The 461,373-nt window shown below is 65.4% G+C and carries 416 protein-coding genes, 7 tRNA genes and 3 pseudogenes (1 of these 426 only partly in view); 179 read left to right on the top strand and 247 right to left on the bottom strand.

Features of this window, described 5'->3' with window-relative positions; all coding sequences use genetic code 11:
• From ASG20_RS02095 to ASG20_RS02085, 3 genes are all read left to right on the top strand, one after another.
• On the top strand, positions 1–489 hold the 3' end of the coding sequence (locus ASG20_RS02095) for a TonB-dependent receptor (protein WP_056047869.1). It extends 2,550 nt beyond the left edge of the window; 489 of the gene's 3,039 nt are visible here — the last part of the coding sequence; its start codon lies beyond the left edge, outside the window; the stop codon is at positions 487–489.
• A 62-nt stretch (positions 490–551) separates the two neighbouring features.
• The gene (locus ASG20_RS02090) at positions 552–2,093 is read left to right on the top strand and encodes a tryptophan halogenase family protein (RefSeq protein ID WP_056047867.1); all 1,542 of its coding nucleotides are present in this window, start codon (positions 552–554) and stop codon (positions 2,091–2,093) included.
• A gap of 49 nt (positions 2,094–2,142) precedes the next feature.
• Entirely contained in the window at positions 2,143–4,092 is a 1,950-nt protein-coding gene (locus ASG20_RS02085; RefSeq protein ID WP_056047865.1) for a sialate O-acetylesterase, read from the top strand.
• Here the strand turns inward: ASG20_RS02085 and ASG20_RS02080 are convergent, their stop codons facing one another.
• Genes ASG20_RS02080 through ASG20_RS02070 form a run of 3 tightly spaced genes read right to left on the bottom strand, consistent with a single transcriptional unit; the run spans position 4,093 to position 9,153 of the window.
• Positions 4,093–5,661 carry a glycoside hydrolase family 43 protein gene (locus tag ASG20_RS02080; RefSeq protein WP_231420340.1) on the bottom strand — a complete coding sequence of 523 codons (1,569 nt, stop codon included), beginning with the start codon at positions 5,659–5,661 and terminating at the stop codon, positions 4,093–4,095. It abuts the gene before it with no gap.
• A gap of 11 nt (positions 5,662–5,672) precedes the next feature.
• Positions 5,673–6,731 carry an alpha/beta hydrolase gene (locus ASG20_RS02075; protein ID WP_056047860.1) on the bottom strand — a complete coding sequence of 353 codons (1,059 nt, stop codon included), beginning with the start codon at positions 6,729–6,731 and terminating at the stop codon, positions 5,673–5,675.
• A 43-nt stretch (positions 6,732–6,774) separates the two neighbouring features.
• Positions 6,775–9,153 carry a glycoside hydrolase family 95 protein gene (locus tag ASG20_RS02070; RefSeq protein WP_056047858.1) on the bottom strand — a complete coding sequence of 793 codons (2,379 nt, stop codon included), beginning with the start codon at positions 9,151–9,153 and terminating at the stop codon, positions 6,775–6,777.
• A gap of 240 nt (positions 9,154–9,393) precedes the next feature.
• Between ASG20_RS02070 and ASG20_RS02065 the strand changes: the two genes are divergently transcribed.
• From ASG20_RS02065 to ASG20_RS02050, 4 genes are all read left to right on the top strand, one after another.
• Positions 9,394–11,061 carry a glycoside hydrolase family 43 protein gene (locus ASG20_RS02065; protein WP_056047855.1) on the top strand — a complete coding sequence of 556 codons (1,668 nt, stop codon included), beginning with the start codon at positions 9,394–9,396 and terminating at the stop codon, positions 11,059–11,061.
• An 86-nt stretch (positions 11,062–11,147) separates the two neighbouring features.
• On the top strand, positions 11,148–12,713 hold the full coding sequence (locus ASG20_RS02060; RefSeq protein ID WP_231420342.1) for a tetratricopeptide repeat-containing sulfotransferase family protein: 1,566 nt from the start codon (positions 11,148–11,150) through the stop codon (positions 12,711–12,713).
• Between the two features lie 113 nt (positions 12,714–12,826).
• The gene (locus tag ASG20_RS02055; RefSeq protein WP_056047849.1) at positions 12,827–15,376 is read left to right on the top strand and encodes a TonB-dependent receptor; all 2,550 of its coding nucleotides are present in this window, start codon (positions 12,827–12,829) and stop codon (positions 15,374–15,376) included.
• Positions 15,377–15,396: 20 nt separating this feature from the next.
• Positions 15,397–16,782 carry a M20/M25/M40 family metallo-hydrolase gene (locus tag ASG20_RS02050; RefSeq protein WP_056047846.1) on the top strand — a complete coding sequence of 462 codons (1,386 nt, stop codon included), beginning with the start codon at positions 15,397–15,399 and terminating at the stop codon, positions 16,780–16,782.
• Between the two features lie 15 nt (positions 16,783–16,797).
• On the opposite strand, the gene ASG20_RS02045 is transcribed toward ASG20_RS02050, so the two are convergent.
• Positions 16,798–17,610, bottom strand: a complete 813-nt coding sequence (locus ASG20_RS02045; protein ID WP_056047843.1) for a shikimate 5-dehydrogenase — start codon at positions 17,608–17,610, stop codon at positions 16,798–16,800.
• 155 nt (positions 17,611–17,765) lie between these two features.
• Between ASG20_RS02045 and ASG20_RS02040 the strand changes: the two genes are divergently transcribed.
• Positions 17,766–20,267, top strand: coding sequence for a TonB-dependent receptor (locus ASG20_RS02040; protein ID WP_082470691.1), 2,502 nt, complete (start codon positions 17,766–17,768; stop codon positions 20,265–20,267).
• Positions 20,268–20,324: 57 nt separating this feature from the next.
• Here ASG20_RS02040 and ASG20_RS02035 read toward each other — a convergent pair whose 3' ends face one another.
• The 3 genes from ASG20_RS02035 to ASG20_RS02025 all read right to left on the bottom strand — a co-directional run bounded on the left by ASG20_RS02035 (position 20,325) and on the right by ASG20_RS02025 (position 21,642).
• Positions 20,325–20,957 carry a hypothetical protein gene (locus tag ASG20_RS02035; RefSeq protein ID WP_056047840.1) on the bottom strand — a complete coding sequence of 211 codons (633 nt, stop codon included), beginning with the start codon at positions 20,955–20,957 and terminating at the stop codon, positions 20,325–20,327.
• Between the two features lie 23 nt (positions 20,958–20,980).
• Positions 20,981–21,292, bottom strand: coding sequence for a hypothetical protein (locus ASG20_RS02030; protein WP_056050288.1), 312 nt, complete (start codon positions 21,290–21,292; stop codon positions 20,981–20,983).
• A gap of 80 nt (positions 21,293–21,372) precedes the next feature.
• A complete protein-coding gene (locus ASG20_RS02025) occupies positions 21,373–21,642 on the bottom strand; it encodes a GlsB/YeaQ/YmgE family stress response membrane protein (RefSeq protein WP_056047837.1) in 270 nt (89 codons plus the stop codon).
• Positions 21,643–21,803: 161 nt separating this feature from the next.
• On the opposite strand from ASG20_RS02025, the gene ASG20_RS02020 reads away from it, so the two are divergent.
• Complete coding sequence (locus ASG20_RS02020) at positions 21,804–23,279, top strand: helix-turn-helix transcriptional regulator (RefSeq protein ID WP_056047834.1); 1,476 nt, start codon at positions 21,804–21,806, stop codon at positions 23,277–23,279.
• Between the two features lie 9 nt (positions 23,280–23,288).
• Here ASG20_RS02020 and ASG20_RS02015 read toward each other — a convergent pair whose 3' ends face one another.
• The 3 genes from ASG20_RS02015 to ASG20_RS02005 all read right to left on the bottom strand — a co-directional run bounded on the left by ASG20_RS02015 (position 23,289) and on the right by ASG20_RS02005 (position 28,052).
• Positions 23,289–25,349 carry a TonB-dependent receptor plug domain-containing protein gene (locus ASG20_RS02015; RefSeq protein WP_056047831.1) on the bottom strand — a complete coding sequence of 687 codons (2,061 nt, stop codon included), beginning with the start codon at positions 25,347–25,349 and terminating at the stop codon, positions 23,289–23,291.
• A 2-nt stretch (positions 25,350–25,351) separates the two neighbouring features.
• Entirely contained in the window at positions 25,352–25,882 is a 531-nt protein-coding gene (locus tag ASG20_RS02010; protein WP_056047829.1) for a YfiR/HmsC family protein, read from the bottom strand.
• A gap of 154 nt (positions 25,883–26,036) precedes the next feature.
• Positions 26,037–28,052 carry a putative bifunctional diguanylate cyclase/phosphodiesterase gene (locus ASG20_RS02005; protein ID WP_168371592.1) on the bottom strand — a complete coding sequence of 672 codons (2,016 nt, stop codon included), beginning with the start codon at positions 28,050–28,052 and terminating at the stop codon, positions 26,037–26,039.
• 404 nt (positions 28,053–28,456) lie between these two features.
• Here ASG20_RS02005 and ASG20_RS02000 point away from each other — a divergent pair, with 404 nt between their 5' ends.
• The 3 genes from ASG20_RS02000 to ASG20_RS01990 all read left to right on the top strand — a co-directional run bounded on the left by ASG20_RS02000 (position 28,457) and on the right by ASG20_RS01990 (position 34,212).
• Positions 28,457–30,274 carry a diguanylate cyclase gene (locus tag ASG20_RS02000; RefSeq protein ID WP_056050287.1) on the top strand — a complete coding sequence of 606 codons (1,818 nt, stop codon included), beginning with the start codon at positions 28,457–28,459 and terminating at the stop codon, positions 30,272–30,274.
• Positions 30,275–30,384: 110 nt separating this feature from the next.
• The gene (locus ASG20_RS01995) at positions 30,385–32,778 is read left to right on the top strand and encodes a glycoside hydrolase family 31 protein (RefSeq protein WP_056047823.1); all 2,394 of its coding nucleotides are present in this window, start codon (positions 30,385–30,387) and stop codon (positions 32,776–32,778) included.
• Positions 32,779–32,931: 153 nt separating this feature from the next.
• On the top strand, positions 32,932–34,212 hold the full coding sequence (locus ASG20_RS01990) for a DEAD/DEAH box helicase (protein WP_056047820.1): 1,281 nt from the start codon (positions 32,932–32,934) through the stop codon (positions 34,210–34,212).
• 346 nt (positions 34,213–34,558) lie between these two features.
• On the opposite strand, the gene ASG20_RS01985 is transcribed toward ASG20_RS01990, so the two are convergent.
• The 3 genes from ASG20_RS01985 to ASG20_RS01975 all read right to left on the bottom strand — a co-directional run bounded on the left by ASG20_RS01985 (position 34,559) and on the right by ASG20_RS01975 (position 37,307).
• Positions 34,559–35,764, bottom strand: a complete 1,206-nt coding sequence (locus ASG20_RS01985; RefSeq protein ID WP_082470689.1) for a DUF1624 domain-containing protein — start codon at positions 35,762–35,764, stop codon at positions 34,559–34,561.
• A gap of 306 nt (positions 35,765–36,070) precedes the next feature.
• Positions 36,071–36,145 (bottom strand) — tRNA-Gln (locus tag ASG20_RS01980).
• Between the two features lie 52 nt (positions 36,146–36,197).
• Positions 36,198–37,307 (bottom strand): branched-chain amino acid aminotransferase, encoded by a 1,110-nt coding sequence (locus ASG20_RS01975; protein WP_056047813.1) that lies wholly within the window; start codon positions 37,305–37,307, stop codon positions 36,198–36,200.
• Positions 37,308–37,365: 58 nt separating this feature from the next.
• Here ASG20_RS01975 and ASG20_RS01970 point away from each other — a divergent pair, with 58 nt between their 5' ends.
• Positions 37,366–37,854, top strand: a complete 489-nt coding sequence (locus ASG20_RS01970; RefSeq protein WP_231420344.1) for a MarR family winged helix-turn-helix transcriptional regulator — start codon at positions 37,366–37,368, stop codon at positions 37,852–37,854.
• Positions 37,855–37,863: 9 nt separating this feature from the next.
• Here the strand turns inward: ASG20_RS01970 and ASG20_RS01965 are convergent, their stop codons facing one another.
• The 5 genes from ASG20_RS01965 to ASG20_RS01945 all read right to left on the bottom strand — a co-directional run bounded on the left by ASG20_RS01965 (position 37,864) and on the right by ASG20_RS01945 (position 41,127).
• Positions 37,864–38,673 (bottom strand): pyrroline-5-carboxylate reductase family protein, encoded by an 810-nt coding sequence (locus ASG20_RS01965; protein WP_056047806.1) that lies wholly within the window; start codon positions 38,671–38,673, stop codon positions 37,864–37,866.
• A complete protein-coding gene (locus tag ASG20_RS01960; RefSeq protein ID WP_056047803.1) occupies positions 38,670–39,173 on the bottom strand; it encodes a YbjN domain-containing protein in 504 nt (167 codons plus the stop codon). Before ASG20_RS01960 ends, ASG20_RS01965 begins: the two co-directional genes overlap by 4 nt.
• A 100-nt stretch (positions 39,174–39,273) precedes the next feature.
• Entirely contained in the window at positions 39,274–39,549 is a 276-nt protein-coding gene (locus ASG20_RS01955; RefSeq protein ID WP_056047799.1) for an accessory factor UbiK family protein, read from the bottom strand.
• 39 nt (positions 39,550–39,588) lie between these two features.
• A complete protein-coding gene (locus ASG20_RS01950) occupies positions 39,589–40,107 on the bottom strand; it encodes a TspO/MBR family protein (protein ID WP_056047795.1) in 519 nt (172 codons plus the stop codon).
• A gap of 219 nt (positions 40,108–40,326) precedes the next feature.
• Positions 40,327–41,127, bottom strand: a complete 801-nt coding sequence (locus ASG20_RS01945; RefSeq protein WP_082470688.1) for a TlyA family RNA methyltransferase — start codon at positions 41,125–41,127, stop codon at positions 40,327–40,329.
• Positions 41,128–41,312: 185 nt separating this feature from the next.
• Between ASG20_RS01945 and ASG20_RS01940 the strand changes: the two genes are divergently transcribed.
• Positions 41,313–41,984, top strand: coding sequence for an RBBP9/YdeN family alpha/beta hydrolase (locus ASG20_RS01940; RefSeq protein ID WP_056047792.1), 672 nt, complete (start codon positions 41,313–41,315; stop codon positions 41,982–41,984).
• Positions 41,985–42,126: 142 nt separating this feature from the next.
• On the opposite strand, the gene ASG20_RS19245 is transcribed toward ASG20_RS01940, so the two are convergent.
• Both ASG20_RS19245 and dxs read right to left on the bottom strand, forming a co-directional pair.
• Positions 42,127–42,294, bottom strand: a complete 168-nt coding sequence (locus tag ASG20_RS19245; protein WP_156363992.1) for a hypothetical protein — start codon at positions 42,292–42,294, stop codon at positions 42,127–42,129.
• Positions 42,291–44,213 carry a 1-deoxy-D-xylulose-5-phosphate synthase gene (dxs, locus tag ASG20_RS01935; RefSeq protein ID WP_056047788.1) on the bottom strand — a complete coding sequence of 641 codons (1,923 nt, stop codon included), beginning with the start codon at positions 44,211–44,213 and terminating at the stop codon, positions 42,291–42,293. The genes ASG20_RS19245 and dxs overlap by 4 nt, the downstream gene beginning before the upstream one ends.
• 92 nt (positions 44,214–44,305) lie before the next feature.
• On the opposite strand from dxs, the gene ASG20_RS01930 reads away from it, so the two are divergent.
• On the top strand, positions 44,306–44,836 hold the full coding sequence (locus ASG20_RS01930) for a GNAT family N-acetyltransferase (RefSeq protein WP_056047787.1): 531 nt from the start codon (positions 44,306–44,308) through the stop codon (positions 44,834–44,836).
• Positions 44,837–44,981: 145 nt separating this feature from the next.
• Here ASG20_RS01930 and ASG20_RS01925 read toward each other — a convergent pair whose 3' ends face one another.
• Together ASG20_RS01925 and ASG20_RS01920 are read right to left on the bottom strand one after the other, a co-directional pair.
• Positions 44,982–45,449 (bottom strand): Fur family transcriptional regulator, encoded by a 468-nt coding sequence (locus ASG20_RS01925; protein ID WP_056047784.1) that lies wholly within the window; start codon positions 45,447–45,449, stop codon positions 44,982–44,984.
• 41 nt (positions 45,450–45,490) lie between these two features.
• Positions 45,491–45,874 carry a MerC domain-containing protein gene (locus tag ASG20_RS01920; RefSeq protein ID WP_056047781.1) on the bottom strand — a complete coding sequence of 128 codons (384 nt, stop codon included), beginning with the start codon at positions 45,872–45,874 and terminating at the stop codon, positions 45,491–45,493.
• Positions 45,875–46,181: 307 nt separating this feature from the next.
• Here ASG20_RS01920 and ASG20_RS01915 point away from each other — a divergent pair, with 307 nt between their 5' ends.
• From ASG20_RS01915 to rpsI, 3 genes are all read left to right on the top strand, one after another.
• Positions 46,182–47,234 (top strand): COX15/CtaA family protein, encoded by a 1,053-nt coding sequence (locus ASG20_RS01915; RefSeq protein WP_056050285.1) that lies wholly within the window; start codon positions 46,182–46,184, stop codon positions 47,232–47,234.
• Between the two features lie 124 nt (positions 47,235–47,358).
• A complete protein-coding gene (gene rplM / locus ASG20_RS01910; RefSeq protein ID WP_060524218.1) occupies positions 47,359–47,838 on the top strand; it encodes a 50S ribosomal protein L13 in 480 nt (159 codons plus the stop codon).
• Positions 47,838–48,395 (top strand): 30S ribosomal protein S9, encoded by a 558-nt coding sequence (rpsI, locus tag ASG20_RS01905; protein ID WP_082441435.1) that lies wholly within the window; start codon positions 47,838–47,840, stop codon positions 48,393–48,395. The genes rplM and rpsI overlap by 1 nt, the downstream gene beginning before the upstream one ends.
• Before the next feature lie 291 nt (positions 48,396–48,686).
• Here rpsI and ASG20_RS01900 read toward each other — a convergent pair whose 3' ends face one another.
• Positions 48,687–49,682 carry a polysaccharide deacetylase family protein gene (locus ASG20_RS01900; protein ID WP_056047778.1) on the bottom strand — a complete coding sequence of 332 codons (996 nt, stop codon included), beginning with the start codon at positions 49,680–49,682 and terminating at the stop codon, positions 48,687–48,689.
• On the bottom strand, positions 49,679–51,601 hold the full coding sequence (locus ASG20_RS01895; RefSeq protein WP_231420346.1) for a sensor histidine kinase: 1,923 nt from the start codon (positions 51,599–51,601) through the stop codon (positions 49,679–49,681). Before ASG20_RS01895 ends, ASG20_RS01900 begins: the two co-directional genes overlap by 4 nt.
• A gap of 196 nt (positions 51,602–51,797) precedes the next feature.
• Between ASG20_RS01895 and ASG20_RS01890 the strand changes: the two genes are divergently transcribed.
• Positions 51,798–52,268, top strand: a complete 471-nt coding sequence (locus ASG20_RS01890) for an Lrp/AsnC family transcriptional regulator (RefSeq protein WP_056047776.1) — start codon at positions 51,798–51,800, stop codon at positions 52,266–52,268.
• A 100-nt stretch (positions 52,269–52,368) separates the two neighbouring features.
• On the opposite strand, the gene ASG20_RS01885 is transcribed toward ASG20_RS01890, so the two are convergent.
• Positions 52,369–53,661 (bottom strand): hypothetical protein, encoded by a 1,293-nt coding sequence (locus ASG20_RS01885; RefSeq protein ID WP_056047773.1) that lies wholly within the window; start codon positions 53,659–53,661, stop codon positions 52,369–52,371.
• Positions 53,662–53,825: 164 nt separating this feature from the next.
• Between ASG20_RS01885 and yaaA the strand changes: the two genes are divergently transcribed.
• From yaaA to ASG20_RS01860, 5 genes are all read left to right on the top strand, one after another.
• The gene (gene yaaA / locus ASG20_RS01880) at positions 53,826–54,575 is read left to right on the top strand and encodes a peroxide stress protein YaaA (protein ID WP_056047770.1); all 750 of its coding nucleotides are present in this window, start codon (positions 53,826–53,828) and stop codon (positions 54,573–54,575) included.
• Positions 54,572–55,258: an SDR family NAD(P)-dependent oxidoreductase gene (locus ASG20_RS01875; protein ID WP_231420347.1), complete on the top strand. Its 687-nt coding sequence runs from the start codon at positions 54,572–54,574 to the stop codon at positions 55,256–55,258. Before yaaA ends, ASG20_RS01875 begins: the two co-directional genes overlap by 4 nt.
• A gap of 228 nt (positions 55,259–55,486) precedes the next feature.
• Positions 55,487–55,771 (top strand): hypothetical protein, encoded by a 285-nt coding sequence (locus ASG20_RS01870; RefSeq protein WP_056047764.1) that lies wholly within the window; start codon positions 55,487–55,489, stop codon positions 55,769–55,771.
• 121 nt (positions 55,772–55,892) lie between these two features.
• Positions 55,893–58,658 carry a DNA gyrase subunit A gene (gyrA, locus tag ASG20_RS01865; protein WP_056047761.1) on the top strand — a complete coding sequence of 922 codons (2,766 nt, stop codon included), beginning with the start codon at positions 55,893–55,895 and terminating at the stop codon, positions 58,656–58,658.
• Positions 58,655–59,005 (top strand): DUF952 domain-containing protein, encoded by a 351-nt coding sequence (locus ASG20_RS01860; protein WP_056047757.1) that lies wholly within the window; start codon positions 58,655–58,657, stop codon positions 59,003–59,005. Before gyrA ends, ASG20_RS01860 begins: the two co-directional genes overlap by 4 nt.
• Before the next feature lie 332 nt (positions 59,006–59,337).
• Here ASG20_RS01860 and ASG20_RS01855 read toward each other — a convergent pair whose 3' ends face one another.
• From ASG20_RS01855 to ASG20_RS01845, 3 genes are all read right to left on the bottom strand, one after another.
• Positions 59,338–60,294 (bottom strand): alpha/beta fold hydrolase, encoded by a 957-nt coding sequence (locus tag ASG20_RS01855; protein WP_056050281.1) that lies wholly within the window; start codon positions 60,292–60,294, stop codon positions 59,338–59,340.
• A gap of 155 nt (positions 60,295–60,449) precedes the next feature.
• Positions 60,450–60,526: transfer RNA gene (locus ASG20_RS01850), tRNA-Arg, on the bottom strand.
• Positions 60,527–60,576: 50 nt separating this feature from the next.
• Positions 60,577–60,653: transfer RNA gene (locus ASG20_RS01845), tRNA-Arg, on the bottom strand.
• A 94-nt stretch (positions 60,654–60,747) separates the two neighbouring features.
• On the opposite strand from ASG20_RS01845, the gene ASG20_RS01840 reads away from it, so the two are divergent.
• Positions 60,748–61,257, top strand: coding sequence for a hypothetical protein (locus ASG20_RS01840; RefSeq protein ID WP_056047756.1), 510 nt, complete (start codon positions 60,748–60,750; stop codon positions 61,255–61,257).
• Positions 61,258–61,299: 42 nt separating this feature from the next.
• Here the strand turns inward: ASG20_RS01840 and ASG20_RS01835 are convergent, their stop codons facing one another.
• Positions 61,300–63,543, bottom strand: coding sequence for a fused MFS/spermidine synthase (locus ASG20_RS01835; RefSeq protein ID WP_168371591.1), 2,244 nt, complete (start codon positions 63,541–63,543; stop codon positions 61,300–61,302).
• On the bottom strand, positions 63,536–64,528 hold the full coding sequence (hemB, locus tag ASG20_RS01830) for a porphobilinogen synthase (RefSeq protein ID WP_056047753.1): 993 nt from the start codon (positions 64,526–64,528) through the stop codon (positions 63,536–63,538). Before hemB ends, ASG20_RS01835 begins: the two co-directional genes overlap by 8 nt.
• Before the next feature lie 92 nt (positions 64,529–64,620).
• On the opposite strand from hemB, the gene ASG20_RS01825 reads away from it, so the two are divergent.
• Entirely contained in the window at positions 64,621–65,505 is an 885-nt protein-coding gene (locus tag ASG20_RS01825; RefSeq protein WP_056047749.1) for a diacylglycerol/lipid kinase family protein, read from the top strand.
• Between the two features lie 259 nt (positions 65,506–65,764).
• Here the strand turns inward: ASG20_RS01825 and ASG20_RS01820 are convergent, their stop codons facing one another.
• Complete coding sequence (locus ASG20_RS01820; RefSeq protein ID WP_056047745.1) at positions 65,765–66,385, bottom strand: peptidylprolyl isomerase; 621 nt, start codon at positions 66,383–66,385, stop codon at positions 65,765–65,767.
• 96 nt (positions 66,386–66,481) lie between these two features.
• On the opposite strand from ASG20_RS01820, the gene ASG20_RS01815 reads away from it, so the two are divergent.
• The 6 genes from ASG20_RS01815 to ASG20_RS01790 are packed head-to-tail and all read left to right on the top strand — an operon-like array spanning position 66,482 to position 71,635.
• Complete coding sequence (locus ASG20_RS01815; protein WP_236698727.1) at positions 66,482–67,405, top strand: ATP-grasp domain-containing protein; 924 nt, start codon at positions 66,482–66,484, stop codon at positions 67,403–67,405.
• The gene (locus ASG20_RS01810; protein ID WP_056047742.1) at positions 67,405–68,421 is read left to right on the top strand and encodes an LLM class flavin-dependent oxidoreductase; all 1,017 of its coding nucleotides are present in this window, start codon (positions 67,405–67,407) and stop codon (positions 68,419–68,421) included. Before ASG20_RS01815 ends, ASG20_RS01810 begins: the two co-directional genes overlap by 1 nt.
• Positions 68,418–69,152: a methionine ABC transporter ATP-binding protein gene (locus ASG20_RS01805; protein WP_082470687.1), complete on the top strand. Its 735-nt coding sequence runs from the start codon at positions 68,418–68,420 to the stop codon at positions 69,150–69,152. Before ASG20_RS01810 ends, ASG20_RS01805 begins: the two co-directional genes overlap by 4 nt.
• Entirely contained in the window at positions 69,149–69,811 is a 663-nt protein-coding gene (locus ASG20_RS01800; protein WP_056047740.1) for a methionine ABC transporter permease, read from the top strand. Before ASG20_RS01805 ends, ASG20_RS01800 begins: the two co-directional genes overlap by 4 nt.
• Before the next feature lie 22 nt (positions 69,812–69,833).
• Positions 69,834–70,628, top strand: coding sequence for a MetQ/NlpA family ABC transporter substrate-binding protein (locus ASG20_RS01795; RefSeq protein WP_056047737.1), 795 nt, complete (start codon positions 69,834–69,836; stop codon positions 70,626–70,628).
• A gap of 38 nt (positions 70,629–70,666) precedes the next feature.
• Positions 70,667–71,635: a magnesium and cobalt transport protein CorA gene (locus tag ASG20_RS01790; protein WP_056047733.1), complete on the top strand. Its 969-nt coding sequence runs from the start codon at positions 70,667–70,669 to the stop codon at positions 71,633–71,635.
• A 275-nt stretch (positions 71,636–71,910) separates the two neighbouring features.
• On the opposite strand, the gene ASG20_RS01785 is transcribed toward ASG20_RS01790, so the two are convergent.
• Positions 71,911–72,900: an NADP-dependent oxidoreductase gene (locus tag ASG20_RS01785; RefSeq protein ID WP_082470686.1), complete on the bottom strand. Its 990-nt coding sequence runs from the start codon at positions 72,898–72,900 to the stop codon at positions 71,911–71,913.
• Positions 72,901–73,041: 141 nt separating this feature from the next.
• A complete protein-coding gene (locus ASG20_RS01780) occupies positions 73,042–74,280 on the bottom strand; it encodes a DUF2171 domain-containing protein (RefSeq protein ID WP_056047727.1) in 1,239 nt (412 codons plus the stop codon).
• Positions 74,281–74,516: 236 nt separating this feature from the next.
• Between ASG20_RS01780 and ASG20_RS01775 the strand changes: the two genes are divergently transcribed.
• Positions 74,517–74,592 (top strand) — tRNA-Ala (locus ASG20_RS01775).
• Positions 74,593–74,822: 230 nt separating this feature from the next.
• On the opposite strand, the gene ASG20_RS01770 is transcribed toward ASG20_RS01775, so the two are convergent.
• Positions 74,823–76,004: an MFS transporter gene (locus tag ASG20_RS01770; RefSeq protein WP_231420348.1), complete on the bottom strand. Its 1,182-nt coding sequence runs from the start codon at positions 76,002–76,004 to the stop codon at positions 74,823–74,825.
• 494 nt (positions 76,005–76,498) lie between these two features.
• Between ASG20_RS01770 and ASG20_RS01765 the strand changes: the two genes are divergently transcribed.
• Positions 76,499–82,105 (top strand): DUF3320 domain-containing protein, encoded by a 5,607-nt coding sequence (locus ASG20_RS01765; RefSeq protein WP_056047721.1) that lies wholly within the window; start codon positions 76,499–76,501, stop codon positions 82,103–82,105.
• 114 nt (positions 82,106–82,219) lie between these two features.
• Here ASG20_RS01765 and ASG20_RS01760 read toward each other — a convergent pair whose 3' ends face one another.
• The 6 genes from ASG20_RS01760 to ASG20_RS01735 form a co-directional block, all read right to left on the bottom strand.
• Complete coding sequence (locus ASG20_RS01760; protein WP_056047718.1) at positions 82,220–83,932, bottom strand: restriction endonuclease subunit S; 1,713 nt, start codon at positions 83,930–83,932, stop codon at positions 82,220–82,222.
• Positions 83,929–85,404 (bottom strand): type I restriction-modification system subunit M, encoded by a 1,476-nt coding sequence (locus ASG20_RS01755; protein ID WP_056047716.1) that lies wholly within the window; start codon positions 85,402–85,404, stop codon positions 83,929–83,931. Before ASG20_RS01755 ends, ASG20_RS01760 begins: the two co-directional genes overlap by 4 nt.
• Before the next feature lie 10 nt (positions 85,405–85,414).
• The gene (hsdR, locus tag ASG20_RS01750; protein ID WP_056047713.1) at positions 85,415–87,781 is read right to left on the bottom strand and encodes an EcoAI/FtnUII family type I restriction enzme subunit R; all 2,367 of its coding nucleotides are present in this window, start codon (positions 87,779–87,781) and stop codon (positions 85,415–85,417) included.
• 367 nt (positions 87,782–88,148) lie between these two features.
• A complete protein-coding gene (locus ASG20_RS01745; RefSeq protein WP_231420349.1) occupies positions 88,149–89,675 on the bottom strand; it encodes a sensor histidine kinase in 1,527 nt (508 codons plus the stop codon).
• 47 nt (positions 89,676–89,722) lie between these two features.
• Positions 89,723–90,430, bottom strand: a complete 708-nt coding sequence (locus ASG20_RS01740; RefSeq protein WP_056050273.1) for a response regulator transcription factor — start codon at positions 90,428–90,430, stop codon at positions 89,723–89,725.
• Positions 90,431–90,441: 11 nt separating this feature from the next.
• Positions 90,442–92,013 (bottom strand): DUF4153 domain-containing protein, encoded by a 1,572-nt coding sequence (locus ASG20_RS01735; RefSeq protein ID WP_231420350.1) that lies wholly within the window; start codon positions 92,011–92,013, stop codon positions 90,442–90,444.
• Positions 92,014–92,330: 317 nt separating this feature from the next.
• Between ASG20_RS01735 and ASG20_RS01730 the strand changes: the two genes are divergently transcribed.
• Genes ASG20_RS01730 through ASG20_RS01720 form a run of 3 tightly spaced genes read left to right on the top strand, consistent with a single transcriptional unit; the run spans position 92,331 to position 95,414 of the window.
• A complete protein-coding gene (locus tag ASG20_RS01730) occupies positions 92,331–92,963 on the top strand; it encodes an OB-fold-containig protein (protein ID WP_056047710.1) in 633 nt (210 codons plus the stop codon).
• 14 nt (positions 92,964–92,977) lie between these two features.
• Entirely contained in the window at positions 92,978–94,714 is a 1,737-nt protein-coding gene (locus tag ASG20_RS01725; protein WP_056047707.1) for a flotillin family protein, read from the top strand.
• The gene (locus ASG20_RS01720) at positions 94,686–95,414 is read left to right on the top strand and encodes a phytanoyl-CoA dioxygenase family protein (RefSeq protein WP_330218651.1); all 729 of its coding nucleotides are present in this window, start codon (positions 94,686–94,688) and stop codon (positions 95,412–95,414) included. Before ASG20_RS01725 ends, ASG20_RS01720 begins: the two co-directional genes overlap by 29 nt.
• A gap of 58 nt (positions 95,415–95,472) precedes the next feature.
• Here the strand turns inward: ASG20_RS01720 and ASG20_RS01715 are convergent, their stop codons facing one another.
• From ASG20_RS01715 to ASG20_RS01705, 3 genes are all read right to left on the bottom strand, one after another.
• Positions 95,473–97,254, bottom strand: coding sequence for a sensor domain-containing phosphodiesterase (locus tag ASG20_RS01715; protein ID WP_056047704.1), 1,782 nt, complete (start codon positions 97,252–97,254; stop codon positions 95,473–95,475).
• Positions 97,255–97,538: 284 nt separating this feature from the next.
• Positions 97,539–98,963: a sugar porter family MFS transporter gene (locus ASG20_RS01710; protein ID WP_056047701.1), complete on the bottom strand. Its 1,425-nt coding sequence runs from the start codon at positions 98,961–98,963 to the stop codon at positions 97,539–97,541.
• Positions 98,964–99,251: 288 nt separating this feature from the next.
• Positions 99,252–100,337, bottom strand: coding sequence for a LacI family DNA-binding transcriptional regulator (locus tag ASG20_RS01705; protein ID WP_168371589.1), 1,086 nt, complete (start codon positions 100,335–100,337; stop codon positions 99,252–99,254).
• A gap of 228 nt (positions 100,338–100,565) precedes the next feature.
• Between ASG20_RS01705 and ASG20_RS01700 the strand changes: the two genes are divergently transcribed.
• The 4 genes from ASG20_RS01700 (at position 100,566) to ASG20_RS01685 (ending at position 105,349) form a co-directional block, all read left to right on the top strand.
• The gene (locus ASG20_RS01700) at positions 100,566–101,660 is read left to right on the top strand and encodes a glycoside hydrolase family 43 protein (protein WP_056047692.1); all 1,095 of its coding nucleotides are present in this window, start codon (positions 100,566–100,568) and stop codon (positions 101,658–101,660) included.
• A 4-nt stretch (positions 101,661–101,664) separates the two neighbouring features.
• Positions 101,665–103,125 (top strand): xylulokinase, encoded by a 1,461-nt coding sequence (xylB, locus tag ASG20_RS01695; RefSeq protein ID WP_056047690.1) that lies wholly within the window; start codon positions 101,665–101,667, stop codon positions 103,123–103,125.
• Entirely contained in the window at positions 103,122–104,432 is a 1,311-nt protein-coding gene (gene xylA / locus ASG20_RS01690; protein ID WP_121903487.1) for a xylose isomerase, read from the top strand. The genes xylB and xylA overlap by 4 nt, the downstream gene beginning before the upstream one ends.
• 161 nt (positions 104,433–104,593) lie before the next feature.
• Positions 104,594–105,349 (top strand): FadR/GntR family transcriptional regulator, encoded by a 756-nt coding sequence (locus tag ASG20_RS01685; protein WP_056047686.1) that lies wholly within the window; start codon positions 104,594–104,596, stop codon positions 105,347–105,349.
• Positions 105,350–105,661: 312 nt separating this feature from the next.
• On the opposite strand, the gene ASG20_RS01680 is transcribed toward ASG20_RS01685, so the two are convergent.
• A complete protein-coding gene (locus ASG20_RS01680) occupies positions 105,662–107,575 on the bottom strand; it encodes an NPCBM/NEW2 domain-containing protein (protein ID WP_056050269.1) in 1,914 nt (637 codons plus the stop codon).
• A 298-nt stretch (positions 107,576–107,873) separates the two neighbouring features.
• Between ASG20_RS01680 and ASG20_RS01675 the strand changes: the two genes are divergently transcribed.
• Complete coding sequence (locus tag ASG20_RS01675; protein ID WP_443025887.1) at positions 107,874–110,519, top strand: glycoside hydrolase family 3 C-terminal domain-containing protein; 2,646 nt, start codon at positions 107,874–107,876, stop codon at positions 110,517–110,519.
• Between the two features lie 46 nt (positions 110,520–110,565).
• On the opposite strand, the gene ASG20_RS01670 is transcribed toward ASG20_RS01675, so the two are convergent.
• Complete coding sequence (locus ASG20_RS01670) at positions 110,566–112,107, bottom strand: alpha-N-arabinofuranosidase (protein ID WP_056050267.1); 1,542 nt, start codon at positions 112,105–112,107, stop codon at positions 110,566–110,568.
• A 379-nt stretch (positions 112,108–112,486) separates the two neighbouring features.
• Here ASG20_RS01670 and ASG20_RS20130 point away from each other — a divergent pair.
• Positions 112,487–114,544: pseudogene (locus tag ASG20_RS20130) on the top strand (M13 family metallopeptidase).
• Positions 114,545–114,592: 48 nt separating this feature from the next.
• Here the strand turns inward: ASG20_RS20130 and ASG20_RS01660 are convergent.
• Complete coding sequence (locus ASG20_RS01660; RefSeq protein ID WP_443025858.1) at positions 114,593–116,989, bottom strand: glycoside hydrolase family 3 N-terminal domain-containing protein; 2,397 nt, start codon at positions 116,987–116,989, stop codon at positions 114,593–114,595.
• A gap of 176 nt (positions 116,990–117,165) precedes the next feature.
• Between ASG20_RS01660 and ASG20_RS01655 the strand changes: the two genes are divergently transcribed.
• The 7 genes from ASG20_RS01655 to ASG20_RS01625 all read left to right on the top strand — a co-directional run bounded on the left by ASG20_RS01655 (position 117,166) and on the right by ASG20_RS01625 (position 126,259).
• Positions 117,166–119,229, top strand: a complete 2,064-nt coding sequence (locus ASG20_RS01655) for an alpha-glucuronidase family glycosyl hydrolase (protein WP_231420352.1) — start codon at positions 117,166–117,168, stop codon at positions 119,227–119,229.
• A 73-nt stretch (positions 119,230–119,302) separates the two neighbouring features.
• Positions 119,303–120,526, top strand: coding sequence for an endo-1,4-beta-xylanase (locus ASG20_RS01650; protein WP_231420353.1), 1,224 nt, complete (start codon positions 119,303–119,305; stop codon positions 120,524–120,526).
• Positions 120,523–122,685, top strand: a complete 2,163-nt coding sequence (locus ASG20_RS18855) for a GDSL-type esterase/lipase family protein (RefSeq protein WP_231420354.1) — start codon at positions 120,523–120,525, stop codon at positions 122,683–122,685. The genes ASG20_RS01650 and ASG20_RS18855 overlap by 4 nt, the downstream gene beginning before the upstream one ends.
• Positions 122,686–122,749: 64 nt before the next feature.
• Positions 122,750–123,046: a putative quinol monooxygenase gene (locus ASG20_RS01640; RefSeq protein WP_082470682.1), complete on the top strand. Its 297-nt coding sequence runs from the start codon at positions 122,750–122,752 to the stop codon at positions 123,044–123,046.
• A 117-nt stretch (positions 123,047–123,163) separates the two neighbouring features.
• Positions 123,164–124,453, top strand: coding sequence for a glutamate-5-semialdehyde dehydrogenase (locus ASG20_RS01635; protein ID WP_201780697.1), 1,290 nt, complete (start codon positions 123,164–123,166; stop codon positions 124,451–124,453).
• Positions 124,454–124,585: 132 nt separating this feature from the next.
• Positions 124,586–125,359: an SDR family NAD(P)-dependent oxidoreductase gene (locus tag ASG20_RS01630; protein ID WP_056047675.1), complete on the top strand. Its 774-nt coding sequence runs from the start codon at positions 124,586–124,588 to the stop codon at positions 125,357–125,359.
• Positions 125,360–125,362: 3 nt separating this feature from the next.
• A complete protein-coding gene (locus tag ASG20_RS01625; RefSeq protein ID WP_056047673.1) occupies positions 125,363–126,259 on the top strand; it encodes a glycosidase in 897 nt (298 codons plus the stop codon).
• Between the two features lie 13 nt (positions 126,260–126,272).
• Here the strand turns inward: ASG20_RS01625 and ASG20_RS01620 are convergent, their stop codons facing one another.
• The 5 genes from ASG20_RS01620 to ASG20_RS01600 all read right to left on the bottom strand — a co-directional run bounded on the left by ASG20_RS01620 (position 126,273) and on the right by ASG20_RS01600 (position 131,608).
• A complete protein-coding gene (locus ASG20_RS01620) occupies positions 126,273–126,617 on the bottom strand; it encodes a thiol-disulfide oxidoreductase DCC family protein (RefSeq protein WP_056047670.1) in 345 nt (114 codons plus the stop codon).
• Complete coding sequence (locus ASG20_RS01615; protein ID WP_056047667.1) at positions 126,614–127,153, bottom strand: TspO/MBR family protein; 540 nt, start codon at positions 127,151–127,153, stop codon at positions 126,614–126,616. The genes ASG20_RS01620 and ASG20_RS01615 overlap by 4 nt, the downstream gene beginning before the upstream one ends.
• Positions 127,150–127,395: a glutaredoxin domain-containing protein gene (locus tag ASG20_RS01610; RefSeq protein WP_056050262.1), complete on the bottom strand. Its 246-nt coding sequence runs from the start codon at positions 127,393–127,395 to the stop codon at positions 127,150–127,152. The genes ASG20_RS01615 and ASG20_RS01610 overlap by 4 nt, the downstream gene beginning before the upstream one ends.
• Before the next feature lie 14 nt (positions 127,396–127,409).
• Entirely contained in the window at positions 127,410–128,417 is a 1,008-nt protein-coding gene (locus ASG20_RS01605) for a zinc-dependent alcohol dehydrogenase family protein (RefSeq protein WP_056047664.1), read from the bottom strand.
• Positions 128,418–128,548: 131 nt separating this feature from the next.
• The gene (locus tag ASG20_RS01600) at positions 128,549–131,608 is read right to left on the bottom strand and encodes a TonB-dependent receptor domain-containing protein (RefSeq protein WP_231420356.1); all 3,060 of its coding nucleotides are present in this window, start codon (positions 131,606–131,608) and stop codon (positions 128,549–128,551) included.
• A gap of 233 nt (positions 131,609–131,841) precedes the next feature.
• Between ASG20_RS01600 and ASG20_RS01595 the strand changes: the two genes are divergently transcribed.
• Complete coding sequence (locus tag ASG20_RS01595; RefSeq protein ID WP_156364090.1) at positions 131,842–132,879, top strand: N(4)-(beta-N-acetylglucosaminyl)-L-asparaginase; 1,038 nt, start codon at positions 131,842–131,844, stop codon at positions 132,877–132,879.
• 140 nt (positions 132,880–133,019) lie between these two features.
• On the opposite strand, the gene ASG20_RS01590 is transcribed toward ASG20_RS01595, so the two are convergent.
• The 5 genes from ASG20_RS01590 to ASG20_RS01570 form a co-directional block, all read right to left on the bottom strand.
• A complete protein-coding gene (locus ASG20_RS01590; protein WP_056050260.1) occupies positions 133,020–134,798 on the bottom strand; it encodes a DUF885 domain-containing protein in 1,779 nt (592 codons plus the stop codon).
• A gap of 16 nt (positions 134,799–134,814) precedes the next feature.
• Entirely contained in the window at positions 134,815–136,938 is a 2,124-nt protein-coding gene (locus tag ASG20_RS01585) for a prolyl oligopeptidase family serine peptidase (RefSeq protein ID WP_056050258.1), read from the bottom strand.
• 81 nt (positions 136,939–137,019) lie between these two features.
• Positions 137,020–138,006, bottom strand: coding sequence for a DUF2891 domain-containing protein (locus ASG20_RS01580; RefSeq protein ID WP_056047655.1), 987 nt, complete (start codon positions 138,004–138,006; stop codon positions 137,020–137,022).
• A gap of 30 nt (positions 138,007–138,036) precedes the next feature.
• Positions 138,037–138,456: a YybH family protein gene (locus ASG20_RS01575; protein WP_231420359.1), complete on the bottom strand. Its 420-nt coding sequence runs from the start codon at positions 138,454–138,456 to the stop codon at positions 138,037–138,039.
• Positions 138,456–140,264, bottom strand: a complete 1,809-nt coding sequence (locus ASG20_RS01570) for a putative bifunctional diguanylate cyclase/phosphodiesterase (RefSeq protein WP_231420360.1) — start codon at positions 140,262–140,264, stop codon at positions 138,456–138,458. The genes ASG20_RS01575 and ASG20_RS01570 overlap by 1 nt, the downstream gene beginning before the upstream one ends.
• Here ASG20_RS01570 and moaA point away from each other — a divergent pair.
• The 3 genes from moaA (at position 140,254) to ASG20_RS01555 (ending at position 142,234) form a co-directional block, all read left to right on the top strand.
• Complete coding sequence (gene moaA, locus ASG20_RS01565) at positions 140,254–141,282, top strand: GTP 3',8-cyclase MoaA (RefSeq protein ID WP_056047648.1); 1,029 nt, start codon at positions 140,254–140,256, stop codon at positions 141,280–141,282. The two genes, ASG20_RS01570 and moaA, sit on opposite strands and share 11 nt — an antisense overlap.
• On the top strand, positions 141,279–142,058 hold the full coding sequence (locus ASG20_RS01560) for an NAD kinase (RefSeq protein WP_056047646.1): 780 nt from the start codon (positions 141,279–141,281) through the stop codon (positions 142,056–142,058). The genes moaA and ASG20_RS01560 overlap by 4 nt, the downstream gene beginning before the upstream one ends.
• Positions 142,059–142,159: 101 nt before the next feature.
• Positions 142,160–142,234, top strand: a tRNA-Asn gene (locus tag ASG20_RS01555).
• A 168-nt stretch (positions 142,235–142,402) separates the two neighbouring features.
• On the opposite strand, the gene ASG20_RS01550 is transcribed toward ASG20_RS01555, so the two are convergent.
• From ASG20_RS01550 to ASG20_RS01540, 3 genes are all read right to left on the bottom strand, one after another.
• Positions 142,403–143,221, bottom strand: a complete 819-nt coding sequence (locus ASG20_RS01550) for a response regulator (protein ID WP_082470798.1) — start codon at positions 143,219–143,221, stop codon at positions 142,403–142,405.
• Between the two features lie 367 nt (positions 143,222–143,588).
• Positions 143,589–144,920: an AmpG family muropeptide MFS transporter gene (locus tag ASG20_RS01545; protein WP_056047643.1), complete on the bottom strand. Its 1,332-nt coding sequence runs from the start codon at positions 144,918–144,920 to the stop codon at positions 143,589–143,591.
• 81 nt (positions 144,921–145,001) lie between these two features.
• Entirely contained in the window at positions 145,002–145,451 is a 450-nt protein-coding gene (locus tag ASG20_RS01540) for a response regulator (RefSeq protein WP_056047640.1), read from the bottom strand.
• 118 nt (positions 145,452–145,569) lie between these two features.
• Between ASG20_RS01540 and ASG20_RS18850 the strand changes: the two genes are divergently transcribed.
• Positions 145,570–147,150, top strand: coding sequence for a pseudouridine synthase (locus ASG20_RS18850; protein ID WP_082470679.1), 1,581 nt, complete (start codon positions 145,570–145,572; stop codon positions 147,148–147,150).
• Entirely contained in the window at positions 147,150–147,692 is a 543-nt protein-coding gene (gene rsmD, locus ASG20_RS01530) for a 16S rRNA (guanine(966)-N(2))-methyltransferase RsmD (protein WP_056047636.1), read from the top strand. The genes ASG20_RS18850 and rsmD overlap by 1 nt, the downstream gene beginning before the upstream one ends.
• A 33-nt stretch (positions 147,693–147,725) precedes the next feature.
• On the opposite strand, the gene ASG20_RS01525 is transcribed toward rsmD, so the two are convergent.
• From ASG20_RS01525 to ASG20_RS01360, 34 genes are all read right to left on the bottom strand, one after another.
• Positions 147,726–148,985: an MFS transporter gene (locus ASG20_RS01525; RefSeq protein ID WP_056050251.1), complete on the bottom strand. Its 1,260-nt coding sequence runs from the start codon at positions 148,983–148,985 to the stop codon at positions 147,726–147,728.
• Between the two features lie 70 nt (positions 148,986–149,055).
• Complete coding sequence (locus tag ASG20_RS01520) at positions 149,056–150,402, bottom strand: sensor histidine kinase (protein WP_056047633.1); 1,347 nt, start codon at positions 150,400–150,402, stop codon at positions 149,056–149,058.
• The gene (locus tag ASG20_RS01515) at positions 150,399–151,091 is read right to left on the bottom strand and encodes a winged helix-turn-helix domain-containing protein (RefSeq protein WP_056050249.1); all 693 of its coding nucleotides are present in this window, start codon (positions 151,089–151,091) and stop codon (positions 150,399–150,401) included. Before ASG20_RS01515 ends, ASG20_RS01520 begins: the two co-directional genes overlap by 4 nt.
• A 434-nt stretch (positions 151,092–151,525) precedes the next feature.
• A complete protein-coding gene (locus ASG20_RS01510; RefSeq protein WP_056050247.1) occupies positions 151,526–152,176 on the bottom strand; it encodes an adenylate kinase in 651 nt (216 codons plus the stop codon).
• 52 nt (positions 152,177–152,228) lie between these two features.
• The gene (gene secY / locus ASG20_RS01505; protein WP_055872627.1) at positions 152,229–153,593 is read right to left on the bottom strand and encodes a preprotein translocase subunit SecY; all 1,365 of its coding nucleotides are present in this window, start codon (positions 153,591–153,593) and stop codon (positions 152,229–152,231) included.
• 393 nt (positions 153,594–153,986) lie between these two features.
• Positions 153,987–154,529, bottom strand: a complete 543-nt coding sequence (rplO, locus tag ASG20_RS01500) for a 50S ribosomal protein L15 (protein ID WP_056047631.1) — start codon at positions 154,527–154,529, stop codon at positions 153,987–153,989.
• Positions 154,530–154,637: 108 nt separating this feature from the next.
• Positions 154,638–154,814: a 50S ribosomal protein L30 gene (rpmD, locus tag ASG20_RS01495; protein WP_055872633.1), complete on the bottom strand. Its 177-nt coding sequence runs from the start codon at positions 154,812–154,814 to the stop codon at positions 154,638–154,640.
• A 6-nt stretch (positions 154,815–154,820) separates the two neighbouring features.
• The gene (rpsE, locus tag ASG20_RS01490) at positions 154,821–155,615 is read right to left on the bottom strand and encodes a 30S ribosomal protein S5 (RefSeq protein ID WP_060524133.1); all 795 of its coding nucleotides are present in this window, start codon (positions 155,613–155,615) and stop codon (positions 154,821–154,823) included.
• Positions 155,616–155,618: 3 nt separating this feature from the next.
• The gene (gene rplR / locus ASG20_RS01485; protein ID WP_031393749.1) at positions 155,619–155,975 is read right to left on the bottom strand and encodes a 50S ribosomal protein L18; all 357 of its coding nucleotides are present in this window, start codon (positions 155,973–155,975) and stop codon (positions 155,619–155,621) included.
• A complete protein-coding gene (gene rplF, locus ASG20_RS01480) occupies positions 155,975–156,508 on the bottom strand; it encodes a 50S ribosomal protein L6 (protein ID WP_056047628.1) in 534 nt (177 codons plus the stop codon). Before rplF ends, rplR begins: the two co-directional genes overlap by 1 nt.
• On the bottom strand, positions 156,508–156,903 hold the full coding sequence (gene rpsH, locus ASG20_RS01475; RefSeq protein WP_031393751.1) for a 30S ribosomal protein S8: 396 nt from the start codon (positions 156,901–156,903) through the stop codon (positions 156,508–156,510). Before rpsH ends, rplF begins: the two co-directional genes overlap by 1 nt.
• A gap of 10 nt (positions 156,904–156,913) precedes the next feature.
• Entirely contained in the window at positions 156,914–157,219 is a 306-nt protein-coding gene (gene rpsN, locus ASG20_RS01470) for a 30S ribosomal protein S14 (protein WP_056015537.1), read from the bottom strand.
• A 158-nt stretch (positions 157,220–157,377) separates the two neighbouring features.
• Complete coding sequence (gene rplE / locus ASG20_RS01465; RefSeq protein WP_082441396.1) at positions 157,378–157,941, bottom strand: 50S ribosomal protein L5; 564 nt, start codon at positions 157,939–157,941, stop codon at positions 157,378–157,380.
• A gap of 52 nt (positions 157,942–157,993) precedes the next feature.
• On the bottom strand, positions 157,994–158,311 hold the full coding sequence (gene rplX, locus ASG20_RS01460) for a 50S ribosomal protein L24 (RefSeq protein ID WP_056047623.1): 318 nt from the start codon (positions 158,309–158,311) through the stop codon (positions 157,994–157,996).
• Positions 158,311–158,679 (bottom strand): 50S ribosomal protein L14, encoded by a 369-nt coding sequence (rplN, locus tag ASG20_RS01455; protein WP_031393755.1) that lies wholly within the window; start codon positions 158,677–158,679, stop codon positions 158,311–158,313. Before rplN ends, rplX begins: the two co-directional genes overlap by 1 nt.
• Positions 158,680–158,946: 267 nt before the next feature.
• Positions 158,947–159,219 (bottom strand): 30S ribosomal protein S17, encoded by a 273-nt coding sequence (gene rpsQ, locus ASG20_RS01450; RefSeq protein WP_031393756.1) that lies wholly within the window; start codon positions 159,217–159,219, stop codon positions 158,947–158,949.
• Positions 159,220–159,229: 10 nt separating this feature from the next.
• Positions 159,230–159,436 carry a 50S ribosomal protein L29 gene (rpmC, locus tag ASG20_RS01445; protein WP_055872644.1) on the bottom strand — a complete coding sequence of 69 codons (207 nt, stop codon included), beginning with the start codon at positions 159,434–159,436 and terminating at the stop codon, positions 159,230–159,232.
• Between the two features lie 4 nt (positions 159,437–159,440).
• Positions 159,441–159,875: a 50S ribosomal protein L16 gene (gene rplP / locus ASG20_RS01440; protein WP_031393758.1), complete on the bottom strand. Its 435-nt coding sequence runs from the start codon at positions 159,873–159,875 to the stop codon at positions 159,441–159,443.
• A 15-nt stretch (positions 159,876–159,890) separates the two neighbouring features.
• A complete protein-coding gene (gene rpsC, locus ASG20_RS01435; protein ID WP_055872646.1) occupies positions 159,891–160,598 on the bottom strand; it encodes a 30S ribosomal protein S3 in 708 nt (235 codons plus the stop codon).
• Entirely contained in the window at positions 160,598–160,975 is a 378-nt protein-coding gene (gene rplV, locus ASG20_RS01430; protein ID WP_056047621.1) for a 50S ribosomal protein L22, read from the bottom strand. Before rplV ends, rpsC begins: the two co-directional genes overlap by 1 nt.
• Positions 160,975–161,250 (bottom strand): 30S ribosomal protein S19, encoded by a 276-nt coding sequence (gene rpsS / locus ASG20_RS01425; RefSeq protein ID WP_031393761.1) that lies wholly within the window; start codon positions 161,248–161,250, stop codon positions 160,975–160,977. Before rpsS ends, rplV begins: the two co-directional genes overlap by 1 nt.
• Position 161,251: 1 nt before the next feature.
• On the bottom strand, positions 161,252–162,091 hold the full coding sequence (rplB, locus tag ASG20_RS01420; protein WP_055872649.1) for a 50S ribosomal protein L2: 840 nt from the start codon (positions 162,089–162,091) through the stop codon (positions 161,252–161,254).
• Positions 162,092–162,095: 4 nt separating this feature from the next.
• A complete protein-coding gene (locus tag ASG20_RS01415; RefSeq protein ID WP_056047618.1) occupies positions 162,096–162,410 on the bottom strand; it encodes a 50S ribosomal protein L23 in 315 nt (104 codons plus the stop codon).
• On the bottom strand, positions 162,403–163,029 hold the full coding sequence (gene rplD / locus ASG20_RS01410; protein ID WP_056047616.1) for a 50S ribosomal protein L4: 627 nt from the start codon (positions 163,027–163,029) through the stop codon (positions 162,403–162,405). The genes ASG20_RS01415 and rplD overlap by 8 nt, the downstream gene beginning before the upstream one ends.
• Before the next feature lie 2 nt (positions 163,030–163,031).
• Positions 163,032–163,778 carry a 50S ribosomal protein L3 gene (gene rplC / locus ASG20_RS01405; protein ID WP_056047613.1) on the bottom strand — a complete coding sequence of 249 codons (747 nt, stop codon included), beginning with the start codon at positions 163,776–163,778 and terminating at the stop codon, positions 163,032–163,034.
• A 288-nt stretch (positions 163,779–164,066) separates the two neighbouring features.
• Complete coding sequence (gene rpsJ, locus ASG20_RS01400) at positions 164,067–164,375, bottom strand: 30S ribosomal protein S10 (RefSeq protein ID WP_007406109.1); 309 nt, start codon at positions 164,373–164,375, stop codon at positions 164,067–164,069.
• Between the two features lie 170 nt (positions 164,376–164,545).
• Complete coding sequence (locus tag ASG20_RS01395; protein WP_056047609.1) at positions 164,546–164,842, bottom strand: type II toxin-antitoxin system RelE/ParE family toxin; 297 nt, start codon at positions 164,840–164,842, stop codon at positions 164,546–164,548.
• Positions 164,839–165,117, bottom strand: a complete 279-nt coding sequence (locus ASG20_RS01390; RefSeq protein WP_056047607.1) for a ribbon-helix-helix domain-containing protein — start codon at positions 165,115–165,117, stop codon at positions 164,839–164,841. Before ASG20_RS01390 ends, ASG20_RS01395 begins: the two co-directional genes overlap by 4 nt.
• 114 nt (positions 165,118–165,231) lie before the next feature.
• Positions 165,232–165,498 carry a hypothetical protein gene (locus ASG20_RS01385; RefSeq protein WP_056047603.1) on the bottom strand — a complete coding sequence of 89 codons (267 nt, stop codon included), beginning with the start codon at positions 165,496–165,498 and terminating at the stop codon, positions 165,232–165,234.
• Positions 165,499–165,670: 172 nt separating this feature from the next.
• On the bottom strand, positions 165,671–166,864 hold the full coding sequence (gene tuf / locus ASG20_RS01380; RefSeq protein ID WP_031393767.1) for an elongation factor Tu: 1,194 nt from the start codon (positions 166,862–166,864) through the stop codon (positions 165,671–165,673).
• Between the two features lie 213 nt (positions 166,865–167,077).
• Positions 167,078–169,174, bottom strand: coding sequence for an elongation factor G (fusA, locus tag ASG20_RS01375; protein ID WP_056047600.1), 2,097 nt, complete (start codon positions 169,172–169,174; stop codon positions 167,078–167,080).
• A gap of 147 nt (positions 169,175–169,321) precedes the next feature.
• Complete coding sequence (rpsG, locus tag ASG20_RS01370; protein ID WP_055872660.1) at positions 169,322–169,792, bottom strand: 30S ribosomal protein S7; 471 nt, start codon at positions 169,790–169,792, stop codon at positions 169,322–169,324.
• 49 nt (positions 169,793–169,841) lie between these two features.
• Positions 169,842–170,213 carry a 30S ribosomal protein S12 gene (rpsL, locus tag ASG20_RS01365; RefSeq protein ID WP_010164594.1) on the bottom strand — a complete coding sequence of 124 codons (372 nt, stop codon included), beginning with the start codon at positions 170,211–170,213 and terminating at the stop codon, positions 169,842–169,844.
• 414 nt (positions 170,214–170,627) lie between these two features.
• Complete coding sequence (locus ASG20_RS01360) at positions 170,628–171,641, bottom strand: alpha/beta fold hydrolase (protein WP_056047597.1); 1,014 nt, start codon at positions 171,639–171,641, stop codon at positions 170,628–170,630.
• A 167-nt stretch (positions 171,642–171,808) separates the two neighbouring features.
• On the opposite strand from ASG20_RS01360, the gene ASG20_RS01355 reads away from it, so the two are divergent.
• The 3 genes from ASG20_RS01355 (at position 171,809) to nusG (ending at position 173,172) form a co-directional block, all read left to right on the top strand.
• Positions 171,809–171,885: transfer RNA gene (locus ASG20_RS01355), tRNA-Trp, on the top strand.
• A gap of 539 nt (positions 171,886–172,424) precedes the next feature.
• The gene (secE, locus tag ASG20_RS01350) at positions 172,425–172,622 is read left to right on the top strand and encodes a preprotein translocase subunit SecE (RefSeq protein WP_056047594.1); all 198 of its coding nucleotides are present in this window, start codon (positions 172,425–172,427) and stop codon (positions 172,620–172,622) included.
• A gap of 13 nt (positions 172,623–172,635) precedes the next feature.
• Complete coding sequence (gene nusG, locus ASG20_RS01345; protein WP_055872668.1) at positions 172,636–173,172, top strand: transcription termination/antitermination protein NusG; 537 nt, start codon at positions 172,636–172,638, stop codon at positions 173,170–173,172.
• A 233-nt stretch (positions 173,173–173,405) separates the two neighbouring features.
• On the opposite strand, the gene ASG20_RS01340 is transcribed toward nusG, so the two are convergent.
• Positions 173,406–173,840 (bottom strand): hypothetical protein, encoded by a 435-nt coding sequence (locus ASG20_RS01340; RefSeq protein WP_056047592.1) that lies wholly within the window; start codon positions 173,838–173,840, stop codon positions 173,406–173,408.
• 113 nt (positions 173,841–173,953) lie between these two features.
• Here ASG20_RS01340 and ASG20_RS19240 point away from each other — a divergent pair, with 113 nt between their 5' ends.
• The gene (locus tag ASG20_RS19240; RefSeq protein ID WP_156363990.1) at positions 173,954–175,534 is read left to right on the top strand and encodes a P-loop ATPase, Sll1717 family; all 1,581 of its coding nucleotides are present in this window, start codon (positions 173,954–173,956) and stop codon (positions 175,532–175,534) included.
• 256 nt (positions 175,535–175,790) lie between these two features.
• Here the strand turns inward: ASG20_RS19240 and ASG20_RS01335 are convergent, their stop codons facing one another.
• Complete coding sequence (locus tag ASG20_RS01335; RefSeq protein WP_056047588.1) at positions 175,791–176,756, bottom strand: hypothetical protein; 966 nt, start codon at positions 176,754–176,756, stop codon at positions 175,791–175,793.
• Between the two features lie 379 nt (positions 176,757–177,135).
• Between ASG20_RS01335 and rplK the strand changes: the two genes are divergently transcribed.
• The 5 genes from rplK (at position 177,136) to rplL (ending at position 180,189) form a co-directional block, all read left to right on the top strand.
• The gene (gene rplK / locus ASG20_RS01330) at positions 177,136–177,567 is read left to right on the top strand and encodes a 50S ribosomal protein L11 (protein ID WP_056047586.1); all 432 of its coding nucleotides are present in this window, start codon (positions 177,136–177,138) and stop codon (positions 177,565–177,567) included.
• 4 nt (positions 177,568–177,571) lie between these two features.
• Positions 177,572–178,264 (top strand): 50S ribosomal protein L1, encoded by a 693-nt coding sequence (rplA, locus tag ASG20_RS01325; RefSeq protein WP_056047582.1) that lies wholly within the window; start codon positions 177,572–177,574, stop codon positions 178,262–178,264.
• 335 nt (positions 178,265–178,599) lie between these two features.
• Positions 178,600–178,956, top strand: coding sequence for a GFA family protein (locus ASG20_RS01320; RefSeq protein ID WP_056047580.1), 357 nt, complete (start codon positions 178,600–178,602; stop codon positions 178,954–178,956).
• 278 nt (positions 178,957–179,234) lie between these two features.
• Positions 179,235–179,750, top strand: coding sequence for a 50S ribosomal protein L10 (rplJ, locus tag ASG20_RS01315; RefSeq protein WP_055879768.1), 516 nt, complete (start codon positions 179,235–179,237; stop codon positions 179,748–179,750).
• Positions 179,751–179,814: 64 nt separating this feature from the next.
• A complete protein-coding gene (rplL, locus tag ASG20_RS01310) occupies positions 179,815–180,189 on the top strand; it encodes a 50S ribosomal protein L7/L12 (protein WP_056047577.1) in 375 nt (124 codons plus the stop codon).
• A 292-nt stretch (positions 180,190–180,481) separates the two neighbouring features.
• On the opposite strand, the gene ASG20_RS01305 is transcribed toward rplL, so the two are convergent.
• The 5 genes from ASG20_RS01305 to ASG20_RS01285 all read right to left on the bottom strand — a co-directional run bounded on the left by ASG20_RS01305 (position 180,482) and on the right by ASG20_RS01285 (position 185,092).
• Positions 180,482–181,324 (bottom strand): hypothetical protein, encoded by an 843-nt coding sequence (locus tag ASG20_RS01305; RefSeq protein WP_056047575.1) that lies wholly within the window; start codon positions 181,322–181,324, stop codon positions 180,482–180,484.
• A complete protein-coding gene (locus ASG20_RS01300; protein ID WP_056047572.1) occupies positions 181,321–181,539 on the bottom strand; it encodes a helix-turn-helix domain-containing protein in 219 nt (72 codons plus the stop codon). The genes ASG20_RS01305 and ASG20_RS01300 overlap by 4 nt, the downstream gene beginning before the upstream one ends.
• Entirely contained in the window at positions 181,539–182,054 is a 516-nt protein-coding gene (locus ASG20_RS01295; protein WP_056047570.1) for a DUF2975 domain-containing protein, read from the bottom strand. Before ASG20_RS01295 ends, ASG20_RS01300 begins: the two co-directional genes overlap by 1 nt.
• A gap of 102 nt (positions 182,055–182,156) precedes the next feature.
• A complete protein-coding gene (locus tag ASG20_RS01290; protein ID WP_056047568.1) occupies positions 182,157–183,539 on the bottom strand; it encodes a hypothetical protein in 1,383 nt (460 codons plus the stop codon).
• Between the two features lie 278 nt (positions 183,540–183,817).
• Entirely contained in the window at positions 183,818–185,092 is a 1,275-nt protein-coding gene (locus ASG20_RS01285; protein WP_056047566.1) for a Xaa-Pro dipeptidase, read from the bottom strand.
• A gap of 121 nt (positions 185,093–185,213) precedes the next feature.
• Between ASG20_RS01285 and ASG20_RS01280 the strand changes: the two genes are divergently transcribed.
• Positions 185,214–187,622, top strand: a complete 2,409-nt coding sequence (locus tag ASG20_RS01280) for a hypothetical protein (protein WP_236698726.1) — start codon at positions 185,214–185,216, stop codon at positions 187,620–187,622.
• 340 nt (positions 187,623–187,962) lie between these two features.
• Here the strand turns inward: ASG20_RS01280 and ASG20_RS01275 are convergent, their stop codons facing one another.
• Entirely contained in the window at positions 187,963–189,024 is a 1,062-nt protein-coding gene (locus tag ASG20_RS01275) for an SDR family oxidoreductase (protein ID WP_056047561.1), read from the bottom strand.
• 95 nt (positions 189,025–189,119) lie between these two features.
• Here ASG20_RS01275 and ASG20_RS01270 point away from each other — a divergent pair, with 95 nt between their 5' ends.
• The 3 genes from ASG20_RS01270 to ASG20_RS01260 are packed head-to-tail and all read left to right on the top strand — an operon-like array spanning position 189,120 to position 190,110.
• A complete protein-coding gene (locus ASG20_RS01270) occupies positions 189,120–189,497 on the top strand; it encodes a winged helix-turn-helix transcriptional regulator (RefSeq protein ID WP_056047560.1) in 378 nt (125 codons plus the stop codon).
• Between the two features lie 43 nt (positions 189,498–189,540).
• Positions 189,541–189,771: a hypothetical protein gene (locus ASG20_RS01265; protein WP_056047557.1), complete on the top strand. Its 231-nt coding sequence runs from the start codon at positions 189,541–189,543 to the stop codon at positions 189,769–189,771.
• 51 nt (positions 189,772–189,822) lie between these two features.
• Positions 189,823–190,110, top strand: a complete 288-nt coding sequence (locus ASG20_RS01260) for a hypothetical protein (protein ID WP_056047554.1) — start codon at positions 189,823–189,825, stop codon at positions 190,108–190,110.
• A gap of 132 nt (positions 190,111–190,242) precedes the next feature.
• Here ASG20_RS01260 and zwf read toward each other — a convergent pair whose 3' ends face one another.
• From zwf to ASG20_RS01240, 4 genes are all read right to left on the bottom strand, one after another.
• A complete protein-coding gene (zwf, locus tag ASG20_RS01255; RefSeq protein WP_056047551.1) occupies positions 190,243–191,742 on the bottom strand; it encodes a glucose-6-phosphate dehydrogenase in 1,500 nt (499 codons plus the stop codon).
• Positions 191,743–191,839: 97 nt separating this feature from the next.
• Positions 191,840–193,387, bottom strand: coding sequence for a cation:proton antiporter (locus ASG20_RS01250; RefSeq protein ID WP_056047548.1), 1,548 nt, complete (start codon positions 193,385–193,387; stop codon positions 191,840–191,842).
• Positions 193,388–193,631: 244 nt separating this feature from the next.
• Positions 193,632–194,417, bottom strand: coding sequence for a SapC family protein (locus tag ASG20_RS01245; RefSeq protein WP_056047545.1), 786 nt, complete (start codon positions 194,415–194,417; stop codon positions 193,632–193,634).
• 62 nt (positions 194,418–194,479) lie between these two features.
• Positions 194,480–195,907: an FAD-binding oxidoreductase gene (locus ASG20_RS01240; protein ID WP_056047542.1), complete on the bottom strand. Its 1,428-nt coding sequence runs from the start codon at positions 195,905–195,907 to the stop codon at positions 194,480–194,482.
• Positions 195,908–196,017: 110 nt separating this feature from the next.
• On the opposite strand from ASG20_RS01240, the gene ASG20_RS01235 reads away from it, so the two are divergent.
• The 3 genes from ASG20_RS01235 (at position 196,018) to ASG20_RS01225 (ending at position 198,984) form a co-directional block, all read left to right on the top strand.
• Positions 196,018–196,494: a hypothetical protein gene (locus ASG20_RS01235; protein ID WP_082470677.1), complete on the top strand. Its 477-nt coding sequence runs from the start codon at positions 196,018–196,020 to the stop codon at positions 196,492–196,494.
• Positions 196,495–196,768: 274 nt separating this feature from the next.
• The gene (locus ASG20_RS01230; protein ID WP_056047540.1) at positions 196,769–198,460 is read left to right on the top strand and encodes a DEAD/DEAH box helicase; all 1,692 of its coding nucleotides are present in this window, start codon (positions 196,769–196,771) and stop codon (positions 198,458–198,460) included.
• A 5-nt stretch (positions 198,461–198,465) separates the two neighbouring features.
• A complete protein-coding gene (locus ASG20_RS01225; RefSeq protein WP_056050243.1) occupies positions 198,466–198,984 on the top strand; it encodes a thioredoxin family protein in 519 nt (172 codons plus the stop codon).
• Positions 198,985–199,723: 739 nt separating this feature from the next.
• Here the strand turns inward: ASG20_RS01225 and ASG20_RS01220 are convergent.
• The 7 genes from ASG20_RS01220 to ASG20_RS01190 form a co-directional block, all read right to left on the bottom strand.
• Entirely contained in the window at positions 199,724–200,335 is a 612-nt protein-coding gene (locus ASG20_RS01220; protein ID WP_056047538.1) for a glutathione S-transferase family protein, read from the bottom strand.
• A gap of 161 nt (positions 200,336–200,496) precedes the next feature.
• A complete protein-coding gene (locus tag ASG20_RS01215) occupies positions 200,497–201,366 on the bottom strand; it encodes a dienelactone hydrolase family protein (RefSeq protein ID WP_056047536.1) in 870 nt (289 codons plus the stop codon).
• 34 nt (positions 201,367–201,400) lie between these two features.
• Positions 201,401–202,465 (bottom strand): MBL fold metallo-hydrolase, encoded by a 1,065-nt coding sequence (locus tag ASG20_RS01210; RefSeq protein WP_056047534.1) that lies wholly within the window; start codon positions 202,463–202,465, stop codon positions 201,401–201,403.
• Positions 202,466–202,913: 448 nt separating this feature from the next.
• Positions 202,914–203,591 (bottom strand): DUF1013 domain-containing protein, encoded by a 678-nt coding sequence (locus tag ASG20_RS01205; protein ID WP_055873545.1) that lies wholly within the window; start codon positions 203,589–203,591, stop codon positions 202,914–202,916.
• Positions 203,592–203,700: 109 nt separating this feature from the next.
• Positions 203,701–204,735, bottom strand: coding sequence for a glycosyltransferase family 4 protein (locus ASG20_RS01200; protein WP_056047531.1), 1,035 nt, complete (start codon positions 204,733–204,735; stop codon positions 203,701–203,703).
• Positions 204,736–204,893: 158 nt separating this feature from the next.
• Positions 204,894–205,778, bottom strand: a complete 885-nt coding sequence (locus ASG20_RS01195; RefSeq protein ID WP_056047526.1) for a UDP-2,3-diacylglucosamine diphosphatase — start codon at positions 205,776–205,778, stop codon at positions 204,894–204,896.
• A gap of 351 nt (positions 205,779–206,129) precedes the next feature.
• A complete protein-coding gene (locus tag ASG20_RS01190) occupies positions 206,130–207,110 on the bottom strand; it encodes an NAD(P)H-quinone oxidoreductase (RefSeq protein ID WP_056047524.1) in 981 nt (326 codons plus the stop codon).
• Between the two features lie 124 nt (positions 207,111–207,234).
• Here ASG20_RS01190 and ASG20_RS01185 point away from each other — a divergent pair, with 124 nt between their 5' ends.
• The 14 genes from ASG20_RS01185 to ASG20_RS01120 all read left to right on the top strand — a co-directional run bounded on the left by ASG20_RS01185 (position 207,235) and on the right by ASG20_RS01120 (position 222,102).
• Positions 207,235–207,429, top strand: a complete 195-nt coding sequence (locus ASG20_RS01185; protein WP_056047521.1) for a DUF1192 domain-containing protein — start codon at positions 207,235–207,237, stop codon at positions 207,427–207,429.
• 294 nt (positions 207,430–207,723) lie between these two features.
• On the top strand, positions 207,724–210,042 hold the full coding sequence (clpA, locus tag ASG20_RS01180) for an ATP-dependent Clp protease ATP-binding subunit ClpA (protein WP_056047518.1): 2,319 nt from the start codon (positions 207,724–207,726) through the stop codon (positions 210,040–210,042).
• A gap of 671 nt (positions 210,043–210,713) precedes the next feature.
• The gene (locus tag ASG20_RS01175; protein ID WP_056047515.1) at positions 210,714–212,390 is read left to right on the top strand and encodes a GGDEF domain-containing protein; all 1,677 of its coding nucleotides are present in this window, start codon (positions 210,714–210,716) and stop codon (positions 212,388–212,390) included.
• Between the two features lie 102 nt (positions 212,391–212,492).
• On the top strand, positions 212,493–212,693 hold the full coding sequence (locus ASG20_RS01170) for a hypothetical protein (protein WP_056047512.1): 201 nt from the start codon (positions 212,493–212,495) through the stop codon (positions 212,691–212,693).
• 54 nt (positions 212,694–212,747) lie between these two features.
• Positions 212,748–212,987 carry an exodeoxyribonuclease VII small subunit gene (locus tag ASG20_RS01165; protein WP_056047509.1) on the top strand — a complete coding sequence of 80 codons (240 nt, stop codon included), beginning with the start codon at positions 212,748–212,750 and terminating at the stop codon, positions 212,985–212,987.
• A 4-nt stretch (positions 212,988–212,991) separates the two neighbouring features.
• Complete coding sequence (locus ASG20_RS01160) at positions 212,992–213,891, top strand: polyprenyl synthetase family protein (RefSeq protein WP_056047506.1); 900 nt, start codon at positions 212,992–212,994, stop codon at positions 213,889–213,891.
• Between the two features lie 9 nt (positions 213,892–213,900).
• Positions 213,901–214,407: a pantetheine-phosphate adenylyltransferase gene (gene coaD / locus ASG20_RS01155; RefSeq protein ID WP_056047503.1), complete on the top strand. Its 507-nt coding sequence runs from the start codon at positions 213,901–213,903 to the stop codon at positions 214,405–214,407.
• A gap of 135 nt (positions 214,408–214,542) precedes the next feature.
• Entirely contained in the window at positions 214,543–215,265 is a 723-nt protein-coding gene (locus ASG20_RS01150; RefSeq protein ID WP_056047501.1) for a peptidylprolyl isomerase, read from the top strand.
• 7 nt (positions 215,266–215,272) lie between these two features.
• Positions 215,273–216,298 carry a tRNA preQ1(34) S-adenosylmethionine ribosyltransferase-isomerase QueA gene (queA, locus tag ASG20_RS01145; protein ID WP_056047499.1) on the top strand — a complete coding sequence of 342 codons (1,026 nt, stop codon included), beginning with the start codon at positions 215,273–215,275 and terminating at the stop codon, positions 216,296–216,298.
• Between the two features lie 8 nt (positions 216,299–216,306).
• On the top strand, positions 216,307–216,762 hold the full coding sequence (locus ASG20_RS01140; protein WP_056050241.1) for a calcium-binding protein: 456 nt from the start codon (positions 216,307–216,309) through the stop codon (positions 216,760–216,762).
• A 1-nt stretch (position 216,763) separates the two neighbouring features.
• Complete coding sequence (gene tgt, locus ASG20_RS01135; protein WP_056047497.1) at positions 216,764–217,915, top strand: tRNA guanosine(34) transglycosylase Tgt; 1,152 nt, start codon at positions 216,764–216,766, stop codon at positions 217,913–217,915.
• Positions 217,912–218,109, top strand: a complete 198-nt coding sequence (locus ASG20_RS01130; protein ID WP_197978314.1) for a hypothetical protein — start codon at positions 217,912–217,914, stop codon at positions 218,107–218,109. The genes tgt and ASG20_RS01130 overlap by 4 nt, the downstream gene beginning before the upstream one ends.
• 8 nt (positions 218,110–218,117) lie before the next feature.
• Entirely contained in the window at positions 218,118–220,949 is a 2,832-nt protein-coding gene (locus tag ASG20_RS01125) for a M16 family metallopeptidase (protein ID WP_056047496.1), read from the top strand.
• Between the two features lie 157 nt (positions 220,950–221,106).
• Positions 221,107–222,102, top strand: a complete 996-nt coding sequence (locus ASG20_RS01120; protein ID WP_056047492.1) for a cell wall hydrolase — start codon at positions 221,107–221,109, stop codon at positions 222,100–222,102.
• Between the two features lie 674 nt (positions 222,103–222,776).
• Here ASG20_RS01120 and ASG20_RS01115 read toward each other — a convergent pair.
• The 7 genes from ASG20_RS01115 to ASG20_RS01085 all read right to left on the bottom strand — a co-directional run bounded on the left by ASG20_RS01115 (position 222,777) and on the right by ASG20_RS01085 (position 226,932).
• Complete coding sequence (locus ASG20_RS01115) at positions 222,777–223,004, bottom strand: hypothetical protein (protein WP_056047490.1); 228 nt, start codon at positions 223,002–223,004, stop codon at positions 222,777–222,779.
• 105 nt (positions 223,005–223,109) lie between these two features.
• Positions 223,110–223,322, bottom strand: coding sequence for a cold-shock protein (locus ASG20_RS01110; RefSeq protein WP_031394996.1), 213 nt, complete (start codon positions 223,320–223,322; stop codon positions 223,110–223,112).
• A 278-nt stretch (positions 223,323–223,600) separates the two neighbouring features.
• Positions 223,601–224,014: a glycine zipper 2TM domain-containing protein gene (locus tag ASG20_RS01105; RefSeq protein ID WP_201780659.1), complete on the bottom strand. Its 414-nt coding sequence runs from the start codon at positions 224,012–224,014 to the stop codon at positions 223,601–223,603.
• Between the two features lie 73 nt (positions 224,015–224,087).
• Positions 224,088–224,531, bottom strand: coding sequence for a DUF3597 domain-containing protein (locus ASG20_RS01100; RefSeq protein ID WP_056047488.1), 444 nt, complete (start codon positions 224,529–224,531; stop codon positions 224,088–224,090).
• Entirely contained in the window at positions 224,528–225,823 is a 1,296-nt protein-coding gene (locus ASG20_RS01095; RefSeq protein WP_056047485.1) for a hypothetical protein, read from the bottom strand. The genes ASG20_RS01100 and ASG20_RS01095 overlap by 4 nt, the downstream gene beginning before the upstream one ends.
• A complete protein-coding gene (locus ASG20_RS01090) occupies positions 225,820–226,062 on the bottom strand; it encodes a hypothetical protein (RefSeq protein WP_056047482.1) in 243 nt (80 codons plus the stop codon). Before ASG20_RS01090 ends, ASG20_RS01095 begins: the two co-directional genes overlap by 4 nt.
• A gap of 540 nt (positions 226,063–226,602) precedes the next feature.
• A complete protein-coding gene (locus ASG20_RS01085) occupies positions 226,603–226,932 on the bottom strand; it encodes a hypothetical protein (protein WP_056047480.1) in 330 nt (109 codons plus the stop codon).
• Between ASG20_RS01085 and ASG20_RS19235 the strand changes: the two genes are divergently transcribed.
• Entirely contained in the window at positions 226,932–227,903 is a 972-nt protein-coding gene (locus ASG20_RS19235; RefSeq protein WP_156363988.1) for a hypothetical protein, read from the top strand. The two genes, ASG20_RS01085 and ASG20_RS19235, sit on opposite strands and share 1 nt — an antisense overlap.
• Positions 227,896–229,032: a hypothetical protein gene (locus ASG20_RS19230; RefSeq protein ID WP_156363987.1), complete on the top strand. Its 1,137-nt coding sequence runs from the start codon at positions 227,896–227,898 to the stop codon at positions 229,030–229,032. Before ASG20_RS19235 ends, ASG20_RS19230 begins: the two co-directional genes overlap by 8 nt.
• Before the next feature lie 16 nt (positions 229,033–229,048).
• Here the strand turns inward: ASG20_RS19230 and uvrA are convergent, their stop codons facing one another.
• Positions 229,049–231,943: an excinuclease ABC subunit UvrA gene (gene uvrA, locus ASG20_RS01080; protein WP_056047477.1), complete on the bottom strand. Its 2,895-nt coding sequence runs from the start codon at positions 231,941–231,943 to the stop codon at positions 229,049–229,051.
• Positions 231,944–232,122: 179 nt separating this feature from the next.
• Between uvrA and ASG20_RS01075 the strand changes: the two genes are divergently transcribed.
• Together ASG20_RS01075 and ASG20_RS01070 are read left to right on the top strand one after the other, a co-directional pair.
• Complete coding sequence (locus ASG20_RS01075; protein ID WP_056047473.1) at positions 232,123–232,626, top strand: energy transducer TonB; 504 nt, start codon at positions 232,123–232,125, stop codon at positions 232,624–232,626.
• Between the two features lie 103 nt (positions 232,627–232,729).
• On the top strand, positions 232,730–233,311 hold the full coding sequence (locus tag ASG20_RS01070; RefSeq protein ID WP_056047472.1) for a hypothetical protein: 582 nt from the start codon (positions 232,730–232,732) through the stop codon (positions 233,309–233,311).
• Positions 233,312–233,361: 50 nt separating this feature from the next.
• Here ASG20_RS01070 and ASG20_RS01065 read toward each other — a convergent pair whose 3' ends face one another.
• The 12 genes from ASG20_RS01065 to ASG20_RS01010 form a co-directional block, all read right to left on the bottom strand.
• Positions 233,362–234,573 (bottom strand): GGDEF domain-containing protein, encoded by a 1,212-nt coding sequence (locus tag ASG20_RS01065; protein ID WP_156363986.1) that lies wholly within the window; start codon positions 234,571–234,573, stop codon positions 233,362–233,364.
• A gap of 829 nt (positions 234,574–235,402) precedes the next feature.
• Complete coding sequence (gene lpdA, locus ASG20_RS01060) at positions 235,403–236,797, bottom strand: dihydrolipoyl dehydrogenase (protein ID WP_056047466.1); 1,395 nt, start codon at positions 236,795–236,797, stop codon at positions 235,403–235,405.
• Positions 236,790–237,050: a DUF433 domain-containing protein gene (locus tag ASG20_RS01055; protein ID WP_056050234.1), complete on the bottom strand. Its 261-nt coding sequence runs from the start codon at positions 237,048–237,050 to the stop codon at positions 236,790–236,792. Before ASG20_RS01055 ends, lpdA begins: the two co-directional genes overlap by 8 nt.
• Before the next feature lie 179 nt (positions 237,051–237,229).
• A complete protein-coding gene (odhB, locus tag ASG20_RS01050) occupies positions 237,230–238,480 on the bottom strand; it encodes a 2-oxoglutarate dehydrogenase complex dihydrolipoyllysine-residue succinyltransferase (protein WP_056047464.1) in 1,251 nt (416 codons plus the stop codon).
• A 126-nt stretch (positions 238,481–238,606) separates the two neighbouring features.
• Positions 238,607–241,543: a 2-oxoglutarate dehydrogenase E1 component gene (locus tag ASG20_RS01045; RefSeq protein WP_056047460.1), complete on the bottom strand. Its 2,937-nt coding sequence runs from the start codon at positions 241,541–241,543 to the stop codon at positions 238,607–238,609.
• A gap of 195 nt (positions 241,544–241,738) precedes the next feature.
• A complete protein-coding gene (gene sucD / locus ASG20_RS01040; RefSeq protein WP_056047458.1) occupies positions 241,739–242,623 on the bottom strand; it encodes a succinate--CoA ligase subunit alpha in 885 nt (294 codons plus the stop codon).
• Between the two features lie 55 nt (positions 242,624–242,678).
• Positions 242,679–242,972: a GIY-YIG nuclease family protein gene (locus ASG20_RS01035; protein WP_056050232.1), complete on the bottom strand. Its 294-nt coding sequence runs from the start codon at positions 242,970–242,972 to the stop codon at positions 242,679–242,681.
• A gap of 78 nt (positions 242,973–243,050) precedes the next feature.
• Positions 243,051–244,013: a malate dehydrogenase gene (mdh, locus tag ASG20_RS01030; protein WP_056047455.1), complete on the bottom strand. Its 963-nt coding sequence runs from the start codon at positions 244,011–244,013 to the stop codon at positions 243,051–243,053.
• 263 nt (positions 244,014–244,276) lie between these two features.
• Positions 244,277–245,368 (bottom strand): cell division protein ZapE, encoded by a 1,092-nt coding sequence (gene zapE / locus ASG20_RS01025; RefSeq protein ID WP_056047452.1) that lies wholly within the window; start codon positions 245,366–245,368, stop codon positions 244,277–244,279.
• Between the two features lie 97 nt (positions 245,369–245,465).
• Positions 245,466–245,918: a PaaI family thioesterase gene (locus tag ASG20_RS01020; RefSeq protein ID WP_056050230.1), complete on the bottom strand. Its 453-nt coding sequence runs from the start codon at positions 245,916–245,918 to the stop codon at positions 245,466–245,468.
• Positions 245,919–246,040: 122 nt separating this feature from the next.
• Positions 246,041–246,823: a succinate dehydrogenase iron-sulfur subunit gene (locus ASG20_RS01015; RefSeq protein WP_056047449.1), complete on the bottom strand. Its 783-nt coding sequence runs from the start codon at positions 246,821–246,823 to the stop codon at positions 246,041–246,043.
• Positions 246,824–246,956: 133 nt separating this feature from the next.
• Entirely contained in the window at positions 246,957–247,538 is a 582-nt protein-coding gene (locus tag ASG20_RS01010; RefSeq protein ID WP_056047446.1) for a ClpP family protease, read from the bottom strand.
• Between the two features lie 99 nt (positions 247,539–247,637).
• Between ASG20_RS01010 and ASG20_RS01005 the strand changes: the two genes are divergently transcribed.
• Together ASG20_RS01005 and ASG20_RS01000 are read left to right on the top strand one after the other, a co-directional pair.
• On the top strand, positions 247,638–247,886 hold the full coding sequence (locus ASG20_RS01005; RefSeq protein ID WP_107964063.1) for a type II toxin-antitoxin system Phd/YefM family antitoxin: 249 nt from the start codon (positions 247,638–247,640) through the stop codon (positions 247,884–247,886).
• The gene (locus ASG20_RS01000; protein WP_056047443.1) at positions 247,873–248,166 is read left to right on the top strand and encodes a type II toxin-antitoxin system RelE family toxin; all 294 of its coding nucleotides are present in this window, start codon (positions 247,873–247,875) and stop codon (positions 248,164–248,166) included. Before ASG20_RS01005 ends, ASG20_RS01000 begins: the two co-directional genes overlap by 14 nt.
• A gap of 108 nt (positions 248,167–248,274) precedes the next feature.
• Here ASG20_RS01000 and ASG20_RS00995 read toward each other — a convergent pair whose 3' ends face one another.
• The 4 genes from ASG20_RS00995 to sdhC are packed head-to-tail and all read right to left on the bottom strand — an operon-like array spanning position 248,275 to position 251,145.
• Positions 248,275–248,547, bottom strand: coding sequence for a hypothetical protein (locus ASG20_RS00995; RefSeq protein ID WP_056047441.1), 273 nt, complete (start codon positions 248,545–248,547; stop codon positions 248,275–248,277).
• Complete coding sequence (sdhA, locus tag ASG20_RS00990; RefSeq protein ID WP_056047438.1) at positions 248,547–250,349, bottom strand: succinate dehydrogenase flavoprotein subunit; 1,803 nt, start codon at positions 250,347–250,349, stop codon at positions 248,547–248,549. Before sdhA ends, ASG20_RS00995 begins: the two co-directional genes overlap by 1 nt.
• Entirely contained in the window at positions 250,349–250,735 is a 387-nt protein-coding gene (gene sdhD, locus ASG20_RS00985) for a succinate dehydrogenase, hydrophobic membrane anchor protein (protein WP_056047435.1), read from the bottom strand. Before sdhD ends, sdhA begins: the two co-directional genes overlap by 1 nt.
• On the bottom strand, positions 250,735–251,145 hold the full coding sequence (gene sdhC / locus ASG20_RS19830) for a succinate dehydrogenase, cytochrome b556 subunit (protein ID WP_056047433.1): 411 nt from the start codon (positions 251,143–251,145) through the stop codon (positions 250,735–250,737). Before sdhC ends, sdhD begins: the two co-directional genes overlap by 1 nt.
• A gap of 276 nt (positions 251,146–251,421) precedes the next feature.
• On the opposite strand from sdhC, the gene ASG20_RS00975 reads away from it, so the two are divergent.
• From ASG20_RS00975 to ASG20_RS00960, 4 genes are all read left to right on the top strand, one after another.
• Positions 251,422–252,765 (top strand): methyl-accepting chemotaxis protein, encoded by a 1,344-nt coding sequence (locus tag ASG20_RS00975; protein WP_056047430.1) that lies wholly within the window; start codon positions 251,422–251,424, stop codon positions 252,763–252,765.
• 8 nt (positions 252,766–252,773) lie between these two features.
• Positions 252,774–254,162 carry a methyl-accepting chemotaxis protein gene (locus tag ASG20_RS00970; protein WP_056047427.1) on the top strand — a complete coding sequence of 463 codons (1,389 nt, stop codon included), beginning with the start codon at positions 252,774–252,776 and terminating at the stop codon, positions 254,160–254,162.
• 201 nt (positions 254,163–254,363) lie between these two features.
• A complete protein-coding gene (locus tag ASG20_RS00965; RefSeq protein WP_056047423.1) occupies positions 254,364–255,053 on the top strand; it encodes an SDR family NAD(P)-dependent oxidoreductase in 690 nt (229 codons plus the stop codon).
• Positions 255,043–255,978, top strand: coding sequence for a 50S ribosomal protein L11 methyltransferase (locus tag ASG20_RS00960; RefSeq protein WP_056047420.1), 936 nt, complete (start codon positions 255,043–255,045; stop codon positions 255,976–255,978). The genes ASG20_RS00965 and ASG20_RS00960 overlap by 11 nt, the downstream gene beginning before the upstream one ends.
• 240 nt (positions 255,979–256,218) lie before the next feature.
• Here ASG20_RS00960 and phhA read toward each other — a convergent pair whose 3' ends face one another.
• The gene (phhA, locus tag ASG20_RS00955) at positions 256,219–257,097 is read right to left on the bottom strand and encodes a phenylalanine 4-monooxygenase (protein WP_056047417.1); all 879 of its coding nucleotides are present in this window, start codon (positions 257,095–257,097) and stop codon (positions 256,219–256,221) included.
• A 22-nt stretch (positions 257,098–257,119) separates the two neighbouring features.
• Between phhA and ASG20_RS00950 the strand changes: the two genes are divergently transcribed.
• Positions 257,120–257,785 (top strand): TIGR02117 family protein, encoded by a 666-nt coding sequence (locus ASG20_RS00950; RefSeq protein WP_056047413.1) that lies wholly within the window; start codon positions 257,120–257,122, stop codon positions 257,783–257,785.
• 222 nt (positions 257,786–258,007) lie between these two features.
• Here ASG20_RS00950 and ASG20_RS00945 read toward each other — a convergent pair whose 3' ends face one another.
• Both ASG20_RS00945 and ASG20_RS00940 read right to left on the bottom strand, forming a co-directional pair.
• The gene (locus tag ASG20_RS00945) at positions 258,008–258,286 is read right to left on the bottom strand and encodes a hypothetical protein (protein WP_056047410.1); all 279 of its coding nucleotides are present in this window, start codon (positions 258,284–258,286) and stop codon (positions 258,008–258,010) included.
• Complete coding sequence (locus ASG20_RS00940; RefSeq protein WP_056050226.1) at positions 258,286–259,302, bottom strand: glycerophosphodiester phosphodiesterase; 1,017 nt, start codon at positions 259,300–259,302, stop codon at positions 258,286–258,288. Before ASG20_RS00940 ends, ASG20_RS00945 begins: the two co-directional genes overlap by 1 nt.
• A 141-nt stretch (positions 259,303–259,443) precedes the next feature.
• On the opposite strand from ASG20_RS00940, the gene ASG20_RS00935 reads away from it, so the two are divergent.
• The 6 genes from ASG20_RS00935 (at position 259,444) to ASG20_RS00910 (ending at position 267,313) form a co-directional block, all read left to right on the top strand.
• Complete coding sequence (locus ASG20_RS00935) at positions 259,444–260,007, top strand: 2Fe-2S iron-sulfur cluster-binding protein (RefSeq protein ID WP_082470674.1); 564 nt, start codon at positions 259,444–259,446, stop codon at positions 260,005–260,007.
• The gene (locus ASG20_RS00930) at positions 260,004–260,984 is read left to right on the top strand and encodes an FAD binding domain-containing protein (protein ID WP_056047407.1); all 981 of its coding nucleotides are present in this window, start codon (positions 260,004–260,006) and stop codon (positions 260,982–260,984) included. Before ASG20_RS00935 ends, ASG20_RS00930 begins: the two co-directional genes overlap by 4 nt.
• Positions 260,985–260,986: 2 nt before the next feature.
• The gene (locus ASG20_RS00925) at positions 260,987–263,218 is read left to right on the top strand and encodes a xanthine dehydrogenase family protein molybdopterin-binding subunit (protein WP_056047404.1); all 2,232 of its coding nucleotides are present in this window, start codon (positions 260,987–260,989) and stop codon (positions 263,216–263,218) included.
• A 218-nt stretch (positions 263,219–263,436) separates the two neighbouring features.
• Complete coding sequence (locus ASG20_RS00920; protein WP_056047401.1) at positions 263,437–265,641, top strand: xanthine dehydrogenase family protein molybdopterin-binding subunit; 2,205 nt, start codon at positions 263,437–263,439, stop codon at positions 265,639–265,641.
• Positions 265,642–265,785: 144 nt separating this feature from the next.
• Positions 265,786–266,709 (top strand): XdhC family protein, encoded by a 924-nt coding sequence (locus ASG20_RS00915; RefSeq protein ID WP_056047398.1) that lies wholly within the window; start codon positions 265,786–265,788, stop codon positions 266,707–266,709.
• Positions 266,696–267,313 (top strand): nucleotidyltransferase family protein, encoded by a 618-nt coding sequence (locus ASG20_RS00910; protein WP_056047395.1) that lies wholly within the window; start codon positions 266,696–266,698, stop codon positions 267,311–267,313. Before ASG20_RS00915 ends, ASG20_RS00910 begins: the two co-directional genes overlap by 14 nt.
• Here the strand turns inward: ASG20_RS00910 and ASG20_RS00905 are convergent.
• From ASG20_RS00905 to ASG20_RS00885, 5 genes are all read right to left on the bottom strand, one after another.
• Positions 267,288–268,496, bottom strand: a complete 1,209-nt coding sequence (locus ASG20_RS00905; protein ID WP_056047392.1) for an ABC transporter permease — start codon at positions 268,494–268,496, stop codon at positions 267,288–267,290. The two genes, ASG20_RS00910 and ASG20_RS00905, sit on opposite strands and share 26 nt — an antisense overlap.
• A gap of 3 nt (positions 268,497–268,499) precedes the next feature.
• The gene (locus ASG20_RS18845; protein WP_082470793.1) at positions 268,500–268,862 is read right to left on the bottom strand and encodes an endonuclease domain-containing protein; all 363 of its coding nucleotides are present in this window, start codon (positions 268,860–268,862) and stop codon (positions 268,500–268,502) included.
• Positions 268,863–268,942: 80 nt separating this feature from the next.
• Positions 268,943–269,599 carry an ABC transporter ATP-binding protein gene (locus tag ASG20_RS00895; RefSeq protein WP_082470792.1) on the bottom strand — a complete coding sequence of 219 codons (657 nt, stop codon included), beginning with the start codon at positions 269,597–269,599 and terminating at the stop codon, positions 268,943–268,945.
• Between the two features lie 58 nt (positions 269,600–269,657).
• On the bottom strand, positions 269,658–271,040 hold the full coding sequence (locus tag ASG20_RS00890) for an efflux RND transporter periplasmic adaptor subunit (RefSeq protein WP_056047385.1): 1,383 nt from the start codon (positions 271,038–271,040) through the stop codon (positions 269,658–269,660).
• Positions 271,040–272,521 (bottom strand): efflux transporter outer membrane subunit, encoded by a 1,482-nt coding sequence (locus ASG20_RS00885; protein ID WP_056047383.1) that lies wholly within the window; start codon positions 272,519–272,521, stop codon positions 271,040–271,042. The genes ASG20_RS00890 and ASG20_RS00885 overlap by 1 nt, the downstream gene beginning before the upstream one ends.
• A 687-nt stretch (positions 272,522–273,208) precedes the next feature.
• Here ASG20_RS00885 and otsB point away from each other — a divergent pair.
• Genes otsB through ASG20_RS00870 form a run of 3 tightly spaced genes read left to right on the top strand, consistent with a single transcriptional unit; the run spans position 273,209 to position 277,166 of the window.
• Positions 273,209–273,988, top strand: a complete 780-nt coding sequence (gene otsB, locus ASG20_RS00880; RefSeq protein ID WP_056047381.1) for a trehalose-phosphatase — start codon at positions 273,209–273,211, stop codon at positions 273,986–273,988.
• Entirely contained in the window at positions 273,985–275,781 is a 1,797-nt protein-coding gene (locus ASG20_RS00875) for a glycoside hydrolase family 15 protein (RefSeq protein WP_056047379.1), read from the top strand. The genes otsB and ASG20_RS00875 overlap by 4 nt, the downstream gene beginning before the upstream one ends.
• A complete protein-coding gene (locus tag ASG20_RS00870; protein ID WP_056047374.1) occupies positions 275,778–277,166 on the top strand; it encodes an alpha,alpha-trehalose-phosphate synthase (UDP-forming) in 1,389 nt (462 codons plus the stop codon). Before ASG20_RS00875 ends, ASG20_RS00870 begins: the two co-directional genes overlap by 4 nt.
• Positions 277,167–277,500: 334 nt before the next feature.
• Here ASG20_RS00870 and ASG20_RS00865 read toward each other — a convergent pair whose 3' ends face one another.
• A complete protein-coding gene (locus tag ASG20_RS00865; RefSeq protein WP_056047370.1) occupies positions 277,501–278,589 on the bottom strand; it encodes a mechanosensitive ion channel family protein in 1,089 nt (362 codons plus the stop codon).
• A 106-nt stretch (positions 278,590–278,695) separates the two neighbouring features.
• On the opposite strand from ASG20_RS00865, the gene ASG20_RS00860 reads away from it, so the two are divergent.
• The 3 genes from ASG20_RS00860 to ASG20_RS00850 all read left to right on the top strand — a co-directional run bounded on the left by ASG20_RS00860 (position 278,696) and on the right by ASG20_RS00850 (position 281,870).
• The gene (locus ASG20_RS00860; protein WP_056050222.1) at positions 278,696–279,448 is read left to right on the top strand and encodes a phosphocholine cytidylyltransferase family protein; all 753 of its coding nucleotides are present in this window, start codon (positions 278,696–278,698) and stop codon (positions 279,446–279,448) included.
• Positions 279,445–280,560 carry a hypothetical protein gene (locus ASG20_RS00855; RefSeq protein WP_056047367.1) on the top strand — a complete coding sequence of 372 codons (1,116 nt, stop codon included), beginning with the start codon at positions 279,445–279,447 and terminating at the stop codon, positions 280,558–280,560. The genes ASG20_RS00860 and ASG20_RS00855 overlap by 4 nt, the downstream gene beginning before the upstream one ends.
• Before the next feature lie 185 nt (positions 280,561–280,745).
• On the top strand, positions 280,746–281,870 hold the full coding sequence (locus tag ASG20_RS00850) for a CDP-alcohol phosphatidyltransferase family protein (protein ID WP_056047366.1): 1,125 nt from the start codon (positions 280,746–280,748) through the stop codon (positions 281,868–281,870).
• A 180-nt stretch (positions 281,871–282,050) separates the two neighbouring features.
• Here the strand turns inward: ASG20_RS00850 and asnB are convergent, their stop codons facing one another.
• Positions 282,051–284,000, bottom strand: coding sequence for an asparagine synthase (glutamine-hydrolyzing) (asnB, locus tag ASG20_RS00845; protein WP_231420370.1), 1,950 nt, complete (start codon positions 283,998–284,000; stop codon positions 282,051–282,053).
• Positions 284,001–284,120: 120 nt separating this feature from the next.
• Here asnB and ASG20_RS00840 point away from each other — a divergent pair, with 120 nt between their 5' ends.
• The 9 genes from ASG20_RS00840 to ASG20_RS00800 all read left to right on the top strand — a co-directional run bounded on the left by ASG20_RS00840 (position 284,121) and on the right by ASG20_RS00800 (position 293,634).
• On the top strand, positions 284,121–285,485 hold the full coding sequence (locus ASG20_RS00840) for a lipopolysaccharide biosynthesis protein (RefSeq protein WP_082470673.1): 1,365 nt from the start codon (positions 284,121–284,123) through the stop codon (positions 285,483–285,485).
• A 131-nt stretch (positions 285,486–285,616) separates the two neighbouring features.
• Positions 285,617–286,078, top strand: coding sequence for a DUF2141 domain-containing protein (locus tag ASG20_RS00835; protein WP_082470672.1), 462 nt, complete (start codon positions 285,617–285,619; stop codon positions 286,076–286,078).
• Between the two features lie 85 nt (positions 286,079–286,163).
• Positions 286,164–287,252: a diacylglycerol/lipid kinase family protein gene (locus tag ASG20_RS00830; RefSeq protein WP_056047357.1), complete on the top strand. Its 1,089-nt coding sequence runs from the start codon at positions 286,164–286,166 to the stop codon at positions 287,250–287,252.
• Positions 287,253–287,269: 17 nt separating this feature from the next.
• Positions 287,270–288,142, top strand: a complete 873-nt coding sequence (locus ASG20_RS00825; RefSeq protein ID WP_236698725.1) for a hypothetical protein — start codon at positions 287,270–287,272, stop codon at positions 288,140–288,142.
• On the top strand, positions 288,139–288,906 hold the full coding sequence (locus tag ASG20_RS00820) for a nucleotidyltransferase family protein (protein ID WP_056050218.1): 768 nt from the start codon (positions 288,139–288,141) through the stop codon (positions 288,904–288,906). The genes ASG20_RS00825 and ASG20_RS00820 overlap by 4 nt, the downstream gene beginning before the upstream one ends.
• A gap of 61 nt (positions 288,907–288,967) precedes the next feature.
• Positions 288,968–289,747 (top strand): 4-hydroxy-tetrahydrodipicolinate reductase, encoded by a 780-nt coding sequence (gene dapB / locus ASG20_RS00815; RefSeq protein WP_056050216.1) that lies wholly within the window; start codon positions 288,968–288,970, stop codon positions 289,745–289,747.
• Positions 289,748–289,751: 4 nt separating this feature from the next.
• Complete coding sequence (nth, locus tag ASG20_RS00810; RefSeq protein ID WP_056047350.1) at positions 289,752–290,453, top strand: endonuclease III; 702 nt, start codon at positions 289,752–289,754, stop codon at positions 290,451–290,453.
• Positions 290,454–290,588: 135 nt separating this feature from the next.
• Positions 290,589–290,665: transfer RNA gene (locus ASG20_RS00805), tRNA-Arg, on the top strand.
• Between the two features lie 1,202 nt (positions 290,666–291,867).
• Positions 291,868–293,634 (top strand): methyl-accepting chemotaxis protein, encoded by a 1,767-nt coding sequence (locus ASG20_RS00800; RefSeq protein WP_231420371.1) that lies wholly within the window; start codon positions 291,868–291,870, stop codon positions 293,632–293,634.
• A 309-nt stretch (positions 293,635–293,943) separates the two neighbouring features.
• Here ASG20_RS00800 and ASG20_RS00795 read toward each other — a convergent pair whose 3' ends face one another.
• Positions 293,944–294,237 carry a hypothetical protein gene (locus tag ASG20_RS00795; protein WP_056047344.1) on the bottom strand — a complete coding sequence of 98 codons (294 nt, stop codon included), beginning with the start codon at positions 294,235–294,237 and terminating at the stop codon, positions 293,944–293,946.
• 190 nt (positions 294,238–294,427) lie between these two features.
• On the opposite strand from ASG20_RS00795, the gene ASG20_RS00790 reads away from it, so the two are divergent.
• Positions 294,428–295,213: a hypothetical protein gene (locus tag ASG20_RS00790; RefSeq protein ID WP_056047341.1), complete on the top strand. Its 786-nt coding sequence runs from the start codon at positions 294,428–294,430 to the stop codon at positions 295,211–295,213.
• Between the two features lie 21 nt (positions 295,214–295,234).
• Here the strand turns inward: ASG20_RS00790 and ASG20_RS00785 are convergent, their stop codons facing one another.
• The 3 genes from ASG20_RS00785 to ASG20_RS00775 form a co-directional block, all read right to left on the bottom strand.
• Positions 295,235–296,278, bottom strand: a complete 1,044-nt coding sequence (locus ASG20_RS00785) for an MlaA family lipoprotein (RefSeq protein ID WP_236698755.1) — start codon at positions 296,276–296,278, stop codon at positions 295,235–295,237.
• Between the two features lie 179 nt (positions 296,279–296,457).
• Complete coding sequence (locus tag ASG20_RS00780; RefSeq protein WP_056047338.1) at positions 296,458–297,213, bottom strand: metallophosphoesterase family protein; 756 nt, start codon at positions 297,211–297,213, stop codon at positions 296,458–296,460.
• A gap of 7 nt (positions 297,214–297,220) precedes the next feature.
• Complete coding sequence (locus ASG20_RS00775) at positions 297,221–298,315, bottom strand: catalase family protein (RefSeq protein WP_201780658.1); 1,095 nt, start codon at positions 298,313–298,315, stop codon at positions 297,221–297,223.
• Positions 298,316–298,437: 122 nt separating this feature from the next.
• On the opposite strand from ASG20_RS00775, the gene ASG20_RS00770 reads away from it, so the two are divergent.
• The 3 genes from ASG20_RS00770 to ASG20_RS00760 all read left to right on the top strand — a co-directional run bounded on the left by ASG20_RS00770 (position 298,438) and on the right by ASG20_RS00760 (position 300,804).
• On the top strand, positions 298,438–299,115 hold the full coding sequence (locus ASG20_RS00770) for a fumarylacetoacetate hydrolase family protein (protein ID WP_056047335.1): 678 nt from the start codon (positions 298,438–298,440) through the stop codon (positions 299,113–299,115).
• Between the two features lie 328 nt (positions 299,116–299,443).
• A complete protein-coding gene (locus tag ASG20_RS00765; RefSeq protein ID WP_056047332.1) occupies positions 299,444–300,574 on the top strand; it encodes a PepSY-associated TM helix domain-containing protein in 1,131 nt (376 codons plus the stop codon).
• A complete protein-coding gene (locus tag ASG20_RS00760) occupies positions 300,571–300,804 on the top strand; it encodes a hypothetical protein (protein WP_056047330.1) in 234 nt (77 codons plus the stop codon). The genes ASG20_RS00765 and ASG20_RS00760 overlap by 4 nt, the downstream gene beginning before the upstream one ends.
• Before the next feature lie 51 nt (positions 300,805–300,855).
• Here the strand turns inward: ASG20_RS00760 and ASG20_RS19750 are convergent, their stop codons facing one another.
• Complete coding sequence (locus ASG20_RS19750; RefSeq protein WP_201780657.1) at positions 300,856–301,539, bottom strand: hypothetical protein; 684 nt, start codon at positions 301,537–301,539, stop codon at positions 300,856–300,858.
• Between the two features lie 125 nt (positions 301,540–301,664).
• Here ASG20_RS19750 and ASG20_RS00750 point away from each other — a divergent pair, with 125 nt between their 5' ends.
• The 3 genes from ASG20_RS00750 (at position 301,665) to ctrA (ending at position 304,604) form a co-directional block, all read left to right on the top strand.
• Positions 301,665–302,330: a response regulator transcription factor gene (locus ASG20_RS00750; RefSeq protein ID WP_056047327.1), complete on the top strand. Its 666-nt coding sequence runs from the start codon at positions 301,665–301,667 to the stop codon at positions 302,328–302,330.
• Positions 302,327–303,700, top strand: a complete 1,374-nt coding sequence (locus ASG20_RS00745) for a sensor histidine kinase (RefSeq protein ID WP_231420373.1) — start codon at positions 302,327–302,329, stop codon at positions 303,698–303,700. Before ASG20_RS00750 ends, ASG20_RS00745 begins: the two co-directional genes overlap by 4 nt.
• Positions 303,701–303,902: 202 nt before the next feature.
• Positions 303,903–304,604, top strand: a complete 702-nt coding sequence (ctrA, locus tag ASG20_RS00740; RefSeq protein WP_055872989.1) for a response regulator transcription factor CtrA — start codon at positions 303,903–303,905, stop codon at positions 304,602–304,604.
• 213 nt (positions 304,605–304,817) lie between these two features.
• On the opposite strand, the gene ASG20_RS00735 is transcribed toward ctrA, so the two are convergent.
• The gene (locus tag ASG20_RS00735) at positions 304,818–306,245 is read right to left on the bottom strand and encodes a phospholipase D-like domain-containing protein (protein WP_056047321.1); all 1,428 of its coding nucleotides are present in this window, start codon (positions 306,243–306,245) and stop codon (positions 304,818–304,820) included.
• A 99-nt stretch (positions 306,246–306,344) separates the two neighbouring features.
• Between ASG20_RS00735 and dinB the strand changes: the two genes are divergently transcribed.
• Together dinB and ASG20_RS00725 are read left to right on the top strand one after the other, a co-directional pair.
• On the top strand, positions 306,345–307,427 hold the full coding sequence (gene dinB, locus ASG20_RS00730; RefSeq protein WP_056047317.1) for a DNA polymerase IV: 1,083 nt from the start codon (positions 306,345–306,347) through the stop codon (positions 307,425–307,427).
• Between the two features lie 165 nt (positions 307,428–307,592).
• A complete protein-coding gene (locus ASG20_RS00725; RefSeq protein WP_231420375.1) occupies positions 307,593–308,780 on the top strand; it encodes an SET domain-containing protein in 1,188 nt (395 codons plus the stop codon).
• A 26-nt stretch (positions 308,781–308,806) separates the two neighbouring features.
• Here ASG20_RS00725 and ASG20_RS00720 read toward each other — a convergent pair whose 3' ends face one another.
• The 3 genes from ASG20_RS00720 to ASG20_RS00710 all read right to left on the bottom strand — a co-directional run bounded on the left by ASG20_RS00720 (position 308,807) and on the right by ASG20_RS00710 (position 313,659).
• Entirely contained in the window at positions 308,807–310,717 is a 1,911-nt protein-coding gene (locus ASG20_RS00720; RefSeq protein WP_056047315.1) for a CHASE4 domain-containing protein, read from the bottom strand.
• On the bottom strand, positions 310,717–312,636 hold the full coding sequence (locus ASG20_RS00715; RefSeq protein ID WP_056047312.1) for a putative bifunctional diguanylate cyclase/phosphodiesterase: 1,920 nt from the start codon (positions 312,634–312,636) through the stop codon (positions 310,717–310,719). Before ASG20_RS00715 ends, ASG20_RS00720 begins: the two co-directional genes overlap by 1 nt.
• A gap of 108 nt (positions 312,637–312,744) precedes the next feature.
• Entirely contained in the window at positions 312,745–313,659 is a 915-nt protein-coding gene (locus ASG20_RS00710; protein WP_056047309.1) for an ROK family protein, read from the bottom strand.
• A gap of 191 nt (positions 313,660–313,850) precedes the next feature.
• Between ASG20_RS00710 and ASG20_RS00705 the strand changes: the two genes are divergently transcribed.
• Positions 313,851–314,453 carry a Dps family protein gene (locus ASG20_RS00705; protein WP_056047308.1) on the top strand — a complete coding sequence of 201 codons (603 nt, stop codon included), beginning with the start codon at positions 313,851–313,853 and terminating at the stop codon, positions 314,451–314,453.
• A 68-nt stretch (positions 314,454–314,521) separates the two neighbouring features.
• Here the strand turns inward: ASG20_RS00705 and ASG20_RS00700 are convergent, their stop codons facing one another.
• Complete coding sequence (locus ASG20_RS00700; protein WP_235529480.1) at positions 314,522–315,202, bottom strand: hypothetical protein; 681 nt, start codon at positions 315,200–315,202, stop codon at positions 314,522–314,524.
• A gap of 80 nt (positions 315,203–315,282) precedes the next feature.
• On the opposite strand from ASG20_RS00700, the gene ispH reads away from it, so the two are divergent.
• The 3 genes from ispH to rnhA are packed head-to-tail and all read left to right on the top strand — an operon-like array spanning position 315,283 to position 317,656.
• Positions 315,283–316,239, top strand: a complete 957-nt coding sequence (ispH, locus tag ASG20_RS00695; RefSeq protein ID WP_056047305.1) for a 4-hydroxy-3-methylbut-2-enyl diphosphate reductase — start codon at positions 315,283–315,285, stop codon at positions 316,237–316,239.
• Positions 316,240–316,253: 14 nt separating this feature from the next.
• On the top strand, positions 316,254–317,204 hold the full coding sequence (gene thrB / locus ASG20_RS00690) for a homoserine kinase (RefSeq protein WP_056047301.1): 951 nt from the start codon (positions 316,254–316,256) through the stop codon (positions 317,202–317,204).
• Positions 317,201–317,656 carry a ribonuclease HI gene (gene rnhA / locus ASG20_RS00685; RefSeq protein WP_056047298.1) on the top strand — a complete coding sequence of 152 codons (456 nt, stop codon included), beginning with the start codon at positions 317,201–317,203 and terminating at the stop codon, positions 317,654–317,656. The genes thrB and rnhA overlap by 4 nt, the downstream gene beginning before the upstream one ends.
• A 24-nt stretch (positions 317,657–317,680) precedes the next feature.
• Here rnhA and ASG20_RS00680 read toward each other — a convergent pair whose 3' ends face one another.
• A complete protein-coding gene (locus tag ASG20_RS00680) occupies positions 317,681–318,229 on the bottom strand; it encodes a hypothetical protein (RefSeq protein ID WP_056047296.1) in 549 nt (182 codons plus the stop codon).
• Here ASG20_RS00680 and ASG20_RS00675 point away from each other — a divergent pair.
• On the top strand, positions 318,228–318,641 hold the full coding sequence (locus ASG20_RS00675) for a hypothetical protein (protein ID WP_056047294.1): 414 nt from the start codon (positions 318,228–318,230) through the stop codon (positions 318,639–318,641). The genes ASG20_RS00680 and ASG20_RS00675 overlap by 2 nt on opposite strands.
• A gap of 461 nt (positions 318,642–319,102) precedes the next feature.
• Here ASG20_RS00675 and ASG20_RS00670 read toward each other — a convergent pair whose 3' ends face one another.
• Positions 319,103–320,188, bottom strand: coding sequence for an NAD(P)/FAD-dependent oxidoreductase (locus ASG20_RS00670; RefSeq protein WP_056047291.1), 1,086 nt, complete (start codon positions 320,186–320,188; stop codon positions 319,103–319,105).
• Complete coding sequence (locus tag ASG20_RS00665; RefSeq protein ID WP_236698724.1) at positions 320,188–321,177, bottom strand: alpha/beta fold hydrolase; 990 nt, start codon at positions 321,175–321,177, stop codon at positions 320,188–320,190. The genes ASG20_RS00670 and ASG20_RS00665 overlap by 1 nt, the downstream gene beginning before the upstream one ends.
• A 40-nt stretch (positions 321,178–321,217) precedes the next feature.
• Here ASG20_RS00665 and ASG20_RS00660 point away from each other — a divergent pair, with 40 nt between their 5' ends.
• The 8 genes from ASG20_RS00660 to ASG20_RS00625 are packed head-to-tail and all read left to right on the top strand — an operon-like array spanning position 321,218 to position 328,810.
• Complete coding sequence (locus ASG20_RS00660; RefSeq protein ID WP_056047287.1) at positions 321,218–321,691, top strand: A24 family peptidase; 474 nt, start codon at positions 321,218–321,220, stop codon at positions 321,689–321,691.
• 49 nt (positions 321,692–321,740) lie between these two features.
• Positions 321,741–322,778, top strand: a complete 1,038-nt coding sequence (cpaB, locus tag ASG20_RS00655; protein WP_056047283.1) for a Flp pilus assembly protein CpaB — start codon at positions 321,741–321,743, stop codon at positions 322,776–322,778.
• Position 322,779: 1 nt separating this feature from the next.
• Entirely contained in the window at positions 322,780–324,426 is a 1,647-nt protein-coding gene (locus ASG20_RS00650) for a type II and III secretion system protein family protein (protein WP_056047280.1), read from the top strand.
• 48 nt (positions 324,427–324,474) lie between these two features.
• Positions 324,475–325,104, top strand: a complete 630-nt coding sequence (locus ASG20_RS00645) for a CpaD family pilus assembly protein (protein ID WP_056047277.1) — start codon at positions 324,475–324,477, stop codon at positions 325,102–325,104.
• Positions 325,104–326,393, top strand: a complete 1,290-nt coding sequence (locus ASG20_RS00640) for an AAA family ATPase (RefSeq protein WP_056047275.1) — start codon at positions 325,104–325,106, stop codon at positions 326,391–326,393. Before ASG20_RS00645 ends, ASG20_RS00640 begins: the two co-directional genes overlap by 1 nt.
• Positions 326,393–327,364, top strand: coding sequence for a type II secretion system F family protein (locus ASG20_RS00635; RefSeq protein WP_056047272.1), 972 nt, complete (start codon positions 326,393–326,395; stop codon positions 327,362–327,364). The genes ASG20_RS00640 and ASG20_RS00635 overlap by 1 nt, the downstream gene beginning before the upstream one ends.
• A 10-nt stretch (positions 327,365–327,374) precedes the next feature.
• Positions 327,375–328,367: a type II secretion system F family protein gene (locus ASG20_RS00630; RefSeq protein ID WP_056050205.1), complete on the top strand. Its 993-nt coding sequence runs from the start codon at positions 327,375–327,377 to the stop codon at positions 328,365–328,367.
• Between the two features lie 53 nt (positions 328,368–328,420).
• The gene (locus tag ASG20_RS00625) at positions 328,421–328,810 is read left to right on the top strand and encodes a hypothetical protein (protein WP_056047270.1); all 390 of its coding nucleotides are present in this window, start codon (positions 328,421–328,423) and stop codon (positions 328,808–328,810) included.
• A 241-nt stretch (positions 328,811–329,051) separates the two neighbouring features.
• Here ASG20_RS00625 and ppdK read toward each other — a convergent pair whose 3' ends face one another.
• The 3 genes from ppdK to ASG20_RS00610 all read right to left on the bottom strand — a co-directional run bounded on the left by ppdK (position 329,052) and on the right by ASG20_RS00610 (position 335,245).
• The gene (gene ppdK, locus ASG20_RS00620) at positions 329,052–331,715 is read right to left on the bottom strand and encodes a pyruvate, phosphate dikinase (protein WP_056047269.1); all 2,664 of its coding nucleotides are present in this window, start codon (positions 331,713–331,715) and stop codon (positions 329,052–329,054) included.
• Positions 331,716–331,806: 91 nt separating this feature from the next.
• Positions 331,807–334,176 (bottom strand): glycine--tRNA ligase subunit beta, encoded by a 2,370-nt coding sequence (glyS, locus tag ASG20_RS00615; RefSeq protein WP_056047267.1) that lies wholly within the window; start codon positions 334,174–334,176, stop codon positions 331,807–331,809.
• A 229-nt stretch (positions 334,177–334,405) separates the two neighbouring features.
• Complete coding sequence (locus ASG20_RS00610; protein WP_056047263.1) at positions 334,406–335,245, bottom strand: glycine--tRNA ligase subunit alpha; 840 nt, start codon at positions 335,243–335,245, stop codon at positions 334,406–334,408.
• Between the two features lie 188 nt (positions 335,246–335,433).
• Here ASG20_RS00610 and ASG20_RS00605 point away from each other — a divergent pair, with 188 nt between their 5' ends.
• The 4 genes from ASG20_RS00605 to ASG20_RS00590 all read left to right on the top strand — a co-directional run bounded on the left by ASG20_RS00605 (position 335,434) and on the right by ASG20_RS00590 (position 338,666).
• Positions 335,434–336,300: a TraB/GumN family protein gene (locus ASG20_RS00605; RefSeq protein ID WP_056050203.1), complete on the top strand. Its 867-nt coding sequence runs from the start codon at positions 335,434–335,436 to the stop codon at positions 336,298–336,300.
• A gap of 269 nt (positions 336,301–336,569) precedes the next feature.
• Positions 336,570–337,268: a 50S ribosomal protein L25/general stress protein Ctc gene (locus ASG20_RS00600; protein ID WP_056047261.1), complete on the top strand. Its 699-nt coding sequence runs from the start codon at positions 336,570–336,572 to the stop codon at positions 337,266–337,268.
• 226 nt (positions 337,269–337,494) lie between these two features.
• The gene (pth, locus tag ASG20_RS00595) at positions 337,495–338,064 is read left to right on the top strand and encodes an aminoacyl-tRNA hydrolase (protein WP_056047259.1); all 570 of its coding nucleotides are present in this window, start codon (positions 337,495–337,497) and stop codon (positions 338,062–338,064) included.
• The gene (locus ASG20_RS00590; protein WP_056047257.1) at positions 338,061–338,666 is read left to right on the top strand and encodes a TIGR02466 family protein; all 606 of its coding nucleotides are present in this window, start codon (positions 338,061–338,063) and stop codon (positions 338,664–338,666) included. Before pth ends, ASG20_RS00590 begins: the two co-directional genes overlap by 4 nt.
• A 304-nt stretch (positions 338,667–338,970) precedes the next feature.
• On the opposite strand, the gene ASG20_RS00585 is transcribed toward ASG20_RS00590, so the two are convergent.
• Complete coding sequence (locus tag ASG20_RS00585; protein ID WP_056047254.1) at positions 338,971–340,035, bottom strand: NAD(P)-dependent alcohol dehydrogenase; 1,065 nt, start codon at positions 340,033–340,035, stop codon at positions 338,971–338,973.
• A 328-nt stretch (positions 340,036–340,363) separates the two neighbouring features.
• On the opposite strand from ASG20_RS00585, the gene ychF reads away from it, so the two are divergent.
• On the top strand, positions 340,364–341,461 hold the full coding sequence (gene ychF, locus ASG20_RS00580; RefSeq protein WP_056047251.1) for a redox-regulated ATPase YchF: 1,098 nt from the start codon (positions 340,364–340,366) through the stop codon (positions 341,459–341,461).
• A gap of 21 nt (positions 341,462–341,482) precedes the next feature.
• Here ychF and ASG20_RS18835 read toward each other — a convergent pair whose 3' ends face one another.
• A complete protein-coding gene (locus ASG20_RS18835; protein WP_201780656.1) occupies positions 341,483–341,911 on the bottom strand; it encodes an excalibur calcium-binding domain-containing protein in 429 nt (142 codons plus the stop codon).
• A 197-nt stretch (positions 341,912–342,108) separates the two neighbouring features.
• Here ASG20_RS18835 and ASG20_RS00570 point away from each other — a divergent pair, with 197 nt between their 5' ends.
• Together ASG20_RS00570 and ASG20_RS00565 are read left to right on the top strand one after the other, a co-directional pair.
• On the top strand, positions 342,109–343,539 hold the full coding sequence (locus ASG20_RS00570; RefSeq protein ID WP_056047248.1) for an ABC transporter substrate-binding protein: 1,431 nt from the start codon (positions 342,109–342,111) through the stop codon (positions 343,537–343,539).
• Positions 343,540–343,544: 5 nt separating this feature from the next.
• Positions 343,545–343,970 (top strand): DUF4112 domain-containing protein, encoded by a 426-nt coding sequence (locus ASG20_RS00565; RefSeq protein WP_056047244.1) that lies wholly within the window; start codon positions 343,545–343,547, stop codon positions 343,968–343,970.
• Positions 343,971–344,117: 147 nt separating this feature from the next.
• On the opposite strand, the gene ASG20_RS00560 is transcribed toward ASG20_RS00565, so the two are convergent.
• The 3 genes from ASG20_RS00560 to nadC are packed head-to-tail and all read right to left on the bottom strand — an operon-like array spanning position 344,118 to position 346,176.
• Positions 344,118–344,831 carry a ribonuclease T2 family protein gene (locus ASG20_RS00560; protein ID WP_056047241.1) on the bottom strand — a complete coding sequence of 238 codons (714 nt, stop codon included), beginning with the start codon at positions 344,829–344,831 and terminating at the stop codon, positions 344,118–344,120.
• On the bottom strand, positions 344,828–345,283 hold the full coding sequence (locus tag ASG20_RS00555) for a hypothetical protein (RefSeq protein WP_156363985.1): 456 nt from the start codon (positions 345,281–345,283) through the stop codon (positions 344,828–344,830). Before ASG20_RS00555 ends, ASG20_RS00560 begins: the two co-directional genes overlap by 4 nt.
• 29 nt (positions 345,284–345,312) lie before the next feature.
• Entirely contained in the window at positions 345,313–346,176 is an 864-nt protein-coding gene (nadC, locus tag ASG20_RS00550) for a carboxylating nicotinate-nucleotide diphosphorylase (protein WP_056047236.1), read from the bottom strand.
• Between the two features lie 163 nt (positions 346,177–346,339).
• Between nadC and ASG20_RS19225 the strand changes: the two genes are divergently transcribed.
• Positions 346,340–346,489, top strand: a complete 150-nt coding sequence (locus ASG20_RS19225; RefSeq protein ID WP_156363984.1) for a hypothetical protein — start codon at positions 346,340–346,342, stop codon at positions 346,487–346,489.
• Between the two features lie 4 nt (positions 346,490–346,493).
• Here the strand turns inward: ASG20_RS19225 and nadA are convergent, their stop codons facing one another.
• From nadA to ASG20_RS00465, 17 genes are all read right to left on the bottom strand, one after another.
• Entirely contained in the window at positions 346,494–347,492 is a 999-nt protein-coding gene (nadA, locus tag ASG20_RS00545; RefSeq protein WP_056047234.1) for a quinolinate synthase NadA, read from the bottom strand.
• A 28-nt stretch (positions 347,493–347,520) separates the two neighbouring features.
• Positions 347,521–348,246: a DUF4230 domain-containing protein gene (locus tag ASG20_RS00540; RefSeq protein WP_056047231.1), complete on the bottom strand. Its 726-nt coding sequence runs from the start codon at positions 348,244–348,246 to the stop codon at positions 347,521–347,523.
• Positions 348,228–349,085 (bottom strand): MBL fold metallo-hydrolase, encoded by an 858-nt coding sequence (locus ASG20_RS00535; protein WP_056047228.1) that lies wholly within the window; start codon positions 349,083–349,085, stop codon positions 348,228–348,230. Before ASG20_RS00535 ends, ASG20_RS00540 begins: the two co-directional genes overlap by 19 nt.
• Positions 349,086–349,513: 428 nt before the next feature.
• Complete coding sequence (grxD, locus tag ASG20_RS00530; protein WP_056047226.1) at positions 349,514–349,837, bottom strand: Grx4 family monothiol glutaredoxin; 324 nt, start codon at positions 349,835–349,837, stop codon at positions 349,514–349,516.
• A 22-nt stretch (positions 349,838–349,859) separates the two neighbouring features.
• Positions 349,860–350,090, bottom strand: a complete 231-nt coding sequence (locus ASG20_RS00525) for a BolA/IbaG family iron-sulfur metabolism protein (protein WP_056047223.1) — start codon at positions 350,088–350,090, stop codon at positions 349,860–349,862.
• A 1-nt stretch (position 350,091) separates the two neighbouring features.
• Entirely contained in the window at positions 350,092–350,415 is a 324-nt protein-coding gene (locus ASG20_RS00520; protein ID WP_056047222.1) for a DUF1476 domain-containing protein, read from the bottom strand.
• Between the two features lie 113 nt (positions 350,416–350,528).
• A complete protein-coding gene (locus ASG20_RS00515; RefSeq protein WP_201780655.1) occupies positions 350,529–351,527 on the bottom strand; it encodes an NADPH:quinone oxidoreductase family protein in 999 nt (332 codons plus the stop codon).
• On the bottom strand, positions 351,490–352,119 hold the full coding sequence (gene leuD, locus ASG20_RS00510; protein WP_056047216.1) for a 3-isopropylmalate dehydratase small subunit: 630 nt from the start codon (positions 352,117–352,119) through the stop codon (positions 351,490–351,492). The genes ASG20_RS00515 and leuD overlap by 38 nt, the downstream gene beginning before the upstream one ends.
• Positions 352,120–352,231: 112 nt before the next feature.
• On the bottom strand, positions 352,232–353,668 hold the full coding sequence (gene leuC, locus ASG20_RS00505; RefSeq protein ID WP_443025855.1) for a 3-isopropylmalate dehydratase large subunit: 1,437 nt from the start codon (positions 353,666–353,668) through the stop codon (positions 352,232–352,234).
• Positions 353,669–353,758: 90 nt separating this feature from the next.
• Complete coding sequence (locus ASG20_RS00500) at positions 353,759–354,979, bottom strand: hypothetical protein (protein WP_056047213.1); 1,221 nt, start codon at positions 354,977–354,979, stop codon at positions 353,759–353,761.
• Positions 354,980–355,211: 232 nt separating this feature from the next.
• On the bottom strand, positions 355,212–356,147 hold the full coding sequence (locus ASG20_RS00495; RefSeq protein ID WP_231420382.1) for an alpha/beta hydrolase: 936 nt from the start codon (positions 356,145–356,147) through the stop codon (positions 355,212–355,214).
• A complete protein-coding gene (locus tag ASG20_RS00490) occupies positions 356,114–356,797 on the bottom strand; it encodes a glutathione S-transferase family protein (RefSeq protein ID WP_056047209.1) in 684 nt (227 codons plus the stop codon). The genes ASG20_RS00495 and ASG20_RS00490 overlap by 34 nt, the downstream gene beginning before the upstream one ends.
• Positions 356,797–357,432 (bottom strand): 3-oxoacid CoA-transferase subunit B, encoded by a 636-nt coding sequence (locus tag ASG20_RS00485; RefSeq protein ID WP_056047206.1) that lies wholly within the window; start codon positions 357,430–357,432, stop codon positions 356,797–356,799. The genes ASG20_RS00490 and ASG20_RS00485 overlap by 1 nt, the downstream gene beginning before the upstream one ends.
• Positions 357,432–357,740, bottom strand: coding sequence for a DUF5076 domain-containing protein (locus ASG20_RS00480; RefSeq protein WP_056047204.1), 309 nt, complete (start codon positions 357,738–357,740; stop codon positions 357,432–357,434). The genes ASG20_RS00485 and ASG20_RS00480 overlap by 1 nt, the downstream gene beginning before the upstream one ends.
• Positions 357,740–358,618, bottom strand: a complete 879-nt coding sequence (locus tag ASG20_RS00475) for a 5'-nucleotidase, lipoprotein e(P4) family (RefSeq protein ID WP_056047202.1) — start codon at positions 358,616–358,618, stop codon at positions 357,740–357,742. Before ASG20_RS00475 ends, ASG20_RS00480 begins: the two co-directional genes overlap by 1 nt.
• Positions 358,619–358,695: 77 nt before the next feature.
• Positions 358,696–359,406, bottom strand: a complete 711-nt coding sequence (locus tag ASG20_RS00470) for a CoA transferase subunit A (protein ID WP_056047199.1) — start codon at positions 359,404–359,406, stop codon at positions 358,696–358,698.
• 210 nt (positions 359,407–359,616) lie between these two features.
• A complete protein-coding gene (locus ASG20_RS00465) occupies positions 359,617–360,516 on the bottom strand; it encodes an SMP-30/gluconolactonase/LRE family protein (protein ID WP_056047196.1) in 900 nt (299 codons plus the stop codon).
• Positions 360,517–360,607: 91 nt separating this feature from the next.
• On the opposite strand from ASG20_RS00465, the gene ASG20_RS00460 reads away from it, so the two are divergent.
• Positions 360,608–362,251, top strand: a complete 1,644-nt coding sequence (locus tag ASG20_RS00460; protein WP_056047194.1) for a thiamine pyrophosphate-binding protein — start codon at positions 360,608–360,610, stop codon at positions 362,249–362,251.
• A 286-nt stretch (positions 362,252–362,537) separates the two neighbouring features.
• On the opposite strand, the gene alaS is transcribed toward ASG20_RS00460, so the two are convergent.
• Complete coding sequence (alaS, locus tag ASG20_RS00455) at positions 362,538–365,189, bottom strand: alanine--tRNA ligase (protein ID WP_056047191.1); 2,652 nt, start codon at positions 365,187–365,189, stop codon at positions 362,538–362,540.
• A gap of 369 nt (positions 365,190–365,558) precedes the next feature.
• Positions 365,559–366,839: a M24 family metallopeptidase gene (locus tag ASG20_RS00450; RefSeq protein ID WP_056047188.1), complete on the bottom strand. Its 1,281-nt coding sequence runs from the start codon at positions 366,837–366,839 to the stop codon at positions 365,559–365,561.
• A 71-nt stretch (positions 366,840–366,910) separates the two neighbouring features.
• Between ASG20_RS00450 and ASG20_RS00445 the strand changes: the two genes are divergently transcribed.
• Positions 366,911–368,248: a dicarboxylate/amino acid:cation symporter gene (locus ASG20_RS00445; protein WP_056047185.1), complete on the top strand. Its 1,338-nt coding sequence runs from the start codon at positions 366,911–366,913 to the stop codon at positions 368,246–368,248.
• A 148-nt stretch (positions 368,249–368,396) separates the two neighbouring features.
• On the opposite strand, the gene ASG20_RS00440 is transcribed toward ASG20_RS00445, so the two are convergent.
• The 6 genes from ASG20_RS00440 to ASG20_RS00415 form a co-directional block, all read right to left on the bottom strand.
• Positions 368,397–369,020 carry a glutathione S-transferase family protein gene (locus ASG20_RS00440; RefSeq protein ID WP_056047182.1) on the bottom strand — a complete coding sequence of 208 codons (624 nt, stop codon included), beginning with the start codon at positions 369,018–369,020 and terminating at the stop codon, positions 368,397–368,399.
• Positions 369,021–369,037: 17 nt separating this feature from the next.
• Positions 369,038–369,874: a class I SAM-dependent methyltransferase gene (locus ASG20_RS00435; protein WP_056047178.1), complete on the bottom strand. Its 837-nt coding sequence runs from the start codon at positions 369,872–369,874 to the stop codon at positions 369,038–369,040.
• A 490-nt stretch (positions 369,875–370,364) separates the two neighbouring features.
• A complete protein-coding gene (gene recA, locus ASG20_RS00430) occupies positions 370,365–371,438 on the bottom strand; it encodes a recombinase RecA (protein WP_056047175.1) in 1,074 nt (357 codons plus the stop codon).
• 635 nt (positions 371,439–372,073) lie between these two features.
• On the bottom strand, positions 372,074–373,018 hold the full coding sequence (locus tag ASG20_RS00425; RefSeq protein WP_056047172.1) for a 4-(cytidine 5'-diphospho)-2-C-methyl-D-erythritol kinase: 945 nt from the start codon (positions 373,016–373,018) through the stop codon (positions 372,074–372,076).
• Between the two features lie 325 nt (positions 373,019–373,343).
• A complete protein-coding gene (locus ASG20_RS00420) occupies positions 373,344–374,750 on the bottom strand; it encodes a tetratricopeptide repeat protein (protein ID WP_231420383.1) in 1,407 nt (468 codons plus the stop codon).
• A 7-nt stretch (positions 374,751–374,757) separates the two neighbouring features.
• Entirely contained in the window at positions 374,758–376,419 is a 1,662-nt protein-coding gene (locus ASG20_RS00415; RefSeq protein ID WP_056050191.1) for an electron transfer flavoprotein-ubiquinone oxidoreductase, read from the bottom strand.
• A 139-nt stretch (positions 376,420–376,558) separates the two neighbouring features.
• On the opposite strand from ASG20_RS00415, the gene ASG20_RS00410 reads away from it, so the two are divergent.
• From ASG20_RS00410 to ASG20_RS00395, 4 genes are all read left to right on the top strand, one after another.
• Positions 376,559–377,341: a uracil-DNA glycosylase gene (locus ASG20_RS00410; protein WP_056047169.1), complete on the top strand. Its 783-nt coding sequence runs from the start codon at positions 376,559–376,561 to the stop codon at positions 377,339–377,341.
• Positions 377,338–379,224 carry a lytic transglycosylase domain-containing protein gene (locus tag ASG20_RS00405; protein WP_056047167.1) on the top strand — a complete coding sequence of 629 codons (1,887 nt, stop codon included), beginning with the start codon at positions 377,338–377,340 and terminating at the stop codon, positions 379,222–379,224. The genes ASG20_RS00410 and ASG20_RS00405 overlap by 4 nt, the downstream gene beginning before the upstream one ends.
• Positions 379,225–379,229: 5 nt before the next feature.
• Positions 379,230–379,757: a molybdenum cofactor biosynthesis protein B gene (gene moaB / locus ASG20_RS00400; RefSeq protein ID WP_056047163.1), complete on the top strand. Its 528-nt coding sequence runs from the start codon at positions 379,230–379,232 to the stop codon at positions 379,755–379,757.
• Between the two features lie 209 nt (positions 379,758–379,966).
• Positions 379,967–380,236, top strand: coding sequence for a hypothetical protein (locus ASG20_RS00395; RefSeq protein WP_056047160.1), 270 nt, complete (start codon positions 379,967–379,969; stop codon positions 380,234–380,236).
• Positions 380,237–380,342: 106 nt separating this feature from the next.
• Here ASG20_RS00395 and mtnP read toward each other — a convergent pair whose 3' ends face one another.
• From mtnP to ASG20_RS00345, 10 genes are all read right to left on the bottom strand, one after another.
• Positions 380,343–381,212, bottom strand: coding sequence for an S-methyl-5'-thioadenosine phosphorylase (gene mtnP, locus ASG20_RS00390; protein WP_056047157.1), 870 nt, complete (start codon positions 381,210–381,212; stop codon positions 380,343–380,345).
• Positions 381,209–382,600: an amino acid permease gene (locus ASG20_RS00385; RefSeq protein WP_056047155.1), complete on the bottom strand. Its 1,392-nt coding sequence runs from the start codon at positions 382,598–382,600 to the stop codon at positions 381,209–381,211. Before ASG20_RS00385 ends, mtnP begins: the two co-directional genes overlap by 4 nt.
• A gap of 313 nt (positions 382,601–382,913) precedes the next feature.
• On the bottom strand, positions 382,914–383,267 hold the full coding sequence (locus tag ASG20_RS00380) for a HesB/IscA family protein (protein ID WP_056047151.1): 354 nt from the start codon (positions 383,265–383,267) through the stop codon (positions 382,914–382,916).
• 135 nt (positions 383,268–383,402) lie between these two features.
• Entirely contained in the window at positions 383,403–383,864 is a 462-nt protein-coding gene (locus ASG20_RS00375) for an SUF system Fe-S cluster assembly protein (protein ID WP_056047148.1), read from the bottom strand.
• The gene (locus ASG20_RS00370) at positions 383,861–385,039 is read right to left on the bottom strand and encodes a cysteine desulfurase (protein ID WP_056050188.1); all 1,179 of its coding nucleotides are present in this window, start codon (positions 385,037–385,039) and stop codon (positions 383,861–383,863) included. Before ASG20_RS00370 ends, ASG20_RS00375 begins: the two co-directional genes overlap by 4 nt.
• A gap of 158 nt (positions 385,040–385,197) precedes the next feature.
• Positions 385,198–386,334, bottom strand: a complete 1,137-nt coding sequence (locus tag ASG20_RS00365) for a SufB/SufD family protein (RefSeq protein ID WP_330218650.1) — start codon at positions 386,332–386,334, stop codon at positions 385,198–385,200.
• Positions 386,335–386,417: 83 nt separating this feature from the next.
• Positions 386,418–387,161 carry a Fe-S cluster assembly ATPase SufC gene (gene sufC, locus ASG20_RS00360; RefSeq protein WP_056047146.1) on the bottom strand — a complete coding sequence of 248 codons (744 nt, stop codon included), beginning with the start codon at positions 387,159–387,161 and terminating at the stop codon, positions 386,418–386,420.
• On the bottom strand, positions 387,154–387,414 hold the full coding sequence (locus ASG20_RS00355; RefSeq protein ID WP_056047143.1) for a hypothetical protein: 261 nt from the start codon (positions 387,412–387,414) through the stop codon (positions 387,154–387,156). The genes sufC and ASG20_RS00355 overlap by 8 nt, the downstream gene beginning before the upstream one ends.
• Positions 387,411–388,901, bottom strand: coding sequence for a Fe-S cluster assembly protein SufB (gene sufB / locus ASG20_RS00350; protein ID WP_056050184.1), 1,491 nt, complete (start codon positions 388,899–388,901; stop codon positions 387,411–387,413). The genes ASG20_RS00355 and sufB overlap by 4 nt, the downstream gene beginning before the upstream one ends.
• Positions 388,902–389,025: 124 nt before the next feature.
• A complete protein-coding gene (locus ASG20_RS00345; RefSeq protein ID WP_056047140.1) occupies positions 389,026–389,469 on the bottom strand; it encodes an SUF system Fe-S cluster assembly regulator in 444 nt (147 codons plus the stop codon).
• Positions 389,470–389,705: 236 nt separating this feature from the next.
• On the opposite strand from ASG20_RS00345, the gene ASG20_RS00340 reads away from it, so the two are divergent.
• From ASG20_RS00340 to ASG20_RS00330, 3 genes are all read left to right on the top strand, one after another.
• The gene (locus ASG20_RS00340) at positions 389,706–390,737 is read left to right on the top strand and encodes a quinone-dependent dihydroorotate dehydrogenase (RefSeq protein ID WP_056047135.1); all 1,032 of its coding nucleotides are present in this window, start codon (positions 389,706–389,708) and stop codon (positions 390,735–390,737) included.
• A 164-nt stretch (positions 390,738–390,901) separates the two neighbouring features.
• Entirely contained in the window at positions 390,902–392,641 is a 1,740-nt protein-coding gene (gene ggt / locus ASG20_RS00335) for a gamma-glutamyltransferase (RefSeq protein WP_201780654.1), read from the top strand.
• A gap of 191 nt (positions 392,642–392,832) precedes the next feature.
• Positions 392,833–394,620: an AMP-dependent synthetase/ligase gene (locus ASG20_RS00330; RefSeq protein ID WP_056047128.1), complete on the top strand. Its 1,788-nt coding sequence runs from the start codon at positions 392,833–392,835 to the stop codon at positions 394,618–394,620.
• A 241-nt stretch (positions 394,621–394,861) separates the two neighbouring features.
• On the opposite strand, the gene ASG20_RS00325 is transcribed toward ASG20_RS00330, so the two are convergent.
• The 8 genes from ASG20_RS00325 to ASG20_RS00290 all read right to left on the bottom strand — a co-directional run bounded on the left by ASG20_RS00325 (position 394,862) and on the right by ASG20_RS00290 (position 400,559).
• Complete coding sequence (locus ASG20_RS00325) at positions 394,862–395,515, bottom strand: lysophospholipid acyltransferase family protein (RefSeq protein ID WP_231420385.1); 654 nt, start codon at positions 395,513–395,515, stop codon at positions 394,862–394,864.
• A 64-nt stretch (positions 395,516–395,579) separates the two neighbouring features.
• Entirely contained in the window at positions 395,580–396,002 is a 423-nt protein-coding gene (locus ASG20_RS00320) for a Fur family transcriptional regulator (protein ID WP_056047123.1), read from the bottom strand.
• Positions 396,003–396,076: 74 nt separating this feature from the next.
• A complete protein-coding gene (locus tag ASG20_RS00315; RefSeq protein ID WP_056047115.1) occupies positions 396,077–396,565 on the bottom strand; it encodes a GNAT family N-acetyltransferase in 489 nt (162 codons plus the stop codon).
• Complete coding sequence (tsaB, locus tag ASG20_RS00310) at positions 396,565–397,182, bottom strand: tRNA (adenosine(37)-N6)-threonylcarbamoyltransferase complex dimerization subunit type 1 TsaB (protein ID WP_056047112.1); 618 nt, start codon at positions 397,180–397,182, stop codon at positions 396,565–396,567. Before tsaB ends, ASG20_RS00315 begins: the two co-directional genes overlap by 1 nt.
• Positions 397,183–397,302: 120 nt before the next feature.
• Positions 397,303–397,896, bottom strand: a complete 594-nt coding sequence (locus ASG20_RS00305) for a malonic semialdehyde reductase (RefSeq protein WP_056047109.1) — start codon at positions 397,894–397,896, stop codon at positions 397,303–397,305.
• Positions 397,896–398,468, bottom strand: a complete 573-nt coding sequence (locus ASG20_RS00300; protein WP_056050182.1) for a NifU family protein — start codon at positions 398,466–398,468, stop codon at positions 397,896–397,898. Before ASG20_RS00300 ends, ASG20_RS00305 begins: the two co-directional genes overlap by 1 nt.
• A gap of 210 nt (positions 398,469–398,678) precedes the next feature.
• Positions 398,679–399,722, bottom strand: coding sequence for a patatin-like phospholipase family protein (locus ASG20_RS00295; protein WP_168371588.1), 1,044 nt, complete (start codon positions 399,720–399,722; stop codon positions 398,679–398,681).
• Between the two features lie 111 nt (positions 399,723–399,833).
• On the bottom strand, positions 399,834–400,559 hold the full coding sequence (locus tag ASG20_RS00290; RefSeq protein WP_056047104.1) for an aspartyl/asparaginyl beta-hydroxylase domain-containing protein: 726 nt from the start codon (positions 400,557–400,559) through the stop codon (positions 399,834–399,836).
• A gap of 166 nt (positions 400,560–400,725) precedes the next feature.
• Here ASG20_RS00290 and ASG20_RS00285 point away from each other — a divergent pair, with 166 nt between their 5' ends.
• The 3 genes from ASG20_RS00285 (at position 400,726) to ASG20_RS00275 (ending at position 406,574) form a co-directional block, all read left to right on the top strand.
• Positions 400,726–403,647: a M16 family metallopeptidase gene (locus ASG20_RS00285; protein WP_056047101.1), complete on the top strand. Its 2,922-nt coding sequence runs from the start codon at positions 400,726–400,728 to the stop codon at positions 403,645–403,647.
• A 206-nt stretch (positions 403,648–403,853) separates the two neighbouring features.
• Positions 403,854–405,170 carry a tRNA (N6-isopentenyl adenosine(37)-C2)-methylthiotransferase MiaB gene (miaB, locus tag ASG20_RS00280; protein ID WP_082470667.1) on the top strand — a complete coding sequence of 439 codons (1,317 nt, stop codon included), beginning with the start codon at positions 403,854–403,856 and terminating at the stop codon, positions 405,168–405,170.
• Positions 405,171–405,563: 393 nt separating this feature from the next.
• Positions 405,564–406,574, top strand: coding sequence for a PhoH family protein (locus ASG20_RS00275; RefSeq protein WP_056047098.1), 1,011 nt, complete (start codon positions 405,564–405,566; stop codon positions 406,572–406,574).
• A 150-nt stretch (positions 406,575–406,724) separates the two neighbouring features.
• On the opposite strand, the gene wrbA is transcribed toward ASG20_RS00275, so the two are convergent.
• Complete coding sequence (wrbA, locus tag ASG20_RS00270) at positions 406,725–407,327, bottom strand: NAD(P)H:quinone oxidoreductase (protein ID WP_056047095.1); 603 nt, start codon at positions 407,325–407,327, stop codon at positions 406,725–406,727.
• Between the two features lie 117 nt (positions 407,328–407,444).
• A complete protein-coding gene (locus ASG20_RS00265; protein ID WP_056047092.1) occupies positions 407,445–408,164 on the bottom strand; it encodes a pirin family protein in 720 nt (239 codons plus the stop codon).
• Positions 408,165–408,389: 225 nt separating this feature from the next.
• Here ASG20_RS00265 and ASG20_RS00260 point away from each other — a divergent pair, with 225 nt between their 5' ends.
• The 4 genes from ASG20_RS00260 (at position 408,390) to ASG20_RS00245 (ending at position 412,191) form a co-directional block, all read left to right on the top strand.
• Positions 408,390–409,280 (top strand): LysR family transcriptional regulator, encoded by an 891-nt coding sequence (locus ASG20_RS00260; protein WP_056047087.1) that lies wholly within the window; start codon positions 408,390–408,392, stop codon positions 409,278–409,280.
• A gap of 71 nt (positions 409,281–409,351) precedes the next feature.
• Complete coding sequence (ybeY, locus tag ASG20_RS00255) at positions 409,352–409,873, top strand: rRNA maturation RNase YbeY (protein ID WP_056047083.1); 522 nt, start codon at positions 409,352–409,354, stop codon at positions 409,871–409,873.
• 8 nt (positions 409,874–409,881) lie between these two features.
• Entirely contained in the window at positions 409,882–410,781 is a 900-nt protein-coding gene (locus tag ASG20_RS00250) for a hemolysin family protein (RefSeq protein WP_056047080.1), read from the top strand.
• A gap of 81 nt (positions 410,782–410,862) precedes the next feature.
• Positions 410,863–412,191 (top strand): PQQ-dependent sugar dehydrogenase, encoded by a 1,329-nt coding sequence (locus ASG20_RS00245; protein WP_056047075.1) that lies wholly within the window; start codon positions 410,863–410,865, stop codon positions 412,189–412,191.
• A 218-nt stretch (positions 412,192–412,409) separates the two neighbouring features.
• On the opposite strand, the gene ASG20_RS00240 is transcribed toward ASG20_RS00245, so the two are convergent.
• On the bottom strand, positions 412,410–412,607 hold the full coding sequence (locus ASG20_RS00240; RefSeq protein ID WP_056047072.1) for a putative signal transducing protein: 198 nt from the start codon (positions 412,605–412,607) through the stop codon (positions 412,410–412,412).
• Positions 412,604–413,164 (bottom strand): pyridoxamine 5'-phosphate oxidase family protein, encoded by a 561-nt coding sequence (locus ASG20_RS00235; RefSeq protein WP_056047066.1) that lies wholly within the window; start codon positions 413,162–413,164, stop codon positions 412,604–412,606. The genes ASG20_RS00240 and ASG20_RS00235 overlap by 4 nt, the downstream gene beginning before the upstream one ends.
• A gap of 49 nt (positions 413,165–413,213) precedes the next feature.
• On the opposite strand from ASG20_RS00235, the gene ASG20_RS00230 reads away from it, so the two are divergent.
• Positions 413,214–413,459, top strand: coding sequence for a type II toxin-antitoxin system CcdA family antitoxin (locus tag ASG20_RS00230; protein ID WP_056047063.1), 246 nt, complete (start codon positions 413,214–413,216; stop codon positions 413,457–413,459).
• Positions 413,460–413,756: a CcdB family protein gene (locus tag ASG20_RS00225; RefSeq protein WP_056047058.1), complete on the top strand. Its 297-nt coding sequence runs from the start codon at positions 413,460–413,462 to the stop codon at positions 413,754–413,756.
• Here the strand turns inward: ASG20_RS00225 and tldD are convergent.
• Together tldD and ASG20_RS00215 are read right to left on the bottom strand one after the other, a co-directional pair.
• Positions 413,753–415,180 carry a metalloprotease TldD gene (gene tldD / locus ASG20_RS00220; protein WP_056047055.1) on the bottom strand — a complete coding sequence of 476 codons (1,428 nt, stop codon included), beginning with the start codon at positions 415,178–415,180 and terminating at the stop codon, positions 413,753–413,755. The genes ASG20_RS00225 and tldD overlap by 4 nt on opposite strands.
• Positions 415,181–415,198: 18 nt before the next feature.
• Complete coding sequence (locus ASG20_RS00215; protein ID WP_056047052.1) at positions 415,199–415,432, bottom strand: zinc-finger domain-containing protein; 234 nt, start codon at positions 415,430–415,432, stop codon at positions 415,199–415,201.
• Positions 415,433–415,712: 280 nt separating this feature from the next.
• Here ASG20_RS00215 and ASG20_RS00210 point away from each other — a divergent pair, with 280 nt between their 5' ends.
• Positions 415,713–416,636: an ABC transporter ATP-binding protein gene (locus ASG20_RS00210; protein WP_056047048.1), complete on the top strand. Its 924-nt coding sequence runs from the start codon at positions 415,713–415,715 to the stop codon at positions 416,634–416,636.
• 1 nt (position 416,637) lies between these two features.
• Here the strand turns inward: ASG20_RS00210 and ASG20_RS00205 are convergent, their stop codons facing one another.
• From ASG20_RS00205 to ASG20_RS00165, 9 genes are all read right to left on the bottom strand, one after another.
• Entirely contained in the window at positions 416,638–417,825 is a 1,188-nt protein-coding gene (locus ASG20_RS00205) for a UxaA family hydrolase (protein ID WP_056050179.1), read from the bottom strand.
• A 71-nt stretch (positions 417,826–417,896) separates the two neighbouring features.
• Complete coding sequence (locus ASG20_RS00200) at positions 417,897–418,196, bottom strand: UxaA family hydrolase (RefSeq protein ID WP_056047045.1); 300 nt, start codon at positions 418,194–418,196, stop codon at positions 417,897–417,899.
• Positions 418,193–419,227: an aldo/keto reductase gene (locus ASG20_RS00195; RefSeq protein ID WP_056047043.1), complete on the bottom strand. Its 1,035-nt coding sequence runs from the start codon at positions 419,225–419,227 to the stop codon at positions 418,193–418,195. The genes ASG20_RS00200 and ASG20_RS00195 overlap by 4 nt, the downstream gene beginning before the upstream one ends.
• The gene (locus tag ASG20_RS00190) at positions 419,224–420,102 is read right to left on the bottom strand and encodes an amidohydrolase family protein (RefSeq protein ID WP_056047040.1); all 879 of its coding nucleotides are present in this window, start codon (positions 420,100–420,102) and stop codon (positions 419,224–419,226) included. The genes ASG20_RS00195 and ASG20_RS00190 overlap by 4 nt, the downstream gene beginning before the upstream one ends.
• Before the next feature lies 1 nt (position 420,103).
• Positions 420,104–420,958 carry a fumarylacetoacetate hydrolase family protein gene (locus ASG20_RS00185; RefSeq protein ID WP_056047036.1) on the bottom strand — a complete coding sequence of 285 codons (855 nt, stop codon included), beginning with the start codon at positions 420,956–420,958 and terminating at the stop codon, positions 420,104–420,106.
• Entirely contained in the window at positions 420,955–422,103 is a 1,149-nt protein-coding gene (gene lldD / locus ASG20_RS00180; RefSeq protein WP_056050177.1) for an FMN-dependent L-lactate dehydrogenase LldD, read from the bottom strand. Before lldD ends, ASG20_RS00185 begins: the two co-directional genes overlap by 4 nt.
• Before the next feature lie 7 nt (positions 422,104–422,110).
• Positions 422,111–422,842, bottom strand: a complete 732-nt coding sequence (locus tag ASG20_RS00175; protein ID WP_056047031.1) for an SDR family oxidoreductase — start codon at positions 422,840–422,842, stop codon at positions 422,111–422,113.
• Positions 422,843–422,855: 13 nt separating this feature from the next.
• Positions 422,856–424,157 (bottom strand): L-fucose:H+ symporter permease, encoded by a 1,302-nt coding sequence (gene fucP, locus ASG20_RS00170; RefSeq protein ID WP_056050174.1) that lies wholly within the window; start codon positions 424,155–424,157, stop codon positions 422,856–422,858.
• Between the two features lie 204 nt (positions 424,158–424,361).
• A complete protein-coding gene (locus ASG20_RS00165; protein ID WP_056047027.1) occupies positions 424,362–424,706 on the bottom strand; it encodes an L-rhamnose mutarotase in 345 nt (114 codons plus the stop codon).
• 182 nt (positions 424,707–424,888) lie between these two features.
• Here ASG20_RS00165 and ASG20_RS00160 point away from each other — a divergent pair, with 182 nt between their 5' ends.
• Positions 424,889–425,902: a zinc-binding alcohol dehydrogenase family protein gene (locus tag ASG20_RS00160; protein ID WP_056047024.1), complete on the top strand. Its 1,014-nt coding sequence runs from the start codon at positions 424,889–424,891 to the stop codon at positions 425,900–425,902.
• A gap of 102 nt (positions 425,903–426,004) precedes the next feature.
• Complete coding sequence (locus ASG20_RS00155) at positions 426,005–426,811, top strand: IclR family transcriptional regulator (RefSeq protein WP_056047021.1); 807 nt, start codon at positions 426,005–426,007, stop codon at positions 426,809–426,811.
• A gap of 46 nt (positions 426,812–426,857) precedes the next feature.
• Here ASG20_RS00155 and ASG20_RS00150 read toward each other — a convergent pair whose 3' ends face one another.
• From ASG20_RS00150 to ASG20_RS00120, 6 genes are all read right to left on the bottom strand, one after another.
• A complete protein-coding gene (locus ASG20_RS00150) occupies positions 426,858–428,249 on the bottom strand; it encodes an alpha-L-fucosidase (RefSeq protein WP_056047017.1) in 1,392 nt (463 codons plus the stop codon).
• A 198-nt stretch (positions 428,250–428,447) separates the two neighbouring features.
• The gene (locus ASG20_RS00140) at positions 428,448–429,527 is read right to left on the bottom strand and encodes a PepSY-associated TM helix domain-containing protein (RefSeq protein WP_056047012.1); all 1,080 of its coding nucleotides are present in this window, start codon (positions 429,525–429,527) and stop codon (positions 428,448–428,450) included.
• A gap of 1 nt (position 429,528) precedes the next feature.
• A complete protein-coding gene (locus tag ASG20_RS00135) occupies positions 429,529–431,685 on the bottom strand; it encodes a TonB-dependent receptor (protein ID WP_056047010.1) in 2,157 nt (718 codons plus the stop codon).
• A 293-nt stretch (positions 431,686–431,978) separates the two neighbouring features.
• The gene (locus tag ASG20_RS00130) at positions 431,979–432,638 is read right to left on the bottom strand and encodes a UPF0149 family protein (RefSeq protein ID WP_056047008.1); all 660 of its coding nucleotides are present in this window, start codon (positions 432,636–432,638) and stop codon (positions 431,979–431,981) included.
• On the bottom strand, positions 432,635–432,832 hold the full coding sequence (locus tag ASG20_RS00125; protein ID WP_056047007.1) for a hypothetical protein: 198 nt from the start codon (positions 432,830–432,832) through the stop codon (positions 432,635–432,637). Before ASG20_RS00125 ends, ASG20_RS00130 begins: the two co-directional genes overlap by 4 nt.
• Before the next feature lie 183 nt (positions 432,833–433,015).
• Positions 433,016–433,381 carry a MerC domain-containing protein gene (locus ASG20_RS00120; protein WP_056047005.1) on the bottom strand — a complete coding sequence of 122 codons (366 nt, stop codon included), beginning with the start codon at positions 433,379–433,381 and terminating at the stop codon, positions 433,016–433,018.
• Between the two features lie 86 nt (positions 433,382–433,467).
• On the opposite strand from ASG20_RS00120, the gene ASG20_RS00115 reads away from it, so the two are divergent.
• The 4 genes from ASG20_RS00115 (at position 433,468) to ASG20_RS00100 (ending at position 437,766) form a co-directional block, all read left to right on the top strand.
• Positions 433,468–434,685 carry a GTP-binding protein gene (locus ASG20_RS00115; protein WP_236698723.1) on the top strand — a complete coding sequence of 406 codons (1,218 nt, stop codon included), beginning with the start codon at positions 433,468–433,470 and terminating at the stop codon, positions 434,683–434,685.
• Positions 434,685–435,323, top strand: a complete 639-nt coding sequence (locus ASG20_RS00110; RefSeq protein WP_056047002.1) for a DUF1826 domain-containing protein — start codon at positions 434,685–434,687, stop codon at positions 435,321–435,323. Before ASG20_RS00115 ends, ASG20_RS00110 begins: the two co-directional genes overlap by 1 nt.
• 75 nt (positions 435,324–435,398) lie before the next feature.
• Entirely contained in the window at positions 435,399–436,187 is a 789-nt protein-coding gene (locus ASG20_RS00105) for an acid phosphatase (RefSeq protein WP_056047000.1), read from the top strand.
• A 10-nt stretch (positions 436,188–436,197) separates the two neighbouring features.
• Positions 436,198–437,766 carry an alkaline phosphatase D family protein gene (locus tag ASG20_RS00100; protein ID WP_082470663.1) on the top strand — a complete coding sequence of 523 codons (1,569 nt, stop codon included), beginning with the start codon at positions 436,198–436,200 and terminating at the stop codon, positions 437,764–437,766.
• Between the two features lie 285 nt (positions 437,767–438,051).
• Here the strand turns inward: ASG20_RS00100 and ASG20_RS00095 are convergent, their stop codons facing one another.
• Positions 438,052–438,297 (bottom strand): hypothetical protein, encoded by a 246-nt coding sequence (locus ASG20_RS00095; protein ID WP_156363983.1) that lies wholly within the window; start codon positions 438,295–438,297, stop codon positions 438,052–438,054.
• 531 nt (positions 438,298–438,828) lie between these two features.
• Positions 438,829–439,287, bottom strand: coding sequence for a very short patch repair endonuclease (locus ASG20_RS18830; RefSeq protein WP_082470662.1), 459 nt, complete (start codon positions 439,285–439,287; stop codon positions 438,829–438,831).
• A gap of 157 nt (positions 439,288–439,444) precedes the next feature.
• On the opposite strand from ASG20_RS18830, the gene ASG20_RS18825 reads away from it, so the two are divergent.
• Positions 439,445–440,923 (top strand): DNA cytosine methyltransferase, encoded by a 1,479-nt coding sequence (locus ASG20_RS18825; protein ID WP_330218649.1) that lies wholly within the window; start codon positions 439,445–439,447, stop codon positions 440,921–440,923.
• 84 nt (positions 440,924–441,007) lie between these two features.
• Here ASG20_RS18825 and ASG20_RS00085 read toward each other — a convergent pair whose 3' ends face one another.
• From ASG20_RS00085 to ASG20_RS18815, 6 genes and pseudogenes are all read right to left on the bottom strand, one after another.
• Positions 441,008–442,798, bottom strand: coding sequence for an AIPR family protein (locus ASG20_RS00085; protein ID WP_056046990.1), 1,791 nt, complete (start codon positions 442,796–442,798; stop codon positions 441,008–441,010).
• Between the two features lies 1 nt (position 442,799).
• Entirely contained in the window at positions 442,800–443,813 is a 1,014-nt protein-coding gene (locus tag ASG20_RS00080) for a PD-(D/E)XK motif protein (RefSeq protein WP_056046988.1), read from the bottom strand.
• Positions 443,797–446,628 carry a Z1 domain-containing protein gene (locus ASG20_RS00075; protein ID WP_056046985.1) on the bottom strand — a complete coding sequence of 944 codons (2,832 nt, stop codon included), beginning with the start codon at positions 446,626–446,628 and terminating at the stop codon, positions 443,797–443,799. The genes ASG20_RS00080 and ASG20_RS00075 overlap by 17 nt, the downstream gene beginning before the upstream one ends.
• A gap of 6 nt (positions 446,629–446,634) precedes the next feature.
• Positions 446,635–446,952, bottom strand: a complete 318-nt coding sequence (locus tag ASG20_RS19825; protein WP_236698722.1) for a hypothetical protein — start codon at positions 446,950–446,952, stop codon at positions 446,635–446,637.
• 828 nt (positions 446,953–447,780) lie between these two features.
• Positions 447,781–448,137 (bottom strand): annotated as a pseudogene (locus tag ASG20_RS20125) (ATP-binding protein); the annotation flags it as partial.
• 4 nt (positions 448,138–448,141) lie between these two features.
• Positions 448,142–450,583, bottom strand: coding sequence for a sigma-70 family RNA polymerase sigma factor (locus ASG20_RS18815; RefSeq protein ID WP_168371587.1), 2,442 nt, complete (start codon positions 450,581–450,583; stop codon positions 448,142–448,144).
• Between the two features lie 267 nt (positions 450,584–450,850).
• Between ASG20_RS18815 and ASG20_RS00060 the strand changes: the two genes are divergently transcribed.
• Complete coding sequence (locus ASG20_RS00060; protein WP_056046975.1) at positions 450,851–451,153, top strand: hypothetical protein; 303 nt, start codon at positions 450,851–450,853, stop codon at positions 451,151–451,153.
• 390 nt (positions 451,154–451,543) lie between these two features.
• On the opposite strand, the gene traA is transcribed toward ASG20_RS00060, so the two are convergent.
• On the bottom strand, positions 451,544–454,423 hold the full coding sequence (gene traA, locus ASG20_RS00055) for a Ti-type conjugative transfer relaxase TraA (RefSeq protein WP_056046972.1): 2,880 nt from the start codon (positions 454,421–454,423) through the stop codon (positions 451,544–451,546).
• A 171-nt stretch (positions 454,424–454,594) separates the two neighbouring features.
• Between traA and ASG20_RS00050 the strand changes: the two genes are divergently transcribed.
• The 3 genes from ASG20_RS00050 to ASG20_RS00040 all read left to right on the top strand — a co-directional run bounded on the left by ASG20_RS00050 (position 454,595) and on the right by ASG20_RS00040 (position 455,762).
• Complete coding sequence (locus ASG20_RS00050) at positions 454,595–454,921, top strand: conjugal transfer protein TraD (protein ID WP_056046970.1); 327 nt, start codon at positions 454,595–454,597, stop codon at positions 454,919–454,921.
• A gap of 1 nt (position 454,922) precedes the next feature.
• Positions 454,923–455,177, top strand: coding sequence for a conjugal transfer protein TraD (locus ASG20_RS00045; protein WP_082470658.1), 255 nt, complete (start codon positions 454,923–454,925; stop codon positions 455,175–455,177).
• 87 nt (positions 455,178–455,264) lie between these two features.
• Positions 455,265–455,762, top strand: a complete 498-nt coding sequence (locus tag ASG20_RS00040) for a MucR family transcriptional regulator (RefSeq protein ID WP_056046967.1) — start codon at positions 455,265–455,267, stop codon at positions 455,760–455,762.
• Positions 455,763–455,780: 18 nt separating this feature from the next.
• On the opposite strand, the gene ASG20_RS20070 is transcribed toward ASG20_RS00040, so the two are convergent.
• From ASG20_RS20070 to ASG20_RS00025, 4 genes are all read right to left on the bottom strand, one after another.
• Positions 455,781–456,146: a HEPN domain-containing protein gene (locus tag ASG20_RS20070; RefSeq protein WP_330218648.1), complete on the bottom strand. Its 366-nt coding sequence runs from the start codon at positions 456,144–456,146 to the stop codon at positions 455,781–455,783.
• Entirely contained in the window at positions 456,047–456,679 is a 633-nt protein-coding gene (locus tag ASG20_RS00035; protein WP_330218647.1) for a nucleotidyltransferase domain-containing protein, read from the bottom strand. Before ASG20_RS00035 ends, ASG20_RS20070 begins: the two co-directional genes overlap by 100 nt.
• Positions 456,680–456,756: 77 nt before the next feature.
• Entirely contained in the window at positions 456,757–457,101 is a 345-nt protein-coding gene (locus ASG20_RS00030; protein WP_056046964.1) for a sigma factor-like helix-turn-helix DNA-binding protein, read from the bottom strand.
• Positions 457,098–458,033 (bottom strand): ArdC family protein, encoded by a 936-nt coding sequence (locus ASG20_RS00025; RefSeq protein ID WP_056046961.1) that lies wholly within the window; start codon positions 458,031–458,033, stop codon positions 457,098–457,100. Before ASG20_RS00025 ends, ASG20_RS00030 begins: the two co-directional genes overlap by 4 nt.
• A gap of 724 nt (positions 458,034–458,757) precedes the next feature.
• Between ASG20_RS00025 and ASG20_RS00020 the strand changes: the two genes are divergently transcribed.
• On the top strand, positions 458,758–459,642 hold the full coding sequence (locus ASG20_RS00020) for a hypothetical protein (RefSeq protein ID WP_082470657.1): 885 nt from the start codon (positions 458,758–458,760) through the stop codon (positions 459,640–459,642).
• 21 nt (positions 459,643–459,663) lie between these two features.
• On the opposite strand, the gene ASG20_RS00015 is transcribed toward ASG20_RS00020, so the two are convergent.
• From ASG20_RS00015 to ASG20_RS19215, 3 genes and pseudogenes are all read right to left on the bottom strand, one after another.
• On the bottom strand, positions 459,664–460,122 hold the full coding sequence (locus ASG20_RS00015) for an alpha/beta hydrolase (RefSeq protein ID WP_201780652.1): 459 nt from the start codon (positions 460,120–460,122) through the stop codon (positions 459,664–459,666).
• Positions 460,123–460,366: 244 nt separating this feature from the next.
• Positions 460,367–461,227 carry a hypothetical protein gene (locus tag ASG20_RS00010; RefSeq protein WP_056046960.1) on the bottom strand — a complete coding sequence of 287 codons (861 nt, stop codon included), beginning with the start codon at positions 461,225–461,227 and terminating at the stop codon, positions 460,367–460,369.
• Between the two features lie 33 nt (positions 461,228–461,260).
• Positions 461,261–461,373: pseudogene (locus ASG20_RS19215) on the bottom strand (IS5 family transposase); the annotation flags it as partial.

Genomic DNA, 461,373 nt, shown 5'->3' with positions numbered 1-461,373 from the left:
CAGGTCAACGGTCCCGACGCGACGGTTCGCGGCGTCGAGCTGGCGTGGCAGCAGGTCTTCGGCGACACCGGCTTCGGCTTCCAGGCCAACGCGACGTTCGTGAACACCAACCGTCCGTACGACGACAAGAACATCACCCAGTCGGGCTTTGCGGTGACGGGGCTTGCCAATTCGGCGAACTTCGTCGGCTTCTACGACAAGAGCGGTTTCCAGTTCCGTGCGGCGGCCAACTGGCGCGACAAGTATCTCCTCCAGTTCGGGCAGAACCAGAATACCGGTTCGTTCGGGGCAGAGCCGACCTTCGTCAACCAGAGCTTCCAGGTCGATCTGACGAGCAGCTACGACATCACCAAGAACTTCAGCATTTTCGGTGAGGCGCTGAACGTCAACAACAACCAGCAGAGCACGCATGGTCGCTACAGCAACCAGCTGCTCGACGTGTTCGATTACGGTCGCCGCTACACACTGGGCGCGCGCTTCCGCTTCTGAGCTCTCCCCCCTGGCGGAGCATGACGATGTTGTGCTCCGCCATTTTTCGAATACGCTGACCCATGCACCAGATCAGAAATATCGTCATCGTCGGAGGGGGTACGGCCGGCTGGCTGACCGCGGGCGTGCTCGCCGCGCGGCACAAGGGCCAGCGCGAGCACGGCTTCACCGTGACGTTGGTCGAGTCCCCCAACATCCCGACCATCGGCGTCGGCGAGGGCACGTGGCCGACGCTGCGCGCCACGCTGCGCAAGATGGGCGTGTCGGAAACCGAGCTATTCCGCCACTGCAACGCGGCGTTCAAACAGGGCGCGCGGTTCAACCGCTGGACCACCGGCGCGGTCGACGACGGCTATTACCACCCGCTGATGCTGCCACAGCAGTTCGGCTCGCTGAACCTCGCCCCGCACTGGCTCGCCGAGGACGGCCACGACAGCTTCTGCGACGCGGTCACGCCGCAAGGTCGGATCTGCGACGAGGGCCTTGCTCCCAAGACGATGGCGACGCCCGAATTCGACGGAGTCGCGAACTACGCCTATCATCTCGACGCGGGTAAATTTTCGCACTTCCTGCAACGCCATTGCTGCGACACGCTCGGCGTCCGGCACGTGCTGGCCGACGTGACCGAGGTCATCCTCGACGAGACCGGTGATATCGCACGCGTCGAGACCGCGCAGGGCGTGTCGATCAAGGGCGACCTGTTCATCGACTGCACCGGGTTTGCCGCCAAGCTGATCGGCGAAGCGATGGGCGTGCCGTTCCGCAGCTGCACCGACACGCTGTTCTGCGACACCGCGCTCGCCGTGCAACTGCCGTACGAGCGCCCCGACGATCCGATCGCCAGTCACACCATTTCCACCGCGCAATCGGCCGGCTGGATCTGGGATATCGGCCTGCCGCACCGCCGCGGCGTCGGGCATGTCTTCTCCAGCAGCCATATCGACGTCGACGCCGCCGAACGCGAACTGCGCGCGTATATCGGTCCGGCAGGAAAAGACCTGCCCGTCCGGAAACTCTCGATCCGCGCCGGCCACCGCGAAACATTCTGGAAGGGCAATTGCGTCGCGGTCGGGCTCGCCGCCGGGTTCCTCGAACCACTCGAGGCGTCGGCGATCGTGCTGATCGAGCTATCCGCCAAGATGATCGCCGAGCAGATGCCCGTCTGTCGCGAGGTGATGGACGTCGTCGCCAACCGCTTCAACGCGACGACGACCTATCGCTGGGGCCGGATCATCGATTTCCTCAAGCTGCACTATACGCTGACCAAACGCACCGACACCGACTTCTGGCGCGACAATGTCCGGCCCGAGTCGATCCCCGACCGGCTGCGCGGGCTGATGGAGCTCTGGCAATATCAGTCGCCGTGGATCCATGACGAGTTCGACCGCGCCGAGGAGGTCTTCCCGTCGGCCAGCTATCAATATGTCCTGTACGGCATGGGTGCGCGTACCGCGGTGATGCCCGGCACGATCGAGGCGGACGCCGAACTGGCACGGCGTGCTCGGCGCGAAAACCACGTCCAGACGCAGCGCATGATGAGCAGCCTTCCCGGTCACCGCGACCTGATCGACCGCATCGTCAAGCACGGGCTCCAGCCGATCTGAGCCTCCCCGTCGATCCCTGTTCGATCCGAACCCCAAGGAAAACGATCCGATGAAGACCGCCCTGCGCCTCGCGCTCTACGCCGCTATTGCCGGTGCGGCCTCCCCGGCCTTGGCCGCGCCGCGTCTCGATGGTGTGCTCGGCGATCATGCGGTGATCCAGCGCGGCCAGCCGATCGTGCTGAGCGGCGATGCGGCGGCGGGCGAGACGATCCTGATCGCGCTCGCCGGTCGCACCGTGACGACGAAGGCGGGGCGCGACGGCCGGTTCGAGGCGCGCCTCCCCGCGTTGCCCGCCGGCGGCCCCTACGACCTGACGATCGCGGCAAATAGCGGTGCCGCGGTGGTGCGCGATATCCTGATCGGCGACGTCTTCCTGTGCTCGGGCCAGAGCAACATGGAGCTGGCGGTCGAGAACGCGCAGACGCTGTTCCCCGACGCGCATCCGGCGGTCGACGATCAGCTGCGGCTGTTGACCGTGGCCAAGGTCTCGGCGGCGAGCCCCGTCGCGCGCTTCGCCGAGCAACCGCACTGGGCTGCGGCCGGGCCGGCAACCGTACCGACCTTCTCCGCCGCCTGTTTCTACATGGTGCAGGCGCTCCGCCGCATCGCCAAGGTGCCGATCGGCGCGATCCATTCGAGCTGGGGCGGATCGCGGATCAGCGCGTGGCTGAGCGACTCCGCGTTGCGCAAGGCAGGCCTCGGCGCCGAGGCTGATCTACTAGCCTTGTACGCGCGCGATCCCGCTGCCGCCGACCGCAAGGCATCGACGATCTGGGAAAGCTGGTGGCGCGCCGGGTCGGGCGACGCGGTGGGCCGCGAACCGTGGCAGCCGGCAGCCGCGCTCGACTGGAAGCCGGTGCCGGCGATGACCAATTTCGAGACCTGGGGCGTGCCCGAACTCGCCGATTACAACGGCATGATCTGGTATCAGCGGACGGTCGAGGTCACCGCGGCACAGGCCCGGGGCCCGGCGATCCTGTCGCTCGGCACGATCGACGATGCCGACCGGACCTGGGTCAACGGCCAGGGCGTCGGTGGCAGCAGCCTCGCCAGCAAGGCGCGCGTCTACACGCTGCCGATCGGCACGCTGAAACCCGGCAGCAACGTCATCACCGTCAACGACGACGACGTCTACGCGTTCGGCGGCATGACCGGCCCGGCCGAGGCGATGCGCGTGACCTTCGCCGACGGCAGCAGCGCCGCACTCGGCAGCGGCTGGCGCTATGCGATCGCCAAGCGGCTCGATGGAGCGGCACCGCGCGTGCCGTGGGACGACATCAACGGCGACGGCACGCTGTACAACGCGATGATCGCGCCGCTGGCGTCGACCAAGCTTGCCGGCATCGCCTGGTATCAGGGGGAGTCGGACACCGGCATCCCCGGCTACGACCGCCGCCTTACCGCGCTGATCGCGGACTGGCGCACGCGGTTCGGCACGCCCGAAACCGGCTTCGGGATCGTCCAGCTCGCGAACTACGGCAAGCCGACCAGCGCGCCGAGCGACAGCGGCTGGGGCTATGTCCGCGATGCGCAGCGCCGCGTCGCCGCCGCCGACCGCCATGCCGGGATCGCGGTCGCGCTCGACATCGGCGATGCGCTCGACATCCATCCCGGCGAGAAGCACGAGGTCGGCCAACGCCTCGCGAAGGTCATGCGGTCGGCGGTCTATGGCGCGCCCGGCGGTCCGTCGGGTCCCGCCATCGCCGCGGCCGAGGCCGGCGCCGATGGCGGCATCACGCTGCGCTTCGGCGATGTGGCCGGCGCGCTCCACGCCCGCGGTGCGAACCAGGCGATCGGGTTCGAACTGTGCGACACCGCGCCGGGCACCTGCCGCTATGCCGCGGGCAGCGTCGCCGGCACCACGGTGACGCTGCCGGGCGACGGCAAGCCCGTCACCCGGGTCCGCTATGCCTGGGCGGATGCGCCATCGGTGAACCTGTCCGACGACGTGATGCTGCCGGTCGGCACGTTCGAGATACCCGTCGCGCCGCGGCGATGATTACCGCGGGGGCGCGTTGCGGAACTTGAATCTCGCTTGGGGTTCGAGCGCGCTCAGCGTGAACGAGTCGACGTCGAGCCAGCCCTTGCTTGGGCTCGACGCGTAGCAGAACAGCGCGAACTGCTCGCCCTGGAACGTCCCCGTCCGCCACGCGAAGGCGAGCGGGAAGTCGCCGCCGACACCGGTCCAGCGGCGGCCGTCGAGGCTATACGCAACGCGGGCTCGATCGATCGTGAAATCCATCTCCGTGCGCAACCATAGCGCGCGGCCAGCGCCGATCACGCTGCTGCCGCGCGTTGCGGTGCGCGCGCCGTCGACGGTGTCTTCGGTCACCTCCATACCCACCGAGGCCGTACCGCCCGCGTCGCGCTCGATCGTCAGGTTGCCACTATATTGCCCCAGCGTCCCGAACCCGCATCGGTCGCCCGGCGCGAGATGACCGATATCCAGCTTCACCTCGGCGCGGCTCGCAGGCCCCTGCCCTTTCTGCGTCAGCGTGTTGCGCGCCGACCAGAAGCGTGGCGCGACCGTCGGTTTCAGCCGCAACCAGCCCGGCCGCGCGGTCAGCGACCACCGGCTCGGGTCCGGATTATGGTTCCACTGCCATTGCAGGCCGAGACGCGGACCCGCGAAATTGTCGGAGGTCGCGGGCTCGGCGAACGGCAACCCCGCGATCGGCTTTTGCGCGAGCCGCGGTACGCGTCCGGGCGCGTCCGGGGTGCCCCACACCGGCCAGTCGTCGCGCCAGAATACCGGGCTGAGATTGGTCATCCGGCCGACCGCGCCGCTATCCTCCATGACGAACCCGAACCACCGGCCATCGGGCAGGTCGACCAGCGCGCCCTGATGCCCGCCGGTCGTGTCGTCGATCTGGTCGCGCGTCTCCCACGGTCCGAACAGGCTGCGCGACCGCGATACGGTCAGCCCGAGACGCGGCGGCAACGCGTTGAACAGGTAGTAATAGGCGCCGCGGCGGATGATCTTCGAGCCCTCCGCGCCCTTGATGTAATGGATTTTCCGCGCGTCGGTGACGTGCGCCAGATCCTTGTCGAGCGTGAGCAGCGTGATCGTGCCATCGGCGGTCGAGGCGGTGGCGACATACGCGCGCCCGTCGGGCTCGATGAACAGCCCCGGATCGAACGCCTCGCGCTCCAGTTCGCGATAGCGCCACGGCCCGCGTACGTCCTTGGCGTACCAGATCCGCGTCTTCTGCCCGACCGGCGTATTGGCGAGATAATAGGTGCCCGCGTGATAGCGCAACGACGAGGCATAGAGCCCATGCCGATACGCATTGCCACCCTTCAGGTCATATTCGGGCTTCCCCTCGAGCCGATCGACGAGATGCGAGGCTAGCGTCCAGTTGACCAGATCGCGGCTGTGCAGGATCGTGATCCCCGGCACGTTGGCGAACGTCGTCGTCGCGAAATAATAGTCGCGGCCGACGCGAATGATGTCAGGATCGGGATAGTCGGCGAACAGCACGGGATTGCGGAACGTGCCGTTCCCCTGATCCGACCGCCAGACCTGCGCCGACGCTGGTATCGCCAGCAGCGCGAGCGCCGCGATCAACGCCCCGCCCCTCATCGTGCGAACGCCAAGCTGCGCGAGAAGAACGGGATCATCACGTCCTGGACGCGCCCCGCGACACCGCTGGTATGGTCGCCGGGATAGACCGCGAACTGGTTGGCGATGCCGTAGCGGTCGAGCCCCTCGTGCAGCGCGATCGCGTCGCCCTTCAGCCCGTCGCGGTCACCGACATCGAGCCCGATCGCTGCATAGCGCCGCAGGTTACCGACATATTGATCGAGCATCGACAGTGGCGCGTTGGCCGCCCAGCGCGCGATCACGTCGGGCTGCGCGACGCCGTCCTTGATCGGCAGGTCGAGGAACAGCGGCGGCGCCTTCGGGTTCGGCGACCACGCCGCCGCGGTCGCGAGTTGCGCACGCAATCCCCACGACAGGCCAGCGCTTTCGGTCGGCGAGCGCAGCGCCCGCAACGTCTTCTCTGCCGCCGCGTCGGGCGTGCCGAGCGCGCGTATCGACAGGCAGCACGGGCTCATCATGTAGAGTGCACCGAAGATGTCGGGATGCTTCATGCCGATCCGCGCGGTGCCGTAGCCGCCCATCGAATGCCCGGCCAGCCCGCGGCTGCGGCGGTCCGCCAGCGTCCGGTAATGCGCGTCGACATAGCCGACGAGGTCGTGCGCGATGAACTGCTCGAAGTTGCCGACCGTCACCGAACTCGCATAGAACGAGCCGTTATGCACCGTCTTGCTGTCGGGCAGCACGACGATCATCTCGCGCGCGCCCTTCGCGAACGCGCCTTCGATCGTCTGCGGGACGTGGATTTCCTTCGCCCATTGCTCGGCGCCGATCGAATAGCCGTGCAGCGCGTAGACCACCGGATAGCGGCGTGTCGGGGTGCTGCGATAGCTCGGTGGCAGCATCACCAGCACCGCGCGATCCGCGCTGTTGCCCTCGAGATTGCCCTCGATCGCGCGCGAATGGACGGTGATCCGCTCGACCGTCACCGGCTTGGCACCCGCGACCGGCGGCGGCGTGGTGGTCGCGACCTGCGCATGCGCCGCGCCGGATATCGCCAGCCCGAAGGCGAGCACGGCCATCAGGAATTTCGTCATGGGTGCGATTCCTCGAAGAGCTGAGAAGATGGGCAGGCGGCGGTCATGCCTGCGTCAATCCGGCACCGCGCAACCTGACGCGGCGCCCCGGCACCAGCGTCACGTCGACGGTGCGGTCGCCCAGCCGGATGCGGCGGCGTCCGGGGATCGTGGAACGGAGGACCGCTTCGGCCAACGTGCCGGCTTCCCACCGCACGTCCACCACGCACGCGCCGCGCGCACGCAGGCCGGTGATCGACCCGCTCGGCCACGCGCGCGGCAATGCCGGGAGCAGCAGGATCTCGTCGCTCCGGCTCTGCATCAGCATTTCGGCGATCGCGCGCGTGCCACCGAAATTGCCGTCGATCTGAAACGGCGGATGCGCATCGAACAAATTGGGATAGGTGCGCGCGGGGCCGAGCAGATAGGCGAGGATGCGGTGCGCGTGCTCGCCGTCGCGCAGCCGCGCCCACAGGTTCGCGCGCCATGCGGTCGCCCAGCCGGTCGATTCGTCACCGCGGATCTCGAGCGAACGCCGTGCCGCGTTGGCGAGCGCGGGTGTCGTGTCGAGATCGATCTGCTCGCTCGGGAACAGGCCGTAGAGATGCGAGACGTGGCGATGGCGCTGCTCGGGCGCATCGGCATCCCAGTCCGCCTGCCATTCCTGCAACTGGCCGCCGCGCCCGATCTTGTCGGGCGCCAGCCGCGCGCGTGCCGCCGCCAGTTGCGCGACGAACGCCGCATCGGTGCCGAGCAACGTCGCCGCCTTGCCGGTCTGGTCGAACAGGTCGCGCAGGATCTGCATATCCATCGCCGGCCCCGCGCAGATCGATGCGCCCTTCGGATGCACGTTCTCGGGCGACAGCGACGGATTAGTGACCAGCGCGCCGGTCTTCGGATCGGTCTGGAGCGTATCGAGGAAGAACAGCGCCGCGCCGTGCAGCAGCGGGTAGACCGACCGCAGGAACTCGAGATCGCGACTATAGTCGTAATGGTCCCACAGATGCGTGCACAGCCACGCGCCGCCGGTCGGCCACAGCCCCCATTGCGCGCCATCGATCGGCGCGGTCGCGCGCCACAGGTCGGTGTTGTGATGACACACCCAGCCGCGCGCGCCGTACATCGTCTTCGCCGTCCGCGCGCCGGTGATGGCCAGCTCGCGCACCATCTGCACCAGCGGCGCGACGCATTCGGGCAACGCGGTGACTTCCGCCGGCCAGTAATTCATCTCGGTATTGATGTTGACGGTATATTTCGACTCCCAGGGCGGGCTGGTCTCCGCGTTCCAGATTCCCTGGAGGTTGGCCGGCTGGCTCCCCGGCCGCGACGACGCGATCAGCAAATAGCGCCCGTAATTGAAGTACAGCGTCGCGAGCGCCGGGTCGGCCGCGGCGCGATCCGCCAGCACCCGCTCGTCGGTCGGCCGATCGGCGATCGCCGTCCGGCCAAGATCGAGCTTCACCCGCCGGAACAGCGCGCGGTGCGCCGCGGTCGCGTCCGATCGCAGCCGAGCGAAGCCACGCCGCACCGCGCCCTCGACCGCCGCCAGTGTCGCCGCGTCGGGATCGCCGCCGACATCGTCGAACCGACGATAGCTCGTCCCCATCGCGACCAGCAGCGTGACCGACCGGGCGCCGGTGACCCGCAGACGCTCGCCATCCGCCGCCACCCTGCCGCCGTCCGCCACGATCCGCACGCGCGCCGCGAACCGCAATTTGCCCGCAATGCCAGCTCGCGCGGCGTTGCGACCAGTCAGCGTCAGCATCCCCCCTGCCGCGATGACGCCCGCACCCGGTTGCGGCGACGTCAGCCCGACCAGCAGGTCGAACGGCCGATCGCCGACCATGTGCACCGCGATCACCTGCTCCCCCGGTGAGGCGAACACCTCACGCCGGAACCGCGTCCCGCCGAGCGTGAAGCTGGTCGTCGCGATCGCCGCATCGAGATCGAGCTCGCGGGTATAGGCGCTCGCCTCTCCCGCTGCGCCCGGCAGCTCGAGCAGCAGGTCGCCGACCGGCTGATACGCCATCTGCGTCTTCGGCACGCCCATCAGCCGCGCATTGGCGAGCGTCTGCGCCTCGGCGAACGCGCCCGCATCGATCAGCCGCCGCACCTCGGGCAGCGTGGCCCGCGCGTCCGGGTTGACCGGGTCGTACGGCCCGCCCGACCACAACGTGTCCTCGTTCAGCTGCAACCGCTCGCCCGTCGTGCCGCCGAACACCATCGCACCGAGCCGCCCGTTGCCGACCGGCAGCGCTTCGGTCCAGACCTTGGCCGGCTGCCGATACCATAACCGCGTTTCACCCGGCGCGGACATTGCCGCCTCAGCCCCGGTCGGCAGCACCAATGCCGGTACGGCCAGCGCGACGGTCGCGCCCACGCCTTCCAACACTTCGCGACGCGACGGCGAGGCGTGCGGTCCCTTGGCGGACAGTTCGGTCATCCTTCTCCCTTCCGCGATCATCACGAGCGAATCTGCGGAAGACCGGACCCTGCCCGACACTCGCCACGCCGCCCGTTGCACCTGCGTTGGAACGGAGCGTAACTTGGTACCGGTATCTTAGCTACCCCCAAGCCGCCTGCCGTCGCTCGGGCGCACGCGGCTGGCCTTCGAGAATGTTAGCGCTATAGTGCTAAGGCAGCAGGCGCGTTCAGTGCCGCGAGACGACGGGAGAGAACCACCATGACGCGCTTCGATCGATATGCAGGCGCCGCATTGCGCGCGACCGCCCTCCTGCTTGCAGGCACGGCCACCGCCACCGCCTCGGCCAGCGACGCCCCCCGGTTCAGCCGCTTCACCTATGACGGCCACGCACAGGAACAGGTCAAAGTCGGCCCCGGCGAGTACCGCAACCCGATCCTGTCGGGCTATTATCCCGACCCGTCGGTAACCCGCGTCGGCGACGACTTCTACCTGGTCCTGTCGTCGTTCGCGCATTTCCCCGGGCTGCCGATCTTCACCTCGAAGGATCTCGTCCACTGGACGCAGATCGGCAACGCGATCGATCGGCCCGAGCAGCTAGACTTCACCGGCATGCGGACCTCGCAGGCGGTGTTCGCGCCCGACATCTCGTATCACGCCGGCACCTTCTACATCGTCAACACCTGCGTCGAGTGCAAAGGCAACTTCGTCATCACCGCGAAGAACCCGGCGGGTCCCTGGTCCAATCCGACCTGGCTGCCGTTCGAGGGGATCGATCCGTCGATCTATTGGGAGGGCGACAAGGCGTATGTCGTCAACAACCGCGCGCCGAACGAGCCGCCGCGCTACGACGGCCACCGCGCGATCTGGATCCAGGAATTCGACTGGCGCTCGGGGAAAATGGTCGGCGAGAGCACGCAGCTGATCAACGGCGGCGTCGACCTGACCAAGAAGCCAGTGTGGATCGAGGGACCACATATCTTCCGCAAGGACGGCTGGTATTATTTGACTGCGGCGGAAGGCGGCACGAGCGTCAACCATTCGCAGGTCGTGTTCCGGTCGCGGCAGTTGCGCGGGCCGTTCGCGCCGTTCGCGGGCAACCCGATCCTGACGCAACGCGACCTCGATCCCGCCCGCGCCAACCCGATCACCTCGTCGGGTCACGCCGAACTCGTCCAGACCGCGAAGGGCGACTGGTGGGCGACCTTCCTCGCGGTCCGCCCGTATGACGGCGACTATTACAACATCGGTCGCGAGACGTTCCTGCTGCCGGTGACGTGGAAGGATGGCTGGCCGATCATCCTGCCCAAGGGCCAGGCGATCCCGTTCGTCGGCAAAACGCCCGATCTCCCCAAGCAACCCGCGTCCAAGATCCCGACGAGCGGCGATTTCGGCTATGTCGACGAGTTCGACGGCACCAAGCTGGCGATGCAGTGGATCGGCGTGCGTACCCCGAAACAGCCCTTCTACCGGCTCGATCACGGCGACCTCGTGCTCGGCAAGGGCACGCCGATCGGCGACCTGTCGGGGGTGCCCGCGTTCGTCGGCCGCCGTCAGCAGCATCACATCGCGACGATGTCGACGACGGTCAAATTCACACCAGACACGGATGGCGACCGTGCCGGTCTCGCGGCGATGCAGAGCGACCGCAACTACCTGGTGTTCGGCGTCACACGGATCGCCGGCAAGACCGTCGTCGCGCTGTATACCGCGGCCGATGGGCGCGAGCGGCTGGTCGCGTCGGCCCCCGTCGCAGCCGGTCCCGTCACGCTGACGATCCGCGCCGACGGCGGGACGATGGCGTTCGATTATCAGGTCGCGGGCACCCGGCGCACGCTGTCGGACAAGGTCGACGCACGCTTTCTCAGCACCAAGTCCGCGGGCGGGTTCGTCGGGACCGTCGTGGGGCCCTATGCCTGGACGCAGTGACCGGGTGACGGCGTAGGTCAGGCATGCGCCCGCGAGTGCGGATGCATGCTTGACGCTGGCGCGATGCTCTCCGACTGTTCGGCGCGATGGCTTCCCTCCCCACTCCCCGCTGGTCGAGCGACCTGATGCAGGCCGCGCTGGCGCTGCACGACAATCAGCTCCACGTCGCCGAGCCGCTGCTGAAGGCCTATCTCAAGCGCGATCCGTTCGATGCGCGCGCGATCCGGATGCTGGCGGAACTCGCCGGACGGATCGGGCGGTACAAGGACGCCGAGACGCTGTTGCGGCGCGCGGTCGAACTGGCCCCCGGCTTCACCGCGGCACGCGCGAACCTCGCGCTCGTGCTCTACCGCCAGAACCGTGCGCCCGAGGCGCTGACCCTGCTCGATGCGGTGATCGCCGACGAGCCCGACAATCCCGGCCATGCCAACCTCAAGGCGGCGGCGCTCGGGCGGCTCGGCGGGTTCGAGGATGCGATCACGCTCTACGAAAAGGTGCTGCACGACGCCCCCGATCAGCCTCGCGTGTGGCTGAGTTACGGCCATATGCTCAAGACCGTCGGGCGCCGCGACGACGGTATCGCCGCGTATCGCCGCGCGCTGTCGCTCCAGCCGACGCTGGGCGATGCGTGGTGGAGCCTCGCCAACCTCAAGACGGTGCGCTTTGACGACCGCGATATCGTGGCGATGGAAGCGGCGCTCGCGCGCGACGACCTCGGCGACGAGGACCGGTTCCACCTCGACTTCGCGCTCGGCAAGGCGTTCGAGGATCGCCGCGACGCCGCCCGCTCGTTCGCGCATTACGACGCCGGCAACACGCTGCGCCGTACGCGCATCAGCTACGATGCCGACGAGACCACCGCGTTCGTCGACCGCAGCATCGCGGTGCTGACCCCGGCGCTGCTCGACGCGCGCCGCGGCCAGGGATGCGACGCATCCGACCCGATCTTCGTGCTCGGCATGCCCCGCGCCGGCTCGACGCTGATCGAACAGATCCTTGCCAGCCACAGCCTGGTCGAGGGCACCACCGAACTGCCCGACATGCCCGCGATCGCGCGCGGCATCGCCGACTATCCGGGCGCGATCGACACCTTATCGGCGACAGCGTTGCGCGAGATCGGCGAGGAGTATCTGCGCCGCGCCGCGATCCAGCGCCGTACCGAACGCCCGTTCTTCATCGACAAGCTCCCCAACAATTGGGCGCACGTGCCGCTGATCCTGCTCGCGCTGCCGAACGCGCGGATCATCGACGCGCGGCGCGACCCGCTCGACTGCTGCTTCTCGAACTTCAAACAGCATTACGCGCGGGGGCAGACGTTCAGCTATTCGCTCGACTATCTCGGCCGCTATTACCGCGACTACGTCAGGCTTATGCGCCACGTCGACACGGTCGCGCCGGGCCGCGTCCACCGCGTCGATCACGAAGCGCTGATCGACAACACCGAGGTCGAGGTCCGGGCGCTGCTCGCAGCGTGCGGGCTCGACTACGAACCCGCCTGCCTCGCTTTCCACGAGACTGATCGCGCGGTGCGCACCGCGAGTTCGGAACAGGTGCGCCGCCCGATCAACCGCGACGGCTTCGACGCCTGGCGACCATACGAGATGTGGCTGAACCCGCTGAAAACTGCGCTCGGCGACCTGCTACGCGCATGATCCGTGGCAAAAACGTCACGCTCACGTAATAAAGCTGCAAAATTCTTCGGCTTCGTTTGACGTTCGCTGCACTGCACCACAGTCTCTGCGCATAATCGCTTGGGGGCTCGCGCATGCACATATTCGATCGTCGGTTGTTGATCGGCTCACTTCTCGCCTCCTCGGCAATCGTGTCTCCCGCCAACGCCCAGACCGATCCTGCCGCCGCCCAGACACCGGTTGCCGCCCCTGCCGCGCAAACCGCGGGTGAGTACGAAGGCGACATCGTCGTCACCGCGCAGAAGCGCGACCAGAGCATCCAGAGCGTCCCGATCAGCATCCAGGCGATCGGCACCAAGCGGCTCGACGATCTCAACATCTCGAACTTCAACCAATATACGCAGCTGCTGCCGTCGGTGTCGTTCCAGACCACGCAGCCGGGCTCGACCGTCGTCTACATGCGCGGTGTCGCATCGGGCGGCGACGGCAACCATTCGGGCCCGCTGCCGTCTGTCGGCACGTATCTCGACGAGCAGCCGGTGACGACGATCGGTGGTACGCTCGACGTCCACATCTACGACATCGCGCGGATCGAGAGCCTCGCCGGACCGCAAGGCACGCTGTACGGCGCGTCGTCCGAAGCCGGCACGATCCGGATCATCACCAACAAGCCCGATCTGAGCGGTTTCTACGGCCGCGTCGACGGCGAGGTGAACAGCGTCAAGTCGGGCGGCATCGGCAGCAAGCTCGAGGGCATGCTCAACATGCCGCTGTCCGGGTCGGCGGCGCTGCGCGTGGTCGGCTTCTATCAGCGCGATGCAGGCTATATCGACAACGTCGCCGGATGCCGCAGCTACCTGCCCGAGCCGACCGCGACGTCATGCACCTCGGCGAACGGCGGCGTGGTCGTCGACAATGCCGCATTCGTGAAGAAGAACTACAACGACACCGAAACCTATGGTGGCCGCGCGGCGCTCAAGGTCGATCTCGACAGCAACTGGACCGTGACGCCGACCGTCCTGTACCAGGAACAGCGCAACCACGGCACCTATGGCTACGACCCGAAGGTCGGCGATCTCCAGGTCCAGCATTTCTTCCCCGAATACCGCCGCGACCGGTTCATCCAGGGCGCGCTGACGATCGAGGGCAAGGTCGGCAACTGGGACGTCACCTATGCCGGCGCGTATCTCGACCGTAAGACCTTCACGTCGAGCGACTATACCGATTACGCCGAGGCTTATGACTCGATGTACTCGTCGGCGGGCGGCCTTGCCGGCTATTTCTATTACCAAGACAATGCCGGCAAGACGATCGATCCGCGGCAGAAGATCATCGGCACCGATCACTTCAAGAAGATCAGCCAGGAATTCCGCGTTGCCTCCCCGTCGACAGACCGCTTCCGGGTCGTTTCGGGCGCCTTCTACCAGCGCCAGACGAACGCGATCTTCCAGGATTACCAGATCGCCAATCTCGGCACCGCGGTGTCGGTCAACGGATCGCCCGGTACCTTGTGGCTGACCCAGCAAAAGCGCGTCGACACCGATTATGCGGTGTTCGGCGAGGCGAGTTTCGACATCCTGCCGACCCTCACCGCAACCGCGGGGGGCCGCGCGTACATCTACGACAATTCGCTGATCGGCTTCTACGGCTTCGGCCGCAACCCGGCGATCGATCCGGCCGACGGCCGACCCTACACCGCCACGCCGTTCAACGCGGCGGGCAGCGGCCAGACCGGTGTCGCGGGATGCTATCTCGCCAATGGCCAGACCCTGCGGCAGGCCTATCTGGACGGCGGCGACACCTCGACGCTGCTGCCGGCGACGGTCGCGGGCTCGCCGTGCACCAATCTTGCGACCTACACGACGACCGGGCTGATCCCGAAAAAGACGCAGGGCCAGGGTGCGACCTACCGCTTCAACCTGACCTTCAAGCCGACCGACAAGGTCTTGGCCTATGCCACCTTCTCGCGCGGTTTCCGCCCGGGCGGGATCAATCGTCGCGGCGATGTCGCGCCGTATGACGCGGACTTCCTGACCAATTACGAGCTCGGCCTGAAGACGACGCTGTTCGAGCGATTGCGGTTCAACGCCGCGATCTATCAACAGCAATGGGACAAGTTCCAGTTCTCGTTCCTCGGCGCGAACAGCTTCACGATCATCCAGAACGGGCCCAATGCACGGATCCGCGGCGCGGAAGCCGATGCGAATTATTCGACCGGCGGCCTCTCGCTGACTGCTGCGGGTTCGTACACCGATGCGAAGACGCGCAACGACCTGTGCGCGACGCAGATCTGCAGCGGCGACGGCACCGACGTGCTCGCGCCATCGGGGACGCGCCTGCCGATCACGCCGCGCTTCAAGGCGAGCGGCACCGCGCGCTACAGCATGCCGATCGGCACCGCGAAGGCGTATATCCAGGGCCTCGTCGCGCATCAGAGTTCGGCATCGGCGGATATCCGGTTGGCGCAGGCGGCGACGCTGGGGCGGCTTCAGGCCTACACCACCGGCAACGCCTCGGTCGGCGCGGAAGTGTCGAACTTCACCTTCGAGGTGTTCGTCCAGAATCTGTGGGACGAACGCGCGGAACTGTCCCGCTACCAGCAATGCGGCACGTGTTCACAGAGGACGTATATCGTCACCAGCACCCCGCGCACCATCGGGCTTCGGGCTGGGGCGAAGTTCTGATGTGTATTCAAGGACATAAGATGACACTGAAGCTGCTCCTGACCTGCGCTGCCGTGACGGCCGCCATTCCCGCCACCGCCCAGACGACGAACTCGCCGGCCGCCACCAACGGCCTCGAAATCGCCAAGAAGATGATCGCGTTTCGCAGCGTGCGCGGTCCCGGCAACCAGACGCCGCAGCTTGCCGCCTATCTGAAGTCGGTGCTGGTCGGCGGCGGCTTTGCGGCGAGCGACGTGACGGTCACGCCGGTCGACGACACCGCCTATCTGATCGCGACCTGGCAGGGGACCGACGCGGCGCTGAAGCCGATCGTGATTTCCGGGCATATCGACGTGGTCGAGGCCAAGCCCGCCGACTGGCAGCGCGATCCGTTCACGGCGGTGGTCGAGAACGGCTATCTCTACGGCCGCGGCGCGACCGACATGAAGCTCGACGCGGCGCTCGCGATCGCGACGCTGCTCGACATGAAGAAGGCGGGGTACAAACCCAAGCGCGGCATCGTCCTCGCGCTGTCGGGCGACGAGGAGACCGTCATGAAGACGTCGTCGCTGATCGCCGACCGGCTCAAGACCGCCGAGATGGCGCTCAACATCGACGGCGGCGGCGGGTTGTACGGCGAAGACGGCAAGGCCGAATATTTCACGGTCGGCGCGGCCGAAAAGACCTATGCCGACTTCCAGCTCGAAACGACCAGCGCCGGCGGCCACTCGTCCGCACCGCGCAAAGTGAACGCGATCAACCAGCTAGCCGCCGCGCTGGTCAGGATCGGCGACTATCGCTTCACGCCACAGCTGTCGCCGATCACCAAGGGCTATTTCGAGGGCGTCGCACCGCGCCAGACGCCCGAGATCGGCGCAGCGATGCGCGCCTTCGCCGCCAATCCCAAGAACCAGAAGGCGATCGAGACGCTCGCCGCCAACCCAGGGTATGTCGGCCAGATCGGCACGACCTGCGTCACGTCGATGATCAGCGGCGGTCATGCGCTCAACGCGCTACCGCAACGCGCGACCGCGAACATCAACTGCCGCATCTTTCCCGGCGTGAAACCAGCGACCGTGATGGCCGAACTCGCCAAGGTCGCCGCCGACCCGGGCGTCAAGTTCAGCGACGTCACCGAAGGGTCGAACCCGACCGACGCCTCGCCGTTGCGCGCCGACCTGATGGGCGCGGTCAAGACGGCGATGGCCAAGATCCGCCCCGGCGTGCCGATCTTCCCGAGCATGTCGGCGGGCGCGAGCGATTCGATGTGGTACCGCTCGGTCGGCGTGCCGAGCTACGGCGTCAGCCCGACCTTCATCAAGCAGTCCGACGATTTCAGCCACGGCCTCAACGAGCGGACGCCGATCGACAACATCCCGCTGGCGATCACCTATTACCGCTCGCTGCTCACCGACCTGACGAAATAAGCGCGCGCGGGCGGATCAAGAGTTCGCGCGCGCCCACTCGGCCGCGTCGGCGACCTGTGCAGCGTCGGGCGTCACGCCGGTGTAGAGCACGAACTGTTGCAGCGCTTGCAGAGTCGCGACCTCGGTCCCGGTGATGCAGCGCTTGCCCGCGTCCGCGGCGGCGCGCAGGAACGGCGTCTCGGGCGGATATTGCACCACGTCGAACGCGATATCGCACGCCGCGATCATGTCGGGCGGGAACGCCAACGCGTCCGCATCCGCCCCGGTCATTCCGATCGGCGTCACGTTGATGAGGAGCGCCGCCGCCCCGCTCGCTTCGGATGCCCAACGATACCCGTAGAGATCGGCGAGCGCCCGCCCAGCCGCCGCGTTGCGCGCGACGATCGTGCCATCGCGGAAACCGATGTCGCTGAGCGCGGCGGCGACCGCCTTCGCCATCCCGCCCGAGCCGTGCAGCACGAACGAGAGCGATCGATCGATATCGCTGACCAGATCGACGACCGCGCCGTAATCCGTGTTGTGCCCGGTCAACACGCCGTCGTCGTTGACGATCGTGTTCACGCTGTCGATCGCACTCGCCGATGGCGCCAGACCGTCGAGCAGCGCGATCACCGCCTCCTTGAACGGCATCGAGATCGCACAGCCGCGGATGTCCAGCGCGCGAATGCCGCCGATCGCCGCGGGCAGGTCGGTGGTCGAGAACGACTTGTACAGGTAATCGAGCCCGGTCAGCGCGTAGAGCCGGTTGTGAAAGCGGGTGCCGAAATTGCCGGGCCTCGCCGACAGCGACATGCACAGGCGCGTATCGCGTCCGATCGGCGGTTTCATGCGGCTCTCCTTCGTCATTCCCGCGTCTATATACCGTCCGGCCGGCGCCACCATCCCGCATCCTCAAAGCTGAGCTTTAGGCATCCGATCAAAATAGATATTGGTAATCCCACTATATCAATGGAGTTTATCGGCACAGGTTCGGGGGACGCGATATGGTGCTGACTGCTTTGCTGATGACGTTACAGAGTGCCGAGCAGGTGCCGCAGACCCCGCCGCCACAGCCAGCACCCGTAGCGACGTCGGCCGCGCAATCGGCGCAGTCCACAGGCGAGCAGGAACGCGCAGGCCCGGCGTCGGGCGATGCAGGTGGCGACATCCTCGTCACCGCACGCCGCCGCGCGGAAACCGTCCAGAGCGTGCCGATCGCGATGTCGGTGATCGGCGGTACCGCGATCGCCGACACCGGCGCGTACAACGTCAGCCGCATCACGCAGCTTGCACCGACGCTGCAGTTCTACTCGACCAACCCGCGCAATTCGGCCGCCAACATCCGCGGGCTCGGCGCGCCGTTCGGGCTGACCAACGACGGCATCGAACAGGGCGTCGGCATCTATGTCGACCAGGTCTATTACAGCCGCATCGCCTCGGCGACGTTCGACTTCACCGATACCGAGCGGATCGAGATTCTCCGCGGACCGCAGGGCACGCTGTACGGCAAGAACACCACCGCGGGCGCGATCAACGTCACCACACGCGCGCCGAGCTTCACGCCCGAGGCGCGCGTCGAGCTGAGCGGCGGCAATTACGATTTCTTCCAGGGCAAGGCGTCGGTGTCAGGGCCGCTGGTCGACGACAAGCTGGCGATCCGACTGTCGACGTCGATCACGACGCGGCGCGGCACGATCTACAATTCGCGCACGGACACCTATCTCAACAGCCAGGACAATCTCGGGTTTCGCGGCCAGCTGCTGTGGCGCGCGGCCTCCAATCTCGATCTGACGCTATACGGCGATTACGGCCGACAGAACCCCAATTGCTGCGTCCAATATTATGCGCGGGTCGGCACGACGCAGCGCCCGCTCAACCGGCAATATGCGGCGCTGGCCGCGGCGCAGGGCTATGTCGTGCCCTCGACGAACGCGTTCGACCGCGTGACCGACGTCGACACGCCGTTGCGCGCGAAGCAGGAACTGGGCGGCGCATCGCTGCTCGCGAACTGGGATATCGGCCCGGCGACCGTGACGTCGGTGACGGCGTGGCGGTTCTGGCATTGGGACCCGTCGAACGATCGCGACTTCATCGGCTTGCCGATCACCCCGGTCTCGGCAAACCCGTCGCAGCAGAGCCAGTTCAGCCAGGAACTGCGGGTCGGATCGAACGGCACGCACGCGGTCGACTACACGGTCGGCGTGTTCTATTTCCATCAGACGATCGATACGCAGGGTCTTCAGGTGCAGGGGCCCGCGGCGAGCCGGTTCCTGCTCAATCCCGGCAACGGTGTCGCGCCCGGCGCCACCGGATGCGCGACCGCGACCACCGCGGCGTGCAACCCGTCGGTGCTCGACGGGCTGACCAGCCGCAACACGATCGGCTTCACCAACACCAGCGCCGCGCTGTTCGGAAAGCTCACCTGGCATGCCACGAACAAGCTTCAGATCGCGCCCGGCCTGCGGTTGAACTACGACAAGAAGGACGGCGATTACGTCTCCGTCGTCACCACCGGCAATGGCGGCACCACGCTGACAGCCGATCAGCGCGGCGTGCTCGCACCGCAAAGCTACAAGCCGACGTTCGACAACTGGAACCTGTCGGGCGACATCACCGCGTCGTACACCGTGACCCCCGATGTCCACGCCTATGCGACCTATGCGCGCAGCTATAAATCGGGCGGCATCAACCTGTCCGGCCTGCCACTCGACGCCAACAACAATCCGATCCTCGCGTCGGCGACCGTGAAGCCGGAAAAGGTCAATCATTACGAGCTGGGGCTTAAGACGCAGTTCGCCGATCGGCGCGTGACGCTGAACATCGCCGGGTTCTGGACCGAAATTGCGGATTATCAGGCGACCGTCACCAACAACCAGTATTCGGTGTTGCGCGGCTATCTCGCGAACGCCGGCAAGGTCCGCACGCGCGGTCTCGAATTCGACTCCGCGTTCCGGCCGTCGGAGCGACTGAACCTCTACGTCAACGGCGCCTACACCGACGCCAAATACGTCAAGTTCGTCGATGCGCCCTGCCCGCCCGAACTGACCGGGGGCACCGCGGCGGATGCGACGCACCCGGCGAGCCCCGCGGGCCAGGCCGGCACCGCGACCCGGCCGTCGTACAGCCCGGCGAGTTGCGACATCTCGGGGCAGCGCCTGCCCGGCGTCTCGAAATTCGCGCTCTCGTACGGGGCGGAATACGACCTGCCGGCGCGGATCGCGGGCAAGGATGGTCAGGTCTATGTCGGCTACGACGGCAGCTACCGCTCGCATTTCTCGTCGAACCCGTCGGAGTCGATCTATACCGAGATAAACGGCTATTCGCTGAGCAACTTCCGCGTCGGGTTCCGCGAGCGCGAAGGGATCAACGCGTTTCTCTGGCTGCGCAATGCGTTCGACGAGCATTACTATGATGTGCTCGCAACCCAGTCGGGCAGCACCGGACTCATCGTCGGCCAGCCGGGCGATCCGAGGACCTACGGCGCGACAATTTCTACGCGATTCTAACGAAAAACGGCGGCCTGTTTCCCAACAGGCCGCCGTCTTCATTTAAGCGAGGTTCGCTCAGTAGGTCGACGTCGTGGTCGGCCGATACCGGTTCCGCTCGGCGGCGACTTCGTCGCGCGTGTAGGCGGGAGCAGCCTCGTCGAAGCGGCTCCAGCCGTCCTGGCGATACGCCGCGCCGCGCGTCGTCGCGTCGACCGAGCGGTTGCGATCGAGCACCGCTTCGGCTTCTGTGACCAGATCGTCCTCGACGCGCGCGCTCAACAGCGTGCCACCTCGGCGGACGCCTTCCGAATAGACATGCGCGTCTTCTTCGGAGTGGCCTGCGTCCTTCAGCGCGCCGACGATCGTGCCAGTCGCGGCCCCGCCAGCCGCACCGATCCCTGCACCGACCACGGTCGAGGCGAGCCAGCCCGCCGCGACGATCGGGCCAAGGCCTGGGATCGCGAGCAGGCCGAGCCCGGCGAGCAGGCCGCCGACGCCGCCGACCGCTGCGCCGGTCGAGACGCCGCGGCTGACGTCGCCGCGATCGTCGACGTCGCCGAGCGTCGTGTCCGTATCGCCATGCGCGCCGTCGGCGTTGCTCGCGACGATGCTGATATGGCTATGCGGTACGCCCAGCCGCTCGAGATCGTGGAGCGCGGCGGTTGCGTCGGCATAGTCGTCGAACAGGCGTGTGAGTGTCTTGGTCATCGTTTCTCTCCTAAGGATTGGGATCAGCGCGCGGTCACGTTGCCCTTGTAGTCGAGCCCGACATGGACCTTCTTGCCGCCGCGAGTCGCCATCCCGCGCCAGACGCCGTCCTTGTCCTTGGTCAGTGCCGACACCGACCGATAGCCGGCCTTCGTCAGCCGGCCACGCGCCTGGTCTTGCGAGAAGGAATTGGCGCCGCTGGCGGGGGCGGCGACGTGCGCGGCGTCGTTGTTCTTGATCGCGGGGTTGTGTGCGCCGGTATGCGTCGCGGTCTGTGCGACGGCGCTCGACGCCAGCAGCATCGCGCCACAGGCCATAAATGCTCGAACAGTCATCATACTCTCCTTTGTTTCTTGTTCTTCGATAATCCGCAGTCCGGGCGGCAGTTCCACGCTGGAACTGCCGCGCCGTTTGCTCAGCGTGCCGTGCCGCGACGAAACAGGTTGATGATCGCGAGCAGGATGACCGCGCCGACCAGCGAGATCAGGATCGACTGGATGTTGAGCGCGCCGTCCATGATCGATGCGCCACCGATCAGCGGCGTGATCAGGAACCCGGCGAGCAACGCGCCGACGATCCCGACGACGATGTTGAGGAAGATCCCCTGCTGCGCATCGGTCCGCATGATCATGCTGGCGACCCAGCCGATGAGTCCGCCGACGACGAGAAGGATGATGAGGTTCATGATGAGGTTCCCTGAAGTGTGATACGGGATGCTTAACAGTCGGACTCGCGGTTCCGTTCAGTTCCCCACTTTTGCCGGTTGGTGCAGGAATACCGGGGTGATTGGTATTTTTGAGCCTTCATGGGCGGAACCGGATGCCCCCCGCCGGCGCTGGACGCAGCATGACGAAGACCCCGCATCCGCCGCTTCACGCCCCTACGCTGCACCATCTCGAACAGCTCATGACCGGGCTGCTCGAAGGCGTGATCCTGATGGATCCGACCGGAGTCATCCTCAGCGCGAACCCCGCGGCCCTGAAGATGCACGGGATATCCTCGGTGAAGGAGCTGGGCGAGACCGCCGACGAGTACGCCGCACGGTTCGACCTGCGCCACCGTAACCACCGGAAGATCCCGCGCCGCGAATACCCGTTGATGCGGCTGCTCGCGGGGGAGAGCTTTCCCGACCTGATCGTCGAGGTCGGCCCGGCGGGTGCAGACGAACCACGCTGGGTGCACCAGGTTCGCGACATCGTCATGGACGAGGATGGCGGCGAGCCCGACTGCCTGGGGCTCGTCATCAACGACGTGTCCGAACGGTTCGACGCCGAGGACCGGTTCGAGGCGATGTTCCATGCCAATCCCGCGCCAGCGCTGATCATCCGGGTTGCCGACCAGCGCTATGTGCTCGTCAACCAGGGGTTTCTCGACCTGTCGGGCTACAGCCGCGACCAGATCATCGGCAAGACGCTGTTCGAGTTCGATTTCCTGACCGAGGTGCAGCGCAAGCCGTTCGTCAGGGACTGCGTGGCCGCGGGCAAGACGGTCCCGCAGCTCGAAGCCGAACTGCCATTGGCGAGCGGCGACAAGACGCTGGTTGTGCTCGCCGGCCAGCCGATCGAGGTCGCGAACGAAGACTGCCTGTTGTTCACCTTCGCCGATCTCGAACCGCGCCGTCAGGCCGAACGCGCGCTGCAGGCCAGCGAACGCCACTTCGCCTCGGTGTTCGAGATGGCACCGATCGCGATGGTCGTGACGCAGGGCGATGACAACCGCATCGCGCAGGTCAATGCCGCGTTCAAGACGCTCACCGGCTACACCGAGAAGGCGGTGGTGGGCATGGTCGCGGACGATCTGCAGTTGTGGAACGACGCGGTGCAACGCGAGGGCCTGGAAACCGAGATCCGCGAGTCCGGCGGCTTTCGCGGCCACGACGTCCGGCTGCTCCACAAGAACGGCGAAGGGCTCGACTGCCTGGTGTCCGCCGAACGGATCAGCGTCGACGGCGAACCCTGTGTGCTATGGCTGTATCAGGACATCTCGGCACGACGGCGCGGCGAACTCGATCTCGTCGAGGCGATCGACGCGGTGATGAAGGACGCCAACTGGCTCAGCCGCTCGATCATGGACAAGCTGGCGACGCTGCGGAATCCGCGCGCGCTGCCCGGGACCAGCGCCCCCTCGACCGATCTCAGCAAACGCGAACGCGAGGTGCTCGAACTGATCTGCCAGGATCTCGACGACGCGGCGATTGCCGAGCGCCTGGGCCTGTCGCGCAACACGGTCCGCAACCATGTCGCGCGGCTCTACGCCAAGATCGGCGTCAACCGACGCAGCGCCGCGGTGGTCTGGGCCCACGAGCGCGGCGTCGGAGCGTGATCGCAAGGGTCAGAACGACAAGCTGACGCCCGACCGCAACCGCGTATCCGCGGGGAGCGGCGATCCTGCAGCCCCCGACGCGTGCGTCAAATTCTCACCCGCAACCCACGCCGAGACCGTCCGTGACAAGCGGACACCGACCTTCGCGTCGAGCGCGAGCGCGGCCGACACGTCGAACAGATCGAGAAACGTATCGGGCCGCGTGCTGAGCTGGCGCGTCGCAGACGTGTACCGGCCGACGACCGATCCGGACCACCGCGCGTCGCTATAATCGATCACGACATTGGCCTTGTGCCGGGCAGTCGCTTCGCCGGGCAGGAACGAATATTCGATGCCGCGGGCATTCGCCGGCAATGCCTCGTCGGTCTGCGTGAAGGAATAATTCGCGCGCCAGGTGACATGGTCCCGGATCGCCCCCCGCGCCGACAGCTCCACGCCGTACGTGCGGAAATTCCCGATATTGGCGACCCGCGTGACGAGGAACGGATCGGTCACGCCGTGGACCTCGAGTACCGGATTATCGCCGGGATAGGCGATCGCGTTGTTCGTGCGGGTGAAGAACGCCACCGTCTTGATTTCCAGCGCGTCGGAAATCCGGTAGTCATAGGCGAGTTCCGCGCTCCAGACCTCGACCGGTTTGATCGCCGGATCGCCCGCGACGACGACCGGCAGCGGCACACCGACGAACGTCACCGGGATATTCATCCCGAACACCACCAGCGACGGCGCCTGCACGGCGCGCCCGCCGTTCAGCCGAACGGTCTGCCGAACCCCCAGCTGATAGACCGCCGCGGCGTTGAAGCTGAATGCGGTGAACGAGCGATCGAAGTCAGGCGCGGTGTTGGCGGTGATCGCGGCGATCGTCCCCGATTGCCCCAGCGACAGCGTGTCGATCCGGCCGGCGAGGTTCACGGACAGCGGATCGGCGACCCGCACGTCGAGCATCGCATTGGCCGAGAGGACCGAATAGTCGGTGATCCGCGAAAACGTCACGCCGCTGTCGACGCGGTTGTCGCGGTACTCGACGCCGATCCGCGCGGTATCGTCGCCGCTCAGCCTGACCAGCGCCGAGGTCTGCGCGACGAGGGTGCGTGCCGATAGGTCGAACGTCTGGAGCGCGGCGATCGGCGCGCGTCCCGGATCGTTCGAGCCGATCCCGTATCGGGCATCGAGCCAGTTGTTATAAACCTGCGCGGTGATGCTGCCCCACGGGGTGTCGCGGTCGACATGCACGCCGATATTGCGGGTCCTGTAGAGCTGTTCGCTGTAGATCTGCGTGACGAGCAGTTCCAACTGGCGATTGCGCGCATAGCCGCCGGTCACGCTCAACTGGGTCTGCGCATCGAGATCGGCATCGACCGTCGCCGACACGTCGTCGCGGATCACGTCGTCGGCGCGCGCGGGCTGGATTTGGTCGGTCGGTATCGCGCGCTCGTTCTCGCGCATGTGCCCGCCGGACACCCGGAGTCCGATCGCGCTGGAGACCGGCATGCTGAGCGCACCGGCGATCCGGCCATAGCCATGATTGCCGGCCTCGACGGTGGCGAAGATCTTGCGGCTCGCCAGCGGATCGATCGTGATGATGTTGACGACGCCGCTTGCCGCATTGAACCCGAACAGCGCACCGACCGGGCCGCGCACGAGTTCGATCTGCTGGATCTCCTCGAGCTGGATGCCGAGCAGGTTCCAGTCGGTCATCCCGTAGTGATCGAGATAGACCTGGCGCCCGTTGACCAGCACGAGCAGCCGCGGGTTGTAGGTCTGCACGCCGCCGCGCACCGCGATGTCGCTTTGCCCCGCGGTCCAGTGGTTCACGTCGATCCCGGCATAGGTATTGAGCAGGCTCGGAACGTCCTTGGCCGGCGAGCGCAGGATCTGCTCGTGATTGATGACGATCGTCGACGCAGGGCTTTCCGACTGGCGTTGCGGCTTGCCGGTGACGCTCTTGGTGACGGGTTCGCCCATCGTCTGGCTCAGCAGGTCGTAATCCATGCGTTGCGCATGCACGGGCATCGCGACGAGCGGCAGGATCGCGATTGCGGCAAGTCGAAGCGAAGTATGATACCGCACGATCAGACCTCCTTGACGAGCATGAGGAATGCCGAGCCGAAGCGGATACCGCTGCGTCGCGCCGCCGCCTTGCTGACGATGATCTGCGTCCGGTTCGGGCTGGTGATGCCGACGACGCACTTCCCGCTGATGACGCAGGCGGAGTCCGCCGTGATCGTCAGAACCGACTGCGCGCCGGCCGCTGCCGCGACCTCGTCCTGATATGCGCGCAGCCCCGTCGTCACGAACGCGGCCTTGACCCCGCTCAGCTGTCCGAGGTTCGACACGGCCACGCGCCGAGTCCGCAGCGTCGCCCGCCCGATCGTGATGCCGTTCGACAGCGCGCGTTCCATATCCGCCGCGTCCGCTTCCGATGCGGCATTGCCGGGCTCGTACACGATCGCGACCGGCACGACGCCGACGGGTGCCGGCTGCACGAAGGTGATGACGCGCGCCGCGACCGGCACGTTGAGCACCGCCGACGGAGCCGGCTGCGTCGGCAGCACGGCCGAAAAGGCGAGGATGGGACCCGCGAGATACGACAGAGATTTCACGTTGATCCTAAGGGTTCGTCCCGCATGACAGCGGGCTTCGGCGATAAGCGATGCCCGGTGCCCGTAGGAAAACGGGTCGTCGCGGAAAATATCGTGGCTGGCTTGGGTCGACGCGCGCCCCCTGCGGACCGCGCGCGATACGGCACGGAAATTGTCACGCCGCTTCGCGCTCACCGCGCGTGACGAGCGCGGCAGCCTGCGCGAACGCCGTCGGCTTGCCGAAGAAATAGCCCTGCCCCTGCGTGCAACCGCGTTGTGCGAGCAGGCTCGCGGTCTGCGCGTCTTCGATGCCCTCGGCGGTCACTTCCATGCCGAAATTCACCGCCAGCGCGACGATCGCATCGATCAGCTTTTCGCTTTCGACGCTCTCGTGCATCGACCTGACGAAGCTTTGGTCGATCTTGATCTTGTCGAATTTGAATCGTCGCAGGTGGGACAGGCTCGAATAGCCGGTGCCGAAATCGTCGAGCGCAATCGAGATCCCGCTCCGACGGAACGTGTCGAGCACGCGTTCGGCGGCGACGACATCGTCCATCACCGCGTCCTCGGTGATCTCGATCTCGATCCGCGACGGGATCACGTGTGCATCGCGGATGATCCCGATCAGCGTCTCGGCGAGGTTCGGCTCTTCGAGCTGCATCGGCGATATGTTCACCGCCATCCGCAGATGATCGGGCATATGGCTGAGGTCGATACACGCCTGACGCAGGACCGACTTGGTCATCTCGGTGATCTGCCCGGTCGTTTCGGCGATCCGGACGAACCTGTCGGGCGTCAGCAGCCCCAGACGCGGATGATACCACCGTGCGAGGACCTCGAAGCCATAGAGCTGGCCGTCCGAGAACCGCATGATCGGCTGATAGAACGGCCGTATCTCGCCGCGTACGATGCCATCGCACAGTTCCTGCTCCATCCGGCGCCGTTCGAGACGGTCGAGCTCCATCGCCGGGGCGAACAGGCAGACCCGTCGTATCCGGTCGCGTTTGGCCTCGTACATCGCGATGTCGGCGGCGTGCAGCAGGTCGTCGGGTTCGGATCCGTCCTCGGGGAACCGCGAGACGCCGATGCTGGCGCCGACCTTGATCATGTTGCCGCGCCATACGAGCGGCTCATGCAACGCGACGCTCGCCTGGTGGGCCAGCGCCATCACGTCGCTATGCTCCTGATCCTGCGGCATGAGGATGGCGAACTCGTCACCGCCCAGCCGCGCGATCGTGCTGTTCGCCCCGAAGACGACTCGCAGGCGGTGCGCGACCACTTTCAGCACCGTGTCGCCTGCCGCGTGGCCATGCGTGTCGTTGGCGTCCTTGAAACTGTCGAGATCGGTCAGGATCACCGACAATCTGCTGTCGGACGCCAGCGCCGCACCGATCGCGCGTTCGATATCGGCGACGAACACGCGTCGATTGACCAACCCCGTCAGCGCGTCGGTTCGCGCCAGCAGCAGCGCCTCCTGTTCGGCGACGCCGCGCCGGATGATTTCCGCGCGCAACTGCGTCCCCCGCGTCGCCGCCAGCGCAAGCCAGGCATAGGACAGCGCCGCGACGATCAGCATCGCGGTCGTGACCAGCGCGACGAGCAGACGGGTCCGCCAGGCGGCCTCCTCGGCATGGCGGTGCGCGTCGGTGATGCCCGACGCGGCGATACCCTTGATCGCCGTCAGGACGTGATCGGCATTGGCGCGGAACGGCCGCAACATGCCGACGCTGGTCGCGAAATCGATCTCCAGCATCGACGAGACCACGTCGACCGCCTCGCGATATTTCGCGAGTTCGACGACGACGTTGGCGGCGCGCGCGCGATCGTGCGGCGACATCGCCTGCTGCTGCGCCGCGAGATCGGCACTGATCCGATCGATCCGGGCGCTGATCCGGCCGAGACGATGTTCGCCGCCCGCGGACGGTCCGCTCGCCGCTTCGTCGACCATCAGCCGGTACAGGTTGCCGTCTTCGTGATCGAACCGTGCCGCGATCTCGCTCAACGACACCGCCGCGTCCATGTCACGGTCGACGATCACGCTGTTGGCATGCTGGACGTAGATCAGCGTGCCGAGGCACAAGGTCACCGCCAGGACGAGCAGGACGATGACCGCCTTCGGACCAGCCACGACGCGCGAAAACGGCACGAAGTTCAGCAGCGACGCGGCGAACCGGATTGCCGTGCCGAGCATGCCCGTTCGATCCGCGGAATCGTCGAGCGAGGGACCGGCCGTGGTTCGCCCCGCAAGGACGATATCGTCGCGCGCACTGGTCGCCGCGCGTCGCCAATGGCTGCCACGCGACGATTCGCTTCGAAAATTTCGCTGGTTTGGCATGGTCTTGCGGACCTAACTGCCTGCGAAACACTAACAAGTTACGTATAATTTCGACAACATATATCAATAAACCCGGTTTGGGTTGATTGCGCTCCTCGCGCGTCGCGGGCGCGGCAATGACGGCGCTCAGCTGGCGCACTGCCGAGCGGGCGTGGGCTGGACGTTAAAACCATATCGAATTTTTTCGGCATGGTCAGACTTTGGCAACGTCTTTCGCGCTAAATTAAGACATGCTCTCGTCGCTCTCCTCGCGCATAGCCATGCTGGGCGTCGTCGTAGTCGCTGCCCTGACAGCACTCGCGGCCTTGCTCATCCACGCTTCGCTCGACACGCGCGACAGCTTCGGTCAGGTGACGCATTCGGCGGAGGTCATCGAGACGATGACCCAGGCGCTCGGCGAGCTCCGTGACGCGGAGTCGGGCCAGCGCGGCTTCATCATCACGCACAACCCGGCGTTCGCGCAGTCGTTCGAAGATCGCGTTACGGGTTCGCTGAGCGATATCTCGCAAGTTGCGTTGCTCACCGCCGACAATCCCGTTCAGAACATGCGCGCAAACGAGCTTCGTCGGTTGATCCGCGAACGGACCGCGGTTCTCCGTGGTCCGCTCGACCTCGGCCAGGTGGGCGCATTCGACAGGGCTGCGGCGATGGTGGCCAGCGGGCGCGGGCGGGACCTGATGTCGACCATCACGCTCCGAGCGCGAGAGTTTCTGGCTGAGGAGCGCAACCTTCAGACGCAGCGGACCGACGCGGCCGGGCAGCGGCTGAAGGGCGTGCGCCGGCTCGCCATCGCAGGCGTAACGATCATCGCGCTGATCGTCATCCTGGTGTCCGGGCTCGTCATTCGCGGGATCAAACGCCCCTCGGTCCTGATGAAGGAGGCGATGGCCGATCTCGGCAAGGGCGACCGCAGCGCCAGGATCACCAGCGCGATGGGGTCGCGCGAGTTCGACGACCTCGCGACCGGCTACAACGCGATGGCAGAGCTGCTGGAGGCTGCGGTCGGCGAACAGGTTGAGAGCGAGCACCAGCTTCAGCATGCCAATGGGGAACTTGTCCGCAACGCCGACAGCATGCGCGAACGCGGCGAGGCGATCGAGCTTCTCGGCGGGATGGCGCACCGCATGCAGGCCGCGCGCACCGACATGGAACTGGCGCAGATCGTCCAGCTGTTCGTGCCGCGCGTGCTGCCGGGACTGCCCGGCGCGCTGTTCGTCCACAACAACTCGCGCAACCTGTTGACGCCGATGGCGACCTGGGGCGGCGTCGCGATCGAAAACGACGGGTTCGCGCCCGACCAATGCTGGGCGTTGCGGCGCGGCCAGAGCCACTTCGTCGCGGTACCGGGCGGGGATATCGTCTGCGCGCACGTTGGCGATGCGGCGACGGTCTATCATTGCGAGCCACTCCTCGCGTCCGGCGAAGTCATCGGCGTGCTGTATCTGCAGGGCATGATCACCGGCGACAGCCGCTTTCAGCTGACGGTGCTCGCCGAGAACATCGCCTCGGCGCTCGTCAACCACCGGTTGCAGCGCGACCTGCGCGAACAGACGATCCGCGATCCGCTGACCGGGTTGTTCAATCGCCGCTACATGGAGGAGACGCTGGCGATCGAGATCGCCCGCGCCGCGCGCGGCGGGCCGCCGCTCAGCCTGGTGATGTGCGATATCGATCACTTCAAGCGGTTCAACGACGAGTTCGGGCATGATGCGGGCGACTTCGTCTTGCACGCGGTTGCCAACGAACTGCGCGCCCGCTTCCGCGACGGCGACGTCGTATGTCGTTTCGGCGGCGAGGAATTCACGATCATCGCGCCTGGGACGACCGCCGAAACGCTGTTGAACCGCGTCGAAATCGTCCGCCAGACGATCGCCGATCTCACGCTGGAGCAGAGTGGCAAACGGCTCGGATCGACGACGATGTCGTTCGGGCTCGCGACCTGGAACCCCGACATGTCGCGCGATGGAACGACGCTTATCCAAACCGCGGATGCCGCGCTGTATCAGGCCAAGCGCGAGGGACGGAACCGCGCGATCGTCAGCCCGGCGCGCATGCTCGACAGTTCCGCCCGCCGGTGATGCTGAGCGGACAGCGTAACCAATATGGTCGAGGCGGATTATTTGACCCGCCTAATACTCTGACATAACCTCCTGTCATGCCGGCGTTCAAGTCCGGACCGGGAGGACGGATGCGACATACTTGGATCGGCGCAGCAGTGGTCGGCGCGATCGCCAGCGCCACCCCCGTGGGCGCACAGACTCCCTGGCAATCCTCCGAGACGCAAGCCCCCGCGGCGCGCATGACGTTGGAGCAGAAGACCAGCGACGGCGCCCGGTTCAAGGTACCTGGTGGCGTCCTTCGGGTGACGGTGTGGGGCGAGCGCGCGATCCGCGTGACGGTAGGTGCGGCTGAGGCGGCGGAGTTAGACACCGGTCTCGCGGTCCTCGGCACGCCCGCCCGCGTCGCCTGGACGATGAAGGAAGATGCGGATCGCTTCATCATCGCTACGCCGTCGATGCGGGTCACGGTCGCCAAGGCCGATGGCCGGGTCGCGTTGCTCGGTGCGGATGGCAAGCCGCTGATCGGCGAAAGCGATCCGGTGACCCGACGGCTGGGCGACGCGCCGGAGCCCGACGGTCGCGTCCAGCAGCGGTTCGAGATCGGCGGCGGCCAGGCGATCTACGGCCTTGGCCAGCATCAGGCCGGACTGCTCGATTACCGCGGCACGACGGTGCGGTTGCAGCAGGCCAACACCGATGTCGGCGTCCCCGTGTTCGTCTCCAGCGCGGGCTACGGCCTGTTCTGGAACAACCCGGCGGTGACCGATGTCGCCGTCGCCGTACCGCAGACCACTGACCGGATCGTGTTTCGATCACAGGCGGGCAAGGGCATCGATTATTTCCTGTTCGGCGGCCCCGATGTCGACGACGTGATCGGCGCCTATCGCGGCCTGACCGGGCAAGCGCCGCTGATGGCGCGCTGGACCTGGGGGCTGTGGCAATCGAAGGAGCGCTATGGATCGCAGGCCGAATTGCTGGGTGTCGCCGCGCGCTACCGTGCGATGAAGATCCCGCTCGATGCGGTCGTCCAGGACTGGCAATATTGGAAGCCGGGCGAATGGGGCAGCTACCGGATGGACCCGACACGCTATCCCGATCCCAAAGGGATGCTCGACACGCTGCACCGCCAGAATGTGCACAGCATCGTGTCGATCTGGCCGCGCTTCGACAGCGGTCTCGACACGACCAAGGCGCTCGACGCGGTCGGCGGGCTGTACGCAAAGACCTATCCCAACGTCTATCCCGCCGGCGAAGGTCGCTGGTACGACGCGTTCTCGAAGACCGCGCGCGCGACCTATTGGCGGTTCGTTTCTGAGCGCTTGGGTAAGGCCGGCTTCGACGGCTATTGGCTCGACGGGAGCGAGGCTGAACTCGGCGGCCACTGGGGCGAGATGCGCGACGTGCGGACCGCGATCGGATCCGGCGCGGATGTCTACAACGCGTATCCGCTGATGCACACCAGCGCGGTGCACGACGGCATGGCGACCGACTTCGCCGCGAAGCGCCCGATCATCCTGACGCGGTCGGCGTGGGCCGGGCAGCAGCGCAATGCCGCGATCACCTGGTCGGGCGACGTCGCCGGACGGTGGGACGTGTTCCGCGCGCAGATCCCCGCCGGCGTCAACTTCTCGATGACCGGCATTCCCTATTGGTCGGCCGACATCGGCGGGTTCTTCGGCGGCAACCCGGACGACCCCGCCTATCAGGAACTGTTCACCCGCTGGCTCCAGTTCGCCGTGTTCAACCCGATGTTCCGGATCCACGGGACCGGCGCGGGAAAGGAGGTCTACAGCTTCCCCGAGACCGCCCGCGGTCCGTTGCTCGATGCGGTCGCGCTGCGCTACCGGCTGCTGCCGTTCCTGTATGCGCAGTCGTGGCAGGTCACGCAGCACGGCGCGTCGTTCCTGTATCCGGCGGGGATGGCGTTCCCGCACGACGAAGCGGCGCGAGACCTGCGCGACGAATATCTGTTCGGCCGGTCGATCCTGGTCAGCCCGGTGGCCAATAAGGGTGCGACGTCGCGGCAGGTCTATCTGCCGGCGGGTACGGACTGGTATGATTTCTGGTCGGGCGAACGGCTAACGGGCGGCATGCACGTCACGGTCGCCGCGCCGATCGGGCAGATCCCGCTGCACATCGCGGCAGGAACGATCCTGCCGCTCGGGCAACGCGTCCAATATACCGAACAGTCGCCCGCTTTGCCGACCGAACTGCGCTTGTACCGCGGTCGCGACGGACGCTTCACGCTCTACGACGATGCCGGTGATGGCCAAGGCTGGCGGCGCGGCGAGCGCGCGACGATCGATCTTGCACTGGACGACAAGACCGGCGTGCTGACGATCGGAGCGCGACAGGGCCGCTATCCAGGCATGCCGGCCTCGCGCATTTTCCATGTCGTTTCGGTTGGCGCGAGCAATGGCGTCGGACTGGGCGAAGGCATCGGTAGGACGATCGCCTACACCGGAAAGGCGGTCAGCGTAGCGTTGGACGCGGATGGCTCCGGTGCGGCCCGCCGCAGATGACCGGGTCGCGGGGCGAGCGCTCTCTGAGGGCCTGAGGCAGCCCATCGCTTTCCACATTGACGCGGTGCAGCATCGATCCTAGACGCGCGCCTCCTCTTTATGCCAAGCCCTTCACGGTGCCGCTTTGCTCTGCGCCGGAGGCGCCGCTTGACCATGACCATGACTTTTGCCGATCTCGCCCTCGCCCCGGTCTTGCTGCAGGCGCTAACGGAAGAGGGCTATACCAACCCGACGCCGATCCAGGCGCAGTCGATCCCGATGCTGCTGGAGGGCCGCGACATGCTCGGCATGGCGCAGACCGGCACCGGCAAGACCGCAGCCTTCGCGCTGCCGTTGCTGCACCGCCTTGCCGCCGATCCCCGCCCTGCCCCCAAGGGCGGCGCGCGCGTGCTCGTGCTCGCCCCGACGCGCGAACTGGTGTCGCAGATCGCCGCGGGCTTCGAGAGCTTCGGCCGGCACATCAAGCCACGCGTGACGACGATCTTCGGCGGCGTCAGCCAGTTCCACCAGGTCAACGCGCTCAAGGACGGCGTCGACATCATCGTCGCAGCGCCGGGCCGTCTGCTCGATCTGATCGACCAGGGGCTGTGCGATCTGTCCGCGCTCGAGGCGCTGGTGCTCGACGAAGCCGACCAGATGCTCGACATGGGTTTCGCCAAGCCGATCGAGCGGATCGTCGCGACGCTGCCGCAGGACCGCCATACGCTGCTGTTCTCGGCGACGATGCCGAAGTCGATCGCCGCGCTGGCCGAGAGCCTGCTGCGCGATCCAGCCAAGGTCGAGATCGCGCCGCCGTCGACGACGGTCGACCGGATCGACCAGTCGGTGATGTTCCTCGACGCGGCCAACAAGAAGGCTGCGCTGCTCGCGCTACTGCGCACGCCCGACATGGGCCAGGCGGTCGTCTTCACGCTCCAGAAGAACATCGCCAACGAGGTGTGCGCGTTCATCAGCGAAGAGGGCATCACCGCAGAGGCGCTGCACGGCAACAAGTCGCAGGGCCAGCGCGAGCGTGCGCTCGACGCGTTCCGTGCCGGCACCGTGCAGGTCCTGGTGGCGACGGATATCGCCGCGCGCGGGATCGACGTCGACACCGTGACGCACGTGTTCAACCACGATTTGCCGAGCCTGCCCGAGAGCTATGTCCACCGGATCGGCCGCACCGGGCGCGCCGGGCGCAGCGGTTTCGCGATCACGCTGTGCGATGCCGAGCAGCGCGCCTGGCTGCATGATGTCGAGCGCGAGATCGGTCGCACGCTGACCGTCCAAGACGATCACGAATGGCATTGCGAAGTGGCGCGCCACTCCACCCAGCGCGCACCAGTGCTCGGCGGCGGACCCGTCAAGCAGGTCAAGCCGACCAAGGAGCGCGTGCGGAAGGTCTGGACCGAGGAAGAGAAGCTCGCCGCGCGGATGGCTGCCAAGGCCGCCTGAACGCCGATCACATCGGTCTCGCGGGCGGCAAGCCCAGCGTCCTGAGGTCTCCGCAGATGCCGACGCATCGGCGGAGACGCGGCTCCAATCCGATCGATCTGAAGCATAGCCCAGGAGCGTGGTTATGCGCCGAGCTTTGGGTATAGACCGCTTTGCTGGAGCCGCCGTGCTCCCACGTGAGAACCCCAACTATCCGCCGAGTTGCGGACGTCCAACGCCATCAAACCGGCACAATTGACCCGTCGCTCCTGCCAGACGCTGGAAGCCGGCCGTGTAGCACTCGCAGAGGCTGCGGCCCGGCGACACGATCACGCCTCCTGAAGGCGTCCGGCCAAAAGCGTCGCCATCACAGGTACCGCATCCACCACCGGTCGCTTTTGCGCTTCATCGTCGCGAATGACCGGGTGGCGAGCCAGAGCGGCCCTAGCACAGCGGCGGCGATCAGCCAGATCCAGCCGACCGACGGTATGTCTACCCCTGCTGCGCCGGTCACCGCGCCGGCAGCAATCTGGACGAGATGCAGCACGTAGAGATGTAGAATATAGAAGAACAACGGCGCGCTGCCCAACACCGCCAGCCACCGCGGCGAGCGGCTGTCCCATAGCGCGAGCAAGGCCGACCCGCCCCCCAGCGTCAGCAGCAGAAAATCGAGCGACGGGGGATATTTGGTCACGTTCAGAAACGACATCGCGGTGAGTAACGGCGTCGCGCCCCCGATCCACGGGGTCGGATCGCCATAACCGTTCAGCCCGCGCAACACGCAGAACGCGGCCAGCAAGCCTGCCGCGACCATCCACAACCGGCGCACCCGCGTCTTCGGCGCGGTCGCGGCCGCAAACCAGGGGCCGATCGCATAGCCCAGCGCGATCGCGCCGATCCACGGCAGAACCGGATAGGAGGTCCGAGCGCGCGTCCCTTCCCACAGGTCGACAAAGCCCCGATCGTGCAGCACGGCCCAGACCGCATGTCCGGGCTCGCCCACTGCAAAGGTGATCGGATCGAGCAGATTGTGCCCGACGACGATCGTCACACCAATCGCGGCGATCCAGACGCGCGGCAGATGCACAAGTGCGGCCAAGGCGAGCATCGACCAGCCGATCGCCCAGATGACCTGCAGAAATACCGTGGCTGGCGACAAGGTGAAGGACCAGGCGAACCCGACGATCGTCAGTTCCAGCGCGATCAGGAACGCCCCCCGTTTCACCAGGAACGCGGAGGTCGCCATCACGGGCTTGCGCGCGCCGTACAGCCAGGCGGCAAGCCCGGTCAGCGCGACGAAGACGGGCGCGCACAGATGTGCCGCCAGCCGCGTGAAGAACAAGCCGGGCGACGTCGTGGTCAGGTCCATCGGATCCGCGACCTGATGACCATAATAGAAGAATTCGCGGGTGTGATCGACGAGCATCAACAGCATGACGAGGCCGCGCAGCCCGTCGATCGACTCGATTCTAGCACCACGGCGCAACGGCGCCGCAGAAACGACGTCGTGCCTTGCGGCTGGCGAAGTGGCGGATGTTGCAGTGGGGGATGTAGCGGCAGTCGCGGTCGACACAGTTGATTTCTCCGTTGCCCCGCAATGTTATATTGTAATGACAACGTCAACCTCGGCACTGTGCTCCGCCGTGTTCGCCGCCCCCTCATTTGTCGCATCGGGCTGCCGCGCCCCGCCCGTCGCGGCGTATTCGAACTGCGTTATGGTACTTTGTGCGCCGACGACGCGCTGGGACTGGTCGTCAGGATTAGTCAAAGGACGAGCCAGGCAACCATCTGGCGTCGGTAAACGCTACGCGATGGTCGAATTCACCCAGAGCCGGAGACATCGAGGCTTCCGGTTCGCTTGGCAGAATAGATCAAGAATTGGCTGGGGCGGCAGGGTTCGAACCTGCGCATGGCGGCATCAAAAGCCGCTGCCTTACCACTTGGCGACGCCCCAACAGAGGCGGCCTTATAGCGGGGCCGCGCCGCGTGAAAAGCCCTCGCGGACGTCAAACCGCGAGATGGTGCAGCCAGGCGTTGTCGTCGGGCGCGGTGCCGCGCTGGATCGAGACGAGCGCGTCGCGCATCCGCATCGTCAGCGCACCGGGAGCGCCGTCACCGATCGTGAAACGCCCCTCGGGGCTCGCCACCGTGCCGATCGGCGTCACCACCGCCGCGGTACCGCAGGCGAACGCCTCGACCAGCCGGCCGCTCGCCGCATCGGCGCGCCATTGATCGAAGGTGTAGCCCTCCTCACGCACGGTGATGCCCTGTGCCCGTGCAAGCGTCAGGATCGAGTCCCTCGTGATACCGGGGAGGATCGTGCCGGTCAGCGCCGGCGTCGCCATGCTGCCGTCGTCGAACACGAAGAAGATGTTCATCCCACCGAGTTCCTCGACCCAGCGGCGCTCGGCCGCGTCGAGAAACACGACCTGGTCGCAGCCGTTGCGGATCGCCTCGGATTGCGCGAGCAGACTGGCGGCGTAATTGCCGCCGCATTTGGCAGCACCGGTGCCGCCCTGAGCCGCTCGCGTGTACTGCTGGCTGACCCAGATCGACACGGTCGGTGCGCCGCCCTTGAAATACGCGCCGACCGACGAGGCGAGCACCATGTAGAGATATTCGGCCGACGGCTTCACGCCGAGGAATACTTCGGAGGCGAACATGAACGGGCGCAGGTACAGCGCACCCCCATCGCTCTCCGGAATCCAGTTCGCGTCGGTCTTGACCAGCCGCTCGACCGATTCGAGGAACAGCTCGGTCGGCAGTTCGGGCATCGCGAGACGCCGCGCCGAATCCTGGAAGCGGCGGGCGTTCGCCTCGGGACGGAACAGCGCCGTCCCGCCGTCCGCGAGTCGATACGCCTTCATTCCCTCGAAAATTTCCTGCGCATAATGCAGCACCGACGACGCCGGATCGATCGTCAGCGGCGCACGCGCGGTGATCCGCGCATCGTGCCAGCCCTCGGCATCGCTATAGCGGATCATCGCCATGTGATCGGTGAAGACTCGCCCGAATCCGGGATCGATCAGCCGCTTCGCGCGCTCGTTCGCCTCGACCGGAGCCGCGTTCGGCTCGTGGCGGAAGGTTGAAGAGGGCGTAAAAGCTGGAGCGGACATCGAATTCTCTCTCAAGGCGGGTTGCCGACGACTACGGGCGATGGCTAAACCGGTCAACATGTCTGCCACAGCTTCGCCTGCGTCGCCCCTGTTCCTTCGCGAACCCGAACTCCGCCGCGGCATGGAGCTGCTTTATTTCGGCTATAGCCACCTGACGCGGTCGATCGACCAGGGCCTCGCCGAAGAAGGGCTTGGCCGGGCGCACCACCGCGCGTTGTATTTCATCGCGCGTAAACCCGATCTCACGGTGAGCGAATTGCTGTCGCTGCTGGCGATCACCAAGCAATCGCTCGGCCGCGTGTTGAACGAGCTCGCCGAGCGCAAGCTGGTCGAAACGCGCCCCGGCGAGCGCGATCGCCGCCAACGGTTGCTGAAGCTCACCCCGGAAGGCGCGAAGATGGAACGCGACCTGTTCGAGGCGGCGCGGATCCGCATGGCCGAGGCGTATGCCAGCGCCGGACAGAGCGCGGTCTCGGGGTTCTGGGCGGTGCTGGAAGGCTTGGTACCGGAAAGCGATCGCTCGCAGGTATTCGGCCTGCGCGGCTGAGCGCCAACTTCAGCGCGCGGCGGCGGCCATCTCGGCATTGCGCCGCTCGGATGCAGCCAATGTTTGGGTGAGCAACGCAACCAGCGCATCGTCGCGGTCCAGAACGTTCATACCCTCCCGAGTCGATCCGCCCGGACTCGCCACGCGGTCCGCCAGGGCGGCAGGCGATACATCCGCATCGGCCGCCATGATCGCGGCGCCTTCGAGCGTGGCCATCGCAAGCCGCGCCGACTGCTCTGCTGGCAGCCCTAGCGCGGCGCCTGCCTTGGCTAGTGCATCGGCGAATCGGAATACGAACCCCGGGCCACAGCCTGCGAGCGCCGTCACCGCATCGAAATGCGCTTCGTCGGCGATCCATTCATAGTGACCGAGCGGCGCGGCGAAGGCCTCTGCCGCTGCGATCGCCTCGTCCGACGCGGCGACCGTATAGAGCGACGTCACGCCCTTGCCGATCGCTACGGGCAAATTGGGCATCGTGCGAACCATCGTATCCGCTGCGAACCGTTCCGACAAAGTTGCGTGATCGACACCGGCCAGGATCGACAGCAGCAACCTCGGCGCACCTCGCATGGGCGCGAGCAAGGCCTGCGCCACATCGATCTGTTGCGGCTTGAGCGCAAGCATCAGCGTTGCGGGGGCATTCTCGTCAGGCAGCGCGGTCAGCGAGCGGACTCCCTCGGGCGCCCCCTTCCCGCTCCGCGTGATCACCGTCACCGTCGAAGGATCGAGCCCGGCGGCGATCCAGCGCCGCAGCATCGCACCACCCATGTTGCCGCAGCCGATCAGCCACAGCGGACCCGCTGGAAAGCGCCCGCTCATGCCTCGCCGTGGGTTTCGATCAGCGCCGCGGCGATCGCTTCCTTGGGACTCTTGCCGCCCCACAGCACAAACTGGAACACGGGATAGAAGCGCTCGCACTCCTCGATCGCCGATTCGACGAGCAGTTCGGCGGCCTCCAGCGACATCGTCCCGTCGTCGCCGCCATCGACCATCGCCGCGTGCCGGAACAACAGGATGCCGCTCGTCGACCAGAGTTCGAAATGACCGATCCAGAGCTGTTCGTTGACCAGGCCGATCGTCTCGTACACCGCGAGACGGCGTTCGTCGGGCACCTTTATATCGGGAAAAGCGAGGAATTGCAGGACGCTATCGTCTTCACGCCACAACGCGCGCAACTCGTACGTCGCCCAGCTACCTTTGACGGTCGCGACGATCTCGTCGTCGTGGCGCTCGTGCTCCCAGCCATGCGCAGCGTAATAGCTTTCGAGCATGTCGATCGGAGCGGCGTCTTCGTGGTCGTGGTCGGCGTGTTCAAGCATCACAGGGTCCTGGCGATCCTTATCGCACAACAAAGGGTGCCGAGGCAAAAACGCCCCGACAACCCCATCGGCCCCATTTCTGCGGAAAACTGTGGAAAAGTCAGTCGACCGACGCCCCGAGCGGCGCATTGACCGTCGATTTCGCTTCGAGCGCATCGAGACGCGCCTTCAGGGCATCGTTCTCGTCGCGCGCGGCTGCGGCCATCGCCTTGACCGCATCGAACTCTTCACGGCTGACGAAATCGAGCCCGCCAAGCCATTCACGTGCACGCTCGCGCGCACCCGAACCGGCTTCGCGACCGACGCCTGCAAGCGTACCGGCCGCGCCGTTCAGGACCTTGACGATATCGTCGAACACGCGGTTTTCGGATTGCATTGCTTCAAAATCCCAATGACTGCCACAACGGCTGCTGCGTCACAGCATTTGGGACGTATGCGGCGCGGGTGCAAGGGTTTCGGCATCGGGGTTCAACTGCCCGATGCTGAACGCGAGCACGCCGGCAAAGCTGATCCACACCATGTATGGCACCATCAGCCACGCCGCGGCAGGGCGGATGCGCGCAAATACGAAGGTTGCGGCGATCGACAGCGCGAGCATCGCGACGATCACCAGTACCGACAGCCCAATCCTGTGCGCACCGAAGAACATCGGCGTCCAGGCGAGGTTGAGCAGGAACTGGCCGACGAACAGCGCGACCGCAAGCCCACGCAACCGAGCGCCACGCGCGTTGAGGATCATCGCGAGCGCGAGCCCGATCAGGATGTAGAGCGTGGTCCAGACGACGGGAAATACCCAGCCCGGCGGGTTCAGCGCAGGCTTCGCGAGCGCCATGTACCAGGTATTCTCGCTGCCGACGCTGACCGATCGACCGGACAGGAAACCCAGCAAAAGGATCAGGGGCACGGTCACGACCGCCCAGCGGAGGAACGACATCCTCAACTGGCCCTTCGAAGCGATACCGCCCACACAAATCCTTCCGTCTCTACGCGGCCTCGTCCTGCCGCGCATTTTGTGATCGGTAAACCGAGTTTGGTGGATAATCGTTCCGCTAGTGGTTCATTCCGGTACGGACCTCCCCACACCGTCATCCTGACGAAAGTCAGGATCCAGGATACCGAGCGCACCCGGCGTGGCTCTAGGTCCTGACGTTCGTCAGGATGACGGAGGCGTTTCGGGGTCATTTGGCACGTCCGTGACCGGCGGTTCCACCGTCGAACTCTCGCCATGCAAAGCAGCAATAAGGAACTCCACGTTACCCTCAGGCCCCGTGATCGGGCTCTCGACCACACCAACCACGCTCCACCCCTGCCCCGTCAGCCACGCCGCGACCTCGTCGCAGACGCGCTGGTGGATCGCGGTATCGCGGACGACACCGCCCTTCCCCACTTCGCCGCGCCCCGCCTCGAACTGCGGCTTCACCAGCGCCATCAGCCGCGCATCGGGCTTGGCAAACGACATCGGCCGCTCGAGCACCTTCGCCAAACCGATGAAGCTCGCATCGCAGACGATCAGGTCGACCGGCTCGGGAATATGCGCGTGCGTGAGGATCCGCGCGCTGGTCTGTTCGTGGACGATGACGCGCTCATCCTGCCGCAGCGACCAGGCAAGCTGGTTGGTGCCGCTGTCGACCGCGTAGACCTTAGCCGCGCCGTTCTTCAGCATGACGTCGGTAAAGCCGCCGGTCGACGAGCCCACGTCGATCGCGACCGCACCGGTCACGTCCCAACCGAAATGCGCAAGGCCGTGCGCCAGCTTGATCCCGCCGCGCGAAACCCAGGGATGATCGCGACCGCGCACGTCGAGTTCCACGTCGTCCGCAAGCGTCTGCCCGGGCTTGTCGACCTTCTTCGTCCCCGCGAACACGAGGCCCGCCATGATCAGCGCCTGCGCGCGCGTCCGCGACTCGACCAGCCCTCTGTCGACCAGCATCTGGTCTGCACGTACCTTCACCATCCGCCCGCTATCGCCGTCCGATCCGATTGCCGCAAGCTGCCTTCCTTTCGCCGCAATGCCATTGCCTACCTAACGGGTAGGATTATCTTGAGCGCATGGGATCGTGACCGGATGGCGTGCCCTAGAGCGTCCTTCGGCCACGCTCCCGACCTCGAAGAACGAGGTTTTGGAGAAGGAGAAGCGCTGTGGGTTCTTTCGCACCGTATGATTCCGTCCAGCCGACGATCCTGACCGTGCCCGGCCTTGGTGGATCGGGTCCTTCGCACTGGCAGACGTTATGGGAAGAGGCGCGGCCCGACACGGTCCGTGTCGAGCTCGGCATGTGGAACACGCCGCACCGCAACGCCTGGGTGACGCGTCTCGACGAAGCGATCCGGCAGGCACAGGCGCCGGTGATCCTCGCCGCACACAGTCTCGGGTGCCTCGCCGTTGCATGGTGGGCCGAACTCAGCCCGCAGCCTTACGGCTGGCCGGTAGCCGGCGCGTTGCTGGTGGCACCGGCGGACGTCGATCGCGGCGGAGCGCAGGCCGAACTGAAGGGCTTCTCGCCGACTCCGCGCACGCCGCTGCCGTTCCCGTCGATCGTAGTGGCGAGCAGCGACGACCCCTGGGTCACGCCCGAGCGCGCGCACAGCATGGCGGCGGACTGGGGCAGCCACTTCGTCGATGCCGGGCCGCAAGGACATTTGAATGCCGCGAGCGGGATCGGCTGGTGGCGTGAAGGGCAGGACCTGCTGGAGCGCGTCATCGCGGCGAGTGGCGATGGCAGGGGGCAGGCTTTGCCGCCAAGCAAAGCGCGGTCGATCCTTGCGGTGAGCGCTACAGACGCCGCGCAGACGCATTACTTGGGCGGGTAACTGTACGCGTTTAAAGATGCACCACCCCGGCGAAGGCCGGGGCCCAGTTGGGGGACGTCGCTAACGGAGCGCTACCCTCGATTACTGAGGCCTTACCAACTGGGCCCCGGCCTTCGCCGGGGTGGCGTGTAGGGCTGGCGGTTCACGAAATCCGCGTACCGTTTTCATCGAACAGTTCGGGGTTCGCCGCCTGCTCAGCCTTTGCCGCAGCCAAGCCACCCCGCATCCGCCGCCACATCGCAATATTGAGCGACACCATCACGATCACCGCCAGAACGATGATCACAAGCCCCTTGGTCGGCCCGCTCATGCGCGCGCTTCGGCAACCCCGCCCGAATTGTGGCGGAGCGCCTTGAGCACGGTATCCACCAGCGCAGTCGCGTCGAGCCCGGCTTCGGCGTACTGGACTTCGGGCTTGTCCTGATCCTGGTACGCGTCGGGCAGACGCAACGTACGCAGCTTGAGCCCGCCGTCGATCAGCCCTTCGTCCGACGCCATCGTCAGCACGTGCGCGCCGAAGCCACCAACCGAGTTCTCCTCGATCGTCACCGCGACTTCGTGCGTGGTAAGCAACTTGCGGATCAGATCGACGTCGAGCGGCTTGGCGAAGCGCAAATCCGCTACCGTCGTGCTCAGCCCCTTGGCTTCAAGAACCTCGGCGGCCTTGAGCGCTTCCTCCAGACGCGTGCCGAGCGACAGGATCGCAATCTTCTTGCCCTCACGCACGACACGGCCCTTGCCGATCTCCAGCAGTTGCGGAGTCTCGGGCAGCGCAACGCCGGTGCCGTTGCCGCGCGGATAACGCACCGCGATCGGGCCGGTGTCGTACTGCGCTGCAGTGTGGGTCATGTGAACGAGTTCGGCCTCATCCGCCGCCGCCATCACGACGAAGTTCGGCAGCGTCGCGAGGTAGGTGACATCAAACGACCCTGCGTGAGTCGCGCCATCCGCACCGACCAAGCCTGCGCGATCGATCGCGAAGCGGACCGGCAGGTTCTGGATCGCGACGTCATGCACGACCTGATCATACGCGCGCTGGAGGAACGTCGAGTAGATCGCGCAGAACGGGCGCATGCCTTGCGCAGCGAGGCCGGCGGCGAAGGTGACGCCATGCTGTTCGGCGATGCCGACGTCGAAGAACCGGTCGGGATACGCCTTGGCGAACGCATCGAGCCCGGTGCCAGACGGCATCGCCGCGGTGATCGCGCAGATCCGCGGGTCCTTCGCGGCCTCCGCGACAAGCTGCGCGCCGAACACGTTCTGGTATTGCGGCGGGCCCGGTGGCGCCTTGGTCTGGACGCCGGAGATCACGTCGAACTTCTGCACCCCGTGATACTTGTCCGCGGCAGCCTCGGCTGGGGCATAGCCCTTGCCCTTCTTGGTGACGACGTGAACGAGGATCGGGCCCTCTTCGGCATCGCGGACATTCTCCAGCACCGGGATCAGGTGTTCGAGGTTATGGCCGTCGATCGGGCCGACATAATAGAAGCCGAGTTCCTCGAACAGCGTGCCGCCCATCGTCATGCCACGCGCGAACTCGTCGGTCTTGCGCATCCCGCTGGCGATCGGCCGTGGCAGCCGCTTGGCGAGTTTACGCGCGAGGTCGCGGAACCCCAGGAACTCGCGACTCGATACGATACGGCTCAGATATGCCGACAGCCCACCGACCGGCGGCGCGATCGACATGTCATTGTCGTTGAGGATCACGACCAGCCGGTTACCCGCCTGCGCGGCGTTGTTCATCGCCTCGTACGCCATGCCCGCCGACATCGCGCCGTCGCCGATCACGGCGATGCCCTTCCCCGGCGTCCCAGCGATCTTGTTGGCGATCGCAAAGCCGAGCGCCGCCGAGATCGACGTCGACGAATGCGCCGCGCCGAACGGATCGTATTCGCTCTCGCTACGCTTGGTGAAGCCGCTCAGGCCACCACCCTGGCGCAGCGTGCGGATCCGGTCGCGGCGGCCGGTAAGGATCTTGTGCGGATAGCATTGGTGACCAACGTCCCAGACGAGGCGGTCGCGCGGGGTATCGAAGACATAGTGGATCGCGGTGGTCAGCTCGACCACGCCGAGGCCCGAGCCGAGATGCCCGCCGGTGGTGCCGACCGCGGAAATCGTCTCTGTACGCAGTTCGTCGGCGAGTTGGCGGAGCTGGTCCGGGCGCAACTTGCGGAGGTCGTCGGGCGTCGAAACGGTGTCGAGCAGCGGTGTCGAGGGAAGGTCGGCCATCGGACGGGCTTAATGCAGCGCGCGTATCGTGTCGATTGTTACCGTGTCCTGCGCTAGCATTCGCACTGGAATCGCTCGGGAAGTGCACAAATATGAACTTTACGCACCGTGTGGCCGGTGAGGCGGATATCCCGGCGATCGCCGCGCTGATGGGACGCGCGATCGGCGCGTTGCAGGGGGACTTCCTGACGCCGGCACAGGTCGAGGCGAGCCGCGCGGTGATGGGGCTCGATACACAGTTGATCGCGGACGGGACGTATCTGCTGGTCGAGGCGGACGGTCGGCTGGCCGGGTGTGGCGGGTGGAGTCGGCGGGCGACGCTCTATGGCGGCGATCACAGCACGGCGTTGCGCGATGCGGCGTTGCTCGATCCGGCGCATGACGCGGCGCGCATCCGCGCGATGTATACCGATCCAGATTTCGTGCGGCGGGGCGTAGGACGGTTGGTGCTGTCGGTTTGCGAGGCCGCAGCGCGAGAGGCCGGGTTTGCGCGGGCGGAGATGATGGCGACGCTGGCCGGAGAGCCGCTGTACCGTGCGTGCGGGTATCTGCCGATCGAGCGGATCGAGACGCCGGGCGAGGTCCCGGTGCCGATGATCCGGATGAGGAAGGATTTGGGGTAAAAGCTGATCCTCCCCCGCCAGGGGGAGGTGGCGCCGTAAGCGACGGAGGGGGAGGACACGGAGCAGAGGTTGCCCTCTCCTCCCCCTCCGTCTGGCAAGTGCCAGCCACCTCCCCCTGGCGGGGGAGGATTGCGCGATGGCGAGGCTACTTCGCCTCGCAGTCCGCACATCGCCCGCGGACTTCGATCACCGGACGGACCGGGGAGAAGCCGGCCGCCTCCGCCGCGTTGCGAACGCCCTTGGTGATCGTGTCATTATCGAGATGCGTGGTTTGGCCGCACGAGTCGCAGACCAGGAAGATGCAGTCGTGCAGGCAATCCGGATGCGCGTTGGCGACATAGGCGTTCGCGCTCTCGACCCGCCGCGCCAGATTCGCGCCGACGAACAGGTCGAGGATGCGGTACACGCTGTTCGCGGCGACGCGGCGGCCTTCGGCTTTCGAGACGGCCTCGGCGATATCGTAGGCCGATGCCGGCTTCTCGAAGCTGGCGAGCGCAGCGAACACGCTGGCGCGCATCGTCGTCCACTGCTCGCCGGCCTTTTCGAGCGTCGTCTGTGCTGCGACGGCGAGATCGGCGCCCTGCGGTTCGGTGTGGTTGTGAGCGTGCGCCATGCTGGGTGAAGTAGGATGCCGGAACAGTTCCAGCAACCCGCTCAGCTTTCGGCGCGGCGGTTGAGATCGTGGCCGAATGCGAGCAGCCCGACGCCGACGATCGTCCACAACGTCTCGCCGCCACCGCTGTCATGCGGCAGCGTCATCGCGCCCGCCATGATGCCGAGCCCGAGCGCGCCCATCGCGGCAGGCATCATATAGCCGTGGTTGAGCACGCCGCGCCCGAGCGCGAGCGCACCGAGACCGATCGCGATCGTCAGGCCGACTTCGTGGAAGATCGGGTCGAGCAGGAAACCGCCCGCGGTCGACATCAGCGCGACCAGCACGGAGGTCGCCAGGCAATGCACCATGCACAGGCCCGACAGCCCGATCGCATAGCGATCGAGACCGGCGAAGCGGTGGGTATGCGTGGCCGAGGGCGTCATCGTTCGTCGGATATAGATGCCTCAACGAAAGGATACAACATTACATCGCATTTTTCTTGCGGGGAATTTTTGGTTCGTCAGGTCGGATCGCCGCCAGAGTTCGTAGTGCTATCCGTCGTCATCCTGACGAAAGTCAGGATCCAGAGTTACGCACGCCTGCCGTTTGAGGCTCTGGATCCTGACTTTCGTCAGGATGACGGAGAAATAGTTTAACACCATCCCCTACCTGCGGCACCTCCAGCAACATGAAGCAACGGCGCACCACGAACCGATGGCGCCCCGCCGCGTAAACCACTATCTCCTCACCATGCTTCAACCCAGCGCCGCCTTCCTCAGCAAAGCCCGTCCTCGTTCCGTCGCCCTGTGGCTGTTCACGGTCGCCGGCCTGATCGTCGCGATGGTCGTCATCGGCGGGATCACGCGGCTGACCGAGTCGGGGCTGTCGATCACGCAGTGGAAGCCAATCAGCGGGATCATCCCGCCGCTCAACGACGCACAGTGGCAAGCCGAATTCGACGCCTACAAGCGCATCCCCGAATACGCCGCGTTCAACGCCGACATGACGGTCGGCGGATTCAAGGCGATCTTCTTCTGGGAATACCTTCACCGGCTGTGGGGCCGCGTCATCGGTCTCGTCTTCGCGGTACCGCTCATCTGGTTCGCGGTGCGCAAGCGTATCCCGGTCGGTTATGGCTGGCGGCTGTCGGCGTTGCTGGCGCTCGGTGCGTTCCAGGGCGCGATCGGCTGGTGGATGGTTGCCTCTGGCTTGTCCGTCCGCACCGACGTCAGCCATATCCGGCTCGCCGTTCACCTGCTGACTGCACTGACGATCCTCGCCGGGATCGTGTGGACCGCGCTCGACTTGATGGCGCTGCACCGCAATCCGCTCGCCGCCCCTGCCCGCCTCGCCCCCGTAGCGATCCTCGCGCTCGCGCTGCTGTTCGTGCAATTGGTCTATGGCGCGTTCACCGCCGGACTCGACGCCGGCTATGCCTTCGCGAGTTGGCCGCTAATGGGTGACGGGCTGTTCCCCGCCGACGTGCCGATGGTGAAACCCGCCTGGAGCAACGCGGTCGACAACCCGATCGTAGTGCAGTTCATTCACCGCTGGTTCGCGTTCGCCGCCGCCGCCGGGCTCATCTGGCTGGCGATCAAGGCGACCAAGACGGGCAGCAGCGCGGGCTTCTTCGTCGTCGGGCTCGTCACGCTCCAGATCATGCTCGGCATCGCGACGCTGATGACCGGCGTGCAGATCGACGTCGCGGTCGCGCACCAGGGGAACGCCGCGCTCCTGCTGATCGCCGCGATGTTCGCCGCCCACGCCGTAGGTACAGCACCCCGCATCAAGCAACGGGTATGATAATACCCGTCAGGAAACCGGCGGAAAGCTTGACTTGAAGCCCCCCTTTCAGCATTAGGCCGGCATTCGCGCTGCGGGGCCTCCCCTTGGTGCGCTTGCATTCAATCTGGAAGGTCTAACGCCCATGAAGGCGCTCATGAAGACCACCAAGTCGGCGAAGCCGGCTGAGGTGGAGAAGCAGTGGCATATCGTCGACGCGGAAGGTCTCGTCGTCGGCCGTGCCGCATCGATCATCGCCAACGTCCTGCGCGGCAAGCACAAGGTGTCGTTCACCCCGCATGTCGATTGCGGTGACAACGTCGTCGTGATCAATGCCGACAAGATCCGCTTCACCGGCAACAAGGCCGCGAAGAAGATCTATTACAAGCACACCGGTTATGCCGGCGGCATCAAGGGCATCACTGCCGCCAAGGTCCTCGACGGCCGCTTCCCGGAGCGCGTTCTCGAAAAGGCTGTCGAGCGCATGATCCCGCGCGGCCCGCTGGGTCGTGAGCAGATGCGCAACCTGCGTATCTTCAAGGGCACCGAGCATCCGCACGAGGCACAGAACCCTGCCGTGCTCGACATCGGCAGCATGAACCGCAAGAACAAGGTGGGCGCATAATGTCCGACAACCGCCAGTCGCTCGCCGATCTCGCGAGCCTGACCAACCAGCCCGCGCCGGCTGCCCCCGCCGAGCAGGCTCTGCCGACCAGCGAAGGCGATATCGCAGCACCGGTCTCGAACGAGCCCGTCCGCGAGCCGATGCCGCTGCGCGAGCAGATCCTCGACAAGCAGGGCCGCGCCTATGCGACCGGCCGTCGCAAGGACGCCGTCGCGCGCGTCTGGGTCAAGCCCGGCACCGGCAAGATCACGATCAACGGTCGTGACCAGGAAGTGTATTTCGCACGTCCGACGCTGCGCCTCGTCATCAACCAGGTGTTCGGCATCACCGAGCGCGAAGGTCAGTACGACGTCGTCTGCACCGTCAAGGGCGGTGGCCTTTCGGGCCAGGCCGGCGCGGTCAAGCATGGCATCAGCCAGGCCCTGACCCGCTTCGAGCCGGTGCTGCGCGCATCGGTGAAGGCAGCAGGCTTCCTGACCCGCGACAGCCGCGTCGTCGAGCGCAAGAAGTACGGCAAGGCGAAGGCCCGTCGTAGCTTCCAGTTCTCGAAGCGCTAATCTCGCTTTCAGTATTGCTTACCAAGAGGGCGGTCCGGCAACGGGCCGCCCTTTCTGGTTTTGGTGTGCAGCTATGCCAACCCTAGTTTGAACGCGCCAACAAAGCCCAAAACCGTACCGGTCTCCCCTCCCTGAAAGGGAGGGGTTGGGGGTGGGTCGGCCAGCTTGAGCCTCAACTGGTCGAATACGCGGACACCTACCCACCCCCTGCCCCTCCCTTCCAGGGATGGGAGTGCGTTCGAAGTGCGGTGTAGAACCTACCCAGATCGATGCGCTGCAGCAGGTGCCTGGCTAGGCCAGCGCCGTCAGGATTTCATCGAGCGACGCATTGCGGATACCGCGGCGATCGAATTCGTCGAGCATCGTCGCCCACCACCCGTGGAACCGCTTCAAGTCGGCAGCATCGCGTACATACGGCGTATGCCCCGGCACCAGCGACGGCGAGTGGAACGACAGGTTGAGCAACCGAAGCCCCTCGCCCGCCGCAACCGCGACCGCTTCGAGCGCGGCCTCGATCGGCATATCCTCCGGCGTCAGCGCGATCCGCGACAGCAGGCCGGTACGCGCGAACACACCTCTGCCCCTCGGGATACCGCCCAACGCTCGATACAGGCGCGTACCGCCCTTCCGTGCATAACCCGTGAAAACCGTCGTCAGAGGCAGTTCGACGATCCCCTGCACGCGATACGCCTGCGCGTCCGCCATACCGAAGTCGGGGCCGCCCTTGGCGCGGTAATCATATCCCGACCGCACCGAGCTATCGATCTCGTAACCCAGCCGCCTCAGAAGGTCGAAACTGTTCGGGCCGATACCGTAACGTCCCGCCCGATAGACGCGCGGTCGAACGCCGAACGCCGCGGTGATCTCCCTAGTCAGCGTTTCGAGTTTCGCCGCCTCGACTTCAGCCGGCAGGTTGCCTGCAAAGCTCGAAGTGTCGCCGGCACCGTCCTCGAACGGCGGCGTGACCCACGAATGCAGCTGCGCACCGATCTCCGACCGCGCGTCCTCGATGACCCGCGCGAGGATCGCGACCGAACGGGAATCGGTGACGATCGGATGATCGACCATGCAGGTAAGCCCGACACCCCGCTCGGCGAACCGACGATGCGCGTCGGGAAAGGCGGCCATCGCGGTGGTCGCACGGTTGCGAGGATCGGGCGGCGCGTCCCAGTCGAACTCTTCCTCGACATCGACCATGACCGTGAAACGGGTGCCGAACGTATCCGGCCAGACGATGCGTTGCGCGTTGGTCGGCCGTGGCGGGCGATACGCGCGACCTGCGATCACCGTCGCTCGTCGACCATAAGCTCGGTCTGATCACCGACGTTGCGCACGTCCGACGCCGGCAGTTGCAGCGTGAGCGTGTCGATGCCGATCGTCAGCACCCCGCCGAGCTCGACCGCCAGATTCTGCGCCAGTCGCAGCGCAAAACCGGTACCAAGCAACGGCGCACCCTCGCCGTCATTCTCCTGCTCGGCATCGATGCTGAGCAGGACATCGGTCACATGCGCCGCCAGTGCGGCAGGCCGGTCGAACGCGATCGTCACCGTCTCGCCGACCGGTCGAACGACGATGCCGAGCCGCTCGTCAGGGCGTCCCGCGGATACCAGCGCCGCGATCAACCGCCCGATCAGCCGTTCGACCGCACGATCATCGCCCAGAATGTCGCAATCGCCCGCCGGGGCGACGATCGCGACACTGGTCCCGCGCAACGCGGCAAGCGGTTTCAGATCGGCCACAACGCGGTCGAGCAACGGCAGCACCGCTACCGCAGTCGGCCGCAGATCGAGCGCATGGCCTTCGATCCGCGCGGCGATATCCAGGTCGTCGATCGCCGCTAGCAGATCGCTCGCCTGTGTGCGGATCGCCGTCGCCCGGTCGCGATAGGTCGGCGAGACGGGGCCGAGCAACTGCGTCTCGATCAGCTCGGCGAACCCGGAAATCGCATTGGTCGGCGTCCGCAGCTCGTGGACAAGCTGGCGCAGCGAATCGGATACCGGCGAAGACGCGCGAGCCGGCTCGGCGGTCTCGTCGCGCCGCGGTCGCCGCCCGGTCCCGTGAAAGCCGATGAACCGTCCGGAGGCATGTTCGAACGCCGGTACGCCGGACAACCGCCACGATCCGAACGCGTCGGACAATCCACCAACCTCGAGCCGTGCATCGCTGAACCGCGACCGCCGCCTGAACGCGCCCGCCACGACACCATCGAGCTGCGCCTCGCCCTGCCGCGCCGCATAGCCGAGCGACACGCCGATCAACGCCGAGCGGGCGACGCCCTCGATCACCCGGATCACGCCGTGCGCGTCGGTTTCGTACCGGAAGGTCTCGACCTCGATGGATACGGCCGCCGGAGCGCCGGCATCGACCGTACGATCCTTGTTGAACGCCTCGATCCGCGCGACGAGATCGGAAATCTCGAATCGTTCGACATCGGTGCCGGCAGTCTGCTCGTCGTCGATCGCCGGGGCGCTCTCGGCCAGCTTCGCGTGACGCAGTGCCTCCGCCATGAACGGCAGTCCGCGCGCGACGTCGCCGAGCGCGATGAACGGTGTTTCGCTCAGCGGCGCGCTCGGCAGCGGCGATACCGCAGCCGCAGGCTCCACGGTGGCTGGTTCTGCGACAGCCGCCACGGGCTCGGCGGTGCCTGTGTCGGCAGCAATCGCCGCCGGCTCGACCGTAGCGGTTTCTGCGGCGACCCGAGCGGCTACGGCTGTATCGTCGAGCGGGGGCACCGCGTCGGCCCGATCATCGTCCGCTACCGCATTGGGCACGGCGTCAGGCTGCGGCAGAATGAAATCGACCGGCCCAAAGCTCTGCAACCCGCGCTGGACGGCATCAGGCAGATCGCGACGATGCCGCAGGACCGAGCGACCCGCCGGCGTCAGCCGCGGCAGGATCGCCAGCCACGCGTCCGGCGCCAGCCTCGCGGTGCGCAACACCGGGGCAGCGATTGCCAACGCGTCTTCGGCGAAGAACCCGACCAGCAACGCATCCGGCGCGGCAAAGGCGAGCGCGCGCGCACTGGCCGCACGAACCGCTACCGGCACTTCTGGACGCAGCATGCGCAACCTTGCGATCGACGGCGCGTCGCACGCGATGCGACCACGGCCCATCAGGTCGACGAGTTGCCGCCATGCCGACTGCGCTCCGAATTCGGAGGCCATGTCGGCAGAGAGGATCGTCTTCAGGCTGTCGTCGAACCGCACATTGTCTCCCGGAACGGATGACCTAGCATGCCCGCCGTTGCGATTCCTTAACGCGCGCGACTCTTCGAAGGAACTCCGCATTTTCCGGCGCCGACGGGTTCGTCGCATAGTGGGACAATTGCGTTTCGCCGCAACAATCTTATGGCTATGGGGAACGAACCAATTGGTTTGCGATGTTGCTCGGGAGTTGCGTGAAATGAGTTTTGACCGGATCGATCGGCAGATCCTGTCGCTGTTGCAGGCGGACGGACGGATGACAAACGTCGATCTGGCCGATCAGGTCGGCTTGACCGCGCCCCCCTGCCTGCGCCGCGTCCGCGCACTCGAGGAAGCCGGCGCGATCCGCGGCTATCATGCCGATCTCGACGCGAGCCGGCTGGGCTTTCCGATCACGGTGTTCGCGATGGTCTCGCTGCGCAGCCAGGCCGAGCACGACCTCGCGGCGTTCGAGAATCACATCGCCGACATTCCCGAGATCCGCGAATGCCACATGCTCAACGGCGAGATCGACTTCATCCTGAAGATCGTCGCCGCCGACCTGAAGAGCTTCCAGGAGATCCTAACGACCCACCTGACGCCGGCACCCAACGTGGCGAGCGTGAAGACGTCGCTGACGATCCGCACCGCCAAGGCGCTCTCGGGCATCCCGGTGGTGGTCGGCGACTGACCAACCCTCGGCGCGCTGCCCAAAGCCGGTCGCGTCACCTGAAATGAAAAACGGGGCGGCATCGCTGCCACCCCGCTTCCCCAGATCCAACCGGATCGACTTATGCGGCGGGCGCCGCCAGCCAAGTCGTCCACAGGCCCGCGACATCGGCCTTCGGCGAGGCCTTGACCGCTGCGAACGCAGCCGCAGCGCCGGCCTTGTCGCCCGACTTCGCGAGCGCGATACCGAGATGCAGGTTCACGTCGTCGGCGTCGACACCACCCTTGGTCAGCGCCAGCTTATAAAGCTCGGCCGACTTGGCGTAGTTGTTCTGCCCGAGATACGCATCGGCCGTACCCGCGGCGAGCTTGCCGTTGGCTGCGGTCGTTGCGCGCTTTTCAAGGCCCGCGAGCGGACCATCGGCGGCGATGTTCTTGGTCGCGTCGGCCAGCAGGCCCTTCGACATCGCGTTACCGGCGGGGATCTTGCCCTGCGCCATGCCTTCCTTGATCACCGCCTGAGCCTCGCTCGGCAGGCCGCGACGATTCACGCTATCCGCATATTGCAGATAGTCGGTCTGGTCGGCGAGCGAGTTGGTCGCCCGCATCAGGCGGAAGATGTCGACCTTCTGCGCTTCGTCGAGCGTGATCAGCGCGTTCTGCTGGATACCCGCGAGGATCAGCGTGTCGCGCCAGTTCTTGGCCGACGGATAGGCGGTGACCCACTTCTTCAACCATGCCATCGTGTCCGCGTTACGCTTGGCGGCGTAGGACTTGGCGATCGCATACCGATAATAATCCTCGGGAGCCTTCTGGCCAGCCGCGGTCATCTGCGTGATGGCAGCGTCGAGATCGGCGGTCGCACCGGTCACGTCGCCGCTTTCCATCTTCGCCTTGACGATCTGCAACCCGAGGTCCGGATTGGTATAGCCGAGTTCCTTGGCCTTCGCGAAATACTGGAGCGCGATCGGATACTGCTTGCCGTTGAACGCCAGCGCACCGCGACGATACGCATATTTGCCGCGATCCGCCGCCGGGGTGGCCGCATTGGCGATCAGCGCATCGAGCGGCTTGGCGAGCGTGGTCTCGTTGACCGGCGCGTTCGGGTTGGCGGTCTGCGTCGCGACGATCTTGTCGTTCTCGAGCTGATAGCGCAGCGCAGCACCGATATACTTCTCGTAATCGGTCTTGGCGGCGGCATCGATCTGGTCGATCGCGGTCTGCGCACCGGCGAAGTCCTTGGCGGCCAGCGCGGTCTGCGCGGCCACGCCGGGCTTCTGGACTTCGGGGCTCAGCTTCATCGCCGGCGCCGCGTCGGCCTTCTTGTCCTTGGCGAACGCAGGCGTCGACAGCGCGAGGCCGCTCGTGCCGGTGGCGAACGCCGCAATCAGTGCAAGCTTCGAAATGGTCTTCATGCGGAAACTCTCCCTCTGCGCCGACCTCGAATACCTTCGTGGCGCGCGGCGACGCTATATGGTCCGTCGTGGATACGTTCAAGCAAGCGGCTTGGATCCCATCAAAGCGTTTTTGCGCGTGAACGTCGATTGAACGCACCCATTGCGGTCGCTAGATCGCGGGCATGATCGCTGTCCTTTCGCCCGCCAAGACGCTCGATTACGAGAGCGCGCTGCCCCAGCTCGACCCGACCGCGCCGCGGTTCGCCGCAGAGGCGAAGACGCTCGCGCATGCCGCCGCGCATCTGACGCAAAAGAAGCTGTCGGAGCTGATGCACATCTCGCCGGCGCTGGCGAAGCTCAACGCCGACCGGTATCGCGACTTCGACACGCTGCCCGAGCGGCCGGCGATGTTCGCGTTTGCCGGCGACGTCTATACCGGGCTGGAGGCCAAGACGCTCGACGAGGCAGCGGTGGATTACGCGCAGGATCATGTGCGGATGCTGTCGGGGCTGTACGGGTTGCTCCGGCCGCTCGACCTGATGCGGCCCTACCGGCTGGAGATGGGCACGCGCTGGGCGCCGCGGAAGACGAAGCTGACCGACTGGTGGGGAGACAGGATCGCCAAGCTGCTCGCGGACGATGTCGAGGCGGAGGGGTCGGGGACGATCCTCAACCTCGCGAGCCAGGAATATTGGGCAGCGGCGGACGGCAAGCTGCCCAAGTCGATCCGCGTCGTCGCGATCGATTTCCGCGAGGGCGAGGCGCAGAAGTTCGTCAGCTTCCACGCGAAGAAGGCCCGCGGCATGGTCGCGCGGTGGCTGGTGGAACACCGCGTCGACGACATCGAGGGGATCAAGGGCTTCGACAGCGACGGCTATGCGTATGACGCGGCGGGCAGCAGCGACACGCAATTCCGGTTCGTGCGCAAGTGAGCAGCGCGGTCGTCATCGGTGTGTCGGGCGGGATCGGCAAGGCGCTGGAAGAGGCGCTGATCGAGGAAGGGGCTTTCGACCAGGTCTACGGGTTCGCGCGGTCGGAGAGCGGCGATCGGCATCTCGATCTGGAGGACGAGGCTAGCATTGCCGCAGCGGCTTTGCGGGCCGGCTCGCCGACGCTGGTGATCGTCGCGACCGGGTTGCTGCACGACGGCGACAAGGGTCCCGAGAAGGCGATGCGCGAACTCGATCCGGTGTGGATGGCGCGCAACTTCGCGATCAACGCGATCGGGCCCGCGCTGGTGGCGAAGCACTTCCTGCCGACGATGCCGAAAGCGGGGCGGATCGTGTTCGCTGTGCTGTCTGCTCGTGTCGGCAGCATCGGCGATAACAAGCTCGGCGGGTGGTACGGCTATCGCGCGTCGAAGGCGGCGCTGAACCAGTTGGTGAAGACGATCGCGATCGAGGACAAGCGCCGGAACTCCAGCGGGATCGTCGTGGGGTTGCATCCGGGTACAGTCGACACCGGCTTGTCGAAGCCATTCCAGGGCAACGTGACGCCCGGCAACCTGTTCAAGCCGGACCGCGCGGCGGTGCAGTTGCTCGACGTCATCGACGGCCTGCGCGCGCCGGACAGCGGCAAGCTCTTCGCGTGGGACGGGGTAGAGGTCACGCCCTGACTGCACCCCTCCCTGGAAGGGAGGGGTTGGGGGGTGGGTCGGCCGGTTGTAAACCACGACCGCTAGCCAATGTGGAAACCGACCTACCCCCTGCCCCTCCCTTGCAGGGAGGGGTAAGAAGCAGTCGCGCTCATGACGCAGATTTCACCCTTCTGCCATTTTCCGTTCAGGTTCTCCGGCGCAGTCTCTCCGCATCGTCCACCTAGGCCGAAACGAGAGGATACCCGCATGAAGAAGTCCCTCCCCCTCGCGATCCTCGCCGGCAGCGCGCTGCTCTCCGCTGGCGCAGCGGTTGCCGCCACTCAGGCTCAGACCAAGACCGTCCAGCCGAAGACCGTCGCGACGCACACCACGACGACCAAGACCACCACGCCGTTGGGCAATACCAAGGTCGCCAAGCGCACGACCACGGTCAAGAAAGGCCGCATGGTCACCGCCAAGCTCGCGAACGGCAAGACCGTGACGTACGATTGCTCGCTCGCCGGCAACAAGACCAAGACCGCCTGCAAATAAGCCCGAAATTAACGATGAAACCTTGCTCCCTCGCGTGCGTACGCGTGCGCGGGGGTAGTAAGGTGCCCCCCCCTCGGCTAAGGTGTGTCACAACACCGCAACAAGCCGAAAGCGTTCAGATTTGACCGACGAGACCATACTCGCCGAACCCCAGGGCGGCGAGCCCGCCGGCATCGCCACGATCTCGATCGTCGACGAGATGAAGTCGAGCTATCTCGACTATGCGATGAGCGTCATCGTCGCGCGCGCGCTGCCCGACGTCCGCGACGGCCTGAAGCCCGTCCACCGCCGCATCCTGTACGGCGCGCACGAAAGCGGCTTCGTCGCCGGCAAGCCCTACCGCAAGTCCGCGCGCATCGTCGGTGACGTGATGGGTAAATACCATCCGCACGGCGACAGCTCGATCTACGACGCGTTGGCCCGCATGACGCAGGACTGGTCGATGCGCGTGCCGCTGATCGACGGCCAGGGCAACTTCGGCTCGATGGACCCCGATCCACCCGCGGCGATGCGCTACACCGAGGCGCGTCTCGGCAAGGTCGCGAACGCGCTGCTCGGCGATCTCGACAAGGACACGGTCGACTTCACGCCCAATTATGATGGCTCGGAGCGCGAGCCTTCGGTGTTGCCGGCGCGCTTCCCCAACCTGCTGGTCAACGGCGCGGGCGGCATCGCCGTCGGCATGGCGACCAACATCCCGCCGCACAATCTCGGCGAAGTCATCGCCGCGTGCCTCGCCTACATGGACAATGGTGCGATCACGACGGAAGAGCTGTTCGAGATCGTCCCAGGTCCCGACTTCCCGACCGGCGCGATCATCCTCGGCCGTGCGGGCGCCAAGTCGGCGTACGAGACCGGCCGCGGCTCGATCATCGTCCGCTCGCGGCATATCGTCGAGGAGGGCAAGGGCGACCGCCGCTCGATCGTGCTCACCGAGATCCCGTTCCAGACCGGCAAGAACGGCCTGGTCGAGAAGATCGCCGAAGCCGCCAAGGACAAGCGGATCGAAGGCGTCAGCGACATCCGCGACGAATCGAGCCGCATGGGCGTCCGCATCGTCATCGACCTAAAGCGCGACGCGACCGTCGATGTGGTGCTCAACCAGCTCTGGCGGCACACGCCGGCGCAGTCGAGCTTCCCCGCCAACATGCTGGCGATCCGCGGCGGTCGCCCTGAACTGCTGAACCTGCGCGACATCATCGGCGCGTTCATCACCTTCCGCGAGCAGGTCATCACCCGCCGCTCGAAGTTCGAACTCGCCAAGGCACGCGAGCGCGCGCATCTGTTGCTCGGCCTCGTCATTGCGGTCACCAACCTCGACGAGGTCGTCAAGATCATTCGCGGTTCGTCGAGCCCCGCCGAAGCACGCGGCAAGCTGCTGGCGCGTGAGTGGCCGGTCGAGGAGATCGCGCCGTACATCGCACTCGTCGAGGCGGTCGAGGACAAGCAGGCCGACGGCATCTACAAGCTGTCCGAGCCGCAGGTCCGCGCGATCCTCGATCTCCGCCTGCATCGCCTGACATTGCTCGGCCGCGACGAGATCGGCGACGAGCTGAAGGCGCTGGCCGCGACGATCGGCGAGCTGCTTCACATCCTCGGCGACCGTGCGAAGCTGTACGAAGTGATGCGCGGCGAGCTGATCGCGATCCGCGACGAATTCGCCACCCCGCGCCGTTCCGAGATCGCCGCCGCCGCCAACGGCATCGACGACGAGGATCTGATCGAGCGCGAGGACATGGTCGTCACCGTGACCATGCAGGGCTATATCAAGCGCACCAGCCTCGACACGTTCCGCGCACAGGCGCGCGGTGGCAAGGGTCGGGCGGGCATGTCGACGAAGGACGAGGACGTCGTCACCGAGCTGTTCGTCACCTCGACGCACACGCCGGTGCTGTTCTTCTCGAACCTCGGCAAGGTGTATCGCTACAAGGTCTGGCGCCTGCCCGAGGGCGGTCCTGCCACGCGTGGACGGCCGATGATCAACCTGCTGCCGCTGGCGCCGGGCGAGACGATCTCGACCGTGCTCCCGCTGCCGGAGGATCTGAGCGAATGGAGCCGCCTGCACGTGATGTTCGCGACGCAGCGCGGGCTCGTGCGCCGCAACGCGATGGACGCGTTCACCAACGTGCCGTCGAACGGCAAGATCGCGATGCGCTTCGAGGAGGGATCGGAGGACAAGCTGATCGGCGTTGCGCTGCTCAGCGAGCATGACGACGTGCTGCTCGCGACCAAGCTCGGCAAGGCGATCCGCTTTGCCGGCGACGACGTCCGCGAGTTCCAGAGCCGGACGTCGACCGGCGTGCGCGGCGTGACGCTGAAGGGCGACGACGAGGTCATCTCGCTGTCGGTCCTCCACCGTGTCGGCGCGACCCCGGACGAGCGCGAGACTTACCTCAAGTTCGCACCGTGGAAGGGCGAGCGCGAGGGCGATCACGGCATGGGCGCCGACCGCTACAACGATCTCAAGGACCGCGAGCAGTTCATCCTGACGGTCTGCGAGAACGGCTATGGCAAGCTGTCGAGCGCCTATGACTATCGCCGCACCGGTCGCGGTGGCCAGGGCATCACCAACATCGACAACATCGCGCGCAACGGCCCCGTCGTGGCGAGCTTCGCCGCGGCGAAGGGCCATCAGCTGATGCTGGTGACCAATCAGGCGAAACTGATCCGCACGACGCTCGCATCGCTTCGGGTCATCAGCCGCAACTCGGCCGGCGTGAAGCTGTTCGACGTGGCGAAGGGCGAGCATGTCGTCTCCGCCGCGCGGATCGAGGAAACCGAGGAAGACGCCGAGATCAACCTGGCCGATGCCGTGCCGGAGGTCGCTCCGGATACCGGCGCGACGATCGGCGAGGATACCGCCGCGGGCCCGGAGGACGGCGAATGAGCCGCGATCCGATCGCATATAAAGTGCTGACGGGGGAGCAGCTGGCGACTCTGGAAAGCGGAAGCTTTGCGGGGGCGCCGGTGGATGTGGCTGACGGCTACATTCACCTGTCCACCGCCGAGCAGCTGACGGAGACGGTCGACAAGCACTTTGCCGACCAGTCGGACCTGCACGTGGCCGCGATCGATCTCGAAGCGCTCGGCGACGACGTGAAATGGGAAGCGTCGCGTGGCGGACAGCTGTTCCCGCACGTCTATGGCGGCCCGCTGCTGCTCGAGGTCGTACTGTCCTACGGCCCCCTGGAACGCGACGAAGCCGGCAAGGTGAAGCTCCCCGTCGCGGGCTGACTGGCACTCAAACTCAAGCTTGTTCTCCCGCGAAGGCGGGAGCCCAGTCTGGCCTCCCGCCTTCGCGGGAGAACAAGGAAGCGGGAGAGGCGTTCGTTGCTGCCTCGGAGGGGCTGTCGGCATCGCATCAACGCCAGCGTCGGCAACTTCCAACGTCCAAGTGCTCATTGTCGTGTACGCGCTCCCCACCGAGGCACCACCCCGGCGAAGGCCGGGGCCCAATTGGGTAAGGCAGCTAACGAAGCGCGGCCCTTAATTACGCCGACCTTTCCAATTGGGCCCCGGCCTCCGCCGGGGTGGATCAGCTACTTAGGGCAATCTCCCGTCGCGCCTCACCCAGCCGCAAACGCAGCCCTTACGAACCGCGCACAAGCCTCAGGCGCGGTAATCGGGATCATATGCCCCCCCTCGATCGTATCGATCTTAGCCCCCGGAATCACCGCCGCGGTCCGGTGCCCATTCCACGCCGGATCGAGGATCGCGTCCTGCCGCCCGTACAGGATCCGCGTCGGAAGCTGGATTTCGCCATAGCGCGCCGCCATCGCCGTCACGTCGTCGTTCGCGCCGGCCAGATCCGCCGCCGCCGCGGCGATCGCGACCGGTCGCGCCGCGAGCGCACCGCCGCCGCGGGTCACGAAGTCCTCCGGCACCGCCTCGGGCGCGAACACGCCCTGCAGCGTCCTGGTCGCCGTCAGCCGACTGAGCGGCGTACCGAGCACCTGCGCGAAGGCGAGACGCGCGCCGGCAGGAATCCGCGCGAGCCCGCGGAAACTCTCGGGCACCTGCTCCAGCGGTTGCGTCAGCGGTGCGATCAACGCCAGCGCACGAACCAAGTGCGGATGATCGAGGCCGACTGCCAGCCCGATCGCGCCGCCCAGCGAATGGCCGACGAACAGCGGCCGATCGAGCCCGAGCTTCTGGATGAGGTCGGCGATGATCGCACCCTGCGCGATGATCCCCGGCGTGGTGTTCCCGGTCGCGACCGAATAGCCCGAGCCAGGCCGATCGACGACGATCACGCGATATTCGTCCTTGAGTAGATCGACCAGCGCATAGCTGAAATTGCGCAACTGTCCGCCAAGGCCGTGGACCATGACGATCGTCGGCCCGGTCTGCGATCCGACATCGATATAATGAAGTCGTGCCCCGTCGACGTCGAGAAAGCGTCCGTCGGGCGGCACGAGGTCTTCGGCGTGGCGCGCGAGCCGGCTCGAATAGAGCGACAGCCCCAGCCCCGACACCGCGGCCAGCAGTGCGCCCCCGATCAATCCCTTGCCCGTACGCCGCATCGTGATCTCCTGAATATGGTCCGGCATCTCAACGCCGCGGCTTGGTCAAAGTCGCATTTCGGCGGCCGGGATCGGTGGTGGTACCACGGACCGCGTCGGATACCGCATCGATGCTGCGGAAACGGCTCTCGCGCGATCCGCCGATATAAGGAAAATGGTGCACCCAGAGCGATTCGAACGCCCGACCCTCAGATTCGTAGTCTGATGCTCTATCCAGCTGAGCTATGGGTGCATCGCCGTCCCGTGTCCGGTTCGACAAACCCGCTATGAAGCGGAAAATCCTGGTGCACCCAGAGCGATTCGAACGCCCGACCCTCAGATTCGTAGTCTGATGCTCTATCCAGCTGAGCTATGGGTGCACTGGAGGGGCGCTGATAGCAGGCATTTTCGGCGGTGCAAGGGTTTGCCGCGAGAAAGTTGTGCGCAAAGCTTTCGCAGCATAGAGCGGCGGACATGAAACACGCCGCTTCGCTCCGTCACGTATCGCTCGCGCTCGTCCTCGCAACCGGCGCGTGCAGCCAGGACAGGACCAGCTACCCGTCGCTCGGCGCCCGGCCGATCGAGAAGCTCGGCTTTGCCGAACCCGCGGTGAAAGCGGCGGTCGCGGCCCCCGATCCGGCGCTCGACGCGGAGATCGCGACTCTGTCCGGCAAGCTCGACGCGATCGCCACCGGATTCGCGCGCGATGCAGCGAAGGCCGAGGCGCTGGCGCGGACGGCGCGCGGTGCGGCGGTCGGCAGCGAGCCGTGGATCGCGGCGCAGACCGCCCTCGCCGGACTCGACGACTGGCGCGCGCAGAGTTCGTCGCTGGTCACCGACATGGAATCGCGCGCAACCGATCGTGCGGCCAAGTTGCAGCCCGATTATCCAGCGCTGGCGAAGATCCGCAACAAGGCGCAGGCCGAAGCCGACCGGCAGGGCGCAACGATCGCGCGCATCCAGGCGAGCCTGCCCTCGGCATAAACGCGCCCTTCCTCCCCCCGCTGGCAGGGGAGGATCGACAGCTCAGAACCCCTTCAACAACGGCAGGATCGTCGAGTAGTCGTCGGTCCACCCTGCAAAGCCTTTTCGCGGCGTCGGCGTGGTCCAACTGGAATCCTTCGCGCGTAACGCCGCGATCGCGCGCGGATCACGCGACAGCGCCACCCAGTCCGACGCCGAGGCACGGTCGACGAGCACGCTCGACGGACGATACCGCAGGATCACCGCGGTCCAGCCGCCCTCGCGTGCCGCCGCGGCCACCACTGGTTCGAGATCGATGAAGCGGTTGGAGATATGCACCAGCAACAGACCGCCCGGCGCGAGCACCCGGCCATAGGTCGCAAACGCCTCGCGCGTCATCAGATGCATCGGCACCGAATCGGACGAGAACGCGTCGAGCGCGAGCAGGTCGAGGCTGTTCGACGCATCGTGCGCCAGGGCGATCCGCGCATCGCCCATCCGGATATCGGGGTTGGGCAGGCATCGCGACAGATAGGTGAACTGGCCCGTATCGCGCGCGATGGCGACCACCGCCGGGTCGATCTCGTAGAACCGCCAGCGTTGGCCGGGCCTTGCGTAACACGACAGCGTCCCCGTCCCGAGCCCGACGACACCGATCCGCGCGGTCGGACCGTACAGCGCGGGTGCGGCGAGCATCGCCTGCCCCACGCCCGAACCGACCGCGTAATAGGTGGTCGGTGTCCGCTCGCGCGCCGGCGAACCGCGCAGCTGGATGCCGTGGACCGTCGTCCCGTGATCGAGTTCGCGCGTACCGCCATCCGGCCCCGGCTCGTTGCGCACGGTATAGACGCCGAAATAGCTGCGCACGCGCGCGCCGGGTTCGATCGACAGTTCCAGCGACCGATAGCCGCCGAACAGGACGAGCGCGCCCGCCAGCACGATCATGTACGGCAATCGCGCACCGATTGCCGCGAAGCCGATCGTCGCCACGATCAGGAAAGCGAGACCCTGCTGGCTATCGCCCAACAGGCCGTCGGGGTTACCGATACGCAGACCGGCAACGGCCAGCAGGACGAGAACGATCGCAGCGAGCGTGACCCATTTCGTCCCTCCCCTCGCCATCCACAGATTGCGCAACCGCGCGATCAGATAGACCTGCGGCACCAGCGCCCCGGCCGCGAGGATCAGCAGCGGATATTCATAGGTCCAGTCGAACACCACCGGCGCGACCAACGCGGCAAATACGCCGCCGAGCGCCCCGCCCGCCGACATCGCCAGATAGAAGCCGGTCAGCCGGTCCGGTGCGGGCCGCTTGCGATAGAGCGCGGTGTGCAGCGCGACCGAGATCATGAACAGCAGCACCAGCGCGATGCCGGCGCTGAAGAAGGGCCGCTCGGTGTAGCCACCGCTCATGATGACCCCGCCGAACAGCAAAATCGTGATCGGCGCGATCCGGGTCAGCAGGTCGGCGAGCCAGCGATCGTTGGCGAACGCGACGCTAAAGCTCAGCAGATACAGCCCGAGCGGGATCACCCAGAGCAGCGGCATCGCGACGATGTCGGTCGAAATATAGGTCGACGTCGCGAGCATCAGGCCTGACGGGACGAGCGCAAGCGCGATCCAATGCAGGATTCGCTTGGCACCCGGCGGCGCGCTGGTGGCGACGACGTGATCGGCTGCCGCCGTCCTGGGCAGCCGCGTCGCGCAGGCGAGCACGAGCAAGATCAGCATAACGTAGCCGCCGCTCCACAGCAGGCTCTGCGCATGGATCGCCATCAACGGCTCGACCAGCAGCGGATACGCGATCAGCCCCGCAAAACTGCCGAGATTGGAGGCCGCATACAGCGCATAGGGATCACCGCCGCCACTCGCCGCACTGAACCAGCGCTGGATCAGCGGTGCCTGCGCAGAGACCGCGAAGAACAACGGCCCGATCGACAGCCCAAGCAGCCACGGCACCCACAAGGCCGGCAGCGCATCCGCCGGCAAGTCCATCGCGATCAACCCGATCGGCAACCACAGTGCCGCGACGATCAGCACGCCAAGGTGGATCGCCGCCTGCGCCCGCGGCCGCACACGCCCGAGCCAATGCGCATACGCATAGCCCGCGAGCAGCAACGCCTGGTACACCAGCATCGCCGAGTTCCACACCGCCGGCGCGCCACCCAACCGCGGCAAAGCCATCCGCGCCACCATCGGCTGAACGAGGAACAGCAGGAACGATCCGGTCAGGATCGTCGCGACGAACATCGTCCGGCACCAGCGCGCCATCAGCGGCCTGTCGTCCGCGCCGACGATGTCAGCCATTCAGCAATTTCGCCGCATGCGCCGCGTGGTAGGTCAGCACACCCGAACAGCCGGCGCGCTTGAACGACATCAGCGTCTCCAGCACCATCACGTCGCGCTCGGCAGCGCCAGCCGCAACGGCGTGCTCGATCATCGCGTACTCGCCCGACACTTGGTACGCGAACACCGGCACCTCAAACGCCTGGCGAACGCGGACGATGATGTCGAGATACGGCAGGCCGGGCTTGACCATCACCGTGTCGGCGCCCTCTGCCAGGTCCATCGCGACCTCGCGCAGCGCTTCCTCGGCGTTGGCGTTGTCCATCTGGTACGTCTTCTTGTCGCCCTTGAGCAGCCCGCGCGAACCGACTGCATCGCGGAACGGCCCGTAGAACGCGCTGGCGTACTTGGCGGCGTAGGACATGATCTGGACGTTGTGGTGCGAGTCCGCCTCCAGCGCGCTGCGGATCATGCCGATCCGGCCGTCCATCATGTCCGACGGCGCGATGATGTCGGCGCCCGCATTCGCCTGGTTCAGCGCCTGCGCGACGAGCATCTCGGCGGTCGTATCGTTGACGACATAGCCGGCTGGGTCGACCAGGCCGTCATGCCCGTGGCTGGTGTACGGATCGAGCGCGACGTCGGTCAGCACGCCGACCTCGGGCACGGCATCCTTCAGCGCGCGGATCGCCTGGCACATCAGATTGTCGGGGTTCAGTGCCTCGCGACCATCGTCGGTCCGGCGTTCGACCTGCGTATACGGGAACAGCGCGATGCACGGGATGCCGAGGTCGCGCGCCTCGCGGCCACGCGCGACGATGCCGTCGACCGACCAGCGCGAGACGCCCGGTAGGCTGGCGATCGGTTGCTCGACGCCAGCTCCTTCGGTCACGAACAGCGGCCAGATCAGGTCGGCGGGCGTCAGCACGGTCTCGGCATGGAGGCGGCGGCTCCAGGCGGAGGCGCGGGTGCGACGGAGGCGAAGCGCGGGATAGCTTGCGGTCATGCGGCGGGCTTTGCGGGATGCGCGGCGACGGATCAAGTTTTACGGGAGAAGCGTTACGGGTGCGAAACCGCATGCCGTGCGTTAGGGGCCTTATGTCGAACGATACGATCACGTCCGCCGCGCTCGTCGTCAACGCCAAGTCGCGCAAGGGACAGAAGCTGTTCAAGCGCGCGTGTGCGGCGATGTCGGGGCTGCCTTATGAGGTCGACGCGCATGCGGTCGAGGATCCGAAGGACCTCGAAGCGACGGTGCTCCGGGCGCTGGCGAAGAAGCCCGACCTGCTGATTCTTGGTGGCGGCGACGGCACGGTCAGCGGCTTGGTCGACCTGATGGTGGGCCACGACGTGATCCTTGGCGTGTTGCCGCTCGGCACCGCCAACAGTTTCGCGCGCACGCTTGGCATTCCGCTGAATATCGAGGGCGCGGTGGAGGTGATCCGCACCGGCAAGCCACGCCGGATCGATCTCGGCATGATCGACGGCGATTATTTCGCGAACTGCGCGGCGATGGGCATCAGCCCGAAGATCGCCGAGACGGTCCCGCACGGGCTGAAGAAGATCTTCGGCAAGGTCGGCTATCTGGCGTGGGCGACGTATCAATACATGCGCTTCCGCCCGTTCACGCTGATCGTCGGCGAAGGCCCGACCGCGGTGAAGATCCGCGTCGTCGAGGTGCGCATCTCGAACGGGCCGTATCATGGCGGCACCGAACTGGTGGATGCAGCCGCAGTCGATTCGGGCGAGATCGTAGTGCAGGCGGTGATGGGGCACGTGAAGCGGCGGCTGGTGCAGAACTGGGCGTCCAGCGTGTTCCGGCTCGAGTCACGCCACGAGAAAGTGCGCGATTTTCGGGGGAAGAGCCTGAAGATCAACACGATCCCGCCGTTGCCGATCTCGATCGATGGGGAGGTTCTGGCGAAGACTCCGGTGACGGCCAAGGTCGCGGCCGGGATCATCCGGGTTATGGCGCCAGCCTGAAGACGCGGTTAACTAGTGGCACCACCCGCCCCCGTGTTCTCCCGCGAAGGCGGGAGCCCAGTCTGGGTCCCCGCCTTCGCGGGGAAACAATTTGGAATAGGGATGTCCTATCCCCACACCACCCCGGCGAAGGCCGGGGCCCAGTTGGAAAGGTCGCAGTAACGACGCGCAGCGCTCAGTTGGCGACGTCCCCCAACTGGGCCCCGGCCTCCGCCGGGGTGGTAGCCGTGAAGCGTAATCGCTCTCTAACCGACGCCCGTTACTTGACCCGACGAACGGTCAAAATCTTCACCGGCGCAGCAATCATCTGCCCCTTCATCACCCCAACCCCGGCAGTCGGCGACGTCGGCGCAGCAAGGATGCGCTTCACCACGTCCATCCCCTCCACCACATGCCCGAACGCCGCGAACCCAGCCGTATCCCCGCTCCCCGCCGGACTAGCATCGAGCGACAACACCGGCCCGACCGTAATGAAGAAGTCCGCCGTCGCGCTCCCCGGCGCAAACCTTGCCATCGAAATCGTCGCGTCGACGTGCGACAGTCCGGTCTGGCTGGTCGGCTCATGCTTCACCGGCGGCAGCAGCCGCTTCGCATCACCCCGCGGCCCGCCCTGGATCAACCCAGAATCCGCCCCCAGCTTCATCGCCCGGTAGAACGTCACCCCATCGAGCCGCTTCTGGTCGACGTACCGCAGGAAATTCGCGGTCGTCAGCGGCGCGCGATCCTTCTCCAGCGCCAGCGTGATCGGCCCCTCGCTCGTCGTCATCACGATCGAGACGGTCGCCGGAGCAGCGGGCGGCGGCGCAAGCGGAGCCTCCTGCGCCGAGACGGAAACGGCGCCGAGAACGGCAAGAGCGAGCGTGACGAATCTGGAAATCATCCACCACGCTACCGCGTCGCCCCGCTCCTGTCAGCGGCCCCGCGACACGATATTGCGCGCGGCAAAGTTTTGCTTGGGTTTGCACGCCCGCGCGCAATGCGTATCCGGGTCGCGATGACCGATCTCGCCATTCTCTACGAGCACCCGCTCTGGTTCGAACCGCTGTTCGCGGCCCTCGACCGCCGCGGCGTCGCGTTCACCCGCGCGACGCCCGACGGGTTCTGGAACCCCGCCGACCGGAGCACCCCGGCCCCCGTCGTCTTCAACCGCATCGCGATGTCGAGCTTCCTGCGCAACGACGAGCATCCGATCTTCGACACGATGGCGATACTCGATCACTGGCGCCGCACTGGTGCGCGCGTGGTAAACGGCACCGACGTCCTCGCGATCGACGCCTCCAAGGCACGACAGTTATCGCTGATCGCCTCGCTCGGCCTCGCAATCCCCGAGACCCGCGTCGTTCACCGCGCCGCCGACGTCGTCCCTGCCGCACAGACGCTCCGCTTCCCGCTGGTCGTCAAAGCGAACATCGGCGGTTCGGGCGCAGGCATCATCCGCTTCGACAGCCTCGACGAACTCCGCACCACCGTAGCCGACGCTGGCCTGCCGAGCAGCGTCGACGGCGTTCTTCTTGTCCAGGAATACGTCCCCGTCCGCGACGGCGCGATCACCCGGATCGAGACGCTCGACCGCAAATTCCTTTACGCGATCGAGGTCGCCGGCGGCGGCGCGTTCGATCTCTGCCCCGCGGATGCGTGCGTCGTCCCCGGCTCGGGCATCAAGATGGCCGCGGCCGAGCCCTCGCAAACCTTGAAGGATGCCGCCGAGGCGATCGCCCGCACGGTCGATCTCGACGTCGGCGGAGTCGAGGTGATGATCGACGACCGCGACGGCGTCGCGCGCTTCTACGACATCAACGCACTGTCGAACTTCGTCGCCAAGCCCCTCGAAATGCTCGGCTGGGATCCGCACGACCGCCTCGTCGATTACCTCGTCGAACAGATCGAAAAGGCCCGCTGATGCGCTATGGTTACTGGACTCCCGTCTTCGGCGGCTGGCTTCGCAACGTCCCCGACGAGGGGATGGAGGCGAGTTGGGCCTACACCAAGGCGCTGACGCAGAATGCCGAGCGCTGGGGCTATGACCTGACGCTGATCGCCGAGCTGAACCTCAACGATATCAAGGGCATCGAACAGCCCGCGCTCGATGCGTGGTCGACCGCGGCGGCACTCGCGGCGGTGACCGACAGCATCGAGCTGATGGTCGCGGTCCGCCCGAACTTCCACCACCCCGCGCTGTTCGCCAAGGCCGCGGCGAACATCGACCGCATTTCGGGCGGGCGGCTCGCGCTCAACGTCGTGTCGTCCTGGTGGGCGGACGAGGCCAAGCAATACGGCCTCCAGTTCGACCAGCACGACGATCGCTACGCGCGCACCGCGGAGTGGTTGACCGTGGTCGACGGGCTCTGGACTGAGGAGCGGTTCGACTTCGCGGGCCAGTTCTACACCACCGAACAGGCGATCTGCTCGCCCAAGCCCGCCAAGCGCCCGACCGTCTACGCCGGCGGCGAAAGCGAGAAGGCCAAGGCGATGATCGCCGCGCAGTGCGACGCCTATGTCATGCACGGCGACCCCGCCGACGCTATCGCCCCGAAGATCGCCGACATGGCCGCGCGACGCGAAGCAGCTGGCGGCGCGCCGATGCAATACGGCATGGCCGCCTACGCGATCGTCCGCGACAGCGAAGCCGAGGCGAAGCGCGAGCTCGACCGCATTACCAGCGTCACCGAACTCCCCGCAGGCTATGCCAATTTCGACCAGTGGCTGTCGGGCACGCAACTCGAACGCGAGCTGAAGATCCAGGAATACTCCGTCTCCAACCGCGGCCTGCGCCCCAATCTGGTCGGCACGCCCGAGCAGTTGAAGGAGCGCGTCGCTGAGTATGAGGCGGCCGGTCTCGACCTGCTGCTGCTCCAGATGAGCCCGCAGGCCGAGGAAATGGAGCGGTTCGCCGCGCAGGTCATGGGCACCACATGATACGCCTAACTGACGTCGTTAAAACCTACCCGGCAAGCGACGCGGCGGCCCTTGATGGCGTATCGCTCGAAATTCCCGCACGCGGCGTGTTCGGCGTCATCGGCCAGTCCGGTGCAGGCAAGTCGACGCTGATCCGCCTTATCAACGCGCTCGAACGCCCGACGTCGGGCCGGGTCGAGGTCGATGGCGTCGACGTCGCGGCACTGTCCGCGGCGGATCTGCGCGCGCTACGTCGCCGGATTGGCATGATCTTCCAGAACTTCGGACTGCTTTCGTCGCGCACGGTCGCGGCGAACGTCGCGTTCCCGCTGGTGCTCGCGGGCGTATCCCAAGCCGAGCGCGAGACGAAAGTCGCCGCGCTGCTCGACCGCGTGGGCCTCGCCGATCACGCCGCCAAATACCCCGCCCAGCTCTCCGGCGGCCAGAAACAGCGCGTCGGCATCGCCCGCGCCCTCGCCACCGACCCCGACATCCTGCTCTGCGACGAAGCCACCAGCGCACTAGACCCCGAAACCACCCGCTCGGTCCTGACCCTCCTGCGCGACCTAAACCGAGACCTCGGCCTGACGATCGTCCTCATCACCCACGAAATGGACGTCGTCCGCTACGTCTGCGACCGCGTCGCCGTCCTCGAACGCGGCCGCATCGTCGAAACCGGCGAGGTCACCGATCTCTTCGCCAACGCCGCTCACCCGGCGACGCAGCGCATGCTGGCGGCGCTGGCGGCATGAGCTTCTTTGTCAACATCGACTGGTCCGACATCGGCCAGGCGTGCCTCGACACGCTGATCATGCTCGGCGGGTCGCTGATCCTGACGATCGCGTTCGGCCTCCCGCTCGGCGTGCTGCTCTACCTGACCGGCCAGGGCCGCCTGTCGCAGAACCGCGTCGCCAACGCCGTGCTCGGGGTCGTCGTCAACATCCTCCGCTCGGTGCCGTTCATCATCCTGCTGATCGTGATGATCCCGCTCACCGTCATGCTCGTCGGTACCTCGCTCGGCGTCGCCGGCGCGATCCCTCCGCTCGTCGTCGGCGCCGCGCCGTTCTACGCCCGCCTCGTCGAGGGATCGCTGAAGGAAGTCGACCGCACCACGATCGAGGCGGTGCAGGCGATGGGCGCCACCACGCGCCAGATCGTCACCGGCGCACTGATCCCCGAGGCGCTCCCCGGGCTGATCGCCGGCGCCACCGTCACCGCGGTCGCGCTCGTGTCGTTCACCGCGATGGCCGGCGTGGTCGGCGCAGGGGGCCTCGGCGATCTCGCGATACGCTTCGGCTATCAGCGCTTTCAGACCGACGTCATGGTCGTCACCGTCGTGCTGCTAGTCGTGCTCGTCCAGATCATCCAATATGCCGGCGACGCGCTCGCTCGCCACTTCACCCGCCGCTGATTTAACGCCGCTAGGAATTCGCATGAACCGCCGCACCTTGCTCGCCTCGTTCTCGCTGCTCGCGCTCGCCGCCTGCGGTGGCACCAAGACCAACGACGGCAAGACGCTCACCGTCGCCGCGACCGCCGTGCCGCACGCCGAGATCCTGGAATCGATCAAGCCGACGCTCGCCAAGGAAGGCGTCGACCTTCAGATCCGCGTCTTCAACGACTACGTCCAGCCCAACCTCCAGGTTGAGCAGAAGCAGATCGACGTCAGCTATTTCGAGACCAAGCCGTATCTCGACGAGTTCAACGCCTCGCGGGGCACGCATCTGGTGACCTATGCAGGCGTCCACGTCGAACCGCTCGGCGCCTACTCGCGCAAGTGGAAGTCGATTGCGCAGATCCCCAATGGCGCAACCGTCGCGATTCCCAACGAGCCAAGCAACGGCGGCCGCGCGCTGCTGCTGCTCCAGAAGGCCGGGCTGATCACGCTCAAGAACCCGACCAATCCGCTGTCGAGCCTGAACGATATCGCCACCAACCCCAAGAACCTGCAGTTCAAGGAACTGGAGGGCGCCACCCTGCCCCGCACGCTCGGCGAAGTCGATCTCGCGCTGATCAACACCAATTACGCGCTCGACGCGAAGCTCAACCCGGTCCGCGATGCACTCGCGATCGAGGACAAGAACAGCCCCTACGTCAATTTCGTCGTCGGCCTGCCCGGTGGCGAGAAGGACCCGCGGGTCGTGAAGCTGATCGCTGCGTTGCGCAGCCCGGCCACCAAGACCTTCATCGAGCAGCATTATCGGGGTGCGGTGCTGCCGGCGTTCTGATACCGGCGCGGCCTCGTTAGCGTAATCTCTGAGGCTCCATGACGGTTGTCGCCGCGTATCTCTATCGCCATGGCAAGCGCGTCCGCGCGGTCTCGATCGACGAAAAGGTCGACTGCCCCGCGGATCGCTCCGAGTTCGTCTGGATCGGCATCTGCGACCCGACCGACGCCGAGATGCGGACGCTGAAGGACCAGTATAATCTCCACCCCCTGGCGGTGGAGGACGCGATCAAGGCGGATCAGTTGCCCAAGGTCGATGTCTATGGCGATCAGCTCTTCGTCGTCGCCCGCACCGCGCAACTCGAAGACGACAAGATCGCGTACGGCGAAACCGCGATCTTCGTCGGCCACAGCCACATCATCAGCGTCCGCCACGGCTCGGCACGCTCACACAAGGCGCTCCGCGAACAACTCGAAGCCGCGCCGACCTTGCTGATCAACGGCGTCGATTACGTCCTCCACGCGATCCTCGATTACGTCGTCGACGGCTATCTCCCGATCGTCGAAAGCATCGAGGACGAGGTGCTGGCGATGGAGCAACGCACGATCGACGCCTTCCTGGGCCGCGACGAAATTGTCCGTATCTTTGGTCTGAGACGCGAAATGATCCGCTTCCAGCGCATTCTCGGACCGATGGGCGAGGTCGCCGGCAAGATCGTCCGCCTCGACCTGCCGTGCATCGACATGGAGGCGAAACCGTATTTCAGCGACGTGCTCGATCACGTCCGCCGTGTCCAGACGATGGTCGAGGGCCTGCGCGAAGTGCTGACCTCGGTGTTCGAATTCAGCAACCTGCTCGAACAGCAACGCACCGGCGCGATCACCCGCCAACTTGCCGCCTGGGCCGCTATCCTAGCCGTCCCCACTGCGATCGCCGGGATCTACGGCATGAACTTCGAGAACATGCCCGAGTTGAAGACGGAATACGGGTATTTTGTCGTACTGGCGGTGATCGGTGTCGTCTGCGCCGCGCTGTACGTGAAGTTCAAGCAAGCGAAGTGGCTGTAGCGGAACCGACCACCCACTCCGTCATGCCGGTCACGTTCCGGCATCCACCGATCCGCATACTCGCCAGCCGTCGATACGTGGCACGGTGGACCCCGGAACTAGTCCGGGGTGACGAGGATGCAGCCGTCCCTCTATTGTATCCTCCCCCGCCAGGGGGAGGTGGCTGGCCCTTGCCAGACGGAGGGGGAGGTAAGGGATAACTGTGGTTGCGCGTTCCTCCCCCTCCGTCACCTTAGGTGCCACCTCCCCCTGGCGGGGGAGGATCGAAGAGCAGCTCAAACCTTAACGAGCATCTTCCCCGTATTCCCACCCGAGAACAGCCCCAGGAACGCGTCCGGCATCGTCTCGATACCCTCGTGCACCGTCTCCTGCCGCTTCAGCGTCCCCGCCGCCAGCATCCCGCCCATGTCCTTGTAGAACTCCTCGGCGCGATTCATGTAGTCGCTGACGATAAACCCGCGGATCTGCACGCGGTTACCGATCAGCCGCGCGAGATACTTCAGCTGCGTCGCCGCACCGCTGTTGTACACGTCGATCATCCCGCACACCGCGAACCGAGCATGCATGTTCGCATGCGCCAGCGCCGCATCGAGATGCTCACCGCCGACGTTATCGAAATACACGTCGATACCCTTCGGAGCAGCTTGGCCGAGCGCCTTCACTACCGGCACGTCGCTCTTATAGTCGATCACCGCATCCGCACCGAGCGACTTCACCCAAGCGCACTTCTCCGCGCCGCCGGCCGAGCCGATCACCGTCATGCCCTTGGCCTTGGCGACCTGCACCACGGTCGATCCGACCGCGCCAGCCGCCGCCGACACGAACACCGTGTCGCCAGCCTTCGCTTCGGCAACCTGAAGCAGGCCGAAATAGCCGGTCATCCCCGGCATGCCGAGTTGACCCAGAAACGCCTGCGGAGGCACGTCGAGCGCGGGCAGCTTCTGCACCTGCGCGGCCGGCACCACCGCCTCGTCGCGCCAGCCTGCCATGTGCAGCACCATGTCGCCGACCTTGATGCCGTCGTCGTTACTCTCGACCACTTCGCCGACCGCGCCGCCCTGCATCGCCTCGCCCAGCGCGAACGGCGGGACATAGCTCTTCACGTCGTTCATCCGCCCGCGCATGTACGGGTCGACCGACAGCCAGCGATTGGCGATCCGTACCTCGCCGGCGCCGAGCGTCGACTGGTCGAGATCGATCATGGCGAAGTCGGTATGCTTCGGCATGCCTTGCGGACGTGCCTTCAGGCTCCATGCACGGGCCATAAACTTGCTCCTGTCTTGAATATTCGTGAACCGGGTATGGCGAAACGCGCGTCCAGCGCAACCCGCAAAAAAGCCCGGACGGTGCCGCCCGGGCTCGTTTTCGACTGACGTCACGCGACGTCAGCCAATGGTTTCAGACGCTTAGTATGTGGTCGACCCCGACTTGCCGAGCGTGTCCGATGTCGTACCCGTGGTCGACGTCGCGCCGGCAGTGCTGCCCGTCTGCGTGCTCGAAGCATAACCGCTCGTGCCGGCATCCTTCTTGTCGCCGCCCGTGCGATCGCCGTACTCGAACATCGCCGAGTTGCGCTCTTCTTCCTTCCACGCCGCCTTGGCTTCGTCGGCCGACTTCGACAGCGTCACCTTGCCATCGACGGTCTTGATCCAGCGCGACGGGATCGAGTGATGCACGCCACCCGCATCGCGGTCGTTCTTGGTCAGCAAGATCCGGTCGCCCTTCACCTTGTCGACCGTGCCGACATGGCTGCCGTCAGACCCGACGACTTCCATATGCTCGGTGACCTGCGACAGCGAGCTACGCTGGCCCTGCCGCTCATTGCGCCACGACGAGAACTCGGACTCGAACTTGGAGCGGTTCTCATGGCGATACTCGTCATAGTCACGGTCGAGCGCCGCGATCTGCGTGCTGCGCCAGCTATGATAGTGATCGTCATGCGGGTTCGACGCGCGATCCCCGAACGAACGGTTGTCCGAGCCGCCATAGGACCGCTCGTCATAGCGCGCATCGGCTTCGCGGCGGCGCTCGGCCTCGTCGTCGCCGAACCACGAGCGAACCTCGTCGCCTGCCCGCGCGATGAACCCGCGATCGTCATAGTCATAGCCCTGCGGCTGGCGACCATAGTCACGCCCCTCGTTACGGCTGCTGCCGCGCGACGTGCGGTTGTCGTCGTCCGCATGGCGGTTGCGCCCTACGTCCTCGAACCGACGCCCGTCCGACGCATAGCTGCCATGATAGTCGGTATCGCCCGAACCCGGGCTGCGCTGGCCATAATTCTGCTGGCCATAACGCGGCTGACCCGAATCCTGGCGACCATAGCCCTGCTGGCCGTAAGGCTGGCCTGCCCCCTGTCCGTAGCGCGACTGACCATAGCGATCACCGCCCGATGGCTGCTGGCGGTCGTCGTGGCCACCGTAATAGTCACGGCTACCCTGGTCGTCGCGCCCGCGATACCCCCCGCGATACCCGTGGTCCCCGCGATCATCGTCGCGATCGAACTCACCGGCTGCTGCATAATCGCGCGCACTGGATCGACCATAGTCGCCACCATCGGAGCGGAAATCGCGACCGTAATCCTGCGAGTTCGGCCGACCGTAATAGTCACCCGACTGACGATCTCTGGTATTGCGTTCGTAGACCATAGGAGCCTCCTAATTGCTGTCCTGCGGCTGCCGGCGTCGTCGTATGCGGCGTCGTGCATTCCGAGGTCTACAAGCGCCAGGATCGTCGATTGTTCCTGTGTTTGCCGTCGCTTGACGCCGACACGACGCACCGCTGCGACGGCGGGCCAGAAGCAGAGCGAAGGGCTTCACCAACTCGGTTGCAACAGCGAAATCGAGCCGCTAAGCCATCGATCCTGGCCTGTGGCCAATCGCGCGGGGCCGTAGCTCAGATGGGAGAGCGCTGCAATCGCACTGCAGAGGTCCGGGGTTCGATTCCCCGTGGCTCCACCACGCGCAACACGATGATGGCTGGACATGTGCCCCTGCAATTGCCCGAAGCATTGGGGCGGTCTGCGCGGTAACCGCGCAGTAAGAGCTGCCGATAATCGATTTATCGATGTCCTTCACGAGCAATCGATCACCCCCACATCCCGCCGACAAACGTTCGATCTCGGATAAAATCGAGAATGCGACAGACACCAGGACGCCGGGGATGACGCCGGGCACGCTGGAAGACATGATCACGCATCCTTCGGCCTCGACGCCGTGAACAAAAGCCAGCCAAGCCCCCCTGCGACGACGCCGAGCGCGCCACCAAGCAGATAGGCGTCGATCGCCCCTGTGGGCATGAACATCCCGCCGGCCATATATCCGAGGATACCCGCGCTGCTCGTCGCGGCGCTGTAGATCGCGGCCACCTTGCCGTGTGCGCCCGCAGGAGCCTCGCGTTGCAGCATCGTCCGCACCGCGACGTTGTGCACGCTGTTCGCCGCACCGCCGATCACGAAAGTAATCCCCACAACGACGAGCCCGAAGGTCATCGTCATGCCGGCAATCCCGCCGACAACGCCGATCGCCAGCATCATCGCGCCCATCACGATGGCGGACGCAAAGGCCAGTGGTGCCGGGCGGAGCATCGGCCAAACCCCCGCCGCCGCCGCACCCGCCATCATCCCCCCCGCCCAACACGCGGTGAGCAGCCCGAACGCCATCGCGCCAGCCGCCAGCGACACGGTGACCAGGAACACGAACGCGACATCGGCAATCGCGCTGGCGAAGACTCCCAGTGCGAGGACACCGATCATGATCGCGATACGCCGATGGAGCAGCACCGGCAGATACTCGGCGAACAGCGTCCGGGCTCGATCATCCGCATCGGCATCCACATCGACCAGCCGCCGCAACCCGCTTCCCAGCACGACCAACGCCAGCAACGCGAAGCTCGCCGCATCGATCAGCAACGCGTTGCCCGCGCCGCCCCATGCCACCAGCGCGCCGCCGACGACTGGCCCGGCAAGCATCCCGGCGCTACGCACGAACTCCAGTACCGCGTTCGCACGCGCCAACGTCATTCCCAGCCCGGTGGCCAGCACCGGGATCAATGCGAAGGTCGCCGTTCCCCCGACCGCGAACAGGATGCTGAGTACGCCGGCACCGACCATCGTCGAGACCGGATCGGGATGATACGCCATCCATGACAGGACCACCGCGTCCGCCAGCGCCGCACCGGCCAGCAGCTTGCCCGCATCGTGCGCATCGACAAGGCGACCGATGTACGGCGTGACGAGCAGACCCGGCAACAACTGGGCGACCAGCAGCGTCGGCACGGCAAAAGCGGTTCTTTCGCCCGCTGTCCGAAACATCAGGGTGATCAGCGAAATTTCGTCACCGATCGTCGAGATCGTCAGCGCGACGAGCAGCAACCACCCCCACCTGTTCCTGAACGCGACTATTCCCATGTCCGCAGTTCATGCTGTCCGGTCCCCTTCGTCAACGCTCCAGACGCATCCTGCGGGCGATCGCTCGTATTAAGCGCCCTATCGCGCACTACCGAGGAACGCTCCGGCGCTCGACGCGTCCTACGCGCGCCATCGTTCGACGTGAGATCCTCAACATACACTACCGGTCGAACGGTCCGATCCAAGCACCTGCCGAAAGAGTTTTGCGAACGCCTAACCCACCGCGTCGTGCCGTAAGCGATGGCGCTCCGAGGATCTTGGGGGGCACCGATGTTCGTAGCCTGATCGATCTATTCGGCCCAGCGAGGTTTGAGAGTTTTGAAAAGGGCCGCTCCCAAGTGCTGCCGATAGCCGGCTCTAGCCTGCCGCCCAAACTATCTTCGAGCGACATGTCGCACTAGACTTGCTGTCGCTTTTCGCGCCTTATCGCCGCAAGTATCGCAAGGCGGGGGCGGAAATTGGCTACAGTACCGAGTATCGATCAGGACGAGCCGACGCTTTCCGTGTTCCAGAGCGACCTTCCCGTAGATGAAAAGCTGGATCGGGCACGAACCGAACTGCTAGATCTCTCGGCGAGGAACCGGCTGCTCAACATGCCGCGCGCCGCGAAAGGCGCGAAGGCGGTCGAAGTCGTCGACGAGGTCAGCAGCGAAATCTTTCGCATGCTCGTTGGCGAAACGCGCCCATTCTCGTTCCTCGCGGGCAAGGCAGCCCCTGCCGGCGAACGAGCCAGCGAAGATGTGCTGGAGGAAGAGTCGGACGAGATCGCCGATCTCGCCCAACCCGATGACGACGTCGCCGACGAACGTGGCGTATTCTCGCGCCACGTCGATACCCGTCTCCAGACCCGTCTGACGCCCAAGGGCCTGCAAAAGCGCCTGCTCGAGCTCTACTTCGACGCGCGCACGCTGGAGGAGGAGCAGGGTGTCAACATCCTCTATCTGACGCTTGGTGCGCTCAAGTGGATCGACCCCAACAATGCCGCGAATATCCGGTTCGCGCCGCTGGTGCTCGTGCCCGTGCAACTCGAGCGCGGCAATGCGGGCGAGAAGTTCAAGTTGCGGATGCGGCAGGAGGACTATGCCTCCAACCTGTCGCTGGAGGCGTTTCTCGACCGCGCGCACGGCATCCGGCTGCCGACGTTCGAGGGAGGTGAGGATTTCGATCCGGTAGCCTATTTCAAGGACGTCGCCGAGGCCGTGTCGTCGAAGCCCGGCTGGGAGGTTCAGCCCGACGTCGTCGTGCTCGGCTTCTTCTCGTTCGCCAAGTTCCTGATGTACCGCGATCTCGATCCGCAGACCTGGCCGAACGGCGGCAAGATCACCGAGCGTGCGCTCGTCCGCGGGCTGCTGGCCGACGGGTTCCAGGGCAGCGCGGGCATGATCCCCGAAGATGCCAATATCGATCCGTTCATCCCGCCATCCGAGATGCTGCACATCGTCGACGCCGACAGTTCGCAGGCCTTGGCGGTGCACGAGGTGCGCCGCGGTCGCGACATGGTCATCCAGGGGCCGCCGGGAACGGGCAAGAGCCAGACGATCGCCAACATCATCGCGTCTGCGATCGCAGACGGCAAGACGGTGCTGTTCGTCGCGGAGAAGATGGCCGCGCTCGAAGTGGTCAAACGCAGGTTGGATGCGACCGGCGTCGGCGACGCGTGTCTCGAACTTCACAGCAACAAGGCCAACAAGCGTGCGGTTCTGGAAGAACTGCGACGGACGTGGGAGCTCGGCGCGCCGAAGCATCAGGATGCCGGGAGCCTGCATGCCCGGCTGACGATCGCGCGCGACAGCCTGAATGGTCACGTCCAGCGGATGCACACGCCGCATCCGGCATCCGGGCTGACCCCGTATCAGGTCATCGGCCAGTTAAGTCGGCTACGGCTGGACGGTCAGAAGCCAGGCGATTTGACGCTGGTCGAGCCGGAAACATGGTCGATCGATGATTTCGCCGAGCGCCATAACGTCATCGGTGAGCTTGCCGAAAGGATCACCTTGATCGGTCGCCCCGGCGAGCACGCGTGGCGCGGCGTCGGCCTGTCCTCGATCCTGCCGACGGAGGTCGAGCGGCTCGAAGAACGCCTCTTGGTAGTGATCGAAAAGCTGGCCGGGCTCGACGCCGCGCAGGGCAGTCTGGCGGCCCGTCTCGAACTGCCGCCGATGCCGTCGCTCGGCGACATTGGTGTCCTCGTCGTGCTGGCGAACCGGGTTGCGGAGGCCCCCGCCATTGAGGGTACCGCACTGGCGGACACGGTTTGGGAGCATCGCTTCGACGAGATCGATCGGCTGCTCGTGACCGGTCAGCGCAACGCCTATCTCCGCGGCTTTCTTGCGTCGTCTGTAACCGAGAGCGGCTGGACGACCGACCTGTCGGAAGCGATTGCCGCCCTGCGTGCGCTGCCGTCGACGTTCGCGCTCGCGGATTTCGAACAGGTCGGTGCGTTGGCGACAGTGCTGCCCCGGTTGCAGGCCGAAGCGGGCGCGCTGGCACGGACAATCGGCCGTGATGCGCCCCATTCGGTCGACGACGCCCGGACGCTTGCCGCGATCGGCGAGCGCGTCGCCAATGCACCCGATGCCGACGCTGACGCCTTTGCCTCCGACGTCTGGAACTCGGGCGTCGAACGCGCCGCCGATGTCGTCGATGCGGTTGCCGCGTACGAGGATGCGGTCGCAGCGACGACCGAAAAGCTGACCGATGCAGCCTGGGATCTGGATCTGACGGATGCGCGGGTCACGCTCGCCTCGCACGGCAGCGGCTTCTTGAAGATATTGAGCGGGGAGTGGCGGCGCACGAACCGGCTCGTTCGATCCGTCCTGACGTCGCCGACGACACCGCTCGACGAGACACTGGTCTTGCTCGACGCGCTCGCGAAAGGGCAGGCCGCGAAGCGGACGATCGAGCAGGAGAATGATTTCGCCCGCTCCGCCTTCGGAGCGGAATGGCGCGGCGAGCGCTCGACGTCAGCGCCACTGTTGAGCGTGGTCGAGTGGATGCGTTCGCTCCGTGGTCTCGGCGCCGAACCCCGCATCATCGCCGCACGTCGGCCCGATCGCAGCGAGATCAGCACGCGCGCTTCACGAACGACGGCGCTGATCGAACAGTTGACGTCGTCGCTATCAGCACTGTGGTCCGGCTTGGGCGACGCGCAGTCGCTGGCATTCGGCGATGCGCTGGCAGCGGACCGTGCCGATCTCGAAGCCTTGATGACCGTCGTGACACGGCTGCATGCCGCCGATACCGCCAGTTCGGCCGTGCTGGTTTCCGCGCCAGCCGATCTCGACGAACGCCGCCGGCTGCTCGATGACCTTGCCGAACTTCAGCGCAAGGATGCAGCGATCGTCGAACTGGCAGAGGTCGGCACCGCGGCGTTTGGAACGGCATGGCGCGGGGTCATGTCCGATTGGAGCGCTTTGCGTACCACCGGCGACTGGATCCAGGCCAATGGCGACATACGCCTCCTCAGCAGCAGGATAGACGACCGCGAAAAACCCGCTGCGGATGCGGCACTTGTAGAAGCGGATGCCAAGGCCCTGCTCGAAGACCTGACTGCGATCGGCGAACAGCTTCGCCTCGATCTCGGCATCGCACTTGGCCGCGAGACGTTTGCCGCAACGCCGCTTGCCGATCTGCGCGCGCATTTGGAACGCTGGCACCAGTCGGGCGAACGCCTGACCCAGTGGACGGCGTATCGTGACCGCGCGGAACGGACGTCGAAGCTCGGCTGCGACGATGTCGTCAAGCGGCTGGCCGACGGTCGCCTGAATACCGCAGGTGCCGTACCTGCGTTCGAAATGGCCTATTACGAGGCGGTCTACGCCGACCAGATCAAGGCCGATCCCGACCTCGGCACGTTCGACGGCACGCTACACGGTCGCTTGGCCCGCGAGTTCGCTGATATGGATCGACAGCGGATCGCGACCGCGAGCTTCGAGGTCGTGAAGGCGCATCATCAGGCGGTCCCCGCACGGGATGGCGGCGCGGTCGGTCCGCTCGGCGTGCTGCGCGCGGAGATCGCCCGCAAGCGCGGTCACATGCCGATCCGCAAGCTGATGGAGAAGGCCGCGCCGGCAGTTCAGGCGTTGAAGCCGGTCTTCATGATGAGCCCCTTGTCGGTCGCGCAGTTCCTGACGCCCGGCCTTTTCGACTTCGATCTGCTGGTCATGGACGAGGCGAGCCAGATCCAGCCGGTCGACGCGCTCGGTGCGGTCGCCCGCGCCAAGCAGGTCGTCGTCGTCGGGGATCCGAAGCAGCTGCCGCCCACCGCCTTCTTCTCGAAGATGACCGGCGGCGGCGCGGACGATGACGACGATGCAGGCACCCGCGTCACCGACATCGAGAGCATCCTCGGCCTGTTCACCGCGCGCGGCCTGCCGATGCGGATGCTGCGCTGGCATTACCGCAGCAAGCACCAGTCGCTGATCGCGGTCAGCAACCGCCAGTTCTACGAGAACAAGCTGTTCATCGTCCCCAGCCCCTACACCGCGGAAGCGGGCATGGGCCTGCGCTTCCACCGCATTCCGCAGGGTGTGTTCGACGCCGGTGCCACGCGCACCAACATGGTCGAGGCGAAGGTCGTCGCGCAGGCGATCGTCGCGCACGCCCGCGATCACCCCGAACTGTCGCTCGGCGTCGCGGCTTTCTCCGCGGCTCAGCGCCGCGCGATCATGGACCAGCTCGAAATCCTGCGCCGCGGCCTCCCGGCGGAGGTCGAGACGTTCTTCCAGATGCATCACTCAGAGCCGTTCTTCGTCAAGAACCTCGAAAACGTGCAGGGCGACGAACGCGACGTGATCTTCATCTCGGTCGGCTACGGACCGACCGTCCCGGGCGGTCGCGTACCGATGCGGTTCGGACCGCTCGGCATGGATGGCGGCGAACGGCGGCTGAACGTGTTGATCAGCCGTGCCAAGCAGCGGTGCGAGGTGTTCGCCTCGATGTCGGACGAGGACATCGATCCCGATTTCGCCGGCACCCGCAAGGGCGTGCTCGCCTTCAAGCTGTTCCTGCACTTCGCGCGCACCGGCAAGATGACGATGGCGGAGAGCACCGGCCGCGATCACGACAGCGTGTTCGAGGAACAGGTCGCCAAGGCGCTGCAAACCAGGGGCTATCAGGTCCACCGGCAGGTCGGCCTCGCGGGCTTCTTCATCGATCTTGCGGTATCCGATGCGGATCGGCCCGGCCGCTATCTCATCGGCATAGAGTGCGACGGCGCATCGTATCACGATGCACGTTCGGCGCGCGATCGCGACCGGCTTCGTCAGTCGGTCCTCGAGAGCCACGGCTGGACGATCCACCGCATCTGGAGCACCGACTGGTTCCAGCGGCCCAAGGAACAGATCGACCTCGTCATCGCGCGGATCGAGGCGGCCAAGGCCGAGCATGATTCCCAGGCTGCCGGCGCGAAGGCCACGCGTGCCGTGAACGTCGAGATCACCACCCTCGAACGCGAAGGCTTTACCGAGGTCGGCTTGGCTGCGCCCGACGTGGAGCCGGCGAACAGCCTGTACGAAGAGGCCGAACTCACCCGACCGTCGCATCTGTTCGGCGAGCTTCACGAGACGCCGCGTGGCGCGTTGTCGATGCTCGCGGAAGAGGTCGTGCGGATCGAGGGACCCGTCCATGTCTGCGAAGTCGTCAACCGCATCCGCGACGCCTGGGGACTGAAACGGGCAGGCGGCCGGATCCAGGACGCCGTCGAGGCAGCGATCGCGGTGTCGGTCCGCGAAGGCCGCATCACGGACGACCAGGACTTTCTCGACGTGCCGGGCCGGACGCCGAAGGTCCGCGATCGCAGCGCGGTCCGCTCCGCCTCGCTGCGCAAGTTCGATACGCTCCCGCCGACCGAACTCGACGTCGCGATCCTCGACGTCGTGCGGATCAACTATGGCGCGACCGACGACCAGGTGATGCAGTCCGCCGCCCGCGCGGTCGGCTTCAAATCGACCAGCAGCCAGCTCCGCGAGCTGCTGGCGGACGTGATCGCCACGGCCATCAAGCGCGGTCGACTGACGCGGCAAAGCGGGATGCTCGTCCTGGGACCGGAAGCGCCCGCCGTTTAGCGATCGGGCGCGGGGTTCGGGCGGATCAAGCAAAGCCGTGTCGGTCGTGCCCGGCAAGTCCAGTATCGATCGAGCCCGGCGACCGCGGTCCCGTCGCCGTCTACCGGACGTCGCTCACGCCGCCGCGCGCTGCGTGATCGCGTCGGCGAGGTGGCGCTGCGTCTGCGCGGCCTCGGCGAGTCGGGCTTTCAGCGCATCGCACAGCGCCATCAGCGCATCGACCTTGGCGACGATGCGGCGCTGTTCGGCGAGGGGAGGGATAGGAACGAGGAAATTGCGAAGCGGCCGAAGCGCGATGGTTGGTTGCGCGGAGCCGGTCGTACCTTCTGACGCCTGGCGGTATGCGACAGGAGAAGAAAGCAGGACAACCATATATCTCACATCCATTGACGCCGATGGCTTCAAAATCGCGATATGTCGTTGCACGCAGAAGTCGCGATCCGTTTCAACCAAGGCGGGTCGGCCGTAAGTGGCGCCTACGACGGTGTAAAGAATGTCACCTTGTCGCGGCGTTCGATACTTCGCCAACGCCTTGAAATAACTTTCAGGGACTAGTCTGCATCCATCGAACGCGAGTTTTCCGGTAGTGACATTGCCTATCGTTAGAAATGCTACACCCTGATCGGCCTTCGGCGGAGGTTGATGATCGCCATCGGTGATGACTTTGAAAATTCCGGCGAGTCGTGACCACGCCCAGCCATCCGGCACGTCGAAGAGTAGTTGGGCCGGTTCAATACGATCGGTTCGAGCGGTCGTGATACGGTTCTCGGCGCAGAAATCCGCAATCTCTTCAGCGATCCGTTTCAGCAGCATGGGGGCTGGCTCATCACGGGCGTCTTGTTCCACCAACTTCCCGCGAACGGCGAGGTCGAGGATGGTTTGCTTGAGGGCGTCGATGCTGGCGTCGGTGGTGAAGAGGGTGTCGAAATGACGTTCCAGCCGCGCCCAGTCGCGGGCGAGATCCGTCGCGTCTGCGCTGTTCACCAGCGTCGCGAGCAGGATTTCCACCAACGCCTGATGCGCGGCCATCGCCCCTGCGCTCTCCCGCTCCAGCGCATCGCACAGCGCCGTCAATTCATTCACCTTGGCCACGACGCGCTGTTGTTCAGCTAGGGGCGGGAGAACAATATTTGTCTCTGAAATCTGCTTGCCAGACAGGTGATCCACGGTGGTGTAAGCTTTTACACCTTCGAGCTTTTTTAGTTCCCGTTGGAGCACCATCGCGACAAACGCTTGAGACGTCTGCTCGCCATAAAACTGTAGCCGCGAAACTCGCTGATTCAATAGAGCGTCGGGTCCAGGCCAAGTGGCGACACGAAACTCGCCGTCCATACTGATGAGATAATCTCCTTCAGTCACGACAAACTCTTCGCGGTATTCACCAGCGTAAAACGTGCCGGTAAAAGGTTGACCGACATCCCTGATCCTTATGAGGGGTAGACCAGCATCAACCTCGTTGAAGCCTTTCGATTTGAATGCAAATCCAGCTTGTGAATTTGCGAGCCGATCCAGCCTAACAGTTTCCCATCCTTGCGGGGTAACTGTGTTTGTGTTGGCGGAAATGGGGTTTGGCGCGGTCTTGAGCTTTGGAAATGTCCGAGCGCGATTTTTGTCTACTCGCTTCAACAACTCACTCGCTGGTTCGTCCTCCGCCTCCTGCGGCACAAGCTTCCCGCGCACCGCGAGATCGAGGATCAGCGCGCGAAGCCGGTCGATTCCATACAGGCTGATCCGCTTGCCACCGCCGCGTCCGGCACCGCTCTTGCGCTCGATCGCGCCGGTCCAGATGTCGAGATTGTCGGCCACCAATGCGGCGATCTCGCTCACACCGGCGTCCCCGTCAGCGCCTCGGCCAGGATCGTCTTCAACTGGTCGCGCAAGCTCTGGATGCCCGCCTGCTGTTCGGCGTAGGTGGCGAGCAGCGCGTCGGGATCATGGCTGATCTCGGTGGCGCGGTGCGGGTTCTTGCAGTCGAGATTGTAGCCGCGCGCGGCGACGTCGGCGGCGCTGATCTTCCAAGCCTGCTCGGTTTCCTGGCGCCCACGAAAGCCGTCCGCCTCGTCGCCCCACCAGGCCATCTCGGGCACGAACTCCTCGAACCGCATCGGCTTGGTCTTGTTGTAGCTGGTCACGCCCGCCGGATAGGGGTGTTCGTAGAACCAGACGTTCCTGGTGGACGTGCCCTTGCTGAAGAACAGGATGTTGGTCTTGATCCCGGTGTACGGCGCGAACACGCCGTTGGGCAGGCGGACGATGGTGTGCAAATTGCACTCCTCGATCAGGCTGCGCTTCAGCGTGGTCTTCACGCCCTCGCCGAACAGGAATCCGTCGGGCAGCACCACCGCGGCGCGGCCGTTGGTCTTCAGCAGGCGGATGATCAGTGCCATGAACAGGTCCGCGGTCTCGCGCGTGCGCAGGTGGCTTGGGAAGTTGTTCTCGATCCCATCCTCCTCCATTCCGCCGAACGGCGGGTTGGTGGCGATCACCGCGACGCGGTCCTTCTCGGTGTGATCCGTATAGGCGCGCGCCAGCGTATTGCCGTGGCGGATGCCGCTGGGCGTATCGATGCCGTGCAGGATCATGTTGGTGATGCACAGCATGTGCGGCAGCGATTTCTTCTCGACGCCGCGGATCGAGGCACGCAGCACCTCTTCCTCCGCGGTCGACGTCACCGATCTGCGCTTGTGCTCGATTGCGCACGTCAGGAAGCCGCCGGTGCCGCAGGCGGGATCGAACACCGTTTCGTTCAGCTTCGGATCGAGCCGGTTGACGATGAACTGCGTTACCGCGCGCGGCGTGTAGAATTCCCCCGCGTTGCCAGCACTTTGCAGATCCTTCAGCACCTGTTCGTAGATCGCGCCGAACGTGTGGCGATCCTCGCTGTTGTTGAAATCGATCTCGTTGATCTTGTTGATCACCTGCCGCAGCAGGGTGCCCGATTTCATGTAGTTGTAGGTATCCTCGAACACGTCGCGGATCACCTGCGCGCGCTTCGCCACGTCGCCCTGCGCGGGCAGGTCGCCCTTCAGCTTGGCGAACAGCTGCAGGTTGACGAAATCGAGCAACTTTTCGCCGGTGTCGCCTTCCTTGTCCGCCGCCCAGTTCCGCCAGCGCAGATGCTCGGGCAGCGGGGACTGGAAATCGTCGTCGATCAGCTCGAGCTCGGCCTCGCGGTCGTCGAGGATCTTAAGGAAGAACAGCCAGACCAGCTGGCTGATCCGCTGGGCGTCGCCATCGACGCCGACATCCTTGCGCATGATGTCCTGGATGGATTTGATGACGCCGGAAACATTGCTCATTCGTGCATTCTCATTCGTTCGCGGCGTACTCGTATATCTGGTCTTCGAGCGCCCTCAGCGCGGCCTCATAAGCGGGCTTGCCGCCAAAGGCACCCTTGATGATCTCCATCGGCGTGCCGAGTGCGGTGAACGGTGCGAGGCGGAGGACCTTGGCATCCTCGATCGTCTCGACGCCCTCGTCAGCATATTTGTCGAGCAGCGCCTCGAGCACGGCGCGGGCCTTGTCGCCATATTGGGCGAAGTAATCGCGTTTCTTCACCCGCTCGGCGCGTTCGCGGCGGGTGAGCGGCGGCGCACCGAACGCGACATGGACCAGCAGGTCGAAGTCGCCGAAATCCTTGCCTACGGTTTCGGCGAGATTGGCGAGGATGACGCCACGCTGCTCCAGCTCGTCGATGATCGCCTGTTTGCGTTCGCTGGCGTTCCAGTGCCAGATGAACTCGTCGAGCGATTTATATTCGTCCGCGATCTGCTTGCCAGCATAGTCGCGGTAGGATTCGGTCACCAGCTTGCCGTCGCTGCCGACATATTCGACGCGCTCGTTCATCACACGCGCGGTGACGCCGCTGACCACGAACTTGCGCCGGCCGCCGGTGTCGCCGTCGTCATCGGGATCGTTCTCGCCGTCGGGATAGCCCTCGCCCTCGTCTTCCGGGTCGGGCGGGACGGGATCGTCATCGTTGGTAGGCTCGTAGATCACCACCGGCGCACCATCGAACGCATCGTCCCGGAACAGCTCGGTCGCGCGCTTGAAATCCATGATGGTAAAGAAGAACTTGCCGTTATCCTCGTCGATCCGCGTCCCCCGCCCGATGATCTGCTTGAACATGGTCATCGAATTGATCGTCCGGTCGATGACGATCAGCTTACACGTCTTGGCATCGACGCCGGTGGTCAGCAGTTGGGACGTGGTGGCGATGACCGGATAGGGCTCTTCGGGGTCGATGAACCGGTCGAGCTGCGCCTTGCCCTCGACGCTGTCGCCGGTGATCCGCATCACGTAGCGGCTGTTGTCCGTCGCCAGCTTGCCGGCCGCGTTGACGATCGCCTTGCGCATCCGTTCGGCATGATCGATGTCCTCGCAGAAGATGATCGTCTTCGACATCGGATCAGTCGCGCGCAAGAATTTCATCACGCGCTCGGCGACCAGCTTTGTGCGCTGGTTGAGGACCAGCGTGCGGTCCATATCGCGGCGATTATATTCGCGGTCCTCGATTACCCCGCCCAGGTCGTCCACCATACCCGGCGGCGGGGTCCAGCCGAGCACGTCGCGGTCGATGTCGATGCGAATGACCTTGTACGGCGCCAGGAAACCGTCCTCGATTCCCTGCTTGAGCGTGTAGGTATACACCGGATCGCCGAAATAGGTGATGTTGGAGACGTATTCGGTCTCTTTCGGCGTGGCGGTCATGCCGACCTGCACCGCGCCATCGAAATAATCGAGTATCTCGCGCCAAGCGGAATCTTCCGAGGCGCTGCCCCGGTGGCACTCGTCGATGACGATCAGGTCGAAGAAGTCCCGCGACACCGTCTTGAAGATCTTCTCGGATTCTTCTGTGCCGGTGATCGCCTGATACAGGCCCAGGTGGATCTCGTAGGCAGGGTCGATCTTGCGGTTCTTGATCTTCGTCATCGCCGCGCCGAACGGCTTGAAGTCGTTGACGAGCGTCTGGTCGATCAGGATGTTGCGGTCGGCGAGGAACAGGATGCGTTTCGCGGTGCCGGCCTTCCACAACCGCCAGATGATCTGGAAGGTCGTGTAGGTCTTGCCGGTTCCGGTCGCCATCACGAGCAGGACCCGTCTCTGGCCTTTTGCTACGGCCTCGACGGTCCGGTTGATCGCGTCGACCTGATAATAGCGCGGTGCCTTGCCGGAAGCGTCTATGTGGTAGGGTTGCGCGACCAGGTCTTGCTCGTCGTCGGCGATCTGGTGAAACCGTCGATAGCGATCCCAAAGGATTTCGGGCGGCGGGAAATCGTCCAGGCCATACTCGGTTTCCGTCGGCTGGCCGGCCAGCGCTGCACGATCATGGTTGGCGAACCCGTCCCCATTCGAACTGAATGCGCTGGGAACATCGAGTATCTCGGCATACCCCAAGGCCTGCTGAAGCCCACTGCCGACCGAGTGAATATTGGCCTTGGCCTCCACGACAGCCAAAGGCAGCCCTGGTTTCAGCGATAGAACATAGTCAGCGAATTTGCGCTTCTTCTTGTTCCTCGAGGATAGGTTGCCGCGAACCACGATAGGTCCCGGTGCCAGCGTAACTTCGCGGCGAATTTGCTGCATCTGGTCCCAGCCGGCCTGTTTGATGGCAGGCGTGATGAACAAGTCGCAAACATCGATTTCGCTGAGCCGCTTTTTTTCGGAAGGATCCAAGCCAACTACCCTATCAGCAAAATCGATGTATCGGCGTCTCGCCGGTCGGATTTGCCGACATCTACCAAACCAGGAACTCGAGTCACCTCAATTCAAGCTCTGATCTGAACATGGCAGTCGCGCGGCGCGATGTCGTCACGCCGGCAATCGACTATGCAACCTGATCCGAGGCACTCGATGCCGAAGCGATCGGCCGCATCTATTCGCGCTTCTCGAACGGCTGCGATCCCGCCGAGGATTTCCGCGCACGGTTCGGGATGTTGCTCGGCGAGGCGACGCTCTACCGCAGCCATCAGTTCGTGCTAGTCGCACCAACCGAGAACTAGCTTGAACGATTGTCCCGTGAATTCACTGCGCCCCTCGCACATCAACGCACCAGGGGAATACGGATGAGAAAGGTAGTTATCTCGCTGTCCAATAGAGATAATGTTCCCTTTTGAACTTCAATTAGAGACCGAGATATTGCAAGCCCCAAGCCGGTGCCGCCTGCATCTCGCTTCGTTGTGAAGAAAGGCTCGAACAGCCGCTCCCGATCGGCGAGTGGAACGCCGGGTCCGTCGTCACTCACTCGAACCTCGAAGTGAGTATCCGTGCTAGACAATTGGATCGTCACGGATCGGGCACCAGCCTGCCTACTATTTTCCAGTAGCGTCCCGAGGACGGCTTCCAGGGTCGTTGCTGGTACAGTTACAACAGGTAGGACGTCCAAGCATATGATTTCTATCGAAAAACCGGTCGTTCGCCAAGCAGCGGCAACCCGCATGATGACCTGTGTTGCATCGGTTCTTTCTTCGCCCGGCTCAGCCATATCGGCACGTGCGAGATCGAGCAGCCGCGTGACCAGCAACGCGAGACGGCGGGCGTCCGCATCGGCGTTAGCTAGGAAGCGGCGTCGGTCTTCCGCCGCCATGTCCGGGTGATCCTGAAGCAATTCCACCGCGCCGCGGATGCCGGCGAGCGGGGTCTTGAACTCGTGGCTGACCGCGTGGGCGAAGTCGCGCAAATAACGCGAGCGCCGGTCAATCGCGGCCGCCATCACGGCGAAATCGGCGTAGAGGCCCTGGATCTCGATCGCCGCGGTCGGTGGCGGATCGGGGACGCGACCGCGTCCGCTCGCGACCGCGCGCGTTGCTGCGCCGAGTTGCTCGATCGGGCGCGTGACCCCGCGGGAGATGACGCCGCTGAGCACCACGAGCAGCCCGAAGATCGCAGCGATGCCCAGCGCTATCTTGCCGCGGTCTTCATACAATCCCCTGAACAGCGCACGGGCGGAACGCGACAGCAGGAGCACGCCAACCACGCGGTCGCCGACGATGATCGGGCGCGCGTAATGGACGCGGATCGCGGCTGCTCGGGACAGCCATTCGAAGCGGTACGTCGCGCGGTATGCCCCGTTGCGGCGGAGCACGGTCGTGGCGCGCCCAGCAAATGCAGCGGCAACTTCGGGGAGTGCGGCGTAGCTGCCGACGGCCGAACTCCCGGCCATGATGCTACCGTTGCGGTCGAGGAGGATGATCGAGGCCAGCGTAGTGGACCGCGTCGCTTCCATGATCGGCGAAAGCCGCGCGGCAACGGCCACCGCATCGGACGATGGTCTCGCACCGACCGCGACCGCCGGCCGCTCAGCGCGGATCGGCGTCGTGCTGAGGTCGATGCCGGACGCGGGCGCCTGCACGTAGGGGTTGTCGTCGACTGTAACCTCGTGATGCGCAACCCGACCGGGCGGTGCGGCAGGCCAGAGCGCCGCCGCGGTCGCGGACAGCGCCGCACCTTGCGCGACCAGTTCCGCCTCGGTCTGCCGGACGAGCGTGTTCCCGTAGACACGCAGGAACACCGCGCCGAACCCGGGTAGCGCCGCGACCAGAAACAGCGTCGCGAACAGGATCGTCCGCAATCGCAACCGGGGCCAGTGGCGTTTCGCCCAGTCCTTGACCCTGCCGATCACGCGCCCGTGCACGATCCGAGACGATAGCCGATCCCGGCGCGCGTCTCGATCAGGTCATCGGCGCCAGCTTTCGCGAACTTGCCGCGTAGGTTGCGGATGTGGCTGTCGATCGTCCGGTCGGTGACCGCGAAACCGGGGCCATGCAGCCGGTCGATGATCGCGTCGCGACTGAACACGCGGCCCGGCATCGACGCGAGCAGCCGCAGGATCTGGAACTCGGTCACGGTCAGCGCAATCTCGACCTCGCCCCAGAGCGCGCGCCAACCTTCCAGGTCGAGCCGCAACCGGCCATGCGAAAGATCGCGCCCGTCCTCGGTGTTCGGTGCCCGCGCGGCAGTGCGGCGCAGGATCGCCATGACCCGCGCTACCACCTCACGCGGCGAAAACGGCTTCACCACATAATCGTCGGCGCCGAGTTCGATGCCGAGTACCCGGTCGATCTCGTCGTCGCGGCTCGACAGGAAGAGGATCGGTACGTCCGCCCTGCCCTCCGCACCTCGAAGGCGTCGACACACTTCGAGCCCGTCCATCCGCGGCATGTTGATGTCGAGCACCATAAGGTCGGGCGCATGCGTCTCGACGAGCGACAGCGCAGCTTCGCCGTCCGCCGCTTCGATCGCGCCGAGCCCGGCCTTGTCGAACGCGAACACGAGCAGCTGGCGAATATGAGGATCGTCGTCGACGACCAGAATAGTGCGAGGCATCGGGCACAGGATCATTGTTGCGCGCCCGGCGTCAACGGCTTTGGTGCTGACGCGGACGTCTGCGGCGCTGGAGCGGACGGCGGCCCTGACGGAACCTCCACCGTGGGCGGCGGCAGGATCAGCCCGTCGCAGCGCCGTCCGTCGGGCGCGGACTGCAAACGCGGCGCCTTAGTGCCGACCATCGCGCGGACCACCGCAAGCCGTCTCGCGTTGCGCGGCGTCCAGAGACGCCAATCGGACTGCGCGTTTGCCGTTTCGACCTGACCTTTCCACCGCAGATACGCCAGACGGTCGCGCAGACCGGGCTGTTTCGCATGCTGCTCCAGCATCGCTAGCGAGACCAGCGACGATGACCCGAGCCGCGCCATGTAGCACAGGTCTAGCGGCGGTCCCGCCTCACCTCTGACGAGCGTCGTGCGGACATTCCACGCCGCTGCGGTCGCACCGAGATCGACGACGCTGGCTGTCACCAACACCGTGACAGCCGCCAGCGCATTGGCGTTTATCAGCCACGAAGCCGACTTGCCTGCCAGCAATCGCCAGCCGATCAGCGCCAGTCCGGTGGCCACGAGCCCCATCCAAGCGAGCGCGGACAGTCGCAGCACGGTCATCCCGTAGGCGTCGACATAATCGAGCGTTCGCAAGGCACTCGACGCGACCAAGAGCAGGTTCTGGACGATCCAGACCGTCACCAGTCGTCGCATCAGCCGGCTCGCCGCCGCCGCGCTCCCCGGACGCAGCGCCAGCAGCACGAACACCGCGGCGAGCAACGCGGTCACGATCAACGAATACGCGCCACGATGCGCATAGTCCGCCATAGTCACACCCGCAGGCAGTCCTGCGCCGCTCCACAGGAACACGATGTCGAGCGCATTCTCGACTGCGAAAATCGCATTGAACGTCACGAGCGACAGGATCAGCGTGCCCACACCCGGCTCGAACGCCATGCTGATCGAGCAATTGTCAAAACGCGATGCCCGAATCGTGGGCGGACCTGGCCGCAAGCTTGCCCAGATCGTAACCAGCACACAGAGCCCGAACAGCGTCCGCCAGGTCACCGCCCACAAATCCGGCAACACGATCTGCGAAAACGCCTGACCGATCAGCGGATTGGCGCTCGCGAACAGCGCAAGGAAAACCACGCCGCCCACCAAGGGCAACGCAACGACAGCCCCGATCGCGCGGATGCCGCCGGAGGATGGCCCTCGACGCTGGCGGACCATCGACAGCCGCGCAACATCCTTCAGCGGCGCAACGACGGCGGACATCGCATGCCAGCCAAGCCTGCGCGCCCAGGCGAGCGCATCGTCGAACCCGTGACGCGGCAGGAGTGCGGCTAGCGATACCGCCGCCCAGAACAGAACCCAGCCGAGAACGCTTGGATCGTCGACGAGCACCGCCGCCAGTCCGGCGCCGGCAATCAGCGCCAGTCGCGCCGAACCGTCGTTCCAGATCGCCCGTCGCGTCAGGAACAGCGCGGTGATCCAGGCGAACGCGAACCCGCCAACAACTGTGCCATTACCAGCGTCGATCAGTATCTCCGCCAGGACGATCAGCGCCAGGGCAGCGCCGATCTTGGCCACCAGACTTCCATGACGATTCATCTTCGCACTTCCCGATTGCCGAGGACCGGCTTTGCCGGGGTTCTGTGATCGACCGATCGCGAGGTCCGTGTGCGATCCGTTCGCTTGTCGTGCAGATCCTGTGCAGAGGATGAATCCAAACCCGGCCGGTTTCCCTCGGCTCGCGTTGCGAATGCCTCGGCGTAGGGCTAGCCTCGCTCCGGGGAGTATCGACACATGGCGTGCAAAGACCGGATCGACCGGCGTTTCGCAACGAAGCGTTATCGTCTGTCCGCTACCCATTCGCCGATGCAGAACCCGAACCAGCACTACGGCCTATGTTCACGATCTTCCTGACGCCCGCCTACGTGCCGTTCGCGATCGCGTTCGTCGTAATGATCGGGATCGGGCTGATCGAGGCGATCGGCCTTGGGCTCGGCCATCTCGATCTCCACGCAGACGTTCATGCCGAGGCCGATGGCGGCGGCGTGCTCGACTGGCTCGGGCTTGGCCACGAACTGCCGATCCTGATCTGGCTGACCTCGCTGCTTGGCTGCTTTACGCTGGCCGGCATAGCCATCCAGCAGGGCGCGACCGCCTTGACCGGCGGCCCGCTGCACTGGGGCGTCGCCTCGGGTGGCGCGCTGATCGCCGGCAGCCTGCTCAACACGCTCGCCGCCAACGGCCTCACCCGGATCATGCCCGGCTTCGAGACCAGCGTGATCTCGACCGACGACTTCCTTCGCCGCCGCGGCACGATCCTCGAAGGCACCGCGCGTCGAGGTAGCCCGGCTCGTGCGAAGATCGTCGACCAGCACGGCCAGGCGCATTTCATCATGGTCGAGCCGCACGACGATGCCGATGCGATCGCCGCAGGCGAGACCGCGCTGATCGTCCGCCGCGACGGCAAACTCTTCTACGCACTGCCCGACGCCAACGCGCTGCTGCAGTCGATCCGACCACAATCATAACCGGGGAGGGTTTCATGCCCGCACAGCTTCTGAACGTCCTGATCTACGCCGGCATCGTGCTGTTCGCATTGGTGGTGATCGGCATCATCCTGACCCGGCTCTATCGCCGCGCGACCAAGGACGTCGCGCTGATCCGCACCGGCTTCGGTGGCGAGAAGGTCGTCCTCAACGGCGGCATCATGGTCATCCCAGTGCTCCACGAACTGATGCAGGTCCGCCTGACCACCGTGAAGCTGGAGGTGTCGCGTCTCAACAAGGATGCGCTGATCACGCTCGACAAGCTGCGCGTCGACGTCGTCGGGCTGTTCCATATCAAGGTGAAGCCCGACGCGGAATCGATCGCCGCCGCCGCGCAGACGCTCGGCGATTCGGTCAACAGCCCCGATGCGGTGAAGTCGTTGCTCGACGGCAAGCTCGTGTCCGCGCTGCGCTCGGTCGCCGCGACGATGACGATGGAACACCTCCACGCCAACCGCGCCGACTTCATCCAGAAGGTGCAGGAAGCGCTGATGACCGATCTGGACATGAACGGCTTCCAGCTCGAATCAGTCAGCATCACGCATTTCGACCAGACCGCGTTCGAGCATTTCAACGAGAACAACGCGTTCGATGCCGAGGGTCTGACTGTGCTCACGCGGACGATCGAGGAGCGCAAGAAAATCCGCAACGACATCGTCGCCACCAACCGCGTCGAGATCGAGCAGCGTAACCTCGACGCCAACAACCAGTCGCTCGAGATCGCACAGGCCGCCGAGCAGGCGCGCCTGACGCAGGAGCAGACGCTGTCCGCCCGCCGTGCCGAACAGGCCACCGCGATCGCGACCGCCGAGGCCGAGCAGACCCGCCTCGCCGAGATCGCCCGCATTACCGCCGGCCAGGCACAGACCGTCGCGCAGACCGAAGCCGACAAGGTGATCCAGACCGCAACGATCGCCCGCGACGGCGCGATCCAGACCGCGACGATCGAGCGCGACCGCACTATCGAGATCGCGCGCATCACGACCGCCGTGCAGACCGCGCAGAAGTCCGAGGAGGAGTCGACCGCCACCGCCGCCGCCAACGAGGCACGCGCACTCGCCGTTCGTGCGGAGGAAAGCGTCGCGACTGCCAAGGCAACCGAGATCGCCAACCGCAACAAGAACGTCGCGGTGATCGCCGCCACCCAGCGCGCGCAGGAAGAGGCGGTCGGCATCACCGTCGCCGCAACCGCCGAGAAGGAAGCCGCCGAGGCCCGCGCCAGTGCCCTGCGCACCGAGGCGACCGCCGAAGCCGATGCCGAGAAGGCGCGCGCGGAAGGTCGCGAGGCCGCGTTCAAGGTCGACGCGGCAGGTCAGGCATCGCTGAACGAGGCGACCAACCTGCTGAGCGACGCGCAGACCGCGCTGCTGATCCGCCGCGCGATGCTGGAAGCCCTGCCCGCGATCATCGCTGCGGCCAGCAAGCCAATGGAGAATATCGACAAGATCAGCATCCTCGATGCGCGCGGACTGCATGGCGACGGGAGCAGCGATGGCGCGACCGGCGGCGGTCAAGGCAATCTTGCCGACGCGGCGGTCGCAGCGGCGATGCGCTACCGCGTCGGCGGCCCGCTGATCGATGGCCTGATGGCGGAACTGGGGATGACCGGAAGCTCGTTGAACGGCATGCTCGCCGGCACCAGCGCTGACGCGGCGCCTGCCCGAAGCTCGTCCACCGATGCCCACAAACATCCCGGTGCTCTCAATGGCGGATCGGGCAACCCACCGGCCTGACTTGATGAATGCCCAGGCCCAACCCGTAGAAACCGATCTGCGCTTCGAAGACGACGGCGCGCAGATCTTTCCGGAAGCCTTGGATCCTGCCACGTGCCTTTCGATCGAACAGGCCGTGGCAGATCTACCCCGCGACGTCCCCGGCGTGCGGATCGGGGCCGCCCCTGCCCTGCGCGGCATGCTCGCCGTTGACGGTCCCATCGGCCGCATCGCCGGATCTGTGCTGGGCCGCGACGCACGCCCCGTCCGAGCCGTGCTGTTCGACAAGACGGCGGCCCGGAACTGGGCGCTCGGCTGGCATCAGGATCGCACCATCGTCGTCGAGCAACGCGGTGCCGTCGACGGGTTCGGTCCGTGGACGGTGAAGGCCGGACTCGTCCAGGTCGAACCGCCCTTCGCGATTCTCGAGGGGATGGTCACGATCCGCGTTCATCTCGACCCGGTCGACACGACGAATGCTCCGCTTCGCATTGTGCCTGGATCGCACAGGCTCGGCCGCTTGCCGGAAGCGAGCATCAAGCACGTCGTCGAGGAGCGCGGCGAGCGCCAGTGCCGCGCGAACCGCGGCGATGTCTGGCTCTACGCGACACCGATCGTCCACGGCTCGCGCGCCGCCAATCCACCACGTCGCCGACGCGTGCTCCAGATCGACTACGCAGCCGAAGACCTGCCCGCCCCGCTTCGATGGCAAGGGCTTTAGAGGCGCCTGCCGACAAACCTTACTTATCGCCCTTGGACCCACGGCAGTGGCCCGCGCCTCAGGCGGCGCTGGTGATCGGCGCGTTCCCCGTATTCGAACTCGACAGCCACCGTACGAAGTTCGACGCGTCCATCGGTCGCCCGAACAGAAAGCCCTGCGCCTCTTCGCAGCCGATATGCGCGAGGACGTTGGCCGCGTCCTCGCTTTCGACGCCCTCGGCGACGACGCGGTAGCCGAGCTTCTGGGCCAGCCCGACCATCGTCTCGACAAGGACGAAGTCCGCGCCGCTCGTCGCACGGAGGTTGCGCACGAACGCCTGATCGATCTTGACGACCTGCGCCGGCAGCCTCTGCAGATAGGCGAGACTGCTATGGCCCGTACCGAAGTCGTCGATCGCGAGGCAAATGCCCGCGGTCGCCAGTTCCGCGAGCATCGCCAACGCCTGCTCGGGGTGATCCATGATCGCGCTCTCGGTCAGTTCGATCTCGAGTTGATCGGGGCGCAGCTGTCGCCGCAGCATCCCCAGCTGGATGCGTTCGATCAGATCCGTTTCTTCGAGGTTGGCGGCCGAGATATTGACGGAAATCGCGACGCCTATGCCGGCCTCGTTCCAGCCGACGAGCTGGTCCATCGCCGCGTCCAGCACCCACTGCGTGGTTGGTCGGGCCAGCGACGTATGTTCGATGATCGGGATGAATTCGGCGGGCGATATTTCGCCGAGCACCGGGTGCCGCCATCGCAGCAACGCCTCGACGCCGATACAGCGCCGCGTCGCCAGTTCGACACGCGGTTGAAACACCAGCCGAAGCTGATCGCCGGCTTCGAGCGCCGCCCCGAAATCCTGCAACAGCGTATATTGACGGCGATGCGCGATGTCGCTGGCCGGCGAATACAGCGCGATCGCACCGTCCACCTGCCGGGCATCCTGCGCCGCGCTGGCCGCCGCGCGCAACACGTCGTCGGCTGCCGCGTCACCAAGCGTGAACGCGCGAACGCCGATCGCGACGTTGGTCACGAACCGGACCGACGACGACGCCCGGATCGCCGCGAAGCCCGACGCCAGGACCGCCATGTACGCATCCTGATCGACGTCGGGTGGCCCCAGAAAGGCGAATTGCGCCGGGCCGACGTGATAGGCGACGCGGGAGGAATCGAGCCGCTGTTGCAGCGACAGCGCGGCCTCCCGGATCAACGCGTCGACCCGCGCTCCGCCCATCACCCGCAAGATCCGGTTGATCTGGTCGTCCCGGCCCAAATCGACGACGACGACGAGCCGGTGCTCGCCGCTATGGTCGCGCGTCAGATCTAGGAGGTCCTCGCGGAACTGATTGCGGTTGGGCATACCGCTGATCGGATCGATCCGGCCGAACGCATGCTGCAATTCTATCTGCGCCATGACCATCGCCGCGAGGTCGGTCAATGCGGCCATTTCGGCGGCGGACGCCTGCCGAGGCTCGGTGCCGAGCACGCAGAGCGAGCCAAGCCCATAGCCGTCGCTCGTGACCAGCGGTGCGCCCGCGTAGAACCGGGTGCCGGCAAGACCCAACGGGCTTTCGGCGTAAAAACAGTCCGCCTGCAGGTCCTCGATAACCAGCGGACTCGTCGATTCCGCGACCTGCGAACACGGCGCTTTCCGTCGCGTGATCGAGTCGTGAGAGATCCCGACCCGCGACTTGAACCACTGTCGATCGCGATCGGTCAGCGAAATGGCCGCTACCGGGAGGCCGAAGATCTGGCTGGCCATGCGCGTGATGCGATCGAAGCTCTCGCTCGACGGCGTATCGAGCAGCTTGAGCTGGTGCAAAGCGTCAAGCCGAGCCTTCTCTAGATAGTCACGCACGGGCTTCCCTTTCGGGATAGCCGATAAATTACAATCGTTAACGGTTTCACCTACGTCAAACGCGACGGGCATTGAAAAATTAGGAAAATCCGCCGCCGAACCGCGTGGCTACCGGCTCGTAATCCGGTGACGCGCAGCGCCACCGCGCGACACCAAGGCCGCGTACTAGAGCGACGTGTTCGTCGCGCTTGAGCGAAGCGATATGCGCCGATCGAGCGGATGCTGCTCAAGCGATCATCGTTATCCCCTGAAACAACGGGAGGGCCGAGGCCCTCCCGCTAGGATCAACCCTGCATGTCTTCGAGTTCGCGTCCGCGTGTCTCGTTGACCATCGCCTTCACGAAGAAGAACGACGCCGCCGCGAAGAACGCGTAGCCGAAATACGTCACGCTCAGGCCAGGCGAGACCGCCAGCGCCGGGAAGCTCACCGAAATCGCCGCGTTGGCAATCCACTGCGCGAAGCCGGCGACCGCGAGGCCCGAGCCGCGGATCTGTTGCGGGAACATCTCGCCGAGCATCACCCACATCACCGGACCCCAGCTTGCGTTGAAGAAGATGACGTAGAGGTTGGCGGAGATCAGCGCGATCAGGCCGTTGTGGCCCGGCAGGCTGACCGCGCCCGCCGCGTCGGTGACTGCGGTCGAGAACGCATAGGCGACGATCGCCAGCGTGACCGCCATGCCGGCCGATCCGACCAGCAGCAGCGGCTTGCGGCCGATCTTGTCGACGGTCGCGATCGTGAACAGGCACGCCGCGATCGAGAGGACGCCCGACAGGATGTTGATCTGGAGTGCGTTGTCCTCGGTGAAGCCGACGGCCTCCCACAGAACCGCGCCGTAATAGAACACGACGTTGATGCCGACGAACTGCTGGAAGATGGCGAGACCGATGCCCGCCCACAGGATCGGACGGACCTTGCCGGTCGTCTTGTCGAGCAGATCGGACAGCTTGGGCTTGTGGTGGTCCTTGGCGAGCGAGTTGCGGATCTCGATCACCTTGCGATCGGCCTCCTCGCGGCCGAACAGCCGGGTCAGGACGGTCCGCGCCTGCTCGTCGCGCCCCTTGGCGACCAGGAAGCGCGGGCTTTCCGGGATGACCGTCAGCGCGATCAGATAGACCAGAGCCGGGATCGCCTGGAACCAGAACATCCAGCGCCAGGCCGACTGGTGAAGCCAGAACTCGGCGGTCGAGCCACCGGCATAGCGCGCGACCGCGAAATTCGCGACGAACGCACCGGTCAGGCCCGAGATGATCATGACCTGCTGGACGCTCGACAGGCGCCCGCGGATCGCCGCCGGCGTGACTTCGGAGATGTAGACCGGCGAGGTGACGCTGGCGGCGCCGACGCCGAGACCGCCGATGATCCGCGCCAGGATGAAGATCGCCGACGAGCCCGCCGCGCCTGCGACCAGCGCCGACACGAGGAACAGCACTGCCGACAGCATCATGACGCTGCGGCGACCGATCGCATCCGACAACCGTCCGGCGCCGAATGCACCGATCGCCGACCCGACCAGAATCGCGCCGACATTGACGCCGATCCCGAGCCGTCCGAGCGCGAAGGCCGCTTCGAGCCCCTTCTGCGTGCCGTTGATCACGCCCGAATCATAGCCGAACATGAACCCGCCGATGGTGGCGACGGCGACGATCGCGGTGATGAAACCGTAGTTCACCGCCGATCCGCCCGATCCTCTGATACTCTCCGACATAACCCCTCCTAAATGCCGTTATTATCGGCTGATTTGTGCATGTTGCGTGATGGTGTGCGGACGCGGTCTCACCATGTGGCCAGTCGTCCAGATGTTCCGGAAACGCCGATCATGCGGGCGATCGCGCCAGCAGTGGCGCGGCGGATCGACAGCCGCGTCCACCGGCTTGGTGCCGGTCCTTGCGAGGATCTAGCGTCGGTTCGATCACACCCAATCCTCAACAATGGCGCTGGTATCGATCGGCCGATCCGCGTCTCTATGGTATCGCTATCAAGTCTGGTGCGCGCGTCAAGTGCGGCTCTCGCGCGGCCTCCGGCGCGGCGCTGCGTCGGACTGCCGCCGGATCAGCGTGAAATCGAGCGTCTGGTGGCGTTCGATCTTCGCGCCGCTGCCCGACTGACGGATCGCGGTGACCAGCAGATCGACCGCCGCACGCGCCATATCCGCGATCGGCTGGTGGATGGTCGTGAGTTCGGGCCAGATCGCGGTCGACAGCGTCGTGTCGTCGAATCCGCAGACCGTAAGGTCGCCCGGCACGTCGATGCCGCGGCGATGCGCGATCGCCACCGTTGCCGCCGCCATGTCGTCGTTGGACGCGAAGATCGCGGTCGGTGGATTTTCGAGCGCGAGAAGCTGCTCTGCGGCGTCGAGCCCCGAGCGGTAGGTGAACAGGCCGTCGGCAACCAGGCTCGGATCGAACGGCAATCCCGCCTGTTCGAGCGCGGCGGTATAGCCCGCATAGCGCTGGGCGCTGGCCGACAGGTTGGGATCGCCGGTGATGAAGCCGATCCGCCGATGGCCGAGGTCCATGATGTGCTGGGTCATCATCGACGCCGCCTCGCGATCGTCGATGCCGATCGCCAGCTGGTCCGCGGATGGCATCGCCGTCGCCACCGCGATCGCCGGGATGCCGGCCTTGGCGAGGAGGTCGAGAACGCCGGCGGCTTCGCACAACGGCGGCGGCAGGATGATGCCGTCGATGCCGCCCTCGATCAGGTGTCGGGTCACCTCGAGCTCGTGATCGCCCAGCTCGCACTTCTCGACGACGATCTGCACATCGCGGCGACTCGCCTGTTCGAGACTGCCGAGCAGGAATTCGCTCAAGAAGCCCGCGCTCGGATTACTGTACAACAGACCGATCCGTGTCTGCCCTGCCCCGGCCAGGCTGCGTGCCGCGGGATTGGGGGCGTAGTTCAGCGCTGCGATCGCCGCATTCACGGTCTCGCGCGTCTTGGGCCGTACGTTCGTCTCGCCGTTGATCACGCGCGAGACGGTCATCGGGGAAACCCCGGCGCGCGCCGCCACATCGCTGATCGTGGGAGTCGAGCCTCCGCGGCGCGAGGAGCGAGTTGGCGCTGGCGAATGAACTGTCATGACAGGGGTGTTAGCGCAACGATCGGGGACCGCAACCGGCGCGGCAAGATTCGCCCAAGCGTACCGTAAATACGAGCACCGAGGGAGATCGCCGAAACTCGGGAATGAATTCTACGCCGTAGGGCCTGAACGCTTGCCCAATGGCGATACCGGGCATATGGTAGCGGTATCGATATTCACCGACAGGCTTCATAGAGAGCAGGCGGTACAGAGAGAGGACCGATCCGCATGCGCTACAGTCTGTTCCCCGGCGTGGCCCTGGCCGCCATCGCGCTCACCGCGACGATCTCCGGTGCGCAATCGACGCCGCCCAAGACCGGATCGACGACCAGCCCGGACGGCAAACAGTATCGCGCGCAACCGCTGACGCGCGAGATCTACGCCGCCGACCCATCCGCGCATGTCTTCGGCGGCAAGATCTACATCTATCCCAGCCACGACGTCGACGCGGGCATCCCCGACGACGATCTCGGCAACCAGTACGCGATGCACGACTACCGCGTCCTCAGCATGGACCGGGTCGGCGGACCGGTGACGGTCCATCCGGTGGCGATCGACGTGAAGAACATTCCCTGGGCGTCGAAGCAGAGTTGGGCGCCGGATGCCGCGTACAAGAACGGCACCTATTACCTCTACATCCCCGCGCGCGACGCCAAGGGCGTCTTCCGGATCGGCGTTGCCACGTCGAAGTCGCCGGTCGGTCCGTTCAAGGCCGAGCCGATGCCGATCAAGGGCAGCTATTCGATCGATCCCGCAGTGTTCACCGATACCGACGGCGCGAGCTACATGTATTTCGGCGGCATCTGGGGTGGCCAGTTGCAGCGCTGGGCGACCGGCAGGTTCGATCCGAACGCCGGCGACACCGACCTGAAGCAGGACGGCAAGCCCGCGCTGATGCCCAAGGTCGCCAAGCTGACGCCCAACATGAAGCAGTTCGCCGCGCCTCCGCGCGACGTCGCGATCCTCGACGAAGCCGGCAAGCCGTTGCTCGGCGGCGATCACGACCGGCGGTTCTTCGAAGCCTCGTGGATGTTCAAGCGCGGCGGCAAATACTACTTCACTTACTCGACGGGCGACACGCACTTCATCGCCTATGCGACCGGCACCAGCCCGCTTGGTCCGTTCCGCTACCAGGGCAAGATCCTGCTGCCGGTACAGGGCTGGACGACGCATCATTCGATTCTGAAGGTCGGCAACACGTGGCAGCTGGTCTACCACGACACGCAATTGTCGAACCGCAACCATCTGCGATCGGCGAAGATGACCGAGCTCACCTTCAATCCCGATGGCTCGATCCGCACCATCGATCCGTTTAAGAAGTAAGCGCATGTTTCTCGGAATCGATATCGGCACGTCCGGCGTAAAAGCGGTGGTGCTCGACGAGGCCGGTGCGGTCGTCGGCCAGGGCACCGCCGCGCTCACCGTGCAGCGCCCGCACCCGCTCTGGTCCGAACAGGACCCCGATGCATGGTGGCGCGCGACCAATGCGGCGGTGCTGGCGATCGACCCCAGCGTCCGGCGCTCGGTCCGCGGCGTCGGTCTCGCCGGGCAGATGCACGGCGCGACCGTGCTCGGCGCGGACGATCGGCCGCTGCGCCCCGCGATCCTGTGGAACGACGGGCGCTGCGCCGCGGAGTGCGCCGAACTGGAGGCTGCGGTTCCCGAACTACGGGCGATCTCCGGCAACATCGCGATGCCGGGCTTCACCGCCCCCAAGCTGCTGTGGCTGCGCAATCACGAGCCGGACGTCTTTGCGAAGATCGCGACGGTGCTGCTGCCCAAGGATTATGTCCGGCTGCAGATGACCGGCGACAAGGCGTCCGACCTGTCGGATAGCGCCGGCACCCTGTGGCTCGACGTCGGTGCGCGGACCTGGAGCGACACGCTGCTGTCGGCATGCGGCCTGTCCACCGCCAATATGCCCGGCCTGTTCGAAGGCTCGGCGATCACCGGCCAGCTTCAGGCCGACATCGCCGAGGCTTGGGGGATGCCGCGCGTGCCGGTCGCGGCAGGCGGCGGCGACAATGCGGCCGGCGCGGTCGGCGTCGGCGTCGTGCGTGACGGCGACGCGCTGCTCTCGCTCGGCACGTCGGGCGTGATCTTCGTCGCCACCGACGACTTCCGGCCCAGCCCGGAGCGCGCGGCGCACACCTTCTGCCACGCACTGCCCGGCCTGTGGCATCAGATGTCGGTGCACCTGTCGGCTGCCTCGTGCGTCGACTGGGTCGCGCGGATCACCGGTACGCAGAGCGTCGCCGACCTGCTCGCGCGCGCCGAATCGGTCGGTCCGGCCGGCGGCCCCGAGCTGTTCCTCCCCTATCTCTCGGGCGAGCGGACGCCGCATAACGACGCCGACGTCCGCGGCGCGTTCCTCGGGCTCGACAACGACACCGACGGCAACCGCCTCGCGCAGGCCGTACTGGAGGGCGTCGCCTTTGCGCTGGCCGACGGGCTCGACGTGCTGCGCGAGACCGGCACCACAGTCGATCGCCTGTCGGTGATCGGCGGCGGCGCGCGCTCGGGCTATTGGGGCCGGATCATCGCCGCGGCGATGGATGTCGAACTCGTCTATCTCGAAGGCGGCGAGGTCGGCCCGGCGCTCGGTGCCGCACGGCTCGCGCAGCTCGCGGTCGACGGCGGCGATCCGGCATCGGTCTGCGTCGCGCCGCCCGTCGCGCGCACCATCGTCCCCGATCCCGCCATCGCGGATACGCTCGCCACCAAGCGCGACGCGTTCCGTGCCGCCTATTCCCGCATCACCCCCAAAAACTCGCCAAGGAATTTTTGATGGCCGACTTCTTCGCCGACATCGCCCCGATCAAGTACGAGGGCCCGGACACCACCAACGAACTCGCCTACCGCTTCTACGACAAGGACCGGGTCGTGCTCGGCAAGACGATGGCAGAGCATCTGCGCTTTGCCGCCTGCTTCTGGCACACCTTCTGCTGGCCCGGTTCCGACGTGTTCGGCGGCGGCACGTTCGATCGCCCGTGGCATCGCGGCGCCAACGACAGCGCGGCGGCGGCGGAAAAGCGCGAGGCGGCGTTCGATTTCTTCACGCGCCTCGACGTGCCCTTCTACTGCTTCCACGACGTCGACGTGATGGCCGACGCGAACTCGGTCGCCGAGCATCGCAAGTTCTTCGCCGAAGCCGTCGACCATCTCGAAAAGCTCCAGGCGTCGTCGGGCCGCAAGCTCCTGTGGGGCACCGCCAACGCGTTCAGCCACCCGCGGTATGCCGCCGGTGCCTCGACCAATCCCGACCCCGAAGTGTTCGCGTTCGCCGCGATGCAGGTTCGCGACGCGCTCGAGGCGACGCACCGTCTCGGCGGCGAGAACTACGTGCTGTGGGGCGGTCGCGAAGGCTATGAGACGCTGCTCAACACCGACATGAAGCGCGAGCTGGATAATTTCGGCCGCTTCCTCAACCTGGTGGTCGAGCACAAGCACAAGATCGGCTTCAAGGGCACGATCCTGATCGAGCCGAAGCCACACGAGCCGACCAAGCACCAGTACGACTTCGACACCGCCACCGTGTACGGCTTCCTCAAGCGCTACGGTCTCGAAAACGAGGTGAAGGTCAACATCGAGGCGAACCACGCCACGCTGTCGGGCCACACCTTCGAGCACGAGATTGCCACCGCCGCCGCGCTCGACATCTTCGGCTCGATCGACGCCAACCGCGGCGATCCGCAGAATGGCTGGGACACCGATCAGTTTCCCAACTCGGTCGAAGAACTCACGCTCGCGATGGTTGAGATCCTGCGCGCCGGCGGCTTCAAGACCGGCGGCTTCAACTTCGACGCCAAGGTCCGCCGCCAGTCGATGGACCCGATCGACCTGTTCTACGGTCATGTCGGCGGGATCGACGTCGTCGCCAAGGGCCTGCTCAACGCCGCCGCGCTGATCGAGGACGGTCGACTCGACGCCTTCAAGACCGAGCGTTACGCCGGTTGGAACGGTGAGCTCGGCAAGATGATCGGCACCAGCGATCTCGCGACGATCGCCGATCTGGCGGGCGACCGCGCGATCGATCCGAAGCCGCGTTCGGGCCGGCAGGAGCGGATCGAGAACCTGATGAACCGCTTCATGTGATCATCAGCCCCCGGCGATGCGATCCCACCAAGGGACTCGTGTCGCCGCGGGACTTGCCTTTGGGTCTGCGGCAGCGACCGCCGCGCGCGTCAAACACCTGTTCAGATTGCTCCGAGCAATTGCTAGTGTCGTATGCGAAGATAAAGGCATAATGCGAAGTTATGGACGAACCCCTCTCCGCGACACCCGAGCCCACCTCAGACGCGACGTTGCCGCTGCGATCGTCGGGCCGCAGGTTGCGTGGTGCGGTGGCGAACAAGCTCGGCGTGGCGATCCTGTCGGGCGAGTTCTCGCCGGGTGAGACGCTGTCGGGCGAGATCGCCTTCGCCGAGGAACTCAACGTGTCGCGCGGCGCCTACCGCGAGGCGATCCAGGTCCTGACTGCAAAAGGCCTAGTTGAGAGCAGGCCCAAGGCCGGAACGCGGGTCCTGCCGCGCAACCGCTGGAACCTGCTCGATCCCGACGTGCTGGCCTGGGCGTTTACCGGCGAACCTGATCCGCAACTCGTCCGCAGCCTGTTCGAGATGCGGATGGTGATCGAGCCCGCCGCCGCGGCGATGGCGGCGGCACGGCGCAGCAAAGCCGAGTTGAAGATCATGCGCGACGCGCTCGCCGCGATGAAGCGCTTTTCACTCGCGACCGAGCAGGGCCGCCAGGCCGACCGCACGTTCCACGACACGATATTGCAGGCGACGCAGAACGACGCGATGGTCGTGCTCAGCGCGTCGATCGGCGCCGCGGTCAACTGGACGACGCAGTACAAGCAACGCCTGCGCGCGCTGCCCCGCGATCCGATCCCCGATCACGTCAAGGTCTTCGACGCGATCGCCGCCGAGGATGCCGAAGGCGCCAGCGCGGCGATGACCGCGCTCGTCACGCTCGCGCTGGAGGATACGCGCAGCGCGATGGAGCGCTGAGCAAAGCGTCAGGCGGATCGCCATTCTCTTTCGAGACCGGCAGATCAGCTTGTTCTTCGTCATGCCGGTGACAGGCGATCATTGGCCTGTCGCAACGCCTGAGCACTGCCAATACGCTGAATGACGTGCGCCTCCGACGTCGCCGATGACCATCCCCTTCGAACAAAGACGGGTCTCCGCAGGGGTACGGCACGATGCCCTTCCGTGTTCTCCCGCGAAGGTGGGAGCCCAGTCTGGATCCCCGCCTTCGCGGGGAAACACGTCTTGTTTGTGCGAAAGGAATAGCCGCCGACGTCGTCCGCTGCCGCTTCGTCAACGCGTGAGTGCAGCGGTTCCCCAGTCGACCGAGATCTGCGCGCCGCCCACACCCGGACTGCGCGCCACCAGTTCGATGATCTTCACCCCCGCGACGTTTGCCGACAGCTCCTGCGCCGCCTCGCCGCCCCGCGCCGCCCGCGACTGCGCCAACAGCCGCCCATCGCCGTACACCAGGAAGGTCACCGCGCGCGCACGGTCGGTCGTCGAATCGTCGATCCCGACACGCGTCCGCAGCGTGCGATAGCCGGTGTTGCGAACCTCCAGCCGCGAATTGGCCAGCACGCCGAGACTGTGCGGCAGTGCCTCCCCCGCCACCCCCAGCGGCTGGTCGTAGGGCGTGCGATCGACGCGCGCCCCGCCCCAGCCACCATAGCGCGGGAAGTCCCCCGTTCCTCGCGTGCCCTGCCATGCCAACGGCGCGCGGTGCACCAGCGGATCGGGTTGCGGCGTTTCCACCCCATCGACCGCCGGATTGACGCTGCCCGGTTGCTCGGACAGGAACACGCCATCGCGCAACTGCCGATCGCCCTTCGCGGTGAAGATCAGCGTTTCGCGCGGGGCCAGCTTCAGGCTCTGCTGCTTGCGGAATTTGCTGTGTGCGCCGGTCCACAGATCGGTCAGTTCGACATCGGCGGTATCGCGATACGCGAGATGATCGGCGGTCAGGACGACGTCCGCCGCGCCGCTGCCGCGATTGAACACCGCCACCGCCTTGTCGCCGTTGGCCAGCGTCTTGACGAAGATCTGCACCTCGTCGGTATCGAACGCGAGCGTCGCTTGATTGCCCGCGCGATCCTGATTGACCGCGATGATCCGGGCGTTGCCGATCAGGTCGAGCAACGCCGGCGACGCCTTGCGCAGATCGTAGCCGATGAACAGCGGCGCGTTCTCGATCGCCCACAACGCGAAATGCGATTTCGCTTCGGTCATGTGCCGTTCGTCGAAATCGCCGCTGCCCACGAACAGCATGTCCGGGTCGTTCCACGATCCGGGATGCGCATACAGCGCGCGCCGCGACACGGTGTCGAGATTGTGCAGCATCCGCCCCCAATGCGGCGAGATGTCCTCGCTGGTCCGCGATATGCCGCCGACGTTCTTGCCCCAGGCGCGGACATCGGCCGATCCCCACAGGCACAGCGAGAACAGATAGTCGTTCGCGTCGTTATACTTCGCCAGCGCGTCGGCGACTTGAGTGTACAACCCGCGCACCGCCGGCACGTCGGTACGCGCCAGCGAATCCGCGTCGATCAGCGGCACGAACGCGCGGTACTTGCCGGCTTTGACCGCGGGGTTGCTCGCCGGCAAACCGCGGATGCCGCATGCATCGACCTTGATGAAGTCGAACCCCCAGTCCTTGAAATACAGCCGGATATCCTGATCGACATGGCCATACAGCCCGATCTCGCGCTCCATCACGCTGCCTTCGGGCTGGTTGGGCATCGTCGAGGTAAAGACCTGACCACAGGAATTGCGCCCGATGTCGCTGTAGATTCCCGCCTTGAAACCCATCGCATGAAGCTTGTCGGTGAACGGCCGGAAACTCGGGTCCTTGCCCGCGATCACCGAGGACGGGAAATTCGCCGATCGGATCATCATCCGGCTATCCGACAGGCGTCGCTTCAACCACCAGCCATCGTCGATGTTGATATAGCGATAGCCCTTGGCGGCCAGTCCCGTGTCCGCGATCACCCGCGCCGATGCGAGGATCTTGTCCTCGGTGATGTCGGTCGCGAACGCATTCCACGAACTCCAGCCCATCGGCGGCAGCGCGGCATCGCCGCGCTGGTTCGCGCTCCAGCGGCCGGTCGGCGTCAGCGGATCGGACTGCGCCCCCGCGACCTGCGCTCCAGCGGTCGACAGCAAAACCGTCAGAGCAGCCGTTATCCCGTGTCGGCGAGTAGCGCGCATTGTGTGATCCTCATCCGTGCCGATCGTCACGCATGACCTGCAAGTCAGCGCGCGTATCCCTAATTATGCGGGATCTTGTCAGGCTAGATGCAAGCCCTGTCAACGCGGTGGGATAGTATTCTATATTCCGCGTCACAGTAAAAATACTACCGAGCTAAGTCGAACCAACGAAATGTCGTAGCCATTGCACCGACGCGCGGCTTAAGGTCACTCCTACAAAAAACAGGAGGATGCTGGGGTGATACACTCGCGAAACACAGCGAAGGGCAAGCCGATGCTCGGCGCACTGCGCGCACTCATGCTGACCGGAGCGGCGTTCGCCCCCCTGCCCCTTCAGGCGCAGACGTCGCCAGCACCGCAGACCGATGCAGCGCGTACCCAGGCCGACGCGCTCGCCACGGCGATCGTCGCGCGGATGACCGTCGACGAGAAGCTCCCGCAGTTGCTCAACGTCGCGCCGGCAATCCCGCGGCTCGGCATCCCCACCTATAACTGGTGGACCGAATCGCTTCACGGTGCGCTCGGCCCGGTGCCGACCACGAACTTCCCCGAGCCGATCGGCCTCGCCGCCAGCTTCGATGCGCCGCTCGTCCACGATGTCGCCGGTGCGATCAGCACGGAGGTCCGCGCGCTGCACACGTTGGGCCGCCAGACCGGACGGCTCGGGCGTATCGGCACCGGGCTCGACACCTGGTCGCCGAACGTCAACATTTTCCGCGATCCACGCTGGGGCCGCGGGCAGGAGACCTATGGCGAGGATCCGTTCCTCGCCGCGCATATGGGGGTCGCCTTCGTCACCGGGATGCAAGGGCCCAATCCGTCGCTGCCCGACGTGATCGCCACGCCCAAGCATTTCGCGGTGCACAGCGGGCCTGAATCGACGCGGCACAAGGCCAACGTGTTCGTCTCGCCGCACGATCTGGAGGACACCTATCTCCCCGCCTTCCGCGCGGCGATCGTCGAGGGTGGCGCCGGCTCGATCATGTGCGCGTATAACCGCATCGACGGGCAGCCCGCGTGCGCGAGCGACCTGCTGCTCAAGGATCATCTGCGCCAGGCTTGGGGCTTTACCGGCTTCGTCGTGTCCGACTGCGATGCGGTGAAGGACATCGCCGACAACCACCATTATGCGCCCGACCAAGCGAGCGCCGTCGCTACCGCGCTGAAAACCGGCGTCGACAATGAATGCAACACCGCGACGCTCGGCGATCAGGCGGGGCTCGGCGAACGCTTCCGCGAGGCGCTCGACCGCGATCTGATCTCGGTCGGCGACATCGATCGGTCGCTCGTCCGGCTGTTCTCTGCGCGCATCCGCAACGGCGACTTGCCGGGGATACAGACCGGGCGCGATCGTGTCGTACCCGTCGCGCAGATCGGCACGCCCGCGCACGACGCGTTGGCGTTGAAGGCGTCCGAGGAAAGCCTCGTCCTGCTCAAGAACGCCGGCATCCTGCCGCTCAAGCCGGGCACGAAACTCGCGGTCATCGGCCCGCTCGGCGACGCGACGCGGGTGCTGCGCGGCAATTACTCGTCACCGTTGTCCGCGCCGCCGGTGTCGGTCCTCGATGGTTTACGGTCGGTGATGCCAGCGGGCGACGTCACGCTGGTGCCGTTCTCCCCCTCGGTCACCGATGGCGACCGCGTACCGACGTCGGCGCTGCGCACGCCCGACGGCAAACCGGGCGTCCTCGTGCGCTACTACAACCCGACCAAAAAGCTGCCCGCGCTGTTCGATCCCGCGACGATGAAGCAGCAGCTCGACGCGATCCGCTATCAGGACACCCCCGTCGCCGAACGGGTCGAGCGCGACGTCGGCGACTATAATCTCTCGCTCGCCAAGGTCGACACGCACCACCGTACCGTCTGGGCGGGATCGCTGACTCCCCCCGAAAGCGGCACCTACCGGGTCGGCCTCTCGGGCAAAGGCGGCGTGCTCGAATTCGCCGGCGCGGTCGCGTCCGATCGCAAAGGGTCGCAGTGGAACGACCTGCCGACCTTCACCACGATCGACCTCGTCAAGGGCCGCCGCTATCCGTTCCGCGTCACGTCGAACGACGGTGCAGACCTCGTGTGGAAGCGGATCTCGGCCTCCCCCGATGCCGACCTGGCTCGCGCAGCCGCTACTGCCGACGTGCTGGTCGCGGTCGTCGGGCTCACCTCCGACTTGGAGGCAGAGGAGACCGGCGTCACGGTGCCGGGCTTCGAGGGCGGCGACAAGACCACGCTCGACCTGCCCGCGGACCAGGTGGCGATGCTCGCCAAGGCCAAGGCGACCGGCAAGCCGGTGATCGTCGTCGCGATGAACGGCAGTCCGATCAACCTCGCCTGGGCGAAGGATAACGCCGCCGCGGTGGTCGAGGCCTGGTATCCGGGCCAATCCGGGGGCCTCGCGATCGCCAACGTCCTGAGCGGCCGGACCAACCCCGCGGGCCGCCTGCCGCTCACCTTCTATCGCAGCGTCGCGGACCTGCCGCCGTTCAGCGACTATGCGATGAAAGGCCGCACCTACCGCTATTTCGAGGGCAAGCCGGTCTACGCCTTCGGCCACGGCCTGAGCTACACCAGCTTCGCCTACACGCCGCTGACCGTCACCCCCGCCGCCCAGGGCGCCGAAACGGGACTGCGGGTCACCACCGAAGTCCGCAACACCGGCGCACGGGCCGGCGACGAAGTGGTCCAGCTGTACCTCAATTTCCCCGACCAGCCCGGCACGCCGCGCGTGGCCTTGCGCGGCTATAAGCGCATCTCGCTCAAACCGGGCGAACGCAGCAGTGTCAGCTTCGACCTGTCGCCGCGCGATCTCAGCAGTGTATCGACCCACGGCACGCGCCGGGTAATCGCCGGTAAATACCGCGTGACGGTCGGCAGCGGCCAACCCGGCACCGGCGTCCCCGGCCAGTCGGCGGCGTTCACCACCACGCGCGCGGTGCCGCTACCGCTCTGAATACGAAAGTCCTACCGCTCCCGACCGGGAGCGGTAGGGTGCCGTTTTATTGCAGGTCGAGCACGACCACCGACATCGGCGGCAACGTCGCCGACACCGTCCCGCCCGCCGCCTGCGCGCCGTTGAACGCGACCGGGCGTACCGTATCGGGCTGCTCGAAGCTGTTATGCGCGTCCATCGTCGTTCCCGTGACGATCCGCCCGGTCACGCCGCTCGCCTGAACGCCCGCGAGCGTCATCGCCACCGGGATCGCATGATGCGGATCTAGGTTGACGAGCGCGACGTGCACCTTGCCCGCGACATCGCGCACAGCCGAGACGCTGACCGCCGGCACTGCCACTTCGGACTCGTGATACCAGGGCGATTTCAGATCGACCGGCAGCGTCGTCGCATCCTGCCAGGGCTTGTACAGGTCGAACACCCAATAGGTCGGCGTCTTCACCATCTTCGCGCCGTCGGTCAGCAGCATCGCCTGCAACACGTTCACCATCTGCGCGATCGCCGCCATCTTCACCCGATCGGCGTGATGCGCGAAGATGTTGAGGTTGAGCCCGGCGACGACCGCGTCGCGGACGCTGTTCTGCTGCACCAGGAAGCCGGGGTTGCTGCCCGGCGTCGGATCATACCACGTGCCCCATTCGTCGACGACCAGCCACTTGGTCTTGCCCGGATCATATTTGTCCATGATCGCCGAATGCTTGGTGACGAACTCGTCCATCTGCAGCGTGTGCTGCATCGTCAGCGCCCATTCATGCTCGGAAAAGCCAAGCGCCGGGCCCTTGTCGGTCCAGACCTTGTCGCGCGGCCGCGTGTAGTAATGCAGCGACAGGCCATCGATGTTCTTGCCAGCGATCCGCATCATCGTGTCGGTCCAGTCGTAATCCCCCTCGCTGGGGCCGCTGGCGATCCGGAGCATCTTGCCGTTCCCCGACTTGGCGAACACGCCGTAGCGGTTGGTCAGGTCGGCGGCATATTCGGCGCGCATGTTGCCGCCGCAGCCCCACAGCTCGTTGCCGATGCCGACATACGGCACCTTGTACGGCGCAGGATGGCCGTTCGCCGCGCGCTCCTTGGCGAGCGTCGAGCCGTTCGGCGAGGTCATGTATTCGAGCCACTGCGCGGTTTCGCTGGGCGGCGCGCTGCCGACGTTGGCCGAGATATACGCTTCGGCGCCCAAGCGTTCGGCGAACCCCATGAATTCGTTGGTTCCGAACGCGTTGTCCTCGTTCACGCCGCCCCAGTTGGTGTTGATCTTGATCGGCCGCTTGCCGCGCGTGCCGATGCCGTCGCGCCAGTGATATTCGTCGGCGAAGCACCCGCCCGGCCAGCGCACCATCGGCACCTTGACCGCCTTCAGCGCCTCCAGCACGTCGCGACGATAACCGTGGTCGTTGGGGATCGACGACTTCTCGCCGACCCAGATCCCGCCATAGATGCCGTGGCCGAGATGCTCGGCGAACTGGCCGAACACCTGTCGGTTCATCACCGGGCCGGGCCGGCTCGCGTCGATACCGACCGTCGCCGTGGCGCTAGCCGGAGCGGCCGCGGGCGCGTCCTGCGCGGAGGCGGACATCACCGTGGTCGTCATCAAAGTCATTGCCAGCGCGACGTTGCGATACAGTTGGCGCATTTCGATCCTCCCGTTTTTATCTGCCGCAACCGATATTGGGCCGTCGAAGCGCGGTCAATATGTAAGACTAATTGCGCAACAGGATCTCACGCAAGGACCGCCTTGGCATGCAACGAGGGCCGAGCAAACCAACCTACCACTGGTTGATCTTGTCCGAGCAGACCGTCGTGCCGAGGATAGACGACCGATCCAATCGCGATCGAATTCATATTGCTACGGTCCCTGTTCCGCGTCAGCTTCCCCCCAACAGGGCGAAAGCCCGACCTCGCCGTGTTCGCCCATTCGATCCCCGCCCCGACACCTCTGGACTCGGTCGGCAATTTCCACAGGAGCCTCGATGCTGTTCAACCATGTTTCGCGTCTGTCGCTGAGCGTCGCCGTGCTGGCGCTGTCCTCACCCGCGCTCGCGCAGACGGCGCCCACAACCGCCGCCGCGACCGGCACGCGCTACGGAACCTTCGGAATCGATCTCACCGCCGCCGACAAATCGGTGAAACCCGGCGACGATTTCTGGACCTACGCGAACGGCAACTGGAACAAGCGTACCGAGATCGCCGCGGACCGGACCTCGGCCGGCGGCAGCGTCGTCCTGGCCGATCAGGCCGAGCAACAGGTTCGCGCCATCCTCGACGATGCCGCGCGCGATCCTGCGGCGGTCGGGCCGGGCGCGAAACAGTTCGGTGATCTCTACGCCAGCTTCATGGACGAGGCGGCGATCGAACGCGCCGGCACGACACCCCTGAAGCCCTATTTCGCGAAGATCGATGCGGCCGGGGACAAGCAGAAACTACAGACGCTGTTCTCGACGGTCGGCTATGCTTCGCCGGTCGAGATCGGCCAGTTGCCCGATCCTGCCGATCCGACGCGCTACGCAGTCGCGGCCGGACAGGGTTCGCTAGGGATGGGCGGACGCGATTACTATCTCGAACAGGGCGCGAAGTACGACACCTTCCGCACCGCCTACCGCGCCTATGTCGAGAAGATCCTGACGCTGTCGGGGATTGCCGATACGTCAGCGAAGGCGGATCGGATCGTCGCCCTCGAAACCGCGATGGCGAAGGTGCAATGGTCGCCGGTCCAATAGCGCGACCTGAAGGCGATGCTGAAGCCGATGGATGCCGCGGGCCGCAAGGCGCTGGCGCCCGGTTTCGACTGGCCGCTGCTGCTGAAGACCGCCGGCTACGGCAATTTCCCGACCGTCTACATGACGAACTCGACCGCGCTGACCGAACTCGGCAAGCTGTTCGCCGCAACGCCGGTCTCGACCTGGCAGGACTGGATGAAGTTCCGTCTCGCGTCGGCGAGCGCGCCGGTACTCCCCAAGGCGTTCGATCAGGCGACGTTCGATTTCTACGGCAAGACGATGGCCGACCAGCCGCAGCAGCGCGCCCGCTGGAAACGCGGCATCGCCGTCGTCAACGGCACGATGGGAGAGGCCGTCGGCGAAGTCTACGTCAAGCGCCACTACCCGCCGCAGAGCGAAGCCAAGATGGGCGAACTGATCGCCAACCTGCGCGCCGCCTACAAGGAGCGGATCGGTGCGAACACCTGGATGGACGCACCAACCAAGACGCAGGCGCTTGCCAAGCTCGCAGCCTTCGATCCGCGGATTGGCCACCCAAACAAGTATATCGACTATAGCGCGCTCAATATCGTGCGCGGCGATCCGCTCGGCAATTCGCTGCGATCGGGCGAGTTCGACCACCAGCTCGACCTGTCGCGCCTCGGCAAGCCGGTCGATCGCAGCCTGTGGGGCATGACGCCGCAGACGGTGAACGCCTATTACGACCCGCTCAACAACCAGATCACTTTCCCCGCGGCGATCCTGCAGCCGCCCTATTTCGATCCCAACGCGGATGCAGCGGTCAATTACGGCGCGATCGGCGCGATCATCGGCCACGAGATGGGCCACGGCTTCGACGATCAGGGCAGCCAGTTCAGCGCATCGGGCAAGTTCGAGAATTGGTGGACGCCCGAGGCGCGCGCCGCCTTCACGAAGCACACCGCCGCGCTGTCGAAGCAGTACGACGCCTACGAGCCGATCCCCGGCGTGCACGTGAAGGGCGCGCTGACGCTCGGCGAGAATATCGGCGATCTCGGCGGCGTCGAAACCGCCTATGCCGCGTATCGGAAATACCAGTCGGTGCACGGCAAGGCACCGGTGATCGGCGGTCTCACCGGCGACCAGCGGTTCTTCCTGGCCTATGCGCAGGCCTGGCAGGCGAAGCTCCGCGAAGGCGCGGCGCGAGCGCGCCTGCTGACCGATCCGCACTCGCCGCCGTTCTACCGCGTCAACGGCATCGTCCGGAATGTCGACGCCTGGTATACTGCGTTCAACGTCAAGCCCGGCGATGCACTGTACCTGACGCCGGCGCAGCGCGTTCACATCTGGTAATCTGCCGAGGGTGCGCGGCATGACCGCGCACCCTCGCTTGTCGATGGGTCAGGCGATCTCGAGGACCGCGGTCTTCACCTGCGCCGAACTCGGTCCGGCCATGATCGTGAACAGGCCGGGCTCGACAACCTCGCGCATATCGACGTCCCATAGTGCGAACGCGTCCGGCCCCAGCGTGAACCGCAGCGTCCGCCGCTCGCCGGGCACGAGCGTTACGCGTTCGAACCCCTTCAACTCCATCACCGGCCGCGCCACCGACGACACCTGGTCGCGGACGTAGATCTGCACGACTTCGTCGCCGGCGCGCTGGCCGATATTGGCGACGTCGACCTCTACCCCGACGCTGCCGGCGATGCCGATCTTCGCCGCCGACAGCCGCGGTGCGCTGATGTCGAAGCGCGTGTAGCTGAGGCCGTGGCCGAACGGGAACAGCGGCGCCGTCTCTGCGAACAGATAACCGCGCTCGGTCGACGGCTTCCGGTTGTAATAGAGCGGCACCTGCCCGACTTCGCGGACCACGGTCACCGGCAGCTTGGCGCCCGGATTGATCCGCCCGAACAGCGCCTCGGCCATCGCCGTGCCGCCCTCCTGCCCCGGATACCAGCATTCGAGCACCGCGTTGGCCTTCGCCATCACATTGGGCCAGCTTGGCGGACGCCCGTTGATCGCGGCGACCACGATCGGCTTGCCCAGTGCGTGCAGCGCATCGAACAGCGCATTCTGCTCGCCGATCAGGTCGAGCGTCGTGCGATCGCCGAGATGGTTCTTGGAGAACCCCTCGCGGCTGGTCTGCTCGGTATCGCCGATCGCGAGAATGATCGTGTCGGCACCGCGCGCGACCGCGACCGCCTCGGCGATCAGCGCGCGGTTCCTGGCGGGATCGGCGAGCAGCACCGCATCCTGCGACCGGTCCTCGCTCTGCGTGATGAACACGCCCTGCGCATGGACGATCGTCGCTGCATTACCCACGAACGTCCGAACGCCGTCGAGCAGCGACACCGTCTGGCGCGGCGGCGAAGAATAGCCGCCAAGCCGCGCGATCGCCGCATTCGGCCCGATCACCGCGATCTTGCCCTTGGGCGCGAGCGGCAGCGTGCCGTCGTTGGTCAGCAGGCACAGCGATTTGCGCGCCGCGTCCAATGCGACGCCGCGTGCTTCCGCGTTACCGGTCAGGCGAGCGGCGGCACGGGGATCGACTGCCGACTCCTCGAACAAACCGGCGCGGAACTTCAACGCCAGCATCCGCGCGCACGCCGCATCGACCGCCGCGATCGGCACCGTCCCCGCCCGCACCTGCGCAGGTAACGTCCGAAACGCGATCCCGTCCGGCAACGCGCTGTCCACCCCTGCCGCCAAGGCGAGCTTCGCCGCCCCGTTCAGGTCTCGCGCAACGTGGTGGATCGTGTCGAGTTCCTCGATCGCGCCGTAATCGCTGACGATCGCGCCCGAAAATCCCCATTCGCCGCGCAGCACCTCGCCGAGCAGCCAGTGGTTCGCATGGCTCGGTACGCCGTCGATCTCGTTGTACGACGGCATCACCGCGCCGATCCCGGTCCGCGTCACGACCGCGCGGAACGGCGGGAAGAAGCTCTCGCGCAGTTCACGCTCGCCGATCGGTGCGGGACCGATATTATTGCCCGCCTGAGGCTGACCATGCCCGGTCATGTGCTTCAGCGTGGCGAAGACCTTGCCGGGTGCCAGCGTCGTGCTGTCGCCCTGAAGGCCCTCAACTGCCGCGACGCCCATCTCGCCGCACAGATACGGATCCTCGCCGAACGTCTCCTCGATCCGGCCCCAGCGCGGATCGCGCGCGATGTCGACGACCGGCGACAGCGAGAGGTGGCTGCCGTGCGCGCGTACCTCGCGGCCGATGATCGCCTGTCCGCGCCGCATCAGGTCGCGGTCGAAGCTGCCGGCCATGCCGATCGCCTGCGGGAACATCGTCGCGTCGGGCGCCATATAGCCGTGCAGCGATTCCTCGTGGAAGATCACCGGGATGCCGAGCCGCGTGCCGCGCGCCCAGCGCTGGACCGCGTTGACGAAGGCGATCGTCGAGGCCGACCCCCGCCACTGTGCCCCCGTCCCGCCGGCGACTGCGGCCACCGACGGCCCGCCACGCTTGTCGGACGGCCGCGTGACCTGGCCGAAACCCGCGGGATACGCCGCCGACGCGCGCGCCGGATCGAAATCGAGCCCGCCCGGCGTCATCACGTCCGCCTTGGTCGCCCACAGCGAAATGGTCTGGCCAACTTTCTCTTCCAGCGTCATCCGCGCCATCAGGTCGCGAACCCGGAAGTCGACCGGCGCACGCGCGTCACGGTAGATCGGCAACGCGGTCGCAGCCTGCGCGATACCGGGGATCAATCCGCCGACGGAAACCGATCCGAACAACCCAAGAAGGTCGCGCCGCGTCGGTGCGATCGTAACAGTTGGTGTGCCCGGCAATCTTCATCTCCCGATCTGAAACGCGGCATTGCTGTCGAAGCCATCGTCGTGATAGCGATACCATGACTGGTCATCCGCGATCCTGTCAATCGATCGTGGAACCGCGGGAGAGGATTATGACGGCATTCAGCCGATCGTTCGTTAGGTTCGCGCTGCTTTTTGCGGCGATAATTGGTATGACCGAAATGGCCTATGCCGAAGACGGTTACGACCTCTGGCTTCGATATCGAACGCAGGCGGCCACGAGTACGCACCGCGTTCCGACGATCGAAGCGCGCGGCAATACGCCGACGTTTCACGCGGCGACCGAGGAACTTCGGCGGGGCGCGGCTTTGTTCGGCACGAGCGCGCCAACCATCCTGCTCGCCACCGCCGACGACCGCGCCGTCGCCACATTGCACCTTCCGCTCGCAGCGCTTGGCGACGAGGGGTACCGCGTCCGCCAGGTCACGCTCGGCAATCGCCGGGTACTCCTCGTCACCGCCAACACCGATCGCGGCGTGCTTTACGGCAGCTTCGCCTTGCTGCGTCACCTCCAGACCGGCGGCAGCCTCGACCGGATCGACCTGACCTCGACGCCGCGCGTGAAACTGCGTGTGCTGAACCACTGGGACAATCTCGATGGCGTGGTCGAGCGTGGCTATGCCGGCGCATCGCTGTGGGATTGGTGGACGCTCCCCGATTTCCACGACCCGCGCTACACGGACTACGCGCGCGCCAACGCGTCGATCGGGATCAACGGCACCGTCCTCAACAACGTCAACGCGAAGGCCGACAGCCTCACCGCGCCGTATATCGCAAAGGCCGCCGCACTCGCCGACGTGTTCCGCCCCTACGGGATCAAGGTGTATCTGTCGGCGCGGTTCTCGGCCCCGATCGAACTCGGCGGCCTGAAGACCGCCGATCCGCTCGATCCCCAGGTCGCGGCATGGTGGAAGGCGAAGAGCGACGAGATCTACCGCAGCATCCCCGATTTCGGCGGGTTCCTGGTCAAGGCGAACAGCGAGGGCCAGCCCGGCCCGCGCGACTATCATCGCAGCCACGCCGACGGCGCCAACATGCTCGCCGCCGCGGTGCGCCCGCATGGCGGCATCGTGATGTGGCGTGCGTTCGTCTACGCGGAAACCGACCCCGAGGACCGTGCGAAGCAGGCCTATACCGAATTCAAGCCACTCGACGGTAAGTTCGCACCCAACGTCATCGTCCAGGTCAAGAACGGCGCGATCGACTTCCAGCCGCGCGAGCCGTTCCATCCGCTGTTCGGGGCGATGCCTAAGACCCCGCTGATGATCGAATTCCAGATCACCAAGGAATATCTCGGTTTCGCCACGCACCTTGCGTATCTCGGCCCGCTATTCGCCGAGACGCTCGGCAGCGAGACGATGCAGCGGCCGGGCGAGACCGTCGCCGACGTCGTCGATGGCTCGGTCGAAGGCCACACGCTGACCGGGATGGCGGGGGTCGCCAACATCGGCCGCGACCGCGACTGGGCGGGCTCGACGTTCAACCAGGCGAACTGGTACGCGTTCGGCCGGATGGCGTGGGACCCGACGCTCGGCGCCGCACCGGTCGCGCGCGAATGGGCGGCGATGACCTTCGCCCCCTCGCCCAAGATCGTCGATCCGATCGTCGCGATGATGATGGGATCGCGCGAGGCGGTGGTCGATTATATGACGCCTTTGGGCCTCGCGCACGTCATGGCGACGGGGCATCATTACGGTCCCGGACCGTGGATCGCCGACCTCAAGCGTCCCGAATGGAACCCGGTCTATTACCACCGCGCCGACAAGGCCGGGATCGGCTTCGACCGGACCCGCACCGGCAGCAACGCGGTCGCGCAATACGCCCCCGCCCTCGCACGCAAGCTAGGCGATCCGGCAACGACGCCGGAACGCGAGTTGCTGTGGTTCCACCATGTTACCTGGGATCGGCGGATGGCGTCGGGCCGGACATTATGGGCGGAGATGGTCCATGATTATGACACGGGCGTCGCCTATGTCGCGGACATGCGCCGCAAATGGGACGCGCTCAAACCCGATATCGATGCCGAGCGCTGGGCAAAGACCGCCACCTATCTGGCCGTGCAACAACGCGAAGCTCAGTGGTGGCGCGATGCGAGCCTTGCCTATTGGATGTCGGTCAATGGTCGGGCGCTCCCCGCCGGTACCGCGCCGCCCGCGCATGACCTCGCGTGGTACAAGGCGCAGCGTTTTCCCTATGCTCCGGGCAACCCGCAATGATGTACCTGATATCCCACAGGTTTGGCCCCCAGCCATGCCGCCCGGCTTGTCGTTCGAAGGAAGGCGCAAACGCATGAGAAATCGGCAGATGTCGGGTGAGATCACGCGACGCCGCGGGCTTGCGATGCTCGGCGGAATAGCGGTTTCGGCGTGCGCCAGTGCCAAGGTTCCGTTCCAAAGTTCAAAAGCACCAAGGACGGACGGGACCGGGCTTCAGTCGATCGCGGCGCCGCAAGGCATGCGACTGGGATCCTGTTTCGGCTGGAGTCCCCCGGGCGCCGATCGAGGCTCGTTCGCGAACCCCGCTTATGCCGCGTTGCTCAAACGGGATTGCGGACTTCTGGTCCCCGAGAACCAGATGAAATGGCAGGCGATCCGGCCCACCGCGACCAGTTTCGACTTTACACACATGGACGCGATGATGGCCTGGGCCAAGGCGAACGGACTGCCGGTGCGCGGCCACAATCTCCTGTGGCACCAGACCAAATGGATGCCTCGCTGGGAGGAAACGCACGACTTCGGTGCAAATCCGCAACGGGCTGCGGAGCAGATGCTCGTCGCGCACATCACCACCGTCTGCCAACGCTACGGATCCCGAATCGGCAGTTACGATGTCGTCAACGAGGCGGTGACACCGGCGGACGGAAGCCTGTACCAGACCGCGTTGTCGCGCGCGCTGGGCGGGCCCGAGGCGACGCTGGATCTCGCGTTCCACACCGCGCGCGCGGCGGCGCCTCATGCGCAGCTAGTCTACAACGATTATATGAGCTGGGAGCCCGGCAACGCGCACCACCGTGCGGGCGTGCTCAAGCTGCTCGAGGGTTTCAGGCGGCGAAAAATCCCCGTCGATGCGCTCGGCGTCCAATCGCATATCGTCACGCAAGGTATCGATACGCGCGCGACGATCGCCGCGATGGAGGGGGAGTGGCGGCGTTTCCTCGATGCGGTGACGGCGATGGGCTATGATCTGGTCATCACCGAGCTCGACGTCCGCGATAACGCGCTGCCCGCGGATATCGCGGTGCGCGATCGGGCGGTCGCGGACTATACCCGCGGCTATCTCGACCTGATGCTGGCCTACCCCTCGCTGCGAGACATCATGCTGTGGGGGATGACCGATCGCTACAGCTGGATCGAGGGGTTCGAGCCGCGGGCCGACAAAGCGCGTCGCCGCCCCTGCCCGTACGACGCGGCATTCGTCGCAAAGCCGATGCGCGCAGCCATTGCGGGCGCGATCGCAGCAGCGCCTGCCCGCAAGCCTCGCCACGATGCAAAGACTGCAAGGATCGACCGATGAGCCGTTGGGCAACCGCAATCCTCGCCGGCGTGCTGATGGTCGCGAGCGCCGACGCGCGCGATACCGCCCGCCACGTCTCCACCCGGCACGTGTCCGCCCCGCACTGGATCGCCAGCTGGGGATCGTCGCAGATGATCGCGGACGGCGACAATGCGCTGCCCGCCGATCGCGCGGCCGCCGTCACGCTACGCCAGATCATCCGGCTTTCGGCGGGCGGAGACCGGGTCCGCGTGCGTCTGTCCAACGCATTCGGCACGCGACCGCTCGCGATCGGTTCGGCCCGGATCGCGCGAACGACCGCGCCCGCCACACCCCAGGTCGGCGGTGGCGCGCCGTTGACGTTCGCCGGGCAGACGGGAGCGGTCATTCCGGCAGGCGCCGAACTCTATTCCGACCCCATTGCGTTGCCGGTCGCGCCCGGCGCCGACGTTGCCATCAGCCTGTATCTACCCGAAGCTGCCGTCCCGCAGACCGGCCACCCCGGCGCTCGCGCTTTCAGCTACACGCTGGCCGGCGATCACGTCGCTGATCCGGGGTTCACCGGCGCAAAACAGACGACCCACTGGTACGCGCTCGCCGATCTCGAAGTGTCGGGTGCCACGACCATGGGCGCAAACACCGGCACGATCGTGGCGATCGGCGACTCGATCACCGACGGCTATGGCGTAAAGCCCAACCACAACACGCGGTGGACCGACGTTCTCGCCGAACGCCTCCGTGGCACCCGGGCGACGCGCGGGATCGGCGTCGTCAATGCCGGGATCGGCGGCAATCGCATCCTGCTCGACGGGCTCGGTCCCAATCTGATGGCGCGGTTCGACCGAGACGTCGTCGCGCGCAGCAGGGTGCGCTGGGCGATCCTCCTCGAAGGGGTCAACGACCTCGGCGTGCTGACCCGAGAAGCGCCCGCGACGCCCGCGCAGCACGCGGCGATCGTCGCGCAGGTCACCGGAGCTTACACCCAGCTCGTGGCGCGCGCGCATGCTCACGGCATCAAGATGATCGGCAGCACGATCACGCCGTTCGGGGGCAACGACTATTACCACCCCGGCCCCGCCACCGAAGCCGACCGCCAGGCGATCAACACCTTCATCCGCACGTCCGGCACGTTCGACGCGGTGATCGATTTCGACCGCGTGATGCGCGACCCCGAGCATCCCGACCGGCTCGCCCCGGCGTATGATTCAGGCGACCACCTCCACCCGTCCGAGGCGGGGTATCGCAAGATGGGCGAGGCGGTTCCGCTGACCCTGTTCGGCAAGACGACGCGCCAGGTGATCGGTGCGGTCGCCCCGGTTCCCGTCGCCCCAGTGCCCTTGAAGAGCAGCGCGGATACGCGCCCGGCGATCGCGCTCACCTTCGACGATATCCCGGCCCACGGTCCGCTCGCGCCCGGACAGACACGCGCCGACGTGATCCGGGGTATCACCACCGCGCTCGCTACGGCCCGAGTACCCGCCTTCGGGTTCATGAATGCGGGGTTCGGACTGGATCACCCGGCCGATGCCGCAGCCGCGATCGCGGCATGGCGCACCGCGGGACTGCCACTCGGCAATCACACCTATTCGCACGGCGATCTGGCGAAGGTCGGCGCCAGCGCGTTCGTCGCCGATATCGTCCGCAACGAAGCCCCGCTCGCGCGTGTCGCCAAAGGCACCGACTGGCACTGGTTCCGCTACCCGTTCCTGTCCGAAGGCAAGTCGATCGCAGACCGCGACGCCGTCCGCGCCGCGCTGAAGGGGCGTGGCTACCGCGTCGCCGCGGTCACGATGAGCTTCGACGACTATAATTGGAATCCGCCCTACGCCGCCTGCGCCGCCAAGCGCGATCGGGCGGCGATCACGACGCTCGAAACCGGATATCTCGCGGCGGCGCGCACCGCGGCGCTCGCATCGCGCGCGCGTGCCAAGGCACAACTCGGGCACGACATTCCCTATGTGCTGCTGATGCACGTCGGAGCGTTCGATGCACGCATGCTGCCCAGACTGCTGAGCCTCTACACGTCGATGGGATTCCGCTTCGTCACGCTCGCCGAGGCGGAGGCCAACCCCTATTATGCCGCCGCCACGGATCTCACCCGTCCGACCGCCTCGCCCTCGCTGCAAGGTCCACCCTCGGTGGCGGCACCCGTCGGTCCGCCGGCAGGGCTGTGCGGTTGAACGAGACGGTTGCGTCGCGGCGGCGGCGGGAGCACGGCGGACGCTACGAAAACAGGAGAGATACATGACCGTGAAAATCGTCGCGCTGGTGTCCGTGCTGCCGGGCAAGGATGACGCCTTCATCGCCGCTGCCAAGACCTGCGTCGCCGCCTCGCGGGCCGAACCCGGCGTTCTGCACTACGAGTTGTGGCGCGAAGCCGAGGGAGAGCAGCGCTTCGTGTTCAACGAGTTGTATGTCGACGATGCCGCCGTGCAGCAGCACATGGCCTCCGACCATTTCAAGGCCTTCAGTCTGGCTGCCCGCGATCTCGCCGCGGGACGACCGACGATCATCGTCACCAACCCCGTCGACATCGACTGACGCGGCCGTCGAGACTGCCCGTCGCGATTGCGCCATGGGCAGTCGCGACGGTAAGAGGTCGGCAGGGTCTGGGCGAGTACCGCAACCTGCCGACTGGAAAGACTGTCGATGACCGTGATGGACGTGATCCCTGCCCGCGCCGCAAGCGACCCCGCCCCCGGCGCCGCCGCCGAACTGGTGAGACGGCTGGGCGATAACGCGCGACGCGCGGCGCGGCGCCTTGCCGTCAGCGACGGCGCAGCGCGAAACCAGGCTCTGCGCGCCGCCGCCGTCGCTCTGCGTGATGCGGTGCCGACGCTGCTAGAGGCCAATGCCGCGGACGTGGCGAGCGTCGCCGACAGCAAACCCGAGTCTTTCCTCGATCGGCTCCGGCTCGACGAACCACGGATCGAGGCGATGGCGCAGGCGCTCGACGATATTGCCGAACTGCCCGACCCGGTCGGTCGCGAGCTGGCGCGGTTCACGCGGCCGAACGGACTGGAGATCACCCGCGTCGCTGTGCCGATCGGCGTGATCGCGATGATCTACGAATCGCGCCCCAATGTCGGGGCCGACGCCAGCGGGCTCTGCATCAAATCGGGCAACGCGATCATCCTGCGTGGCGGATCCGAAAGCCGCCGTTCGACCGCTGCGATCGTCGCGTGCATGCAGACCGGGCTCAGGGCCGCCGGTCTCCCCGAAACCGCGGTCCAGACCGTCGACACGCCCGACCGCCAGGTCGTCGGCGAACTGCTCCGTGCGGTCGACCATGTCGATCTCGCCATCCCGCGCGGCGGTCGTAGTCTGGTCGAACTGGTACAGCGCGAGGCGCGCGTGCCGACACTGCTCCATCTCGACGGCAATTGTCACAGCTATGTCCACTCCGAGGCCGACGTCGCCGAAGCGGTGGCGATCATCCGCAACGCCAAGCTGCGCCGGACCGGCGTGTGCGGCGCGACCGAAAGCATCGTCGTCGATCGTGCGATCGCGTCCGCGCTGCTCCCTGCGCTGGTCGACGCAATGCCCGATTGCGAACTGCGCGGCGACGCCGAGGCGGTCGCGATCGAACCAAGGCTCGCGACCGCAGGCGCGGACGCATGGGATACCGAATATCTCGACGCGATCGCCTCGATCAAGATCGTCGATGGGCTCGAGGCGGGGATCGCCTTCGTCGCCGAGCATTCGTCGGGGCACACCGATGCAATCCTCACGCGCGACACCGCCGCCGCGCGCCGGTTCATGCTCGCGATCGATAGCGCGGTGGTGATGCACAATGCCTCGACGCAGTTTTCGGACGGCGGCGAATTCGGCATGGGCGCCGAGATCGGCATCGCCACCGGCAAGCTGCACGCGCGCGGACCGGTTGGGGTCGAGCAGCTGACGAGCTACAAATATCTCGTCCAGGGGAGCGGCCAGATCCGCCCTTGATCCGGCCGTTTCGGACGGTGCGGATCGTGACATAGATGTCATCGTATACAGACGCATCCTTGGTATCGATGGTGCGTTGCGACCTCCGAAATGACGTCCCCTTAGCCGTCATGTTTTACGGAGAACGATACGATGAACCTGTTCGACGATCAGGTGGTCATTGTGACCGGGGGCGAGTCCGGGATAGGCGCCGCCTGCGCCAAGACCCTGGGTGAATCCGGCGCGCGCGTCGTCATCACCTATTTCAAAGATGCCGACGCGGCGCATGCCGTCTGTGCAGTGATCGGCGGCGAGGAGCGCGCGATTGCCGTCCAGACCGACGTCGGCGACGAGGCGGCGATCGAACGGCTGTTCGCGCAAGCCGAGTCTGCGTTCGGCACGGTCAGCCTGCTGGTCAATTCGGCCGGGCTCAACATGAGCGGCGTGATGCTCGCCGACATGGAACTGGCGCAGTTCGACCGCGTCATCCGCTCGGATCTCTACGGGCCGTTCCTCACCTGCCGGCGACTGGTACGCGGGCTCGAAGCGAAGGGCGCCAAGGGCCGTATCGTCAATATCTCGTCGATCCACGAGCGCGCGCCCCGCCCCGGCGGCGTCGATTACGATTCGGCAAAGGGCGGGCTGGCTCAGTTGACCGCGACGCTCGCGCTCGAACTGGCGCCCAAGGGCATCGCGGTAAACGGCGTGGCACCGGGCATGATCCTGACGCCGATGAACCAGTCCGCGGTGGACAATCCGAAGGAGCTGGCGACCAAGGAAGCGGCGATACCGTGGAAGCGTGCCGGTCGTCCTGACGAGGTTGCGGCGCTCGTCGCGTTCCTGCTGTCCCCCGCCGCGGACTATATCACCGGCACCACCGTCACGATCGACGGCGCGCTGTCGCTGACCGTTGCACAGGGCGCCTGACCGATGATCACTTACGCGGTCGAACAGCTCGACACGGTCGCCATTTCCGCAGGCTCGGTGATCGATGGCATGGACCTGATGAGCCCCTTCGTCTGGAAGGAAGGCAATCTCCACCGGATCATGGTGCGCGGCGTGCCCAACCCGCTTGGCCCGCATGATCCGACCGGCGTCATCGCGCGCGGGGAGAGCCGCGATGGCCTGACCTTCACGATGGACCCGGGGCTTGCGATCGTCCCGGGCCCCGGCGCCGAGGATCTCGGAGGATGCGAGGACCCAACCGTCCTGGTGACCCCGAACAACGAATATCTCGTCTATTACACCGGCGTCGATGCGGCCCGGTCGCAGGGCTGCATGATCCTGGCGGCAGGGTTGGACCTCACCGCGCTGACCAAGCAGGATCTGGTCCTGAAAGCCCCGCCCGGCGAAGGCAACATCAAGGAAGCGACGCTCGCGCAGACCGATTCGGGCGACTGGCGGCTGTTCTACGAATATGCCGCGCAGGGCGCGTCGCGGATCGGCATGGCCTCCGGGCCGACCGCCAAAGGACCGTGGACGGTCCAGCCCGACCCGTTCGGCATCCGCGACGACAGCTGGGACAATTGGCACCTCTCGACCGGTCCGATGTGGCAGATGCCGGGCGAAGATCCGGTGATGTTCTACAATGGCGCGACGCACGATGCCCGCTGGCGGATCGGCTGGATCAGCTTCAGCCCGGACTTCGCGCGCGTCACCGGCCGCGGGATCGAGCCATTGCTGCTCCCCCCACCCGCCGTCAGTCGCGATGCCACCGACATCGCATTCGCGGCCTCGACGGTCGCGCATGGGGACCAGATCGCGCTGTATTACTCGCTCGAAGACCGGATGCTGCGCCGGGCGTTGATCGCCAGATACCGGCGATGAGACGCGTGGTAAGTCAGCGCATCAGCGCCTGAAGCCTCGGGCGAACGCGGAGGAATCCCCGATACGTTCGCTCGAGGAACGCCAGGACTACGGCATTTTTGGCCACGAGCCCAAGCGGCCGTAGCACCGGTATGGCGCGCCACATCGCGGCGAAAGCTTCCGCGCCTGACAGCATTCGACCATCTTCCGAGGCATGGAACCGTGCCAGCAGCGCATCGCGGTCAGTCGGGCAGATCGTGCCCGGCTCACTCGCATCGACGAACTCGATCGCACCGCGACGATCCAGCCGCCGCATCAGCGCGATTTCGCGCCGACACAGCGGGCAGGAACCGTCATGCCAAACCGTCAATTTGGTCATGTGGCCGTCTTGGCTCCATCTTCGTTCCGCGCCGAAATCCGCGCGGCCAAAACCGTCGCGAAACCCAGCCACGCAACGAACGGTGCGCCGAGTATTGCCGCCGGACGATCTACCTTCGCGGCGGTCGCGACATAAGCGGCACCGCTGACGATCATCGCGCCGGACGCGATCGCGCTCGCATCGAGATCGCGCTTGCGAAAGAAGATCTCGGTCCACGCGCCGATCATGCCGGTGTTGAGCAGCCACAGGCCTACCGCGGCGTTATGCGTGCTGTCGGCGGGTTGACGAAGCAGACGATAACCGCCGACCGCAAGCCCGGTTTCGAGCACCGGCCAGACCGCGCCGAAGACTGCGTCGGGTGGCGTGAAGCTCGGTTTGTTGAGGCGTTTGTACCAACGCCGAATCCGCGGATGCGACGGATCCGGGGCATTGCGTCGACCGAGCACAGCGCTCACGCCTAATACTGCCGCGACGATCGCCACCGATGCAGTGCGCGACAGACCTGTGGCCGATGGGACGGATTCGCTGGTCGTCATGCTGCGAGATACCGCTCGAGATCGTCGCTGCCGCCGATCCGCTCGCCATCGATGAACACCTGCGGAGTCGTAGCGACGCCGTGCTCGTCCTTGAACGCATCGACTTCGTCCCGTGACCGCAGGATCCGGTCTTCGACCTGGAAGCCGTTCTGCTCCAGCATCGTCTTCGCGCGTACGCCGAACGGGCAGGTGTGATCCGGCAGGATCATCCGGTACAGTATTGCGTTCTTCGTCTCGGCCATGTTCGTCATCCTCCTTACCACTCGATTCCGATCTTGCCGAAATGCTCGCCGCTCTGCTGGAACGCGAACGCCTCGGCGAGATCGTCCAGCGCGAAACGGCGGTCGATCACCGGGCGGATCGCGGTCGTCTCCAGCGCGCGGACGAAATCCTGCTGCTCGCGACGGCTGCCAACGATCAGGCCCTGCAACCGCGCTTGCTTGCCCATCAGCGCTGCGGTCGGCACCTCACCGCCGATCCCCGTCAGCACCCCAATCAACGAGATATGCCCGCCGACCCTGACCGCATCGATCGACTGCGCCAGCGTACCGGGGCCGCCGACCTCAACTACATGATCGACGCCGCGCCCGCCGGCCCAGTCCGCAACTTTACGCCCCCACTCGGGTTCGCTCCGATAGTTGAGCGTGAAGTCGGCCCCTAGATCGCGGGCACGGGCAAGCTTTTCGTCGGACGACGATGTGATCGCCACTGTCGCCCCCATCGCCTTGGCGATCTGCAACGCCCAGATCGAGACCCCACCCGTGCCAAGCAGGAGCACCGTGTCCCCGGCCTTCAGCTTGCCGTCGACCACCAGCGCGCGCCACGCGGTGAGGCCCGCAGTCGTGATCGAGGCGGCTTCGACGGAATCATAGCCTTTGGGTGCCTTGGTGAACGCGGTTGCGGGCAGCACAACGTGGGTCTGCGCGAACCCATCGATACCGTCGCCCGGCGTGCGGCTGAAATCGCCGATGGTGGGCGCGCCGTCCTGCCAATCCGGAAAGAAGCACGACACCACATGATCGCCGACCGCGAACTCGGCCACGCCCTCGCCAACGCTATCAACGATCCCCGCGCCATCGGACAGCGGCACGCGACCGTCTTCGGTCGGCATCCGGCCGAGCGCGACGCCGAGATCGTGGAAATTGATCGAACTGCCGTGCAGCGCGACCCGGATCGCGCCCGGCGGCGGCGTGCCTGGATCGTCCCGCTCGGCGATCGCGATATTGTCGAGACCCGCGGGGGATCGTAGCGTCATGATCTTCATGTCGGCTCCTTCGATGCTGTAACGCACCGCCCCGCCGAACTGGCCCCGACCGTAAATCCTTCGCAACGTCGTCAGGCACAAAAAAAGGGCCCGCCATCGCTGGCGAGCCCTCAGGTCGGGGAGAGAAAGGATCAGAACTTGATCGTGGTACCGATCGCGATGTTGCGGCCGAGCGAGTCGTAGCGCGACGGGATCGTGTTGGTCCGCGCGAGCGCGACGTTGTACGAGTCCACCACGATCGGCGGGTTCTTGTCGAACAGGTTGTTCGCGATCAGACGCAGCGAGAACTGCTTGGCGATCGCGAAGTTGAGCGCGAGATCGAAATAGCTCTGCGGCGCGACCCGGTAGTAGCTGGTCCGTGCCCGCGCATCGGTGCCGCCGATCGCCGGATCACCCGAATTGTCCGCATTGGTCAGCGATCCGACATAGCGCCAGTTGAACGACGCGCTGAAACCGCGGCCGACCGTCGTGTAGGTCGCGCGCAGGCCGTGCGACCATTTCGGGATCAACTGGCCGCAGCCATTGCCGTAATAACCGGCGCAGTTGCGCTGCGGCTGGACCGGCGAGTCCTGGCCACCCGCAAACGTCGTCAACGACCCATTGAAGTTCCAGTCGATCTTGCCGACCGTCGCGAGGTCCATCGTATACTGCGCCTGGAAATCATAGCCGCGCGCGATCGACGTGTAGTAGTTGGTCGTACCCTGCCGGATGAAGCCAGTCGTTGGATTGGTGCTGGCGTTGGAGAACAACGTGCCCGTGCCTGGGTTACGGACGATGCCCTGACAGAAGAACGCGTCGCCGTTCGAACGCTGACAGCCGTCGGTGTAGTAGCTGTAGTCGTTGAAGCCAAGCGAGTCGTTGATCTTGATCCGGTAGCGGTCGACCGAGAAGAACAGCCCACGGACGAACCGCGGCTTCACGATCAGGCCATAGGTCTGCGTGTAGGCGGTCTCCGGCTCGGCGGTGAAGCCGCCCGAACGGACGGTGCACGCTGCCGAACCGTTCGGCGTCGTGCCGTTGCTGCAGAGCAAGGACTGGCTGCCATAGAGCGCATCGGACAAACCGGTTGCCCGGCACACGTCACGCGACGCAACCGGTGCGCCGAACGTTACGCCGTTGGGGCCATTGGTGACCGTCGGCGCACAGAAGTCGCTGAAGGTGCCAGCCCCGCCGGATGCGAAGTCGATATTCGTTGCCTGACGAATTTCGGTGACCGTCGGCGCGCGCTGCGCCTTGTTGAAAGAGGCGCGGAACGTCAGATCGCTGACGGGCGCGTAGATGCCCTCGACCTTCCAGGTGTTGAAGGTGTCCGGATTGCTGCTGTACTTCGACAGGCGATAGCCACCGTTCACCTGAAGCAGGTCGGCAAATCGCTTATGCTCGACCAGCGGGACCTGGAGCTCAGCGTTCGCTTCCCAGACGTCCTGCTTGAGATAGCTGTCGGTACCGCCGAGGGCACCGCGATACGCCGCGTCGGCGGTCGATTTCAGCGTATCCTTGCGATACTCGGTCCCCAGCGCGATAGCGACGCCCTGCTCGGCGAACGGCGAGGTGATGCCGTATTTGCCGAGGTCGCCGGTGACGTTGGCCTGCACGTCATACAGCGTGCCGGTGGTCACGGCGGTACCCGTGTTCAACAGATAGTTGACCAGCGCCGGATTGGTGTTGCCGGCGCTGAACGCGTCGAACGGAACGCAGCCGGCATCGGCGGTCGTGGCGCAGGTCGGCGCCGCGAGCGTACCACCGACGTTGATCGAATTCTGCAACCGCGTCGAATTGACGAAGGTAGGCGTGTAGTCCTGATGGTTGCGGGCATAGACGCCGCCGACATCATAGGTCCACGCGCTGCCGACCTTGCCGCGGATACCGGCTGTAAAGCGGGCGCCGGTGTTCAGATAGGTATCCGGCTGATCGTTGTTATCGCCGAGACGATAGGCGATATTGATCGGTGCGGTCGTGGCGGTGCCGGCAGCCGCTCCGCAGATCGCGGTGGCCTGCGAGCCGGACAGAAATGGGTTGTTGCAGTTGACCTGGACGTTGCCGCCCGCGATCCCCGGATAGTTGGTGTACGATTTATCGCGGAACCAGATACCAGAGCCGTACAGCTCGGCGTTGGGCGAGATGTCGAAGCTGACGAAGCCGCCGGCGTTGATCCGCTCCGAGGGGCGCTGATAAGAGTAATTGTTGAAATAGTTCGAGGCGTTGCCGGGGCCCGCGCCGAACGGGACGAAGGTGCGCGAACCATTGGGATTGTTGACAAGTTGCGCGTCCTTGTTCGCGCCGCTGAGCGGCGTGACGAGACCGCTGGTCGAGCTGCTCGGCGTCAGGCCGCACGAGATCGGCGCATTCAGGGTCGTCTGCGTCAGATAGCAGCCGGTGTTCGACCGATCCGACAGCAATACCGGGTCGGTATGCTTGTAGTTGGCGAACCCGGAAATCCGCAGCTTGCCGTCGAAGAACTTCTTGCCGGCGGTCAGCGTGAGGTCGGCACGACCGCCGTCGTTGGTCAGGCCGCGAACGCTGTTGAAGCCCGCCGCGCGTGCCAGCGGCGACACGACCGTATCCTTGTTGTTGTGATTGTAGAAATTATAGTTGCCGTCGAGCTGGATGCCCTCGAAATCCTTCTTGAGGATGAAGTTGACGACACCCGCGACAGCGTCCGAACCGTACACCGACGAAGCGCCGCCGGTCAGCACGTCGACGCGCTCCAGCAGCGTCGCGGGAATGATGCCGACGTCCTGGCCGTTCTGCGTGCCGATGCGCTTGCCGTCGATCAGCACGAGCGTCCGCTCGAAGCCGAGGCTGCGCAGCTTGATCCGCTGGCGACCGTCCGAATCGGCATAGGTCTGCTGGCTGTCGGGCGCGACCTGCGGCAGTCGGTTCAGTACGTCCTCGACGTTGACCGCCGCCTGCGCGCGAATGTCCTGCGAGGTCACCGAGGTGATCGGCGCGGCGGAGGTCGTGTTGGGACGCTGGATACGCGATCCGGTGACGACGATCGACTGGTTCGCGCCGCTATCGGTGTTGGCGGGAGCGACTGCGGTGGTCGCGTCGGCCTGGACCTTGGCTTGTGCGGGCGTGTTGACGCTGTCCTCGGCTGGGGCCTGAACCGGAGCCTGAACTGGGGCCTGGGCCGGAGCGACCGGGCTCGCTGCGGCATCCTGCGCCACTCCGGGCGTGGCCCAGATCATGAGCGATCCCACAAGCGCAACGCGCGATACCGAATGACTGAAATTCATATCCTACCCCTATGGCCGACAGCGCCGTACGACCGCGCAGTTCCTCCCAGCACGCTTGATCAGATAATTGGTTCCGTCAATACCTATGCAATACCTTTATGGAACATTTACGATGGATTGTTGCAAATGTGCGTCACCTCTTGGCGGGTGGGCCGCGCCTGCGTAGCATGCTGCACATACACCCGATGGAGGATCGACCGTTGACGACAAGGCGCTCATTGCTCGCGGGTCTGGGAACCTGCGGAACTCTGTCATTGGCCGCATCCTACGCGCAGGCGGCAGGCGTTCCCGCCCCCGGGGGCACGTCTAGGCGCCAAGGCGCGATGATCGTCTCGACATGGGATTTCGGCGCGGCGGCGAACGCAGCGGCATTTGCCAAGCTCGGAGCAGGTGGCACGCTGATCGATGCGGTCGAGGCCGGCGCGATGGTGCCCGAAGCGGACCCGACCAACCACAGCGTCGGCTATGCCGGTTATCCGGACCGCGACGGGCACGTCACGCTCGACGCGGTCATCATGGACGATGCAGGCGGGGTCGGCGCGGTCGCGGCACTGGAGAATACGGTCCATGCGATTTCCGTTGCCCGCCGAGTCATGGAACGGACCCCGCACACCTTTCTGGTCGGAGAGGGCGCGACGCGGTTCGCGCGCGATCAGGGGTTTCCCCAGCAATCCCTGCTGACTCCGGAATCCGAGAAGGCGTGGCGGGATTGGCTCAAGACCGCGAAATACCAGCCCGAAGCCAATAGCGAGAACCGCACGCGCACGGCCGGCGGCGCGCTCGATCACGACACGATAGGCCTGCTCGCCCGCAGCGCGGACGGCCGTCTCGCCGGCGCCTGCACTACCTCAGGGATGGCGTTCAAGATGCGCGGCCGCGTCGGCGATTCGCCGCAGGTCGGTTCTGGCCTCTATGTCGAGGCCGGCATCGGCGGTGCAACCTCGACCGGGCTAGGCGAGGAAGTCACCCGGGTCGCAGGGTCGGCGCGCGTCGTCGCATCGATGCGGTCGGGCGCCTCCCCGCAAAAAGCGTGCGAAGAGGTCGTGCGCCATATCGCTCATCTGCGCGGCGACGCCATCCGTGGCGTCCAAGTCGGCTTCCTCGCGCTCGACCCGAAGGGCAATGTCGGCGCGTTCTGCCTGCTTCCGGGATTTACATACGCCGTCACCGACGCGCACGGCGTGACGAAGGTTCTCAAGGCTGCTTCGCTGTTTCAGGCCTGACACGAGATTGAAGCGGAACGCCGACAGACCGCAATACCAATCACGCCCCACAGAAATTCTTTCCACGGAATGCGCGTTGCACGATCGTGAACCGAACTCACGTGCCGATTCACGATCGTACTACGCACCGACGACGCCGTTCACTGGATCGGCAGATCGAACAGTAGTTCGCGGACGTAGCGGACCGGCGGCGAACCGTGGTTCAGCAGCGCGTCGTTGTACCGCTTCAGGTCGAACGCCGCGCCCTGCCGTTTTCTAGCCTCTTCCCGCAGCGCCATGTGCTCCGAATAGCCGGTAAAATAGCTCAGCAACTGCGTCGAGCCAAGCGAGGCGCGGACCCATTTGCCCGCCGCCTCGCGCTCCTGCTGGAACGCGGTGTGCGTCATCAGGTGCATCGCCTGCTCGCGCGTCATGCCTTCGGTGTGGATGCCGATGTCGAGCAGCGAGTTCGAGATCGAGCGCAGCCGCATCTTGAGCACGGTGAGCTTGAACAGCGGATCGCCGTTCAGATAGCCCTCGTCCGCCATCATGCCCTCGGCGTACACCGCCCAGCCCTCGATGAACGGCCCCGAGCCGAGTACCGCGCGCAGCGTCGACTGTGTCGCATTGGCATGCGCGAGCTGGAGATAATGCCCTGGCATCGCCTCGTGCACCGCCAGATCGTGGATCATGTAGTCGTTATATTCGCTGAGGAACGAGGTCGCCTGCGCCTCGGTCCAGTCGCCGGGGATCGGCGAGACGGCGAAGAACGTGCCGAGGTTCTTCTCGAGCGGGCCGGGTGAATCGCAGTACGCAACTGCGACGCCCTGCTGGAACTTGGGCATGGTGATGATCTTCACCGGGCTGTCGGGCATGCCGACCAGCCCCTTGTCGCGGACGAACGCGGTCGCCTGCGCCAGCGCCTTGGCCGAAGCGTCGATCATGCCGTCGCGTGCCGGACGCTTTGCGTAAGTGAGTTCGAGTGCGAGCTGGATCGCGGCCTGTTGCTGCGCTTCGGACGGCTTGTCGGGAAGCAGCAGCGCGCCCTTCTTGGCGCCGAAAATCTGGCGCGCGATCGCGTACATCTGCGCACGCGTGTCGACGATCGCGGCCTGCGCGCGTCGCTTGATCTCGGCCCGGGTGAGGTCGGATTGCAGCGCGAAGCCGAGCTTCTTGTCGTAGAGCGCCGCGCCGAGGCGGAAGTCGCCCTTCGCAGCGGGGACGAGGGTCTTGTCGAGCCAGACCTGATGCTCGGCGACCGCCGCCTTCAGTTTAACGAGCGCGGCGTCGAACCGCTTGGCGTCCGCTGCGGACAATTCGCTCTTGTGCGGCGCGAGCATGGTCTCGGCGATGTCGACGATGCCGCTGTTCTGCTTCGCCACGGTCGTCGCGTAGATCGACGGCACGCGGGCGGGGACGATGTTCGCGCGCGCCTGCGCCAGCAACGCGGGAAGCGCCGCCATCCGCGCGGTCGCCGCGTTCAGGCGCTGCGGCCACGGCGCAAAGTCCCGCGCGGCGAGCGAATAGAGCGAGCTGCCGGCGATGTCGTTATAGACCTGCGGATCCCACGCCCAACCGCCGAGCGTCTCGGTATCCCAGATGTCGTAACGGAGCGCATTGTCGAGCAACGCCGCATCGACCTGCTCCTCGCGCGACAGGGCTTTGCGGTCGATCCGCTGGAGATCGGCGAGCATAGCCTTCGAGAACGCCTCTCGCCTGGCGCGTCCTGCGGCCGACATGTCGGTGATCTGCGTGTCGAACCGGTGATCGCCGAGCGCGGTCGCCGACGACGGATTGAGTCGCGCGAGGCCATCGACATAGCGCTTCGACAGCGACGCGAACGCGCTCGTCTCGGCTTGCGCGGCCAGCACGGGCGCAGGGATCGACGACACGGGCAGCGCCAGCATCGCGACCCCGAGCAACAGACGGACATTACGCATCATGAATTCCTAACGATCAGCGTTGTGGTGCGAGTTGCGCGTTCAGATAGACGGTGACGAGCGCGGCGCGCTTGGCGTCCTCGATCTTGTCGGCGCCCGCCGCGTGGCCGCCTTCTGGGTTCTCGTAATAGAAGAACGGGTCGCCATAGGCCTCCAGCCGCGCGGCGAATTTGCGCGCGTGGCCGGGGTGGACGCGGTCGTCTTCGGTCGAGGTGTAGATGAACGGCACGGGGTATCTCACGCCGCGCTTCAGGTTCTGGTACGGCGAGTATTTCCCGATGAACGCCCAGTCGGCGGGCTTGTCCGGATCGCCATATTCGCCCATCCACGACGCGCCCGCCGACAGATGCGAGTATTTCTGCATGTCGAGCAACGGCGATCCCATCACGATCGCGCCATAGAGATCGGGGCGCTGCTCCATCGCCACGCCGACCAGCAACCCGCCGTTCGACCGCCCCGACACCGCGATCTTGCGCTTGGCGCTGACTCCGCTCCGCACCAGATCGTCACCGACCGCGTGGAGATCGTCATACGCCTTTTGCCGGTTCTCGCGCAGCGTCGCCTGATGCCAGCGCGGGCCGTACTCGCCGCCGCCGCGGATGTTGGCGAGCACGAACGCGTTGCCCTCCTCGACCCAGAACAGGCCCGCCGGCCCGGAACGGTAGGGCTGGTCGACCAGATAGGTCGGCGTCTGTGCGTTGCGGAACCCACCATAGGCGTGGACGAGTGCCGGCACCGGTCCAGTCGTGCCCTTTTTCCGCACCAGGAAATACGGGATTTTCGTCCCGTCCTTCGACGTCGCGAACCGCTGCTCGACCTGCATCCGGGACGCATCGAACCGCGCCGGCAGTGTGTCGACCGCGACCGGCTTGACAGCTGGTCGGACCGCATACAAGGCAGGCGGGCTGAGGAACCCCTCGACCATCGCATAGGCCAGATCGTCCTTGCCGGCGGTCGCCTCAAGATGGATCGTCGACGCGGTAGGCAACGCCGCGACCGATTGGGTCCAGACACCGTCCGCACCCCGCGTCAGCGACACCAGCCGCCCCGACACGTCGTCGAGCATCTTCACCCACAACACCGACTTGCTCGAATCGACCTGTTCGACGGCCTGTTTGGCGGTCGGCACCAGCACGCGCTCGATCGTCGGTGCGCGCCCCGCCAGCACGTCGGCGATCGCATAGGCGACCACCGCGCCGGCAGGAATGCCGCGCCAGTCGGACGACAGCGTCGCGATCAGCCGCCCATCGAGCACCGTGTCGATCACCGCATCGTCGGGCAACGGCGTCGCCACCAGTCGGCCATCGGCAGCGACATGACTCCGCTTGGCATGGAAGAAATCGACGTCGCGCGACACCAGCGCATAGCGGCGGTCGCCCTCGGTGAAGACCGCCGTATTGATCCCGACATCGCTCGGCGCGGCGCTGGCGATCTCGGTCGCGGCGGACAGCGGTGTGCCGCGTCGCCACAGCTTGGCGGTCCGCGGCAGGCCCGAGCTGGTGAGGCTGTCCGGCCCAAAATCGGTCGCGACATACAGCGCGTCTGGCCCGGCCCAATTCACTCCGGACTTGAACATCGGTACGACGAAGCCGTTCGCGACGAACTTGCCCGAGGGGATGTCGAACTCGCGCTCGACCACCGCGTCGCCGCCGCCGTTCGACAACGCGATCATGCAGCGATCGTAGGAGGGCGATCGGCAGGTCGCGCCCTTCCAGACCCAGCTCTTGCTCTCGGCCTTGCCCAGCGCATCGACGTCGATCAGCGTCCGCCACACCGGCTTGCCGCTGCCGAACGAGGCGAGCGACGCGACCCGCCACAGCCCGCGCGGATTCGCCTTGTCCTGCCAGAGGTTGACGACCTGATCGCCGAGAATCTGATCGGGCGTCGCGATCTGGCGCGCGTCCTGCAGCAGGTCGAGCGCGCGCTGGCGATACGCGGCATAACCCGGCTTGGCTTCGAGCGCGGCGAGCGACCGCGTGTTCCACCGCTTGACCGTATCGAGCGCCCGCGCGCCGTGGATGTCCTCTAGATACGCGTTCGGGTCTGCGGCCGGAGGCGGAGCCGAAGTCGGTGCGGGCGTCTGTGCCAGCGCGGTGGTCGAAAGGGCCAGCAAGGCCAGGAACGGCAAGCGTCTTTGCATCATCACTCTCTTTCGTTCGATGATGCGACCTTAGGCAGCCTAGTCCGCTCTGCTAACCCCTTCTCTCCAGCCGATCCGCGATCAGTCGGCCTTGAGCGCGAGCAGCGCGAACGTCGCCAGCCAATGCTCGCCCATGTAATCGTCCGCGAGGTGCGGCAGCGCCTCCGCCAGGTGCGCGTCGGCGATGGCGCGGGCGGCGGCAGGATCGGGCAGCGCGTCGGCGATCGTCCGCCAGCACCACGCGCGCGACAGGTTCACGCCGTCGAGATGCGCGAGCCGGCCGTCCGACCGGTCGCTGACGATCGCGGGGGAGCGCAAGCACGCCGTCGCGGCACCGAACGGATCGGGCAGGAACGCCGCCAGCCACGGTGCGAACTCGGCCCCGAGCACGTCCCTCATCAACGCCGCCTCGCAGAGCGTCGCCGACAGGAAATCCTCCCCGCTCGGCTCGAACGGCCGGCAATCGCGATCGTCGCCGTACCAGTCCCCCGCGCGCGCCTCGATCAGCGCGGCGAGCGTCGCGTCGTGCGTCCGCGCCCAGCGCAGCGCGTGGACCAGCGCGAACGCGGTGCAGTCGTGCTTGCCGCTGCGGACCGGATAGATCAGCTTCGGCAGGTACGCCGCAAACCGGCCTGCGAACGCGCGTGCCAACGGCTCGACCGCCGCCGCCCACAGCCGATCAGGCCGCAATGACAGCTCGTCATGCAGCGCTAGCAGCCAGCCCCAGCCGTAAGGCCGCTCGAACCCGCCGGTGCCCGGCCGATCGAGATAGGCCACCTCGCCCGCGATCAGCGCAGGAACGAGCATCCGATCCGCTACCGCCTCGACCTCGGCGGCTTCGGGCATGTCCGGATATAGCCGCGCGAGCCGCATCACCTGCCACCAGCCATGCACGCAGCTGTGCCAGTCGAAACTGCCGTGGAATACCGGGTGCAGCGTCTTCGGCAGCGCGAGGTCGCCGGGGCCGTCCAGCACCTGATCGAGCTTGTACGGCCATTGGCGCGTCAGATGCCCCAGCGTCAGCCCGGCGAACCGCGCCGCGGTCGCGCGATCGAGCGTATCGGTCATTCCATCATCCCGTATGGTGCAGGTCGGGTGTCAGCTGCTGTGGTCCGCGATGATCTGCCACGCGGTCCCGCGCCGTTCGAACACCAGCGTCGTCATCCCGCTTTCCACGGTCGACGCGCCGGTCAGCGTCCAGCGTGCGAACAGCATCGCATGGCGTGGATCAATCCCGCGCATCTCGAGGAAAGCGAACGACAGCGCGCCACGCGCATTGCCGACGCCGCGGAAGCTCGGCTGATATTTGGCCGCGATCGCCGTCTTGCCGCGCAGCAGCCCCTTGGGCGTCACGAACACGGCATCGTCGGCATACACCGCCATGAACCGCACAAGATCGCCCGCATTCCAGCCCGCCGCGCTCGCCGCCATCGTCTCGCGGATGGCGGTCTCGGCCGGGACCTGCGCAGGCGCCGCGGCGGCGCTCATCATCACGATCGGCACCAGCAGAGCACGCATCATTCTTTCCCCACCAGTTCGAGCAGCGCCGACTCGTCGACGGGCTCCGAAAACAGAAAGCCCTGGTACAGACCACAGCCGCCGGCCGTGAGCAATTCGAGCTGCGACGGCGTTTCCACGCCTTCGGCGATCACCGCGAGCCCGAGCGACCGCGCCATCGTGATCGCGCCGGCGACCACCACCCGGTCGCGCGCCGATCCGTCGATATCGCGCACCAGCGACTTGTCGATCTTGACGTAATCGAGCGGCAGCGACTTCAGATAGGCCAGGCTCGAATAGCCCGTACCGAAATCGTCGATCGCAACGCGGCACCCTGCCCCGCGTAGCTCCGCCAGCAACGCCGATGCCGCCGCCAGGTCTTCGATCAGCCCGGTCTCGGTGATCTCGACGGTCAACCGCCCGCGCGGAAAGCCGCTTTCGTCGACCCGTGCCAGGAACAGCGCCGCGAACCCGGGCCGCGTGATATCCGCCGCGGTCAGGTTCAGCGAAACCCGCAACGTGTTCAGCGCCGCCGGCCAGGCAACCGCGCGCGCGAGCACCAGCCGCTGGATATGATCGGACAAGGCGATCCCCAGGTCGGCGCGATCGGCGGCGTCGAACAGCGTATCCGCACCTAGCGGCCCCAGCGTCCGGTGGCTCCACCGCGCCAGCGCCTCGACGCCAGTGATCCGACCGCTCGCGATCTCGACCTGGGGTTGCCAGCGCAGGTCGATCTCGTCGCGTTCGATCGCGTGATGCAGGTCGATCGCGAGCGCATCGATCGGCGCGACGCCGTCGGGCAGCGCGACATGCAACACCGATCCGTCGCTCGCCTTGGCTTCCGCCAATGCTTCGCTCGCGCGACGCAGCAACGCCGCCGCGTCGTCGCCCGGCTGACGCTGCGCCACCCCGAACCGACAGCCGAGTACTGCACGCGTATCGGCCACCGCGAACGGCCGCGCGAGCGCCGCGTCGAGCGCGGTGATCGCTGCCGTCACGGCTGCACCCGACGCCTCGATCACCAGCGCGAATTCCGACCCGCCAAGTCGCGCGACCATCGAGTCCACGTCGATCGCCGCGTGCGCGATCGTCTCGGTCCGCCGCACCGCTGTCTCGATCAATGCGTCCACCATCGGCCGCCCATGTGCCGCATTGACGATATCGAGGCGCGACAACGACACCAGCACCACCGCGACCGGGCAGTCGGCGGCGATCCGGCCGATGATCCAGCGGCGAACGTCACCGGTTTCGCGGTCGTACAGCGTCGCGCCGGGGATCCTGCGTCGATCGACCGCGCTCCCAGAAGAGCGGACCGCATGGCGCCCGGCGAAGCGGAGCGCCTGGATCAACTCGCTATCGGCTGCCGGGCTCGTCAGGAATTGCGTTGCGCCCGCATCGAAGAACTCGCCGATCGCTTCGACATCGCCGCGCGACACCAGCACGAGCAGCGCCGCGCCGTTGGTGGCGACCAGCCCGCCCAGCGCAAGCGTCGCCGCAATACCCTCGTCGAGCGCACCGCGCGCGTCGATCAGCGCCACTGCCGCGCCGCTTGCGAGAAAGCGGCTTTCGATCGCCACGGCATCGCTCGTTACTGCCGCATGCCAGTCCGCACCGGCGCCGGCATCGGCCAGAATCCTGGCGATCTCATCGCGTTGACGGAACGATACCGCGAACAGCGTCGTTGCCGTCTGCATGTCTTCCATATCCGTCGCACCCCACCCCATCGGTGCGAGCCTAGCCGCAGCGTCGCTGCCCGCCAATCCATTACCGTCCGGTTCGGCCTTGTTCGAGGCCCCTCCTGTGCTTAGCTCGTCTGTGATGATCGACACCGCCAATCCCCTGCCCGCCGTTCCGGCGCAAAAGCCGTTGCAGGACACGCATGGCCGGACGATCAAGTATCTCCGGATTTCGGTGACGGACCGGTGCGATCTTCGGTGCCGGTATTGCATGGCCGAGCAGATGACGTTCCTGCCGCGCGCCAAGTTGCTGAGCCTCGAAGAGATCGCGATCATCGCCGAACGCTTCATCGCACGCGGGGTTACCAAGATCCGGTTGTCGGGCGGTGAGCCTCTCGTCCGCCGCGATGTCGCCGAACTCGTCCATCGCCTGGGCCACAACATCGGATCTGGCCTCGAAGAACTGACGATGACCACCAACGGCACGCGCCTCGCGCAGCATGCCGAGGCGATGGTCGATGCCGGCATTCGCCGCGTCAACGTCAGTATGGACAGCCGCGATCCGGAGCGGTTCCGCTACATCACCCGTCACGGCGACGTGTCGCAGGTGATCGGCGGGATCATGGCGGCGCGTGACGCGGGGCTGGCGATCAAGATCAATATGGTCGCGCTCAAGGGTTTCAACGAGGACGAGATCGCGCCGATGCTCGCATGGTGCCGCGACGAGGGCTTCGACCTGTCACTGATCGAGACGATGCCGCTCGGCGCGATCGACGAGGATCGTACCGATCGCTTCCTGCCACTGACCAAGGTGTTCGACGAGCTCGGCCGGCAGTTCACGTTGGCGCGCGATGCGTACAAGACCGGTGGCCCGGCGCGCTACTGGAACGTCGATGGCACGCGCACGCGGCTTGGGCTGATATCGCCGCTGACCGCCAATTTTTGCGACGGCTGCAACCGCGTTCGCCTGACGACCGAGGGCAAGCTCTACATGTGCCTTGGCCACGATGATCAGGTCGATCTGAAGGCCGCGTTGCGCGAGGGCGGCACGGCCGGGCTCGACGAGGCGATCGATGCCGGGCTCTTCGCGAAGCCGAAGGCGCACGACTTCCGCATCGGCGTCGGCGAGCGCCCTGCGGTCTCGCGTCACATGAGCGTCACCGGAGGATGAGCCGGTTCGAGCGGCTGGCGCTGGTCGCATCCACGACACCGCCTGCTCGCGCCGCCGAGGCCCAGCTTGCCGATACGGGCGACTGGGTGTCGGTCGACGAAGCCGACGCGATCATCGCGCTCGGCGGCGACGGTTTCATGCTGCAGACGCTCCATGCCATGCTGGAGCGCCGCAAGCCGCCGGTGCCGGTCTTCGGCATGAACCTCGGCACGGTGGGGTTCCTGATGAACGAGTGGCGCCATCACGGCCTGCTTGATCGTCTCGAGCGCGCGAAGCCGTTCAAGGTCGTGCCACTCACGATGACCGCGATCGGCGTCGATGGCCGCACCCACACGCTGCCCGCAATCAACGAGGTGTCGTTCCTGCGCGAGACCCGCCAAACCGCCAATCTCGAGATCACCGTCAACGAGCGCATCGTCCTGCCCGAACTCGCCTGCGATGGCATCCTGGTCGCCACGCCCGCCGGCTCGACAGCCTATAATCTGTCGGCACACGGCCCGATCCTGCCGTTGGGCTCGGGGATGATCGCGCTGACTCCGATCAGCCCGTTCCGTCCGCGGCGCTGGCGTGGTGCGATCCTCCCCGACAAGGCCCGGATCGGCGTGCGCGTCCTCGACGCCGCCAAGCGGCCCGTATCGGTCGTCGCCGACCAGCGTGAGATCCGCGATATCGCCCGCGTTGACATCTGCATGGACCGCGCGCGCGAGCTGACGCTGCTGTTCGACCCGGAGCATGCGCTCGACGACCGCATCACGATGGAGCAGTTCATCTCCTGACGCGGTTGCCGATGCAGGGCCGGAACGAAAGTTTACGGATTTGCGTCGAAACCCGCTTGCATGATCCGGAGGGCCAGTTATAGAGCCGCCCTCGGCAACGATCCCTGATAGCTCAGCGGTAGAGCTCTCGACTGTTAATCGAGTGGCCGTAGGTTCGAATCCTACTCAGGGAGCCACCCCGCCTTGGAAAAAGGCGGAGTTGGCCGATATCGGAAAAGGTGCGGGGTGCGCCTTTGTTCTCAGCAGCTGGTCTTACAGCTCTGCCGTAGCCACCATCTGAATTCCCAGCACTCAGCGTTACTTCTCGTCGTATCGCCGTGCCGCTGCCAAGCGCTACTTTCCGATCAGCTTCGAACGACGTCCGGCATCAGGATATAGCCGTTGCCGCGCACCGTGCGGATGATCTCGGTCGTATCGAACGCCTGCAGCTTGCGTCGGAGGCGGCTGATGTTCACGTCGATCGTCCGCCCCCGCGACAGGCTCTCCGCCCTGCCCGACTGCGTGATCATGTCGTCGCGCGTATGCACGACCTGCGGCTGCGACACGAACACGTTGAGCAACTGGAACTCGCCATCGGTGAGACGAACCGCGGTACCGTCCGGCGTGTGCAGCGTCCGCATGCGGCAGTTCAGGGTCCATCCGGCGAACGTGTAGGCCTCGATCCGAGCTGAAGGCGGCGCCTCGCTCGCTATTGGCTCGTGGGCTCCCGAGGGAGCAGGCGTCGCAGCCCCGCGCCGCCGCAACACCGACCGGATGCGCGCTAGAATCTCCCTGGGGCTCGACGGCTTCGTGACGTAGTCGTCCGCGCCGAGTTCGAGCGCGACCACCCGGTCCACCTCGCCCGCAAGCGCCGAGAACATGATGACCGCCGGCGCATCGCCGCTTTGCGTCAATGTGCGAAGCACCGACAGGCCGTCCTCGCCCGGCATCATCATGTCCAGCACGACGAGATCGCACGCGTGATTCGCCAGCCACGCGCGCAGCGCTGCCCCGCTCTCGACCGCCTCGGCACGCAAGCCGTGATCGACCAGAAATTCGGTGAGCAATTCCCGCAGACCGGGATCGTCGTCGACGATGACGATCCGCGCACCGCCGACGACTTGGTCATCGACATCGCCCGGAGCGGCTGAGCTTTCAGGAAAGCCTGGATGGAGTGTGATCATGGCGACGCCCTGCATCGCGTGTTTGTCCGGGATATTTCAGGCGTAACGCTCTCGTCGTGCGCGCGACACGGTTTGCGATGATCTGTTATGCAGCGACGACGTGATGCGGCCGGGGATCACGCCGTCGCCGCCCAAGGCAGCGTTCGCGCGCGGGCGCCTTCGGTTCTTTCATGAGCCCGGTGATCGGCGCGGCGCGATCACTGGACCGTCGCGCCGCTCGCCATCGCCTTGCTGGGACTGAGCCCCTGCTGCTCGAAACTGGTTGGGCCCCCGCCACCAACGCCTGCGTGGCAACGCTGGTCAACGCGACTCGCCCGACGACGACGATGAGCGAGCGGTCACCTCGCGTCGCACCCGCCATCGACGGTCAGTCCGGCGCAGGGACACGCGCGTCGCCTTCTCCCTCGACGCCTGCGCTGCCGATCGACCGGTCGATCATACCGGAGCGGCTCATCCACCAGAACAGCGCCACGCCCGGCAACGCAAGCACGGTCGTCAGAAGATAGAAATTCACATAGCCCATCGCGTCGATCAGTCCGCCCGCCGTGGTGCCGGTCACGATCCGGCCGACGACGCTCGCCGCCGCCGAGATCAGCGCGAACTGCGCCGCGGTGAAACGCAGGTCGCACAGCGCAGAAAAATACGCGATGACGACGACGCCGCCGAAGCCGCTGGAGGCGTTCTCGAAGCCGATCGCGCCCGCCATGCCGATATTCGAATGGCCGGCCGCCGCCAGCGCGGCGAACGAGAGGTTCGACACGCCCATCAGCACGAGCGACAACAGCACCGAGCGCTTCATCCCCATCCGCGCATACAGGATGCCACCGATGAAGATGCCGACCAGATACGCGAAGAAGCCGACGCCGACATCGTAGAACGCGATCTCGTCGCCGGTGAAGCCGAGATCGTCGAACAGCAGGCGCAAGGTCAGGTTGGCCAACGTGTCGCCGACCTTGAAGATCAGGATGAAGGCGAGGACGACGAATGCACCTTCGCGCGAGAAGAACTGCACGAACGGCACCCAGATCGCGCGGAACCCCTCGCCCAGCCCGCGCCGTTCGATCGGCGGACGGCGACGTTCGGGCTCACCGAGCACCAGTCCCGCCAGCACCGCCGGCAGCGCGAAGATCGTGCAGGCCAGATATGCCGCGCTCCAACCCGCACGTTCCGCGACCACCAAGGCAAGCGCCCCGGCACCCGCAGAGCCGATCCGCCAGCCATATTGGCTCATGCCGGAGCCGACGCCCAATTGGCGCGGTTCGAGGATCTCGATCCGGAACGCATCGATCACGATGTCGAACGTCGCCCCCGCCGCACCGACCAATATCGCTGCGGTCGCGGTACTGGCGATACTGGCCGACGGATCGACCAGCGCAAGGTTCACCACCGCCGCGATCACCAGCGCCGCCGTGACGATCAGCCAGGACACGCGTTGACCGAGGCGACTGATGATCGGCAGCCGGACACCATCGACGATCCATGCCCACAGGAATTTGAGATTGTAGACGAGGAAGGCGAGACTGAACGCGGTCACTGTCTTCTTGTCGATGCCGCTCGCCGCCAGCCGCGTAGTCAGCGTCGCGCCGATCATCGCATAGGGAAAGCCCGACGACATCCCGAGCGCGAGGGCTGCCAGGGGCGCCTTCTCGGCATACGGCCGAAATCCGTCGCTCCAGCGCTTGCCTGCGGTGTCGTCCATACGCAAAACTTCCCTACTCGATCGAGCAGGACCCTAGCGCGAAAACCGCGGGATGCCAGCGCAGGCTGGCGTCAATGCCAGCTAGGTCAGCGTCGCAAACAACCTGAACCCCGGCGGCAGGCGCTTCGGAGTCGCGCCACCGATCCGTGCGTCGATGACCGCGATCGCACCGATCAGGTCGCGCGGCGCATAGGGCTTCGTCAGGCATCCCGTCGCCAGCGCCATCGCCTCGTCCGGAAAGTTGCCGGTCACGAACATCACCGGCACGCCCCGCGCCTGCGCCGCGCGCGCCACGTCGAGGCCCGAGCCGTCGGCGAGATGAACGTCGACCAGCACCAGGTCGATCTCCGCATTGCCATCCGCATCGGTGCTGTTGGCAATGATCGCGAGCGCATCGGCGACGCGGTCGACCGTCGCCACGATCGTGTAGGCCGCCTCGGTCAGGAAATGCTCGTTGTCGAACGCGATCAGCGGCTCGTCCTCGACCAGCAGGAGGCGCACGATGTTTCGCTTCTTCTTGCCGAACAACATGATGGTCGAGACCCCACAGCGTGCCGAACGATCGTTACGCTTGTGGGTCTAACGCACCGCAACACGAACGGTCGCAAATATTTCGCGCTGGACGCCGATCCATAGTATCAGCCGCGCCATGACGACTTCAAAAGACGATAACCCGACTGCCAGCCCGTCGAACGACGCGCCCGCAACCTCCCCCGAAACGCCGGCCGCACCGATCAAGGGCGACCGTATCGCCAAGCTGCTCGCGCGCGCCGGCATCGCCTCGCGCCGCGATATCGAGCGCATGATCGCCGAGGGCCGCGTCGCGCTCAACGGCAGCATTCTCGACACGCCCGCGACGATCCTGCGCAACCTCAACGGCGTTACGGTCGATGGCGACCCGGTCGAGGCACCCAGTTCGGCTCGGCTGTTCCTGTATCACAAGCCGACCGGGCTGCTCGTCACCGAGCGCGATCCCGCGGGCCGCACGACGATTTACGACCGCCTGCCGCAGGATCTGCCACGGCTGGTGCCGGTCGGGCGGCTCGATCTCAACACCGAAGGGCTGTTGCTGATGACCACCGATGGTGGGCTCAAGCGCCAGCTCGAACTGCCCGCGACGGGTGTCGAGCGTGCCTATCGTGCGCGTGCTTACGGCAACATCACGCAGCCGCAGCTCGAGGAATTGATCGAGGGGATCGAAATCGAAGGCGTCCGCTACGGCTCGATCAACGCGAATATCGAGCGTCGGACCGGCGCGAACGTCTGGATCGAAATGATCCTGACCGAGGGAAAGAACCGCGAAGTCCGCCGCGTACTGGAGCATCTCGGGTTGCAGGTCTCGCGGCTGATCCGGACACGTTATGGCCCGTTCGTGCTCGGCGACCTGCCGCCCGGGCAGATCGGCGAAGTGCTCCAGCATGACGTCGTCGCGTTCCAGAAGGAACTCGCGAAGGGTCGACCCGAGGGTCCGGGCGCGCGCGCGAACATCGGGATCAGTGCGAGCGCCGGTGCGGGAGCTGGGATCGGTGCGCGGTCCAGCCAGCGTGGCAGCAATGCGGCCCGGCCTGCGCCGACGACGCGGCCGGCGCCGGGTGCGCGTCCGGTTTCGGGTGCGCGGCCAGCTGCTGGTGCGCGTACACCGGTTCGCAGTCCGTATGCGGCGCCTGCAAGCTCGGGTTTTTCGAGCGGCGCGGTACCGACCGATCGGCCTTCGCGACCGGCACGTCCGGAGCGGATCCGGCCGACCGCGGCGATGCAGCGCGGCGACGTCAACGATCCTTGGGCTCGGCCCGATACACGCAACGCGGCGCGGCCGAGCGGGACGCATCACGCCCGGCCGACGAGTGGCGAGACCTCGAAGCCGTATGTGCGGCAGGAGCGTGCGGACCGCGGCGAGGAGCTGAGCACGAACCCCAAGATCAAGCATTTCCGCGCCGCCAAGCCACCGCGGGAGCGCGCTGCGCCGTCGCGAGTCGGTGCGGGCGCTACGGTGCAGCGTCAGGAGCAGCCGCGGGGCTTCCGTCCGCAGGCCGACGATACGCGGGGACGCAGCTCACTCGACAAGCGCGCAGCGCGGAGTGCCAGCGGACGTCCGGGTGCCGAGCCACGGCCGGTGCGGTCGGAGGGTCCGGCGCGGCCCGAGCGCGGCAGTCGTCCTACTGCACCGGGCAAGGGTCCATCGGGAGGGCGCGGTCATCCGCCCCGTGCACCACGTGGAGGGAAGCGCTGATGCGGATCATCGCAGGACTGTACCGCGGCCGTCAGGTCGCCGCACCCAAGGGTGATACCACGCGTCCCACCGCCGACCGGATGCGCGAGACCTTGTTCTCTATGCTGACCAGTCGCGTCGGCAGCTTCGAGGGGCTGGCGGTCGCCGATCTCTTCGCAGGCTCGGGCGCGCTCGGCATCGAGGCGCTTTCGCGTGGCGCGGGAACGTGCATGTTCGTCGAATCGGACAAGCTGGCGGTCGACGCGCTGAAGGCGAACCTTGCCAAGCTGGAGATCCGTGGTGATGTCCGCGCGACGTCGGTGATGGCGCTCGGGCCCGCACCGGCGCCGCTCGACGTGATCCTGATGGATCCGCCCTATAACACCGGTGCGGGACTGGTCGCGCTCGACAAGCTGTCGCGGCTGGGTTGGGTCGGACCGGCGACGTGGATCAGCCTGGAGACGGCGAAGGCCGAGGTCGTCGAGCTCGCCGGCTTCGATGTCGACGCCACGCGTGTGCACGGTAAGGCGCGGCTGACGCTCTTGCGGCCAGTGTCGGCGTAAAGGCATGCTCTCCCGCAGAGGCGGGAGAGCATTCTATTTGTCGGTCGTGCGGCCGAGGATCAGCAGCCCGCCAAGGCTCAGCACCCCGGCCGCCATCAGATACCCGCCGACCAGCCACAACCCATGCGGGGCCAGTGCCTCCGCGACGATCGGCGCCAGCGCACCGCCCAGCACGCCGCCAAGATTGAACGTCATCGAGACGCCGGTGTAGCGCACCCCCGCCGGAAACAGGCTCGGCAGCCAGCCACCGAGCGGCCCGTACGCGAACCCCATCACGAACAGCGCGCCCGACAACCACAGCCACACCGTGAACAGCGATCCCGAGCCAAGCATCGGCCCCATCAGCGCGCCGACACCGATGCACCCGGCAAACCCGATCGCCAGCATCCGCGCCGCGGAGTGCCGGTCCGCCAGCACGCTCGCGACGATCACGCCGCCTGCCAGGAACCAGATCGCGACGAGTTCGACGCCTAGGAACGCCTCGCGCGAATAGCCGAGCGTCTTGGTGCCGTAACCCAGCGCGAACGCGGTCGCGAGGTAGAACAGCGCGAAGCACGCGATGACGCCAAACGTGCCCGCGAGTGTCGCACGAAGATGGTGCGTGAGCAGCGTTGCGATCGGTACCTTGGGCAGTGCCTCGGTCGCCTCCGCTTCCAGGAACGCTGGCGTCTCGGTCAGCTTCAGCCGCACCCACAGGCCGAGCCCGACGAGGATCGCGCTGAGCAGGAACGGGATGCGCCAGCCCCAGGCGAGGAACTGCGCCTCGTCGAGCACGAGCCCGATGACCAGGAACAGCCCGTTCGCGGCGAGGAAGCCCACCGGGGCGCCAAGCGGCGGGAACATCCCCCAGGTGTTTTTGCGGTGCGGCGGCGCGTTCTCGACCGCCAGCAGCGCCGCCCCGCCCCATTCGCCGCCAAGCCCGAGCCCCTGCCCGAGCCGCATCAGGCACAGCAGCGCGGGGGCGATCCAACCGACTTGTGCGTAGGTGGGGAGGAATGCGATACCGACGGTCGATCCGCCCATCAGCAACAGCGACGCGACTAGGGTGGACTTACGCCCGATGCGATCACCGAAGTGCCCGAACACGATCGCGCCGACAGGGCGGGCGACGAAGGCGAGGCCGAACGTCGCATAGCTCAGCAGCAACTGCGCCGACGCGGACTGGCCCGAGAAGAACAGCGGCCCGAACACCAGTGCCGCGGCGGTCGCGTAGATGTAGAAATCGTAGAATTCGACCGCGGTGCCGACCAGGCTGGCGGCAAGGATGCGGCGATGGGAGGCGAGCGTCGTCATGGGTACGGTCTCGCCGCGGTCGCCGTCGGGGTCAACCGATTGCCGCAATCGATCCTCCCCGCCAAGGGGATCAGACGGGGAGGACTATGCGGGCGACGAGGCCGGGGGCGTTGTCGGCGAGCTCAAAGTGGCCATCGTGGAGCCGCGCGACGGCCTCGATCAGCGCCATGCCGAGTCCTGCGCCTGGCGTCGATCGTGCGCTGTCGAGGCGGCCGAAGCGCTTCAGCGCCTGGGCACGGTCGGAGGCGGCGATGCCGGGGCCGCGGTCCTCGACCTGGATCGCTACGCCGTCGGTGCGGTGGACGATCCGCAGGGTGACTTCGCCACCGCCGGCGCCGTGGCGGAGCGCGTTATCGATCAGGTTGGTGATCGCCTGACTGATGAGTTCGCGGTGCAGCTTCATCGGCGGTGGGCGGTCGTCGATCGCGATCGTGAAGACGAGGCCGGCGTCCTCCGCGACGGGCGCGTAGAGTTCGCCGATCTCCTCCAGCAGGTTCGCGGGCGAGACCTCGATGAAGCGGTCGCGCGATACCGAGCCGGAGCGGCTGATCTCGATCACCATCGTCAGCATCCGCATCACCAGGTCGGTTTCGACCAGGAGGCCGCCCAGCGCCGCTTCCCGAGCGTCGGGATCGGCGATCAGCACTGCCTGCTCGGTCTTGGTACGCAGGCGCGCGAGCGGCGAGCGGAGGTCGTGTGCGAGGCTGTCGGTGACGATCCGAAGTTCGGCCATCACGCCTTCGAGCTTGCCCAGCATGACGTTGAGCCGTGCGGCAAGACGATCGAACGCATCGCCGCCACCCGCGATCATGTTGACGCGCCGGGAGAGATCGCCTTCGCCAGCCGCCTCGATCGCCTTGGCGATACCGTCGAGCCGGCGGCTGACGTAACGCGTGAGGACCAGCCCGCCTACCACGCCCAGCGCAAGTGACAGGAACACGGCGACCGCAAGCGCGCGTTCGATCGCGCGCTCCTCCGCGGCGATCAGGTCGAGATTGCGGCCGGTCAGGAGCCAGTAGCTGCCGAGCGGATGGAGCGCGTACCCGGTCTCGCGCGCCGACCAGAGTTCGTCCGCACCGAGTCGTGCGATCCGGAACTGCGTGATGCGGAGCGGGACTGCGAGGCGTTCGGGCGCGATGCCGACGACTGCCCTGCCCTTCGGGTCGACCACCGCGAGGACGAGCGACACGTCGCCGGGGACGACCGCGCTGTCGATCGCCTGACGGATCGCGGGGAGGCCGCCGTTACGCCAGACCGCGCGGAGGGCTTCGGATTGTTCGGTGGTCTCGCGCCGGATCGCGTCGATCGCGTCCGCGCTGGTGGTCTTCCAGACGAAACCGACCAGCGCGAGATTGGATATCAGCGCCAGCGCGATCGAGAGCAGCGCGATCCGGGCTGTTACCGAAAGGCGAATCACCCTTCTACGGCGAGCCGGTAGCCTGCGCCGCGGACCGTGTGGAGGATCGGCGTCGGGAAACCTTCCTCGAGCTTACGGCGGAGACGGCCGATATGGACGTCGACGACGTTCGAGCCCGGGTCGAAGTGATAGTTCCAGATCTTCTCGAGCATCATAGTGCGCGTCACCACCTGGCCGGCGTGGCGGGCGAGGAACTCAAGCAGGTTGAACTCGCGGGCGCCGAGCGGGATCGAGCGGCCGGCGCGCGACACCGCGCGGGCGAGCAGATCGATTTCGAGGTCGCCGACGGAGAGCTTGGTCTTCTGCGGCTCGGTCGCGGCGCGGTCGGAGCGGCGGAGCATGGCCTCGATCCGCGCGGAGAGCTCGGCGAACGAGAAGGGCTTGCACAGATAGTCGTCGGCGCCGGCCTTAAGGCCATCGACGCGGTCGTCGACGGCGGCGAGCGCGGACAGGATCAGGACAGGCGTCGCGATGCCCGCGGCGCGAATCGCGCTGACCATCGACAGGCCATCCAGGCCCGGCAGCATGCGATCCGCGATGATGAGGTCGAAGATGCCCTCGCTGGCGAGGAACAGGCCGTCACGGCCGTCTGCACACGCTTCGATTGCATGGCCGGCCTCAGCCAGGCCCTTGGCAAGATAGGCGGATGTCGAGGCGTCGTCCTCAACGATCAGGATCTTGCGGCTCAACGCGGTATCACCTTCCCTGCCACCGATTTCGGTCACCATCTCCTGCCCTTATAAACGGAAAGGCCGGCGGAAAGAACCCTTCCCGCCGGCCCCCACGGTACCCCCGGGAGTGACGGGCACCGATCTCTGGAAACTCATGCGACCGTTGCTGGTCACGTATTAGTTCTAGGATCGGGCGGGGGTCAGGGCGATGACCGAGGGGTGACAATTTCGTCATGTTGATGTTGTTTTGGGGCTCGATACGAAACCGTCCCAAAAATCTACCCAACCCCTACCCCGGCGAACGCCGGGACCCATGGTTGCGGAGTGGGTAATGGTTGTTCGCTATCGCTTGGTTCGCCGTATCCGTGGGTCCCGGCGTTCGCCGGGATCACGGAGGGGGCGCGCAAAGGCGTGAGCCCAGTTTGGGCTCACGCCTCTGCGGCGGAACATGCCTACTTCTTGTCGAGAATCGCAGCGATCGCAGCGCCGACGTGCGCGATGTCGGCCATGCCGTCGACGCGGTGGACCAGACCCCGTGCATCGTAGATCGGCAGGATCGGTGCCGTCTTCGCACGATATTCCGCCATGCGGTTGTGAACCGTTTCCGCGTTGTCGTCGGGACGGCGCTTGAACTCGGTCGAGCCGCAGACGTCGCAGACGCCGGCAACGACCGGCTTCTTGTAGCGGTCGTGATAGCCCGTGCCGCACTTGGCGCAGGTGTAGCGGCCGACGACGCGGTCGATCAGCGCGGCTTCGTCGACGCCGAGTTCGATGACGTAGTCGAGCGTGCGACCGCGATCGGCAAGCAGACCGTCGAGCGCTTCGGCCTGAGCAGCCGTCCGCGGATAGCCGTCGAATATTACGCCGTTCGCCGTGTCCGGCTGATCGAGACGCTCGCCGATAATGCCCGACACGATCTCGTCAGACACGAGACCGCCGGACTCCATCACCGACTTCGCCTGGAGTCCGACCGGCGTCCCGGCGGCGACCGCTGCACGCAGCATGTCGCCGGTCGAAAGCTGCACCATGCCGCGCTCGCTGACGAGCGTGGCGGCTTGCGTGCCCTTGCCCGCGCCGGGCGGTCCAAGAAGGATGATATTCACGAAACGCACTCCCCTCGTTCGTGCAGGATTTAAACCGGGTTAGCCCCGCAACTTAACGAAGTCGATTGCCCTTGAGCTTCGCCTTCTTGATCAGGTCGCCATACTGGTGCGCCAGCAAATGCGACTGGATCTGCGTCACCGTGTCCATCGTCACGTTGACGACGATCAGCAAGCTGGTGCCACCGAGGTAGAACGGAATCTGCAACGCGGTCACCAGATATTCCGGCAACAGGCAGATGATCGTCAGATACGCCGCACCGATCACGGTGATACGCGTCAGCACGTAATCGAAATAGTTCTCGGTATTCTTGCCCGGGCGGATGCCGGGGATAAACCCGCCATTGCGCTTCAGGTTGTCGGCGGTTTCCTCGGGGTTGAAGACGACCGCGGTGTAGAAGAACGAGAAGAAGATGATGCCGGCGCCGTACAGCAGCATGTACACGGGTGAGCCGTGCTGCAGGTACTGGTTGAGGGTGATGATGAAGTCACCCCACTTCGATTCGCCTGCGACACGCTGTCCGGCGAACTGCGAGATCGTCAGCGGCATCAGCAGCAGCGACGACGCGAAGATCGGCGGAATGACGCCGGCGGTGTTGATCTTCAGCGGCAGATGGCTGCGATCGGCCTGCATGCCGCGCTGCGTCTGGCGCTTGGGATACTGGATCAGGATGCGGCGCTGCGCGCGCTCCATGAAGCAGATGAAGAGGATCAGCACGACCACCGCAACGACGATGCCGATCAGCTTGATCGGATCGAGCGAGCCCGAGCGGCCGCCTTCGAGCAGGTTGACGAGCGTGACGGGCAGATGCGCGACGATGCCGGCCATGATGATCAGCGAGACGCCGTTGCCGATGCCGCGGCTGGTGATCTGCTCGCCGAGCCACATCAGGAACATCGTACCGCCGATCAGCGAGATGACCGCGGCGACGCGGAACATCATGCCGGGCTCGATGACTGCCTGGATGCCCTGTGCGGCGCCGAGCGTCTCAAGGCCGACGGCGATGAAATAGCCCTGCACCGCGGTCAGGCCGACGGTGCCATAGCGCGTGTACTGGTTGAGGCGCTTGCGACCCGATTCGCCGTCCTTCTTGATGGCTGCGAGCGTCGGCGACAGCGAAGTCGCGAGCTGCACCACGATCGAGGCGGTGATGTAGGGCATCACGCCGAGCGCGATCAGCGACATGCGGCTGAGCGAACCACCCGAGAAGGTGTTGAAGAAATCGAGCACGCCGCCCTGCGTCTGCTGCGAGAGCAGACCGAGCGCGGTCGGGTCGACACCCGGCAGCGGGACATAGCTGAGCAGGCGGAAAATGATCAGCGCACCGATCGTGAACCACAACCGCTTCTTGAGGTCGGTCGCCTTCGCGAATTTCGAAAGGCTGATGCTTTGCGCCATCTGGTCGGCTGCGGATGCCATGCGTGTGATCGTCCTGGAAACAAAGAAGGCGGGATGCGTTGTGACCGCCCCCGCCGCTCATATAGGCGCACGGGCGCGCTTGTCTAATGGCTAAGGCGGATATGGATCGGTGGAGAGCCACCTCGTCCATTGTTTTACCCTGCCGCGCTGGTTGCACCCGGACCGACTAACCCATCCCGTTCGTCCCGAGTAGACGTCGAGCTTGTCGAGACGGCGTATCGAAGGACTGGCCCGCTCGGGTCTTGTACCTCGATACGAGTTCTCGACTGCGCTCGACCTCTACTCGGCACGAACGGGATGGAGAGAGATGGCGAGGGTTGCCGAGGCGGGGCGTCTCCGACGCCACAAACGAAAAGGGAGGAGGCGCACTCGGCACCCCCTCCCCCATCAAGGTCAGGCCTTGAACGACGCCTTGTGCGCCGCACGCTCCTTGTACTTCACGCCCTTCTTGGCGGCAGCCTTCTCGGCTGCGGGGACGAAGTGGATCACCTCGACCTTGCCGCCGATCTTCTCGACCGCCTCGATCGCGCCCTTCGACGCGCCGTCGACGGTGAACGAGAGGACCGTGGTCAGCTCGCCCTTGGCGAGGAGGCGGACGCCGTCCTTGCCGCCGCGTGCCAGGCCAGCGGCCTTCAGCGCGTCGTGGTCGAGCGTGGCGTTCGCCTCGATCTTGCCGGCGTCGACCGCGAGCTGGATCGCGCCGAGGTTGACCTCTGCGAAGTCCTTGCGGAAGATGTTGTTGAAGCCGCGCTTAGGCAGACGCATGTGCAGGGGCATCTGGCCGCCTTCGAAGCCGGCGATGGACACGCCCTCGCGGCTCTTCTGGCCCTTCTGGCCGCGGCCTGCGGTCTTGCCCTTGCCCGAGCCGATGCCGCGTCCGACGCGCATCTTGGACTTACGGGCACCTTCGTTATCGCGGAGTTCGTTGAGCTTCATGGTAATGCACTCGCTTTCGCTTGTTACGCGCTGGTTGAATTAGAATCTGTAATAAGAAAGGGGGCCGTTAGCCCCCTTCCCGGTATTTGTCACGTGGGTCGTGAAGGCTCAGCCTTCGACCGACACCATGTGCTGCACCTTGCGGATCATGCCGCGGACCTCTGGGCTGTCTTCCAGCTCGCGGGTCTTGTGCATCTTGTTGAGACCGAGACCGATCAGCGTTGCGCGCTGATCCTTCTCGCGGCGGATCGGCGAACCGGTCTGCGTGATCTTGATGGTTGCCATGATCGCTTACTCCGTGATCGCAGCTGCATCGGCCTCGGCGGTCTTCGAACCACCATGGCCGAGCAGGTCGGCGATCTTCTTGCCGCGACGCTGTGCGACGGCCTTGGGCGAAGTCTGCTCGCCAAGGGCCTCGAACGTGGCGCGGATCATGTTGTAGGGGTTCGACGTGCCGACCGACTTGGTCACGACGTCCGCAACGCCCAGCGATTCGAAGACTGCGCGCATCGGGCCACCGGCGATGATGCCCGTACCCTGAGGCGCCGACCGCAGCGTGACCTTGCCGGCACCGAAGTGACCGTTGCCGTCATGATGCAGCGTGCGACCGTCCTTCAACGGAACGCGAACCATCTTCTTCTTGGCAGCAGCCGTCGCCTTCGAGATGGCTTCCGGCACTTCGCGTGCCTTGCCATGACCGAAGCCTGCACGACCCTTGCCGTCGCCGACGACGACAAGCGCTGCGAAGCCGAAGCGCTTACCGCCCTTGACCGTCTTCGAGACGCGGTTGATGTGCACCAGCTTCTCGATCAGCTCTTCGCCGCCATCGTCCGCACCCGGACGACCACCACGATTGTCGCGACCGCGACCGCCGTCGCGACCACCGCGATTGCCGCCTGGGCCACCGCTGCGGTTGCCACCGGGGCCACCACGACCACCGCCGCCGCCGCCACCGGGACCGCCGCGACCGCGACCGCCGCCGTTGTTGCCCTGGTAGCCAGTGCTCTGCGGAACGTTCTGAGCCGTGACGTCCTGGGCGGTCGTCTCGGGAGCGATTACTGCCGGCGTGTTGTTTTCGTCAGCCATGTCTTAGAACTCCAATCCGGCTTCGCGCGCGGCATCGGCAAGAGCCTTCACGCGACCGTGGTAGAGGAAGCCGCCGCGATCGAACACGACCTGGGTCACGCCCGCTGCCTTGGCAGCCTCGGCGACGCGCTTGCCGACCGATGTCGCCGCGTCGATGTTGGCGCCGGACGTGCCGCGCACGTCCTTCTCCAGCGTCGAGGCCGATGCGACCGTCGTGCCAGCGGCATCGTCGATCACCTGGGCATAGATGTGCTTGCCCGAGCGATGCACCGACAACCGCGGACGGGTGCCTGCACGTGCGCGGAGCGCGGTACGGTTGCGGCGACGCCGCTTGGCGAAAAGAGAAAGTCCCTTGGTCATTACTTCTTCTTTCCTTCCTTGCGGAAGATGAACTCGCCGTCGTACTTGATACCCTTGCCCTTGTAAGGCTCGGGCTTGCGCCACTGACGAATTTCCGCGGCCAGCTGACCGACCATCTGCTTGTCCGAACCCGAGATCTCGATCGTCGTGTTGTCGGGGGTCTTGACTTCGATCCCCTCCGGCACGTCGATGTTGACGTCGTGACTGTAGCCGAGCTGCAGCTTGAGGTTGCGACCCTGCGCGGCGGCACGATAGCCGACGCCGGTGATCAGCAGCTTCTTGGTGAAGCCTTCCGACACGCCGGTGACCAGGTTCTGCACCATGGTCCGCTGCATGCCCCAGAACGCGCGAGCGCGCTTGGTATCGTTGGCCGGCTGCACCGAAATGCCGCCGTCTTCGATCGTGTAGCTGATCTCGTCGCGAAGCGGCATCTTGAGGGTACCCTTGGGGCCCTTCATCGTCAGCTGCTTGTTCTCGATGGTCGGCGTGATGCCTGCCGGTACGGTGACCGGCTTCTTACCAATGCGGCTCATCAGAACACCTCCGCGAGGACTTCGCCGCCAACGTTCTGCTCGCGTGCTTCGGAATCAGACAGCACGCCGCGGGGCGTCGAGACGATGGTGATGCCGAGGCCGTTACGGACGCGCGGGAGTTCCTGCGAGCCGGAATAGACGCGACGGCCGGGCTTCGAGACGCGCGCGACATGCTTGATCGCAGGCTGGCCCTCGAAATACTTCAGCTCGATGCGAAGGCCGGCCGCGGGGCCCATCTGCTCTTCGCTATAGCCACGGATATAGCCTTCGCGCTGCAGAACATCGAGCACGCGGACGCGCAGCTTCGACGCCGGCGTGAGGACGGAGTCCTTCTTCGCGCGCTGGCCATTACGGATACGGGTGAGCAAATCACCCAGGGGATCGGTCACTGCCATGATTTAGTCCTTACCAGCTCGACTTCGTGACGCCGGGGATGAGGCCCTTGTTGGCCAGATCGCGCAGCTGAATACGGCAGAGCCGGAACTTGCGGTAATAGGCGCGCGGGCGACCGGTCAGCTCGCACCGGTTACGGATGCGGGTCGGGTTCGCGTTGCGCGGCAGTGCCGCCATCTTGAGGCGAGCGATCAGACGCTCACCGTCGTCGAGCGTCTTGTCCGCTGCGATTGCCTTCAGTGCCGCGTACTTCGGGGCATACTGCTTGACCATGCGCTTGCGGCGCTCGTTCTTGTTGACTGAACTCAGTTTCGCCATCGACTTAAGTTCTTTCTTTCTTCTGCCCCCTCGCCCCTCCGGGGAGAGGGTCGGGGTGAGGGGCAGCCCAGCAGGACCGCGCCTCCAGTTTTCGGGCGGGGCGAGGGAGACTCACTCCCCCTCACCCCAACCCTCTCCCCGAGAGGAGAGGGAGTTACTTAAGCTGCCTTCTTCTCGTCGGCAGCGTCGTCTTCGATCGGGAACGGGAAACCGAACAGACGCAGAAGCTCGCGAGCCTCGTCGTCGGTCTTTGCGGTCGTCGTCACGATCACATCCATGCCGCGGACCTTGTCGACCCGGTCATAGCTGATTTCTGGGAACACGATCTGCTCCTTGATACCGCAGGCATAGTTGCCACGGCCATCGAAGCTCTTCGGGTTGAGCCCGCGGAAATCGCGGACGCGGGGAAGAGCGATCGTGATGAAACGGTCGAGAAACTCGTACATGCGCTCGCGGCGAAGGGTGACCTTCACGCCGATCGGCATACCTTCACGCAGCTTGAACTGTGCGATCGACTTCTTGGCCTTCGTCACGACAGGCTTCTGGCCGGCGATCAGCTCCATTTCGGAAGCAGCCTGGTCGACCTTCTTCTTGTCCTGCGTGGCTTCGCCGACGCCCATGTTCAGCACGATCTTGTCGAGCCGCGGGATCTCCATGACGTTCTTATAACCGAACTTCTCGGTCATCGCCTTGATGATCGTCTCGTCGTACAGCTTGCGCATGCGCGCAACGTAGACTGCCTCGGTGCCGGTGTTCTCAGCGCCAGTGTTCTGATCAACCATTGATCTTCTCCCCGGTCTTGACGGCGACGCGGACCTTCTTGCCGTCCTGCTCCTCGAAGCGGACGCGGGTCGGCTTGCCGTCGGCGGTCACGTGCGCGACCTTCGAAACGTGCATCGGTGCTTCCTTGCGGATCAGGCCACCCTGCGGGTCACCCTGAGTCGGCTTGGTGTGGCGCACGGCGATGTTGACGCCCGATACGACGACCTTGTCGGTCTTCGGCATGGAGACGGTGACTTCACCGGTCTTGCCCTTGTCCTTGCCGGACAGGACGATGACCTTGTCACCCTTCTTGATACGCTGCGACGCCATTACAGCACCTCCGGCGCGAGGCTGATGATCTTCATGTGCTTCTTGCCGCGCAGCTCGCGAACGACTGGGCCGAAGATACGGGTGCCGATTGGCTCCTCGTTCTTGTTGACCAGCACCGCGGCATTGCCGTCGAAGCGGATGACCGTACCGTCTGCACGGCGGATATCCTTGGCGGTACGCACGATCACCGCGCGGTGAACGTCGCCCTTCTTCACACGGCCACGTGGCTGCGCTTCCTTGATGCTGACGACGATGATGTCGCCAACGCCTGCAACACGACGCTTGGAACCCCCAAGCACCTTGATGCACTGCACCCGCTTCGCGCCGCTGTTGTCAGCGACGTCGAGATTGGACTGCATCTGGATCATGGATCCGTATCCCTTCTCTGTCTCTGGGGTCGATACCGACCGAACCCCGCCTAAAAAATCACCCCGCCACGGACGAACCGCAGCGGGGAGGAGCGGCCGCTTAGCCGTTCCCGTTTACGAAAACAAGAGCGCAGGGAGTTGCCCCCCTGCCCTCTTAACTCAAACCCGTCACCCCAGCGAAAGCTGGGGTATCCCTGTTCGAGCCGATCGCCCTTCACCACGAGATCCCAGCTTTCGCTGGGAAGACGGGATTTGGAGCGTACCAGTTCAGCCTTCGGCCGAAGCCCGCTCCGGCGTCGCGTGGGTGTTGACCCGCTCGATCACCTTCCAGGTCTTCAACTTGGAGATCGGTGCGGTCTCTTCGATCCGCACGGTCTCACCCTGCTTGAACTCGTTGCTCTCGTCATGAGCATGATACTTCTTCGAGCGACGGATGATCTTCCCGTAGAGCGGGTGCTTCACCTTACGTTCGACGTTCACGACCACCGTCTTGTCGCCCTTGTCGGACACGACCAGACCGGTCAGCACGCGCTTCGGCATGATACGTTCCTTACTTCGCGGCTTCAGCGCTGGTGCGCTGAGCCTGCAGGGTCTTGATGCGAGCGATGTCGCGGCGGACCTCACGAACGCGGCTCGGCTTTTCGAGCTGGTTCGTGGCGGCCTGGAAGCGCAGGTTGAACTGCTCGCGCTTCAGTTCGCCGAGCGACTCCGACAGCTGGTCGTCGCTCTTGGTCTTCATGTCGTCGATACGAGCCATGATCTTACTCGCCTCCCAGATGCGAGGTGTCGCCCAGGCGGGCAACGACCTTTACCTTGATCGGCAGCTTCATGGCCGCCCGCTCGAACGCCTCGGCGGCGATCTTGCCGTCGACGCCGTCGAGCTCGAACAGGATCCGACCCGGCTTGACGCGAGCGGCCCAGTATTCCGGCGCGCCCTTGCCCTTACCCATGCGGACTTCGGCTGGCTTTCCCGAGACCGGAAGGTCTGGGAAAATGCGGATCCACAAACGCCCCTGGCGCTTCATGTGACGCGTGATCGCGCGGCGGGCCGCCTCGATCTGGCGTGCGGTGATCCGGTCGGGTTCCATCGCCTTGAGGCCGTAGGAGCCGAAATTGAGCGAAAAGCCACTCTTGGCGTCGCCCGAAATCTTGCCCTTGAAGGCCTTCCGGAACTTGGTCTTTTTTGGTTGCAGCATGTCTGTTCCTGCCCCTTAGCGACGATCGTCGCGCTGCGGCCGCACGCCGGAGGTCTGAGCCTCCATCATGATGCGGTCGTACGACGTCGGATCGTTGCCGAGAATCTCGCCCTTGAAGACCCAGACCTTCACGCCGCAAACGCCGTAGGACGTGTGCGCCGTAGCCTCGGCATAATCGATGTTCGCGCGCAGCGTGTGCAACGGAACCCGACCCTCACGATAGCTCTCCGACCGTGCGATCTCGGCGCCGCCAAGACGGCCACCGCAGTTCACCCGGATGCCTTCGGCACCGAGACGCATCGCCGACTGGACCGCACGCTTCATGGCGCGGCGGAAGGCGATACGACGCTCGAGCTGATCGGCGATGCCCTGCGCGACGAGACGCGCATCGACTTCCGGCTTGCGGATCTCGACGATGTTCAACGACACGGTCGACGACGTCATCTTGCCGATCGTCGAACGCAGCTTCTCGATGTCCGCACCCTTCTTGCCGATGATCACGCCGGGGCGTGCAGCGAAGATGGAGATGCGGGCCAGCTTGGCCGGACGCTCGATGACCACCTTGGAGATCGCGGCCTGCGGCAGCGTCTTCATGATGAATGCGCGGATCTTGAGATCCTCGAGCAGGAGCCGACCATAGTCGGCGCCTTCTGCGTACCAGCGGCTATCCCAGGTACGGTTGATCTGCAGACGCAGACCGATGGGGTTGCTCTTCTGACCCATTATGCTTCTTCCTGCTCGCGCACGACGATGCGCAGACGGCTGAATGGCTTGAGAATGCGGGTCGACTTGCCGCGGCCGCGGGTAGCGAAGCGCTTCATCGTGATCGACTTGCCGACCGAAGCCTCGGCGACGACGAGGGCGTCGACGTCGAGGTTATGGTTGTTCTCGGCGTTGGCGATGGCCGAGGCCAGCACCTTGCGCGCTTCGATCGCCATGCCCTTGGTAGAGAAGGCGAGGATGTTCATCGCATCGCCGACCTTCTTGCCACGGATCAGCGCAGCCACGAGGCCGAGCTTCTGCGCGGAACCACGGATCTGCGTACCGACCGAAAGCGCCTCGTTGTCCGCGACCTTGCGCGGGCTGACTTGCTTAGACATCAGCGCTTGCCCTTCTTGTCGGCGGAGTGGCCGGGGAAGTAGCGCGTGGGCGCGAACTCACCGAGCTTCATGCCGACCATGTCTTCGTTGACCGAGACGGGCACGAACTTGCGGCCGTTATAGACGTTGAACGTGAGACCCACGAACGACGGCAGGATCGTCGAGCGACGCGACCAAGTCTTGATCGGCGAACGCGCGTTGGTGTCCTGGGCGGTTTCTGCCTTCTTGAGCAGATGAAGGTCCACGAAGGGGCCCTTCCAGACTGAACGAGCCATGTTAGCCCTTCCTCTTCGTCGAATGACGCGACCGGATGATCATCTTGTCGGTCGACTTGTTATGACGCGTGCGCGCACCCTTCGTCGGCTTGCCCCAAGGCGTAACCGGATGACGGCCACCCGAGGTACGGCCTTCACCACCGCCGTGCGGATGGTCGACCGGGTTCTTGGCGACGCCGCGCGTCAGAGGACGGATACCCATCCAGCGCGAACGACCTGCCTTGCCCAGGTTCTGGTTCTGATTGTCGGGGTTCGAGACCGCGCCAACCGTCGCCATGCAATCGCTTCGGATGTAGCGCTGCTCGCCCGAGTTCAGGCGGACCATCACCATGCCCTTGTCGCGACCGACGACCTGCACGTACGTGCCGGCCGAACGGGCGATCTGGCCACCCTTCATCGGCTTCATCTCCACGTTGTGCACGATGGTGCCGACCGGCATCTGACCGAGTTCCATGGCATTGCCTGGCTTCACGTCGGTCTTCTTGGCCGCGAGGACCTTGTCGCCGACCGCCAGACGCTGTGGCGCCAGGATGTAGGCGAGTTCCTCGTCCGGGTACTTGACCAAGGCGATGAACGCGGTGCGGTTGGGATCATACTCGATCCGCTCGACGGTGCCCTCGACGTCCCACTTGCGACGCTTGAAGTCGATGTAGCGGTACTTCTGCTTGTGACCGCCGGCGATGCCGCGCGAGGTCACATGGCCCTTGTTGTTACGACCGCCGGTCTTGTGCTTACCTTCGGTCAACGCCTTGACGGGGCGACCCTTCCAGAGCGACGACTTGTCGACCAGGATGAGACCGCGGCGTGCCGGCGATGTCGGATTATAATGCTTGAGTGCCATGGCCTCAGATCCCCGTCGTCACGTCGATGGACTGACCGTCCTTCAACGTCACGATTGCCTTTTTCATGTCGGAGCGCGAGTAGTTCGTGCCCTTCCACTTCTTGGTCTTGCCCTTCTGGACGAGCGTGTTCACGCCGACGACGTTCACGTCGAACAGCGCCTCTACGGCCGCCTTGATCTCGGGCTTCGTGGCATCGTTCGATACCTTGAACACAACCGCGTTGAACTCCGACAGGGTCGTCGTCTTCTCGGTGATGTGCGGGGCGAGGATAACGTCGTAATGACGATTATCGATGCCCGCCTTCTGCTTCTTAGCCATGGAAGCGCGCCTCCAGCTTTTCGACAGCGGCGCGCGTCAGCACCAGCGTGTCATGCTTCAGGATGTCGTAAACGTTCGCGCCGGCAGCCGGCATGACGTTCACTTCGTACAGGTTGCCCGCAGCGAATGCGAAGCTGGTGTCGACCATGTCGCCGTCGATGACGAGCGCACGCTTGCCGAAGCCGAGCTTTGCGAGATCGCCCTGCAGCGTCTTGGTCTTGCCACCCTCGACAGCCAGGCTGTCCATGATGACCAGCGAACCCGCCTTGGCGTGGCTGCTGAGAGCCATCCGCAGGCCGAGCGAGCGAACCTTCTTGTTCAGCGACGGGTTGAAATCACGGACGCGTGCGCCGTGAGCCTTACCACCACCGATGAACACAGGTGCGCGACGATCGCCGTGACGAGCCGTACCGCCGCCCTTCTGGCGACCGAACTTCTTGCCGGTGCGGGCGACGTCTGCGCGCTCACGGGTGCCACGAGCCGTCTCGCGACGCTTCTCGAGCTGCCAGGTGACGACACGGTGCAGGATGTCGGCGCGCGGATCGAGGCCGAAGACCTCGTCGTTGAGCTCGATGTCCGCTGCGTCAGTGCCAGCGAAAGATGAAACCTTGATCTTCACGCTCAGCCCTCCTGGCCGTCGGCTGCAGGTCCGTCGGTCGTTTCGGCCGGCGTGTCTGCTGCGGTGTTGCTGTTTGCGGTCTTGAGACCGGCGGGGAACGGTGCGTCGGCGTGGCGCGCGACCTTCACCGAGTCCTTGACGAAGAGCCAGCCGCCCTTGGAGCCAGGAACCGAACCCTTGACGAACAGGAGGCCACGCTCGACGTCCGTCGATACGATCTCGAGGTTCTGCTGGGTGCGATACTTGTCGCCCATGTGGCCGGCCATCTTCTTGTTCTTGAAGACCTTGCCCGGATCCTGGCGCTGACCGGTCGAACCGAGCGAACGGTGCGAGACCGACACGCCGTGGGTTGCCCGCAGACCGCCGAAGCCCCAACGCTTCATGCCGCCCTGGAAGCCCTTACCCTGGGTCTTGCCCTGGATATCGACGATCTGGCCTGCGACATAATGGTCGGCCGAGATCTCGGCGCCGACGTCGAGCAGACCGTCTGCGTTCACGCGGAACTCATGGACGACAGCCTTGGGCTCCACTTCGGCCTTGCCGAAATGGCCGCGCTGCGGCTTTGCGACATTCTTCGACTTGGCGACACCTGCACCAAGCTGGACGGCAGTGTAGCCGTCACGATCCATTTCGCGAACGGAAACGACCTGATTGCCTTCGAGTGCCAGAACGGTGACCGGCACGTGCCGACCATCTTCCTGGAACAGGCGGGTCATCCCCATCTTCTTCGCGATCACGCCAGTACGCATGATCTTGTCCCTTCCTAGACAGAGGCCCCGTCGGACTATTCCTCGGGGGCTTGCGGACCATGTCCGGAGCGAGCTCCATGATGCGTCCACCTGACCCCATCCCCGGCAAAAGCCCTGAATGGAGTCGGTTCAACCCGGTAAATACGAAACGTGCCCCCGTCCCGGGCTGGTGCTTCCGCGAGTGCGGAAGCGTGACGGGGGACGCTGCCCCGTCGGTTTTCACCGACGGCGGTATCCCAATGTCGAACGGCGCGGGACCGTTACCGGTCGACCGCGCCGCGCCAGCCCTTAGGCGAGCTTGATCTCGACGTCAACGCCAGCGGCGAGGTCCAGCTTCATCAGCGCATCGACCGTCTGCGGCGTCGGCTGGACGATATCCAGCATACGCTTGTACGTGCGCACCTCGAACTGCTCGCGCGACTTCTTGTCGATGTGCGGGCCGCGGTTCACGGTGAACTTTTCGATGCGCGTCGGAAGGGGAATCGGACCGCGGATGAGCGCGCCGGTGCGGCGTGCGGTGTCGGCGATGTCGCCAGTGGCCTGATCGAGCACACGGTGATCGAACGCCTTCAGACGAATGCGGATATTGCTGTCCATAGTCCCTACCGATGCGAAAGAGCGGGCCCGTTTCCGGGCTCTTGCTGGTTGATGTTTAAACCGAAGGCGGGCCATTACGGGAGAGTCGGCGAAAACGCAACTAGGGAGCCTGCGATTTTCGCAGACCGCGGGCGATGGGGCCTACAAGGGTGAGGCCCTCCCCCTCTTGATCAGATCAAGCTGAGCGCCCGGTCATAATCCTGGCCAGGGCCGAGAATCCGATGGACGAACAGTCGATCGGGCAAGACCGAGTACAGTATCCCATAGCCCCTCCATGACCGTCGCCGGATACCGTGAGCTTCGTAGCGCGGCACCAAAGGGAACCCGAACGGAACATCGGCGAGTCGCAATGCTACCTCGCGCAGCTCAACGACGAAGGAGCCGGCGCGGGTCGGGTTGTCGAGCGCGATGAAGCCGCTGATCCGCTTGAGGTCGTCGACTGCACGCGATGACAGGACGACTTTCAAGCGCGGGACGAGCGGGCAAGCCCATCAATGTCGGCCAGTGCTGCGTTACATGCCGCATCGAGTTCGACGCCACCACCCGCCCCCATCTCGGCAAGCGTATCGGATACCGACACGTCCAAGTCACGAAGCCAGCGCTTTTCGTCCTCAACGCTCCCCTGATCGCGACTAATCAGATCCCGAACATACTCGCTAGCGCTAGCGTACTGCCCACGGTCTATCCGCGCCTGCACATAGTCGTGCATCGGATCGGGCAAAGATATCTTGATGGATGCCATGATGCGTTCTCCGTCTCCCTTATGCCACAAGACGCCATCGGTAGAAAGAATGGCCTAGGTTGGGGAGGAAAGCGGCAGGTCGGCTTACCGGCGTCGAGGCGACATAGCTGATAATCAGCTGTAGCTGGTGAAGTTGACCCCCACAATGATACCGGTGAGCAGCGATACGCCAATCAGAGCCATAGTCATGAAAATGCGTCGATCCCAGCTTCGGTTCAGCAGCGTCGCGATAGCGACGGGCGGAAGAAACATGCCGATGGCGTTAGCCATTCCCCTGTAATCGACAGCATCCGCCGCCAGGACAAAGCTCGTTGCGACCGCTGCGGTAGCAATGACCTGAAGCAAGTAAGGGTACCGTGTCGGCAAAGCTGGCGCGTTCATCGAACCTATCCTGAGCGGCTTTGATCACATCCGCAATGGAGGAGGCTGAATGCAGCCGCCATAGCCGAAGGTGCTAATAATGCCCAACATCCAGCACACCCAAAACACGAAAAAGCCCGGCCTCTCTCGCGAGAAGCCGGGCTCTTCGATCAACTCCCGAAGGAGGCGATGCTTACTTGTCGATCTGGCTCACGACGCCTGCACCGACGGTACGGCCGCCTTCGCGGATCGTGAAGCGCTGGCCCACGTCCATGGCGATCGGTGCGATCAGCTTGATGCCGAGCGACACATTGTCGCCTGGCATGACCATCTCGGTGCCCTCAGGCAGCTCGACGGTGCCGGTCACGTCCGTCGTACGGAAGTAGAACTGCGGGCGGTAGTTGGCGAAGAACGGCGTGTGACGGCCACCCTCTTCCTTCGACAGCACGTACACTTCCGAGTTGAAGTCGGTGTGCGGCTTGATCGTGCCTGGCTTGCAGAGCACCTGGCCACGCTCGACTTCGTCGCGTGCAACGCCGCGGATCAGTGCGCCGACGTTATCGCCAGCCTGGCCCTGGTCGAGCAGCTTGCGGAACATCTCGACGCCCGTGACCGTGGTCTTGCGGACGGTCGGGTGGATGCCGACGATCTCGACTTCCTCGCCAACCTTGACGATGCCGGTCTCGACGCGGCCGGTGACGACCGTACCACGACCCGAGATCGAGAACACGTCCTCGATCGGCATCATGAACGGCTTGTCGAGCGGACGCTCGGGCTGCGGGATGTAGTCGTCGACGGCCTGCATCAGCTCGGTGACGGCGTCGGCGCCGAGCTTCTGGTTCGAACCCGACAGTGCGCAGGTAGCCGAACCCTTGATGACGGGGATGTCGTCGCCCGGGAAGTCGTACGAGCTGAGCAGCTCGCGGATTTCCATCTCGACCAGCTCGAGGATTTCCTCGTCGTCGACCAGATCGACCTTGTTCATGAACACGACCATTGCGGGCACGCCGACCTGGCGTGCGAGCAGGATGTGCTCACGGGTCTGTGGCATCGGGCCATCGGTCGCCGAAACGACGAGGATCGCGCCGTCCATCTGAGCTGCGCCGGTGATCATGTTCTTCACATAATCGGCGTGGCCCGGGCAATCGACGTGCGCGTAGTGACGGTTGGCCGTCTCGTACTCGACGTGTGCGGTCGAGATCGTGATGCCGCGCTCGCGCTCCTCGGGAGCCTTATCGATGTTGGCGAAGTCGACAGCGGTACCGCCGGTCGTCTCTGCCAAAACCTTCGTGATCGCAGCGGTGAGCGACGTCTTGCCATGATCGACGTGACCGATGGTGCCGATGTTGAGATGCGGCTTGTTCCGCTCAAATTTTGCCTTGGCCATTGTTTCCTACCTTCTGATTCGTATTCCGGTGCCACCCCGGGAACCGCGCGAACGCGGCCCAATAGCGGCTGTTAAAGCGTTGCGCCAGCCCCTGCTTGGGGAGAGGCCGACGCGGAAGTGAATTCCGCGTCGTCGAACTTCGGTCGCTGACCGAAGCCGGCCGGCCTTTCGGCGTCTCCGAGCCAGGAAAACCTGGCTCGGTGCGCCTCGGGCTTACGCCAGCTTAGCCTTCACCTCGTCAGCAACGTTCTGCGGCACTTCGTCATAGTGCGAGAACTGCATCGAGTACTGCGCGCGACCCTGCGTGAACGAGCGGAGCGAGTTCACGTAGCCGAACATGTTCGCCAGCGGGACCATCGCCTCGACCGTCTGCGCATTGCCGCGGCTGTCGGTGCCCTGGATCTGGCCACGACGGCTGTTCATGTCGCCGATGACGTCGCCCAGGTAATCCTCCGGGGTAACGACTTCGACCTTCATGACCGGCTCGAGCAGCGTGATGCCCGACTTCTGTGCGACTTCGCGCATCGCGCCACGTGCACAGATTTCGAACGCCAGTGCCGACGAGTCGACGTCGTGATACGCGCCGTCATACAGCACGATCTCGAAATCGATGATCGGGAAGCCGACCAGCGAACCCGAAGCAGCGGTTTCGCGGAAGCCCTTCTCGATCGCAGGCAGATATTCCTTCGGAATGTTGCCGCCCTTGATCTCGTCCTTGAACGTGATGCCCGAACCGCGCTCGCCCGGCGTGACCTTGACCTTCACGCGACCGAACTGGCCGGTACCACCCGACTGCTTCTTGTGCGTGTAGTCGACGTCGACCGGCTTCTTCAGATACTCGCGGTATGCGACCTGAGGAGCGCCGACGTTCGCCTCGACCTTGAACTCACGCTTCATGCGATCGACCAGGATCTCGAGATGGAGCTCGCCCATGCCCTTGATGATGGTCTGGCCCGACTCGGGGTCCGACGACACGCGGAACGAAGGATCCTCGCGTGCGAGACGATTGAGCGCGACGCCCATCTTCTCCTGGTCGGCCTTGGTCTTCGGCTCCACCGACAGCTCGATCACGGGCTCGGGGAATTCCATCCGCTCGAGAATGATCGGTGCGTTCATCGCGCAGAGCGTGTCACCGGTCGTGGTATCCTTGAGACCCGCGAGAGCGACGATGTCGCCGGCGAAAGCCTCCTGGATGTCCTCACGGCTGTTCGCATGCATCAGCAGCATGCGACCGACCTTTTCCTTCTTGTCCTTGACCGAGTTGGTGACCTGCGATGCGGTCTCCAGCTTGCCCGAGTAGATGCGGGCGAAGGTCAGCGTGCCGACGAACGGATCGTTCATGATCTTGAACGCCAGCGCCGAGAACGGAACGTCGTCCGACGAAGGACGCTCGTCCGGCGTCACGCCGTCGAGCTTCAGACCCTGGATCGCGGGAACGTCGAGCGGCGAAGGCAGATAGTCGACGACAGCGTCGAGCAGGGGCTGCACGCCCTTGTTCTTGAACGCCGAACCGCAAACGACGGGGACGAACGCCATGCTCAGCGTGCCCTTGCGGATCAGCTTCTTGAGGTCGGCGACGCTCGGCTCGTTACCTTCGAGATACGCCTCCATGAGGGCATCGTCCTGCTCGACGGCCATCTCGATCAGCTCGCTGCGATACTTCGCGGCCTTCTCGACCAGATCCTCAGGGATCTCGGCATATTCGAACTTCGCACCAAGGCTCTCTTCGAGCCAGATGATCGCACGGTTCTCGACGAGATCGACAAGACCCTTGAAGCCGCCTTCCATGCCAATCGGAAGATACAGCACAGCCGGACGAGCACCGAGACGATCGATGATCGAGTTCACGCAGAAGTAGAAATCGGCGCCGGTGCGGTCGAGCTTGTTGACGAAGCACATGCGCGGCACGCCGTACTTGTCGGCCTGACGCCACACGGTCTCGGACTGCGGCTCGACGCCGGCAACGCCGTCGAAGCATGCAACCGCGCCATCGAGCACGCGGAGCGAACGCTCGACTTCGATCGTGAAGTCGACGTGGCCAGGCGTGTCGATGATGTTGATAAGGTGCTCTTCGCCCTTACCTTCTTCGGCGCGCCACTTGCAGGTGGTCGCAGCCGACGTGATCGTGATCCCGCGCTCCTGCTCCTGCTCCATCCAATCCATCGTCGCCGTGCCTTCGTGCACTTCGCCGATCTTGTAGGACTTGCCGGTGTAATAGAGGATGCGCTCGGTCGTCGTCGTCTTACCGGCGTCGATGTGCGCCATGATGCCGATGTTGCGGTAACGGTCGAGCGGATGGCTGCGGGCCATGATCGTGCTTCCTTAAGGATATGGGGAGCCGAACGTGCCGGCTCCCCAATATATAGGTGTTTGCGTGACAGGCGAAAGACCGCCCGTCACACGGATAGCAATGCTAGGCTTCAAAGCCCGCTGTTACCAGCGGCAGGAAGCCCGCTGTTACCAGCGGTAGTGTGAGAATGCACGGTTGGCTTCCGCCATCCGGTGCGTATCTTCACGCTTCTTGACCGCGTTGCCACGGTTGTTGGCGGCATCCATCAGCTCACCCGACAGCCGTGCGGCCATCGTGTTCTCGCTGCGCGAACGCGCCGCACCGATCAGCCAGCGAATCGCCAGCGCCTGTGCACGCTCGGGACGAACCTCGACCGGCACCTGGTACGTTGCACCACCGACGCGGCGCGAACGGACTTCGATGCCCGGCTTCACGTTGTTCAGCGCATCGTGGAAAACGCCGATCGGATCGCGCTTGGCGCGCTGCTCGACAGTTTCGAATGCACCGTACACGATCAGCTCTGCGACGGACTTCTTGCCGTCCAGCATGACGCTGTTCATGAACTTCGACAGAACCTCATCCCCGAACTTGGGATCAGGCAGGATGACCCGCTTTTCGGGACGACGACGACGTGCCATTTTGTATTCCTTCTAAACTTCAGCCTTGATGATCAGATACCTGACCGGCTTACTTCGGACGCTTGGCGCCGTACTTGGAACGCGACTGACGCCGGTCCTTCACACCCTGTGTATCGAGCACGCCGCGCAGGACGTGATAGCGAACACCGGGAAGATCGCGGACACGACCGCCACGGATCAGGACAACCGAATGCTCCTGAAGATTGTGGCCCTCGCCCGGGATGTAGCTGATGACTTCGCGCTGGTTGGTCAGGCGAACCTTGGCCACCTTGCGCAGAGCCGAGTTCGGCTTCTTCGGGGTCGTCGTGTAGACGCGCGTGCAAACGCCACGCTTCTGCGGATTTGCTTCCATCGCAGGGACCTTCGACTTGGCCTTCTGCGGATCGCGGCCCTTGCGGACCAGCTGGTTGATCGTCGGCATTGAAGCCTTCACCTTTCAAGTGGTTACTTTGCTGGAGCCATGAGGCGCCTGAGAATACAAAAAGGACCATAGGAACGCGGGAGCACCCCTCAGGTCCTGGAATGCATCCAGCAATGTTCAAGCATGCCCGGCGGGAAACACTCCCGAAGAACAGACCGCGCCTATAGGTCAGGAGTCGGTTGCGGTCAACGGGTTGGAATCGGATGGGGCTGGCGAAGGATTGGCTTCGTGGGCAGAGACAATGGCTCACGCGAATCCGACGACGACACCTCTCTCATCCTCCCCCGCCAGGGGGGGGTGGCACCGCAGGTGACGGAGGGGGAGGAACACGAGACCTGCGTTGTCGCCCCCTCCCCCTCCGTCTGGCAAGAGCCAGCCACCTCCCCCTGGCGGGGGAGGATCGCAACACCTCCTCTACCGTGATCGCGTCCCGAGCACCGCCAGCAGCGTCTTCTCGAATCGCGTTGGGTCCTCGACCTGCGGCGAGTGACCCAGTCCCTCAAGCATCACCAGGTTCGCATTCGGCATCTGTTTCACCGCCCGCGGCGCGACCATCGGAACCGGTTCGAGGAACTTGCGCAAGTTCGCTGGCGCTTGCGCCCGGCCGAACGCGGTCTTGTCGAGCGTCCCGATGATCAAGGTGGTCGAAGGCGTGATCCGGTACAGCTCATGCGCGACCGGCTGAGTCTTGATCATCTCACTGGTCTTGGCCTGCGCGAGCGCCACGATATCGCGCCCTGCCCCCTGATACATCCCCGCCTGCATCCAGACCCAGCGATCGTAGGACGGCTTCCACACGCCGTGGTAATAGTTCTCGAGCTGATACGCCTTGATCGACGCATAGCTCGTCTTCTTCTCGTTCGCCCATAGCGTGTCGACGTCGGTATAGGGCACGCCCTCCTCGCCGCGATCCTTCAGGCCGAGCGGATTGACGAGCACCAGCTTCTCGACGGACGCCGGGTAGAGAATGGCGTACCGCATCGCGAGCATGCCGCCCATCGAATGCCCGACGATCGTCGCCCGTGTGATGCCGCGCGATTCGAGCAGCCGCTTGGTGAACGTCGCCAGCATCTCGAAGCTATACTGTGCCGCGCGGGGCTTCGACGATTTGCAGAAGCCGATCTGGTCGGGGACGATCACCCGGTAACCGACCTCGCTCAGCGCCCGCGCGGTGCTGCCCCAGGTTGCGCCACAGAAGTTCTTTCCGTGGAGCAGGACGACCGTGCGGCCATTGGGGCGCTGCGGCGCGATATCCATGAACGCCATCTGCGCAGGACTTCCGACGATATCGACTTCCATCGTCTGAACCGGCCACGGGTAGGTGAAGCGTTCGAGCTGCGGCCCGAGGTCCGGCACCTGCGGAACCGGCCCCGCCCCCATGAGCAACGCCGCGACCGGCAGCGCCAGCATCATCAATCCCGCTTTCATACGATTACGCTTTCCTACATCCAACGAGACGGCTTAAGGTTAACGGGCAAACCATGCACCGTGCAACGCATCATCCTTACGATGATGGTTGCGGGGGCCTCGCGGGACGAATTGCACGCGAGACGCTTGCCCTTCGCGAAAACGCTGGGTAAGGGGCGCGTCCGTGTAGGAGTGTAGCTCAGTTGGTTAGAGCGTCGGTCTCCAAAACCGAAGGCCCTCGGTTCGAATCCGAGCACTCCTGCCACCCCCTTTAAATTCCCTGCAAAAATCGCGGCGGTTGCTCCCGCCGCTTTTGCGCGCCCATCACGATTGCAGAAACTGCATTCCATAATGCAATTTTCGCAATTGATCTATGATGTGCTGCGATGCACAACGATCAGGCCTTTCAGGCATCCTCTCCTAAAAACTTTTACGGCCGGTCTTGTACCGGCCTTTTTTTTCGCCTGCGTTCGGCGTACACCTCGGGTGCCGTCGTCAAGCCGAACGATAAATAGAAACCGTGGGAGCGGAGCCGCCGGTCAAACCGGCACCGGCAAGACGATCGTGCGGGGGATCGAGTGACCCAAGCGCTCTCCCCCGCCACTTCTCCCGGCCACCGCCGTGTCGCTTTCGATACGGCGCCCGCCCCTCTCCTGCCGCGCACTTGCTTTCACCTGTGACGGCAGCTATCTGCCGCGCTTCCGACAGCGAGGACGGACCTGCCGCCGCGGCCCTTCACAGGGAGCGGCTAGTGGGTCTATGCCTCGCATCTCAGTTTCTCAATCAGCGGGTTCGAAGAACATCGTGGCGAAGACGTCCCCCCTCGAATTCATCCAGCAGGTCCGCAACGAGACCGCGAAGGTCACGTGGCCGACGCGTCGCGAGACGGTCATGACCGGCGTGATGGTGGTGATCATGACGACGATCCTCGCGCTGTTCTTCCTGGGCGTCGACTCGATCCTGCAAGCGATCGTCTCCGCCCTCCTCAAACTCGCTCAGTAAGCAAGGTTCCGTCATGGCGCGCTGGTACATCATTCACGCCTATTCGGGCTTCGAGGGCAAGGTCCGCGACTCGATCATGGCCGAGGCGACCCGGATGGGTCTCGAACAGCTCGTCGAGCAGATCGAAGTCCCGACCGAAACCACGACCGAAGCCCGTCGCGGCAAGAAGATCGCGGTCGAGCGCAAGTTCATGCCGGGCTACGTGCTCGCCAAGCTGAACATGAACGACGACGTGTATCACTTGGTGAAGAACACGCCGAAGGTCACCGGCTTCCTCGGCAGCATGGGCAAGCCGCAGGCGATCAGCGAGGCGGAAGCCACGCGGATGCTGAACAGCAAGGAAGAAGCCGCCGCTGCGCCCAAGCAGAAGGTCAAAGTCGACTACGAGATCGGCGATCAGGTCAAGGTCCTCGACGGCCCGTTCGCGACCTTCAACGGGCTTGTGGAAGAGCTCGACTTCGACCGCAGCCGCGTCAAGGTTTCGGTGTCGATCTTCGGGCGTGCTACGCCTGTCGAGCTCGAGTTCGAGCAGGTCGAACGAAGCAAGTAAGCCGCAGAGCGGCGCGCTTGCGGCCGCACGCGATTAGCTGACGGCTAATCACGAGACGGTCTCGACCGGCCGGCGGGCCAACGGCCCGGCCGACGACGCGGGATTTACTCCCGCGCCGCGTTTTAGGCGGGCGCGTCTAGCACCAGACCCATCCCCCGCTCCGTCATCCTGACGAAAGTCAGAATCCAGAATTACGGAACGCTGACCGGCCTGCCTCTGCATCCTGACTTTCGTCAGCATGACGGGGAAAAAGCATCATACGATCCGAGAAACGCGCTAGTACCCTTGCCGTCCTCGCTAACAAGCCCGGCCTCAAAACCGCGCGCTATCCGCCACCATACGAGCAGCCGCTGCGCTGCGCTGCGGTCGTAGTAATACAAGCTCGGCGCCTCATACGCCACCAGATACAGCTTCCAGCCAACCACTGCTCCACGTGCTTCGCCACGCCGCTGCAATGTCTCGTTCGGCTTCGAGAAGGTGTAGATGAAACGGACGCCCTTGCTGCCAGCGAACTGGATCGGCGTGATGATGTCAATCACCACCGACGACGCATTGCGCGCAATTTGGTAGCTGTTGAGCAATAGACGCCTCTGCCAGATCATCTCAGAAGCCGTCAGAAAAAGCACATTTCTTGACACATATAAACGTTGCGATTTCGCCGCGAGCATGTCAACTTTCGTTCACATCGCGCAGTGTGGATATCGGTCATTACAAAGCCATGACTTTCGCAATGGTTTTTGCACGGTCTATTTAGAGAAAATGCGCTGTTGAAAGGGTGATTGTGAACGTTGACGACATCGATTGGGGCTCAGAGGACGCAAGAAATCTTCGGCTACGGACGCCAGATCAGGTCGATATCTTCCTTGGAAGCTACGTGCTCCCAGCCAAGTTCAAGTTAGCCGACTTTCTTAATGGCTATCGCTATTTTGTATTCGGAGGCAAGGGGGCGGGGAAAACGGCACTTTTGCAATACATTAGAATCAAGGCAGAGGAAAAACTAGGCGCGACCGCTTCTTTTTTCTATTTTCAAAGCTCATTTTCTAAAAATGATTTACAAGCATTCTTAACGAATACTGCAAAGGCGAATGATCGCGTAGTTGATGATAGCGGCCTCAGCGATCCCGAAGAAGCTTTCCTTTTTTGGCGCATATTTCTTCTTGCCGAAGTCGCGATGTTACTTAAGCGCGCCGGAGTTGCAGAAGGTCCCGCCGCCGAATTTATCAAAGCAATTGAAGCAGCGCGTCTAATCGCCAAAGCCAAAAATGTGGCAAAAAGATATCCAAGCTTACAGAGATTTTCCGTAGAGCTATCGAAAGATGCGAAATTTCAGCTTGAAGGCACCTTTGAGTCGGCAACAGTAAGCGATCTGTCAACCTATTTGCACATTGCGGAAGATAAGCTTCGTGGTGTTTTTCTCGAAAATACCCCGCTGTTTCTTTTCATTGACGAGATGGAGGTTTTCATCCGTGGCGACGAAACCGATGCGCTCCGCTTAGGGGCTATTGCAGCCTTGGTTCGGGCTGTTAGGGATTTCAATGAAACGTTCCGTGACAATGACATTAGAGTCATTGCAGCAATTCGCGATGTAGTTGTTGAACAAGTATCCACTGTTCAAGGTGAGATTTCCCGTATTATCAGAGATAATGGCGTCGCCGTGGACTGGCCCCTTTCAGCGAAAGAAGGCTTTCACCCCTTGGAGCGAATGGTGCTTGGGCGCATAGTTATGCAAGATGCAAAGCTCAAGCAGCTAAGGAATGGCGACTTTGATAGTGCTATTGCGCAGGCATCCAAAATGTATTTTCCCCAAGACGGATCACTTCGAGGCAGTCTAAATCTAACGTGGTACAGGCCGCGAGATATGGCTCTATTATTTGACGAAGCGGCGACGATCGACAGCGGCAAGGGATCTTTTTCTTCATATGCGTTGACGGATGGCGTAGTTAAACCGCTGGGAAAGCGACTTTGGGAGGATGCAATATCCGGACTTGCGGTTAAATATGGAAAGCAAGAATTGGATGGAGTTGAACGTCTTCTTCGTGGCGGAAAAGACATTTACAGCCGTGAAGAATTACTTAATAGAATGGAAGAACTTAGTCACTCTTACGATGAAGTTGCAATTTTGAGCGATAGTCACAAGTGGATGGCTGTGATTGAAGATTTGTACAGAGCTGGCGCTTTATACACGATTGCGAAAGTAAGCGGAAAGAAAAACTTTGCCTTTCGTGGAGACTCGATGCCGAGCCTTACAGATGATTTCAGAGTTGGGGTTCATCAAGTTCTGCTAAAGCATTTGTCTATCAGGCAGGGCGCTACCAATGACAGAGTATATCGCTCGCCGAGCCCGCGATTACCACGCCGATAGTTTGGTGGTCGCCTTATAAGGTAGCTTCGGCAATTCACTGATGCTGCCAGCCGATCCTGAAATATGCACTAATCGTGGCGACGTAAGGTTGGAACTACGTAATCGCGTTAGAAAATATGAGTAAAGACGGGACGCCGCCACCCTATAAAGGCCGCGACCCCCGTTTAAAGAATTTGCTTAATGATTGAGCGTAGCTTCCCGCAGGCGCCCTACTCCAGCATTCAAGGCAATTATATTCCGAGTTAGACCGGCTTACCTAACCGATCCGCCGCCCGCCAAACAGCGCCACGCTTGGATCGTGCGCCACCTTCGTCGGGTCGGCCTTGCTCCAGCCGGTAACCTGATCGAGCGCCGGCAGGTGTACCGGGTTTTGCGCCGGATACGGGTTGGTCAGCGTCGGCTCGCCGCGTTCGTTGCGGGCGGCTTCGGCGATATCGAAGGTTTCGCGGGCGCGGGCTTGGCGGGCTTCGTACATTGCCGTCAGGCGGTAGCTGTGCGCGTCGCTCGATTCGCCGCGGCGGCGTTTGATGTGCGGTGGCTCCTCCTGGAGGTGGACCGTCCGGTTGTGCAGGTGGAGGAGCTGGAGCGCCTGGTTCGCGGTCATCGGCGGGATCGGTGGGGGCGCGTTGTGGCGCCATTCATCATGGTCGTGCGAGCCCGGCAGGGTACCGGCCAACAGCGCGAACTCGACGGCCTCGTAGCCGGCCGCGAGCGCGAGGCGCATCTCGCGGGCGAAGGCGGGGCTGGCCTTGCGGCGGGCGTAGAAGGCGGAGTGGCTGAACCCCGCGGCGGCGGCCGAGAGGCGGATGTTGGCGGTGGCGGATAGCGCGGTGAGGAAGGCTTGCTCGGCGGCGTGGTCGAGGCGGTTGGCGGGCGGGCGACGGAGCTGGAGGCGCCCGTTGGCAATTCTTGTCGTTGTGGGCGTGCTGTCGGCGCGTCGCGTGTGGGGCGAGCCCCCTCCACCCCCGACCTCTGGTCGGCGGTCCCCCTCCCCGTTCCGGGGAGGATCTTTGAGGGCTGCGGACGCCAGAGCGAGGGCGGCGTCCCATTTTGCGGCGAAGGCGGGGTGGGCGGCGCGGCGCTTGGTGAAGGTGGAGCGGTTGTAGCCTAGCGTGCTGGCGGCCTCGCGGACGTTGCCGGTGCAGCGGAGGACGGCGAGGAATGCGGCGTTCTGCGCGGCCTGGCGGCGGGTGAATTGGTCGGGAGTGAACGGGCGCGCCATCGCTAGTGGGTCTGCCTCGATATCCTACATTGCAAGGGGCTTGTGCTGGGTGCTTGGTACTCAAGCTTGTTTCCCCGCGTAGGCGGGGATCCAGACTGGGCTCGCGCCTTCGCGGGAGAACAAGGGAGCGCTGTCTTTGGCAGGATTGGTTCACGCTAAGGCGCGGGGGCGCGAAGAGGAGTGAGAAGAAAAGCAGATTCGGGGTTCGCGCGGAGGCGCGGAGACGCGGAGGAGAAGGGACGCGGAGAAGTAAGTGCGGGGTGTTGCCGCTTTGCGGGTTTTGGGGTATGCGCGCCGGCTTCCACCTTCACTGTTGGAATTGCGGGAGGTTGCCGAGAGGTAGCCGCCATCACCGCTAGGCTCACATAAAGAGAGTGACATGGCTAAAAAGATTACCGGATACATCAAGCTGCAGGTCCCTGCAGGCGAGGCAAAGCCCGCGCCGCCGATCGGGCCTGCGCTGGGTCAGCGCGGCGTGAACATCATGGAGTTCTGCAAGGCGTTCAACGCCGGCACGAGCGAACTGAAGAAGGGCATGCCGATCCCGACCGTCATCACGGTCTATGCGGATCGCTCGTTCTCGTTCGAGACCAAGACCCCGCCTGCCTCGTACCTGATCAAGGAGGCCGCAGGGCTGAAGTCGGGTTCCAAGGAGCCGGGCAAGGTCGTCGCCGGCACGATCAAGCGCAGCCAGCTGAGCGAGATCGCCACGACGAAGATGAAGGACCTCAACGCCAACGATATCGACGCTGCGACGAAGATCATCGAAGGCAGCGCCCGCGCAATGGGCCTCGAAGTGGTGGAGGGCTGAGATCATGGCTAAGCTGAGCAAGAAGCAGAAGGCCGTCACGGTCGACCTCGTCAAGCTGCACGGCATCGACGAGGCCATCGGTCTCGCACGGTCGGGCGCCACGTCGAAGTTCGACGAGACGATCGAAGTCGCGCTGAACCTGGGCGTCGATCCGCGTCACGCAGACCAGATGGTCCGCGGCGTGGTGACGCTGCCCAAGGGCACCGGCAAGACCGTCCGCGTCGGCGTGTTCGCCCGCGGCGCGAAGGCTGAAGAAGCACTCGCAGCAGGCGCAGACGTCGTCGGCGCCGAAGACCTGATGGAAATCATCCAGGGTGGCACGATCGATTTCGATCGCTGCATCGCGACCCCGGACATGATGGGCATCGTCGGTCGCCTCGGTAAGGTGCTGGGTCCGAAGGGCCTCATGCCGAATCCGAAGCTCGGCACGGTGACGATGAACGTCGCCGCCGCGGTTCAGGCAGCCAAGGGCGGCCAGATCGAGTACCGCGTCGAGAAGGCCGGCATCATCCATTCGGGCATCGGCAAGGCGTCGTTCCCGGCGGAAGACCTGCGCGCGAACTTCGACGCGCTGGTCGACGCAGTGGTCAAGGCCAAGCCGACCGGCGCCAAGGGCAAGTACGTCCAGAAGGTCGCGATCTCGTCGACCATGGGTGCAGGCATCAAGGTCGACACGACCGAGGTTGCTGGCGCGTAAGCCCAAGCCGCACGGGGTTAGTGCAAGCTAACCCCGAGACGGCGACAGGCCGGCCGGCGCGGGCAACCGCGACCGACGAGGACGGGATTTACTCCCGTCCCGCCGCTTAGAGTTAAGAAGGGCCGGGAGCGATCCCGGTCCTTTTTGCGTGCGCGCCATATCGCCGTTCGATGAAGATCGCCGCCCCCTAGCCCCCGCTCCCGTCATCCTGACGAAAGTCAGGATCCAGGGTTACAGACGCTACTCCTAATGGCTCTGGATCCTGACTTTCGTCAGGATGACGGGATTTGCGAAAACGCGTGAATGCCCCACCATTCTGAGCCACCGATCAATCCATGATCCAAGCCTCCTGCCATTGTGGCGCGGTAACGCTGGCCGCCGACGATCCGCCCGAATGGGTCGCCGACTGCAACTGCTCGATCTGTCGCCGTTACGGCGTACTCTGGGCCTATTACCGCGCAAGCGACATACGCGTCGCGGCATCCGTGCCGACGGCAGTCTACAGTTGGGGTGCCAAGACATTGCGCTTCCACCGATGCGGCGAATGCGGGTGCGTGACGCACTGGACGAAGGTCGACCCAATGATCGACCGGATCGGGATCAACGCCCGCCTGATGCCGATCGACGTTCTAGCGGCGGCAAGGATACGCAGGCTCGACGGCGCGGATACCGGGCTGTACCTGGACGCCTGACCCTCTCGGCGATTGACTCCCCCGCCAATTCCGCTAAGCGGCACCTTCGTTCGGCGGGCTTGCTCGTCGAACTCCGTCCGAGACAGTGGGTGCAGCGGGTTTGCCGGTGCTTAATCTCCCACCTAGACGGGGAATGAGATTTTGTCGGCCCATCTGCGCGCCGCCCCTCTCCCATGCCCCATCGACGAGACACCCCGGAAGCGCGGGTTTGTCTGCGCCTCCGGTTAGTAACCGGGTCCACTGCGCAAGCGGTGAACTCGTAAAACGTGGAGAATGGCATGGATCGTGATCAAAAGACCGCGGCCGTAGCCGAGCTGAACCGCACCTTTTCCGAGGTCGGCGTCGTCGTTGTCACGCGCAACCTCGGCCTGACCGTCGCACAGTCCACTGTGCTGCGGAACAAGATGCGCGACGCCGGCGCGACCTACAAGGTCTCGAAGAACAAGCTTGCCAAGATCGCAATGGACGGCACCGACTACAGCTCGCTGGGCGACATGCTCACGGGTCCGGTCGGTCTGGCCAGCTCCATCGATCCCGTCGCGGCCGCCAAGGTGGTCGTGGAATTCGCGAAGACGAACGACAAGTTCGAAATCGTGGGTGGGGCGATGGGCGCGACGACCCTCGACGTCGACGGTGTGAAGGCGCTCGCAACGCTGCCCTCGCTGGACGAACTGCGTGCCAAGATCGTTGGCCTCATCGTGGCACCTGCCACGAAGCTGGCAACGATCACGCAGGCTCCGGCAGCGCAGCTCGCGCGCGTGCTTTCCGCCTACGCGGAGAAGGAAGCCGCCTGATCTTGCAGGCCTTTCGTTACCTTTTTGAACTGATGGGGCCGATGCCCCGAGATGGAGATTTATCATGGCAGACCTGAACGCGCTCGTTGAGAGCCTGAGCGAACTGACCGTTCTCGAAGCAGCTGAGCTTTCGAAGCTGCTCGAAGAGAAGTGGGGCGTTTCGGCCGCAGCAGCGGTCGCAGCACCGGCAGCAGGCGGCGGCGCAGCCGCACCGGCCGCTGAAGAGCAGACCGAATTCGACGTCATCCTGACCGGCGACGGTGGCAAGAAGATCAACGTCATCAAGGAAGTCCGTGCGATCACCGCGCTCGGCCTGACCGAAGCCAAGACGCTGGTCGAGTCGGCTCCCAAGGCCGTCAAGGAAGGCGTGTCGAAGGACGAAGCCGCCAAGATCAAGGCTCAGCTCGAAGCAGCTGGCGCGACCGTCGAGGTCAAGTAAGCCGCAGCGGGAGAGACGATTTAGCTTCGGCTAAATCGCACTCCCGCAAGGCCGGCCGGCGGCACGCAGTGTCGACCGACGAAGCAGGGGCTTTGCCCCTGCTGGCCGCAGCTAAGAAAAAGGGCGGCCCCAGCGATGGGGTCGCCCTTTTTCGTTACACGTCGCGAACTTCCCCATCTGCTCGGCGGAAGCCGTAGCTCAATTGAGGGGCGGCGCTAACGAAGCGCAACGTACCTCACGACAGATCGCCCACATGGGCCCCGGCCTCCGCCGGGGTGGTGAGAGCCGGCAGTCAGGCCGTTTGGATTGCGAAGCGCGGCGCGTCGTCCGCCGGCTCCACCGTCGCATCCAGATCGCGGGGGTGCACAGTCCACCCCCGCAACGTCAGCCCGGTCCTCACGCCGACGAACAACGCCGAGCCCACCAGCGCCGCGAACAGCCCGACCCACAGCGCGTCGAACACCATCAGCGCCCACACAATCGGTAGCGGCTGGCCCAAGGCGAGCTTGTGATTGGCCATGTGCAGCGCCTGCGCCGGGCCGAACGCGACTGCCGCCAAGACGCTGAGGACGATCCCGGCGGGCAGCAGTGACGTCATCGCCCGCTTTGGCGTCACCGACGCGTCCTCGATCAACGCACCAACGACGTAGATCAGGAAGCCACCCTGGATGATCCCCGAAACGATCTGAAGCGGTACGGCGATCGCCAGTGGTAGACCTTGCTTGTCCAGCCACATGAACGGCGATGCGACCGCCAGCCCCACGACCAATCCGACGACCACCCGGACGAAGGTCATCGGCGGAACCAGCAATGTCCGACGAACCGACCGTACCGACCAGAACCGCGCGACCGCGAGAATGGCGATGACGAACCCCGCGATCTTCACGTAGCCGAAGCCCCAGCGCAGTGGATCGTTGGCGAGCGCACGAAACTGCTCGACCGATGCGAACATGCCGAGGTGGATTTCCGCGATATGTTGCAGGAACTCGGGCACCACCGCGATCGCCAGGACGAGCGGTGCCGCCCTCACCGCGCGTCCGCCGAGCCGATAGGTCTCCACGACGGCGCCCCCCAAGCCGAGGATGGCGCCGACAATGCGCCCGCCAATCCCGAGTCTTTCGCTACGATCGCTCATGCCGTTTCCCCGTCTGCTGTAAAACTCAGAATGTCGCCCGGCTGACAGTCGAGCGCGGTGCAGATCGCCTCCAGCGTCGAGAAGCGGATCGCCTTGGCCTTGCCGGTCTTCAGAATCGACAGGTTCGCCATCGTGATGTCGACCGCCTGCGAAAGCTCGGTCAGCGTCAGCCCACGCGCCGCGAGGATGCCGTCGAGCGTGACGATGACGGGCATCAGACGGTCATCGCCAGATCGTCGCGCATGCCCGCCCCCACGCGGAACACGCGGGCGAGCACGAACAGCATGACGACCGCGATCCATCCGGTAAAAGAAGGAGTCCAGGTGACGAAATCGACGTTGATCCGGTTGAAATAGAGCGCGGTCGCCCCGAGGACGAGGTCGAGCAACTGCAGTACGAGCAGCGCCCAGCCGATCCGCTGGAGCCGGTCTGCATTGATCGCGACGAATGGGTCACCGACGCGCACGCTTTCGACGATCGCGATCAGACGAGTGAACAGCTGGTGCACGGCGACGGCCGCCGCGATCGAGATAACGCCGAGCAACCGCATGATCGCCACCGTCTCCGGCACGTATCGGCCGTGATATTTAACCGCTATCTGCGCGGTCAGTGCGTCGGCGAAAACGAACGACAAGACGATCGCAACGGCGAAACCGATCGCGGACGTCCAGTTCAATCCGTTGGCAAACCGCAGCACGCCGTTCGCGATACCCAAAAACCGATCCCGCATGACGCCCTCCGTTTATCGATAAACGATATGTATCGCTTATCGATAAACGTCAAATGACAGGAGCGGAAATCTTCGGATCGATCGCAGGCTACAGCCTAGAGATCAGCGCTCGAACGTCGCCGCGTGAGGTCTTGCCGCGACGGTGGTGAACATCTTCGCCGGGCCGTCTAGCCAGAACGGGGCGAGCTTGGCGGAGTCGGTACGCTCGATACCGACCACCCACGCGCGAGCGGTCTGCGCGTCGTCACCGGCCGTTGCGTAGAGAATATTCGTGGCGAGAACGGGCACGAACATCGGGCGGTTGGCGGCCGTCATCGTGCGGATCGCCTCGCGCGCAATCGCGGCGACGGTGCGGATGGTGCGCGTTTCGCCTGCGGCCAGGGCGAAGGGCGGCGCCGCGGGACGGACCACGGGCGCGGCGTTGAACTGTGCAATGTCCATGTCCTGATCGGCATGCGCGGTAAGCAGCGCGACGCCGGTCCGGATCGCCTCGGCCGATGCGGTCCCCGTGTTGGTGATGATGAGTTCGCACTCGACGGTGGCGCTGAGCATATTGAGCCCGGCGCGCAGGGGGCGGAGTTCGCACGTCAGCCGTGCGCGTGCGGAAGCGGGCGGCGTGGGCGCGGCCTTCGCCCTGGGCTCGAGGAATTTGGGTGCGCTCGCGGGTATGGCCGCACCGGCTACGGCGCCCGGCGTGACGACAGGCGAAGCGGGCGTCGACGATATCGCCGGCTCAGCGGAAGCAGAAGGAATCGGAGCGGCGGGCTCGGGGGTGGGCTCGACATAGGCTTCGGGTTCGATCCGGTCGAATCGACTGCCGCGCGGTTTGCGGCGGAGTGCCCATAGCGCACCGAGAACCACGACGATCGCCGTCAGCGACAGCCACAGCGGCATCGACCTGCCCGTTTCCGGCGCGGAGAGCGTGGATTCGGCCGTCGTGGTCGGTGCGGCGGGTTGCGGCGCAGCTTCGGAGGGGGCGGTCGAGCTCGGCGAAGACTGAGGAGCCGGCACGGGCTCTTGCGTCGGCGCGGCGACGGGCGGCTCGGCAGGCGTCGACGTCCGCGTCTGCTCGGGCTCCGACGTCCGCGGTTGTGTCGCAGTTTCCGAAGTGCTGCGGTTGGCCGCGCGTTGGCCGGTCGTTCGATCGGTCGCTGCTGGATTGGTAGCCGGGCGATTCCTTGCCGTACGGTCGGCGGCGGTGGTGGTCGTCGCGCGTGGCGACGGTGCGTTGCGCGGGGCCTGCGCACTCGTCGGCGATGGGGTCGGCGATGGGCTCGGCAGGACGATCGTCGGTGCGGCGGGAACCGGTATCGAGCTCGCGTCCGAGGTCGGCTGGGTACCGGGCGTCTGGAGGCGCTCTAGGCCGCGCACTGGTGCGACTGGCTCGGTCTGCGCGACTGCCGATGTCGCGGCAGTACCCAGGACGGTCCCGAAGACTGTCATGGTGGCGAGCAGGGCAGCCAGCGCCCCGCGGTCGGTCGTCATCGTCGAAATCCCCTGCGCGCGGTCTGGCGGCGTTGTGCCCGGGGGAGGCTGAACCTGCTGCGACGGCAAGCCGTCATGCGACGAGTTGCTTCCAGGTAGCGGCGAAGCGTTGGTGACGCGTGGGCGATCGGGTGCCGGTTAACCGCAATCTCGCCCGCCAGGGGGCGCCGAAAGTGACGCAGGGGGAGGACACGGAACAGCGGTTTGCCCTTCCTCCCCCTCCGTCTGGCAAGCGCCAGCCACCTCCCCCTGGCGGGGGAGGATCAAGAGGGCTCGTTTTACTTTGGTGCGACGACCACCGCTCCGCCCTTCATGACGAATGCGGGGTGCTCCAGCTGGCGGACGTCGGCGAGCGGGTCGCCCTCCACCGCGATCAGGTCGCCGAAGCGGCCGGGCTGGATCGCGCCGACGTCGGCGGTGCGTCCGAGCGCGGTCGCGGCACTGGAGGTGGCGGCTTGGATAGCCTCGATCGGCGTCATGCCCCATTCGACCATCTTGGCGAACTGGAGCGCGTTGTTGCCGTTGGGGTAGACGCCGCCGTCGGTGCCAAACAGCATCTTCACCCCGGCGGCGTGCGCGGCGCGGAAAGTCTGGCGCTGCTTGAGACCGATCGCGCGTTCCTTTTCGAGGCTTTCGGCGAAGACGCCGTTCTTGGCGCCCTCGGCGAGAATATAGTCGTCGTCGTAGATATCCATGTCGAACCACGCGCCGCTGGCCTTGGCGAGCTTGAACGATTCGGCGTCGGCGAGGCTGGCGTGTTCGATCGTGTCGACGCCCGCGCGGAGTGCGTCGTTGATGCCCTCGACGCCGTGGGCGTGGACGGCGACCTTCATGCCGAGCATGTGCGCTTCCTCGACGATCGCCTTGATCTCGGGGAGGCTGATCTGCTGCGCGCCGACGCTGTCGGTCTTCGAGAGGACGCCGCCGGTCATGCAGACCTTGACCACCTCGGCGCCGTATTTGCGGATCGTCCGTACGGCGCCGCGAAACTCATCGGGCGTGTTGGCGATCTGCGGGTGCGGGACCTGAATCGAGGGCGGGAATTCGGTCGCGTCGCAGTGGCCGCCGGTCGCGCCCAGCGCGTAGGTGGCAGGGACGATGCGCGGGCCGGGGACGTAGCCGCGTTCGATGCCCTGCTTGAGCGCGACGTCGTCGTAATTGGCCGAGCCGACGTTGCGCACGGTGGTGAAGCCTGCGTCGAGCGTCTTCCGCGCATTGGCAACGCCGACGACGGTCCAAAAATTGTCGGTGAATTCCAGCGTACGATACCCGCTGAGCGTCGGGTCGCTGGTCAGGTGGACGTGCATGTCGATCAGGCCGGGGAGCAAAGTGCGCTCGCCCAGATCGACGCGTTCGGCGCCGGCGGGGACCGCGTCGCCCTTGCGCCCTACCGCGGTGATGCGGCCATCGACGATCGTGACCTGCGGGCTGTCGACGCGCTTGCCCGCGAGGACGTCGATCATGTGCGCGGCGGTGACCACGACCGTCTTTGCGTCCGCGGTGGTGGCGGTGCCGGCGAGCAAGGCTGCGGCGAGAATCCTGGCGATCGTCATGTGGTTGTCCCCTTCCCCGAGTAGCGCATCGTGTGCGGCACCGCGCGGGTTGGATCAAGGGGGCGATCGACGCACCGCGCTTGCCCTAATCTGGACACCGGCGCAGGTCATCGCTGCGCCCATGACGACGAGACTCACCCCGATGATGCTTCGCTTTCTTCCGCTCTGTGCTCTGGCCGCGGCGCTCGCGCCGACGGCAGCCAACGCCGATCCTGCGCCGTTCGACCTTACCGGGCCGAATTTGCGCGTCGGCGTGACGCACGGGACGACGACCCTGCCGATCGCGCAGGTGCCGCGGCTCGCGACCGGCGACCGGGTCACGATCGCGGCCGATCTGCCGACCGGCAAGAAGGACGATGCCGAGCGCTATCTGCTGGTCGCGGGGTTTTTGCGCGGTGCGACTGAGCCGCCGCCGAAGTCGTGGTTTTTCAAGGCCGAGACGTGGAAGACGAAGAAGGCCGCGCTGAATTTGAAGGTGCCGGACGGGGCGCGGCAGTTGGTGGTGTTCCTTGTGCCCGACAGCGGTGGCTTCGATACCGTCGTCGCGGCGGTCCGCAAGCAGCCGGGAGCGTTCGTGCGCGCGGTGCAGGATCTGGATCAGGCGTCGCTGGATCGCGCGCGGCTCGATGCGTTTCTCGACAGTATCCATGCGCTCGAGCGGACGCGGCCGGAACGGATCGAGGCGGTTTCGCCGCTGCTGTCGCGCAGCCTGTCGATCAAGCTGAAGGCGGAATGCCTCGATCTCGCCGCCGATCTGCAGGCGTCATGCCTGACACAAAGCCGCGATTCGCTGGTGCTGGCGGATGGCCAGAGCTCGACGCTGGCGGATACGCTGGTGGGCGCGCCTACCGACCTGGCGCTGCAACTCAGCGCGACGCCGGCGGGCGGGCTGGGCTACTATAGTCCGTATATCGGCGTGGTACGAGATCTGGCGAAGATCTTCGGCGCGTTCCAGTCGACGCAGTTCCGCTATATTCCGGCATTGGCGCGATTGCATGACGATCGGATGGCGTTGTTGCTGAATGCGGCGCCGTCGTTCGCGAGCCCGAAATCGGTGATGGTGGTGGCGATGCCGGTGATCGAGACGGGCACGCCGCAGACGCCGACGTTGCGGCGCGCGGAGGCCGATCGTCTGGTCTGCGCGGCCAAGCCCGACCTCGTGCTGCCGGTCGAGGGCGCGCCGCTGATCTATGCGACCAAGTTCGCGCACGACATGAGCTTGCGGGTGACGACGCCGCAGGGGGGCGTGGTCGAGCTGCCGGTGCAGGCCGATGCCGAGCGCGGCGGCTATGTGCTCGATCAGGTCGGCATGCGGACCGCGGGCCTGAGCAGCGTGACCGATGCCAAGCTGCACGGGCGTTGGGGGTTTACGCCGTTCGACGGGCCGCAGTTCCGCTTGCAGGTGCCGCGCGCCGGTGGGTGGACGATGGTCGATACCGATCCGGAGAATTTGGTGGTCGGGCGCGACAATCCGGTCGCGCTCGCCGGGCCGACGCCGAGCTGTGTCGAGGCGGTGACGCTGACCAGCGCGGCGGGCGACGTGCCGCTGGCGTGGACGACGACCGGCGACCGGATCGGACTCACGCTGCCACTCGCGAAGACCGCGCCGGGGAAACTGACGTTGCTGGTGAAGCAATACGGGGTCGAGGCGCCGGAGAAGATCGCGCTGACGGCGCTCGCCGAGGCGGGACGGATCGATGGCCTGACGCTGTATGCGGGCGATCCGGCGGGGACGCTGGCGGGAACGCGGCTCGATCTGGTCGCGTCGATGACGGTCGACGGGGTGGCGTTCAAGCCGGGTGAAGTGGTCCGTGCGGACAAGGGCGATCTGCTGGGGCTGACCGCGGATACGGCGCCGACGTTCACGGCGGGGCAGGCGAAGTCCGCGCTCGTCACGCTGACCGATGGGCGCAAGCGGTCGGTGAAGTTCACTGTCGCGGCGGCGCGGCCCAAGGCGACGCTGATCGCCAAGAGCGTGGTTGCGCCGCCCTCCCCTGGCCTGCCGGTCGTGCTGGCAGGTGATACGGCGATCGCGCAGGATGCCCGGCTGACCTTCTCGCTGCGTGCGGAGGGCGTGACGCGGTTTGCGGCCGGGGACAGCGTCGAGATCGGGGCGGTCGGCGGCGGGGCGACTACGAGCGTCGCATCGGGGCGCGGGCTGACCGTGCAGGACGAGCGGATCGCGGTGGTGTCGGTCGAACCGGGCAACGCGCTCGGCGTGTCCGCGCATGGGCCGCTGCGGTGGCGGCTGGTGCAGGACGGCGTTGCGGGCGACTGGGTGCCGTTGACGAGCCTGGTGCGCGTGCCGGCGCTGGCCGGGGTGACGTGCAAGGACGTCTGTACGCTGGCCGGAAGCGACCTGTTCCTGATCGATTCGGTGGCGGCGAATGCGGGGTTCGCGGATGCGGTGCGGGTGCCGGAAGGGTTTACCGGGGCTTCGCTGACCGTGCCCAAGCCGGTGGGCGGGGCGCTGTTTCTGAAGCTGCGGGATGATCCGGCGGTGGTGGCGACGGTGGCCGTCAAACCGTAACGGCGCCTTTTCGGTCACCGCCCGCCCCCACTCCGTTCGTGCCGAACAGAGACCGAACAGCCCGCTTAGGCGTATCGAGGGCTCGTATCGCGGTACGGGTTCCACCGGCGACCTGTCCTTCGATACGCCGTCTCGATACGCCCAAGCGGGCTACTCGACGGCTACTCAGGACGAACGGCAAGAGGGGTTACGGGGAAAGGCGGAGTCCATTCCCCCCAATGCCGCTTCCGTCATCCCCGCGGAGACGGGGATCCATATCCTTCAACGGTCGTGCACGATCGCACAGCCAGCCGGTATGGGTTCCCGCCTTCGCGGGAATGACGGGTAGAGACGCGGTATTTTACGGGATCAAGCGATCCGCCCGCAGTTCCGCGAACAGGTCGAAGAACGCATCATCCGTGGGCTGGTATTCCTTGAACCCGAGACGCCGGCTCTTGCCCATGTCCGTCACCACCTCGATCGGACGGCCGAGATCGGCGTCGGTGTGCCACGGCGAGGCGAGCCGCGACAGGTCAGCTTCCGCCAGGCCTTCGCGCGCGGCGATCTCGTGCCAGATGCCGGCGTCATCCTTCATCTGCTCGTCGAGCGTCAGGATGGTGCCGTCGAACGGGGCCGGCTCGATCCCGAACCATTCGGCGATGCGGCCCCACATCCAGCTCCAGCGGAAGACGTCACCGTTGACGACATTGAACGCCTCGTTGCGCGCCTTGGGGGTGGTCGCCGCCCAGATCAGGTGATCCGCGAGCATCGTCGCGCTCGTCATGTCGGTGAGGCCGTTCCACTGCGCCGCCGAGCCTGGGAAGCGGAACGGGCGACCGGTCTCGCGACACAGCGTGGCGTAGACCGCGAGCGTGGTGCCCATGTTCATCGCGTTGCCGACCGCCTTGCCGATGATCGTGTGCGGGCGATGGACGCTCCAGCCGAAGCCGTCGCGCTCGGCGGCCTCGAACACGGCGTCTTCCTGCGCATAGTAGAAGTTCTCGACGTCGAGGCGGCCCTGCTCCTCGCGGAACGGGGTCTGCGGGAGGACGCCCTTGCCGTACGCCTCGAACGGTCCGAGGTAGTGCTTGAGGCCGGTGACGAGGGCGACGTGGCCGACGCTGCCCGCTGGCGAGAGCGCGCCGAGCAGGTTGCGGACCATGCCGCCGTTGACGCGGATGTTCTCCGCCTCGCTGTCCTGGCGCGACCAGGTGGCGATGAACACCGCATCGGGCTTGAGACCGGTGAGTGCCTTTTCGAGGTTCGCGGGGTCCTGGAGGTCCGCCGCGACGGGATGGACGCCGTCCTGTTCGGTCGGGCGCCGCGCGAGACCGTGGACGGTCCAGCCGGATTTCACCAATGCCGCGGCGGTCGCGCTGCCAACGATCCCGCTCGTTCCTACTACCAATGCCGTCTTGGCCATCTTCAGCTCCTTATCTGCTCGCTACCAGCTAGGCACCGAACGCACGGGCTTCTAGAAGGCACCCTTTGGGGACATAGGCACCGGAAGGTATCCACATGCAGGCGGGAACGGCCGACGAGGAATGGCGCGAGGATTGCGCGCCGCGGCGGACGCTGGAGCTGTTCGCGACCAAATGGACGAGCATGATCCTGCACACGCTGCACGTCCGCCATGACGGCCCGGCGCGGACCGGCGTGCTGCTGCGATCGATCCCGGGCATCTCGAAGAAGATGCTGACGCAGACGTTGCGCGAGATGGAGGCGGCCGGGCTGGTCGTGCGGACCGTGCACGGGACGGTGCCGCCTGCGGTGGATTATGCGCTGACGCCGCTCGGCGCGCGGTTCGTCGAGCCGGTCGAGCTTCTGTACGACTGGGGGCGCCGGAATGCCGATGCGCTCGACGCGTTGCAGGCGAAGCCGACCTCGCGACGGTAACGACGGTTTGCAGTGACGATCCGCTTGTCGCTATGGGGCGCGGATGACCGCATCGGATCTCCAGAGCCTGTTCGTCACCAACCTCGTCCGGTACAATAGCGGCGACCGGCGGCGGTGGCGGCTGATCGTCGGCGACGTGAAGGTCTACAGCCTCGCGACGCACGCGCATTGCAACTGGGCGGTGACCCCGTCGGGCAGCGCGAGCGAGGTCGACGCGGTCGAGCGACTGGCGGACCGGCTGCGCGAGGATCACCCTATTATCACCGCCGGCTGACGGCGTCTCATATACCCGGCTGACGGCCTTTCATCTACGCAGGAGCGACACATGGCGAAGCAATATTGGGCGCAGATCATCGAACTCGACGAGGAGATGACCGCCGCGACGATTCCGGGCGCGACCGATCACGAGGATGCGGCGGATTCGCTGGTGGCGGATTTCGTCGGCGCGATGGGCGGCGAGATCACGTCGGGCGCGGTGCGCGTCTGGGTGCAGGGCGGGGTCGAGAAGGTCTATGACTGGAAGGCCGACTTCACGATGCCCGACATGGACGAGATGGGTGACGAGGACGAGATGGAAGTCGAGGGCGAGATCGAGCTGACCGAGCGGGTTTGAGCACGAATCGCATGTGAATAAACATACCACCCCGGCGGATGCCGGGGCCCAATTGGCAAGGTCGGCATAACGGAGCGTCGTCCCTCGTTAGCGACGTTCCCCAATTGGGCCCCGGCCTTCGCCGGGGTGGACTCACGGCACCGTCTTCCCCGCCGGCGCGAGTTCGTGCCAGCTGTGGTCGTCGTGCGCCAGAAGCGCGTCCGCTGCGGCCGGGCCCAGCGTGCCCGCCTCGTAGAGTTCCGGCATGCCGGCGTCATGCGCCCAGAGGTCGAGGAACGGTTGCACCGCGGCCCAGCCCGCCTCGATCGCGTCAGCCCGTTGGAACAGCGTCTGATCGCCGACGAACAGGTCGTAGATCAGCGACTCGTACCCGGTCAGGTGACCGATATCGAATTCGTCGGCATAGCGGAAATCGAGCGCGATCGGCGCGGTTGCGACCTCAAGCCCGGGGCGCTTGATGTTGATGTCCATGCTCAGCCCTTCGTCGGGCTGGATCTGGATGATCAACCGGTTGGGCGGCAGCATGTCGGCGGCGGCACCGGGGAACGACGCGAACGGGACCGGCTTGAAGGTGATCGCGATCTCGGTGTCGCGACAGGTCATCGCCTTGCCGGTGCGCAGGTAGAATGGCACGCCCGCCCAGCGCCATGTGTCGACCATCAGCTTCAACGCGACATAGGTCTCGGTCCGGCTGTCCGGCGCGACGTCGGGCGAGGCGGTGTAGGCTGGGACATCCACCCCCTTCACCTTGCCAGCGGTATATTGGCCGCGGACGCCGTTGCGCTTCGCCTTGCCGGGCGAATAGACGCGGACGGCTTTGAGGACCTTGCCCTTTTCGTTGCGGATAGCCTCGGCATCGAAGCTCGCGGGCGGCTCCATCGCGACCATCGCGAGCAGCTGGAACAGGTGGTTGGGGACCATGTCGCGCAGCGCGCCGGTGGCGTCGTAGAATTTGCCGCGCGTGCCGACGTCGACCGTCTCGGCGGCGGTGATCTGGACGTGCGCGATGCAGTCCGCATTCCAGACGCGCTCGATCATCATGTTCGCGAACCGCGCGGTCATGATGTTCTGGACGGTTTCCTTGCCAAGGAAATGGTCGATCCGGTAGACCTGCGCTTCGCCGACCTTCGACAGGATACGCGCGTTGAGCGCCTGCGCGGAGGCCAGATCGTGGCCAAACGGCTTCTCGATCGCGATCCGGCGGAACGCGTGCGGCGCTTCCGCCATCAGGCCGTGATCGGCGAGCTTGTCGACGATGTCGCCGAAGAACTTGGCCGGCACCGCGAAGTAGAACGCGACGTTGCCCTTCACCCGGGCCTTGAGCTGTTCGTAAACCTCGTCTTTCGTGAAATCGCCCTGGAGATAGCCGACGCGATCCTTGAGCCGTGCCCAGGCATCGCCCTTCTCGCCGGCCCCCTCGCCGCCTTTCGCATCGAAGCTGCCGAGCGCCTTGCGCAACGACTCGTCGTTCCCCTCGTCGATGCCGACGCCGAGCACGTGGAAATCGTTACCGACCAGCCCGAGCCGGGTCATGTTGATCAGCGCCGGCATCAGAAGGCGGCGGGTCAGGTCCCCGAAGGCGCCGAATATCACGAGCGTCGTCGGCGGGGCGGGCTTGACGGTTTTGCTCACGAAGACGCCTCTGGCATGAATCGACCCTTTCTACGGTGGTTCTCTCAAACAGCGTAGCGCGTGCCGATGTTCCGCGCTCGCGTTCAGGTCGCTCCTTTCAGGTGGCGGTGAGGATGTTGTCGCCGAACGCGCGCGCGTCGACTTCCGCCCAGTCGAGTTCCTCCTGGAGGCGGCGATACACGTCCTCGGCCACCTCGCCCTTGTCGCGCATCTCGTGGAGCACGACGCGCTGGCAGGCGATCATCTCGAGGTGGAGTTCGTCGAATTCCGAGGTCGCCTGCGGATCGTCCGCTTCCGCGGTGACCTTGCCCGCCGCGCCGTAGCGGAAGCGCAGCGCATCCGCCGCCTTGCCTTCGCGCGCGGGCAGTACCGCGAGGCCTGCGTCGATCAGCCGCTTGCGCGCGGGGGCGATCTCGTCGGCGAGCCCCGTGTCTGCGCCGAGATCGAGACGGCGGATCAGCGGGCCGAGCGTGAGCCCCTGCAGCACGAGCGTGCCGATCACGACGCCGAACGCTGCCAGCACGATCAGGTCGCGGCCCGGCACAGATCGGGGCAGCGCGAACGCAGTGGCCAGTGTCAGCAGGCCCCGCATGCCCGACCAGGACAGAATGATCGACGCATTCCAGGGGGGCGGCTTGGGCAGCCAGGACGGTGCGTAGCGGTTGGCGATCACGCCCTCGACAAACCGCACAAAGAATACCCACGCTATGCGCGTAACGAGCACGGTCGCGAGGACCGCGGCGGCGAACCCGATCGCCGGCCATCGCTCGGCGGCGGGCAGGCCGACCAGCACGTCGCGCGATTGCAGCCCCATCAGCGCGAACGCGATGATGTTCAGGACGAGCACCGCCGCCGACCATACCGCCGCGCCCTGCAACCGGTCGCGTGCAGGCTGGACGATCGGGCGGCGCTGCGAGACGATCATCCCGAACGTGACGACCGCGAGTACCGGCGAGATGTGCAGCCGCTCGGCCAGCAGCCATATCCCGAACGTCACCGCGAAATCGGCGAGGCTGGCGCCGAGCGTGCCTGCGAACAGCGGCGCGACGCGGAGGTAGAGCCACGACGCAATGGCCCCGAACACGATCCCTCCCGGCACGGCGGCGGCGAGCGCGAGCGGTGTCACCGGCGTATCCGAATGCGTCGCGAACGCCACCGCTAGCCCAAACAGCAGCAGCGCGGTGGCGTCATTAAGCAGGCTCTCGCCCTGGAGCAGCAACAGGCCGCGGCGCGGGATGCCGACTTCGCCGAGCACTGCTTCCGAGGCGGCGGCGTCGGGCGGCGCGACGATCGCTCCGAGCGCGAACGCTGCAGCGAGCGGCAACCCGCCCAGCGTCACGCCGACCAGCGCGACCGCCGACGCCGTGACGAGCACAGCAAACACCGCGAGGCTTAGCAGCGGGAACCAGTGTCGGCGCAAGGCGCGTGGGCTGGTGTAGTAGGCGGCGTACAGCAGCGCGGGGGCGATGAACAAGGCCAGCGCCAGATGCGGCTCGACCGTGATCTTCGGCGCGAACGGCAACGCGGCAAAGCCGATCCCGGCCGCCGCCAGCAGGGTCGGATAGGGCACGTTCAACTTGCGCGCGAGGACCAGCAGGACCAGCGCGGCGAGCAGGATGACGTCGAGGCTTTCGAATACTTCCACGGGCACGCAACGGGTGGGAGGAGCGGACGGGCCCGCCGCATCGCGCAGGCCAAAAAAAACCACCCCGTGCGTATCGCACGGAGTGGCCTAGGTTCAGGGAGGAGGGACGCTAGAAGCGTCCCGTACGGCGCCGCGAAAGGGGGGGACACGATGCCGTACAGGATCTAAATGGGTGAGCGCCGTTTTGGTTCAACCCCTGCTGCACCGCACCCCAAATAATTTTCACGGCCTCCCGGTTTCGCTATCAGACGTTGAACTGCGCGGGGGCGGGCATCTGCTGCTGCGGAGTCATGCCGAGCTGCGCCTGACGCGCGAAGATGTCGCGCATCAGCGACAGCGAGAACAGGTGCGCGTACAGCAGCGGCAGCATGCCCGACTTGCTCATCTTGCGCAGCGCATCGCCGCGCAGGTCGATCAGCTTTTCCTCGTTGATCATCTGGAAGCCGCGATAGACGAACGGCTGGTCGGCGCCGTCGGGCTGGATCGTGACTTCGCCGTCCATCAGCAACTCGAGCTCGCGCAGCTCGTTCATGAAGTTCTGCGTGCGCGCACCGGCCTGTTCGAACGACTCGTTGAAGCCGAGGATGTTCTTGGTCAGCTCGGTCGGCTGGCCGTTCTCGAACAGCGCATCGCCGTCCTCGAAATCACCGATCGCCTGCGAGGTCGGATCGAAGCAAAGCGACAGTTCCTGCGCATCGGGGTGCAGGCGCGCGAGCATGTACGGGTAGCGGCGGACGTATGCCGGCACGTAGAAGGTGTTCTCGGTCAGCTTGCCGTCTTCGCCGACGAACACGTTGACGCCCTCGTTCAGGCCCATCAGCGCGAGCGGGATCGCGTCGTCACCGACCGAGAAGACGATCGGCATGTGACGCTGGACCAGCGGAAACTCGTCGACGGTGATCGGGATCGCGTGCTGGCCGACCAGGAACGGCGCGCTGTCCTGCGGGCGGACCTTGTAGTTCGCGTGCGTGTCGCTCGAAAGCGGCTCGAGGCCATTATAGAAAAGCGGAAGCTGGGCGGTGCTGGCCATGTTACTCTCCGGATCGGTCGGTCGAAATGCCGGTGGCTCATGCCACCGATTGGGGCGAGGCTCTATGGTGCGCCGGGCGGGCGTGCAAGTGTGACGAGCTTGCCCGGGTTGAGGATGCCGAGCGGATCGAGCGCGGACTTGATCGCGCGGAGCGCGGTCATCCGCGCGGGCGACGAGAGGCGTTCGAGTTCGTCGCGCTTCATCTGGCCGATGCCGTGCTCCGCCGAGATCGAGCCTCCGGCCGCGACGACGAGGTCGCCGACGAAGCGGGTGACGACCGGCGCGTCCTCGGCATACCAGCGCGCGGGGTCGGTGCCGGGCGCGGCGCGGACGTGGAAATGGACGTTGCCGTCGCCGAGATGGCCGAATCCGCTGGCGTGCGTGCCGGGGAAGCGCGCGTCGCAAGCCGCCGCTGCCTCGATCATGAAGCGCGGCATCGTCTCGACGGGGATCGAGATGTCGTGCTGCGTTGCAGGGCCAAGCGCGCGTTCGGCGGCGGAGAGCGAGTGGCGGAGCAGCCAGAATGCGGTGGACTGGGCTTCGCTGGTGGCGATCGTCGCGTCTTCGATCGCGCCGTCTTCGAGTGCTTTGCCGAGCAGGCGTTCGAGTAGCGCGGACGGAGACTCGCCTTCGGTAATGGCGGAGGTTGCCTCGATCAGGAGGTGCCAGGGGTGGCGGCCGGCGAGCGGCGCGCGGGCGTTCGGGAGGTGCGCGATGGCGGCGTCGAGCGACTCGGCAGGGAGGATCTCGAAGCTCTCGATCGCGTCGGTCTTCGCCTGCATCGTGCGCAGGAGTTTGAGTGCCGCCTGGGGCGAGCCGACGCCGACCCAGGCGGTGCCGCGCGCTGCGATTGCGGGGGCGAGACGCAATGTGGCGGCAGTGACGATCGCCAACGTGCCCTCCGCGCCGATGAAGAGCTGGTCGAGGTCGTAGCCGCGATTGTCCTTCTTGAGAGCGGACAGGCCGTCGTAGATCGTCCCGTCGGCGAGCACCGCTTCGACGCCTGCGACAAGGCCGCGCATCGTGCCGAACTTGAGCACTTGCGTGCCACCGGCGTTGGTCGAGACGAGGCCGCCGATCGTCGCCGTGCCGCGCGCGCCGAGCGTCAATGGGAAGCGCCTCCCCTGCCCTTGCGCCGCGCCGTCGAGGTCGGCGAGGATCACGCCCGCCTCCGCGATCGCGAGCCCGGCGTTGGCGTCGAGGCTGCGGATGCGGTTCAGGCGACGCAGCGACAGGATCAGCGCGCTGCCGTCGGCGGGGACGGTGGCGCCGCCGACCATCGAGGTGTTGCCGCCCTGCGCGACCAGCGACACGCGGTGCTCGGCGGCCGCCGCGACGATCAGCGCGACCTCCGCGGTCGAGGCCGGTGCGAGCAGCGCGGGCGCAGCGCCGTGGAAACGGCCGCGCCAGTCGTGCAGCCAGGGGTCGATATCGGTCGCGTCGGTGACGATCGCCTTTGCGTCGACACGCGCGCTGAGCGAGTCGAGCATGGCGGCTTGCGAAGGGGTCAGGGTTGCTGTCGGAAAAATAGCCACAGGCCACGCGCTAGACAAAATTCATCGCGCGTTCAACGATCGGCCCTAACGGTTACGACAGCATCATGATCCACTTCGCGATTCCCGCCACCCTGCTTGCGCTAGCAGGCCCCGCCGCCGCTGCGGCCGCAACGCGGGACACGCATGTGCGCCCGGTACAGACCCGTGTGTCCCGTCTGCAGATCGCGCAGATCTCGATCCACGAGCGCATCATCATCCGCGTACCCCGGATGAACCGGACAACGATGCGGACGGTCGACCGGTCGACCGAATGGAAGGAGCACAAGGGCCCCAAATGCATCGCGGTGGCCGAGATCGCCGGGGCGATGCTGAACAAGGACGGCGCGCTCGATCTGCTGATGGCCGACCAGACCAGACTGCGCGCGCGGCTCGATGGCGATTGCCGGCCGCTCGATTATTATTCGGGCTTCTATCTGAGACCGGGGCCCGACGGGATGGTCTGCAAGGCGCGCGATGCTATCCGGATGCGCTCGGGCGCGCGGTGCGAGATCGATGGGTTCAAGAGTTTGCGGCCGAAGTAGTAGCGGGGGCCGGCCAATCGCGTGTGTGGCGAACGCAGTCTCGCCTCGCTCCGTCATCCTGACGAAAGTCAGGATACAGAGTAACTGATGGTACGCTGCTTGGCTTCGGATCCCGACTTTCGTCCGGATGACGGGGGTTTTTGCGGAAATACGCCACCCGCCGCCCCCTCCCCACCCTCGTTTCACCGCGTTTCCTTGACATTTGTCGCTAAATCGGCGAGCGCCGGAACGCTTGAGGGCAGTGCATTTCACCCTCTATTTACCGGACATTTGCATGAGTTTTGCCGATCTCGGCCTCTCCGACGAACTGCTGAAGGCAGTCACCGACTCCGGCTATACCGAGCCGACCCCGATCCAGGCCGGCGCGATCCCGTCGGTGCTGATGATGCGCGACATCATCGGTATCGCCCAGACGGGCACCGGCAAGACCGCGTCGTTCGTGCTGCCGATGATCGACATTCTCGCGCATGGCCGCAGCCGCGCGCGGATGCCGCGCTCGCTGATCCTCGAGCCGACGCGCGAACTCGCGGCGCAGGTGGCGGAGAATTTCGAGAAATACGGCGTCAATTCGAACCTTTCGATGGCGCTGCTGATCGGCGGCGTGTCGATGGGCGACCAGCTCGCTGCGCTGGAGAAGGGCGTCGACGTCCTGATCGCGACGCCGGGCCGGCTGATGGACCTGTTCGGGCGCGGCAAGATCATGCTCAACGGCTGTTCGCTGCTCGTGATCGACGAGGCGGACCGGATGCTCGACATGGGCTTCATCCCCGACATCGAGGAAATCTGCACCAAGCTGCCGAAGCAGCGCCAGACTTTGCTGTTCTCCGCGACGATGCCGCCGCCGATCAAGAAGCTGGCGGACAAGTTCCTGACCAATCCCAAGATGATCGAGGTGTCGCGCCCGGCGTCGACCAATCTCAACATCAAGCAGTATCTGGTGCCGGTGCCGAGCCAGACCGCGAAGCGCGATACGCTGCGTCGCATCCTCGCGCAGGAGGAAGTGACCAACGCGATCATCTTCTGCAACCGCAAGACGACGGTGCGCGACCTTAACAAGGTGCTGAAGCAGGCGGGCTACAAGTCGGGCGAGATCCACGGCGACATGGAACAGCCGCAGCGGCTGGCCGAGCTCGAGCTGTTCAAGACCGGCGCGGTGACGATCCTCGTTGCGTCGGACGTTGCGGCGCGCGGGCTGGACATCAAGGGCGTGTCGACGGTGTTCAACTATGACGCGCCTTGGCATCCCGACGACTACGTCCACCGGATCGGTCGGACGGGTCGTGCCGGGGCGACGGGGACGGCGTACACGTTCGTCGCGCCGGACGATGCCGAGAACATCGTCAATATCGAGAAGCTTACCGGGCAGACGATCGAGCGGTTGAAGGTTGCCGAGCCGAAGATCGCGCCGGTTGCCGTCGAGGCGGAAGAAGATGCGCCGCGTCGCGATCGGTCGCGGAGCCGTCGCGGGGGACGTTCGGAGGACGTGGCTCCGGTCGCGGTTGCGGAGGAGGCTGGTCGCGATCGGCCGCGGACTCGCCGCGTACCGCGCGAAGACACGGTCGCGCCCGCGATCGTCGCCGAAGTGCTGGCCGCGGTCGAGCCGGTCGTGGTGGCCAAGCGGCCGCGCTGGGAGCGGACGCCGATCGACGAGCCGGTGCCTGCGGTGAAGCCGCGCGTGATGGAGCCTGCACGGGTCGAGCCGGTGCAGGTTGAACCCGTGTATGTCGAACCGGTTCGCACAGCGCCCGTTCGGTCGGAGCCGGTGCGGTCTGAGCCGGCGCGATCGGAACCGGTTCGCCCGCAACCTGGTCGTTCGGAAGTGGCAAAGGTCGAGCCGCCACGGACCGAGCGTATTCCTGCGGATCCAACCGGTGGTCGCCGCCAACCGGTCGCCGATACGCCGGCGGATGGTTGGAACGGACCATTTCCGAGCTTCTTGAATGCCGTGATCGGAGGATATGAATGATGTCGATGCGCCGTCTCGCCGCGCTTGCCTTGCTCGCAACTGCCGTGGCCGCCCCCGCCGCTCCACGCGCGAAAGTCGTGGCGCCGCACGTCAACACGACGAGCTTCGACAAGCTGCCGCAGCCCTTGCCGCTGCCGTATAATGAATCGGCGAACGCCAATGCGCAGGTTGCAGCCGCCCGTGCGCGGGCGTTGAAGACGCATAAGCGGTTGCTGATCGATCTCGGCGGCAACTGGTGCCTCGATTGCCGCCTGCTGGCGGGAACGATCGACCTGCCCGAGATGAAGCGCTTCGTGGACAGCAAGTTCGTCGTTGTTACGGTCGATGTCGGTCGCTTCGACAAGAACGGTCAGATTGCCGCGGGGTATGGTATCAAGGGTCGCCTGAAGGGTGTGCCAGCGGTGTTGATCGTCGATCCGCGGAGCAACAAGCTGTTGAACGCTGGACATGAGACCGAGCTGGCTGATGCGCGGTCGATGGGTCCGCAGGCGCTGGCTGACTGGCTGGCGAAGTGGGCGGCCTGATCGCTACTCTGTAGCGTCTAGTCCGGCGGTTTGCATCTTTGTAAGTCGCTCTTCGATGGCGACCCGGTTTTAAAACGTATCGGTAAGCTGACGTGCTGGCCCGGAACGATCCTCCCCCGCCAGGGGGAGGTGGCAGGCGCAGCCTGACGGAGGGGGCGGTAAGCGCCGACCTCTGCTCGGTGTCCTCCCCCTCCCCCTCCGTCGCCTTCGGCGCCACCTCCCCCTGGCGGGAGAGGATTGTCGCTAGGTGCACGCAAGGTACCCGGCCGCCACGCGGCGAATCTCCAAGCCTGGCCGCCTATAGTAGAAAGTGGATTTTAACCCGCTCTACTCGGCCCAATCCCCACCGTCATCCTGACGAAAGTCATGCCCCAGAGCCATTAAGGCTAACTCCTGGTATCCTGGGTCCTGACTTTCGTCAGGATGACGGGTTTGATTGGCCGGTCACTCGCTCGCTCGCCCTTACGCGGCGACTGCGATCAGGGCGTCGTCCAGTGATGCGGCGCGGAGGTACGCCGCCGCCCCCTGCCCGGGTAATGTCGATCCGGTGCGCACCATCGGGCTGCGACCGTAAACGGCTCTGCCAACAAGCCGATCTCTTCACGCTGTGTGCGAGCCCAATCCCCGTCGTCATCCTGACGAAAGTCAGGACCCAGATCCACGGAGGCTAACTCCTGGTATCCTGGGTCCTGACTTTCGTCAGGGTGACGGGTTTGGTTGGCTGGTCGCTCGCTCGCCCTTACGCGGCGACTGCGATCAGGGCGTCGTCCAGCGCTGCGGCGCGAAGGTACGCCGGGCGTTCGATCAGGCGCGCGGCATACTCCGCGAACGCTTCGCGCTTCGGCATCCAGCCGAACTGCATGCCCCAGATGACCTGCGATCCTACGTAAACGTCGGCGGCGGTGAAGCGGTCGCCTGCGATGTACGGGTGCGCTGCCACGGCCTGCTCAAGCACGTCGATCACCCGCTCTAAGCTGCCATAGCCGATCATCCGCTGCTGTGCGGCATCGGGGACGACGCCGAGTGCGCGGTTGCCGGTCGCGGCTTCGACCGGGCCGGCGGCGTAGAAGAGCCAGCGATAGTAATCGGCACGGTCTTCGTCCCGGGGGACGAGGTCGGCGTCGGGGAACGCGTCCGCGAGATACGCGCAGATCGCGGCGCATTCGGTAACGGTCTTGTGGTTGTGGACGATCGCCGGGACCTTGGCCATCGGGTTTATCGACAGATACGGCTCGGTCTTCATCGTCGTGTCATAGTCGAGGACGACGGTCTCATACTCGGCCTCGACCTCTTCGAGCATCCACCGCGCGATCCGGCCTCGCGACATCGGGTTGGTGTACAGCGTCAACATGCGACTCTCCCTGAGAACGGATCGTGAACGATGGTCTCATGAGGAGTGTGTGCGGTCAAGCGGGCGAGTATGTTTCCCCGCGACGGCGGGGATCCAGACTGGGCTCCCGCCTTCGCGGGAGAACAAGGAGAAGGGGCGCCGTACAGTGGAGCCCCCTCACCTCACACCAACGCCTTGTCGAACAGCGCGAGCATGCGCGCCCAGGCCTTGTCCGCCTGGACCGGATTGTAGACCTTCGAGTCGGGTGGGCACCAGCCGTGCAACGTGCCTTCGTAGACCTCGATCTTGGTAGGGAGTTTCGCGGCGGCAAACGCGGTGCGCAGCGTGTCCTTCTCGGTGGGGGCGCGGGCGTCGTCGTTGGCGGCGATCGCGATGAGGTATCGGCCCTTCATCTGCGGGATCAGGAGGTGCGGGCTGTCGGGCTTGTCGGTGACGAAGCCGCCGCCGTGGAACGTCGCGCCTGCGCGGATGCGGTTGGGAACGGCTGCGGCGGTGCGCATCACCATCGGACCGCCCATGCAATAGCCGGTGGTGGCCAGCCCGCGCTTGCGGTCGGTCTGCGGTTGCGCGTCGATGAAGGCGGTGAAGGCCTTCGCGTCGCGGACCGTGCCTTCGGATGTGAGCGCTTCGCGGAATGGGGCGATGCGGCTTTTGACTTCGGGTTGGTCGTAGGATTCGCCGGGCTTGAGGAATGGCGCCTTGGTCGAGCGGTAGAACTGGTTGACGACGAGCACCGCATAGCCCGATTGCGCGAGCCGGTCGGCCATCTGGCGGAAGGCGGGGCGCAGGCCCATGATGTCGGGCCAGACCAGCACGCCGGGATGTTTGCCAGTGGAGGGCGCGACGAAATAAGCGTCGGCCTTGCCGTCGGGCGTCGCGATCGAGACGTCGCGGCCCTTGATGACCGCGGCGTTCGCAGGCGCGGGGAGCAACATCGTCAGGCCCATCGCGCCGGTCATCATGCCGAACTGGCGGCGCGAGACGCCGGCCAGATAGGCTTCATTATCGTCGGCGGTATGCTCGTCGCACATGGGGCTATCCTCTTGAATTCGGCCGCATGCTAACTCAGGCCGCGCGCCACCACCATACGCCATCGCGCGTGTCGCGGGTCGCTCGGCCTTCGACTTCGAGGCGGCGGAGATGCGCGAGTGCTTCGCCGGTCGCCATGCCGAGCACGTCCTGCCCGATCGCGCGGCGGAACAGGCGGCCGAAACAGTCGACCGCGCGGCGGGGTTCGGCGAGGAAGACGGCGAGCTCGTCGAGTCGCTCGCGGTGTTCGCGGTCCATCGCATCGAGGCGGGTGTGGAGGCCGGTGAACGGATCGCCGTGGCCGGGGAGGACGAGCAGGTCGGCGGGTAGCGTTTTGAGCTTGGCGATCGAGGCGAACCATTCGCCCAAGGGGTCGGCGTTCGGTTCGGTGACGCCGAGCGAGACGTTGGGGCTGATCCGGGGCAAGACCTGATCGCCGGCGATGACGATGCCGCCGGCTTCGTCGTAGAGGCACGCGTGTTCGGGGGAGTGGCCGGAGCCGGTGACGACGCGCCAGTCGCGCGTGCCGATGGTGAGCGTGTCGCCGTCTTCGATGCGGGTGTAGCTGAGCGGCAGCGGCGTGATGATTTTCCGGAAGCCGGCCCAGCCCTTGGCGGTGGCGTAGTCGATCTGTTCTGAGCCCCACCCTGCGCCTTGCCAGAAGGCGAGCATTTCGTGCGGGATCGAGTCGCGGGCGTCGGCGGCGAGCATGCGCGCGGTGAGCCACTCGGCTCGGGTCATGATCAGGGGGGCGGCGTGGTGGTCGCACATCCAGCCGGCCAGGCCGATGTGATCCGGGTGGAAGTGCGTGCCGATCATTTTCGTGATGCGAACGTCCGCCTTGGGGCCTTCGAAGATGGCTTTCCAGGCGTCGCGCGCGGCCGCGGTGTTCATGCCGGTGTCGACCAGCGCTTCGCCGTCGGTGTCGGCGAGGAGCCAGCAGTTCACGTGGCGTAACGGGCCGGGGATCTTGAGGCGGACCCAGTCGATGCCGGGGGCGACCTCGAAGACGTCACCGGCTTCGGGCTCTGCGCCGCCGAAGGGGTAGGTCAGGCCCTTGTGGCTGGTCAGCGCGAAATCGGTGTCGGGTGCGGTTGCCATCCGTTGCGGTTAGCAACTGGATGGGGCGGGAGATAGTGCTGTGCGGCAGCTGACCTTTTCTCGATCCTCCCCCGCTAGGGGGAGGTGGCACCGCAGGTGACGGAGGGGGAGGACACAGAACGAAGGTTGGCGCTTGCCTCCCCCTCCGTCTGGCAAGTGCCAGCCACCTCCCCCTGGCGGGGGAGGATCAAATTGGTTGGGTGCGAATTCGCGTGCGCTCCGTCACCTCGGACCTGTTCCGGGGTCCACCCTTCCGCGAACCAACTTCTGTCGACTTTGCGGAACCGTGGATGCCGGAACAAGCCCGGCATGACGGAAGAGAGTGGTCCGACTGACTCATCAGGTCGGATCTAGGCTCCGGGGTTGGCGGCTCCGCCCCGGCCGTATCGCAAGGGGAAAGCGCGGGCCCACCCCCTGCCCCCTCCCGCTTGCGGGAGGGGAAAGACGGTCAGCGCTTGAAGGGGTCGTCGAAGAGCGGCTTGACGGGGAGGACGCCGCCGTCTGCCACGAACTGGGCGTCTGCCGCAGCCTGGGTGCGCTCGGCGCGGAGCTGCTGGAGCAGGACTTCGCGGTCGCCTTCGAGGCGGGTGTCGGTCGGCGCTTCCATGCCGGCTGCCTTGGCTGCCTTCGCCACCGCGGCGTCAAGTTCGCGCTGCGAGGTCAGGCCGAGCGTGACCGGGTCCTTCGGCGTGATGTTGGCGATGTTCCAGTGGCTGCGGTCGCGGATTGCGGCGATCGTCGTGCGCGTGGTGCCGATCAGCAGCGAGATCGCGCCGTCGGTGATCTCCGGGTGATTGCGGATGATCCACGAGATGCCGTCGGGCTTGTCCTGACGCTTCGAGACCGGCGTATAGCGCGGGCCCTTGGTGCGGCGGACCTGCTCGGGGCCCTTGATCATCTTGAGCTGGTAATCGGGATCGGCGGCGCCCTTGTCGATCTCGTCCTGCGTCACTTCGTGCGCGCGGACCGGATCGCGACCGGTCAGCTTGGTCGAGGTCGTGTCGTCGGCGATCGCCTGGATCTCGAGGATGTGCAGGCCGCAGAAGTCCGCGATCTGCTCGAAGCTGAGCGCGGTATTATCGACCATCCAGGCGGCGGTCGCGTGGGGCATGAGCGGCTGGGCCACGGCGGAAACTCCGTAAAAATAGAAAGGGCCGCCCCTTTCGGAGCGGCCTGACATGAGAGAGACTTAGTGCGCGCGGCGCTAACAGGCAAGCGAACAAGCATAACGCGTATCATGCCGCGAGGAGCGGACGATCCAGGGGGCGGTCGAGCGGGACGAGCGCGTGGAGGAACTGGCGGGCGCTGGCCGGCCAGCTGTAGCGCGCGGCATAGGCGGCGCAGGTGACGCTGTCGCGGGTCAGCGCGGTGGCGATCGCGCTGTCGAGGTCTTCGTGCATCGCGCCGACACGGTCGTCGAGGACGTCGATCGGGCCGGTTACCGGGTAGGCGGCGACCGGCGTGCCACAAGCGAGCGCTTCGATCATGACGAGGCCGAAGGTGTCGGTGCGGCTCGGGAAGACGAGCACATCGGCAGTGCGGTACGCGGCGGCGAGATCGAGACCGGAACGATGGCCGAGGAAAACGGCCTGTGGAAACCGACGAGCCAGCGTGGCGCGCGCAGGACCATCGCCGACGACCACCTTGGTGCCGGGGTGGCTGGAGGACAAAAACGCTTCGATGTTCTTCTCGACGGCGACCCGGCCGACATAGAGCAGGATGGGGCCGTGAAGCGCGGTCAGTTCGGGGTCTCGTGCGCCATCGAGACCGAACTGGGCGAAGTCGACGCCCCTGCCCCATTCGCGGACCTGATGCATGCCGTGATCGGCAAGAGTCTTCGCGACCGATGGCGTCGAGACTAGTATCGACTGCGCGGGGCGGTGGAACCAGCGGATGTAGCGCCAGATCCAGTCCGGGTTCGCACCGGTACGGGCGGCGATATAGTCGGGAAACTGCGTGTGATACGCGCTGGTGAACGGGAGCGCGCGGGCCAGGCACCAGTTGCGGGCCGCGAGGCAGACCGGTCCTTCGGTGGCGAGATGGATCGCGTCGGCACCGAATGCGGCGAGCATGCGACCGACTGCGCCCGAGCGGGCGAAGGCGAGGCGGATCTCGGGATAGGTCGGGCATGGCATCGAGGCGAAGCGTTCGGGGGAGACGACCAGGACCTGGTGGCCGATCGATTCGAGTTCCTGGCGGACAGCCTGGAGGGTGCGGACGACGCCGTTGACTTGCGGGCTCCAGGCATCCGTGACGATCGCGATACGCATCGGCTTATCCTTTCTTACCCTCTCCCGTCGGGAGAGCGAGGGGCCCGGCCGGCGAAGCCGGGTGGGAGGTGAGGGCACGCTTTCACCGACGTCGTGGATTTGCCCTCACCCGCGCCGCTGACGCGGCTTGCCCTCTCCCGGTCGGGGAGAGGGTTAAGTCAGGCGGCCATGGATACGACCTTGTCCTTCTCGCGAGCGGCGATTTCGTCGCCCCAGTGGAGGAGCTCTATGCGGCCGTCGAAATGCTCGACCAGCGCCGTGCAACCTTCGACCCAGTCGCCGTCGTTGTAGTAGGCGATCCCGGCGATCTCTCGCATTTCGGCGGTGTGGATGTGGCCGCAGACGACGCCTTCGACGCCGCGGACGCCGGCGGCGTGCGCGACCACTTCCTCGAAGTGCGAGATGAAGGCGACTGCGTTCTTGACCTTGGCCTTGGCGTGCTTCGACAGCGACCAATAGGGCATGCCCATCCGACGGCGCGCGCCGTTGACCCAGCGGTTGAGGCCCATCAGCATGGTGTAGGCGGCGTCGCCGATATGCGCGATCCAGCGATGCGCGAGCGTGATCGCGTCGAACTCGTCGCCGTGGAGGACCAGCAGGCGACGACCGTCCGCCGTCTCGTGGATCGCGTTGCGGCGGATCGAGATGCCCCCCAGGTCGAGGCCGGAATATTGGCGGAACACCTCGTCGTGGTTGCCGGGGATGTAGACCACGCGGGTGCCGCGCTTGGCGCGCTTGAGCAGCCGCCAGATCACGTCGTTGTGCGCGGCGGGCCAATAAAATTTCTTCTTGAGCCGCCAGCCGTCGATCATGTCGCCGACGAGGTACATCGTCTCGCTGTCGACGTGATCGAGGAAGTCGTTGAGCATGCCCGCATTGCAGCCGCGGGTGCCGAGATGGACGTCGGAGATCCAGATCGTGCGATACTGGCGGCGCTCGACGACCGGCTCGGGTACGGCGGGCCGAGAATGGATGAAGTCGGCGATATCGGTGATGTCGGCGCCAACGAAGCTAGATGGCGAAAACGTCGTGATGGCGTTCATGAGCCTGCCCCCGCAAAACTATCCTTGCCGCGAGTATTAGGCGAGTATTGTTACAGGGTGGTCGCAGTCTGGTGACTGTTCGAAGTCAGCGAATCTATCGTGTTTATAGCTGAAACAAGGTCAGCATGTTTCCCCGCGAAGGCGGGGATCCAGACTGGGCTCCCGCCTTCGCGGGAGAACAAGTTTTGTTAGGCGACCGAATTGAATGCACCACCCCGGCGGAGGCCGGGGCCCAGTTGGAGAGGTTGCAGTAATGGAGCGCACCGCGTCCTTACTGAGCGTCCCCACCTGGGCCCCGGCCTCCGCCGGGGTGGTGCAGTGCTGCGAGTTGTAGGCGTTTGCCCCTTCCCCTCACTCCATCGTCAGGACGATCTTCCCGACATGGTCGCCGGCTTCCATTCGTGTGTGTGCCGCCGGTGCGTCCGCAAATGCGAAGGTTCGGTCGATCACCGGCTTCAGCTTGCCGGCCTCGACATGCGGCCACACCGTCCGTGCGAGTTCGTCCGCGACCAGCGACTTGAACGCCGTATCGCGCGGGCGGAGCGTTGAGCCGGTCAGCGTCAAGCGGCGGCGCATGATCTCGAACAGGGGCACCGTCGCCATCATGCCGCCCATGACCGCGATCGACACGTGGCGGCCATCGTCCGCCAGGCATTGCAGGTTGCGCGGGACGTAGTCGCCACCGACCATGTCGAGCACCGCGGCGACGCCCTTGCCGCCGGTGATCTGCTTCACGCGCTCGACGAAATCCTCCGACTTGTAGTCGATCGCATGCGTCGCGCCGAGGCTCAAGGCCGCTTCGCACTTCGCCTTCGAGCCGGCGGTGACGATGATGTCGATGCCGAAGACGTTGCAGAGGCCGATCGCCATCGTGCCGATGCCGCTGGTGCCGCCGTGGACGAGGACCGTGTCGCCTTCCATCGCGTAGGCGCGCTCGAACAGGTTGGTCCAGACGGTGAAGAGCGTCTCGGGCATCGCCGCCGCCTCGACCATCGTCAGCGCCTCGGGGACGGGGAGGCACTGGCCGAACGGTGCGACCGCGTATTCAGCGTATGCGCCGCCCGAGATCAGCGCGCAGATGCGCTGGCCGAGCTGTTCGTCGCCGACGCCGTCGCCGACCGCGACGATCGTGCCGGAAATCTCCATGCCAAGGATCGAGGGCGCACCCGGCGGGGGCGGATACTTGCCCTGGCGCTGCATGACTTCGGGGCGGTTGACCCCCGCCGCGGCGACCTTGACGAGCACCTCGCCCGGCCCCGGCCGCGGCACGGGACGGTCGACGAGGACCAGCACTTCGGGACCGCCCGGCTGTTCCGGATCGATCGCCTTCATGACGTCAGGCAAACCTAAGTTATTCGAATTGTTTTCGGGTATCGCGGTCATCTGCTCGTCACGTCCCTTTTGAACTTCGCGCCTTATTGACATCACTCCGGTGCGGGTCAACGTTACAGAAATTATGGACCCGGAAGACACCCCCTCCCGTCCCGACGATCTGCTCGACGCGCTCGTGCGACAGGACCTCGATCCGTTGTCGGTCGCCGAGCTCGATGCACGCATAACCGTGCTGCAAGGCGAGATCGCCAGATGCCAAGTCAAGAAGGATCGCGCCGTCAGCCACCGCGCCATCGCCGACGATCTTTTCAGGCGGTGACCGCCGCCGCGGTGCCTTTGATTGCGGCCACGGCATCGACCGGCTCTGTCCTTTCGATTAATGAGGGACGACCTCACCGCTTCGTCATTCCTGCGGACGCTGAGATCCAGAGTCACGAGCATTCGCCTTTTTGGCTCTGGAGCCCGGGATGACGGCGTGGGTAAAGCGGGTCGTTCGATCTTTAACCGACCCAGGAACGGACGGGGCCGGGTTCAAGTGCTTGATGCGACCGATATCAGTTCCGACATAGTGGCAAAGGGCTCGCGTTCTCGCGGCCCGACAGGAGTATTGTAAATGCCATCATTTGCACCCGCCCTCGAGACCACGCTGCACAAGGCGCTCGAGGCGGCATCGTCCCGGCGGCACGAATATGCGACGCTGGAGCATCTGCTGCTCGCGCTGATCGACGACGAACACGCGTCGAAGGTCATGACCGCGTGCAACGTCGAGATCGGCGATCTGAAGAACACCGTCTCGCATTACCTCGACAGCGAACTCGATGCGCTGAAGGTCGATGCGGCGACCGACCCCTCCCCCACCAGCGGGTTCCAGCGCGTCGTCCAGCGCGCGATCCTGCACGTCCAGTCCTCGGGCCGCGACGAAGTGACCGGTGCCAACGTGCTCGTCGCCTTGTTCAGCGAGCGCGAGAGCTATGCCGTCTATTTCCTGCAGCAGCAGGACATGAGCCGCCTCGATGCGGTCAGCTTCATCAGCCACGGTGTCGGCAAGGGCGGACAGCAGGCGACCGAAGCATCCACGCCGAAGGGTGCCGACGACGAGAAGCCGGCCAAGGGACAGGAGAAGGGCAAGACGGAAAGCGCGCTCAAGCAATTCACGGTCGACCTCAACGAGAAGGCCAAGAACGGCAAGGTCGATCCCCTGATCGGGCGCGGGCCGGAGGTGGATCGCACGATCCAGATCCTGTGCCGCCGGTCGAAGAACAACCCGCTCTATGTCGGCGATCCCGGCGTCGGCAAGACCGCGATCGCGGAAGGCCTGGCGCGCAAGATCGTCGAGGGCGACGTGCCCGACGTGCTGTTGCCCGCCGTCATCTACTCGCTCGACATGGGAGCGTTGCTGGCGGGGACGCGGTATCGTGGCGACTTCGAGGAGCGCTTGAAGGCGGTCGTCAACGAACTCGAGAAGCTGCCCGACGCGGTGCTGTTCATTGACGAGATCCACACCGTGATCGGTGCGGGTGCGACGAGTGGCGGCGCCATGGATGCGTCTAACCTGCTCAAGCCGGCGCTGAGCGGCGGTACGATCCGCTGCATCGGCTCGACGACGTACAAGGAGTTCCGCAATCACTTCGAGAAGGACCGCGCGTTGTTGCGGCGCTTCCAGAAGATCGACGTGAACGAGCCGACGATCGAAGACACCATCAAGATCCTCGCTGGCCTGCGCTCGGCGTTCGAGGATCACCACAACGTCAAGTACACCCCCGATGCGATCAAGTCGGCGGTGGAGCTGTCGGCGCGGTACATCAACGATCGGAAACTGCCGGACAAGGCGATCGACGTGATCGACGAGGTCGGCGCGATGCAGATGCTGGTGCCGCCGAACAAGCGCAAGAAGACGATCACGCCGAAGGAGATCGAGCAGGTCATCGCGACTATGGCACGCATCCCGCCGAAGTCGGTCTCGACCGACGACAAGCTGGCCTTGGCCACACTTGAGACGGATCTGAAGCGCGTGGTGTTCGGGCAGAATGCGGCGATCGAGAAGCTGTCGTCGGCGATCAAGCTGGCGCGGGCGGGTCTGCGCGAGCCAGAGAAGCCGATCGGCAACTATCTGTTCACCGGGCCGACCGGTGTCGGCAAGACCGAAGTGGCCAAGCAGTTGTCGACGATCCTCGGCATTCCGCTCCAGCGGTTCGACATGTCCGAATATATGGAGCGGCATTCGGTCAGCCGTCTGATCGGTGCGCCGCCGGGGTATGTCGGATTCGACCAGGGCGGTTTGCTGACCGATGCGATCGATCAGAACCCGCACTGCGTGCTTCTGCTCGACGAAATCGAGAAGGCGCATCCGGACCTGTTCAACATCCTGTTGCAGGTGATGGATAACGGGCGGCTGACCGACCAACACGGCAAGTCGGTCGACTTCCGCAACGTCATCCTGATCATGACGACCAATGCGGGTGCCAGCGACATGGCGCGCGAGACGGTCGGCTTCGGCAACCTGTCGCGCGAAGGCGAGGACGAGGTGGCCGTGACGAAGATGTTCACGCCGGAATTCCGCAACCGTCTCGATGCGGTGGTGCCGTTCGGGTACCTGCCGACCGAAGTGGTGGCGCGGGTGGTGGACAAGTTCATCCTCCAGCTCGAACTCCAGCTGGCAGACCGCGGCGTACACATCGTCCTCGACGACGAGTCGAAGGCGTGGCTGACGACCAAGGGCTATGACAAGCTGTACGGCGCACGGCCGATGGGTCGCCTGATCCAGGAGAAGATCAAGCAGCCGCTCGCCGAGGAACTGCTGTTCGGCAAGCTGGTCCATGGCGGCGAGGTGACGGTGAAGATGAAGGACGGCGCGCTGTCGTTCGCGATCGAACCTGCCGCGCCGAAGAAGCCGAAGAAGAAGGGCAAGGTGGAGACCGTCGAGATTGAGTAGTCTTGGGTTGCGGTTGAGGTGAAGAGTCCGCTGTCGGAGCGATCCGGCGGCGGGTTTTTTTATGTAGCGGGCGTTTGAAGGTGACGGTTCCGGGCGGTCGATTTCCCGCGTGCTGGCCCTGAACTTGCCGAGGTCACCGCATCACTGGGCTGGCTTCGGTCCTATCCCTCACATCGAGAGAAGCGTGTTCCCTCGCGACGGCGGGGATACAGGCTGGGTTCCCGCCTTCGTGGGAGAACATAGAAGCGCGCGCTGCTATCGAACATGCCTGTACGCATGCCCTTAAGGGCACTCACCTCCCCGGCGGAGGCCGGGGTCCAGTTGGGGGACGTAGCTGACGACGCGCACCGCTCCGTTACTGCGACCTTTCCAACTGGACCCCGGCCTCCGCCGGGGAGGTGCTGATGTTCGAATGGGATAAGGCCGACAAGTTTTCGCAAGGCAAGTAGGGCGGCTGATGTGGCTGTCCCAGATTCATATCTGTCAGCCAATCTTATCCTCACTCGCCAGCGGAGGTGACCGGCACTCGCCAGACGGAGGGATCGGTGCGCGGTCGCCTCTGTTCCGTGCCCGCCCCCTCCGACGCTTCGCGCCCCCCTGGCGGGGAACGATTTACAACCGAATTGGACCGCGTTTACTGATAATTGGGGAAGCGGTGCTAGTGTGGCGGCATGGAACGTTTGGCATGGCTGCGATGGATGATCGGCGCGGTGGCGCTGTCGTTCTGCGTTGCCTTCGCGACTCCGGCCGCAGCCATCACGGGCACGCCTCTGTCGGTATGCGTGCGTCCGGCATTACCCGGCCAAACGCCGAAAGCATTGTTCGCTCACCCTGACGGGTTCGACTGCACCACACCACAGACGCGGTTCGGCGGCGGTGATTTCTGGGTGGTGTCGAAGCCCCTGCCCGCAAATACGACGCGGGATCATACCGTGCGGATCGGCAGCACATGGGTGAACCGCGTCACGCTGTATGTCCTGTATGCCGATGGCGCGATCCGCCAGACCGGGTTCACCTCGCGCACCGCCGGACGGTTGCTCGGGCTCGGCGCGGTGATCGTCCAGCCGATCCCGTATCACGACTCCGCGCCGGTCCGGCTGCTCTGGCACATCGAGGGCGCGGCGAACCTGCGCGGTCTGATCCTCGGCCCTGCGATCGCGGACCACGAACAGCGTGACGTCACCGAAATCCTGCTGGCGGCATTGTACGGCGCATTTGGCGGGATGGCGCTGGCGCTGATGGTCTACAACCTGGCTTTATGGGGGGCGCTGCGCCAGGCTTTCCAGCCTGCCTATTGCCTGCTGGTGCTGTGCCTGCTGGCCTATGCGCTGACGTCGTCGGGAGCACTCGGGCAGATGGTCCCCGCCCTCGACAATAACGACCGGCAGCGGCTGAACACGCTGTTCCTTGCCGGGTCCGCCGTCTCGGCCTTGCTGTTCGCGCGCGCGTTCTTCGAGCGGCCGGTGTTCGCAGGATGGCTGCGACCCGCGAGCACCTGGGTGATGGTCGCGTTGCTGACCAGCGCGACCGCGTGGGCAGCCTGCGCACCGTGGCATTTCCACGTGCTCGATAGGTTGCTCGCGACGGCCTACCTCGCGTTGCTGATCCTGATCCCCACCGTCCTTTACAACGCCTGGCGCACGCGCAGCCATTTCCTGTGGCTGTTCTCGCTCGCATGGAGCGTGCCGATCGCGGTGGCCGGCCTGCGCGTCGCGAATGCGTTCGGCCTGTTGAAATGGAGCCTGTGGCTCGACAATTCGACGATCCTGTCGATGGCGCTCGAATCGATGCTGTCGAGTCTGGCGATCGCGTATCGGATCCGCCTGTTGAGCGTCGAGCGCGACGAGGCCCGCGAACAGGAGATCGCCGCGCGGTTGCTGGCGGATACCGAGCCGCTGACCGGACTGCTCAATCGCCGCGCGTTCCTGACGCGTGCGATCGGCCGGCCGGGCGACCAGATGCTGCTGATCGCCGACGTCGACCACTTCAAGCGCGTCAACGAGAAGATCGGCCATGACGGCGGCGACGAAGTGCTGCGCGTGGTGGCGCGCGCCCTGCGCAACGCGGTGCCGGCGGATGCGCTGGTCGCGCGGATCGGCGGCGAGGAGTTCGCGATCCTGCTCGACGCGGCGAACGCAGTCTCGCCCGACGCGGTGCTGGATCGCCTGCGCCGTCAGCGGATGCCGTTCGACATCGTGGTGACCGCGAGCATCGGCGCCTGCACCGGGCCGTTGCTGCACGAGAAGGACTGGAAGCACCTGTATCACTGCGCCGATGGCGCGCTGTTCGCGGCCAAGGCTGCCGGGCGCGACCGAGCGCGCGAAGCCCCGGTGTGCATCGCCGCCTGACTGCCGCCTGCCCCCCGCGTGACCGATGCCGGGGTTTGGCGATCGACTTGTCGGCACGCGACATTTGCGACATGGTCGCGCGTATTGCCGGGGGGACGCACGATGCGAAATCACAAGGGGACGCTGCTGATCGCGGGGCTGGTCACGCTGACCGCGATCGCCATGCGGCATCCGACCGTCGATCTGCGACTGGTCACACATGACGTGCGCGATCCCGCGCCGCATCGGATGCAGGCGGCGGTCGACTTCGGCCTGGTCGGCGTCTCCGTGCTCTATACCTGGACCGTGAACCGGCTGCGCTGAACACGCGCGCCATGTCCTTGACCCCCATCGCGTGCCTGCGCCATAGCGGCGGACATGGACACGCCGATCGAAGACCTCGCGTTCGAGGATGCATTGAAGGAACTCGAGCTTATCGTCGGGAAGCTGGAAAGTGGCGACACGCCGCTCCAGCAGGCGATCGAGCTGTACGAGCGCGGCAACAAGCTGCGCCAGCGGTGCGCCGACCGGCTCGACGCGGCGCAGGCGCGGATCGAGGCGATCCGGCTCGATGGCGAGGGCAAGCCCGTGGGCGTGCGCCCGTTCGCGGCAGGCTGAGCCGGTGGCAGCGATTTCCGCCACGCTGAAGGACGCGCTCGCCGAGGTTTCGGCGGAGATCGACCGGCAGTTCGACCAGTTGCTGGCGATCCCCGACGATCCGCGTCACGACCTGTACCGGGCGATGCGTCATGCGGCGATCGGCGGCGGCAAGCGCCTTCGGCCGCTGCTCGTGTTCGCGACCGCCAACCTGTTCGACGTGGCGCGCGATTGTTCCGCGAGAGCGGCGACCGCGCTGGAAGCGATCCACGTCTACTCGCTGATCCACGACGATCTGCCGTCGATGGACGACGACGACATGCGCCGCGGCAAGCCGACCGTGCACAAGCTGTTCGACGAGGCGACCGCGATCCTGGCGGGCGATTGCCTGCACGCGCTGGCGTTCGAGATCCTCGCCGATCCCGCCACGCATCCCGATCCGTTCGTCCGCATCGAACTGGTTCAGGATCTGGCGCGCGCCGCCGGCCCCAACGGCATGGCGGGTGGACAGAAGATGGACATCGAGGCCGAAAACACGCGGTTCGACCTCACCACCGTCACGCGGTTGCAGCAGATGAAGACCGGGGCGCTGATCTCGGCGTCGGTCGAGGCTGGCGCGATCCTCGGGCGCCTGCCACCCGAGGGGCGTGTCGGATTGCGCGGCTATGCGCACGATCTGGGGCTGGCGTTCCAGATCGCCGACGACCTGCTCGATGCCGAGGGCGACGAGGCGGTGGTCGGCAAATCGCTGCGCAAGGACGAGGTCGCGGGCAAGGAGACGTTTCTGTCGCTGCTCGGCCCCGAGCGCGCGCGCGAACAGGCGCGGATGCTGGTCGACCAGGCGATCGCGCATCTCCATAGCTATGGCAAGGAAGCCGATCTGTTGCGGGATATCGCCCGCTACGTGCTCGAACGCGACCGCTAGGAGAGCGCAATGACACCGCGAATCGGCGTTTATCCCGGCACGTTCGATCCGGTCACCCTGGGTCACATGGACATCATCCGGCGTGGCGCGAAGCTGGTCGATCGGCTGGTGATCGGCGTCACCACCAATCCCTCGAAGTCGCCGATGTTCACGATCGAGGAGCGGATGGCGACGGTGCGCCGCGAGGTCGCGGGGATTGGCGGTGATATCGAGGTGGTCGCATTCGATTCGCTGCTGATGGACTTCGCCGAGCGGCAGGGCGCGAAGGTGATCGTCCGGGGCTTACGCGCCGTCGCCGATTTCGAATATGAATATCAGATGGCGGGGATGAACCAGCAGATCAATCCGCGCGTCGAGACGGTGTTCCTGATGGCCGACGTCGCGTTGCAGCCGATCGCGAGCCGGCTGGTCAAGGAAATCGCGCTGTACGGCGGCGATATCGCCAAGTTCGTGCCGGAATCGGTGCGGGTCGAGGTCGTCGCGCGGGTCGAGAAGATCGGCCGCAAGGGGAGCTGACCTCCTTCGCCCTCCCTGGAAGGGAGGGGAGCAGTTCGGCGGCAGCAGCCCCGCACGTTCAGATTGGCGCAAGCGGGGATTTGCTCTAAGTGGCGGCAGCCTGGTTGCGCCGGGCCTCTTGCGAGTGGGAATTTGATGCGCTTTTTCGTCGGAATGTTCGCGTTGCTCGGGTGCCTCGTCACGGTACCAGCCGCTGCGCAGAAGAAGGATGTCGTGGCAGCGCCTGCGCGCCTGACGCCGCCGCTCACGACCGATACGCAGAACCTGTTGTTGCTCGACCTGTCGACCGGCGGGCGCGTGACGATCTGGCTGCGGCCCGACGTCGCGCCGCTGATGGTCGAGCGGATCAAGACGCTGACCCGCCAGCATTTCTATGATGGCCTCGCGTTCCACCGCGTGATCGACGGCTTCATGGCGCAGGGTGGCGATCCCAAGGGCGACGGCACCGGTGGATCGACGCTGCCCGACCTCAAGGCCGAATTCAATTACCTGCCGCACGTCCGCGGCGCGGTGTCGGCGGCACGGTCGGACAAGGAGGACAGCGCGAACAGCCAGTTCTTCATCGTCTTCCAGCCGCGCCTCAGCCTCGACAAAAAATACACCGTGTTCGGTCGTGTGATCGACGGGATGCAGTATGTCGACGCGATCGAGCGCGGCGAGCCGCCGGCGAACCCGTCGCGGATTGTCCATGCCTATATCGCGGCGGACAATCCCCCGGCGTATGTCGCTGGCCCGCCTGCCCCTGCGCTCGGTGCGCCGGTGACGTTGCCGGGAACGGCTTCGGGCCCGAACGCGGCGAAGCCCAAGCTCGCACCGGCCCGCAAGGCGCCGGTCAAGAAGGCGCCTGCCAAGAAGTGAGACTCCGTTGAACGTCGACCTTTTCGACTTCGACCTGCCGACCGACAACATCGCGCTGCGCCCCGCGGCGCCGCGCGATGCTGCACGGATGCTGGTGCTCGAAGGTGATCGGACCCTTGATGCGGGCGTGTCCGACCTGCCGTCGTTGCTGCGGCGTGGCGACATGCTCGTGTTCAACGATACGCGCGTCATACCCGCCCAACTCGAGGGACGGCGCGGCGATTCGAAGATCGGTGCGACCTTGCACAAGCGCGAGGGCCCGCGTCGGTGGCGGGCATTCATCCGCAACGCAAGGCGGCTTCACGACGGCGACGTGATCGCGTTCGGCAACGGCGTCAGCGCGGCGGCGGTCGATCGCGAAGACGACGGCAGCTACGCGCTGGTATTTGCTGGCGACGAGCCGGTCGAGCTGCTGCTGGAACGCGCGGGCCACATGCCCCTGCCCCCGTACATCGCCAGCAAGCGCCCGACCGACGCGCGCGATGCGGACGATTATCAGACGATGTTCGCGTCGGAGCCGGGGGCGGTCGCGGCCCCGACGGCGGCGCTGCACTTCACGCCCAAGTTGATGGCGGCGCTGGACGCGGCGGGGATCGGTCATGCGACGCTGACGCTGCATGTCGGCGCGGGGACGTTCCTGCCGGTCAAGGCAAACGATACGACCGAGCACCGGATGCACGCCGAATGGGGCCGGATCGATGCCGCCACCGCCGACCGGCTCAACGCAGTGCGCGCAAGTGGTGGTCGCGTGATCGCCGTGGGTACGACGTCGCTGCGACTGATCGAGAGTGCAGCCGGTGAGGACGACGTCATTCGGCCGTTCGATGGCGATACCGCGATCTTTATCACGCCGGGATACCGGTTCCGCGGGATCGACGGGTTGATGACCAATTTCCACCTGCCGCGCTCGACGTTGTTCATGCTGGTGTCGGCGCTGATGGGGCGCGAGCGGATGCAGGCGGCGTACGCCCATGCGATCGCCGGGAAGTATCGCTTCTACAGCTATGGCGACGCCTCGCTTCTGCTGCCATGACGGGCGGCATGCTGCTCGCTCTCGCTCTGCTTCAGGCTATCACGGCCGCGCCGCCGCCCGCGGGCGCGCCGCAACCGCCCGCGACGATTTTCGCCGAGCCGGCTGCGCTGTTCATCGCCGCATGCGATGCGAACGGTGACGGCCGCGTGACGCAGACCGAGCAGACCGCGTGCGTTGCGCGGAGCTATACGACCGCCGAGGGCGCTGCGTCGGGATCGATCGGATACATTGCCTATGCCGATTGGGCGCAGGCGTGGCTGGGCGATCGCAACGCGTTGCCGAGCCCGTTCGAGGTCGATCGTGACGGCGACAACCGGATCACGCTGCCCGAACTCCAGGCGCGGTTCGCGCAGTTCTTCACGCGGTTCGACCGCGACAAGGACGGCGTGCTGACCCGCGCCGAACTCATCACCATCCGCGGCGCGCCGGCCGGCGATCGCTACGGCCTCCGCAAGAAAAAGTAATATGACCACCCGTCCCCGCTTCGACTTCACCATTTCCGCCACCGACGGCAAGGCACGCACCGGCGTCATCGCGATGCAGCGCGGCGACATCCGCACGCCGGCGTTCATGCCGGTCGGCACCGCCGCCACCGTCAAGGGGATGAAGCCCGCCGACGTGGTCGGTGCGGGTGCGGACATCATCCTCGGCAACACCTATCATTTGATGTTGCGGCCGGGCGCCGAGCGGGTCGCGCGGCTGGGCGGGCTGCACGCATTCTCGGGCTGGTCGAAACCGATCCTGACTGATTCCGGCGGCTATCAGGTTATGAGCCTCGCCGACCTGACCAAGCGCTCCGAGGAGGGCGTGTCGTTCAAGTCGCACCTCGACGGCACGCGGCATCTGCTGAGCCCCGAGCGCTCGATCGAGATCCAGCGGCTGCTCGGCTCGAACATCGTCATGGCGTTCGACGAACTCGTGCCGACGACGTCGACGCGCGAGGTGCAGGCCGCGGCGATGGAGCGATCGATGCGCTGGGCGAAGCGGTCGCGGGCGGCGTTCGACAGTGGCGAAGAGCACGCCGACAACAACGCGATCTTTGGGATCCAGCAGGGCGCGCTGAACGAGGAGTTCCGGCGGTCGTCGGCGGATGCGCTGATCGATATCGGTTTCGACGGGTATGCGGTTGGCGGGCTGGCGGTCGGCGAGGGCCAGGAGGCGATGTTCGGCTGCCTCGACTTCGCGCCGGACCAGTTGCCGGTCGACAAGCCGCGCTACCTTATGGGGGTCGGCAAGCCCGACGACATCGTCGGCGCGGTCGAGCGTGGGATAGACATGTTCGATTGCGTGATGCCGACCAGGTCGGGTCGCACCGGCCAGGCGTTCACGCGGACCGGGCCGATCAACATCCGCAACGCGAAGTTCGCCGAGGACATGGGGCCGCTCGACCCCGCCTGCCCCTGCCCGGTCTGCGCGACCTGGGGGCGGGCGTATCTGCATCATCTGGTACGGTCGGGGGAAATGCTTGGCGCAATGCTCATGACGGAGCATAACATCTGGTTCTACGAAACGCTGATGGCGGATCTGCGGGCGGCGATCGCCTCGGGGACGCTGACGCAGTTCGCGAATGATTTCCGTGGCGTGTATGCCCGGAAGAGTGAAGGAGAGCCCAAGTGACGATCAAGATCGACAGCGACACCCCGAACGAAATCCTCGCCGCTGCGAAGGAGGCGAAGCTGCAGGCCGAAGCCGCCGCGCACAACGCCGCGGAGAAGGCCAAGAGCTGGCCGCTCGCGAAGATTGGGCTGGGTGTTGGCATCGGCTCGGCTGCGATCGCGGGCGCGGTGCTGTTCGCGAACCGCAACAAGTAAGGATTTCTATGCGCCTCCTCCGCTCCGCGCTGCTGCTGACCGCAGCATGTCTTCCCGTAGCGGCGGTGGCGCAGACCGCACCTGTCCCGACACAGGTCTCAGTGAAGCCGCTTGGCTATACCGAGCGCACGCTGCCGAACGGCCTGCGGGTGTATGCGATCCGCGACACGGGCACGCCGAACGTCTCGGTGCAGGTCTGGTACGATGTCGGCTCCAAGGACGACCCGAAGGGCAAGTCCGGCTTTGCGCACATGTTCGAACATCTCATGTTCAAGTCGACGCGTAATCTCGTGTCGGAGCAGATGGACCGGCTGACCGAGGATGTCGGCGGCTACAACAACGCCTCGACCAACGACGACTATACCAATTATTACGAAGTGATCCCGGCCAACCACCTCCAGCGTCTGCTGTTCGCGGAGGCCGACCGGATGGCGAGCCTCGTCGTCGAGCCCAAGAGCTTCGGCTCGGAGCGCGACGTGGTGAAGGAGGAACTGCGCCAGCGGACTCTCGCGCAACCGTACGGCAAGCTGTTCTCGATCTATTATCCCGAACTCGCCTACCAGGTTCATCCCTATGCACGGCCGGGGATCGGCAGCCTGGAGAACCTCGAAGCCGCCGGAATCGACGACGTTCGGGCGTTCCATGCGACCTATTATCGGCCGGACAACGCGATCCTGGTGGTGTCGGGCAATTTCGATCCGGCGCAGTTGAACGGCTGGGTCGACCAGTATTTCGCTAAGATCAAGAAGCCGGCGACCGCAATCCCCCGCGTGACGGTGGCCGAACCTGCGCGAACCAAGGCAGTGACGCGGACGGTGTACGAGCCGAACACGCCGCTGCCTGCCGTACTGGTCAGCTATCACCTGCCGCCGGATCGCGACGCGGATATCCCCGCGCTGACGGTGCTGAAGGCCGTGCTGGCAACCGGCGAGAGTTCGCGACTGTACGAAAGCCTAGTATACCGCGACCAGCTGGCGCAATCCGCGGAGGCCATGCTCGATACCAAGCAGGCGACCGGCAACATGGTCGTCTATGCCATACTGGCAGGCGGCAAGACGGTCGAGGCGGGTGAGGCCGCGTTGAAGCGCGAGATCGCAAGGTTCCGCGATGCGCCGGTGACGGCGGCCGAACTGGCCGAGGCAAAGAACGAGATTCTGACCGGATCGATCCTGTCGCGCGAGACGGCCGAGGGCAAGGCGAGCACGCTGGCATCCGCCGTGCTGATCGACGGCGATCCGGCGGCGGCTGACAAGCAGTTGGCGGCGATATCGCGGGTGACGGCGGCAGATATCCAGCGGGTTGCGCGGAAATATCTGGCCGAAAATCAGTCCGCTACGATCCGTTACATGCCACTTGCTGCTAAACCTGCGGGCGGTATCGCGGATACGATCGCAGTGGCGCCGACGGTGCAGGTTGCCGACCTAAAGGCGCCAGCAAATATCGAGGTCGTCAAGCCTGCTCTCGAAGGCCAGCGCGTCCAGCCGCCAGCGCCCAGTGCGCCGGTATCGCCGACGATCCCGCAGCCGGTCGAGACGCGGCTTGCAAACGGCATGCGGCTGGTGACGGTGGAGCGGCACGACCTGCCGATCGTCACCGCGTATCTCGTGACCGCGGGCGGTGCGGCGACCGATCCTGCGAACCGCGCCGGCGTCAGCAGCCTTTCGGCCGACCTGTTGACCAAGGGTACGAAGACGCGGTCGGCGACGCAGATCGCGCGCGCCATCGAAGGTCTTGGTGGTGTGATCGGAAGCAGTGCGGCGAGCGACGGGGCGTCGGTCGACGTGACGGTGAAATCGGATCAGCTGGCGCAGGCGATGGCGATCCTCGCCGACGTCGCGATCAACCCGGCGTTTGCACCCGAGGAGATCGAGCGCGCGCGGACGCAGCAGGTCGACGCGGTCACGCTGGCGCTCAAGGACCCCGCGCAGGTCGCGGGGCTCGTCGCGGACCGGGCGGTGCTTGGCGCATCGCCTTATGGTGCGCCCAGCGGGGGAACGCCGCTATCGCTGAAAGCGATCACGCGCGACGACATCACCGCGGCCTATGCGCGCAGCTTCAAGCCGGACCAGGCGACGCTGATCATGGTCGGCGACGTCACCGCCGCCAGGGCGAAGGCGTTGGCCGAGGCGCAGTTCGGCAGCTGGACGACACAGGGCGCAGGTGCACCGAAGGCTACACCGGTCGTGTATCCCAAGCCTCGCGTGATCGTCGTCGACATGCCCGAGGCTGGTCAAGCGGGCGTCGTCGTCGCGCGGCCGGCCATCGAACGCGCCGACCCGCGCTATTACCCGCTGGCGGTGGGCAACACCGTGCTCGGCGGCGGCTTCTCGTCACGGCTGAACCAGGAGATCCGAATCAAACGTGGGCTGGCCTACGGTGCAGGAAGCGCGCTGGATGCGGGCAAGACCCAGGGGACGATCGCCGCGCGAACCCAGACCAAGAACCCGACCGCCGCGGAGGTGGTGACGCTAATCGCCGCCGAGATGACCCGGATGGGGTCGGCCCCCGTCCCGGCGGCCGAACTCGACACGCGTAAAGCCGTGCTGATCGGCAATTTCGGACGCGGGATCGAGACGACCTCCGGTGTCGCCAACATTCTCGGCGCGTATGTCCAGAACGGCGTACCGCTGGGCGAACTCCAACGCTTCACGGGCGCGGTCGGAGCGGTCGATCCAAAGACCGTGCAGGCGGCGGCGATCGCGCTGCTCGACCCGAAGGCGGCGAGCATCGTCGTGGTCGGCGATGCGAAGCAGTTCATCGCTCCCTTGCGCAAAGCCTATCCCAACGTCGAGGTCATTCCCGAAGCCGCCTTGAACCTCGACACGCCAACCTTGCGGTAAGCAATTCCTGCCACGATGCCGTGCGTCCCGAGACGGGACGCGCTGTAAATACGGAACAGCTCGCGACGGCATAATCGGCTATGCTCCGATTCTCCCGCGGCGGTCGGGCAGAGGCGAGGTAAGTCGGTTGCGGGTTCAGATGCGAACATTTCGGCTGATGCGCCGCATCTGGTTGGGCATGGTTGCGGTGCTGTTGGTGATCGGCGCCGGGATGTCCGCGCAGGCCGCGCTGCGCGCCATCGCGCGCCACGGCGCGGTCGGGTCCGATCGCACCGATGCCTCGACCTTGCCGGGCGATACCGCTTTGCCAATGGCGTCGGACAAGCAGGAAACCGCGGCGCCGGCTGCTGGCGTGACCGGGACGATCGATCTTCCCGACCTGCCGATCCCTGCCGGTACGGCGATCGACGTCGGCATCGTCCCCGGCCGCCCGTTCTCGACGACCGGCATCTCGGCGATAGATCGTGGCCGCGCGGTGCAATGCCTGACCGCCGCGATCTATTACGAAGCGGCATCGGAACCCGATGAGGGCCAGCAGGCCGTCGCGCAGGTGATCCTCAATCGTACCCGTCATCCGGCATTTCCCGCGACCGTATGCGGCGTGGTGTATCAAGGGTCCGAACATGCCGGCTGCCAGTTCAGCTTCGCGTGCGATGGCGCGATGGCGCGTATTCCCAATCGCGCGGCGTGGATGCGTGCGGCGCGGACCGCGGGCATGGCGCTGTCCGGCTATGTCTACGCACCGGTCGGGCTGGCGACGCATTATCACACCTACGCGGTTACCCCGGCGTGGAACCGCGGCATGGTGATGACCGATGTCGTCGGCGCGCATTTCTTCCACCGATGGAAGGGGTATTGGGGAACCTCGGCCGCGTTCAGCCAGCATTATAGTGGCGGCGAACCCGTGCCGGGGCCGCACACCCCACTGGCACCGATCGCTCCGCCGACGCCGGCGATGATCGCGGCAGGCATCGCTGCGGCGGATACCGTTCCGACTCCGGGTGTCGCTGCTGTCTCGATGGCGTCGGTTCAGCGGGGCGCGATGTCCATGAAGTCCGCTACCCCTCCATCCGCGCCGGTTGCCGACGACATGCTGCCGCCCGAATCGCAGATTCTGGATCGTTGGAAGGATTCGGGGAAGCCGTTGAAATAGGGCCGACCGACACTCAGTGTGTTCGGGTGCGGCAGCGCCAAGATTGCTCCGTCGCTCGGTACTGTTCCGTGGTTATACCCATTGTCACCTAACCATCGTCATCCCCGCGGAGGCGGGGACCCATATGCTCACGCGTCGGCGAGCACTTCGCGAGGTTTTCCATTATGGGTTCCCGCCTGCGCGGGAATGACGACTAACTGCTGGAAAGTATGATCAGCGACTGACTCCGGGGCCCACCGTTGCGCGGACCAAATTCTATCGATTGGCGGCAGCGCGGATTCGGGAATCAAGCTCTCCTGGGCAAAGCCGAAGCCGCCGACATAACGCGCGAAAAGAACGGATTTGGCGGTTCAAACTGATTGTCGATCGGTTCCAGGCATCGACGCTTGGACCCGCACGATTTCCACCGCTTGGGGCGCAGGACCGTCCGACAGGTTGGCTATCAGGGACTGGTTTCCGGGCTAAATTTGCCCAATCCAGGAACGTTGGATTTCGCCGAATTGCGGGTACAGGCGGTTCTCTCGAGCGTAGCCGAAGGTCCGGTATGACGGGATCGAGAGAGCCCGGACTCAACCGGCCCTATGCGGCCACCTCTTGATACCGAAAAGCCCGGGCGCTGGTGGCACCCGGGCTGTTTTGCTTCGTGGATCGCATCGCGATGATCGCGGGTGCGCCTATTCGGCGGCGACCATCACGTTCATCATGTTCATGCGCTCGCCGCCGGGGGGTGCGGCTTCGCGGGCGGCGCGAAGGACCTGGGTGCGCTCGGCGCGCGAGGCCATCTCGTCCCAGGCCTTTTCGGCGCGGCGGCAGCGGTCGCGGACGTTGTCGAGGAGGGCGGCATCGCCGTTGCGACGCTCTTCATCAGCGCGGGCCCGGTAAAATTCTGGATTATCGGCCATGCTGGTGCGCTCCTGCGGGAAATTTCAAAGGGGTGATGCGGCGACCGTTATGGCCGCCGCATCGCAACCGAGATCAGGTTGGCGGACCGTGATCCGCCAGCGAAATCAATCGGCTGGCTGGAGGTTCACGGCCGACTGCTTGCCACGCTTGTCGGGCTCGAGCTCGTAGGTGACGCGCTGGTTCTGGTTCAGCGTCGGCATGCCGGCGCGCTCAACCGCGGTGATGTGCACGAATGCATCGTTGCCGCCGCCATCCGGCGCGATGAAGCCATAGCCCTTGTCGGCGTTGAAGAATTTTACGGTTCCGGTGATAGCCATGAGATGGCTCCTTCTTAGTATGGGGCAACCCGACGTTCGGGCGGCCCGTGCCGCGGAGCAGGGAAAGAAGGAGAAAGGTGCCGCAAAGCGCCAAGAACCGTCGATATGCGACTGTAGCTGAGCACCATATGGGCCAAGATCGCCAGAAATGCAAATCTTGCCGATAAAATGGCTCAAGAAACGCGTCGATTTACGCAACTAATATTTTCGCGCGCCCATCCCGAAGCAGCAATACTTCGCGATGACCGGCACCGATATTTCGGTGCCGGTCGAGCGGCTTAGCGGCAGCGGGTTTCGTTGCTGTTGCGATCGATGGCACGCCCGGCAAGCGCACCGCCGGCTGCCCCGAGCACGGTGCCGAGCAGGCCCGAACCACCCGGTGCGATGACGTTGCCGAGTACGCCGCCCGCGACTCCGCCGACGATCAGCCCGGTGGTGCCGTCGTTGCGCCGGCAATAATACCGGCCGTCGTTGCCGCGATAGACACGCTCGTTCGACGACAGGCGGCGCTCGCGGTAGCGGCGGTCGTCACGGTAATAGCGACCGGCGTCGTAGCCGTTGTAGGCGGGATCCGGCCGGTTGTAATCGTAGGACCGATAGCGCGGGTCGGCGCCGTAGCGACTGCCGCCGTCGCCGACGCAGCCGGCGACAAGGGTTGAGGCGGCCAGCAGGCCCAGCATCGCAACGCGCATTTCGTGTCCTTTCAGGGGATATCGAGAGCGTAATGATCGGCGCCGTGGTTTGGTTGCCGGCGCCTATCCCAGATCAGTCCTTGAGGTTGGCGGGCACGGTGCCGCCGTTCTTCTCCAGTTCGCGCATCACGGCCTTGATCAGCCACATGTTCATCTCCGCGCTGCCGTCCTTCGCGCCGGTATAGCCGAGCTCGGTGGCGAGTTCCTTGCGGTTGTCGAGGCTCGAATCGAGATCGAGCAGCTTCATCAGGTCGACGATCGAGGTGCGCCAGTTGAGGTCCGAACCCTTCTTCGAAGCGATGCCCGAGAGGACGGCCTCGACGTCGACCGCCTGGGCGGGCGCTGCGGGCGCGGCCTGCGGAGTCGGGGCGGCCGTGGTCGGCGCGGGCTGGGCTGCGGTGGTCTGCGGCGCGGGCGCTGGTGCGGGTGCGTCGGCCTTGGGCGTGCCGAAATGGCCGCTGCCGAGCGGGCCGTGCTCACCGAAGATGGCGGACTTGATCTTGCTGAAGATGCTCATGGGGGGTCTCCGTTGATGAGGCGTATGGCGGGAGAACGCCCGGTGGCGGATTTGGGTGCAGCGTCCGCCGGCGCCGGCGCCAGATCGGCCGCGACGTGCGACTGGCCGGGAACGGCGCTGGGCGAAGCATCGTTACCGGGTCCGCATTCGGGGTCGGGGTCGCTCGGGCGTTCCGGATCGAACATATCGGCGAGCGCCGCGACTCGCGCCGCATCGGTCGCGGCCACCGCGTCGACCTCGTCATCGCCGATCAGCCCGCAGTCGACCGCATAGCCGATGAACCAGCTGTCGCGGTCCGCGCCCTCGACGACGACCCGCTCGGCGGTCTCGCGGTCGCGCGGCGCGTCGAGGATGATCACCTCCTCCTCGGAACAGTCGCGGCTGTAATCGTCGTCGCCGAAATTGCTGCCGTCCTCTTCGTCATAGTCGCTCGGCGGTGGGAAGCGGGTGCGCCAGGCACAGGTGACGTCGTCCCACCAGACCGGGCATTCGCCGTCGGATCCGTCTGGCTCGATCGCCGGAAGTGCAGAAAGTGCAGACGCTGGAGCGGGTTTCGGGGGCACGGGTTTGGCGACGGGTTCGGGCGCGAGACTGAGCAGCCCGGCGGCCTCCGCGCGCGCCCATTGCTCGGCGGTCCAGCCTGCGCGGGCGGCGGGATCGAGATCGGCGACGTCGATCTCCGACGCGAGGCCGGCGTTGCTGCGAAGCCAGCGGTCGGCGCGGGCGAGCGCCACGATCGGCGCCATCCCCTCCCCTGCGTCGGAGGATCGGACACGCTCGCCGAGGAACAGGCCGGCGCGCGCCGGGCCGGCATCGCGCTCGACGAGGTCGAGGAACGCATCGAACTCGGTCGCGATCAGGCGTGCGGCGGCGTTGGTGGTCTCGCTCTCCTCGGCATGGCGATCGAGCCGGGCGAGCAGCGACATGGCGAGGCGGTTGTCGAAGCGGTGGCGTTCGATCACGTCGCCGTCGGGCTTCGTGAGACGCTCGATCTGGCCGACCATCGCGCGACAGAACAGCGCCTCGGCGACGATCGGCCGCGCGACGAGCTTGGCGGCGTCCCAGCCGAGCGCGAACGCCGCGCCCGATGCGCGGCGGCGCAGGCTGTACGCGGCGCGCGGCGACAGGCCGACGCTGGCGGTCGCCTCGTCGACGGTGGCGCCCTCGGCGATGCGTTCGAGAAAGCCGCGCTGGCGCTCGGGGGACCAGCCGTCGATGCGCTGGCGATTTTGCCGCGTGAAGGAGTCGATGGGTGGCGCGTCGACGCCTTGGTCCTGGAGAGCGGCGGTCACTTGCGCATGGTCCGGGCGAGCGCGGTCCAGCGGTCGCGATTGGCGGCGATCTCGGGCGATACGGGCAGGCGGTTGCCGATCCGGCCGGCGTCGACATGCGCTTGCCAGGCCATGACGTGGCGGACCGCGTCGGGAAGATGATCGGGGATCGGCGGTTCGTAGCGTGGCCTGGGGGCGGGGAGCGCGCGCGTTGCGATGTAGCATGGCGGCGGGTCGGCCGGGGTGGGTGCGTTCGCCATGATCGATCCTCGCCTTAAGAGAGGACCGATCAGGTATGCCGGATCGGGGTGTGTAGGACAGCGGTTTCGGGGGGGCCTCGTCCCGACGCCCCCCTTCGTCATCCTGACGAAAGTCAGGACCCAGGGTTACGGGGTATGGCGCTTTTGGCTCTGAGTCCTGACTTTCGTCAGGATGACGGAAAAGGGGGATGGAGGTTGGCGTCGGCAACGTGGGTTCGGCAACGGGGGCGTGACCGACTGGCGTGGCGCCCCCCCTCCCCGCGTCATACCGGACTTGTTCCGGTATCCACCGTTCCGCACGGCCGCCGCTATCGAGTTCGGGGAACCGTGGACCCCGGAACCAGTCCGGGGTGACGGAGCGAGCGTGGTGGCGACGGGATCAGCTTCGACCGTTGGGCTTTTCCGATCCTCCCGCGCCAGGGGGAGGTGGCACCGCAGGTGACGGAGGGGGGAGGACACGGGACGTGAGTGGTCGCCCCCTCCCCCTCCGTCTGGCAAGCGCCAGCCACCTCCCCCTTGCGGGGGAGGATCAGGAAGGCGTCAGCCGAGCGTCGAACCGCGATCCGCGGCGAACGACGGGGCCAGGCCGGTGGCGGGGCGGAGCGACTCGCGCTCGGCCTTGGTCGGGACCGCAGTGGGATCGGGGCGGAAGGCGTCCGGCGCGCGATCGGTCGCACCCGGGCGGGGCTTGTCGAGCGCGAGATCGGGCGCGGCATGCTCGGCGGGGTTGGCCTTCGAGCGCAGGAACACCGCCAGCAACGCACCTCCGAGACCGATCGCCGCGGCCCCGATCGACAGCGCGTTGATGCCGAACGTCTTGGCGTTTGGCTTAGGGCTGCGAGCGGGCTTGTGCGGGTGAGGCTTAGTCATTGGAATTATCCGATTGTTGGTTCGCAGCGCTCAACGAGCCGCGACGTTGGCATGTTCCGCGGGCGAACGTCGTCTTCAATGTCCGATTGTATCCGCCAACAGAATTGCTACAATTTTTTATGGCAGCTTATTCGCAGAACCGCTTACGGCAACTTCAAGGCTTGGTTACCATCGACGCATGGCATGAGGGTGTTCCTACTGAGGGGCACGTCGAACTGTATGCATATGTTAATTTTGATGAAGCCCGTTTGGGAGGGAAGGCTGGAGACGAGGTTGCGTTTCGCCTGTTGCTCAAGCGCGCTGAGCTACGTCTTCTTCAGTCCGAACCAAAATCATTTTCGATTGACCCCGCCAAGATATGGCGAGGAGACCAAGACACCTCGGGAACAACTAGCCGTTCGGTGGAGAAAAAACGCGCCCGATCTTCCGATGGATCCGCGAGCCTGACTATAAAGGAATCGCCCGAGCTAAGTCTGAAAGGCGGTAGAAACGAAAATACCGAATTAGTTGAAAAGCTGGAAGTTACGAACAATCGAACCCCCGCACCGATGACTGTTTCATTTCGACGACCTGACAAAAGTCAACCAAGCTGGGATGTCAAGCCGGGACCCGGAGCGCCAAGCCTGAACGACATGGCGTATCTTTTGGGACAACCCTGGCATGATAAAGATCGCCGTTTAATGGTGATGTACGTCAACACTAAACACGAACAGAACGAAATGCTGTCGTCAATCCGACTTTGCATCATATGCAAGCGTGAAGACCTTCATTTCTACGATATTATGACCAAAGATCGTAGCGGCAGATTTACAAAAATAGAAGACACGTCACCAAAACTGCTCGTCATACAGGAATACTTGCGATCTGCACTTTTGGCGGAAGGCCTTCCTGCCCCCGATATGGAAAGCCCGTTCTCTCCTATCTATCTTGGCGAAGCTATTTCTGAACCACGTAGACCTGATTATGACTGAATCAGCCTATTTCTGGGACCAAGAAATCATAGCAAATATTGCCCATGCTCAGACAATTCAGATTAAGCAACTCGCTCAAATCGCAGGAATATCCGTCAACGATATATTCCAATATGGCGATATATCTCGAGTAGACCTTCGAGGACAAGATTTGTCTGGAGTAGACCTGACCAAGGTAGATCTATCGACCTCGCTATACGATTCAACCACTATTATAGACGATCAACGCGCCCTTAGAGGTGGACAGGAAGCTTTGCTATTGGCAGTCGAAAACGCGATTAATAATGCGCGAGATCTGCCAAAAACCAAGGAACTATCGGCAAGACTACGGGGGCTCTTACTTCAAAGCTTAAGGGCCATATTTTTTATTGGGAGCAAAGAGGATTTTGGACGGGCTTTTTCGGCGCCGTTAGACGCCGATATACCCTTTGAAAACGCAAGGGTGTCAGGTGGTTATTACAAGCGCGACTCGCTGGTTATCAACAGCAATCCCGATCGCCCCGCCCTACAAACGTTTCTGGATTTTGTTGAAAGCACTACTCCGTCGTTGATGCGCGACTTGAACTCATCTCGCATACAATCTGCACAGCTAGAGTTACCGCTACAAGATGAGAACACGCCAACACCCGCCAAAATACCTGAATCGGTAAACTTAAACCGTATAATTCAGCAGTTCAAAAAACACGAAAAAGTCGGAGCGATCTGGCTTACAATCGATACCGATCTGAGCGATGACGATATCAAGAACATTCAACAGGACATCGCAAAAATACTTCGGCTAGGCATAAAGCTGAATTTCGTTTTTTTGTGCCCTGATCTAAAATTCCTGCATTCCGTGTGGCGCAAGAGCATGATCATTGACAGCGAAGTATCGGAATTTCGAACAGATTATTTTAGAAACCAGGGGATAGAAGGCTACCTTAGGAGCATTTGCGCATCCGTTCCCAACACTCTCAAGTATACATTTCCCGCAACCTCACTCCTAAACAGCCAGAGCGATGACTGGCTTTCAGCTAAAGATGTCGTCCGCTTAGCTACGAAAATTGCGATATTAAAATCCAGGAAACTTCCCATTGCGATTGGTATTCGCCATGTCCGCGATGCTACTCAATCAATCATTCAACGATAGATGAAACGTATCGCTGCTATCCCGTAACAACCCTCTTCTCCAGCAACGGCGCCAGATACTTCCCCGTAAAGCTTCCCTTCGCCTTCGCCACCTTCTCCGGCGTACCCTCCGCGACGATCTCGCCGCCCTTGACGCCGCCTTCGGGGCCCAAGTCGAGGACCCAGTCGGCGGTCTTGATGACGTCGAGATTGTGTTCGATCACGACGACTGTGTTGCCTTGCTCGACCAGCGCGTGGAGGACTTCCAACAACTTGCGCACGTCCTCGAAATGGAGTCCGGTCGTGGGTTCGTCGAGGATGTAGAGCGTGTTGCCGGTGGCGCGGCGCGAGAGTTCCTTGGCGAGCTTGACGCGTTGCGCTTCGCCGCCCGAGAGCGTCGTCGCCTGCTGGCCGACCTTGACGTAGCCGAGGCCGACCTCGACCAGCATCGCCATCTTGTCGCGGATCGGGGGGACCGCCTTGAAGAACTCGGCGGCGTCCTCGACCGTCATGTCGAGCACGTCGGCGATCGAATGGCCCTTGAACTTCACCTCGAGCGTCTCGCGATTGTAGCGCGCGCCGTGGCAGACGTCGCAGGTGACGTAGACGTCGGGGAGGAAGTGCATCTCGATCTTGAGCACCCCGTCGCCCTGGCACGCCTCGCAGCGGCCGCCCTTGACGTTGAAGCTGAAGCGGCCGGGCTTGTAGCCGCGCGCCTGCGATTCCGGCAGGCCGGCGAACCAGTCGCGGATCTGCGTGAAGCTGCCGGTGTAGGTGGCGGGGTTGCTGCGCGGGGTGCGGCCGATCGGCGACTGGTCGATGTCGATGACCTTGTCGAGATACTGGAGGCCGGTGATCTTGTCGTGCTTGCCCTGGACGATGCGCGCGCCGTTCAGCTCGCGTGCGGCGGCGGCGTAGAGCGTGTCGATCGTGAAGCTCGACTTGCCCGAGCCGGAGACGCCGGTGATGCAGGTGAAGGTGCCGAGCGGCAGGCTGGCGGTGACACCGCGCAAATTGTTGGCGACCGCGTTGTGGACGGTGAGCTTCTTGCCGTTGCCCTTGCGCCGCGTGGCCGGGACGGGGACTTCGCGCGTGCCGTTGAGATAGTCGGCGGTGATGCTGCCCTTCGACTTCAGGATCTGCTTCAGCGTGCCCTGCGCGACGACCTGGCCGCCGCGGACGCCGGCGCCGGGGCCCATGTCGATGATGTAGTCGGCGGTGCGGATCGCGTCCTCGTCATGCTCGACGACGAGCACGGTGTTGCCGAGATCGCGCAGACGGCGGAGCGTCTTGAGCAGCATGTCGTTGTCGCGCTGGTGCAGGCCGATCGAGGGCTCGTCGAGGACGTAGAGCACGCCGGACAGCCCGCTGCCGATCTGCGACGCGAGGCGAATGCGCTGGCTTTCGCCGCCTGACAGCGTGCCGGAGGTGCGGTCGAGGTTGAGGTAGTCGAGGCCGACATTGTTGAGGAAGCCCAGGCGCTCGACGATCTCCTTGAGGATGCGTTCGGCGATCGCGTTCTGCTGGTCGCCGAGATGCTGTGGCATGTCGGTGAAGAACTGGAGCGCGTCGACCACCGAGAGATGCGTGGCGTAGGAGATGTCCTTCATCGCGATCTTGACCGCGAGCGCTTCGGGTTTCAGGCGGGCGCCGCCGCAGACTTCGCAGGGCGCGGCGGACTGGTACTTGCTGAGCTCCTCGCGCATCCAGGCGGAGTCGGTCTGGAGCATGCGGCGGTTGAGGTTGCCGATGACGCCCTCGAACGGCTTCGAGACGTCGTATTTCTTCTTGCCGTCGATGAAGGTGAGCGTGACGGGCTTGCCCTTCGAGCCGTGCAGGATGGTGCTCTGGACCTCCGGCGGGAGGTCGGACCAGGGCGTCTCGATGTCGAACTTGAACTCGCGCGCGAGGCTGCCGAGGACCTGCATGTAATAGGGCGACGGCGGGTTGGATTTCGCCCAGGGCACGACCGCGCCCTTCTTGATGCTGAGCATGTGGTTGGGGACGACGAGGTCTTCGTCGAACAGCAGCTTCTCGCCGAGGCCGTCGCAGGCCGGGCAGGCGCCTTGCGGGGCGTTGAACGAGAACAGGCGCGGCTCGATCTCGGAGATGGTGAAGCCGCTGACCGGGCAGGCGAATTTCTCGGAGAAGACGATGCGGCCGTCGGGGGCGTTGTTGCCGAGGATTTCGGACTTTGGCGTGTGCGGCTCTACCGGGTCGGCGGGGTCGACATAGGCGAGGCCGTCGGCGAGCTTCAGCGCGGTTTCGAAGCTCTCCGCTAGGCGCGTGGCGATCTCGCCGCCTACTACCAGGCGGTCGACGACGACTTCGATGTCGTGCTTGTACTTCTTGTCGAGCGCGGGGGCTTCGTCGATGTCGTGGATCGTGCCGTCGATGCGGACGCGCGCGAAGCCCGCCTTCTGCCACTCGGCGAGTTCCTTGCGATACTCGCCCTTGCGGCCGCGGACGACGGGGGCGAGCAGGTACAGGCGCGTGCCCTCGGGGAGCGCCATGACGCGGTCGACCATCTGCGAGACGGTCTGCGCGGCGATCGGCTCGCCGGTGGCGGGGGAATACGGGATGCCGACGCGCGCCCACAACAGGCGCATGTAATCGTAGATTTCGGTGACGGTGGCGACGGTCGAGCGCGGGTTGCGCGACGTCGTCTTCTGCTCGATCGAAATCGCGGGCGAGAGGCCTTCGATGTGGTCGACGTCTGGCTTCTGCATCAGTTCGAGGAACTGGCGGGCGTAGGCGCTGAGGCTCTCGACGTAGCGGCGCTGGCCCTCGGCGTAGATCGTGTCGAACGCAAGGCTCGACTTGCCGGAGCCCGAGAGGCCGGTGATCACCGTGAGCGTGTCGCGGGGGATGTCGATGTCGACGTCCTTGAGGTTGTGCTCGCGCGCGCCGCGTACGGAAATCTTGGTCAGCATGAGGCTGGTTCTACTTCTGTTCTGATCGGGAAACTAGTGGGAGAGATAGGAATGCATGAGGCCGGGTGCCAGTTCATCCGGGACGATCGATTGCGGGACGGTCGTCATGGGGGCTCACCGGCTTGCCACCGGCGGGGTATTGATACGAAAGCTTTCCGACGCAGGCGTCGGGGAAGCGGATGACGCAGATGCCCGTCGACGCCGCGCTGTTCGAGGCACTTCCTCCCGACGCGGTGCTGCTAGTCGCGCCCGAGAAGATGCGCGGATGGAGCTTTACCCTGCCCAATGCGAAGGCGGCGTTCGAGGCGTTGGCCAAGTGCAATGATTCGACGGTCAAGCTGTGGGGGCTCGATCCGACCGAGCGATCGCGGATCGCGCAAGCCGCCGAGCCGAAACGCTCTCCGGGAGACTGGATCTCGACCAGCGACTACCCAATGTCGATCGTCAGCAAGGGCGCGCAGGGCACGACGACGATCCTGTGGACGATTGGTCTGGATGGCCATGTCGCCGATTGCCGAACCGTGGTGTCGAGCGGCGAGGTCGAGCTCGACAAGGCGGCGTGCCACGCGATCGTCGCACGCGGGCGCTACAGCCCGGCGCTCGGCTTCGACGGCAAGCCGATGATCAGCCATGCTTCGCGCAAGGTAATGTGGCGACTGCCGGGGACGTGGTCCGGCAAGTAAGCGCGGCTCCGGTGTCGACCAGAGGACCGGCGCCATCGGGCTTGCGATCCTAAATCGGTGTATTATCTTTGTCGTACACATTGCGAACGGCACAGAGGACGACATGGGCAAGAAGAAGGACGAGCGTAAACGGCGCGAGCGCGAGGTGGAGATCGACATGCGCGCGGGCGGGCATCACGCGGGTGAGCCAGACGGCGGCGGGCACAAGCGCCACAAGCATGACGATGGCAAGCATGACAGTGGCAAGCAGGGTGGCGGCAAGCATGCGGGTGGGGCGCCGTTCGCCGGGATCGCCGCGACGATCGCACGGCAGATGGGGACGCCGGTCGGGCGGCAGATGATCGCGGCCGGGCTGATGGCCGCGGCGACGGCGATCTCGAAGCACGACGCGAAGGCGAATGCGCGGCCGACGCCGCCGACACCCCCTTCCCCGCCCTCGCCTGCCGCACCCTCGCAACAGGCTGAGCCTGGTGCGTCGAAGGTGGAGCCGGACGTGGCGGCAGAGACGGCCAAGCCGCAGGGCAATGGTCCGTTCGCCGGGGATACGCCGGAGCCGCCGCGGAGCGAGAAGACCGCGTTGCCGCCCGAGTTCGCCAAGGTGCTGGACTCGGTGACGGTAGGGCTGGAGCGGTTGTTCGTCGGGTTCGGCAAGCCGACCGGGAAGAAGGATCCGCCGGCCGCTTGACCGTGCAGGACCACGACGTCGCGCGTGGCGTTGCGGTCCTGCCCCGGTGCTCAGGCGGCCTTTGTGTAGACGTCAGGGACGTAGACGTCGGAGATGTAGACGTCCGGGATATATACGGGGGGGATGCAGACGGCGGGTTGGCGGCGGTCGCTCTTCGCGCGGTACATCGCGCGGTCTGCGTCGGCGATGAGGTCAACGATCGGCGTCTGGGGCTCGCCTTCGACGATACCGAAGCTGACCCCGAGCGTGCCATGCGTCGCCATGCGCGGCGCCATGGTCTGCGCGAACCGTGTCGCGATGCTGGTGCCGATCGCGCGGGCCTGCGTTGTCGAGACGTCGGGGAGCACGCAGACGAATTCGTCGCCGCCCCAACGGACGAGGTGGCCTTGCCGGCCGAGCGCCTCGTGGGCGATCTCCGCGAAGGTGCGGAGCGCCGCGTCGCCGGCGGCGTGGCCGAACGTGTCGTTGAGCGTCTTGAAGCGATCGAGATCGAGCATCATCACCGTCAGCGTGCGCGGCGCATGGCCGCCAACGAACGTCCGCACGATGCGATCGAGGCCGGCGCGATTGAACGCGCCGGTGAGCCAGTCGCGCTCCATCTGATCGAGCAGCAGGTTCTGGCCGCGCTCGGCCTGCAGGATCAGCAGCGAGAACGCGCGGAAGATGATGAAGGCGATCTGGCCGGCGGCGAGCCAAGCGCCGAGATCGTCGTGACGACCGGTCAGCTGCGTGCCGATGCGGTCGCTATAGGCCAGCCAGGCGCGGCCGAGAAACATCGGTACGGTGACCGCGAACAGCGCGGCGACGATCCAGCCGGTCTGCAGCGAGTCACGCCGCGCGAAACGGACGGCGACGACGACCACGACGAGATCGAACCCGGCACGGATGACGCTGAGATAGGCGACGCGGAGGTGGAAATGCGCAGGGTCGTGCGTGAACCACAAGGGCAGGCCCAGCACCGCGGCGATCGCCAGCAGCGACCTCAGGCGCGCGTCCGGGCGGTCGAATTTCACCGCCGCGCCGGCGATCAGCGCATAGCCCATCACCACCGCGGGGTTGCCGATGCTGGGCGCCCAGGGGAGACCGATCCGATCGTTCAGCACCGCCATCAGTGCGCCGCAACCGGCGATCACGTGACCGGCGCCCCATAAGCCTGCCCATGACCCGAACCGGCCGGTCGCGAGGGGGATGAGATGGATGAACCCGGCGACCAGCATGCCAAGGCCTGCGACGACGTAGAGAGTAGAGAGATCGAGCGCCACGGAGACCTGCTTGTTCGTTCGTTACGCGGGTTGATAGGTCGGCTTTGCTAAGGATTGGTTCCGGTTAGGGCGTGGGGACGGAAATTTGCTTTTTGTTGGGTTTTGGGTGCTTCGGCTTGAAGGGCCCCGCCACGCGGTGCACGCCACTCTGATCGAGCTCGGTAATTGCGTTCCCCTTGCCCCGTCATCCCGGCGAACGCCGGGACCCATGGTCGCGGGGCGGGTAATGATGGCGCGATATCGCCGGGTCCTCCGTAACCGTGGGTCCCGGCGTCCGCCGGGATGACGGATCGGGGTGTGGGTTTGAAGGGTTTGAGAAGGGTCTGGAGCGTGGGCTTGGGAGCACGTGGCGCTGTCATAGACCTCGCAAACCAGGATCTTCCTGCAGTCGCGGCTGCCATTTTATAGCTCGCTACCCCCTCCCCCGTCATCCCGGCGGACGCCGGGACCCATGGTCGCGGGGCAGGTAATGATGGAGCGATATCGCGGGGTCCGCCGTAACCGTGGGTCCAGGCCTTCGCCGGGATGACGGATAGCGGGTGGTCGGACGGGTTTTCTGGAGGGCGTGCAATTGTATCGCTTCCCCACACCCCCGACTCCCGCTCGTTACCCCTACCCTTTCAACCCAGGTCGTTCGCCGTTCGCCGTTCGCCGTTCGCGCGGCAAACGCAGAGAGGGCGCCGGTGGATTGCCACCGACGCCCTCTCGATCTTTCTTCACTCGCAGATGCGAAGCCTTGCTTGGCCGGACAGGGGCAAAGCCCCTGTCGTCGGACGGCGCTGGAGCGTCGCCGGCCGGGCAAGCCCTTTGGATCCATATCTAGCAATTGCTAGATATGAATAGGCTTGCCCTGCACCGCCATCGCCGCTTCCTTGATCGCCTCGGCATGCGTGGGATGCGCATGGCAGGTGTAGGCGATGTCCTCGCTGGTCGCGCCGAATTCCATCGCGATGGCGGCTTCGGCGATCAGCGTTCCCGCCAGCGAAGAAACGATCCAGACGCCGAGGACGCGGTCGGTCTTGGCGTCGGCGATGATCTTCACGAAGCCGTCGGTGTCGCGGTTGGTCTTGGCGCGGCTGTTGGCGGCGAACGGGAACTTGCCGACCTTGATCTCGGTCTTGTCCTTCGCTGCCTCTTCCGTCAGGCCGACGCCGGCGATCTCGGGCATCGTGTAGACGACGCTCGGGATGACGTCCTCGTTGACGATGCCGGTCTGGCCGGCGATGTTTTCCGCGACCGCGACGCCTTCGTCCTCGGCCTTGTGCGCGAGCATCAGGCCGGGGATGCAGTCGCCGATCGCCCAGACGCCGTCGACCTTGGTGCGGAACGAGTGGTCGGTTTCGATCTGGCTGCGCTTGTTGAGCTCGAGGCCGATGGCTTCGAGGTTGAGGCCGTCGACGTTGGCCTTGCGCCCGATCGAGACGAGCACCGCGTCGGCGGTCAGCGTTTCGGATGCGCCACCCGCGGCAGGCTCGACGGTGACAGTCGCGACGCCGTCGGCGACGGTCACGCCGGTGACCTTGGTTGAGAGCTTCAGCTCCATGCCTTGCTTCTTGAAGAGCTTGGCGGTCTCGCGACGGACTTCGCCGTCGAAGCCGGGGAGGATCTGGTCGACGAACTCGACGACCGTGACCTTCGCGCCGAGACGACGCCAGACGCTGCCGAGTTCGAGGCCGATCACGCCGCCGCCGATGACGACCATGTGCTCGGGCACCTTCGGCAATGCGAGCGCGCCGGTGCTGTCGACGACGGTCGTCTGGTCGACCTCGACGCCGGGGAGCGGCATCACCGACGAGCCGGTGGCGATCACGATGTTCTTCGCGGTGACCTTCTGGCCCGCCACGTCGACGGTGTGCGCGTCCTGGAATGCGGCCTTGCCCTTGAGCCAGGTCACCTTGTTCTTCTTGAACAGGAATTCGACGCCGCCGGTCAGTTCCTTGACGGCCTTGGCCTTCTCGGCGTGCATCTGGTCGAGGTTCAGCGTGACGCCCTGGAAGTCGATGCCGAACTTCGTCATGTGGCCGCCCTTGGCCTCCTCGTAGATCTCGGACGCATGGAGCAGCGCCTTCGACGGGATGCAGCCGACGTTGAGGCAGGTGCCGCCGAGCGTCTCGCGCGATTCGGCGCAGGCGGTGCGCAGGCCGAGCTGCGCGGCACGGATCGCCGCGACGTAACCGCCGGGGCCCGCACCGATCACGAGGACGTCATAGTCGTAGTCAGCCATGCCTCAACTCACCTTTTAACTTATTGCGCTTCGCCGCAACGAGATCGCGCGTGAACCCGAGTGCAGCTTGCAACTGTGCCCGAGTGATATGGGAATAATCCGCGAGATAGCTATCGATCGAACCACCATACTCGATGAACTCAAGGAGGTGATCGACGTACATTCGGGTGCCGGCGATGCGAACCTTGCCGAAGCAAACATCTGGGTCGGTCACGATGATCCCGTCCCATGGCGTTCGATCTGGTGCCGTCATCTCGACCTCCGATTGCCTCACGATACTTTCCGTCATCCTGGGCTCGACCCAGGATCCAGAGCAACGAGCGGTTCCGTCCGTTACTCTGGATCCTGACTTTCGTCAGGATGACGGTTTAAGTCATGCGATACCTTTGGTGTACCTTCTTTCCGTTCAGAACGTACCTTCGTTCATCGACCTCAGAGGTCGATCAGGATGCGCGTGGGATCTTCGATCGCATTTTTCAGCGCCACCAGGAACGTCACGGCTTCGCGGCCGTCGATCAGGCGGTGGTCGTAGCTGAGTGCGAGGTACATCATCGGGCGGATGACGATCTGGCCGTTGACGACGACCGGGCGCTCCTCGATGCGGTGGAGGCCGAGCACGGCGGACTGCGGCGGGTTGATGATCGGGGTCGACATCAGCGAGCCGAACACGCCGCCGTTCGAGATCGTGAAGGTGCCGCCCTTCATCTCGTCCATCTTGAGCGCCCCTTCCTTGGCGCGCTTGCCGAAGTCGCCGATCGTCTTCTCGATCGTCGCGACGGACATCTGGTCGGCATCGCGGATCACCGGGACGACGAGGCCGCCCGGCGACGAGACCGCGACCGAGATGTCGGCGTAATCGTGATAGACGATGTCGTCGCCGTCGATCGACGCGTTGACCGAGGGGATGTCGCGCAGCGCCATCGTCGCGGCCTTCACGAAGAAGCCCATGAAGCCGAGGCGGACGCCGTGCTTCTTCTCGAACAGGTCCTTGTACTTGGCGCGCGCCTCGATCACCGCGGTCATGTCGACGTCGTTGAACGTCGTCAGCATCGCGGCGGTGTTCTGCGCTTCCTTGAGGCGCTTGGCGATCGTCTGGCGGAGGCGCGTCATGCGCACGCGCTCTTCGCCGCGACCCGAAGCGGCGGTAGGCGCTGCGGCCGGAGCAGGCGCTGCGGCGGGCGCCGGTGCTGGCTTGCTCGATGCGGCGGCGGTCACGTCTTCCTTGGTGATGCGACCGTCGCGGCCGGTGCCCTTGACGGTGCCGGGGTCGACGCCGTGCTCGAGCACCGCGCGGCGGACCGACGGGGAGAGCGCGGCGGGCGAGTCGCTGGTGCCGGCACCGGGCTGGTCGCCGTAACCTGCGCCGGACTCATCCTTGGCGGGCGCGGACGGCGTTGCGGTCGCGGCTGGCTCGGGCGCCTTGGCCGGGGCAGCGGCGGCGCCGTCACCGGAGTCGATCGTGGCGAGCATCGCGCCGACCTGCACGGTGTCGCCGACGGCGACGGCGTGCTGGCCCATGACGCCGGCGACCGGCGACGGGACCTCGACCGAGACCTTGTCGGTCTCGAGGCTGGCGATCGGCTCGTCGACCGCGACGGGGTCGCCGGGCTGCTTCAGCCACTCGCCGAGGGTGGCTTCGGTGATCGATTCACCCAGGACGGGGACGGTGACTTCGGTTGCCATTTTCTCGTTTCCTCCACCCCGGCGTAGGCCGGGGTCCAGTTACGAAACGCTGAGTGGCCGGCGTTTCGCTCAATTACATCTACCATCCCAATTGGGCCCCGGCCTACGCCGGGGTGGTAGAAAAACTTAGTTTGCGCGGGTGCGGCGGATTTCGTCGCGGACGCTGTGGCCGAGCGCGTCGGCGACGAGCGCGCCCTGTTCGGCCTGGTGACGCTTCATCAGGCCGGTCGCGGGCGACGCCGAGGCGTTGCGCCCGGCGTAGCGCGCGCGCTTCACGCGGGAGTCGACCGTTGCCAGCGCCTCCTCGATCAGCGGCTCGACGAAGAACCAATAGCCGTTGTTCTTCGGCTCTTCCTGCGCCCAGACGATCTCTTCCAGGTTCGGCATCCGTGCGACGCGCTCGGCGATCGGGTTGCCGGGGAAGGGATAGAGCTGTTCGACGCGGACTATCTGCGTGTCGGTGTCGCCCGCCGCATCGCGTGCCTCGATCAGGTCGTACGCGACCTTGCCGGTGCACAGGACCAGACGCTTCGTATCGACGTCGGCGGCCGGATTGGTATCCGACAACAGGCGGCGGAAGTGGCTGTCGCCCTGGAAATCCTCGGCGTTCGAGACGGCCAGCTTGTGCCGCAGCAACGACTTGGGCGTCATCACGATCAGCGGCTTGCGGAAGTTGCGGTGCATCTGCCGGCGAAGCAGGTGGAAATAGTTCGCCGGGCTGGTGCAGTTCGCGACCTGGATGTTGTCGTCCGCGCACGACTGAAGGAAGCGCTCGGGACGTGCCGAGCTATGCTCTGGCCCCTGCCCTTCATAGCCGTGCGGCAGCAGCATCACGAGGCCGTTGGCGCGGAGCCACTTCGACTCGCCGGACGTGATGAACTGATCGATCATGATCTGCGCGCCATTGACGAAATCACCGAACTGCGCCTCCCAGAGGACCAGCGTCTTCGGGTCGGCAAGCGCATAGCCATATTCGAAGCCGAGCACGCCGTACTCGGACAGCGGGCTGTCGAGCACCTCGAAATTGCCGTGCTCGATCTCCTGCAACGGCACGTACTTGTGCTCGTCGGTCTGGTCGACCCAGACGGCGTGGCGCTGCGAGAAGGTGCCGCGGCCCGAATCCTGGCCGGACAGGCGGACGCCGTACCCTTCCGAGAGCAGGCCACCGAATGCGAGTGCCTCGCCGGTCGCCCAGTCGAAGCCCTTGCCCGACTTGAACATCTCGCGCTTGGCGTCGATCACGCGCGCCAGCGTCTTGTGGATCTTCACGCTGTCGGGGACGGTCGTGAGCGTGCGGCCGAGCGAATCGAACAGCTTCGTGCTGAGGCCGGTCTCGACATTGCGGCGTGCCGACGCACCATCCGTGGGCGCGCTGAGGCCGGTCCAGCGACCGCCGAACCAGTCCGCCTTGTTCGGCTTGTACGACGATCCGGCTTCGAACTCACCCTCGAGACGGAGCGTGAACTGCTTCACGTTCTCGTCGATCCAGGGCTGGTCGATCACGCCTTCCTTGATCAGGCGGTTGCCATAGACCGTCGACACGCCGGGGTGCTTACGGATGATGTCGTACATCAGCGGCTGCGTGAAGGACGGCTCGTCGCCCTCGTTGTGACCGAAGCGGCGATAGCACCACATGTCGATGACGATGTCGCGGTGGAACTTCTGGCGGAATTCCATCGCCATCTTGGTCGCGAAGGTGACCGCCTCGGGATCGTCGCCGTTGACGTGGAAGACCGGCGCCTGGACACCCTTGGCGACGTCCGACGGGTAGGGCGACGAGCGCGCGAACTGCGGCGAGGTCGTGAAGCCCACCTGGTTGTTGATGATGAAGTGGACGCAGCCGCCGGTGTTGTAGCCGCGGATGCCGGAGAAGCCGAGGCACTCCCAGACGATCCCCTGCCCCGCGAACGCCGCGTCGCCGTGGATCAGCACGGGCAACGCCGCGGTGTGATCCTTGAGGTCGTTGGTGAGCGTCTGGATCGCACGCGTCTTGCCGAGCACGACGGGGTCGGCGGCTTCGAGATGCGACGGGTTGGCGACCAGGCTCATGTGAACCTTGTGGCCGTCGAACTCGCGATCGGTGCTGGTGCCGAGGTGGTACTTCACGTCGCCCGAGCCGCCGATGTCGTCGGGATTGGCCGAACCGCCGGCGAATTCGTGGAAGATCACGCGCAACGGCTTGGCCATCACGTTCGCCAGCACGTTGAGGCGACCGCGATGCGCCATGCCGATGACGAGCTCGCGCACGCCCATCTGGCCGCCGTACTTGATGACGGACTCAAGCGCGGGGATCATCGATTCGCCGCCGTCGAGCCCGAAGCGCTTCGTACCGACGTACTTCTTGCCGAGGAATTTCTCCCACTGCTCGGCCTCGATCACCTTGGTGAGGATCGCCTTCTTGCCGTCGATGGAGAATTCGATCGCCTTGTCCTGGCCCTCCATGCGCTCCTGGAGGAAGCGGCGCTCCTCGACGTCGGAGATGTGCATGTATTCGAGGCCGACATTGCCGCAGTAATTCTTGCGCAACGTGTCGACGAGCTCGCGGATCGAGACCCATTCGAAGCCCATCGTGCCGCCGAGATAGACCTTCCGGTCGATGTCGCCGTCGGAGAAGCCGTGATATTCGGTCTTCAGATCCTCGGGCATCTCGCGCTTCGACAGGCCGAGCGGATCGAGGTTCGCGGCGAGATGGCCACGGACGCGGTAGGTGCGGACGAGCAGCTGCGCGCGGATCGCGTCGGCGGCGGCCTTGGCGATCTCTTCCTTCGAGACGGGCGCGGGTGCCGCGGCGGCGGGGGCCGGCTTGCCACCCTTGGCGGGCTTGGGCGCGGGCTCCATCTGGGTCGGATCGAGCGCTGCGGTCAGGTCGTCCGTGGTGGTGAGCGGCCAGCGGGCGCTCTCCCAGCTCGGGCCCTGCGCGGAGCCTTCGAGACCCTCGAAGAACGCGCGCCAACCGGATTCGACCGAGGCCGGGTCCGCGTTGAACTTGGCGTAGAGCGTCTCCACGAACGCCGGGCTGACGCCGGCTGCGATATCGCTGAAATCCTGGCCTTCGTAGCCCATCGTTCTCGTCCTCAGTGTCCTTCTCCCCGCGGGGGAGAAGGAGGGGCCCACTCGCACTTGCGGGTGGGAGGGTGAGGGCACGGGCGGTCACGTGCCCTCACCCTTCCGCTGCCCCAGAACCCCATGAAAGTGCTACTTTCACGGGAGCCCTTCGGCAGCTCCTTCCCTCTCCCCGAAGGGAGAGGGGTAGTCAGATCAACCCTTCAACACGCTCAGCAGCGTCTCGCCGAGCAGGCTGGGGCTTTCCGAGACCTTGATCCCGGCAGCTTCCATCGCCGCGATCTTGCTCTCCGCGTCGCCCTTGCCGCCCGACACGATCGCGCCGGCATGGCCCATGCGACGACCAGGAGGCGCCGTACGACCGGCGATGAAGCCTGCCATCGGCTTCGATCGACCGCGCTTTGCTTCGTCGCGGAGGAACTGTGCCGCCTGCTCTTCTGCGTCGCCGCCGATTTCGCCGATCATGATGATCGACTGCGTCTCGTCGTCGGCGAGGAACAGCTCGAGCACGTCGATGAAGTTCGTGCCGTTGACCGGATCGCCACCGATGCCGACCGCGGTCGTCTGACCAAGGCCTGCGTTCGACGTCTGGAACACCGCCTCATAGGTGAGCGTGCCTGAACGGCTGACAACGCCGACCGAGCCCTTCTTGAAGATCGAGCCGGGCATGATGCCGATCTTGCACTCGCCGGGGGTCAGCACGCCGGGGCAGTTCGGGCCGATGAGGCGCGACTTGGAGCCCGACAGCGCGCGCTTGACCTTGACCATGTCGAGGACGGGAATGCCCTCGGTGATCGCGACGATCAGCTCGATCTCGGCGTCGATCGCCTCGAGGATCGAATCGGCGGCGAAGGGGGGCGGCACGTAGATGACCGACGCGGTCGCGCCGGTCATCGCCTTGGCTTCGGCGACGGTGTTGTAGACGGGGAGGTCGAGGTGGGTCGTACCGCCCTTGCCGGGCGTGACGCCGCCGACCATCTGCGTGCCGTATTCCAGCGCCATCTTGGTATGGAAGCTGCCGGTTTCGCCGGTCATGCCTTGGGTGATGACCTTGGTGTTCTTGTCGACGAGGATGCTCATTCTATCTCCAGTCCGGTCCGCCCCGGCGAAGGCCGGGGTCCAGTTGGGAAGGCGGTCATGGTAACGCGATATGATCGTACAGGTCATCCCAAGCAGGATTGAACCCTTCGATCTCACGCACTTTCCAGGCCCGCTTCCACTCCTTCATTTGCAGCTCGCGCTGCCGTGCCGCTTCCCATTCGCCGCAGGCCTCGTACCAGACGAGGATCTTGCAGCCGTAACGCTTGGTGAAACCGCCGAAACCGTTGCGGTGCTCCCACACACGCTTTGGCAGGTTTACGGTCGAACCGAGGTAGATCGCACCGTTGGGGAAGTTGGCCATGATGTAGACGAACGCTTGTTCTTCCATCATTTCGGCTTTCCCAACTGGACCCCGGCCTTCGCCGGGGTGGTGGTTACTCCTTTTGGTTCGTCACCTCACCTCAAATCAGTTCAGCGAACCGTCGATGCCCTTGCAGGCCACGATCAGCTCCTTCACCGCATCGACCGACACGGTGAGGTTCTGCTTGGCTTCATCATCCAGCTTGATCTCGACGATCTTCTCGACGCCGCCGGCACCGATCACCACCGGCACGCCGACGTACAGATCGGTAAGGCCATACTCGCCCGACACATATGCCGCGGCCGGAAGCACGCGCTTCTGGTCGTACAGATACGCCTCGGCCATCGCGATGCCGCTGGTCGCCGGCGCGTAGTATGCCGAACCCGTCTTCAGCAGCGCGACGATCTCGCCGCCGCCGCCGCGCGTGCGCTTGACGATCGCGTCGATCTTTTCCTGGCTCGACATGCCCATCGCGATGAGGTCGGGAACCGGGATGCCCGACACCGTCGAGTAGCTGATGACCGGGACCATAGTATCGCCGTGGCCGCCGAGCACGAAGCTAGTGACATCCTTGACCGAGACCTTGAACTCGTCGGCGAGGAAGTGGCTGAAGCGTGCCGAGTCGAGCACGCCGGCCATGCCGACCACCATGTGGTGCGGCAGACCCGAGAATTCGCGGAGCGCCCACACCATCGCGTCGAGCGGGTTGGTGATGCAGATCACGAACGCGTTCGGAGCGTTGGCCTTGATACCCTCGCCGACGGCCTTCATGACCTTGAGGTTGATGCCGAGCAGGTCGTCGCGGCTCATGCCGGGTTTCCGCGCGACACCGGCGGTGACGATGATGACGTCCGCGCCGGCGATGTCGGCGTAATCGTTCGAGCCGGTGATCTGCGAGTCGAAGCCTTCTACGGGTCCGCACTGCGACAGGTCGAGCGCCTTGCCCTGGGGGATGCCCTCGGCGACGTCGAACAGGACGATATCGCCAAGGCCCTTGAGTGCTGCGAGGTGCGCGAGCGTACCGCCGATGTTACCGGCGCCGATCAGCGCGATCTTCTTGCGAGCCATTCCAATCCGTCTCCGTCTGATGTGCGGGGTGATTGGTGACGCCGGTTACGCGCATTATCCCGCTACGGCAACCGCTAAAAGGACAAAAGCGGGTTGTTATTGCAAGTGGTTCGCATGTGCAATAAGGCACAACCATCCAAATCGAACCACCCCGGCGGAGGCCGGGGCCCAATTGAGGAACGTTGCTAACGGAGCACCGCGCGCTGTTACTGCGACCTTTCCAATTGGGCCCCGGCCTTCGCCGGGGTGGTATTCGGGGTCGGTCAGAGGTGGCCTTCGGCGAGATAGTCCTCGGAGCGCATCTCTTCGAGGCGGCTTATCGTGCGGTCGAATTCGAACCTGCCATCGCCGCTTTCGTAGAGGTCGCCGGGTTGCGCATCGGCGGCGGCGAGGAGCTTCACCTTGTGCTCGTACAGCGCGTCGATCAGCGCGACGAAGCGCGCCGCTTCGTTGCGGTTCTCGGGGCCGAGCTTGGGGATGCCGACGAGGATGACGGTGTGGAACTTCCGCGCGATGGCGAGGTAGTCGGCCACGCCGCGGGCTTCTCCGCACAGCTTCTTGAAGCTGAACACCGCGACGCCCTTGAGTGATTTCGGCACCCGGAGCGTACGGCCCTGAACGATCAGGTCTTCGGCCGGGACGTGCTCGCTGTCGTCGGTCGAGAAGTCGGTGAGGCGAAAGAACGCGGCGGAGAGTTGCGCGGTCGCCTCGGGGCCGTTGGGGACGAGCCACGTGTCCTGGCTGCCGAGCCGGTCGCGGCGATAATCGACCGGGCCGTTGAGCGGGAGTACGTCGAGGCGCTGTTCGATGGTCGCGATGAAGGGCAGGAAATGCTCGCGGTTGAGGCCGTTCTTGTAGAGATCGGCCGGCGGGCGGTTCGAGGTCGTCACGATCGTCACGCCGGAATCGAGCAGCGACGTCACCAGCCGCGACAGGATCATCGCGTCGGGGCTGTTGGTGACCATCATCTCGTCGAACGCGAGCAGGCGGGTCTCGTCGGCGATCGCGGTGGCGACGGGGACGATCGGGTCGCCGACTTCCTTGCGACGTTCGGCGGCGATGCGCGCGTGGACCTCGAGCATGAACTCGCCGAAGTGGACGCGGCGTTTTTTGTCGACTGGGGCGTTCGCGAAGAACAGGTCCATCAGCATCGACTTACCGCGTCCGACTCCGCCCCAGAGGTAGACTCCGCGGGGGTCGGCTTTTTTGGAGAAGCGGGCGAAGAAGCCGGTGGATTTGGGGGTGGCGAGTTCGGTGGCGAGGGTGTTGAGGCGCGCGGCGGCGGCGGCTTGTTCCGGGTCGGGGCGGAGTTCGCCCGAGGCTACGAGCGCCTCATAGGCCTTGAGTACAGTCATTTCCGTTCCCCCGCGCAGGCGGGGGCCCAGGCCCCCAGGCGTTGTGTATCTGACTCCTGGACTCCCGCGTGCGCGGAAGCACAGTGAGGCGCCGGTGCTATCTGGCAGTCGGCTTGCGGATCGTGGCCGAGAAGGCGGCGATCTTCGTTTCGTCGTCCCCTTGCACCACGAGACCCCGGAGGAACAAGAGGCGGCCGGTTTCCTTTAGCACCTCGACCTGCGCCTCGATCGGTTCGCCGACGCGGCCGCCGCCGATGAACTGCGTGTTGAGATCGAGCGTCACCGCGGTGCCGGCGGTAATCAGGCCGAAGCCTCTGGCGGCTGCGAACAGCGCGACGTCGATGAACGCGAGGAGCGCGCCGCCGTGGACGTTGTTCTGGAGGTTCGAGTGGCGATGCTCGGGGGTGATGCGGACGCGGACGGTGTGGCCGTCGACGCGGTAAAGCATGGGGCCGAGCAGCGTGTTGAAGCGGGTGGGGTCGGAGAGCGACCAACTGCGCCAGCCAGGGTTGGCTGGGTCTTCGGCTTCGACGAAATGGGGGGTGGTCAACAACCTGTCCTTCGATACGCCGCTTCGACAAGCTCAGCAGCTACTCAGGACGAACGGATGTTTATACCCCCCGTTCGTCCTGAGTAGGGACTGAGCGAAGTCGAAGGCCCGTATCGAAGGGATCAGACGACCCGTTCGGCTTCCATCTTCTTGATTTCGGCGATCGCCTTGGCGGGGTTCAGCCCCTTGGGGCAGGCGTTCGCGCAGTTCATGATGGTGTGGCAGCGATACAGGCGGAACGGATCCTCGAGCTCGTCGAGCCGCTCGCCGGTCATCTCGTCGCGGCTGTCGGCGAGCCAGCGATAGGCCTGCAACAGGATCGCGGGGCCGAGGAACTTGTCGGCGTTCCACCAATAGCTCGGGCACGAGGTCGAGCAGCAGGCGCACAGGATGCACTCGTACAGGCCGTCGAGCTTCGAGCGGTCTTCCGGCGACTGGAGGCGCTCCTTGCCCGAGGGCGGCGGGGTGACGGTCTGCAGCCACGGCTTGATCGACGAATATTGCGCGTAGAAATGCGTGAAGTCGGGGACCAGGTCCTTGATCACGTCCATGTGCGGCAGCGGCGTGATCTGGACCTCGCCCTTGCAATCCTCGATCGCGGTCGTGCACGCGAGGCCGTTCTTGCCGTTGATGTTCATCGAGCACGAGCCACAAATGCCCTCGCGGCACGACCGGCGGAAAGTGAGCGAGGAATCCTGCTCGCTCTTCATCTTGATCAGCGCGTCGAGCACCATCGGGCCGGTATCGTCGAGATCGAGCTCGAAATTATCGTAGCGCGGGTTCTCGCCGCTGTCCGGATCGTAGCGGTAGACCTTGAACGATTTGAGACGCTTACCCCCGCTGGTCGAGGCGTGCTTGACGCCCTTCTTGACGACGCTGTTTTTCGGGAGCGAGAATTCGGCCATTGCGAGCGGTCCGTCCGTGGTGTGATTATAGGTTGTCAGAGCCGATACATGACAGGGGCCCTCCCCGCAAATCCTTAGCTTCGCGGGTGCAACATGCGTCACACCCGCTGTCGCGTTACCTGCGCGTGCCGGGTCAGATGATGTCGAGGACGAGCCCCAGGTCGCGGGCTTCCTCGGCTTCGATGTACCAGTTGGAGGGGGCCTTCTTCTTCAATTCCTCGAGCGATACCTTCGAGCCCTCGACGATCGCGCGGAAGCCTTCCTCCTGGATCTTGATCGAATCCTCGATCTCGTGGAGCTTGGCCTTGAGCGTGTAGGACAGCGTGTTGAGCGGGCCGTTGAGTTCGATCGTGCTTTGCATCTGGCGCTCGTGGATCATGATGCGGCTGTTGCGGGTGAGGAAACGGCTGTCGACCGGGAAGGCGGACATGAACGTCGCGCCGGCGGAATAGACCGCGACCTTGCCGAGGAAGAGCGTCTCGCGGCCGGTATACTCGCGGAGCAGGCGGATGTTGTCGCCCATCGCGCGCGCGACTTCGGGGTCGCCGCCGAGTGTGGTGATCGAGACGACCAGCGGGCCTTCGGTGGGGGCGGCGACGAGTTGCGACTTGAAAGTGTCGTACATCGCGTCGTCGACGGGGCCGTGGAGGTGGATGTGGGGGGCGGCCAGCAACGGGTAGTTGCGGGCGTTCGAAGCGGGGGATGTGTCGGTCATGCCGCGGCAAACTTTTGCGGGGGCGGTGGGTTCCGAATGAGTTGCCGCATATCAGCACAGCGATTTGGTCTGACCTGTTCGACGTACTATAGACTGGTCATGATCGAGACCATATTTGCCGGCGCAACGGTGAGCATCAGCGACCTGAAGAAGAACCCTTCCGGGGTCATCGAGGCTGCGGGCGGGTTTCCAGTGGCGGTGCTGAACCGGAATACGCCCGCTGCGTATCTAGTGCCGGCGGCGGCTTGGGAAGAGTTGATGGATCGGCTGGAAGACGTCGAACTGGCAGACTTGGTGCGGGCGCGTGCCGACGAGGTGCCGGTCGCGGTTTCGCTTGGCGACCTATAGTCTCGCTTTCCTGCCGAGCGCGCTGCGGGAGTGGGAAAAGCTCGGCGCCAATGTTCGCGCGCAGTTCAAGGCGAAGCTGATCGAGCGGTTGGGCGAGCCGCATATTGCGAGTGCGCGGCTGAGCGGAATGACTGGGTGCTACAAGATCAAGCTACGGGCTGCGGGGTATCGACTTGTGTACCGGGTCCACGATGGCTTGGTGACGGTGATCGTCGTGGCGGTCGGGCGGCGGGATCGGAATCTGGTGTACAAGATTGCGGCTGGGCGGGTGGAGCGGTAGCACGTCTGTCTCAGTCGCCCGTTCTCCTGCGAACGCAGGAGTCCAGAGTTACTGAGCGCGGCGTTTGTGATCCTGGGCTCCTGCGTTCGCAGGAGAACGGGAGGGGGTTCAGCTAACCTTGGTTGTGCGCTTGTACTGGAGAATCCAGCCTACCAAGCCGCCCGGGACGCCGCCTACCAGCGAGAAGAGCGCGTAGAAGGTGATCGCTATCTTTTGAGGTTCTTCGCCCACGCCGCGAGTTTCTATCCCGAAGACGTAGATCGCGGTCAGTAGCGCGACGACCACCGGCCATAGGAAGCCGGCGATCATCGGTTGGAAACGTGTCAGTAGCCCCACCGCGACGGGCACCAGGAACCCGATCGCGATGATGGCCCAGGTCATCAGTATACCCGCTTCTTGGGCTTGATGTAGTCGATGTCGTCGGTGAGCGTGTAGTCGTGGACCGGGCGGAAATCGATCTTGGTCTCGCCGCCCTTGCCGCCCCACCCGTTGAAGGTGGTGATGGTGTGCTTCATCCAGTTCGCGTCGTCGCGCTCGGGAAAATCCTCGTGCATGTGCGCGCCGCGCGACTCGGTGCGGTTGGCGGCCGAGTTCATCGTCACGACCGCCTGGCCGATCAGATTGTCGAGCTCCATCGTCTCGACCAGATCGGTGTTCCAGATCATGCTGCGATCCTTCACGGCGACGTCGGTCATCCGGCTGTAGATCCCGGCCATCTTCTCGACGCCCTGGTTCAGCAGCTCGGTGTCGCGGAACACCGCGCAATGCTTCTGCATGGTCTGCTGCATGTCGAGACGGATCTGCGCGGTCGGCGAACCGCCCGACGCATTGCGGAAATGGTCGAGACGCGTCAGCGCGAGGTCTTCCGAACCCTTGGGCAGCGGCGCGTGTGCCGTGCCGGGCTTCAGCGTGTCCTTGATCCGCAGGCCGGTCGCGCGGCCGAACACCACGAGATCGATCAGGCTGTTCGAGCCGAGGCGGTTGGCGCCGTGGACCGACACGCACGCAGCCTCGCCGACCGCGAACAGGCCGGGGACGACCGCGTCGGGGTTGCCGTCGACGAGGTTGACGACCTCGCCGTGGAAGTTGGTCGGGATGCCGCCCATGTTGTAGTGCACGGTCGGCGTGACCGGCAGCGGCTGGCGCGTGAGATCGACGCCGGCGAAGACCTTGCCGGTCTCGGTGATGCCCGGCAGGCGCTCGGCGAGCACCTTGGGATCGATGTGATCGAGATGCAGGAAGATGTGGTCGCCGTTCTTGCCGACGCCGCGGCCTTCGCGCATTTCGAGCGCCATCGAGCGGCTGACGACGTCGCGCGAGGCGAGGTCCTTCGCCGACGGGGCATAGCGCTCCATGAAGCGCTCGCCCTCGGAGTTGGTCAGATAGCCGCCCTCACCGCGTGCGCCCTCGGTGATGAGCACGCCCGCGCCGTAGATGCCGGTCGGGTGGAACTGGACGAACTCCATGTCCTGCAACGGAAGCCCGGCGCGGAGCACCATCGCGTTGCCGTCGCCGGTGCAGGTGTGCGCCGAGGTCGCCGAGAAATAGACGCGGCCATAGCCACCGGTGGCGAGCACGGTCTGGTGGCTGCGGAAGCGGTGGATCGAGCCGTCTTCCATGCACAGCGCGATGACGCCGCGGCAGACGCCGTTTTCCATGATCAGGTCGAGCGCGAAATACTCGACGAAGAAGTCCGTGTTGTACTTCAGGCTCTGCTGGTACAGCGCGTGGAGCATCGCATGGCCGGTGCGATCGGCGGCGGCGGCGGTGCGCTGGACCGGGGGGCCCTCGCCCATGTTCTGCATGTGGCCGCCGAACGGACGCTGATAGATCGTGCCGTTCTCGTTACGGCTGAACGGCATGCCGGCGTGTTCGAGCTCGTACACCGCCTGCGGGGCTTCGCGGCACAGATACTCGATCGCGTCCTGGTCGCCGAGCCAGTCGGAACCCTTGACGGTGTCGAACATGTGCCAGGTCCAGTGGTCCGGCGAGTTGTTGCCGAGCGACGCGGCGATGCCGCCTTGGGCTGCAACGGTATGCGAACGGGTCGGGAAAACCTTGGTGATGCACGCGGTCTTCAGGCCGCTCTCGGCGATGCCCATCGTCGCGCGCAGGCCGGAGCCGCCGGCACCGACGACGACCGCATCATAGGTATGATCGATGATCTTGTAGGCAGCTGACATTACGCGGGAGCTCCGGAGAAGGCGACCTTCAGGATCGCGAACAGGGCGATGCCGCCCAGCGTGAAGGTGAACAGGTTGAGGAGGATCATCGTCACGACACGGCTCTCGCCGTGCTGGTAATCCTCGATCACGACCTGCAGACCGAGACGGAAGTGATAGAACACCGACAGGATCAACAGCGCCATCGGCACCGCGACCCAGGCCGACTGTAGCCACAGATGGACCGCGGCGTAGTCGTAGCCGGGCATCCGCGCGACCGAGATCATCAGCCACAGCATGAGGAACAGGTTCGCGCCCGCCGTCAGGCGCTGCTGCCACCAGTGGTGCGCGCCGTGTTTCGCGCTGCCGAGGCCGCGGACGCGACCGATTGCCGTACCCGAACCCATTACTTGATCCCCATGTAGAGCCAGAACACGACCGTCAGCGCGACCGATGCGACCATCGTCGCGATCGCGCCCATCTTGTTCCGCTTCAGTTCGTAGCCCGCGCCGGTGTCGAGCACGAAGTGGCGGATGCCGGTCATCATGTGCTGGAACAGCGACAGCGTCAGCCCGACCGCGACGATATAGCCGAGGATATTGAGACGGCCGGTATCGGTCGTGAACACATCGACGAAGGTCGCATAGGCCTGATCGCCCGCGGCGATCGCGGCGAGCCACCAGACGAGCAGCAGGCTGCCGACGGTCGCCATCCCGCTGCCGGTCGCGCGGTGCAGGATCGAGACCAGCATGTGCGGGCCCCATTTATAGACCTGCAGATGGGGAGATAGCGGGCGTGCCGGGTTGCGCGATGCCAAGGGCGGAGTCCTCGAACCAGAAGATGACGAACCAAGAACAGCTTGGTCCAGAATATATAGATTGGGCGACCTATTAGCCACCGCGTGCTGCGATGCAACCCATCGCTCGGGTTCCGATAACCCAAGGCAATAGCTGGACACGTCCTGGCCACCCAGGAACGCGCACGCGAAACCGTCGCCGCTGTTGCCGGCCATCCCTAACCAGCTTTTAATCAATAGGCCTTAGCGCTCGACGGGCAAAACCCGTTTCCGGAGTCTACCGCCTTGACCACAGACATGCCGATGACCGGCGCGATCGCCGCCACCATCGACCTTCCGGTACGGTTGCGGGCGTTCGACTTCGACGGTTCGCTGACCGCCGCCAGCCGCGCGGTGTGGGACGCGATCGAACCCGAGATCGCGGCGGTGTCGAAGGCGTATTGGGAGCAGTGGCAGCGCTGTTTCTCCGAGGAACGGGTCTGGGCGGCGCACAAGACCGAGGAAATGATCGCGATCGGCTGCACGTTCCTGCGCAACCGCTTCCTCGACACCGCGGGTCGCGGCTGGGTCGAGTCGATCGAACGGTCGGTCGCAGCGGCCTACGCCGCCGACGTGTCGCCGATGGCGTTGTTGTCGATGATCAGCGCGAGCGATCGCGCCGCGCTGGACGTGCTGATGCGCCGGGTCGATCGCAGCAGCGAGACGTTGCCCGTATATATCGACACGCTCATGCGGCTGTCCGCGCTCGAGGGCGAGATCACCGTCGCGATCTATACCGCGTATCGCGCGCATTCGGCGCAGGACGCACGCGACAAGCTGGCCACCGAGTTCCGCGACGGGATCGCGGCGATGGTCGAGACCGCCACGCACGAGGGTCATACGTTGCGCGAACAGACGGTGCGCAGTTCGGCGTCGACCCGCGCGGTGCTGGGCAAGGCGAGCGAGGTCGCCGCCGCCGCCGAGCAATCCGCGGTGGCGATGCGCGAGGCGGCGCAGACTGCCGCCGGGCTCATCCGCGCGATCGAGGATGCGCGGACCGAAGTCGAGGCCGCAGCGGAGATCGCCAATCGCGCGTCGGTGCAGGCGGGCCAGGCGGTCGGCATGTCCGAGGCGCTGAGCGATCATGCCAAGTCGATCGAATCGATCCTCGGGCTGATCCGCGACATCGCCGGGCAGACCAACCTGCTCGCGCTGAACGCGACGATCGAGGCGGCGCGCGCAGGCGATGCCGGCCGCGGGTTCGCGGTGGTGGCGCAGGAGGTGAAGAGCCTCGCCAACCAGACCGCGCGCGCGACCGACGACATCGCCGCGAAGATCGCCGCGATTCAGTCGGCCACGCGGGGCACGGTCGAGACCAATGCCAGTATCAAGTCGACCGTCGCCGAAGTGCAGGAGAGCGCCGACCGTATCCGCTACGCGATGGAGGCGCAGGCGCAGACCGTGACCGCGATCACCGCCGCGGTCGACGAGACGGCGCTGGCGGCGGATTCGATGTCGACCACGATCGCGACGATCCGGGAAGACACCGAAACCGTCGCGCGCGAGATCGACAGCGTGGGACGCGGTTTCGACGTGCTCGACGGACGGCTCGGCCATCTCAAGAACAGCGCGGGCGATTTCGTGGCCAAGGTCGCTGCATAGGAACCCCGATGACTGCAACACCCGCCAGCGCGTCGCCCCGCCCCCTACTTCCCGCGGCCTGGGACAGCGACATCCGATCGCTGCGCGACCGCGTGCGCGACTATGACTGGGACGGGCTGATCGCGCCGACCTGCGCGACCCTGACCGCGTTGCTGGACGAGGACGACCATCGCCGGATCGCCGAGACGTTCTGGCAGCGTTATCTGTCGCTGGAGGCGGTGAGCCACGTCGTGGCGTATTTCACGCCCGAGCGACTGGCGCGCCGTATCACGGCGAGTGCCGAGTATGCGCGGCTGAAATACCAGTCGCCCTATGACGAGGCCTGGAAGGCAATCGCGATCGGCCATGCCGACGATTCGCGCAAATCGGGCATTCCCCTGCCCGCTCTGCTGTCGTCGCTGGCGTTCGCGCACAGCGTGACGCTGAGCCTGGTGGCGGACCGGATGGGCACCGATACCGCGCAGATGCAGAGGCTGGGCGATATCGTCCAGCGCCTCGCGCTGATCGAGGCGGATCTGATGGCGTCGCACCTTGGCGCCACCGACGCCGCACAGGCGCGTGGCGAGCGCGGCGCACGGGCGGCGGATTTTCGCGAGTCGATCGCCGCGTCGATCGAGGATACCGCAGCCCTTGGCGCGCGCATCCGGATCCAGGCGGAAGGCGCATCGTCGTCGACCCGCAGCGTTTTGGGCAAGGCGAGCGAGGTCGCCGCCGCCGCCGAGCAATCCGCGGTCGCGATGCGCGAAGCCGCGCAGGTCGCCGCCGGCCTGATCCGCGCGATCGAGGACGCGCGCGTCGAGGTCGAGTCCGCCGCGCGGATCGCCGACCGTGCCTCGGTCCAGGCCGATCTCGCGGTCGGGACCTCGGACGCGCTGAGCGAGCATGCCAAATCGATCGATTCGATCCTCGGGTTGATCCGGAACATCGCCGGGCAGACCAATCTGCTGGCGCTGAACGCGACGATCGAGGCGGCGCGCGCGGGCGATGCGGGGCGCGGCTTCGCGGTCGTCGCGCAGGAAGTGAAATCGCTTGCGAGCCAGACCGCGCGGGCGACCGACGACATCGCCGCGAAGATCGCCGCAATCCAGGCGGCGACGCGCGCGACCGTCGAGACCAACGCGATCATCAAGTCGACGGTCGCCGACGTGCAGGAATCCGCCGGCCGCATCCGTTACGCGATGGAAGCGCAGGCGCAGACCGTGTGCGCGATCACCGCCGCGGTCGACGAAACCGCGCTGGCGGCGGATTCGATGTCGACCACGATCGCCGCGATCCGCGAGGATACCGAGAGCGTGGCTACCGAGATCGACGGACTTGGGCGGCAGTTCGGCGAGGTCGACGACAAGCTGGGCGAGCTGCGCGGCGCGGCGGACGGGTTCTCGGCTAGCGTGGCTTGAGGGGCGCTGGAAGAGAGTAATGAGTTCACGCGGAGACGCGGAGACGCGGAGGGTCTGGCGGAACCGGAGGTTCTTCAAAACTCACGTTGTTACGCGTCTCGCCTGACCGACGTGCACCCTCTCCGCGCCTCCGCGTCTCCGCGTGAACCATTCCTTCTTCGACTTGATGACGGATACAGCCTGCGGCGCTAGAGCGCGGGGATGACCATTCTTCTTACCGGCTCCAGTCGCGGTATCGGCGCGGCTATTCATGCGGCGCTGACCGACGCGGGCGCTTCCGTCATCGGGCATGGGACCGCCAGCGGCATCCCGGCCGATTTTAGTGATCCTGCGGGACCGACTGCGTTGTGGGACGCTGCGTTGGCGCAGGCTGGCGGTACGATCGATGTGCTGATCAACAATGCTGGCGTGTTCGAGGCGGCACCGCTCGCCGATGACGACTGGACCGCGCAGTGGGAGCGGACGATGCGGATCAACCTGACCGCCTCCGCTGAGCTTTGCCGGCTGGCGGTGCTGCACTGGCAGGCGCGCGGGGTCGGTGGGCGGATCGTCAATATCGCGAGCCGGGCCGCCTATCGCGGGGATTCGCCGGCGCATTGGCATTATGCCGCTTCGAAGGCGGGAATGGTGGCGATGACGAAGACCATTGCCCGGGGGTATGCTCGGGAGGGCATTCTGGCATTCGCGGTGTGCCCCGGGTTCACGATGACCGGGATGGCGGAGGATTATCTGTCGAGCCGTGGCGGCGATGCGCTGCTGGCGGACATTCCGCTCGGGCGGGTCGCGGCGCCTGACGAGATTGCGGCGGCGGCGAAGTTTCTGGCGTTGGAGGCGCCGGCTTCGATGACGGGCTCGGTGATCGACGTGAATGGGGCGAGCTATGTCCGATAGTTGGAAGCTCACCCTCCCCTGCACGCGGGCGGAGGCGGAGGCGATCGATGCGAGCGACGATCTGACCATCGACGGCGTGTTGATGACCACCGAGGAGATTGAGGACGACGTCGAGTCGTGGCGGCTCGATGCGTATTTCGAGCATGAGCCGGCGGCCGACACGGTCGCGGCGGTGCGGGCGCTCGTGCCGAGTGCGGCGGGGGCCGAGATCGCGGTCGAGCGGTTGGGCAATGCGGACTGGGTGACGATGAGCCAGGCTGGGCTCGAGCCTTTGTCGGTTGGGCGGTTCTTCGTGCATACCGGGGCACATTCGGGTGCGGTGCCGGCGGACAAGCGGGCGTTTTTGATCGAGGCTAGCCGGGCGTTCGGGACGGGGCATCATGAGACGACCAGCGGGTGTCTGGCGATGCTCGACGGGTTGGCGGACGCTTCGTTTGCGAACGTGATCGATATCGGGACGGGGACGGGCTTGCTCGCGTTTGCGGCGGCGCATCTTTGGCCTGGGGCCAGGGTGATGGGGACGGATATCGATCCGGTCTCGATCGATGTGACGGCGGAGAATGCGGCGCTTAATGGGGTCGAGGGGATCGATCTGGTTGTGGCGGATGGTACGCTGGACGATGCGATCGTGGTTCGCGCGCCGTATGATCTGGTGATCGCGAATATTCTTGCCGGGCCGCTGGTGTCTATGGCGCCGGAGATTGCGTCTATTTCGGATGTGGGGGCTACGATCGTGCTGGCCGGGTTGCTGGAGACGCAGCGGGCTGGGGTCGTGGAGGCGTATGAGGCTTGCGGGTGTTCGCTTGAGGCGGTCGACCGGCGGGGGGATTGGTCTGTGCTTCGGCTTAAGGCCGGGCCGGAGAGGTTTGTGGCGGAGGGGCCGTTCGATCCGAAGGGGCGCGATGGGTGGGCGTTGGATATCTGAGCGCTGCGGATATTTGAGTAACTGCCCTCCCCCCAGAAGGGTGTTCCCCCGCGAAGGCGGGGGTCCAGTCTGGGCCCCCGCCTTCGCGGGGGAACAAGTTGGTGAGGGCGGCCCTCACCCCATCTCCACCGCCACCCCGGCGGAGGCCGGGGCCCAGTTGGGTGAACCCTTGAGATAGAACCGCACCGCTATCCCAACTGGGCCCCGGCCTTCGCCGGGGTGGTGGCTTCTAGAGGATGCTTATGCGGTCTCAGCGGATGCCTTCGACTTCGCGTAGTCCTGCGTGCCTTCGGTAATCACCACATCCCCCGGCTCGATCCGCGCGACGGGGATATCCGGGAGCTCCTTCAGTTCCTCGTACAGCGGCGCGAAGTCGGTCTCCACCGTCAGCCTCAGCAACTCCTCGAAGCTCGGAATGACGAAGTAGTTCTGCTGGAAATCGTCGATCCGGTACTCGGTGCGCATCACCCGGGCGAGGTCTAGCGCGATCCGGTTGGGGCTCGGATCGTCGAGCGCGAAGCGGGTTTCCGCGTAGCTCGAGACGATGCCCGAGCCGTAGATGCGCAGGCCTTCGGGTTCCGCGATCAGGCCGAACTCCACCGTGTACCAGTAGAGCCGTCCCAAGTATTTCAGCGCGTCGAGGCCGAGCGCACGCTGGCCACCGCGGCCGTAGGCGGCGAGGTAATCCGCGAACACCGGGTCGGCGAGCATGGGGACGTGGCCGAACACGTCGTGGAAGACGTCGGGTTCCTGGAGGTAATCGAGCTGGTCGGGGCGGCGGATGAAGTTGCCCGCCACGAACCGCCGGTTGGCCATGTGGTCGAAGAACACGTCGTCGGGTACGAGGCCGGGGACCGCGACGACCGACCAGCCGGTGAGCTTGGTCAGGCGTTCGGACAGCTCCTCGAAATCGGGGATGCCGGGTTTCGACAGCTTCAGGACGTCGAGCCCGCGCAGCCAGGCGTTCGACGCGCGGCCGGGGAGCAGCTTCGACTGGCGCGCGAACAGCGTGTCCCAGGTCGCGTGATCCTCCGCGGTGTAATCCGCCCAGTTCTGCGGGATCGTCCAGTCGGGCGCGCCTTCGGGCGGGGTGCTCAGCACATGTGTGTCATTGGCCATGCGGCTGGTCTAGCATGACGGAATGAAGACGGAAACGCGTTGGGTTAAGTCGATTTTAAGGGCGGTCGCGGCGGTGTTCGGGGTGGTCGCGAGCTATGCGATGGCGGGGTTGGTCGGTGGCTCGATCCCCAGCAATCGCGACTGGCGGGCGCCGGTCGAAGGCGTGCATATCTTCGTCGAGAGCAACGGCGTGCATACCGGGATCATCGTGCCGAAGGTGGCGGCGGGCGTGGACTGGCGCGGGGTGGCTCGGGCGGGGGACCTGCGCGATCCGCGGTATGGCGCGTTCGATCATGTGGCGTTCGGGTGGGGGGAGAAGACGTTTTATCTCGAGACGCCGACCTGGGCGGACGTGAAGCTGCGGACCGTGGTCGGTGCGGCGTTCGGGAGTGATCGGACTTTGATGCATGTCGACCATCTGCCGAGGCCGCGCGCGGGGGATGGGGCTCGGGAGATCGTGGTGACGCCGGCTCAGTATCGGCGGTTGGCGGCGTATATCCGGGCTAGCTTTCGGGATGGGGGTGCGCGGTACCGGGGGTATGCGGGGTATGACGCGTTTTACGAGGCTAACGGGCAGTATAGCGCGGTGCGGACTTGTAATGCGTGGACGGGGGATGCGCTTCGGTTTGCTGGGGTGAAAGTGGGGGCTTGGACGCCGTTTCCGGTTACCGTGATGGGGTGGTTTTAAAGGGCTGACCTGCCCGTCAAAGCTTGTTCTCCCGCGAAGGCGGGAGTCCAGACTGGGCTCCCGCCTTCGCGGGAGAACAAGGAAGTCAGGGAACATTGGCTTGGGGCACCATCCCGGCGGAGGCCGGGGTCCAGTTGGGGGACGTTGCTGATTGAGCGCAGCGCTACGTTACTTCTGTTTCCCAACTGGGCCCCGGCCTTCGCCGGGGTGGTAGAAGGGAGCTCAGTTTCCTGCGCGGTAGTCCTGGTACTGGCCGCATTCCGAGCGCTGTGGGTCCTTCTTGCAGCGCTTCGCCAGTTCCTTGCGCTGCTTGCCCTCTTCGGCTTCCTGCTTGCGCATCTTCTTGCCGTAGTTGCGGTCCGATTCTTCCTGGCTGGTGGTGGTCCAGTCGACCGCCTTGCCGGCGACCTGGAACGGTGCCTTTACGATCGAGGTTGCGGTGCTGATGCAGCCACTGACGAGGAACGGCAGCACCGCGAGTACGGGAAGAACCTTACGCATTACTTTACTCCTGCACGCACGGTTCCATGGGCTCGGTCGCGCGCTTGTGCCCCGTATAGCGGAAAGTCGGTGAAGAAACCGTCGATACCTTGTGCAAGGCCTGCGTCGATCTCGGCGGCGATGTCGCCGTGCGCCGCGGGGTCGGTGCCGCGGCGAAAGCGGGTCGGTTCGAAGTAGTTTTCGGCGCGGTAGGTCCAGGGGTGGACCCGCAGGCCGGCCGCGTGGGCCTCGGCGACCAGCGTGGTGGGGCTCGCGTCGCTCCAGAGCATGCCCTTGTTCGGGCCGATGCCGTAGGCGTAGGCCGCGACGGCTTTCAGGCCTTCGGGCGTGATCATCGCCTTGTAGCTCGGCTGGGCGCCGTCGGCGGGACCGCCCTCGCCGTCCATGAGCTGGATCAGGCGGATTTTGGTCATTGTGTGGAGGCGCTGGAGGTTGGCGACCTCGAACGACTGGATGAAGACGGGCGCTTTGGCCGAATCCCAGCCGGCCTCGCGCAGTTCGGCGACCAGTTTCGCGTCGGTCGGGTGGCCGATCTTGGCGAAATAGGTCGGATGCTTGGTCTCGGGATAGATGCCGATCGTCCGGCCCGTCTCGGTCGTGCGACGCTTGGCGAGCGCGATGATCTCGGCGAGCGTCGGGATCTGGAGCTGGCCGTCATAGGCGGTGTTCGCGGGGCGGAGCTTGGGCAGGCGCTCTTTCGCGCGCAACGTCTTCAGTTCGGCGAGCGTGAAGTCCTCGACGAACCAGCCGGTCATCGCCTGGCCGTCGATCGTCTTGGTGGTTTTGCGCCCAGCGAACTCGGGATGGTCGGCGACGTTGGTCGTCTCGGCGATGTTGTTCTCGTGCCGCGCGACGAGGACGTCGTCCTTGGTCGGCACCAGATCGGGCTCGATGAAGTCGGCGCCCTGATCGATCGCGAGCGAGTAGGCCGCCAGCGTATGCTCGGGCCGCAGACCGCTCGCACCACGGTGCGCGATGACGATCGGGGGCGACAATCGGGGAGAAGCTGGCGTCATCGCAACAGCTTGCCCGCTCAGCGCTATGAACGCCAGCGTACCAACACGTGAGAGCTTGTCGCAATAGGAAACGATCGGTCGCATCGGCGTTAAGTCCTCGAAATCCGTACATTCCCGGCACATTCAACCAGGGGCACCGCCATGCATTTCACGATCAATGGTCAATCATATGACGCCGAGCCCGATATTCGCACGTCGGTGCTCGACCTGTGCCGCGAGCATCTCGGGCTGACGGGCTCGAAAAAGGGCTGCGATCATGGCCAGTGCGGCGCGTGCACGGTGCTGATCAACGGGCGTCGCGTCAATTCCTGCCTGACGCTCGCGGTGATGCACCAGGACGACGAGATCACGACGATCGAGGGCATCGGTCAGCCGGGCAACCTGCACGTCTTGCAGGACGCGTTCGTGCGGCATGACGGGTATCAGTGCGGATATTGCACGCCGGGGCAGATCTGTTCGGCGGTCGGCATGCTCGACGAGGTCAAGAAGGGCTGGGCCAGCCATGCGTCGGGCGACCTGACCGATCCGAAGTTCGACGATGCCGAGATTTCCGAGCGGATGAGCGGCAATCTGTGCCGCTGTGCCGCGTACCCGAACATCGTCGATGCGATCCGCGAAGTCGGTGGTGCCGAGCCCGCAGGCCGGACCGCAGACGAGAAGGACGCCGCGATGGAAGCCAACGCGCGCGGGGAGCTGGTGGCATGAAGACCTTCACGTACGACAAGCCCGCTACGCCCGAGGCTGCGGTCAAGGACATCGATACGGTTGGCGCCAAGTTCATCGCGGGCGGCACCAATTTGCTCGACCTGATGAAGTTGCAGGTCGAGACGCCGGACAAGCTGGTCGACATCTCGCGGCTCGATCTCGCGAAGATCGAGGAGCGCGAGGATGGCGGGCTGACGATCGGCGCGCTGGTGCCGAACAGCGACCTCGCCGCCGACCGCCGCGTCGTCGCCAAGTACGAGGTGCTGAGCCGCGCGTTGCTCGCTGGCGCGTCGGGGCAGTTGCGCAACAAGGCGTCGACCGGGGGCAATTTGCTCCAGCGGACCCGGTGCTATTATTTCTACGACACCGCAGCGGCGTGCAACAAGCGCGAGCCGGGCAGCGGCTGTTCGGCGATCGGCGGCTTCAACCGCATCTTGGCCGTGCTGGGGACGAGCGAGCATTGCATCGCGACGCACCCGAGCGACATGGCGGTGGCGATGCGTGCGCTCGACGCGACGATCGTGACGCTGAAGGCGGACGGCGATCGTCGGCGGATTTCGATCCACGACTTCTATCGCCTGCCGGGCGATACGCCGCAGATCGAGAACGCGCTCGAAGCGGGTGAGCTGATCACGCACATCGAGCTGCCGGCGCCAGTCAAGGGCAAGCAGGAATATCGCAAGGTGCGCGATCGTGCGTCGTATGCCTTCGCGCTCGTCTCGGTGGCGGCGATCGTCGACGTGCAGGACGGCGTGATCGCGTCCGCATCGCTCGCGTTCGGCGGGCTCGGGCCGATGCCGTGGCGCAACCCGGCGGTCGAGGCGGCGCTGGTCGGCAAGGCGCCGTCGGATGCCGTGTTCGAGGCTGCGGCGACCGCGCTGCTGGCCGATGCCAAGGGCTATGGCTCGAACGACTTCAAGATCCCCCTCGCCCGTCGCACGCTGATCGCGACGCTGCGCAACGTCACGGGAGCATAAGCATGTTTGGTCTTGGCACTACGAATAGCCTGACGATGGACAAGCCGCATCCGGACAGTCTTCTGGATACGGGCGTCCAAGGCGTCATCGGCAAGCCGCTCGACCGGATCGACGGTCCGCTGAAGGTTACCGGCACGGCGACCTATGCCGCGGAATACCAGTTCGCCAACATGGCGTACGGCGTGCTGGTCGGCACGAAGATCTCGGCGGGCAAGGTCGTTTCGATCGACGTCGATGCGGTCAAGGCGATCCCCGGCGTGATCGACGTCGTCACCGACTTCGACCAGTTCATCCGCGTTTCGGCGCAGGGCGGCGCGACCGATGCGCCGACGCAGGGCGTGAAGGACATTGCGTTCTTTGGCCAGATCGTCGCGATCGTGCTCGCCGAGAGCTTCGAGGTCGCACGCGATGCGGCGGCGCGCCTGCCGATCGAATATGACGAGGCCGAGGGTCAGTATGATTTCGCCGCGCACCGCGACGAGACGCGGACCCCGCCGGACGACGCGACGCCGGCGCATTTCAAGCAGGGCGACGTCGACAAGGCGATGGCCGAGGCGGCGGTGACGATCGATTCGACCTATGTCACGCCGAGCCAGAACTCGGCGGCAATGGAGCCGCATGCCTCGACCGCGGTGTGGGAAGAGGACGGCTCGCTGTCGCTGTACGGCGCCTACCAGATGCCGACCTCGGATGCGCAGCAGCTCGCGAAGTCGCTGGGGCTATCCGAGAAGAAGGTGCGGATCATCGCGCGCTATATCGGCGGCGGGTTCGGGTCGAAGCTCGGTATCGCGCCCGAGAGCGTCGCGGCGGCGATCGCGGCGAAGCAGCTTGGCCGTCCGGTCAAGGCGGTGATGTCGCGGCCGCAGGTGTTCGAGGCGACCGTGCGGCGGTCGAATACCGAGCAGCGCGTGCGGCTAGCGGCGGATGCGGACGGCAAGCTGTCAGCGATCGGTCACGAGACGCTGACCTCGAACCAGCCGACCGAGGATTATTTCGAGCCCGCGGGGATCGGGACGCATCTGCTGTACGGCGGTGAGAACCGGCTGATCACGCATGAGGTGGTCGATGTGAACTTCGTGCTGTCGGGCTCGATGCGTGCGCCGGGCGAGGCGGTCGGGATGCTTGCGCTCGAAGGCGCGATGGACGAGCTGGCCGAGAAGCTCGAGATGGATCCGATCGAGCTGCGCAAGCGCAACGATCCGAAGATCGACCCCGAGAAGGACGTGCCCTATTCGTCGCGCAACCTGACGCGTGCGCTCGACGAGGGTGCGAAGAAGTTCGGCTGGGACAAGCGGCAGAAAGCCGGCACGCGGCGCGAGGGCGAGTGGCTGATCGGCATGGGCGTCGCCTCGGCGGTGCGCGGCAACATGATGATGGAATCGTCCGCCAAGGTCGAGATCCATCCGGACGGCTCGGCGACGGTGTCGTCGGCGATGACCGATATCGGCACGGGCAGCTACACGATCCTGGCGCAGATCGCGTCGGAGATCCTGGGGATCCCGGTCGAGAACATCACGATGTCGCTGGGCGATACCAACGATCCTCCAGCGGCGGGTTCGGGTGGGTCCTGGGGTGCGGCGTCTTCGGGTACTGCCGTGTATCTGGCGTGCGAGATGCTGCGCGGGAAGCTCGCCAAGGCGGCGGGCGTCGACGAGGACGGCCTGACACTCAAGGACGGAAACGCGATCGGCGACAATCGCTCGACGCCGATCGGCGAGCTGGTCGGCAAGGGTCTCGAGGCTACCGGGCACATCAAGCCGGGCAAGCAGGAGAAGGAGACGTCGCAGGCCGGGTTCGGCGCGCATTTCGCGGAGGTCGCGGTCAACGTGATCACCGGCGAGACGCGGGTGCGGCGGATGCTCGGGTCGTTCGCGGCGGGGCGTGTGCTCAACGCGAAGACCGCGCGGTCGCAGTGTTTGGGCGGGATGACGTTCGGGATCGGCACCGCGCTGACCGAGGACCTCGTCCACGACACGCGGACCGGCAAGCTGGTGAACCACGATCTCGGCGAATATCACGTGCCGGCCAATGCGGACGTGCCGCAAATGGACGTCCACTTCGTCGACGAGCGCGACATCCATGCGAATCCCATCCACGCGAAGGGGATCGGCGAGCTGGGGATCTCGGGTGCTGGTGCTGCGGTGGCGAACGCGGTGTATAATGCGACGGGGATTAGGGTGCGCGAGTTCCCGATCACGCTGGACAAGTTGCTGGATCAGTTGCCGGCTGTTTGAGGGCTCGCCTGAAGTAGAGATACCGCTCAAATATTTACTTCCCCGGCGGAGGCCGGGGCCCAATTGGGAAGGCTTTGATAACGGAGGACTGTCCGCCGTTACTCTCGTTTCCCAATTGGGCCCCGGCCTTCGCCGGGGTGGTGTTTTGGGGTTGGGCCGTGACCTCGTCAAACGCCCCTACCCTACCCATATCCTTCCCTCCACCCGAGGACCGCAGAATGAACGAACACGTGATGGATGCGGCGTTTCGGCCGGGCGGGCTCGACCGCGCGAAGCAGGGCGTTCTCGGGCTCGGGCTCGACCGGATCGAGGGACCGGCGAAGGTCACCGGCGTGGCGGATTATGCGTATGAGGGTACGCCCGACGGCATTGCCTATGCCGCGATCGTCGGCACGCCAGTTGGCAGCGGGCGCATCCTCGGCATCGACGTGAGTGCGGCCGAGGCATTGCCCGGCGTCATTGCCGTCATCCATAACGACCCGCGCATGCCCGCCGGCGAGTCCAACTCGCGCGCGATGCCGCTGTTCGATACCGACGTCATTCTCCACCTCGGCCAGCCGGTCGCGATCGTCGTCGCGGAGGACCAGGCGGTCGCGCGCGATGCCGCAGCGCTGGTCGTGGTCCGCACCGAAGCGGGCGAGGATCGGTTCGACGTCGAGGCGCAGCCGGTCGACACCGCGCCGAAAATCGGCTTCCTGCCGCCGATCGACAACGGCGATCTCGACGCGGTGATGGCGGACGCGGCGGTGACGTTCGACCGGACCTACACGACGCCCGTGCACTTCCCCGCCGCGCTGGAGCCGCATGCGACCACCGCGTGGTGGGAGGGCGACAAGCTCACCGTGCGGTCGAGCAACCAGGTGATCGGCGGCGCGCGCAAGACGATCGCCAAGGCGCTGAAGATCGATGCGGACAAGGTGCGCGTGCTAGCCCCGTATGTCGGCGGTGGATTCGGTGGCAAGACCGGTGTCGGTCCCGAGGCGATCCTCGCGGCGATCGCGGCGGAGGTCGTCGGGCGGCCGGTCAAGGTTGCCCTGCCCCGCCGCCAGACCGCGTATATGGTGCATCACCGCTCGCACACGACGCAGCGCATACGGATCGCTGCCGACGAGCACGGCGTGATCCTCGGCATGGGGCATGAGAGCGTCGTCGCGCAGAACGACGATGGCGAATTTCTCGAGCCGGTGCCGTTCGGGACGCTGCCGCTGTACCGGGGCGACGCGCGGCGGTTCAAGACCGACCTCGTGCGTGTCGACCTGCCCGCGAGCGGTGCGGTGCGGGCGCCGGGCGAGGCGGTCGGCACGTTCGGTGTCGAGTGCGCGATGGACGAACTGGCCGAGCAGCTCGGGATCGATCCGATCGAACTGCGGCGGCGCAACGAGCCCGAAACCGATCCGTTGAGCGGCAAGCCGTTCTCCACGCGGCGGATGCTCGATTGCTACACGCAAGGCGCCGAGCGGTTCGGCTGGCCGGCGAAGGTGCCGGCGCCGGGGTCGGTGCGCGAGGGCGAATGGCTGGTCGGGATCGGCATGGCGGCGAGCCTGCGCGGCAACTTCACCGTCGAGGCGCAGGCGCGCGTGCGGCTGGAGGCGGATGGCCGCGCGACGGTCGAGTGCGACATGACGGATATTGGTACCGGGACGTACACCATTCTCGCACAGACCGCGGGCGAGATGCTCGGGCTGCCGGTCACCGAGGTGAACGTGCGGCTCGGCGATACCGATTTCCCGCCGAGCGCGGGGTCGGGCGGGTCGTTCGGCGCTGGCAGCGCGTGTTCGGCGGTGGTGCTGGCGTGCGAGGATATCCTTGGCGAACTGGCATTGCGGATGAACGCCGCGCCCGAGGATCTGAGCCTGCACGACGGTTGCGTCAGCGCCGGCGGACGGTCGGTGAAGCTGGCCGATCTGGTGCGCGGCGAACCGATCGTGGCGATGGGCAAGACCGGGCCGGGGGCCGAGAGCAAGCGCACCAGCCAGGCGAGTCACGGCGCACACTTCGTCGAGGTTGCGGTGAACGCGGTGACGGGCGAGACGCGGGTGCGGCGGATGCTGGGCGTGTTCGATGTCGGGCGGGTGCTCAATCGCAAGACCGCGACCAGCCAGATCACCGGCGGGATGGCGTGGGGGATCGCCTATGCGCTCAGCGAGGAGGGCATCGTCGACACGCGGACGGGGGCGTTCGTGAACCCCGATTTCGGCGAATATCATGTCGCGGTGAATGCCGACATTCCTCAGTTGGAAGTGCATTTCATCGAGGAGATCGACGACTCCGCGAACCCGGTGGGGGCGAAGGGCGTTGGGGAGCTGGGGATTTCCGGCGCGGGGGCTGCGGTGGCGAATGCTATCTACAACGCGACGGGGGTGCGGGTTCGGGACTTTCCGGTGACGCTCGACAAGCTGCTGGCAGGGTTGCCGGCCATCTGATCCTCCCCGGTACGGGGAGGGGGACCGCGCCCCTTGGCGTGGTGGAGGGGGCGACCCCAAGCGTAACGTCTGCGGCTGGCCCCCTCCACCAGCTGCGCTGGTCCCCTTCCCCGCGTGCGGGGAGGATTAGAAAGAGAACGAGACATGGCCGAAAACGATAGCGTGCTCGCTGCTGCGAAGACCTGGAAGGGCGAGAAGATGGCGATCGCCACGGTCGTCTCGACCTGGGGCTCCGCGCCTCGGCCCAAGGGGAGCCATATGCTCGTCCATGCCGATGGACGGTTCGAGGGATCGGTCTCCGGCGGGTGCGTCGAGAGCGATATTCTTGCCACCGCCGCCGAGGTGATCGCCGGTGCGCCGTTCCAGGTGCGCAACTACGGCGTGGCGGATGCGGCGGCGTGGGAAGTCGGGCTGCCGTGCGGCGGCGAGATCGCGGTGATGGTGCAGCCGGTGTCCGCCGAGGGGTTCGATCCCGAACTGTTCGACCGGATCGCCGATGCGCGCGACCACGGCGATGCACTAACGGTGACGACCGATCTCGCGACCGGGCACAGCGATGCGCGGCCGTTGGAGACGGGCGAGGTGTTCGTCAACCGCTACGATCCACCACGTCGCCTGCTGATCGTCGGCGCGGTGCAGATCGCGCAGGCCTTGGCGGGGCTGGCACGCGAACTCGGGATCGAAACGGTGGTGATCGATCCGCGCGCGCGCTTCCTGACCGAGGAGCGGTTTCCGGGCGTGACGCTCGACGATCGCTGGCCGGACGAGGCGATCGCCGCGCTCCGCCCCGGCCCGTCGACCGCGGTCGTGACGCTGAGCCACGACATCAAGATCGACGACCCTGCACTGATCGCCGCGCTCGCGTCCGATGCCGCGTATGTCGGCGCGCTCGGCAGCCGCAAGAGTCATGCGGCGCGGCGCGAGCGGCTTGCCTCGGAGGGCGTTACGGCGGAGAACATCGACCGGATCGATGCGCCGGTCGGGCTCGACATCGGTGCGATCGGCCCCTCGGAGATTGCGCTGTCGGTCGCGGCGGCGATGATAGGAGCGTTCAATGATCGCCGCTGAAAACGTCTTCCTCATCCTCCTCGCGGCCGGGCGCTCGGAGCGGTTCGGCATTCCCAACAAGCTGGAGGTGCCGTTCCTCAACAAGCCGCTCGGGATGCACGTCGTCACCGCGTTCGAGAACATTCCGTTCAAGCGCCGGCTGGTGGTCACCGACGGCTGCAAGCTCGACTTCATCAGCCACCATTTCGAGGTGGTGCATAATGACGATCCGTCGTCGGGCATGTCGCAGTCGGTGAAGCTCGGCGTGCAGTGCGCGAAGGACGAAGGCGCGGAGGCGGTGCTGATCGCGCTCGCCGACATGCCGCGCGTCACCGCGGCGCATATCTACCGGATGCTCGATGCCGCCGACAGCGCCGACGCGGTGGTCGCGTCGAGCGATGGCGAGAAGCCCTCGCCCCCTGCCCTGTTCGGACGCGACCGGTTCGATTTCCTGCTGACGCTGGACGGCGATGCGGGCGCGCGCGATCTGGTGAAGGCGGGGCGGCACGTCGTCACCGCGCCCGCCGAGCTGATCGACATCGATACGCCCGAGGATCTGGACCGGCTGCAGGCGCTGGTCCGCGATCCCAAGGCGGCGATCACTCGTGCCTTAACGCGTCGATAGGGTTCATCGCCGCCGCGCGGCGGGCCGGGAAATAGCCAAAGACGACGCCGATCACCGCGGAGATCGCGAACGCGAAGATGTTGATCTCGGGCACGAACAGCCACTGAACCTTGATCAGCGGCGCGATGATCGCGATCGCCGCCTGCGCGACGATCAGCCCGATGACGCCGCCGAGACACGAGAGTGCGATCGCCTCGACGAGGAACTGCAACAGCACCTCGCGCGCGACCGCGCCGATGGCGAGGCGGATGCCGATCTCGCGCGTGCGCTCGGTAACCGACACCAGCATGATGTTCATGATGCCGATCCCGCCGACCACCAGGCTGATTCCCGCGACCGCGGCGACGATGCCGGTGAGCAGGGTCGTGGTGCCGGTCAGCGTGTCCGAAATCTGCTTGGTGTCGAAGATGTTGAAGTTGTTGTCCTGTCCCGCGGCGAGGTGGCGACGCTCGCGCAGCAGGTCGGTCAGCGACGCCTGGACCTGTTGCGTGTCATAGCCCTGATCGACGCCGACGAGGATCGCGGCGACGTTCTGGTTGCCGGTGAAGCGGCGCTGGACGGTCTTGATCGGCATGACCACGACATCATCCTGGTCGCCGCCGAAGCCCGCCTGCCCGCGCGTGCTGAGCGTGCCGATCACGTCGCACGAGATGTCGTTGAGGCGGATCCGTTGGCCGATCGGATCTGCGCCGCGGAACAGGTTCTGAATGACGGTATTGCCGAGGATGCAGACCGCCTTGCCTGCCGCTTCCTCCTGACTGGTGAACACGCGACCGCCGGCGAGAGGCCAGGGCTGGACCTCGAAATAAGCGCCGGTGGTGCCGTTGATCGTGGTGCTCCAGTTGGCGCCGTTGTAGATCGCGGTGGCGCTGCGCTGTTCGGTCGGCGCGACTGCGGTGACGCCGGCGATCTGCCGCGCGATCGGATCGATGTCGTCCATCTTGAGCGGTGGCGGCGGCGGCCCGCCACCACCGCGGCCGAAGCCCTGGCCGGGACGGATCTGGAGGATGTTGGTACCGAGCGACGAGATCGACTGCTGCACCGCGGCGGTGGTCGCCTTGCCGAGCGTGACCATCGTGACGACCGCACCGACGCCGATGACGATGCCGAGGATGGTCAGGAACGACCGCAGCATGTGCCGGCGGATCGAGCGGAGCGCGAGGACGAGGGTGGTGCCGAACATGATCTAAAGCCCCTCCCCTTCAGGGGAGGGGTTGGGGTGGGGAAGCCGCCAGTTTACGCGCGCCGGTAATGATCGGGCAATCGAAAGAACGTGAAGGAGAACACCTTCTGCATTGCTCATGACGTCGACGTTGGTCAGCCGAACAGTCGTGAATCCCAAGTCCTGCATCAAGGCATCCCTGTTCCGATCTGTCGCCTGGTCGTGGGTATGGCCATCCACTTCGAGGATGAGGCCGATCGCTGGACAGAAGAAGTCGACGATGCGACTGCCGAGCACAGCCTGTCGCCGGAACTTGAAGCCACCCAATTGGCTATTGGATACGCCGCGCCACAAGCGCTTTTCGGGCTCGGTCGGTTCTCGACGCATATGCTTCGCGTGGACGGCCAGCGTCGCTCCCCACCCCAACCCCTCCCCTGAAGGGGAGGGGCTTTTCGGGGTCACGCCACTCACGAGTCCACGCTTTCGCCTTGGTGGTGCTGGCTTTCGATGCGTTCGACCAAGCCGTCCTTGAAGTGGACCACCGTCCTTGCGAACGCGGCCATGTCGGGTTCGTGGGTGACCATCAGGACCGTGATGTTCTTCTCCGCATTCAACCGCGTGAGCAACTGCATGATCTCGATCGAGCGTTCGCTGTCGAGGTTGCCGGTCGGTTCGTCCGCCAGCAGCACGTCGGGGCTGGTCACCAGCGCGCGGGCGATCGCGACTCGTTGCTGCTGGCCGCCGGACAGTTCCGCCGGAGTGTGGTCCCACCAGTCCGCCAGGCCGACGGTGTCAAGGCTCGCCATCGCAGCATCCCGGCGCGCGCGCTTCTCGTCGCCGCGGTAGAGCAAGGGGAGTTCGACATTCTCCAGCGCGGAGGTGCGCGAGAGGAGGTTGAAGCCCTGGAAAACGAAGCCGAGGTGGTTGCGGCGGAGCAGCGCGCGCTGGTCGCGGTCGAGCGTCTCGACATGGTGGCCCTGGAACGTGAACGTCCCCGCGCTCGGCACGTCGAGGCAGCCGAGGATGTTCATCGTCGTCGACTTGCCCGACCCCGACGGCCCCATCACCGCGACGAAATCACCCGCCGCGATGTCGAGGTCGACGCCCTTGAGCGCCTGGAACATCGTCGCGCCGGTGCCGTACGTCTTGGTGACGCCACGCAAGGAGATCAGCGGGGGCGGGTTACTGGCCACCGCCCGCACCCTTGCTGGCGCCGCCCGACCGGCGCGCGGGAGTTTTCGTCGTGTCGGTGCCGGTGGCGAGCTGGCCGATGATGATCTGCGCGCCGGGCTGGAGATTGCCCGACAGCACTTCGGTCATCGTCCCGTTGGTGTCGCCCGTCGTGATCTGCACCGGCTGCGGCGTGCCGTCGGCGCCGTTGACGTAGATCGTCTGCTGCGAGCCGCGATCGAGCTTGGCGGTCCGCGCGTTGCCGCCGGCGCCGCGCCGTGGCCGGAAGGTCAGCGAGCCGGCGATGCCGCCGCCCTGATCCTTCGCGCCATCCGCGCTCGGCTTGAAGCGCAACGCCGCGTTGGGGACGAGCATGACGTTGCGCTTGTCCGAGGTGACGATGTCCGCGGTTGCGGTCATGCCCGGGCGGAGCGTCAGCGACGGGTTCGCGACGGTGAGGTCGGCGGCGTAGGACACGACCTGGCCGGTGGAGGTCGTCGCTGTGGTCGTCGTCGACGAGGTCGCCGAGCTGACCGTCAGGTTCGAGCCGAGATCGACGCGCGTGATCGTCGCGGGGAAGGTCTGGCCGGGGAACGCATCCACCGTGAAGCTGGCCTTCTGGCCGACCTTGACCTCGCCGACGTCGGCTTCGTCGATCGCGACCTCGAGCTTCATCTTGGTGAGGTCTTCGGCGATCACGAACAGCGTCGGGGTGTTGAACGACGAGGCGACGGTCTGGCCGGGATCGATCTGGCGCGCGAGCACGACGCCCGTCACAGGCGAGCGGATGATCGCGCGCGCGCGCTGAGTCTGGTTCTGCGCGAGGAGCGCGCGGCTGGCGACGACGTTGGCTTCGGCGACCTTCTGTGCGGCGACGGCGCGTGCGTAATCGGCGCGGCCGGTCTGGAGCTCGGTCTTCGACGGCACGCGACCACCCGACAGGCGCGAGACCTCTTCGAGACGGTTCAGCTGCGCGCGCGATTCGGCGACGGTCGCCTGCGCCTGCGCGACCTGCGCCTGGTTCGCCGCGAGCTGCGCGCTGGTCTGGCGGATCTGGTCGTCGAGCTGTTCGGGATCGATCAGCGCGAGCGGTTGGCCTGCGGTGACGCGGTCGTTGACGTCGACGACGACCTTGGTGACGAGACCCGACAGCTGCGAGCCGACCGTGACCTGCGTGGTCGGGGCGAGCTTGCCGGTGGCGGACACCGTGACGGTCAAATTGCCGCGCTGCGCCGGTGTGCTCGAATATTGCGTCTGTTCTTTCGCGCCGAAGCACTTCGCGAGCAGCAAGCACAGCACGACTACGCCGACCGCGATCGCGACCCACTTTACATAGCGCCTCCAGGGGGCCTGCGGCTTCACGCCGAGGAAATCGTCGATCGATGCGTCGGCCATCAGCGTGCCTCTGAAGTGTTCTGCGCACGCGGTGGCGCTTCGGGAATGACGGTCGAATCCCAGCCGCCGCCGAGCGCCGCATACAGCGCGATCAGCGCGGTGGCGGCATCGGCGCGCGCCTGCGTCGCGCCGTTGCGGGCGGACAGAAGCGCGGTTTCCTGCTGGTTGAGCGTGGTGAAATCGGTGAGGCCGGTGCGGTACTGGCTGCGGCTGAGGATCGCGGAATTGTTCGATGCGTCGAGCGCGATCGCGAACTGGCGTTCGCGTTCCTGCGCGGCCTGAAGCGCGACGACCGCGTTCTCGACGTCTTCGAGCGACGTCAGCACGGTCGACTTGTAGAGCGCGAACGCACCGTCGGCGGCGGCTTCGCTGGTGCGGACCTGGCTTCGCAACCGCCCGCCGTTGAAGATCGCCTGGGTCAGCCCGGCGAACAGGCTGCCGGTGATCGCATCGCCGATGCTGCCGATCGAGGTCGCGTTGGTGTTGAGGTTGCCGGTGATCGCGAGCGCGGGATAGAGCTGCGCCTTCGCCACGCCGATCCGTGCGGTCGCCGCCGCCAGTGCGCGCTCGGCGGAACGAATGTCGGGGCGCTGGCGCAGCGTGTCGGCGGGGATACCGACGCCGACCGCGGCGGGGCCGGTTGGGATCGCCTTCACGGGCGCCATCATCGTCCGGAGCGCGCCGGGCGCCTGCGCGGTCAGCACGCCGATCCGCGCCACGGCGGCGGCATATTGCTGGTCGAGGCTGGGGATCGTCGCGGCGGTCTGCGCGCGCTGGGCGCGGGCCTGTTCGGCGTCGACGCTGGAGACGAGACCGGCCTGGACGCGGAAGCCGGCGATCTCGAGATTGTCGTCCTGGATCGCGAGCGACGCGCGGGCGTTGGCGAGCTGCTGCTGATACAGGCGAGCGAGCACATAGTTGCGCGCGACCTCGCTTTCGACCGAGATCAACACGGTGGCGTAGTCGTAGCCGGACGCGGCGTAATCCGCGCGGCTCGCCTCGACGGTGCGGCGGATCTCGCCGAACACGCCGACCTGATAGCTGGCGCTGGCGCCGAGCGTGAAGCTGTTGGCGCCACCGCCGCCGGTGTCGACGACGGTGCCGTCGGGCAGCGTGAACGAGCGCCCGCCGCCGCGGACGTTCTCGTTGCGCTGATAGCCGGCCGAGCCGTTGACCGTCGGCAGCAGCGACGCGCGGTTCTGGAGCAGGCTCTCGCGCGCCTGTCTGAGGCGGGCGACGGATTGCGCGAGGTCGAGGTTGGAGGCGGCGGCCTGTTCGACGAGCTGGCCGAGGACGGGGTCGTCGAACTTCTGCCACCAGCGGGTCAGGTCTTCGGGCTTGGTCTCGGGAGTGACCGAATATGCGTCGGGGACGCCCAGCTCTGCCGCGGCCTTGGGGTGGTAGTCCGGGCCGACGGTGCAGCCAGCTAGCAGGACGGCCGCGGAGACGGGTGCGATGAGGAGGGCGCGGACGCGGGACATGGGCGGCAGGCATGACCACGCGGCTGGGGCTAGTCCAGCGGTTTTGTGTCGCGAGGTGTCGCAGGTGGGGTGGATTGGAGGGGGGTGGCTGTCCCGTGATCGGTGCTGATGCGCCGTTACTGCGTGGCACTCTCCCGACATCCCGCCGTTACTGCGTCGCCTTCTCTCGACACCTAAGTGTGCTTTCCGCATCCACCTTCGTCATCCCGCGAAGGCGGGGATCCATTTGCTCGGGCGTCAGCGGGCTTGCGGTGAAGTCTGCCAATATGGGTTCCCGCCTCCGCGGGAATGACGGGAGAAAATCTGGGTCCGCATCCGCCACACACCACCACCCCGGCGAAGGCCGGGGCCCAATTGGGCGGACCGGGCTAATGAATGACTGTGGGCTATTACGACTGCCTTTCCTATTGGGCCCCGGCCTTCGCCGGGGTGGTGGTGGGTGCGGCGATGTGAGTGGTGAAAATGTGCCACGTCTTAGCGTTCATGCCTGCTTCTCCCTTTCTTGTTCCCCCGCGGAGGCGGGGGGCCAGGGTTACGGGCGTTGCGCTGCTGGGTCCTGGGCTCCCGCGTTCGCGGGAGAACAGGAAGGGTGGTCGCGCTTGCCGCCCCCCCACCCCAAGAATCGAACCGCACCCGTTCCAATTTTGCAGTGCAGCGGAACGTTGCGGCAGCGCTATGGGTTCAGGGATGATGCTAGCCGAACGCCAGCCCGCGACTGATGTCCTCGCGCCGCCCCTTGCCGTGCCCGACGCCGTGAGCCTTTTTTTCGATTTCGACGGGACGCTCGTCGACCTAGCCGCCACGCCGGATGCGGTTGTGGTGAGTCAGATGCTACTCGATACGCTCGATACGCTCGCCGAGCGCTTTCCCGGTCGGGTCGCGATCATCAGCGGGCGCTCGATCGCACAACTCGACGCGATGCTCGGGCGCCACGCGCACCTGTTCGCGGTCGCCGGCAGCCACGGGGCCGAGACGCGTACGCCCGACGACGGTCATGTCGCCGCCGAGCGCCCCGCCTCGCTCGAAGCCGCCGCCGATGCGTTTCGCGACTTCGCCGATGCCAACGGGCTCGTCTACGAAGCCAAGAGCCTCGGCGCCGGGCTGCATTATCGTATGGCGCCGGACTTCGAACCCGCCGCGGTCCGCCTCGCCGAGAACCTCGCCGTCACCCACGGCCTCACGCTCCAGCGCGGCAAGATGATGGTCGAACTGCGCACCCCCGGCGACAAGGGCGCCGCCCTCCGCGACCTGATCGCCGCGCCTGCGATGACGGGCAGCGTGCCGTATTTCTTCGGCGACGACGTCACCGACGAGGACGGGTTCGAGGCGGCGCGCGACCTTGGCGGAGCGGGCGTGCTGATCGGCGATGAACGGCCTACCGCCGCCACCTACCGCCTGAACGACGTTGCCGCACTTCGCGACTGGATTGCTGCCATATTGGAAACACCCACGTTGGAAACACGATGACCGCACCTACCCAAAAAGCCGACATGAACCTGTGGCCGATCGGCAATTGCCAGGTCTCCGCGCTGATCGACAAGACCGGCACGTTCGTCTGGGGCTGCGTGCCCCGCGTCGACGGCGACCCGGCGTTCTGCGCGCTGCTCGGTGGCGATGCGCCCAAGACCGGGTTCTGGGCGATCGAACTCGAGGGCGGCGCGAAGACCACGCAAGCCTATATCCGTAACACGCCTATCCTGGTCACGCGGCACGAGGACGAGGCCGGCAACGCGGTCGAGGTGATCGATTTCTGCCCGCGCTTCGTGCGCGAGGGGCGGACCTATCGCCCGACCAGCTTCGTCAGGATCGTCAAGCCGGTCGCGGGCTCGCCGCGCATTCGTATCCGGATGCGGGTCGCGACGAATTGGGGGAAGCCGACCGAGCATACGCAGGGCTCGAACCACATCCGTTTCCTGATGGACGACCAGACGCTGCGGCTGACCACCGATGCGCCGGTCGGGCATATCGTCGGCGAGAACTGGTTCCGGCTCGAACGCCAGATGCACCTGTTCCTCGGCCCCGACGAGAGCTTCGCGGGCGTGCTGCACGAGGCGGCCGAGGCGATGCTGTCGCGGACCAAGGACGAGTGGCGCCACTGGGTGCGCGGGCTCGCGACGCCGGTCGAGTGGCAGGATGTCGTCATCCGCGCCGCGATCACGCTGAAGCTGTGCCAGCACGAGGAGACCGGCGCGATCGTCGCCGCGCTCACCACCTCGATCCCCGAGCATGAGGGATCGGAGCGCAACTGGGACTATCGCTACTGCTGGATCCGCGATGCCTATTATACCGTGCAGGCGCTGAACCGGCTGGGTGCGCTCGACGTACTCGAAGGGTATCTCGAATACCTGCGCAACATCGTCGACGCGTCGAAGGGCGGCCATGTCCAGCCGCTCTACGGCGTCGGCGGCGAGGCGACGCTGATCGAGCGGATCGAGAGCGACCTGCCCGGCTATCGCGGCATGGGCCCGGTGCGCGTCGGCAACCAGGCGTACGAGCAGATCCAGCACGACGCGTACGGCCAGATCATCCTGTCCGACGTCCAGGCGTTCTTCGACAAGCGGCTGTTCCGGATGTCGAGCGAGGAAGACTTCAAGAGCCTCGAACTGGTCGGCGACCGCGCGTGGGAGACGTACGACAAACCCGACGCGGGGCTGTGGGAGCTGCGCACCAAGGCACATGTCCACACCTATTCGGCGGCGATGTGCTGGGCGGCGTGCGACCGGCTGGCGAACGCGGCGGAGGTTCTCGGGCTCGAGGATCGCCGGACGTTCTGGGAAGAGCGTGCGAACACGATCCGTAATACGATCGAGCAATCGGCATGGCGCGAGGATACGCAGCGTATCTCCGCGACGTTCGGTGGCGACGATCTCGATGCGAGCCTGATCCAGCTGCTCGACCTGCGCTTCTTCGCGCCCGACGATCCGCGCTTCCAGTCGACGCTGAAGGCGGTCGAGGAGGGTCTGCGGCGCGGGAGCCACATGCTGCGTTACGCGACCGAGGACGATTTCGGCCTGCCGCACACCGCGTTCAACGTCTGCACCTTCTGGCTGATCGAGGCGCTGCACGCGACCGGCCGGACCGCGGACGCGCGCGCGCTGTTCTGCGAGATGGTCGCGCGTCGCACCCCGGCCGGGCTTCTGTCGGAGGATATCGACCCGAATACCGGCGAGCTGTGGGGCAATTATCCGCAAACCTATTCGCTGGTGGGGCTGATCAACTGCGCGGTCCTGCTCAGCAAGCCGTGGAGTGCCGTCCGATGAGCCGCCTCGTCGTCATCTCGAACCGCGTCCAGTCGGTCGATGCGCCTTCGGGCAACCAGGGCGGCCTCGCGGTCGCGCTACTCGCTGCCCTGCGCGAAAAGGGCGGCGTGTGGTTCGGCTGGTCGGGATCGACCACCGAGACCTTCACCGGGCACATCAATTTCCAGCAGGGCAAGGGCGTCACCACCGCGACGATCGACCTCGAAGAGCAGGATTTCGACGAATATTATAACGGCTATGCGAACCGGACATTGTGGCCGCTGTTCCATTACCGGATCGACCTGACCGAGTTCGAACGCGACTTCTCCAGCGGCTATGCGCGGGTGAACAAGCGGTTCGCCGAGACGGTGCTGCCGTTGATCGAGCCCGAGGATCTGGTGTGGGTCCACGATTACCATCACGTCCCGCTCGGGCAGGAACTGCGCAAGCTCGGTGTGGAGAACAAGATCGGGTTCTTCCTCCACATCCCGTGGCCGCCGATGGCGATGCTGCTGTCGCTGCCGAGCCACCGCGCGCTGGTCGAATCGATGTTCGCGTACGACGTCATCGGCTTCCAGACGCAGGACTGGCTCGACAGCTTCCTGCATTACGTGACGAGCCAGCTCGACGGCGTGGTCGGCGAAGATGGCTGGGTGACGGTCGGTGATCGCACGATCAAGGCGATCACGACCCCGATCGGGATCGAGACCGCGGACTTCGAGAAATCGGCGAACAGCGACGCAGCGCGGCATGCCAAGGAGCGGATGTACATGTCCGCGACCGGGCGGAGCCTGATCGTCGGGGTCGACCGGCTCGATTATTCGAAGGGGCTTGCCGAGCGGTTTGCCGGATACGAGCGGTTCCTCGGCTCGCATCCGGACCGGCGCGGGCTGGTCTACATGCTCCAGATCGCGCCGCCCTCGCGCGAGAAGGTCGACACGTATCAGGAGATTCGCGCGAACCTCGATTCGATGTCGGGCCGGATCAACGGCGAATATTCGGACATCGACTGGACGCCGATCCGCTACGTCAACCAGGGCTTCCCGCGGGATGTCTTGGCGGGGATCTACCGTGCGGCACGCGTCGGGTTGGTGACGCCGTTGCGGGACGGGATGAACCTGGTCGCGAAGGAATATGTCGCGGCGCAGGACCCCGAGGATCCGGGCGTGCTGGTGCTGTCGCATTTCGCAGGCGCGGCGACGCAGCTGAAGGACGCGGTGCTGGTCAATCCGTACAGCCCCGAGGAGATGTCCGACGCGATCGACCGCGCGCTGAAGATGCCGTTGGCCGAGCGGAAGGAACGCTGGGAGAAGCTGATCGACAACGTCCGGAAGGAGGACGTGATGTGGTGGTGCGAGCTGTTCATCACCGCGCTGGAGGCGGTGCCGGAGCACGTCGAGGCATAGGACCGTTCCCACACCCACTCCGTCATCCTGACGAAAGTCAGGACCCAGGGTCACGAGCGCTATCGTTTTTGGCTCTGGATCCTGACTTTCGTCAGGATGACGGGGCGTGTGTGGAAAGGTCGGGCGCCATAAGCAGGCGGTTGCATGGGACAGCTTCGGGCATTCCCTCCCGGATATACACAGCAATGCACCGCCGACGTGAGCCGTTGATTACCGCCCTTGAAGCGATACCGGAGCTCGTCGCGGCATAGATCCCCCTCCAGTCGTCATCCTGACGAAAGTCAGGATCCAGAGTAACAGGCGCACCCTCCGTGGCTCTGGATCCCGACTTTCGTTAGGATGACGGGGAGCGTGTCACCGGGTCCGGCGCCATCAGCAGGCGGTTACGTGGGATAGCCTCGGGCATTTCCTCACGGATATACTTCAGCAACGCCTCGCGCACGTCACACCGCAGATCGAACGCGATCGCCGCGTCCTTCGCCGTCATCAACCCGCGCAACTCGATGCAGTCCGTCTTCACGTCGGTCACCTGGAGGTTGTAGAACCTCTTGTCCCAGCGTGGGTTCGAGGTAACGATCTCGCCCAGTTTCTCGCGCAGACGCGGCACGTCCGCGGACGGATCGAGATACCAGAACACCGACCCCATCAGCTGGCTGGTTTCGCGAGTCCAGTTCTGGAAGCTCTGCTCGAGGAACTTCGACACCGGCACGACGAGGCGGCGTTCGTCCCAGATCTTGATCACCACGAACGTCAGGTTGATCTGCTCGACCCGCCCCCATTCGCCGTCGACGATCAGCACGTCGTCGATCCGGATCGGCTCGGTGAACGCCATCTGCACGCCCGCGATCAGGTTCTTCAGCGCAGGCTGGGCGGCGGCACCGACGACGAGGCCGGCGATACCCGCCGACGCCATCAGCGTGACGCCGATCGAGCGGATGCCGGGGACGCTCAGCAGCATCAGGCAGACGCTGATGAAGACGATGAAGAACGTCCCGATCCGCCCAAGGATCGCCGCCCGCGTGCGTTTCCGCCTGGCGCGGAGATTGTCCTCGACCGAGATGTCGGCGCGGATCTCGATGACGTCCTGGAACGCACGCAACGCCGCGACCGCGAGCCAGCCGAGCAAGGCGGGGACGAGGAAGCCGAGCAACTGCTTCCACAGATCCTCGACATCGTTGTCCATCGGCAGGATCCGCGCGACGAACGCGACCGAGACCGAGACGAACACCGCGCGCAACGGGCGGCGGACGCGGGCGAGGACGAGGCCGTCGGTCTTGGCGGTCGAGCGACGCTGGGCATGGCCGCCGATCCGCATCGTCAGCCAGTGCGCGATCAGCGCGACGAGGACGGCCGCCGCGACGACGGCGACGCTTTCCAGCCAGACCCATTCATGGGGTATGTGAAGCGATCTGAATATGCGCATGTAGGCGCAACGGTGCGTGGCCGCGGATGTTCCGCTGCAGTGCAGCATGGTCTTGCGATACGGGGCAGCTTTTTTCCTGCCACACTTCGTGCGTAAGTCGGCGACCATGAAGGCCATCATCCTTGCTGCCGGCCACGGGTCACGGCTGCTGCCGTTGACGCTGACGACGCCGAAATGCCTCGTGCAGGTCGGTGGCCGCGCGATCCTGGATCACCAGCTCGACGCGGTGGCGGATGCCGGGTTCGAAGGCGCGGTGATCGTCGGCGGCTATCGGATCGATCAGGTCGCGGCGCATCTGGCGGCACGCGTGTCCGACCTGCCGACCGAACTCGTGTTCAATCCGTTCTGGTCCGCCGCCAACAGCATCGGCAGCGTGTGGGCGTCGCGCGCGTATCTAGAGGGACCGTTCGCGTTGATGAACGGCGACACGCTCTTCGACGCGGCCATTTTGCGCGCGGCGCTCGATGATCGAGGCGTCGATCCGGGATCGGGCGTGAAGCTGGTCATCGAGCGGCTGGTGACGCCGGGGCTCGACGACATGCTGGTCGAGGCGGACGGCGACGCCGTCGTCGCGGTCGGCAAGCATCTGGTCGGGCATCAGGCGACCGATCGATCGCTCGGGCTGATCGTGTCGATCGGCGGCGGCGCCTATGCCGAGGCGTTGCGGGCGGTGATCGGCGAGGAGGATGGTATCCACGCCTATCACCACGCCGTCGTCCGCCGGGTCGCGGAGACCGTCGGCGTCCGCGCGGTGCGGATCGCAGGGAATGTCCGCTGGCAGGAGATCGACCGCCCGGAGGACATCGCGCTGTGGCAGCATGACCATGACGCGCCTGTGGGCGGCGCTTCGGGGTCATGACGCGGAAGGTCGCGTTCCTGTTCCTTGGCGAGACGCTGCTGATCCCGCATCTGTATCCGATCGTCGAGGCGCTCGCTGTGAGGTCGGACGTGCCGATCGAACTTTGGGTCAGCACGTCGGTGCACGAGACGCTGCTGACGCGGTGGACGGCGCCCTTCCCCACCGTCCGCATTCGCCGCGCGCCGGGGTTTCGCGTCGTTGCGGACGATGGCAGTGGGCGCAATCCGGTGCTGCCAGCAAAGATGCCGATGCTGCTGCGGCTGCTGCCGTATCTGCGCAGCGCGACCGTCGTAGTGTGTGCCGAGCAGACGAGCTTGTGGCTGCCGCGGCTGTTTCCGATGCGGGCGAAGTTCGTGAAGACTTCGCACGGCGTTGGTTCGATGAGCGCGCGCGACGATCCGCGGCGGCGGGCGGCGGCGCTGACTTTGGTGCCGAGCGAGTTGGAGCGGCGGACCTATCTCGACCGCGGGTTTGCGCCCGAGCGGTTCGTCGCGACGGGCTATGTGAAGGCCGACTTCACGCACCGGACGCACGCTGCGCCGCCGTTCGCGGATACGCGGCCGGTCGTCCTGTATACGCCGCATTGGCAGCAGCATCGCTCGTCGTGGTGGCGGTGGGGGGCGGAGGTGGTGCGGCGGCTGGTCGCGGACGGGCGCTACAATCTGATCCTCGCGCCGCACCAGCGACTGGTCGAGCGCGCGCCCGAGGTGGCCGAGCTGATGCGCGAGATTGATGACTTGCCGCATGTGCACTGCGACATCGACGGGTTCGCGATGGTCGACGGCAGTTATACCGGCGTGGCGGACGTGTATCTGGGCGATACGTCGAGCCAGGTGATCGAATTCCTGATGCACCCGCGGCCTTGCGTGTTTCTCAATGCTGGGGGGGCGGCTTGGGAGCGCGATCCGAATTACGCGATGTGGGCTTGCGGTGAGGTGGTTGAAGACGTGGCGGATGTCGTGGCGGCGGTGGATCGCTCGGCGTTGCGGCATGCGGAGTATGCGGGAGTGCAGGCGGAGTTTGCCGGGCGGTCGCTGGGGGCGGTCGAGGGAGGCGCGGCGAAAGCTGCGGGCGAGATCGTTCGGATGTTGGAGGCCACGCAGGCCCCTTAAATCTCGACCACCCCGGCGGAGGCCGGGGCCCAATTGGGGGACGTTGCCAACGAAGGACCGCGCGAGGTTACTCGGGACGTTCCAATTGGGCCCCGGCCTTCGCCGGGGTGGTGGCTCTGGGGGGAGTGCCCTCCACTTACCACCCCCCTCTCGCTTTCACGACCAGATCGGGTAACGGGTGCGGCATGGTAGATTCGACAGCCCCCACGCCAGCGCTCCGGACCGTCCGGGCGAACGACACGCTGCTCTGGGGCATGACCAATGCCGAGCGGATCCGGCGGATCGGCGTTGCGCAGGGTTTACTCACCGACGGCGACGGCGACACCGGCCCGGTGATCCTCGCCAACCTCGCCTATGCGTTCGATCCGATGTGGATCGCGTACCTGAAGACGCGGCCCGGCACCGTCGTGACCCGCACCGGCGTGCCCGTACTCGCCCATGTCCGGGATGCCGACGAGCGCGCGCGGATGACCGCGGCGATGCTCGGCGAGGCGCCGCTAGTGACCGGGCTGACGGTGATCGCCGCCGAGGCCGAGGAAGGCATCTTCAACGAGGCGCTGCGCAAACGCGAGCGGCCGTTCGCGGAATTGCTGACCCCCGCCGCCGTGCCGGCGATCGAGCGGGCGAGCTATGTCGGTGCGTACAAGGGCGTCACCGACCTGCTGACCAAGTATCTATGGCCGGAATGGGCGCTGGCGATCACGCGGGTCTGCGCGCGCGCCGGGATCACGCCGAACCAGGTGACCGCGCTCGGTTCGGTGCTGTGCATCGTCGCGACCGTGGCGTTCTGGTATGGCTGGTTCTGGACCGGGCTCGCTACGGGTCTGTTCTTCATGGTGCTCGACACCGTCGACGGAAAGCTGGCGCGGTGCACGATCACGTCGTCGAAGCTCGGCAATGCGTGGGACCACGGGGTGGACCTGGTGCATCCGCCATTCTGGTGGTGGGCCTGGGCGGCGGGGTGCGCGCCGTATGGGCGGCCGCTCGAGGACGGCGTGTTCTGGGCGGTGATCGGGACGATGCTGTTCGGCTATGTCGCGCAGCGGCTGATCGAGGGGGCGTTCATCGTCCGGTTCGGGATGCACATCCATGTGTGGGAACGGTTCGACAGCTGGTTCCGGCTGATCACCGCGCGAAGGAACCCGAACATGGTGATTTTGTTCGCGGGGTTGCTGGTGACGCGGCCGGACTGGGGGATCATCGGGGTCGCCGCGTGGACCGCGATCTCGCTGGTGGTGCATCTGGTAAGGCTGGTGCAGGCGATGGTGCGCAAGGCCAAGGGTGAGACGCTGACGAGTTGGCTGGCTTGAGGGCTTCGCGAGGTCGCATACCTGCTAACGCCAACTTCCCTCCCTTCCGTTCGTCCTGAGTAGCCATCGAGTAGCTGCTCTTGCAGCGTATCGAGAGGGCGTATCGAAGGACAGGTTGGCGCGCGGAACCCATGCTTCGATACGCGCCCTCGATACGCTTCTGACGAAGCTACTCGGTCGCTACTCAGCACGAACGGAAAGAGGGGTGGGCCGCCCTATCCACCACAGGCAGTAGATCGCCAGCGCGTACAAAAAGCGGCTGTAATCCCGTTTCCCCGCACGGTGATCGGCGAACACCTTGTCGACCGCGCCGGTGCGCCAGATGCCCTGCTCGCGGACGCCGCTGTCGCGCCATAGCTGCTCCGCATACGCGCCGAAATCGCCGGCGAACCACGCCGCCAGTGGCATCTGGAAGCCCTGTTTCCGCCGGTCGAGGATCCCTTCGGGCAGCCACGGCGCGATTGCCTGACGGATCACGTATTTGCCGATCTTGCCGTGCAGCTTCATGTCGGCGGGCATCGACAGCGCGAGGTCGACCATGCCCTGCCCCAGCATCGGCACGCGCACCTCCAACGAATGCGCCATGCTCGCGCGGTCGACCTTGGTCAGCATCGCGCCCGGCAGGTTGAGCGCTAGGTCGGCGAGACCGAACTGCTCGAGCGTGTCGGTCGAGATCGCGGCGGGATCGGGGAAATATTCCGCGACCAAAGCGGCGATTCCGCCTTTCTCCTCGGCGATGAACTCTGCGGAGAATATCTCGCGGCGGAAGGCTTCGTTGGTGATCTGCGTCTTGGCGAAGAACCGCGCTATGCCGTTCGGGAGCGCGGCGCTGCCGGTGGTTTTCCGCCAGCGTTGCAGCACGGCGTTCGCATGGCGTGAGGGTAAGGTCGGGACCGCATCCAGCGCACGCGCCAAGCGACGCAACGGCGCCGGCAGCGCGCCGATCCGGCGCTCGGTCGCGTGGCGCTTGTAGCCGAAGAACAGCTCGTCGCCGCCATCGCCCGACAGCGCGACCTTGACCTCCTGCGCGGCGATCTGGCTGACGTACCAGGTCGGCACCGCGGAGGGATCGGCGAACGGCTCGTCATAGCAATGCTGGACCTCGGGCAGCATCGCCTGCGCATCCGCCAACTCCAGCGTGCGCGTGACGTGGTGGCAGCCGAGATGCCGCGCGATCGCCTCGGCATGCGGCGATTCGTCGAAGCGCGGGTCGGGGAAGCCGATCGTGAAGGTGCGGACGGGGCGATCCGAGACCCGCGCCATCGCCGCGACTACCGCGGAGGAGTCTACGCCGCCGGACAGGAATGCGCCGACATCGACATCCGCGACCATCTGCTTGCCGATCGTGTCGAGCCACTCGTCGCGGAAGCGCTCGATCCACTCCGCCTCGGACCTGGGTTCGGAGGAATGATAGGCCGGCGTCCAATAGGCGCGCATCGTCGGCGGACCGCTCGCCTCGACGGTCATCACATGGCCCGGTGGCAGCGTGCGGACCTGCGCGTAGATCGAGCGCGGGGTGCGGACGTGCCCGAAGCTGAAATAATCGTGGAGCGCACGGCGATCGACATCGAACGCCATGCCGGGCAGCAGTGTCAGTGTCTTGAGCTCGGAACCGAACGCGAACCCCGCGGCCTGGTCTGTATAATAGAGCGGCTTGATTCCGATCGGATCGCGCGCGAGCGTCAGGCGGCGGGCGTGCGTATCCCACACCGCGACCGCGAACATGCCGTCGAGCCTTGCCCAAACGTCGTCGCCCCAGCGTTCATAGCCCGCGAGGATCACCTCGGTATCGCCCGCGCTCTCGAACACGCGCCCCAGCGTCTGCAACTCGCGCCGCAACTCGCGGAAATTGTAGATCTCGCCGTTGAAGACGAGCGCATAGCGGTGGTCGGGCGAATGGAACGGCTGGTGCCCGCCCTCGATGTCGATGATGCTCAGCCGGCGCATGCCGAAGCCGAAATCGCCGTCGGTCATCACGCCCTGGTCGTCGGGTCCGCGGTGGAGGATCGCGTCGCACTGCGCGGTAATGAGGGGCGCGGTGACGAGGCGGGGCGAGACGGCAGCGCTACCTCGCGCGTAAAGGCCGGCAATTCCGCAGATGACGAACGATCCCTCGCATGACGGCAGCACTGCGCCCGATCGCGCGCGGTCTAGGAGCCGCCCGCCGCTTTGTCACCTCCGCCCCCGCTGCGCACTCCTCCCCCGCGCATCTTGCCGCAGTCGCCGCCGCACTCTAGGGGCCGGTCGCAGATGGTTCAGGACCCCGCTCCTTCTCCGGCTCCGGTGGATGCGTCGGCGCGCGCCGGCACGACCGGGATTTTCCGGGCGGCGGCGCGCAATCTCGGCTGGCTGCTCGCAAGCCGCAGCGTTCTCGCGATCCTGTCGCTCTTCTATCTCGGCTTTGCGACGCGCACGCTGGGCGTCGTCGATTTCGGCCGGTTCGCGTTGATCACCGGCGCCGCGCAGGCGCTGGCGACCTTTGTCGGCTTCCAGACCTGGCAGATCATCGTCCAGTACGGCGTCGAGCCAATCCAGCACGGCGACACGCCACGGCTCGCACGGCTGCTCCGCCTGTCGGCGATCCTCGACATGTGCAGCGCGCTGGTCGGGGCCGGACTGACCGTCGCGATCCTGTTCGCGTGGAGCGACGGGTTCGGCATCCCGCCCGACCTGATGCGCGACACGCTCATGTTCGCGGTGGTGCAGCTGATCACGATCCGCTCGACCCCGCTCGGCATCCTGCGGCTGCGTGACAAATTCTCGTTGTCGGCGGTGGCGGACAGCATGACGCCGATCATGCGTTTCGTCGGCGCGGGTGCGGCGATGCTCTTCGAACCGACGATCCGCGGGTTCATGCTCGCCTGGGCGCTCGCCGAGATCGTCACCGCCGCGACCTATTGGATCATGGTCGCGAAAAGCGGCGATCTGCGCCTGCTCGCGAGCGGCCGCGGCCCGTGGCGGCAGGTGCGCGACGAGAATCCCGGCATCGTCCGCTTCTCGCTCAGCACCAACGCGAGCGCGACGCTGGGCCTGTCGAGCAAGCAGATCCCGCTGCTGCTGGTCGGCGCATCGATCGGCCCCGCCGCGGCCGGCGCGTTCCGGCTCGCGACCCAGCTCGCGCAGGCGCTGGCCAAACTGTCACAGATGCTGTCGCGCGCCGCCTTCCCCGAGATCGTCCGCGCGGTGCGCACCGCCGAGCCGTCGCGCCTGCGCCGTATCCTGATCCGGACGATGCTGGCGAGCACCGCTGCCGCGCTGGTGATCCTGGCGATCGTCGCGCTGGTCGGCGAGCCGATCCTCAAGCTCGTCGGCGGCAAGTCGTTCGGCCATGCCTATCCGGTGCTGCTGTGGCTGGCGGCGGCGGGCTGTTTCGACCTCGCCACCGTCAGCCTCGATACGGTGATGACCGCGCTGCACCGTGCCGGCACCGTCTTCGCGATCCGCGCGGTCGGCGTGCTGCTGCTGTTCGTCGCGGCATTCGCGCTGATGCCGACCTACGGTTCGACGGGAATCGCCGCGGCGGTCGGTGTCGGATCGGTGGCGGTCGCGATCCTGCTCGGATTTGCCGCCGCGCGAATGACCCGCGCGCCGCGCGTCGAGGCTGAGGCGGCGTAATCAGTCCGGCCCGACGGCGCATGCTGTTACGCCCGATGCTGCGACAAAGACGGCGATAAAGGCTGCGTTCACGGCGTAAATGTCATCTGCGCGCCGCTCTATCGCCACTTTTACCCGGTCTTAGTCTGCTGATGAACCCTTTATTCCTTATGATCCTGGGCGCGGCGGCGGTGCTCGCGCCGATCCAGGCGCAGGCGGCCGAGAGCTGCCAAGGTACGCCGGGCAATGGCAACGCCAGGCTGATCCTGGAAGCGACGACGATGCACAACGCCGTCGGCGAGGTCGCGTTCACCGTGTATCCCGATGACAAGAAACGGTTTCTGGCGAAGGGCGGCAAGCTCGTCCGGGCGCGCGTATCCGCCGCCAGCCCGCGCGCCTGCTTCTGGCTGAAGCCGGGCTATTACGCGATCGCGCAATATCACGACGAAAACAGCGATCATGATTTCAACCGGACGCTGTTCGTGCCGAAGGAGGGATTCGGCTTTTCGAACGACGCACCGACGTCGATCGGACTGCCGTCGTTCGCATCGGTCCGCACCGCCTTGCCCGCCTCGGGCACGACCGTGCGGATGAAGATGCGGTATCGTCGATGAACTAAACCCCGTTCACAGACATTGAACGGAAATCTTCCTGACACAAATTTGTAGCGGTTATGTGCCGCGACGGGTATCTACTATCGTGGCTAATGTCGTTTCGAACTTCAATGCATTCAGCGGGCCTTCGCTCTCGCCACCGGCACCGCCGGCATGGCGGCCCGACGGACTGTTCGATCCGGCCGTCGCCGATCGGTACGGCGTGACCCCGCGCGAGGCCGCCGCGAAGATCCGTACCGGTATCATCTGCAATCCCAAGAGCCATCGCAACCGTAGCAGCGTCGAGGCGACCAAGCCGTTCCTGTCGGGCACGGTGTTGGCGGTCACGCCCCGCACCCAGGCCGAACTCGCCGAAGTGCTGACCGATTTCGCGCGCCACGGTATCGAACTGCTGGTGATCGACGGCGGCGACGGCACGATCCGCGACGTGCTGACCGCGGCTGCCCGCGTCTGGACCGGCGCCGCCCCGCGCGTCGCGATCGTTCCGTCGGGCAAGACCAACGCGCTCGCGCTCGATCTCGGCATTCCCGACGACTGGACGCTCGATCAGGCGCTGACCGCGGCGCGCGACGGGACCTTCAAGGTCCGCAGCCCGATCGAGGTGGTGCGCAAGACCGACGGCACGCGTCTGCACGGCTTCCTGTTCGGGGCCGGTGCGTTCGTCCACGCGACGGCGCTGGCGCAGCGCACCCACCGGGCCGGCGCGTTCAACGGCGTCGCGGTCGGACTGGCGCTGTGCTGGGCGATCCTGCAGACGCTGTTCGGCGGCGCCAACAGCGCGTGGCGCGCGGGCGATCGCATGCGGATCCGGTATCAGGGTGGCGCGGCGCCCGCCTATGCCGCCGGCGCCAATGCCGACACCGATCGTGCGCGGTATCTGATGCTGGCGTCGACGCTCCAGCACATGCCGGTCGGTATCCGGCCGTTCGGCACGCCCCGCGAAGGCTTGAAGACCCTGGTGGTCGACGCCCCGCCGCGCTGGCTCGCAGCCGCGACGCCGCTGATCGTGACCGGATCGCCGGCCGCGTGGCTCGACCGTGCGGGCTATCACCGGATCGATTCGGCGTCGCTCGACCTGTCGATGGACTCGGGCTTCATCCTCGACGGCGAAGTCTATCCCGGTGGCGACCTGACCGTGCGCGAAGGCAAGCCGCTCCGCTTCGTCGTCCCTTGAGCGCGCTGGCCGACGTCGTGCGGCGTCAACTGGCGGCCCCGACGATCCAGCCGGTACGCGATGTCGCCGAAATTCTCGCTGCCCATGACGACGTCGTCGCGGTGCTGTTCTACGGGTCGAACCTGCGGACCGGCGCGACCGAGGGGGTGCTCGACTTCTACGTGCTGACTGCCGGCCCACCTGAGCGGGGCATCTGGCCGACCGTCAGCTACCGCGAATTCGCGATGTCGGGCGAAACACTGCGCGCGAAAATCGCGACGATGCGAATGGCGACGTTTGCAAAGGCCGCCGCGGCCAGGTCGCTCGATACCACCATCTGGACGCGGTTCGTCCAACCATCGGCCTTGGTCTGGGCGCGCGACGCCAGTGCCGCCGACGCCGTTGCTGCGGCGATCGGCGAGGCCACGAAATCCGCCGCAAGGTTCGCGGCGGCGCTCGGGCCGGAGGCGGGTACGGCGGACGACTATTGGCGCGCGCTGTTCCGCCAGACCTACGCCGCCGAACTGCGCGTCGAACGCAAGGGACGCGAGGGGCAGATCCTCGGCTTCGATCCGGACCGCTACGCCCGCTTGCTGCCGCTCGCATGGGCCGCCGACGGGATCGCGTTCGCCGACGATGCCGGCGTGCTGCGCCCGAGCCTTGCCGCCGAGACACGCCGCGCGCTGTTGCGCGCCTGGCGCCGCCGCCGCCGGGCCGGCAAACCGATCAATGTCGCGCGGCTCGTCCGGGCCGCGTTCACCTTCGAGGGCGCTGCGCAATACGGGCTGTGGAAGGTCGAGCGCCATACCGGAATCGCCGTGCCGCTTACCCCGTGGCGCGAGAAGCATCCGATCCTGGCGGCGCCCGGCATATTCTGGCGGGTATGGCGCGCGCGGGCGAACCCTGCATGAGCGAGGGGTTCAGTGCGTTGATCCTGGCGGGCTCGCGCGGCGGGGTCGATCCCGTCGCGGGGTATGCGGGCGTCTCGCACAAGGCGCTGATCGTGCTCGACGGGGAGACGTTGCTCGCGCGTGTCGCGCAGGCGTTACGCGAAGCAGGCGCGACGCGGATCGCGGTCTCGGTGTCCGACGACGCGGTCCGCGCGGAGGCGACCGCGTTGGGGCTCGCCGTGCTGACCGCCGCCAACGGCCCCAGCCTCAGCGTGCGCGAAGGCATCGCCGCGCTGGGCACGCCATTGATGGTGACAACCGCCGACCACGCCCTCCTCCACCCCGACTGGGTTCGCCGGTTCCGGGCGGATGCGCCGCAGAGTGCCGACGTCGCGGTCCTGCTCGCGCGGCGTGACGTGATCGAGCGTGCGGCCCCTGGGACCAAACGGACGTATCTGCGGTTCGCCGATGGCGCCTGGTCGGGCTGCAACCTGTTCCAGTTCGCCACCCCGCGCTCGATCGCTGCGCTCGATCTCTGGGCGCAGGTCGAGGCGGATCGCAAACGGCCGTGGCGAATCGTTCGTCGGCTGGGAATTGGCACGTTGCTGCGCTATCTGTCGGGCAGGCTGACGCTGGTCGATGCGGTCGCGCATCTCGGCCGGATGGCGGGATTGAACGCCGCCGCGGTCGCGACGTCGTACGGTCTCGCGGCGGTCGATGTCGACAAACCCGGCGATCTCGATCTGGTCCGCGCGCTCCTCGCCGAGCAGCGCGCCGCGCACTAATTTACCGCTAACACGCAGAACCACCCTGCCCCGGCGGCCGGTTTTGTGGCAGGGTGGCGGCATGCAAACGACAACGCTTTCCGCCCGCCCGAACCGCCCCGCCGCGTCCGCGACCACCGCGATCGGCATCTACGGCAGCGCCGGCCGGATGGGCCGCGCGATCGCCGACGCGATCGAGAGCGCTGGCGCGACGCTGGCTGGCGGGGTCGACGCCGGCGAGGACCCGAACCCGATCGCGAAGCTCGCGGACGTTATGGTCGATTTCTCGACGCCGTCCGCGATCGAGGCGCATCTCGCCGCGGCACGCGCCGCCGGCACCGCGATCGTGATCGGCACCACCGGCCTTTCGCCGCAGCACCAGTCGCTGATCGATGCCGCCGCCAGCGACATCGCCGTGCTGCAAACCGGGAACACCTCGCTCGGCGTGACGCTGCTCAACATCCTGGTCCGCGATGCCGCCGCACGGCTCGGCGCCGACTGGGATATCGAGATCGTCGAGATGCATCACCGCCACAAGGTCGATGCGCCGTCGGGCACCGCGTTGCTGCTCGGCGAGGCCGCCGCGAAGGGGCGCGGAACGACGCTGGCAGAACTCCGCGTCGACAGCCGCGCCGGTCTGGTCGGTGCGCGCAGCGAGGGCACGCTAGGCTTCGCCTCGGTGCGCGGCGGGTCGGTGATCGGCGACCACAGCGTGATCTTCGCGGGCGAAGGCGAGCGGATCGAGCTCAACCACCGCGCCGACGACCGATCCATTTTCGCCCGCGGCGCGGTGCAGGCGGCGATCTGGCTCGCCGGACAACCCGCCGGCCGATACCGGATGGGCGACGTGCTCGGTCTCTGACGCGGTGAAGAAGGCCGACGTCATCGAATTCTATGCGCGGCTGGCTGAGGCCGATCCGCATCCCGAGACCGAACTCGAATTCGTCAATCCGTACACGCTGGTGGTCGCCGTCGCGTTATCCGCGCAGGCAACCGATGTCGGCGTCAACAAGGCAACGCGCGCGCTGTTCCGCGAGGTCGACACGCCCGCGAAGATGGTCGCGCTCGGGCTCGACGCACTGAAGGGGCACATCAAGACGATCGGGCTCTACAACACCAAGGCGAAGAACGTCATCGCGCTCTCGCAGATGCTGATCGACGACTATGGCGGCGAGGTGCCCGACGATCGCGACGCGCTCGAGCGGCTGCCCGGCGTCGGCCGCAAGACGGCGAACGTCGTGCTGAACGTCACGTTCGGCGCCGAGACGTTCGCGGTCGACACGCATATCTTCCGGGTCGGCAACCGCACCGGGCTCGCCCGCGGCAAGACCCCGCTCGCGGTCGAACTGAAACTCGACAAGGCGACGCCGCAGCCATTCCGCCTACACGCCCACCACTGGCTGATCCTGCACGGCCGCTATGTCTGCAAGGCAAGGACGCCCGAATGCTGGCGGTGCATCGTCAGCGACCTGTGCGCCTACAAACCCAAGACGCCACCGCCCAAGGAGCGGGGCAAGAGCACGGGCGGAACAGCGAGCTTGCCGAGTATGCCAAATACGGAGTCCTGACGCGTTTTGCACAGGTCTAACGAATGCATATCACCGTCTCGTGCGGCCAATACGCACGCGACCGACACAGCGCGGCAGCGATCAACATGAAAACGGCTGGCGCAGCCCGCCACGCTTTGCTAGGCGAGGCATCCGGCACCCGTAGCTCAGCTGGATAGAGCGCTGCCCTCCGAAGGCAGAGGCCACTGGTTCGAATCCAGTCGGGTGCACCAAACTTCATTTATTTTCCCCTGATTTTAACTCCTTAGCAGAATCTTTGGCCAACCTTTCCGCAAGGTTAGCCAAAAGCTTGTTTGCGGCGGTGTCAGAAAGCGTGCGCTGATGCGCCGCTGCGGTGTACCGCGCGACCTCGCTGTCGGTCGTGTGACCGGTCCAAGCCTCGATCTCTTGATTCGAGCAACCGGCCTCGGCGAAGCGACCCGCGGCGGCTTTGGGCAGCCCGTGCGCCGAGCAATTCGGCGGACCGTGAGGTGTTCGATGGACTCTGGCAGATCGTCATCGACGATTCCGGTTCCATCACGCACAGCATGAAGAACGATACACGCCAGACCTATACGCGGACGTACCTGACGGGGATCTGTCGCGACGTGGGCATGCCGCTTAGCGTCAACCTCATGATCGAACTGAGTCGTGCGCGCGGCAAGCCCACTTATGACACGGTCTGGTGCCGGTTCGATCAGGTCCTCGCCTCACGCGAGGAACAGCCGGATGATCCCATAGAGTCCGCTCAACAGATCGGCGACGCATACGCCGGTCGGGACGACCAGCTCGAGCCATCGGAGCAACCTGATCATCGTCCCGCCCTCCCCGACCCGCGGGGGCGGCCCGACGTCCCCCTTCGGCCCGTCCACCCCAAATACGACACAAGAACCCCCGCCTCGCCCCCAAGCTTTTCAGGTGGCTTTCGATACAGTTTGCGGATGTGCCGCAGATCGCGGAAACTCTAGCCGTTAGGGGCGATACTAAGCCTCTCGGTTGGATGCAAATTGCTGCACGTAGATGAATACAAAACGCTGTGCATCCGCCAGTCAGGCTCGAGGAACTCACTCGCGTAGCTCGTTCCGATGGGGGTGATTGATAGCTTACTACCCGGGAAAACTATAACATCGCTAACCCTAGCGGCTATTGCCGCTCAACCCTCTGAGATCGGACAATACTTTTATTAGGCCGCGATCCTAATACCCCCCAAATTCTGCCGCTGAACACCCCCAATCTCTTTGATATCCCACGGTTTTTCTTACCACTGGAATTGCATTTTCCGAGGATGAACGAGACGGCGCAACCCGATCATTCCTAACGCAATTTAACCCTGCTGCAATAAGCGGGTCAGCACTTAAATAGCCAACAGTGCCCGCTCCCTGACTCGATCCTCCTATGATTGTAGGAATATTACTGAAACGGGCCTACGAAGCATATGTCGATCGCGAACATGGTACGCGCCGGAACGGCGGCGTTGATAACTTTGTTGCTGGTTGCGGCCCTGGTGGCAGCAACCAGGGTTAACGCGATCCGCATGGGGGGTGACATGCAGGTCAAGTCGCAACAGGCGGCCGATCTGATCGCTGACGTCCTTCCGCCGCCAGAATATGTGATCGAGCCCTATCTGGAGGTCATGTTGCTGCGGGAACAGCCGCAACGGCTAGCGGAGGTACGAACCCGCCTGCAAAAGCTCCACGCGGACTATACGACCCGTCATAATTATTGGGTCGGAGCAAACCTTGCGCCCGAGCTAAAACGGGGTGTCACCGAGGCCACCCACACCCCCGCTGCCGCCTTCTGGCATGAACTCGAAAGCAACTATCTTCCCGCGGTCCAACGCGGCGACCGACTGGCAGCCGACCGCAGCTATGCAACTCTGACCGGCTATTATACCGCGCACCGCCAGCAGGTGGATGCGCTGGTGACGACTGCCACTGCTTATCAGTCGGCGCTTGAAGTCGAGGCTGCTGGGGTGCTGCGAACGGCGCTGATCTGGCTTTGCGGTCTGGCAGCGCTGCTGCTCGTGCTGATCGTCACGGCATCCTACACGCTGCTCCGCAAGGTGGTCCGCCCGTTGGTGGAGGTGTCGGACGTAACCGCACGGCTCGCAATCGGTGAACAGGCAACCGTGCCGCACCGCGGCCGCCGCGACGAACTGGGCCGAATCGCCGATGCTGTGGAGCAGTTCCGTTCGGCATCTGCCGCGCGCACCGCGCAGGATGCCCGGTCCGCAGCCGAACAGCAGGAAGTAACGGCTGCGCTCAGCAGCGGCCTGCTGGCGCTCCACCGCGGCGACCTCACCGCCGAGATCCGCGGCGACTTCCCGCAATCCTATGTTGCGCTCAAGACCAACTTCAACGCCGCACTGGCGGGCTTGCGCACCCTCATCGCGGCGGTGAGCGAAAGTGCGGCCAGGATCAGCACCGGTTCGGGCGAGATCGCGCACGCTTCCGAAGACCTAGCGCGTCGCACGGAATCGAACGCCGCCAGTCTCGAACAAACTTCCGCCTCCGTGGCGCAGATGGATACCCGGCTCGGAGCAACCGCCGCATCGGCAATTCGCACCGTGGAACGTGCCGATGGCGCCATTGCCAGCGTCGGTAATGGCCGCACCGTTGCCGGAGAAGCGGTGCAAGCGATGACCCGCGTGTCGGACAGCGCCAAGGACATCGATGACGTGATCGAAGGGCTCGACAAGATCGCTTTCCAGACCCGCGTCCTCGCCATGAATGCCGCAGTGGAAGCCGGCCGCGCCGGGGACGCGGGCCGCGGTTTCGCCGTGGTTGCGGATCTCGTCTCAGCGCTGGCAATGCGCGCAGAGGAGGAGGCCGGCCGGGCCCGTGAACAGCTTACCGCGACGCAGGCCGGTATCGTCACGGCAGTCGGCATGGTACAGCGGGTCGACGGCGCACTCGCCGACATTTCTGCAGATGTCGTGGAAGTGCATGGCCTGCTCAAACGCATCGCCGATGACAACCAAGCTCAATCTACCGCTGTGTCGCAGATCAACGCCGCCATCGGCACGATGGACCGTTCGACCCAGCAGAACGCCGCTATGGTGGAACAAACCTCCGCCGCTGCACGCACTCTATCGAGTGAGGTGCTGGCGCTTGCGGAACAGGCTGCACGCTTCAACACGAACGCTGAAACTGCCCCGCGTGCGCGCACTACCCGAGAACAGCACCTCGAAATGGCGGGGTAAGACACGCGGCCGGACTCACGCTGATGCCAAATGCCACATGGCGTTACAAGCTCGGAACCCGCGAAGGTAATCATCCTTCCGGTATCCTGCGATATATTTCTATCCGACTTCACAACAGACCATAGAGGTGCGACGTAAACGGGTTGAACGGCACCGAAATCGTGCATCCTCCCAAGGATGCACGGGACGGCGCAAGCCGGCACGCTCACCCGCGGTCGCTGGATGCTGAACCCGTTGGGTTCGGGGCCTCGGGGGGCTGGTGAAGCTTCAAACTGCGCACGCCATAAGAGCTCCTTCTATATTTAGATCTTACAGGGCCTCTGTGTGACCGCTCGGCGGATTTGCACTATCACCAGAAGCGCCGACACGGGCGAGGATGGCGCGCAGCTCGGAGCTCTGGACCTCGGCGATCACGTCGTCGACCGTCGCGGTGTCCAGCTTCTTCTGACGCGCGAGCTTCTCGGCGACAGCGCGGACGAACTCGCTAGGCTTACGGAGCATGTGCCTCACGCACTCACGCACCGTGGCCGGCTGTAGTAGGATGAAGGCGTTCGAGATCTGCTCGCTCTGCTGCTCATCGGGCAGGGAGTCCTCGATCGGCATGTACCGTCTGATCCAGTCGAGGAAGCCGCACGCCTTCAGGCGCGCAACCGCTTCTACAACATCCCGCCGCTTATGCTCTGCGGCAGGCGATGAGTTATGTGCTCGACGATCGGCTTTGCTTCGATGAAGTCTTCGTCATGCCGCGGGTGGCGGTTGCAGGCGCGACCGTGCGCGGCTAGGCGGACAGCCGATGCGGTCGGCGTACCATTCTTCGTCGATCGAGACGCGCGGGTCGGCACGGCGGCGGAGCGTTGCGGTCGGTCTGACGATCGTCGCGCATATCCTGATCATCCTGTTGCTGCTGCGGCTGGCGCCGTCGATGGTCGCCAAGCCGGTCGAACCGCGCAACCCCGTGACGTTCCAGCTCGCACCCGATCAGACCGCGCCGACCCCCGCCAAGCGGACGCCTTCGCCGACCAAGGCGAAGCGTGCGAGCGGTGGTTCTCCGCAACGCGCGGCGCCGCGCGCCGATGCCGCGCAGACGCCCCCCTCGCCGCCCAAATCGCCGCCACCGCTGCCGATCAAGATGCTCGGCGGGATGGAGATGTTCGACGCCGCGGATATCTCGAAGATGCCGTCGCATCCCGACGACCAGCTTGCTGGCGGCGACGGTGGGAGCGGGTCGGGCAAGGGTAGGGACAGCGGGGCCGCGTACGGTCCCGGTGAGGGTCCTGGCGGGGAGCGTTTGATGAAGGTCGAATGGTATCGTCGGCCGACCGATGCGGAGCTGAACGGCTATCTGAAGAGCGCGCCGCCACCGAACAGCTGGGCGAAGATCGCGTGCCGGATGATCGCGAACTATCAGGTCGAGAATTGCCGAGCCTTAAGCGAGTCGCCGGTCGGGTCGGGTCTCGCCCGGTCGATGCGTCAGGCCGCATGGCAGTTCCGCGTCCGCCCGCCGCGGATCAACGGCAAGCCGGTCCTCGGCGGCTGGGTCGAGATCGACATCGAGTTCAATTCGGGATCGGCGCCGTAAGGGACCGCAGTCTTCGCACCGTCAGGGTCGCGCCGGTTCCGGCACCACGGGTTGCACAGCGGTCGCGCTCGGCTCCGCCGTCGGCATCTGCTCGATGATCGGCATGGCCGCGCGAGGGGGCGGTTCGGTGACCCCGCCGGGCCCGAGGATGGCGTCGACGTTGCGGCCGTGGAGATGATCGATCTCCGCCTGGCGTCGGCGCAGGTAGAATTCGCGCGACGCCGCATAGGGATCGGCGGCGTTGTCGTGCAGGTCCTTCAGCGTGTCGTCGAACTCCGAGCGATGATCGAGCGCGCCTAGGACGCCGGCCGGGATCGTGTAGGTCGGACTGGTGAACGGCTTGCCGACCGCGACCGGCAGCATCAGCCGATCAACCCCGCCACCGATCAGATCGCGCAACGTCGTCGGGCCGACCAGTGGCAGGAACAGGAACGGCCCGTTCTTGACGCCGTAATAGCCCAGCGTGTTGGCGAACCCGTTCGACCGGCGCGGCAGGCGGAACGGCCGGCGCTTGGCGATGTCCAGCACGCCGACAGCGCCGACCGTCGAGTTGATCGCGAACCGACCGACGGTTTCGACGGCCTTGCCGGGTTTCAGCTGCAGCAGGAAGTTCACGAACACGATCGGTTCGCGCAGATTGTAGAGGAAATTGTGGATGCCGCGGCGGATCGGCGACGGGACGGTCTTCTTGTACTGACGCGCGACCGGCCCAACGAACGCCTTGTCGACCGCCTCGGTCGCGTCGAACGCGGTCGCGTTGACCGATCGCAGCGGATCGCCCGCGAGCGCTTTCCGCCCGACGACGACGATGTCGTGCGGCGGCCCGGCGTTGCTGCCGGCCTTCCGCGGTGCAGGGGTCGTCGCCTCCAGGATCGGTCGATCGGTTTGCGGCGACACGGGGACCGGCGCAGGCGTGGGCGTGATCGACAGCGACGTTATCGGCGGCGCCAACGCTTGGTCGTCGACGCGCACCGGTGGCTCGACCGGCTGTTGCGCGGCGAGCGACTCGCCGTTCGCCTGCATCGATGTTGCAGCCATCAGCAACGCGGTCGTCCAGGCCAACATATGCACTCATCACCCTTGTAGCCGGCCGCACTGTGCGCTCGCCGAAGCAGGGGCGCCACTACAACCCGATCGGTTACAGCCGCTGTGACGATTAGCGCGGCATAGCAAGCACCTAATGATGCCGGACTGTCATATGCGGTAATACAGCGACGGTAATCCGTCCGGTGGCGGTCATGCGTCTAACGAAGCGGTTTCTTCGCGTCGGTCGACAGCGTGCGCGACAGCGTCACGAAACCACGGCCGTCGACCTGGATCTCGTTGAACGCCGGGGGCGTGCCGCGCGTCCGCTTCGACAACGTGCCCGCACCGATCATGCGGATCGTCCTGCGCTCGCGATCAACGGGGATATCGAAGGGATCGTGGACGTGCCCGGACAAGACGGCATGCGCCCCTGCCTCTGCCAGAGCGGTCAGCGCCTCGTCGCCATAGCGCGTCCTGGCAGTACCCGTCGTCCCGCCTTCGATCAGTGGGTGATGCGCGGCGACGAAGATCAGATTGCCCTTCGGCGCGTCGGCGATCAGCGTCAGCGCACGTCGCAATGAGCCCTGCCCCACCCTGCCCTTCGACCAGTTCCACCGCCACTGCGCGCGCGCGGTCGTCTTCAGCGGGACGATCGTCACGCCGGGCAATTCCAATGGACGTTCGATCATCTGCTCGACCGCGGCATAGCGCTGATACGGTGCGAAGATCCGCCGGAACGGGTCCCAGTAATAGGGAATGTCGTGATTGCCGACCTCCAGCGTCACCGGCACGCCGAGCGAGCGCAGCCAATCGCCGCCGCGTTCGAACTCGCGCTTGGTCGCGCGCATCGTCAGATCGCCCGTCATGATGACGGCATCGGGCTTTTCCGCGGCGACGCACTGGTCGAACCAGGCGATCGCCGCGGGATCCTCCGCGCCGAAATGCACGTCGCTGACATGGAACAGCTTCAGCATGCGAGGGTCACGCAAGTTCGGCGAGCGATGCGGGCTGATGCACCGGGCAACCGTTAAACTTGCCGCGGAAGTTCGCCGACAGCGCGTAGGTGTCCTTGCGCGCTCGGTTCACTCCGCCGAGCGGCTGGTGCGCGGTGACGCCGTTCCAGATGCTGTAGACCAGCGCATCGTCGGTTCGGTCGGTCACACCATGCTCCCAGGAAATTTGCGGCTCGACCCTCAGAGTCGCGACGGTGACGAACGGGCTTTCCGCTTCGTCCCACACCACCGACGCATCCTCGATCGGCATCGCTTCGAGATCGGTGTTGAGCTGGACGCGAAGCTCCCACGCGCCCCCATGCTCGATCAGTTCCTCGCGGACCACCTCGCGCAACGCGTCGGGGCGCGCGGTGATGTCGACCATGTCGCCGGTGAGACGCGTCAGGCTTGGCGAGACGGGAAACAGCGCGACCTTCGCGATATAATCGCCGTAGCGGAGCGGGGTCTGCGAGTAATAGGTTTCGCCTAGCGGGTGGACGGGTTTCGCTCCGCCCAGCGTCTGCAGCGTCGCTGACTGGCCGCCAACCGCTTCGAGCGCGGCTTCGACGACCCGGAAGGTGGCGGACATCGCCTTCTTCACGCCCTCAAACTTGTCGGTGGTTTTCGACAGCAGTTTCAGGTTCTTCGAAAACGCCTTGGCATCCGCGGCGGCGAACGCAGGTCCATTGACCATGATGAAATCCTGCGTCGTCGCGCCGTCCGATCCCGGCAACCGCGCACCGTCGACATCGAGGATCTTCAGCGCGAGACCGCGCGGCAGGCTGATGCTGTCGTCGAGGATGTCGCCGGCATTGGTCGAGATGCGCAGGATCGCCTCGTGCTCGCCGGGGGTCGCGAAGATTCCCTGCGCCAGTTCGGGCGGCAGATCGGCGGCGATGGTCAGCGTCCCGCGGGCGATGCCGTGCGCCTTGGCGTGCACCGCGCGCACCGCATGGCCATAATCCTGCGACGTGGTCTCGAGAATCTCGCGGAACGAGTCCTTGAGGCCGGCCAGCGTCTCCTGCTCGTCGGAGGCGACCGTCTCGACGGACGGATCGTAGCGGACGGGGGGCTTGCTGGGCATCGGGTAGAACTCCATTTCGTATCGGATCGTAACCCCTTGGTCTCGCAAGACGTTCCGCGTGATTGCGATCACGACGTTGCAAACCGGCTGCCAACCGCCGATCAGCGCCATCGAAGGAGCCTATGATGCACATACCCGAAGTCACCCCGCCAACGGTCGCGATCGCCGGCGCCACCGACCGCTTCCCGGTCCGCCGCATTTTCTGCGTCGGGCAGAACTACGCGGACCATGCCCGCGAGATGGGATCGGACCCGGATCGGCAGCAGCCGTTCTTCTTCTCGAAGCCCGCGGATGCGGTGGTCGCGAGTGGTGCGACGCTGCCGTTTCCCACGCAGACCGAGGATTTGCATCACGAGGTGGAACTGGTCGTTGCGATCGGTGTCGGCGGGAAGGACGTCGCGGCCACGGAGGCGGCGGCGATGATCTTCGGCGCTGGCGTCGGCATCGATCTGACGCGGCGCGATCTTCAGGCCGTGGCGAAAAAGGCGGGTCGTCCGTGGGATATGGCGAAGGGGTTCGATCGATCGGCGCCGATCGGTGCGCTGACGCCCGGTGCGCCGGCCGCGCAGGGTGCGATCGCGCTGGCGGTCGATGGCGAGACGCGGCAATCGGGTGACCTGTCGATGATGATCTGGAGCGTGGCCGAGGTGATCGCGGCCCTGTCGAGCTTCGTCGAACTCGCCCCGGGAGACCTGATTTTCACCGGCACGCCCGCCGGAGTCGGCCCGATCAGGCGTGGCCAACGCGTCCGCGCGACGATCAATGGCCTCGAGCCGCTGGAGATCGCCTTCGAGGGCTAAGACGGATCGCCATTAAGTTCGGTTCGGCAAATCCCACCCACTTCCGTCATGCCGGGCTCGTTCCGGCATCCACGGTGCCGCACCATAAATAGTATTTGGTTTGCGGAACGGTGGACCCCGGAACCAGTCCGGGGTGACGGAGAAATTTTGGGGATGGCGCGATCCAGTCGACCGTTCGGGGTCTACCGTCGCTGTACTACCTCTATCGATTTCGCAGACTGCGAGGCCAGCGCCGTTCCGCTATTGCACATCGTTATCATTTCTATACGACTGCGCGGATGAACGAGCGCGGCGCTGCACATTCGGAACGGAAGATCGGCGTGCGGCCGTGACTCGCGGTACGATCAAGGCGTGGTATCTCGTCCACAAATGGACGAGCCTGATCTGCACTGCGTTCCTGTTGATGCTGTGCGTGACCGGGCTGCCGCTGATCTTCCACGAGGAGATCGATGGCTGGCTCGATCCGCCCGCACCGCTCGCGGCACTGCCGGCGACGACCCCGGCGCTGTCGCTAGACACCATCCTCGCGCGCGCCGCCGCGCAGGCGCCGGGCGATATCCCGCTCTATCTGAGCTTCGACGACCACCGGCCGATCGTCTACGTCACGACCGGGCCAACTCCCGATGCGGTCCCCGCGGCGATGCATTTCCTCGCGCTCGACGCGCGGACCGGCGCGATGCTGCCGCCGCATGTCGACGGCGTCATGGATTTCATCCTCAAGCTGCACACCGACATGCTGCTCGGCTTCTGGGCGGAGATCTTCCTCGGTGTCATGGGTCTGCTGTTCTTCGCGGCGATCGTGTCGGGCGTGGTGCTCTACGCGCCGTTCATGGCGAAGCTCGACTTCGGCACGCTGCGCCGGAACCGAAGCACACGGCTCGGCTGGCTCGACCGGCATAACCTGCTCGGCATCGTCACGCTCGTCTGGGCGAGCGTCGTCGGACTGACGGGCACGATCAACACGCTGGTCGTGCCGATCACCGGGATCTGGAAGGCGAACGGGCTCGCTGCGATCATCGCTAGCGAGGCGCGGACGCCGCTCGGCACGCAGCGCGCGTCGGTGCAGGCTGCGCTCGACGCGGTGCAGCGCAAGGCGCCGGACATGACGCCGCAGTTCATCGCGTTTCCCGGCGTCGTGTTCAGCAGCAAGCATCATTATGCGGTGTTCCTGCGTGGGACGACGCCGCTGACGTCGAAACTGCTGCTGCCGGGGTTCGTCGATGCGGCGACCGGGCGGCTCGACGCGGTGACGCCGATGCCGTGGTACATGCAGGCGATGCTGCTCGCGCAGCCGCTGCACTTCGGCGATTATGGCGGGATGGCGATGAAGATCGTCTGGGCGGTGTTCGACGCGCTGACGATCGTCGTGCTCGGCAGCGGGCTGTATCTGTGGCTGCGGCGACGTGGCGGGCCGAGCGAGCAGCGCGTTCGCGAAGTCGTGATGGCGGGTGAAGCATGAGGCACAGGACGACGCTGCAGGTCTTCGGCGTGCCGATTCTGCTTGGGATCGCCACGCTACTCGGGCTTGGCGCCGGGCTGATCGGCGATGGCGGTTGGGACGTCGCGGCCGGGCTGCTGCTCGCCGCGCCGCTGGCGATCACCGGCTGGTATTGGACGCGGACGGCGCCAACGATCAGACGCGACCGCACTGGCGCGGTCCACCACGTGCCCGCAGTTCGGCGGGTGTGACGAAACGGGGCCGGCGGATTGCCGACCCCGTTTCGCAGTTTCGTTCTCGGGTCAGACGCCGCGCGCCGGTCGTGTAGTACCGGTCGTTGGAGCCGGCACGGTGCCGGTCATCGGCGCCGGCGGGGTGCCGGTCACCGGAGCGGGTGGCGTAACACCGGGGGCCGGAGCCGGCGGCAGCGTGCCGGGTGCCGTTCCCATCGGTGCCGGAGGGAGGACGCCGGCTGGCGGCGGCGGTGGCGGCGCACCGGGTCCACCTGGACCGCCAGGGCCAGCAGGGCCGCCACCGGGGCCGCCGGGACCACCATCGGGGCCATGCGGACCGCGCGGCGGACCGCCGACCGGGCCCAGCGCCGTGACCTTGCCGCCCGCGCCGACCAGATACGACGCATGGACGAAGCCCTGGTCGAACTGCCCCTGGACGGTGACCGGCTGGCCGGCGGTGACGAGCGTGCCGTCCTCGCCTTCGCGACCGAGATCGACTAGCGCGCGGCCGGTGCGATCGGCCATCACGAACTTGTTGCCGTAAACCTCGGCGACTGTGCCGCGGATCGTTACGATGCCGTCCGACTGGAGCGAGCGGATTGCGACCGGCGTGGCGGGGGCCATGCTCACCGTCGGGCGGGTGGCGGCGACGGTGACGGCGCCGGCGGCACCGCCGACGACGAGTAGACCGGCGGCGGCGATCGCCAGGCGGTTGCGGCGAAACTTCGAAGGATTGGCGGGGTGTTCCGACATGATGTCTTTCCTCTCGTTGGTTGACGAGAGGCGCTCTACGCCGAGTCGGCCGACGCCCGCTGAACCAAGCCGTTCAGTTTCCGTTTGGCACTTGGGCATAGAGGACCACCGGGGAGGACGACGGCATGCGGGTATTGGTGGTCGAGGACGACGTGGCGATCGCCGACGGGCTGGCGCGGGCGTTGCGCGCGGAGCATTTCGCGGTCGACGTCGCGACCAACGGCGAGGATGGCGGCCACCTCGGCGCGACCGAACTCTACGACGCGGCGGTGCTCGATCTCGGCCTGCCCAAGCGAGACGGGCTGTCGGTATTGCGCGACTGGCGCGCGGCCGGGCGCGACCTGCCGGTGCTGATCCTGACCGCGCGCGACGGCTGGTCGGAAAAGGTCGAGGGGTTCAAGGCCGGCGCCGATGATTATGTCGTGAAGCCGTTCCGCGTCGAGGAAGTCGTGATGCGACTCCGCGCGCTCGTCCGCCGCGCCGCGGGTCATGCCGCCGCGCGCGTGACGTGCGGGCCACTGGCGTTCGATGCGCAGCTCGGCACGTTCGAGCTCGACGGCCTGCCGCTGAAACTGACCGCGTTCGAGTGGCGCGTGCTGTCTGCGTTGATGCTCCGGCGCGAGGTCGTGATCGAACGCGCCGACCTGATCGAACGCGTTTATGAAGGCGATGCGGATGTCGATTCGAACTCGATCGAGGTGATCATCGGCCGGTTGCGGCGCAAGATCGGCGCGCAGATGATCGAGACGGTGCGCGGCCGCGGCTACCGGTTGACGGGCGGCGGCGCGTGAGGGTGCGGCGGTCGCTCGTTCCGCGGTCGCTCTATGGCCGGATGCTGGCGATCTCGGCGATCTCGACGCTGGTCGCGCTGGTGTTCGCGGGGTTCGCGATCAGCCATGTCCTCGAACGCTTCGTGATGCACGGACTCGACGACCGGCTCGACGCGCAGGTGTCGGTGGTCGCGCGCGCGGTCCGCCCCGACGGGACGCTCGACCGGACGCGCGTGGTCGACCTGGACGGATTCGACTCGCCCGGTTCGGGCTGGGCCTGGCAGGTGGCAAGTCCTGCGGGTCGCTGGACCAGCGACGGGGCATTTTCCGAGGCTACCGCTCTGCCCGGCCCCTACACTGCCCTCCCTCGCCCGCCGGCACCGCCAGAGATCGACGACCGGCAGCCGCGGCCCGGCGAGACGCGCGACCGGCACGGGCAACGCCTGCATTCGCGCACCTCGACCGTCGCCAGTCGGGCAGGCCCGGTGACGATCACCGCGATCGGCCCGCGGCGGATCGTCGAGGCACCGTTGCGCGAGGCGATGATCCCGTTGCTCGGGTCGCTCGCGCTGCTCGGTATCGGTCTCGGGCTGGCGACGCTCGTCCAGCTCCGGATCGGGTTTCGTCCGTTGCGCGATCTGCGCGAGTCGCTGGCAGCCGTCCGGGCCGGCAGCGCGCGTCACGTACCCGACGATCAGCCCGGCGAACTGCGCCCTTTGGTCGTCGAACTCAATGCGCTCATCGACCAGAATGCCGCGGGGCTGGCGCACGCCCGCCAGCATGTCGCGAACCTCGCACATGGGCTGAAGACGCCGCTCGCCGCACTGTCGCTCAAGCTGGCCGAGGCGAACGCGGGCGACGACCTGCGCGACATGGTCGACCAGATCGATTCGCGCGTCCGCCATCATCTCGGGCGCGCGCGCGCCGACGCCGCCGGGTCGGGCGCACGCGCGCGCACCGCGATCGCCCCCGCGATCGGCGATCTCACCGACGTCCTGCGGCGGATCCATGCCGAGCGTCCGCTGTCGGTCGAGATCGCCGTGCCGCCCGACATCGCGGTGGCGATCGACCCGCAGGACCTCGACGAGATGGTCGGCAACCTGCTCGACAATGCCTGGCGCCACGCGCGTGCGAGGATCTCGATTATCGCCGTTATAGAAGGTCCCCTCGTGTCGCTGACGATCGCCGACGACGGCGACGGGCTCGACAATGCGGTGATCGACGAGGCGATGATGCCCGGCCGTCGGCTCGACGAACGCGGCGACGGGCATGGCTTCGGCCTGTCGATCACGCGGGAACTCGCCGAGCTCAACGGCGGTGGGTTAACGCTCGGACGATCGTCCGAACTCGGTGGGCTGTCGGCCATGCTGACGCTGCCGATCCAGGCCTGAGGCTCGCTAAGCCCCCGACAAAACTTCAGGAATTTCGGAACTTACAATTTTTCTCCGCCGGATAAGATCTTGGCCCCTGCTCGGCGGGCCGCTGCACTTAAGTCGAAATTAACCTTTTACCTTCATTTGTCCTGTGGTTAATGAATGGAAGTCGAGCTGCGGACATGAGGTGTCGAGCGGTCTCGCGAACAGGGGACGACGCATGCGGGTGCTGCTGATCGAGGACGAGCCGACGACGGCCAAGGCTATCGAGTTGATGCTGACGACCGAAGGGTTCAACGTCTACATCACCGATCTCGGAGAAGAAGGCCTCGATCTGGGCAAGCTGTATGATTACGACATCATCCTGCTCGATCTGAACCTGCCGGACATGCACGGCTACGACGTGCTCAAGCGCCTGCGGGTCGCGCGGGTGTCGACGCCGGTGCTGATCCTGTCGGGCGTGAACGAGATGGACTCGAAGGTGCGGAGCTTCGGCTTCGGCGCCGACGATTACGTCACCAAGCCGTTCCACCGCGAGGAACTGGTCGCGCGCATCCACGCCGTCGTCCGCCGCTCGAAGGGTCACAGCCAGTCGGTCATCCGCACCGGCAAGCTCGCGGTCAATCTCGACGCCAAGACGGTCGAGGTCGATGGCAGCCGGGTCCACCTGACCGGCAAGGAATATGCGATGCTGGAGCTGCTCTCGCTCCGCAAGGGCACGACGCTCACCAAGGAAATGTTCCTCAACCATCTGTACGGCGGGATGGACGAGCCGGAATTGAAGATCATCGACGTGTTCATCTGCAAGCTGCGCAAGAAGCTCAGCCTGGCATGTGACGGCGAGAATTACATCGAGACTGTCTGGGGTCGCGGCTATGTGCTGCGCGAACCCGACGAGGTGCTCGAAGCGCAGGTCGCGTAACTCCCCTGTATTTCGGGAGCGCATGAGGCCGCGGTACCGGGGGGTGCCGCGGCCTTTCCTGTTTTTGGCGGGCGCAGCGAAGGACCCCTACGCCGTCGCAAAGCGAACGCGCCGTCATCCTGACGAAAGTCAGTATCTAGAGCAATAAAGCGGGATGCCTGGAACCCTGGGTCCTGACTTTCGTCAGGATGACGGGTCGCGGGCGGGTCAGACCTATTTCTTCCGCCGCAGCCGCCGGAACAGGCCGCGCTTGCTGAGCGCTTCGAACATCTCTTCCGGGCCTTCGGGATCGAGCACCTCGTTGTCCGCCAGCCATTCCTCGACCGCGGTCAGGTCGGGGACCTCGTAGGGCTGGACCGTCTTTCCCTTGCCGCGCAGGCGCTCGATCGTCTCGATCAGCGACCCGGTCTCGGCGATCAGATCGCTGACCACCGACACCTCGACCCCAAGATGTTCGGCGATCAACCCGTCGCGGATTGCGGCGATACCCCGCGCAGTCGCGTCGTCGGTCGCACGAATCGCCAGATCGCATTCGGTGTCGAGCCGCAGCGAGCGGTTGTTCATGTTCGACGACCCGAGCCGGAACACGTCGTCGTCGGCGATCAGGATCTTCGCGTGGCAATAGATCGGCTCGCCGCCGGCGGTGTACGGATGATACATCCGCAGCCGCCCGTGCGTATCGCGCCGGTGCAGCGCCTCCATCAGCCGCGCCCGCGCGGTATCCATCGCGATCGGTTCGAGCCAGCCTTGCGCGGTGGTCGGGTTGACGATGACGATTTCGGGCCCGTCCGCCTCGTCGAGCCGCCGCGCGACCGCCTCGGCGATCTTCCGCGATGCGAAATACTGGCTCTCGATGTAGAGATGCTTCTTCGCCCGCGCGATCTGGCCGAGGAACAGCGCTTCGCTTTCGTAGACCGGTTCCTGGTCGGACATCTCGGGTTCGCTGCGCGCGATCGCGACGTCGACATCGCGGAAATCGACCGGCAACCCCTTGGGCCAGTGTTTTCCGCCGGGTTCGCCCGCCGCCATCTTCATCCCGCCAGCCAGGTGCCAGCGCCGCCGGAACAGCTCGCCCAGCGCATGCGCCACGGGCCCCTGCACCGCGCTGATCGCGTCGTGCCACGGTTTGTACGGCTTGCCCGACGGCTGAACGCGGTGCGGATCGCCATCGTGGTGATCGCGCGTGTCCCAGCGGTCGCCGGTCATGTCGATGCCGCCGCAGAACGCCAGCGCATCGTCGATGATCACGATCTTCTGGTGATGCGATGCGGCGGTCGGATGATGCCCGTCGAGCTTGGTGTGGATGCGCTTGTGCTTCATCCATTTCAGCATCGTGAAGACGGTCGAGCCGCGGAACAGCGACTTGATCGCGCCGGTATCCCAACGCAGCACGAAGATCTCGAGGTCGGGTTCACGTTCGACCAGCCACAGCATGAACTCGCCGAGCGTCTTGGGCTCGCCGGGGCGATCGACGCCGGGTTCGAGGGCGATGCGCGCATCGAAGTCCCAGCCGATCAGCAGGATGCGACGCTTGGCGCCCATCATCGCGACGCGCGCGGTCCGGAAATAGTCCGCCGCATCGACGATCACCGCCATCTGTTCGGCCTGTTCGACCCGCCAGCATTCCGTCCCGACCTGCATTCGCGTCCCTTCGTTTGCCTGTCGGCAATATCTGCGGCCGGACGATTGGTTGCGGATGCACCTGTATCGCCGCCCCCCGCGCGCCTATCTAACGCGCTGATGAGTCCTCCTACCCAGCCGCCCGCCCAGCGCAAGGTGATCCATGTCGACATGGATGCCTTCTATGCGTCGGTGGAGCAGCGCGACGATCCGTCGCTGAGGGGGAAACCGGTCGCGGTCGGCGGATCGCGCGCGCGCGGCGTCGTGGCCGCGGCAAGCTACGAAGCGCGCGCGTTCGGGGTGCGCAGCGCGATGCCGTCGGCCACCGCGATCCGGCGCTGCCCCGACCTCGTGTTCGTGCCGCCGCGGTTCGACGTGTACCGCGACGTCTCCGACCGGATCCGCGCGATCTTCGCGGACTACACCGATCTGGTCGAACCGCTGTCGCTCGACGAGGCGTATCTCGACGTGACCGAGGACATCCGCGGGCTCGGCACGGCGGCGGCGATCGCCGAGGAAATCCGCGCGCGGATCAAGGCCGATACCGGCCTCACCGCCTCCGCCGGGGTCAGCTACAACAAGTTCATCGCCAAGCTCGCGTCCGACCAGAACAAGCCCGACGGGATCTGCATCATCACGCCGAAGCGCGGTGCGGCGTTCGTCCAGTCGCTGCCGGTCAAGCGCTTCCACGGGGTCGGGCCGGTCACCGCGCAGAAGATGGAACGGCTCGGCATCCTGACCGGCGCGGACCTGTTCGGGCGCAGCCTCGCTTTCCTCCAGGCCAATTTCGGCAGCTATGCGGACTATCTGTACGGCGCGGCGCGCGGCATCGACCATCGCCCGGTGCGCGTCAATCGTGCCGCCAAGTCGGTCGGCGCGGAGAGGACGTTCGAGACCAACCTGCGCGATCCAGACGATCTGCGCGCCGCGCTCCACCGGGTGGCGGACGCCGCGTGGGTGCGGATCGAAAAGCACGGGACGCGGGGACGGACGATCACGTTGAAGCTGCGGCATGCCGATTTCCGGACGATCACGCGGGCGCGGTCGTCGCTGTCGGCAGTGACGGACAAGACCGCGTTCCTGGCGGCCGGGCTGGATCTGTTGATGGCGCAACTGCCGGTGCCGGATGGGGTGCGGCTGCTGGGGCTGACGCTGTCGGGGATCGTCGGCGACGAGGACGAGGTGCAGCCGAGCTTGTTGTGATGTGCTCCCTCTGCCTCTGGGGAGAGAGCTGGAATAATCTGCTCCCTCTCCCCTTTGCCGCAAAGGTTGGGGTGAGGGGCTGTTCCGGGCGGAGCATTGCTGGGCTGCCCCTCACCCCGACCCTCTCCCCGCAGGGGAGAGGGAGAAGGAGGATCGCGCTTTCACGTGGACGTTGCTTATCGCCGCGTTTACCCTTTCGCGGACGAGACACCGGGGGGAACCGCGATCGCACTCTGGTTCTTCATCGCAATCGGTTTCAGTGCGGCGGGCTACGCGCTCTATCTCGCGGGGCTGCAGCGTCATCTGGTCGAGCCCAATCGCGCGTCGTGGCTGATCTGGAGCGCCGCGACCGGGGTCGAGGCGACCACCTACGCCGCGGTCAATCCGCATGCTCCGCAAAGCCTCGTCTTCGGCGGGTCGGCGATAGCCTGCGTCGTCGTCACGTTGGTCATGTGGCGGCGATCGCGGTGGCGCGCGCCGACCCCAAGCGAAACCTTGTGCATGGCGTTCGCTTTCGCCGCGATCCTGCTGTGGGTCGCGTTTCACGAAACCTTCTGGGCGCACATGCTGGTCGTCGCCGCGGTACCGATCAGCTTCTGGCCGACTTGGCAGAGCATCCGGGAGGATCGCACGCGCGAACGATCGCCCGCCTGGGGCTTGTGGACGTTCGGCGATCTGGCAACGCTGTTGCTGGCGACGCGGACGCAAGGCTCCGGGGTCGGCGAATACGGCTATATCGTGGTCGAGCTACTCTGCCACGCGAGCGTGTGGTTGATGGTTGGACTGTCGACGATCAATCCGGCGCGATCGTTCGGGCTGCGGCTCGGCCGGTTCTTCGTCCTCGATTCGTACCGCTCGACGACCAACCTGTTCACGGTCGGCGAGACGCATCTCGGCAAGACGGTGTATGCCGCCGCGGGGTTCGCCGCGGGCGAGACCGTCATCCGCTTTTCGGGGCGCCGGATCGCCGCGGACCGCGTGCCCGCAGCGATGCACGGGACCGCCGATCGCTTCATGCAGGTGACCGCCGGCAGTTTCATGGGACCGTCGGGGCGGATCGACGACCTGATCAACCACAATTGTTCGCCCAACACCGGGCTACAGTTCGTCGGCGACAATGTCTTCCTGGTGGCGATCCGCGATATCGCGGTCGGCGAGGAGATCGCGTGGGATTATTCGACCACGCTCGCCGATCCCGCCTGGCAGATGCCGTGTGCCTGCGGGAGCGCGTCGTGTCGGGGGATCATCGGCGGGTTCGGCACGCTGCCGATCGCGCGCCAGCGCTGGTTTCTCGAGCAGGAGATGGTCGCACCGTATCTGCGCCCGGCGATTGAAGGCGCGCGCGCCGCCTGACCGGGCGTAACCCCGACCGCTGCTGCCTACGCCGCCTTGGCCATCCCTGCCGCCGCGCGGTACAGCGACAGGATCGCGACCGCGCCCAATCCGGGCCCGTCGCTTTCGAGCCGCAGCGATCCCTCCATCGCGGTCATCGAGTTGGCGCACCAGTGCAGCCCGAGGCCGCCGGACTTGTGATGCCGCGTCGAAAATCCGCGTTGGAACAGGTTCGGCGCGAGGTCGGGAGCAAATCCCTCGCCATCGTCGCGGATCACGATCGTGACGCGGTCGTCCTGTTCGACGATCGACGTCATGATCGATCCGCTGCCCAGCCCCCGCGCGACGATAGATTCGGACGCGTTGCCGAACAGATTGCCGATCACCTGACTGAGGATCACGCGGCTGGCCATCACCAGGATCGGCCCGGCGGGAAAGCTGAACGCGATCGAGACATTCTGCGAATAGCGCGCGATCGTCGCATTGCGCGCGATGATGTCGGCGACGTCGCACTGTTCCAGCGTCGGCCGCTCGTGCGCGGCCTTCTGCTGCTGGCCGATGATCTCGAGGACATGCGCCATCGCTTCGCGCCCCACCGCGAGTTCGCGGCGCGTTGCCTCGCGGTTGGCCGACTCCGCCTCGACCGCGGCGGCGACGAACGCGACCAGTTTGCGACGGCGCGCCTCGGGAACATCGGTGCGGACGAGTTCGCCCAGCGCGCGGTCGACGGTGGCGCGCTCGATTGGCGGGGCCTGCGCGATGCCCTGGCTGAGAATCGTGCTGATCGGGTTCAGCGCGTTGCGGACGTTATGCATCACCGCGACCGCGCTTTCGCTGCGCCCGAGGTCGAAGGACTGCACCTCGATCTGCTCGCGAAGGTCCTTCAGCTGCCGGAGCATCGCATTGAAGCTGCGCCCAAGCGAACCGATCTCGTCGCGGCGCCCGTGCTCGCTCAACAGAGCAAGCGAGCCCGATGCGCGCACCCGCTCCATATGGCTTTCGACGCGGTGGAGCGGACGCAGCACGAGCCGAGTGATCGTCCGTCGCAGGACGGCCAGGACGAGCAGCAGCAGGACGGTCGACCCGGCGACCGCAAGCAGCAGCATGCGGCGGCCGAGTAGGGATACGTCGCGTCTCACGCTAAACCGCGTGCTCGCGACGCCGCGGCCGTCGGCGCCCTTCATCGGCACCGCGATCGTCAGGATACCGGTGCGGGGCGTCACGGTCTCGGCGATCCCCGCGGCGTTCAGATCGATCCGGGCGTCGAGCTGGAGCAGGTCGGAAATCTGTTGCGAGGTGATGACCCGCGCCATCAGCACATAGCCGCGCGGCGCGCCGCTGCCGTCCGAGCGGCGAACGCGGGCGATCCCGACCGCCGCGACGCTGTCACCGATCCGCGCGTAGAACCGCCCCGAACTCCGCCCCTGCAGCGCCCGCACGATATCCGTCCTCGCGATCGTCGCGATCAGCTGGCGACGCATCGCCGGCCGCTCGACGCCGCTGACCGGATCGCGCCAGCGGGCGATCACGATCCGGCCGTCAAGCGCGACATAGGCCATGCCGTCGACGCCGATGTTGCTCATCGCCAGCGGCGAGAAGCTGTCGTTCTCGAAGCGGGCGTGTTCGGCTCCCACGCGCCGAGGTGTCGCGTCGGGATCCACCATATAGGCGTAGCTGTCGTTCCAGTCGCCATAGTCGCGCACCGCGCTTTCGACCTTGGCCTCGTATTCGGACAGCGCCGCGCGGGTCCGCTCGATATGCCCGGCGATCGCCTTGTCCTCGAGCTTGGTGAAGCTCGGCGTGATGATACCGGCGAGCAGCATCGTGATCGCGATCGCGGCGCACAGCCCGACCGCGGTCATGATCAGCACGAGCTTGGCGCCGAGCGATGCCGGACCGCGGACCCGCCTGAACCGCATCGCGAACCGCCGCACCAGGCCGACGGGGAGTCCGGCCATCAGCCGCGCGTCCCGTTGCCCGACCTGCGATACACCATCGGACCATCGCCCGCGGTATCGTCGCTACCGCCGACGATCCGCGCATTGGCCATCTCCAGCGCGACCTCCGCGCTGACCGGACGCGAGAAGAAATAGCCCTGGAGATGGCTGGCACCGGCGAGTCGGAGCGCCTGGACCTGCGCTTCGGTCTCGACGCCTTCCGCGATGACGCCGAGCCCGAGGGCGCGGCCGAGATGGATGATCGAATGGACGATCGCTGCGCTTTCGCGTTCGCGGCCCATGCCGTCGATGAACGACTTGTCGATCTTGAGGCAGTCGAGCGCGAACTTGCGGATGTTGTAGAGGCTCGAATAGCCCGTCCCGAAATCGTCGAGCGCGATCCGGAAGCCCATCTGGCGGAGCTTGTAGAGCGTGTCGGCGGCGCGTTCGGCGTCGTCGAAGATCGCGGTTTCGGTGATCTCGATCTGCAGGCGCGCGGGCTCGATCCCGGCGCGCTGGACGCTCTGCATGATGTGCCCGACGAAATTCTGGCGGCGGAACTGGCGCGGGCTGAAATTGACCGAGACATATTGCCCGGGCCATTGCTTCAGGACCTGGAGCGCCTCGCCCAGCACCCAGTCGCCGAGTTCGTGGATAAGGTTCGATTCCTCCGCGATCGGGATGAAGGTGGCCGGGCTCATCGACCCGTATTCCCCGGTGTTCCAGCGGATGAGCGCTTCGAACCCGATCACCTCGATCGCGCTTCCCGAGACGATCGGTTGATAGACCAGGCTGAGTTCGCCCTTGGCGATCGCCTGGCTGAGGCCGCCCTCGACCCGGCGGCGAAAGCGGATGCCTTCGTCCATGCTCTCGTCGAACAGCCGGACGATCCCGCGACCGCCGCGCTTGGCGTCGTTGAGCGCGAGGTCGGCGCGGCGCATGACGTCGACCGGGTCGCCGCCCTGCCCGCCTTCGGTGACGACCAGCCCCGCCGACGCGCCGGCCTGGACCGAGTTGCCGAACACCTGGACGCTGACCGAACAGGCCGCGATGACCCGCTCACACGCCATCACCGCCGCAGCCTCGCCGGAGGTCTCGAACAGGATACTGAATTCGTCGCCGCCGAGCCGTGCCACCAGCGCGCCCTCGGGCGACGCGCGATTGAGGATCGCGCACATCTCGCGAATCAGTTCGTCGCCCGCCAGATGGCCGAGCGTGTCGTTGATGAGCTTGAACCGGTCGAGGTCGACCATCACGGTCGCGAACGCACCCTGTGTCTTGGTGCGCTCGGCCAGCGCGCGAAGGAAGGCGAGACGGTTGGGCGCTTCGGTCAACGAATCATGCGTAGCGATGTGGATCGCGCGGCTTTCGTTCGCCGCCAGTTCGGCACCCTGCTCCTCGAGCTGGATGACCTGCGCCGCGAGCTGATCGCGTGCCGCCACCAGCTCGCGGTCGTTTTCCCAGCGCTTGGCGAGCGCGGTCGCGGTCTGCGTGATCTCGGCGACTTCGAACGGCTTGGCGATGTAGAAGATCTTGTCGGCGGGCCCCGCGACCTTGCTGATCTCGACCGGCGAGAAATCGGAAAATCCGGTGACGATGACGAGGTTGATCGCGGGATCGATCGCGCGGATCCGCATCGCGGTTTCGCGGCCGTCGATCCCCGGCGGCATGCGAACGTCGATGAACGCGACCGTGAACGGATCGCCGTCGGCGCTGGCACGCTCGACCGCCGCAACCGCATCAAGGCCCTGGTCGCAGTGCGTCAACGCGAACGCAGGGATCGCATCGGCGGTATCGCGCGCTTCGTCAGCTAGGGCGTCGCCGAAGAGCTCGGCCGCCATCGCACCCAGCGTGTCGGCGCCGATCGGATGCTGTCCGGCGAAGCTGCGCCGATAGCTGTCGTGCATCGCCGGCTCGTCGTCCACGATCAGAATACGCATCGATGTACCGCTCCATGTCGCACTTAGCAGGCCAAGCGTAACAGGCCGCCACTAAACGGTACTGCGCGATGCCCTTCTCTATTGACGACAAGCGGTAACGGAACGCGGTTAAGACGGTGTAAACGACGAGGCTAGTTGTTGGCCAAGTGCTTGAGCTCCCAGCACGATCGCGCCGAGCGGGCCGGCATTGTTACCGAGCGCGGGTGGCACGATGAACGTGTCGGTCAGCGCGACCTCGGGCAGCGTGATGTACCCGCCAAGGCTTCGCGTCATCGCCGCCCGGACGCGCGGGAACAGATGCGTCGCGCCCATCACGCCGCCGCCCATGACGATCCGTCGCGGGATGCCGGTCAGCACCAGCGTATGGCAGAGTTGACCGAGCGCATCGGCGACACCGTCCCACACGGGATCTTCCGCCGGTGCCTGGTCGGCAGGTTTGCCGATCCGCGCGGCGATGGCGGGGCCCGATACGAGCCCCTCCAGGCAGGCACCGTGGAACGGGCAATTGCCGACCCAGTCGTCGCCGCGGAATCGGACCGGACGGATATGGCCGAGTTCGGAATGCGTCAGCCCGTCGATCGGGCGGTGATTCGCGATCATCCCCACACCGACCCCGGTCCCGACCGTGACATAGGCGATATCGGATAGCCCGGTGGCGGCGCCCCAGCGCGCTTCGGCCAGCGCCGCCCCGACGACGTCGGTATGGAAGCCGGTCGGCACGCCGTATCGGCGATGCAACCGGCCGGCGATATCGGTGCCGGCCCAGCCCGGCTTCGGTGTCGAGGTGATGTGGCCGTAATCGCCGGCATGACGATCGATCGACACCGGCCCGAAACTGGCGATGCCGATCGCGACGAACCCGCTCCACCGGTCGAGCACCGCCTCGATTGCCGCCAGCGTTTCCTCGGGGCGGGTGGTCGGGATGCGGACGGTCTCCTCGATCTGGTCGGGGCCGCGCGCAAGGATGCAGATGCATTTGGTGCCGCCGAGTTCGATCCCTGCGACCAAAGGTGCTTCCGTCATCCTGAACTCCCTACGCATTTACCGGCGCCCGCTTCCTTTGCCGGCGTCGTCCAGTCAAGAGGCTCGGCCGACCGCACTGTCCGGAACGACCGAAAACACCGATCACGCTCAACGATGTTTTCGTCCGCTATCGATCCGCGTGGTCGTGCGTTAGGGTAGTTCTCTCTTCCGCTTGCAGACAGGAATTCCCGATGGCCAAGAAACCCCTCAAGATGCCGAAGGTCGATACGTCGGTCGAAGCACAGCCACAGTACAAGGTCGAGTATCGCGAGATCCAGCCTTACGGAACGCTGAAGCGCCTGCCGATCGCACTCGAGGACAACGCCCGTGCGCAGAGCGTGTCGATCCTCAACCAGGTTCTCGCCGATACGATGACCTTGCGCGACATGTACAAGAAGCATCACTGGCAGATGTCGGGCGCGACCTTCTATCAACTGCACCTTCTGCTCGACAAGCATTACGAAGAGCAGGCTGCACTGGTCGATCTCGTTGCGGAGCGGATCATGGCGCTGGGCGGTATCTCGATCGCGATGGCGCATGATGTTGCCGAAATGACGACGATCCCCCGTCCGCCCAAGGGTCGCGAAGACGTGCCGACTCAGCTTGCCCGGCTGCTCGAGGCGCACGAGATCATCTTGCGCCAGGCGCATGAAGGTGCCGAAGCGGCAGACGAGTCCGGCGACGACGGCACCAACGATCTGCTCGTCAGCAACATCGTGCGCACGCACGAGCCACAGGTCTGGTTCCTGGCGGAGCACCTCGCCGAGACCGAACTGGTCCGCAGCGACAAGTAAACGAAACGGGGTCCGATTGCCTGGCAATCGGACCCCGCATTCATCGCGTCACTGTTGCGACCCGGCGATCAGCGGGTCGCGTTGTACTTCAACTGATCGTCGGTGAGCTGGAAGCCGACCAACGCCTCGAAGCTCGCCCGCAGGACCGCCTGCCGGACTTCGGGGGTGCTCAGCGGATCGACCGCAGCATCCTGATCGCCCGCCTTGCGCTTGCGCGTCAGCTTCTCGCGAACATCGTCGGGCAGCGTCGCGGCGGCGCGCGAGATCGTCGACGATGCGGTTGCCGAGGTCGAGGCGAGCGCCTGACCGGCGGCGAAATGCAACGTCACGCGGCCGACGCGCTTGGCGACGACGGCGCTGCCGCCGCGCACGACGGTGATGAAATAGGGCAGCGTCACGTCGCGCGCACCCTCGGTACGGTTGCGGCGGGCGCGGATGTCGAACGTGACGTTGGTGACGACCTGATCGGTCGCATCGGCGCAGGTCGAGCGGACGTTGGTCATCAGCGCGGCGACGTCGATCGCCGACTGGTCGCGGCTGGTGGTCGGATCGAACAGCGTGACGTCGCCCGTAGCGGCGGGGATCGCCACGGCCGGGCAGACCGAACGGACCGCGGAGATACCGCCGGTCGCGTCGACTTCGCCCTTGCCGGCGCATCCTCCTAAAAGAACAGCAACGGCCGATACGGCGAGGATGGGGGCTTTCACGGCGACGCTTACCTTCTCGAACGAGCGAAAGGGCCACCGCATGTCGCAAGCGGCCCCTGTCGCCGCGCACCATAGGAACCGGCTATCGTCCAGGCAAGCAATCGCGTAGAGGCAGCCGCATCATGAGCCCAATCGACAAGCCGCCGCTCGACCTGCTGATCGCAGCACCCCGAGGCTTTTGCGCCGGCGTCGACCGCGCGATCAGGATCGTCGAGCTGGCGATCGAGAAACACGGTGCGCCGGTCTACGTCCGCCACGAGATCGTCCATAACAAGTTCGTCGTCGACACGCTGAAGGCGCAGGGCGCGATCTTCGTCGAGGAACTCGACCAGGTGCCCGATGGCGCGCCGGTCGTGTTCTCGGCGCACGGTGTGCCGAAATCGGTGCCGCTCGACGCACAGAATCGCGGGCTCGAATATCTCGATGCGACCTGCCCGCTGGTCTCGAAGGTGCACCGCCAGGCCGAACGGCTGGTCGGCGCCGGACGGCACATCGTGTTCATCGGCCATGCCGGGCATCCCGAGGTGATCGGGACGTTCGGCCAGGTGCCCGAGGGCGCGATGTCGCTGATCGAGACCGTCGAGGATGCCGAGGCGTTCGCGCCCGCCGATCCGAACAACCTCGCCTTCCTGACGCAGACCACGCTGTCGGTCGACGATACCGCCGCGGTGGTGGCGACGCTGCAGCGTCGCTTTCCCGCGATGCTGCCGCCGCGGGGCGAGGACATCTGCTACGCGACGTCGAACCGCCAGACCGCGGTCAAGGCGATCGCGCATAACTGCGAGGCGATGCTGGTGATCGGCGCGCCCAATTCGTCCAACTCGGTCCGTCTCGTCGAGGTCGCCGAGCGCGAGGGAACGCGGGCCCGGCTGATCCAGCGGGCGAGCGAACTCGACTGGGATTTCCTGGCGGGTGTCCGCACGCTGGGGATCACCGCCGGCGCCTCCGCCCCCGAACTGCTGGTGCGCGAACTGGTCGAACGATTGTCGGAACGCTTCACCGTGACGGAGCGCGAGGTCGAGACGACCCGCGAGACGATCGCGTTCAAGTTGCCGCGTGGCCTGGAAGCCGCTGCTTAGGATGGGCGCCTAGCATGGCGGTCTATACGCAGGTCTCGGCCGAAGCACTCGCGAGCTTCCTCGCCGGTTTCGATCACGGCGAACTGGTCTCGTTCAAGGGCATCGCCGAGGGGGTCGAGAACAGCAATTATCTGGTCGACACGACGGCCGGACGGTTCATCCTGACGCTGTACGAAAAGCGCGTGTCGGTGGGCGACCTGCCGTTCTTCATGGCGATGCTCGAGCATCTCGCGACCGACGGCAATCCGGTGCCGCGAGCGCTGGCGAACCGCGACGGCGTGCTGATCCACGAGTTGTGCGGGCGCCCCGCCTGCCTGATCGAGTTCCTGCACGGCGTATCGGTATCGCATCCGACCGCCGCGCAGGCCTATGCCGCCGGTAGGGCGATGGGGGCTATGCATGAGAGCCTGGCGGGGTTCGCGCTCGATCGGCCGAACACGCTGGGGCCGGCGGGATGGCAGGCGTTGCTGGCGCAGTGCGGCGACGATCTCGACACGATCGCGCCCGGCTTGTTCAATCGTGTGTCGATGGCGCTGGACGGCGTCGTCTCGGTCTGGCCCGATAGGCTACCTCGCGCGGTAATCCATGCCGATCTGTTTCCGGACAACGTGCTGATGCGCGGCGATACGGTCGGTGGACTGATCGATTTCTATTTCGCGTGCACCGATATCCGTGTCTATGATCTGGCGATCATGCACAGCGCATGGAGCTTCGACGACCGTGGCGAGCGCTATGACGCGGCGGTGGGCGATGCGCTGGTCCAGGGCTATGCGGGCCGGCATCCGCTATCGGACGACGAACGCACCGCGTTGCCGATCCTGGCGCAGGGTGCGTGTCTGCGGTTCCTGCTGACGCGGGCTTGGGACTGGCTGAATACGCCGGCAGGCGCACTGGTGACGCGGAAGGATCCGCTCGCCTATTGGCGACGCTACGAAGCTTACGCAAAGGACGATATGTTCGCATGACTGACGGCGAGATGACGAAGGTGGAGATCTTCACCGACGGCGCGTGCAAGGGCAATCCCGGTCCCGGCGGCTGGGGCGCGGTGATCCGCATGGGCGCGCACGAGAAGGAATTGTCGGGCGGCGAAACCCCGACGACGAACAACCGCATGGAGATGACCGCGGCGATCGAGGCCCTCAATGCGCTGACCAGGCCGTGCGCGATCACGCTGTATACCGACAGCAAGTACGTCATGGATGGCCTCACCAAATGGGTGAAGGGATGGCAGCGCAACGGCTGGAAGACCGCCGACAAGAAGCCGGTGAAGAACGCCGAACTCTGGCACGCGCTGCTGGCTGCGGTCGAGCGTCACAAGATCGAATGGCAATGGGTCAAGGGCCATGCCGGCCACCCCGAGAACGAACGCGCCGACAAGCTGGCGAGCGATGCCGCGGTGGCAGCGGGACGGACCTGACCCGATTCGTCCGGTCCGGCGCGGTCATGCCCCGACCACGTCGCCGAACTGGGTATCCTGCATAGGCTGGTCGTCGCGCCATGACGCGGAGTCGCGTTTCAGCGTCAGATTGATGATGACGATCCCCGCATAGGACGGCCGGGTCGGCTTCGGCAGGTGCAGGACGCGGCGGCCGGACCGGTACGTCGCAAGCGCCGCCGCCTTGATCCGCCGCGCGGCATCCGCACCGTGCCAACCGACGACCGCGACCGCGACGTGCGTCGCGTCGGTTATCGTGACGACCGCGTCACGGGAATAGTCGCGAAGTTGCTGCAACGACCGTGCGTGCCATGACGGCTGGTCGAACGCCGAGACGTCCGTCGAGCGCCACGCGACTCGCATCCCGTCGGGGACGGCGGTCCAGCTATCGGCCGACGACGATTCGCTTTGCGGGTCGCTCGCCGGGTCGATCGACGGCCGGGCGGAGCGGATCAGGTCGTGTCGGCAGCGCTGGCACCGGCTGAACAGAAAGCCCTGGTTTTCCAGGACGAGCGGTGCGGCGACGTGCCCCGAGACGTGGCATAGCAGGTTCATGGCGATCCTCCTTGGTGATCGATGTATCGAGGTGCAGTGCGGCGAGGACGATCAGGTCGCTCGGCCCCTGTTCGAGCACCAGATCGAGATTCCAGACTTCGAAATGACGGCCCATGCCGATCAGCAGCGCGCGCTGGCGAATGCCGCGTCGCGACCGCATCCACGGCGCGATCCGAATCCGTCCCTTGCCGTCCATCTGCGCGGGCGCGACGAACCCCAGCCGTCTTCGCAACAGCGCCTCGCGCGCCTCGCGCTCCCACCCGCCGAGCAAGTTGTCCTGGGGATCGTGATGATGCACCGCGACGCTGTCGCGATCGCAGACGATCATGCACGGGTGATCCGCATGAAGACCGACGAACAGATCGTCGCGGATCTCGCGCGATTGTATCGCCACGCAGAAATGATCGGGTAAAGTCAGCTCGCCCTTCGCGTTGATCGTCGAAATCGAGCTGCCAACGAAGAAATCAACCATGCGCTACACACCGAAAAAGCTGGCTGCACTCTGCCAGCCCCGGAATTATCTCGCGTTAACCATATCGTGTATTTAACCTCGATTAAGTTTTTGGGACTAACCCGATCCTGTCGATTTTCGCGATTGACGATCGCAATTTTTTCCAATGGATTCGCGAATCTTCACATCACTTCGGTGTGCGAAAATAGCGATGCAGCCACATCGGACAGGATAAACCGCGTCGTTTTCACGGGAAGCGAGCGTTATCTGCAGAACGAAACGGGCCCGGCTCGAGTCGAATTGCTCGATCGAAGACCTTCGGCGGAGGCGATGGCACGGCTCACGTGAATCGAGTCGATTGCGTTTTTGGCGAACCTTTCGGCTACTCCACAGCTCCCCGCCGAACGCGCACCGAGGCTCGCTCAAAACCGGTGGGGCGAATAGCGTACCGGATCGATCGCGGCGACCGCGGGATCGGGCGGGGTGCCGAGCAGCAGGCTGGCGGCGAGCAACGCGGCAGCGGGCGCCGTCTGGATCCCAAACCCGCCCTGCCCCGCGCACCAGAAGAACGCGGGGGTATCCGGGTCGAATCCGTAGATCGGCAGGCGGTCCGGGGCGAAGGTCCGCAACCCCGCCCAACGCCGCTCGATCGCCGCGACGCGCCAATCGACGACACGTTCGAATCGGTCGACCGCGATCGCGATGTCGATTTCCTCGGGCGCGGCGTCGCAGGGGGCGGTCGGCGTCTCGTCATGCGGGCTGAGCCAGAGGCGACCGCCGGGTTCGGGCTTGAAATAGAACCGCCCTGTGATGTCGGCGATATGCGGCAAGCCGTCGGGTGCGCCGGGATCGGTACGCAGTTGCACCATCGTCCGTCGATAGGCTTGCAGGCCAAGCGGGCGGACGCCGGCCCGCACCGCGACCAAGTCGGCCCATGCGCCCGCCGCATCGACGATGACGCGAGCCCTGAACGCGCCGGCCTTCGTGTCGATCGTCCACACGCCGCCGACGCGCGTCGCGCCCGAAAAAGCGGCATCGCTGACGAAATCGACTCCGGCACGACGTGCAGTGGCGATGCTTTCGGCGTGAAGTGCGGCGACGTCGATATAGGCGCAGCTCGCCTCCTGCACGCCGAGCGTCCAGTCGGCGCGCAGACCAGGGACGAACGCGGACGGATCGACCCGGTCGAGCACGACGTCGCTGCCCGCGAACTCGGCCAGGAACGCGTCGATCGCTGCTTCGTCTTCGGCACGACCGATGTGGATCGAGCCGAGCGGCGCGAGATGCCCGCCCGCCTCGAGAAACGGACCCGACGCGGTCGTCAACGGCTGGATATCGGGGCCGCCATAGGTTTCCGACCAGAACGCCGCCGAACGACCGGTGGCGTGATACCCGGGGGTGTCCTCCGCTTCGAGCACGAGCACGCGCGCATGCGGACCGAGCGCCGCCGCAAGGCTCGCGCCGGCCATGCCGGCGCCGACGATCGCGATGTCGTAGACGGGCGCCATCAGCGGAGCGGCACGCACGCCGCGAGAAACGAATCGATCGCCGACAGCGCACGGTCGCGAACGCCGTCGGCCTCGCGCAAAATCTCGTGCGCGGACTCGCGGCCGAACCGGACGACCTGCGCATCCGGCAAGCGTGCCGCCAGCCGAAGTGCGGCGCGCGGATCGACCAGCTTGTCGGCGTCGGCGATCAGCATCAACACGGGGATATCGGTCGACTCGATGCGGGGATCCTTCGCCAACGCCGCCGCGCCTGCGAACCCCTGCGCGAGCCACGCCCAGCTCGGTGGGCCGAGTACCAGCTCCGGACACGTCCGCTGCCACCAGAGCTCGTCCTCGTAGCGCGCGGCGTCATGCGTCAACAAAGTCTGCCGCGACGCGACCGATCCGGGCCGCTCGTTGGTCCGCCAAGCCGCGCGCGCCGGATCACCACGGCCTGCCATCCACTGCGCGACGCTGCTGGCAAAGCCCGTGCCGAACGGCGATTTCAGACCGATCATCGGCGCCACGAGGATCGCTGCTGCCGGCTGGATCGACCGCGTCGCGAGCGCGCGCGTCACCATCATGCCGCCCATCGAGTGGCCGAGCACGACGCTCGGCAGCGCCGCGTCCCGTGCATCCGCCGACGGCACGTCCTCCGCGATCCAGTCCGTCCAGAACGCCGCGAGATCGCGGTCGTACACACCGTAATCGCCGGCGTGGCCGACATGCGGATCGGCGGAAAGCCGCCCCGAACCACCCTGCCCGCGCCAGTCGAACGCGGTCACCGACCACCCCTGCGCGTGGAGATGCGCGAACGTTTCCAGATATTTCTCGAAGATATCCCCACGACCCGTCTGGAACAGGATACGCCCGCGCGGCGCCGCGGCGGACCAGTCGAATCGACGCAGCTTCCAGCCGTCCGGCGCGGTCCAATAGCCGATGCGGGCGCCGACCGGGATTGCCCGTCGCGCCGCACAAGTCGCGGTATCGCCGGTATTTTTGCGCGGCACGGTTACTTTTTCGAAAGCCATCTCCGTTAGGACTTAGCCGATGGGGTCCAACATTGCGCTTCCAATCTTGATTTTCGTGCTGGGGGGCCTGCTGGTTTCCGCCGGCATCGAGGACGTGCGGACTCGGGAAATCGCCAACTGGAAGAACGCCGCCGTCGCGCTGCTCGCGCCGGTCTGGTGGTATGCCAACGGCCTGGATGTCTGGCCCGACATGGCGCTCCAGCTCGGCGTGGCCCTAGCCGTGTTCGCCGTGTTTCTGATCGCGTTCCATTTCGGGATGATGGGCGGCGGCGACGTGAAGCTCATCGTCGCGCTCGCGCTGTGGCTGCCGTTCCCGGCGTTCCTGTCGATGCTGATGATCATGTCGATCGCCGGCGGGATCGTCACGATCGTCATGATGTTCGAGCGAACGATCAAGAAGAACACCGGACAAATCGAGGTTCCATATGGGGTCGCTATAGCATTCGCCGGTATTCTCGCACTCCGCGAACCACTCCTTAACCAGTTTCAGTGATGATTAACCTCGGAACAAACACCGGGCGCCTGAAAGGCACGATGTAGTCATGGACAGCCGCAAGATAATTTTGCTGGTAGGCGCGCTTATAGTCGCGGCCGTCACAGCCTTCTTTGCCAGAACGCTTGTGGCGGGAAGTTCGGCACCGCAAGCCGGTGCCTCAGCCATGGCCGCGCCGGCCGTCGACGGGCCCGAAGTGCTCGTCGCGACGCGCTCGCTGCCGGTCGGCACGATCCTTGACGCGACCGCGCTGAAGTATCAGCCCTGGCCCAAGGAGCTGGTCGACAACGCCTATTACCTCAAGGACAAGACCAACCTCCAGTCGTTGCAGGGCACGGTGGTGCGCAGCATCATCACGGCGGGACAACCGGTGACGCAGGGTGCGCTGGTGAAGCCCGGCGACCGCGGATTTCTCGCCGCGGCGCTCGGCCCTGGCATGCGCGCGGTCTCCGTCCCCGTTTCGGCGCAGGCCGCGGTTGCAGGCTTCGTCTTTCCGGGCGACCGCATCGACCTCGTCCTGACGCAGAACGTCGCCGGTGGCGGCGATGGCCAGCCGCTCAAGGTGTCGGAAACGATCATGCGCAACATCCGCGTGCTCGCCACCGACCAGCGCACCGACAATCTGGTCGGCGAGGACGGCAAGACCAAGGTCCAGACCTTCTCGAACGTGACGATCGAAGCGACGCCGAAGATGGCGGAGCAGGTCGCGGTCGCGCAGACGCTCGGCACGCTGTCGCTGTCGCTACGCTCGATCGCCGACAATTCCGCCGAACTCGAAGAGGCGATCGCCTCGGGCGCGGTGCACGTGCCCAACGGTAACGATCCGAAGGCGGAGAAGGCGATGATGGTCCGGCTCGCGAGCCAGCCATCGGCCGGTGCGGGAAGCTACCAGACCGGCGCCGACGTCTCGCGCTACCAGCGCAGCTCGGTCCCTGGAAAGCCGGCCGCAAGTGCCGGCGGACAAGGCGGGATGCCGATGATGCCGGTCGCAGGACCCACGACGGGTGTGGTCGCCGTGCAAGGGCCGATCGTGCGGGTGGCACGCGGCAACGCAATGACCGTCGTTCCGGTCGGGGGGAAGAATTGAAATGCGCATTCCGTTGACGCACCCCTTTGGCGCGGCTCGCCAGAAAACGACGTTGGGATGGCCGCTCGTGGTCGCCCTGGTCGCGGCCAGCGCCGCCCCCTCCGTCCCCGCGATGGCGCAGCGCGGTCGCGGCGCGACCGCCCCCGCCGGATCGCCGGTCGTCCAGGTCAATACCGGCCGCGGTCGGTTGGTGACGCTCGCACGGCCGATGAGCGACCTGTTCGTCGCCGACGATGCGATCGCCGATGTCCAGGTCCGCTCGCCGACGCAGCTTTACATCTTCGGCAAGAAGACCGGCGAGACGACGATCTCGGCCACTGCGAAGGGTGGCGCGGTGGTCTATTCGGCGACGATCCGCGTCGGCAACAACCTCGACTCGGTGCAGCAGATGCTCGGGTTGGCGATGCCCGAAGCACAGGTCGTCGCGACGCCGATGAACGGGCTGATCCTGTTGACCGGTACGGTCGCCGCGCCTGAAGACGCCGCCGAGGCCGAGCGCCTCGTCCAGGCGTTCGTCGGCGACTCGACCAAGGTCCTGTCGCGGCTGAAGACCGCGACGCCGTTGCAGGTGAACCTGCAGGTACGGATCGCCGAGGTCAGCCGCAGCTTCGTCAAGAATATCGGCGTCAACCTGACAAGCCGCGGGTCGGGCAATTTCCTGTTCAATATCGCGCAGGGTCGCCAGGGTACGATTACGACGGTCCCGGGTGTCGTCGGCGCGCCGAACACGCCCGTCGACGTCAATGGTGCGGTGCCGGGCAATACCCTGTTCGGGTTCCCGGGCAAGGCAGCGATCGGTTCGACCATCGGACTTGCCGGTCGATTGCTGGGACTGGACCTGCTGGCCGCGATCGACCTGGGCGAGACCACCGGCCAGGTGACGACGCTCGCCAATCCGAACCTTACCGCGCTGTCGGGCGAAACGGGGACGTTCCTTGCAGGCGGCGAAGTGCCGATCCCGATCGCACAGGCGCTCGGCACCGTCACGGTCGACTACAAGCAATATGGCGTGAGCCTCGCCTATACGCCGACGGTTCTTTCGGATGGCCGCATCTCGCTGCGCGTCCGTCCCGAAGTATCGCAGCTCGATTATTCGAACGCGGTCACGCTCAACGGGACACGCGTACCCGGCCTGACGACGCGACGGACCGAGACCACCGTCGAACTCGGCTCGGGCCAGAGCATGATGATCAGCGGCCTGCTGTCGAACAGCCACAACAACTCGTACGACAAGACCCCCGGACTGGCGAACCTGCCGATCATCGGCGCGCTGTTCCGCTCGAACGCGTTCCAGCGCAACGAGACCGAACTGGTGATCGTGATCACGCCGTATCTGGTCAAGCCGGTCAACAACGCGAGCGACATCGCCCTGCCGACCGACGGCGCGCGCGCACCGTCCGACATCGATCGGGTGTTGCTGGGCACGTTGAGCGCGAGCGGCGGCGGCAAGCGGCCGGTGCCGACCGTGGCGCGTCCCGCCTATGTCCAGCCGTCCGTCGGTGCCACCGCGCCGGTCATGCCGGTGCCGCGGAGCGACATCCGCCGCAGCGAAGACGACGTCAGAGCGCCGGCTCCGATCGCCAACGGCACAGGCAAGGGCAGCAAGCCGGGCACGGCTGTCGTCCCCGCCCCCGGCTTCTCGAACTGATCGGATCGCAGTGACATGCCCCTGCACCCGACGTCTCAAGGATTTCCGATGATCAAGCAATCGATCCTAGCGTCCCTCCTCCCCGCGCTGCTGCTTGGCGGCTGTATGGGAACCGAGAATCGCGGCCTCGAATCGGTCCACCAGCCGGTCGTCAGCCGATCCGATTATGCGCTCGATCTGGGCGTGTCCGGCGGCGCGCTGGCGGGCGGCGAACAGCAGCGGCTGGCGGGCTGGATGACGACGATGCGGCTCGGCTATGGCGACCGCGTCACGATCGACGATCCCGCCGGCGAAGCACCGGGTGCGCGCGGCGACGTCGCCGCGGTCGTGGCGCAATACGGACTGTTGCTCAGCGACGATGCACCGGTGACGCCCGCCCCGCTCACGCCCGGCACGATCCGCGTGGTCGTGACCAGGATGCACGCCGGGGTGCCGCGTTGCCCCGACTGGTCGCGCGATGCGTCCAACGAATTCCAGGCGAACACCTCGTCGAACTATGGCTGCGCGATCAACAGCAACCTCGCGGCGATGGTCGCCAATCCTGCCGATCTCGTCCGCGGGGCGCCCGGCGCCGAAACCACCGACACGGCGGTCGCGTACAAGGCGATCGACACGTACCGCAAAAAGGCACCGACCGGTGCCGGTGGCCTGTCCGCCACCACCACGGGAGGAAAGTGATGAACGCTCCGTGGAAGCCAGGCGGCATCGCGCACCGCGAACCGTTTACCGCCTATGTCTGCGACGAGGTGACGGCAGACGCGCTGCGGCCGATCGCCGCCGAACTGGGCTGGTCGGTCGACAAGATCTTCAAGGGCGGCCTGCGCAACGCGGTCCAGTCGCTGTCGGTGTCCGCCTCGCCGCAGATCCTGTTCGTCGATCTCGCCGAATCGGGTGACCCGCTCAACGACATCAACGCGCTCGCCGAAGTCTGCGAGCCGGGTACGGTCGTGATCGCGGCCGGCCAGGTCAACGACGTCCGGCTGTACCGCGACCTGGTCGCCAGCGGGATCCAGGATTATCTGCTGAAGCCGTTGCAGCCCGACATGCTGCGCGAGGCGTTCTCGCACGCGCAGACGATCCTGAATGCACCCAAGCATGTCGAGGTATCGCCCGATCGTGCGCATTGCTCGGTCGCGGTGATCGGCACGCGCGGCGGCGTCGGCGCATCGACGATCGCGACCTCGGTCGCGTGGCTGCTCGCGGAGCATGAAGGGCGCGCGACCGCGTTGCTCGATCTCGACGTCCATTTCGGGACCGGCGCGCTCGCCCTCGATCTCGAACCGGGCCGCGGCCTGACCGACGCGATCGAGAATCCGAGCCGGATCGACGGGCTGTTCATCGAACGCGCGATGGTGAAGGCGTCGGAGAAACTCTCCGTGCTGTCGGCCGAGGCGCCGATCAACACACCGCTGATTACCGATGGCTCCGCCTTCTTCCAGTTGCAGGAGGAGATGCGGTTGGCGTTCGAATGCACCGTCGTTGACCTGCCGCGCGGCATGCTGATCCAGCACCCGCATCTGATCAGCGACGTGAAGCTCCTCGTCCTGGTCACCGACCTGACGCTGGCGGCAGCGCGCGATACGATCCGGATCCTGTCGTGGCTCAAGTCGAATGCCCAGCAGACGACGGTGTACGTGATCGCCAACCGCATGCACGCGGGCGGCCAGCTCGAGATCAACCGCAAGGATTTCGAAGGGTCTATCGAGCGCAAGATCGATTACATCGTGCCGTTCGACCAGAAGCTGGCGGCGCAGGCGGCCAAGCTCGGCAAGCCGATCGTCGAGGTCGGCAAGGCGTCGAAGACCATCGCGCCGATCCTGGCACTGGCCGCCGAGCTGGCCGCTGCATCGGTCGACACCGATCTCGGCGTCGCGAAGGGTGCGAAGGGCAAGTCGCTGATCGGCAAGTTCAGCAATCTGAAGGGCCTGATGCCGAAGCGCACGGTCAAGCCGGTACCTGCCAAGTAATGGATATGCTGCCGTTCCTTCTGGTGATGATCGGTTCCGCCCTGGCGCTGGGGATCGTGCTGTTCGCGTTCGCCGGTCCGTCGACCGGGCGTGCCCAATCGCGCCGGATCGCTGCTGTGCGCGAGCGTCACGGCGATGCGCTGGTGGTCGCCGAGGCGCAGTTGCGGCGCATCTCGATGACCCAAGATACCAAGATGGATCTCGCCTTCGGTCGTATCCTGCCGAACCCGGTACAGCTCGCCAAACGCCTCGCGATGACCGGCAAGGACTGGACCGTCGGCCAATACGGGCTGGCGACCGCGGGGATCGCGCTGGTCGTCGCCGCGCTGATGCTGTTGAAGGGGCTGCCGATCCTGCTCGCGCTGCTGTTCGGCGCATTCGTCGGCGTCGGCCTGCCGCATTTCATCGTCGGCAAGACGATCCAGCGCCGGATCGGCAAGTTCACCGCGAAGTTTCCCGACGCGATCGACCTGCTGGTCCGCGGGCTGCGCTCGGGCCTGCCGATCAGCGAGACGATCGGCGTCGTCGGCCATGAGGTCGAGGGGCCGGTGGGCGAGGAATTCCGCGCGGTCAGCGACAAGATGAAGATCGGCCGGACGATGGACGCCGCGTTGCAGGATACCGCGGACCGGCTCGGTACGCCCGAATTCCAGTTCTTCGTGATCACCATCGCGATCCAGCGCGAGACCGGCGGCAACCTCGCGGAGACGCTCGCCAACCTGTCGCACGTGCTGCGCCAACGCGGCCAGATGAAGCTGAAGATCAAGGCGATGTCGTCGGAATCGAAGGCGTCCGCCTATATCATCGGCGCGCTGCCGTTCATCGTGTTCGGGATGATCTGGGTGATCAACGGCCGGTACATGCAAAATTTCTTCATCGACGAACGGCTGATGGCGATCGGCATGGGCGGCATGGTGTGGATGGCGATCGGCGCCTTCATCATGTCGAAGATGATCAGCTTCGAGATTTAGGGACACGATGATGGGCGGAACCGCCGGACCTACCATTCTCGGGATCGACGTCCTGCTGGTCGCGACGATCCTGTCGGGCGTCGCCGCCTTCGCGGTGATGATCGCGATCTACGCGGCGACGACCGTCAGCGATCCGATGACCAAGCGCGTCAAGGCGCTCAACGATCGCCGCGAACAGCTGAAGGCGGGCATCACCGCCTCGACCAAGCGCCGCGCGAAGCTGGTCCAGCGCAACGACACCGCGGACAAGCTGCGCGGCATCCTGTCGTCGATGAAAGTGCTGCAGGATAGCCAGGTGAAGGCGGTCCAGCTGAAACTGATGCAGGCCGGCGTCCGTTCGAAGGAGTGGGCGCCGTCGGTGATCTTCGGCCGGCTCGTGCTGCCGATCGTGCTGGGCGGGGCGATGCTGTACTGGGTGTACGGCACCGACGGCTTCGCGACCTGGGGTCCGCTGAAGAAATACGGGCTCGTCGCGATGACGTTCATCATGAGCTACAAGGCGCCCGACCTGTATCTCGACAACAAGATCAAGAAGCGCTCGGACGCGATCCGCAAGGGGCTGCCCGATGCGCTCGATCTGCTTGTGATCTGCGCCGAGGCGGGGCTGACCGTCGATGCGGCTTTTCACCGGGTCGCGCGTGAGCTGGGGCGGGCGTATCCGGAGCTTGGCGAGGAGTTCACGCTGACCGCGATCGAACTGGGCTTCCTCACCGACCGACGCTCGGCGTTCGAGAACCTTTCCCAGCGGGTGAAGCTGGATGCTGTGAAGGGGGTCGTGACGACGATGATCCAGACCGAGAAATACGGCACACCACTCGCGTCGGCGCTGCGCGTGCTGTCGGGCGAATTCCGTAACGAGCGGATGATGCGGGCGGAGGAGAAGGCGGCGCGGTTGCCGGCGATCATGACGATCCCGCTGATCCTGTTCATCCTGCCGGTGCTGTTCGTCGTCATCCTTGGGCCGGCGGCGTGTTCGATCTCTGACGCGCTCATCAAGACCTGAAGCAACCGGCGGCGCGGACGATCGTTGAGCTCCCGTAACAGGAGGGTTTTACGATGCCGTTGTTTTCTACACCTACGCAGTTTGCGGCGCTTGCGCTGGTCTTCGTCGCCGGCTGGCTGTTCGGACTGGCGAGCCATCCGGGGGGGAAGAAGTGGAAGGCGCGGTATCTGGCGGAGCGGGATGCACATGCTTCGGTGAAGAAGGATGGGGATGTTCGGGCTGCGGCGGCGGAGAAGCGGGCGGTTGAGGCTGAGCGGGAGAATGCCCGGTTGGTGAAGGACGTTGAGGCGGCGCGGGTTGCTGCTCCGGTTGTCGAGCGTCAGCCGGTTGTGGATACGTCGCGGACTGGGGCGCTGTCTTCGGCGCGGCCGGGTTATGCTCGGCCGGCGTATAATGCCGATGGGACCAAGCGTGGTTGGTTTGATTTCGATCAGCGTCGGTGAGTTGCAGGGGTAGGTTAGTCCCTGCCCCCTTGTTCTCCCGCGGAGGCGGGAGTCCAGTCTGGGTTCCCGCCTTCGCGGGGAAACATTCTTGGGACGGCACACCTCTCCCACTTCTTCCACCCCGGCGGAGGCCGGGGCCCAATTGGGGACGCGAGGTAACCGGAGGCAGTCCTTCGTTACCTTGGACGTTCCAATTGGGCCCCGGCCTTCGCCGGGGTGGTGCTTTGATTGAGGGTGGCGCTTACTTCTTTGACAGCGCCGCTTGCGCCGCTGCGAGGCGGGCGATCGGGACGCGGTAGGGGCTGGCGGAGACGTAATCGAGGCCGACCTTTTCGCAGAAGGCGATGCTCGCCGGATCGCCACCGTGTTCGCCACAGATGCCGAGCTTGATGCCGGTGCGCGTCTTGCGCCCCCGTTCGGCGGCGATTTCGATCAGTTCGCCGACGCCTTCGACGTCGATGCTGACGAACGGGTCCTTGGCGTAGATGCCTTGCTCGACATAGGCGCCGAGGAAGCGCGAGGCGTCGTCTCGGCTGACGCCCAAAGTGGTCTGCGTCAGGTCGTTGGTACCGAACGAGAAGAATTCGCCGACTTCCGCGATCTCGCCGGCGCGGAGTGCTGCGCGCGGCAATTCGATCATCGTGCCGACGAGATACTCGATCGTGCGGCCCTTCTCGGCGAACACCGCCTGGGCGGCCTTGTCGACGACCGCCTTCATCAGCTCCAGCTCGCGGCGCGTGGCGACGAGCGGGATCATGACTTCGGGGATCGGGGCGGCGCCGGACTTCTCCGCGACGTCGACCGCCGCCTCGAAGATGGCCCTGGCCTGCATCTCGTAGATCTCGGGATAGGTCACGCCGAGACGGCAGCCGCGGTGGCCGAGCATCGGGTTGAACTCGTGCAACTCGGCCGCGCGGCGCTTGAGCGTGTCGACATCGACGCCAGCCGCGGTCGCGACTTCGGCGAATTCGGATTCCTCGTGGGGGAGGAATTCATGGAGCGGCGGATCGAGCAGGCGGATCGTCACCGGCAGACCGGCCATGACCTCCAAGATCTCGGTGAAGTCCTTGCGCTGTTCGGGGAGCAGCTTTTCAAGTGCGACGCGGCGGCCCTTCTCGTCGCTCGCCAGGATCATCTGGCGGACGTTGGTGATGCGGCTGCTCTCGAAGAACATGTGCTCGGTGCGGCAGAGGCCGACGCCCTCGGCGCCGAACTCGCGCGCGACGCGGCAATCCTCGGGGGTCTCGGCGTTGGCGCGGACCTTCAGGCGGCGGACCTCGTCGGCCCAGACCATCAGCGTGGCGAAATCGCCCGACAGCTCGGGCTGCACGGTCGCGACCGCGCCGATCATCACTTCGCCGGTGGTGCCGTCGATGGTGAGCAGGTCGCCCTCCTTCACCTCACGACCGCCGCAGCGCATGATCTTCGCCTTGGCGTCGATGGAGAGCGTGCCGGCACCCGAAACGCAGGGGCGTCCCATGCCGCGCGCCACGACCGCCGCGTGGCTCGTCATCCCGCCGCGCGCGGTCAGGATGCCCTTCGCCGCGTGCATGCCGTGGATGTCGTCGGGCGAGGTCTCGGTCCGGACGAGGATCACCGCGACACCATCGGCGGCCTTCTTCTCGGCGGCATCGGCGTCGAACACGACCGCACCCGAGGCTGCACCCGGCGATGCGGGAAGGCCCTTGGTCAGCACGTCGCGGTGCGCCTTGGGATCGAGCGTCGGGTGGAGCAGCTGGTCGAGCGCCATCGGCTCGACGCGCAGGATCGCTTCCTCGCGGGTGATGAGCCCCTCGTTGGCCATGTCGACGGCGATCTTGAGCGCGGCCTTGGCAGTGCGCTTGCCGGCGCGGGTCTGGAGCATCCAGAGCTTGGTCTTCTCGACCGTGAACTCGATGTCCTGCATGTCGCGATAGTGGTTTTCGAGCGTGTCGAACACGTCCGCGAGCTGGTGATAGACCTCGGGCATCGCCTCTTCCATCGAAGCGGGCTTGGCGCCGGCGTCTTCGCGCGCGGTCTTGGTGAGGTATTGCGGGGTGCGGATGCCGGCGACGACGTCCTCGCCCTGCGCATTGATCAGGAACTCGCCGTAATAGGCGCGGTCGCCCTTGGACGGGTCGCGCGTGAACGCGACGCCGGTCGCCGAGGTGTCGCCCATGTTGCCGAACACCATCGCCTGGATGTTGACCGCGGTGCCCCAGCCGCCGGGGATGTCGTTGAGGCGGCGATAGACTTTCGCACGCTCGGACTGCCACGAACCGAAGACGGCGCCGACCGCGCCCCAGAGCTGGTCGTGGACGTCCTGCGGGAAGGGCTTGCCCCAGAGCTTCTCGACGAGGCCCTTATATTCAGCGACGAGTTTCCGGAGGTCGTCGGCCGAGAGTTCGGTGTCGAGCGTAAAGCCCTGGTCTTCCTTGGCGATCTCCAGCGCTTCCTCGAACGCGCCGTGATCGAGTTCGAGGACGACGTCGGCGTACATCTGGATGAAGCGGCGATAGCTGTCCCACGCGAAGCGCGCGTCCTCGGACTTGGCGGCGAGGCCTTCGACGGTCTCGTCGTTGAGGCCGAGGTTGAGGACGGTGTCCATCATCCCCGGCATCGAGGCGCGGGCGCCGGAGCGGACCGAGACGAGCAATGGGTCGGTGGGATCGCCGAACGTCTTGCCCGTGACGCCTTCGATGTGCGCGAGGCCGGTGGCGACCTCGTCGCGCAGGCTCTGCGGGAACTGGCCGCCTTCGTCGTAATAGACCGCGCAGAAATCGGTCGAGATCGTGAAGCCCGGCGGGACCGGCAGACCGATCGACGCCATCTCGGCGAGGTTCGCGCCCTTGCCGCCGAGCAGGTTCTTGTCGCCCTTGCCGCCATCCGAAACACCGCCGCCGAAGCGATACACATATTGGGTCATGGTCGGTCCTCTAAGTGCCTGTTTTTATACGTTGGGCGGGAGCGAAGTTCACAAAGTTCACACGCTGGCGCGATGTGTGCACTTCCTCCAGTCAGCCCTCGATCTTCGAAAAATCTGCGACATTGTGCACTGCGGCACGGACTCGCTCAAGTAGCGCGAGACGGGCGGAGCGCTTGGCGGGATCGGAGTCGTTGACGATAACGCTATCAAAGAACGCGTCGATCGGCGCGCGGAGGCTTGCAAGGGCAGCCATCGCGGCGGCGAAGTCTTCGCGAGCGATCGCGGCCGTTGCGCGGGGTTCGGCGGAGTCGAGCGCGGTCATCAGCGCAGTCTCTGCCGGTTCGGGGGTGTAGGACAGCGTTTCCTGCTCCCTCTCCCCTGCGGGGAGAGGGTCGGGGTGAGGTGCAGTTCCGGGCGCTGCACTGCTTGGCAGCCCCTCACCCCTACCCTCTCCCCGAGGGGGAGAGGGAGCAGATGGCGCTTCCTTCTTCAGGATATTGGCGGCGCGCTTGTAGCCCGCGAGCAGGTTCGCACCGTCCTCGGTGGTCACGAACGCCTGGAGCGCGTGGACACGCGCGAGCAGGCGGACGAGATCGTCCTCGCCCCCGAGCGCGAATACCGCGTCGATCAGGTCGTGACGGACACCGGCTTCGCGTTGCTGAACTTTGAGGCGGTCCAAAACGAAACCCGATACTTTGCTCTGATAAAATATTGTGCCTACTGTTTGGGCAATATCTACTGGTACGGGCCACAATGACCCGGCAAGTGACGAATAAGCAGTTCCGAAGTCAGCTTCATTGTCGGCAACACCACGTAGGTTTCGTCCCAGTATCAATGCGACGCCGATCAGCGCCCGCATACTGCAGCGCAGATCGTTACGGATGATAATAGACAAAACCGCGAGTGCTGCTCTTCGCAAAGCAAAAGGATCTTTCGACCCGCTGGGGGGCATCCCCCCTGCAAAGAAGACGGTGAGCGTATCCAGCTTGTCCGCCAAGCTTACCGCGACCGTTACTGGGTCGGTAGGAACGTCGTCGCCTTGACCGACCGGCTTGTAGTGGTCGCGGATGGCGGTGGAGACGGCCGGGTGCTCGCCCTGCGCGGCGGCGTAGTAGCCGCCCATCAGGCCTTGCAGCTCGGGGAACTCGCCGACCATGCCGGTGACGAGGTCTGCCTTTGCGAGGCGGGCTGCGCGGTCTGCGTGGGTAGCCAATTCCTCCCCTGCAAGGGGAGGGGGACCGTCAGCCGTAGGCTGAGGGTGGAGGGGGTTCTCCGCGGACGCTGCGCTTCGTGGCGCGCCCCCTCCACCAGCTTCGCTGGTCCCCCTCCCCGTTCCGGGGAGGATTATGCCCTCTTCTATGAGCCAGCGGGCGAGCTTGGCGACGCGGTCGACCTTGTCGGCTACCGTGCCGAGCTTTTCGTGGAAGACGATCTTCGACAGCTTCTCCGCCTGATCTTCGAGCGGGACCTTCAAGTCGGTGTCATAGAAGAATTTCGCGTCCGACAGGCGCGCGGCGAGGACCTTGCGATTGCCCTCGACGATGCTCGCGCCACCGTCTTTCGCGTCGATGTTAGCGGTACAGACGAACGCGTTGGCCAGTTTTCCATCGGCCCCGCGGCAGACGAAATATTTCTGATTCACGCGGGCGGTGAGCTGGATCACCTCGGGCGGGACGTCGAGAAACGCGGGGTCGAACTGGCCGAGCAGGGGAATCGGCCATTCGGTGAGGCCGGCATTCTCGGCGACGAGTCCCTCGTCCTCGATCAGTTCGAGGCCGGCCTGCGCGGCGGCTTCGCGGGCGTGGTCGCGGATCAGCGTGGCGCGTTCGTCGTGGTCGACGATGACGTGGCAGGCGCGCAGCTTCTCGACATAGTCGTGCGCGCCGCCGATCGTGATCTGGTAAGGGTGGTGGAAGCGGTGGCCGAGCGTGACGGCGCCGCTGGCGATGCCGGCGATCTCGAACGGCACGATCTCTTCGCCGAGCAGCGCGACGATGCCTTGCAGCGGGCGGACCCACCGGAGCGATTCAGTGCTGGCCGACGCATCCCCCCAGCGCATCGACTTCGGCCACGGGAACGCGCGGACGATCGCGGGGATCGCCTCGGCCAGAACGGCGGCGGTGGCGCGGCCGGGCTTCTCGGTGACCGCGAAGAGCGTGCCGTTGCGGTCTATGAGCTGCTCGCGGGTGAGGCCGGTCTTGCGGAGGAAGCCTTCGAGCGCCTGGGGAGGCGCTGAGGTCTTGGGGCCCTTGGTTTCCTCGGAGACGGCGGCGGTCTCGAGCGGCAGGTCGCGCGCGATCAGCGTCAGGCGGCGCGGGGTCGCGTAGGTGACGATGTCGCTGGTGGCGATGCCGGCCTTGGCGAGCTCGGCGGTAAACAGCCTGGCGAGGTCGTCACGCGCTTTCGCCTGCATCCGGGCGGGGATTTCTTCGGAGCGGAGCTCCAGGAGGAAGTCGGTCATTTGGGTTCGCACGCGAAGAAGAAGGAGTTGGGTTCACGCGGAGACGCGGAGACGCGGAGTAGAAGGGGAGAAGAAAGGTTTGGGGCGCTGCGCGCTGCTGTTCGACGCCGCAGGCGTCTCGGAACATCAGGCTGGAGCACGGGCGAAAGAATGCGGAAGCGAGACACCCCTTCTCCCTTCTGCTCCGCGTCTCCGCGTCTCCGCGTGAACACACCTTCTAACGAGCCCATCATGCCGCCCATCCGTGCTTGTCCATCCAGGCGGCGCAGGCGCCTTTGGCCAAGTCTCGGACGCGGCCCATATAGGCTTGGCGTTCGGCTACGGAGATTACGCCGCGGGCCTGGAGCAGGTTGAAGATGTGGCTGGCTTTGATCGCTTGCTCGTAGGCGGGGATCGGGAGTTTGGCGGAGAGGCTGTTCTCGCATTCCGCTACGTGCTTGCGGAACTGGTCGAACAAGGAGTCCGTGTCGGCGATCTCGAAGTTCCACTTCGACATCTCCTGCTCGTTCTCCAGGAAGACGTCGCCGTAGGTCACGCCCGCATCGTTGAACGCGAGGTCGTAGACCGAGTCCTTGTCCTGGATGTACATCGCCAGGCGCTCCAACCCGTAGGTGAGTTCGCCGGCGACGGGCTTCATGTCGAAGCCGCCCATCTGCTGAAAATAGGTGAACTGCGTCACCTCCATGCCGTCGCACCAGACCTCCCAGCCGAGACCCCAGGCGCCGAGCGTCGGGCTTTCCCAATCGTCCTCGACGAAGCGGATGTCGTGCTTCAGCATGTCGATGCCGATCGCCGCGAGGCTGCCGAGGTAGAGTTCCTGGAGGTTGGCGGGGCTCGGTTTCAGGATGACCTGATACTGGTAATAATGCTGGAGCCGGTTGGGGTTCTCGCCGTAGCGGCCGTCGGTCGGGCGGCGGCAGGGCTGCACGAACGCGGCGTTCCACGGTTTCGGCCCGAGCGCGCGGAGCGTCGTGGCGGTGTGGAAGGTGCCCGCGCCCATTTCCATGTCGTAGGGCTGCAGGATCAGGCATCCGTGTTCGCTCCAGTAATCGTGGAGCGTGAGGATCATGCGCTGGAAGCTAAGAGGCTTTATCACGGGCTGGGTCACGCGCGGGCTTTGGCGGATGGGGGTGCGGGAGGCAAGTGGTGCGTTAAGCTGCGGCGTCCTACATGGGCTGCACCAACGATAAGGATTCCCTCCCCTTGAAGCTGTTTTCGAAGATCGTTTCGTTCCGATCCGCGCTCTCTGCCATCGCCATGGCGTTCGCTTTGCCCGCCTGTGCGCAGGTCGCGCCGAAGCCGGCTCAGGCCGCGAACGATGCCGATCCGGCGCTTTGGGTGGTGAAGGATAAGGACACGACGATCTACCTGTTCGGGACGATCCACGTGTTGAAGCCCGGCATGACGTGGTTCGACGAGGCGGTGAAGACTGCGTTCGATCGCTCGAACCAGGTGGTGCTTGAGCTGGTGATGCCGGACCCCGCGAAGATGCAGTCGCTGGTGATGGCGACCGGCGTGTCGAAGGACGGCCCGACGCTGACCGAGCAGCTGCCCGCGGACAAGCGTGCGGCGTATGCGAAGGCGGTGACCGATCTGGGCTTGCCGGCGAATGCGTTCGATCGGTTCAAGCCTTGGCTGGCGGCGACCAACCTGTCGATCGCGCCGCTTTCGAAGCTTGGCTATGATGCGGCGAACGGGCCGGAGCAGGTGATCACGGCGGCGGCCAAGGCTGCGGGGAAGCCGGTGATCGGACTTGAGACGGCGGAGCAGCAGTTGGGGTATTTCGGGGGGCTGTCGCAAAAGGCGCAGTTGCAGTTCCTGGGGAGCACGATCGACGAGTTGCCGACGCTCGAGAAAACGATGGCGACGATGGTCGACGAATGGGCGAAGGGCGATCCCGAAGCGCTCGCTAAGGAGATGAACGACGATCTGAAGGACTCGCCCGAGGTGGCGAAGGCGCTGCTGTTCGACCGCAATGCGCGCTGGGCGGAGTGGGTCGCGAACCGGATGAAGTCACCGGGGACGGTGTTTATCGCGGTCGGTGCGGGGCATCTGGCGGGCAAGGATAGCGTTCAGGCACAGTTGGCGAAGCTTGGGGTGAAGGCTGAGCGAGTGAAGTATTGAGGTGCCGAGTCCCTCTCCCCTCGGGGAGAGGGAGGGAGGAGCGCTTGCGACGGAAGGGTGAGGGGGAGTTGGCGCGAACGTCCCGAACCTCACTCCCCTCACCCTCCCACGTGCAAGCGCACGCGGGCCCCTCCCTCTCCCCGGAGGGGCGAGGGGTCAGGTTTAGTTGATTCTAACGCCGCTTTCCGCTATGCGCCCGCGCTTCCGGTCCATGGTCATCCCTGGAGGCGTGGGCGGGAAGGACAACAAACGAGTTTCGGAGAATACAGATGAGCGACCAGTTGACGCTCGCAGCCGAGACGCGTGACCGGGTTGGCAAGGGAGCCTCCCGGGCGCTGCGTCGTGATGGCCGCGTGCCTGCCGTGATCTACGGCCTGAACCAGGAACCAACCTCGGTTCACCTCGAGGAAAAGGCGCTGATGAAGGCGCTGATGACCGGCCACTTCATGAATTCCGTGGTGATGGTCAACGGCGTGCGCACGCTGCCTAAGGACGTGTCGTTCCACCCGGTTTCGGATCGTCCGATCCATGTCGACTTCCTGCGCATCGGCGAGCATTCGACCGTCACCGTCGCGGTGCCGATCGCGTTCACCGACGAAGACGACGCACCGGGCATCAAGAAGGGCAAGGGCGTCCTCAACATCACGCGCCACGAGATCGAGCTGGTCGTCGACGCTTCGGACATCCCGAGCGAGATCACGATTTCGCTTAGCGGGCTGGAGATCGGTGATTCGATCCACATCAGCGACGTGAAGCTGCCCAAGGGCGCGACGCCCGCGATCGACGACCGCGATTTCGCGATCGCCACGATCGTGCCGCCGACCGTGCCGACCGTCGAGGACGAAGAGCTCGAGGCTGAAGTCGCCGAGACGCAGGCTGCCGAAGCTGCTGCCGAGGACGAGGCTGCGGTCGAGCCGAACGACGACAACAACGACGACGACAAGATCACGCCGCAGAAGAAGGACTAATCTTCTTCGTCTTCGGACGATCTGGCGGGCGGGAAAGCTAGGGCTTTCCCGCCCGTTTCGTTTTGTAAGCCGTTCGCTCGCCTAAAAAACCGTCATCCCCGCGCAGGCGGGGATCCAGACGCTCGGACATTTCTTATGGAATCGAGAGGTTTGCCGATATGGGTTCCCGCCTCCGCGGGAATGACGGTAGGGGCACGGGCAACGACTGTTTCTTGGAGAATCACACGTGCAGATCTGGGCGGGACTCGGCAATCCGGGGGCGCAATATGCGATGCACCGGCACAATGTCGGGTTCATGGTCGCCGACGCGATCGCCGAGGTGCACGGCTTCGGCACGGTCAAGAAGCAGTTCCAGGGCTGGACGCAGGAGGGACGGATCGGCTCGACCAGGATCCTGCTGCTCAAACCCGCAACCTTCATGAACGAGAGCGGGCGCGCGATCGGCGAGGCGCTGCGCTTCTACAAGCTCGGGGTCGAGGCGCTGACGGTGTTCCACGACGAGCTCGATATCGCGCCGTTCCGCGTGAAGGTGAAGACCGGCGGCGGGACCGCGGGGCATAACGGCCTGCGATCGACCGACCAGCATCTGGGGCCGGAGTTTCGCCGCGTGCGGCTGGGGATCGGGCATCCGGGGCACAAAGACCGCGTCACCGGCTATGTACTCGGCAATTATTCTAAGGCCGAGATCGAGCCGCTCTCCGACATGCTCGGCGCGGTCGCGGCGGAAGCCAAATGGCTGGCGGAAGGCGACGACGTCCGCTTCATGAACGATGTCGCGTTGAGGATGCAGCCATGACTACCCGTTCCCTGTTTGCCACGCGGTTCTATGAGGCCGATCTCGGTGACGACGATCTGGTCGAGGAACTCGAGGACGCCGCGCTCGAACTGGCGAAGGCCGATCGCGCCGGGGTCGCCTGGTCGAAGGCGCATGGGTATCGCGGGTATACCTCGTATGCGTCGTTGAACGACCTGCCGTTGCGCGATCCGCGGTTCGGGGATCTTGTGCGGCTGCTGAACAAGCATGTCGCGCAGTTTGCGAAGGATTGTGCGTTCGATCTGGGCGGGCGGAAGTTGAAGCTCGACAGTCTTTGGGTGAACGTCCTGAAGCCTGGGGGCGCGCATTCGGGGCATATCCATCCGCATAGCGTTGTATCAGGGACGATGTACGTGGCGATTCCGGAAGGGGCTGGGGCGCTGAAGCTGGAGGATCCGCGGTTGCCGATGATGATGGCAGCGCCGACGCGGCTGGAGGATGCTGCGGAGGATTTGCGGACGTTCGTGTATGCCGAGCCTAAGCCGGGGAGTGTGTTTCTGTGGGAAAGCTGGTTGCGGCATGAGGTCGTGCCGAATGCTGCCAAGGGCGAGCGGATCAGTATCAGTTTCAATTATCGGTGGTGATGGGGGCGGCAGCGCTGTTTCCTATATCACACCACCCCGGCGAAGGCCGGGGCCCAATTGGGAAACGTCGCTAACAAAGGACCGCCCTTACTCACAACGGCCTTCCCAATTGGGCCCCGGCCTTCGCCGGGGTGGTGGTTTTTGTGGAAGCGTTCGACACCTTCTTACCCCCTCCCCTTCAGGGGAGGGTTGGGGTGGGGCCTGGCCGCGGATACAAGCGCTTGGGCACTGCCCCACCCCGACCCTCCCCTGAAGGGGAGGGAGTTTGGGGCGGCGCCATACAACACGCGCCACCCCTGCCCGATCAGGTCGTCTTCATCGACGCCATGTCGATGACGAAGCGGTACTTCACGTCGCTCTTCACCATGCGCTGATACGAGGGTTCGATCTCGTCCATGCGGATCATCTCGATGTCCGACACCAGGCCGTGCTCGTTGCAGAAATCGAGCATCTCCTGCGTCTCGGCGATGCCGCCGATCAGCGAGCCGGCGATCGCGCGGCGCTTGAAGATGAGGTTGCCGACCGAGGGCGACGGATGCGCATGCTCGGGGACACCGACCAGGGTCATCGTGCCGTCGCGCTTCAACAACGCGGTGAACGTGTCGAGGTTGTGGCTCGCTGCGACGGTGTTCAGGATGAAGTCGAAGCTGTTGGCGTGTTCGGCCATCGCGGCCTCGTCCTTCGACACGATCAGGTCCCTCGCGCCGAGACGCTTGGCATCGTCGCGCTTGTTCGGCGAGGTCGAGAAGACGTAGACTTCGGCGCCCATCGCGTTGGCGATCTTGACGCCCATGTGGCCGAGACCGCCCAGACCGACGATGCCGACCTTCTGGCCGGGGCCGACCTTCCAGTGCTTGAGCGGCGAGTAGGTCGTGATGCCGGCGCAGAGCAGCGGCGCGACCGCGGCGAGGTCGGCTTCGGGATGCGAGACCTTTAGCACGAAGCCCTCGTCGACGACGATCTTGTCCGAATAGCCGCCGAAGGTGTGGCCGCCGAGCACGGGATCGGGGCCGTTATAGGTGCCGACGAACCCGGTGGTCTCGCAATATTGCTCTTCGCCGTCCTTGCACGACGGGCACGCGCCGCAGCTGTCGACCATGCAGCCGACGCCGACGACGTCGCCGACCTTGAACTTGGTGACGTCGCTGCCGACGGCGGTGACATGACCGACGATCTCGTGGCCTGGGACGCAGGGGTAGAGCGTGCCTTCCCACTCGCCCTTGGCGGTGTGGAGGTCGGAATGGCAGACGCCGCAGAACGCGATGTCGATCGCGACGTCGGTCTTGCCGGGTTCGCGGCGCTCGAACGAGAACGGGGCGAGCGGGGTTTCGGGGGATTGCGCGGCGTAGCCGTTGGCGGTCGTGGTCATGTAATTCCTGATCTATCTCAAACTGGGATCAGGATATAAGCGTCGACCATATGATAACTACCGTTCGGTATGATTATTTTGCTGCACTGCGGCAATCGAGTGGGTCGATCAGGTCTCTTCTTGCTGATCCTCCCCCGCGAGGGGGAGGTGGCGCGAAGCGACGGAGGGGGAGGAACACGGAACAGCGGTTGCGCCGGCCTCCCCCTCCGTCAGGCAAGTGCCTGCCACCTCCCCCTGGCGGGGGAGGATTAAGGAAGAGGCGTCCTTGCTGGCCTTCCTTGCCGCCCTGCCCTAAAGCGCCCGCACATTCTAATACCAAGGGCATATCATGGGTTTTCGCTGCGGCATCGTGGGGCTGCCGAACGTCGGCAAGTCCACTCTCTTCAACGCGCTGACCGAGACGGCCGCGGCGCAGGCGGCGAACTATCCGTTCTGCACGATCGAGCCGAACGTCGGTAACGTCGGCGTGCCCGACAAGCGGCTCGACGCGCTCGCCAAGATCGCTGGATCGCAGAAGATCATCGAGACTCAGCTCGGCTTCGTCGACATCGCCGGCCTCGTGCGCGGCGCGTCGAAGGGCGAAGGGCTCGGCAACCAGTTCCTCGGCAACATCCGCGAGGTCGACGCGATCGTCCACGTGCTGCGCTGTTTCGAGGACGGCGACGTGACTCATGTCGACAACAAGGTCGATCCGATCGCCGACGCCGAGACGGTCGACACCGAGTTGATGCTGAGCGATCTCGAAAGCCTCGAGAAGCGCGTGCCGAACCTCGCCAAGAAGGGCATGCAGGGCGACAAGGAAGCCAAGATCGGCGCCGCCGTGCTCGGCCAGGCGCTCGAACTGCTCCGCGAAGGCAAGCCCGCGCGGCTGACCGTGCCGAAGGACGAGGACGAGGCGCGCGTGTTCGCGCAGGCGCAGTTGCTGACCGCGAAACCCGTGCTGTACGTGTGCAACGTCGACGAGGGCGATGCGGCGAACGGCAATGCGCTGTCGGCGCGGGTGTTCGAGAAGGCGAAGGCCGAGGGCGCCGAGGCGGTCGTGGTGTCGGCGGCGATCGAGGCGGAGATCGCGACGATGCCAGCGGAGGATCGCGGCGAGTTTCTCGGCGAGCTGGGGCTGGAAGAGACCGGCCTCGCCCGCGTCATCACCGCCGGGTACAAGCTGCTCCATTTGCTGACGTTCTTCACGGTCGGCCCGAAGGAAGCGCGTGCCTGGACCGTCCACGAGGGCGCGACCGCACCGCAGGCCGCGGGCGAGATCCACGGCGATTTCGAAAAGGGCTTCATCCGCGCCGAGACGATCGCGTTCGACGACTTCATCGCGCTGGGTGGCGAATCGAAGGCACGCGAGGCGGGCAAGCTGCGCGCGGAAGGCAAGGCGTATGTCGTCCATGACGGCGACGTGATGCACTTCCTGCATAGCTGAGGGTTTGGCGGAAGTGTCGGCTCAGCGATAATTCTCGCACGCGATCCCGTCGCCATCGCCGTCCATATGGGCGCCATAGCCGGGCGTTCCGCGGTATAGAGGCGTGACGCCCGCAGCGCGCGCCTCGCGACATCCGCGATAGACCGCATTGATGGGCGCGGACCGCTCAACCGGGGACGCGGCTTGTCCATAGACCGGGCGCGTGACGTTGTACGGTGCGGCGTCGCGGGCCGGCGCGGCTATTTTGAGGCGAGCCCGTCCGTTGGCCGTCGGGGTTTTTGCTAAAACCGGCAGCGAGGCCGCGTCAACGGGGCGAGCCACGTCTATCGGTGCGCCAACAATAAGCGGGGTTTCGGGCGGCGGCGTGCCGGTCGGCGCCATGGCGCTCCAGACGCCGGCGAACATAAGCGCCGACGCCGTGGCGGTTATCGCTATGAACGATCGATCCATGAACGCCACGCTATCCGAGAATCCGTTGACGAAAGCTTAGCGGCCGCGGCGGAAGTGCGGGCGGGCAATGCCCCCTGTCATTGATCCCCGACCCTGGCTATTCCCGATCGCGCGCGGTTGCGAACGGAGGGCGGCGATTGACGAACCAGAAAGCCGAGTCCTTCGTCAGGCGATCGGGACTCGTCCGGGGCGCGGCTATGCTGCTTGCGGGTTGCGTCACGTTGGCGGGGTGCGACCAGCGGCGCGATACCGGAGCGGTCGTCGTCAGTGCGATCGGCGCGCGTCCGGAAGCGGTCGATGCCAGTCGGGTCGCGCTCGATACCCCGGCGCGGCTGCTGATGGATTCGACCGCGCAGGGGCTCGTGCGGTTCGATGCGACCGGGCAGATCGAGCCTGGTATCGCCGAACGCTGGATCGTGATCGACGGCGGGATGAGCTACATCTTCCGCCTGCGCGAGGTGAGATGGAGCGACGGCACGCCGGTCACCGCGGCGCAGGTCGTGGCGATGCTGGAACGCCAGTTCCGAACCGGATCGCGCAATCCGCTGGCGCCGTTCATGACCGCGATCGACGAGATCGTCGTGATGACGCCGCAGGTCATCGAGGTGCGGCTGTCGCGCCCGCGCCCCGACCTGCTGAAGCTGTTCGCGCAACCCGAACTCGCGCTGCTGCGGTTGCAGCCCGTCAGCGGCACCGGGCCGTTCCATATCGCGCGCGGCGGGACCGCGCCGTTGCTGCGCCCCGCCTTCGATCCCGGCGAGGCGGACCCCGACGACCAGCATGACCTGAAGGCGGAGGAGGACGTCCGGTTGATCGGCGAACGCGCCGCGCGGGCGATCGCGCGGTTCGCCCATCGCGATTCGGACCTAGTCAGCGGCGGGAGCTTCGTCGACTGGCCGTTGCTCGCGACCGCCGACATCGCGCCCGCCAACATCCGCGTCGATCCCGCGGTCGGGCTGTTCGGGCTGGCGATCGTGCGGCGCGACGGGTTCCTCGCGGAGGCTGCCAACCGCGCGGCGATCTCGGAGGCGATCGACCGGACCGCGCTGACGACCGCGATCGCGCCTGCCTGGGATCCCGCGGATCGGATCCTGCCCGACATCCTCGATTCATCATCGCTGCCGCAGGTTCCGTCCTGGTCGCTGCTGTCGCAGGACGAGCGACGGGCGGCGGCGCGGCAGCGTGTGGCGGGCTGGACGGGCGGCCCGATCGCAGTGCGGATCGCGCTGCCCGCGGGCCCCGGTGCGACGCTGCTGTACGCGCATGTCGCCGCGTCGTTGATGGCGATCGGTATCACCCCGTCGCGCGTTGCGCTGGATGCCGAGGCCGAGCTGAAGCTGGTCGATGCGGTCGCCCCCTATGACAGCGCGCGCTGGTATCTGGCGAGCGCGTGTGTGGTGTGCGGCGAGGCTGCGCAGGCGGCGGTCGAGGCGGCGCGCGAGGCGCCGACGCTGGCGGAGCGGAGCGTGCGCATCGCCGCGGCGGACGCGGCGATGAACGAGGATGTCGCGTTCATCCCGCTGGCGCGCCCGCTGCGCTGGTCGCTGGTCACCGCGAGGCTGGCGCAGTGGCAGCCCAACCCGCGCGCGTGGCACCCGTTGAACCGGTTGCGCGCCGATACCAACTAGGATTCATGAAACCGACCGTCACCCGCATCACACCCGGATCGATCCTCGACTCGCTGCCGATGGGGCGCGATGCGCTGTCGGTTCGCCGCCGAGTCGAGGCGATGGAACGCGTGATGGAGGGGCTGTTCCAGATCCCCGGCACCAACCGCAAGGTCGGCCTGGACGTGATCCTCGATATCGTGCCGTTCGCGGGCAGCACGATCGCCGCGGCGGTCGGCGGCTGGATGGCGTGGGAGGCGCGCAACATCGGCATGTCGAAGGTCCAGGTGGCGCGGATGGCGGGCAATATCGGGTTCGACTGGGCGCTCGGGATGATCCCGTTCGTCGGCGCGATCCCCGATTTCTTCTTCCGCTCGAACACGCGCAACCTGCGGATCATCAAGAAGCATCTGGACCGGCACTACCCGTCGACGACGACGCTAGACGGGTAGAAGCGTCATGCCCTTGATCCTCCCCCGCCGGGGGTAGGTGGCAGGCGCCTGTCGGAGGGGTAGGTTGGGGAAACCTCTGTTCCGTGTCCTCCCCCTCCGTCGCTTTTAGCGCCACCTCCCCCTGGCGGGGGAGGATTGGAATAGTCCTTATCGGCTGCCGCGCCAGATTTTCAGCGGGGCACCGTCGGCCAGGCCACTCTGGTGGACGGGGCAGCGGCGGTAGCGGAAGCGGCGGTCTAGGCAGATCCAGACTTCATCGAGCCAGCCCTGTTTCGTCGCGGTCACGCGCATCATGTCGGCGTTGAGCCCGGGATTGGCGGACGCCATCGCGGTCGCAAAGCGTCCGGCGGTCAGCGGTGCGCGCGACAGCGAGTCCATGTCCGGATAGCGCAGCTTGCCGTACAGCCCGGCGGACTGGTTGAAATATTTCGCGGGTCGATAGCCCGGCATGCAGGTGCCGTGCTTGGCCCATTCGTGCTGGAGCAACTGCGCCGAGGGCGTGGTGCAGAGATGCGCGCGGATCACCGGTGGCGGGACGAACTCGGCTGCGCGACAATATTGCGGCCAGTCCTTGTCCACGCCGTCGGGCCACAGACCGTGCAGCGTGAAGCCGAAGCGGTTGGCCGCGCCGCACTGGAACTGCGACCCGGAGCGCGTGCCGTTGTCGCGGCAATATTGCGGGGCCCAGGTAATGGCGAGCGTGTAGCCGCCGATCGGGACGACGCGCTTGGGCTGGCTGTCGGACGGCAGGTCGGGGCGGACGCGCTCGACGGTGGCGGGGGTCGAGCATTGATAGGCCTGCGCCTGGGCTACTCCGGGCAGCGCCAGTGCCGCCGCAGCGATGGTCAGTCTAACGATCATGCGGCATGTCCTCGTCCAGCCTGGTCGAACCAGAGTTTCGCATCGGGTTTCAGGAGTTGCAGCGCCGCGCCGATGTAGACCACGCTCGCGACGATCGACAGCCCGAGCGTCGCGCTCGGCACCGCATGCCCGGTCGCCAACTGCACGAGCGAGATCGCGACGCCGATCGCGGAGAGCGCGGCCAGCACGATCACCACCCACCGCGCCACGCCGCTCGGCGCCCGCACGGTAAAATACCAGAGCGTCAGCGTGATCACGATCCCGGCGACCTCGAACGTCGGCAGGATCCAGCCGATCTTCGCGAGCATCGGCGTGGCCGCGACCATCGCCCTCCGCGGCCCCCAGCTCATCGCGGACACGATCAGCCCGATCACGAACGAGGCGAGATACAGCCGTTCGTAGCGCGTTATGGATACCGGCCTGATCATCGTCTTGTCCCCGTTATCGATCATGCTGCGACCGGGACGCGCCGGCGAGCCGGTCATGCCGTCGTGAAATCGAGGCCTATATCCGCCGCGGGTGCCGACTGCGTCAAGCGGCCGACCGAGACATAGGTCACGCCGGTCTCGGCGATCGCGCGGATCGTGTCGAGGTTGACGCCGCCCGACGCCTCGGTCGGCACGCGCCCGCCGACCAGCGCAACCGCCTCGCGCAACATCGCCGGCGGCATGTTGTCGAGCAGGAGATGCGTCGCGCCGGCCGCGAGCGCGGGAGCGATCTGGTCGATCCGGTCGACCTCGACGATGATGTGCGCGATCCCCGCATTACGCGCCCGGCGCACCGCTTCGGCGACGCCGCCGGCAACCGCGACGTGATTGTCCTTGATCATCGCGGCATCCCACAGACCCATCCGGTGGTTCTGCGCGCCGCCCATCCGGGTCGCGTATTTTTCCAGCACGCGCAGGCCGGGAATGGTCTTCCGCGTATCGAGCAGGATCGCGCCGGTGCCGGCGATCGCGTCGACATAGCTGCGCGTCATGGTAGCAACCCCCGACAGATGCTGGACGGTGTTGAGTGCGGACCGCTCGGCGGTGAGCATCGCCCGCCCTGCCCCTTCGAGTCGCATCAGGATCGTCCCCGCCGCAACCTGCTGTCCGTCCTGCACCAGTCGTTCGATACGGACGTCGGGATCGAGCGTCCGGAAGAACGCCTCGGCGAGATCCAGCCCGGCAACGACGATCGGGTCGCGGCTGTCCATGACGCCGGTGAATCGCGCGTCGGCAGGGATGACCGCGTTCGACGTGATGTCGCCGATCGTGCCCAGATCCTCCGCCAGCGTCGACGCGACGAACGCGTCGACGACGAACTGTGCCGGCAATCCGACGTCGGGCAATGCTGCGTTCATCTCAAGACTCCCAGTGGCGACGCGTCGGTCGTATCAGTGCAGATGCCGACGAGCATATTGCGGGGCCAGCGAAATCGCCGCATCTGTCTGCACCATAAAGATTTTCGCGTTGGAACCGAACATCCCCAGGCGAGTTTGCCTGACCGATACCGAGGAACGATCGATGCATACCAAGACGATGGCCGAGACAGCACGTTTGACCCAGCTGCTTGGCGAGGCCCTCGTACTGGCCGACACGCTCGAACTGACCATCGCCGCGATCCATATCGATCAGGCGCTGGCCCAGGTGCCCAAGACCGCGCCCTCGGCCTGACGGATCAGGCGTTCGCACAGCCGGCGGGGCCGAGATCGCCCTTGCCGACGGTGTTCGACGCCATCCGCAGCATCGCATCGAGGCTCTTCTTCGCCTGGAGGCGCAGGCCTTCCTCGATCTCGATCCGCGGGCTGAGATCGCGCAGCGCGACGTAGAGCTTTTCCAGCGTGTTGAGCGCCATGTACGGGCAGATGTTGCAGTTGCAATTGCCGTCGGCGCCGGGCGCACCGATGAAACGCTTGTTTGGGAGCGCCTTTTCCATCTGGTGGATGATGTGCGGTTCGGTCGCGACGATCAGCGTGTCGCCGGGCATCGCCAGCGCGTAGTCGAGGATACCGCGCGTCGAGCCGACGTAATCCGCGTGGTCGAGGATGATCGGTGGGCATTCGGGATGCGCGACGACGGGCGCGCCGGGGTGCTGCGCCTTGAGCTTCATCAGCTCGGTCTCGCTAAACGCCTCGTGGACGATGCAGACGCCGGGCCAGAGCAGCATGTCGCGGCCGGTCTTCCGCGCGAGATAGCCACCGAGGTTGCGATCGGGGCCGAAGATGATCTTCTGCTCGGGCGGGATCTGCGCGAGGATCGCGTCCGCCGACGACGAGGTGACGATGATGTCGGAGAGTGCCTTCACCTCGGTCGAGCAGTTGATGTAGGTCAGCGCGATGTGATCGGGATGCTTCGCGCGGAACGCGGCGAACTGCTCGGGCGGGCAGCTATCCTCGAGACTGCATCCGGCATCCATGTCGGGCAGCACGACGATCTTGTCGGGCGATAGAATCTTGGCGGTCTCGGCCATGAAGCGCACGCCGCAGAACGCGATCACGTCGGCATCGGTCGCCGCCGCCTTGCGCGACAGGTCGAGGCTGTCGCCGACGAAATCGGCGAGATCCTGAAGCTCGGGCTTCTGGTAGTAATGCGCGAGGATGACGGCGTTCTTCTCCTTGCGGAGGCGCTCGATCTCGGCGCGGATGTCGATACCCGCAAAGTTCTGGTTCAATTCCATCGTCGTATCCCGAATAGCCCGATCGCGTTTACTGGCGGTTCCCTAGCACGTCCTGCAGCGAGCGCGAGGTATCCCAGCGCTCCCCGTTCGCGACCGGCTCGTCGGCGAAACGCACCGCGACGGTCGCGTCGATCCCGGCGGCGCGCAACGGCATCGCGAAACTGCGTTCCACGGCACGGCGGGTTGCGTCGCGCGCGAGCTTGATCATCGCCGGTTCGCGCGCCTGGCGGATCAGCTCGATCTGGCCGGCGCGGCGGTTGGCATCGTCGAGGCGCTTCTCGGCGTCGGTGAAGGTGGTCAGCACGCCGCCCGAGCCATATTCGCGGACCGCGTTCAGATCGACCTGTGGGCCGTCCGCCTCGACCGCGGGCAGGCGTACCGCCAGCGTCTTGGTGGCGCCGTCCCAGGCGACGTCGGCCTGCGTCAGCTTGCCCATGTCGACCTCGTACCGGACCATGCCGGGCATGATCAGCGTCTTCTCGGTGGTGAAACCGAGCTGCGACTGTTTCGAGGTGACGACCGCGACATAGCGCGCGGCGAACGCGGACAGGCGGTTCTGCTCGCGCAGCCCCTCCAGGCTGGCGCTCGCGATCGTCGTCGGATCGGGAGTCAGCCGGTCGCTGACATAGCGCTGCACGCCCCACAGCGCGAGCAGCCCGGCGAGCACGAGGATGACGACGAACCCCGCCGCCTTGGCCAGGAAGCCGCCGACGCCGGAACCGGTATTGGGCGCATTCAAATCTTGATCTGCCATGTTTCGCCTTCCTCGATCACCAAGCCACGGTTTTGCAGGTCGTAGAGATGCGCGAGCACCGACCGCTCTGCGGCAGGCGTGAGCCGCGCGTCGAGCCCGACATACATCTGGGCCACCATCCGTCCGATCGGCTGTGGTTCGCTCCGCAACAGCCGCAGGATCTGCCCCTCGCGCTGTTTGCGATGGCCGAGCATGCCGCGGACCAGCCGCTGCGGCTTCTCGACCGCTTCGCCGTGGCCGGGATAATAGACCCGGTCGTCGCGACGCATCAGCTTTTCGAGGCTCGTCATGTACGCCGCCATGTCGCCATCGGGCGGCGAGACGATGGTCGTCGACCAGCCCATGACGTGATCGCCCGAAAACAATGCGTTGGTCTCGGGCAAGGCGAAGGCGAGATGATTCGAGGTGTGACCGGGCGTCGCGATCGCTTCCAGCATCCAGCCTTCGCCGGCGATCGTGTCCCCCTCGGCCATCACCCGATCGGGCGCGTAGGCGGCGTCGAACGACGCATCCCCGCGTGCGCTGGAATACTCGATATCGAACGGTGCGGCGCCGACGATCGGCGCACCGGTGATGGCCTGGAGCGGGCGTGTCGCGGGGCTGTGATCGCGGTGATGGTGCGTGACGACGATCGCGGTGACGGGGCGGCCGTCGATCGCGCGGATCAGCGCGGCGATGTGCGCGGGATCGTCGGGGCCGGGATCGATCACCGCCAGATCGGCCGTGCCGACGATATGCGTCTGCGTACCGGTGTAGGTGTAGGGCGACGGATTGGGCGCGAGCACGCGAACGACGAGCGGCTCGAGCTGGATCGGGATTCCGGTCGGGTGCTCAGCCATACGACCGAGATGGCCGTTGCGAGCGGGGATGGCAAGACCCCGTCATCGGGCAGCAGTGTCGGCGGATTTTACACACCGCGGACCAGCGCTTCGGCGATTAACTAACATATGTGGCGTAGATCGGTGGGATACCACGTTCTGGCACGCGCACTGCATCGTCTGTCACGTCACCGAACGCTGCGGCGTTCAAGCAGGGTGGATCGATCGCTACCGTCCGGTCTCGCATCGATCCATCCTCCCCGGTGCCTCTCAGGATTAAGATGCATCGGTCGGTTTTCCCGTCACCCTGACGAAATTCAGGATCCGGGGTAACGGGACGCAGCACCTCGTGGCTCTGGATCCTGACTTTCGTCAGGATGACGGGGGTGGGGTGAGGCATGCTGGCCGAGGTGCCCCCCGGATGCTCCGCCCCGCCCCCAGCGGAAACTTCAGACCGTCTTCTGCTTCTCGAACAGCTGCGCCAGCTCGCCGCTCTCGTACATTTCCATCATGATGTCGGAGCCGCCGACGAACTCGCCTTCAACGTAGAGCTGCGGGATCGTCGGCCAGTCCGAATAGGCCTTGATGCCCTGGCGGATGCCCTGGTCCTGCAGCACGTCGACGCTCTCGAACTCGACTTCGAGGTGGTTGAGGATCGCGATCGCGCGGCTGGAGAAGCCGCACTGCGGGAAGAGCGGGCTGCCCTTCATGAACAATACCACGGGGCTGGCTTTGACTACCGCGTCGATGCGGGCGTTCGTGTCGTCGGTCATGTCTTGGGTCATCTCCGGGTCCTCAGGAAATTGCGGTGGTAAGCTGGAGTGCGTGCAGGACGCCGCCCATGCGGCCGCCCAGCGCGGCGTAGACCGCCTGGTGCTGCTTCACGCGGCTCAGGCCGGCGAAGCTCGGCGCGACGACCTTGGCGGCGTAGTGATCGCCGTCGCCGGCGAGATCGGTGATCTCGACCTGCGCATCGGGAATCGCGTCGCGGATCATCGTCGCGATGTCGTGGGCAGCCATCGGCATCTTACTGCGCCTCCAGCAACTGGCGACGCGCTTCGATCATCTGCTGCGCGAGCGCGCGGCGGACGGTCGCCTCGTCGTGATCGAGCCCGGCTGCGGTCAGGTCGCCGACGAGCTTGCGCACGACGTCGTCGTCGCCGCCGCCTTCCATGTCGGCATGGACGAGCGCGGTGGCATAGGCGTCGGTTTCTTCCGGCGTCAGCTGCATCTCATGCGCCGCCCAGCCGCCGAGCAGGCGATTGCGCCGCGCGGTGATGCGAAACGCCATCTCCTCCTCGCGCGCGAAATGCGCCTCGCTGGCGCGTTCGCGATCGTCGAAACTGGTCATTGCGCAAGTCCCCGGTACAGCCGTGTATCCAGCCGGAGATAGGTCGCGGACCGCGCATGCGCAATAATGGCCGTGGAACACGGCGTCGCGAACCTTGGCGCGGGCCGCCGGGGTCAGCCGACCTCGACCACCAGCTTGCCGATCGCACCGCGTGCCGCCATCTTCGCGATCGCCTTGCCGCCGTCCTCGAACGCGAAGACTTCGGTGACGCGAGGCGCGATCTTGCCTGCTTCCCACAGGTCGAACAGCGTTTCGATATGTGCTTGGTTCGCCTTGGGATCACGCGCCGCGAACGCCCCCCAGAACACGCCGCAGACGTCGCAGCTTTTGAGTAGCGTGAGGTTAAGCGGGAGTTTCGGGATGCCGGCAGGGAAACCGACGACGAGGTACTTGCCCTCCCACGCGATCGATCGGAGCGCGGGCTCGGCATAATCACCACCTACCGGATCGTAGATCACGTGTGCGCCGTCGCGACCGACCGCGGCCTTGAACTGCTCGGCGAGCGCTTTCGACTGGTCCTTGTCGAACGGGGCGCGGGCGTAGATCAGCGTTTCGTCAGCACCGGCGGACTTGGCGGCGGCGGCCTTCTCCTCTGACGAGACCGCGGCGACGACCTTGGCGCCAAATGCCTTGCCGAGTTCGATCGCGGCGAGCCCGACCCCGCCGGCCGCGCCGAGCACGAGCAACGTCTGCCCCGCCTTGATATGGCCACGGTCGAGCAGCGCGTGGATCGTCGTGCCGTAGGTGAGAATCAGCGAGGCGCCCTCGGCGAAGCTACGCCCTTCGGGAAGGCGGTAGAGCTTGGCGGGATCGGCAATGACCTTTTCGCACAGCCCGCCATGGCCGAGCATCGCGATCACGCGGTCGCCGACTGCCCAGCCGGTGACGCCTTCGCCGATCGAGTCGATCGTGCCGGCGATCTCGCCGCCCGGTGCGAACGGGCGTTGCGGCTTGAACTGGTATTTGTCCTCGATGATCAGGACGTCGGGGAAGTTGATCGCGCAGGCCTTGACCGCGACGACGACCTGTCCGGGGCCGGCTGCCAGATCAGGCAGCTCGACCATTTCCAGAGTTTCAGGTCCGCCGACTGCCTTCGACACCAATGCTCGCATACCCGCTCTCCACCGTCGTCCAGGGGCGATTCGATGCGACCGCCTCCTCGAATTTCGAAATCTGGGTATCCCTTGCCAGCGTCAGGCCGACTTCGTCCAGCCCTTCCATGAGGCACTGGCGGCGGAATGCGTCGAGTTCGAAGGTGAAGCGGTCCTGGAACGGGGTGGTGACGGTCATCGTCTCGAGATCAACGGTGACAATCTGATCCTTGGCGACCTCGAGCAGGCGGTCGATCGCCTCCTGGGGCAGCACGACGGGGACGATGCCGTTCTTGAACGCGTTGCCCGAGAAGATGTCGGAGAAGCTCGGCGCGATCACCGCGGTGATGCCCATGTCGGCGAGCGCCCAGGCGGCATGCTCCCGGCTGGAACCGCAACCGAAATTATCGCCCGCAATGAGGATCGGCGACCCGGCATAGCGCGGATCGTCGAAGATGCTGCCGGGTTGCGCACGGACCGTCTCGAACGCGCCACGGCCGAGGCCGGTGCGCGTGATCGTCTTCAGCCAGTGCGCCGGAATGATGACGTCGGTGTCGATGTTCTTCGCGCCCCAGGGATAGGCGCGGCCCGAGACGGTCGTGACGGGGGTCATCGCTGTTCCGTGCGCTCCGGGCCCGAGCGCTCCGGGGTGGTGCGCGCCGATGCGACATAGGCCGCGACGCCGCTGATCATCGCGCCAGCCGCCAGCAGTACGAAAACCTTCTTCATGCTCGTTCCCCCATCAACTCTCTGACGTCGCTCAGCTTACCGGTCACCGCCGCCGCTGCCGCCATCGCGGGTGATACCAGATGCGTGCGCGCTCCGGGACCCTGTCTGCCGACGAAATTACGGTTCGACGTGGAAGCGCAACGCTCCCCCGCAGGGACTTTGTCCGGGTTCATCGCGAGACACATCGAACAGCCCGGTTCGCGCCATTCGAAGCCGGCGGTTATGAAGATCCGGTCGAGCCCTTCGGCTTCGGCTTGGCGCTTCACGAGGCCCGAACCGGGGACGACGAGCGCGCGGACACCGGTGGCGACATGGCGACCGTCGGCGATCGCCGCAGCGGCGCGGAGGTCCTCGATGCGGCTGTTGGTGCAGCTGCCGATGAAGACGTGCTGGATCGTGACGTCGCGCATCGCGGTGCCGGCGGTGAGGCCCATATAGTCGAGCGACTTCTGGGCGGCGGCCTGCTTGGCGGGATCGGCGAAGCTCGACGGTTCGGGGACGACTCCGGTGATCGGCACGACGTCCTCGGGGCTCGTGCCCCAGGTGAGACCGGGGGCGATATCGGCAGCGTCGAGCGTGACGGACTTGTCGTATTTCGCGCCGGGATCGGTGGCGAGACTACGCCACCACGTCACCGCGCGGTCCCAGTTCTCGCCGGTCGGAGCCATCGGGCGGCCCTTGAGATAGGCGAAAGTGGTGTCGTCGGGCGCGATCAGGCCGGCGCGCGCGCCCGCCTCGATCGACATGTTGGCGATCGTCAGGCGACCTTCGATCGACATCGCGCGGATCACGCTGCCGGTGAATTCGATGACGTGGCCGGTGCCGCCCGCAGCGCCGATCTTGCCGATGATCGCGAGGATGACGTCCTTCGGGGAGACACCGAAACCGAGTTCGCCATCGACGCGGACTTCCATCGTCTTGGCCTGCGACAACAGCAAGGTTTGCGTGGCGAGGACGTGCTCGACTTCGCTCGTGCCGATCCCGAACGCGAGCGCGCCGAGTGCGCCGTGCGCCGACGTGTGGCTGTCTCCGCAGACGAGCGTGGTGCCGGGAAGCGTGAAACCCTGTTCGGGGCCGACGACGTGGACGATGCCCTGCTCGATAGCCATCGCGTCGATATAGTCGATGCCGAACTCGGACGTATTGCGGCGGAGCGCGTCGAGTTGCTGCGCGCTCTCAGGGTCGGCGATCGGCAGGACGCGGCCAGCGGCATCTTTGCGCGCGGTGGTCGGCAAATTGTGATCGGGGACGGCGAGCGTCAGGTCGGGGCGGCGGACCTTGCGGCCTGCGACGCGGAGGCCTTCGAACGCCTGCGGACTGGTGACTTCGTGGACGAGGTGGCGGTCGATATAGATCAGGCAGGTGCCGTCGTCGCGGCGTTCGACGACGTGCGCCGCCCAGATCTTTTCGTACAGCGTTTGGGGAGTGGCCATGATGGGCGGGCGTTTAACCGATAGTTGCGCCCGGGCAAAGCCCCGGCGCAACTATCGGCCTTGATCCATGCAGGCATCGCCGCATTCGACTTATGCGTCCTGCGCAAGATCCTTCACGGACGACACCAGGACACCGACGACGATCGGATTGCCGAGCGCCGATGTCGTCGTCACGACCAGATTGCTGGACGCATTGAACGTCGTGCTCGTATTGGTCGTGCTGTCGGAGCTGTTGCTGACATAATAGGGCCAGCAACCATAGCCCTCGTTGCTCTGCGCGTTGGCATAGGTCTGCTCCGCGGTACTGAACGCCTGCGACGATGTCGTTATCGTCGACGTACCGTCGGCGATGATCAAGCTGGTGACGACATATTGCATCGATCCCTCGGGGCCGAACAGCGCATCCCACTGCGTCAGATCGGTCCATACCGCGGCCGTCTTGTTGTTGTAAGCGTAGGCCAGTGCGGCGCCATAATACCACGGCAGATAGGTCGTCTTGTCGGCGTCGATCGATTCACCGGAGAGCGGCAGCGCCGCCACGTTGATGAAATGATCGTAGGACACCGTGACCGTGAAGGAGGACGAGGCGAACGTCTGTGAGAAATCGGTCGATGCCGAACTGCTCGACTTGGAATAGAAGTACGTCCCGCCGGTCGAGCTGCTACTGTTCGCCCAGGAATTGCTGATATCCGACGAGGCTTGGGCCGACTCCATCGTAAAATTCACGCCGGGCGCGACGCCGATGTCGCCCAGCACCCCTTCATAGGTCTGGTTGAATGCCGCCGGGCCGCCGAGCGGCAGGTTCAATTGCAACTCCTGCGCGATGTAGATCGGGTTCTCGAATCCCGCGCGGTACAGCGTATAGCATTGCGCAGCGGATCCGGGGTTCGGCACCAATTCCGCCATCGACCAGTTCTGGAACAGATTCTGCAATGCGGTCTGGAGAACGATCGCGGAATCGCTGAATGCGGAGGGATTGGCCGTGAAATAGGCGCTCTTCGCGGCGGCCCACGACTTCGTGTTGTCCGCGCCCATCGCCTTGTTCAGATCCACCACGCTCGATGCCTGCACGAACGACAGCAGCGAGGTGTATTGGCTCGAAAGGCTGACCAGCGTGTCGGGCGAATAATATTGGATAACCGTGTCGGCGGGCAGCGCGTCCATCATGTCCCAGAGTTCATCGGTCGTCCGCGGCAGGATGACGTCACCCTGGCAGAGCTGGAACTCCTCCACCGACAGGTTGAGCTCCTTGGCCAGCGTATTGTACCATTTTGCGTTCACCGTATCGAGAACCGTGCCGGGATCTGACATGACTTTCCTTTCAGAAAAAGACGCAGATATCCACCAGGTTAAAGATTACGGATCTTCCCCCGACGTTCCAGCGCCATCCACAAGGTCGGACTCTTCGGTTACTATCGTCAACGACGACAGCGTCCATTATGAAGCATTACAGGAGTATTAAGGATCCCTGTCGCGACAACAGAATCAGAGATTCCAATAGTATCGCATCCGATATGGCGCGACGTGCGAACTATCGAAATTCTTAGCGGACGGCGGGTACGCTCGCCGATGCGTCCAGCACGCGGTTCAGGAACGCAACGCTGTCGGCCAGCACCGGGGCCTTGCCGCGGAACGGTTTCGAGAGTGCCATCGCGACGTTCTCGTGGCTGAGGCCGGGATAATCGATGTGTGTCACCGGCGCCCCGAGCGCCTTCAGCCGCGCGGTTAGGTTGATCGCGTTGTGCGGCTTTACCTGCGTGTCGTCGCCGGCGGTGATCAGCAGCATCGGCGGGGCGTCGCGCCGCGCGAAGTGGATCGGCTGAGTCATCACCGGGTCGGCGGCGCCCTGCATCGCGTCGATCGCGCGTTTCGCGGTGAAGGGGTAGAAATCGTAGGGCCCGCACAGGCCGACCGCGGCCTTGATAATGTTCGGGTCGACGCCTTCGGCCTTCAGCCAGCGTTCGTCGAGCGTCAGCATCGCGACGGTGTAGGCGCCGGCGGAATGGCCGGCGACGGCGATCCGGTTCGGGTCGCCGCCCGCCGCGGCGATGTGGTCGCGGGTCCATTTCACGGCTTCGGCGCCGTCCTGGAGGAAGGCGGGGAAGCGGACGTCGGGTACTTTGCGGTAGTCGGGCATGACGACGACGTAGCCCGCCTTCGCATAGGCGCGCGCCGCAAACGCGTAGGCGCCGCGCGAGCCGTGGACCCAGCCGCCGCCGTACCAGAAGATCAGCACCGGCAGGCCGGTTTTCGCGCCGCCGGACGGGCGCCAGACGTCGAGCTTCTGCCCGTGCGTACCGAACGGGACGCCTTCGCGGATGCGTGCGGTCCCGCGTCCGCCACCCATCACGCCGTCGAGGACGCTGAGCGTGCCGGGGCCTGCGGTGAACGCCGTGCCTGCGATCAGGATGACGATCAGCGCTATGACGATCGCGGCGCGGCGCATCAGCGGCGGAAGTCCGCGGTGATCGATCCGCATGTGACGAGGTCGGCCTCGTGGCTTTCCTCGCGCCATGTCTCGGCGAGCGCGGTCGCTTCCCATTCGCGCATCGCCGGGTGGGCGATGATCCGCTCGACCCAGGCGAGTCCAGCCGCACCGACGTCGATCCCGTAGGTCCGGACGCGGAACGCCACTGGTGCAAAGAACGCGTCGACGGCGGTGAACTCGGCGCCAGCGAGCCACGGGCCACCGAACCGGTCGAGTCCCTCGCTCCAGAGTTCGGCGATCCGCGCGACGTCGCGGTCGAGCGCGTCGCTGCCGGGGGCGGCATTCACGCGGACGCCGACGTTCATGGTCCGCTCGTTGCGGAGCGCGGAAAACCCGCCGTGCATCTCCGCCGTCGCGCAGATCGCCCACGCCCGTGCCTCGGCGTCGGAAGGCCAGACGCCGTCGTGACGCTCGGCAAGGTACAGGACGATGCCGAGCGAGTCCCATACCGTCCGCTCGCCGTCGATCAGCACCGGCACCTGCCCGGTCGGCGAGAAGGCGCGGAACGCCTCGTAATTGACGGGCTCCAGGAACGGCTCGATCCGGTCCTCGAAGTCGATGCCGAGCGCCTTCATCAGGGCCCAGGGGCGCAGCGACCAGCTCGAGTAATTGCGGTTCGCGGTGACGAGGGTGTAGCCCATCAGGCGGTGTAGCGCGCTGTGGTCTTCGCGGCGATCTCGTCCGCGGTCACGCCCGGCGCCATCTCGACGAGCGTGAACGGGCTGTCGTGATCGGGGCGCTGGAACACGGCCAAGTCGGTGACGATCATGTCGACGACGTTCTTGCCGGTAAGCGGCAGCGTGCAGGACGGGATGAACTTGGGGCTTCCGTCCTTGGCGGTGTGGTCCATCACGACGATGATCTGCTTGACGCCCGCGACGAGATCCATCGCGCCGCCCATGCCCTTGATCATCTTGCCGGGGATCATCCAGTTGGCGATGTCGCCGCCTTCGCTGACCTCCATCGCGCCCAGCACCGTGAGATCGATATGGCCGCCGCGGATCATCGCGAAGCTGTCCGACGAGCTGAAATACACCGACGAGGGGAGCTCGCTGATCGTCTGCTTGCCGGCGTTGATCAGGTCGGCGTCTTCCTCGCCCGCATACGGGAACGGGCCGATCCCGAGCATGCCGTTTTCCGACTGGAGCGTGACGGTCATCCCCTCGGGAATGTTGTTCGCGACCAGCGTCGGGATGCCGATGCCGAGATTGACGTAATAGCCGTCCTTCAGTTCCTGCGCCGCACGCGCGGCCATCTGGTTACGGTCCCAGGGCATCAGTGCATTCCTTCCTGGATGGTGGTGATGGTCGTGAATTGTTCGCGGAGCTCGGTGCCGACGCCGTCGACGATCGCCTGCAACGCGGCGTCCTCGTCGAGGCCCCAGGTGCCCGCATAGGCGCGCGCGGCGTGGCGGATCGTGTCGGCGAGGAGGTAGCCGAACACGGTCGGATCCTCGAGGATGCCCGCGTCGATCAGCACGTTGCTGCCGGCGCCGTTGGTGATCCAGATCCGCGCGACCTCGACCGATTCACTCGTGAGTTGGGCGCCCTTGTCGAGCGCGATCGCGTTTGGGTGGTCGGCCATCAGCGTACGCCTCCTGTCGGGGCCCAGCGGACTGCTGGCGGGAATACCTCGTCGCGGTTGCCTTTGAGCGCGGTGCCGTAGACGGGGTTGGGGAGGACGAACCACCCTGCCCCCCATCTGGCCGCGATCGCGGGCGACTGGACTGTTGCGCGGCGGGTGGCGGGGGTCTGGCCGGCGTTGAACAGGTCGCTGAAGTCGCCGAGCTGATCGCCGCCCATCGCGACGACGCAGTATTTCGCGGCGATCGTCGCGCGTCGGCCGTCCTTCTTCGAGCCCGTCGCATCGTCGCCGGCGAGGAACAGCGTTTCGCCGTGTCGCGCGGGGCCGAGGCCGGCGGCTTCGATCGTGGCCTCAGTCTGTGCGGCGTTGGCGGCGGAGCGGTTGGTGTTGAAGATCACCGTGACGCCCATCGCGCGGAGTTGGGTGAGCGCATTCAGCGCGCCGGGGACGGGTGCGACCTGCTTGACGCCGGTGCGCTCCCAGTCCTGCCAGCGGGGATCGGACCAGGGTTGGCCGGAGGACGCGTCGTATTCGAAGCCGAGGTTGAGGAGGACGGTTTCGTCGACGTCGAACACGGCGGCTTTTGGCTTGGTGCCGCAGGGGGTCCAGGCGGGGGCGGCCAGCGAAGCGCCTTGCGCGAGGACGACGGAGGTTGGCGTGCGTTGCGCGCGGACATAGCCGACGAGCGCGCTCCAAGCCTGAATGCTGACCGCCGCCGCTTCGCCCGAGGCGTAGAGATACTGCATGCCGGCGGGGACGCCGTCGACGGTGACGGGTGCGGAGACAGTCGGCGTCGCTGCGATCGACGTCGGCGCGGAGACACTTACGCACCCCTGCAAAACCAGTGCCCCTGCGAACGCAGGGGACCAGGATACCAAGCGCCACGCCTGCGACCCTGGGCTCCTGCGTTCGCAGGAGAACGGGGAGCGCTTCCGATCCACCATCAGGCCTCGCTTCACGCGGAAACCCGCTCGCGGACGGTGCGGAACTCGATCTGCTTGTCGTACGGCGCACCGACGATCATCCGCTTCACGTAGATGCCGGGCAGGTGGATCATGTCGGGGTCGAGGCTGCCGACGGGGACGATCTCCTCGACCTCGGCAACGCAGATCTTGCCCGCGGTCGCCATCGGCTGGTTGAAGTTGCGCGCGGTCTTGCGGAAGATGAGGTTGCCGCTTTCGTCCGCCTTCCACCCCTTGATGATCGCGAGATCGGCGCGGATGCCGCGTTCGAGGATGTATTCCTGGCCGTCGAAGACCTTGGTTTCCTTGCCCTCGGCGACCTGCGTGCCGACGCCGGTCTTGGTGTAGAAGCCGGGGATGCCAGCCCCCCCTGCCCGGCAGCGTTCGGCGAGCGTGCCCTGCGGGCAGAATTCGACCTCGAGTTCGCCGCTGAGATATTGCCGCTCGAATTCCTTGTTCTCGCCGACATAGGACGAGATCATCTTCTTCACCTGGCGCGAGCGGAGCAGTTTCCCCAACCCCTGCCCGTCGATCCCGGCATTGTTGCTGGCGATCGTGAGGTCCTTTACGCCAGACGCCTCGATCGCGTCGATCAGCCGCTCGGGGATGCCGCACAGCCCGAACCCGCCCGCGCAGATCGTCATGCCGTCGAACAGCACGCCTTCGAGCGCCGCCGCCGCGTCGGTGTAGAGCTTGTTCGCCATGCATCCTCCTATGGTCTTTCGCCTCGCATAAGCCGGTGGTTGGCGCTCGGCAACGTAGCGCGGATCGACTTTTCACGATCCTCCCCCGCTAGGGGGAGGTGGCTGGCTCTTGCCAGACGGAGGGGGAGGAAAGGGAAACCCCTGTTCCGTGTCCTCCCCCTCCGTCACCTTCGGCGACACCTCCCCCTAGCGGGGGAGGATACAATGGCTTCAATACGCCAGCTTCAGGCCGGGGCGCTTCCACCGGGTCTTCACCAGCCGGCCGCTGCCCGAGCAGGTGATGTACGCGTCCATGCCATCCGCGCCGCCCCAGCAGATGTTGGTCGTGAACACGTCGTCGGTCGCGACGAACTCGACCAGCTCCCCCGCCAGCGAAATCACGCTGATCCCGCATTCGCCGATCGTCGCAACGCAGATGTTGCCGAATGCTTCGACGCCGAGCGAATCGAAGAACTTGTAGCCGGCGGGGCGGTAGAGCGGCGTGCCCGAAGTGTTGGCGACTTTGCCCGGTGCGACGATGTCGAACGCCATCAGGCGGCAGATGTAGGTTTCCGCCGCGTAGAGCCGCGTGCCGTCTGGCGAGAGGCCGATACCGTTGGGGTTTTCGCTCGGAAAGATCACTTCCTCCAGGTGACTGCCATCCGACTTCGCGTAGAAGATGCCGGTGATGTCGCGGGCGCGTTCGCGCGATTTGCCGTGGTCGGTGAACCAGAAGCCGCCGTGCGAATCGAAGACGATGTCGTTGGGTCCGCGCAACGAGCAGGCGAAATCGCCGTCCTTGTAGAGGATCTCGACCGCGCCGGTGGCGATGTCGATCCGCTCGATCCGGCCGCCGGAATAGTCGCCCGGCTGGCCATGCGGGGTGAGGAAGCCGTTCGTCTCGCGCCAGGCGAAGCCACCATTGTTGCAGCAATACAGCTTGCCGTCGGGGCCGACCGCGAGGCCGTTGGGGCCGCCGCCGGGTTCGGCGACGGTCGCTTTTGTGCCATCGGGAGCGATGCGGGTGATGCGGCCGGCTTCGACCTCGACGAGGATGACGCTGCCGTCGGGCATCGCCACCGGCCCTTCGGGAAAGCGCAGGCCGTCGGCGACGGTGGTGAAGTCTGTCATGATCCTCTCCGGGCGAGTCGGGTTGGTCCCGGCTTCGTTGCCAGCGTAACCGCGTCTCGACTTCGCGCGCAACGGACGGCAGGATGCGCCGATGATCACACCACGCACCGGCGGCCGTATCCTGGTCGACCAACTCGTCGCACAGGGCTGCGACCGGATTTTCACCGTGCCGGGGGAGAGCTTCCTGGCCGTGCTCGACGCGCTGCACGATACGCCCGCGATCGATCTCGTCGTGTGCCGGCAGGAGGGCGGTGTCGGGTTCATGGCGTGCGCGGACGGGACGTTGACCCACCGGCCGGGGGTGGCGTTCGTGACGCGCGGGCCGGGTGCGACCAACGCGTCGATCGGCGTCCATGTGGCGATGCAGGATTCGCAGCCGATGATCCTGTTCGTCGGCGATATCGACCGCGGCACGCGCGACCGCGAGGCGTTCCAGGAGATCGATTTCCAGGCGATGTTCGCCCCCATCGCGAAGTGGGCAGCGCGGATCGACGATGCGCGGCGGATCCCGGAATATGTCGCGCGGGCCTATGCGACGGCGATGTCGGGGCGGCCGGGGCCGGTGGTGCTCGCGCTGCCCGAGGACATGCTGCTGGACATGGTCGACGCGGTCGATCGGCCGCGGGTCGAGCGGGTGGCGCAAGGGTGTGATGCCGACACGATGGATTTGCTTGCGGATTTGCTGACGACGGCGGAGCGGCCGGTGGCGATCGTTGGCGGGGCTGGCTGGGATGTCGCGGCGTCGGGGGCGTTCTCGACGTGGGCGGATCGCAACGGGATTCCGGTGGCGGCGGCGTTTCGGCGGCAGGATGCTGTTCCGAACGACTGCCCGGTTTGGGCAGGCAATTTGGGGTATGGACCCAATCCGAAGCTGGTCGAGCGGGTGAAGGCGGCGGATCTGCTTTTGGTGGTCGGACCTCGGCTTGGGGAGGCGACGACCGATGGCTATGCGCTGATCACGCCGGATCATCCGGGGCAGCGGCTGATCCATGTACATCCTGATCCGGACGAGTTGCACTGGGCGTACCGCGCGGATGTCGCGGTGTGTGCGGGGATGGCGGAGTTTGCCGAGGCGTTGCTGGCGGTCGACCTGCCGCCGCGCACTGCCGGACAGGAGGCGCATGCGGAGTGGCTCGACTGGTCGACGCCGGCGCCGCGCGATCTGGTGATGGATCTCGGGCCATGTGTGGCAGCGATGCGCGAGCGGCTGCCGGCGGATGCGATCCTCTGCAACGGGGCGGGGAATTATTCGGGGTGGTGGCATCGGTACTGGGCGTATGCCGGGCCGGGCACGCAGCTTGCGCCGACCGCGGGCGCGATGGGGTATGGCGTGCCGGCGGCAGTGGCGGCTTCGTTGCGGCATCCGGAGCGGACTGTGGTGGCGCTGGCCGGCGACGGGTGTTTCCTGATGAACGGGCAGGAACTGGCGACCGCGGTGGCGCATGGCGCGGACATGCTGGTGCTCGTCGTCGATAATGGCGGGTATGGGACTATCCGGATGCACCAGGAGCGGGAGTATCCGGGGCGGGTGTCGGGGACCGGGTTGCGGAACCCGGACTTCGCCGCGCTGGGGCGGGCTTATGGGTGTTGGGCCGAGACGGTCGAGCGGACTGAGGATTTTGCGGGGGCTTTGGACCGGGCGATGGGGCGTGGCGGGGTGCGGATGTTGCACCTGGTGACGGATATCGAGGCGATTACTGCGGGGACTACGCTGTCGAAGGTGCGTGGGGGCTGAGCCTCGTTTCCCGCTCGAACCACTTACCCAACACACGAGCACCACCCCGGCGGAGGCCGGGGCCCAATTGGGGGACGGTGGTAACTGAGCGTGGTGTTTCGTTACCTCGGACGTGCCAATTGGGCCCCGGCCTTCGCCGGGGTGGAGGTTGTGTTGGTTGTCGCGCTCTCTTCTGTTCCCCCGCGAAGGCGGGGGTCCAGGAGCCGAGGCAGCTAGCGGTATTTAGCTGGGCCCCCGCGTCCGCGGGGGAACATTGCTTGGGGTTAGTGTGCGGCGATGGCGAGTTTCAGGCGCCCGCCGCCTCCAGCTTTGCCCGGACCGCCGCGACGGCGTCCGCGGCCTTGTCACCATCGGGACCACCGCCCTGCGCCATGTCGGGACGGCCGCCGCCGCCCTGCCCGCCTAGCGTCGAGACCGCGATCTTGAGCAGGTCGACCGCGTTGTGGCTGGCCACCAGATCCGCCGTCACGCCGACCGCGACCGAAGCGCGGCCGTCGTTGATCGCTACCAGCATCGCGATGCCGGAGCCCAGGCGCTGCTTGGCTTCGTCGACCGCGCCGCGCAGGCCCTTGGCTTCGAAGTCGTTGAGCACCTGGCCGATGAATGCGACGCCGCCGACCTGTTCCGGCCCCGCCGCTTCGCCCGATCCACCACCGCCGAGCGCGAGCGCCTTCTTCGCGTCGGCGAGTTCGCGTTCGAGGCGGCGGCGATCTTCGAGGAGCGAGGCTACGCGCGCCGGGACCTCGTCGGGGGTCGATTTGAGTGCCGCCGCAGCCTCGCGGAGGCGATCGTCACGGCTGGTCAGGTAGGCGCGCGCCGCTTCGCCGGTGAGCGCTTCGACACGGCGGATGCCGCTCGAGACCGCGCCCTCGCCGACGACCTTGAATAGGCCGATGTCGCCGAGCGCGTTGACGTGCGTGCCGCCGCAGAGTTCGATCGAGTAGGTGCCGTCCTCGGTCGACCCCATCGACACGACGCGCACCTCGTCGCCGTATTTCTCGCCGAACAGCGCCATCGCGCCCATTGCGATCGCGTCGTCGGGGGTCATCAGCAGCGTCGTGACCGCGCCGTTGCCGCGGACCTGCGCGTTCACGTCGGCCTCGACCTGCGCGATGTCGGCGGGGGTCATCGCGACCGGCTGCGAGAAGTCGAAGCGCAGGCGATCGGGCGCGACGAGGCTGCCCTTCTGCGCGACGTGCGTGCCGAGGCGTTCGCGCAGGGCTTCGTGCAGCAGATGCGTCGCAGAGTGGTTCGCACGGATCTGTGCGCGGCGGGCGACGTCGATCTGGAGCTTGACCGGGTCGCCGACCTTGATCTCGCCGGCATCGATGATCGCGTGATGGACGAACACGCGGCCTAGCTGCTTCGAGGTCTCGGTGACGTTGGCGTGCAGACCGCTGTCGTTCGAGATGTCGCCGGCATCGCCGACCTGTCCGCCGCTCTCACCATAGAACGGCGTCTGGTTGACGACGATCGCGACCGTATCGCCGGTGGTGGCGTGGTCGACGCGGGCGCCGTCCTTGACCAGTGCGACGACTTCGCCTTCGCCGGTGTCGGACGCATAGCCGAGGAATTCGGTGCCGCCGGTCTGCTCGACGATGTCGAACCAGACGTCGTCCGAAGCCTTCGCGCCCGAGCCCTTCCAGGCGGCGCGGGCGGCGCGCTTCTGCTCGGCCATCGCGGTGTCGAAGCCTGCGCGGTCGACCGCGATGTTGCGTTCGCGCAGCGCGTCCTCGGTCAGGTCGTACGGGAAGCCGTAGGTGTCGTAGAGCTTGAACGCGACGTCGCCGGCCAGCGTGCCGTCGGTCATGTCCGCGGTCGCCTCGTCGAGGAGCTTCAGCCCCTTGTCGAGCGTCTGGCGGAAGCGCGTTTCCTCCTGCTGCAACGTCGCCTCGATCAGCGGACGTGCACGCGACAGTTCGGGGTACGCGGCGCCCATCTCGGTGACGAGCGCGGGGACCAGACGGTGCATCAGCGGCTGCTTGGCGCCGAGGATGTGCGCGTGACGCATCGCGCGGCGCATGATCCGGCGCAGGACGTAACCGCGGCCCTCGCTCGCAGGCAGCACGCCGTCCGCGATCAGGAAGCCGGCGGTGCGCAAATGATCGGCGATCACGCGGTGGCTGGCGGTGTTGGCGCCATCGGTCGCGGTGTGCGTCAGCGCGCCCGACGCCGCGATCAGCGCCTTGAATGTGTCGGTGTCGTAATTGTCGGTGACGCCCTGCATGACCGCGGCGATGCGCTCGAGCCCCATGCCGGTGTCGATCGACGGTTTCGGCAGGTTGCCGACGATCTCGGCATTCTCCTGCTCGTATTGCATGAACACGAGGTTCCAAATCTCGACGAAGCGATCGCCGTCCTCGTCAGGGCTGCCGGGAGGGCCGCCAAAGATGTGGTCGCCGTGGTCGTAGAAGATTTCCGAGCATGGCCCGCACGGCCCGTTGTCGCCCATCGACCAGAAATTGTCCTTGGTCGGGATACGGATGATGCGATGGTCGGGGAGACCGGCGATCTTCTTCCAGAGGTCGAACGCCTCGTCGTCGGTGTGGTAGACGGTGGCGGTCAGCTTGTCCGGCGAGAGGCCCCATTCGCGCGTGAGCAACGTCCAGGCGTGGACGATCGCCTGTTCCTTGAAATAATCGCCGAACGAGAAATTGCCGAGCATTTCGAAGAAGGTGTGGTGGCGCGCGGTGTAGCCGACATTGTCGAGATCGTTGTGCTTGCCGCCGGCGCGGACGCATTTCTGCGACGAGGTGGCCGTGGTGTAGGCGCGCGATTCGAGGCCGGTGAAGACGTTCTTGAACGGCACCATCCCGGCGTTGACGAACATCAGCGTCGGGTCGTTCTGCGGCACGAGCGGTGCGGAGGGCACGATCTGGTGCCCCTGCGATCCGAAATAGTCGAGGAAGCCGCGGCGGATGTCGTTCGTCGATGTCATGCGCGGGGACTTAGGCGAGCGGGGCGGTTCGCTCAAGTGGAGGTGTGTGGGGGGCCGTGCAGTAGAAGAGGGTGTCGGTGAACGCCCGCGCTGCACGCATCCGATTGAAACGAAGAGAGCTTGTTTCCCCGCGAAGGCGGGGACCCAGACTGGGCTCCCGCCTTCGCGGGAGAACAAGGAGGCGGGTGCTGCGGTTCGGCCCCGGTGCACCACCCCGGCGCGGGCCACCACCCCGGCGGAGGCCGGGGCCCAATTGGAGAGGTGGAAATAATGGAGAGCAGCGCTTCGTTATCGCCGTCCCCCAATTGGGCCCCGGCCTTCGCCGGGGTGGTGGTGTTGGTGGGGGTGGTGGCGTTCCTCGGGCGTCCACTACCCCAACGGTGCATCGATCGACTTGGGCGGCTCGCTGAACCATTTCGGGCCCGCATCGGTCATGTGGAAGCAATCCTCGATCCGCACGCCGTACCGTCCGGGAATGTAGATCCCCGGTTCGTCCGAGAAACACATGCCCGCCGCCAGCCTGGTCGTCTCGCCGCGGACGAGGTTGACGGGTTCGTGGCCGTCCATGCCGATGCCGTGGCCGGTGCGATGCGACAGGCCGGGGAGCTTGTACCCCGGCCCATAGCCGAGCGTCTCGTAATACCGGCGAACCGCGTCGTCGACGCTGCCGGCGGGTGCGCCGATCTTGGCGGCGGCGAACGCGATCTGCTGGCCGCGGGCGACCTGGTCCCACGTCTTGCGCTGGTCGGCGGTTGCCGCGCCGTGGACCCAGGTGCGAGAGATGTCGGACTGGTAACCCTGGACGGTGCAGCCGCAGTCCATCAGAACGATCTGGCCGTCGGCGACGCGGTGGATCTCGCGGCTGCCGTGCGGATAGGCGGACGCCTCGCCGATCAGCGCGAGCGCGAACTCGGGCGCGCCGCCCAGTTTCTTGGTCGCGGTATTCATGAGCGCGCCGATCTCGGGGCCGGTCATGCCCTTCTCGACGCGCGGCTTCGTCCAGCGATAGGCGGCGAGCGTGACCTCCGTCGCCGCCTGCATCAGCGCGATCTCGGCGGGGGTCTTGATCATCCGGCAGGCGCGGACGACCGGGTCGGCGGACACGATCTTCGCCCCTGGCAACACGCGCGCGAGCCCGGCATAGGCGAAGTAGCGCACCTCCGCCTCAAGCCCGATCGGCCGCGCGGCGAGCTTGCGGTCGCGCAGGAAACCGGCGACCACGGCGAGCGGGTTCTCGTCCTCCTGCCAGACGCGGACCTCGGCGGGGACGGCGAGCGTCTCGCGCACCGACGGTTCCTCGAAGAACGGCGTGACGATGCACGGTTCGCCCTCGACCGGAAGGATCGCCAGCGTCAGCCGCTCGCTCGTGTGCCAGCGAACGCCGGTGAAGTAGATCATCGACGATCCCGGCTCGATCAGCACCGCGCCGATGCCCGCCGCCTTCATCAGTGATTGCGCGCGGACCAGCCGCGCGGCGCGTTCGGTGGCGTCGATCGGCCTGGTCGTGCCGGTGATGTCGGACAGCGCCGACAGGTCGGGCTCGGCGGCGCGGAGGATCGCGGTGGTCGACAGCAACGGCGCCGCGATGGCGAGGCTCAGCAGGTCGCGACGCGAGGGGCTGAAGGCGGGCTTGTGGCGTGCGGTCGACATCGCCGGACGATAGGGTCCTTGACCCGGGCGCCGCAATCCCCTTCCCTGTTCGCACTTCTCGGGAGCGATTAATGGCCAAGCGGCTAACCTATTACATCTTGTTCGGCCTCGTCGCGGGGATGGTCGTCGGCTGGATCCTGAACGCGTCGATCGACAACGGCACGGCCGAGTCCGCCGAACGGCTGAAGGACATCGCGGGCTATTTCTCGATCGTGACGACGCTGTTCCTGCGGCTGATCAAGATGATCATCGCGCCTTTGGTGTTCTCGACGCTGGTCGTGGGGATTGCGCATATGGGCGATACCGGTGCGCTCGGGCGGGTTGGATTGCGCAGTCTCGGCTGGTTCATCTGCGCCAGCCTGTTGTCGCTCACCCTGGGCCTGGTCCTGGTCAACGTGTTGCAGCCGGGCGTCGGCCTCGCGCTCGCAATCCCGCCGGCCACCGCGTCGAGCGGGGTCGACCGCGCGGCGTTCGATCTCGCCAAGTTCATCACGCACATCGTCCCCGATTCGATGATCGCGGCAATGGCGAGCAACGAGATTTTGCAGATCGTCGTGTTCTCGGTGTTCGTCGGGGTGGCGATCACCGCGGTCGGCGAGAAGGCCGCGCCGCTCGTCAAGGCGATCGAGGCGCTGGTCGCAGTGATGCTCCAGATCACGAATTACGTGATGCGGTTCGCGCCGTTCGCGGTGTTCGCAGCGGTGACCGCCACGCTTGCCGAGCGCGGGCCGACCATCCTCGGCCAGCTCGGCTATTTCATGCTGAGTTTCTATATCGGGCTGGCGCTGTTGTGGGCGGTGCTGATCGGGATCGCGTTCCTGCTGATCGGGCCGCGGACGCGGTTGCTGGTGCGGTATATTCGCGATCCGCTGATCCTGGCGTTCTCGGCGGCATCGTCCGAGGCGGCATATCCGCGGACGCTGGAGGCGCTCGACCGGTTCGGCGTGCCGCCGCGGATCGCGAGCTTCGTACTGCCGCTGGGCTATTCGTTCAATCTCGACGGGTCGATGATGTACATGACGTTCGCGTCGCTGTTCATCGCGCAGGCCTACGGCATCCACATGCCGATCGGGCAGCAGATCGCGATGCTGCTGGTGCTGATGGTGACGTCGAAGGGCATTGCGGGGGTGCCTCGCGCATCGCTCGTGGTGATCGCGGGGACGCTGTCGATGTTCAAGATCCCGGAGGCTGGGATCCTGCTGATCCTGGCGGTGGATCATTTCCTGGACATGGGGCGGTCGGCGACGAACGTGATCGGGAATGCGGTGGCGGCGACCGTGGTGGCGAAGTGGGAGGGCGGGCTCGACGAGCGCGAGCCGGCTGATCGGGACTTTCCGCATGCGCCGACCGGGCACGGGCCCAAGGTGGACGTGGACAGCTATGAGAAGATCGGGCCGGGGCAGGCTTAATTAGGGGGCTGCCGCCTTCCGTCATCCCAGCGAACGCTGGGATCCAGAGCCACGAGCGCCGGAGTCTGTGGCTCTGGATCCTGGGTCGAGCCCAGGATGACGGAGGATTGGGGGACGTAAGGTTTACCGCCTCCGCAACTTAAGAATATCAGGCGTAGGCGTAGGGCCCGCCCTTTTTGAGGCCGGCCTGATACGCGGGTCGTGCGTGGACCTTGGCCAGCCATGCGATCGTCGCGGGACGGGACTCGTTCAGGCCACCACGACTTCGCGCGGCTTCGAGGGGGAAGCTCATCATGATGTCGGCAGCGGTCATCTCGGCGCCGGCGAACCAGGGGCGCTTCGACAGCTCGGATTCAACATAGTCGAGGTGGACGTCGATCATCGGCTGAATCTTCTTGGTCGCCGCCTTGCCCAGGATCGGGATGCGCGAGAGGACGAGCTTCAGCAGCAGCGGCGGCATCATCGAGCCTTCCGCATAGTGGAGCCAGAAGCGGTAGCGCAGCGCGTCGGCGCGGTTGGCGGGGGCGCCGAGCTTGCCATCCGCCTTGTCGACGAGATATTCCACGATCGCGCCCGTTTCGGCGACCACCTGACCGTCATCTTCGATCACCGGCGACTTGCCGAGCGGGTGGACCTGCTTAAGTTCGGGCGGGGCGAGCATCGTTGCCTTGTTCCGCTCGTAGCGCTTGATCTCGTAGGGTAGGCCGAATTCCTCGAGCATCCACAGTATCCGCTGCGATCGCGAGTTTTCGAGGTGGTGGACGATGATCATGCTGAACCCCCTGTGTTTTATTCGGACGATTTGCGCGCGGTCCAGATCCAGGCGGCGGCGGGGAATTCCACCGTGTCGCCGCGTCGGTACCGGTCGCAGACCTGGGTGAGACGCGCGATGTGGCGCTCGCGTTCCTCGGGGGCGGCGTCGCGGATGGCGGAGGCGGCGGGGCCGATGCGGCGGAAATAGTCGACCGCGTCGGCTACGGGGTCAGCGCCCTCACTTGCTCGGTAGGCGAATTCGACACGTTCGGGTGACGCGACGCGCCAGCCGGATTTTTGCAGGATGCTCGCAACGTAGGTCGGGTCGGCGAAGGCGAAGGGGCCGGGTGCGGTGTTTGCCGGAGCATCTGCGTTGCCGCCGGTCGCGGTGATGATTTCGGTGGCCCAGCGGTTGGCGGCGCGGCCGGCGAAGCAGGAGAAAACTAGCGTTGCGTCTGGGGCGGCGGCTTCGGCTAATGTCGTGAAAGCGGCGACGGGGTCTGCGAAGAACATGACGCCGTGGCGGGAGACGTAGAGGTCGATTGGGGCGTGGTTCGGGGCGGCGGCGGTGATGTCCGCGCACTGGAAGCTGGCGTTGGATACGGTTCTGGCGCGGTGTTTGGCGATCTCGATCAGGTTCGGTGAGAGATCTATGCCGGTTATTTGCGCGTTCGGGAGTGCTTGTGCGGTGGCGAGTGAGGTTGCCCCGGCGCCGCAGCCTATGTCGATGATCTTGTGGGTTTGGGGGGGGGCGGCGGACAGGATCGCGGCGTTCAAATGCGGGGTCAGGTTGGTGAAGCTGCGGTCGGTTCGGCGCCATTCCGCGGCCCAGACGTCGCCTATTCTGCCGGTCCAGTCTTGGGCGGTGGTCATGGGTTGGGGTGCTTTTTGGTTGCGATCTGGGGCGGTAGTTTGAAGTGAAGTATAGGAAGTGTAGACGCTGGAGTGGGTTTGGTGTTGCGGGATTTTGAGACTTTCCCAAAGCTCGGGCCCTGCCTTGCGCTTCCTTGTTTCCCCGCGGAGGCGGGGATCCAGACTGGGCTCCCGCCTTCGCGGGAGAACAAGAGGGTGCAAGATATCAAGCATATATGGGCGTGTTGCCAAACACAGAGTTGATCATCTGACAAGGCTTGGCTTGGCACAGGACTCTATTTGCGGGGTCATACCAATTGGGCCCCGGCCTTCGCCGGGGTGGTGCCGTGGGTAGATTGGCGCGGTGTTAGTTTACCGCGCGTTTGAATCATCGGCCGCGCATATGCTCGGCCACGATGATCCATGCACTACGCATCATGTCCCGCGTGCTCCCTCGCATTGCGGAGGCAATGGGTTCCTCCCTCTCCCCTGAGGGAGAGGGAACGTGGGGTTAAGCGTCGTCGCCTTCTTCGGGGCCGGCCATCATTTCTTCGGCGACCTTGTCGGTGCGCGCGCGGATCTGCTTTTCGAGGCGGTCGGCGGTTTCGGGGTTGTCCTTGAGGAACGTCTTCGAGTTCTCGCGACCCTGGCCCAAGCGGACGCTGTCGTAGCTGAACCAGGCGCCAGACTTTTCGACCAAGCCCGCCTTTACGCCAAGATCGAGGATCTCGCCGAGCTTCGACACGCCCTGCCCGTACATGATGTCGAACTCGACCTGCTTGAACGGCGGGGCGACCTTGTTCTTGACGACCTTCACCCGGGTCTGGTTGCCCGTCACCTCTTCGCCGGCCTTGATCGCGCCGATGCGGCGGATGTCGAGGCGGACCGAGGCGTAGAACTTCAGCGCGTTGCCGCCGGTCGTCGTCTCGGGGTTGCCGTACATGACGCCGATCTTCATGCGGAGCTGGTTAATGAAGATCACCATGCAGCGCGAGCGGCTGATCGAGCCGGTCAGCTTGCGTAACGACTGCGACATCAGGCGGGCCTGGAGGCCGACATGGCTGTCGCCCATCTCGCCTTCGATTTCGGCACGCGGCACGAGTGCTGCGACTGAATCGACCACGAGCACGTCGATCGCGTTCGAGCGGACCAGCGTGTCGACGATCTCGAGCGCCTGCTCGCCGGTGTCGGGCTGCGAGACGATCAGCTCGTCGATGTTTACGCCGAGCTTCTTGGCGTAGACCGGGTCGAGCGCGTGCTCGGCATCGACGAACGCCGCGGTGCCGCCGCCCTTCTGGGCTTCGGCGATCACGTGGAGCGCGAGCGTGGTCTTGCCCGAGCTTTCCGGACCGTAGATCTCGATCACGCGGCCGCGCGGCAGGCCGCCGACGCCGAGCGCGATGTCGAGCCCGAGCGAGCCGGTCGAGATGACCTCGACCTGCATGGTTTCCTTGGAGCCCAGGCGCATCGCCGAGCCCTTGCCGAAGGCGCGGTCGATCTGCGCGAGCGCGGCGTCGAGCGCCTTCTGCCGGTCGTTGGTTGCGGTTGCCATGCCGGTGTCGATCACTTTCAGATTAGCGGCCATCGAATATGCTCCCATCGCTAAAGCAAGCGCGCGTGCCATTCAACGCGTCAAACACCATGTATTCTCTTTGTTCTTTTGGAACAAGTGGGGAACGCGAGGTTTGTTGGAGGAAATTTGCGGCGGTGGGGTCTTGCAGAGCCCGTCGGCCGCGGGGACGGCATCATTCTAGCATCCTCCGTGTCCGCATGCTCGAAGCTCCGGGCCCACGAGTTCGTGAGATCGTGGAGTGCAGGCGTTGGAAGACGGTCGGTGCGGACATGATTCGGACAAATGCGCCTCCCCGGCTGAGGCCTGGTCCAGGTGGGGAGGTTGGCGTGACGGCGTGCGTCTGTCGTCAGGAGCGTTTCCCAACTAGGCCCCGGCCTTCGCCGGGGAGGTGCTTTTGTTGGGGGTATAATGTCGGACATGTTCGGGATGACCGACGAGGGGCGGGATCGGCGGTGTGGGCGTTTAGGTCGAGATCGGTTCGGGTTGTTTGGACGCGGGGTTTGGACAGCCGACGGATCGCGAGTCTGACGGGTGTCTGGGACGGGCGGTTTCGTTTGCCGCTCTGGATCCTGACTTTCGTCAGGATGACGGGCGGTTGCGGCGCGGTGGCATCGCGACTGTCAGATGCCGGGATGCGGACCGATCGATCAGGCAAGCTTCGTTGCGAGCGTCCACCAGCCTTTGGCTTGGGCGGCGGTGGCGGCGGTGTCTCTGGCTTCGGGGGTTTCGAACAGGGCGAAGCAGGTGGCGCCGGAGCCTGACATTCTGGACAGGAGGACGCCTTGGGCTGCGTCGAGGAGCGTGCGGACTTCCGCGATTTCGGGGGCGAGGGCCAGCGCGGGGGGCTCTAGGTCGTTGCGGCCTTCGAGGGCGCGGTCGAGGAGATTGCCTTCGGGAATCGGGCCTCGGTCGTGGCCGTCCCAGGTCTTGAAGACGGCGGCGGTGGAGACCGCGACACCTGGGTTTACGAGCAGGAGCGGGGTGCCGGACAGGCCTTCGAGATTGGTGAGGGTGTCGCCTTTGCCGGTGCCGAGCGTGGTGCGGTTGGCTAGGCAGGCGGGGACGTCTGCGCCGAGCTTTGCGGCGATTTCGTGGAGGCGGGGGTCGGTTGGGGCTATGCCGTGGAGGCGGGCCAGCGCGCGGAGCGTGGCGGCGGCGTCGGCTGAGCCTCCGCCTATGCCAGAGGCGATGGGGAGGTGCTTTTCCAGGGTTATGGCGTGGTGGGCGTCGGGGGCGAAGGCCGTGGTGAACGCGTCTGCTGCGGCGGTTACCAAGTTGCCATGCCATGGGGCGTTGCCTGGAGTGGTGCTGGACGAGCGGGGTGCCTCGTCATTGTTCGCCCCCAATTGGGCCCCGGCCTGCGCCGGGGTGGTGTTGGAGGTCGGGTTTGAGCTTGAGACGGGCAGGAGTGCTGCGGCGAAGGGGCCGGTTATGGTGAAGCTGTTGGTTTGGGCGGGTTCTACGGTGATCAGGTCGCCGTCGGTGGCGAAGGCGAAGAGGGTTTCGAGGTCGTGATAGCCGTCGGGGCGGCGGCGGCGGACGTGGAGGGCCAGGTTGATCTTGGCGGGAGCGGGCTCGGTGATGGCGGGCATTGTCGGTCTCGGGGTTTGGCGGCGAAGGGTTCCAGCGCAGCTTAGCGTAATACGCGTGATGTCTGCGGGTTTAAGCGCGTCATCCTGACGAAAGTCAGGATCCAGGGTAATGATTGGTGCCGTCCTTGCTCTGGATCCTGACTTTCGTCAGGATGACGGGAGGGGGATGCCGCATACCTCGCGAGTTGCTGACTGCGGTCGATCACTTCCGCGGATGCTCGGAATTAGTGGCGATCTCGCGAAACGGCGCTTCCGCCGTCGACTCGCCTTGCCCTCGCCCTCCCCCACGCCTGCGGGGCCCTTCCCTAACTCGGTGGGAGGACTTTTAGCGGCGGGCTTTGGGCGGGAGACCGTTGGCGATCTTGGCGGTTATGCGCGCCGTGTCTGCGGGTTCGGCGGTCAGCAAGGCGGCGCGCCACGAATAGCGCGCTTCGTAGTTTCGGCCGGTGCTCCAATAGGCGTCGCCGAGGTGGTCGGCGATTTCTGCGTTGGTGGGTTCGGCCTGCGCGGCGGTTTCGAGCAGGGGGAGCGCTCGGGTGGTGTCGCCGGAGAGGTGATAGGCCCAGCCGAGCGAGTCGGTGATCGACGCGTTGGTCGGGTCGATCCGGCTGGCGCGTTCGAGCAGCTTGATCGAGGCGGGGATGTCGTCGCCGTGCTCGACTTGCGCAAAGCCTAGATAGTTGAGCGCGAGCGGTTGGGCGGGGCCGCGGGCGACGGCCTTTTCCAGTGCGTCGCGCGCTTCGGGCCAGCGGCCGGCCTGGTCGAGCGCGCCGCCATATTGCAGCCAGTTGCCCCAGCTGCCGCCCTTTGCACCGTCGGCGGCGATGATGCGCTGGTACCAAGTCGCGGCTTCGGCGGGGTTGCCGGTGGTCAGCAATAGGTCGGCGTAGCGTTGCCAGTCGGCGGGCTCCGACCCCTTCTGGTCGACGCGGTTCTTCGCGGCGGCGAGCGCTTCGCCGTCGCGGTCGGCGGTGGCGAGGATGTCGATGCGTTCGGCGGCGGCGGCCGGTGCGGACGGGCTCTTGGCGTCGACGCCGTCGAGCACGACGAGCGCGCGGTCGACCAGCTTGTTGCGGGCGAGCGCGTCGGCGAGGAGGACGCGCGCTACGTCGTAACTCGGGTCGGCGCGCAGGGCTGCCTGGGTTAGCGCGATCGACAGCGGCGAGGGTTCGCCTGCGCTGAGGTCGCTGGCGAGGCGGGCGAGCAGGCGCGAGACGCCGACCGCGAGCGGTTGCTTACGCGGTGCCGCGGCGATCAGCGCGCGTGTCTCGGTGGCGAAACGGTTGGCGACGGGGTCCTTCGCTGCGGTCGCTAGCGACGGTTCGGGATCGCGACCTTCGGCCTGTGCGACCCAGGCGTGGAGCGAGGGCGCGAGAACAACGAGCGGACCGCTCGACAACGTGGCGATCGCTGCGCTCGCGGCCTTCGCATCGTTGCGGCGGGCGGCATCGGCGAGCGGGATCAGCGCGGCGTCGGCGGGGGCTACGCCGGCCTTGTTCAGCACCGCGACGGCGCGGGTGGCGAGTAGCATGTCGCCGGCCTCCAGCGCCTCGCGATAGGCGCGGATCGCGACGACGGGATCGTCGGGTGCGGCCGCCAGCACCTTCGCGTAACTGGCGGCGGCCAAGCTCGTCTCGCCGGCCGCGTCGGCCGCGCGCGCCTTCAGATAGGCGGACAGATCACCCGTCCCGGCCGTGGCGGGGGTCGCCAGGACGAGACCGAGCGCGAGCAATGCAGGCTTACATGTTGGGATAATTGGGGCCTCCGCCGCCCTCGGGTACGACCCAGTTGATGTTCTGGGTGGGGTCCTTGATGTCGCAGGTCTTGCAGTGGACGCAGTTCTGCGCGTTGATGACGAACTTCGGATCGGACGTGTCCTCGCCGACGACCTCGTAAACGCCGGCCGGGCAATAGCGTTGCGCGGGTTCGTCGTACATCGGCAGGTTATATTCGATCGGCACGCTCGCATCCTTGAGCGTCAGGTGGACCGGCTGGTCCTCCTCGTGGTTGGTGTTCGAGACGAACACCGACGAGAGGCGATCGAAGGTCAGGACGCCGTCGGGCTTCGGATACACGATCGGCTTGACGAGATCCTTGCGCCACAGGCTCTCGTTGTCGGGATGGTGATGCATCGTGAAGGGCATCTTGATGCCGAGATGCTCGGCCCACATCGTGATGCCGGCGAGGCCCGAGCCGACCAGGTCGCCGAACTTCTTGACGAGCGGCGCGACGTTGCGGACGACCGACAGCTCCTTCTTGACCCACGATTTCTCGAACGCTTCGGGATAGGCAGCGAGTTCGTCATGGCCGCGCTGCGAGACGATCGCCTCGACCGCGGCCTCGGCGGCCATCATGCCGGACTTCATCGCGGTATGCGTGCCCTTGATCCGCGGCACGTTCAGGAAGCCTGCGCTGTCGCCGATGAGCGCGGCACCCGGCATGACGAGCTTGGGGATCGACTGGAGCCCGCCATCGCTGATCGCGCGTGCGCCGTAGCTCACCCGCTTGGCGCCCTTCAGCAGCGCGGCGATCTCGGGATGCGTCTTCCAGCGCTGCATCTCGCTGAACGGCGAGAGATACGGGTTGGTGTAGTTCAGCCACGTGACGAAGCCGATCGAGACTTGGCCGTTCGCCTGGTGATAGATCCAGCCGCCGCCGTTCGAGCCGTCGGTCTCGGACAGCGGCCAGCCCTGCGTGTGGATGACGCGGCCGGGGACGTGGAGTTCGGGATCGATGTCCCACAACTCCTTGATGCCGAGGCCGTAGACCTGCGGATCGCTGTCCTTGTCGAGCGCGAAATTGCGGATCAGTTCCTTGGTAAGGTGCCCGCGGCACCCTTCCGAGAAGAAGGTGTATTTGGCGTGGAGTTCGAGGCCGGGGGTGTAGTCGCCCTTGTGCGTACCGTCGCGCGCAACGCCCATGTCGCCGGTCGCGACGCCCTTGACCGAGCCGTCATCGTTGAACAGGATTTCGGCCGCTGCGAACCCCGGGAAGATCTCGACGCCTAGCTCTTCCGCCTTGCCCGCGAGCCAGCGGCAGAGATTGCCGAGCGAACCGGTATAGGTGCCTTTGTTGTGCATGAACGACGGCGTGACGAAGTGCGGCATCTCGCTCTTCTTCGTCTTGGTCAGGATCCAGTGATGGTTCTCGGTCACCGGCACCTCGGCGAGCGGGCAGCCGTCCTCGCGCCAGTTGGGCAGCAGCTCGTCGAGACTCTTTGGATCGATGACCGCGCCCGACAGGATGTGCGCGCCGACTTCGGAGCCCTTTTCGAGCACGCAGACGCTGATCTCGGCGTCCTTCTCCGCGGCCAGCTGTTTCAGGCGGATCGCTGCCGAGAGACCGGCCGGGCCAGCGCCGACGATCACCACGTCGTACGGCATCGATTCACGTGTCGTCATCATCGTCTCCCGGGGGATGTCCCCTATTGCCATAGCTTTGCGCCCCACCCTTCGTTCGGGCTCGGGCCGGCACCATCTTGTCCAATATGGCGATTGCGCGAGTTGACCGCCACGTCAACCATGCAGCATAGGTTACCCTGTGGGGGCGGATCAAACCATCGATTGGCGAAACGCCGCCGCGAGCGCGCTCGATTGGTGGCACGAGGCTGGCGTCGACACGCTGGTGGACGACGTTCCACGCGACTGGTTCGCGGCACCCGAACCGCTTGTCGTCCCCTCCGCTGCGCCTACTGCGCCGGTCGTGGCACCGTCCGCGATGCCGCATTTGCTCGCCGATTTCCTGGCCTGGCGGAGCGGCGCGGAGGTTCCCGAGGCGGACTGGAGCGGGGTTTCGCTCGCTGCCCTAGGTCCGGCTGACGCTACGGTCATGGTGCTTGTCGATTGCCCGGACCGGGACGACGGCGATGCGGGGGCGTTGCTGAGTGGCGCATCGGGGCGGTTGCTCGACAAGATGCTCGCGGCGATCGGGCTGACGCGCGACGAAGTGCATCTTGCGGCGGTCTGCGCAAAGCGGCCGACGGCGGGGCGGATCCAGAGCGAGGTCGAGGCGCGGCTGTCGGAAATCGCCAAGCATCACATCGGGTTGGTTGCGCCCAAGCGGTTGCTGCTGCTGGGCAATGCGGCGAGCCGTGCGATCCTCGGGACGGAATTACAGGCGGCGCGCGGGCGTTTGCACGGATTTAACCATAAGACCGGAGAAACGGGGTCCGGTTCGGCGTTTGGCGAAGCATCCAGCGAGACCGGCGTGGTCGCGAGCTTTCACCCACGGTTTCTGATCGAGAAGCCCGCGGCCAAGGCCGAGGCCTGGAAGGATTTGCAGATGTTGATGCGCGGACTGACGTCGCAAGAGGGTGTGAGATGATTCGGATCCGATCGGTTTCCTGGGCGGCGATCGCCCTCGGCCTCAGCGCTCTCCCCCTCCCGGCCTTGGCGGCGACCGTTGCGGGCGAGCCTGCCGGCGATGCGCGGCTCGGGACGGCCAAGCTGGTCGGTGCGCCGACGCTGGAGCAGATCCCCGACCAGCTCGATGCCAGCCAGCGCGAGGCCTACAAGACGGTGTTCGCCGCGATCCGCGATGGCAAATGGACCGACGCGCAGATCGGGCTCGACACGATGAAGCCCGGCCCGCTGCACGCGATCGCGCGCGCCGAGATGTATACGGCGAAGGGGTCGCCGCGCGTCGAGATGGAGCCGCTGGTCGCGCTACTCAATGAAGCGCCCGAACTGCCCGAAGCTGTGCAGATCTCGCGCCTTGCGACGACGCGCGGCGCGGTCGGTTTGCCGCCCCTGCCCGTAGCGCAGCGGTTGATCTGGCAGGACGGCGCGCCGCGTCGCGTCCGTGCGAAAAGCCTGCAGGGCGACATGATCGCCGCAGATCTGGCGCTGAAGATGCAGCCTTATGTGAAGGCGGATATGGGCCGCGAGGCGCAGTCGCTGCTGGAAAGCACGCCCGGCCTTACCCCCGAGGCGCTGACCGAGTGGCAGCAGAAGATCGCGTGGATCTATTTCCTCCAGGGCGACGACGTGAACGCGCGCGTGATGGCAGCCAAGGCACAGGACGGCGTCGGCGACTGGGCCGTCCAGGGCCGCTGGGTCGGCGCGCTGTCGGCATGGCGGCAGAATGACTGCGCGAATGCCGAGACCGGGTTCGAGGGTGTCGCGGCACGCGCGGGCGACGTCGATCTGCGCGCTGCCGCGCTATACTGGGCGTCGCGTGCCGACATGGTCTGCTCGCGCCCCGACAAGATCGAGGGCCGGCTGAAGGCGGCGGCGCAGTTTGGCGAGAGCTTTTACGGCCAGCTCGCGCGTCAGCAGCTGGCGATGAGGGACAAGGGCACGTCCGTCGGCGGGCTGGTCGCTAGCGACTGGAAAATCGTCGGCAACCGCCCGAACGTTCGTGTCGCAGCGGCACTGGTCGAGGTCGGCGAGACCGACCTGGCCGATACCGTGATCCGCCAGCAGGCGAAGATCGGCGACCCGCGCGAGTTCGGCAATCTGGTGCGCGTGGCGGAAGCGCTGAGCCTGCCGGCGACGACCGTGTGGCTTGCGCACAATTGCCCGCAGGGGATCACGTCGACTGCCGAGGCGCGCTATCCAACGCCGAACTGGACGCCCGACAGCGGCTGGCACATCGACAAGGCGCTGGTCTACGCGCACACGCTCGAGGAATCGCGGTTCCGCAACACCGTGAAGAGCCCGGCCGGCGCGTATGGCCTGATGCAGATCATGCCCGCCGCCGCGACAGACTTCGCGCGCGAGCGTGGCACCTCGATCGACGTGAAAGCGCTGACCAAGCCGAGCACCAACATGGACGTCGGCCAGCGTCATCTCGAGCGGCTGCGCGACATGGCGGGCGTCACCGGCGGGCTGCTGCCCAAGGTGATCGCGGCGTATAATGCGGGTCCGCGCCCGGTCGGCGACTGGAACGCGATCGTACACGATAACGGCGATCCGCTGCTGTATATCGAGAGCATTCCGTATTGGGAGACGCGCGGCTACGTGACCACCGTGCTGCGTAACTACTGGATGTACGAGGCGCAGGGCGGCAAGAAGGCGTCGACCAGCCGCAATGCGCTTGCGCAAGGCATGTGGCCCCGCTTCCCCGGCCTGCCGGGCGCGACCGCGGTGCGAATGGCCGCCAGACCCTATACGCAATATCGTGCCAGTACGGCGCCCTTGAATGCCACCGTCGCGGTGAATGCTAGCGTCGGACCGCAATCCACCACTGTCACGCGCGCGGACTGAGTTTCATGCCGATCGATGAAAGCCGGATTTTCCTGCCGGTGCGGATTGCCGTGCTGACAGTGTCGGACACGCGGGGCCTTGCCGAGGATCGCTCGGGCGATACGCTGGTCGCGCGGCTGACCGAGGCGGGCCACGTCCTCGCCGACCGTCGGATCGAGAAGGACGACGTCGAGACGATCGTGTCGCGCCTGCATGCGTGGATCGGCGATCCGGAGGTCGACTGCATCATCACCACCGGCGGCACCGGCGTCACCGGGCGCGACGTGACTCCGGAGGCGGTTGAGCAGGTCGCCGAGAAGATGATCCCGGGATTCGGCGAACTGTTCCGCATGCTCAGCTACCAGACGATCGGCACCTCGACCGTCCAGTCGCGTGCGTGCGCCTGCGTGTCGCACGGCACCTATATCTTCGCGCTTCCGGGATCGACCGGCGCGGTGAAGGACGGCTGGGACGGCATTCTCCGCGACCAGCTCGACAGCCGCCACCGGCCCTGCAACTTCGTCGAGCTGATGCCGCGACTGCTGGAGCGGTAAACGCACCAACCTTCCGTATCGCGCGCCAGATCATGGTATTGCGTTCGGTGCGTGATTTGCGTGGCGCCGGAAGAAGTTCGACAAATTATGACGTTTTGTGAGTGCGTTGAACGTAGCGTGTCGCTGTACTAACAAACTGGCACACTCGGTGCATTGGTGATCAGGCAATCCGATCGGGTTGCAACGCCAACAATCCGAAGGACGCCCTCATGTCATCGTTCATCCTCAAGAGCCTCGTCGTCGCCACCGCGCTGGTCTCCGCCGCACCGGTTCTCGCTGCCGGTGGGTCGCAACCGACGACCGAACTGAAATACGACGCGAAGACGCAGAAATACTGCGTGACGGATCCGGCCGTCACCGGCAGCCATCTTCAGCGCAAGACGTGCAAGACTGCGACGCAGTGGAGCGCCGACGGACTCGACATGCCGAAGGCGGCGATTGGCGACACGAGGACGGTTACGACGATCGTCGAGAAGTAACGCGCAAACCGACGCTCGGGGCGACATGGCCAGCATGTCGCCCCGCTGTTCGAGGCTGAACCACCCTCCCCCTCGAGAGGGAGGATATCTCGACCGAGCCTCCGCGCTAGCCGCGCAAGGCCCGACCGGCGACCGCGGCGAGCTTCGCAACCAGAGCCGGATCGCGCGCCTCGCCGGCGGTGATGATCGCGCTGTCCAGGCAGGTATCGATCGGCGATGCCGTACGCTCTGCCGGTAACGCGCGGAGGAGCGCCATCACCATCGCGCGAGCCTTGGCCGCATTCGCGCCGAGTTGCGCGATCACCTGCGCGACGTCGACGCCAGCCTCGTCCTCCCGCCAGCAATCATAATCCGTCACCATGCCGACCAGCGCGTAGGGCAGCTCCGCCTCGCGCGCGAGTTTCGCCTCGGACATCGCGGTCATGCCGATGACGTCGCAGCCCCATTGGCCGTACAGCCGGCTTTCCGCCCGCGTCGAGAATTGCGGGCCTTCCATTGCGAGATAGGTCCCGCGGTCGTCGACCTGCGCGCCTGCCTCGCGCGCGGCGGCGGCGGCATAGCACGACAGGCGCGGGCAAACCGGGTCGGACATCGAGACGTGCGCGACGAGGCCAGTGCCGAAGAAGCTCGACACGCGACCCTTGGTACGGTCGATGAACTGGTCGACGACGGTGAAGCTGCCCGGGGGACGCGCTTCCGCCAACGAGCCGACCGAGGATACGGCCAGGACATCGGTTACGCCGAGCCGCTTCAGCGCATCAATGTTGGCGCGGGCGTTGAGTTCGGAGGGGGAGATGCGATGGCCCCGCCCGTGCCTTGGCAAAAAGGCGACGCCGACATGGCCGACGCGGCCGGTGTAGATCGCGTCCGATGGCTCGCCCCACGGCGTCTCGACCGTCTGCCAACGACCATCCTCGATGCCGTCGACTGCGTACAGCCCCGACCCGCCGATGATGCCGATCGTCCAGCCGCTCACTTGGCGAGCGCCCTCGGTCGTGCGTAGACGAAGTAGATCACGAGCCCGAGCAGGTTCCATAATCCGAAATAGAGCTGCGTCTTGGAGGGGAGGCTGAAGAAGAGGTACAGGCAGCCGAGGATGCCGATCGTCCCGACCAGCGTCGCGGCCGGCGCGCGGAACGTCCGGATCGCATCGGGCGCACGACGGCGCATCACGAGCATGCAGGCGCAGACCGCGACGAACGCCGCGAGCGTGCCCGCGTTGGCCAGCGCGGCGATCTCGGCGAGCGGCAACAGGCCTGCGATAACAGCGACGATCGCCGCGGTGATCCACGTGATCCGCACAGGCGCGCCCCGCCGCGAGACCTTGGCGAGGCTCAGCGGGAGCAGGCCGTCGCGTGCCATCGTGAAGAAGATCCGGCTCTGGCCGAACAGGAACGCGAGCAGCACCGTCGGCAAGGCGATCACGGCAGAGGCGCCGAGGAAGGTCGCGAATCCGGGCCGGCCGATCTCACGGAGGATGAGCGCGAGCGGCTCGGCGCTGCCGGCGAACTTGGTGTACGACAGCGCGCCGACCGCAGCGACCGCGACGAGGATGTAGATCGCGATGCACGCGACCATCGACCCGACGATCCCGATCGCGAGATCACGGCCGGGGTTCTTGGTCTCCTCCGCCGCGGTGGAGATCGCGTCGAAGCCATAGAACGCAAAGAAGATGATTGCCGCCGCCGCCATGACGCCGCGCTCGGCGCCGTCGGGCTGGACTGCCTTGGGGAAGCCATAGGGCATGAACGGGTGGAGGTTGGCGCTGTTGAAATAGTGCAGCGCAATGAACACGAACACGGCGAGCGCGATCATCTTCACGCCGACCAGCACGGCGTTGAGGGTCGCGCTCTCACGCGTGCCGAACGACAGCACGCCGGCGACGACCGCGATGATGAAGATCGCGGGGACGTTGAGGATGCCGCCGAGCTCGGGGCTGAGCGTCAGCGCTTCGGGGAAGCCGAACGCACCGCGCAACAATGGCGCGGCATAGCCCGACCAGCCGACCGCCACGGTCGACACGACGAGCGAATATTCGAGGATCAGCGACCAGCCGATCACCCAGGCGATCAGCTCGCCGAGCACGACATAGCTGTAGGTGTAGGCGCTGCCCGAGGCGGGGATCATCGTCGCCATCTCGGCATAGGCGAGCGCGGCGCAGGCACAGATCCCGCCGGCTATGATGAAGGACAGGATCACGGCGGGACCAGCGAGCCCTGCGCCGACGCCGATCAGCGTGAGGATGCCCGTGCCGACGATCCCGCCGACGCCCATCGCCACGAGGTGCGGCCACGACAGCGTCCGCGCGAGCTGATGCTCGGGAGGCTGCTCGGTGACGATTTTTCGGCGGAACAGACTGGCCACTTATATCCCCTCTTCTTTGGCGCGGGGAGTGGCACAGGAGGGGACGGAGGGGCAAGGCCAGCGGCCAACCACTTACCCGAGCGACAAGGTCCACCCCGGCGGAGGCCGGGGTCCAGTTAGCAAGGGCATCGTGACGATGCGCAGCGCTATGTCAGCACCGTTTCCCAACTGAGCCCCGGCCGACGCCGGGGAGGTGCATACATACGCGGCCTTCCTAGGTTACTGCACTCCCCGCCTCTTGTTCTCCCGCGAAGGCGGGAGCCCAGTCTGGGTCCCCGCCTTCGCGGGGAAACACGCTACGTTACGGCAACACTCAGACCGTGAAGCTTTCCCCACACCCGCAAGCACCCTTGGCGTTCGGGTTCTGGAACACGAACCCCGCAGTGAAGTCGTCCTCGACCCAGTCCATCATCGACCCGATCAGGTACAAAATCGACCCGCCATCGACGAACAAGGTCCCCCCCGGCGTATCGATCCGCTCATCGAAAGGCTTGGCCTCGGTGACGTAATCCACCGAATAGGCCAGCCCCGAACACCCACGCTTCGGCGTCGACAGCTTAACCCCGATCGCATCTTCCGGAGCCCGCGCCATAAGGTCGGCGATCCGCGCGTACGCCGTCGCCGTAAGGTTCAGCGCCGCCGGTCGTGCTCGCAATGTCGTCGCCATCTCTTCTTCCTTCCCCCCTCCCGTAAGCGGGAGAGGCCGGGGGTGGGCTCCCGGCCAGCCACTCAAACCGTCGTTCGCGAGGTGAGCGCGTGCCCACCCCCTGCCCCCTCCCGCTTGCGGGAGGGGAAGCAGAAACTAGAGCATGCCTAGCTCTAACTTAGCCTCGTCCGACATCTTCTGCGGATCCCAAGGCGGATCCCAGACCAGGTTCACTTCGGCAAACCCGACCCCCGGCACCGACCCGACCCGCATCTCGACCTCCGCCGGCATCGACTCCGCGACAGGACAGTTCGGCGTCGTCAGCGTCATCGCCACCACCGCATGCCCGTCCTCGGTCACCTCGACGCCGTAGATCAGCCCCAGGTCATAGATATTCACCGGAATCTCGGGATCGTAGATCTCCTTCAGCGCATCGATGATCGCATCGTAAACCGCGCCACCGGGCTCGCCGGGCGAGTCCACCTGCGGCTTCTGCGCCAGGAACCCCGCGAGATAATCACGCTTGCGCTCCGCGTCGGAGTCCGTCTCCATGACGACACGCGCCTTGGGCGGCGACTGGACCGCATCCACTTCCTCGATCTCGAACCGATCGCTCATTTGAAGATCCTCGTTACTCGCTCGATACCGCGCACCAGCGCCTCGACGTCCGCCGGCCCGTTATACACGCCGAAGCTCGCGCGTGCCGTCGCCTCGACGCCCAGCGCCTCCATCAACGGCTGCGCGCAGTGATGGCCGGCACGGATCGCGACGCGCTCCTCGTCCAATATGGTGCCGATGTCGTGCGGATGAACCCCCTCGATCGTGAAGCTCACGATCCCCGCCGAGTCCGCCGGGCCGTACAGCCGCACCGAATTGATCCCCGACAGCGCCTCACGCGTGGCGGTCACCAGCGCGGTCTCATGCGCATGGATCACGTCGAGCCCGATGCTCTCGACATAGTCGATCGCCGCATGCAGCCCGAGCGCGCCAACGATATGCGGTGTCCCCGCCTCGAACCGTCCCGGCGGCGGCGCGTAGGTGGTCTTGGCGAACGACACCTTGTCGATCATCGATCCGCCACCCTGGTATGGCGGCATCGCGTCGAGCAATTCCGGCTTGGCCCACAGCACGCCGATCCCGGTCGGCCCGTACAGCTTGTGCCCGGAGAACACGTAGAAATCGCAGCCGATCGCCTTCACGTCGACCGCGATCCGCGGCACCGACTGGCAGCCATCGAGCAGGATCTTCGCGCCAACCGAATGCGCGATCTCGGTAGCGCGCCTGGCATCGAGCACCGAGCCGAGCACGTTCGAGACATGCCCGAGCGCGACCAGCTTGTGCGCGGGCGTGATCATCCGCTCCATCGCGTCGAGATCGATGCGGTGGTCGGCCGTCAACGGCAACACGTCGATCGCGACGCCGCGCGCTTCCGCGATCATCTGCCACGGCACGATGTTCGAATGATGCTCGAGCATGGAAAGCAGGATGCGGTCGCCCGCCTTCAACTGCGTCCCGGCCCAGCACTGCGCGACCAGATTGATCGCCTCGGTAGCACCGCGCACGAACACGATCTCATCAGGCGAACCCGCACCAATGAACCGCGCGACGGCCTTACGCGCCGTTTCGTAAGCGACGGTCATGTCAGCGGACCGCTGGTACACGCCGCGGTGCACGGTGGCATAGGTCTCGCCATACGCACGCGTAATCGCGTCGACCACGACCTGCGGCTTCTGCGCGGTGGCGGCGGTATCGAGATACGCCCAGCCCTCGGGGATCGCCGGGAAGTCCGACAGGCGATCGAGCGCATCCTCCCCGGCACGGGGAGGGGGACCGCGACGCGCAGCGGCGGGGTGGAGGGGGGCTTCCACAGACGCTACGCCTCGTGGAGCCCCCCCTCCACCAGCTGCGCTGGTCCCCCTCCCCGTGCCGGGGAGGATTTCTGTCCCGTCGCTCACAACGCCCGCTCCAGCCACGCATCGGCGTCCGCCACGAAAGCCTCGCGCACCGTCTCGTCGGCGATCTGCACGAACGCATCGCCGACGAACGCGCGCGTGAGCAGCGCCTGCGCCTTGGCATGCGGGATGCCGCGGCTCTGCATGTAGAACAGCGCGCGCTGGTCGAGTTCGCCGACCGTCGCGCCATGCGCGCACTTCACGTCGTCCGCGAAGATCTCCAGCTCGGGCTTCAAATTCACCGTCGCGGTGCGCTGCAACAGCAACCCGCGGAGCGACTGCACGCCGTCGGTCTTCTGCGCATCGCGCGCCACCTCGACCCGCGCCGCAAGGCTGGCCGTCGACTTGTCCGCCGCGACCGCACGCCAGATCTGCTTGCTCTGCCCGTTCAGCGCCGCATGCCGCACCGACACCGCGCACTCCTGCCGCTGGTCGTTCCGCGTCAGCAACGCGCCGCCATATTCGGCAAACGCGTCGTCGCCCGTCACCGTAATCGACCCATCGATCCGCGTCCCGGCATCGCCCGCGCCGAGCACCGTCACGATCAGGCTCGCCTCGGCACCAATCTCGACCTCGTCGCGCAACGACACGAAACCACCGGCCTGAAGCAACCGCACCGCCCGCGTAAGTTTCGCACCCTTGCCAAGCATCATCCGCGTCGACCGGTTCGACCAGCCTGTCCCGACATACGTCTCGACTACCGAAGCGCTCGCGCCGGCGGCCAGCACGATCTCCGCCGGAAGCTGGTTATCACCACCGGTCGCGATGTGGACGATCTGGATCATTTCGGCCGTCGCATCAGCCTCGACCCGCAACGACCAACCCAGGCCGGTCGTCCGACGCCCAAGCGCGTGCGATCCGCCATCGATCGGTACGATCGAGACATGCCGCAGATCGCTGCGCCCCTCGTCGAGCACACCATCGACGAACACCGCCCGCGCACCCGGCAAATCGAGAAACCACTCGCCGGCATCCACCGCAACGCCGCGCGGCAACTCAGCCGCCGCCGCGATCGCCGCCGGATCACCCCAGCGCCAAGACTCCTCACGCGTCGAAGGAAGTTCGATCCTGAAATCCTCCCCGGTACGGGGAGGGGGACCGCGACGCGTAGCGGCGGGGTGGAGGGGGGCTTCCACGGACGCTACGCCAAGCGGAGAACCCCCTCCACCAGCTTCACTGGCCCCCCTCCCCGTACCGGGGAGGATTTGCGACAGGCTACTCACGCGGCGATCCCCACATAGCCTTCGCTCTCGAGCTGCTGCGCCAGTTCCTTGCCGCCCGAGCGGACAATCTTGCCGTCCGCCAGCACGTGGACGAAGTCCGGCTCGACGTAATCGAGCAACCGCTGGTAGTGCGTGATCAGCAGCACCGCCTTGTCGGGCGCGCGCATGATGCGGTTGATGCCGTCGCCGACGACGCGCAGCGCATCGATGTCGAGCCCCGAATCGGTCTCGTCGAGGATCGCGAACTTCGGGTTGACGATGCCCATCTGGACCATCTCGTTGCGCTTCTTCTCGCCGCCCGAAAAGCCGACGTTCACCGGCCGCTTGAGCATGTCGTAATCCATGCCAAGCAGATCCGCCTGCCCGCGCGCGAGCTTCAGGAACTCGCCCCCCGACAGCGGCTTCTCGTCGCGCGTCGCGCGCTGGGCGTTGAGCGCCTCGCGGAGGAACTGGACGTTCGACACGCCGGGGATCTCGACCGGATACTGGAAGCCGAGGAATACGCCCGCCGCGGCACGCTCGTGCGCCTCCAGCTCGAGCAGGTCGACGCCGTCGAACGTCACCGAGCCCGCCGTGACCTCATAGCCGGGCCGTCCGCCGAGCACATAGCCCAGCGTCGACTTGCCCGCCCCGTTCGGCCCCATGATCGCGTGCACCTCGCCCGCGTTCACTTCGAGCGACAGGCCCTTGAGGATTTCTTTGCCGTCAATCTCGGCGTGGAGGTTTTCAATTTTAAGCATCAAAACGAAATCCAAAGATGATGTCCGCAATGCCGAAGACGATCGCCGAACAGCTAAAAATAAATCCGATAAAATACACAGCAACCGAGGACCAGAAACGAACCGGTGCGATAGATCTATCGGGGTTGCCGAACTTGGTTTCCACGACACCCGCTTTGACACCGCGAATAGCAAACCAAGCAAAAAAAGGCGCTGCGATCAGACCAATAAGCACGGTCGTGATATCGCTGAGGATTAGCGCCTCTCGGGTCACCCCACCGACCCCTCAAGGCTGATCCCCAGCAGCTTCTGCGCTTCGACCGCGAACTCCATCGGCAGCTGCTGCAGCACCTCCCGCGCAAAGCCATTCACGATCAGCGCCACCGCAGCCTCCTGATCCAGCCCGCGCGACATTGCGTAGAACAACTGGTCCTCGGAGATCTTCGACGTCGTCGCCTCATGCTCGATCTGCGCAGACGGGTTGCGGACCTCGATGTACGGCACGGTATGCGCGCCGCACTGGTCGCCGAGCAGCAGGCTGTCGCACTGCGTGAAGTTCCGCACGCCCTCCGCGGTCGGCGCGACGCGCACCAGCCCGCGGTACGTGTTGTCCGAACGCCCGGCCGAAATCCCCTTCGACACGATCGTGGATCGCGTGTTCTTACCGAGGTGGATCATCTTCGTGCCGGTATCGGCCTGCTGGCGATTGTTGGTCACCGCGACCGAATAGAACTCGCCGACCGAGCCATCACCGAGCAGCACGCACGAGGGATATTTCCACGTGATCGCACTACCGGTCTCGACCTGAGTCCAGCTGACCTTCGAGTTCTTGCCCTGGCACAGCGCACGCTTGGTGACGAAGTTGTAGATCCCGCCGACGCCGTTCTCGTCGCCCGGATACCAGTTCTGCACGGTCGAATACTTGATCTCGGCATCGTCGAGCACGACCAGTTCGACCACGGCGGCGTGCAACTGGTTCTCGTCTCGCATCGGCGCGGTGCAGCCTTCAAGATACGAGACGTACGATCCCTTGTCCGCCACGATCAGCGTGCGCTCGAACTGCCCGGTATTCTCGGCGTTGATGCGGAAATACGTCGACAGCTCCATCGGGCAGCGGACGCCCTCGGGGATGTAGACGAACGTGCCGTCGGAGAAGACCGCCGAGTTCAGCGTCGCGAAGTAGTTATCGCGCTGCGGCACGACCTTGCCGAGCCACTTGCGGACGAGATCGGGATATTCCTTGATCGCCTCGGAGATCGAGCGGAAGATCACGCCCGCGGCCTCGAGCTCCTTGCGGAACGTGGTCGCGACCGAGACGCTGTCGAACACCGCATCGACCGCGACGCGACGCTTGGGCGTGCCGTCCTCGTTCAGCGAATCCTCGACCACACCCGCCAGCATCTTCTGCTCGCCGATCGGAATGCCGAGCTTCTCGTAGACGCGCAGGATCTCCGGATCGACCTCGTCGAGCGACCCGAGCTTCGGCTTCGCCTTGGGCTCCGCGTAATAATACGCGTCCTGGTAGTCGATCGGCGGCACGTTGAGCTTCGACCAGTCGGGCGCCTCCATCGTCTGCCACAACGCAAACGCCTTCAGCCGCCAGTCGAGCATCCACTGCGGCTCGCCCTTCTTGGCGGAAATGAAGCGCACCGTGTCTTCAGACAGACCTTTCGGCGCGAATTCCTGTTCGATGTCCGAGGAGAAGCCCCACTCGTACGTCTTGTTCGCGGCGGCGTATGCCTCTGCGTTCCGGGTAGCCATCATTCCATCTCCGCCGCGGCGCGGCTCTCTAAAAACTCGGCGATCTCTGCGTCTCGGCGCGAACAAGTACTCTTGCGCGCAGAGGCGCAGAGAGCGCGGAGGAAGGGGTAAGGCGCTGCGCGCGTCATGCGGGCACCTGTGAAAGAGGGGGGTGTAAAACCGGGGTTTGCGAAAGGCTGGCGAGCGACACGCCGGCGAGCGCACCACGGACCGCGCCGTTGACGGCGTTCCAGTGCGGCTTCACCTTGCACGTCTGCTCGACGCAGCAATCCTGCGATGCGCCATCGACGCATGACGTCAGCGCAATCGGACCCTCGACCGCCTCGATGATGTCGGCGAGCGAGATCATTGCGGGCGGCCGCGACAAGCGAAAGCCACCGCCAGTCCCGCGCGTACTCTCAATCAGTCCCGCGGCGGACAGCCGGCTCACCAGCTTCTGCACGGTCGGCAGCGGCACGCCGGTCTCTTCCGCCAGCAGCGTCGCGTTCAACCGCGCGATACCGCCGCAATGACGCGCCGCAGCGCTCATCATCACGACCGCATAGTCGGCTAGGCTGGAAAGACGCATGGTGGCTTCGGAGTCCAATCGGACCGATATGATCCGATTGGTCAAATGGGCTTTGTGCAGTGCATCGTCAACCCGGCCAGGGGTGCTAACGACTCGCAACTGAGCCCTCCCCCGTCATTCCCGCGAAGGCGGGAATCCACTCGACCTTTCGCGCATGCGGATGGTTGGATCCCCGCCTTCGCGGGAATGACGGAAGTAGGGTTTGGCCACCTCGGCCGATATGCCTAAGAGCGCGCATGGCCTTCTACCACCCGATCCTCTTCCGTCTCGACGCCGAGCGCGCGCATACCCTCACCATCGCCGCGCTCGGCGCATGGGGGAAGGCCGGCGCGCCGCTCGCCCCCAGCGTGCCACGGCTCGCGACGACCGTGGCGGGGATAGCCTTTCCCAACCCGGTCGGCCTGGCCGCCGGCGTCGACAAGGACGGCCGGGCGATCGACGGCTTCTTCCGGCTGGGCTTCGGCAGCGTCGAGATCGGCACGCTCACGCCGGTGCCGCAACCCGGCAACCCGAAGCCGCGCATCTTCCGCCTTCCCGAGGACCGCGCGATCATCAACCGGCTCGGCTTCAACAATGGCGGGCTCGATGCGGCGCTGGATCGCGTCGAAAGCGGCGCGGGTGGCGAAGGCGTTCTCGGCATCAACGTCGGCGCGAACAAGGACGCGGCCGATCGCACCGCCGACTATGTCCACGGCGTGACCCGCGCCGCGCGCCACGCCAATTACGTCACGATCAACATCAGCTCCCCCAACACGCCAGGACTGCGCGATCTCCAGCACGGCGCGGCGTTGCGCGACCTGCTCGCAGCCTGCACCGCCGCCAAGGGCGACACGCCGATCTTCCTCAAGGTCGCCCCCGACCTCGATCCCGCCGACATCGACGACATCGCCCGCGCCGCGCTCGACAACCGCATCGACGCGCTGATCGTCAACAACACGACGATCTCCCGCCCCGGCCTGCGCTCGGCCAATGCGAAGGAAACCGGCGGCCTCTCCGGCGCGCCGCTCGTCCCGCTAGCTCGCCAACGCCTGTCGGACTTTCGCAAGGCGACTGGGGCTGCGATTCCGCTGATCTCGGTCGGCGGCGTGGACAGCGGCGCGGAGGCCTATGCCCGCCTCCGCGCCGGCGCGAGCCTCGTCCAACTCTATACCGCACTGGTATACGAAGGCCCCGGCCTCCCCGCCCGCATCCTCCGCGAACTGGACGCGCTGCTGACCCGCGACGGCTTCGCCACGGTCGCCGACGCGGTGGGTGTCGACGCGCGCTAAGCCGCTTCCGTCATCCCGGCTCCTCCCGTCATCCCAGCGAACGCTGGGATCCAGAGCCACGGATGTCGCCCTGTGTGGCTCTGGATCCTGGGTCGACCCCAGGAGGACGTGAAGTTCGCGGTGAATGCTTGCCTCGTATCCGAACCGCGCTAGGCTCGCCCGCGATGAAGACCTCCCTCCTCGCGCTCGCCCTCCTCGTCCCAACTGCCACTGAGGCGCGCCAAGCCGCCCCCGCCCCGGCCAAAGATCAAGGCATGGTCAGCGCCGCAGACGCGCGCGCAGCCGCCGCCGGCGTCGAAATCCTTCGAGCGGGCGGCAGCGCCACCGACGCCGCCATCGCCACGATGCTCGCGCTCAACGTCGTCGAGCCACAAAGTTCGGGCATCGGCGGTGGCAGCTTCTGGATCTCCCACGCGTCCGGCGGCGCGCTCAGCACGATCGACGCGCGCGAAGAGGCCCCCGCCGCCGCCGACGCACGCTGGTTCTACACCCCCGACGGCACCCCGCTGAGCCACAGCGACGCGGTCCCCGGCGGTCGCAGCGTCGGTATCCCCGGCGCACTCCGCGGCATGGCGCTCGCGCACCGCGCCTCGGGCAAGCTCCCCTGGGCACAACTGTTCGCCCCCGCGATCCGGCTCGCGACCGACGGTTTCCAGGCCTCCCCCCGCCTCGTCAACGGCATGACCGCCTATGGCGACCACATCACGCCCGAGACGCGCAAGCTCTTCTCCGCCCCCGACGGCTCGCCGGTCGCGATCGGCGCAGTCATCAAGAACCCGCAGCAAGCCGCCCTCCTCCAGCGCATCGCCACCCAGGGCCCCGACAGCTTCTACGTCGGTCCCGAGGCGCAGAAGATCGTCACCGCGGTCAACACCGCCGCGCGCAACCCGTCGAAGATGACGCTCGGCGATCTCGCCAGCTACGACGCGAAATCGCGGCCACCGGTGTGCATCAGATACCGCGTCTACCGCGTCTGCGGGATGGGCCCGCCCTCGTCCGGCGGCATCACCGTGCTGATGATCCTGAAGCAGCTCGAACGCTTCGACATGGGCAAGCTCGGCAAGGACAGCGCGCAGGCCTGGCACCTGTTCGCCGAATCCTCGCGCCTCGCCTATGCCGACCGCGACCTCTACGTCGGCGATCCCGATTTCGTCCGCGTGCCGGTGCAGGGCATGCTCGACGCCAAGTATCTCGCGTCGCGCTCGGCCCTGATCTCGCCATCGAAGACGATGGTGACCGTCACCGCCGGCTCGCCCCCCGGCGCCCCCGCGCGCACCCGCGCCCCGGTCAGCGAAGTCCCCGGCACCACCGACATCGCGACGGTCGACGCCCGCGGCAACGTCGTCGAGGTCACCACCACCGTAGAGGGCTATTTCGGCTCCGGCATCACCGTCGACGGGACCGTCCTCAACAACCAGCTCACCGACTTCGACATCGTCCCCGTCAAGGACGGCGCGCTGGTCGCCAACCGCGTCGAGGGTGGCAAGCGGCCACGCAGCTCGATGTCGCCGACGATCGTCTACGGCCCCGACGGGAAGGTGCGCCTCGCGGTCGGCGCGGCCGGCGGCTCGACCATCATCGCGCAGGTGGCGAAGGCGATCATCGGCGTGGTCGACTGGAAATTGTCCGCGCAGGACTCCATCGCGCTCGGGCTGCTGTATGCGCCGGGGCATGTCGCCGCCGCCGAAAGGGGCACAGAGCGCGAGGCGATGGTCCCCGCGTTGCAAGCGCTCGGCGAGACCGTCCAGGTCGCCGCTTTGGGCTTGAAGGCGAATGCGATCGAACGCGTCGGCGGCAAATGGGTCGGCGCCGCAGACCCCCGCAGCGAAGGCGTCGCGATCAGTGAGGACGGCACCGTCACGCAGATTCAGCGCGTCGGCGTGCTCCAGCGCGCACCGGAGTAAACCTCTCCGTCACCCCGGACTTGTTCCGGGGTCCACGGTCCCGCATCATCCAAAGCCGGAGAGTGCGCGGAACCGTGGATGCCGGAACAAGCCCGGCATGACGAGGACGTTTCAACGCGGTATAGCTCGCTACAAAGCCGTCACCAGACCAGCCGCATGAATGCCGGTCAGAGAGCAGTTCAGGAGAGACAATGGCCCGCCAGCTCGAACGCTTCCCGAACCTCGTCACGATGTTCTTCGCGCGCGCCGCGGAGAAGGGCGACGCACCGTTCCTCTGGACCAAGACGAGCGGCGGCTGGACCGCCACGAGCTGGGCCGACGCCGCGCGCCAGGTCGCTGCCCTCGCCACCGCGCTCACCGCGATCGGCCTGAAGCGCGGCGACCGCGTGATGTTGGTCAGCGAGAACCGTCCCGAATGGTGCCTCAGCGACCTCGCGATCATGGCCGCGGGCTGCATCACCGTACCGACCTACGTCACCAACACCGAGCGCGATCATCTCCACATCATCGAGAACGCCGGCGCCTGTGCGATCATCGTCTCGACCGCCAAGCTGGCGAAGACGCTGCTCCCCGCAGTCATCCGCTCCAACCAGGCGCAGACCGTGATCGGGTTCGAGGACATGAAGGTCCCCGCCGGGATCGACTTCCACAACTGGCACGCGCTGATCGCCGCACACCAGACCGCGCCCGACACCGCCGCCGCCCGCGCCGACTTCGACCGCGAAGACCTCGCCTGCATCATCTACACCTCGGGCACCGGCGGCGCGCCACGCGGCGTGATGCAGCACCACGGCGCGATCCTCCACAATTGCGCCGGTTGCGCGGCCGTGATCTCGGAGGATTTTGGCTGGGACGACGAGGTCTTCCTCTCGTTTCTCCCCTTGAGTCACGCCTACGAACACACCGGCGGCCAGCATTTCCCGATCTCATTGGGCGGCCAGATCTACTACGCCGAGGGTCTCGAAAAGCTCGCCGCGAACATCGAGGAAACGCGCCCGACGATCATGTTCGTCGTCCCCCGCCTGTTCGAAGTCCTCCGCACGCGCATCTCGAAGACGATCGAGAAACAGGGCGGCGCGTCGGCGTACCTGCTGCGGCAGGCGCTCGATATCGGTGGCAAGCGCTATGCCGGCCGCCTCCGCCTGATCGACCGCCCGATGCAGGCGGCCGTCGCCACCCTGTTCAAGCCCAAGATCTCGAAGAAATTCGGCGGCCGGTTGAAGGCGATGATCTCCGGCGGCGCACCGCTCAATCCCGAGGTCGGCCTGTTCTTCGAGGCGCTCGGCCTCACCTTCCTGCAAGGCTATGGCCAGACCGAAGCGGCCCCGGTCATCTCGTGCAACCGCCCCAAGGCCGGCGTCCGCATGGACTCGGTCGGCCCCGCGCTCAAGGACACCGAAGTCCGGATCGCCGAGGACGGCGAGATCCTGGTGCGCGGCGAACTCGTCATGCATGGCTATTGGCGCAACGATGCCGAGACCGCGAAGGTGCTCAAGGACGGCTGGCTCCACACCGGCGACATCGGCGAGATCGACGACCGCGGCCGGATCTGCATCACCGATCGCAAGAAAGACTTGATAATCAACGACAAGGGCGAGAACGTCGCGCCCCAGAAGGTCGAGGGGATGCTCACCCTCCAGCCCGAGATCGCGCAGGCGATGATCGCCGGCGACAAGCGTCCCTACATGGTGGCGCTCATCGTGCCCGATCCCGAGTGGACGCAGGAATGGTGCGCGGGCAACGGCGACGCGTGCAGCTTCGCGCGGCTGGCGGAGAACAGCGAGTTCAGGACAGCGCTGGGCGCGGCGGTCGAGCGCGTGAACAAGGAGCTGACGGTGACCGAACGGATCCGGCGGTTCGTGCTGGCCGACGGGCCGTTCACGATCGAGAACGAGCAGTTGACGCCGAGCTTGAAAATCCGGCGGCATGTTTTGCGGCAGGCGTATGGGGAGCGGCTGGACGGTTTGTATTCGGGGTGAGGTTACGTCTGTTCCGACTGGTAGCTGCTCCACCCCGGCGGAGGCCGGGGCCCAATTGGCAAGGCAGCAGTAAAGACGCGCGAATCTCCGTTAGCACCGTCCCCCAATTGGGCCCCGGCCTTCGCCGGGGGTGGTGCTCGAGTTGGAGGATAGGTGGGAGCTTCCCCTCCTTGTTCTCCCGCGAAGGTGGGAGTCCAGTCTGGGTCCGCGCCTTCGCGGGGAAACAGTCTTTGCTCGCGGCTTACAGCGCTTCCATACGTCTGCGCGCTTCGGCGGCGATCGCTTTGCGGTCGCCGTATTGCGCGGGATCGAACGGCTCGGCGAAGTGCAATGTCGCGAGGAACGTCCCCTTACGCTTCAGAACGCGCGCGGCGTGATGCGGGCCGGGCTCGTCGCCGACCCAGGCGAGTTCGCTCGTCGCCGCGCCATAGTCTATGCGGATCGGCTGGACCCGCACGCCCGCTGGCGGTGGATCGAGCGCGGCGAGCAGCGCGGCCTTGAATGGGAGCAGCGTGGTCCCGTCGCCTGTCGTCCCCTCAGGAAACAGCGTCACGGGCCAGTCCGCGGCCAGCGCATCGCGGATCTGCGCGATCTGGGCGGTCACCGCCATGCGGTCGCCGCGGCTGACGAAAATGGTGTGGTTCAACGTGCAGAGCCAGCCGACCAGCGGCGCGCTGCGGAGCTCGGATTTCGCCACGAATGCGCTGCCGGTCGCGCCCGACAGGAGGAGGATGTCGATCCAGCTCAGATGGTTCGAGACGAAGACCACGTCGTGGCGGAGCGGCGTGCCGACCACCCGCGCCCGGCCGCCGACGATCCGCGCGACCAGCCCCAGGAACCGCGGCGGCCAAGGCGATTTGCGACCGAACAGCCGCCACATCCCGTGCAGCGGCAACGCCAGGACCAGCGCCAGCAGCAGCGCCGCCAGCCGCGCGCCAAAGCGGATTCGGCCGATCGCGTCAGTCCTTGCGGGTGAGCGCGACGCCGTAGAGTTCCATGCGGTGATCGACCAGCCGGAAGCCGAGCTTCTCCGCGATCGCCTTCTGCAACTGCTCGAGTTCGGGATCGACGAATTCGATCACCTTGCCGCTCTCGACGTCGATCAGATGATCGTGATGGGCCTCGGGCGCAGGCTCGTAGCGCGCGCGGCCGTCGCCGAAATCGTGGCGGTCGAGAATGCCGGCTTCCTCGAACAGGCGGACCGTGCGGTACACCGTCGCGATCGAGATGCCGGGGTCGATCTGCGACGCGCGCTCATAGACCTTCTCGACGTCGGGATGATCATCCGCCTCGGACAGCACGCGCGCGATGACGCGGCGCTGCTCGGTGATGCGCAGGCCCTTCTCGTTGCAGAGTGCTTCTAGATCGATCTTGCGCGGCATGTGTCATTCCCTCGTTGAGTGCCATGTAGGGCCTCCGCGCTGTTGCGAAAAGGGATAGTGACTCGCAATAAGCCTTAGCTGTTGATATCTTTCGAATATGTATGTGCGTCATACGCGACGCCGGTCTTGCCGCGGTAGTAGGCGCGGCGTTCGCCGACCTTGGTAAAGCCGTGCGCGTCGTACAGGTTAACCGCGTCGTTGCCCGCGCGCACCTCGAGATGGAGCTTTGCGATGGCGCCGACCGAGCACTCGGCGATGGCGGCGCGGATCAACGCGGTGCCGACGCCGCGGCGGCGATAGTCGGGCGCGACCGCGATCAGCAGGAGTTCGGCCTCGTCGGCGACCGACCGGGTCATCGTGAAACCGGCGGGGAAGTCGTCGACGAACGCGAGCGTGAGATGGACGCCGGTCAGCGCGAGCACGCCGAGGCACTGGCTGCGCGTCCACGCCTCGCCGTAGCGCGGGTCGAACGCGTCGGTCATCAGCGCGTCGACGATTGCAAGATCGCGCGCGTCGCCGGTGCGGAGCGTGACGGTGCGGGTGGCGGCCTGGCGGGTGGCCATTATTTCGGGACCGACGGCTTGGCGTCGGGCGCGCGGCCGTAGATCGGGCTTGGCGCTAGCGCAGTCAGCGACGCGGGGAGCAGGATCGCGGAGACCGCGTCCGGGAGTGCTTCGGTAAGATCCAAACTCTCGTCGAGTGCGGCGAGCCAGCGGATGCCGTTGCCGACTGCGCGCCGTCCTGCCAGCGCGGCGAGCGCGGCGTCGGACTTCAGCGATACCATGTCGGATCGCGGCGACAGATCGGCGGAGAACGCTTGCATGAAGACCTCGCCATGCCCGCCTTCCATGATCACCGCAATATCGTCGGTTAAGCGGTCGGCGAAACCGGCGGCGGCGATCAGCGGGAGTGAGGAAAAACCGGCGATTTCCGCGCCCCAGCCGAGCGCTAGACCGCGGGCGGCGGCGATGCCGACGCGGACGCCGGTGAAGCTGCCGGGGCCGCAATCGACGATGATGCGGTCGGCTCGGCCGCCTTCCGGCAGTTCGGCAATCATCGGGATGAGGCGCTCGGCGTGACCTCGGCCGACGACTTCGTGCGCGCGGGCGATGATGGCGCCGGACTCGATCAGGGCGACCGAGCAGGCGGTGGTGGATGTTTCGATGACTAAAGTGCGCATTACTTCTTACCCTCTCCCTTGAGGGGAGAGGGCAGGGTGAGGGGCGCCGCGAGCGCTGCCCTTCCCAACTGCCCCTCACCCCAACCCTCTCCCCGCAGGGGAGAGGGAGCAGGTCCCGCTTCAGGCTATCGTGTTGAACTTCGCGAAGTCGGGGCGGGGCGAGCGGGCGTAGATCGTCGCGGGATCGCCGTGGCCGAGCGTCGAGATGAAGTTGGTCCGCACCGCGGGCGTATCGTGGAAGAACGCCGCATCGACCTTGCCTGCGTCGAAGCCCGACATCGGCCCGGTATCGAGCCCGAGCATCCGCGCAGCGATGATGAAATACGCGCCCTGCAACGTCGAGTTGCGGAACGCGGATGCCTCGCGCAGTTCGGCGTTGCCGTCGAACCACGACTTCGCATCGGCGTGCGGGAACAGCTCGGGCAGGTGCTCGTGAAAATTGGTGTCCATGCCGATGATCACCGACACGGGGGCGTTCAAGATCTTGGGCTGGTTCTGCGCGCTGCAGGCGTCGGCGAGCTTCTGCTTGGCCTCGTCGCTGGTCACCCAGATCAGGCGTGCGGGGAGCTGGTTGGCCGAAGTCGGGCCCCACTTCATCAGGTCCCAGATCGCGTGCAGTTCGGACTCGGCGACCGGCTGATCGGTGTAGCCGTTATAGCTGCGAGCGTCGCGGAAGACGGTGTCGAGGACGGTGTCGTCGAGTTTCTCGCGCATCAGACGGCTCTCACTTCGGTGACTTCGGGGACGTAGTATTTCAGCAGCTGCTCGATACCGTTCTTAAGCGTGGCGCTCGACGACGGGCAACCGGCGCAGGCACCCTGCAGCTGGAGGAACACCTTGCCCTTGTCGAAGCCGCGATAGACGATGTCGCCGCCGTCGTTGGCAACGGCCGGGCGGACGCGCGTGTCGATCAGTTCGCGGATCTGCGCGACGATGTCGGCATCAGCCGGGTCATCCGACAGCGCGGGCTCGTCGGACGGCACCGAGAAGCCGGCGCGCGCGGGCTTGAACAGCGGCATCGCGGCGGAGAAATGATCGAGCAGGATCGCTAGCACGTCGGGCTTGAGGTCCGACCAGGCGACGCCCGGCCCGGCGGTCACGGACACGAAGTCGCGGCCGAAGAACACGCCGGTCACGTCACCGAGATTGAAGATCGCCTCGGCCAGCGGACTGGTCTCGGCCTCCTCGGGGGTGGCGAAGTCACGCGTGCCGGCGTCCATGACGGTGCGTCCCGGCAGGAACTTCAACGTCGAGGGGTTCGGGGTGGATTCCGTTTCGATGAGCATGAGGGTCATGTGGCCCGGCGGGCGCGAGGGATCAAGCGCGGAACGGGAAACGGTTTCTTTCGGGCGCCGAGCACCGCTTTGTTGTCGCGCCGGCGCGCGCGCTGAGTTCCTACGCCAGGGCTCTCGCGTCGTGGCTCGCGTACTGGGGCTCTCGCATTGGGTCAGGCATCACTGTGCGGCTGGTACGCGGCGGTGTTGGTATCCGACAGATTAGGCCGCGAGAGGAAGCGGGGGGTCGGACCGCTTGGGGCTGAGTTTGGCGGCCCAGCGCGCAAGGACATCCTCGTTCTCACCGATCCATGTCTTGGCCAGTCCCGTCAGCTCGGCGAGATGCTCGGGGCTGGCATCGTCCAGCCCGCCCCCATTGGGACTGAGCGGGAATTCTGCGCGATCATAATTGCCGCTGCTCGCCAGTTCTCGGGCCTGGTACGATATCGTGCTGGAGCCGGCCTGCATCAGGATCGAGAAGATCGGCACGCGGCGCAGCGGATTGACCCAGCCGAAGATCGACCAGTGGCCCGCGGATTTGTAGGGCCGGTCGGAGGCCCCGGTGCTGAGCGACAGGATTTCCAGATCGCCGAGATGCCAGCCGAGCTTGCGCGCCTCGATGATCGCCGCGATCGTCGGGTCGTTGGCGAAGACGCCGCCGTCGATCAGCAGCAGCGCGGGTTCCGCCCTGACCGAGCCGCCCGCCGCGGTCGCTGGGATGGCGGCGGGAGGAAAGAAGGTCGGCGCCGCCGAGGTCGCGCGCGCCGCGACATGCAGCGGGAAGACGCGCTCGGGTTTTGCCGGGTCCACGGGGTAATCAGGACCGCCCGCCATCAAGACGGCCTTGCGCCCGATCATGTCATAGGCCGGAATGACGATGTTGGTCAGCGCGTCGCGAGTCGTCGCGAACGTACCGATCCGTACGGCGAGAATCTTCTCGAGCGGGCGGGCGCTGTAGGGGAAGCCCGGCAGCCGCTGCGACAGGCCGAGAATATGCGGGAATATCCGCTTGCCATCGGTGCGGTAGAAATCGACAAGATCGCTGGCCGTGCACGCCGCCCTGGTCTTGTCCGCCTGGCTCGGCGCGGTGAGGCCGGCGGCGATGATCCCACCGGTCGAGGTGCCCGCGATCAGGTCGAAGCACTCGCACAGCGGCCGTTCGATCCGACTCTCAAGTTCGGCGAGGATCAGCGCGGGGATCAGCCCGCGTATCCCACCGCCATCGATCGTCAGCATGTATCTCGGTGTCGCGCGATCCTTGGCCACGGCCATTTCTCCCCACCAGTACAACGAGCGTATCAGCAAACGGCCGCGCGGTTTGCAAAGACCGGTCCGGTTTGGTTCGATCGGCCCGACGTCACGTCTGTAGCGGGGAGATCAGGATAGTCGGGCTGGATCAGAGCGGCGCGCGACGCGCAGGATCAGGTCTGCAATCCATTTGCCGGGATTGCGCAAAGGCCGCTCGAACCGGATCAGCAACACCACCCGCGTACCGTTCGTGTCGTTCCAGACCTCGTGCCGATAGGTGTCGTCGAACACCAGCGTCTCGCCTTCGGCCCAGCGAACGGTGCGATCGTGGACCCGCATCCGCACGTCGCCGTCGCGCGGGACGATCAGGCCGAGGTGGCAGGTGATCAGGCCCTTGGTCGCGCCGCGACGCTCGGGAATGTGCGTGCCGGGCGTGAGGATCGAAAACGACGCGCTGTGGAGGCCGGGGATCCGCGCGACCATGGCCGCCGTATGCGGGCAGCGCGCGAGGGTGTGCTCGATCGTCGCGCCGCCGGGCAATGCCTCGGCTGGCAGCGCGACGCGGACGGCGTCGTCGCGGATCGCCGCCCAGTCGTCGCGCAACCCCGCGGTCCACGGGAAGTCGCGCACGTCGAGCACCGGATCGTTGGCGACCAGCGATGACGACGCGATCATCCGATCGAACGCGCGACGCAGATGCTCGCCGATACTGGCAACCAGCGGGCGGTTGGCTTTGCCCGCGGTCGACGCGCCGGAGATGACGTTCAGATCGTGAACGCGAACGCCACGCCGTGCGGCCGACCCGCCCGAATCCCGCCACAATGAAGACTGCCCCAGTTCGGCTCCGACCGTCATCGCTACCCTGCATATCGGCACGTCCCTGCGCCGATCCCCGTGTTGAGATGCGGCATACCGCAGGTGTTGGACGAAATGATGGCGCCGCGGCGGCCGACTGAGGCTGGCGCTGGCGATCCGAGGCGCGACGCTGGCGATGCGCGCGCGGGGGCGCTAGAGATGCACGATGCTATCCTTTCCGCGCCTGTACCGCGCTCCCATCCTGCTTCCCCTCGTGCTCGGTCTCGCTATCCCGGCGAGCGGGCAGATGGCGACGCCGCAGGCCACCTCCACGCCCGCTACGGAGGGTGGCAAGGAAGCGCCGACGCTTCCCGAACTGACCGGGATCGACACGACCGCGTGGCTCTACAAGGGCAGCGATCTTACGCGCGATCCCGAGTGGAAGTTCGGCACGCTGCCCAACGGCATGCGGTTCGCGGTGCGCAAGAATGGCGTACCGCCCGGCCAGGTGTCGGTGCGCGTGCGGATCGATGCGGGGTCGCTCAACGAGACCGACAGCGAACGCGGCTTCGCGCATTTCATCGAGCATCTGACCTTCCGCGGCTCCGAATACGTCCCCGACGGTGAGGCCAAGCGCGTGTGGCAGCGGTTCGGCGCGACCTTCGGGTCGGACACCAACGCGCAGACCACGCCGACCTCGACCACCTTCAAGCTCGACCTGCCCTCGGCGACCGAAACCGGGCTCGACGAGAGCCTGAAGATCATGTCGGGCATGATGGAGAAGCCGACGATCACCGATGCGTCGGTGACCGCCGAGCGCCCCGTCGTGCTGGCGGAACAGCGCGAGCAGCCGGGGCCGCAGGTGCGGTTCGGCGATGCGATCCGCGCGACGTTCTTCGCGGGGCAGCCGCTCGCGGATCGCTCGCCGATCGGCAATATCAAGACGTTGGAGGCGGCGACCGGCGCGACCGTGAAGGCTTTCCACGATCGCTGGTATCGGCCCGAGAACACTGTCGTCATCATCTCGGGCGACATGGACCCGGCGCTGTTCGGACGGCTGATCGTCAAGAACTTCGCGGACTGGAAGCGTACCGACCCGTTCACGCCTGCGCCCAGCTTCGGCAAGCCCGATCCTAAAGCGCCGGCCGCAGCGTCGATCGCCGAGCCGGCCATCCCGGCGGTGGTCACGCTCGGCGTCGTCCGCCCGTGGGAGTACAAGGACGACACCGCGATCATGAACCAGAAGCGGCTGGTCGACGTGCTCGCCACCCGCCTCATCAGTCGCCGCCTCGAAACGCGCGCGCGCGCCGGCGGGAGCTTCCTGCAGGCGGGCGTGTCGATCGACGACGTGTCGCGCTCGGCGAACTTGACGAGCGTTAACATCGTGCCGATAGGGACCGACTGGGAAGCGGCATTGAAGGACGTCCGCGCGGTGATCGCCGACGCGCAGACCAACGCGCCGAGCCAGGCCGAAGTCGACCGCGAATATGCCGATTTCGACACGATCATGCGGACCAGCGTCGAGACCGCCAAGGTCGAGGCGGGATCGAAGCAGGCCGACGACATGGCCAGTGCACTCGACATCCGCGAGACGGTCGCGGGGCCTGAGACGTCGTACAAGATTCTGCAGGACGCCAAGGCGAAGGGCATGTTCACGCCCGCCACGCTGCTCGCATCGAGCAAGGCGATCTTTGAGGGCATCACGCGCGCGCTCGTCAATACGCAGACGCCCGATGCCGGCGCCGCAACGAAGCTGGCGACCGCGTTGAAGGCGGACGTGTCGGGGCTGGCCGGCAAGCGCCGCGCGCAGGCTGCGGTCGATTTCTCGAAGCTGCCGTCGCTCGGCAGGCCGGGCGTCGTCGCGAGCCGCGAGAAGATCGCCGCCTTCGACATGGAGCAGGTGAACTTCGCCAACGGGACGCGCGTGCTGCTGTTCCCCAACTCGGGCGAGACCGGACGCGTCTATGTGCGCGTGCGGTTCGGCGGCGGCTATACCGCGATTCCATCGAACCGGCCGACGCCGGCCTGGGCGGGCGATCTCGCGCTGGTCGCGGGGGGTATCGGCAAGCTCGATCAGGGCGATCTCGATCAGTTGACCGCTGGGCGGCGGATCGGTCTCGACTTCGGGATCGACGACGATGCGTTCACGCTGAATGCGATCACGTCGCCGGCGGATTACGCGGATCAGTTGCGGCTGATGGCTGCGAAACTGACGTTCCCGGCCTGGGATCCGGCACCGGTGGCGCGGGCGCGTGTTGCCGCGTTGGCCGGGTTCGCAGGCTATGATTCGTCGCCCGACGGCGTGTTGTCGCGCGATCTCGAAGCTCTGTTGCGGGCTGGTGATCCGCGGTGGGGGACGCCGTCGAAGGCGACCGTCGAGGCGCTGAACGCAAAGGACTTCCGCGCGTTCTGGGAGCCGATCCTGAAGACCGGACCGATCGAGGTCTCGATCTTCGGCGACGTGAAGACCGAGGATGCGATCGCGGCGGTGGCGAAGTCGTTCGGGGCGATGACGCCGCGGACCGCGGTGTCGACGGTCGGTGCCCCGGTCAGCTTCCCCGCACATAACACGACGCCGGTGATGCGTGCGCATACCGGGCCGGAGAACCAGGCGGCGGCGGTGATCGCGTGGCCGACGGGTGGCGGGATCGACAACATCGTCGAGGCGCGACGTCTCGACGTGCTGGCGCAGGTGTTCAGCGATCGGCTGTTCGAGCGGCTGCGGCAGGCGGCGGGCGCGAGCTACAGCCCCAACGTGTCGAGCCAGTGGCCGGTGGGCATGACCACCGGTGGCCGGATGGTCGCGATCGGTCAGGTCGCGCCGGACAAGGTGTCGTTCTTCTTCCAGATCGCGCGGCAGATCGCGGCGGAACTGGTGTCGACGCCGATCGCGGCGGACGAGCTCGATCGGATCAAGAAGCCGATGGGGCAGTATATCCTGCGCGCCTCGACGGGGAACCAGTTCTGGTTGCAGCAGCTGGGCGGGGCGACGTTCGATCCGCGGCGGATCGCGGCGACGCAGCGGATCGCCTCGGACTTGGTCGCGACGACGCCGGTGGAGTTGCAGGCGACGGCGGCGAAATATCTGCGGCCCGAGAAGGACTGGACGATGGCGGTCGTGCCGGCTGCGACGCCTGCGAAGAAGTGAACGCCTAATCCCTCTCCCCCACGGGGAGAGGGAGGGAGGAGCCGCTTGGCGACGGAAGGGTGAGGGGTTTTAGGACGAACGACCTGAGTCTCACACCCCTCACCCTCCCACCTGCAAGAGCATGCGGGCCCCTCCCTCTCCCCGAACGGGAGAGGGGTTAGAGAGCCCCCTCCCCACTTGCGCGCAAATTTGGTAGGGGCACCTGCATGTCCCCTCCCAAAACCTTCCACGTCAAGTCGTTCGGCTGCCAGATGAACGTCTATGACGGCGAGCGCATGGCCGAGCTGATGGCCGCCCAGGGCCTGACGCAAGCCGATGCGGTCGATGCCGACGTCGTCGTCCTCAACACCTGCCACATCCGCGAACGCGCCACCGAAAAGGTCTATTCGGACATCGGCCGGCTACGGAAGGACCAGCGCCGCAAGTCCGGCAAGACGCCGATGATCGCAGTCGCCGGCTGCGTCGCACAAGCCGAGGGCGAAGAGATCTTCACCCGCGCCAAGGTCGACATCGTCGTCGGCCCGCAAGCGTATCACAACCTGCCCGACCTCGTCGCGAAAGCCGCCGCGGGCACGCCGTCGCTCGACACCGACATGCCGCTGCTGTCGAAGTTCGGCGCGTTACCGGCGCGGCGGAAGGTCGCCCCCTCGGCGTTCCTGACGGTGCAGGAAGGGTGCGACAAATTCTGCACCTACTGCGTCGTTCCCTACACGCGCGGCGCGGAGATCAGCCGGCCGTTCGCGGCGATCGTCGACGAGGCGAAGGCGCTGGTCGACGCCGGCGCGCGCGAGATCACGCTGCTTGGCCAGAACGTCAACGCGTGGTCGGAAAACGACCGCGGGCTTCACGACCTGATCCGCGACCTCGACCGCATCCCCGGCCTCGCGCGGATCCGCTATACCACCAGCCATCCCAACGACATGACGCAGGGCCTGATCGACGCACACCGCGACATCGAGAGCCTGATGCCGTTCCTCCATCTGCCCGTCCAGAGCGGCAGCGACCGCGTGCTGAAGGCGATGAACCGGAGCCACACCCGCGACTCCTATCTCCGCCTGCTCGACCGGGTCCGCGAAGTTCGTCCCGATATCGCGCTGTCCGGCGACTTCATCGTCGGTTTCCCCGGCGAGACCGACGCCGAGTTCGAGGACACGCTGAGCCTAGTCGACGCGGTTGGCTATGCGCAGGCGTACAGCTTCAAATACAGCCCCCGCCCCGGCACGCCTGCGGCGTCGATCGTCGAGCAGGTCTCGGAGGACGTGATGGACGAGCGCCTCCAGCGTCTGCAGGCGGCGCTCAACTGCGACCAGCACGCCTTCAACGCCGCCACCGTCGGGCGGACGTGCTCGGTCCTGCTGGAACGTACGGGGAAACTGCCGGGGCAGCTGATTGGCAAGTCGCCGTGGCTGCAATCGGTCCATCTGATCGGCGACCATGCGATCGGGGACTTGGTGGAGGTGACGCTGGCCGCTGCCGGACCCAATTCGCTGACCGGCGTGGAGCGCGTGCGCGAGGCGGCGTAACGACGGGACGGCTGGCGATCGTCCACGCGCCCCTTTCCACCCTCCGTCATCCTGACGACAGTCAGGATCCAGGGTAATCGAGGGCGCCTTGTGCGGCTCTGGGTCCTGACTTTCGTCAGGATGACGGGACCGATGCCCGACCTTTGATCTGCGCCTTCAGGGCCCCGGTAGAGATCGTACCGAACGTCCGCGCGAGCCCCCGCGATTTCGCTGTCCTGCATCCGGATCGCCTGTCACACTCGCCCCCGATGCAGCTTCGCCCACGCGACTCGAATCATCTCTCAGCCAGCGCTCCGGCGCGGCTTGAACGCGTCGCTTGGCGTGCTCATCTTCCTTTCAAAGGTTACGGTTCGACGCTTCCAGGCGTAACCTTTGACACCCTGAAAGGACCGTATGAGCCGTAAACCCGTTCCCGCCCAGTCCGGTGACCGCGCCCGAGTCGAGCTGTTGTTCGACAAGCCCCAATTGCTCGTCCGGCTGTTCGGCCAGTACGACCAGAACCTGGTAGCGCTCGAGAATCGCCTCGGCGTCTACATCACCGCACGGGGGAACAAGATCGGCCTGGAGGGCACCGCCGAACAGGTCGCCAAGGCCCGTGACGTGCTCCACGATCTCTACGCCCGGATCCAGCGCGGCGAGGACGTCGACACCGGTCTCGTCGACGCGTCGATCGCGATGGCGGACGAACCCGTGCTCGAAGGCATCATTCGCGCCGATGCGGGCGGCGGTGGCGCGCCGCCGATCATGATCCGGACGCGCAAGAAGACGATCGTCCCGCGGACGCCGGCGCAGGCGCATTACATGCGCGAGCTTGCCAACAACGACATGATCTTCGCGCTCGGGCCGGCAGGGACGGGCAAGACCTATGTCGCGGTCGCGCAGGCGGTGCAGCAGCTCATTACCGGCAGCGTCCAGCGGCTGATCCTGTCGCGGCCTGCGGTCGAGGCGGGCGAACGGCTCGGGTTCCTGCCCGGCGACATGAAGGAGAAGGTCGATCCGTACCTGCGCCCGCTCTACGACGCGCTGTACGACTGCCTTCCCGCCGAGCAGGTCGAACGCCGCATCGCCAGCGGCGAGATCGAGGTCGCACCGATCGCTTTCATGCGTGGGCGGACGCTGGCGGATGCGTTCGTGATCCTCGACGAGGCGCAGAACACCACGCCGGCGCAAATGAAGATGTTCCTGACGCGTTTCGGCCAGAACAGCCGCATGGTGATCTGCGGCGATCCGAAGCAGGTGGATATTCCGGGCGGAGTCGCGGCGTCGGGATTGGGCGATGCGGTCCGGCGGCTGGAGGGGCTCGAGAGCATCTCGATGTGCCGCTTCAACGTCGGCGACGTGGTCCGCCATCCGATCGTCGGGCGGGTCGTCGAGGCTTACGAGGGCAAGGACGACCAAATCTAACGCGGCCATATCCAAACCACTCCGTCACCCCGGGCTCGTTCCGGGGTCCACGGTTCCGCGAAATCATCTCTGTCGATTTTGTGGAACGGTGGATGCCGGAACAAGCCCGGCATGACGGAGGGATAGGAGCGTGGGTATTCCCTACGCGGTTCAGCCCTTCAACTTCGCCGCGGTCTCGGCGATACGCTTGCCCTGGTAGCGGGCGCCGTCCAACTCCGCGGTGCTCGGCATGCGGCTGCCGTCGCCGTCCGAGATCGTCGTCGCGCCGTAGGGCGAGCCGCCCTTGACCGTGTCGACGCCCATCTGCGCCTGGAAGCCATAGTCGAGCCCGACGATCGTCATGCCGTGATGCAGCAGGTTGGTGATGATCGAGAACAAGGTCGTCTCTTGCCCGCCATGCTGGCTCGCGGTCGAGGTGAAGGCACCGCCGACCTTGCCGACCAAGGCGCCCGAGAACCACTGGCCACCGGTCGTGTCCCAGAACTGCGCCATCTGCGCGGGCATCCGGCCGAAGCGGGTCGGCGCGCCGACGATGATCGCGTCATAGTGTTCGAGCGCGGCGGGGCCTTCGATCTCGGCGTGCGCGGTGTCGGTCTTGAAGTGCGCGGCCTCGATGACGGCCTGCGGTGCGGTCTCTGCGACCCGGCGGATATCGACGTCGGCACCCCCGGCCCGCGCGCCCTCGGCGACGGCGTCGGCCATCTGCTCGATGTGGCCGTAGGACGAGTAATAGAGCACGAGAACCTTGGTCATATGTGTTTCCTTCGAGTTCCCCTCCCGCTTGCGGGAGGGGTTAGGGGAGGGAAGTTCCGGGCGGGGTCGAGGCAGGAAGCCCCTCCCCCAACCCCTCCCGCAGGCGGGAGGGGAGTATTATTCCGAGTCTACGAGAACGATCTCGGCGTCGTCCTGTGCCGTGATCGTCACCGTCTGGCCGCCCAACAGCGCCGCTCCGTCGCGCGCGCCGAACGCCTCGTCGCCGATCGTGATCGCACCGGTGGCGGGCACCAGATACACGTGGCGCCCCTCACCGATCGCATAGTCGACGCTGTCGCCGGCCTTCAGCGTCGCGGCCAGCACGCGGGCATTCGCGCGGATCGGCAATGCGTCGCCGTCACCCTCGAACCCGCTCGCCAGCGTCACGAACTGGCCCGAGCGCTCGCCCTTGGGGAACGGTTTGGCACCCCAGCTCGGCGCGCCGCCCTTGCGCGAAGGCTCGATCCAGATCTGGAAGATCGTCGTCGTCTCGGGCTCCAGATTATACTCGGCATGGCGGACGCCGGTGCCGGCGCTCATCACCTGGACGTCGCCCGCCTCGGTGCGGCCCTTGTTGCCGAGCGAATCCTGATGCGTGATCGCGCCGCCGCGGACGTAGGTGATGATCTCCATGTCCTGATGCGGATGCGGCGGGAAGCCCGAATTGGCGGCGATCTGGTCGTCGTTCCACACGCGGATCGCGCCCCAGCCCATCCGCGCGGGATCGTAATAGCTGGCGAACGAGAAATGATGCCGCGCGTTGAGCCAGCCGTGGTCGGCATGGCCAAGGCTGTCGAAGGCGCGGCGGTCTATTTTGCTGAGCGTCGTGGTCGTCATGAAATGTCTCCACTGGTTGATCCCAAGATAGGCGCGCGGATCGCCGCGTAAATAGAAACGGTGGAAACCGATCGTTTCGGTGCTAGCGTGTCATGAGCATCTCCCCTCCCTGGAAGGGAGGGGTCGGGGGTGGGTCGGCCGGTTGGCGGTCGCAGCACTCCCTCGATAGCGACCCACCCCCAGCCCCTCCCTTCCAGGGAGGGGGGAAATAATGCGGAGCCCCCCATGCGCCTGCCCGATCTCGAAGCCTGGGCGATCTTCGCCAGTGTGGTGGAACATCGTTCGTTCAGCGCCGCCGCCGACGCGGTGGGCTTGAGCAAGGCGACCGTGTCGAAGGCGATCACGCGGCTCGAAGCGCATCTCGGCCAGTCGCTGTTCCACCGCACCTCGCGCCGGCTTGCGCTGACCGAGGGGGGCAAGCCGCTTGCCGAGCATGCCGCGCGTATTCTTGCCGAAGCGCGGGCCGCCGAAGAGTCCGCGCACGACGCCGCCAGCGCACATACCGGCCGCGTCCGCCTTGCCGCGCCGATGAGCTTCGGCATCACCAACGTTGCGCCGTTGCTCGCCGAGTTTCTCGCCGCGCATCCCGGCATTGAGGTCGACCTGCATCTGTCCGACGCGCGCGTCGATATCGTCGCGGAAGGCTTCGACGTCGCGTTGCGGATCGCCGAGCTGCCCGACAGTTCGCTGCGCGCGCGGCGCCTGTGCACGATCCAGGCGCATCTCGTCGCCGCACCGCGTTATCTGGCGGCGCACGGCACCCCGACGCATCCAGCGCAACTCGGCGAGCATAAGCTGTTCGGCTATTCCAATGTCGTCGGGCCCTGGCGCTTTCACAGCCCCGACGGCGCGGACGTGTCGGTGCGCACGCAGGGCCAGCTTACCGCGAACAGCGGCGAAGCGCTCGTCCCCTCGCTGATCGCCGGCCTCGGCATCGCGCGGCTGCCCGACTTCATCGTCAGTGCGCATCTCGCGAGCGGCGCGCTGGTGACGATCCTCGACGATTGGGCGCCCGCGCCGATCGGGCTTCATCTGCTGACTCCACCCAGCCCGTTGCGGCCGGCCAGGGTCGAGGCACTGATCGAATTCCTTGGGCGCCGCCTGCGCGACCGATAGAAATGCGCTGGCGTGGAACTTCCGTTCGCGGGTAATGCTTTCGTCCTGACGCTTTCGCCCGAAAGGCCTGCATGCTCGAAATAGCACTTTCTTCCGACGCCCCCTGGCCGGGCCAGGGCCCTGGGTATGACTGGGAGGCGCTCGCCTTGCGTGCAGCGACAGCGGCGATCGAGCGAACTCCGCATGGCGAACTGCTGACCAGCGCGGCGACGGTCGAGATCTCGATCCGGCTCGCGTCGGACGACGAGGTCCATACGCTCAACAAGCAGTACCGCCAGAAGGACAAGCCGACCAACGTCCTGTCCTTCCCGATGGTCCAGCCGGACTTGCTCGCCACGGTCAGTCAGAATTCAGACGATGGCGAAGTTCTCCTCGGCGACATCATCCTCGCGCACGGCGTCTGCGTCGCGGAAGCGGCCGAGCGCAATATCTCGGTAGAGGATCATGCGATGCATCTGATGGTGCACGGCACGCTGCATCTGCTAGGTTATGACCATATCGACGACGATGAGGCCGAGGGCATGGAGCAGATCGAGCGCGATGCGCTCGCGGCGCTCGGTCTCCACGACCCTTACCTGATAACAGAGGACTGACGACCACGATGGCCGATGGCCCCAATGCCGGTAACGGCGATAGTAGCGACAGTATCTGGCGCGGGCTCAAGGGCCTGATCTTCGGGAATCAGGACGAGTCTCTCCGCGACCAGCTCGAGGACGCGATCGACCGGCACGAGGGCGATCCCGCTCCCGATGCCAAGGGCGATCTCACCCCGCTCGAGCGCCAGATGGTCCGCAACCTGCTCCACTTCAGCGAGCGCGACGCGGGCGACGTCGGCGTGCCGCGCGCGGACATCATCGCGGTCGAGGAGGACACGCCGTTCGCCGATCTCGTCAAGCTGTTCGCCGAAGCGGGCCATAGCCGCCTGCCGGTGTACCGCGACAACCTCGATACGATCATCGGCATGGTCCACATCAAGGACGTCTTCAATATCCTCGCGACCGGTGCCGAGCATCCGACCTCGATCGCCGGGCTGATCCGCGAGCCGCTCTATGCGCCGATGTCGCGCGGTGCGCTCGATCTGCTCGCGGACATGCGGCAGAAGCACGTCCACCTGACGATCGTGCTCGACGAGTATTCGGGCACCGAGGGTCTGGTGACGTTCGAGGACCTGATCGAGGAGATCGTCGGCGAGGTAGAGGACGAGCATGACGAGGCGCCACAGGTGCTGATGACGCCGATCGAAGGCGGGGCGTGGGATGCCGATGCGCGTGCCGAGCTGGAGGACGCGGCCGAACTGATCGATCCACGGCTGGCGGAGGTCGACGGCGATATCGACACGCTGGGCGGGCTGGCGGCGCTTCTGGCGGGGCATGTCCCGCAGATCGGCGAATGCGTCGATCATCCGAGCGGATGGAAGCTGGAGATTATCGACGCCGACGAACGCCGCATCAACCGGTTGCGCCTGCATCCGCCGGTGGTGCCGGTCGAGGACGACGACTGATACAGCCTCTGCAATGGATCGGCGGGCCCCTTTTACCCATGATCCATTGCCCCGGCCCTGCCTCCGTTCTAACTTCCCCTCATGCGCAAACACATCCTCATCGTCCTTGGGCTGATCCTGCTGGTGATCGCCGCGGGCGTCACTTATCTCGCCTGGCCCGACACGGCGGAATTGTCGGTCGACCAGGTCGCCGGCAAGCTGCCCAAGATCACCGATCCCCGCATCCAGACGATCCCGACCGTCAAGGTCGCCAAGGTCGTCGGCTGGCAGAACGGCGCGATGCCGACGCCTGCCGCGGGTCTCAAGGTCCAGCCGTTCGCGACGGGGCTCGACCACCCGCGCTGGATGTACCGCCTCCCCAACGGCGACGTGCTGGTCGCCGAGACGAACTCGCCCCCGCGCGAGGGCGGCGGGATCACCGGCTGGGTGATGAAGATCCTGATGGGTCGCGCCGGCGCCGGCGTACCCTCGGCCAACCGCATCACGCTGCTCCGCGACGCGAACGGCGACGGCGTGGCGGAAACGAAGTCGGTATTCATGACAGGTCTCAACTCGCCGTTCGGCATGACGCTGCTCGACGGCCAGCTCTATATCGGCAACACCGACGCGCTCGTCCGCGTGCCGTACACCGATGGCGCGACCAAGATCACCGCCAAGCCCGAGCTCGTCATCAAGCTCAACCCCGGCGGCAATCACTGGGCGCGCAACGTGATCGCGGCGGCTGACGGCAAAACGCTCTACGTCGGCGTCGGCTCGTCCTCGAACATCGCCGAGAACGGCATGGACGCCGAGAAATACCGCGCCAACATCCTGCAGGTCTGGCCCAAGGACAAGAACTGGCGGATCTACGCCGCCGGCCTGCGCAATCCCAACGGCATGGCGATCAACCCCAAGTCGGGCGGACTGTGGACGGTCGTCAACGAGCGCGACATGCTCGGCTCCGACCTCGCGCCCGATTATTTGACGCAGGTCGAGTTCGGCGATCATTTCGGTTGGCCCTGGTATTATTGGGGCGGCTATCCCGACAGCCGCGTCGAACCGAAGAACCCCGCGCTGCAGCAATACGCCAAGCGTCCCGACTACGCACTCGGACCGCACGTCGCAGCCCTCGGCCTGACCTTCTCCGCGGACGCGAAGCTCGGCGCGAAGTTCGCCAACGGCGCGTTCGTCGGCGAGCACGGCTCGTGGAACCGCAAGCCGGTGTCGGGCTACAAGGTCGTCTACGTGCCCTTCGGCGACACCGGCTTCCCGGCGGCCAACGCGAAGCCGGTCGATGTGCTCGGCGGGTTCCTGAACAAGGACGGCGACGCGCAGGGCCGCCCGGTCGGCGTCATCACCGACAAGACCGGTGGCCTGCTGGTCGCGGACGACGTCGGCAACGCGATCTGGCGGGTAAGCGCGGGGGGCTGATCTCGGCGGAGGGCGGACCACGACTCTGCCCTCCAATATTCTTGTAATACGGCTCGCACGATCACCAACTGCTGGTCATCCCCGCGAAGGCGGGGATCCAGAAACTCAAGGGTTGTCGATCAACTCGCCAGCTTTGCCAGTATGGATTCCCGCCTGCGCGGGAATGACGATTGTGGGGTTTAGGCAGGCGGCTTTCTATCAGCACCTAACGCACCCGCTCACCCCGCCAAAATTCCCCTAGCCTCGTCCAGATCATCCTCGTCGACCATCACGCGAACCGGGATCAGCAACCAGCTCCCCTCCATGATCGACATCCCGCCATCGAACGCGATCGCGAGGATGCCTTCGCTCTCGAGCCGCCCGACGATGATATGCGCCTCGTTGCGACCATACCGCCCGAGTTCGACCAGGCTCACGCGCCAACTCGGTCCGGCAGGACGGTGCCGAGCCGAACCGGCAAGCCGTCGATGCTCGCGACCGGCCCCGCCAATTCCTCGATCCGCTCGGCGTCGGACTGCCTGGCGTGATATTTCGACAAGGTCTGCCGTTCACGGTCAAGCGTCATGAACGGCACGCCCCACCCGCAACTCGTCTGCACCTCGTCGACCGCGATCACGAAGATCTGCCGCGTCCCCGGCAACGGCGTGAACTGCGCGTAGAGGTCAGCCCAGCCGTCGTCCTGCGGCAGCACCGCACGCCCCTTGCCATAGATGCGGAAGATCAGCGCAGGCTGGTCGAACGCGCAGAACATGATCGTGATGCGACCATCGGCGCCCAGATGCGCGTTCGTCTCGTTCCCCGACCCACCGACGTCGAGATACGCGACCGTCTTCGGCTCGAGTACGCGAAAACTGTCCATGCCCTTGGGACTGAGATTGATCCGCGCGCCTTCCGCGGCTGTCGCAACGAAGAATACCGGTTGCCGCATCACGAACGCGCGATGATCGTCGGTGAGCGCGGGGAAGAAGTCCATCGTTCGGCTCCGAATTGACGCGCGTCGTCAACGCGCATACTTTGTGCGCATGAAACATGATCCTATCGCTACCGGCAAGCGCAAATCGGTAAATATGTCCGTTGATACCGGCATTGTCGCCGCTGCCAAGGAAGCGGGCGTCAACCTGTCGCGCGTCACGGAAGCCGCACTCCGCGGCGCAATCAAGACCGAGCGCGAACGGCGGTGGAAGGAGGAGAATCGACAGTGGATCGAAGCACAGAATCGATGGATCGACGAGAACGGAATTCCGCTTTCCGGCCTCGAGCCGCTCTGAATGGCGCAATTCGACGTCCATTCGATCGACGGTCACGGGCTTGTCGTGAATTGCCAGAGCGATCTTCTGAGCGACCTGCGCTCGCGAATCGTTGCCCCATTACGCCAGCCTGACGAACCGTCGGTTTCGCAGTCGAGGCTCAATCCACTCGTGACGGTGCATCAGACGGAATATCGCGTCGCCGTCCAGTTTCTACGCGCCGTCGACAGCCGGCAACTCGGTGAAAAGATCGGTTCGCTTGTCGACTACGAATATGATCTGAAGGCTGCAATCGACATGGTCGTTGGCGGACTTTAAGCCGCCGTCCCACCGACCGTAAGCCCATCGACCAGCAACGTAGGCTGCCCGACGCCAGCCGGCACCGACTGCCCGCCCTTGCCACAAATACCAATGCCCTCGTCGAGCGCGAAGTCGTTGCCGATCCCACGCACCTTGGTCAGCGAACTCGGGCCGTCGCCGATCAGCGTCGCGCCCTTGATCGGCGCACCGAGCTTGCCGTCCTCGATCAGATACGCCTCGGTGCAGCTGAACACGAACTTGCCCGACACGATGTCGACCTGCCCGCCGCCGAACGCCTTGGCGAAGATGCCCTTCTTTACCCGGCTCAGAAGCTCGGCAGGATCGTCGTTGCCGGCCTTCATGAAGGTGTTGGTCATCCGCGGCATTGGGGCATGCGCATAGCTCTCGCGGCGGCCGTTGCCGGTCGCCTCGACGCCCATCAGCCGTGCGTTGAGGCGGTCCTGCATATAGCCCTTCAGAATGCCGTCCTCGATCAGCACGGTCTCGCGCGTCGGCGTGCCCTCGTCGTCGATCGTCAGCGAGCCGCGGCGGTCCTGGAGCGAGCCGTCATCGACCACAGTCACGCCCTCGGCTGCGACGCGCTCGCCGATCCGCCCCGAGAACGCCGACGTGCCCTTGCGGTTGAAATCGCCTTCGAGACCGTGACCGATCGCCTCGTGCAGCAGGATGCCGGGCCAGCCATTGCCGAGCAACACCGTCATCTCGCCCGCAGGAGCGGCGATGGAGTCGAGGTTGACCAGCGCCTGCGACAACGCCTCGTCGATCGCGCGGTTGTACGTCGCGGGCTCGAACAGATCGTTGTAGAGATAGCGGCCGCCGATCCCGTAGCTGCCCGTCTCGCGACGCCCGTTCTGCTCGGCGACGATCGAGACGTTGAGGCGCACCAGCGGGCGGACATCGGTCGCGACGAAACCGTCGGCGCGAACGATCTCGACCACCGACCACGTCCCGGAAAGGCTGACCGACACCTGCGCGACGCGAGGATCGCGGGCGCGCGCGGCGGCATCGATCGTCTGACAAAGGTTCACCTTGTCCGCGAAAGGCACGAGGTCGAGGGGATCGGCAGCGGTGTAGCGGCGCTGGTTGGTGCCCTGCGGCGGGCCGGCCTTCGCAGCGACGCCTGGTTCGATCAGCGCCATCGTCTCGGCGGCGCGACGGATCGCGGCGGGGGTCATCTCGTTCGAATGCGCGAACGCGGTCATCTCGCCCGAGACGGCGCGCAGGCCGAAGCCCGAGCTCGTATCGTAGGACGCGGTCTTCAGCCGGCCGTCGTCGAACCCGAACGCCTCGGCCTTGCGGTACTGGAGATACAGCTCGCCGTCATCGGCCTTACCGAGCGCCTTGGCGGTCAGCGTCTGCGCCTGTTCGGGGTCCAGGGTATCGCGGTAGAGGAACGAACGGGGGTCTGCTGCTATCGTCATCCGATAGATATAAGCGGCTTAGCGCCCTGCGCCATCCCCGTGATCGCGCAAAGTCGACTGGTCCGCGCCATCGGCGGCGCCGCCGACCAGGATAAAGCGACGGTCGCAATAGCCGCAATCGACGTAGCCGGTCTCGTCGATCTGCAACCAGACGCGCGGATGGCCAAGCGCTGCGCCGCCGGGAATGTCGGTGGCCCCGTCGCAGGCGACGCGGTTGTGGGTGACACGGGTGGTTTCAAGCGGCGGATGCATGAGGTGGCGATAGCAAGCGCGCGCCGGCCGGGCAATTGGTTCTTCCACCCGCGTCCGTTGCCCCTGCGACAGAAGATGCTTCACGCGAAGGCGCAAAGGCGCGAAGATGTTGCGCTTGTCGCACGGCGACTTTTCAATCGCGTATGGCGGCGCAGTTCGTTTTGTCTGGCGACCGATCGTCTGCGCGCCGGATCCTTCGCGCCTTTGCGCCTTCGCGTGAACGCATCTTCTTGCAGCATCAGGGGATGACCCGCCTTGCGGCCCCCGCTATGGCGCAGCCATGACCGAAGCTGCGATCGCAATCTCGAATCTTTGCAAAACCTACGCTGGTGGCAAGCGTGCCTTGGACGGGGTGACGTTCGACGTGCCGCGTGGCCAGATCTTCGGGCTGCTCGGCCCCAACGGCGCAGGCAAGTCCACGCTGATCAACATCCTCGCAGGGCTGGTCAACAAGACCGATGGCAACGCGGCGATCTGGGGGTTCGACATCGACGAGCATCCCCGCAACGCCAAGGCGTCGATCGGGATCGTCAACCAGGAGATCCTGTTCGACCCGTTCTTCTCGCCGTTCGAGACGCTGGAAATCCAGGCTGGGCTTTACGGCGTCCCCAAGGCGAAGCGCCGCACGATGGAGTTGCTGCGCGCGGTGCATCTGGAGGACAAGGCGCACGCTTACGCCCGCACGCTGTCGGGCGGGATGAAGCGGCGGTTGATGGTGGCGAAAGCGATGGTCCACTCGCCGCCCGTCCTCGTCCTCGACGAGCCGACCGCAGGCGTCGACATCGAACTGCGCCAGCAGCTCTGGACCTATGTCCGCAGCCTCAACCAAGCCGGCGTGACCGTGGTCCTCACCACGCATTATCTCGAGGAAGCCGAGGAACTCTGCGACCGGATCGCGATCATCAACAACGGCCGCTTGATCGCCAACGAACCGACGCGCGAACTGGTCGGCAAGGCGCAGGAGAAGATCGTCGCGGTCACGGTCGACCGCGACGTCACCGATATCCCCGCCAACGCCTGCTTCCAGAAGATCGCGCTCAAGGGCACGCGCACCCTCGAAATCACCTACAAGAAGGACCGCGTGAACGCCGGCGAAGTCCTCGCCGCGATCCAAGGCAGCGGCTTCGGCATCGTCGACGTCTCGACCAAGGAGCCCGATCTCGAGGACGTCTTCCTCAGCCTGACGCGCGCCGCCAACGCCTGACTCAGTGGCAGACCGCGGGGCGTGCGGGTCCCGACGCCTTGTACGTCAGGATGAATTCGGAATGGCCCAGCTCTTCGGACTTGGTCTGCGCGCCGTTCGCGATGCCGATGATCAGGTCGACGATCTCGGCCCCGACCTCGTCCAGCGTACCGCGCCCCTCGAGGATGCGGCCGGCGTCGACGTCCATGTCGTCGGCCATCCGACGATAGGTGTCGGGATTGGCGCAGATCTTCACCACCGGCGAGATCGCCGAGCCGACCACCGAGCCGCGGCCTGTGACGAACAGGTTGATATGCGCGCCGCTCGCCATCAGTTCGCCGATCTCGGCATTGTCGACGATGTTGGGGAAGCCGAACTTGGGATCGCCGGGCGGCACGACGTCGAGCAGATAGAGGCCCGGCCCCGGCACCAGTTCGGCGGGGTCGATCACGCCATCGATCGCGCGGCTGCCCGACTTGGCATAGGCGCCGGCGGATTTCTCCTCCTGGCTCGACAGGCCGCCCTCGGCGTTGCCGGGCGCAAAGCTGCCATAGCCCATCGCGCGGTAATAGATCTCGGCCTTGTGGACCGAGGCGAGCAACGCGTCCGCCACTTCGGGCGTCGCGGCGCGGCTGGCCATATGGCCTTCGCAGCCGATCATCTCGCCGGTTTCCTCGAAGATGCAGGCAGCCCCCGCGTCGATCAGCGTATCGAAGGCGCGGCCGACCGCCGGGTTGCCGGTGATCCCGCTGGTCCCGTCGGACCCGCCGCAGATCGTGCCGATCACCAGTTCCGACATCGCCATCGGCACGCGGCGCGCGCGCGCGTCGGCTTCGGCACGGACGCGCTCGACCGCCGCCATGCCCGCCGCGATCGCGGGGCCGGTGCCGCCGACCTGCTGGATCACCACGGTCTCAACCGGACGACCCTGCTCGCGCGCGTTTGCGCCGAGCAGTTCGCGGTTGAAGCTCTCGCAGCCTAGCGACAGCAGCACGACTCCGCCGACATTGGGGTGCGTGGTCAGCGCCTTCATCATCGCCAGCGCGTAGTCGTTGGGATAGCAGCCGGGAAAGCCGATCAGCTGGACGCGCGGATCATCGATCTTGTCGACGATCCGTCGCGCGACGTGGTGCGCGCATTCGACGAGATAGACGACGACGATGGCATCGCGGATGCCCTTGCGGCCATCGGCACGCAGCCAGCCGGTCATCGTCGCGTCGTTCTGGGCCACATAGTCCTGAGCCCCAGTGGTCTGGACCCCAAAGGTCTGCACCGCGTCGTTCATGAATGATCTCCTGCCGCGTCACGCAGGTGCGCGGGGATATAGTCGCTTTGCATGTTGTGCATGTGCACCCAGCCGCCCGCGGGCACGTCCGCCGTCGCCGACCCGATCGGCATGCCATATTTGACGATCTTGTCGCGCGTTTTCAAGGACGAGACTGCGATCTTATGACCGAGATCGACCTTTTCGGTGATCGCCAGCGTGGTGCCCTCGACCATGATCGTCTCGCCGGGGACCAGGTTGCGGCAGGCTACCGCGACATTGTCGCTGGGCGACAGGCGGATCGCGGCGGCGCTCATGCCGCCGCTCCCGGCACCGGCGCATCGCCGCGGAGCAGCCCTTCGGCGCGCAACTCTTCCCAGAACGCCGGCGGGATCGCCGCGTGATACAGGTCGACCGTCTGCGCCGCGCGCGCCGCGCTGCCGATGCCCGGAATGACGCTGGCGACGAGCGGATGCGCGAGCACGAACGCGAGCGCTGCGGCGGGCAGAGCGACGGCGTGGCGGTCGGCGATCGCCTCGATTCCGCGGACGCGTGCCAGCACGTGGCCTGGCGCAGGGCCGTAATCATAGTGGATCGTGCCGCCGCGCCGCGTGCCGGTCGCGAGGATGCCGCTGTTGTATGGACCACCGATCACGATCGACGTCCCCGCCGCCTCGCACGCCGGGAACAGCGCATCGAGCGCGTCCTGTTCGAGCAATGTATAGCGCCCGGCGAGCAGGATCGCGTCGAGCCGTGCCTCGGCCATGACGTCGAGGCAGACCTGGATCTCGTTGACGCCGATGCCGAAGCCCGTGATCGTGCCTTCGTCGCGCAGCCGCTCGAGCGCCTTGAGGCCGCCACCGGCAGTCAGCTGCTGCCAGTAGCCGTCCGCGGCGTCGCCGTGCGTGTAGCGACCGATGTCGTGGACATAGAGCAGGTCGATCTTTGCCACGCCCAGCCGCTGCAGGCTGTGCTCGTGGCTGCGCAGGATGCCGTCATGCGTGTAGTCGTAGCGCATCCGGAACGGCATCGGCGAGCGGAAGCCGTCGCGTTCGTGATCATCGGTTATCGAGGCATCGGGGTCCATCAACCGGCCGACCTTAGTCGAGACGACGGTATCCGGCTGCAACCGCAGCGCATCGCCGACGCGCCGTTCGGACAGGCCGCGGCCGTAATGCGGCGCGGTGTCGACATAGCGCAGCCCCGCGGCGAGCGCGGCATCGACCGCGGCGCGCGCATCGGCGTCGGCGACCGGCGCGTAGAGATTGCCGAGCGAGGCGGCACCGAAGCCGAGTTCGGGCACCGACAGCGCGGTGCGGCCGATCGGCCGGTGGGGAATATGCGTCAAAGGTCCAGGTCCAGTCGATAGATGCGGTTGGCGTTGCGGCCCCACAGGTCGGCGCGCTCGTCGTCGCTGCGATCGGCGAGCAGGGCCTCATAGGCGCCGAGCGTCTCGTCCAGCGTCGCGAACAGGCGATCGGTGGGGAAATTGGTGGCGACCATCACGCGGCGAGTGCCGAACAGGTCGATCACCTCGGCGACGATGTCGGTAAAGGCGGCGGGGTCGAACGGCGCGTGGATGAAGCCGGCGCCCGACAGCTTGATCGACACCTGCGGCATCGCCGCCAGCGCGGTGATCCCGGCGCGCCATTGCTCGAGCCCGTCGCCGGGGATCGGCAGGCCGAGATGATTGACGATGACGGGAACGCTCGGGTGGAGCGCGGCGATATCGACCAGCCCGGCAAGTTGCGCGGGGAAGCCGTGGAAATCATAGCTGAGCGCTTGATCGGCGAGCAGGCCAAAGCCGCGTCGCCATGCCGGATCGATCGTCAGGTCGCGCGGATAGGCTTGCCGCACGGCATCGGGGTGCCAATTGACGAGGTGGCGGATGCCGCGGACGCGCGGTCGCGCAGCTTGCCGGGCCAGCAGCGTCTCGACGTCGGGATCGTCGAGTTCGACGCGCGCGATGATCGCGTCGGGCAGGCCATGCGTGTCGGCGACCGCGTTGAGCCAGTCGGTCTCGCGCTCGCCGTCGTCGCGGTGCGCACCGGCGTCGATGTGGACCGCGCCGACAAGATTCCACGCCGCCGCCGCCGCACGGTGGTGCGCGACCGTATAGGTGGCGGCGATCGGCGCGGTGTCGGGCTCGTCGAGCCAGGGATAGCGCAGGCCATCCCTGTCCCAAAGGTGCAGATGCGCATCGACGAACGGCGGTCGGGCCATCCTAGCGGCGCGGCTGCCAGGCGACGAAATCCTGGCGCTGCTCGCCGAGTTTCTCGATGCCGAGCGTGACGACGTCACCCGCCTTCAGATACCAGGGCTCGGGCTTCTGGCCCATGCCGACGCCCGGCGGCGTGCCGGTGGTGATGATGTCGCCGGGCTCCAGCGTCATGAACTGCGAGCAATAAGCGACGATCTCGGCGACCGAGAAGATCATCGTCTTCGTGCTGCCGTCCTGCATCCGCTTGCCATTGACGTCGAGCCACATCGACAGGTTCTGCGGATCGCCCACCTCGTCGGCGGTGACGAGCCAGGGGCCGACCGGGCCGAACGTCGGGAAGCCCTTGCCCTTGTCCCAGGTCGCGCCGCGTTCGATCTGCCAGTGCCGCTCGGAGACGTCGTTAACCACGAGGTAGCCCGCGACATGCGCGAGTGCGTCGGCGGTCTCGACATACTCGGCGCGGGTGCCGATGACGATGCCGAGTTCGACTTCCCAGTCGGTCTTCTTCGAATCGCGCGGGATGACGACGGGATCGTTCGCGCCCTGGAGACAGCTGACCCATTTATTGAAGACGACCGGCTCCGCCGGGATCGGCAGGTTCGATTCGGCGGCGTGATCGGCGTAGTTCAGCCCGATCGCGATGAATTTGCGCGTGCCCGATACCGGCACGCCGTAGCGCTGCTCGCCCTCGACCAGCGGCAGCGTGGCGGGGTCGATCGCGGCGAGCTTCGCCAGCGCTTCAGGCGAAAGCGTATCAGCGGCGATGTCGGTGTGGCCGGTCAGCGCGCGCAAGCGGCCATCGGCATCGATCAGGCCCGGCTGTTCGTTTCCGGGCGTGCCATAGCGACAGAGTTTCATAGATTATCCTTTGCAGAAACCAGAATGGAGCGATCGATCTTGGCGATCGTGTTGACGCCGGTGAGCGTCATCGCGACGCGCATTTCCTTTTCGATCAGGTCGAGCAGTTGGGTCACGCCCGCCTCGCCGCGCGCGGCCAGCGCATAGAGCCACGCGCGGCCGAGCAGGACGCCGTGTGCGCCCAGCGCGAGCATCCGCACGACGTCGAGACCCGAGCGCACGCCCGAATCCGCCAGCACGGTCAGCCGATCGCCGACCGCATCGGCGATCGCCGGCAGCGCGCGCGCCGTCGACAGCACGCCGTCGAGCTGCCGGCCACCGTGGTTCGAGACGACGATCCCGTCCGCACCGACCTCGGCGGCGGCGCGCGCGTCGTCGGGGTCGAGAATACCCTTGATGATCAGCGGGCCATCCCACGCGGCGCGGATCCAGTCGAGATCGCGCCACTGGATCGACGGATCGAAATTGTCGCCGAGCCAGCCCATGTAGTCGTTCATGCCGCTGGCTTTGCCGAGCACCGGCTCCAGATTGCCGAGCCGGTGCGGCCGCCCGCGCAGACCGACATCCCACGCCCAGCCCGGTCGGCCGATCGCCTGCAGCATCCGGCGCAGCGGCGCACGTGGCCCGGACATCCCCGAATGCGCGTCGCGGTAGCGGGCACCCGGTACCGGCATGTCGACCGTGAACACCAGCGCCTCCGCGCCTGACGCCTTGGCGTTCGCGATCAGCGCGCGCATGAAACCGCGGTCGCGCAGGACGTAGAGCTGGAACCACAACGGTCCGTCGCTGGCGCGGCGGACCTCGTCGATCCCGCACAGCCCGACCGTCGACAGCGTGAACGGCAGGCCGCGCGCGTTGGCGGCGCGCGCCGCCTGCGTCTCGCCGCGGCGGCGATACATGCCGCCGATCCCGATCGGTGCGAGCGCCACCGGCAGCGGCATCTGCCGGCCGAACAAGGTGGTCGACAGATCGATCGTCGCGACGTCCTGCAACACCCGCTGGCGCAGCGCGATGTCGCCGAGATCCGCGGTGTTACGCCGCAGCGTCTGCTCGGCATACGCGCCGCCGTCCGCATAATCGAACAGGAAGCGCGGCAGCCGTGCCTTCGCCGCACGCTGAAAATCGAGGGTCGAGGCGATCGTCACCATCGCATCAGGCCATGCACCAGCCGCCGTCGATCACGTGCAACTGCCCGGTGGTGTAGGCGCTCTCGTTCGAGGCGAGATACAGCGCGAGCGCCGCGACCTCGTCGGCCTTGCCGAGCCGGCCCATCGGCTGACGTGCGATGAAGGCGGCGCGGGCCGCGGCTTCGTCGCCCGTCGCGGCGAGCCGCTCGTCGAGCGATGGCGACTGGACCGTCCCCGGGCAGATCGCGTTGCAGCGGATACCCTTGCCGACATAATCGAGCGCGACCGAGCGGGTGATCCCGGCGACCGCGGCCTTCGACGCGCAATAGGCGTAGCGATTGCCGACGCCGATCACCGCGCCGGCGACCGACGACATGTTGACGATCGAGCCGCCGCCGCGCGCGATCATCGCCGGCAGCAGCGCGGTCAGCATGTGCGTGATCGCGTGAACGTTGAGGTCGAACGACAGGTCGTAGCCCGCATCCGCAGTCTCGAGCAGCACGCCCGCATCGACATAGCCTGCGCAGTTGAACAGCACGTCGACCCCGCCGGCAGTTTCAGCGAACGCCCTGATCGCGGCGCGATCGGTCAGGTCGATGACATGCGTGGTGCATCCGGCGAGATCCGCCAATGCCGCCGCATTGCGATCGAGCGCGAGCACCTCGGCGCCCTCTGCGGCGAACAGTTCGGCCGCGGCGCGCCCGATACCCTGGCCGGCGCCGGTCACGATCGCGCGCTTGCCCTTCAGTCTATCCACGTCGTCTTTCCTTTCAGATCGATGCCCGCGCGCTCGCGCCGCGGGCGTACAGTGCAAAGGCGAATACGCCTGCGAAACACGCAGCCGGCACCAGCATCGCATGCGTGATTCCGGCGCGATCCGAGACCCAGCCCATCAGCGCGGTCAGCGCCGCGCCGCCGATGATCGCCATGATGATCAAGGACGAACCAGCCTTGCGCAGCGGTCCCAGACCCTCGACGCCGAGCGCGAAGATCGTCGGGAACTGGATCGACATGAACAGGCTGGCCGCCACCATCGCATACAGGCCGATCGTGCCGCCGACCGTCCCCGCGAACACCGCCAGCAGCAGCGAGATCGCCGAGAAGATCGCCAGCAACACGACCGGCGCAAGCCGCGCCATCAGTGCAGTGCCGACGAACCGCCCTGCCGCGAACAGCACCAGCGACACGAACAGCGCATCGGCCCCGGCACGCTCGCCCATCCCTGCGTTGGCCTGCGCATAGCGGATCGTATAGCTCCAGAGCCCGACCTGCGCGCCGACATAGAAGAACTGCGCGACGACCGCGGCGATCAGCTGCGGGCGGCGGAACACGTCGGTGAAGCGACCCGTGGGGCCCGCGTCATGCTCGACGCTGCCGCGCGGGAACGGCACCAGCGCGGCGGCGACCGCGAACAGCAGCACGACGCCGGCGATCGCGACATAAGGCATCACTACCGCCTGCACTTCGGCGCGGTAGAACGCGTCGCGCGCCGCGTCGCTCATCGCCGCCAGGCTGCGCTCGTTATGCTCGATCCCCGACAGGATGAAATTGCGCCCGACCAGAATCCCGGTGATCGCGCCGAGCGGGTTGGCCGCCTGCGCCCAGTTGAGCCGCCGCGTCGCGGTGCGCGGATCGCCCAGTTCGGTCATCAGCGGGTTGGCCGAGGTTTCGAGAAACGCGAGGCCGCAGGCGATCACGAACAAGGCGAGCAGGAACAGCTGGTACATGCCGGCGACAGCGGCGGGATAGAACAGCAACGCGCCGCACCCGTACAGCGTCAGCCCGGTGACGATCGCGGTCTTGTAACCGAAGCGTCGCATCACCGACGACGCCGGGATAGCGACGACGAAATAGCCGAAATAGAAGACCTGCTGGACGAAGCTGGTGCCGAAGTCCGACAGCGCGAACGCCTTGCGAAACTGCGCGATCAGGATGTCGTTCAGGTTGTTCGCCATCCCCCACAGGAAGAACAGCGCAACGGTGATGACCAGCGCCGCGACATAGCGCCCGCCGTCCGCGCCGCCCGTCGAACGCGGGGCATCGTGAGGATCGGCCGGGTGAGAATCGATCATCGGCGGCAAGGCCATCCTGTCTCTCCAGTCTCGATCGTTGCGACGCCGCGAAGGCCATCGATAAACGTGTGGCAGCGAACGACCGCCTCCACACATGCGAGATCATATTTTCACGAGCGAGAGCTAACCGAGCGCTTCGCGTTTGGCAACCTCTTCCCCGGAGGGCATGCCCACAGGATGCACGGGTCTCGTCGACGGCACCCGCTAGCCGGCTTGTTCGCCGAGCGAATATATGCGGCGCATCGGCACCCATTTTTCTCCATCACCCGCGCACGACAGCGGGCGTTGGAAGCGATCCATAGCCGCCTCCCAGCGCGCATCGACTGCCTTTCCCTCGGCGTCGAGGTCGCGTGGCCAGTCGTCGGCGACCTGCGCGATCATCACCAGGCGATCGGCGACACGCCAGATTTCCATGTCGGTGAAACCCTTGTCGCGGATACCCCGCGTCACCTCGGGCCAGACCGCGCCCGGCGCATGCGCCCGCTCATAGTCGGCGATCAGATCCGCATCATCGACGAGATCGAGCGCAAAGCACACGCGACGAGACATTTTTCTCTCCTCAATTCCGGCGACGACTATAACCGGAAACTCGAATTTCGATTGCACATATGATAGGCGGGTCTCATTCTGCGTCAATCAGCCGGTCGTTGTGGAGCAGGCGCCCTGCCCTCGGCGCGCGACCAGCGACGCAGAACGACCCAGCGACGCAGAACGACATAGTGGAGGAAGCAATGAAGGCATTGGTCTGCACGGCGCCCAACGCGGCGCGGATAGAAGACCGGCCGACGCCCCATCGCGGCGAGGGAGAGGTCCTGCTGCGGATGCGGCGGGTCGGAATCTGCGGCACCGACTATCATATCTTCGACGGCAGCCAGCCGTTCTTCACCTATCCGCGCCTCATAGGCCACGAACTTGCCGGCGAGGTGATCGAGGCGCCTGCGGACAGCGGGCTGACACACGGCCAGATCGTGACGGTCAATCCGTACATCGCGTGCGGCACCTGCGTCGCGTGCCGGCGGGGGCGACCCAATTGCTGCGCACAGATCAGCGTGCTCGGCGTGCACGCCGATGGCGGCATGACCGAGTTTCTCGCGGTGCCGGTCGGTTCGATCGTGACGACCGACGGCCTCACCGTCGATCAGGCGGCGATGGTCGAATTTCTCGCGATCGGCGCGCACGCGGTCCGCCGCGCCGCGATCGAACCGGGCACTCGGGTGCTGGTCACCGGGGCGGGACCGATCGGCATAGGCTGCGCGCTGTTCGCGCGGATCGCCGGCGCCGGCTCCGTCACGCTGCTGGATCGCAGCGCAAAGCGTCTCGCGACCGCAGCGGAGCGGTTCGGTTTCGATGACGGCGTCGTCGCCGGCCCGGATGCGACCGCCGCGCTGGCGGATCGAACGGATGGCGAGATGTTCGACTATGTGTTCGACGCGACGGGCAGCAGCCAGGCGATGAAGGCGGGGCTGTTCAACGTCGCCAACGCCGGCACCTATGTGCTGGTGGGCCTGTGCCTCGACGATCTGGTCTTCCCCGACCCCGAATTCCACAAGCGCGAGACGACCCTGCTCGCCAGCCGCAACGCGCTCGCGGCGGATTTCGACCATGTCATCGCGTCGATCCGCAACGGCTCGGTCCCGGCCGACCGGTTCCTGACAGACCGCGTCGATCTCGACGATGCCCCGCACGCGATTCCGGCGCTGATCGCCCGGCAGGAAGACGTGCTGAAGGCGATCGTCACCATCTGAGTCGATTGGACTGAGAGCCTAAGCCGGCGCCCTGCCCGCGCGCCTTCCTTGGCGGGGCGGTTGCGGTTAGACATCAACGCCAGAACGGGGGACGAGGAAACGATGGCGAAGCAGGAGGGGGACGCGGCGCAGCGCAAGGGCAACTACAATGCGCCCGCGCTCGACAAGGCGTTCCTGATCATCGAACTTCTCGCCAATAACCCGCAGGGGCTGCTGGCGAGCGAGATGGCGACTGCGTTGCAACGCTCGCTCGGCGAGCTGTTCCGCATCGTCGTGGTCATGGAAGAGGCAGGCTATCTGCAGAAATCCAAGGTCACCGATCGCTATACCGTGACCTACAAGTTCCTCGACGTGGCCTATCGCGCCACCCCCGCGCGCAAGCTGGTCGTCACCGCGCAGCCCGAGATGCAGATGCTCGCCGCGGCGATCGGCCAGTCCTGTCATCTCGTCGTGGTGCAGCGCGCCGAAGGGCTCGTCATCGCCCGCGAGGAAAATCCCGGCGTGCGTGGCTTCGCGCTGCGCGTCGGCGCGTCGATCGATCTGGTGCGCAGCTGCTCGGGCAGCGTCATCCTCGCCTTCACGCCCGAGGACGCGGCGGAACGACTGCTGGCGCGCGCCTCCGCGTTGCGCAAGGAGCCGGTCGGGCACGCCGCGCTCGCCAAGACGCTCCGGCAGGTTCGCGCGCAGGGCCACGGTCTGCGCGAAAGCCCGGTGACGCGCGGCGTGACCGATATCAGCTGCCCGATCTTCGGCTTCGACGGCGAACTGCTCGCGGCGTTGACGGTGCCGTTCCTCGAGTTGCTCGACGGCTCGCAACTCGTCTCGATCGAAGACGCGTGTGCCGAACTCAAGCAGACCGGCCAGCGCATCTCGATCGCGTTGGGCTGGCAGCCGCCGCGCGACGCCTGAGGCGACGCGCCCGCGGTTGCAAAACCGGGTCGGCGCCAATCAAACGTTAGCGCAATTCCAGCGCGACGATCTGGTCCCATGCCTTGCCCAGCGGCGGCAGACCCGACAGTTCGATCCTGCCCTTGCCTGCCATGACCTTTACCGGTGCACCGCCGTCGAAAAGCCGTGCGGATGCGACCGTGCCCCGCATCGGCGCATCGATCGGCAGCGTGACCCGCCCGTCGTGCGCGCGCATCAGATGGACGTACACCGTCTTGCCCCGCTGCGTGGCGACGCCCCAGTCCCCCGGCGCGATCGGCCCGCCGCGCGTGCCGTAGATGGCCGTGCCATGCGCGGTCATCCATTCGCCGATCGTGCGGAAGGTCGCCAGGTTTTCAGGCTGGATCTCGCCGTTCGGCATCGGCCCGGTGTTGAGCAGGAAATTGGCGTTGCGCCCCGCCGCCCCGACGAGCGTGCGCACCAGCGTTTCGGGCGACTTGTACTTGTCGTCGACGAGGTTGAATCCCCAACTGCCGTTCATCGTCTCCGACATCTCGAGCGGCAGTGAGCCGATCGCCGACGGGTCGCTGTAGCCCATCGTGTTCTGCCCGGGCAGGTCGCGCTCGAAGGTCTGGTAATCCTCGCCCAGGAAGGGCGCGCGATGGTGGTTGTTGACGATCAGCGCGGCGGGTTGCAGCGCGTGGATCAGGCGATAGGTCCGATCGAGCCGCCAGCGATCGCGCAGCGGCGTCTTCTCCTGGTCCCACCAGCCATCGAACCAGATGCCGCCGATTGGGCCGTATTGCGTCAGCAGCTCGCGGAGCTGCGCATCCTGATAGTCGAGATATTTCTCCCAATCGCCCGATTCCGGTCGGCCGGTGGTGTGCCCGGTCTGGCCACGCGGAAAATAGTCGGGATTGTGCCAGTCGAGCTGCGAGTAATAGAAGAACAGCTTCACGCCCTGCCGTCGGCATGCGGCCGCCAGTTCGGCGATCGGATCCCGCGCGAACGGCGTCGCCTTGACCACGTTGTACGGCGAGACCGTGCTGTCGAACATCGCGAAGCCGTCGTGATGCTTGCTGGTGACGACGATGTAGCGCGCGCCCGCGGCCTTGAACGATCCGACCCAGACATCCGCATCGAACTTCGCCGGATTGAAGAACTTGGCCAGCCGCGCGTATTTGTCGGCCGGAATCTTGTTCTCCTGCATGATCCACTCGGCCAGCCCCGGCAAACCGCCGCCACCGAGCTCGCTGTACAGCCCCCAGTGCAGGAACACGCCGAACTTCGCATCCTGGAACCACCGGCGCGCCTCGAGATTGGCGACGGTCGGCGTATACGCTGGGGCCGCCGCAGCGCTCGCGATGGCTTCAGGCGCGGACGGCGGGGTGGCGGCCGATTGCGCGAAAACGCTACCGGACAGGCCGATCGCAGACAGCATCACAAGTGTGCGCCGCATGGACTTTTTCGAGCTGCTCACCGCGGTCTCCCTTACGAGTTTCTCGATAGTATCGCGGCATTCCAGCATGCCGCAACGCTTCATCCAATCCGACCACGGACGCCTTCGCTACGGAAAGTTGCGCCCTATTGGCGGCATCGGCGCCTTGCTGACTAGACCGTTCGACCGAGAAACCTTGAAAGAACGAGCCTAACCCGCTTATCGGGCGCTGCCCTTGGCCCGCACCTTCGGCGGCGCAGGCCGTTTGAACCAGAAGCTCCAGACGCTCAACGTCCCGAGCAGGCCGAGAACGAGCCCAGACAGCGTCATCACGAGGCGGTAGCCGAGCCCGCCGACCTTGGCGGCGTGGAGCGGATACAGGATGTTGTAGGCGGCGACGACTTTCGACAGCGACGCTGCATCGCGCGCGCCGATCAGACGACCGTCATCGGCCGCGAACCACAGCGTCGTCCGCCCGTTCGGCAGCCACTCCTGCGGCCGCTTCATCCGGATCGTCACCAGCCCGCTTCCCTTGCGCGGCAGCGACAGGCTGCGCAGTTCGGCGTCGGGAAAGCGCGCGCGCGCCGCGACGACCATGCCCTGCCAGTCGAGATGATCGGCGAGCGCGACCTTGGGCCCCTTCGGCGGCTTCAATGCCGCGTCGATCGTCGCCGGTGCGCTGGGGCCGAGGAACAGTGCGCTGATCGGCCGGAACACCAATGTCGCGCCCGTCAGCAGCGACAGGATCAGCAACGGTGCCGCGACGATCCCCAGATCGCGGTGGTGCCGGACGATCGCCGGACGACTAAGACGCTTTGGCAACGGGCGGAACGCGAACGTCTTGCGCGTCCGCCACCACAGGATCGTCCCCGTGATCACGAAGAACAGCCCCGCCACGCCCGCGATCCCGATGATCGTCTCGCCGGTGTCGCCTGAAAACAGATGATGATGCAGGTCGAACAGCCACAATTCAGGCCGCGCCCATTGGCTCTGCCACTGGCTGACGATTGTGCCCGCCTGATCGGTATAGGCCCCTGCCCCCTTGCCGAAATCGAGCCGGTCGAGCCCGAGATTGGCGTTGGCGAACGTGATGCTCTGCGGCCGGTTCGCGGGGTCCGCCATCAACCGCTCGGTGGTCGCGGCGAGGATGCGCGTGCTCTGGATCTGCCCGTCGCCGGCATGCGGCAGCATGATCCACGCATCGCGGTGCACCAGGATCGCGCCGGTCAGCCCGAGCAGCGCGAGGATCAGGCCCAGGAACCCGCCAGCCCAGCGGTGCAGCGTATCGAGCAGCGCCATGCTAGAACCGAACGTCCCAGCCGAGCGTGAAATTGCGCCCGCGCCCCGAGAAGAAATGCGCGTTGTCGGTCGGCCGCACCGTGTCGCTGTAATAATCGATATAGAAATGGTCGAAGATGTTCTGCGCGCTCAGCGTCAGCGCGCCGACAGGCAACGCGTACCGTATCGAGGCGTCGGTGATATTGTAGCCGCCGAAGTCGTTTGCGGCGGGCAGCCCGGCATATTTGCGCGCGAGGTAGAATTGCTGCTGCACGCGGGCGGACACCTTGCCGCGTACATAGCTCGCCGCGAGGTTCAGGCGATCGGGCGAGATGTTCGCGCCGTCCAGATCGATATCGACCTTGCCGTCGTCGTTCGAGTCGGTGCGGCCGACAAGATGCGCGAACCCGGTCGACAGCGTCAGCCCCGGCAGCGGCATCCGCGCCTCCAGATTGACCTCGATCCCCTGGATTTCGACGCGCTGGCGCTGCGCCTCGTAGGCGCCGCCGACGAACACCAGTACCTGCCCGCGCGTGCTGGTCGACCAGAAATAGGTCGCGCTCGCGTTCATCGGTCCGCGCTTCACCTCGACCCCGAGTTCGCGGTTGTTCGATACGATCGGCGCGATGTCGACATAGCTGTCGAGGTCGACCCCGTCGCGGTTGATCGCGCGCGAGATGCGGCCGACGTCGGGCACGGTAAACCCTTGCGCATAGCTGCCATAAGCGCGGATGCCGGGGATCGGCTCGACGATGACGCCGCCGTTGAACAGCGCCTTGCTGAAGCTCGGGCTGCCGCCCGCGACCGCGTGGCTGCCGTCCGAGGCGAGCGTGGTGTAGTCGTCGATGACGATCTTCACATTCTCGTAGCGTGCACCGCCGGCGATCCGCACGACCTTGTCGAACAGCGCGAGGTTGACCTGCCCGAACGGCGCGAGGCTGCGGAAGTCGGCGGGCGGTACCCAGACGCGGTCGGTCGCGATCAGGCGCTGCTCGGTGCGATCGTACAGCGCGTCGAAGCCGAGCGTCGCGGTCAGCGCCTCGAAGCCGGGAATGCCGCGTTCGTAGCTGAACTTGCCGCCATATTTGCGCGAGCGGTTCTGCGACTGATCGAACAGCGTGCCGACCGGCGCGAGCCGCACGTCCTGGAACGTCGCGATCGGTGCGACCTCACCGCCGAACGTATCGCGCGACCGGTTGAAGAAGACCTGGGTCACGAGGTTGCCGCCCCACAGATCGGGATCGGTCAGCGACAGCGCGATGCTCTCGGTGCGGTTTTCGGCCGGATCGCCCGGCGGCGTCCCGCGTACCGACGTGGTCGGCAGGTTCGTGCGAAAATTGCCGTTGCTGGCGATGTAGTTGCCGCCGCCCTTCAGCTCGAACCGGTTGGCGATCAGATCGATCCGCGCGGTGTCCGTCAGCGCATAGCCGGCGCGTGCGAACACCGACCAACTGCGGGAGTCCTGCGTTTCGCCCTGAGTCAGGTCGGTGCCGACGCGGTTGCCGTGCCCGTCGTAGAACGCGCCGCGCTTGTCGTATGCACCGCCCGCCATCACGTCGAAGCGCCCCGATTTCCACGCGAGGAGCCCGGCGACCTTGCCGCCCTTGCCGTCGCCGCTGAAGCCGGTATCGGCCGTCCCCTGCACCAGCGCGCGGCCCGAAAGACCTTCGGTGCGCGGCGGCTGCACGGTCACCTGGTTGACGATCCCGCCGGTGCCGCCGATCCCCTGCAACGCGTTCGAGCCGTAGATCAGTTCGACGCGGTCGATGAAGAACGGATCGATCGTGAAGCCGTCGCGCGATCCATCGCGCAGCGGCGTCGACTGCGGGATGCCGTTGATCGCGTAGAGCGGCGAGCGCCCGCGCAACGTCTCGCCCGCACCCGACAGCTTCTGCCGCGTCGGCGAGAAGGACGGCGTCAGGTTCGACACCGCATCGACCACCGACCCGCCGATCGCGACCTGCTGGTCGAGCGCGGCGCGGTCGATCACGTCGATCGTCAGCGGCAGCGCGTTGGGCGGCAGGATGCTGCGGGTCGCACTGACGATGATATCCGCAGGGACGTCCGAAGACCGACCGTCGGTATCGTCCCCCGCCGGCGTGAGTATCGCCTGCGCGCAAACCGGCGAGGTCGTACCGACAATCGGCAAAGCCAGTAGAGTGAAAAGCCCAAACCGCATGATGTCCCCCGAATGAGGACGCCCCTACGCGAGCCGATACGCTAATGCACATCGTTCGCATATGTCGCTGTTGTGGCTGGCGCTATTGACGTATATTAACGCGTGGCCTCGCACTGGAATTCGGGCGAGCAGTCGAAAGCGCAAAGCGGACAGCCGTTCATGTCGCTTGGCGGGCGGTACATCGTGTCAGCGTCCAGACGGGCCTCGGGTACGCTCCGTTCGCCTAATAGCTCGACCAGGTTGTCGGCGGCCTCGCCACTAATCAGGCCGCGATATCCCTGCCTACGACCCGATCAACCACAGCAGCGCTTGTGCTTTTTCCCCGACCCGCAAGGGCACGGATCGTTGCGCCCCACTTTCGATGCCGTCGTCGCCAGCGCATCGAGCGACGTCGTGCCGGCGAGGCGCGCACGCGCCGCGTAAAGAAGCTGGACGGCCTCTGTCAGCGCCGACGCGGCACCGTCCTGCAGCGCGTTGATCTCCACGCTGTCGAGGTCGCTCTCGTCGCGCGCGACGGCGATCAGCGTCGCCAATTCCGACCACGGCGCTGCGCTTTCAGCGTTGCCGGCCATCGCCTCCCAGGCGTTCGGACGTAGTGCGATCGCCTCGGCGAAGCCGTCGATCCAATATTCCCAAAGGACCTCGCCATGGCGCTCGTCGACGTCGAAGATCGGCTGAAGCTTGCCACGGACAAGATCGCGCGCGATCTCTTCGCGTCGCGCCGCCACCGCGTCGGCGAACCATTGCACGTCCAGCGGGTCCTCGAACGGCGCGACGCCGTCGACGTCCGTTCCCCACACGACGGTCATCCATTCGCCCGGGGGAATCGCCTCCGGGCAAATCAGCAGCCCGGTGAGGAAGCCGTCGAGCTCGGTAAGCAGCATCGGCTCCTCGACGGCGAGATCGGCGAGTGCACCATCGAGGCGCCGGAAGCGCGACGGGAATCGTTTCACAAGCGGATGTCGCGTCGGCGCATCTCGGACCCCGCCATCTCGCGCAACGGCGTCGGATCGCCTGCGGCAAAGATGTCCGCAAGGTCGAGCAGATCCTCGTCGCCAAGCGCTTTCACCGACGCCTCCACCGCCGCGAGGCGCTCGAGCGCGCGCCCCGTCTCCGTCGCGCGCCGCTTGGTTCGTATCTTGAGCATGGACGTCCGCTAGCAGGATAAACCGGAAGTTACACTGTCCGACCCCGCGTAAGATTAGCGAAGGCCGGTTTGCGGACATCCCGCCGCATGTGCGCTTGCGCTGCTCGGGCGAAGGCAGAGCCTCCTTCAGTCCGTTAGCGAGCAAGCTCCGCGAGATCTTCAACGCGAAGTGCCGGACTGTTGTCAGCCGAGGCAGGTATGCCGCAGTCGCAGGTTCATAATGTGCGCGGTCGCCACCAGGACGCCGCCAGTCACCGTAAAAGCGACCTCGGCGCTGCCTTCTGGCAGGACGAACGCCCCTATCGTCATCAGACCCAGTCCAGCGGCACCAAGGCACAGAGGCCATGATGTGGCGTGACGGGTCCGCCCGCCGATCAGCGCGATCGCCGCTATCGGGACAGCCAACAGCAACACCCAACGGTGGAAGCTTTCGGGGATGACGATGATCGCGGACACCATCGGCACCGCCGCCAGGAGGAGCGGTAGTGCAAGGCAATGCACCATGCACGCCGCCGATCCCGCCATCGCCGCCCGATCGAGCCAGTCCATTCCGCACGTCCGTATCGTTCTCATCTTGCCACGCTCGTCATCAATACCGTAATGATACATCATATCATTTTACATGAGGTAAGTCGATGGTCCAGGATATGAAGCCGCTGTTGCCTGTGACGGTCCTGTCCGGATTCCTGGGTGCGGGTAAGACGACGCTTCTCAATCACATCCTCGCCAACCGGGAGGGCCGGCGGGTGGCGGTGATCGTCAACGACATGTCCGAGGTGAACATCGATGCGGATCTGGTGCGCAGCGGCGATACCGCCCTGTCGCGCGGTGAAGACACGCTGGTCGAGATGACCAATGGCTGCATCTGCTGCACGCTGCGCGAGGATCTGCTCGTCGAGGTGCGAGCGCTGGCCGATGCGGGACGGTTCGACTGCCTGGTCATCGAAAGTACCGGTATCTCCGAACCGTTGCCGGTGGCCGCGACCTTTTCGTTCGAGGACGAGCGAGGTGAAAGCCTGTCGGACGTCGCGCGGCTCGACACGATGGTGACGGTGGTCGACGCCGCCAACCTGCTCCGCGACTATGCGAGCACCGACTTTCTCGCCGATCGCGGCGAGGCGCTCGGCGACGACGATCGCCGCAGCCTGGTCGGGTTGCTGGTCGAGCAGATCGAGTTCGCCGACGTGATCGTCATCACCAAGGGCGACCTGGTCGACGCCGCGCAACTCGCGACCGTGCGAAAACTGGTCGCGTCGCTCAACGCCGATGCCCGCATTGTCGTGGCCGATCACGGACGCGTGCCGCTCGATTCTGTTATCGAAACCGGGCTGTTCGACGACGAGAAGGCGGAGTTGCATCCGCTCTGGGCGAAGGAACTCTACGGTCATGCCGATCACCGTCCCGAGAGCGAGGAATACGGCGTCGAAAGCTTCGTCTACCGGGCTCGTGCGCCGTTCGACCCGGTGAAGTTCCACGCGTTCGCGCACGGCGGCTGGCCGGGTGTGGTCCGGGCGAAGGGGCATTTCTGGCTCGCGACGCGCCCCGACTGGTGTGGCGAACTCGCGCAGGCCGGCGCGCAGTCGGTAACGGAGGCGCTGGGCCGCTGGTGGGCCTGCGTGCCGGAGCCGAAGCGACCGAGCGGTGAAGCGTGGGATCGGATGGTCGCCGCGAAATGGTCGCCGATCTGGGGCGACCGACGGCAGGAACTGGTCTTCATCGGCATCGACATGGACGAGGCCGAGATCCGGCGCCGTCTCGATGCCTGTCTGGTGCCCGCCACCGCTTTCACCCCCCGGTTGTGGGAGGGGCTGCCCGATCCGTTCCCTACCTGGGGCGTGCGGGAGATGGCGTGATGACCGACGCGTCGATACTCGCGCCGGTCCGCTCGCACGTTCATCGGGCGCGGACCGTCGACGCGCTCGCTGCGATCCTCGACCCCGACGTCAATCTCGCGATCTGGGAGCGACCATCGGTGCCGGTCGGGGCGCTAGGCGGTTTCGGCACCATCCAGATGACGACGACGGTCGATCGCGCGCAGGAGGAACTGACGAGTGCGTTCGCACAGCTGCCCGTCGCCGCCTGGCATGCGGATATCGCCGCGGACATCGCCGCGCTCACAACGTCCTTCGCGGCGATCATGGCGCTGTCGCACGTCGTGATCCGGCTGGAGCGGGTGGTCGGCGACGCCTGCAAACGCTGGCACGCCGATTACGTCTCCGTTCGCCTGATCTGCACCTATCGCGGATCGGGAACGCAGTGGATCGAACGGTCGGTCGATAGCCCGGACGTACCGGTCGTCGAGACACCGCAATCGCTCGACACCGGTGCGGTCGGTCTGTTCAAGGGCCGTGTTCTCGCCGGCGAGCAGGCGATCATCCACCGGTCGCCGCCGATCGCCGGCACCGGCGAGGAGCGACTTCTGCTCGTGCTCGACTGTCCGCCACCAGAGGAAACCGCGGCGCTGTGGGCGAGCGCGATGCAACGTGGCTGACACATTACCGGTCCATTGCCCCTGCCAAACCGGCGCACGGCGTCTCATGATCCAAGCCATCAGGATACTCGCTCCATGACGCGTTTGCCGCTTCTCCTCGCCGTCACGCTCGCGAGCCTTGGTGCCGTTGCCGGCGCGCAGCAGGCGCTCGGGCCGGCGGGTTATCTCAAGCCCGGCGCGTTCGACGTGTTGGCCGTCCTGCCGCCTGCCCCCAGGGCCACCGACCCTCGCGGGGTCGCCGACCGTGCGATCTTCAAGGCGACGCGCGCCTTGCAGGGCAGCCCGCGCTGGGCGCTGGCCACCAACGACGTGAAGTCTGCGCCCGCCGACCTGTTCCGCGACTTCAACTGCGCGATGGGGATCGCGCTCACGCCCGAGAACGCCCCGCGGACCGCCGCGCTGCTTCGGCGCGCGATGTTCGACACATCCCGCCAAACCAACGGCGCCAAGACATTCTACAAGCGGCAGCGACCGTTCCTGATCGACCGCGGACCGATCTGCCAGCCCGCCGCCGAGGTGGCGGACAGCTATGATTACCCGTCGGGCCACACGACCGCGGGCTGGACGATGGCGACGTTGCTGGCGCAGATCGCGCCCGATCGCGCGACCGCCCTGCTCGCACGCGGCCGGGCTTATGGCGAAAGCCGGATCGTGTGCGGCGTCCACAATGCCAGCGCCGTCGAAGCGGGGCGGCTATCCGCGTCGTCGACGCTGACCGCGATGCAGGGCGACCCGGCCTTCACAGCGGATCTCGCCGCAGCCAGGCAGGAGATCGCGGCACTTCGACACGACGGCGGAACGGCGAAACCCGACGCTGCGCTCTGCACAGGCGAAGCGGCCCTCGTCGCCCAGCCCCTTTACTGACGAGACCATCATGACCGACACGACCTCGCGCCTGCTTTTCAATCGCCGTACCATGATCGGCGCCGCCGCGGCGCTGGTCGGCGCGCCGGCGATCCTGCGCGCGCAGCAACTCTTCGCCGCCTACCCGTTTCGCCTCGGCATCGCGGCGGGCGATCCGGCTGCGGACGGCTTCGTCATCTGGACCCGGCTCGCGCCCGATCCGCTCGCCGAGCATGGCGGCATGCCGATGCAGCCGGTCGAGGTCGAGTGGCAGGTCGCGACCGACTCTCGCTTTGCGACGCTGGTCGCGGGCGGCAATACGCTGGCGCGTCCCGAACTCGCCCACTCCGTCCATGTCGAGGTCGCGGGCCTGCTACCCGATCGGCCGTATTGGTACCGGTTCATGGTCGGCAGCGAGCGCTCGACCACAGGATGCGCACGGACGCTGCCGGTTGCTGGTGCGCCACTCGACCGGCTGCGGTTCGCGGTCGCCGGTTGCCAGAACTACGAGGACGGCCTCTACACCGCCTATCGCCACCTCGCGGCGGACGACCCCGCCTTCGTCTTCCATTACGGCGACTATATCTACGAAGGGCGAAGCGCGCCAATGCCGGTCGGCTATGACGGCAAGCCCCGCCGCTTCGTCCGCGAACATGCCGGGCAGAAACTGTTCGACCTCGCCGATTATCGCCGCCGCTACGCCCAGTACAAGACCGATCCTGACCTGCAGGCCGCCCACGCCGCCGCGGCGTGGTTCGTCACGTTCGACGATCACGAGGTCGAGAACAACTGGGTCGGCGAGATCGACCAGGAAAACGATCCGCCCGAGGTGTTCGCACTGCGCCGGGCCGCGGCATTCCAGGCCTATTACGAGCACATGCCGCTGCGTCGTTCGGCGTTTCCGGGACCTGCGGGCATGCAGATCTATCGCCGCGCGACGATCGGCAATCTGCTCGACCTGCATTTGCTCGACACCCGGCAATTCCGGAGCGACCAGCCGTGCGACGATGGCTTCAAGACGCGCTGCAAGGGGTGGGCGGATCCCGCCGCGCAGGTCATGGGACGCGCGCAGGAGGCGTGGCTCGCAACCGCGCTGAAGCAGAAGAAGGCGCGGTGGAACGCGCTGGCGCAGCAGGTGATGATGATGCCGCTCGACCGGCGCACCGGCGACGAGCCTGCGCCGATCCGCAACATGGACAGCTGGGGCGGCTACGACGCGCCGCGCGAACGCGTGTTGAAGATGGTCGAGGGGCTCGGCAATGCCGTCGTGCTGACCGGCGACGAGCATCAGAATTATGCCGGCGTGCTGCGCACCGAGGGTGGCCAGGGCGATGCCGTCGCCGTCGAGTTCGTCGGCACGTCGATCAGCTCGGGCGGCGACGGTGCGGATCGCCGGGTCGGCGAAGACCGCATCCGCGCCCGCAACCCGTTCCTCGCCTGGACCAACGACCGCCGCGGTTACCTGCTGTGCGACGTGGGTACGGACCAGTGGAAAACGGAATTCCGGACGGTCGATACCGTCGCGCGTCCCGACGGCGCCGTCAAAACGGCCGGCACGGCGATCATCGAGCACGGCCGTGCCGCCGTGACGATGACCTGAATTCCCCTTCGCGTGACAACCGGAACGCTTCGGCATTCCTCCGGTCGTCCCAGTTCACAAAGCCCCTGCTCTCGAAAGACACGAGCCCAGCGCGCGCGGAGGCTAGGTCCGGAAATCTGGCTGAGTCGGCAGTGCTTCGCGCCAGTACCGCTTCGACCGCACTTCCCCGCCTATCTACGCGGTTCGGATGAGGCCCCAGACAGACGCAAACCGGCCTACCGCGCGCGCGACGCGATAGCCCCGTGCTCTTCTCGTTCTGAAAAAGCGCGCAGCGAAACTCTCTGATCACGCTTGCACCCAGCGTGCTCGTGGGTGCCGGATCGCTGCTGGTTGCGCAGCCACGCCGCGCAGGATCACGCGCGTATGCGTGGTCGCGGCTCGCCGCAGGATCTCGGCGATCACGGCCACGCCGCTCGCATCGAGCATCGGCACGCGCCCCGATCGCGGGATCAGCACGTGCGGAACGCAAAAAGCCCCCGCGGCGGTGACCGAGAAGGTGTTGCAAATGAAGGTGGTTGCGGGGAGCCGCACGAGCACAGCCCGACATTCGCTGTCCGTTGCGGTCTAGTTCAGAAATCTTCGAACGAGTCTGCCCCCGCCCCTCGCGCTCTATAAAAGGCTCAATTTCCGGCATATCGATCGACGAAATCAGCGAGGAACATGTCACGCGCTGGTTTGCAGTGCTCAACACCAGCACCGGGCCGAAGGCGGCTAACCGGCGCTGGCGATCGTGCTCGACGCCCCCGGCTTAGTGATATCCCTTAGGTGTTCTGGAACTCGGACCGTCGTAAACCGCTGCTCAAACTGACCAATTATTGGCAAAACACCCGTGATCGGCTGATCTCTCCAACGTTAGACCTCACGATTTGCGCCATACGCTCGCAAGCCACGCCGCCATGAGCAATGAGACATTGTCGATAATTGGGCGGCTTCTCGGACATCGCAGTCTAATTACCACATCTCCCTGTGTCCGCTTGGGAGAGGGGCGCATATCGGATGCTATGCAACAAATCGAGACAGCCATTGAACTGCCGCTGACATGAAAATGCTTCAGTTGCTTTATCAACCTAGTAAATAATAATCCGGTATTTCAACGTAGGGAGAATCACCGTGCAGCCAGTCTTTTAATATTATCGCAATGGGCTCGCCACCACGGGAGCGAATGATGCACTCCCAAACTATAGCGACACGCCAACCCGCCTCGGCGAGGTCGCGTACGTTTCTCGCGTCCCGTTCCATATTCTTACCGAACTTTTCGCTCCAGAACTCCGGCCTAGTTGCCGGAGTTGTCGCATAGCGACAACCCGTGTGACGATGCCAGAAACAGCCATGGACAAGGATAACTGCTCGCCATCTGGGCAGTACAATATCAGGCCGTCCCGGAAGATAGCGAGCATGAAGGCGAAAGCGCAGGCCCTGCGCATGGAGCGCCCGACGAAGCGTGATTTCCGGCTTGGTGTTCGATCCACGAATCCCAGCCATCATCCGTGACCGCGTTGCGGCATCAACAACGTCAACCATGGAAGAAAATCTGTATGATGCCGCCAAACTTGGTATGGTCTTCCCTCTAGGAAAAATGTGACTGCTGGTTCGAATGTTCAAGGTTGTAGATTTGTTTGCCGGCCCTGGCGGCCTCGCCGAGGGATTTTCCGCAGTGCGAGCGGCTGACGGCGCTCGTATGTTCGATATCGTCCTCTCGGTCGAAAAAGAAGCCTCTGCCTTTGCGACACTGCGCCTGCGCAGTTTCTACCGCCAATTCGATGGAGAGGTACCGGACGAATATTACGAGTTTATAGCAGGAAAGCTCACCCATGAACGGCTTATCGCGCTGTTTCCCGAGCAGTGGAAGTCTGCATGTAGAGAGACGGTTCGTCTAGAGCTAGGCTCAGCCGGTTCAAATACTGTTATTGACCCAATGCTAGACAAGATACGAGAATCGTCCGACGATCGAGTAATCCTAGTCGGAGGCCCCCCTTGCCAAGCTTACTCTCTCGTCGGGCGGTCACGAAACAGGGGCATCGCTTCTTACGTTGCAAGCAAAGATCATCGTCACTTTTTATATCGCGAGTACATACGAATTTTGCAGCGTCTTCGCCCCGTTGCGTTTGTTATGGAAAACGTAAAAGGTATATTGTCGGCGAAGGTTGATGGGGAATCAATATTCCCGAAAGTGCTTTCGGACCTTCGTGCTGCGGGAGGCAAACACGATTCCTATCGGATTTTTCCGCTGGTCACTGGCGCCAAGGCGGGAACGAAAGAGCATTTGATACAGGCCGAGATGCACGGCATTCCACAATGCCGACATCGGGTGATACTGTTTGGTATACGAGCTGACGTCGCTGATGGTCTTGGCGACACACTCTTCGAGAATGCCTTGGATACCGCATCCAATAGACCTTCGGTAGGTGACGTATTACGTGGCATGCCACCTTTGCGCAGCGGACTGTCGAAAACGGCGGACGGAGCAGAAACGTGGAAAACGGTAGTCGTTGAAGCGTTTAAAGAAGCCGCAGAAGCTGCGTTTGTAGAGGAATGTCACGTACTCGATGGCGTAGCTGCTAGACTTGTAGAGCTAGCAGCAGAGCTAGAAGCGAGCAGCGAGGTTTTGCCGAGGTCGTCCGGCGCCTTCTCAGCGATACAGCATAACGCCCTCGCAGCGTGGCTGATCGATCCCCGCCTGACCTTTCTGCCAAATCATGAGTCCCGTGGACACATGTCAGCCGATCTCGCTCGCTACGCGTTCGCGTCTACATTCTCATCTCTGCACGGCGCCTCACCGAAGGCCAGTGACTATCCAGAAGGTTTAGCTCCAAACCATAAAAACTGGAAGTCTGGCAAGTTCAAGGACCGCTTTCGCGTTCAGACATGGAACGATCCGTCGAGCACTGTTACGAGCCACATATCCAAAGATGGCCACTACTTCATTCACCCCGACCCACTTCAGTGTCGGAGCTTGACCGTTCGTGAAGCTGCACGCCTTCAGACATTTCCTGACAACTACCTATTTCAGGGAAACCGAACCGAACAGTACGTTCAGGTGGGTAATGCAGTTCCACCCTTGCTGGCAAACAAGATAGCCGAAGTGGTATCTCGAACTCTGGTATCTGCGTTTGATGCATTGAACTCCGTCACCGACCTCCGGCTGTTTGCAGCGTAAAAGTCCACTAAGTGAGTTTTGCAGGCACTCATGTGGCTGAAGTCACAGTTTCTACGTGATGATGAATTCAGCCAACTGGCTACGTTAGTCGAGTTCAGGTATATCAGTCCGCAGATCGCTATAATCGTACTGCCGGACGGCCTCCCAGCATTCAGGTCGCTTGGCCTGTTCAGATATCATCTTCGCACCGGCGTTGCTTCTCAGTGCAGCTTCTACCTCAAGTGCCCAAGCGACCAGTTGTTGAGCGAGCTGAGGAGAAAGCGCTTGGCGGCTCCATATGCGATCAAAGCTAAGTCGATCACCTGTTCGGTTGGCCAGAACGGAAACTAGATAAGCGGCAATATTAGCTTGTGCCTGCGCAAAGTGCTTAGCTCGCGATATCTTGTGCGTTTCCTTGAAAAGGATGGCCTTGGCAATTGTTGTCTTGTACCATTGAACCGTGAGAGGATCTGGTGCAGCGAATCCACCTTCAGCAATATCCTGCATGAACGTGTTAAAGTTCTTCTGAGAGCCCTGGCTCACGACATCCGGCCTCTCATCCCACGCATGTAGATACTTTGCCAAGTCAGTTTTTGATATCTTTCTTGCAGCAGGGACGGCCTCTTTTAGTTGTCGGAGCTTGGCTGGCGTAGTGCCTTCACGTGCTAGCAGTACATTATAACTACCTGCAGCCCTTTCGTAAAACCATCGGCTTACGCCATCGGGACAAAACGTGGTGTTTGCAAGCTTCTCAAGCTGTACATGGAAAGGCTTATTGGCGGAAAGATCCGACTGTTTCACGGAATTCTGGCTGTTTGCGAACCGAGAAATATCCGCAATCATCTGTTCCTCTGACTCAGGGTCAGACGATTGTAATATTATTATCTTTGCAGGGACGCGAACTCGAGAAATGTCAGTGTCGGGCGACTTTTTCCTCGTAAAGTAAATTGAGGCAGTCGTCTGACCTCCGTTGACGATCTGCATTCCCTTCAGTCCGAGCAATCCAATGGAGCCATCGGACGCCCGACCGATACGAGCCTCATCCGCCACCATCACGATTCCATTATTGAACGCCATAAAGTGTTCTGGCGCGAGACGCAGAGTGTCTCTGATGCCCCGGTTAACCTTGCCAGTAGCGCTCAAGAATGATCGGACATTAGCTTCCAGAAGGCGCGGCCCAAACTTCTCATAAAGAATATAGAGTGTCTCAGCTGGTATGGCGGCAAGAGCATAATCGTATCCGGCTAACTGCCCTGGCACATATACGCATGGCAGAGCATCGCCACTGACCTCTTGAAAATTGATAAGGAGTTCGTCACGTGGCTTGCCCTCGGACCAATGTCTGTGAAGTCGTTCTATATCCATAACTTCTAGGGAGATAGTCTTGCCTTTGACATCCCGCGGCTTAAACGCTTTCGCCTTTGACTGGCAGTCAGTCAGTACAAATATTCTGATCCTGTCGAGGTTGTCGTAGCATGTCTCAATAACCGTTGCGATCTCGTAGGCGTCGTTTGTCTCGTCCAGTTTCTTTACGAGCTTCCCTTCGACGCAATTCTTCAAAAATTGCAAACATTGGCCTGCGGCCTGCATAACGTCCGCATCGGGCACAGGCGTTATGGTCGGAGCGCCTGCGTAAAGACTTACGAAGAGATCGAGCGTATCAAGATCCTCCGAAACAGCATAACCGACCAGACGAAGAACCGCATTACCGACCTTCCCGGAGTACTGGCAAATCTTTGGATCATCGATCATTCCGACGTCGGCCATGTGCTGCATGACGACTTCGGAGAAGATCAATTCTTCGTGAGGATAAGGCGCTGCAGCATCCAGCATGCGCTCCGCCAAATCGGTCCGAACTCGGTCCTGTGTTTGGGCAAGAAATTCGTCCAGGTTCATCTTACATGATTCCGAAAGAGTTCAGTACGACGCCGATCGCTACTGGGGGCGCGGCTACGAGATCCAAGTCAACGCCGTAAATCGCATGCCTGATTTCCGGGCCCACAAGGGCCGGCGTCAGCCTTGGAAACTCGGCATCGACCGTAAAGATCTTTGTATCAATGGACGCGAAGCGGCGAGTGTATCCGTCCGAATGCCGGTCGAGGAAGCCTGCGTGGAGCATGCGAACTTCAAACCGGGCCAACGCGCCACTTTCCGCCAGTGTGTCGCGCAACCTCGCGACATGCTTCGGCAGTGCGGTGCCCTCCGGGTCCAATGCAAGCCTTTGACCGCACAGATACAGTGGTTTGTGTACCGCATCATCGAGTTGGTCGAGCGAGCCAATCCGAGCCGGGAAGCCGGAGGTCGCGATAGTCGATTTCACTTCAATGGCACCGCTGCCGAGGACAAAGTCATGAACGCCGTCCTCCGGGCCCTGCCAGCCCTCTACAGCTGCAAGCGGCTGCACCCCTGCTTCGATCAATAGCTCGAGGGTCAACAGCTCGCCTACCAAGCCCAACTCTGATTCAGCGGAGAGCAACTGGTCGCCAGGCCGTTGCATGAATTCCTGCCATGTTGCGACCCGCCTCAGAAAACCCTGCATCATTTCCTGCACGGTGAACGAGGCCGATCGTTCCATGACGACGACAATATCTTGAGCCATCATTGAGAACAGTTCAAGCGAGCCTTGGGACTCTCTGATCAGGCCGATCGTGGAAGTGTCACCTGAGAGGGTCGGGAGAACGACATGCGCGACCTCGAAACCTCGAGCTTTTGGGAGCTGGCGCGCGCCCGGTAACTTCGCGCCCTCAAAACTTACGAGGAGCGCTTCCTCGTTTCCGGGGAACCGCCTGCCTGCGTGCAGCGTACATGGACCCAGCTTCCGGATGATAATATAACGCCATCCTTCGTTTTGATCTGCCCCGGAAAGTGCCCGCCACGTCGATGGTAGTTCGGCCTCAGTCATCGTCGCCATAAACCTGCTCCCAATACACGTTGCCGACCTTGTATTCGACCTTGGGGCCGCTGTTGCTGCTTGGAAAACTGATCCCGAACGCGAGAACGGGTGGCAGGTTTTCAGCCCATTTCTCGGAATCAATCACATACAGCAACAAGAGCCCTCTCTCGGGATGAGCGGGTACGCCAACAGCACCGAACCCGGTGATATTGCGAACTGCAGGACCGTTCGGCGTATCTGGCTCGGCACGCGTCTGCAACCGACCAGGATCGCTCGACCACGCGCCACGCGTTAACGCCAAAGCAGCTTCCCAAGCGTCGTCGTCCAGCGCCAAAGTTTCGTCTCGCGGAGACATGAGGCGGCCGATCGAGAAGCGATCGGTTTCGGGCTTGGCGGTTCGCTTTATCATCGGGACGGCGACTTTATCGGTCACCGGTACATCCTCGCCGTTCTGCGCTCCGATCAACGCGACGGTCCAAGATGTCAGCTCGCCCGCGTCGGCCATGATCCGTACGAAGTCGGCTAAGATCGGGCTTACGACCCTGTAGGCGCCCGGATGTGTCGAGTAGCTTTGAAGAAAATGGATGATGTCGTCCGCTGGCGCATTCTCCCAAAAGCTCCCGGTCCATTCCTGTCGGCTTCCATTGCGTACCCGCACAGGTATTGGCCCGGAAGTACCAAGGCCCTCCAGCAGATTGCGCCCTGCGGCAAAGTTTGCGGACAAGATACTTGGGTCTTTGTGAAAGACGACGGTTTCGAGAAGCTGGCCGCTGAATGACAACTTAAGGTTCCGGGCAGAGCGCATTTTCAGCCTGGATGTGACCATGAGCGTTGAATGTGATTGGACCTTAAGGCCGTAATCGCGGGGGGTTCCTCCACTTTCCGCCATCAAGTCGAACTCTTCCCGAAGCTCTTCGGCTGCGTCGGAAATATGCCCGAACCAGTCAATGAGTTCGTGTGAGGTATAAAGCCGGCAAAGATCGAGATAGCCGGGACGGTATCCGAACCATCGCCCCATCTGCATCAGGGTGTCATACATTTTCGATGCACGAAGGAAGTAGCTGGTGCTAAGGCCTTCCAAAGTCAGGCCCCGCGCAAGTTTGTCACCACCCACAGCGATCACCTTGAGGCCGACGCCTCCGGAATCCGAGTAATCGAGTGCGTCCTTCGCAGTCCCGTTGATCATGCGGATTTCGATGTCCGCAATGATATCACGCAGGGTAGCGAGGACATCATCCCACTGTTCATCACCAGCTCCGACATCATCTGGATAGAGATTGCGGATACGCAGCGTGGTGGGCTCGAACTCGGAAATCCATTGATTGCGCAGCGCGGCGATCAAACTCGCGCTATCTACATCGCGCACCAATCTTTGACGTGCCTCTCGCAGATATTGTTCAATTTGGCGCGTCACGGCCTGTTGAACCGAAGTAAACCGAGTCACATGGACCAGCATGGACGCGTGCTCTCCCCCCTGCCCACGCAAGTGCCTGATCGAGCACGCTATTAGGAAAGAATTTATCGCGCGTATTAATGACGGCGGTGCCACATCTTCGCCGTTGTGGAGCGGACGATAGCCGTTCTTGTGGCCCAACGGCATCCAAGCATGCGCGTCGTCGTTGTCAAAGTCAGCGTCAACGGCGTGTACCAGCGGCAACCCTACCTCATCGCGGCTCGCACTGCCGAAGATCTTGGAGGGGCCAACATAGTTTGAAGGTGCACCAAGATTGACGATAAAGCTTGCAGGGAAGAGGTCGGGGCCTTCCTCCTTCGTACTCCCGCGTTCGTGAATGAATATATTCGCAAATGGTGTTGCCGTGTAGCCGACATACGCGGACCGTGTGAAGGAATGGAGCAGACGGCGAACGAGCCGGTTGATCGCCTTAGGTTCGTGCTCAGGATCCGGGTTGCCGTCGGCATCGAAAGCCTGTTCGCCAGTATCCACCGAGGCGTGGTCAGCCTCGTCGTCGATGAGCAGCAATGGGAGATTGGTTACAACTTTGCGGCCTGTTTCCGGGTCCGTCGCGTTGGAAGCATGTGTCCGCACCCATCGGTTCAACCGTTCGAGCACGGTTTTATTTTTTTTGACTACGAACAGCCAAGGCCTTTGCTCAGGCGATATGCCAAGATTCTTTGCAACAGCCGCACTGAAATCACCCGAGTTAGATCGATTGGTAGCTGAATTCGGCTTGATGGCGGGATCGGAGTCGATCTTGCCCACGCCAATCAGGCGTAGATCATCCTGTCCTGGCTGAGTCTCGTAGCCAAGAAAACCTTCGTCGAGCCGCATCTGCGTCTGCGAGCGGAGATTGTTGTGTATGCCTGCGAGAACGATGATGATCTTGTAGCCAGCATCTGCAGCTTTGCAGATCAACCCAGTATAATTCCCTGTTTTGCCGGATTGGACATGGCCCACGACCAAACCACGACGATCCCAGTTTCCCGTTCTGGCCGGATCTTCCAGTAGCCCGAGAATGTGGTCGGTCGCTCGATCAAGCCCGTCGGTCGCAGCGTCGGACAGGCGGCCTTCCATCCACTCCCGGTAGCGCTGCCAGTAGCGCCAATCTCGCTTTCTTGCCGCGTTGAGCCACGGGTCGTGGCCCGTATTGTCCTTCAGCGTGGTGTCCTGCCCAACCCATTGGCTAGAGCGACGGATCAGCTCATCCGCCACAGCGTCGCGATCTAGGTCAACGGCCCATCGTGGGTTCATCTGAAGAATGAGGTCGATCTTTTGATTGATCAACGCTGGGGTAATGCTGGCTTCATCATCTGATAGCAGTGTCTGAGCGAACTTGATTACATTGAAAGCATTGCTTCCAGCAGCGACTGGCATATTAATTTACTCTCCAGCGAAACTAAGGTCGTCAGGTAACGACGCAACAAGATTCGAGTATCGGTCAAATGGTTCGGTGCGGCTTAGACGGGCACGGGCATCCTCTGGGTTCAGCCCCTTGTTCTGAATCAAAGATCGAAACATTGCTTCGAGCACTTGTCGAATCTCCGTATCGGGCTCACCAACAAAGCCTGTAAGTGGAGTATCCTTGTCTTCGGCAGTATCCAGCCAGATACGTTGAACCGGTACCGTTTCTTCGATGCATCGAAGCATTGCTTCAATATCTTTCACAATATCCGGATACCGATCCAGTATATTGCGCACGCTCTGGTGATCCCGGGATATTCTATAACGCGTTCCCGAGCTCGAATGCGTAGACAACCATGCCATTTCCACTGGATCACCACGTCCCGTTGAAACAGACCGTCCGCGGTGGGCAAATACCCGTCGGGCACGGTGTCTAGTCTCCTCAGCAAGGCGGGTAAGGCGCTTTCGAACGCTTACTGGTGGACGAGCAGTCGACTTTCGAATGTCGAGCTTCCATTCGCTATCCGCGCTATTGGGGATATCCAATCTGATCCGGGCCAGTCGGTGTGCCTCGTCCCGTGTCCATCGGCGCCCTGAACCAAGTCCCAACCAGCCGCCTGCGACAAGGAGGCGTTCGTTGCGATAGACGTAAAACCCCTGCCCCGATGTCCACCCCTCGGGGCCCCCCGCTTCGTCGTTTTCCTTGGGCGTCAGCTTGTCTTTGTGAGGCAGAACGTGACACTGAACGATAACTTCGCCCGTGGATCCCAATCGGTGCTCAGGGGGTGACCAAGGTTTCCCCGGATGACCGCTTAGGAAAGGGTCCCAAGGGCGGACCGGGCGGCCGTTAAGAAGCAAAGTAAGCTTCGGGTTGGAGCCCTCTAGGTAGCGATGGAACGTCATTCCCAGATGGCTTTCGACACGGTCGATTACATCAAGGAAATCCTGTGCTTCGAAGCCGTTCGAAACGAGCCGATCAAGTCGCTCCAGCAGGACAAGCGTGCCGCTAGCAGCGCCGGCCAGCAAGGTCAGATGATGTTCGGACCCGATGGATGGCCCCTCGATCAGGTGCCAACCATCGTCTGTCGCGTTCGCCAGCACGTCGAGGTCCCAGCGAAGGCACTCGATCGCGCCATGGACCGATTGGCTGGCGACCGTGAGGCTTCGGGCCTGGGAAAAAGACGCGGTTTTCAGACCAAGGCCGAACCGCCCCAGATCGCCAGCAGCTCTGTGATCAAGTGGATTACGGTCACCAAGTCGCATAGCGGAGTCTAGTTCATCAGCCGTCATTCCGCGGCCGTCATCAAGTATGGTCAGTGAACTATCGTCCCCGGCCCAGTTAAAGGCCACGGAAACTGTTCTGGCCCCGGCAGCAATGCTGTTGTCGATGATATCAGCTACTGCAGTTGACGTGGAATATCCGAGTCCCCGAAGAGACTCGACCAGTGCAGCGGCTCGCGGCGGAGCGGACCTGTGTTTCATTATATCAACTATCTAGAAGAGTCCGAAGGGCGCGTGAGCGGCTTGGATGTGCGAGTATTGTTAGCCCTTTCGCCTCGATCTGGCGGATACGCTCGCGTGTCACACCGTATTTTTGACCAATCTCTTCGAGTGTATGATCGCCTCGTTCGTCGAGGCCGAACCGCAAGCGAATTATGTCCTGAATACGATCTGGCAATTCGCTCAGGCTTCCCATTACGACACCTGCCAGATCGCCGAGAAGCGCGTTCTCGAGTGGGTTACCTCCCGTAGTGTCAACAATCAGCGCGCCCGCGACTTCGTCGCTTGAAAGGTCCCGTTGGTCCTCAAGGGATTCGACAGAACGAATGGCCAAAAAGCGCTCGACAAGTTTGACAGGAAGCGAGCTTGCGACGGCAACTTGGGCGATATCGAAACCGCCACGGCTGGTTTCCACAACCGCATCAATAGCAGCTTCCATCCTGCGCCGGTCCTGCTGAGCATGAATGGGCAGCCTGATCGTGTCTCCTAGATCCGCAATCTTTCGCGTTATCCTCTGCCAAACCCATGCCTGAGCGTAGGTCCATAAGCGATGTCCGCGGCCGGTATCGAAGGTCTGAATGGCGCGCATCAGGCCAATGTTTCCCTCCTGGATCACGTCGTCCAAATCCAGACCGCGGCCAGCATAACGCTGCGCGAATGCACGAACATGAGGCAAATGGCGTTCGAGCAGCAAGCGCTTTGCTTTCTCGGATCGTGCCAAGGCGGAAAACGCGCCGTCCATCGTTCGTGTGTGGCCTTCGCGTATCGGCAGCTCGATAGCGAGGTACCGCATAAAATCTGATGTTAAGCCCATATCGTTGAGCGCGCGAGATGCCCTTCGAACCTCCGATGGCAGCATGGTATCGCCGTGATGAGCGCGAGCAATTCGAAGTTCGTTTACGGCACTGACATAGGCTGGTGGCAACTCGATAAAGCCCGCCGATCGATCATCAGACATTACCTCGTCATCGGCTTCTTCATCGCGACTCTCGAGCTCCTCGTCGTCAGCTTCATCAAGCTGATGAGACGATATGAATGATGCTGGCAGCAAGCCGTCTTCGACCCTGTCATCTGCAGCGAGGACGAAGTCGATCGCATCCCTCGATTTGGCGATCTCCAGCATGGCTTCTGCCGTAGCTTGACTTACTTTCCGAAAGAGGTTCGCCTCCTCATTTCGAGACAGACGTGGATAGGAATTGAGCTGGATGTCGTAGCTGGAAGGACGTCCCAGCGCCCAACAGCTCGTTGCAAATTGTTCGACGAATTCGGAGACATCGTCCGACCGATGATCAACCTGCGGACCTGATGAGACAAGCTCCGCCCACATGTCGGTTTCACGATCGACGACGCAGCCTGAGGAGGCCGCAGTTGCACGCAAAATCCGGTGTAGAACGCGCTCTTGGCCAGCAGTGAAAATTCCGGTGATCGAAAATAGATTTTCGTTGTATTCTCCCACCGCTAGCGCACGCTGCAACGCTTCGCGGGCGGCTGCGACTACGGCTCGCGGCAGCGGACTTTCCGCTCTTCTTTCGCTGGGTTCCGGGAGATCAATCTCGATCGACGACCAATCATCGCCATCAAGACTTCGCGGGCGTACGATCGAGAGACGTTGCTGAGCTTCTGTAGCAGCTTGGATTGCCGATCGATCATCCTCGTCATTCAAGGTCGATGTGTCGACCTGCCACCCGCCGACGTCATCAGTCATTGACGTTTGGTCGCCGAGGTAATGGGTTCGGTCGTCATCGGAAGTTGTTAAAGCTGACCGGGTTCCCGCTACGGCTTCAATCAGGACAAGCTCATTACCTCGCTTGGCAATCTCATACGTTGTGCCATCGGCGGAAACTATATCGCTACGAGTATCGGGAACGAACGAGATATCTCGATAATCTGACCCACTGTGCGGAGGTATGTCCCCTACTGCGGGTAGATCATTCTCTGTATCCCTATCGAACGAAATTGGAGAGGCATCAGCCGTCCTTGTTGGTTCATCTTCTGCTATTGAAGCATGTATCTCTGCCGGGATTGGGTCGGCATGCGCGGGTAAAAAAACGGCGCTGTCGGTGGCCTTCGATGGAGCTATGGACGCCGTTTCTAGTTGCTCCTCGAACTCGTCTGAAACTATCGATGGTTCGATCGAGGTCTCTATGGCTTTGGCAGCTTGTGCGCTTGCGATCAGACTGACGATATCCTCCCGCCCCGCACGTCGTGCGTGATCACGGCCGTCGAGCCCGTCACTGTCAGTGGCAAATGGATCGCTACCAGCCTCCAGGAGGAGCTCGCAGATCGGCAGGTGCCCGTGTGAGGAAGCAATAAGCAGCGGGGAGCGACCCCGACCATCTGTTCCGGCAAGGGCAGCTTTTCGTCCCAGGAATGCCCGAACGGCGGTGGTGGATCCAGTACGTAACGCGATCATGAACAATCGGCTCAAGCCGATCTCGTCCTCGCTTTCATCACTACGTCGCCTTTTAAGCATACAACCTTGGATCGGTGGCTTGCGCCCTGCCTTTCGGACAGCTGCGCTACGCCGCCAATCAAACCCCCATAAGCCGCGGCACCGCGCCGGCAGCTTCACAATGTCAGCTAGCGCCCGAAGATCAACAATTACTTGATAGAGTTTGAATGATACCAAAGCCGCTAATCAAGGTGCAGAGCACGCCCGATGAGACCCGGCGCCATGCCGTTTCGGAGAAATTTTATGCAAGGCGACCCAGTCAGCGCTGAGTTAGACAAGGCCCAAAAAGCGATGTGTTCTGGGCATGATGCTCTGCCGTTCATGACGAAGATGTGCCCACCAAGCGAGATGAAATTTGCCCCCCTGCCGGAGGCCATGCTCGCCCTCCTCGTCAGGTCGGGTGATTACAAACCAATCGCACCAGGAGAACCACCTTCGTGGTTCGATATTTCTTCGGCAGATGACAGCGTAACGCTGATTCTCTACCGGGCACTTTCCGACGAGCAGTTCTATGTGCTGGCACCAATCGCTTCGGACATATCCTAGAATCTTTCCTCTCCGGTTCACCGTTATCCTTGGCGGTTCTCAAACGGCGCGTCGCGCTATGACACTCAAACTCAATGGGGTGCCCAACCTCAGACGCGGTCGACCACCGCGACGCCAGCTATGGATGATGGCTATTTGGCCCCAAATTCGGATCAGACGGGGAACGCTGGCTAGTCGCACAAGCGGCCCTGTCTGCGCTTGCGCGCGGAGAAATCCGTCAGGAAGCTGAAAACAGACCCGAATTTCCCAATTGTTTCAACCCCCAAATCATGACGGATCATTGGGTTATTGACAGCACACCCTTGGAAACTGCGAAGTTTGGCTCTGCTAACCTGCGGCCTTTCGAGGAACGGGGGTGCAAAAAAGACTACTTAATCCAGCCGACAGCATTCACATACCAATACCCAACCCGCGGCTGCGTCCGCGCCCGATCATATTCGCCAGTTCCCGGCCGACACTTGCGCCGCTGGTCGCTCCCAATCCTAACTGGACCTTCCGATTGCGAAGAATGGACTCGACCTGCGGGTCGCGCTCCAGGCTTTTTGCCATGCCGATCATTGTGTTCTCGACGGCACGAACCTTCGTGTCCTCATGATAGATTTTTAGCGCGCGACGCTGCTGCTCGAGCCCCTGCCAGCGCTGCACGAAGACGTCGGCGCGGCGTGTCGGATCTTCGCGAATTTCCGTTTCCAGCTGCATGGCGCGGATTACCGCGCCCGTTCTGCCTTCCGCCGCTTCGTGGACCAGCCGCGTGTCGACCGTCATCGCTGTTTCCAGATCGCGCGCACCATGGGGCACGATGGCGTCGAGAGACGCTCGGCTGGCGACAAGCTCGGCCCTTTGCTCTGCGGTGTAGGTGTCCCCAACCGCGTGGGTAGAGCGCATCATCCTGACGATACGACCATGTCGGATGACAGCATCAGGAAGATTTGCGGCGCGGTTCGGCGCTGACTGAAGGGGAACCGACTTAGGCGCTGCCGGACGCAAATCGAGACCGGCAAACGGATCGCGGGTTGGCGCCGGGCGCGCAGTCTCGATCGTCCGATCCGGCAACTGGATTTGCCGCCGATCGCCAAAGTCGCGCGCATAGTCCGAGGCCATGTCCTTCGTCCGTTCGCGCGATAGCGTGCGGACCAATCTGCTCTGGTCGGCGAAGTCGTCTCGACCATAATGGAGGTCGACGCGGTCGCGATGCCGCGACAGCGCGACATAGGCGGCGTGCCGGTCAAGACCCGGCGTGGCGAATACATGCACACGGTCGACCGTTACGCCCTGCGACTTGTGCACGGTAGCGGCGTAGCCGTGATCGAGCTGCGCATACTCCTTGGTGTCGAACGCGACATGGCGACCATCATCAAGCATCACCGCCATGCGCGCCGTGGTGACGCTCTGCACGGTACCGAGCGACCCATTCTTCACACCGAGACCGCGTTCGTTCTGCAGGAACATGACGCGGTCGCCTGCGGCAAATGCCCGGGCACCCCGACCGGTCTGGATCGCGACGTCCTCACCTAACGCGCCGGCAAGGCGAAGCCGCTGCCGAGCGGCCTCGTTCAGCGCCTGCACCTCGTCGTTGGTGTGGGTGAGGATCATGCGCGATGCGCTCGGCGCGGTTGTGCGGTCGCCATCCCAGCGATCGATCAGATCGGCGCGGGCATGGTCGCGCGTTTCCGCGACATGGACATGGCCGTGCTCCTCATAGGCCCGCACCGCCTCGCCGGTCCGCTCGGTTGCCAAGTGGCGTGTTGCTGTCCGCTGCCAGTCGTCGCGCTGGCGGCGAATGTCGGTGATCTCGACGCTACCATGACGCTCGGCAACGGACCGGAATGCCGCCCCCGCTTCGATCGCCTGGAGCTGTTCGGGGTCACCGACGAGCACGACCTTGGCGCCGCGCTTCTTGGCTTCCGCGATGACACGTTCCATCTGCCGTGTCGCGATCATCCCGGCCTCGTCGATCACGAGCACATCGCGCGATGTGAGCAGCTCCCGGTCCTGCTTCCACTGATGTTCGAGGCTCGCGATCGTGCGCGACGCGATCCCCGATCCGCCTTCGAGATTCTCGGCCGCGATCCCCGACAGCGCGGCACCGCGGACGGTGTAGCCGGCACTCTCCCAGGCGTCGCGCGCAACGCCAAGCATCGCCGACTTGCCGGTGCCGGCATAGCCGACGACGACACTGATCCCCTGCCCTTTCGTCACGTGATCGAAGGCGCTGCGCTGTTCGCTCGACAGGACCATCCCGCGCATCTCGGCGCGGACAAGCGCGCGCTTGCGATACTGCTCGTTGACACCGTGGCGCCGGCTAGCATCCAGCCGGACGGTCGCGTTCTCGAGCCGCTGTTCGGTCTCGATCATGTCGCGGCTGGTGAAGCGTTCGTCACCGCGGCTATCCCTGCCGAGCGCGACGATGTCCGGACTGGCGTGGACCGCTGACAACACAGCGTCGAACTGCTCCTTGCCGTCGCTATGGCGGTGGACGAACATCGCCAGGTCACGGCGCGTGAAGGTCGCCTGCGTTCGTGTGATCGCGTCGAGCGCGATCCCCGGCTGCGCGATGATCCTGTTGCCGTTCGAACGGGCAATCTCGACATGCTCGTCGAGCCGCTCACTCTCCAGTCCCTGCCCCGGCCGGCGCGCTGCCGCGGGACCGATCTTGTGCTGGGGTTCGAGGTCGATCCCCTGACGCTCGAACGAGCGATGATCGACGCGCGCATCGATATCCAGTTCGGCGAGCCGACGGTTGACGTGTTCGCCCCAGGCCTCGCGCCACCGCTCGAGCAGATCGGTGCGGTTCCAGTCGCGAACCTTCGGGCCGAAACCCTCTTCGCCGACGCTGCGCGTGGTCAGCATCACATGGGCATGCGGCTTGGCCAGACCGTCCGCACCGATATCCCAATGCACGTTGAGGTCAGCGATCATGCCGCGGTCGACGAACTCGGCCTTCACGAACTCGCGCGCCAGCCGGATGCCTTCCGCCTGGTCCAGCTCGCGGGGCAGCGCGAACTCGATCTCACGGGCTAGCTGCGCGTCCTTGCGGATCTCCACCGCCTCGACCTGATTCCACAGCCGCTCGCGGTCACGCAGGCGCTCAGGCGCGCCGTCCGGCAGCATCACTTCGGAATGCACGACACCGGCCTTGTTCGAAAAGTCGTGGGAACGGTCGAGCCGCTCATCGCGCAGCCGCGAGGCCGAACGATACGCCGCCGCGGCGAGCGCGCTCGAGCCGTTTGCGCGCGAGATCATCCTTGCCGAGAAATGGTAGATCGCCATGACGGCAATCCATCTACACTACACAAGCGACGTCGGCACGACGTATAAGCGCGCCCTTCGAAGATTTCATCTATCTCGGGACGACTTCGTCCCACGCTGTTTCACTGTATTTACGCTGATCGAATGCACCACTAACTGAGGCGCCCTCAACATTCAATTGAGGACGGCAGCATGCGCAAACCTCGCGATTATGATTCGGAACTGAAGGCCCTCGACGACAAGGCCAAGCTGTTACGGGGCGCTCGACTGACGCAGTTAGGCACGTTGGTGATCACAACCCGCGCCGACGCGTTGTCGATCGAGGAACTGACCGGCGCGTTGCTGTCGGCGGTCGACACCAAGGACGACGCGATCCGGGAGGAATGGCGACACCGGGGTGCTGCCTTCTTTCAAACTCCGGGGCGTGGATCTGCGGGTAAAGCTGACCGCATCGCGAGCCGCGGAACTTCGAACGATGGCGGCCAGGCATCGGCTGCTGGCGACACGAAGCCGCAATGACATGCGCAACTGGATCGTGAAGCGGCGCGAACGAACCAAGCATCTGATCGAGCTTGGCGGACTTGTTGCAAAGGCCGGCTTGATCGAACTGGCCGATGATGATCGCGCGGTGATCTTCGGTCTGCTCAACGACTGTGCCGCAAAGTTACGTGGTCCAGATCGCGATCAGATGCTGATGTTATGGCGGCGTCTTGGTCGTCGGGCGTTTGCTCCGAGTCCAGATCCGACACAGGCAGATGACAGCTTTGACCGTTGAACTTCAACTGTGATTGATCGATTGGGTTGCGCGAGCGACTCCTGCAATGCGAGCGCCTATTACCCTTTCCCCAATGCTGGAATTTTCATGACTGAAGAGACTTCCGTGAACGCCGTCGAACTCGCGACCGAACTGACCATAGCCTGGCTCGGCAATCCCAATAGCCGTGTGTCCGCCGATGATGTTCCGGCCTTCCTGCAGACAATGTTCAAGACCGTCAGCGATCTGAACGGTAGCAGCACCATCGACGTGGCAAGCGAAGAACCGTCGCAGGAGTTCGCGCCTGCGGTCACGGTACGCAAATCGCTGGCGTCGAAGGACCACATCATCTCGATGATCGACGGCAAGCCGTACAAGACGCTACGTCGCCATCTGGCAACCAACGGCCTGACGCCGGAAGAGTATCGCGCCCGGTACAACCTCAAGGCTGATTATCCGATGGTGGCCGAGAGCTATTCGGAAAGCCGCCGCGCGATGGCGAAGAATATCGGCCTCGGCCGCAAGCCCGGCACCAAAGTTGCCCCCGCTACGGACGCGAAGCCCGCACCGCGCAAGCGTGCGGCCAAGGCTGACGCCGCCGAATGATCTGCGAGCGCCTGGCGTCTATTCGCCGGGCGTGAGCCGCTTTTGGCAAACGGCATCAACCAAAGTCTGCAACTCGGCGACATGCGTGCCGAGCCATGCCAGTTCCTCGGGCGCGATCTCGTAATGCGGCGAGTAGCGCGCATTCACATAAGCCTGCCGCAGCAGTTCGAAACAGCGCCGTGCGAAGCGATCTTCGCGCGGCCATGCGGCGATTAGCGACGGCGCGATCTGCTCGCACTGAGACCGCAGGAAGTTCAGCCGGTGCGATTTCGGGCTGTAGAGCGTTAGAACCAGCAAAGTGCAGTGGTAGAGGCGTTCCGCTGCTTGGTGCAGCACAAATGCCGCCTCATTATGGTCGCCGTTATCGATCGCGAGATGTGCCATGCTTTGAAAGGCATTCGCGCTGGGAAGCCTTTATCGAAATAGGCCTGTGCTTCCACCAATGCATCTTCCGGCGGCAGATCGCGCGGCGCGGCAAAGCAGAAGCCCTCAGCGTCATAGAGTGCGATCCCCTGCCGTATGATATCGACGAAGAACGGCCGCCCCTTTTCGAGCTGCTGGTTTACGTCAGATAGACTGTGCACGATGAGACTGACCGGTGCTGACAACGACTTGGTGACCGTCGTGTCGCGCATCAGCCGATCCTCGGCTGCCGACCAATATTCGAAGTCGACCAGCCGCTCGTCGTTGACGACGACGAGGATATCATAGTCGGACGCATAGCCGCCGATCGGATCATCGACCCAGTCGCCGCGCGCGTAGGAGCCGTACAGCACGAGCTTCGCAATGCGGCCCTGCTTCTTCCATTTGGTCGTCGTCGTCGCGTGCGCGGCGTCGAACTCCTCGAACAGCACACGCACGACGTGGGCAAGCTCACGCTGCTTGGATTTGGGGAGATGATCGAGCGTATCGCGCATATCTGGGCAACCCTAACGAGCGAGAGCGGCAAAGCACAGGCTTGCCGGGACTACGCCGGACAAGCCTGTGCTACGCATCAACGCGGCCAGTATCGGCACCATCGCTGCACCCACAGCCGCCATTCGGGGCGTTCGTCGCCGCGCCTGTAGCGACCAAGACGACGGATCGCCGTCCGCATCCGCCGCGCGACCTGACGCTGGCTGAGCCCGGTCACCTTGGCGATATGATCGTAGCTGTAACCGTCGAGCCGGACCGCGAGGAATATCGCCCGCGTCGTCCGTGGCAACGACAGCATCGCGCGTGCCATCTTCGCCAGGTCGTCCGGATGCACGGGGCCGTGATAGTCGCCGGGCGCTGGGCCGGTTGACGGCTCGAAGACGCGTTGCGCACGCGCCTTCAGCTCTTCGGGAAGGTCGGTCATGCCACCATCTCCTGCCCTGCGTCATCTGCCCCATCGGCGCGGAACGCGAGCAGATAGTCGGCCGCCTTACTGGCCTGACTGGCCGCGCGAAAGATCGCGCGGGAATCCTCACGCAGCACGTCCAGCCATGCGCCGATATAGTCCGCATGACGTACGGTTGGCACGATACCCAGTTCTGCGCAGGTGAACGCGCTGCACATCTCGGCAACCAGTTCCTCGCGGGCATAGGAGGCACTGCGCGGCGCCCCCTTCTGGTCGCGGTCAAGCCGGGTTGGGTGCCCGGTCCAGTGGCCCAGCTCATGCAGCGCGGTGCGGTAGTAATTTACCTGATCATGGAATGTCTGCTGCGGCGGTAGCTGGATGCGGTCCGCGGTCGGCATGTAGAAAGCCTTGTCGCCCCCGATACCGATCTGCGCGCCCGTAGCGGTCATCAGCGCTTCCGCGCAATCGATCGTCTCGCGCTCGTCGAGGAACGCCCCGCCGCCGACCGAAAGTGCGTTGGGCAACCCTTCGCACTGGTCGACATTGAAGACGGTGAAGCGTTTCAGGAACGCCACCTGCCGGCGATGCTCGTCGCTGGCTTCGGTCATGGGTTTGTCGCGCTCATCCTTCGGTGTGAAGCGATCGGCGTAACAGATGGTCGTCCCGGTCTCGCCCTTGCGGACATTGCCGCCCAGTGCCTGCGCCTGCTTGTAGGTCAGCCACCCTTGCGTCCCGAACCCGCGTTCGAACACGGTCGCCCAGAGGATCAGGACGTTGATCCCCGAATAGCGCCGCCCGGTTCCCGCGTTGCGCGGCAATCCGCCTTCCAGCTTCGACCCGTCCCATGGTTGCACCCACGGCACCCGCCCCGCCTCCAGCTGCGCGATGATCCGGTCGGTGACCTCGGCGTAGAGCGTGCCGGTGGTTTTGGTCGTGATGTCCTTTGCCATTGTTCTCACTCCTTAAAATCACCGCAACCGGCGCCGGAATGGCGGGGTGGGCGGCAGGAGCGAACCGGCAGTCCCGCTGGAGCGGCGGGCTGCACCCGAAGGGCCGAAACAAAGAGGAGGACATCGGCACAGCCGATGTTGCAACCCGCCGCGGCGGGACTAGAGGGTAGCGACGCCCACCCCGCTATCCGACGCGCGGTAGCGCCACGCCGGCCGTGCGCAGCACGGCCGCCCGCATGTCGGGCGACGCCCGACCAAGCGTCAGCGATCGTGACGGCTCTGCCGACGAGACGTCGTCAGACGGCTCGGTGGAGCGGCAGCGGAATAGAGCGCGCCCCGCGCAAGTGCGGGGACGGCATAAGACACGTATGACTCACCAGTTCTGCGAAACGCCGCCCTCGTGATCCGATCTGTTCGATAGGCACGCTCCATTTAAAATTTTTGGCGTGCAACTGAGCAATCTCAGTAAACGCCGCTCGTCGTTGATTGGTTGAAGGGGGACGGCCGGTATCGACCAACTAACGTCGTTCAGCGGCCAGCTTGGCAATGGCCGATTGCGCCGAAACCTGCCGTCCGCCAATGGTAGAGGCGTCGATCGGCAAGGTGTCGCAAATCTTGCAGTTCGGCTGTTTCCAAGCATATCTCTAAACTGTCGCACGCGGACAGGGTCATTCCGGCGTGCTAGTCTGCCTCGAACGAAATTCGCTTCTGTGGGGGGTAAATCTTGAGCACGCGATACTTCACGGACCGCGAATTTGGGCAGCGACCGGCGGTCTCCGAGACAATCGACGACCGTGTCTGGGGAGCGCTGCATGCGCTGATCGACATGCGCGTGGACAGCGGCGCATTCGGATACCGCTTTACGGAGCAGTGTGCCGACGGGGATGGGCCGTGTGGTAGCGACCTCCGGGCCTTCGCGCGGTTCCTGGAGGCGGAAGTGCCTGGAATCGATTGGCCCCTTAACAGCCAGGAGGTGCCCGAGACGCCGGTTGCTCTCGATCTGCTGGAGTTCTGCGCCAAGGCCGTGGGTGAGCCGGTCCTTGGCAGCTACCACTCCTATCAGCATCATCACCATATGAGTTGGAACCGTGCCGCTGGCCTCGCGACTTTCGTGGCAGACGTAAATCTGCTCTTCCAGCGCAATGGCATAGCCTTCGAGCTCGATGCCAATGGTCACGCACGGCGGATCCTTCCACAGCCGGTTGCGCAGACGCTCGGCTGGGCGATGTTCCGCACCGGTGATGAGCAGCTGGACCGCTTGCTCGAATATGCGCGCTCCCATTTCCTCTCGCCCAAGCTCGACGACCGCCGGGACGCGACGGAGAAGTTGTGGGATGCGTTCGAGCGAATGAAGACGCTTGAGCCGGGCGTGGACAAAAAGGTACAAGCGGACGCGCTTCTCGACCGGGCGGCAGTGGCAGGCTCCAAAATGCGCGTTGCCCTCGGCGACGAGGCAAAGGCGCTGACCACGATCGGCAACAGCCTCCGCATCCGCCATTCCGAGGTGTCGCAGGAGATGATTGAACGGTCCGAGCAGCTCGACTGGCTTTTCGTCCGCATGTTCAGCTTCGTGCGGTTGCTTCTGGTCAGTTCTGGCCGGAGCGCTTAGATGCCCTCCACCATCGAGTCTTTAGCCCACGACGGGTTTCGCGAACGCCGTGGCCGCGGCCAGTCCGTCTTGGCCGACGCTGTGGGCGACGCCCGGGGACACATGCGTCTCGACGCCCACGCCCGCTTCTGCCAGTGCAGTCTCCGCGAGGGACATTGAGCGGATGGCAACGACGTCGTCCTCGGTGCCGTGGATCAGCAGGACGGGAGGACGGCTCCGGATCTCGGCCTGCAGGCGCTCCGGGGTGACGAGCATGCCGGAGATGCCAGCCACCGCTTCGGGCCGGCGAAGTCCGACGTAAAGCGACATCATCGTGCCTTGGCTGAAGCCGACCAGCAGCAACCGATCGCTGCCTAGCCCCGCTGCTTCGAGCTCGCTGGTCAAGAGCGCGTCGATGTCTGGACCGCCGCGGCGCCGCGCCCGAGTTCGCTCGGCCATTGATAAGGTCTCGATCGGCCACCACTGGTGGGCGGCCGCCATGCAATGGATCGATCAGTGACGGGCGTTGGGCGCAACGAAGGCCGTGCGAGGGAAAGCGGCCCGGATCATAGTCGCCAGCGGTATGAGGTCGTCGCCAATGGAGCCCTAGTCATGGATCAGGACGACGCGGGATCCGACCTTTAGCCGGAGAGCGGGGCGAGGCGTGGGCCGTCGAGCGACACGTGAATCCTTTCAGGGGCAGAGGCAGTTGCGGGCCTATTGGCGACTCTGCATAGCTGGCTGCCTAGAAAGCGTCGGTATCGCGGTCATCGTCATCGTCATCGTCATCGTCATCGTCATTATCGAACCAAGCGGAGGTGTCGACGCCGCTGGTGATCTCGGCCCGTTCCAGATCGTGTGGCGCCTCGATCGGAACTTTGAAGCGCATAGAGATCGGGAATTCATCGCCGATTTCGGCACCGTCGCCACGTGCCCTGTCGCCGCCTGATCCGTATAGCAGCGTGACCCCGATCGAACCCGTGATCTCGTATTCGACTTCGCGGGCGGTGATGCTCACAACTGCCCGTTCGTCGATGCCGACCCAGTCGATTGTGTGGTGCGTCGCAAGGATGTCGACATCGTCGACCGTTTCCGTCGTGAACTTCTCAACCGCTTCCGACTGTAGGGAGTCGGCGATCGCGTCGACAATTTCCGACCGATAGTCGCGCTGTGCCTCAAGCAGTTCGACGAGCGCGCTGAGCACCTCGTCCACAACCTTGTCCTGCTCATCGACGTCGCGAACGATTGTTTCCTCGCGACCGTGCACGTGTTTGTTGAGCTTTCCGTAGGATGCGATCACCTCTGCAATCAGAGGCTTCACTTCGATGCCGGTAAGTTCCTCCACCTGCTCCGCAGCGAAGCCGCCAATGAGGGCGTAGGTCAGGCGCGCGTTGCGGACCGGCTTCTCCTGCCCCTCAACCGGCTTGAACCAACGACATGCCTCCACCTCCTCCTGAGGAGCGAGTGCATCCATCATGTGGTCGAGGAAAATCCGTATCGCCGACGCGAAAAGACAGAGCCGAAGCGGATTCTCGCGGGTATCGAGGACGAGCGCGGCACCAAGCATTGCGTCGCGGGTGAAATCCGATGGCGCGAGATCGATCATCGAATGGGCGAGCCTAGGGTCAGGACTCATTGATCATAGCCAGAAGATGACGGTGGCCGCGAGCGCGACGGCAGAGAAGAAGACGGTTGGGCAGCGGTCGTAGCGAGTGGCGACGCGACGCCAATCCTTCAGACGGCCGAACATGA

The organism is Sphingomonas sp. Leaf198, from assembly GCF_001424005.1.
In the GTDB taxonomy this organism is placed as follows: domain Bacteria; phylum Pseudomonadota; class Alphaproteobacteria; order Sphingomonadales; family Sphingomonadaceae; genus Sphingomonas.
Note: the sequence above shows the minus strand (reverse complement) of the source record. Positions and strands in the feature narration are given on the sequence as shown.

Coding starts and splice junctions, on each gene's coding strand:
- ASG20_RS02090 (WP_056047867.1), top strand. CDS start 552: ATGCACCAGATCAGAAATATCGTCATCGTCGGAGGGGGTACGGCCGGC.
- ASG20_RS02085 (WP_056047865.1), top strand. CDS start 2,143: ATGAAGACCGCCCTGCGCCTCGCGCTCTACGCCGCTATTGCCGGTGCG.
- ASG20_RS02075 (WP_056047860.1), bottom strand. CDS start 6,731: ATGACGAAATTCCTGATGGCCGTGCTCGCCTTCGGGCTGGCGATATCC.
- ASG20_RS02070 (WP_056047858.1), bottom strand. CDS start 9,153: ATGACCGAACTGTCCGCCAAGGGACCGCACGCCTCGCCGTCGCGTCGC.
- ASG20_RS02065 (WP_056047855.1), top strand. CDS start 9,394: ATGACGCGCTTCGATCGATATGCAGGCGCCGCATTGCGCGCGACCGCC.
- ASG20_RS02060 (WP_231420342.1), top strand. CDS start 11,148: ATGGCTTCCCTCCCCACTCCCCGCTGGTCGAGCGACCTGATGCAGGCC.
- ASG20_RS02055 (WP_056047849.1), top strand. CDS start 12,827: ATGCACATATTCGATCGTCGGTTGTTGATCGGCTCACTTCTCGCCTCC.
- ASG20_RS02050 (WP_056047846.1), top strand. CDS start 15,397: ATGACACTGAAGCTGCTCCTGACCTGCGCTGCCGTGACGGCCGCCATT.
- ASG20_RS02045 (WP_056047843.1), bottom strand. CDS start 17,610: ATGAAACCGCCGATCGGACGCGATACGCGCCTGTGCATGTCGCTGTCG.
- ASG20_RS02040 (WP_082470691.1), top strand. CDS start 17,766: ATGGTGCTGACTGCTTTGCTGATGACGTTACAGAGTGCCGAGCAGGTG.
- ASG20_RS02035 (WP_056047840.1), bottom strand. CDS start 20,957: ATGACCAAGACACTCACACGCCTGTTCGACGACTATGCCGACGCAACC.
- ASG20_RS02030 (WP_056050288.1), bottom strand. CDS start 21,292: ATGACTGTTCGAGCATTTATGGCCTGTGGCGCGATGCTGCTGGCGTCG.
- ASG20_RS02025 (WP_056047837.1), bottom strand. CDS start 21,642: ATGAACCTCATCATCCTTCTCGTCGTCGGCGGACTCATCGGCTGGGTC.
- ASG20_RS02020 (WP_056047834.1), top strand. CDS start 21,804: ATGACGAAGACCCCGCATCCGCCGCTTCACGCCCCTACGCTGCACCAT.
- ASG20_RS02005 (WP_168371592.1), bottom strand. CDS start 28,052: ATGCTCGGCACGGCAATCCGGTTCGCCGCGTCGCTGCTGAACTTCGTG.
- ASG20_RS02000 (WP_056050287.1), top strand. CDS start 28,457: ATGCTGGGCGTCGTCGTAGTCGCTGCCCTGACAGCACTCGCGGCCTTG.
- ASG20_RS01995 (WP_056047823.1), top strand. CDS start 30,385: ATGCGACATACTTGGATCGGCGCAGCAGTGGTCGGCGCGATCGCCAGC.
- ASG20_RS01990 (WP_056047820.1), top strand. CDS start 32,932: ATGACCATGACTTTTGCCGATCTCGCCCTCGCCCCGGTCTTGCTGCAG.
- ASG20_RS01975 (WP_056047813.1), bottom strand. CDS start 37,307: ATGTCCGCTCCAGCTTTTACGCCCTCTTCAACCTTCCGCCACGAGCCG.
- ASG20_RS01970 (WP_231420344.1), top strand. CDS start 37,366: ATGTCTGCCACAGCTTCGCCTGCGTCGCCCCTGTTCCTTCGCGAACCC.
- ASG20_RS01965 (WP_056047806.1), bottom strand. CDS start 38,673: ATGAGCGGGCGCTTTCCAGCGGGTCCGCTGTGGCTGATCGGCTGCGGC.
- ASG20_RS01960 (WP_056047803.1), bottom strand. CDS start 39,173: ATGCTTGAACACGCCGACCACGACCACGAAGACGCCGCTCCGATCGAC.
- ASG20_RS01955 (WP_056047799.1), bottom strand. CDS start 39,549: ATGCAATCCGAAAACCGCGTGTTCGACGATATCGTCAAGGTCCTGAAC.
- ASG20_RS01950 (WP_056047795.1), bottom strand. CDS start 40,107: ATGTCGTTCCTCCGCTGGGCGGTCGTGACCGTGCCCCTGATCCTTTTG.
- ASG20_RS01945 (WP_082470688.1), bottom strand. CDS start 41,127: ATGGTGAAGGTACGTGCAGACCAGATGCTGGTCGACAGAGGGCTGGTC.
- ASG20_RS19245 (WP_156363992.1), bottom strand. CDS start 42,294: ATGAGCGGGCCGACCAAGGGGCTTGTGATCATCGTTCTGGCGGTGATC.
- dxs (WP_056047788.1), bottom strand. CDS start 44,213: ATGGCCGACCTTCCCTCGACACCGCTGCTCGACACCGTTTCGACGCCC.
- ASG20_RS01930 (WP_056047787.1), top strand. CDS start 44,306: ATGAACTTTACGCACCGTGTGGCCGGTGAGGCGGATATCCCGGCGATC.
- ASG20_RS01925 (WP_056047784.1), bottom strand. CDS start 45,449: ATGGCGCACGCTCACAACCACACCGAACCGCAGGGCGCCGATCTCGCC.
- ASG20_RS01920 (WP_056047781.1), bottom strand. CDS start 45,874: ATGACGCCCTCGGCCACGCATACCCACCGCTTCGCCGGTCTCGATCGC.
- ASG20_RS01915 (WP_056050285.1), top strand. CDS start 46,182: ATGCTTCAACCCAGCGCCGCCTTCCTCAGCAAAGCCCGTCCTCGTTCC.
- rplM (WP_060524218.1), top strand. CDS start 47,359: ATGAAGGCGCTCATGAAGACCACCAAGTCGGCGAAGCCGGCTGAGGTG.
- rpsI (WP_082441435.1), top strand. CDS start 47,838: ATGTCCGACAACCGCCAGTCGCTCGCCGATCTCGCGAGCCTGACCAAC.
- ASG20_RS01890 (WP_056047776.1), top strand. CDS start 51,798: ATGAGTTTTGACCGGATCGATCGGCAGATCCTGTCGCTGTTGCAGGCG.
- ASG20_RS01885 (WP_056047773.1), bottom strand. CDS start 53,661: ATGAAGACCATTTCGAAGCTTGCACTGATTGCGGCGTTCGCCACCGGC.
- yaaA (WP_056047770.1), top strand. CDS start 53,826: ATGATCGCTGTCCTTTCGCCCGCCAAGACGCTCGATTACGAGAGCGCG.
- ASG20_RS01870 (WP_056047764.1), top strand. CDS start 55,487: ATGAAGAAGTCCCTCCCCCTCGCGATCCTCGCCGGCAGCGCGCTGCTC.
- ASG20_RS01860 (WP_056047757.1), top strand. CDS start 58,655: ATGAGCCGCGATCCGATCGCATATAAAGTGCTGACGGGGGAGCAGCTG.
- ASG20_RS01855 (WP_056050281.1), bottom strand. CDS start 60,294: ATGCGGCGTACGGGCAAGGGATTGATCGGGGGCGCACTGCTGGCCGCG.
- ASG20_RS01840 (WP_056047756.1), top strand. CDS start 60,748: ATGAAACACGCCGCTTCGCTCCGTCACGTATCGCTCGCGCTCGTCCTC.
- ASG20_RS01835 (WP_168371591.1), bottom strand. CDS start 63,543: ATGGCTGACATCGTCGGCGCGGACGACAGGCCGCTGATGGCGCGCTGG.
- hemB (WP_056047753.1), bottom strand. CDS start 64,528: ATGACCGCAAGCTATCCCGCGCTTCGCCTCCGTCGCACCCGCGCCTCC.
- ASG20_RS01825 (WP_056047749.1), top strand. CDS start 64,621: ATGTCGAACGATACGATCACGTCCGCCGCGCTCGTCGTCAACGCCAAG.
- ASG20_RS01820 (WP_056047745.1), bottom strand. CDS start 66,385: ATGATTTCCAGATTCGTCACGCTCGCTCTTGCCGTTCTCGGCGCCGTT.
- ASG20_RS01815 (WP_236698727.1), top strand. CDS start 66,482: ATGCGTATCCGGGTCGCGATGACCGATCTCGCCATTCTCTACGAGCAC.
- ASG20_RS01810 (WP_056047742.1), top strand. CDS start 67,405: ATGCGCTATGGTTACTGGACTCCCGTCTTCGGCGGCTGGCTTCGCAAC.
- ASG20_RS01805 (WP_082470687.1), top strand. CDS start 68,418: ATGATACGCCTAACTGACGTCGTTAAAACCTACCCGGCAAGCGACGCG.
- ASG20_RS01800 (WP_056047740.1), top strand. CDS start 69,149: ATGAGCTTCTTTGTCAACATCGACTGGTCCGACATCGGCCAGGCGTGC.
- ASG20_RS01795 (WP_056047737.1), top strand. CDS start 69,834: ATGAACCGCCGCACCTTGCTCGCCTCGTTCTCGCTGCTCGCGCTCGCC.
- ASG20_RS01790 (WP_056047733.1), top strand. CDS start 70,667: ATGACGGTTGTCGCCGCGTATCTCTATCGCCATGGCAAGCGCGTCCGC.
- ASG20_RS01785 (WP_082470686.1), bottom strand. CDS start 72,900: ATGGCCCGTGCATGGAGCCTGAAGGCACGTCCGCAAGGCATGCCGAAG.
- ASG20_RS01780 (WP_056047727.1), bottom strand. CDS start 74,280: ATGGTCTACGAACGCAATACCAGAGATCGTCAGTCGGGTGACTATTAC.
- ASG20_RS01755 (WP_056047716.1), bottom strand. CDS start 85,404: ATGAGCAATGTTTCCGGCGTCATCAAATCCATCCAGGACATCATGCGC.
- ASG20_RS01740 (WP_056050273.1), bottom strand. CDS start 90,430: ATGCCTCGCACTATTCTGGTCGTCGACGACGATCCTCATATTCGCCAG.
- ASG20_RS01730 (WP_056047710.1), top strand. CDS start 92,331: ATGTTCACGATCTTCCTGACGCCCGCCTACGTGCCGTTCGCGATCGCG.
- ASG20_RS01725 (WP_056047707.1), top strand. CDS start 92,978: ATGCCCGCACAGCTTCTGAACGTCCTGATCTACGCCGGCATCGTGCTG.
- ASG20_RS01720 (WP_330218651.1), top strand. CDS start 94,686: ATGGCGGATCGGGCAACCCACCGGCCTGACTTGATGAATGCCCAGGCC.
- ASG20_RS01710 (WP_056047701.1), bottom strand. CDS start 98,963: ATGTCGGAGAGTATCAGAGGATCGGGCGGATCGGCGGTGAACTACGGT.
- ASG20_RS01705 (WP_168371589.1), bottom strand. CDS start 100,337: ATGACAGTTCATTCGCCAGCGCCAACTCGCTCCTCGCGCCGCGGAGGC.
- ASG20_RS01700 (WP_056047692.1), top strand. CDS start 100,566: ATGCGCTACAGTCTGTTCCCCGGCGTGGCCCTGGCCGCCATCGCGCTC.
- xylB (WP_056047690.1), top strand. CDS start 101,665: ATGTTTCTCGGAATCGATATCGGCACGTCCGGCGTAAAAGCGGTGGTG.
- ASG20_RS01685 (WP_056047686.1), top strand. CDS start 104,594: ATGGACGAACCCCTCTCCGCGACACCCGAGCCCACCTCAGACGCGACG.
- ASG20_RS01680 (WP_056050269.1), bottom strand. CDS start 107,575: ATGCGCGCTACTCGCCGACACGGGATAACGGCTGCTCTGACGGTTTTG.
- ASG20_RS01675 (WP_443025887.1), top strand. CDS start 107,874: ATGCTGACCGGAGCGGCGTTCGCCCCCCTGCCCCTTCAGGCGCAGACG.
- ASG20_RS01670 (WP_056050267.1), bottom strand. CDS start 112,107: ATGACGACCACGGTGATGTCCGCCTCCGCGCAGGACGCGCCCGCGGCC.
- ASG20_RS01655 (WP_231420352.1), top strand. CDS start 117,166: ATGACCGAAATGGCCTATGCCGAAGACGGTTACGACCTCTGGCTTCGA.
- ASG20_RS01650 (WP_231420353.1), top strand. CDS start 119,303: ATGAGAAATCGGCAGATGTCGGGTGAGATCACGCGACGCCGCGGGCTT.
- ASG20_RS18855 (WP_231420354.1), top strand. CDS start 120,523: ATGAGCCGTTGGGCAACCGCAATCCTCGCCGGCGTGCTGATGGTCGCG.
- ASG20_RS01640 (WP_082470682.1), top strand. CDS start 122,750: ATGACCGTGAAAATCGTCGCGCTGGTGTCCGTGCTGCCGGGCAAGGAT.
- ASG20_RS01635 (WP_201780697.1), top strand. CDS start 123,164: ATGGACGTGATCCCTGCCCGCGCCGCAAGCGACCCCGCCCCCGGCGCC.
- ASG20_RS01630 (WP_056047675.1), top strand. CDS start 124,586: ATGAACCTGTTCGACGATCAGGTGGTCATTGTGACCGGGGGCGAGTCC.
- ASG20_RS01625 (WP_056047673.1), top strand. CDS start 125,363: ATGATCACTTACGCGGTCGAACAGCTCGACACGGTCGCCATTTCCGCA.
- ASG20_RS01620 (WP_056047670.1), bottom strand. CDS start 126,617: ATGACCAAATTGACGGTTTGGCATGACGGTTCCTGCCCGCTGTGTCGG.
- ASG20_RS01615 (WP_056047667.1), bottom strand. CDS start 127,153: ATGACGACCAGCGAATCCGTCCCATCGGCCACAGGTCTGTCGCGCACT.
- ASG20_RS01610 (WP_056050262.1), bottom strand. CDS start 127,395: ATGGCCGAGACGAAGAACGCAATACTGTACCGGATGATCCTGCCGGAT.
- ASG20_RS01605 (WP_056047664.1), bottom strand. CDS start 128,417: ATGAAGATCATGACGCTACGATCCCCCGCGGGTCTCGACAATATCGCG.
- ASG20_RS01600 (WP_231420356.1), bottom strand. CDS start 131,608: ATGATCTGGGCCACGCCCGGAGTGGCGCAGGATGCCGCAGCGAGCCCG.
- ASG20_RS01595 (WP_156364090.1), top strand. CDS start 131,842: ATGGAGGATCGACCGTTGACGACAAGGCGCTCATTGCTCGCGGGTCTG.
- ASG20_RS01590 (WP_056050260.1), bottom strand. CDS start 134,798: ATGCGTAATGTCCGTCTGTTGCTCGGGGTCGCGATGCTGGCGCTGCCC.
- ASG20_RS01585 (WP_056050258.1), bottom strand. CDS start 136,938: ATGCAAAGACGCTTGCCGTTCCTGGCCTTGCTGGCCCTTTCGACCACC.
- ASG20_RS01580 (WP_056047655.1), bottom strand. CDS start 138,006: ATGACCGATACGCTCGATCGCGCGACCGCGGCGCGGTTCGCCGGGCTG.
- ASG20_RS01575 (WP_231420359.1), bottom strand. CDS start 138,456: ATGCGTGCTCTGCTGGTGCCGATCGTGATGATGAGCGCCGCCGCGGCG.
- moaA (WP_056047648.1), top strand. CDS start 140,254: ATGATCGACACCGCCAATCCCCTGCCCGCCGTTCCGGCGCAAAAGCCG.
- ASG20_RS01560 (WP_056047646.1), top strand. CDS start 141,279: ATGAGCCGGTTCGAGCGGCTGGCGCTGGTCGCATCCACGACACCGCCT.
- ASG20_RS01550 (WP_082470798.1), bottom strand. CDS start 143,221: ATGATCACACTCCATCCAGGCTTTCCTGAAAGCTCAGCCGCTCCGGGC.
- ASG20_RS01545 (WP_056047643.1), bottom strand. CDS start 144,920: ATGGACGACACCGCAGGCAAGCGCTGGAGCGACGGATTTCGGCCGTAT.
- ASG20_RS01540 (WP_056047640.1), bottom strand. CDS start 145,451: ATGTTGTTCGGCAAGAAGAAGCGAAACATCGTGCGCCTCCTGCTGGTC.
- ASG20_RS18850 (WP_082470679.1), top strand. CDS start 145,570: ATGACGACTTCAAAAGACGATAACCCGACTGCCAGCCCGTCGAACGAC.
- rsmD (WP_056047636.1), top strand. CDS start 147,150: ATGCGGATCATCGCAGGACTGTACCGCGGCCGTCAGGTCGCCGCACCC.
- ASG20_RS01525 (WP_056050251.1), bottom strand. CDS start 148,985: ATGACGACGCTCGCCTCCCATCGCCGCATCCTTGCCGCCAGCCTGGTC.
- secY (WP_055872627.1), bottom strand. CDS start 153,593: ATGGCATCCGCAGCCGACCAGATGGCGCAAAGCATCAGCCTTTCGAAA.
- rplO (WP_056047631.1), bottom strand. CDS start 154,529: ATGAAGCTCAACGAACTCCGCGATAACGAAGGTGCCCGTAAGTCCAAG.
- rpmD (WP_055872633.1), bottom strand. CDS start 154,814: ATGGCAACCATCAAGATCACGCAGACCGGTTCGCCGATCCGCCGCGAG.
- rpsE (WP_060524133.1), bottom strand. CDS start 155,615: ATGGCTGACGAAAACAACACGCCGGCAGTAATCGCTCCCGAGACGACC.
- rplR (WP_031393749.1), bottom strand. CDS start 155,975: ATGACCAAGGGACTTTCTCTTTTCGCCAAGCGGCGTCGCCGCAACCGT.
- rplF (WP_056047628.1), bottom strand. CDS start 156,508: ATGAGCCGCATTGGTAAGAAGCCGGTCACCGTACCGGCAGGCATCACG.
- rpsH (WP_031393751.1), bottom strand. CDS start 156,903: ATGGCAGTGACCGATCCCCTGGGTGATTTGCTCACCCGTATCCGTAAT.
- rpsN (WP_056015537.1), bottom strand. CDS start 157,219: ATGGCGAAACTGAGTTCAGTCAACAAGAACGAGCGCCGCAAGCGCATG.
- rplE (WP_082441396.1), bottom strand. CDS start 157,941: ATGCGCAAGCTGTACGACGAGACGATCATCAAGGCGATGACCGAGAAG.
- rplX (WP_056047623.1), bottom strand. CDS start 158,311: ATGGCGTCGCAGCGTATCAAGAAGGGTGACAAGGTCATCGTCCTGTCC.
- rplN (WP_031393755.1), bottom strand. CDS start 158,679: ATGATCCAGATGCAGTCCAATCTCGACGTCGCTGACAACAGCGGCGCG.
- rpsQ (WP_031393756.1), bottom strand. CDS start 159,219: ATGCCGAAGCGCGTGCTGACCGGTCTGGTCGTGTCCGACAAGGGCGAC.
- rpmC (WP_055872644.1), bottom strand. CDS start 159,436: ATGGCTCGTATCGACGACATGAAGACCAAGAGCGACGACCAGCTGTCG.
- rplP (WP_031393758.1), bottom strand. CDS start 159,875: ATGCTGCAACCAAAAAAGACCAAGTTCCGGAAGGCCTTCAAGGGCAAG.
- rpsC (WP_055872646.1), bottom strand. CDS start 160,598: ATGGGTCAGAAGAGCAACCCCATCGGTCTGCGTCTGCAGATCAACCGT.
- rplV (WP_056047621.1), bottom strand. CDS start 160,975: ATGTCTAAGCAAGTCAGCCCGCGCAAGGTCGCGGACAACGAGGCGCTT.
- rpsS (WP_031393761.1), bottom strand. CDS start 161,250: ATGGCTCGTTCAGTCTGGAAGGGCCCCTTCGTGGACCTTCATCTGCTC.
- rplB (WP_055872649.1), bottom strand. CDS start 162,091: ATGGCACTCAAGCATTATAATCCGACATCGCCGGCACGCCGCGGTCTC.
- ASG20_RS01415 (WP_056047618.1), bottom strand. CDS start 162,410: ATGGCTAAGAAGCAGAAGGCGGGCATCGATAATCGTCATTACGACGTT.
- rplC (WP_056047613.1), bottom strand. CDS start 163,778: ATGCGTACTGGCGTGATCGCGAAGAAGATGGGGATGACCCGCCTGTTC.
- rpsJ (WP_007406109.1), bottom strand. CDS start 164,375: ATGGACAGCAATATCCGCATTCGTCTGAAGGCGTTCGATCACCGTGTG.
- ASG20_RS01390 (WP_056047607.1), bottom strand. CDS start 165,117: ATGGCATCCATCAAGATATCTTTGCCCGATCCGATGCACGACTATGTG.
- ASG20_RS01385 (WP_056047603.1), bottom strand. CDS start 165,498: ATGAACGCGCCAGCTTTGCCGACACGGTACCCTTACTTGCTTCAGGTC.
- tuf (WP_031393767.1), bottom strand. CDS start 166,864: ATGGCCAAGGCAAAATTTGAGCGGAACAAGCCGCATCTCAACATCGGC.
- fusA (WP_056047600.1), bottom strand. CDS start 169,174: ATGGCCCGCAGCCATCCGCTCGACCGTTACCGCAACATCGGCATCATG.
- rpsG (WP_055872660.1), bottom strand. CDS start 169,792: ATGGCACGTCGTCGTCGTCCCGAAAAGCGGGTCATCCTGCCTGATCCC.
- rpsL (WP_010164594.1), bottom strand. CDS start 170,213: ATGCCGACGATCAACCAGCTGGTCCGCAAGGGCCGCGATCCGCAGAAG.
- ASG20_RS01360 (WP_056047597.1), bottom strand. CDS start 171,641: ATGAAAGCGGGATTGATGATGCTGGCGCTGCCGGTCGCGGCGTTGCTC.
- nusG (WP_055872668.1), top strand. CDS start 172,636: ATGGCGCGCTGGTACATCATTCACGCCTATTCGGGCTTCGAGGGCAAG.
- ASG20_RS01340 (WP_056047592.1), bottom strand. CDS start 173,840: ATGCTCGCGGCGAAATCGCAACGTTTATATGTGTCAAGAAATGTGCTT.
- ASG20_RS01335 (WP_056047588.1), bottom strand. CDS start 176,756: ATGGCGCGCCCGTTCACTCCCGACCAATTCACCCGCCGCCAGGCCGCG.
- rplK (WP_056047586.1), top strand. CDS start 177,136: ATGGCTAAAAAGATTACCGGATACATCAAGCTGCAGGTCCCTGCAGGC.
- rplA (WP_056047582.1), top strand. CDS start 177,572: ATGGCTAAGCTGAGCAAGAAGCAGAAGGCCGTCACGGTCGACCTCGTC.
- ASG20_RS01320 (WP_056047580.1), top strand. CDS start 178,600: ATGATCCAAGCCTCCTGCCATTGTGGCGCGGTAACGCTGGCCGCCGAC.
- rplJ (WP_055879768.1), top strand. CDS start 179,235: ATGGATCGTGATCAAAAGACCGCGGCCGTAGCCGAGCTGAACCGCACC.
- rplL (WP_056047577.1), top strand. CDS start 179,815: ATGGCAGACCTGAACGCGCTCGTTGAGAGCCTGAGCGAACTGACCGTT.
- ASG20_RS01305 (WP_056047575.1), bottom strand. CDS start 181,324: ATGAGCGATCGTAGCGAAAGACTCGGGATTGGCGGGCGCATTGTCGGC.
- ASG20_RS01300 (WP_056047572.1), bottom strand. CDS start 181,539: ATGCCCGTCATCGTCACGCTCGACGGCATCCTCGCGGCGCGTGGGCTG.
- ASG20_RS01295 (WP_056047570.1), bottom strand. CDS start 182,054: ATGCGGGATCGGTTTTTGGGTATCGCGAACGGCGTGCTGCGGTTTGCC.
- ASG20_RS01290 (WP_056047568.1), bottom strand. CDS start 183,539: ATGACGACCGACCGCGGGGCGCTGGCTGCCCTGCTCGCCACCATGACA.
- ASG20_RS01285 (WP_056047566.1), bottom strand. CDS start 185,092: ATGACGATCGCCAGGATTCTCGCCGCAGCCTTGCTCGCCGGCACCGCC.
- ASG20_RS01280 (WP_236698726.1), top strand. CDS start 185,214: ATGACGACGAGACTCACCCCGATGATGCTTCGCTTTCTTCCGCTCTGT.
- ASG20_RS01275 (WP_056047561.1), bottom strand. CDS start 189,024: ATGGCCAAGACGGCATTGGTAGTAGGAACGAGCGGGATCGTTGGCAGC.
- ASG20_RS01270 (WP_056047560.1), top strand. CDS start 189,120: ATGCAGGCGGGAACGGCCGACGAGGAATGGCGCGAGGATTGCGCGCCG.
- ASG20_RS01265 (WP_056047557.1), top strand. CDS start 189,541: ATGACCGCATCGGATCTCCAGAGCCTGTTCGTCACCAACCTCGTCCGG.
- ASG20_RS01260 (WP_056047554.1), top strand. CDS start 189,823: ATGGCGAAGCAATATTGGGCGCAGATCATCGAACTCGACGAGGAGATG.
- ASG20_RS01245 (WP_056047545.1), bottom strand. CDS start 194,417: ATGGCCAGCACCGCCCAGCTTCCGCTTTTCTATAATGGCCTCGAGCCG.
- ASG20_RS01240 (WP_056047542.1), bottom strand. CDS start 195,907: ATGCTCGACTCGCTCAGCGCGCGTGTCGACGCAAAGGCGATCGTCACC.
- ASG20_RS01235 (WP_082470677.1), top strand. CDS start 196,018: ATGATCCACTTCGCGATTCCCGCCACCCTGCTTGCGCTAGCAGGCCCC.
- ASG20_RS01230 (WP_056047540.1), top strand. CDS start 196,769: ATGAGTTTTGCCGATCTCGGCCTCTCCGACGAACTGCTGAAGGCAGTC.
- ASG20_RS01225 (WP_056050243.1), top strand. CDS start 198,466: ATGCGCCGTCTCGCCGCGCTTGCCTTGCTCGCAACTGCCGTGGCCGCC.
- ASG20_RS01220 (WP_056047538.1), bottom strand. CDS start 200,335: ATGTTGACGCTGTACACCAACCCGATGTCGCGAGGCCGGATCGCGCGG.
- ASG20_RS01215 (WP_056047536.1), bottom strand. CDS start 201,366: ATGTGCGACGAGCATACCGCCGACGATAATGAAGCCTATCTGGCCGGC.
- ASG20_RS01210 (WP_056047534.1), bottom strand. CDS start 202,465: ATGGCAACCGCACCCGACACCGATTTCGCGCTGACCAGCCACAAGGGC.
- ASG20_RS01200 (WP_056047531.1), bottom strand. CDS start 204,735: ATGCGTATCGCGATCGTCACGGATGCCTGGAGCCCGCAAGTCAACGGC.
- ASG20_RS01195 (WP_056047526.1), bottom strand. CDS start 205,778: ATGAACGCCATCACGACGTTTTCGCCATCTAGCTTCGTTGGCGCCGAC.
- ASG20_RS01190 (WP_056047524.1), bottom strand. CDS start 207,110: ATGAAGGCGATCGATCCGGAACAGCCGGGCGGTCCCGAAGTGCTGGTC.
- ASG20_RS01185 (WP_056047521.1), top strand. CDS start 207,235: ATGGACCCGGAAGACACCCCCTCCCGTCCCGACGATCTGCTCGACGCG.
- clpA (WP_056047518.1), top strand. CDS start 207,724: ATGCCATCATTTGCACCCGCCCTCGAGACCACGCTGCACAAGGCGCTC.
- ASG20_RS01175 (WP_056047515.1), top strand. CDS start 210,714: ATGGAACGTTTGGCATGGCTGCGATGGATGATCGGCGCGGTGGCGCTG.
- ASG20_RS01170 (WP_056047512.1), top strand. CDS start 212,493: ATGCGAAATCACAAGGGGACGCTGCTGATCGCGGGGCTGGTCACGCTG.
- ASG20_RS01165 (WP_056047509.1), top strand. CDS start 212,748: ATGGACACGCCGATCGAAGACCTCGCGTTCGAGGATGCATTGAAGGAA.
- coaD (WP_056047503.1), top strand. CDS start 213,901: ATGACACCGCGAATCGGCGTTTATCCCGGCACGTTCGATCCGGTCACC.
- ASG20_RS01150 (WP_056047501.1), top strand. CDS start 214,543: ATGCGCTTTTTCGTCGGAATGTTCGCGTTGCTCGGGTGCCTCGTCACG.
- ASG20_RS01140 (WP_056050241.1), top strand. CDS start 216,307: ATGCTGCTCGCTCTCGCTCTGCTTCAGGCTATCACGGCCGCGCCGCCG.
- tgt (WP_056047497.1), top strand. CDS start 216,764: ATGACCACCCGTCCCCGCTTCGACTTCACCATTTCCGCCACCGACGGC.
- ASG20_RS01125 (WP_056047496.1), top strand. CDS start 218,118: ATGCGCCTCCTCCGCTCCGCGCTGCTGCTGACCGCAGCATGTCTTCCC.
- ASG20_RS01120 (WP_056047492.1), top strand. CDS start 221,107: ATGCGCCGCATCTGGTTGGGCATGGTTGCGGTGCTGTTGGTGATCGGC.
- ASG20_RS01115 (WP_056047490.1), bottom strand. CDS start 223,004: ATGGCCGATAATCCAGAATTTTACCGGGCCCGCGCTGATGAAGAGCGT.
- ASG20_RS01110 (WP_031394996.1), bottom strand. CDS start 223,322: ATGGCTATCACCGGAACCGTAAAATTCTTCAACGCCGACAAGGGCTAT.
- ASG20_RS01105 (WP_201780659.1), bottom strand. CDS start 224,014: ATGCGCGTTGCGATGCTGGGCCTGCTGGCCGCCTCAACCCTTGTCGCC.
- ASG20_RS01100 (WP_056047488.1), bottom strand. CDS start 224,531: ATGAGCATCTTCAGCAAGATCAAGTCCGCCATCTTCGGTGAGCACGGC.
- ASG20_RS01090 (WP_056047482.1), bottom strand. CDS start 226,062: ATGGCGAACGCACCCACCCCGGCCGACCCGCCGCCATGCTACATCGCA.
- ASG20_RS01085 (WP_056047480.1), bottom strand. CDS start 226,932: ATGACTAAGCCTCACCCGCACAAGCCCGCTCGCAGCCCTAAGCCAAAC.
- ASG20_RS19230 (WP_156363987.1), top strand. CDS start 227,896: ATGACTGAATCAGCCTATTTCTGGGACCAAGAAATCATAGCAAATATT.
- uvrA (WP_056047477.1), bottom strand. CDS start 231,943: ATGCTGACCAAGATTTCCGTACGCGGCGCGCGCGAGCACAACCTCAAG.
- ASG20_RS01075 (WP_056047473.1), top strand. CDS start 232,123: ATGACGCAGATGCCCGTCGACGCCGCGCTGTTCGAGGCACTTCCTCCC.
- ASG20_RS01070 (WP_056047472.1), top strand. CDS start 232,730: ATGGGCAAGAAGAAGGACGAGCGTAAACGGCGCGAGCGCGAGGTGGAG.
- lpdA (WP_056047466.1), bottom strand. CDS start 236,797: ATGGCTGACTACGACTATGACGTCCTCGTGATCGGTGCGGGCCCCGGC.
- ASG20_RS01055 (WP_056050234.1), bottom strand. CDS start 237,050: ATGACGGCACCAGATCGAACGCCATGGGACGGGATCATCGTGACCGAC.
- odhB (WP_056047464.1), bottom strand. CDS start 238,480: ATGGCAACCGAAGTCACCGTCCCCGTCCTGGGTGAATCGATCACCGAA.
- ASG20_RS01045 (WP_056047460.1), bottom strand. CDS start 241,543: ATGGGCTACGAAGGCCAGGATTTCAGCGATATCGCAGCCGGCGTCAGC.
- sucD (WP_056047458.1), bottom strand. CDS start 242,623: ATGAGCATCCTCGTCGACAAGAACACCAAGGTCATCACCCAAGGCATG.
- ASG20_RS01035 (WP_056050232.1), bottom strand. CDS start 242,972: ATGGAAGAACAAGCGTTCGTCTACATCATGGCCAACTTCCCCAACGGT.
- mdh (WP_056047455.1), bottom strand. CDS start 244,013: ATGGCTCGCAAGAAGATCGCGCTGATCGGCGCCGGTAACATCGGCGGT.
- zapE (WP_056047452.1), bottom strand. CDS start 245,368: ATGACTGTACTCAAGGCCTATGAGGCGCTCGTAGCCTCGGGCGAACTC.
- ASG20_RS01015 (WP_056047449.1), bottom strand. CDS start 246,823: ATGGCCGAATTCTCGCTCCCGAAAAACAGCGTCGTCAAGAAGGGCGTC.
- ASG20_RS01010 (WP_056047446.1), bottom strand. CDS start 247,538: ATGACCGACACATCCCCCGCTTCGAACGCCCGCAACTACCCGTTGCTG.
- ASG20_RS01005 (WP_107964063.1), top strand. CDS start 247,638: ATGATCGAGACCATATTTGCCGGCGCAACGGTGAGCATCAGCGACCTG.
- ASG20_RS00995 (WP_056047441.1), bottom strand. CDS start 248,547: ATGACCTGGGCCATCATCGCGATCGGGTTCCTGGTGCCCGTCGCGGTG.
- sdhA (WP_056047438.1), bottom strand. CDS start 250,349: ATGTCAGCTGCCTACAAGATCATCGATCATACCTATGATGCGGTCGTC.
- sdhD (WP_056047435.1), bottom strand. CDS start 250,735: ATGGGTTCGGGTACGGCAATCGGTCGCGTCCGCGGCCTCGGCAGCGCG.
- ASG20_RS00975 (WP_056047430.1), top strand. CDS start 251,422: ATGCCGATGACCGGCGCGATCGCCGCCACCATCGACCTTCCGGTACGG.
- ASG20_RS00970 (WP_056047427.1), top strand. CDS start 252,774: ATGACTGCAACACCCGCCAGCGCGTCGCCCCGCCCCCTACTTCCCGCG.
- ASG20_RS00965 (WP_056047423.1), top strand. CDS start 254,364: ATGACCATTCTTCTTACCGGCTCCAGTCGCGGTATCGGCGCGGCTATT.
- ASG20_RS00960 (WP_056047420.1), top strand. CDS start 255,043: ATGTCCGATAGTTGGAAGCTCACCCTCCCCTGCACGCGGGCGGAGGCG.
- phhA (WP_056047417.1), bottom strand. CDS start 257,097: ATGGCCAATGACACACATGTGCTGAGCACCCCGCCCGAAGGCGCGCCC.
- ASG20_RS00950 (WP_056047413.1), top strand. CDS start 257,120: ATGAAGACGGAAACGCGTTGGGTTAAGTCGATTTTAAGGGCGGTCGCG.
- ASG20_RS00945 (WP_056047410.1), bottom strand. CDS start 258,286: ATGCGTAAGGTTCTTCCCGTACTCGCGGTGCTGCCGTTCCTCGTCAGT.
- ASG20_RS00940 (WP_056050226.1), bottom strand. CDS start 259,302: ATGACGCCAGCTTCTCCCCGATTGTCGCCCCCGATCGTCATCGCGCAC.
- ASG20_RS00935 (WP_082470674.1), top strand. CDS start 259,444: ATGCATTTCACGATCAATGGTCAATCATATGACGCCGAGCCCGATATT.
- ASG20_RS00930 (WP_056047407.1), top strand. CDS start 260,004: ATGAAGACCTTCACGTACGACAAGCCCGCTACGCCCGAGGCTGCGGTC.
- ASG20_RS00925 (WP_056047404.1), top strand. CDS start 260,987: ATGTTTGGTCTTGGCACTACGAATAGCCTGACGATGGACAAGCCGCAT.
- ASG20_RS00920 (WP_056047401.1), top strand. CDS start 263,437: ATGAACGAACACGTGATGGATGCGGCGTTTCGGCCGGGCGGGCTCGAC.
- ASG20_RS00915 (WP_056047398.1), top strand. CDS start 265,786: ATGGCCGAAAACGATAGCGTGCTCGCTGCTGCGAAGACCTGGAAGGGC.
- ASG20_RS00910 (WP_056047395.1), top strand. CDS start 266,696: ATGATCGCCGCTGAAAACGTCTTCCTCATCCTCCTCGCGGCCGGGCGC.
- ASG20_RS00905 (WP_056047392.1), bottom strand. CDS start 268,496: ATGTTCGGCACCACCCTCGTCCTCGCGCTCCGCTCGATCCGCCGGCAC.
- ASG20_RS18845 (WP_082470793.1), bottom strand. CDS start 268,862: ATGCGTCGAGAACCGACCGAGCCCGAAAAGCGCTTGTGGCGCGGCGTA.
- ASG20_RS00895 (WP_082470792.1), bottom strand. CDS start 269,599: ATGTTCCAGGCGCTCAAGGGCGTCGACCTCGACATCGCGGCGGGTGAT.
- ASG20_RS00890 (WP_056047385.1), bottom strand. CDS start 271,040: ATGGCCGACGCATCGATCGACGATTTCCTCGGCGTGAAGCCGCAGGCC.
- ASG20_RS00885 (WP_056047383.1), bottom strand. CDS start 272,521: ATGTCCCGCGTCCGCGCCCTCCTCATCGCACCCGTCTCCGCGGCCGTC.
- otsB (WP_056047381.1), top strand. CDS start 273,209: ATGATGCTAGCCGAACGCCAGCCCGCGACTGATGTCCTCGCGCCGCCC.
- ASG20_RS00875 (WP_056047379.1), top strand. CDS start 273,985: ATGACCGCACCTACCCAAAAAGCCGACATGAACCTGTGGCCGATCGGC.
- ASG20_RS00870 (WP_056047374.1), top strand. CDS start 275,778: ATGAGCCGCCTCGTCGTCATCTCGAACCGCGTCCAGTCGGTCGATGCG.
- ASG20_RS00865 (WP_056047370.1), bottom strand. CDS start 278,589: ATGCGCATATTCAGATCGCTTCACATACCCCATGAATGGGTCTGGCTG.
- ASG20_RS00860 (WP_056050222.1), top strand. CDS start 278,696: ATGAAGGCCATCATCCTTGCTGCCGGCCACGGGTCACGGCTGCTGCCG.
- ASG20_RS00855 (WP_056047367.1), top strand. CDS start 279,445: ATGACGCGGAAGGTCGCGTTCCTGTTCCTTGGCGAGACGCTGCTGATC.
- ASG20_RS00850 (WP_056047366.1), top strand. CDS start 280,746: ATGGTAGATTCGACAGCCCCCACGCCAGCGCTCCGGACCGTCCGGGCG.
- ASG20_RS00840 (WP_082470673.1), top strand. CDS start 284,121: ATGGTTCAGGACCCCGCTCCTTCTCCGGCTCCGGTGGATGCGTCGGCG.
- ASG20_RS00835 (WP_082470672.1), top strand. CDS start 285,617: ATGAACCCTTTATTCCTTATGATCCTGGGCGCGGCGGCGGTGCTCGCG.
- ASG20_RS00820 (WP_056050218.1), top strand. CDS start 288,139: ATGAGCGAGGGGTTCAGTGCGTTGATCCTGGCGGGCTCGCGCGGCGGG.
- dapB (WP_056050216.1), top strand. CDS start 288,968: ATGCAAACGACAACGCTTTCCGCCCGCCCGAACCGCCCCGCCGCGTCC.
- ASG20_RS00800 (WP_231420371.1), top strand. CDS start 291,868: ATGTCGATCGCGAACATGGTACGCGCCGGAACGGCGGCGTTGATAACT.
- ASG20_RS00795 (WP_056047344.1), bottom strand. CDS start 294,237: ATGCCGATCGAGGACTCCCTGCCCGATGAGCAGCAGAGCGAGCAGATC.
- ASG20_RS00790 (WP_056047341.1), top strand. CDS start 294,428: ATGCGGTCGGCGTACCATTCTTCGTCGATCGAGACGCGCGGGTCGGCA.
- ASG20_RS00785 (WP_236698755.1), bottom strand. CDS start 296,278: ATGTTGGCCTGGACGACCGCGTTGCTGATGGCTGCAACATCGATGCAG.
- ASG20_RS00780 (WP_056047338.1), bottom strand. CDS start 297,213: ATGCTGAAGCTGTTCCATGTCAGCGACGTGCATTTCGGCGCGGAGGAT.
- ASG20_RS00775 (WP_201780658.1), bottom strand. CDS start 298,315: ATGCCCAGCAAGCCCCCCGTCCGCTACGATCCGTCCGTCGAGACGGTC.
- ASG20_RS00770 (WP_056047335.1), top strand. CDS start 298,438: ATGATGCACATACCCGAAGTCACCCCGCCAACGGTCGCGATCGCCGGC.
- ASG20_RS00760 (WP_056047330.1), top strand. CDS start 300,571: ATGAGGCACAGGACGACGCTGCAGGTCTTCGGCGTGCCGATTCTGCTT.
- ASG20_RS19750 (WP_201780657.1), bottom strand. CDS start 301,539: ATGTCGGAACACCCCGCCAATCCTTCGAAGTTTCGCCGCAACCGCCTG.
- ASG20_RS00750 (WP_056047327.1), top strand. CDS start 301,665: ATGCGGGTATTGGTGGTCGAGGACGACGTGGCGATCGCCGACGGGCTG.
- ctrA (WP_055872989.1), top strand. CDS start 303,903: ATGCGGGTGCTGCTGATCGAGGACGAGCCGACGACGGCCAAGGCTATC.
- ASG20_RS00735 (WP_056047321.1), bottom strand. CDS start 306,245: ATGCAGGTCGGGACGGAATGCTGGCGGGTCGAACAGGCCGAACAGATG.
- dinB (WP_056047317.1), top strand. CDS start 306,345: ATGAGTCCTCCTACCCAGCCGCCCGCCCAGCGCAAGGTGATCCATGTC.
- ASG20_RS00720 (WP_056047315.1), bottom strand. CDS start 310,717: ATGGCCGGACTCCCCGTCGGCCTGGTGCGGCGGTTCGCGATGCGGTTC.
- ASG20_RS00715 (WP_056047312.1), bottom strand. CDS start 312,636: ATGCGTATTCTGATCGTGGACGACGAGCCGGCGATGCACGACAGCTAT.
- ASG20_RS00710 (WP_056047309.1), bottom strand. CDS start 313,659: ATGACGGAAGCACCTTTGGTCGCAGGGATCGAACTCGGCGGCACCAAA.
- ASG20_RS00705 (WP_056047308.1), top strand. CDS start 313,851: ATGGCCAAGAAACCCCTCAAGATGCCGAAGGTCGATACGTCGGTCGAA.
- ASG20_RS00700 (WP_235529480.1), bottom strand. CDS start 315,202: ATGCGGTGGCCCTTTCGCTCGTTCGAGAAGGTAAGCGTCGCCGTGAAA.
- ispH (WP_056047305.1), top strand. CDS start 315,283: ATGAGCCCAATCGACAAGCCGCCGCTCGACCTGCTGATCGCAGCACCC.
- thrB (WP_056047301.1), top strand. CDS start 316,254: ATGGCGGTCTATACGCAGGTCTCGGCCGAAGCACTCGCGAGCTTCCTC.
- rnhA (WP_056047298.1), top strand. CDS start 317,201: ATGACTGACGGCGAGATGACGAAGGTGGAGATCTTCACCGACGGCGCG.
- ASG20_RS00675 (WP_056047294.1), top strand. CDS start 318,228: ATGGCGATCCTCCTTGGTGATCGATGTATCGAGGTGCAGTGCGGCGAG.
- ASG20_RS00680 (WP_056047296.1), bottom strand. CDS start 318,229: ATGAACCTGCTATGCCACGTCTCGGGGCACGTCGCCGCACCGCTCGTC.
- ASG20_RS00670 (WP_056047291.1), bottom strand. CDS start 320,188: ATGGCGCCCGTCTACGACATCGCGATCGTCGGCGCCGGCATGGCCGGC.
- ASG20_RS00660 (WP_056047287.1), top strand. CDS start 321,218: ATGGGGTCCAACATTGCGCTTCCAATCTTGATTTTCGTGCTGGGGGGC.
- cpaB (WP_056047283.1), top strand. CDS start 321,741: ATGGACAGCCGCAAGATAATTTTGCTGGTAGGCGCGCTTATAGTCGCG.
- ASG20_RS00650 (WP_056047280.1), top strand. CDS start 322,780: ATGCGCATTCCGTTGACGCACCCCTTTGGCGCGGCTCGCCAGAAAACG.
- ASG20_RS00645 (WP_056047277.1), top strand. CDS start 324,475: ATGATCAAGCAATCGATCCTAGCGTCCCTCCTCCCCGCGCTGCTGCTT.
- ASG20_RS00640 (WP_056047275.1), top strand. CDS start 325,104: ATGAACGCTCCGTGGAAGCCAGGCGGCATCGCGCACCGCGAACCGTTT.
- ASG20_RS00635 (WP_056047272.1), top strand. CDS start 326,393: ATGGATATGCTGCCGTTCCTTCTGGTGATGATCGGTTCCGCCCTGGCG.
- ASG20_RS00630 (WP_056050205.1), top strand. CDS start 327,375: ATGGGCGGAACCGCCGGACCTACCATTCTCGGGATCGACGTCCTGCTG.
- ASG20_RS00625 (WP_056047270.1), top strand. CDS start 328,421: ATGCCGTTGTTTTCTACACCTACGCAGTTTGCGGCGCTTGCGCTGGTC.
- ppdK (WP_056047269.1), bottom strand. CDS start 331,715: ATGACCCAATATGTGTATCGCTTCGGCGGCGGTGTTTCGGATGGCGGC.
- glyS (WP_056047267.1), bottom strand. CDS start 334,176: ATGACCGACTTCCTCCTGGAGCTCCGCTCCGAAGAAATCCCCGCCCGG.
- ASG20_RS00610 (WP_056047263.1), bottom strand. CDS start 335,245: ATGATCCTCACGCTCCACGATTACTGGAGCGAACACGGATGCCTGATC.
- ASG20_RS00605 (WP_056050203.1), top strand. CDS start 335,434: ATGGCGTTCGCTTTGCCCGCCTGTGCGCAGGTCGCGCCGAAGCCGGCT.
- ASG20_RS00600 (WP_056047261.1), top strand. CDS start 336,570: ATGAGCGACCAGTTGACGCTCGCAGCCGAGACGCGTGACCGGGTTGGC.
- ASG20_RS00590 (WP_056047257.1), top strand. CDS start 338,061: ATGACTACCCGTTCCCTGTTTGCCACGCGGTTCTATGAGGCCGATCTC.
- ASG20_RS00585 (WP_056047254.1), bottom strand. CDS start 340,035: ATGACCACGACCGCCAACGGCTACGCCGCGCAATCCCCCGAAACCCCG.
- ychF (WP_056047251.1), top strand. CDS start 340,364: ATGGGTTTTCGCTGCGGCATCGTGGGGCTGCCGAACGTCGGCAAGTCC.
- ASG20_RS18835 (WP_201780656.1), bottom strand. CDS start 341,911: ATGGATCGATCGTTCATAGCGATAACCGCCACGGCGTCGGCGCTTATG.
- ASG20_RS00570 (WP_056047248.1), top strand. CDS start 342,109: ATGCTGCTTGCGGGTTGCGTCACGTTGGCGGGGTGCGACCAGCGGCGC.
- ASG20_RS00565 (WP_056047244.1), top strand. CDS start 343,545: ATGAAACCGACCGTCACCCGCATCACACCCGGATCGATCCTCGACTCG.
- ASG20_RS00560 (WP_056047241.1), bottom strand. CDS start 344,831: ATGATCGTTAGACTGACCATCGCTGCGGCGGCACTGGCGCTGCCCGGA.
- ASG20_RS00555 (WP_156363985.1), bottom strand. CDS start 345,283: ATGATCGATAACGGGGACAAGACGATGATCAGGCCGGTATCCATAACG.
- nadC (WP_056047236.1), bottom strand. CDS start 346,176: ATGAACGCAGCATTGCCCGACGTCGGATTGCCGGCACAGTTCGTCGTC.
- ASG20_RS19225 (WP_156363984.1), top strand. CDS start 346,340: ATGCATACCAAGACGATGGCCGAGACAGCACGTTTGACCCAGCTGCTT.
- nadA (WP_056047234.1), bottom strand. CDS start 347,492: ATGGAATTGAACCAGAACTTTGCGGGTATCGACATCCGCGCCGAGATC.
- ASG20_RS00540 (WP_056047231.1), bottom strand. CDS start 348,246: ATGGCAGATCAAGATTTGAATGCGCCCAATACCGGTTCCGGCGTCGGC.
- ASG20_RS00535 (WP_056047228.1), bottom strand. CDS start 349,085: ATGGCTGAGCACCCGACCGGAATCCCGATCCAGCTCGAGCCGCTCGTC.
- grxD (WP_056047226.1), bottom strand. CDS start 349,837: ATGACCGACGACACGAACGCCCGCATCGACGCGGTAGTCAAAGCCAGC.
- ASG20_RS00525 (WP_056047223.1), bottom strand. CDS start 350,090: ATGCCGATGGCTGCCCACGACATCGCGACGATGATCCGCGACGCGATT.
- ASG20_RS00520 (WP_056047222.1), bottom strand. CDS start 350,415: ATGACCAGTTTCGACGATCGCGAACGCGCCAGCGAGGCGCATTTCGCG.
- ASG20_RS00515 (WP_201780655.1), bottom strand. CDS start 351,527: ATGCGAGCATTGGTGTCGAAGGCAGTCGGCGGACCTGAAACTCTGGAA.
- leuD (WP_056047216.1), bottom strand. CDS start 352,119: ATGACCCCCGTCACGACCGTCTCGGGCCGCGCCTATCCCTGGGGCGCG.
- leuC (WP_443025855.1), bottom strand. CDS start 353,668: ATGGCCACTCCCCAAACGCTGTACGAAAAGATCTGGGCGGCGCACGTC.
- ASG20_RS00500 (WP_056047213.1), bottom strand. CDS start 354,979: ATGTCAGATCCCGGCACGGTTCTCGATACGGTGAACGCAAAATGGTAC.
- ASG20_RS00495 (WP_231420382.1), bottom strand. CDS start 356,147: ATGCGGATCGATCACCGCGGACTTCCGCCGCTGATGCGCCGCGCCGCG.
- ASG20_RS00490 (WP_056047209.1), bottom strand. CDS start 356,797: ATGGGCTACACCCTCGTCACCGCGAACCGCAATTACTCGAGCTGGTCG.
- ASG20_RS00485 (WP_056047206.1), bottom strand. CDS start 357,432: ATGCCCTGGGACCGTAACCAGATGGCCGCGCGTGCGGCGCAGGAACTG.
- ASG20_RS00480 (WP_056047204.1), bottom strand. CDS start 357,740: ATGGCCGACCACCCAAACGCGATCGCGCTCGACAAGGGCGCCCAACTC.
- ASG20_RS00470 (WP_056047199.1), bottom strand. CDS start 359,406: ATGGCGAACAAGCTCTACACCGACGCGGCGGCGGCGCTCGAAGGCGTG.
- ASG20_RS00465 (WP_056047196.1), bottom strand. CDS start 360,516: ATGACAGACTTCACCACCGTCGCCGACGGCCTGCGCTTTCCCGAAGGG.
- ASG20_RS00460 (WP_056047194.1), top strand. CDS start 360,608: ATGATCACACCACGCACCGGCGGCCGTATCCTGGTCGACCAACTCGTC.
- alaS (WP_056047191.1), bottom strand. CDS start 365,189: ATGACATCGACGAACGACATCCGCCGCGGCTTCCTCGACTATTTCGGA.
- ASG20_RS00450 (WP_056047188.1), bottom strand. CDS start 366,839: ATGTCGACCGCACGCCACAAGCCCGCCTTCAGCCCCTCGCGTCGCGAC.
- ASG20_RS00445 (WP_056047185.1), top strand. CDS start 366,911: ATGGCCAAGCGGCTAACCTATTACATCTTGTTCGGCCTCGTCGCGGGG.
- ASG20_RS00440 (WP_056047182.1), bottom strand. CDS start 369,020: ATGATCATCGTCCACCACCTCGAAAACTCGCGATCGCAGCGGATACTG.
- ASG20_RS00435 (WP_056047178.1), bottom strand. CDS start 369,874: ATGACCACCGCCCAAGACTGGACCGGCAGAATAGGCGACGTCTGGGCC.
- recA (WP_056047175.1), bottom strand. CDS start 371,438: ATGGCCGCTAATCTGAAAGTGATCGACACCGGCATGGCAACCGCAACC.
- ASG20_RS00425 (WP_056047172.1), bottom strand. CDS start 373,018: ATGCCCGCCATCACCGAGCCCGCTCCCGCCAAGATCAACCTGGCCCTC.
- ASG20_RS00415 (WP_056050191.1), bottom strand. CDS start 376,419: ATGACGACACGTGAATCGATGCCGTACGACGTGGTGATCGTCGGCGCT.
- ASG20_RS00405 (WP_056047167.1), top strand. CDS start 377,338: ATGATTCGGATCCGATCGGTTTCCTGGGCGGCGATCGCCCTCGGCCTC.
- moaB (WP_056047163.1), top strand. CDS start 379,230: ATGCCGATCGATGAAAGCCGGATTTTCCTGCCGGTGCGGATTGCCGTG.
- ASG20_RS00395 (WP_056047160.1), top strand. CDS start 379,967: ATGTCATCGTTCATCCTCAAGAGCCTCGTCGTCGCCACCGCGCTGGTC.
- ASG20_RS00380 (WP_056047151.1), bottom strand. CDS start 383,267: ATGGCGACGACATTGCGAGCACGACCGGCGGCGCTGAACCTTACGGCG.
- ASG20_RS00375 (WP_056047148.1), bottom strand. CDS start 383,864: ATGAGCGATCGGTTCGAGATCGAGGAAGTGGATGCGGTCCAGTCGCCG.
- sufC (WP_056047146.1), bottom strand. CDS start 387,161: ATGCTTAAAATTGAAAACCTCCACGCCGAGATTGACGGCAAAGAAATC.
- sufB (WP_056050184.1), bottom strand. CDS start 388,901: ATGGCTACCCGGAACGCAGAGGCATACGCCGCCGCGAACAAGACGTAC.
- ASG20_RS00345 (WP_056047140.1), bottom strand. CDS start 389,469: ATGCGTCTTTCCAGCCTAGCCGACTATGCGGTCGTGATGATGAGCGCT.
- ASG20_RS00340 (WP_056047135.1), top strand. CDS start 389,706: ATGGCCTTCTACCACCCGATCCTCTTCCGTCTCGACGCCGAGCGCGCG.
- ggt (WP_201780654.1), top strand. CDS start 390,902: ATGAAGACCTCCCTCCTCGCGCTCGCCCTCCTCGTCCCAACTGCCACT.
- ASG20_RS00330 (WP_056047128.1), top strand. CDS start 392,833: ATGGCCCGCCAGCTCGAACGCTTCCCGAACCTCGTCACGATGTTCTTC.
- ASG20_RS00320 (WP_056047123.1), bottom strand. CDS start 396,002: ATGCCGCGCAAGATCGATCTAGAAGCACTCTGCAACGAGAAGGGCCTG.
- ASG20_RS00315 (WP_056047115.1), bottom strand. CDS start 396,565: ATGGCCACCCGCCAGGCCGCCACCCGCACCGTCACGCTCCGCACCGGC.
- tsaB (WP_056047112.1), bottom strand. CDS start 397,182: ATGCGCACTTTAGTCATCGAAACATCCACCACCGCCTGCTCGGTCGCC.
- ASG20_RS00305 (WP_056047109.1), bottom strand. CDS start 397,896: ATGCGCGAGAAACTCGACGACACCGTCCTCGACACCGTCTTCCGCGAC.
- ASG20_RS00300 (WP_056050182.1), bottom strand. CDS start 398,468: ATGCTCATCGAAACGGAATCCACCCCGAACCCCTCGACGTTGAAGTTC.
- ASG20_RS00290 (WP_056047104.1), bottom strand. CDS start 400,559: ATGACGGTCGGAGCCGAACTGGGGCAGTCTTCATTGTGGCGGGATTCG.
- ASG20_RS00285 (WP_056047101.1), top strand. CDS start 400,726: ATGCTATCCTTTCCGCGCCTGTACCGCGCTCCCATCCTGCTTCCCCTC.
- miaB (WP_082470667.1), top strand. CDS start 403,854: ATGTCCCCTCCCAAAACCTTCCACGTCAAGTCGTTCGGCTGCCAGATG.
- ASG20_RS00275 (WP_056047098.1), top strand. CDS start 405,564: ATGAGCCGTAAACCCGTTCCCGCCCAGTCCGGTGACCGCGCCCGAGTC.
- wrbA (WP_056047095.1), bottom strand. CDS start 407,327: ATGACCAAGGTTCTCGTGCTCTATTACTCGTCCTACGGCCACATCGAG.
- ASG20_RS00265 (WP_056047092.1), bottom strand. CDS start 408,164: ATGACGACCACGACGCTCAGCAAAATAGACCGCCGCGCCTTCGACAGC.
- ASG20_RS00260 (WP_056047087.1), top strand. CDS start 408,390: ATGCGCCTGCCCGATCTCGAAGCCTGGGCGATCTTCGCCAGTGTGGTG.
- ybeY (WP_056047083.1), top strand. CDS start 409,352: ATGCTCGAAATAGCACTTTCTTCCGACGCCCCCTGGCCGGGCCAGGGC.
- ASG20_RS00250 (WP_056047080.1), top strand. CDS start 409,882: ATGGCCGATGGCCCCAATGCCGGTAACGGCGATAGTAGCGACAGTATC.
- ASG20_RS00245 (WP_056047075.1), top strand. CDS start 410,863: ATGCGCAAACACATCCTCATCGTCCTTGGGCTGATCCTGCTGGTGATC.
- ASG20_RS00235 (WP_056047066.1), bottom strand. CDS start 413,164: ATGGACTTCTTCCCCGCGCTCACCGACGATCATCGCGCGTTCGTGATG.
- ASG20_RS00230 (WP_056047063.1), top strand. CDS start 413,214: ATGAAACATGATCCTATCGCTACCGGCAAGCGCAAATCGGTAAATATG.
- ASG20_RS00225 (WP_056047058.1), top strand. CDS start 413,460: ATGGCGCAATTCGACGTCCATTCGATCGACGGTCACGGGCTTGTCGTG.
- tldD (WP_056047055.1), bottom strand. CDS start 415,180: ATGACGATAGCAGCAGACCCCCGTTCGTTCCTCTACCGCGATACCCTG.
- ASG20_RS00215 (WP_056047052.1), bottom strand. CDS start 415,432: ATGCATCCGCCGCTTGAAACCACCCGTGTCACCCACAACCGCGTCGCC.
- ASG20_RS00210 (WP_056047048.1), top strand. CDS start 415,713: ATGACCGAAGCTGCGATCGCAATCTCGAATCTTTGCAAAACCTACGCT.
- ASG20_RS00205 (WP_056050179.1), bottom strand. CDS start 417,825: ATGACCGGCTGGCTGCGTGCCGATGGCCGCAAGGGCATCCGCGATGCC.
- ASG20_RS00200 (WP_056047045.1), bottom strand. CDS start 418,196: ATGAGCGCCGCCGCGATCCGCCTGTCGCCCAGCGACAATGTCGCGGTA.
- ASG20_RS00190 (WP_056047040.1), bottom strand. CDS start 420,102: ATGGCCCGACCGCCGTTCGTCGATGCGCATCTGCACCTTTGGGACAGG.
- ASG20_RS00185 (WP_056047036.1), bottom strand. CDS start 420,958: ATGAAACTCTGTCGCTATGGCACGCCCGGAAACGAACAGCCGGGCCTG.
- fucP (WP_056050174.1), bottom strand. CDS start 424,157: ATGATCGATTCTCACCCGGCCGATCCTCACGATGCCCCGCGTTCGACG.
- ASG20_RS00165 (WP_056047027.1), bottom strand. CDS start 424,706: ATGTCTCGTCGCGTGTGCTTTGCGCTCGATCTCGTCGATGATGCGGAT.
- ASG20_RS00160 (WP_056047024.1), top strand. CDS start 424,889: ATGAAGGCATTGGTCTGCACGGCGCCCAACGCGGCGCGGATAGAAGAC.
- ASG20_RS00155 (WP_056047021.1), top strand. CDS start 426,005: ATGGCGAAGCAGGAGGGGGACGCGGCGCAGCGCAAGGGCAACTACAAT.
- ASG20_RS00150 (WP_056047017.1), bottom strand. CDS start 428,249: ATGCGGCGCACACTTGTGATGCTGTCTGCGATCGGCCTGTCCGGTAGC.
- ASG20_RS00140 (WP_056047012.1), bottom strand. CDS start 429,527: ATGGCGCTGCTCGATACGCTGCACCGCTGGGCTGGCGGGTTCCTGGGC.
- ASG20_RS00135 (WP_056047010.1), bottom strand. CDS start 431,685: ATGCGGTTTGGGCTTTTCACTCTACTGGCTTTGCCGATTGTCGGTACG.
- ASG20_RS00125 (WP_056047007.1), bottom strand. CDS start 432,832: ATGCTCAAGATACGAACCAAGCGGCGCGCGACGGAGACGGGGCGCGCG.
- ASG20_RS00120 (WP_056047005.1), bottom strand. CDS start 433,381: ATGGACTGGCTCGATCGGGCGGCGATGGCGGGATCGGCGGCGTGCATG.
- ASG20_RS00115 (WP_236698723.1), top strand. CDS start 433,468: ATGGTCCAGGATATGAAGCCGCTGTTGCCTGTGACGGTCCTGTCCGGA.
- ASG20_RS00110 (WP_056047002.1), top strand. CDS start 434,685: ATGACCGACGCGTCGATACTCGCGCCGGTCCGCTCGCACGTTCATCGG.
- ASG20_RS00105 (WP_056047000.1), top strand. CDS start 435,399: ATGACGCGTTTGCCGCTTCTCCTCGCCGTCACGCTCGCGAGCCTTGGT.
- ASG20_RS00100 (WP_082470663.1), top strand. CDS start 436,198: ATGACCGACACGACCTCGCGCCTGCTTTTCAATCGCCGTACCATGATC.
- ASG20_RS18830 (WP_082470662.1), bottom strand. CDS start 439,287: ATGGTTGACGTTGTTGATGCCGCAACGCGGTCACGGATGATGGCTGGG.
- ASG20_RS18825 (WP_330218649.1), top strand. CDS start 439,445: ATGTTCGATATCGTCCTCTCGGTCGAAAAAGAAGCCTCTGCCTTTGCG.
- ASG20_RS00085 (WP_056046990.1), bottom strand. CDS start 442,798: ATGAACCTGGACGAATTTCTTGCCCAAACACAGGACCGAGTTCGGACC.
- ASG20_RS00080 (WP_056046988.1), bottom strand. CDS start 443,813: ATGGCGACGATGACTGAGGCCGAACTACCATCGACGTGGCGGGCACTT.
- ASG20_RS00075 (WP_056046985.1), bottom strand. CDS start 446,628: ATGCCAGTCGCTGCTGGAAGCAATGCTTTCAATGTAATCAAGTTCGCT.
- ASG20_RS00060 (WP_056046975.1), top strand. CDS start 450,851: ATGCAAGGCGACCCAGTCAGCGCTGAGTTAGACAAGGCCCAAAAAGCG.
- traA (WP_056046972.1), bottom strand. CDS start 454,423: ATGGCGATCTACCATTTCTCGGCAAGGATGATCTCGCGCGCAAACGGC.
- ASG20_RS00050 (WP_056046970.1), top strand. CDS start 454,595: ATGCGCAAACCTCGCGATTATGATTCGGAACTGAAGGCCCTCGACGAC.
- ASG20_RS00045 (WP_082470658.1), top strand. CDS start 454,923: ATGCGCAACTGGATCGTGAAGCGGCGCGAACGAACCAAGCATCTGATC.
- ASG20_RS00040 (WP_056046967.1), top strand. CDS start 455,265: ATGACTGAAGAGACTTCCGTGAACGCCGTCGAACTCGCGACCGAACTG.
- ASG20_RS20070 (WP_330218648.1), bottom strand. CDS start 456,146: ATGGCACATCTCGCGATCGATAACGGCGACCATAATGAGGCGGCATTT.
- ASG20_RS00035 (WP_330218647.1), bottom strand. CDS start 456,679: ATGCGCGATACGCTCGATCATCTCCCCAAATCCAAGCAGCGTGAGCTT.
- ASG20_RS00030 (WP_056046964.1), bottom strand. CDS start 457,101: ATGACCGACCTTCCCGAAGAGCTGAAGGCGCGTGCGCAACGCGTCTTC.
- ASG20_RS00025 (WP_056046961.1), bottom strand. CDS start 458,033: ATGGCAAAGGACATCACGACCAAAACCACCGGCACGCTCTACGCCGAG.
- ASG20_RS00015 (WP_201780652.1), bottom strand. CDS start 460,122: ATGGCGGCCGCCCACCAGTGGTGGCCGATCGAGACCTTATCAATGGCC.
- ASG20_RS00010 (WP_056046960.1), bottom strand. CDS start 461,227: ATGATCGATCTCGCGCCATCGGATTTCACCCGCGACGCAATGCTTGGT.